This window comes from Streptomyces sp. CA2R106 (assembly GCF_037034245.1).
In the GTDB taxonomy this organism is placed as follows: domain Bacteria; phylum Actinomycetota; class Actinomycetes; order Streptomycetales; family Streptomycetaceae; genus Actinacidiphila.
This window is the reverse complement of the sequence record NZ_JBAGKC010000002.1, coordinates 1-453,300: the sequence shown is the minus strand read 5'-3', so window position 1 is coordinate 453,300 and position 453,300 is coordinate 1. Positions and strand designations below refer to the sequence as shown.

Here is a 453,300-nt window from a genome sequence, read left to right as displayed (position 1 = left end):
GCAAGAGCTGGACCCCGGCCGCGGCTTCGGCGCCGTTCTACTTCGGCGGTGGCGGCGGCACCAGCGAGGACTTCGCGCAGCCCGGCTACCAGCGAGGCGTCGTCCCGAGCACCCTGTCGCACACCCTGATGACCGGTCAGAAGACCAGCCAGGCCAAGCGGGTGACCCCGGACATCTCGATGGTCGGCGACCTGTACACCTCGGTGCTGGTCGGCATCTCCGACGGCGCGGACTACAGCGAGGGCGGCTACGGCGGCACCAGCGTCTCATCGCCGGAGTTCGCGGCGGTGCAGGCCGACGCGATCCAGGGCGCGCACCACGCGATCGGCTTCGCCAACCCGGCGATCTACGCCCGCTCGCACCTGACCACCGACGTGGTCGACAAGCAGGCCCAGCACAGCAGCACCCCGCTGAGCAGCGTCTACGACGCCGGTGTGGTCAACGGCAACCTGATCGTCCGGCTGATCGGCTTCGGCCAGGACACCTCGCTCAACGCCGTGCACGGCTTCGACGACGCCACCGGCGTCGGCTCGCCGAACGCCACCTACCTCCGGTCGTTCCGCTTCTGACGGTACGTCGGCAGTACCCCTGAAACCCGGGCGGGCCCCGGCGGAGATTGCTCTCCGCCGGGGCCCGCCCCCCTTTCCGGTCCGATCAACTGAATAATGGGGGCCGTGTGCCCGTTCGAGGCGCACCATGTGGGGGGTACGCGTACCGATGGTGAAGATCAGGCGGGGAGCGGCGGCCGGGCTGGCCACCGCGGGGGTCGCGGCGGCGCTGGCCGCGACGCTGGTGGCGGTCGGCACCGGGGGCGGCGGGTCGGCACACGCCAAGAACGCCGCGAGCTCCCCGGCGCAGACGCCGGTGCGGCACGCGCCGACCGCCACCACGACCCCGACGTGGGACGGCAAGACGAAGGTGATCGGCGACGGCTCCACGTCGTACACCGGGCCACAACCCAACCAGCCGACGTTCCACAAGCTCAAGCCGGGGGAGAAGCCGCCGCAGTTCGTGGTCTTCTCCTGGGACGGCGCCCTGGAGGGCGACGACCACGACTTCTCCCGCTTCCGCACGCTGGCGGAGAAGTACCACGCGAACATGACGTTCTTCCTCAGCGGCATCTACCTGCTGCCGAAGGACAAGAGCACCCTCTACCACCCGCCGCAGCACTCGCCGGGCGCCTCCGCGATCGACTACCCCACCGACCAGCACATCCGGTGGACGCTCGAGCAGCTGCGGCTGGCCTGGGAGGACGGCGACGAGATCGGCACCCACTTCAACGGGCACTTCTGCGAGCCCGACAAGGGCGCGGGCGCGGACTGGAGCACCAAGGAGTGGCTGAGCGAGACCGAGCAGGCGTACTCCTTCGTGCAGAACTGGAAGACGAACACCGGCTTCACCGACATCGCGCCGCTGCCGTTCGACTACGCCCAGGAGCTGGTCGGCGGGCGCGCGCCGTGCCTTGAGGGCCAGAAGAACCTGCTGCCGGCCGAGAAGCAGCTCGGCTGGCGGTACGACGCCAGCTCGCCCGGCGACTTCCAGCTCTGGCCGAAGAAGGAGGACGGCATCTGGAACTTCCCGCTGGAGCTGGTGCCCTATCCGGGCAAGAGCTTCCAGGGCCTGACGATGGACTTCAACTTCCTCTACAACCAGTCCGGCGGCGACGTCACCGAGGGCGACCCGGCGAAGTACCCGGAGTGGGAGAAGCAGGCCCGGGACGGCTACCTGGAGGGCTTCCAGCGGGTCTACAACGGCAGCCGGGCACCGCTGTTCATCGGCAACCACTTCGAGGACTGGAACGGCGGCATCTACATGCAGGCCGTCTCCGACGTGGTGAAGGACGTCTGCCCGCGCAAGGGCGTGGAGTGCGTGTCCTTCAAGCAGCTGTGCGACTGGCTGGACATGCAGGACCCGGCGGTGCTGGCGAAGCTGCGCAACCTGGACCCGGGCGAGGCGCCGGACTGGTCGACGTTCATCACGAAGTAGACCCGGCCGGCGGGCGGACCGCCTCGGTGTAGCGGGTCCACATCTTCACCGGGTAGTCGCTGCCGGGCTTCTTCGCGGACCGCCCGCCGAGCCCGGTCAGCGGCTCCAGCTGCTGCGTCTTCGGGTCGATCCGGAAGAGGGTGACCGCGGTGGCCATGTCCGCGTCGTAGCCGACGAACGACGCCGAGGTGTTGTCCGGCGCGGTGCCCGGCAGCCCGGCCAGCCCCGGACCGGCCTGCGCCGCCGCGTGCCCGGCGCCGGTGGCGACCGCGTCGCGCAGCGCGTCGTCCACCTCCCCGGCCACCTTCGCGGTGAACGGGTGGGTGACAACGGGCTTCGGCAGCGGCACCGCGGCGCCGTCGTGGGTGATGCGCAGCACCGAGTACGGGTCGGTGCGGGTGCCGCCGGCCGCGAACGTGGTGTACCCGGCGGCCATCCGGATCGGGCTGGGCGTGGAGGTGCCCAGCGAGAAGCTCGGCACCTGCTCGGCGAACCCGCTGTCCGGCAGCAGCCCGGCGTCGATCGACGCCTGCCGGACCCGGTTGAGCCCGACGTCCACGCCCAGTTGCTCCACCGGCCCGTTCACGCCGTCCGCGACGGCCTTGCCCAGCGCGATCGGGCCGTACGAACGGCCGCCCGCGTTGGCGGTCTTGACGACCTTTCCGTCCCGGCTCCAGTACGGGCCCTCGGGCGTCTGGATCGGCGCGCCGTCGTCGCCGTCGTACTGGCTGTCCGGGCCGACCCGGGCCCGGGGGACGTCGCGTTGGCGCACCACGCCGTCGCGCAGGGCGGCGGCGTACACGAAGGGCGCGTAGGCGGTGCCGGCCGGGACGATCGAGATGTCCGCGTCGTCGAAGCCCTGCTTGACGTAGTCCGGGCCGCCGTAGAGCGCGAGGATGCGGCCGTCGGTGGCGACCGAGGCGGCGCCGACCCGCACGTTCCGGTCGGCGGCGCGGGTGGCCGGGTGCAGCTTGGCGGTCTGCTCCTTGACCGCGGCGGCCAGCGCGTCCACCTTCGGCTTCTCGAAGGTCGTGTAGATCTGGTAGCCGCCGCGGTCGAAGAGCCGGTCGGAGATGCCGCTGTGCGCGGAGACGTAGGCGCGCGCGGTGTCCACGAGGTAGCCGGTCTGCCCGCCGAGCCCGGCCGGTTTCGGCGGCGCGATCGGCTCGGGGAAGGTGGTGTAGGTGGCGCGGCGGGCGGCGGACAACTTGCCGGTCTTCACCATCCGGTCCAGCACCCAGTTCCAGCGCGCCACCGCGCGGCTGTGGTTGGCCGGGCTCACCGACGGGTCGAACTGGCCGGCGCCCTTGAGCAGCCCGGCGAGGAACGCGGCCTGGCTGGTGGTGAGTTGGGACACGTCCTCGCCGTAGTACGCCTTCGCGGCCCGCTGCACCCCGTAGGCGCCGCGGCCGAACCAGCTGGTGTTGAGGTAGCCGTCGAGGATCTGGTCCTTGCTCGTGCTGCGGTCCAGCTTGACCGCGATGAGGATCTCGGAGACCTTGCGGGAGATCGTCTGGTCCTGGTCCAGGTAGACGTTCTTGACGTACTGCTGGGTGATGGTCGAGCCGCCCTGCCGGTCGCCGCCGGTCGCCATGTTCACCACCGCGCGGGCGATGCCCTTCGGGGAGACGCCGGGGTCGGAGTAGAAGGACGCGTTCTCGGCGGCGACCACCGCGGACTGCATGGCGACCGGTATCCGGTCCAGTGGTATCGCCTGCCGGTCGACCGGGCCGACCCGGGCCATCTCGCTGCCGTCGGCCCAGTAGTAGACGTTGTCCTGCTGCGTCGCATAGGCGTTCAGGTCGGCCGGTATCGAGGTGGTCGCGTACGCCCACCAGACCAGCCCGACCAGCAGGAGCAGGGACCACGCGCACAGCAGCAGGCTCTGGCGCAGCGACGGGAGCCAGCGCCGCCAGCCGGTGCGGCCCGGCCGCGGGTAGCACGGGCGCAGCCGGGTGCGCGCCGCGCGCCACGCCCCGCGCACCGACTCACGTGACATCCATTGCCGTCGACCGTCGTTCCGCCACGCGAACATGGCCCCCCCGCCTGCGTCCCGGAGGGGCGTCCCCACGCCCCGCACCGGCTACGAGCGTAGGGCGGTCATAGGGCGGAATCGCGACACGATCTGCACAGATCTGTAACAGAACCCACACGGGGAGGACACAATCGTGACGGGCCGGACACACCGCCTCCCTTCAGGCGCGCCCCCGGACACACCGGCGCCCCGGGCACCGGTGGGGACGGCGGCCGGGGCGGGCGGGCGGGTCAGTTCTGGCCGAAGGGGTTGGCGCCCTGCTGCGGGGCCGGGTAACCGGCCGGCGGTGCCGGCTGCGGGGCCGCGGCGGCCTGCGCCTGGAGCTGCTCGGCCTGCTCCTTGGGCACCGAGGTCTGCGCACCGCAGAAGGTGCACTGCGTGGAGTACTTGGAGCTGATCGGGAACAGCGGGATGAAGAAGAGGGTGAACTTCATGACCCGCCGCCGCAGCGCGTGGGCGGACGGGTTGCCGCACCGCCCGCACAGCAGTGTGATCATCGCCAGCTGGTATATGTAGCTTCTGGTGCCCCAAATGATCATGGTGGCTGCCTTCCCCCTGGAGTACCCGTCCCTGCGACGGCCTCTGTCAAGGAGCACAGTGTGCCGCACCGGGCTGTCGCCGCGGCACCCGGGCGGGTGAACGAACTGCCGAAGCCGCTCCGGGCGCTGCGGATCAGGCCCGGCCGCCGGGCAGCGGCGGGCGGGCGGCACCGGGCTCGGTGGTGGCGTAGAGCGCCACGGCGAGCGGCCGGACGCTGGCCAGCCGGTGCTCGCTCTCCCCGGGCACCCGCGGCAACTCGTCGATCAGGTCCTGCTCCAGCAGCGGTTCGGCCGCGCGGATGCGTGAGCGCACCGTCTTGGCGGCCACCCCGAGCGACGCGGCGGCCGGCTCGTAGCGGCAGCCGTGCCGCACCCACTCCCGTACGGTGCGCAGCAGGTCGCGGCGGTCGTCGGCGAGCGGCCGCAGCACCTTCTCCGCCCAGGCCCGCAACGGGGGTTCGCCGAGCAGCGTGTGCAGGTCGGGGACGTCGGCGGTGTCGCGCCCGGCCATGGCCGCGGTGCCGTGGCGCGCCACGATCTGCGCGGCCAGCGAGAGCACCACCCGGTCCAGGATGGCGTCCTGGTCCAGGCCGACCGCGTCGAAGACCTGCCGGACCCGGCGGGTGACGGTGTTGCGGTGCACCCCCATCACCCGCGCGGTCGCCGACATCTCGAACTCGACGGCCATCGCGGTCGTCTCCAGGATCTGGGCGCCGCCGCGCGGCATCGTGAGCACCGGCCGCAGCAGGTGGGTGGCCCAGGAGAGCGCGGCGGCCGGGTCGAGGACGTCGACGACACCGGTGGTGCGGGTGGCCATCGCGACCCGGTCGGGGCTGCGGCCGGCCCGGGTCAGGCAGTCCAGCGCCTCCCCGTAGGCGTCGGGCACCGCGTCCAGCGGGTGGGCGAGGCTGCCGCCCAGCAGTGCCCGGGCGTCGGCGAAGGTGTCCACCAGCCGGTGCAGGCCCTCCTCGGCGCGGGCCCCGGTGCGGTCCGGCGCGAGGAAGATCAGGTGCCGCCGGTAGGCGGGGCAGCGGACGGCCAGCACCTGTGCGGCGAGCACGCGTTCGGCCTCGGCGAGCACCGTGTCGCGCGCCGCCCGGCCGCAGTCGAGGATGAACACCTGCGCGGTGTCGCTGTCCATCAGCGCGCCGTCGATGCCCGCCACGACGCGCTGCGCGGCCACCGCGTGCCCGGTCATGAAGAGCTGGAACGCCGACAGCCGCACCCCGCGCAGCGCGTCGCCGACCGCGCCGCTCGTCCGCCGCTCGCGCAGCCCGGCCACCATCAGCCGCAGCGCCTTGGCGGTGTATCCGACCAGCACCGGGTCCGGCTCGGGCACGGCGGTGCCGACCACGAGCGTCGCGTCGCCGGCCGGGGCGAGCAGGACGCTCTGCGCGAACCCGCCGCCCGCCAGCGGCTGCCGGGGGCCGGGCGGTGTGCCGAGCAGCGGGGTGAGCGCGGCCTCGGCCGCCGGGGGCGCCGCGGCCAGCACCTCCCCGTCGGCGTGCACCAGCACCTGGGCGTCGAGGGCGTCGGCGAGGTAGCCGGCGAGTCCGCGGACGGTGGCCCGCTCGTCGGCGCCGGGCACCGGCAGCCGGTCCAGCAGCCCGGCCAGCCGGGCCTGGCCGCGCCGAGCCGCGTCGGCGGTCAGCGCCGAGATGCGCGGGGCCAGTTCACGCCAGGCGGTCAGCGGGTGGGCGCCGGTCAGCAGCGGCACACCGGCCGCGGCGGCGGCCGCCGCGAGCTGACGCACCGCCGGGTCCGCGGCAGCGGTCACCGGTTCAGCCCCGGCTCCGGCCCCGACTTCAGCTCCGATTCCGGTCCGGGCTCCGGTTCCGGCGCCGGCTCCGGTCCGGGTTCCAACTCCGGCTCCGGCTCCGGCTCCGGCTCCGGCTCCGGCGAGGACCAGCCCGGCCGCGCCGCCCGCCGCGAGGGCCCGCACCAGCCGCTCCGGCCGCCCGATCCGCCCCGGCTCGGCGACCACCAGCGCCCGCGCGGCGACCGCCCCACTCCACTCCGCGTCCGGGTCGACCGGCACCAGCACCTGGGCGACCTCCGCGTCCCCGGCACCGGAGACGAGGGTCAGGGCGAAGTCGGGGACGGCGACGAGGTCGTGGAGAGTGAGCACGCGGGTTCCCGGGGTCGGCGGTGGGGGCACCGCACCGGGCCACCGTCGGGCGCGCCGGACACCGGCCCCCGTGGCAACCGTCCCGGCCCGCCGACGACTACGGCCCCGCGCGGCGGGTCGTCGACCTCCACCCTAAGCGCCACGCACCGCGTCCAAAAAGCCCGCGGGCAGCACACGCACCGCCCCGGGCCCGTGGCCCAGAAGGCGGTGCGACTGCCGGCGGCCCCTCCCCCGTGTCCCCCGTTTTCCCCCGTGTCCCCCATCGAGGCCGCGCAACCGGCCGGCGATCCCCTCCCCCGTGCGTCCCCCCGTCCGCGGATCGCCGACCGATACGACCGTACGGCGCCGCGCGCCTGCCGCACCACGGCACCGGTGCACCATTTCCGCCCGGCGCACGGCACCCGTGCACCACGCCCGCCACGCCGCCGCACCTGCGGCGGACGCCTTGCCGGTGGCGTACCCGGCCGCCGCGCCCGGCAGCCCGCACACTGGCAGTCGGACCGCCGGGCCCCCGCCCGCGCGCCCCCGGCCGCCCCGTACGATCCGCTCGGCTCGTACGACCGCGCGCCGCACCACCCGTACCCGTACGACGAACCGCCGGGCCCCGGCGCCAGAAAGGCCGCGACGCACCCATGAACGCCTCCGTATGAGCACCGCCCGATGAGCGGCCCCGCCGCAGAAGCGCTCAGCGCCGTCCTGCTCGTCCTCGTGCTGGGCTGCGCGGTGGTCCGCCCGTGGGGGCTGCCGGAGGCGGCCGTCGCGGTGCCGGCCGCCGCCGTGCTGATCGCCACCGGGGCGATCTCCCTGGACCACGCGCGGGAGGAGGCGCAGCAGCTCGGCCCGGTGATCGGCTTCCTCGCCGCCGTCCTGGTGCTGGCCCAGCTGTGCGACGAGGAGGGGCTGTTCGCCGCGTGCGGCGGCTGGATGGCGAGCGCCGCAGGCGGCAGCCCGTACCGCCTGCTCGGGCAGGTCTTCGTGCTCGCCTCGGTGATCACCGCGGTGCTCAGCCTGGACGCGACCATCGTGCTGCTCACCCCGGTGGTCTTCGCGACCGCCGCACGGCTGGGCGCCCGCCCCAAGCCGCACGTCTACGCCTGCACGCACCTGTCCAACACCGCGTCGCTGCTGCTGCCGGTCTCCAACCTCACCAACCTGCTCGCGCTGGCCGCCAGCGGGCTGAGCTTCACCCGGTTCGCCGCGCTGATGGCGCTGCCGTGGCTGGCCGCGATCGGCGTGGAGTACCTGGTGCTGCGGCGGTTCTTCGCCACCGACCTGGCCGCGGGCGCGGGCGGCCGCGCCACCGCCGAGCGGCCGCCGCTGCCGCGGTTCGCGCTGGTCACGGTGGGCTGCACGCTCGTGGGCTTCGTGGCCGCCTCACTGCTCGGCGTCAACGCGGCGTGGGCGGCCTTCGCGGGCGCGGCGGTGCTCGCGGTGCGGGCCCTGCTGCGGCGTGAGACCACCCCGCGCGCGCTGGTGCGGTCGGCCGCCGTCCCCTTCCTCGCGTTCGTGCTCGCGCTCGGCGTGGTGGTGCGGGCGCTGGTCGACCACGGGCTCGGCTCGGCGCTCGGCCACGCGGTGCCCGGCGGCACCGGCCTGCCCGCGCTGCTGGGACTGGCCGCGCTGGCCGCGGTGCTGGCGAACCTGATCAACAACCTGCCCGCGGTGCTGGTGCTGCTGCCGCTGACCGCGCCGCACGGCCCGGGCGCGGTGCTCGCCGTCCTCCTCGGCGTCAACATCGGCCCCAACCTCACCTACGCGGGGTCTCTCGCCACCCTGCTGTGGCGGCGTATCGTGCGGGCCCACGAAGCAGAGGTGGACCTCGGCGAGTTCACCCGCCTCGGCGCGATCGCCGTGCCTGCGTCGCTCGCGGTCGCCGTGGTGGCACTGTGGCTCTCGCTGACCGTGATCGGAGGCTGACCCCCATGCCCACGCCCCCGCCGCACGAGCCGCCAGGACGGCACGGGCCGCCGGCACCGTACGAGCCGCCCGAGCCGGGCCTGGCGCACCGCGCCGGCGGCGGCGCCACCGTCGTGGCCTGGGTCGTGGAGGGCACCTGGCCGGCCTGCGTGGACGCCGTCCGCGCCCACGCGCCCGACGGCGCCGATGTCGTCCTGGTGCACGTGGCGGAGCCGGAGGTGGCCGGCGCCGCGCACGGCGCGTTCGCCGGGCTGCTCGGCCGTGGCCGCACCGACCGCGACCCGGGCCTGGCCCTGTCAGAACAGGCCACCGCCGCCGGGGAGTCGCTGCTCGGGGAGGCCGCCGCCCGACTGGACCGCCCCTGCACCACCCTCCAGCGCACCGGCCGGGTGGAGCGCGAGGTCGTCGCCGAAGCGGAGGACGCCGCCCTGCTGGTGCTGGCCCGCGACGGCGACCGCACCCGCCTCGGGCCGCACAGCCTGGGCCCGCACAGCCGCTTCATCGTGGACCACGCCCCCTGCCCGGTGCTGCTGGTCTGGCCCGAACCGCCGCCCGGCCCGTCGACGCTCCCCCCGCCCCCGCCGCACCCGCCCGGCGGACCCCACCCGCCGCACCCATAGCAGCGGCGGGCGCCCCGCACCGGCACCGCGCGGAACTCCCCCTCGAACGGCCCAGTCACACGCGCCCCTCCCGTACCACCGTGCTTCCTTGGGTGAGGAAGAAGCACGAGTGGGACCACGAGCGAGTGCCGGTCGCCGCACGACCGGCGGGAAGCAGGCTGACATGGCGCCACGTTCACGCGGCTCCGGGCTGCTCGGTGAGCTCTCCGCGGAGTTCGCCGGCACCCTGATCCTCATCCTCTTCGGCGTCGGGGTGGTCGCCCAGGTCGTCGCCGGCGGGGCCCTGACCAGCCCCACGGGCGGCCTGGGCAACCACGACAGCATCTCCTGGGCCTGGGGTCTGGGTGTGACGCTCGGCGTCTACCTGGCGGCCCGGCTCAGCGGCGCCCACCTCAACCCGGCGGTCACCCTGACCCTCGCGGCCTTCAAGAACTTCTCCTGGGCCAGGGTCGTGCCCTACATCCTGGCGCAGACGCTCGGCGCGTTCTGCGCCGCGCTGCTGGTGCGCTGGAACTACACCGAGGTCCTGGCCAAGGCCGACCCCGGCCACACCATCAAGACCCAGTTCGTCTTCTCCACGCTGCCCGGCAACGGCAACCCGGTGGCCGGCGTGCACGAGTGGGGCGCGTTCCGCGACCAGGTGATCGGCACCGCGATCCTGCTGATTCTGATCCTCGCCCTCACCGACCTGCTCAACAACCCGCCGCAGGCCAACATGGGCCCGTTCATCATCGGCCTGGTGGTCGTGGCGATCGGCATGGCGTTCGGTACGGACGCCGGCTACGCCATCAACCCGGCCCGTGACTTCGGCCCCCGGCTGGCCAGCTACATCACCGGATACGACACGGCGTGGCGGGACCAATGGGGCAACCTCTACTTCTGGGTGCCGATCGTCGGGCCGCTGGTCGGCGGCCTCGTCGGCGGCGTCTTCTACAAGCTCTTCGTCGGCCGCTTCCTGCCGCGTGCGGAACCGGAGCCCGAGGGCCGCGCCCCGATCCCGCAGGACTGAGCCCGCACCGCGCGCGGGCGGCCGGGGCGACCCGGCTGCCCCGCGCGGTCGTCGACAACCCGAGCCCGGAAGATCCAGGAGAGGCAGCAAGCCATGGCGGACTTCGTCGGCGCGGTGGACCAGGGGACCACCAGCACCCGTTTCATGATCTTCGACCACGACGGCAACGAGGTGGCCCGGCACCAGCTGGAGCACACCCAGTACCTGCCGCGCCCCGGCTGGGTCGAGCACGACCCGACCGAGATCTGGGAACGCACCAACGTGGTCATCCAGACCGCGGTGCGCAACGCCGGCATCACCGCGGCCGACCTGGCCGCCATCGGCATCACCAACCAGCGCGAGACCACCGTGGTGTGGGACCCGCGCACCGGCCGCCCGTACGGCAACGCGATCGTCTGGCAGGACACCCGCACCGACTCGATCGCCAAGGCGCTGGAGCGCGACGGCCACGGCGACCTGATCCGGCAGCGGGCCGGACTGCCGCCCGCGACGTACTTCTCCGGCGGCAAGATCAAGTGGATGCTGGAGCACACCGACGGGCTGCGCGAGGCCGCCGAGCAGGGCAACGCGGTCTTCGGCACCACCGACTCCTGGGTGCTGTGGAACCTCACCGGCGGCCCCAAGGGCGGCATCCACGCCACCGACGTCACCAACGCCAGCCGCACCATGCTGATGGACCTGGAGACGCTGGACTGGGACGACGAGCTGCTGGGCGTCTTCGGCATCCCGCGCGCGATGCTGCCGAAGATCAACCCGTCCTCGCACCCCGAGGCGTACGGCCGCACCCGCACCTCCCGGCCGACCTCGACCGAGGTGCCGATCTGCGGGGTGCTCGGCGACCAGCAGGCCGCCACCGTCGGCCAGGTCTGCTTCTCCCCCGGCGAGGCGAAGAACACCTACGGCACCGGCAACTTCCTGCTGCTCAACACCGGTACGGAGGCGGTGCGCAGCGAGCACGGGCTGATCACCACGGTCGCCTACAAGTTCGGCGACGCCCCCGCGGTCTACGCGCTGGAGGGTTCGATCGCGGTGACCGGCTCGGCCGTGCAGTGGCTGCGCGACCAGCTGCACATCATCAAGGGCGCGCCGGAGAGCGAGCGGCTGGCCCGGACCGTGGACAGCAGCGACGGCATCTACTTCGTGCCGGCGTTCTCCGGGCTGTTCGCGCCGTACTGGCGCTCCGACGCCCGCGGCGCGATCGTCGGCCTGGCCCGCTTCCACACCGACGGCCACCTGGCCCGGGCCACGCTGGAGTCGATGTGCTACCAGAGCCGCGACGTGGTCGAGGCGATGGAGCAGGACTCCGGGGTGCACCTGGACGTGCTCAAGGTCGACGGCGGTGTGACCGCCAACGACCTGTGCATGCAGACCCAGGCGGACATCCTCGGGGTGCCGGTCAGCCGCCCGGTGGTCGCCGAGACCACCGCGCTCGGCGCCGCGTACGCCGCGGGCCTGGCGGTCGGCTTCTGGCGCGACACCGACGAACTGCGCGCGCACTGGCACGAGTCGAAGCGCTGGCAGCCGGAGTGGTCCGAGGAGCAGCGCGCGGCGGGCTACAAGGGCTGGAAGAAGGCGGTCGACCGCACCCTGGACTGGGTGGACGTCGAGTAGCCCGGCCCGGCCGGCGGTGATGTGCGGCGGCTCCGACCTCGGGTCGGGGCCGCCGTCGCGTGCGGCTGTGCGCTTGGGTTCACTTGGCGGTGTACCAGGCGGTGACGTCGATCTTCCCGGTGTTGCCGAGGTCGACGGTGAGCGGGATGGGCTGCTCGACGCCGGCGACGGTGACCCGCACGGTGGCGGCGAGCGCGGGCGGTTCGTCCGAGACGGTGTACGTGTTGCGCCAGGCCAGTACGGCGACGACCTTGCCGCCGGGGTGCAGCGTGGTGGTGGCCGGTCCGGGGTCGGTGACGCTGTCCACGATGTCGTCGCCGTGGTGCACCGCGACCGGCACCGTACGGCCGTGGTCGTCGAGCAGCCGCAGTTCCGGATAGCCGCTGACCGGGCGGGACTTCGGGCCGCAGTCGGTCAGGGTGAGCTGGACCTGGCGCAGGCCCATGGCGCCGTCGGTCGGGCCGGCGCCGACGAGCAGGCCGGAGGCGGGGCAGGCGGCGGCCGCGGTCGGGGCGCTGGTGGCGGGGGCGGCCGACGGCGCGGTGGTCTTCGGGACCGCGGCCGTCGGGATCTTCGCCGCGGGTGCGGTCACGTCGGCGGCGGTGGTCCGCGCGCAGCCGGCCGCCGTCAGGGCCGCCACCGCGGCCGCGGCCGCCGCGAGTGCTACCCGCGCGCGGCGGTGCCCGCGCGATGCCACCGCCGTCTTCGTCGTCCGCATCGCGCGATCATCACATAGTCGGAGCCGCAGCGGTCCGTCCGGCGTCTCATACGGCGAGAATGAGACAGTTGGTCCAGTGGTCCACGAAGTACGGGGAGGCAGGCCATGGCGGGCGCCATTTCACTCACACCGGGCGGCAACACGTCCCTGGACGGCGACGCGGCTCGCGCGGAGGTGACCGCGACCGGCACCCCCGTCGACGTGTCGGCGGTGCTGCTCACCGAGCAGCGCAAGGTGCGCGCCGACAGCGACCTGGTCTTCTACAACCACCCGGTGCAGGACGGGGTGAGCGTGCAGGGCCGGGCCGTCACCGTCGAACTCGCCCGCGTGCCGGCCGCCGTGCAGACCGTCGCGGTCGTGGTGAGCGTGGACGCCGACGCGCCCGGCGCCGTCTTCGGCAGCGCCAGCGGGCTGGGGCTGGCCGTCACCTCGGGGGCGCGGGTCGTCGCGTTCGAGCCGCCGCCGTGCCGGCTCGGCGAGACCGTCGTGGTGCTGGCCGAGTTCTACCGCCGGGCCGGGGCGTGGAAGGTGCGGGCGGTCGGGCAGGGCTACGCCGACGGACTCGCCGGGCTGGCCCGGGACTTCGGGGTGTCGGTGGACGACGAGCCCGCGCCCGCGACTGCGGCGCCGCCCGCGCCGCCGACGGTGCCCGACGCCGTCCTCGCACCGCCCACCCTCCAGATGCCGTCCCCCGCGCAGGGGTTCGGGCCGCCGCCGAGCATGCCGCCCGCGCCGCAGGCACCCCCGGCACCGCCGGCCGGTCACGGGTCCGTGCCGCCGCCGCCCGCGTGGGCCCCGCCCGTACCGCCGGCGCCACCGGCCGCCCACCCGGCCGCGCCCGCCCAGCCCGTACCGCCCGCCGGTGCCCCGGCGCCCGCGATCAGCCTGGAGAAGGTCCAGCAGGCCGCACCCGCGCTGGTCAACCTCTACAAGCAGGCCGGGATCTCCCTTCAGAAGAAGGGCATCACCGGGCAGCGGGCCGCGGTCTACCTCGTGCTCGACCACTCCGCGAGCATGAAGTCGTACTACCGCAGCGGGACCATGCAGCACCTCGCCGAGCAGGTCCTCGGGCTGTCGGCGAACCTCGACGACGACGGCGTGGTGCCGGTGGTCGTCTTCGGCAGCCAGGTGAACCTCGTCTCCGAGATCTCGCTCGACAACCACAGCGGGCGGATCGACCAGCTCCAGAAGAAGCTGCCGTGGGGCGGCACCTGCTACTCCCCCGCGATGCGGGCGGTGATCGACCACTACCAGCAGTGCGGCGCCACCGACCCGGCGTTCGTCGTCTTCCAGACCGACGGGGAGCCCTTCGACCGCGGCGAGACCAAGCGGCTGCTCCAGCAGAGCTGCACCCTGCCGATCTTCTGGCAGTTCGTCGGCTTCGGCAGTCCGCGCGGGCTGAAGTTCCTCCAGGGGCTCGACACCCTCAAGGGCCGCACCATCGACAACGCGGGGTTCTTCGCGGCCGGCCGCGAGCCCCGCAACCGCGACGACGCGGAGCTGTACGACCTGCTGATGGCGGAGTTCCCGAAGTGGCTGAGCGCGGCCCGCGCCGCGCGGATCATCCGCTGAGCACACTGCCCGGCCGCCCGGCGCGGGTGGGATACGGTCGGGCGGGTGACGACGTTCAGTGAGAGCCAGGCGGAGTTCCCGGGGGCCAGCGGGCCGTACGCGACGACGGAGGCCGATCCGCGGGAAGTGGGCCGGGTGCGTACCGAGTACGCGCCGGAGCATGACGGGGACCCCGACCCCGGGGAGATCGTGTGGACCTGGGTCCCCTACGAGGAACGGGACGGGCGCGGCAAGGACCGGCCGGTGCTGGTGGTCGCGCGCGAGGCGGGCGGCACCCTGCTGGCCGTGCAGCTGACGAGCAAGCGGCACGACGGCGGGGACTGGCTCGCCATAGGGGCCGGACCGTGGGACCGGGAGGGGCGCGACTCGTGGGTCGTGCTCGACCGGGTGCTGCGGGTGCACGACCAGGGGATGCGGCGGGAGGCGTGCGCGCTGGACCGGGGGCGGTTCAACCTGGTGGTGAACCGGCTCCGCGAGCTGTACGGCTGGGCCTGAGCCGAAGCGGTCCCGGTGCCGTGGGCACCGGGACCTCCGGGTGTCAGGACTTCTCGGCGGGCTCTGCTTCTTCCGCGTCGGCCTTGACCTCGGCCTTGACCTCGGCCTTGTCCTCAGCGTCGGTGTCCGCCGTGGCCTCGGCCTTGTCGTCCGCCTTCTTCGCGCCCTCGGGCTCCTCCGAGGCGGTCTCCTCGGCGGCGGTCTCCTCGGCCTCTTCCGGCGCCGCGGCCTCGTCAGCCTCCTCGGGCTCCTCCGGCTCGGGCTCGTCGGCCTCGAAGTAGGCGTCCAGGACCTCGTCGAGTTTGGCGGCCCACTCCTTGAGCCGGGCCCGGGACGTCGCCTCGACCTGCGCCTCGTACCAGCGCCGCTCCGGCGTGTACACGGTCACCGTGAAGCGCTTGCCGAACCGCGGGGTGTCCATCTCGACCGCGGCGATCTCGTCCCAGGTGAACTCCGCTTCCTCCTCGTCGAGGCGGAAACGCACGCCGAGCCGGTTCGCGACGACCCCGCCGCGGCGGTCCGTCGCCTCCAACTCGGGCCCGGACACGGCGTCGGCGTCCTCGGCGTCCTCGGCGTCCGCGGCCTCGGTGTCCTCGGCGTCCGCTTCGGCGTCCGCCGCGGCCGTCTCCGTATCCGGAGTCTCCGCAGCAGCCTCTTCCGGCGCCGCCACTTCCTCGGCCTCGGGCGCGGACTCCGCCTCGGGTGCCGCCTGCGGCTCCTGCGACGCCTCGGCCGGCCCGTCCGCGTCGGAGCGCGGCGGGGTCAGCCCGGGGACGAACGCCGGGTCAAGCCCGGCTGCGGGCACGGACGGGGTGATCGAACCTATGCGCTGCTGCTCCACGGCAAGCAGTATGGCCGATGAAGCTGTGTCGGCAATCGCCGAACCACATAACAACATGGCAGCCCTCGCCGTTATGCCCCGGCGCCGGGCCCGAATCACCCCACCCGCCCCTGCATGTCCCCTCCCGCGGCAGGTTCACCACTTCGGATGGACCTGGTCGCGCAGCCTCCTTCCGTACAGGTCGGCCACGCGGTCCAGTACGTCCTGCGGCAGGGCCGGCAGCTCGGCGGCGGCCGCGTTCGCCCGGGCCTGCTCGACGGTCCGGGCCCCCGGGATGACCGAGGTGACCCCGGGCTGCTGGACGACCCAGCGCAGAGCGGTCTGCGCGGGGGTCGTCCCGGCGGGCGCCAGCTCCGCGAACTCCGCCGCCGCGGCGAGCCCGGTCTCGTAGTCCACCCCGGAGAAGGTCTCACCCTGGTCGAAGGCCTCCCCGTGCCGGTTGTACGTGCGGTGGTCGTTCGCGGCGAACACCGTCTCGCGGGTGTACCGGCCGCTGAGCAGGCCCGAGGCCAGCGGCACCCGGGCGACGATCCCGACCCCGGCCTCGGCGGCGGCCGGCAGCACCTCCTCCAGCGGCTTGAGCCGGAACGCGTTGAGGATGATCTGCACGCTCGCCACGCCCGGCCGGGCGATCGCCGCCAGCGCCTCGGCACACGTCTCGACGCTGACCGCGTAGTGCGCGACGCGCTTCTCGGCCACGAGGGTGTCGAGTGCGTCGAAGACGGCGTCGGTGGCGTAGACGGAGCCGGGCGGGCAGTGCAACTGCACCAGGTCGAGCGTGTCGACCTGGAGGTTCGCGCGCGAACGGTCGTTCCACGCACGGAAGTTCGCGAGGTTGTAGTTCTCCGGGAGCTGGTCGGCGCGGCGCCCCATCTTCGTGGCGACGAACACGTCCAGCTCCGGGTGCGCGGCCAGGTAGCGGCCGATGAGCTGCTCGCTGCGCCCGTCGCCGTAGACGTCCGCGGTGTCGAAGAAGGTCACCCCGGAGGCCACCGCCGCGTCCAGCACGGCGATCGCGTCCTCTTCCCGCACCTCCCCCCAGTCGGCGCCCAGCTGCCACGTCCCCAGCCCCACGACGGACACTTCACGGCCGGTCCGGCCCAGTACACGCTGTTCCATACCCCGAGCCTACGAGCCCGCCGCCGCGCCGCCGTACGGCAGTACCGGGTCCAGCACGGCGAGCCGCAGGCGGCGCAGCCGGGCCGGGTCGGCGATCACGTCGTACCCGCTGATCAGGCCGTTCGCGGCGAACGACACCGTCAGCACCAGCGCGAGCCGGCCGTACGGCGCCACCACGATCCCCACCCGCCCGTCGACCAGGGCGGGGGCCGCGTACCGCGCGCGGCGGGCGAGGAGGGCGGTGCCCTCGGCGACGCGGCGGGCCCCGCGCACCTCGGCGGCCATCCCGGGCGCCAGGGCCGCCGGGTCGGCGCGGCGCACCACGTCGGGGGCGAGTACCGCGAGGATCGCGTCGAGGTCGCCGGCCCGCATCGCCGCCAGGAACGCGGTGACCACCCGGTGCCGGCGGGCGAGTTCACCGGCGGGTACGTCCGGGGTGCCCCGCACCTTGCGGCGGGCGCGGCTGGCCAGTTTCTTGGTGGTGGCCGGGGTGCGGCCCACCAGGGGCGCGATCTGGTCGAAGGGCACCGCGAACAGGTCGTGCAGCACGAAGGTGATCCGCTCGTCGGGGTCCAGGGCGGCGAGCACCACCAGGAGCGCGCGGCCGACGGAGTCCGCGAGCAGCGCCTCCTCCTCCGGGCGCCCGCCGCTGCCCGGCCCGGTGCCCGTCACCTCGTCGAAGGCGCCCTGGTCGGTGAGGTCCTCCCGGCGCGCGGCGCGGGCGCGCAGCATGTCGAGGCAGATCCTGGAGACCACCGTGCGCAGCCAGCCGGTCAGGTTCGCCACGCCGGCGACGTCGGTGCGGGCCAGCCGGAGCCATGCCTCCTGTACGGCGTCCTCGGCCTCGACCGCGGAGCCGAGCATCCGGAAGGCCACCGCGTACAGCAGGGGGCGGTCGGCCTCGAAGCGTTCGGCCGGCGCCGGGTCCGCCGCCGAGTCCGCTTTCCGGCCCGCCTTCGGCCCCGCGGTTGTCGCGTGTGCGGCTCGTACGCCGTCGTGCCCGGTCACCGGTCCCCTTTCCGCGCCGCGATCCGTCACCACATCTGACGAGCGTGACACGGCGGAAGTGACCGGGAGATGCGATGGCGTCCTTGCTCCACCTCGACTCGAGTGCCGATTCCGGGACTGATTCCGGGGTCGACGGCTTCGGTGGTGCGGTCAGCAGGGGGCTGACCGCGCTGTTCGCACGGGCCTGGCAGGCCCGGCAGCGGGAGGCCGGGCGGCGGTACGCGTACCGGTACCGCGATCTCGCGGCCGACCCGGTGCCTCCGCTGGACGGCGCCTACTGCGCGCTGGGGCGCCGGGTCGAGCGGCAGGGTTTCCCACCGCCGGACAGGGTGCCCGCGCTGGTCGAGGGGGCGGCCGAGCGGCGCGCCTGGGCGCTGACCCGGCCGCTGGTCGACGAGTTGCTGGCGGCCGACACCGTGCTGATCGGTGCGCCGATGTACAACTACGCGGTGTCCGCACTGCTCAAGGCGTGGATCGACCGGGTGAGCTTCCCCGGGGCGTTCGGCCGCGCGGGCACCGCCGGGTGCCGGCTGGGCGGGACCCGGGTGGTGGTGGTCGCGACGCGGGGCGGCGGCTACCGTCCCGGCACGCCGGGGGCGGCGCAGGACTTCCAGACGCCTTACCTGCGGGCGTACTTCGCGCGGCAGGGGGTGGCGCCGGAGAACGTCCACGTGGTCACCGCGGAGTGGACCCTCGCCGGGGTGCTGCCGCACCTGGCCGGGCAGCAGGACGCCGCCGACGCGTCGCTGGCCGCCGCACGCGCGCGGCTCGTCGCGTACGCACAGGGTTAGAGGATCGGCGGGTGGAGGTGGGAGAAGCGGTCCACGAGGGAGACCAGGGCGACGCGCTGGCCGGGGGTGAGGTCGCCGGCCAGGTCGCTCTCGCTGATGTGCGCCCGGCGCAGGAACTGGTGGGTGTCGAGCGCGGTGAGCGGCCGGACCGAGCGGACGAGCGCGGAGACGGTGATCATGGCCGCGTCCTCGTCGCCGGCCGTGGCCCGGCGCAGGACGCGGGAGAGCCCGGTCGCGCCCTCGGCGGCCACCTCACTCAGCACCAGAGCCCTGCGGTGTGCCGTTTCTGAGTCGTACAGCGCCATGTGCCCACCTCGATCGGTCCTCGGATCGTACCGATTCATCCCCTTATATGAGCCTACGCCCGATGCCGGACCGAAGGAGGTTTCCGGTCCCGGATACGGGCAACCCGAGCAGGGCAACCCCCAGGAGCCAAGGAGGTGAGGGCCGTGGCGCACGTGAACGGGTCCGCCCGGTCGGTGGGCACGCTGGTCAAGGAGGGCACCGAGCAGCTCTCCGACCTGGTCAGGCAGGAACTGAAGCTGGCGCAGGCCGAGCTGACCCGCAAGGGCAAGCAGGCCGGGGTCGGCGGCGGGCTCTTCGGCGCGGCCGGGCTGCTGGCGTTCTTCGCGCTCGCCGCGATGATCACGGCCGCGATAGCCGCGGTGGCGATGCCGCTGCCGCTGTGGGCCGCCGCGCTGATCGTGGCCGGCGGGCTGCTGCTGATCGCGGGGATCGCGGCGCTGATCGGCCGCAGCCAGGTGAAACGGGCGGTGCCGCCGGTGCCGGACGAGACCGTGGACAGCGTTCACCAGGACCTGGTGATCCTCAAGGAGAGGGCCAAGCGATGACACCGCGAACCGATCCGCAGCTCGCCGAGCTCGAACAGCAGATCGCCGAGACGCGCGAGGCGCTGGGCCAGACCGTGGAGGAGCTGGCCGCCAAGGTGGACGTGCCCGCGCGGGCGCGGGCGAAGGCGCAGGGCACGATGGGGCGGCTCGAGGAGGCGCGGGACCGGGCCCGGGCGCGGGCCCGTACGGCGGCGGGCAGCGGCTCGGCCGCCGTACGGTCGCGGTCCGCCGCGATCGCCGCCGCGGCCGTCTCCGCGGCGGCGGCCGGCGCGCTGGTGTGGGCGCACCGCTGCGACCGCGGGTGAGGCGCCGGGGGTACGGCCCGCCGGGCTTGCCCTCGAGCGCACTCCAAGGTGTTCCCTGGCGCCATGGAATACGTGCAGCTCGGTCGGACCGGGCTCAGGGTGAGCCGGGTCGTACTCGGAACGATGAACTTCGGTGCGGAGGTGACGGAACAGGGCAGCCATGAACTGATGGACGCGGCGCTGGACGCGGGGGTCAACTTCTTCGACACCGCGAACGTCTACGGCGTCGACGACCGCAAGGGCTACACCGAGGAGATCGTCGGCAGCTGGCTGGCCCGGGGCGGGGGCCGCCGCGACAAGGTGGTGCTGGCCACCAAGTGCTACCTGAACGCCGCGAACGACGGCTCCTCGATCTTCGACCGGGCCTGGCCGAACCACGACCGGCTGTCCGCGCTGGGCATCCGCCGCGCCGTCGAGGCCAGCCTCGAGCGGCTGGGCACCGACCACATCGACATCTACCAGTTCCACCACGTCGACCGGGCGACGCCGTGGGAGGAGATCTGGCAGGCGATCGACGTCCTCGTCCAGCAGGGCAAGATCCTCTACCCCGCCTCCAGCAACTTCGCCGGCTGGCACATCGCCCAGGCCAACGAGGCCGCCGCCAGGCGAGGTTCGCTCGGCCTGGTCAGCGAGCAGTGCCTCTACAACCTCTTCGAGCGCAGTGCCGAGACCGATGTGATCCCGGCCGCGCAGGCGTACGGCCTCGGGGTCATCCCGTGGTCGCCGCTGCACCAGGGGCTCCTGGGCGGCGCGCTGCGCAAGGAGCGCGAGGGCGGCGGCTCGCGCACCGGCACCGGCCGCTCCGCGCGCCTGACCGACCCCGCGGTGCGCGCGCAGGTCCAGGCGTACGAGGAGCTGTGCGCCGAGCACGCCCTCGACCCGGGCGAGGTCGCCCTCGCCTGGCTGCTCACCCGCCCGGGCGTCACCGGCCCGATCGTCGGCCCGCGCACCCCCGACCACCTCGCCTCGGCCCTGCGCGCCGCCGACCTGACCCTCCCCCCGTCCCTCCTCACCGCCCTCGACACCCTCTTCCCAGGCCCCGGCCCCGCCCCGGAGTCCTTCGCCTGGTGACTGCCACGGCCTCCTCATCGCCCCCACGCCACCCCGCCGCCCCGCCCGTCACGGTGCTGCGGGGTGGCAGCGCGCTCGCTACGGTGTAGGAGCCAATCAAGTAGGGGGAGAACATGGGTGATTCGAGCCAGTCGAAAGTGGCCAACCCGGCCCTCGTCGCGCTCAAGAGCCTACGTAACGATCTCGCACGTGACGTCGAGACCTATCGCGACGCACTGAGCACCACGGCCGGAGACATGGGCGGCAAGAAGGTGTGGACCGGCAAAGCCGCGAGAGCCTGGGAACAGCATGTGGCACACCAGCGGAGCCAGGTGAAGACCATGGTCGACAAGCTCCTGCCGATCGTCGACGCGGAGATCGCCAGGACTCCGGCCGAGGTCACCCAGAGCGAGGCACGGCAGTGGCACCTGAACCAGAGCCAGCGCGTCTACGTCTGAGCCGCACCGGGACCGGCGCAGGCTTCGCACCGTTCGCAGCGGATCTCGGCGCGTGCGCCTCTCAGCGGTCGCTTCGGACAGGTTCGTAGCGTGCAAGTGCACGCTGACCGACGGCTCGAGCCGCCTTTTCCATTCCACGCGCAGCACACACCCGGTGCCCGCAAGGAACCCCAGGGGGGGAAGACATGACGGACTTCTCAGGGATCGATCCCCAAGCTCTCAAGGGGATGATCGCGTCGTTCAGCACCGACAAGGAAAACCTGCACAGCGCGTACAGCTCGTACTTCTACCGGTTCGGCGAGCACGGCCTCGACACCGGGCCGCTCAACAGCATCAACAACATCGCGCTGTGGATGGACGACCAGGTGCCCGGACTCAAGCGGCGCTACAGCCTGGCCCTCGGGATGGAACACGGCGGCGACATGACGCACGTCGTGCAGGTGCCCGAACCGGTGATCAGCAGCGCGGAGGCCCGCAAAGAGGCGCAAGACCTCGCCAAGCAGCTCACCGCGATCAAGGAACTGGACGGCGAGGGCGGGAAGCAGTACCACTCCATCGCCGAGCAGCTCAAAGCCCACGAAGACGACCCGGATTACTGCTCCGCCTTCTACGCCGCCCTCAAGCCGCCGAACCTCGCGGAAAGCCTGCCCAGCATGCTGACTGCCACCGGCAGTGGCACCGCGCCCAAGGACCTCGAGATCTACAGCAAGGCACTGGGCGCGGCCAGCCGGGCGCCTTACCCGGCGCCTGGTTTCGACCAAGTGGAAAAGCTGTACACCACCAAGGTCCCCCAAGGTGACTACGGGGTCGGCTGGGACCGGATGGCGATGATGCAGTACGGGGACTTCGACTCGAAATTCCTGGCCAGTGCGACCCGCGCCGCCGTCCTGGACGAGGTGGCCAAGGACCCGGACCAGGATTTCCGCGGCTCCATGACCAATGCCAAGCAACTCGGGCTTCCGCAGGACACCGTGGCCATGGCGCTGGGCGCCCTCGGGCGCAACGGCAGCGCCTCGTACACCGCCATCGCGCAGATGGGCGACCCGAAGAACCCCGACCTCGAGGGCAACCTCGACAAGCTGTTCAAGTACGGCCAGTGGGACTCCGACGTCCAGACCAACCTGGGCAAGGCCATCGACGCCGGCGCGGGCGTCACCGGACACACCGACTCCAAAGGCTGGCACGTTGATCCCGAGAAGCACGACGACTACCAGAGCACCTTCGCGTACTGCGCGATGCTCGCGGCCGGCAACAACGCCGACGAGATCGACAAGTACTTCAACGGCTTGTCCAAGCAGGACCTGGGCCGTCTGGCCGCGTCGTACCCGCAGGAAATGATCTCCAGCGGCAACGCCATGAGCCACGACGTCCCGGACTCGATGCTGGGCATCCCAGCCGGCTACCAACCTGTGGTGGGAACAAATCCGTCATTCCTGCTCAATGGTCAGGACACCTACAAGTTCCTCAAGACGTTCGCTGGGGATGACTCCTACTCCGAGCCGTACGACGAGGTGATGGGGAAGCTCCAGCACGACATCCTGGTCAAGGCCGCGCACACGGACGCGACCGCCGTCAACAGCGGTAAGCAGGACCCGAATACGTACAACCTCGCAGCCCAAGCGTTCGGCAACATCGGACGGGAGCAGTACAACGCCGAAAGGAAGGTTCGAGGTGACATGGACGCCTCCGACGAGGCGAACCGTGAGGCGCTGAAGCGCTCCCTCATCTTCGGCTCCGAGATCGCCGGCGAGCCCGAACTCAGCTACGGACCGGCCCTTGCCTGGCGGGTCGGCATGTTCAGCCTCAAGGAATTCGGCGGCGCGGCCTACGTCGACCAGGGCGAACCGCGCACCGAAGATCTCAAGGACAAGAACTACGAGCGGATCATGCAGACCCACTACACCATGACGTCCACTTTGCTGGCGGGCGGCTGGAAAACCACCACGCCTCTGCCCGCTGACCTGAAGGGATCCGACGGCCAACTCAAGTCTTTCGAAGATCTGTCCAAGAACAACCAACTCGGCGAGTTCAACGACTGGGTCAACGAGCAGCAAGGGGACGCCGAGCACCCGGACTCACTGGAGCAGAAGCAGTCCCTCGCCAGCAGCACGATAACCAGCGCTGAGACCGACCAGTACGCTCACGAGGTGGACGGCAGCGAGTAGGAGCCACGCGACGCCGCGGGGGGCTGGCACCCTCGCGGCCCGGCTCAACCAGTCCGCAGGCAATCCGTGTTCGCGGTGATGGTCCACAGCTCGGTGGTGGCCTTCTCGCTGGACGCGGTCGCGCGTACGGTCAAGTGGATGCGGGCCTTCTTGTTCACCAGGTTCTGGGAATTTCGCGTATCGAACTCGTAGGTCGTCTTCTTGTCGAAATCGATTGAGTATCCTCGGTCCTTGAGCCACGAGTCGACCACCGTGGTGAGGTCCAAATAGGTGGACACGGGACCGATACGGAACGTCTGGTGCCCGGCGAAGGAGTAGCGGGCCTTGTTGTGCCCGCACGACGCCGCCGCAGTAGCGTCGCGCGTCACCGTGAACGGCGTCGTGGCCTTGTAGTACGTACGGAACTTCGCCGCCAGCCACCGCGCGTCCGTCGACATCTTCGCTGCCGAGTCCTTCGCCTTCGGGCCGGACGGCGAGCTCCCGCACGCCGTCAGTGTCGCCATGAGCGCCGCGACGCCGCCCGCACAGATCGGCAGCCACAGGCGGCGGCGCGGCGTTCGGCGTGGTCGCGCGATCCCGGACATGTACCCCCCTGACGGCTCTACGTCCGGAAACTATCGCACCACGGGCCGCCGGGGGAGGGCGCACCGGGGGCGCCGATGGGTCAGGTGGTGGAGGGGGATGCGGTGGAGGTGGGGCGCTGGGGGAGGAGGGGCTTGCAGGTGGTGTAGGCCTTCGCGGTCTTGGGGTCGGCGGTGTCGAGGTTGCGGAGGGCGCCGAAGCCGCCGCCGCCCGTGCCGGCGGAGGCCGTGGGGAGGGTGACGCCGTGGTCCTTGAGGCAGCTGGTGAACGCCTGGATCGCGCTGGCGTCGGCGCTGTTGGTGCCGTTCGGGCCGCCGCGGCCGGAGGGTGCCTTGGAGGCGCACGCCTTGAGCGCCTTCTGGGTGGCCGCGTCGGGCGAGGCGCCGCCGATCCCGCCGCCGAAGCCCCCGAAGCCGCCGCCGTACCCGCCGCTCGGGCGGGCCGATCCGGAGGGCCGGCCGGCGCCGGAGGGACGGCCGCTGGGGCGGGCGCCGCCGGATGGGCGGTTGAAGGTGGGCAGGTTGACGCCGTGCTGCGCCAGGCACTGCCGGTAGGCGTTCATGTCCTGCCCGCCGGCGCCGCCGGACGCGGACGCACTGGCCGCGTTCGTGGCGGCCGAGGACGAGGAGCCGCCGGAGGAGCACGCGGTGAGCGCCAGGGCGCCCGAGGCGAGTACGGCGACGAATGCCCCGGCCCGCACCGCGATGCGCGCCTGGGGCGACCGGATGGTGGTCCCGTTCATGTCCGCAGCTCTCCTCGGGGAAGGCCGCGACCCGGCCGGCACCGGACCGGGGTCCGGCGGCCGGGTGTCGCGGCACGTTGCCGTCCGGCGCCAACTGTCCGGCCGGCGTACGCACTCGGCTCCCGCGCGCGCACGAGGGAACCGAACCGCATACAGGTGGGGACTGTCGGGGATCGGGCTGTGAGTTCCCGGTGAGCGGCGGGGCGCGGCAGGCGGCGGGCGGCCGCGTTTTCGTACCTTAGGTGGCCGTACATCCGTTTTACCGCCGCCCCGGGGGCGGGTGCAGGCGCCCGTCTTCCCAGCGAACTCTCAGGAATCTCCCAGGAGTTCAATGGCGTCCGCGTCCAAGATGCGCGCCATGAAGGTGCTCCCACGGCGGCGCAGGGCCGTCCTGATCAACTCGGTGCTCGGCGTGGTGGTCCTCGCGGGCGCCGGTGGCGCCTACGCGGCGGTGCACGACGACGGCAGCGGCAATTCCTCCGGGTCGTCCGGCGCGCGGACCGCGACCGTGACCACGGCCACGGTGTCGGCCACCGTGTCCGGCTCCGGCACGCTCTCCTCCCCCAGCGACGCGGGTCTGGACTTCACCACCGGCGGCACCCTCACCGAGGTCGACGTCAAGCCGGGCGACAAGGTGAAGAAGGGCCAGGTGCTGGCGAAGGTCGACCCGACCTCGGCGAAGGAGACCCTCCAGCAGGACGAGGCGTCGCTGACCGCGGCCCAGGCGAACCTGACGAAGGTCGAGGCCGGCGAGAGCACCACGGACACCTCGAACTCCGGTACGGGCTCGTCCGGTTCGGGCAGCAGCCGCGGCACCACGGTGACCCCGACCGCCACCCCGACCGTCGACGCCGCCCAACTCGCCTCCGCGCAGGCGCAGGTGACCGAGGCGCAGAACGCCGTGGACGCCGCGCAGCGTGCGGTGGACGGCTGCGTGCTGAAGGCCAGCGTCAGCGGCACCGTCGCCTCGGTGGACGGTGCGAAGGGCGACACCGTCAGCGGCAGTTCCGGCAGCGGTACGGGCTCCGGCTCGTCGGGCTCGGGCTCCTCCGGGTCCAGCTCGTCCAGCTCGACGTCCAGTTCCTCGGGCTCCACACCGACCGGCTTCGTGGTCCTCACCAACCCCTCGGGCATGCAGGTGAAGGCGGACTTCTCCGAGGCCGACTCGCTGAAGATCAAGGCCGGCCAGGCCGCGACGGTGACGCTCAACGCCGAGTCCGGCACCGTGCTCGACGCCAAGGTGCTGTCGATCAGTTCGCTGCCGGTCAGCAGCGGCTCCAGCTCCGGCGGCTCCGGTTCCAGCGGCAGCGCGGTGCAGTACGCGGCGACGCTCACCATCACCAGCGACACCTCCGACCTGCGCACCGGCCTGAGCGCCAGCATCCAGGTGACCACCGGCCAGGCGACGAACGCGCTGAGCGTGCCGACCGCGGCGGTCTCCGGCACCGGCGCCAACCGCACGGTCCTGGTGGTCAACTCCGACGGCTCCACCACCCGCACCCAGGTGACGGTGGGTGTCGAGGGCGACTCCACCGACCAGATCACCAGCGGCCTGAAGGAAGGCCAGCAGGTGCAGATCCCGCAGGTCGCCTCCTCGGGCAACGGCGGCTTCCCCAGCGGCGCGTTCCCCGGCGGCACCGGCGCCGGCGGCGGCGCCAACCGGTTCGGTGCCGCCGGCGGCGGTACCGGCGGCGGCTTCCGCACCGGCAGCTTCAGCGGCGGAGGTGGCCGCGGATGAGCCCGGCCCTGGGCAGGCGGCTCGGCTCCCTGGCCCGAGCGGTGTCCGGGCCGCGCCGCGCGGAGGCCGGCCCCGGCCCCGACAGCGACCACCCGGGCAGCGACCACCCGGGCAGCGACCACCCGGACGGTGACGGCCCCTGGGGCCCGGCCCCGGTCATCGACGTCCGCGCGCTGCTGAAGACGTACGGCCACGGCGACGCCGCCGTCCGCGCGCTCGGCGGCCCCGCCGACCCGGACACCGGCCACTCCCCCGGCGTGGACCTGCTCGTCGAACAGGGCGACATGGTCGCGGTGATGGGCAGCTCCGGCTCCGGCAAGTCCACCCTGATGAACATCCTCGGCTGCCTCGACGTGCCGACCTCCGGCCGCTACCTGCTGGACGGCATCGACGTCGGCGGCCTGGACGAGCACCAGCTCTCGCTGGTCCGCAACCGCAAGATCGGCTTCGTCTTCCAGTCGTTCAACCTGGTGCCGCGCACCCCCGCGCTCGCGCAGGTCGAACTCCCGCTGGCCTACGCCGGGGTGAAGGCCGCCGAGCGGCGCCGCCGAGCGCTGGCCGCGCTGTCCCTGGTGGGCCTCGCCGACCGGGTCGACCACCGCCCCAACGAACTGTCCGGCGGCCAGCAGCAGCGCGTGGCCGTGGCCCGCGCCCTGGTCACGGCGCCGGCGATGCTGCTCGCCGACGAGCCGACCGGCAACCTGGACAGCCACAGCACCGAGGATGTGCTCGCCATCATCGACCGGCTCAACGCCTCCGGCCGCACCGTCGTGCTGATCACCCACGAGGACGAGGTGGCCCGGCACGCGAAGCGGGTGATCCGGCTGGTGGACGGCCAGATCGTGGACGACGTACGGCAGGCGGCGGTGGACGGTCCGCCGCCCGCGCTGCGCGATCCGGCGCGGTTCGCCGCCCTGGCCCCGCACGCGCTGAGCGGGGGTGCGGCCCGGTGAACCCGTTCGAGATCCTGCGGTTCGCCGTCGGCGGGCTCGCCGCGAACAAGGTGCGCTCCGCGCTGACGATGCTCGGCGTGCTGATCGGTGTGGCCGCCGTCATCATCCTGCTCGCGGTCGGCAACGGCTCCTCGCAGTCGGTCAAGGACTCCATCGAGAAGCTCGGCACCAACGCGCTGACCGTCAGCTCCGGCGGCGGCTTCAGCTCCTCGGGCTCCGGCGCGACCAGCACCAAGCCGCTGAGCGTGGACGACGCGCGGGCGCTGGCGAACACCGCCGACGCCCCCGACATCGAGTCCGTGGCCCCGGAGGTCACCACCTCGCAGTCCGCGGTCTACGACGGCACCTCGCACACCGTCGGCCAGGTCGTGGGCACCTACCCGGCCTACTTCGAGGCGTCCAACAGCAAGGTCGACAAGGGCGACTACTTCAGCGCCGACGATGTGCTCAACTCCCGCAAGGTGGCCGTGATCGGCTCCACCACCGCCACGGACCTGTTCGGCACCGCCTCCCCGATCGGCAAGAAGCTGGTCATCGGCGGCACCCCGTTCACGGTGGTCGGCGAGCTGGCCACCAAGGGCGGCACCGGCTTCCAGGACCCGGACGACACGGTGATCGCGCCGCTGCCGACCGTGCAGAACGCCTTCACCGGCTTCGGGGCGATCAGCCAGATCCTGGTCGAGGCGAAGTCCGCCGACGCGACCACGCCCGCGCAGAACGAGATCACCACCATCCTGATGGGCACGCACGGCATCACCGACGCCAACGCGCTCGACTTCCGGGTCAGCACCCAGGCGTCGCTGCTGAGCACCCAGTCCGACACCAACAAGACGTTCACGGTGCTGCTCGGCGCGGTCGCGGCGATCTCGCTGCTGGTCGGCGGGATCGGCATCACCAACATCATGCTGGTCACCGTCACCGAGCGGACCCGGGAGATCGGTATCCGCAAGGCGATCGGGGCGCCCAAGGGCGTCATCCTCGGGCAGTTCCTCGCCGAGTCCACGCTGCTGTCGCTGATCGGCGGCGGGCTCGGGGTGCTCGGCGGGCTGATCGGCTCGCGGTTCACCATCGTGGGCATCAAACCCGTGGTCATCCCCGAGTCGGTGTGGGGCGCCTTCGCGATCGCGGTGGCCATCGGGCTGTTCTTCGGCAGCTACCCGGCCAACCGGGCGGCGGGCCTGCGGCCCATCGAGGCCCTGCGGCACGAGTGATGTCCACCAGGAAAGACGACCGGAACACCGGATCAGGAAGAGGGGCCGAGATGGCGCGACGCCGCACCGGGCTGGTCAAGGCGAACGCCGAGGCCACCGGGGGGATCGAGATCATGGAGAGCCCGTACCCGGCGGGCGACCCGGCCGGCGCGGACCCGGCGGCGGGGACGGGAGCCGCGACCGCTGCCGGGCCGGACGCCGGGGGCACCGGCGAGAGCCCGGAGGAGATCCTCGCGTCGCCGCCGGACGCCCGCGACGTCTCCGCCGAGCTGGCCGCCCCGCCGCGCCGCAAACTGCCGTGGCTGACCCTCACGCTGTCCGCGTGCATCGTGGCCGCGGCCGCGTTCTCCGTCGGCGCCGTCGTGGAGAAGCACCATCTCAACGGCGGTACCGGGGCCGGGCGTTCCGGCTTCACGGCAGCGGGCGGCGGCACCGCCGCGAGCGGCCGCACCGGGGCCGCCGGCGGCACCGGCAACCGCTTCGGCGGCACCGCGGGCACCGGCACGACCGCGGGCGGCGGCACCGGCGCGGGCGCGAACGTGACGGTCGGCACGGTCAAGCTCGTGGACGGCAAGACCCTCTACGTCACCGACGCCCAGGGCAACGTCGTGAAGGTCACCACCGGCGACTCCACCAAGGTCAGCGAGACCAAGGACGGGAAGGTCTCCGACCTCAAGGCGGGGCAGAGCGTGACCGTCCTCGGCACCACCGGCAGCAACGGCGACGTGACCGCGACCACCGTCACCGAGGGCGGCAGCACCAGCGGCTTCGGCGGGTTCGGCGGCTTCGGGGGATTCGGCGGCGGCAACGCCGGCGGCACCGGCACCGGAAGCGGCAACTAGACACGGCAGCGCCCGCACCGACACCGCCCGCACGGCTCACAGCATCGGCCCGTACCGTGCTGCGTCGTATCCCCACCGGGCCGGGAGGATTCCCATGGAGGCACCCGAGGCCAGCCTGCTGGTCGTGGACGACGAACCGAACATCAGGGAACTGCTCTCCGCGTCCCTGCGGTTCGTCGGCTTCAAGGTGGCCTCCGCGGCGACCGGCGCCGACGCGCTCGCCGCCGTCACGCGCGAACGGCCCGACCTGGTGGTCCTCGACGTGATGCTGCCGGACATGGACGGCTTCACCGTGGTCCGGCGGCTGCGCGAGGAGAGCGGGCCGCTCCCGCGGGCCGGCGGCCCCGACCGGCTGCCGGTGCTCTTCCTCACCGCGAAGGACGGCGTCGACGACAAGATCAGCGGGCTGACCGCGGGCGGCGACGACTACGTCACCAAGCCGTTCAGCCTGGAGGAGCTGATCGCCCGGATCAGGGCGATACTGCGCCGCACCGGCGGTCCCACCGACGACGGGCGGCTGGTCGCGGGCGACCTCGAACTCGACCCGGTCGGCCACCAGGTGCTGCGCGGCGGCCGCCCGATCTCGCTGTCCCCCACCGAGTTCAAGCTGCTCGCCTACCTGATGGCCAACGCCGACCGGGTGGTGTCCAAGCCGCAGATCCTCGACCACGTGTGGGCGTACGACTTCGGCGGCGACCTGAGCATCGTGGAGTCGTACATCTCCTACGTGCGGCGCAAGGTGGACGCGGCGGCGGGCGGCGGGCCGAAGCTGATCCACACGGTGCGGGGCGTCGGCTACGTGCTGCGCCGCCCCGCGCCGGCCAAGGGCTGAACGGCCGCCCGGGCATGGGATCGCCGGGGACGGGATGGGCCCGCCGGGCGGCGGGACTGCGCTGGGCGGCGGTGCCGCTGCGCTCCCGGCTGGTGCTGCTCGCGCTGGTGCTGGTGCTGCTGGGCCTGACGGTCAGCGACACGGTCGTGCTCGGTTCGGTGCGCGGGCAGTTGCTGCAACGGGTGGACCAGCAACTCGAGCGCTACGGCCGGCCCCTCGCGCGGCGCCTCGGCTCGGAGGGGGTGCCGCCGCAGCGCTACCCGGCCCCGGGCACCGACGGCCGCGGCGCCCCCGGCTACGGCAGCACGGAGTCGAGCACGGGCGCGGGTACAGGCACCGGCACCGGGTCGGCCGCCGCCGACAGCAGCACCGGCACCACCGACGGCACCGGCGCCAACCGCCCCTGGCTGCCCAGCCAGTTCGTCGTCGCCTTCGCCACCGCCGACGGCCGCGTGGTCCAGCAGATCCGGCAACCGGTCGCCGCAGGCGACCCCCAGCCGCTGTGGCCCACGATGAACGCCGCCCGGCTCAGCGCCCGCTACGACCACCCCTTCGACGTCCGCAGCGACCACGGCGGCGGCAACTGGCGGGTGCTGATCGTGCCGGTCGCCGCCGCAGGCGGCAGCGACACGCCCGCCGGGGTCGTGGTGGCCTCCTCCCTCGACGACGTCGCCTCCACCACCAGCCGGCTCAGCACCGCCTTCCTGCTCATCGGCGGGGTCGTGGTGGCGCTGCTCGGCATCGCGGGCTGGTTCGCGGTGCGGGCCGGGCTGCGGCCCCTGAAGCGGATCGAGGCGACCGCGGCCGAGATCGCCGCGGGCCGCCCGCTGTCGCACCGGATGCCGGTCGCGTCGCCGGGCACCGAGGTCGGGCGGCTGTCGTCCGCGCTCAACGGCATGCTCGCGCAGATCGAGTCCGCGTTCGCCGCCCGCGCCGCGTCCGAGCAGCAGATGCGCCGCTTCGTCGCCGACGCCAGCCACGAACTGCGCACCCCGCTGGCCGGCATCCGCGGCTTCGCCGAGCTGTACCGGATGGGCGCGCTCGCCGACGACGCCGACGTCAAGCGGACCATGGCCCGGATCGAGAGCGAGGCCGTACGCCTCGGCGGGCTGGTGGAGGACCTGCTCACGCTGGTGCGGATGGACGAGCAGCGGCCGCTCCAGCTCGCGCCGATGGACCTGCGCACCCTCGCGGTGGACGCGCTGCACGACACCACCGCGCTCGACCCGACCCGGCAGGTCGCCCTCACCGGCCCCGGCGGCGCGGACACCGCGCCCGGCCCGGCGCCGGTGCTCGGCGACGAGGCGCGGCTGCGCCAGGTCGTGGCGAACCTCGTCGGCAACGCCGTCGCCCACACCCCGCCGGGCACCCCGGTCCGGATCGGCGTCGGCGCCGCGGACGGCCACGGCGTCCTGGAGGTCGCCGACGCCGGTCCTGGGCTGACCCGTGAGCAGGCCGCCCGCGTCTTCGAGCGCTTCTACCGGGTGGACGCCTCCCGCTCCCGCGCCACCGGCGGCGGCGCCGGGCTCGGCCTCGCCATCGCCGCCGCGCTGGTCGCCGCCCACCGCGGCACCGTCGAACTCGACACCGCGCCCGGCAAGGGCGCCACCTTCCGCATCCGGCTGCCCTCGGCCCGCTGACCTGCGCGCCCGCCCGCCGGGCCGGAACTCCGCCGCGGGCGGCGCGGGTCACGGATGGATATCGGCACGCAACCTTCCGTCCAGGTGGCGGCTCTTTCTGTGCACACGCGCGTTCAACTGCGGTTTCGGCGTTCTGCACACTTACGCTCGCAAATCCGGGGGTTCCGCGCCACGCCCGCCGCTGGAAAGGTCGCCGATGCCCGAACCGCTCCGCGCCGCACGCCGGGAACCGCCGCAGGCGCCGGACACGGCACGCTCGCCGGGCACCGCGCCCCGCTCGCCGGCGCCGCGCCCGAGAGCCGGGTGGAGCCGGTGGATCGCGGCGGTCTGCGCGGTGTACGTCGCCGCGCAACTGCTCCTGGTGCTGCCGGGTTCCGGGCTCGGCTGGGACGAGACGGTCTACACCAGCCAGGTCAGCGGCCGGATTCCGGCGGCCACCTTCAGCGCCCCGCGGGCCCGCGGCATCTCCTTCCTGGCCGCGCCCGTCGCCCACTTCACCGACTCCCCCCTCGCGCTGCGGCTGTGGATGGCGGCGCTGTCCGGCATCGGGCTGTACGTCGCGCTGCACCTGTGGCGGCGGGTGCTGCCCGAGCGGGTGCTCGCCCTGGCCGGGGCGCTGTTCGCCGGGCTGTGGATCACCCTGTTCTACGGGCCGCAGGTGATGCCGAACCTGTGGAGCGCGTTCGGCGCGCTCGCCGCGGTGGGCTGCTTCGTGCGGGCCGTGCGCGACCCCCGCGACCGGGCCGCGCTGGTCGGGCTGGCCGCGGGCGTGACCGTGGTCGGGCTGATGCGCCCGCCGGACGCGGGCTGGCTGGCACTGCCGCTGGCCGCGGTGGCGCTGGCGGTGCCGCGCTGGCGGCGGCCGGCGGTGCTGGCGGTGCTCGTCGCGGGGGTGGTGCTGGGCTGCGCGGAGTGGGTGGTCGAGGCGTACGTCCGCTACGGCGGTCTGTCCGAGCGGCTGCACAGCTCCAGCGCGGTCGAGGGCGGGATGGGGCTGCACTTCGCGGTGGACGACCAGGTCAGGTCGCTGAGCGGCCGGGCGCTGTGCCGCCCCTGCACGGTGCGGTGGCGGCACAAGGACACGTCGCTGTGGTGGTTCGCGCTGCCGTTCCTGGCGGTGGGCGGCGCGGCGGTGGTGCCCCGGCTGCGGCGCTCGGCGGTGTGGCTCGCCGGGCTGACCGCGGTGTCGATGGCGCTGCCGTACCTGTTCACGATCTCGTACGCGGCGCCGCGGTTCCTGCTGCCGACGTACGCGCTGCTGGCGCTGCCGGTGGCGGAGTTCCTGTGGTGGGCGGTCACCCGGGCCGAACTCGCCGCGGAAGGAAGCCGGTTGAGGCTGCGGCCGGTGGCGGTCGCGGTGGTCGCCGTCGGGCTGTGCGGCCATCTCGCCATCCAGGGCGGTGTGCTGCACACCGCGACCCGCAACAACCACCGCACCACGCAGGAGTACCGCGCCGTCGCGGACGGGCTGCACGCGCACGGCGTCACCGCGCCCTGCACGCTCAGCGGCGTCTCCGCGGTGCCGATCTCCTTCTACACCGGCTGCACCTCACGCCAGTTGGACGGGCCGGACCGCAGTATCGACACGGCCGGGCTGCTGGCCCGCACCCGGCAGCAGCCGGTCGCCTACCTGGTCACCGGTGGCGGGCGTCCGCCGGCCTTCGCCCGCGCCTGGCGGTCGGTGCCGCTGCCGACCCCGCGCGGCGCCCGCGCCTTCCGCGCCTACCTGCCCCCGGCGCGGTAGCCGGGCGGGCCCGGGCGGCAGATCAGTCTCCGCGGACGCCGATCGTCAGGAGCAGGTTGGCGTAGGTGCGGCGGTCGCCGGTGGCGATCACCAAGGCGGTGTCGGGGCCGCGGGCGGCGTCGTAGAAGGCGTGCCGGTCGAGGCCGTCGAGCGGCACACCGGGCAGGGCGGCGCGGAACTCGGCGAAGACCTCCGGTTCGGGCTGCCCGGGCGGCGGGGTCATCACGGTGGCGGCCTCGAACGGCGCCGCGTCCGCGAGCGCGGCGAGCACCTCGGTGACGAGCATCCGGTCCGGCGCGAGGTTGAGGTAGACGCGCGCGGCGGCCGGGTGGGCGCCGGTGGTGTGCGGGTAGTGGCCGTCGCTGACGAGCACCCGCGAGCCGTGCCCGGCCGAGGCCAGCGCCGCAAGAATCGTCGGGTGGGTGAGCTGGTATCGCAGCATGTACGGCTCCTCGAACGCGCGTCGCGGGCGTAGAGATCGGATCTCTACGCCCGCGAGCGTACCGGCCCGGCCCGGCGTGCGGCAGACCGGCCGCGGCGGCCGGCACCACCGCCCCGGTGTCGTACCCGCGCGGCACACTGGAGGCATGTGCAGAAGCATCAAGACCCTGCGTCCGCCGATGGCCCCCGAGGTGCACGACGAGGACATCCGCGCCGCCGCCCTTCAGTACGTACGGAAGGTCTCCGGGTTCCGCGCCCCCGCGGCGCACAACCAGGAGGTCTTCGACACCGCGCTCGCCGCGATCACCGCGGCCACCGCCGACCTGCTGGCCGGCCTCGAGGTCCGCGGCAGCGGCTCCGCCGCGACGACGGCGAGCTGACCGGCCCGGGCGGCCCCGCGGCGTTACCCTGCCGCCATGGCGCACATGACCGAGGCGGAGTGGCGCAAGTTCGCCACGACCGGCACTCGCACCGGAAAACTGGCCGTCCAGCGCAGGAACGGGCGGCCGCACGTCACCCCCGTGTGGTTCGTGCTCGACGACACCGACCCGGCCGACATCCGCGTGGTCTTCATGACCGGGCGCGACTCGCTCAAGGGCCGCGCCCTGCGGCGCGACCCGCACTTCGCGCTCTGCGTCGACGACCAGGAACCGCCCTACTCCTTCGCCCTCTTCGAGTGCACCGCCGAACTCTCGGAGGACCTGATGGCCCTCCAGAACTGGGGCACCCGCATCGGCGGGCGCTACATGGGCCCCGACCGCGCCGCCGAGTTCGGCGCCCGCAACGCGGTCCCCGGCGAGCTGCTCGTCAGCGGCCGCATCGACCGCCTCACCGCCGAGGCCCGCATCGCCGACTGACCGAGCACCCCCGGCACCTGCCGACGGCGGGCGCCAGGGATCAGCCGGGCGGGGGTTCAGCCGTAGGAGAGGTGGGCGCAGGGGTCGGTGGCGGCGGTGCGGTTGGGGGCGGTCGGGGGCGCGGCCGGTGCCGCCGGTGCCGGGGTCGCGGTCGCCGTCGCGGTCCTGGCGAAGTCGGCGCCGACGACGAGGTTGATCCCGCTGATGCCGAGCGGCTCCAGCCGGGCTCCGGGGAAGAGCCGGCTGAGGGATTGCGCCTGGACGGTGTGGGCGGCGCCGTACTGGATGAGGGTGGTGGCGTGGTCCTGGGCACGGGCGGTGGCCGTACCGGTCACGGTGAAGTGGGACTTCGCCAGTTCGGCCGACGCGCTGGCGGCCAGTCCGTTCGTGGTGGTGCCGTTGTAGACCGCGACCGCGATGCCGGAGCCGTCGACCGCGGGGGCCGGCGCCGGGGCCGTCGTCGGGGCGGTCTGCCCGGAGGTGTGCGTGCCGTCGAGCGTACGGTTCGCCCGCAGTGCCGCGAACAGCTCGTCCACGTCCGGGTGGACGAGGTCTATCCGCGCCCCCGCGTACCGCCAGGGCGCGGTGACGAACTGGATGTTCTTCAGGTCGACGTGCTTGAGCGACAGCCCGAAGGACATCAGCTTGGCGGCGGTGCCGAGCCCCGGATCGACGGTGAGCGACTTGGTCGCGGCGTTCGCCAGCGGCAGCAGCGTCGCCGGGTTCATCCCCTCGCCCTTGACCTTGGCGATCAGCGCGGACAGGAACGCCTGCTGGCGCAGCATCCGCCCGACGTCGGAGCCGTCCCCGATGCCGTGCCGCATCCGTACGTAGTCCAGCGCGTCCCGGCCGGACAGCTTCCGCATCCCCTTGTGCAGGACCAGCTTCCCCCGGTACCCGAGGCCGGGGTTGAGGTCGCCGGAGTAGATGTCGTCCGGCACGCAGACGTCGACGCCGTGCACCGCCGAGGTCATCGCCGCGAAGCCCTCGAAGTCGACCACGACGGTGTGGTCCACCCGCATCCCGGTGAGTTTCTCCACGGTGTTCTGGGTGCACGCGGGGTTGCCGGCGGCGGTGTCGCCCACCGAGAAGGCCGAGTTGAACATGGCGCTGGGCTGCTCCGCCGTCCAGGTGCCGTTCGGCAGCAGGCAGGGCGGGATGTCCACCAGGGAGTCGCGCGGGACGGAGACGCCCACCGCGTGCTGGTGGTCGGGGTAGACGTGCAGCAGGATCGTGGTGTCCGAGCGGCCGATGTCGCCGGAGCTGCCCTTCCCGCCGAGCGCGGAGTTGCCGCCGGCGCGGGTGTCGGACCCGATCAGCAGGATGTTCTGCGCGGTGTCGCCGTCGGCGTCGGCCTGTTCGGCCCCGGGCCGGTCCTTGCTCAGCCCGGCGGCGTCGAAGGTGGAGATGTTCGCGTCGAGCTTGAGGTAGATCGCACCGGCGCCGCCGACGACCAGCAGCACAAAGGCCACCGCGATCGCGACGGCCCAGCGTTTTCGGCTCCGCCCGGGCCCGTGCCCACGAACGCCCATCCCCACACCCTCGGTTCGGCGGGCCCCGCGTCACGCGGCGGCCCGACAGTGCCCCCCGGCTTTGCCACTGTACGTGCCGGGGTTTCCGAAGGGGGCGGTTCGCGCGGGTCCGTCCCCCGCACGGTGACGCTGTGTCAACTCACCGCGCGGGGAGGGACCTCGGGCCGTCACACCTCGCGCTGGAACGCGCGCAGCCAGTCCACCGACCGGGCCGGGTCCAGCGCGATCCGGTCCAGCGCGTCCATCGCCTTGGTGTACTCCACGACCTCGTCGTGCTTGTCGACGTAGAGCGCGCCGGTGAGCTGCTCCAGGTAGACCAGGTCGGGCAGGTCGGACTCGGGGAAGCTCAGCAGCGTGAAGGCGCCGCCGCCCGCCGCGTGCCCGCCGGACGCGAACGGCAGGATACGCACGTCGACGTTGGACGCCTCCGCCGCTTCGAGGATGTGGCCGACCTGATCCCGCATGACCTTCGGACCGCCGAACGACCGGCGCAGCGCGCCCTCGTCCATCACGCATACGAAGTGGGGTGCCCGCTCCGACACGAGGAGCTTCTGCCGTTCCAGGCGTAGGCCGACTCGTCTTTCCACCCAGGACTCGGCCGCGCCGGGGTAGCCGACGCGGATCACGGACCTGATGTAGTCCTCGGTCTGGAGCAGCCCGTGCACGAACTGCACCTCGAAGGTGCGGATCAGCGCCGCCGACTCCTCGAGTCCGACGTAGGTCTGGAACCAGGTCGGCATCACCTCGCCGTACCCGTGCCACCAGCCGGCCGCGTTGGCCTCCCGGACCAGCCCCAGCATCGCCAACCGCTCGGCCTCCTCGGTCACTCCGTACATGGTCAGCAGGTCGGCGACGTCCCGCTCCTTGAAACTGACCCGTCCCAGTTCCATCCGGCTGATCTTCGACTCGGAGGCGCGGATCGAGTAGCCCGCGTCCTCCCGGGTGATGCCCTGGGACTCCCGCAGCCGTCGCAACTGCGCCCCGAGCAGCATTCGTCGCACGATGGACCCGCCTCCCGGCTGCCCTGCGCTCATAGGTCACGCTCCGCCCTTAGCTCATCAGCAGTCTGCCACTTATGTGCTGCGGGCAGTACCCATCCCGTCACTCTCCATCGTCACGTGCATAAATTCCTTGCAGATGCACGTGCAGACGCCCTTGCATCGCCGGGTGCTGATCCATGAGCATGGTGTCCGTGCAGATACCTCGGGGGCTCGCATGAGGGCAGAGGCAGCAGCTGTGCTGGAACCGTTATGGCAAGGCGTACTCGCGCCCGAGCGACTCGCCGCCGGTGACGGGGCCAGCTGCGGGCTCTCGGCTGCCCCCGAGTCCGTGCGCGAGGCGCGGGGCTTCGCCCGCGCCACCCTCAAGCACTGGGACATGCCGCTGCTGCGGGACTCGATGGAACTGGTCGCCTCGGAGCTGGTCACCAACGCGCTGCGGTACGCGGTGCCGCTGGGCACCCCCGGTGCGCCGGTGCAGCTGAGCCTGGTGCGCTGGAGTTCCCGGGTGGTGTGCGCGGTGCGCGACCCCAGCGGGGTCGCGCCGATCGCGAAGGACCCGGACTACGTGGCGGAGACCGGCCGCGGACTGCACCTGGTGGAGTCCTTCAGCGAGAGCTGGGGCTGGCATCCGCTCGGCGGTGCGGGAAAGGTGGTCTGGGCGCTGTTCCTCGTGCCCGGCAGCCGCATGCAGTGAACATGCGGTGAAGCAGCCCTCCGACGGCGGAGGTCGGGGCCGATAGCAGCTCGGCCCGGCTTCCGCCAGGGCGTCAACCGGCTTCCGCTACGGCATCAAGTGGTCGAACTCCCCGGCCTTCACACCGATGATCATGGATTCGATCTCGGCCCGGGTGTAGATCAGCGCCGGCCCGTCAGGGAAGCGGGAGTTGCGCACCGCCACCTCGCCGTCCGGCAGAGCGGCGAACTCCACGCAGGTCCCATTGGCATTGCTGTGCCGACTCTTCTGCCAGACCGCTTCCGAGAGATCCTCCGCAGCCATTCCGTTGTGCGTCCGGCGCATCAGCGACTCCTACACCTGTACCTCGTCTGGTACTCGAATCATAACTCGTGGGCAAGTCACGTGCATGTGCACGTGCAAGTGCACGTGCGCTTACTTACAGTCATGTTCTGGGCCAAGCCACCGGCCCAGAGCACCAGCTTGCCTACAGTCGGTAACCACCTGTTCGGGTCAGATACGCTATTGACGTTCCGTAGCCGAACAACTCACTCCACGCAACGAATTGGGAGCAGCCTGCAATGGCTCGTCACCTCATCACCTCAGCCCTGCCCTATATCAACGGGATCAAGCACCTGGGCAACATGGTGGGGTCCATGCTCCCGGCGGACGTGTACGCGAGGTACCTGCGCGACCGCGGCCACGAGGTGCTGTACATCTGCGCCACCGACGAGCACGGCACCCCCGCCGAACTCGCCGCCAAGGAAGCCGGACTGCCCGTCGACGTCTTCTGCGCCCAGGCGCACGACGCGCAGAAGGCCATCTACGACGGCTTCGAGCTGTCCTTCGACCACTTCGGCCGCAGCTCCTCCGCGCAGAACCGCGACATCACCCAGCGCTTCGCCCGCACTCTCAACGAGAACGGGTTCATCGAGGAACGCACCGTCCGCCAGGTCTACTCGCTGGACGACGGCCGCTTCCTGCCCGACCGCTACATCGTGGGCACCTGCCCGCACTGCGGCTACGACAAGGCGCGCGGCGACCAGTGCGAGAACTGCACCCGCGTGCTCGACCCGACCGACCTGATCGAACCGCGCTCGGCGATCAGCGGGAGCAGCGCCCTGGAGGTCCGCGACACCCAGCACCTCTTCCTCCTCCAGTCCAAGCTGGCCGGTGAGGTCGAGGCGTGGATCGACGCCAGCAGCGGGGAGTGGCCGACCCTGGCGTCCTCGATCGCCCGCAAGTGGCTCACCGAAGGGCTCCAGGACCGCTCGATCACGCGCGACCTCGAGTGGGGGGTCCCTGTGCCCGCCGACACCTGGCCAGAGCTGGCGGCGGAGGGCAAGGTCTTCTACGTCTGGTTCGACGCACCCATCGAGTACATCGGTTCCACCAAGGAGTGGGCCGACGCCGCGGGCGAGGGCGAGACCCGCGACTGGCGCTCGTGGTGGTACGACGCGGACGGCGGCGACAACCCGGTGCGCTACACCGAGTTCATGGCCAAGGACAACGTCCCCTTCCACACCGTGATGTTCCCGGCCACCCAGCTGGGCACCCGCGAGCCGTGGAAGCGCGTGGACTACGTCAAGGCGTTCAACTGGCTCAACTACTACGGCGGCAAGTTCTCCACCTCGCAGCGCCGCGGCATCTTCACCGACGCCGCGCTGGAGATCCTGCCGGCCGACTACTGGCGCTACTTCCTGATGGCCAACGCGCCGGAGTCCGACGACACCTCCTTCACCTGGGAGCTGTTCACCTCCTCGGTGAACAAGGACCTCGCCGACACCCTCGGCAACTTCGTCAACCGGGTGCTGTCCTTCTCCCGCAAGCGGTTCGGCGACGCGGTGCCGGAGGGCGGCTCCCCGGGCGCGGCGGAGGCGAAGCTCGGCGAGCAGATCACCACGCTGCTGGCCGAGTACGAAGGCCACATGGAGACCCTCCAGTTCCGCAAGGCCGCCCAGTCGCTGCGGGCGCTGTGGAGCGCGGGCAACTCCTACCTGGAGGAGAAGGCGCCCTGGCTGGAGATCAAGACCTCGCCGGAGGGCGCGGCGCTCACCCTGCGCACCGCGATGAACCTCATCCACCTCTACGCGGTCGTCTCCGAGCCCTTCATCCCCGCCTCGGCGCGGGCCATGCGCGCCGCGTTCGACCTGCCGGACGACACCGCGAGCTGGGTCACCCCCGAGCAGGCGGGCGCCCTGACGACGCTGCCGGCCGGCACCCCGTTCACCGTGCCGCCGGTGCTCTTCGCGAAGATCACCGACGAGGATCTGGCCGGGTACACCGAGCGCTTCGGCGGTGACCCGGACGCGGCCGCGTAGCGCGGTCCGGCGAACGCCCAAGGGCCCGCGGACACCCTGTCGCCAGGGGTGCCCGCGGGCCTTTCCACTGCGTTGCCCGCTCAGGCGGACAGCGCCTTCGCGTCGCCCATCACCACCACCGGGTGCTGCGCGGGGTCCAGGGTGCGCAGCAGGGTCTTCATCACCGACTCCGGCAGCGAGACGCAGCCGTGGGTGGGGCCGCCGTGGTCGACGTGCAGCCAGATGCCGCCGCCGCGGGAGCTGCCGAGCGGGCGGGTCCAGTCCAGCGGGCTGGTGCCGGGCTTGCGGTTGTAGTTGATGGCGATCACGTAGTCGAAAGCGTCCGCGAGCGACTCGCCGTCGAAGCCGGTGCCCGGCGAGCTGAAGCCGGACCGTTCGTGGTCGTAGGGGAACCGGGTGCCGGGGTCGGCGAGGCGGCCGCCGGCGTCGGTGAGGGTGAACACGCCGATCGGCGAGCGCAGGTCGCCCGCCTGGTGGTCGGTGCTCCAGCCGTGCAGCGCGTTGTGCGCGGACCAGACCGGGCCGGCCGCGGTCCAGCCGGCGTCCGGGTCGCGCTCGAAGAGCCGCACCTTGGACGTCGACTTGTCGTGGCCGTCGCCGGTGACGAGCACCACCTGCCGGGCGTCCGCCGGGACCTCGGCGAGGGTCTTCGGGCCGACCCCGGGCAGCGTGGCCGGGGCGGGCGTCGTCGGCACGGTGCGCGGCGCGTCCCGCCCGGCCGCGGCGCCCACGGGGGACGCGACCGCGCCCTGCTCCGCCAGCCGGGACGGCCGCGCCCCGGTGCCGCTCGCGGCGGCGCACCCGGCGAGCAGGGCGCCGGCCGCGCCGAGGGCCACGGCGGCCAGCACGGCCCGCCCGCGGTCGGGCCCGGTACGGCGGGCGGTCCTGCGGGCAGCGGCCTTGCGGGAAGCGTCCTTGGGGGAAGCGTCCTTGCGGGGGACGGACATGATCGGGTCTCGGCCTTTCCTCGGCGGCCGCCTCATGCGAGGTCGGCCGACGTCAGTACGTCGCGGGTCTCGGTCAGCTGCGCGGCGCTCGGCGCCGCCAGACACGCGGTCAGGGTGACCACCACGTCGGAGCCCTGGGGCCCGGGCAGCGTGGTGGTGAGTTCGGTGGTCCCGCCGACGGTGCGGCACGCGGTCACCACCGGCGCCGCCTGGACGACGTGGTCGGTCCGGCGGATCTCGTCCAGCGCGACCGCGTCGTGCTTCAGGCGGAACTGGAGCAGCGTGCCGCCGCGGTCCAATCTCCGCACCAGGGGTGTGCAGAAGTCGTCGCGGGCGTGGTCGCAGCCGCTCGTCGGCACGGCGAGCTGCTGGGTGGCGGCGTACTCGGACAGCGTGCCGGCCTTGAGGGTGTACCAGTCCGCGGGCATCGTCAGCCGCAGCCCGGCCAGGTCGCCGTAGGCGTACACCCGGTCGACCGGCGGCGGGGCCAGCGTGGTGCCGGTCGGGCCGGGCGCGGCCGTCGTGGCGCGGCCGGCGGTCGCCCGGGCGCCCGCGGTCCCCGGGCCGGCGGCCTGGGCGCGCTGCCCGGACGCCGCCGGGCGGGCGGCGCCGCCCCCCGGTGACGGCAGCAGCAGCCCGGCCGCCGCGACCACGGCCACCGCGACCGCCGACGCGCCGACCGCCGCCCGGCGCCTCCCGCGCCGCCGCATCCGCTCCCGTACGCCGTCCAACCGCTGGACGGGCGCGGGTAGTTGCGGCACCACCCGCTCCAGCAGGGCGCTCAGTTCGCGTTCCTCATCGGTCATCGCCGCCCACTCCCCCACCCCGTACGGACACCGCGGACGGCAGGCGCGCGCGCAGTGAGCGCAGCGCCTTGGACGCCTGGCTCTTGACGGTGCCCTCCGAGCAGCCCAGCGCCTCGGCGGTCTCCGTCACCGTCAGGTCCTCGAAGTACCTGAGCACGACCACGGCCCGCTGCCGTACGGGCAGCGCCCGCACCGCCAGGCCCAGCGCCTGTTCCAACTCCACGCTCTCGTACGGGTCGCCGTCCGCCGCGCGCTCCGGCAGCTCGCCGTGCGGCACCTCGCCCCGCCATCTGCGCCGCCACCACGACGCGTGCGTGTGCACCAGCGCCTTGCGGACGTACGCCTCCGGGTTCTCGCCCGCGATCCGGTGCCACTTCGGCCAGGTGCGGGCGAGCACCGTCTGGAGCAGGTCCTCCGCGAGGTGGGCGTCGCCCGTGAGCAGCCAGGCGACCCGGAGGAGCCGAGGGCCCCTCGCCGCCACCCACTCCTCGAACCCGGGTTCGCTCAAGGTGTTTCCTCTCCACACCCCTCCAACACGCATGCCCCCTCGAAGGGTTGCCTCACGCGGGAAGGGCGCCCAAAAGGGGCCCGGGGAACCGCCAGTTCCCCGAGCCCCTTTTGAGGAGCGTCTGTCAGCTCTTGTGCTGCTGCGGCTTGCGCAGTTGGAGGTGCAGCTCGCGCAGGCGGGTGTCGGGCACCTCGGACGGCGCCCCCATCAGCAGGTCCTGCGCGTTCTGGTTGAGCGGGAAGGCGATGGTCTCCCGGATGTTCGGCTCGTCCGCGAGCAGCATGACCATGCGGTCGACGCCGGGCGCGATCCCGCCGTGCGGGGGCGCGCCGTAGTGGAACGCCCGCAGCATCCCGCCGAACTCCGCCTCCACCGTCTCCCGGGAGTACCCGGCGATCTCGAACGCCGCGTACATCACGTCGGGTTCGTGGTTCCGGATCGCGCCGGAGGACAGCTCGATGCCGTTGCAGACGATGTCGTACTGCCAGGCGAGGATGTCCAGCGGGTCCTTGGTGCGCAGCGCCTCCAGGCCGCCCTGCGGCATGGAGAACGGGTTGTGCGAGAACTCGATCGCCCCGGTGTCCTCGTTGCGCTCGAACATCGGGAAGTCCACGATCCAGCAGAACCGGAAGACGTTCTCGTCGAACTGCCCGGCGCGGCGGGCCGCTTCGACCCGCACCGGGCCCATGATCTTCGAGACCTCGTCGAACTGCCCGGCGCCGAAGAAGATCGCGGTGCCGGGCTTCGCGCCGACCGCGGTGAGCAGCGCGGCGGTGTCGTCCTCGGTGAGGAACTTCGCGATCGGCCCGGTGAGCTTGTTCGCGTCGCCGACCCGCACCCACGCCAGGCCCTGCGCGCCGAGCGAGACCGCGTACTCGCCGAGGGAGTCGAAGAACTTCCGCGGCTGCTCGGCGGTGTCGGGCACGGCCAGCGCGCGGACGTGCTTGCCGGCGAACGCCTTGAAGTCGGAGTCGGCGAAGATGCCGGAGACGTCGACGAGTTCGAGCGAGGTGCGCAGGTCGGGTTTGTCGTTGCCGTACTTGAGCATCGACTCGCGGAACGGGATGCGCGGGAAGGGCGAGGTGACGGTGCGGCCGCCGCCCAGCTCGGTGAACAGGTCGGTCATCACCTTCTCGATGACGCCGAACACGTCCTCCTGCTCCACGAAGCTCATCTCGACGTCGAGCTGGTAGAACTCGCCGGGCGAGCGGTCCGCGCGGGAGTCCTCGTCGCGGAAGCAGGGCGCGATCTGGAAGTAGCGGTCGAAGCCGGAGATCATCAGCAGCTGCTTGAACTGCTGCGGCGCCTGCGGCAGCGCGTAGAACTTCCCGGCGTGCACCCGGGAGGGCACCAGGAAGTCACGGGCGCCCTCGGGCGAGGTGGCCGACAGGATGGGCGTGGCCATCTCGTTGAAGCCGAGCGCGGTCATCTCGCGGCGCAGGAAGGAGATCACCTGGGTGCGCAGCATCAGGTTGCGGTGCATGCGCTGGCGGCGCAGGTCGAGGAAGCGGTTGGTGAGCCGCATCTCCTCGTTGGCGTTGTCCTCGGGGAAGACCGGGAACGGCAGCGGGTCGGCGGCGCCGAGCACCTCCAGGGAGGTCACCTCGACCTCGATCTCGCCGGTGGGCAGCTCGGGGTTGACGTTCTCCGCCGAGCGGGCCAGCACGCGGCCGTCGACCCGCAGCACGGACTCCTTCGACTGGCCGCTGAGCCGGTCGTAGACCGGGGAGCCGGGGTGCACCACGAGCTGGGTGAAGCCGTAGTGGTCGCGCAGGTCCACGAAGAGGATGCCGCCCAGATCGCGGCGGTTGTGCAGCCAGCCGGACAGGCGGACGTCGGTGTCGACGTCGGTGGCGCGCAGCTCGCCGCAGGTGTGGGACCGGTACCGGTGCATCAGCTTCGTCCTAGGCGTGGGATGTGGAGACAGATGTGACATCAGGCGTGGGGCTCAGCCTACCGGCGCCCCTGCCCCCGCTATCCACAGGTATCTATTCGCCCATAATCTCCGGATCACCATAAACTGGGAAAATGCGCACAGAGGACGTCCTCGCCGCCGCGGGCTACGGGCTGTGGCAGTGGGACGAATCGACCGGCACCGTCGCGGTCGACGGCCGTGCGGCCCGCCTGCTCGGACTGTCCGGCGGAGCCGCCACCCACCGGTCGTCGGAGGTGCGGGCCCGGCTGCACCCGGCGGACTACGTCGCGCTGGCCGGTGCGGTCTCGCTGGCCGCCGCCGAGGGCACCGTGGCGGAGGCGCTGCTGCGCGTGGTCAAGGAGGGCGGCCGGGTGGAGCGCACCGTGCGGGCCCGGCTGCGGCCGCAGGGCCCGTTGCTCAGCGGCAGCCTGCACGAGATCCGCGAGCCCGTCGGGGGATACGAAGCGCCGTACGACGTGCCCCTCAACGGGCCGGACCCCCGGTTGAGGCCTGCCGCGCTCGCCGCCACCCGGGAGGGGCGCGGCGGCTGGCGGCGGGCCCGCGAGGCGTTCCTGCTGGACGCCGGGCGGGCGCTCGCCGAGGCCGACTCCACCGCCGAGGTGCTGCGGGTCGCGGCCACCTTGTCCATGCCCGGGTTCTCCCCCGACGGCCTGGCCGTCTTCGGGATCACCGGCGACCGGCTCGCGCTCATCGGCCACCACGGGCAGGAGATCATCGACCCGTCGGTCCTGGACATGCCGCTGACCACGGAGTATCCCGCCGTCACCGCGGTGCGCACCGGCAAGGCGGTCTACCTGCCCAGCCCCGAGTCGTACCAGGAACGCTATCCGTCGACCTGGCCGCTCGTCCGGCCGTACGGCCGCTCGTCGTGGGCGTACCTGCCGCTGACCGTGGCCGGGTCCACCATCGGTGCCTGGATGGCCGCGTTCCGTGACCGGGTGGACTTCACCCCCGACGAGCGGTCGGTGCTGACCACCGTGGCCCGGATGCTCGCGCAGGCGCTGTCCCGCGCGAGCCTGCACGAGTCCGAGCGGGCACTGTCCGACGGGCTCCAGCGCAGCATGCTGCCCGCCCGCGAGCCCGAGATCGACGGGATGGCCCTCGCCGCGCGGTACGTCCCGACCGGCGGGGGCCTCCAGGTCGGCGGCGACTGGTACGACGTGATCGGCCTGCCGTCCGGCCGGACCGCCCTGGTCATCGGGGACGTGCAGGGGCACGACGTACAGGCCGCGGGGATCATGGGCCAGCTGCGGATCGCGCTGCGCGCCTACGCCGCGGAGGGCCACAGCCCGGACGCCGTGCTCTCCCGGACCTCCCGGTTCCTGGCCGGGCTGTCCGCCGACGCCACCCCGGAGCGGCCCGGCGGCACCGCGGACGTACGGTTCGCGACCTGCCTGTACCTGGAGGTCGACCCGGCCGACGGCAGCGTGGAGATGGCCCGCGCCGGGCACCCCGAGCCCGCGATCCGGCTCGGCGACGGCACCACGATGGTGCGCAACGTGGCGGGGGGCCTGCCGCTGGGCGTCGAGCCCGACACGGACTACCCGACCAGCCGGCTCGTGCTGGCCCCGGGCGAGGTGCTGCTGCTGTGCACCGACGGGCTGATCGAGACCGGCGGACACGACCTGGACACCGGGTGGCTGCGGCTGCGCGAGGTCTTCGAGGCCGGGCCGGCTGAGAACCTGGAGCAGCTCGCCGACTCCCTGGTGCGGGCCGTGCACGGCCCCGCCTCCCACCACACCACCGGGCCGCTCGCCGACCGCCGCGAGGACGACATCGCCCTCCTGCTGCTGCGCCGCGACCCCGACGGGCCGACGTGCGCGGTGCCGATACGGCGCACCGTGCTGACCGTCGCGCAGTCCGACCCCGGGCAGATCCGCGCCGCGCGCGAGGACATCCGCTCGCTCCTCCACGACTGGGCCTCGCCCGACCAGTTCGAGTCCGCGGTGCTGCTCGTCTCCGAGCTGGTCACCAACGTCCTGGTCCACACCGACGACGACGCGGTGCTCGCCGCCGAGGTCATCGGCATGCCCGGCACCCGCCGCCTCCGCGTCGAGGTCGCCGACCGCTCCGACGACATGCCCCACCCCCGCTCCCCCGGCGAACTCGCGTCCTCCGGCCGCGGCCTCTTCCTCATCGAGGAACTCGCCGACGCCTGGGGCGTCGAACCCCGCGGCGACGGCAAGTCCATCTGGTTCGACCTCTTCGAATCCCGCCCCTGACGGCGCGGCCGCGCCTCACCCCTCGCGCCCGAAGACCACCGTTGCACTCAGCAGTCTCATACGATTAGCGTGAGCGTACGACTACCCAGGGGAGGGGGGATACGTTGTCCGAACAGATGGTTGACAATCCGCGGCGCGCTTGGCTTCAGACTCTGCTGACCAATATGGACACGACGCTTCAGGCGATGCGTTCAGCCCTCGACAAACCGGCATCGGATGTGGGCAGCGACAAGGTCTGGATAGGGACGTCGGCTGCGGACACGTTCAAGTCCGAGCTCACCGGCCGCAATCGCAGGATTCACACACTCACCGACGGGCTGCGCACCACCGTGGAAGAGGCGCTCAAGGCAGAGCCGCTCCAGGTCTCCGAGAACCAGGCTCGGCAGATGCAGCAGGACCACCAACACGGCTGGTAGCCCGGCCGATCGAGCCCCGGGGGGGGACCAGCGGTATGGGGAAGATCTCGGCGATAGACCCGGTCGCGCTGAACACGACGATCAAGAAGATGGACAGCGGCGCGAGCACCCTGGCCGGGTCGTGCAGGTCGCTTCTATCCGAGTTCGGAAAGTACGGCCTGGACACCTCAGCTCTGCACAAGTTGAGTGCGATCGCGGCATGGACCCAGGATCAGTTGCCCGACCTCCGCAGGCGCCACGCACTCGCGGTCGCAGCGAGCAAGGCCCATCCCAACGCGACGACAGTCGACATCCCCGAGCCGTTCTCCGTCGGGGCAGCCGACTACGCCCTGTACCAGCAAGCCGTCGCGGCGAAGGACAAGGCGTCGATCAACCTGGTGAAGAACGACCTGCGCAAGCACTTGGACGACCCCAGCTTCCTCAAGGCGTACTCCGACGCGGCACCGGACGACATCACGGCCTTCCAGGGTCTGCCCGCCGATGTGTCCGACAAGTTGAACCGCCTGAGGCTCAAGGCCGAAGTACAGAAGCCGGACTGTCCGCAGCGGCTGAAGGACCTGTGGAGCCACCTAACCGACCCGCAGGACAAGCTGTACCGGTCCGATATGTACCTACTGGGCTACGACAACATCGACAACGGACATGTCGCCGTCTCCTACGGCAATCCGGACACGTCCGCCAACACAGCCGTGTACGTGCCCGGTACTGGGACGACGTTGGACGATGGCGCTTCGGGTAGCGTGAACCGAGCCCTTGCGCTTTACAAGTCAGCACAAGGACCGACATCGCACACAGCATCGATCTTCTGGCTCGGCTATGACGCACCAGGCTGGTCCCTGCCCGGTCCAGCATCCCAAAGTTTCGCCGACGCAGGCGCGCCGAAGCTGGCCGCGTTCGTCAACTCGCTCGCCACGAACCACACCGGTGCGAGCCACGTCACGATGATCGGCCACAGCTACGGAACCACTCTTGTAGGCGACGCGTTCGCACATGACCATATGAAGGCGGATGACGTCATTTTTGTCGGCTCCCCGGGCGTGACCGTCGACAAGGCGGCCCAGTTGGGCCTTGACCCGAGCCATGTATGGGCCAGCAAAGCCAAGTTCGACCCGATTCCGGAGCTGTCCGCTTCCCTGAACCCGGAGAAGTGGTTCGACAACCACACCGACCGCTTCGGCAACGATCCGACATCCTCGGCGTTCGGCGGCCGCACGTTCGACTCCGGTGACGGCACCGACGTGCAGAACGCCCACAGCCAGTACTGGAACGCCGGTCCTTCCTTGGACAACATGACGAACATCGTGATCGGCCGGACCGACAAGGTGACGACGATGCCCCAAGAGGACAAGACCGGTGTCCTTCCGAACGTCGCGGACCTGACGAACCCGGTGACCGGCATACCGGACGCGTACGGCTCGATCCTCCAGAACCTCGGCCATCACGTGGGCGGGTACTGGGGCGCCCCGATCGAGGACACGGGCGACGCCCTGCACTCCTTCGGGGAAGCGGAGAACGACCTGATCGGCAGCGGAACAGATCTCCTGACCGGGGACCTGGACAGTGCGGGCCACGAGATCAAGGATGTGGGCAGCGACCTCAAGGACAGCGGAGAGAACGCCGTTCACACAGTCACCGACTTCTTCAAGTGACGTGTTGCAGTGATGGGAACCATGAGGGCGACCGAACGAACGAGGAAGAGCGCCGCTGCCGTCATCGCCGTCCTGGCCATGGCGGCGGCGGGATGCGGAGGCAGCGTGAGCCACGGCAAGGAATCGCCCGACGCGGTGGAGAAGAAGGCGCGGGCCCTCGCGCAGCAGACGCTCGACGCGGTGCGCGGGGCGGCCGGTTCGGCGGGAACGTCTGCCGGCGGCTCGACGTGGGGCAAGTGCGCCACCGAGACCCCGGGCCAGCACCGCTTCGAGTTCCGTTACACGCTGAAGCTGGATGTCGGCGAGGAGAAGTCGACAGCCGTCATGGCTGCCGCGAAAGCCCACTTCGTCAAGCAGGGCTACGACCTCGACCTGCCGGACCCGAAGACCGCCCGGGTCGGCGGGACGGAGCCCGACTCGTCGTGGTGGGTGGGGGTCGGGGTGAACAGCGACGATGACGCGATGTTCATCAGCGTCGACTCCGACTGCGTGACGACCAGTCACGACCCGAGGACGGCCTAGCCGTTGGGGGGCGCTTCGGGTGGGGCGGGTGGGGGTAGGGGATGCGGCCCGGGGTTTGTGTGGTCGGGTGGGTTTCTCCAACTCCTTTGAACGGAGCAGTAGATGAAGATCCTCGGGAGAGAGCCCGCGCTGTGGCTGTCGCTCGTGGCGGTGATCGTCAAGCTCAGCACGGCGTTCGGGCTGGATCTCAGCGACAAGCAGCAGGCGGTGGTGAACGCGTTCGCGGCCGCGGTCGTGGGGCTGCTGGTCGCGCTCACCGTCCACGACGGTGTCAACGCGGCGATACTCGGACTCGTCCAGGCGGGTATGTCGTTGGCGATCGGTTTCGGGCTGCACTGGAGCGCGGACCAGCAGTCGACCGTGATGAGCCTCGCGTCGGTGCTGATCGCGATGTGGACCCGTACGCAGGTGACCGCGAAGGTCCCGGCGAAGGCGCACACGGCGGCGGGGGCGGCGGGGGCGGCGGGGGCCGCCGATGCCAAGGCCGTACCGGCGCAGAAGGCCGCCGCCGCCAAGAAGAGCGGTACCGCGAAGAAGGCGGCGGCGAAGAAGACCGACAAGGCCGAGTAGGCGCCCCGCGGCCCCGCCCGGCTCCACCCGTTCCCGCCCGCCCGGGCCCTTCCTCCGCCCGGGCGGGCACGCGTACGGCTTCGGCCTCAGGCGGCCGCGGAGCCCTTCCTGCGGCGCCGTGCGACGCCGACCGCGGCCGCGCCGGCGAGCACCGCGGCGCCGCCGACCCCCGCGATCACCGGGGTCGCGGACGAGGAACCCGTCTCCGCGAGGGTGCCGCCGTCCGGGGTCGTGGAGGAGCCCGCCGACGAGGAGGCGGCCGTACCGCCGGAGCCGCTCTTCGTACCGGCTGCCACCACGACGAAGGTGCTGTCGGTGGTGCTGCCCCGGGTGCAGTTCTTCGCGGTGTCCACGAAGCTGCCGCCGCCGTCGACCCAGGCGTCCCCGGGGGTGGAGTCGGCGGTGAGCCGTATCCGGAACTTCATGGTGGACGAGGCGTGCGCGGTCTTCAGGGTGGTGGAGCCGTAGACGAGGCCGGTCTCGCGGATGTCGTCCTTGCCCTCGTCCTTCAGGCTCAGCCACTTCGCGGCGGACGGGTCCCAGAACTCCAGGTAGGAGGTCTTGTACAGGTCGGCGTTGTAGCTGTCCTCACCGTTGTCGGCGGTGACCGCCGCGTCGATCGCGCCGAGCGCCCGGTCGCTCTTGCCGGTCGCAGTGAGCGTGAAGGTGTGCCAGCCGTCGCCCGCCACGATGCGGGACGGCACGCCCTTCAAGGTGAACGCGATCTCGGACGAGGGTCCGCTGCTGCACGACTTCAGCGAGCTGGTGGCGGAGGGCGTGGCGGACGCGGTCGCCGTGGAGGTGGGCGAGGTGGTCGTGGTCGGGGCGGACGACGAGGTGGACGTCGGAGCGTCCGTCGAGGTCGGCGCGGTCGTGGACGTGGAGGTGGAGGTGGAGGTGGCCGCCGGGTTCGCGGCGTCGGCGTGCGCCGCGGTGGCGCCCAGCAGCACGGCCGGGACGATCGCGGTGGCCGCGGCGGCCGACAGGGTACGGCGAATCTTCATGAGCAGGGTCCTCGCGGAATGGCGCTGGCTTGACTGACACCTGTGGGACACCGGGGCCCGGCGGACCGTTGTGCCGCGCGCGGACTGTTCGCCGGCCGTTCAACCCGGGTTCGCCCTTCCCGGCGCGGCTCCCCCGCTTCCGCGTACGATCGGAGTATGAGCAGGTGGGAGCCGGACGCGCGCGGTCGCCTCGGGAAGGCGGCGATGGAGCTGTTCGACGAGCGCGGCTACGAGCAGACCACCGTGGCGGAAATCGCCAAGCGCGCGGGCCTCACCGAGCGGACCTTCTTCCGGCACTACGCCGACAAGCGCGAGGTCCTCTTCGCCGGCTCGCCGATCCTCCAGAACACCGTCGTCGACGCGCTCACCGCCACCCCCGAGGGCACCGCGCCGTTCGACGCGGTCGTGGCCGGCATCCAAGCGGCGGCCCACGAGATGTTCCGCGGTGCGCACGCCCACGCCCGGCGCCGCCACGCGATCGTCTCCGCCCACGGCGACCTGCGCGAACGCGAACTGGTCAAGCTCGCCACGCTCTCCGCGGCCCTCGCCGGCACCCTCCGGGAGCGCGGGGTGCCCGAGCCCACCGCGAGCCTCAGCGCGGAGGCGGGCGTCGGCGTCTTCCGGGTGTCCTTCGAGCGCTGGGTGGACGAGGCCGACGCGCCGCGCGAGCTGTCCGACGTCATCGGCGAGTCGCTGACGGCGTTCCGGGCCCTGACGCCGGAGACGTGACGCGGGGCCGGTGACCGCGGGCGCCGGCCCGGTCAACGCCGTTGCGGAAAGCCGTGGTTGCGGGCGGCGCCGGCCGTGGCGAAGGCGGGGACGAGCAGCACCAGGACGGTCCAGGGCAGGGCGCGGGTGCCGAGGAGGTCGAGAAGGAGGCCGCCGAGGATGCCGCCGGCGGCGGTCGCCACGTTCCACAGGGTGACCAGGAGCACCTGCGCGGCGTCGGCCTGTTCGCCGCCCGCCTCGCCCACGGCGGTCTGGAGCAGCGAGGGCGCTCCGCCCCAGCCGAGCCCCCACAGGGCGGCGGCGCCGTAGACGAGGGCGGGTACGTGCGCGCCGGCGCCCAGGACCGCCGCGGCCGTCCCCACGAGCAGCACGCCGCCGAGGGTGAGGGCGCGCAGCGCGCGGTGGATGCGCGCGCCGACCGCCCACACGCTGAGCAGGGACGCCGCGCCGAAGACGAGGAGCACCAGGTCGGTACGGCCGCCGAGCCCGATGTCGTCGAGGAATGCGGCGACGTAGGTGTAGAGGAGGGTGTGCGCGAGGACGAAGGCGGCGGTGACGAGGAGGACGGGGGCAACGCCCGGGACGCGGGCGGCGCCGAGCAGGGGGTGGGGTGCCGCGGGAAGCGGGGTGGGGTCCGTGGGCAGCGGGGAGCGGTCCGCCGGAAGCGGGAAGGCGCCCGCACCCTCCTCCCGGGCGCCCGGCCCGCCCAACTGACGTGAATCGCCGGGGCGTTCCGGCACCACCACCGTGATCCACCCGAGCAGCAGCACCGTGATCCCCGACATCACCAGGAACGCGGTCCGCCAGTCCGCCGCCTTGCCCAGATACGTCGCCGCCGGCACCCCGACCGACAGCGCCACCGGAATCCCGGCCATGGCGACGGCGATCGCCCGCCCCTCCAGCCCGGCCGGGGCCAGCCTCCGCGCGTACCCGGCGAGCAGCGCCCACGCCAGCCCGGCCGCGACCCCGGCGACGAACCGCGCCGCCATCGTCAGCGGGTAGCTCCCGGACAGCGCGGTCACCGTGTTCGCGGCGCAGAACCCGGCCATCGACACGAGCAGCAGCCGTTTGCGCGGCCACCCCGAGGTCGCCGTGGTGAGCGGAATCGCGGTGACGGCCGTACCGACCGCGTAGACCGTCACCGACTGGCCGGCCGCGGACTCACCGACCCCGAGGTCCCGCGCCATCGCCGGCAGCAGCCCGGCGGGCAGCACCTCGGTGAGGCAGGTGATGAAGACCGCCGTGGCGAGCGAGAGCAGTGCGGGCAGCGGGAGGGTGGGCGGCGGGGAGGTGCCGATGCGCGTTCGCGTCGTCGTCATGCCGGTTATGCTCAAACCCTCACATCAGTGTGAAGGTCAACTCGGCCTGCCCGACCGGTCCTTGTGAGGCGCCCCACATGCGTATCGGCGAACTCTCCGCCCGCACCGACACCTCGCGCCGCCTGCTGCGCTACTACGAGGAGCAGGGCCTGATCCGGGTGCCGCGCTGCGCCAACGGCTACCGCGACTACCCGGAGGCCCTCGTGGACACGGTCCTCCACATCCGCGGGCTGCTCGACGCCGGGCTGCCCACCCGCATCATCAAGCAGTTGCTGCCGTGCCTCAACGAGCCCTGCGTCATCCACATCCCCGACGCGACACCCGAGATCGTGACCACGCTCGAGACCGAGCGCGACCGTATGACCGCGCGCATCGCGATCCTCACGCGCAACCGCGACGCGATCACGGCGTACCTGACCGCCGTGCTCCCTCCGCCCCCGCCGGGCCCGTCCTAGGAACGGGCGGCGGCGCGCATGCGCTCGGCGAGGGCGAGGAAGACGAAGCAGTTGGGGATGGCGGCGACGGCCGTGGTGCTCAGCGACCGCCACTTGCCGGCCACCCGCAGGGACACGTATCCGTCCTTGACCCGGATCTCCTGGAGTTGGGCCCAGCCGACCGCGTTGCGGTGGGCCGTGATGCCGTCCCAGCTCACCGTGATGTCCCCAAAACTCAGCGCCTCTCCGCGCTCCAACGCACGGGTGTAACGGGGGAGTTGGGCTGCGGTGACCTGCTTCTGGAGGGCCTGCCCCCACTCCTGCGGCCGCTCCATCCCCCCGATGCCGCCGACGATGCCGGAGATCTTGGTGTGCGTGCCGTCCGGCGCGGAGAGCGTGTAGAGGTACGTCGTGTGGCTGGTCGAGCCGTTGCGGGTGTGGCGGACGATGTCCTGGAGGACGGACGCCTCGTCCCAGCGGATCGCCGCGGGGGGCTCGTTGCCGACCCCGACGTTCACCAACCCGTGCTCGTAGAAGTGCAGTTCGCGCCCCTGCATCCGCTGGGCCACCCTGCGCCGCCGGGACGCGCCGAGCAGCACGATCACCACCACGACGACGAGCAGTACACCGCCGACGGCCGGTACCGAGACCACGAGCGCCACCAGGACGAGCAGCACGAACCCGACGGGCAGCGCCGCGAGCGCGAGCGTCGTGGCCTTGTCGGAGGTGCTCCGCTCCGACCACGAGGGCCGCCGGTACGGCCGGTACGTGGTACGCAGCACGCCAAGTTGCTTGTGCGCGGCAATCGTTGCCGTATCGGCCATCACTTGTCTCCCTCGTGTCCCCCCACACCCGGTGTCGCCTGCTGCGACGCACCCGTCTCAACCGGGGGTTCCCGTCCGCACACCTTCGCCACGGGGTGTTCACCCAGCTCCGGGCCGTGTCCCACGGGCGGGCGGACGTACGGGGTCCCGCACCACCACGCTCTCCGCGCGCCCGCCCTACCGGATCTCGTACGCACCGTGCGGGATCGCCCGTTCCCAGACCCGCTCGAATGCGTCATGGCAGAGCGTGGCCGCGCCCGGCTCGTCCGTGAGCTCCGGGCCCTGCGACGATCCGTCCCCCGCGAAGTGGTTCCAGTGGACAAGTCGATCGTCGAACAGCCAGAAGTCGTTCCCGGGCAACGCGATGTCCGAGGCCCACCGCCTCGGCAGCCACCGCACCTGCTCGCCCGCGGCCACGTTCACAGGCGTGCCCGCGTGCTCGTACCGGATGTACTCGGTCACGGGCTCGGACACGATGCGGGCCCGGCGCACGGTGACGCCGCGGGCGCGTGCCCGCCCGATCAGATCCACCCACGGCGCCCAGTACTCGGAAGCCGGGTCAACGTCACGTTCGCCGGTGGCCCGCCAGCGCTCGAAGTCGGCGGCCTCGTCGCCCACCGCGTACTGGTCACGCATCTCCAGATGCACGGCCGAGCGGTGCAGCCGCCAATCAACTCATCGAACGTCGGGACTGTCGAGGACATCGCTTGCCTCCCTGATTCATGTGCACCCTACGTACGGTGCCAGTTGACGGCCGCGTTGATCTGGCCGTTTCCCCACGTCATCGCTCAGGGCTCCGGAGAGGGGCTCCCTTCTCACCGCAGCGCGTCGATGGCCCGCACGATCAGCGCCCGCGCCTCCGCCCCGTACACCGCGAGGGACTGCAACTGCTCGAACGCTCGCAGGTAGAGGGAGACCTCGCTCGGCTGGCTGATATTCACTTGGGCCGAGATCAGTTCCACACAAGCAAGGTCGCGGTCGAAGACGGAGAAGGTCTCCGCAGCCCACAGCGGCCGATCCCGTGTCGCCATCGGGATGATGCCCAGGGACACCGCGGGCAGGGCGCCAGCGGTCAGCAGGTACCCGAGCTGCGCGGCCATCACCTCGGCATCGCCCAGCTGGTAGTGCAGCACCGCCTCCTCAACGAGGAGGGCGAACCGGTGCCCCGGCCTGTGGATGATCTGCGACCGCTCGACACGGGCGGCTGCCGCGTCGGCCGCGTCGTCCGGCAGACCGAGGAAGCGGGCGTTCGCCGACAGCAGCGCCCGAGCGTAGCCCTCGGTCTGGAGGAACCCGGGCACCAGGGTGGTCGAGTACACCCTGAAAGTCTCGGTGGACGCGTACATCGACCGGTAGGAATCCTGCAACTTGCGCAGACCGTCTCGAGCTTGCCGCTTCCACTCGGTGTACAGCGACTCGGCATGCAAGGAGGCCGCGACCAGGTCATCAACCTGGTCGTCAGCGTCGGTGGCCCGGCACCACAGTCGGATGTCGGTGGGCGACGCCGGCGTGCGCGCGTTCTCGATGCGGCTGGTCTTGGCGTGGTGCCAGGAGCACCGGTTGGCCAGCTCGGTGACCGTCAGTCCGGCCGTTCGGCGCAGGCCGCGGAGGCGTCGTGCCACGTCTTCTCGTGCGGCCTGCGCGGACGATGACGGCGATGCGGGCATGGGCTGGTCTACCGGTGCTCTCGGGTCAGCGAATCGTGTATTGGTCGTGCGGGATCGCGCGCTCCCAGACGCGTTCGAACGCGTCGGCGCACTGCTGGACGACGGCGGGGTCGGACGTCAGTTCCATATCGGGTGTGGCCCAGTTTCCGTCGCCGGTGAAGTGGTTGAACAACACGGTCTCGTTGTCGAAGAGCCACAGGTCGGCGCCGGGCACCAGCAGGGCCGCGGCCCGCTGCCGGGGAAGCCACCGCACCAACTCGCCGGCGAAAACGTTCACTTCCGTACCCGCGTGCTCGTACCGGATGTACTCGGTGGTGGGCTCGCTGACGATGCGGGCCCGACGCACGGTGACGCCGCGGGCGCGGGTCTCGGTGATGAGGTCCACCCACGGCGCCCAGTAGTCCGATGCCGGATTCACGTCACGTTCGCCGGTGGCCCGCCAGCGCTCGAAGTCGGCGGCCTCGTCGCCCACCGCGTACTGGTCACGCATCTCCAGGTGGACGGCCGACGTCTGCGCTGCTTTCAACAAGCTGGGGAAGTCCATTTCGCTCGGCAGCATCGCACGCCTCTCTGACGATCTCGATCATGTGAGCCGGTACGCGGATGATCGTCTCGTGGTCGGGGATTCCCTTCACGTGGCCCGGGGTTGTGCTGTTGACGCACTCCTGGCGGGTGGACTCGTCGGCGATGTAGCTCTGCACGACGAGGTCTCGGCTGTCGGGATCGACCCACACGGTGGGCGACCCATTGTGCCCTGTGTTCGGGTCGATGCCGATGAACAGTAAGGCCACGGCCCCTCCTCAGATCCTCAGAACGTCGGTGCGCCTATGTGCGTCACCATCTCGGCAAGTGCGGCGGAAATCAAGGGCATAGGTCGGCCAAATACCTGGCAGGTTTTATCGATGCACATTGGTGCACATCGCTCGCGGCGCTGCAAAGGGGGCCCCTACCGTCGGACTGCGCCCGCCTCACCGCGCCGGTGTCGTGGTGGGGCGGGCGGCGAGAGGCCCCGCGCCGTGCGAGCGGCGGCGGCGCGGGGTGCGGCTACGTACGTGAGGGGCGCGGCATGCAGGGGCGCACGGTGCGGCGGTCCGCTGTCGGGCGGCTGCTTGACGAGGAGTTGAGCGCCCCGCGGGTGGGGTCGTTGGAGGCGGCTTGCGACGTGATCGCGGGACGGCCCCTGGCCGTCACGCTCGGCGAGATCCGCAGCGCGCTGGACGGCCCGCTCGACGGGGAGGGCAAGCGCCGCCTGCACGTGCTGGTCTCCACGCTCTACCACCGCGCCGGCGCGACCCTCGCCCTCACCGAGGAACTGCGCGCCGCGATCGAGGCGGCACCCGCCGCCCCGTCCACCAGGAAGGAGGAGCCCGATGTCCTGTGACACCCCCGGCTGCCGCAAAGGCGGCTGCACCACCGAACCCGCACCCCACCCCAACTGACCCACCCCCGAACCGCCGCGGTTGGTCCCGCGGCACGGCCGCCGCCACCCCCTGCGCGGCAGCCACCGGCCCCGGTACGCACCCCACCGCGCACCGGGGCCCTTCTACAGGGGTTGCCCCGACGCCCTCACGGGGGGGCCGGGCGCGAGCCAAGCCGCGGGAACCGTGGGCTCGGGAAAAGGAGCCCGCTGGCTCGGAGAAGGGAGCTTCAGGGCGTGGGCCAGGTGGTGATCGCGGAGAGGAGCGCCGGACGGATCTCGTGGTCGAGACGGTCCGCCTGGGCTCGGAGAAGGTGCGCGAGGTTGAGAAGCCCGTCAGGGTCGAGATCGGTGATCCACGTCTCCTCACACAGGTGGACGTTGGCGACGGGCATGCGGGGATCGGGGTGGAAGGCGTAGGGGGTGCAGTCGATGGTGCAGGAGAAGATCTCCTGGGAGGTGGGGCGGCCGGTGGGCCCGGGGGCGCTGTAGAGGTTGATCCGCTGCCCGGGGAAGCGGGCGGTGTGGTGGATGTCGGCGAGGCGGTCCGCCAACTGGTCCGCGGGGACGTTGTGTTCGCTGGGGTCGTCGCCCGCCCACGGTGGCAGGTAGCCGGTGACGGTACGCCCGTCGGACGTCGTGATGGTCCACTGCCGCGGCAGTCCGGGTAACACCTGGAACTCGGCCGGGTCGGGCGAATTGCTGGTCATGCGAGGCGTTCCTTCTCTACGGCAGTACGGTTCGACGACAGTTCAACGGCCCTACGGCGCAAGGCGGTCCAGGGCGCGAGACGGATCTGCGGCTCCACGGCGGAGCCGCCCTACATCCACGCCTCCTTCCGCAACGGCAGCACCGTCGCGACCCGCGGCGGATCGTCCAGCTCCCAGCTGTGCCCGCCCGCGTGCCCCGCGAACTCACTGCACGGGCTGTCCACTTCGCGCCCGGCCGGACAGTCCGGTATCTCCAGCACGGCGTTCGGCTCGCCGCCGTCCCGCCACAGCGCCCACAGCGTCCCGGCGTCCGGCCCGCGCAGGTTGAGCGCCGCACCGTAGTGAACCGGTCCCCGGTGCACCTCGATCGTGCACACCAGCGTCGCGAACATGTCCTCCCGGGTGTACGCGTACGCGTCGTCCGCCGCCACCAGGCTCAGCACCGTACGCACCAACTCGTTCGGCACCAGGGTCCGTCGACCACAGATGAAGCGCTGCGCGCGCCGCACGGGCATGCCCCGCACCTCCTCCCGCCATCGCTCCCGCGATCGCTGTTGCTCTTGCCACTGCTCATGCTCATGCTCCTCTGAGCCTTCACTGCGCGGCCCTACCGCGCAGTGGCGCCCTCAGAGGGGGACCCGCCCCGGTCGTCGGCGACCAAACCGAGAGTCCGTCCCCGCCCGGGGGTGGGAAAACGGGGACCCGAAAGGACTCGGTCCGACCGGGGCGGGCGTTCACAGGGAAACGTCAAGGACCGTACGGGTCAGCGGCGATGACCAGGCCGATCTCCAGCCCGCACAGCGCCGCCAACCCGACCAGCACCACGATCCCGGTCCAGCCCATCAGCAGGACCAGACCCCACTTGCGGATCACGTGCGCACTCCCTCCAGATCGGCCACCGCCAGTGCCTCGGCCCGCAGCTCCCTCTCGCTGGCCGGCCGCACGCTCCCGGGGTCCGCCGACCACAGTCCGCGCCGCCCGGGCCGCTGGAGGGACAGCAGGCCACCGGTCTGCCGCAGCACCTCGCCGAGGTCCCCCGTCATCGTGTCCACCACCCATGTGCCTTCCGGGTACACCATGTGATCGGTCTCCGTGATCGCATTCTGACGTTCCGTGAACAAGAATGCACTGCGCGGCCTACGATCGGCAGATGTGAGCCGTTGCCGTCCACGTAGGACTAGGCGGCGAGCCAAAACACGTCTGTCAGGGCGCCACTACTGCGCACTTGGCCGCCCGAGTGCGTACGCAGTGCGCCGATTGACCAGACCTCAGGACAAGGAGAAAGGGCTCTCTTTACAGATGAACAGCTTCATCGAAGGCACTATCTCAGCTCGCAGGATGTACGCGGAAGAGCTCGCGCGGCTACGTCAGCTCCACGGGTGGAGTCTCGTCGAGCTGGGTGACCTCTGCAACTACGAGCAGTCGTACCTCCACCGCCTGGAAACCGGCGGCCGCCTGGGCACGATCGAGGCCGCCCAGGCGCTGGACAAGGTCTACGGCACGGCCCACCTGGTCAAACTGTGGAAGCTCGCCAAGGAGGAGTCGAAGCGCAGCCGCTACGGCAACTTCGCGGAGGTGGAGGCAGATGCCAGCAGTATCCAGGAGTTCTGCGTGAGCACGGTTCCGGGGCTGCTCCAGACCAGGGGCTATGCCGAGGACCAGCTGCGCGCGGCCGAAACTACAAGCCCCGAGCGTCGAGCGGACGGAGTGGAAGCCCGGATCGCGCGGCAGGAAATCCTCGGTGGCGACGCACCGATCGATTACCGCTGTCTCATTGACGAGTCGGTGCTGCGACGGCCGACTCGTGATCCGGAAGCATGGACCGAGCAGCTTGAGAAACTGATCGAGGCGGCCCAACAACCCAACATCGCGATCCAGTTCGTGCCCTTCAAGGCTGGCCTCTATCGCCTGCTTCCCAGCTCGCTGAAGCTGCTGTGGATGCCGACCGGTCGAACAGTCGCTTACGTAGAGAGCAGTTGGAGCGGGCAACTCATCGAGGAGTTCGAGGACGTAGAGCAACTTCGGCTGTCCTACGATCGTCTCCGGGACTTGGCGTTGTCGCCCTCCGAGTCCCTCACCCTGCTGCGAAGCGCACTGGAGGACCACAAATCATGTATCACACCACCGTCGATCTAAGCGCTGCCGTTTGGCGCAAGTCGTCGTACAGCAACGGGTCGGACCCGGACAGCTGCATCGAGGTGGCCGATGGCTACACCGGCATCGTGCCCGTACGCGACTCCAAGGACCCGCAGGGACCGGCGCTGACGTTCACCGATGCCGCGTGGACCTCGTTCGTGACGGCCGTACGCGCGGATGAGTTCCCGACTGCCTGAACCAATTCGGGCCAAAGGGGCGCAAGTGGCTGTCCAAACCAGCCGCTTGCGCCCCACACTCATTCTCACAGCTCCACCACCCGGAACGACGCCCGACCCGTCGAAGGAGCACGTGACATGCCGTACTCCACCTGGCGTAAGTCGTCCTACAGCGACAATGCGAACCCCAACAGCTGCATCGAAGTAGCCGACGGCCACCCCGCACTCGTCCCCGTACGCGACTCCAAGGACCCGCAGGGACCGGCGCTGACCTTCACCCGCGACGCCTGGACCGACTTCGTGACGGCCGTACGCACGGACGAGTTCCCCGCCGTCTGACCGCAGCGGGCACCCGGAGCTGCCGGCCTGCGACGGGTAGGCTGATCGTTCGGCATCGGACCGGGGAGGCCGGCGTGGACTATGGCGACAAGCTCTTCTGGCTCTCGGTGGTGATCCAACGCAAGTACGCGGAGATCTGCGCCGGCTTCGACCTGACCCCCTTGCAGGCCACGCTGCTCTGCGCGATCAGGGACGGGCCGCGGCAGATGGCCGACCTCGCCGCGTCGTTGGGTATGACCAAGAACGCGTTGAGCCAGCTGGTCGATCGCACCGCGCGGCGCGAGTTGGTCAGCCGGGCGAACTCGGCGCAGGATCGGCGGGTCGTCATGCTCAGTGTGACGCCCACGGGGAAGGTGCTCGCCGACGCCGTTTACGCCGAGGTCGCCAAGCGCCTGCCGGAGATCGCGAAGAGTCTCGACGCCGACGACCAGCGCGACTTCGAGCGCGTGGCCACCGCCATCGTGGACACCTCGGACCTGTCTGCGCCCACCTCGCACACCTCGGAGTGACCCCTCCCCCCGCTCGGCCGTCGCATCCGCACCTTGACGACGTTCATGCCGTGAACTAGTTTCGTTCACGGCATGAACTAGTGAAGGGTGTCAGCGATGAGCACACAGACGACCGGCACGATCGCGGTCTTCGGCGCGACGGGGCAACAGGGCGGGGCGGTGGTCGACGCGCTGCTGGACCACAAGGCGCGGGTGCGGGCGCTGGTCCGCGACCCGCGGTCCGAACGGGCCCAGGCGCTGGCCGCCCGCGGCGTCGAGCTGGCGGCGGTCCGGACCGACGACCCGGCGTCGCTGGCCGCCGCGCTGGCGACGGTCGAGGGGTTCTCCTTCATGACCCCGGAGGCGAACAGCCTCGAAGAGGTCGAGACGGAGATCCGCATCGGTACCGCGCTCGTCGACGCGGCGGTCGAGGCGGGCGTCCCGCACGTCGTGTTCAACTCGGTCTTCGGAGCGGACCGGGAGGCGGGGGTGCCGCACCACGACTCGAAGCACGCGATCGAGGAGCACCTGAGGAAGTCCGGCCTCAGGGCCTCGATGGTTCGCGCGACCGCCTTCATGGACAACTTCGCGAGCGTGATCGCACCGAGCCTGGAGGAGGGGGAGATCGTGGTGAGGATGCCGCTGCCGGAGGACGTCGCCCTGAAGATGATCTCGATCAGGGACATCGGCCGGGTCTCCGCCGCGCTCCTGCTCGGCATCGCGGAGGCGCCCGGCGGGGCCGTCGAGCTCGTCGGCGACGAGCTGACGGGACCCGAGATCGCCGCGGCGTTCGGCGCGCGCGCCGGGCTCCCGGCACGGTACGAGGCCCTCCCGTTGAGCGTGCTCCCCACCGACCTCGACAAGGCGATGTTCCGCGAGTTCGCGAAGGCGGCGCAACACCCCTCGGACCTCGCGGTGGTGCGCTCGATCGAGCCGGACACCCTGGACCTGGCCGCGTGGATTCGAACCACCGGCTGGACCGTGCCCACCACCGCGGTCGGCTCCTGACCCTGGGGCCGCGATGCAGGCGCTACGGCGACTTCGGGCGCGGCGGGATCGGCGCCGTTGGCAAGCGCCGAGGGGGAGTTGGACCCCGAGGCGCGCGGACGGCCACCTGGTCTTCCCACTCGACGCGGGCTGACCGGTCAGGGTCGGCGGCGGGCGAGGTGGATGTGGAGGTCGGCGGTGAGCACGACGGTGGCGGGCAGGACGGCGGCGATCGCGCGGAGGGCGTGGCGCCGCTCGGCGGCGGGCAGCATCAGGTAGGCGGAGATCGTGCCGAGGTGGCCGAGGTAGTCGTCGGCGGTCATCGTCAACTTCCGCTGGATCACCGTATGTTGGACGTCGGCGAACCGGTCGGAGCGCTGGAGTTCGGTGCCCGGCCACTGCATGGGGTGGTCCGGGGGTGTGCCGTCGGGCGAGGGGATGTCGTCGCGGTCCATGAAGGGCGCGCGGGCGGCGCGAACCGCCTCCGCCACGGCCGGGTCGGCCAGTTGGACGGGGCCGCCGAAGCAGGCGAAGACCCCGCCCGGGCGGAGGAGCGCGGCCACGCGGGGCCAGCGGCCGTCCGGGGCGGTCCAGTGCAGGGACGCGGCGGCGTACACCAGGTCGTACGGGGGCGGTCCGGCGCCGTCCTCCGACCGTAGGGACTGCGGGCTGAGCTGCTCGAACGCGGCTGGGACCGTACGGACTTCAGCCGGTACCCGGCGGCGCAGTTCGGCGAGCATCGCGGGGTCGGGCTCGGTCGCGGTGACGGCGGTGCCGCGGGCGGCGAAGAGGCGGGTGGCCTTGCCGGTGCCGGCGCCGATCTCCAGGACGGTGCGCGGCGGGTGGCCCGCGTACGCCGTCACGGTGTCGGCCAGCGCGGCGGGGTAGCCGGGGCGGAAGCGTTCGTACGCTTCCGCCCCGGCTCCGAAGCTGAGGGCGCGGTCGGCCATGCGGAGCATCCTGGCACGGCCGGCGCCCGTACGCCCCGGGTGCCCCGGGTGCCCCGGGGTGCGGTGCGGTGCGGTGCGGGCTACCAGGGCACCACGCCCTCGTCGTCGTAGAAACCGCCGGTCGGGCCGTCGTCGGGGAGCGACGCGAGGCGGATCGCGATCGCCGCGCCCTGGCGGGGGGTGCGGACGCCGCGGAAGCCGTTGAGGTCGGTCGCGCAGAAGCCCGGGCAGCCCGCGTTGATCAGGATGTTCGTGTCGCGCAGCTCCTTCGCGTACTGCACGGTCACGCCGTTGAGGAACGTCTTCGACGCCGCGTACGCCACGGAGATCGGGCCGGTTTCGGCGCCGGGCGTGGTCTGGCGGGTCAACGACCCCACGGTGCTGGACATGTTGACGATCCGCGGCGACGCCGAGCGGCGCAGCAGCGGGAGCAGCGCGTTGGTGACGCGGATGACGCCGATGACATTCGTCTCGACGGCGGTCCGCACGGTGTCAAGGGCGACGGTGGTGGGGGTCTGCGGGAGGGAGCCGGTGACGCCCGCGTTGTTGACGAGGACGTCGAGGCGGCCGGCGCGCTCCTCGATGAGGCGGGCCGCGGCGGCGGCGCTCTCGTCGTCGGTCACGTCGAGGGGGACGCCGAACGCGTCCACGCCGTCCGCCGTGAGCTTGCGCACCGCGGTCTCGCGGCGCTCGTCGTCGCGGGCACCGACGCCGACGCTCCAGCCGAGGGCGCCGAGGCCGGCCGCGATCTCGTAGCCGATGCCCTTGTTCGCGCCGGTGACCAGCGCGATCGTCTTCTTCTCTGCGGTCATGCCTCCAGCGTGCGGCGGGGTCCGGCCGCGGGGCCAGGACCATGTCGGTGGGGGGCGATACCCGGCGGGTATCGGTGCAGCTCATGGCGGCTTTACGGCCGGTGGCGGGGGCGGCTCGGGTACCGTGGCGGGATGGAGACGCGGGAGCTGCGGTACTTCGTCGCCGTCGCGGAGGAGCTGCACTTCGGGCGGGCGGCGCAGCGGCTGGGGATCGCGCAGCCGCCATTGTCGCGGGCGATCCGGCAGATGGAGCGGCGGCTCGGCGCGCCGCTGCTGGAGCGGAGCAGCCGCGGGGTCGCGCTGACGGAGGTCGGTGCGGTGCTGCTGCGGGAGGGGCGGGCGGCGCTCGACGCGGTGGACGCGGCCGACCGGCGGGCGCGGCGGGCGGCCGCGGCGGCGGGTGGCGGCGGCAGCGCGGCCATCGTCCTGGTGACGAAGGCGGGTGCGGCCAACGACCTGCTGGCGAAGCTGCTGGACGCGTACGCGGCCGAGCCGGGCGCGGTGCCGGTCGATGTGGTGCTGTGCCGGCCCGGGGAGCAGGAGCGGCTGCTGCGCGACGGGCGGGCGGACGTGGGGCTGCTGCACCTTCCGTTCGACTCGACGGCCGGGTTCGACACGGAGGAGCTGCGGGTCGAGGGCCAGGTGGCGGTCCTCCCGTCGGGCCATCCGCTCGCGACCCGGGGGGAGTTGCGGGTGGCGGACATGGCCGGGCTGCCGGGGCTGCCGCTGCCGCGCTGGCCCCGCTTCGATGGGACCTTTCCCGACGGGCCCGGGCCCGAGGTGCACGACCACACCCAGCTGCTCCAGCTCATCTCCCTCGGCCGGGCCGCGGCCGTCCTCCCCGAGGCCAGCCGGGCCGGCCTCCACGAGGGCCTGACCGCGGTCCCGCTCACCGACGCCCCCACGGTCACCACGGTCATCGCCTGGCCCCCGCACAGCACCTCCCGCCCCCTGGCCGCCCTCATCACCACGGCCACCCGGCTGTGACCGCTAATTCCGTGAGAAAAGGCCAATTACGGCTGCGGGCCGTCCCGTCATGGCGAAGCTACGGGGGCAATATTGTTGTGCGGGACGATTCCGCAGGTCGGGAAAACACGCACGCCCGGCCGAACTGCCGTACGCCACAAGCGATTTATGTCATCCTCGTGAGGAAAGCGCGGCGGTCGAACGACTACGGGCGATTGCGGGCGGCGGGTGAACGGTGCAGCCAGTCGCGAGCTGCGAGCTGCCCGCGAACAGTCCGCGTCGACCGCGCTCCGCACGACCAGGGAGAACGATGGACCCGGAGATCACCGCACTGACCCAGGAGACCGGCAGCACGCTGGTCGCCCTCATGACGACGGACGACTGGCCGGCGGCCCGCGACGCCGTCCTCCGCGTGTGGCAGACCCGCCAACCCGAGCACGCCGCCGCCGTGGACGCGGAGTTAACCGCCGACCGGCAGGAGGCCGCCGGGGCCGAACTGCTCGCCGCCCCCGACCGCGACCGCGTGCGGGCCGAGTTGCGGGCCCAGTGGCAGGCCACCTTCCGGCGCCTGGTCGCCGCGCACCCGGAGGCCGTCGCCGAACTCCGCGCTCTGCGCGCAGGGTTCACCCCGCCGCCGGTGTCCCCGGGCGCGCGTACCGCCGCCGGGGCATAGCCCGGACCCCGACCGGCTCCCCCGGAACCGGCCCCGGGCCGACGCCGACCGTGCGAACCACGGTGGGGCCGGGGTCAGGTGCCCAGGGGGGAGTCGGTGGGGATGGAGCCGAGGCGGCCGGCCTGGAAGTCGTCGAAGGCCTGGGCGAGTTCGGCGTGGGTGTTCATGACGAAGGGCCCGTACTGCATCATCGGCTCGCGGATGGGGAGGCCGCCGAGCAGCACCACCTCGAGGTTCTCGCTGCGCGAGTCCTGCTTCTCGTGGGCGCGCAGGGTCAGCGCGTCGCCCTTGCCGAAGAGGACCGCCTGGCCGAGGTGGAAGGGGCGCGCCTCGGGGCCGGCGAAGCCGTTGCCGGCCAGGCCGTAGGCGAGGGCGTTGAAGTCCGCGCGCCAGGGCAGGGTGACGGTGGCGCCGGGGTTGACGGAGACGTGGATCATCGTGATCGGGGTGTGGGTCGCGCCCGGGCCGCGGTGACCGTCGAGGTCGCCGGCGATTAGGCGGATCAGGGCGCCGCCGTCCTCGGAGGTGAGCAGCTTCAGGCCGCCGGCGCGGATGTCCTGGTACTTCGGCGGCATCATCTTGTCCGCCTTCGGGAGGTTCACCCAGAGCTGGAGGCCGTGGAAGAGGCCGCCGCTGAGCACCAGGGACTCCGGCGGGGTCTCGATGTGCAGCAGTCCGGACCCGGCGGTCATCCACTGGGTGTCGCCGTTGGTGATGGTGCCGCCCCCGCCGTGGCTGTCCCGGTGGATGAAGGTGCCGTCCATGATGTACGTCACCGTCTCGAAGCCGCGGTGCGGGTGCCAGGGGGTGCCCTTGGGCTCCCCCGCCGCGTAGTCCACCTCGCCCATCTGGTCCATGAGGATGAACGGGTCCAGGTGCCGGTAGTCGATGCCGGCGAAGGCGCGGCGGACCGGGAAGCCCTCGCCCTCCAGCCCGCTCGGCGCGGTGGTCACCGTCAGCGCGGGCCTCGACGTGCTCCCCTGTGCCGGGCTGACCCGGGGCAGGCTCAACGGGTTCTCAACGGTCACTGCGGGCATGACGTCCTCCTAGCGGATGCTGAAGTTCAAAGTAGTTGAACTCTGAACATCTCGCAAGGCGCACCTGTTCCCTCGCGGGTGCACAGGGGAGCGACAGGGTAGTGACAGGGGGGTGCGCAGGGGCGCACGCGCGGCGCACACCTGCCCCGTACAGCGGTGGTGCGGTACGCCCTAGCCGCGCATCAGCCGTACATCCGGCGCATCGTGAAGTCGACCATCTGCTCGACCGCCTTCGCGTCGAACACCATCCGGTGCTGGCCGTCGATGTCCAGGACGAAGCCGTAGCCGGTGGGGAGCAGGTCGAGCACCTCGGCGCCGGTGATGACGAAGTACTTGGACTCCTTGCCCGCGTACCGCCGCAGCTCCTTGAGCGAGGTGAACATCGGGATGACCGGCTGCTGGGTGTCGTGCAGCGCCAGGAACCCGGGGTTCTCGCCGCGCGGGCAGTACACCTTGGACGTGGCGAAGATCGCCTGGAAGTCCTCGGCCATCATCGCGCCGGTGGTGAACGCGCGCACCGCGTCGGCGAGCGACGGCGGCGAGGGCTCGGGGTAGGCGGCGGACGGCTCCGAGTACCCCGGACCGCCCATCTGCCCGCCGCCCATCGGCGCGCCGCCCATGGGGGGACCCATCGGCGGACCCATCGGGCCGGCGCCCATCTGACCGCCCGGCCCGCCATTCACGCTCTGCTCGTAGCCGTACACACGTGCAAGGGTATCGACCCGCGCGGGCCGGCAACGAGGAAGCCGTCACATCGGGCCCGGTAGGGGTTGCGTCTTATTACCGACGGGTAGCATCATTTCGGTGAAGCCTTCTTCTTGACTGCGATACGGAGCCTTGGTCATGGGCCACTACAAGCCGAACCTCCGCGACATCGAGTTCAACCTCTTCGAGGTCCTGGGCCGCGACCAGGTCTACGGCACCGGTCCGTTCGCGGAGGTGGACGTCGACACCGCGAAGGACATCCTGGGCGAGGTCGCCCGCCTCGCCGAGCACGACCTCGCGGACTCGTTCACCGACGCCGACCGCAACCCGCCCGTCTTCGACCCCGAGACCAGCACCGCGCCGGTCCCCGAGTCGTTCAAGAAGAGCTACGCGGCCTACATGGACGCGGAGTACTGGCGGCTCGGCCTGCCCGAGGAGATCGGCGGCACGGCCGCCCCCCGCTCCCTGATCTGGGCCTTCGGCGAGCTGGTGCTCGGCTCCAACCCCGCCGTGTGGATGTACGCCAGCGGCCCCGCCTTCGCCCGCATCCTCTTCGAGGAGGGCACCGAGGAGCAGAAGGCGATCGCCACCTTCGCGAGCGAGAAGCGCTGGGGCTCCACGATGGTGCTCACCGAGCCCGACGCGGGCTCCGACGTGGGTGCCGGCCGCACCAAGGCCGTCAAGCAGGAGGACGGCAGCTGGCACATCGAGGGCGTCAAGCGCTTCATCACCTCCGGTGAGCACGACCTGAGCGAGAACATCCTGCACTACGTCCTGGCCCGCCCCGAAGGCGCCGGCCCCGGCACCAAGGGCCTGTCGCTGTTCATGGTGCCGAAGTACGAGTTCGACTTCACCACCGGCGAGCTGGGCGAGCGCAACGGCGTGTACGCCACCAACGTCGAGCACAAGATGGGCCTGAAGGCGTCCAACACCTGCGAGCTCACCTTCGGCGACAAGCACCCCGCCAAGGGCTGGCTGATCGGCGACCGGCACGACGGCATCCGCCAGATGTTCCGGATCATCGAGTTCGCCCGCATGATGGTCGGCACCAAGGCGATCGCCACCCTGTCCACCGGCTACCTCAACGCGCTGGAGTACGCCAAGGAGCGCGTCCAGGGCCCGGACCTGGCCAAGTTCACCGACAAGGCCGCGCCCAAGGTCACCATCACCCACCACCCCGACGTGCGCCGCTCGCTGATGACGCAGAAGGCGTACGCGGAGGGCATGCGCGCCCTGGTGCTCTACACCGCGACCGTCCAGGACGCGATCCAGGCCGCCGAGTCCCGCGGCGAGGACGCCAAGCAGCTGCACGGGCTCAACGACCTGCTGCTGCCGATCGTCAAGGGCTACGGCTCCGAGCGGTCCTACGAGCAGCTCGCCCAGTCCCTCCAGACCTTCGGCGGCTCCGGCTACCTCCAGGAGTACCCGGTCGAGCAGTACATCCGGGACGCCAAGATCGACACCCTCTACGAGGGCACCACCGCGATCCAGGGCCAGGACTTCTTCTTCCGGAAGATCGTCCGCGACCAGGGGCAGTCGCTCACCGCGCTCAGCGAGGAGATCAAGAAGTTCCTCGCCGAGGCGCCGGGCGGCGAGGAGCTGGCCGCGGCCCGCGACCAGCTCGCGAAGTCCGCGGCCGACCTGGAGGCGATCGTCGGCACCATGCTCACCGACCTCGCGGCGACCGAGCAGGACGTCCGCTCCATCTACAAGGTCGGGCTCAACTCCACCCGGCTGCTGCTCGCCTCCGGCGATGTCGTCATCGGCTACCTGCTGCTGCGCGGCGCGGCCGTCGCCGCCGAGAAGCTGCCCGCGGCGAGCGGCAAGGACAAGCCCTTCTACACCGGCAAGGTCGCGGCGGCGAAGTTCTTCGCGGCCACCGTCCTGCCGGAGGTCGCCGCCGCGCGCACCCTGGCCGAGGCGGTCACGCTGGACGTCATGGACCTGCCCGAAGAGGCCTTCTGACCCGAAGAGGCCCTCTGACCGGTCCGGTCGGCCCCTCGTCAACGCCGCGTGCCGTCACCCCCCGGGGTGGCGGCACGCCGCCGTTGCCGCAGGCCACACCCCCACCGCGGACCGGCCTCCTACAGCGTCCGTAACTAAGCTGGCCGCCATGACCACTCAGCAGCGTCCCGCGTTCGACCGCGGGCACACCGACGACCTGGCCGCGTTCGTACGATCCGCGCCCACCCCCTACCACGCGGCCGCCTCCGTGGCCGAGCGGCTGGACGCGGCGGGCTTCACCCGGGTCGACGAGAACGAGCGGTGGGCGGACGCCGCGAGCGGTCCCGGCGGGCGGTACGTCGTACGCGGCGGCGCCGTCGTCGCCTGGTACGTGCCGGAGGGCGCCGCGCCGCACACCCCGTTCCGCGTGGTCGGCGCGCACACTGACTCGCCGAACCTGCGGGTCAAGCCGCAGCCCGACCTCGGCGCGCAGGGCTGGCGGCAGATCGCCGTGGAGATCTACGGCGGCCCGCTGCTCAACAGCTGGCTCGACCGCGACCTGGGCATCGCCGGGCGGCTGTCGCTGCGCGACGGCTCCACCCGCCTGGTGAACGTGGACCGGCCGCTGCTGCGGGTGCCGCAGCTCGCCATCCACCTCGACCGGTCCGCGAACGACTCGCTCAGCCTGGACCGGCAGCGGCACCTCCAGCCCGTGTGGGGCCTGGGCGAGGTGACCGAGGGCGACCTGATCGGCTTCCTCGCCGGGGAGGCGGGGGTCGCCGAGGCCGACGTGGCCGGCTTCGACCTCATGACGCACGACGTGCAGGCCCCGTCGTACCTGGGGCGGGACCGCGAGCTGTTCGCCGGCCCGCGGCTGGACAACCTGCTGTCCACGCACGCCGGGGCGGCCGCGCTGATCGCCGCCGCGGCCCGGCCCGACCTGGCCCATGTGCCGGTGCTGGCCGCCTTCGACCACGAGGAGACCGGCAGCCAGTCCGACACCGGCGCCGGCGGCCCGCTGCTCGGCCGGATCTTCGAACGGTCCGTGCTGGCGCGGGGCGGCGACCAGGAGGACGTGCTGCGCGCGCTGGCCGCGACGGTCTGCGCGTCCTCCGACGTCGGGCACGCGGTGCACCCCAACTACGCCGAGCGGCACGACCCGAGCCACCACCCGCGGGCCAACGGGGGGCCGATCCTCAAGACCAACGTCAACCAGCGCTACGCCACCGACGGGGTCGGCCGGGCGGCGTTCGCCGCCGCGTGCGAGCGGGCCGGGGTGCCGCTGCAGCACTTCGTCTCCAACAACACGATCCCCTGCGGGACGACGATCGGGCCGATCACCGCGGCCCGGTACGGGATCACCACGGTGGACGTCGGGGTGCCGCTGCTGTCGATGCACTCGGCGCGGGAGCTCGCCGGGGCGGACGACCCGCACCTGCTGGCCAGTGCGCTGGCGGAGTTCCTGGCGGGGTGAGGGCAGGGGCGGGGCCGTGAGGGCCGCCGGCCGCGCCCTCACGGGACGAGGATGACCTTGCCCGCGACCGTCCGGGACTCGGCCAGCTCCAGCGCCGCGGACGCCTCGGCCAGCGGGATGCGCGCGGCGATCTGCGGGGTCAGGACGCCCTCGTCCACCAGGCGCAGCACCTGCGTGAGGTCCTCGGCCAGCCGCTGCCGGAAGGCGGCCTTGCGGCGGCGGCCGGCCCAGAAGTTGTAGAAGTGCGCGCCCTTGCCGTTGGGCAGGGCGTTCCAGGCCAGGATGCGGGCGAGGAGCAGGAGCACCGGCAGCTGGGAGTTGCCCTCGTCGTCCTTGGTGGCGGCCGTGCCGTAGGAGACCAGGGTGCCGCCCTTGCGCAGCAGCGACCAGGAGCGGGTCAGGCCCGCGCCGCCGACGTGGTCGAAGACCGCGTCCACCCCGCCGGGGGCGAGTGCGCGCAGGCGCGCGTACAGGTCCGGGTCGCGGTAGTCGACCGGGGTCGCGCCCAGGGCGCGGACGGCGTCGTGGTGGCGCGGGGAGGCGGTGCCGATCACGGAGATCCCGGCGTGCCGGGCGAGTTGCACCAGGGTGGAGCCGACACCGCCGTTGGCGCCGAGGACCACTATGGTGCCGCCGGCGCGGACCTTGGCGATGCGGTGCAGCATCTGCCAGGCGGTGATGCCGTTGACGACGACCGTCTCGGCCGCGGCGGCGTCCATGCCGTCGGGGACGGGTACGAGGTCGGCCGCCTCGATGAGCTGGTGGCTGGCCCAGCTGCCGACCTTGGTGACCGCGGCGAAGCGCCGACCGACCATCCCGGCGTCCACCCCGGGCCCTGCCGCGGTGACAGTGCCGACCACGTCGTAGCCGGGGACGAAGGGGAACGCCGGCTGGTCGTAGTACTTGCCGCGGCGCATCTGCTGCTCGGCGAAGGAGACGCCGGTCGCGTCCATCCGCAGGACGACCTGGCCGGCGGCCGGCTGCGGCAGGTCCCGGGTCCTGACCTCCAGGCCGCTCGGCTCGACCGCGGCGGGCAGGACGACCTCCGTGGCGCGGACGGTAACGGTGCTGGTCATGGCGTGCTCCCTCAGGCTCGACCCGTTTTCTTACGGTTGTAAAGCTACACACGTAAGCAGACGGCTGCAAGGCACTGCGGCAGTAAGTTTTCAGGTGTAAGGTCACGGCCGTGAAAGAGACCACCCCGGCCGAGACGGCCGCACCGAAGCCCACCCGCGCCCGCAACCGCCGCGGCGAGGGAAACCGGCTGCGCGACGACATCGTCAGCGCCGCGACCGAGCTGCTGGACGAGACCGGCGACGAGCGCGCCATCACCCTGCGGTCCGTCGCCCGCCGGGTCGGCATCGCCGCACCCTCGATCTACCCGCACTTCCCGGACCAGCCGGCGATCATGCTGGCCGTCGTCCAGGGCGAGTTCGCCGAACTGGGACGCGAACTGCGCATCTGCGCGGAGCAGGCCGGCGACGACCCCCGCGACCGGCTCTTCGCGATCTGCGAGGGATACCTGCGCTACGCCCGCGAGCACCCCGAGCGCTACCGCACGATGTTCGGCGGCCTGTGGATGCCGAGCCTCGGCGACAGCTCCGTGACCGAGGCGGACCTCGCCGACCTCGGCCTGGACACCATGGAACTGCTCATCGGCGCGCTCAGCGAGTGCGTCGCCACCGGGCAGTCCACCAGCGCCGATCCGGGCGGGGACGCGATCGCGCTCTGGCTGGGCCTGCACGGCCTGGCCCACCAGCGCGCCGTCACCCGCGTCCATTTCTGGCCGCCGGACACCGGCGACCGCATCATCGCCTCACTCGCCCACCTGACCGCCACCTGAGGCCGGGGCGGGGCCCCGCCGCGCCCCGGCCCACCGGTCAGTTGATGTGGATGAAGGTCACGGTGCCGTTGACCGCGATGTTCCGCTGGTCCTTGAGGAAGTTGACCTGCACGGCGCTGCTGCCCCGGTCCACCCGGACATAGCCCGCGTTGTTGCCGGAGTTGAGGTACGAGACGTCGTAGACGGCGACGGGCAGGTCCCCGGCGTTGGCGAAGCAGAGTTCCTCACCGGAGGGCTGCTTCCACAACTGCAGGAAGTCCGACCGGTTGTCGCAGTCCGTGCGGTTGACGGCCGCGCTGGTCGGCGCCGCCACGGCGGCCGCCGCAGATCCGGCGACCATCGTCGCGGCGAACGTGACGGCGAGCGCCGCCTTGAGCGTCTTGTCGGGCTGGAATTTCATGCCGTTCCCTCGGGTCTCGTGCCTGCGAAAGGAATGCGTGCGCCCAGGCCGTGAAAAGCCCGTGCGCATGGTCATTTTAGCGAGGAAAATAAGGGACGCAATGTTTTTCCGACCCCCGTCACCCACCCCCGTCGAAAGTGGGAAAATCAAACAAACAATTCCCGCAATTGCGCCACCCGACGCGCCACCTAATACTCCACGGTGATCCGCCGCGCGGGCCCGTCCACCCGGACCTGGCCGCCGTACGGGATGACCTGCTGCGGGTCGGTGTGCCCGAGGTCGACGTCGAAGACGATCATCGTGTCGGGCGCGTACTGCCCGAACGCCCGCAGCACGGCCTCCTGTTGCCGCGCGCGGTGGGCGACGCGCTCCTCCGGCGGCAGCGGCCGGTCGAAGGACCAGCTCTTGGCGCGGCCCATCAGCAGCGCGGGGAACCGCTGGAGCAGACCGCGTTCGCCCATGTTGCGCAGGATGCGGAAGACCTCCTCGCCGGAGGGCAGTTCCTCCGACGTCTCCAGGAACAGCACGCACCCTTCGTACTCCTCGGGCGCTCTGATACCGCGGTCGGCCATCAGCAGCCAGGACAGGATCTCCAGGTTGCCGCCCCAACTCGGGCCCTGCACCACCCGGTCGGGCCGGTGCCAGGTCCAGCCGCCGGCCGGCTCCATCGCGGGCTCCGCCGTGAAGGTCGCCGGGTCCTCCCACCGCCGTCCCACGTCGGTGAACTCGGCGGCGGGCACCAGCTCGTACGGGCCCGACCCGAGCAGCGCGGCGCGCAACGACCGTTCGGTGAGCGGGTTCAGGGCGCCGGGCCGGCCGAACTCCACCATCACGCTGCCGCCGTGGTAGCCGACGATCCCCAGGTTCCACAGGTGGACCAGCAGGTTGGTGCAGTCGCTGTAGCCGAAGAACGGCTTCGGGTTCGCCCGCAGCAACTCCGTGTCCAGCAGCGGAAGGACAGTGATCTGGTCGTCCCCGCCGATGGTGCTGATCACCGCCTTGATGCCGGGGTCGGCGAACGCCGCGTGCAGGTCCGCGGCCCGCTCGGCGGGGGTCGAGCCGATCCGCCGGGTGGCGGGGTACTCCACCACCTCCAGCCCGAACTGCTCGCGCAGCCGGGTGAGGCCGAGTTCGTACGGCAGCGGCAGTACCGCCGGCAGGCCGGAGGACGGGGAGAGCACCGCGACGCGGTCGCCCGGGCGCGGTTTGGCGGGGTGGCGGAATTCCATGCCGCCATGGTCCTCGACGAGCGGGCGGTACCGCGAGCTGATTGTGCGGCAGGGGGCGGGGTAGGCGACAGCCGTTACCGCAATGTCGTCAACTCGACTGGGAGGCGGACACTGTGGGAATCGGAGGCTGCATAGTCCTCATCGCCATCGGCGGGATCATCACGTTCGCGACCGACTGGCACATGAAAGGCGTCAACGTCGACCTGGTCGGCCTGATCATGATGGCCGTGGGCATCGTCGGACTCGCCGCGTACGTGAGCATCTTCAAGCGCCGGCGCATCCCGCCCACGGCGGACGGCGACGTGCCGCCCGTCGTGGAGGAGCGCTACTACCCGTCCGAGCGGCGCTACTGAGCCGCTTCCGCCGGACCGTCGTCCCCGTCGTCCTCGCCGTCCATACCGGCCAGCACCAGGGCCAGGCGGGGCGCGCCGGCGGGGGTGAGACGGACGGGGACACCCCAGTCCTGCTGGTGGACGTGGCAGGCGGGGTAGGGGTTGGCGGGGTCGTCGTCGCAGGACGCGGCCATCGCCGAGATGTGCAGGACGCCCTCGGGAACCGCGGGGTCCAGTTCGAGGTCACGGAAGAGATCGGTCCCCTTGCCGGTGCCCGCCCTGAGCAGGCCGGGCGGGGTCGACTCGACCAGCAGGCGGGTGGCCGGGCCGTAGCGGTCGTCGAGCTTCTGGCCGGGCGGCGCGCTGAAGACCACGTCGAGCCGGAACGGGCCCGCCGCCACATCGGTGGCGGCGCGCTGCGTACGGTGCGCCTCGCCCTGCACGCGGGCCGCCTCCTCGGGCAGCCTGATCCGGGTCAGCCGGTGCGCCGCGGACTCCACGACCACCACGTCGCCGTCGACCACCGCCGCGTCCGAGGGTTCGCGCAGGTCACCCGCGAGGGTGGTCACCTCGCCGGTCGCCGGGTCGTACCGGCGCAGCGCGTTGTTGTAGGTGTCGCTGATCGCGACCGAGCCGTCCGGCAGCGCGGTGACGCCCAGCGGGTGCTGGAGCAGCGCCTGCCCGGCCGGCCCGTCGCGGTGCCCGAAGTCGAAGAGCCCGGTGCCGACCGCCGTGCGGATCACGTACCCGTCGCCGTCGGCGGCCCGTTCGGCCCAGCGCAGCGCGGACGTCTCGGAGTCGGCGATCCACAGCTTGCCGTCGGCCGCGGACAGGCCCGACGGCTGGGCGAACCAGGCGTCGCCGGCGTGCCCGTCGACCAGGCCCTCGTTGGTGGTGCCCGCCGCGACCTCGACCCGCTCAGTGGCGGGGTCGTACGTCCACAGCTGGTGGACGCCGGCCATCGCGATCCACACCCGGTCGTCGTACCAGGCCACGTCCCACGGCGAGGACAGGTCCACCTCCAGGGCGGGCCCGGAGCTGCGCGAGCCCTGCCACCACTGGCGGCCGGTGCCCGCGACCGTGGTGACCTGCCCGGTCTCGAGGTCGAGGCGGCGCAGCGCGTGGTTGACGGTGTCGGCGACGATGATCGCGCCCCCGGGCAGCAGCGCCAGGCCCTGCGGCTCGCTGAACCGCGCGGTCCGCTCGTCGCCGTCGGCCAGGCCCCGCTCGCCGGTGCCGATCCGGCGCACCACGGTCTCGCCGTCGGCCGCCAGCTCGACCAGCGCGTGCCGGGTGGAGTCCGACACCAGGTAGTGGCCGCTGCCGGGCAGCGCCAGCATCTTGCCGGGGAAGCGCAGGTCCGTCGAGACCGGCTCCGGCGGCACGTACAGTCCGTCGCCGCGGCGCAGGGTGCCCTTGGCGGCGTGCTCCTGCTCCAGCCGGTTGACCAGCTTCTCCAGCGCGTGCGCGTGTCCCTCCCCGGCGTGCTGGGCGACCACGTAGCCCTCCGGGTCGATCACGACGAGTGTCGGCCAGGCCCGTACCGCGTACTGCCGCCAGGTGGCCAGCTCCGGGTCGTCGAGGACCGGGTGGTGCACGCCGTAGCGCTCCACGGCGTCGACCACCGCCTGGTGCTCCGCCTCGTGCACGAACTTCGGCGAGTGCACGCCCACGATCACCACGGTGTCGCGGTGCCGTTCCTCCAGCTCGCGCAGCTCGTCCAGCACGTGCAGGCAGTTCACGCAGCAGAACGTCCAGAAGTCGAGGATCACGATCGATCCGCGCAGATCGGCGAGGGCGGGTTGGCGGTCTCCGGTGTTCAGCCAGCCGCCCTTGCCAACCAGCTCGGGCGCCCGGACACGTGCACGTGCAGTCATATCCCCATCAAACCGCATCGCGGCGGTGAACACATTCCCGGCCGGAGCGGGTACATGTCCCCCCATGAAATACGTGGTGCGGGAGAAGATGTTCGCGGTCGGCGACGACTACTGGGTGGAGGACGAGCACGGGCGGCGCGCGTTCTACGTGGACGGGAAGGTGCTGCGGATCAGGGACACCCTGGAGATCCAGGACGCCGAGGGCAACGAGGTGGCGGTCATCCACCAGAAGCTGCTGAGCCTGCGCGACGCGATGACGATCGAGCGCGGCGGGCAGACCCTGGTGACCGTCAAGAAGAAGCGGCTCGCCTTCCTGCGCGAGGTCTTCCGCGCGGAGCTGGCCTCCGGTGAGGAGTTGGAGATCCGCGGCGACCTCATCGACAAGGAGTACGACATCGAGTACGAGGGTGGGGGCGCCCCCGCCGAAGGCAGGGGGAGGCTCGCCCGGATCTCCCGCCGCTGGTTCAGCCTGCGGGACTCCTACGCCATCGATGTGGAGCGGGAGGACGCCGACGCGGGCATGCTGCTGGCGATCGCGGTGTGCGTGGACCACATCGTCGCCAAGGAGCACGACTCCGACTGATCGCGGGCGGCGGTTTCCGGCTGGTCACAGCCGGCGGTCGCGCAGGACCGGGAAGTCCGCCCGGGTGGCGGCCACCGAGGAGGGGTCCAGGTCCGCGGTGAGGGTCTGCGCGTCCGGGCCGGCCTCGCACAGGATCTCGCCCCAGGGGTCGACGATCATGCTGTGGCCGGCCTGCGGCACCCCCGCGTGCGTGCCGGCGGTGCCGCAGGCGAGGACGTACGCCTGGCACTCCACCGCCCGCGCCTGGGCCAGGACCCGCCAGTGGGCGAGCCGGCGGGCGGGCCAGCCGGCGGGCAGCACGACGATCTCCGTCCCGGCGTCGACCAGCAGCCGGAACAGCTCCGGGAAGCGCAGGTCGTAACAGGTCGCGAGGCCGAGTACGGCATCGGGGTGGCGCACGGTGACGACTTCCGCGCCCGGCGCCATCAGCGCGGCCTCGCCGCGGTCGAAGCCGAACCGGTGGATCTTGCGGTAGGCGCCGCGGAGCTCGCCGTCGGGCCCGAAGACGAGCGAGGTGTTGTAGAGCGGCCCGTCCGGGTCGCGCTCGACGACCGAGCCGGCGTGCAGCCACACCCCGGCGTCGCGCGCGGCCGCGCCCATCGCCTCGACGGTCGGCCCGTCCGGCACCTGCTCGGCCTCGGCCGCGAACAGGTCCGCGGCGAAGGCGCCCACGGTCCACAGTTCCGGCAGCACCACGAGATCCGCCCCGGCCTGCGCCCGTACCAGCGCCGCCACCCGGGCCCGGCGGACGGCCGGCAACTCGGCGGGGTCCACGTCGATCTGGAGAAGCGTTGCGCGCATCCGTACACCGCCCCTACGTTGGGTCGTCGAAGTCGGGCCTACCATCGTCACTCGAAAGCACTGCGTGGGCGCCCGCGCGAAGACTAACTTAGGCGCCAAACCGCCACGACCGCGCACCGACCGTCGAGGGGTCCCGTGACCGTCCACCGCAAGATCCAGCCGTACATCGACGCCTGGACCCACTCCATAGAGTCCATCAACGAACTGGTCTCGCCGCTGCCGGAAGCCGAGTGGAACCGGCCCACCGACTGCCCGTACTGGTCCGTGCGCGACGTGGTCTCCCACGTCATCGGCTTCGAGTGCGAGATCCTCGGCGACCCGCGGCCGATCCACAGCCTGCCGAGCGACCTGCGGCACATCACCAGCGACCGCGCCCGCTACACCGAGGTCCCGGTCGACATCCGCCGCCACCACACCGCGCCGGAGATGACCTCCGAACTGGAGTACACCATCATCCGCCGCTCCCGGCAGCTGCGGAACGAGTCGCGCGAGCCCGACGCCGACGTGCGCGCGATCGGCGGCGGCGAGACCACCCTCGAAGAGCTGCTGTGGTCACGGGTGTTCGACGTGTGGGTGCACGAACAGGACCTGCGCCGGGCCCTGGACAAGCCCGGCAACCTCGCCTCGGCGGCGGCGGTGCTCTCCCGCGAGTTCGTGCTGCGCGCGCTGCCGAAGGTGGTCGCGCACGACGCGGGCGCCAAGCCCGGCTCCGCGGTGGTCTTCGACGTGCACGGCCCGCTGGAGTTCATGCGCACCGTCCGGGTCAACGCCGAGGGGCGCGGCACCATCGACTCCGCGGTCTCGCTCGGCCCGGCGGTCACCTTCGTGGTCGAGTGGGAGGCGTTCCTGCGGCTGCTGACCGGCCGGGTGAAGGCGGCGGCGGTGCCCGAGGACCGGCTGAAGATCGAGGGCGACGAGGAGCTGGCGCAGGCGATCCTGGCCAGGCTCGCGGTCACCGAATAACCGGACGGGACGGCGAACTCCCCCTGAACCAGGGCGAATCGGTGGCCGAAAGTGAATTCTTGCACGCGCGGTGATGATCCAGTAACAGTCCGGCGACCAATACCTCAAGTTTCGGGCATAGGACACGAGTTCGGCGAGTAGGGTGAGGCGAACTCATCCTGTTGCCGCCCGTACGTCAGCGTGACCCGGCACGGCGGTCGGCTTCCGGTCCGGCCATGGGGTATCGCCTGATGTCAGCTCAAGGCTCACCGTTACCGTCTCAGCCGCCGCGGCGCTCCGGCGGCGGATTCCGCGCAGCCGGACGTGCCGCACCACTCCCGCTCGCCGCGGTGGTCGCCGCCGGGGCGGCCGGCGCGTGGGCGGTGCGCCGCGCCGACGCCCAGGACCGCCCGCTGGTGGCCGCGACCGCCGCGCTGGCCGCGCTGCTGCTCGGCACCGCGGTCGCGCTGGCCGCCTCCCGCCGCCGCACGGTACGCCGACTGCGCGCCGAAGCGGCCGAGTTACGGGAGGACACCGCCCGCTCCGTGGCCCTGCACGCCGAGGCCACCCGGCAGGCGGCCGCCGAACTGGAGTCGTCCCGGCGGTCGTTGCGCGACGCGGAGGCGCGGCGGCGGGCGTGGGCCGAGACCGAGGCGTCGCTGCGCGGCGCACTGCGCACCCAGACGGCACGGGCCGCCGCGCTGGAGGAGGAGGCCGTACGGCTGGCGGAGGTGACGATCCCGCTCGCCGTCGAGCAGTTGCGCGAGGGCGGCTCCACCGGCACCGTCCTGGCCGCGCTGCCGCGCCCCGAAGGGCGCACCCACCAGCGGCTGCTGGAGGTGGCGGTGCGCGAACTGGGCGCCGGGGAGCGCGCCCGGGCCGCGGGGATGGCCGCGTGCGCCAGTGCCGCCGCCCGGGTGCAGGCGCTGACCACCACCATGCTGGCCGACCTGCGCGAGATGGAGCAGCGGCACGACGAGAGCGTGCTGGACGACCTGCTGCGGCTGGACCACTACGCCGCCCAGACCGGCCGGCTCGCGGACAGCGTCGCGGTGCTCTCCGGCTCGCGCTCCGGGCGCCGCTGGACCCGGCCGATCGCGATGGAGAGCGTGCTGCGCGGCGCGATGGGCCGTATCCACGCCTACCGCCGGGTGCGGCTGCACACCACGACCGGCGCGGCCGTCGCCGGGCACGCCGCCGAGGGCGTCATGCACGTCCTGGCCGAACTCATGGACAACGCCTGCAACTTCTCGCCGCCGTCGGAGGAGGTCCACGTCTACGTCCAGGAGTCGCACTCGGGTGTCGTGGTCACCGTCGAGGACGCCGGGCTCGCGATGCCCGCGGGCGACCTCGCCCGGATCGAGGGCCTGGTCTCGGGCGACCCGGCGGAGGCCGCGGGCGACCTGCTGCCCGGCCTGTCCGGCACCCGGATCGGGCTGACCGTGGTGGGGCGGCTCGCCCGCAAGCACGGCCTGCGGATCTCCTTCCGGCCGTCCTCGCGCGGCGGCACCGGCGTGGTCGTGCTGATCCCGTCGCGGATCGTCACCCGGGCCACCGAGGCGTACGGGCCGGGCCTCGAGCCGGCCGCCGGGCCCGGACCGGGCCGCGGGTACGAGCCCGCGCCCGGGACCTCCTACGGCACCGCGGTGGCCGGCGGGCGGTACGGCGACCGGACCGGCACCGACGTCGGCGCCGGCCACGACGGCTTCCCCGAGCCCGCACGGCCCGAGGAGATCGGGCACACCGGACCGCACACCGCACCGGACGGGCGAGGCGCTCCCGCGGGCCCTGACGGCGGCGTACGGCCCGTACGGCCCCGTACCGCCGCCGGTCCGGAAGGCGGCGCCACGGGCGGCCCGGCCGACCCCGTCCACGTGCCGCTGCCGCGGCGCACCCGGGGCCGGGGCATGCCCGAGCCCGCGCCCGGGTACGACTCCTCCCCGTGGCCTACGGCGGGCCCGGCACCCGCCACGGGTGCCGACGCGGGCGCCCGGTTCGGCGCCTTCCGGGACGCGGCGACCGGGCGGGACCGGGGCAGCGCCGACAGCGAAGGGGAGGGTGACCAGTGACGACGAACGGCACCGGAGGCGCCGGAGGAGACGTCTCCTTACTGCTCGAACGGTTCGTGGCCCTGACGCCCGGCGCCCGCCACGCGCTGCTGCTGTCCGCCGACGGCCTGAAGCTGCACTGGTCGCCCGAGCTGTCCGTGGACCGCGCCGACCAGCTCGCCGCGATCGCCTCGGGCATCCAGAGCCTGGTGCACGGCGCGTCCGTCGAGTTCGGCGACGGCACCGGCGGCGTACGGCAGTCCATGACCGACTTCCACGGCGGCGCGCTGTTCATCGTCGAGGCCGGCGCGGGCGCCCATCTGGCCGTCGTCGGCGAGGAGTCGGCGGACGCCCGGGCGATCGGCCGCGGCATGAACGACATCGTCGAGGCGGCCCGCGGCCCGCAGGGCACCCTGCCGGCGGCGGGCGTACGCGGGAAGCTCCCGGCATGAGAAGCGGGCCGATACGCGGGCCGGTCGACAGCGGCGCCCCGGACCGGCTCTACACCCTCACCGGCGGGCGGAGCGGCACCGGCACCAAGGGCTTCGACCTCGCCACCGTCATCGCCGCCCGCGGCGAACCGCTCCCCGGGATGCCCTCGGAGCACGTCCGCATCCTGCGGCTGTGCCGCCGCCCCATCGCCGTGCTCGAACTCTCCTCCCGGCTGGCCCTGCCGGTCGGCGTGGTGCGCGTGCTGCTCGCCGACCTCCTCACCGGGCAGCACATCACCGCGCACGCGCCCACCACCGCGGCGGAGTTGCTGCCCCCGTCCGACATGCTGAGGAAGGTCCTCCGTGCGCTGCACAACCTCTGATCCACGGAAGACACCCGCGCCATGACGCCGCCTCAGGAGTGGGAGCCGCAGCAGCAGGAGCCCCGGGAGCGGCGCGGCCGGGCGGACGAGGTGGTGCCGCCGCGCGGGCTCGCGCCTCGGGGGCGGATGCCGCAGGTGGGCGCGGCCGCGCGGCAGCGGCTCGCGGAGATACCCGGGCCGCAGCCGGTGCCGCCGTGGGGGCCGGCCGCGACGAGCGAACGGCCGCCCGGCCCCGTACCCGCGAGCGGCCCTGTTCCCGGGCCCAGCTCCGTATCCGCGCCCACCTCCGTGTCCGGGTCCCCGCCCGGTCCCGGTTCCGCGCCGGACCACCGGCCGGTCGCCCACGTGCCGCACCCGGCGGCGCCCGCGTTCGACCACGCCGACCCGGGCGCGTACTACCGGGCGCTGCGCGAGGCGTACGGGCCGGTCGCGCCGGTGCTGCTGGACGGCGGGGTGCCCGCGTGGCTGGTGCTCGGCTACCACGAAGTCCAACTCGTCGCGGGAAACCCGGAGTTGTTCGGACGCGACCCGCGCCGCTGGCACGCCTGGGACCGGGTGCCCGCCGGGTGGCCGCTGCTGCCGCACGTGGCGCACACCCCGTCGGTCCGCTTCACCGAGGGCGCCGAGCACCAGCGGCGCGCAGGCGCGGTCGCGGACGTGCTCGGCGAGGTGGACCCGTACGAGCTGCGGCAGCGCGCCGAACGGGCCGCGGACGCCGCGGTGGACGCCTTCGCGGGCGCCGGGCGGGCGGAGTTGGTGGCGCAGTACGCCGAGCAGGTGCCGCTGCACGTCATGGCCGGGCTGTTCGGGCTGCGCCCGGACGAGACGGCGGCACTGGAACGGGACCTGGCCGGCCAGTACGGCTACGGCACCGCCGCGCCGCCCGCGCAGTGCCCGGCGCACCCGGGCGGTGCTCCGTCCGCGTCCGGGCCCGCCGCGTCCGCCGCGCGGTTGCGGACCATGCTGGAGGCGGTGCTCGCCCGGGTGCGGCGCGCTCCCGCGCCCGGCGCCGACCTGCCGTCCCGGCTGCTGGCGCACCCGGCCCGGCTCACCGACGAGGAGGTCGTGCAGGATCTGCTCACGATCATGGCGGCCGGGCGGCGGCCCACCGCCGACTGGATCGGCAACACGCTGCGACTGCTGCTGACCGACGAGCGGTTCGCGCTCACCCTGTCCGGCGGGCGGCGGAGCATCGCGCAGGCGCTGGCGGAGGTGCTGTGGAGCGATCCGCCCGTGCAGAACGTGATCGGGCGCTGGGCCACCCGCGACACCCAGCTGGGCGGGCGCGCCATACGGCGCGGCGACTGCCTCGTGCTCGGGCTCGCCGCCGCCAACGCCGATCCCCGGGTGCACCCGGCGCTGCCCGGCGGTGCCGTCGGCAACCACGCGCACCTGTCCTTCAGCCACGGCGCCCACCGCTGTCCGGCGCCCGCGCCCCAACTGGCGGAGATCGTCGCGACCACGGCCCTGGAGATCCTGCTCGACCGCATCCCGGATCTGGCGCCGGCGCTGGCCTCGGCGGAACTCCCCTGGCGCCCTTCCCTCTGGCAGCGCGGCCCCGCCGCGCTCCCGGTCACCTTCACCCCGCTGTAGGGGGCGCGGGGAACGGCGCGACAAGCCACCGTGCACCGCAAGGTCCGGCACCCGCAGGACGGGGCATCTCGGAGGGAACGCCCACCGGCAGGTGGTCCCTCAGCCGACGGAACCGGGCAACCCGGGGGGTCCCGTCGGCGCATGACTGCGGTGGACGCTCTCCACGCGGCTGGCCGCGACCCGTTCGCGTTCGAGCCGGGCGGTGCGGCGCCGCAGCCGCAGGATCTGGGTGGTGCCGAGGAGTTGGAGCACGAAGACGCTGCTCCAGGCCACGCGGTAGTCGTCGTGGGTGGCGTCCAGGAGGAGCCCGATCGCCAGGAGGGTCACCATCGACGCGGTGAACCCGCCGATGTTGACGATCCCGGAGGCGGTGCCGAACCGCTCGGGCGGGTTGGCCGGGCGGGCGAAGTCGAAGCCGATCATCGAGCCGGGCCCGCACGCGCCGAGCACCACGCACAGCACGACGAGCAGCCACAGCGGGTCGTGCCCGCCGGGCCACGCCAGCACCGCCGCCCAGGCGAGGGCGGTCGCGCCGATCACCCCGAGCGTCAGCGGCATCCGGACACCGTGGTGCCGGGCGATGAGCTGCCCGAAGAGCATGCCGAACACCATGTTCGCGACGACCACCAGCGTCAGCAGCGTGCCCGCGCTGCCCCGCGACAGCCCCTGGTCCTCGACGAGGAACGGCATCCCCCACAGCAGCAGGAACACCATCCCGGAGAACTGCGTGGTGAAGTGCGTCCACATCCCCAGCCGGGTGCCGGGCTCCCGCCAGGCGTCGGCGATCTGCCGCCGCACGTACGCGGTCCCGACGTGCTCGACGGGCGCGGGGGCGTGGCCGTCGGGGTGGTCCTGGAGCAGCAGCGCGACCAGGACCAGGACGAACGCGCCGCCGATCGCGGTGCCGAGGAAGGTCGGGGTCCAGCCGGCGGAGTGCAGCAGCCGCGAGAGCGCCACCGTGGAGACCAGGTTGCCCGCGACGCCGAAGAGCGCGGCGCCCTGCGCCACCATCGGCCCGCGCCGGGCGGGGAACCAGCGCGAGCCCAGCCGCAGCACGCTCACGAACGTCATCGCGTCGCCGCAGCCGAGCACCGCGCGGGCGGCGAGCGCGGTGCCGTAGGAGTGGGAGAGCGCGAACGCGCCCTGCCCGGCGGTGAAGAGGACCGCGCCGAGCATCAGCACCTTCTTCGTGCCGAGCGAGTCCACCATCAGGCCGACGGGTATCTGCATGCCCGCGTAGACGAGCACCTGGAGGATGGAGAACGACGACAGTTCGGAGGCGCCGATGTGGAAGCGGGCGGCGGCGTCGATCCCGGCGACGCCGAGGCTGGTGCGGTGGACGACGGCGACGAGGTAGACGAGGGTGCCCACTCCCCACACGAGGGCGGCCCGGCGGCCGCCCGGTGGGTCCCCCGGCAGCGGCTTCGCGGTCACGACTCGCCCCGGGCCAGCGTGTTGACCCAGGACACGTGCCTGTCGACGACTATCGCCGCGGTCCGCTCGTCGCCGTCCCGCAGCGCCTGGAGGATCTCGGTGTGCTCGACGATGTTCTTCGCCACCCGGCTCGGCTCGGCGTGCATCGTGGCGACCCCCATCCGCAACTGGCGGTCCCGCAGCTGGTCGTAGAGGTGCGCGAGGATGCGGTTGCCCGCCGCGCGGACGATCTCCGCGTGGAAGGTGCGGTCCGCGACGGCGAAGGCGGCCAGGTCGCCGGCGGCGGCGTGCGCGCGCTGCTCGGCGAGCGAGTCCTCCAACTGGCCGATCAGCCCGGCGGGTACGGCCGGCACCACCTTGGCGACCGCGTGCTGCTCGACCAGCAGCCGGGTCTCGACCACGTCGGCGATCTCCTGCGCGGAGACCGGCAGGACCAGCGCGCCCTTCTTCGGATACAGCTTGAGCAGGCCCTCGGCCTCCAGCCGCAGCAGGGCCTCCCGCACCGGGGTGCGCGAGACCCCGACCGCCTCGGCGAGGTCGCCCTCGGTCAGCAGCGTCCCGCCCTCGTAAGAGCGGTCCAGCACCCCGCTCTTCACATGGAGGTAGACCCGCTCGGCGGCGGGCGGCGACTTCGTATCCATAATGCGCACATCATAGATACAACACACAAGCAGACGATAGCCCTTTAGGCGGCAGGCATACGTCGCGCCGGGGCCGGGGATGTCCCCCGACCCCGGCTCATTGCCGTGCGCTCAGCGGTTGACGGTCTGGATCTCCTCCACCGTCACCGGCTGCTCAGACTGCGACATCCCGTCGGGCAGCGCGGTCCCCGCGGGCTGCACGTCGGCGGTCGGCGTCCACCACACCTTCCACGTCATGGCCGCGGTGAACGTGTAGTTCCCCGAACTGGCCTTGGTGTACGTGACGTTGCAGGACGCGCCGGAGGTGTCCAGCGACGCGCCCGTACCCGACTGGCTGAACCGGTAGTCGCAGCTCTGCGGGCTCGCGTACTGCGTGCCCGCCTCCACGTGCAGGCTGTACGGCTGCGCCACCACCGTGGCCGCGACCGCGTCGCCGTTCGGCTCGGTCAGCTGCGCGGTCACCGACACCTGGGCGTCGGTCTCCTTGAAGTCCACGTACGTCGGCAGGTTCACCTTCTGGTTGCCCGGCTGCGGGCTCAGCTTGACGCCCTTGGTGGGCAGCTTCAACTGGCCGTACGCCGCCTTGGCCAGCACCTCCGGGGATATCGCGCCCTGGGGCGGGTCCGCCGGCGGCTCCCACATCCACCCAGTGCTGTACGGGCAGGTCGCGCCCGGCTCGTTGAGCGCGTTGTCGTCCCAGGTCAGCACCCACCAACTACCGTCGTCGCCCTTGTGGTACTTGATGTCGTTCATGTCCGACTGGACTTCGTTGTAGTACGTGTAGACGGTACCCGCGCCCTCCTGGCCGGCCGCGATGTACCGACGGTCGATCTCGTCCTTGAACTCGTCCGGCGTGAAACTCGTGTACCAGCACACCGGCGGCGAGAAGTTCGCGTCCGACGAGGTCACCGGCGTCGAGCCGTCCCCCTCCCCGTTCCCGCGGTGCGTATAACTCACGTGCACCTGGTACGAGGTGCCGCCACCGGAGGCAGTGCTTTGACCCGTACCGGTCGAATCTCCGTTGCCCCTGGTGTTGTCGGCGAAGGATTCGACGTTCCCTGCCCCCAGAGCAAGGGCACACACCAGCGCGACCACGACAGCGCGCCCCGTCCGGGCCGTCATGAGATCTGGCACTGCTTCGCCCCGTGCTGCCAGGTGTGGTCGTAAGCCACCCATTCACCGTTGGTCTTGGTCATGCTCAGCGTCCACAGGTTGAAGTCGTTCAGCGACGGGGTTGTCACGTTGACCTTGCCCGTCTTGGCGTCCTTGCTGTACCCCTTCCGCTGGTCCTCGCAGTACTGGACCGCCAGGTTCCCGGTCGAGAGGGTCTTCACCACCGGCTTGTAGTAGTTGTAGGTCCCCGTGATGACGCTGCCGTCCTTGTTCTGCGCGATGATCGAGTCAGCGAACTCCGCGCCGTGTTCGTCCGTCCAGAACCGCTTGAAGTTCGCCGGTTCCTTCGTGTAGTCCTTCGCCTCGAACTCGATGACCGCGAGGGCCGCGTACGTGGCGTCCTTAAGTGCGGCCTTCTTAGTCGGGTCGCTGCTGTCGAAGCCGTCGAAGTTCACCTTGATGTCCGACGGGATGGCGAACTTCGGCGCGTCCGGGCCTGCCGCCTGGGTCGGGGACGCGGTGGTCGCCGTCGCCGAGGCGCTGCCCGTCGGGCTGTCCGACGAACTGATCTTGTCCGAGCTGTTGGAGCCACCGCCACAAGCAGCCAGCAGGAGCGCGGCCGCAGCCGCAGTGACCGCGGCGACGGGCAGGGAAGAGCGGGTCACGATGACATCCCCCGTGAGATACCTGTACGTAAACAGAGTTGGCACCTCGACGCTACCGGCGCCACCCCAGCGACCGGAAGCGCCCCTCCCACAACTGTGACCCGCCCGGCACAACCCCTTGCCCGTCTTGGCGATCCCTCCCTCGGCGGTGCCGGCTCAGCGCGGAGACGCAGACGAGGGTGACGGCAGCGCCACGGATCTACCGACGTACCGTCAGGCGATCTGGCACTGCTTCGCTCCGTTCTGCCACGTATGGTCGTATGCCTGCCATTCTCCTGTGGAACTCTTGGTCATGGTCAGCGTCCACAGGTTGAAGTCCTCCAAGGACGGCGTGGTCACGTCGACCTTGCCCGTCTTGGCGTCCTTGCTGTACGCCTTCCGCTGGTCCTCGCAGTACTGGACCGCCAGGTTCCCGGTCGAGAGGGTCTTCACCACCGGCTTGTAGTAGTTGAAGGTCCCGGTGACGACACTGCCGTCCTTGCCTTGCGCGATCAGCGAATCGGCGAACTCCGCACCGTGCTCGCCGGTCCAGAACCGTTTGAAGAACGCCGGTTCCTTGGTGTAGACCCTCGCCGTGAACTCGACCACGGCCGTCGCCGCGTAGGTGGCGTCCTTGAGTGCGGCCTTCTTCGTCGGGTCGCTGCTGTCGAACCCGTCGAAGTTCACCTTGATGTCCGACGGAAGGTCGAACTTCGGCGCTGTCGGGCCCGCCGCCTGGGTCGGGGACGCGGCGGTGACCGTCGCCGAGGCACTGCCCGTCGGGCTGTCCGACGAGCTGGCCTTGGTCGAGCTGGTGGAGCCGCCGCCGCAGGCGGCCAGCAGGAGCGCGGCCGCGGCCGCGGTGACCGCGGCGACGGGCAGCGAAGAGCGGGTCACGATGACATCCCCCCGTGAGACGTCTCTATGTCAAGAGAGTTGGCACGCTACCAGCGGTCGGGGGTGGATACGTCGTCCAGGGTGTTCATCAGGACGGCGAAGGAGACGAGCAGGATGATCAGGGTGAGGCCGACGATGAGGGGGAGGACGAAGGCGGAGGAGGAGACGCCGGCGGTGGAGGTGGTGCCGTCGGTGGTGGCCGTGACGGCCTCCATACCGGTGTAGTGCATCGCGCTGATCGCGAACGCCATGACCAGCGCCGCACCGGTGATGGCCACGCGGCCGCGCACCCGCAGGGTCGCCCACAGCGCGGCGGTCGCCGCCACGACGGCGATGACGACCGAGAGGGCCACCACGGCGGGGTCGTAGGAGAGCGAACCGGGCAGCCGGATCGCGCGCATGCCCAGGTAGTGCATACCGGCGACGCCGAGCCCGGCCAGGACGCCGCCGCCGAGCAGGTGGTGCCAGGCGTCGCGGCGGCCGGCGACGTGCATGCCGACGCCGACGACGACCACCGCCAGCAGCCAGCTCAGCGCGGTGAGGGCGACCTCGTAGCGCAGGTCGGCGCCGTCCACCTCGTACCCGAGCATCGCCACGAAGTGCATGCCCCATATCCCGCTGCCCAGTGAAACCGCGCCGGCCGCCAACCAGCCTTTCCCACGGCCCGGTCCGACCACCCGGAGCCGGCCGGCACACGAAAGCCCCAGCACCGAGCCGATGAAAGCGATCAGATACGCGGTGGCCGGATACCACGAACTGGACCAGAGTTGCGCGTGGTGCGTCATGGCGCACGCCCTCCCAAGGAATTCCCCGCCGCACATGGCTCCGGCACCGTCCCGGCCGGCTCACCACGGGCGTTCAATGGGAGATTTCTATCACCGCGATGGCCGAAAAAAGCCCCCGGAAAGGAAAAGAGGACGTGACGTCGATCCTGTCCGCGGGCGAACTCGAACCGGTGATCTTGAAGGGCGGGTTGCGCGGGAAACACGGAGACGCGTGGGAATTGCGAGGCGTTTTCGCGGCGGCGTTTCTTTACGGGTGGATGGTGCCGACGAGGGAGGCGGTGGACACGAGGGTGGACTGGATCGTGGGGGCGAGGCTGGAGGAGGCGAGGCAGAAGCCGAGGAGGGTGCAGGTGATGGCATGGCTCGGCTTGAGCGAGCGGTTGTGCATCTGCATTCCGGCCAGAAGCAGGAGCAGCAGGACGACGGAGACAGAGACGACCATACGGTCGATGGCAGCACAAAAGGTGCGGAAAGTGGGGGCGACACGCACGTGCGGCGGGCCGGGGCGTCCACACGCCCGGGCCCGCCGCACGAAAGGGTGTTCAGCCGGCGCCCACCGGCCGGGCGACCGCTACGACCAGGTGATCAGCCGCTTGGGCTGTTCGAGGACCGCCGCGATGTCCCCGAGCACCTTCGACCCCAGCTCGCCGTCGACCAGCCGGTGGTCGAAGGAGAGCGCCAGGGTGGTGACGTGCCGCGCCTTCACCTTGCCCTTGTGCACCCAGGGTTGGAGCTTGACCGCCCCGAACGCGAGGATCGCGGACTCCCCCGGGTTGAGGATCGGGGTGCCGGTGTCGACGCCGAAGACACCGACGTTGGTGATGGTGACGGTGCCGCCCTGCATCGCGGCGGGCGAGGTCTTCCCCTCGCGCGCCGTGCTGACCAACTCGCCCAGCGCGGAAGCCAGTTCCGGCAGCGTCTTGTCGTGGGCGTCCTTGATGTTCGGCACCACCAGACCGCGCGGGGTGGCCGCGGCGATGCCCAGGTTCACATAGGACTTCCGGACGATCTCCTGGTTCGCCTCGTCCCAGGCGGAGTTGATCTCCGGGTTGCGGCGGATCGCCACCAGCAGCGCCTTGGCGACCAGCAGCAGCGGGCTGACCTTGAGGCCCGCGAACGCCGGATCGGCCTTCAACTCCTGCACCAGCTTCATCGTCTTCGTGATGTCGAAGGTCACGAACTCGGTGACGTGGGGCGCGGTGAAGGCGCTGGCGACCATCGCCTGGGCGGTGGCCTTGCGGACGCCCTTGATCGGCACCCGGGTCTCGCGGGCGCCGGAGGAGGCGATGCCGAAGGCCGCAGCGGCCTCTCCGGTGTCGGCGGTCTCCGGCAGCGGCAGCCGGGCCGGCGGCGCGGCGGCGGCCCGGATGTCCTCGCGGGTCACCTCGCCGTGCGCCCCGGTGGGCTCCACCATGGCCAGGTCGACGCCCAGTTCCTTGGCGAGCTTGCGCACCGGCGGCTTGGCGAGCGGCCGCTGCGCGCCGGGCACCGGCCCCGCCGCGGAGGGCGCGGCGGCTGGAGAGGGGGCAGGGGCGGATGCGGGCGCGGGCGCCGCCTGCCCGTTGAGCTGCTGCGCGCCCGCCTGCTGCTTGCGCGGCCGCCGGGTCGTCGACGACGGCGCGACCCCGTAGCCGACCAGCACCGCCTTGCGTTCCACCGCCGGCTCCGGCGCGGCCTCGCCCGGGGCCTCGGCGGCGGCCGGTGCCGCCTCGCCCCCGTCCGTCACGGCGCCCCCGGCATCCCCCGCGCCGTCAGCACCATCCGCGCCGTCGGCGCCGTCGGCACCGCCCGCGTCCACCACGATGATCGGCGTGCCCACGTCCACCGTGGTGCCCTCGTCGAAGCGGATCTCGCTGACCACCCCGTCGAACGGGATCGGCAGCTCCACCGCCGCCTTCGCCGTCTCGACCTCGCAGATCACCTGCCCGTCGGTGACCGCGTCCCCGACGCCCACGTACCACTTGAGGATCTCCGCCTCGGTCAGGCCCTCGCCGACGTCCGGCATCCTGAACTCGCGAAAGCGCTGCGCCTGTACGGCCATGATCGTCACAACCCTCTCCTCAGTACGCCAGCACGCGGTCGACGGCGTCGAGTACGCGGTCAAGACCGGGCAGGTACTCGTCTTCCAGCCTGGCCGGCGGGTACGGCGCGTGGAAACCGCCCACCCGCAGCACCGGCGCCTCCATGGCGTAGAAGCAGCGCTCGGTGATCCGGGCCGCGATCTCCGCGCCGGAGCCGAAGAAGACCGGCGCCTCGTGCACCACGACCAGCCGGCCGGTCTTCTCCACCGACGCCTGCACGGTGTCGAAGTCGATCGGCGAGATCGAGCGCAGGTCCACCACTTCCACGCTGCGGCCCTCGTTCGCCGCCGCGGCCGCCGCCTCCAGGCACACCTTCACCATCGGCCCGTACGCCACCAGGGTGACGTCGGTGCCCTCCTGGGCCACCGCGGCCTTGTGCAGCCCGGCGGGCACGGCCGAGACGGCCACCTCGCCCTTGTCCCAGTAGCGGCGCTTGGGCTCGAAGAAGATCACCGGGTCGTCGCACTCGATGGCCTGCCGCATCATCCAGTACGCGTCCGACGCGTTGGACGGCGAGACCACCTTCAGCCCGGCGATGTGCGCGAAGAGCGTCTCCGGGGACTCGCTGTGGTGCTCGACCGCGCCGATGCCGCCGCCGTACGGGATGCGGATGACGATCGGCAGCTTGATCTTGCCGAGCGCCCGGGCGTGCATCTTCGCCAGCTGCGTGACGATCTGGTCGTACGCCGGGAAGACGAACCCGTCGAACTGGATCTCCACCACCGGGCGGTAGCCGCGCAGCGCCAGGCCGATCGCGGTGCCCACGATGCCGGACTCGGCGAGCGGGGTGTCGATCACCCGGCCCTCGCCGAAGTCCTTGAACAGGCCGTCGGTGATCCGGAAGACGCCGCCGAGCCGGCCGACGTCCTCCCCCATCACCAGGACCTTCGGGTCGTTCTCCAGTGACGTGCGCAGCGACTCGTTGAGCGCCTTCGCGATGGCCATCTGCGTCATGTCAGTGCCCCTTTCCGGCGCTGCCGGCGCCGTGGCCCGCTGCGGGGGCGTCCTCGAAGGAGTCCAGGTACTCGGCGAACCGCGCGCGCTCCTCGTCCACCAGCGCGTGCCCGTCGGCGTAGATGTGCTCGAAGACCGCCATCTTGTCGGGGTCGGGCATGCCGCGCACCCCGTCCCTGACCCGCTTGGCCAGGACGTCGCTCTCGGCCTCGACGCTCGCGTAGAACTCCTCGTCGGCCAGGTCCTGCTTGTCGAGGTAGGTGCGCAGCCGGGCGATCGGGTCCTTCGACGCCCACTCCTCGCGCTCCTCGTCGGCGCGGTAGCGCGTCGGGTCGTCGGTGGTGGTGTGGGCGCCCATCCGGTAGGTGAACGCCTCGACGAGCATCGGGCCCTGCCCGCTGCGGGCGTGGTCCAAGGCGGCCCGGGTCACCGCGAGCACCGCGAGCACGTCGTTGCCGTCCACCCGGACGCCCGGGAAGCCGAATCCGGCCGCGCGCTGGTAGATCGGCACGCGGGACTGCTTCTCGGTCGGCTCGGAGATCGCCCACTGGTTGTTCTGGCAGAAGAACACCACCGGCGCGTTGTAGACCGCCGCGAAGGTGAAGGCCTCGGCCACGTCGCCCTGGCTGGAGGCGCCGTCGCCGAAGTACGCGATCACCCCGGCGTCCGCGCCGTCCTTGGCGACGCCCATCGCGTAGCCGGTCGCGTGCAGCACCTGCGAGCCGATGACGATGGTGTACAGGTGGAAGTTGTTCTCGTTCGGGTCCCACCCGCCGTGGTTGACCCCGCGGAACATGCCCAGCAGGTTCAGCGGGTCCACGTCCCGGGTCCAGGCGACACCGTGCTCGCGGTAGGTCGGGAAGATGTAGTCGTCGGGGCGGGTGGCCCGGCCGGAGCCGATCTGGGCGGCCTCCTGGCCGAGCAGCGACGCCCACAGCCCCAGCTCGCCCTGCCGCTGCAAGGTGATCGCCTCGGCGTCGAACCGCCGGGTCAGCACCATGTCCCGGTACAGGCCACGCAGCTCGTCCGGGGTCAGGTCGATGGAGTACGCGTCGTGCTCGACGCGTTCGCCTTCCGGGGTCAGTAGTTGTACGAGCTCGGGCTCGCCCCCACGGCGCTTCGCGCGGCCGCGGCTACTGCTCCGCGCGGCGGTGCTCTTCACGCTCACGTTCGCTCCTCCGTCTGTCCGGCCCCCGGGATCTGCCGGAGAACCAGTGCGGCTGACCAGGTCCGGCGGGACGCACGGGGTATGTGCGGCATGACCGGGCCAGGCGTGACAACGCCCCGGCGAATGGCCTGCAAAGCAGACGTTACCTATATCCGGAAGCCTTCGCGTACACCGAGGGCACACTTTCTGACCTGCGGTTTTGCTTGGATTTCCTAGTAGTCCGCGTTACCGCAGGCCATGACCGGGACACCGGCACCGTATCCCGATCGGGAAAACTCCGTAAGGGGTGAACGGCACGGAGCGCCGTCAGGTTCCGGCCACCGGCGCGAACGCGACCAGCCGGACATAGCAGACGCAAGGCCACCGCCGCCACTCGCACCGGCCGGAGCCGCCAGTTGATCTACGCTGAGCCGCGTGATGGGCACGGCACAGCGGCCGCCCGCACTGACCGCCCTGTTACGCCGCTACGACCGTGCGGCAACCCTGCTGACCTGCGAACGCGTTCCGCGCGGGTTACTCAACCGGGGCTGGCGGATCACGACGAACAGCGGCCGCTTCTTTCTGAAACAGTACGTCGCCGCGGACACCGCGGCCCCCGCGGTGATCGCCCGGCAGCACCACGCGACGCGCAGGCTCGTCCGGATCGGACTGCCCGCGGCCGCGCCGCTGCACGACCGGGACGGCGCCACCGTCACGGTGGTCGACGGCCACGGCTACGCGCTCTTCCCGTGGGTCGAGGGCCGCCACCGCGAGGGCACCGAACTCTCCGCCTGCCAGTCCCGCCGGCTCGGCGCGCTGCTCGGCATGGTGCACACCGGGCTGGCCGACACCCAGCCGCCGCCCCCGGCCGGGCCGCACCCCAGCGCCGACCCCGACCGTACCCACGAGCAGATCGACCAGCTGCTGGCGCTGGTGCGCGGGCACCGCCCGTACGACGCGTTCGACGCGCTCGCCGAGCACCGGCTGCTCGAACGCCGCGAGTTGCTGCGCCGCTACGCGCACCGGCGGCCGCCGGACGCCGACGGCACGGTCAGCGGCTGGGTGCACGGCGACTTCCACCCGCTCAACGTGCTCTACCGCGGCGAGGAGCCCGCCGCGATCATCGACTGGGACCGGCTCGGCGTCCACCCGCGCGCCGAGGAGGCGGTGCGGGCGGCCGTCATCTTCTTCGTGCACCCCGCCGACGGGCGGCTCGACCTGGCGAAGATCCGCGGGTACGCCCGGGCGTACCGGCGGGCGGCCGGGATCGCCGCGGCCGAACTGGCCGCGGCGGTGCACCGCGTGTGGTGGGAGCGGCTCAACGACTTCTGGATGCTGAACTGGCGCTACCAGCACCGCGACCGCCGCTCCGATCCCCTCTTCCCGGCGGCGTCCGCGCTGGCGGTGTGGTGGACGGAGGAGTACGCCCGCGTGTGCGAGGCGTTCACGGGGTGAGCGCGGCGGGGGGCCGTCAGCCGGTGGCGCCGGACGAGTCCCCGCCGGTGGCGTCCGCGCCGGCGCTGCTCCCGCTGCTGCTGCCCTCGCTGCTACCGGTGCTGGTGCCGGTGCCGCCGGCGTCGCCGCCGGCGGACGTACCACCCGTGGTCGGTGCGGTGGTGGGCGGCTTCGTGGTGGGGGCGGTGGTGGGCGGCTTCGTCGTGTGGGTGGGGGCCGTGGTGGGCGCTGTGGTGGGAGCCGTCGGCGAGGAGGTGGTCGGCTGGTCGGTGGGGGAGTCGCTGGCCTCGCCGGAGTCCGTGGGCTCGTCGGAGACCTGGCCGGAGGAGTCGTCGGACGGCTGGTCCGTGCTGTCGTCGGACGGCTGGTCGGCGGCCTGCGAGGTGCTGGGCGGAGGGGTGTCGTCGGTGGTGGTGCCGCCGCCCCCGCCGCCGCCCCTGGTCGCGAGGTAGACGCCGAGCGCGATGGCGAGCACCGCGGCGATCACGAAGAGCACCGGCTTGACCCAGGGGCTGCCGCCGGCCGGCGGCTTCTCGCCGTACCCGTGCACGTCGTCGTCGCCGCCGACCCCGGAGATCCCGCCGAGCAGCGGGCCGATCTCGGCGGTGGAGCCGTTCTGCGGGTGGCCGCCGCTCTGGGCGACCACGGTGGGCGCGGTGCCGGTCTGGCGGGGCGTGACGGCGGTGACCGCGCCGGTGTTCCACTGGCCGCCGGTCCAGCCGCCCTGCTGGAGGAGGGTGTGGTGGGCGTACCCGACCAGCGCCCGCATCTCCTCGGCGTTCTGGAACCGGGCCTCGGGCTGCTTGGCGAGCGAGCGCAGCACCAGGCCGTCCAGCTCCGGCGGCACCCGGTCGCTGATCTGCGACGGGAGCTGCGGCTCGTCCTGCACGTGCTGGTAGACCACCGAGAGCGGGGTCTCGCCCACGAACGGCGGCCGCAGCGTCAGCAGTTCGTACAGCAGGCAGCCGGTCGCGTACAGGTCGCTGCGGTGGTCGACGGTCTTGCCGAGCGCCTGCTCGGGGGAGAGGTACTGCGGGGTGCCCATCACCATGCCGGTCTGCGTCATGGTGCTGGCCGCCCCGTGCAGCGCCCGGGCGATGCCGAAGTCCATCACCTTGACCGCGCCGGTGGTGGTGATGATGACGTTCGCGGGCTTGATGTCGCGGTGCACGATGCCGGCGCGGTGGCTGTAGGCGAGCGCGTCCAGCACACCGGAGACGATCAGCAGCGCCTGGTCGACCGGCGGCGGGGTGGGCCCGGTGAGTAGGTCCTTGATGGTGTGGCCCTCGACCAGCTCCATCACGATGTAGGGGACGGTACCCGTACGGGTGATGTCCTCGCCGGAGTCGTAGACCGCGACGACCGCGTGGTGGTTGAGGCCGGCCACCGACTGGGCCTCGCGGGTGAAGCGGGCCCGGGCCACCTGGTCCTCGGCGAGGTCGGAGCGCAGCAGCTTGACGGCGACGATCCGGCCGAGCCGGACGTCCTCCGCCGCGAAGACCTCGGCCATGCCGCCGCGCCCCAGCCGTCCGGTCAGCCGGTACCGGCCGTCGCCGATCACCGCTCCGGGGCCCCAGGGACCGCCTGCCTCCGACGGTTCGATGCCGGCGGCCGTCTCGTTCGGGTCGACCATCAGTCCTCGTCGTCCGTCCATGTCGTGCGAGCCGTGTGGCTGCGGGCCTGTCGTACGCGTCGCTGCTGTCGCTGTCCTGGTGCGCCACCGTACCGCTTTTCCGCAGGGTGATCCGGTGCGCGTCCGGCTGCCGTACAAAGGTCACCGCATTGTGCGCGGACGATGCGTATCAGGTGACGAGATGGTCAACGAACTTGACGTGCAGGTGCGATAAGCGAGACTTGGCGGGCAAGCTCGGGGACTGGTCTGTCCCGGTCCACTTCCAGGGGGTAGCAGTACTGATGAGCGGGGACGCCACACAGGGCGGGTTCACGGGGCGCTCGGTCGGCGGCGGGCGGTATGTACTGCGCGACCTGCTCGGGCAGGGCGGAATGGCGTCCGTACACCTGGCACACGACACGGTGCTGGACCGGCCCGTGGCCGTCAAGACCCTCCACACCAACCTCGGCACCGAGCAGTCGTTCCGGGAGCGCTTCCGCCGCGAGGCCCAGTCCGTCGCCAAGCTCAACCACACCAACATCGTCTCGGTCTTCGACTCCGGCGAGGACATGATCGACGGCCAGATGGTGCCGTACATCGTGATGGAGTACGTCGAGGGCAAGCCGCTGGGCGACGTACTGGCCGCGGACATCGCCCAGTTCGGCGCGATGCCCGCCGACAAGGCGCTGAAGGTCACCGGCGATGTGCTGGCCGCGCTGGCGGTCAGCCACGAGATGGGCCTGGTGCACCGCGACATCAAGCCGGGCAACGTGATGGTCACCCGGCGCGGTGTGGTCAAGGTGATGGACTTCGGCATCGCGCGGGCCATGCAGTCCGGTGTGACGTCGATGACGCAGACCGGCATGGTGGTCGGCACCCCGCAGTACCTCTCGCCCGAGCAGGCCCTCGGCCGCGGCGTGGACGAGCGCTCCGACCTGTACTCGGTCGGCTGCATGCTCTTCGAACTGCTCACCGGGCGGCTGCCGTTCGACGCGGACTCGCCGCTGGCCATGGCCTACCAGCACGTGCAGGAGACCCCGCCGGTCCCCTCCACGGTCAACCAGGCGCTGGGCCCGGCCATCGACGCGCTGATCGCCCGCGCGCTGCGCAAGAACCCGGCCGAGCGCTTCCCGACCGCCGACGCGATGCACGACGAGATCGAACGGGTGCTGGGCGCCACACAGAGCGGCGCCATGCCGGTGATCACCGGCAACCCGGTGGGCGGCAACCGCGGCGAGGGCGTGGCCGCGTCGGTCTTCCCGGCCCAGCCCGGTCAGGTGCCGCCCCCGGCGCAGCAGGTACAGACGCCGTACGCGCCGACCCCGCAGCCGGGCTACGGGCCGACGACCCCGCCGCCGTCGGCGTACGGCTACCCGCAGCAGGGTGCCCAGACCCCGCCGCCCACCCCCGCGTACAACCTCGCGCCGGCCCCGGTGCCGCAGCAGCACCCGATGAACGGCCCGGGGGTCCCCGGCGGCCCCGGCATGGGCGCGCCGAACCGGCCGGGCCGCGGCGGCGGCCGGTCGTCCAACACCCCGCTGGTCGTGGGCGTCGTGGTGGCCGTGGTGGCGATCGCGGTGATCGTGGGCGTGGTCGTCGCCATGACCGGCGGCGGCGGGGGCGGCGACACCACCGCGGACCACACCGCCCAGCCGGACGTCAAAACCAGCACGTCGGCGACGGCCAGCGCGTCCGCGAGCGACGACGTGGTCCAGGGCGACCAGACCCGCACCATCGAGACCAACGAGTGCACCGACGCCCACAACGACTTCATCAACCCGGACAAGCCCGACGTCGCCACGATGCCGGACTTCCACACCGACTACGTCGACTCGGTCGTCGCCTGCATGAAGGCCGCGGGCTGGAAGTACACCATCAAACACACCAACGAGCAGCTGTGGGGCAAGGGCTCCGTGACGAGCCAGTCGCCGTCCGCCGACGACGACTACGACCCGAAGACCGACGGCCCGGTGACCATCTGGGTGTCGACGGGCAAGAGCTCCGACTGACCGCCGGCCGCCAGGCCGCGCACCCCCGCACCCCCTGCACATGGCGAAGGGGCCCTCCTCCCGCGGGAAGAGGGCCCCTTTCGCTGTCGCTCACGGTGTCACCGCGGGGCGGTGCTCACAGGTAGGGCCCGCCGGAACGGCCCGCCGGACCGCCCTGCTGCTCCTCCTCGAGGCCCCCCGCGCCGGGCGGCAGGGCGCGCCGCATCTGCTCCAACTGGGCCCGCGCGGCCATCTGCTGGGCGAACAGTGCGGTCTGGATGCCGTGGAAGAGCCCTTCGAGCCAGCCCACGAGCTGCGCCTGCGCGATCCGCAGCTCGGCCTCGCTGGGCACGCTGTCGTCGGTGAACGGCAGCGACAGCCGCTCCAGCTCCTCGACCAGCTCCGGGGCGAGCCCCGCCTCCAGTTCCTTGACCGAGCCCGCGTGGATCTCCTTCAGCCGGACCCGGCTGGCCTCGTCGAGAGGAGCCGCCCGCACTTCCTCCAGGAGCTGCTTGATCATGCTGCCGATCCGCATCACCTTCGCCGGCTGCTCGACCATCTCCGTCACCGGGATCTCACGGGGCTCCTCGCCCTCGCCCGGCGAGCCGCCGAGCGCCATCCCGTCCGGCCCGACGACCAGGACCTGCGGGTTCTGCGCGTTCTCCGTCGACCGTTCGTTCATCGGCATCTCCATACGGCCATTGTCCCGCAGTGGCGCCGCGAGCCACGACCCCGGGACGGGGCACGGCCCGGAGCCGTTGTCCACCGCGGTCGGACGTTGGTCACGGACGCCGGTCACGGGCGGCGGTCACGGGCGGCGCAGCCGCACCCCGAGGAACCCCAGCCCCAGCCCGACCAGCACCAGGCCGGTGCCGAGCGTCGTCACCCGCGGCACCGGGCGGCCCGCGGTGACGAGTGGCACCGCTTGGTCGGCCCGGTCGGCCTGCTCCGCGGCGGGCCGGGCCGCGCCCGCCTGGGACGACGGCAACGGAGTGGCGGCGGGCTCTCCGGCGCCGGTGCCGGCCGGGGCCTGGGGCGCGCCGCCGGTGGTGGGGCGGTGGAGCGGGGTGTGCGGGGGCCGGGGCGCGCGGGGGGTTCCGGCGGCGGGCGCGGTCCGCGTCTTCGCCGTTGCTTCTGTCTTCGCCTTCGCCTTCGCGGTGGGCGCGGCGTGGCCAGGGTGGTGTGGTGCGGGGGCGGTGGCGGGCGCGGCCGGACGGGCCGGGGTCTGCGCGGGGTGGGGCGCGGCCGGGCCGGCAGGGGCGGGCGGCGCAGCGGGCGCCGGGGGAGCGGTGGCGTCCGGTACGGCGGTGCCGCCGGCGGCGAAGCCCGGCAGCGTCAGGCCGGTGCCGGCGCCGGTCAGGGGCAGCGGGCGGGGCAGGACGGGGGCCTGCGGACGGGCGGCGGGCGGCGCGGTGGGGCCGCCGGGAGCGGCGGACCCGGCGTGCGGACCGGACGCAGGACCGGAGCCGGCCCCGGAACCCGCGACCGTACCCGTACCGGAACCCGCGGCGGAGGGGGCCGAGGGTGCCGGTCGAGGTGCGGCCGGGCCGGGGCGGCCCGGACTGTGCTGCTGATGTGCGCCCGGGTGCGGCGCGCCCTCGGCCGCCCACGTCGGCGCCGCCGTACCGAGCAGCGCGGCGCCCAGCACCGCCGTGCCCACCGCCGCTTGCCGAACCCGGCCCCGCCTGTGCTCCGCCGCCCACCGCACGTTCGCGCCTCCCGCACCCGCCGTGTATAGGACAAGCGTCACATGATGTGGCGAATACGGCATTACGGGCGGGCGGTGGTACGTCCGCGGCTCGCCGTTCTCAGACCGTCAGCAGGATCTTCCCGATGTGGGTGCTGGACTCCATCAGCCGGTGCGCGTCGGCGGCCTGGGCGAGCGGGATCGCGCGGTCGACGACGGGCCGCACCGTGCCCGCTTCGATCAGCGGCCAGACGTGCTGGCGGACCGCCGCAACGATCGACGCCTTCTCGGCCGGCGGGCGGGCGCGGAGCGTGGTGGCGGCGACGGCGCCCCGCTTGGCCATCAGCTTCGCGAGGTTCAGCTCGGCCTTCACGCCGCCCTGCATGCCGATCACCACCAGGCGGCCGCCGGGCGCGAGCGCGTCGATGTTGCGGTCCAGGTACTTCGCGCCCACCAGGTCCAGGACGACGTCCGCGCCGTCGGGGCCGAGCTCGGCGACGAAGTCCTGCCGGTGGTAGTCGATCAGCTGGTCCGCGCCCAACTCCCGGCAGGCGTCGAGCTTCTCCGGGCTGCCCGCGGTGACCGCGACCCGCGCGCCGACCGCCTTCCCGAGCTGGATCGCCATGGTGCCGATCCCGCTGGACCCGCCGTGCACCAGCAGCGTCTCGGTGGGCCGCAGATGGGCCACCATGAACACGTTCGACCAGACGGTGGCGGTGACTTCGGGCAGCGCGGCCGCCGTCACGAGGTCGACGCCCTTGGGTACGGGGAGCAGTTGGCCGGCGGGCACCGCCACCTTCTCGGCGTAGCCGCCGCCCGCGAGCAGCGCGCACACCTCGTCGCCGACCGCCCAGCCGGACACACCGGGGCCGGCGGACACGATCCGGCCGGAGCACTCCAGCCCGGGGTAGGGCGCGGCACCGGGCGGCGGGTCGTAGTGGCCCTGCCGCTGGAGGAGGTCGGCGCGGTTCACCGCGGCGGCCGCGACCTCGACCACGACCTCACCGGTGCCGGCCACCGGATCGGGTACGTCCGCCCAGGTCAACGCGTCCGGGCCGCCGGGCTGGGGAATCGTCATCGCGTACATGCGAAGGCAGGCTACTCCGCCGCGGGCCGCTCCCCCACGAGCGCGCGGGGCCTGTCGCCGGCCAGCACGGCCAGGGTGTCGCGCAGCCAGCGGTGCGCGGGGTCGGCGTCGTGGCGTACGTGCCAGGACATGTCGAACCTCACCGCGGGCAGGCGCAGCGGGATCTCGTGCACCGCCAACCGCAGTGCGGCGGCGGCGCGTTCGGCGAACCCGGAGGGCACGATCGCGTACGCGTCGGTCTCCAGCGCGAGGAAGCAGGCCGCACCGAAAGTCGGCACCGTGGCCAGCACCCGCCGTTCCAGGCCGAGTTCGGCGAGCCGGTCGTCGATGACGCTGCGGGCGCGGCCGTGCCGGGAGACGGTGACGTGGGGGAGGGCGACGAAGCCGGCGGGGGAGAGCGGGGCGGATGCCGGGCCGCGCGCGGGGGAGTCGCCCCCGGGCCGTACAGCGGCGACGTACCGGTGCTCGGCGAGGTGGGCGGTGCGCACGTCCGGCGGAGTCTCGGGCAGGGCGCCGAGGTCGAGGTCCACCCGGTCGCGCAGGTCAGCCGGGTCCTCGTCGCCCTCGGGCAGGATGCGCAGCCGCACCCCCGGCGCCTCGCGGGCGACCCTGGCGAGCAGCGCGGCGCCGAGTACCACGGCCACGCTGTCGTTCGTCCGGATCACGAAGTCCCGCTGCACCTCGGCGAGGTCGACCGGGGGAGGCGGGCGCAGCGCGGCCAGCGCCTGGCCGAGCGCGGCGGCCGCCTGCGGGCGCAGTTCCCGGGCCCGCGGGGTCAGCGCCATCCCGCGGCCCGAGGGCACCAGCAGCGGGTCGCCGACCACCCGGCGCAGCCGGGCCAGGGTCCGGCTCATCGCGGACGGGGAGACGTTCATCACGGCCGCCGCGCCTGTGACGCTGCCCTCGCGGAGCAGCGCGTCCAGGGCGGGCAGCAGGTTCATGTCCGGCAGGAGCATGCGGCCAGTCTGGCACCGAACGTTGCGTGCCATGCAATGGTTGTATGACAACCAGGACCTTGTGATCAACGGTGGCCGGATTGCACGCTGAACACGTGATCAACGCACCGAAGCACTCGGGACCTGGACAGCAGCGCACGGACCAGGGCGCAAGCGCGGACCTGGACATCGGTCCGGGGGCCCGGACCGGGATCAGCCCGCGGCAGCGCGCCGTCGGGCTGCTCGTGGCCGGCTGCTTCTTCATGGAGAACCTCGACGGCACCATCGTGTCCACCGCCGCGCCCCGGATCGGCGCGTCCCTCGGCGTCTCCGCCACCGCGGTCGGCCTGGTCGTCACCGCCTACGTCCTCACCCTCGCCGTCCTGGTGCCGCTGAGCGGCTGGCTCACCGCGCGGTTCGGTGCGCGCCGGATCTTCCTCTCGGCGATCGTGCTCTTCACGGCCGCCTCGCTCGCCTGCGCCGCCGCGTCCGACCTCGGCGAACTCGTCGCGCTGCGCGTCCTGCAGGGCGCGGGCGGCGCGATGATGGTGCCCGTCGGACGGCTGGTGGCCCTGTCGGGGGCCGCCAAGCCCGACATCCCGCGGATCGTGTCGTACATCGTGTGGCCCGCGCTGATCGCGCCGGTGGCGGCGCCGCTGCTCGGCGGTGTGATCACCACGTACGCGAACTGGCACTGGCTGTTCCTGATCAACATCCCGCTCGGGCTGGTCGCGTTCGCCGCCGCCTGGCGGCTGATCGAGGGCGGCCCGGCCACCGGGACGAGCCCGCTGGACTGGCTCGGGCTGGTCTGGACGTCGGCGGGGCTGGGCGCGCTGACGTACGCCGGGCACCTGCTGGCGGACTCCGGCACGCCGCTGCCGCTCGCCGCCGGTCTCGGCACGGCCGCCCTGCTGCTGATCGCGCTCGCGCTGCGGCACCTGCGGCGGGCCGCGCACCCGCTGATCGACCTCGGCACGCTCACCACGCACACGTTCCGCGCGTCCGTCTCGGGCGGCTCGGCCTTCTGGATCTCGGTCGCCGCGGTGCCGTTCCTGCTGCCGCTGCTCTTCCAGGAGGTCTTCGGGTGGAGTGCGGTGCGCTCGGGCGCGCTGGTCCTCTTCGTCTTCGTCGGCAACATCGGCATCAAGCCCGCGACCGGCTTCCTCTTCGGCCGCTTCGGCTACCGCACGATGCTGGCCGCCTCCGGCGTGGTGCTGGCCGCCACCATGGCCGGCTGCGCGTTCCTCACCTCGGGCACGCCCCTGTGGCTGATCGGCGCCCTCGTCACCCTCAGCGGCGCCGCCCGCTCCGTCGGGCTGACCGGCTACAACACCCTCGCATTCGCCGACGTGCCCGCGGACCGCATGCGCGACGCCAACACCCTCAACGCGACCGCCACCCAGACCGCCGCGGGCCTCGGCGTCGCCGCCGCCCCCGTCGCCCTCCGCCTCGGCTCCCCCCTGACCCACCACCTCCTGGGCCACGCCTCCCCCGCCCTCTCCTACAGCGCCGCCTTCGCCCTACTCGCCCTGCCCGCCCTCGCCGCCACCACCAACGCCACCCGCCTCCCCGCGACCGCCGGCGACGTCCTCCGCCGCTGACCCGGCAGGGCGGCGGCGGGCGCGCGGGCACGGCCGGGTCTCAGGTCGTCCGGTGGATCGCGATCAGCCGGTCCCCCGCCCGCAGCGCCCCCAACTGCGGGTCGTCATGGCCGAGCAGTTCCTCCCCGCGCCGGACCGACACCACCAGGTCCGCCAACTCCCTGGGCGCGCTGCCGACTTCGGCCGGCTCCACCGCCCGCTCGATGAGATCCAGCCCGCTGCCGTACGTGATGAGGTCGTCCATCACCCGGCCCGCACTCGGACTGAGCATCGACATCCCGAGCAGCCGCCCCGCCGCACTCGAACTCGTGATCACCGCGTCGGCCCCGGACTGCCGCAGCAGCGGCGCGTTCTCCTCCTCGCGCACGGACGCCACGATCCGCGCCGTGCCGTTGAGCTGCCGCGCCGTGAGCGTGACCAGCACCGCGGTGTCGTCGCGCTGCGCGGCGATCACGATCTGCCGGGCCCGGCCGACCTCCGCCCGCAGCAGCACCTCGTTGCGGGTCGCGTCGCCGCTGACCGTCACGAACCCCTCGTCGGCCGCGGCCTGCGCCACCTTCGGCACCGGGTCCACCACCACGATCCGCCCCTGCGGCACGCCCCGCCCGATCAGGGTCTGCGCGGCGGACCGCCCCTTCGTCCCGAACCCGACGATCACCACATGGTCGTGCAAGGCGCTCCTCCAGCGCTTGAGCCGGTACTGCTCCCTGGTGCGCTCGGTCAGCACCTCCAGGGTGGTCCCGACCAGGATGATCAGGAAGACCACCCGCAGCGGCGTCACCAGCAGCGTATTGGTCAGCCGCGCCGCGGTGCTGTACGGGACGATGTCGCCGTAGCCGGTCGTGGACAGCGTCACCGTCGAGTAGTAGAGCGCGTCCAGGAACGACAACGAGCCGCCCGCGGCGTCGTGGTAGCCGCCGCGGCCGACGTAGACGACGGCCACGGTGATCACCAGCACCAGCAGCGCGAGCAGCAGCCGGCGGATCACCTGCTTGAGCGGCCCGGCCGCCGGACGCGGGAGCAGCACCCGGTACGCGGTGCGGACCCCACTGCCGCCCTCGACACCGCCGTGGCCCGCGAAGTCGCCCTCGGGGTACGGCGGATACGGCTCCGGGCCCGTCCCGTCCGCGCCGCGGGAACCACGGGGCAGCCTCACCGCGCGCTCCCCCGAGCCGTGTCGGCCATCCCGATGTCCAGCACCTTGACCTCCTGACCCGCCGCCGCCCCGCCCGGCGGCACCACCGCCATCCCGTGGGCGCCGGCCAGCCCGCGCAGCATCGCCGAACCGGCGTGGCGCAGCGGCCGCGCGGCCGCCCGGCCGTCGAACACCACCGGCACCAGGCGGGTGTCGCTGGCGTGCCCGCCGACGTCCTCGGTGAGCGGCGCGGTGTACGACGCGGGGGCGGGGTGTCCGCCGAGCGTACGCAGCAGGGGCGCGACGAGCGTCAGCACCCCGGCGGCCGCGGCGAGCGGGTTGCCCGGCAGGCCGATGAAATGGCTTCTGCGGGGCGGGACTTCGGCCCCGGTGTCCTCCCCCTCCGCGGCGGCCGCGGTGCCGCCCGGGCCCGGGGTCCCGTACGGGCCGCACGGGAACTCGGCGAGCAGCATCGGGTGCCCTGGCCTTACGGTCACCCCGTCCACGCGCAGCCGCGCGCCGAGCCGGGCCAGCGCGCCGTGCACGTGGTCGCGCGGGCCGCTCGCGGTGCCGCCGGTGGTGACCACCAGGTGCGCGCCGCGGGTCGCGACGGCATCGGCGATCGCCGCGCGCAGCGCCTCCGCGTCGTCCGGCAGCGTCCGTACGGCGACCACGTCCGCGCCCAGCGCGCGCAGCCACGGCGGCAGCATCGGGCCCAGCGCGTCGCGGACCAGGCCCTTGCCCGGCCGGCCCGCGGCCAGCAACTCGTCGCCGAGGACGAGCAGTTCGACCCGTGGCCGGGCCACCACCGCCAGGTCGTCGTACCCGGCGGCCGCGGCGAGCCCCAGCACCGCGGGTGTCACCGTCGCCCCCGCGGGCAGCAACTCCTGGCCCGCACGGCACTCCTGGCCGCGCCTGCGCACCTCCTGGCCCGGCACCGGCACCGGCTGGTCCGCGGCGACCTGCAACCACTCGCCGTCCGGCCGCAGTTCGACAGCGCCGTGCTCGTTGCGCAGCACCGCCACGGCACCCGGGGGGAGTTCGGCTCCGGTCGCCACCCGCACCGCGTGCCCGTCGGCGAGGTGGGCATGCGGCGCCTGGCCGGCGAGCACCTGCCCGGTCAGGTGCCAGGGCCCGGGGCCGGCGAGCGCCCAGCCGTCCATCGCCGAGGAGTCGAACGGCGGCAGGTCCGTGAGCGCCGCCAGGCCGTGCGCGAGCGCGGTGCCCAACGCCTCGTCGCTCAGCGGGACATGCACCGGGTCCAGCCGGCGCGCGGCGGTCAGCGCGGTGTGGCGCGCCCTGAGCCAGGCGGTGCCCGACCGCCGGAAGACGGTCGAGGCGGGGGCGTGCAGGTGCGGGGCGCTGTCGGGGTCGGAGTCGGGGTCGGAGTCGGGGCCGGGGTCGGCGCCGGTCTCCGGTGCGGCGGGGGCCGGGTGGGTGCGGCGGCGCAGGTAGTCGGTGAGGCCGAGGCCCTCCAGGTACGCCCGCACCGAAGGGTCGGCGGTCAGCTCCGCGAGGCTGGGGTCCATGTCCTCGGCGGCGGGCGGGGCTTCGGGGGAGCCGTTGCCGTCGGGTCCGGTGCCGGGGCCTGGCGAACTCATTCCGGGGCGCCCTCGGTGCCGGCCCTCGGTCCGTTCTGCTCCGCCGCGGCAGCTTGTTCAGCCTGTTCGGCCTGTTCGGCCCACCGTACGGCCAGTGCCGCGGCCTTCTCCGCCGCCGCGCGCACCTCGTCCGGGCCGCCGCCCGCGCGGCCTGCGGCATAGCCGACGAGGAACGTGGTCAGCGGCGCCGCCGGCCGCGCCACCCCGTGGGCCGCGTCGCGGGCGAGGTCGAGCAGGACGCCGGTGTCCACCTCGAGGTCGATGCCCAGTTCGGTCTTGGCTGCTGCGATCCATTCGTCCAACACAGGCCCATCGTCCCTGATCCCGGCGCGGGCGCCACGCAGGCTCACCCCTCGGGCCGGCGCTCCAGGCGGGCCCGGGCCGCCGCGACGTCCGCCCAGGTGTCGCAGTCGAAGGAGGCGTCGCCGGTCGGGTCGGCCATCCTGCGCAGCGCCAGCCCGCCGGTGAGCAGCCGCAGCGGCAACCCGCCGAGGCTGCCGTACTCCCCCGCGAGCAGCGCCAGTTCGCGGCGCAGCGGCTCCACCCGGTAGGCGGCGGCGAGCGGTTGGTCCCGCCCGCCGGCGTCGGTGAGCAGCACCCCGTCGGCCCCGCGCTCGGCGGCGGCCGCGGTGTCCGCCAGCGCGCCGACCGCGGCCGGGGTCAGGAAGGGCAGGTCGGCGGCGAGCACCACGACCACGTCCGCGCCCGGCGTGTCCGGCCCGGGGGCGTCCAGCGCGGCGAGCCCGGCGGCCAGCGCCGGGACCGGTCCGCCGCCGGGCGGTTCCTCCCGGACCCAGCGCACCGGCCGGGCGGTCGGCCGCCGGGGGCCGACCACCACCGTGGCGCCCGCGGCCGCGCAGGCCGCGAGCACCCGGTCGAGCAGCGGGCGGCCGCCGACCGCCAGCGCGGGCTTGTCGGTGCCGCCGAGCCGGCGGGCGGCGCCGCCGGCCGGCACCACCGCGTCGTAGCGCGTCGTCATGCCCGCGAGTATGCCGGTCAGACCGCGGCGAGCAGCACCGCCGGGTCCTGCACGCAGTCGGCCACGAACCGCAGGAAGCCGCCCGCCGTGCCGCCGTCGCACACCCGGTGGTCGAAGGTGAAGGACAGCTGCACCACCTGCCGCACCGCCAGCTCCCCCTGGTGCACCCACGGCTTGGCCGCGATCCGGCCGACCCCGAGCATGCCCGCCTCGGGGTGGTTGAGGATCGGCGTGGAGCCGTCCACGCCGAACACGCCGTAGTTGTTGAGGGTGAAGGTCCCGCCGGTCAGCTCGGCCGGCGTCAGCGCGCCGGTCCTGGCGGCTTCGGTCAGCCGGGCGATCTCCGCGGCCAGTTCGGCCGTGGTCCTGGCCTGCGCGTCCCGCACCACCGGCACCACCAGCCCGCGGTCGGTCTGCGCGGCGAACCCCAGGTGCACCGCGGGCAGCCGGACGATCTCGCCGCGCGCGGTGTCGACCGCCGCGTTCAGCTCCGGGTGGCGGGCCAGCGCGGCGGTCACGATCCGGGCCAGGAGCGCCAGGACCGAGATCCGGGTGCCGGCCTCGCCCGCGGCCGCGTTCATGGCCGCGCGGGCGGCGAGCAGCGCGGTGGCGTCGGCGTCGACCCAGCAGGTGGCGTCGGGGATCTCCCGCCTGCTGCGCGCCAGCTTCTCCGCGACCGCGCCCCGTATCCCGCGCAGCGGGACCCGCACCTCGCCGTCGACGGCCGGCCGGGCCGCTGCCGCCGGAACGCTGCCGCCCTCGGTCCCGGCCCCCGCGAGGGCGCTCGCCGCGCGGTCCACGTCGGCCCGCAGGATCAGCCCGTCGGGGCCGCTGCCGGTCAGTGTCCGCAGGTCCAGGCCCTTCTCCCGGGCGATGCGGCGCACCAGCGGCGAGATGACCGCGACCGGTCCGCCGTCGGTGTGAGCGAGGTCCCCGCGCGGGGGCTCGGCCGAACTCCTCGCGGGCCCGGCCGCATTCGCCGCGGGCCCGGCCGTACTCGGGGCCGCCGCCGTCTCGTGTCCGACCGCCGCGCTCACCGCGCGCACCCGGGCGCGCCTGCGGCTGACCGCGGCCTGGGTGCCGTAGCCGACCAGGACGTTCCCCGAACCCTCGTCCTCGGCGGCGGTGTCCTTCCCGGACGGCTCCGCGGACGGGTCCGCGCCGACCGCCACCGTCACCAGGGGCCGCCCGACCGCCAAGGTGTCGCCCTGCGCGCCGTACCGCGCGGTGACCACCCCGCCGTAGGGGCAGGGCACCTCCACCACGGCCTTCGCGGTCTCCACCTCGACCACCGGCTGGTCCACCGCGACGACCTCGCCGACCTCCACCAGCCACCGCACGATCTCCGCCTCGGTGAGCCCCTCACCGAGGTCGGGCAGGGTGAACTCCTTGACCGCGGCCATCACCCCTCCTCCCACTGGAGGCGGCCGACCGCGTCCAGAATCCGGTCCACACCGGGCAGGTGGTGCCGCTCCAGCATCGGCGGCGGGTAGGGGATGTCGAAGCCCGCCACCCGCAGCACCGGCGCCTGGAGGTGGTGGAAGCACCGCTCGGTGATCCGCGCCGCGATCTCCGCGCCCGCGCCGCCGAACCCGGACGACTCGTGCACCACCACCGCCCGACCGGTGCCGCGCACCACCTCCGCGACCGTCTCCTCGTCGAAGGGCACCAGGCTGCGCAGGTCCACCACGCCCAGGTCCCAGCCCTCCTCCTTCGCCACCTCGGCTGCCTCCAGGCACACCGGCAGCGACGGCCCGTACGTGATCAGGGTGGCGCCGCGGCCGGCGCGCCGCACCACCGCCCGCCCGATCGGCGGCACCGGGGCCGGCGCCTGCGGCGACCAGTCGGCCTTCGACCAGTACAGCCGCTTGGGCTCCAGGAACACCACCGGGTCGTCGGAGGCGATGGCCGCCCGCAGCAGCCCGTAGGCGTCCTCGACGGTCGCGGGCGTCACCACGTGCAGCCCGGGGGTGTGCAGGTAGTACGCCTCGGAGGAGTCGCTGTGGTGCTCGACGCCGCCGATGCCCCCGCCGTAGGGGATGCGGATCGTGATCGGCAGCGGCAGCGCGCCCCGGGTGCGGTTGCGCATCCGGGCCACATGGCTCACCAACTGCTCGAACGACGGGTAGGCGAAGGCGTCGAACTGCATCTCGACCACCGGCCGCAGCCCGTACATCGCCATGCCCACCGCGGCGCCGAGGATGCCCGCCTCGGCGAGCGGGGTGTCGGTGCACCGGTCGTCGCCGAAGTCGCGGGCCAGGCCGTCGGTGATCCGGAAGACGCCGCCGAGGGTGCCGACGTCCTCACCCATCACATGGACCGCCGGGTCGGCGGCGAGCGCGTCCCGCAGCGCCTGGTTGAGCGCCTGCGCCATGGTGGCGGGCTTGGCTGCGGGGGCGGCGGACGCGGCGGGAGCGTCCGGTGCCGCGGCGGGGGCGGCCGCCTGGGAGGCAGGGCTCATGACCGCTGCTCCGCTTCCAGTTCGGCTCGCAGCATGGCCTGCTGCTCGCGCAACTGCGGGGTGGGTTCGGCGTAGACGTGGGCGAACAGGTCCGCCGGGTCCAGCCGCGGGTCGTCGTGCATGCGGGCGCGCAGGTCGGCGGCGAGCGCCTCCGCGTCGTCGGCGGCGCGCTGCCGCAGGGCGTCGTCGAGCAGGCCGCGGCCGGTCAGCTCGCGCTCCAGCAGGATGACCGGGTCGTGCGCGCGCCAGGCGGCGACCTCGTCCTCATCGCGGTAGCGCGTCGCGTCGTCGGCGTTGGTGTGCGCGTCGATCCGGTAGGTGACCGCCTCGACCAGGGTGGGGCCGCGGCCGGCGCGGGCCCGCGCCACCGCCTCGGTGAGCACCTGGTGGACGGCAGCCGCGTCATTGCCGTCCACGAGACGGCCCGGCATGCCGTAGCCGACCGCCTTGTGGGCGAAGGTGGGAGCGGCGGTCTGCTTGGCCAGCGGCACCGAGATCGCGAAGCCGTTGTTCTGCACCAGGAAGACGACCGGGGCCTGCCAGACGGCCGCGAAGTTCAGCGCCTCGTGGAAGTCGCCCTCGCTGGTGCCGCCGTCGCCGACCATCGCCAGCGCCACCACGTCGTCCCCGCTGAGCCGGGCCGCGTGCGCGAGACCCACCGCGTGCGGCAGCTGGGTGGCCAGCGGGGTGCTCAGCGGCGCCACCCGCGCCGCGCGCGGGTCGTAGCCGGTGTGCCAGTCCCCGCGCAGCAGTGTCAGCGCCTCGACGGGGTCCACCCCGCGGGCGACCACCGCGAGGGTGTCGCGGTAGCTGGGGAAGAGCCAGTCCAGCGGGTCGAGCGCGAGCGCGGCGGCGACCTCGCACGCCTCCTGGCCGGTGCTCGACGGGTAGACCGCGAGGCGGCCCTGCTTGGTCAGGGCCGTCGCCTGCCGGTTGAACCGGCGGCCGCGGACGAGCTGCCCGTACAGCCGCGTGAGCAGCTCGGGGGCGAGCCGGGCGGCCTCGGGGGTGCCGAGCAGCCGGAACGGCTCCTGGTCGGGCAGCAGCGGCCCGGCCTCGGTGCGCGGGCGCCAGGCGGGGGTGTCCAGGACGGTCATCGCGAGCACCTCCTCGTGATCGGTGACCGGTGTCGGTCGGGTCGGCGAGCGGGTCCCGCTCTCCCAACCGATTGTTCGGTCGCCGGAGGCATTTTGGCTACGGGGTGGTTCGGCCTGTGGACAAACGGTTCTGCACAGCCTGAGATGGAACCAGTACGTCCATGCTAGGCAGTCGCGGGGGGATGGCGAGAGAACGAATGGCCGACGACGCACGAGGGGTCCGCCCGCTGGACCCGATCGACCGCATGATCCTACGGCTGCTCCAGGAGGACGGCCGGGCGTCGATACGCTCCGTGGCCGAGCGGGTGCACGTCTCCCGCGCCAACGCGTACGCCCGGATCAACCGGCTCGTCGAGGACGGGGTGATCCGGGGGTTCAGCGCCCGGATCGACCACGAGCGGGCCGGGCACGGCGCCTCCGCGTACATCACGCTCAAGATCGTCCAGAACTCGTGGCGCACGGTACGGCAGAAACTCGTCACTCTTCCGGGGGTCGTCCACATCGCACTGGTCAGCGGCGACTTCGACGTCCTGCTGCTGGTCCACACGGTCGACAACCGCAGTCTGCGCGAGCTGGTGCTCACCCGGCTCCAGGCGATCGAGGAGGTGCTCAGCAGCCGCACTCTGCTGGTCTTCGAGGAGACCGACCTCGTGGTCGGCGACTGGCCGGAGCGCGAGGGCGGTCCGAGCGGCTACCCGGTGGTCTGAGAGGCGTCCGGCGGTATGCGCAGCCCGTCGAAGGCCAGCCGCACCACCGCGTCCGCGAGCTGCTCGGCCTGCGCGGAGCCGCGGCCGTCCGGGCGGTACCACTCCACCACCGAGTTGATCATGCCGAAGAGCAGCCGGGTGGCGAGCCGGGGCTCCATGTCCGCGCGCAGGTCGCCCTCGGCGACGGCGTCCCCCAGCAGGGCTGCCACCCGCTGGTCGAACTCCCTGCGCCGCTCCATCGCCCACCGCTCGGTGCCGGTGTTGCCGCGCACCCGCAGCAGCAGGGTGACGTACGGCAGCTCCTCGACCAGCACGTCCGCGGTGCGGCGGGTGACGTACTCCAGCCGGTCCACCGCGCGGCCGGCGGTCGCGCCCGTCTCGTCGAGGATGCCGAACAGACCCTCCAGGGCGCGGCCGACCGCCCGGTTGAGCAGTTCCTCCTTGCCGCGAACGTGGTGGTAGATCGAGGACTTGGAGATCCCCGCCGCCTGCGACAGGTGCTCCATGGAGGTGCCGTCGTAGCCGCGTTCGTTGAAGACCTCGACCGCTACGGCGAGCAGCGAGTCCGGCGTGTAGGTGTCGCGCTTGGGCATGGTCATGAGCAGACCACAGGTGGGGCCGCCGCCGCACGCCGCCTCAGTTCCGGGCTGGGCGCGTAGCGTCCGGTCGGGTACCAGGCGTGCAGGCCGTCCAGCAGGTCCCGCACGTAGGGCAGCGAGATCCGCTCGCCCCACTCCAGCGGCCCGAGCGGGTAGTTCACGCCCAGCCGCATCGCGGTGTCCACGTCGTGCGCGGAGGCCACCTCGCGGGCCACGGCGTCCAGCGCGAAGTCCACCAGCATCGCCACCGTGCGGGCGACGACCATGCCGGGCACATCCCTGATGACGCTGACCTCCTTGCCCATGGCCTGGAACAGGCCGGTCGCCGCGGCCACGGCGTCCGCGTGCACCCCGGCGCCCGGCGCGATCGCCACCCTGGCGGCGGCCCGGTAGTCCAGCGCCAGGTCGAACTGGATCGACGGCTCGCCCGGCAGCCGCCCGTCGGCCAGCCGCAGGGTGACGCCGCCGGGCAGCACGAACCCGTCCGGCGCCCCGGGGACGGCCTCCTGCCGGCGCACCTCCACCCGTGCCTCCGCCGCGAGCGCGGCCAGCTCCGCGGCCGGGCCGAGCGAGCCGCGCAGGGTGACGTACTCCGGCGCCATGGCGGCGTCCGCGGTGTGCGGCTCGGTGGCGGCCGCCACCTCGGCCGCTGCGTGCGCCGGGCCGTACGGGAACCAGCCGCGCCCGGTCTTGCGGCCCAGCCGCCCGGACTCCACCAGCCGGCGCTGCGCCAGCGACGGCCCGAACTTCGGGTCGCGGCCGTACGCCTCCCACACCGAGCGGGTGACCGCCTCGTTGACGTCCTGGCCGATCAGGTCGGTGAGCGCGAACGCGCCCATGGCAAAGCCGCCGCTGCCGCGCAGCACCGCGTCGATGGTGGCCGGGTCCGCGGCGCGCTCCTCGTAGACGCGCAGCGCCTCGGCGTAGAAGGGGCGGGCGACGCGGTTGACGAGGAAGCCGGGGGTGTCGGTGCAGCGCACCGGGGTCTTGCCCCAGGCGGCGGCGAGGTCGAAGGCGGCGGTCACGGCGGCCGGGTCGCCCGCGGCGCCCGCCACGACCTCGACCAGCGGCAGCAGCGGCGCCGGGTTGAAGAAGTGCAGCCCGACCAGCCGGCCCGGGCGGCGCAGCCGGCCGGCCACCGCCGTCACCGACAGCGAGGAGGTGTTCGTCGCCAGCAGGCAGTCGTCCGCGACGACCTGCTCCAGTTCGGCGAAGAGCGCCTGCTTGACGGCCAGGTCCTCGACCACGGCCTCCACCACGAGCCGGGCGGGCGCCAGATCCGCGACGGTGGCCGCCGGCGCCAGCCGGGCGAGCGCGACGGCGCGCTCCTCGGTGCCGAGCCGGCCCTTCTCCACCAGGCGGTCCAGCCGCGCGGTGACCGCCTCCACCGCGGCGGAGGCCCGGCCGGGCACCGCGTCGTGCAGCAGGACGCGGTGCCCGGCGACCAGCGCGACCTGCGCGATCCCCTGCCCCATGGTGCCGGCGCCGACCACGGCAACGGTGCTGGTCAGATCTGGTGCGGTCACGTTCGCTCTCTCCTCGCCGGGGTCGACGACGTCGTCCGCGCGGCGCCCGCGGCGCGGACGCGGAAGTTTTCCACAGGCCGGGACGGTCCCCCTTGTCCCGACCGAACATTCGGTTAATCTAGCCGTGTCCCCACCACTCAGCCCAGCTCGACGAGGAGTTGGTCCCATGACCGCCGATCTGTCCACCGAGCTCCTGGTCGAGCGCCACCGCGGCACCCTCGACCGGGCGCTGGAGGCCGTGCGGACCCGCGCGTTCTGGTCACCGCACCCCGAGCACCCCAAGGCGTACCCCGACGCGGAGGCCGGCCGCGCCGCCTTCGAAGCGCGCCTGGGCGCCGAGTTCCCGCTCGACCAGCCGGGCACCGACGCATGGGTGGGCGAGGAGCGGTCGCCGTTCGGCATCGAGCTGGGCATCCGGTATCCCCACCCCGACCCCGACGTGCTGCTGCCGGCCATGCGCGCCGCCGTGCCCGCCTGGCGGGTGGCCGGGCCCGAGGTCCGCGCCCTGGTCTGCCTGGAGATCCTCGCGCGGATCAACGCGCGGACCCAGGAGTTCGCGCACGCCGTGACGCACACCACCGGCCAGGCGTTCACCATGGCGCTCCAGGCCGGCGGCCCGCACGCGCAGGACCGCGGCGTGGAAGCGGTCGCGTACGCGTACGCGGAGCAGGTCCGCACCCCGGAGAGCGCGGAGTGGACCAAGCCGCAGGGCAAGCGGGAGCCGATCGGGCTGCGCAAGACGTTCACCGCGGTGCCCCGCGGCATCGGCCTGGTCATCGGCTGTAACACCTTCCCGACGTGGAACGGCTACCCCGGCCTGTTCGCCTCCCTCGCGACCGGGAACGCGGTGCTGGTCAAGCCGCATCCCCGGGCCGTGCTGCCGCTGGCGCTGACCGTCGAGACCGCCCGCGAGGTGCTCGCCGAGGCGGGATACCCGAAGGACCTGGTCTGCCTGGCGGTCGACCGCCCGGGCGAAGGGCTCGCCAAGACCCTCGCACTGCGCCCCGAGATCCGCATCATCGACTACACCGGCTCCACCTCCTTCGGCGACTGGCTGGAGACCCACGCCCGGCAGGCCCAGGTCCACACGGAGAAGGCCGGCGTCAACACCGTGGTGATCGACTCCACCGACGACTACCCCGGCATGCTCGCCAACCTCGCCTTCTCGCTGTCGCTGTACAGCGGCCAGATGTGCACCACCCCGCAGAACCTGCTGATCCCCCGCGACGGCATCGACACCGACCAGGGCCACCGCGGCTACGGCGAGGTGGTCACCGACCTCGCCGCCGCGGTCGACAAGCTGCTGGGCGACGACAGCCGGGCCAACGCCCTGCTCGGCGCGCTGGTCAACCCCGACGTCAAGGCCCGTCTCGACGCCGCCCCGGGCCTGGGCCGGGTGGCGCTGGCCTCCCGCGAGGTCACCCACCCCGACTTCCCGCACGCCGTGGTCCGCACCCCCGCGATCATCGCGCTGGACGGAGCCGAGCCCGAGGCCGAGTCCGCCTACCTCTCGGAGTGCTTCGGGCCGGTCTCCTTCGCCGTGGCCGTCGACTCCACCACCGCCGCGCTGGAGCTGCTGCGCCGCAGCATCCGGGACCAGGGCGCCATGACCGTCGGCGGCTACACCACGTCCGAGGAGGTCGAGCGGGAGCTGGAGGAGGTCTGCTTCGAGGAGTGCGCCCAGCTGTCCTTGAACCTCACCGGCGGGGTGTACGTCAACCAGACCGCCGCGTTCTCCGACTTCCACGGCTCGGGCGGCAATCCGGCGGCGAACGCCGCACTGTGCGACGGCGCCTTCGTCGCCAACCGCTTCCGGGTGGTGGAGGTGCGCCGCCCGGCCTGAGCGGCGCCCGGCGCCCCGCGCGTGGACCGCGGCGGGCCGGGCCGCCTCCCGGCTCAGCCGCGCCCGGGCGCCAGCGGCGAGCGCGAGGTCGCCGCCCAGTGGTAGAGCGCCATGCCCACGCTGGTGGCGAGGTTGTAGCTGGAGACCTGCGCGCGCATCGGCAGGGAGACCAGCTCGTCGGCCTGGTCGCGCAGCTCGGCGGATACGCCGTGCCGCTCGGAACCGAAGACGACGAGCGCGCCGTCGGGCAGCCCGGTGTCGCGGATGTCCGCGCCCTCCGGGTCCAGGACGTAGCGCGGCCCCGGCGGCAGCTCGGCCGGACCGGCGTGCTCGACGGCGGTCGCGTAGTGCAGCCCGGCGCCGGACCGTACGGCGTTGGGGTGCCAGGGGTCGAGGTCGCCGGTGGTGACCACCCCGGTGGCGGCGAAGCCGGCCGCGAGGCGGACCACGGCGCCGACGTTGCCGAGGTTGCGCGGCCGGTCGAGCACGACCAGCGGGGCGAGCCGGGGCAGGCGGTGCAGCGCGGCGAGGTTCGCGGCCCGATCCCGGCGGACGGCGAGCGCGGCCACCCCGGTCGGATGCACCCGGGGCACCAGGTCGCGCAGCACCTCGCCCGGCACCTCGGCGACCCGCGCGGCCAGTTCCGCGCCGAGGTCGGGCGCCAGCCCGTCGGCCAGCCGCAGCAGCCCGGGCCGGTCGGCGGTCACCGCGACCGCCACGTCGGCGCCGAAGCGCAGCGCGTGCTTGAGGGCGTGGAATCCGTCGAGCAGCACACAGCCGGGCCCCGCCGCCCGCCATGCGCGCACCGCGGCCGCGCCGCCCTCCGCCCGCGCGGCCTCGTCCTCGGTCATGCGCCCACCCTACGGGCCGGCCGGCGCCTGACCCGTACGGCCGTCAGGTGAGGGCGGACGGCGGCGGGCCGACGGCCGGCTCGGCCGGGGCCTCGACGCGCGGCCCGGGCAGCACCCCCGCGGCGGACTCCCGTACCCGGCGGCGGCTGACGGCCTGGTACTCCGCCCACAGCAGGAACCCGGTCGGCAGGAACACCGCGTCCGCGGAGATCATCGCCAGCGAGAAGAACGGCAGCCCCAGCACCACGGCGATCGAGGCGTGCTCGATCATCATCCCGACCAGCAGCACGTTCTTCACCCGGCGGTTGAAAAGGGTGAAGGGGAAGGCGACCTGGACGATCACCGTGCCGTAGGTGATCAGCATGACCACCACGGCGTGGCTCGCCATCGTGTGGGACAGCGCCGGCCAGGGCGTGAAGTCGTCCAGGTGCAGCGGGTAGTACAGCGCGGTGCCGTCCTGCCAGCGGCTGCCCTGGATCTTGTACCAGCCGGCGGTGGAGTAGATGAGGCACACCTCGGCCACGATCACGAGCATCGCGCCGTTGTGCACGACGTTGGCGACGATCTCGAGCACCGTGCGCGGCTCGCCGGGCGCGTAGCGGCGTACCGCCCACCACACCGCCTGACCGGCCCAGCAGGCCCAGAAGACCAGGTCCCAGCCGTCGCTGAGCTTGCCGCCGAGGGTGGCGCCGAGCAGCACGGCGCCGAACACCGCCCACAGCGCGATGCCGACCGGATCGACACCGGCGCGCGCGGCGACGGGGGCGGCCGCGGCTACGGGTGCGGGTGCGGGTGCGTCCGCCCCGACGGGCTCCGGCGCTTCCTCGGCCGCCGTTTCCTCCGCCGCTGCCGCCTCCGCCGCTTCCGCCTTCGCCCGGGCCGCCTCCGCCCGGCGCCGCGCGCGGCGGCTGTCGAGCGACCAGACCAACCCGCAGCGGGTGAAGGCGAGGTAGATCGCGAGGATGTGGACCACGTTGTCGCCGCCGTCGCCCATGAACACGCTGCGGTTCTGCAGCGACAGCACCCCGACCATGAACATCAGCGCGGACGTCCGCGTCCGCCACCCGAGCACCAGCGCGGCGCTGGACAGGATCGCGAAGGCGTAGCCGATCTCGAACCAGGCGCGGCTGTCACTCCACATCAGCACGCTGAACGCGTGGTTGCCGGCCAGCAGCCGCTGCGCCAGGTCGAACCCCCAGGCGCTGTGCGGGCCGTAGAGCGCGCCGCGGTGCGGGAACTCCCGCAGCAGGAACAGCAGCCAGGTCAGCGAGACGCCGATCCGCACCACCGCGCTCTGGTACGCGCCGATGGCGGTGCCGGTGACGCGGGTGAGCCCGCGCGTGACGGCGCGGTCGAGCGCGGAGCTGACGCTCGCGAAGCTGGGGGTCGCCGGGACGTGCCGCCCGGCGCGGGCCTCGGTGCGGCCGCCGGGCGTGCTCATGAGGAGGCCCCCTGCCGGGCGGTGGTGGTGGAGGTGGAAGTCGTGGTCGGGGTCGTGGTGGGAGTCGTGGAAGTCGTGGTCGTACCCGTCCCCGTGGACCCGTCGACGACCCACCAGGGGAGCGTGCGGTACTGGGTGGTCGGCCGGGAGAGTCCGGCGGCGCTCCAGGTCGGCTGCCCGACCGGGGTGGTGGCCGCACGGGCCTGGACCCGGACCACGGTGCCCCCGTTCAGTTCGGTGCCCAGCCGCCCCTGGACGATGCGCTGGAGGTAGGTGCGGCTGAGGTCGCCGCCCACGGGATTGGTGGGCTGCTCCTGGGCGTCATGGGTGTCGGTGTAGTAGCCCCAGGCGCGGCGCAGTTCGTTCTGCTGGGTGTGGCTGGGGACCGGGTCGTGCCGCATGGCGGCGATGTCCATGCCGGTCAGGTCCACCCAGCCGGTGGTCTCGGTGCCGCCGCCGGGCTTGCTCACCTCGGCGCGCGCCTGGATGTGCACGTTCTGCTGGAGCGGGTCCGGGGCGAACAGCTTCCAGTTCTGCTCGAACTCCGGGTAGATGTAGTCGTTGACGGCGGCCGCGTGCTCCTTGCTGAGCGTGTTCGAGGGCGCCACGTACAGGAACACCATCGCCAGGTGGAACAGCGCACCGACCGCGACCGCGCCCACGACCAGCGCCACCACTATCCGCCCGGGCAGCGACAACCCCGCCACACTGGGCGGCGGCCCCTCCGTTGGCCCCATCCGACCCTCCCCGCTCTCCGCTGCGCCCGGGTGCCGACCCTAGCCACCCCGGGACCCCGGCGGTGACCTTACCGAGTTATCCACAGGCGCAGGAAGATACGGACGCGCCAAGGCACGGATGCGGTAGGGGCGGCGCGCTACAGGACGTAGCCCTCGGCGCCGCTGTCGTCGACGACCGGGCGCCCGGCGGCCTCCCAGTCGAGCATGCCGCCGCTGACGTTCACCGCGTCCACGCCCTGCGCGATCAGATACTGCGCGACCTGCGCGGAGCGCCCGCCGACCCGGCAGACGACGTGGACGGTGCCGCCCTCGGGCAGCTCGGCGAGCCGGCCGACGACCTCGCCCATCGGGATGTGCAGCGCGCCCTTGGCATGGCCGGCGGCCCACTCGTCGTCCTCCCGGACGTCCAGGAGGGTCGCGTCGGCCGGCACGGCGGCGGCGTCCACCGCGGGGAGCTGGGAGTGGAACATCGGACGCGGCCTCCTGGGACACGGAACTGCACGATCAGGGACGTACGGCGGCCGCGGGCACCAAGGCGGCGCCGCGGGCTACTGGAAAGCTACCTCAGCCGCCGGCGGCGCCATGGACCAGCTCGGCGAGCCGGGCCTCGCGCTGCGACACCTGCGTGAGCAGCTGCTCGGCGATCTCGTTGAGCAGCGCGTCCGGGTCGTCGGGGGCGAGCTTCATCATCTGCCCGATGGCGCTCTCGTCGAGTTCCGCGGCCAGCGCGGCCAGCTTCTCCTTGCGCTCGGCCAGCCACTCCAGCCGGGCGTAGAGCACCTCGGCCTCGCTGGGCAGGTCCGTGACCGGCACCGGTCCGGCGTCCCACTCGGCGGCCAGTTCGCGCAGTCCCGCCTCGTCGGCGTAGGCGTACGCCTCGTTGACGCGCGCGATGAAGCCGCTGCGGCGCTCCTTCTCGGCGTCGTCCTGCGCCAGGTCGGGGTGCGCCTTGCGGACCAGCTCGCGGTACAGCCGCTGGGCCTCCTTGCCCGGGCGCACCCGGCGCGGCGGGTTGGGGTCCTCCACCGGCCGCACCCCGTCGGCGCCCAGCAGCCCGCCGAACAGCTCCTCGACCCCGGGCATCGGCATCACCAGGGCGCGCGCCTCCCAGGCGCGCTCGATGTCGGCCCGGTCGCCGCTGTGCGCGGCGACGGCCTCCGCGATCAGCGCGTCCAGCTCGTCCAGCCGCGCGTACATCGGGCCGAGCCGCTGGTGGTGCAGCCGGGAGAAGTTCTCCACCTCGACGCGGAAGGTCTCCACCGCGATCTCGAACTCGATCAGCGCCTGCTCGGCGGCGCGCACCGCCTTCGCCAGGCGCTCCTGGCCCTCCGTGTCCACGTACGCGGCCCCCGCGGCGGCGGACCGGCCCGCGGCCGGGTCGGCGCTCGGGTCGGCTGAGGTCCCGTCGGCGGCGGCAGACGGCGCGGAGGCGGCGGACGGTCCGGGTCCGGAGGTGTTCGTCACCCGGACAGCGTAGGCCCTCTACGGTCGATCATGCCGGGAGCGCGGTCGCGCGCGGCCGCGGACTACGCACCCCGACCGGTCCCGCGGGCGGCCCGGTCCGCGGGGTGCGGGGCCGGCGCCGGGCGCCCGCCCCGGCCCGCGCGCCCGGCGGCGGTCCTACGATCCGACGGGTCGTCACCATGCCCCACACGGGCACCAATCCGGCCGATCTGCCGACCGAATCGGCCGTTTCGTGCTTGCCTTGAAAGCCGGACGACCCCTGACCCAGCTCACTCAGCGCGGAACCACAGCGCCGGACCGCAGGTGCACGACGTTGGACGAGATCATCCGGCATCCCGATGCCACCGAACCTGACCGCCACACCGACCGCCCCACCGCTCGTTCCGAAGGTGCCGCGCCCCCGGCCGGGCCCGCCACGGCGGCCGTGCCCGTGATACGGCCCGCACCGCTGCCGCCGGTCCGCCTGCCCGCACCGCCGCTGCCCCCGTCGGCCGCGGCCCCCGCACCGGCCGCGGCCTCCGCGCCGGCGGCGGCCCCCGCGCCGGCGACCGCGGCCCCGCCCGGGCTGGCGGCCCTGCTGCGGCTGGCCGTGCTCTGCGTGGACCCCGACGGCCGGATCTCGTACTGGAACCGCGGCGCCGAGGAGCTGTTCGGCCACCGCTGGGAGCACGTCTTCGGCCACCGCGCGGCGGGCCTGCTGAGCACCACCCGCCCGGCCGCCGGGCACACCGACAAGCGGCCCGCGGCGGCCCGCCAGGACACCCTGGAGCTGCTGGACGACGTCACCGTCTCCTCCTGGGCCGGGGCGCTGGCCGCCACCGACCGCGACGGCACCTTGAAGGACGTGCTGTGGTGGACCTACCGGCTGGTCGAGCCGGGCGGCCGCAGCCTGCTCGCCATCGCGGTGCACGCCAAGCCGCTGCGCACCGGCGGGCTGCGCCTCGCGCTCGGCGGCCGGCTGCTGCCGTACGGCGCGGAGGGGCCGCAGCGCCAGGACATCGCGGTCGCCGCGGTGCTCGCGCCGAGCGCCGACCCGGCGGCGGGGCAGGCGGCGGCCGGCCGGCTCGCCGCGGTGCTGCCGGGCGCCAGCCCGGGCCGGCTGGACCGGATCGTGCGGCAGATCGCGGCGCTCGGGCCACCGGCGCTGGAGGTCGAGGACGGCGTCCGGCTGCCCGTCGTCCCGCAGGAGCACGCCGCTCTCGCCGCGGCCGCCCGCGCGGAGAGCGCCGTACGCGCCGTCCGCAGGGAGTTGCCGCCCGGCGGCCGTACGGTCGCCGCCGCGGAGCAGGAGGGCAGCGGCGGCAACGGCGACGGCGACGCGTCCAGCGCGTCCGCGCTCACGGCGGTGCCGCCGCCCTCGCTCACGCCGTACCCCGCCCCGGCCGGGCGGAAGAGGAAGCGGAAGGCGGCGGCCGCGCCCGTACCGTCCGATCATCAGCCCGGAAACCGGCCGGACCACGACCACGCACCGGATCATGCTCCGAACCGCGCGCCGTCCCCGCCGTCGGACAACGGCTCCCCTGGCCCCGCGGTCGCCGGACGCGGCGACCGGCACGCGCCCGCCACCGTCCCCCACCCCGGCAACGCCCTCGACGAGCAGCTCGCCCTGCTGCGCGCCGCCGGCTCCTTCATCGGCTCCACCCTCGACCTGGACACCACCGCCCGCGAGCTGTGCTCCGTCACCGTGCCGCGCTTCGCGGACCTCGCCTCGGTGCTCGTCGTGGACCAGCTCTTCTCCGACACCGAGCCGCCCAAGGGCGACCGCCCGTCCGACACCGTGCTCGTCCGGCGGGTCGCCACCGCCCTGCCCGAACCGGCCGGCGTGTGGGAGGTGGCGGTGCCCGAGGGCGAGCTGGTCTCACTCCCGGCCGGGGACATGGTGCCCCGGCTCGGCGACCCGGTGCTGGTGCCCGTGGTGGACCCCGCGCTCTCCCCGGACATCGCGCTCGACTTCGGCGTGCCGGCGCTGGGGCCGCTGATGGCCGGCCACTCGCTGATCGTGGCGCCGCTGACCGCCCGCGGCACCGTGCTCGGCCGGGTCTACTTCCTGCGCGGCCCGGGCCGCCGCCCGTTCGACGTCCGGGACGCGGCGACCGCCGCCGAGGTGGTCGCGCGCGGCGCCGTGCACATCGACAACGCCCGGCTGCACCGCCAGGAGTCGCGGGCCGCGGCCACACTCCAGCGCTCGATGATGCCGACCCGGCCGCCGCGCATCCCCGGCGTCCGCATCGCGCACCACTACATGCCGGGAGACCGGCAGGCCCAGGTCGGGGGCGACTGGTTCGACGCGATCCAGCTGCCCGGCGGCCGGGTGGCGCTGATCGTCGGCGACGTGATGGGCCACGGGCTCCAGGCGGCGGCCGTGATGGGCCAGTTCCGTACCGCCGTCATCACCATGGCCGGGCTCGACCTGCCGCCGGCGCAGCTGCTGCGCCACCTCGACAACCTCGCCCACCGGCTGGGCACCGAGCACCTGGCCACCTGCGTCTACGCGATCTACGATCCGATCCACCGCACCCTCACCCTCGCCAACGCCGGCCACATCCCGCCGGTGCTGGCCGGCTCCGACGGGCGCGGCGAGCTGCTGCGCATCCCCGGCGGCGCGCCGATCGGGGTGGGCGGGGTGCCGTTCGAGACGGTGGAGGTCCCGGCGCCGGACGGCAGCTGGCTGGTGCTGTGCACCGACGGGCTGGTGGAGGTGCGCGGCCAGGGCATCGACGCGGGGCTGGCGGCGCTGTGCGCCAACGTGATCGAGCCGCAGCAGTCCCCCGAGGACGTGTGCGCGCAGATACTCGCCCAGGTGCACTCCGACGACCGGAACGACGACGTGGCGCTGCTCGTCGCCCGCTTCGAGGGGGTCGCCCCGCAGGACGTGGTGCGCTGGAGCCTGCTGATCGAGGACGCCGAGGTGGCCCGGGCCCGCGAGCTGACCCGCCGCCAGCTGTCCGAGTGGGGCCTGGAACACCTCGCGGACGTGGCGGAGTTGCTGGTCAGCGAACTGGTCACCAATGCGATCAGGGCCGCGTCCTACGAGGTGGAGCTGCGGCTGATGCGCGTGGGCAAGCTGCTGGTGGAGGTGAGCGACGACAACCACAACCTGCCGCAGCTGCGGCGCGCGGAGGCGGACGACGTGACCGGGCGCGGGCTCGGACTGGTGTCGAACCTGTCGCGGCGCTGGGGTACCAGCCGGAAGGCGGTCGGCAAGGTGGTGTGGTTCGAGCTGCCGCTGCCCTCCTGACGGGGACCGCAAGCGAGCAGCGGGCGGACTGCGGGTCGGAGTGCGGGCGGGACTGCGGGCGCACGGGTAGCTGATATCGTTGCATTTTACAACCTTGCGCCGCCGGCACCCGGCCGCGGCCGCCCCGGCAGGAGTGTGACCGCGATGTCCGCAGCAGCGACCCCCGCCCCGCCGGCCGAGACCACCGCCTCGCTCGAGGTGATCCAGCGCGAGCTGACCGCGTTCGCCCGGCGCGCCCGCGCCACCGCCGCCCGCATGCACCCCGAACTGTCCCTGGTCGCGTACACCATCCTCGCGCACCTGGAGGAGCAGCAGGGCTGCCGGGCCACCGACCTCGCCGCGCACTACCTGCTGGACAAGTCGACGGTCAGCCGCCAGGTGGCGGCCCTGGAGCGGGACGGCTTCCTGGAGCGGCGGACCGACCCCACCGACCACCGGGTGCAGGTGCTGCACCTCGCGCCGCGCGGCGTGGCGAGCCTGGCGGCGGCCCGGGTGCGGCGGCAGGAGACGTTCAAGGAGCGGCTCGCCGGGTGGGACCCGGCCGACCTGGAGCGGTTCGCCGCCTACCTGGTGCGCCACAACGAGGACGCCGCGGTACACCCGTGACCTCGCCGGCGCGCGCCGTCAGGCAGTGGCGCAGCCACCCGCCTCCTGGTCGCCGTCGAGCGCGGCCGGGTCCGGCTCGGTGCAGGGGACGTCGTCGGGCAGGTAGGTCTCGGCCCAGCGGGTGAGTTCGCCCAGCGCGGGCCGGATCGCGAGCCCCGCCTCGGTCAGTCCGTAGCTGACCCGCAGCGGCGGGCCGGGATCGACCTCGCGGACCACCAGTCCGGCGTCCGCGAGTTCGGTCAGCCGGTCGGAGAGCATGCGTTCGCTGATCCGCGGGATGGCCCGGCGGATCTCGGCGAAGTACGCGGGGCGGTGTGTGAGCACTGCCACGATCAGCCCGGTCCACCTCTTGCCGAACAACTCGAAGACCCTGGTCAGCGCGACGTCCACGCCTCGACAGGGGGCACCCGGGCGCACCTGCTGTCCCCGTTCCATGGCCACAGCGTACTCCGTCACACCCCTAGCGCTGCAAAAAAGTAAGTCTCTGTGTTAAAAATAGCTACGTACGAACTTGCGGCACCGCTGACGTCGGAGAACGTCATCAGCCCACCGAGCGCGGCGCCGATCCCAGCCCTTATCCCTTGATGACGAAGAGGCTTCACCATGGCCACGCTGCTGCACATCGACTCGTCCGCCTTCCACGACACCTCCGTCTCCCGCGAGGTCACCGCGACCTTCCGCAAGGAGTGGGAGAGCCAGCACCCCGGCGGCACCGTGATCTACCGCGACCTGGCCACCGCGCCGGTGCCGCACCTGACCGCGGACGGCATCATCGGCACCAACGTGCCGGCCGAGTCGCGCACCCCCGAGCAGGCCGCCGCGGTCGCCCTGCGCGAGGAGCTGGCCGACGAGCTGGAGCGCGCGGACGCGATCCTCATCGGCACCCCGATGTACAACTTCACGATCCCCTCGACCCTCAAGGCGTGGCTGGACCAGGTCATCGTGGTCGGGCGGACCGCGGGCGAGGGCGGCTCGGTCGCCGGCAAGCCCGTCACCGTCGTGACCGCCCGTGGCGGCGGCTACGGCCCCGGCACCCCGCGCGAGAGCTTCGAGTTCGCGGCGACCTACCTGGAGAAGGTGCTCACCGGGATGCTGTCGCTGGAGGTCCACTTCGTGATCCCCGAGCTGACGCTCGCCCGCGTCAACCCGGCGATGGCCTCCCTGATCGACGCCGCGGACGCCTCGAAGGCGAAGGCGCACGAGGACGCGGCGGAGAAGGCCAAGACGCTCGCCGCGCGCTTCGCCGCCTGAGGGCGACCGCCCAAGGGACCCGCACAAGGGACCCGCACAAGGGATGTCGACAAGGCAACACCCGTAAGACAACGCGTGCCACCCACGCCAACGGGGCCGCGGCCACCCGTCGTTCGCACGACAGGCGGCCGCGGCCCCGCGGCCTGCTCGCGCCGGACGCGAGCAGCGGACTACGTCAGAGGTTGACCCCGAAGTCCTGGGCGATGCCGCGCAGGCCGGAGGCGTACCCCTGGCCCACCGCGCGGAACTTCCACTCCGCGCCGTTGCGGTACAGCTCGCCGAAGACCATCGCGGTCTCGGTCGAGGCGTCCTCGGTCAGGTCGTAGCGGGCGATCTCCGCGCCGCCCGCCTGGTTGACCACGCGGATGAACGCGTTGCGGACCTGGCCGAAGCTCTGCTGCCGGGTCTCGCCCTCGTAGATCGAGACCGGGAAGACGATCTTGTCGACCTCGGCCGGCACGCCGGCCAGGTTGACCTTGATCGACTCGTCGTCGCCCTCGCCCTCACCGGTGAGGTTGTCACCGGTGTGCTCGACGGAGCCGTCCGGGCTCTTGAGGTTGTTGAAGAAGACGAAGTGCTTGTCCGACACGACCTTGCCGGAGGCGTCGAGCAGCAGCGCACTCGCGTCGAGGTCGAAGTCGCTGCCGGTGGTGGTCCTCACGTCCCACCCGAGGCCGACGGTGACCGCCGTGAGTCCGGGGGCCTCCTTCGTCAGCGAGACATTGCCGCCCTTGGAGAGGCTGACACCCATGCTGGATCTCCCTGCTCGGTTCGGCGCGGGCCACGCCGCTTGACGATTCCTTTGCCCAACGGATTCAACGCACACCACCCTGCCCGGGTTCCCGCCCGGCTGCCACCGCGACCCGCACGCAGAACAGGGCGGCATCGAAGAACGATGCCGCCCTGTCCGGGTCCTGCCTGGAAACACCGGGTGCTTCCGCTGGTGCGCGAGGGGGGAGTTGAACCCCCACGCCCTTTCGGGCACTGGAACCTGAATCCAGCGCGTCTGCCTATTCCGCCACCCGCGCATGGGTGCCGCCGTTGGGCTTCTCACCTGGACTTCGACCGGTAGGTCTTGCTGGTGGGAACCCCGTCCGACATGCAGAAGATTAGCACGCCGCAAGCCGTGCGTTCACATCCGTTTCCCGCGGTGCCCGGCGGGCGGCACGCGGGGGCGTGGCGGTGCGGGACACTGGGGACACTGGTGGGGACGGCCCGCACCCGGGGCCGGTCCGGAGCCGCGCACAGCGGCCCCAACTACCATCGCTGTGGGTGGGAGGAGCGCAGGCGCGGCGCGGTGTGAGGGTGGACACTGCCCACCCGGTCAAGATCGGGGAACCACGGGTTTTTCCCACGCGTGGATACGATCAGTAAGCAGTATCGGAATCGAGCCGACGGACGATCCGGAGGAGGGAGGTGCCCGGTGGGTGTGCTGAAGCGTTTCGAACAGCGGCTTGAGGGCATGGTGAACGGCACCTTCGCCAAGGTCTTCAAGAGCGAGGTGCAGCCCGTGGAGATCGCGGGTGCGCTACAGCGTGAGTGCGACAACAACGCGACGATCTGGAACCGCGACCGCACCGTGGTGCCGAACGACTTCATCGTCGAGCTGAGCGCTCCCGACTACGAGCGGCTGAGCCCGTACGCGGTCCAACTCGGCGACGAACTGGCCGGCATGGTCAAGGACTACGCCAAGCAGCAGCGCTACACGTTCATGGGCACCATCAAGGTGCACCTGGAGCGGGCCGACGACCTGGACACCGGGCTGTACCGGGTGCGCAGCCGCACCCTGGCGTCCAGCGAGTCCCAGCACCCGCAGTCGCACCAGCCCCAGCACCAGCCCCAGCCCCAGCGCCCGCCCGCGCCGCACGCCCCGCACGGCCACCAGCCGCCGCCCGCGCGCCCGCAGCAGTCCTACCAGGCGCCGGCCCCGCCGCCGTACCAGCAGCGCCCCGAGCGCCCCGCGCCCGACCGGCACGCCGCACCGCCGCGCCCGGCCGGCCTGCCCCCGATGCCGGCCGCCCCGCCGCCGGGCGGCGGCGCCCCGGTGACGCGGCTGCCCGGCACCGGCGTGCCCGCGGGCTCGCCGGCGGCGAGCGTCCGGCGCTGGGTGGAGATCAACGGCACCCGCCACCAGATCTCCCGCGGCAGCCTCGTGCTGGGCCGCTCCACCGAGGCCGACGTCCGGGTGGACGATCCGGGCGTATCGCGCAAGCACTGCGAAATCCGGGTCGGCACCCCCTCCGTCGTCCAGGACCTCGGGTCGACAAACGGCATCGTGGTGGACGGACAGCACACCCAGCGCGCTACGCTCCGCGACGGCTCCCGCATTGTCGTGGGGAGCACCACCATCGTGTACAGGCAAGCCGAAGGGTGAAGCGGGGGCAATGTCAGAGCTGACCCTGACGGTCATGCGGTTGGGTTTCCTCGCCGTGCTGTGGCTGTTCGTCATCGTCGCGGTCCAGGTGATCCGCAGCGACCTGTTCGGGACCCGGGTGACCCAGCGCGCCTCGCGCCGGGCCGACGACCGGTCCCGCCCGCCGCAGCAGCGCCAGCAGCAGGCGCCGCCGCCCCGCCAGCAGCCGCAGAACAACCGCCAGCGGCGCGGCGCCCCCACCAAACTGGTGGTCGCCGAGGGCTCGTTGGCGGGCACCACGGTGGCGCTCCAGGGCCAGACGATCACCCTGGGCCGGGCACATGACTCGACGATTGTGCTCGATGACGACTACGCGTCCAGCAGGCATGCCAGGATCTACCCGGACACCGACGGCCAGTGGATCGTCGAGGACCTGGGCTCCACCAACGGCACCTACATGGACCGCAACCGGTTGACCACGCCCACCCCGGTCCCGCTGGGCGCGCCGATCCGCATCGGCAAGACCGTCATCGAGCTGCGGAAGTAGTCGCACAATGGGGCAGCGAAGCCACGACGCGCGAGCGAGAGGGTGGGCAGCGTGCGGATGTACCCGGAACCGACGGGGGAGGTACGCATGTCGTTGAGCCTGCGTTTCGCCGCCGGTTCGCACAAGGGCATGATCCGCGAGGGGAACGAGGACTCCGGCTACGCCGGCCCCCGTCTGCTCGCGATCGCCGACGGCATGGGCGGCCAGGCCGCCGGCGAGGTCGCCTCCTCCGAGGTGATCTCCACCATCGTCACGCTCGACGACGACATCCCCGGCTCCGACATCCTCACCTCCCTCGGCACCGCGGTGCAGCGGGCCAATGACCAGCTGCTGCACATGGTCGAGGAGGACCCCCAGCTGGAGGGGATGGGCACCACGCTCACCGCCCTGCTGTGGACCGGGCAGCGGCTCGGGCTGGTGCACGTCGGCGACTCCCGCGCCTACCTGCTGCGGGACGGTGTGCTCACCCAGATCACCCAGGACCACACCTGGGTGCAGCGGTTGGTGGACGAGGGCCGGATCACCGAGGAAGAGGCCACCACGCACCCGCAGCGCTCGCTGCTGATGCGCGCGCTGGGCAGCGGCGAGCGGGTCGAGCCCGACCTGTCCATCCGCGAGGTGCGGGTCGGCGACCGCTACCTGATCTGCTCCGACGGGCTGTCCGGGGTGGTCAGCCACCAGACCATGGAGGACACCCTCGGCGGCTACCAGGCCCCGCACGAGACCGTGCAGGAGCTGATCCAGCTCGCGCTGCGCGGCGGCGGCCCGGACAACATCACCTGCATCGTCGCCGACGTGCTCGACACCGACGACGGCGACACCCAGGCCGCGCAGCTCAACGACACCCCGGTGGTGGTCGGCGCGGTCGCCGAACACCAGTCGCAGCCCCACGACCCGCGGCACCTGGACACCCCGGCCGGCCGCGCCTCGGAGCTGGGCCGCACCCCGCACCAGGCCGGGCCCACCGGCACCTTCGGGCCGCCCGGCAGCGGCGACCCGGTGCCCGGCACCCCGCCCGGCTCCTTCGGCGCCTACGACGGCGACCTCGACAAGCCGGCCCGGCGCAAGTGGCCCAAGCGCACCCTGATCAGCGTCGTGGTGCTGGCGGTCGTGGCCGGCGGGCTGTACGGGGCGTACTCCTGGACCCAGAACCAGTACTACGTGGGCGCCAAGGGCGACCACGTCGCCGTCTACCAGGGCATCAACCAGAAACTCGTGGGCCTGAGCCTGTCCAAGGTGCACCGCGACCGCTCGGACATCCCGCTGAAGTACCTGCCGTCCTACCAGCGCAAGCAGGTGCAGGACACCATCGCCACCAGCAGCCTGGGGCAGGCGGACGACAAGGCGGACGAGCTGGCCCAGCAGGCCGAGGTCTGCAAGAAGGTCGCCACCGCCACCAGCCTGGCCGACAAGGCCAAGGACGCGACGAAGAACGCCGAGAACTCGGTCGGCTCCGGCAGCGCCGAGGGGACCAAGGGCGGGAAGAAGATCACCACCACCCCGACCCCCTCCCCGAGCGCCTCCCTGACGCCGGACGAGAAGAAGCTGGCCGGCGAGTGCAGCACGGACACGGACACGGGCCAGCAGTAGTGCCGGCACCGGGAGCAGCAGGAAGGTTCGGCTCGTCATGAGCGCCAGCAACACCACGACGATCACGTCGATCGGCGCGCCCAACCGCCGCAACACCGAACTGGTCATGCTGCTCTTCGCGGTGGCGATCCCCGTCTTCGCGTACGCCGACGCCGGGCTCGCCAAGCACGGCTCCGTGCCGGCGGGCCTGGCGGAGTACGGCCTCGGCCTGGGCTGCATCGCGGGCATAGCGCACCTGCTCGTCCGCAAGTTCGCGCCCTACGCGGACCCGCTGATGCTGCCGATCGCGACCCTGCTCAACGGCCTCGGGCTGGTGCTGATCTGGCGGCTGGACCAGGAACCGTCCATCACCACCCCCCAGCTCGGCGGCGCGATGGCCCCCAAGCAGCTGATGTGGTCCGCGCTCGGGGTGGCGCTCTTCGCCCTGGTGCTGGTCTTCCTCAAGGACCACCGCATCCTCCAGCGCTACACGTACATCTCGATGATCGTGGCGCTGGCCCTGCTGATCTCGCCGATCTTCTTCCCCGCGGTCTACGGCGCCCGGATCTGGGTCACCATTCCCGGCGTCGGCTCGCTCCAGCCGGGTGAGTTCGCCAAGATCGTCATCGCGGTCTTCTTCGCCGGCTATCTGATGGTCAAGCGCGACGCCCTCGCGCTCGCCTCCCGCCGCTTCATGGGCCTGTACCTGCCGCGCGGCCGCGACCTCGGCCCGATCCTGGTGATCTGGCTGTTCAGCCTGCTGATCCTGGTCTTCGAGACCGACCTCGGCACCTCGCTGCTCTTCTTCGGCCTCTTCGTGATCATGCTCTACGTGGCCACCGAGCGGACCAGCTGGATCGTCTTCGGCCTGCTGCTCAGCGCGGGCGGCGCGGTGATGGTCGGCACCACCGAGGCGCACGTCAAGGTCCGCGTCCACGAGTGGCTGCACCCGCTCGCCCTCCAGAACGGCGGCGTCACCGAGACCGCGCAGTCCCGCTACGCCTTCGGCTCCGGCGGCCTGTTCGGCTCCGGCCTCGGCGAGGGCTACAGCCGGCTGATCGGCGGCATCGCCCCGAAGAGCGACTACATCCTCGCCACCGTCGGCGAGGAACTGGGCCTGGCCGGCGTGATGGCCATCCTGCTGCTGTACGGGCTGCTGATCGAGCGCGGCATGCGGACCGCGCTGGCGGCCCGCGACCCGTTCGGCAAGCTGCTCGCGGTCGGCCTGTCCGGCGGCTTCGCGCTCCAGGTCTTCGTGGTCGCCGGCGGCGTCACCGGGCTCATCCCGCTGACCGGTATGACCATGCCCTTCCTCGCCCAGGGCGGCTCCTCCGTGATCGCCAACTGGGCGCTGGTCGCGCTCCTGCTCAGGATCAGCGACACCGCGCGGCGCCCGGCGCCGAGCCCCGCGCCCTCCCCCGACTCCGAAGCGACCCAGGTGGTGCGCAGCCAGTGAACAAGCCCCTGCGACGGGTCGCGGTCTTCTGCGGTCTCCTCGTCCTCGCCCTGCTCGTGCGCGTGAACTACGTGCAGTACGTCCAGGCGGGCCAGCTCTCCAGCGACCCGAACAACCGGCGGGTGGCGATCAACCAGTTCGCCCAGCCGCGCGGCGACATCATCGTGGACGGCAAGGCGATCACCGGCCACACCACGACCACCGGCAGCGACTTCAAGTACAAGCAGACCTTCACCGACGGCCCGATGTGGGCGCCGGTGACCGGGTACGCCTCGCAGGCGTACAGCACCTCCATGCTGGAGGGCGTGGAGGACAAGTTCCTCACCGGCAACGACGACCGGCTCTTCTTCAACCGCACCGTCGACCTGCTCACCGGCAAGCAGAAGCAGGGCGGCAACGTGGTGACCACCCTCAACGCCAAGGCGCAGGCCGCCGCGTTCAACGGGCTCGGCAAGAAGAAGGGCGCCGTGGTGGCGCTCGACCCGCGCACCGGCGCGATCCTGGCGATGGCCAGCACCCCGTCGTACGACCCGAACTCCTTCGCGGGCAACTCGCTGACCGACGAGAAGAACTGGAACGCGGTCCAGAAGAAGAGCGACAAGGACGACCCGACGCTGAACCGGGCGCTGCGCCAGACCTACCCGCCCGGCTCGACGTTCAAGCTGGTCACCGCGGCGGCGGCGCTGGAGAGCGGCAAGGTCACCGACATCGACTCCGCCACGGACTCCCCCGACCCGTACATGCTGCCGGGCACCACCACCCCGCTGCCCAACGAGGGCGACATCCCCTGCAAGAACGCCAGCATGCGCAACGCGCTGAAGTACTCGTGCAACAGCGTCTTCGGCAAGCTGGGCAACGAGGTGGGGCTGGACGGGATGGTCTCCGAGGCCGAGAAGTTCGGCTTCAACGAGGAGCAGTTCATCCCGGTCCGCGCGGACGCCAGCAACTTCGACACGAAGATGAGCGACGACCACGTCGCGCAGTCGTCGATCGGCCAGTTCGACACCACCGCGACGCCGCTGCAGATGGCGATGGTGGCCGGCGCGATCGCCAACGACGGCACGCTGATGCAGCCGTACGAGGTGGACAAGCTGGTGGCGCCGAACCTGAGCACCATCTCGCAGACCTCGCCGAAGAAGATGAGCCAGCCGCTGTCGGAGGAGAACGCGAAGAAGCTCCAGTCGATGATGGAGACCGTGGTCAACTCGGGTACCGGCAGCAACGCCAAGATCAGCGGTGTGACGGTCGGCGGCAAGACCGGTACCGCGCAGAACGGCGTCAACAACGAGGGCATCCCCTACGCCTGGTTCGTCTCCTACGCCAAGACCGACCAGGGCTCGCCCGTCGCCGTGGCGGTCGTGGTCGAGGACGCCTCCGCGAAGAGCGACGTCTCCGGTAACGGGTACGCCGCCCCGATCGCCAAGAAGGTCATGGAAGCGGTGCTCGACAAGTGAGAGACACGTCACGTCCGGATCGGGTCGCAGGCAGATACCGGTCGGATATCGGCGGGCCGCCGAGCCCGATGTGCGCGCGGAGCGCCCGGTAGCGTAGGCCCGAGCAGGCATAGGGCACAGGTTCACATGTCGGGTTGAGCTTGCGGGATTGAGGAGAGGGCAGAGCTATGGAAGAGCCGCGTCGCCTCGGCGGCCGGTACGAGCTGGGCTCGGTGCTCGGCCGCGGTGGCATGGCCGAGGTGTACCTCGCCCACGACACCCGGCTCGGCCGCACTGTTGCCGTGAAGACGCTCCGGGTGGATCTCGCCCGCGATCCGTCCTTCCAGGCCCGGTTCCGCCGTGAGGCCCAGTCGGCCGCCTCTCTGAACCACCCCTCCATCGTCGCCGTGTACGACACCGGCGAGGACTACGTCGACGGGGTCTCGATCCCGTACATCGTGATGGAGTACGTCGACGGCTCCACGCTGCGCGAACTGCTGCACTCCGGGCGCAAGCTGCTGCCGGAGCGCTCCCTGGAGATGACCGTCGGCATCCTCCAGGCCCTGGAGTACAGCCACCGGGCCGGCATCGTGCACCGCGACATCAAGCCCGCGAACGTGATGCTGACCCGCACCGGCCAGGTCAAGGTCATGGACTTCGGCATCGCCCGCGCCATGGGCGAGTCCGGCATGACGATGACCCAGACCGCCGCGGTGATCGGCACCGCGCAGTACCTCTCGCCGGAGCAGGCCAAGGGCGAGCAGGTCGACGCCCGGTCCGACCTGTACTCCACCGGCTGCCTGCTGTACGAGCTGCTGACCGTCCGGCCGCCGTTCGTCGGCGACTCGCCGGTCGCGGTGGCCTACCAGCACGTCCGCGAGGAGCCGCAGCCGCCGTCGGTGTACGACCCCGAGGTCACCCCGGCGATGGACGCGATCGTGCTGAAGGCGCTGACCAAGGACCCGGACTACCGCTACCAGTCGGCCGACGAGATGCGGGCCGACGTCGAGGCGGCACTGGACGGCCAGCCGGTCGGCGCGACCGTCGCGATGGGCGCGGCCGGCTACGGCTACCCGCACCAGTACGGCGACACCGCGGCCACCACGGCGATGCCGCCGCAGACTGACCCGCAGACCTCGATGCTGCCGCCGGCCCGCGACGACGACGGCGGCTACGGCTACGAGGACCGCCCGGACCGGCGCCGGCAGAAGAAGTCGAGCAACACCTCCACGGTGCTGCTGGTCATCGCCGCCGTGCTGGTGCTGATCGGCGCGATCTTCCTCGGCAAGTCGCTGTTCGGCGGGCACGCCAACAACAGCGGCACCGTGCCGGACTTCACCAACGTGTCGCTGACCGACGCCCAGGCGAAGGCGGGGAACGTCGGCATAAAGCTGGTCAAGGGCCCGGCGGTGTACTGCGGGAACGTCGACAAGGACCTGGTCTGCAAGCAGGACCCGGCGGCGGACTCGGCGATCCCGTCGGACAAGACGGTCACCGTGAACCTGTCGAAGGGCGCCGCGCCGGTCGCGGTGCCGGATGTGACCAACGACAAGTTCGACGACGCGAACACCGAGCTGACCAAGCAGGGCTTCCAGGTCCAGCAGAAGTCCGAGACCTCCACCACGGTCGACCCGGGCACGGTCATGAGCCAGGACCCGAAGGGCGGCACCAAGGCCGCCAAGGGCTCGACGATCACCCTGACCGTGGCGGTGGCGCCGAAGAAGGCCACCCCGACGAACGTCAAGGGCGAGTCCTACGACGACGCGGTCAACGCCCTCAAGGCGCAGGGCTTCACCAACATCAGCCGGGGCACCGACCAGCCGTCCGACGAGACCCAGCAGGGCGACGTCATCAGCCAGACGCCCGACCCGAGCGCGGGTGAGCAGTCACTGGACACCCAGATCGTGCTGACCGTCTCCTCGGGCCCGGCGCCGACGACCCAGGCGCCGGCGACCATGCCCGACCTCGCCGGCAAGAACGTGGGCGACGCCAAGGCGGCGCTCCAGGCGCTCAACCTCAACCTCCAGATCAACGCGGTCAACATGCAGGGCGGGCAGGCCGCCGACAACGCCAAGGTGGTCCAGACGGACCCGCAGGCCGGCACCCAGCTCCAGGAGGGTCAGACGATCACGCTGACCGCGTTCGGCGGCAACGGCTTCGGCCAGTAGGCAGCCGCTCCTCCGCCCGCGCCGCCCGGCACCCCGCGCCCCGCCGCCGGAGCTACTTCAGCTCCGGCGGCGGGGTGCGCTGTGCGTCGACCTTCTCGGTGCGGACCAGCTGGCCCCACACCACGTAGCGGTAGAGCGAGGTGTAGACGGGCGTGCAGGTGGTGAGGGTGATGTAGCGGCCCGGCGTCTTCTTGCCGGACTCCTTCGGGACCTGGTCGGTCACCGCGACGTCGTACTTCGAGGTCTGGTCGAGGACCTTGTAGACCTTGTAGACGTACCAGGTGTCCTTGGACTCGAAGACGATCGGGTCGCCGGTGTGGATCTTGTCGATGTTGTGGAACTTCGCGCCGTGGCCGTCGCGGTGCGCGGCGACGGTGAAGTTGCCGGTGCTGTCCCAGGGCATCGCCGCCGGGGTGGGCTTGGTGTAGTAGCCGGCCACCCCCTCGTTGAGCACGTTGGTGGAGGTGCCCTTCTTCACCAGTACCTCGTAGTTCCGGCCCATCGCGGGCACGTGCAGGAAGCCGATGCCGTCCTTGGTGTCCAGGCCGCGCGGGGCGCTGTTGCCGCCGCCCGACGGCGTCTGGGCCCACTCCTGGCGGACCTTCGCGGCCTCCTTGCGGGCGTGCCGGTCGGCGACGACGTTCGTCCACCACAGCGAGTAGACGACGAACAGCGCGAGGATGAGCCCCACGGTGATGAGGACCTCGCCGACGACGCTGATGACGGCCGCGACACGGCCCCGCCCGGTGCGGTTCTCGGTGGTCACGCTGTTCCGTTCTGTTGTTGTCGCGCCCTCAGCCATTGACGAGCGCGTCGGGTTTGCCCTTGCTGCGCGCCCGCTCCTCGGTCAGTTTGCCCCAGACGATCAGCCGGTTGGTGCTGGTGAACTCGGGCGTGCAGGTGGTGAGCGTGATGTAGCGGCCCGGCCCGGTGAAGCCGGAGCCCGGGGGCACGGGGTCGAGGACGCTGATGTTGCTGGGCGGGGTGGTCGCCAGTGAGCTGGTCACGGTGTAGGTGTAGTACGTCGTGGACGTCTCCACCACCACCTTGTCACCGGGGACGAGGCGGTTGATGTAGCGGAAGGGCTCGCCGTGCGTGTTGCGGTGGGCGGCGACCGCGAAGTTGCCGGTCTTGTCCCAGGGCATCGCGGTGTTGGTCGGTTCGCCGTCGTAGTGGCCGATCATGCCCTTGTTGAGCACCTTCGTGGTGCTGACGCCCTGGGCGATCGGGGCCTTCACGTCCAGCTTGGGGATGTACATGATCGCGAAGCCCTGGCCGGGCGAGAAGGTGCCCGCGTCCCGGCTGCCGTCACCGGTGCTGTTGTCCCACTGCTGCTCCAGGTTGTGCGACGCGCTGTTGGCCTGCGCGTGCGCCCGTACGTTGGTCCACCACAGCTGGTAGGTGACGAACAGCAGCATCACGACGCCGACGGTGATGAACAGTTCGCCGACGATCCGGCTGATCACCACCGCGGGGCTGTCCTTGGCGGCCTTCGCGGCCCGGCGGGCCTCGACCCGGCTCAGCGGCGCGGCCGGCTGCTCACCGTCGGCCGCGGGGGCGGGCGCTGCGGCGGCGCCGCGGCCCCGGGCGCGATGGCCGCCGCGGGCGGCCGCCTTGCGCCGGGCGGCGCGGCCGCCCTCGGCAGGGACCGGCCCGGGGGTGGGTGCCGCGGCGGAGGTGGCGGCCGTGGCGGCGGCCCCGGCCTGGGCCGCCTCAGCCGCCTGGGCCGCCTCGATGGGCACGGTGTCGGTGAACTGGGGAAGCTGCGCGGTCTCGTCGGGCGCCGGCCCGGATGCCCTCGGCTCTGGCGAAGGCACGGCGGCCGCGGGAGCGGCAGGGGCCGGCGCCGTGCCAGGCGTCGTGCCGGGTGCCATGACGGGCCCTGACGCCGGGGCAGGTGCCGGGCCGGGGGCGGTCACGGGTGGCGGCGCCATCGGCGGGGGTGCGCTCGCCGGCTCCGGCTGCTGCGGGGCCCGCCCCGGCGCGCGGAACCACGGCGAGCCCGGCGCGGGGCCTTGCGGCGGGCCCTGCGTCGGGCCCTGCTGCGGGCCAGGGGGCGCGGCACCGTGCGCGGGCCCCTGCGGGGCGCCCTGCGGCGGGCCCTGCTGAGGTGTGCTGCCGCCCGCCGGGGCCCGGCCGGGCAGCGGGTCGTTCAGCGGGTCCGCGAGCTGTCCGACGGCGACCTCGAACTGCCCGGTGTCCTCGTACGACATCGGGCCGTCGGAGTGTCGCTCCGGCCGGAGCGTGGTCACCTCGCGGCCCCCGCGGCCGGGGTGCCCGTCCCGACCACCGGGGCCAGTCCGTGCGAGCGGGCCACCGCTCCCGGTTCGCCGCACTCGGCCAGCCAGTTGGCGAGCATGCGGTGCCCCCACTCGGTGAGCACCGACTCCGGATGGAACTGCACCCCTTCGACGGCGGCTTCGCGGTGCCGGAGCCCCATGACGATCCCGTCCTCCGTCCAGGCGGTCACCCGCAACTCGTCCGGGAGCGTGTCCCGTTCGACCGCGAGCGAGTGGTAGCGGGTGGCGGTGAAGGGCGAGGGGAGCCCGGCGAAGACTCCGGAGCCCTCGTGCAGCACCGCCGAGGTCTTGCCGTGCAGCAGTTCCGGCGCGCGGCCGACGACCCCGCCGTAGGCCACCGCCATGGACTGCACACCCAGGCAGACGCCGAAGACGGGTACGCCGGTTTCCGCGCAGTGCCGGACCATGTCCACGCACACCCCGGCCTCTTCGGGGGTGCCGGGGCCGGGGGAGAGCAGCACCCCGTCGAACCCCTCGTCGGCGTGCGCGAGTCCGACCTCGTCGTTGCGCAGCACCTCGCACTCGGCGCCGAGTTGGTAGAGGTACTGGACCAGGTTGAAGACGAAGGAGTCGTAGTTGTCGACCACGAGGATGCGTGCGCTCATCGGAAGGCGGCCACTCCGTGCTGGACTGAGGTCATCCCGTTGTCGACGGTGACGTCGTTGAACGGCAGCAGCGGCTCCGCCCACGGGAACACGTACTGGAAGAGGATGTAGACGACCGCGAGGACCAGCACGAGTGAGATCAACGCCCTCACCCACACGTTGCCCGGCAGATGTCGCCAGATCCAGCCGTACATGCGGTGCCTTCCTTCCGGGTCCCCGCAACAGGGTAAAGGGAGATCGGCGACCAAGGGACGTCCATGGGACAAAGCTTCGGCATGGGATCGGGCCGCGCGCACGGGATGCCGGGGGCCGGCGGCGGGGCGGCTCACTGCTGGTCCACAGGCGTCGCATAGCGCAGGTCCACCGACCCGGTGTAGCCGGGCAGGGTGGTCCGGCCGGACGCCGCCACCTTCCAGCCGAGTCCGTACGCCCGCACGTACTGGAGGTAGTTGCGGATCGCCGGGCTGGCGTCGAGGGCCTTGCGCAGCCGGCTCTGGTCGCCGACCGCGGTGATCCGGTAGGGCGGGGAGTACACCCGGCCCTGGAGGATGAGGGTGTTGCCGACGCAGCGGACCGCGCTGGTCGCGATCAGCCGCTGGTCCATGACGCGGATGCCCCGGGCGCCGCCCTGCCACAGCGCGTTGACCACCGCCTGGAGGTCCTGCTGGTGGATGACCAGGTCGTTCGGCTGCGGGTCGGGCACGCCGGGCACCAGCGCGGTGGCGTTCGGCGGGGCGTCGTCGAGGGTGACCTGGAGCGCCGGGCCGGTCAGCGGCGCGGTGCCGGCCGCCTTGCCGAGGGCGTCGATCCGGGCCCGGTCGGCGGCGCTGAGGCCGCTGCCCTGCCGGGTCAGGCCGTCCACGTCGGAGCGGACCCCGGCGAGCTGCCGCTCCAGCTTCTCGTTCTGCGCGTTCTTCGCCCGGATGTTGTCCGACAGCTTCGGCAGCGGGTCGTCGCTGCGGATGTCCACACCCTTGGCGGTGTCGAAGCTCGTCCAGAAGATCAGCCCGGCCAGCGCGAAGACGCCCGCGCTCAGTGCGCGCAGCGCTACCGTGCGGGAGGTCCCGCGGGATGTCCCACGAGATGTAGGGGCTGGGGAGGTGCCACCGGCTCCGGTCACCAAATACCCTTCTCCTTACAACCCAAGGGAAGCACTACGCTAACGGACGTCCGGGAGCGGCACCGCCTCCCACCGCCCCTCACCCGCCGGGCTGACCCCACAGAACCGCGCGGTCACGCAGCGCATCGACAGGAGTTCTCTCGTGCCGAAGTCACGGATTCGCAAGAAGGCGGACTTCACCCCGCCCCCCAGCAAGAACGCCGGAGCGATAAAGCTCAGCAACCGCGGCTGGGTGGCGCCGCTGATGCTGGCGTTCTTCGTCGTCGGGCTGGCCTGGATCGTCCTGTTCTACGTGACCCGCGGCGACCTTCCGGTGGACGCGTTCGGCAACTGGAACATCGTGGTCGGCTTCGGCTTCATCGCCGGCGGCTTCGTCGTCTCCACCCAGTGGAAGTAGCACATCGACACGGTGGAAGCAGCACGTCGGGCATGGTCCCCCGCACTTGTCCACACGGTTATCCACAGTGGGGAAAAGGTCGGAAGATCTGTGGATAACCTCTACGGAGTTGACGCCGGTACGACCGGTGGTCGCCACGGCGGCCACCGGTCTTTCGTCGATCGGGCCGGGAAAACCCGGTCGAACCGGACCACGTGACGTCGTGCACACGGGTTGTGCACAACATGGCGGAAGTTCTTCACAGGTGCGGTCCCGCTGTGGATAACGTCGGATCAACGCCAGGGACACGGGCCGGTGCGGCGGTCAGGGCGTGACTTGCGCCACAGCCACGCCGATGAGCGCGACCGAGGCCAGCAGCACCGCCGCCGTGGACCCCCACTGCACCAGCGACCGCCGCTCCCGCGGCGCGTAGAGCATCCCTATGGCCACCAGCGTCCCGGCCACCAGACCGCCGACGTGCGCCTGCCAGCTCACCCCGCTCCAGGTGAAGCTGAAGAGGATGTTCAGGCCGAGCAGGATCAGGATCGGCCGCATGTCGTAGTTGGCCCGCCGCATGTACACCGCGGTCGCGCCGAACAGCCCGAAGATCGCCCCCGAGGCGCCGATGGTCAGCGCGTCCGGCGCGAGCAGCAGCACCGCGGCGCTCGCCCCCAGCGCGGAGACCAGGTACAGCGCGATGTAGTGCAGCCGCCCGAGCCGCTGCTCCAGCGGGGCGCCGATCCACCACAGCGTCAGCATGTTGAAGCCGATGTGCAGCGGGTTGGTGCGCTCGTGCAGGAACGCCGAGGTGATCACCCGGTACCACTGGCCGTCGGCCGCGCCGCCGCAGACATGGTGGCCGAACTGGTCGTGCAGGCACACCGCGTACAGCCCGTAGTCCGAGGCGACCTTGCCGGTGGCGCCCCCGCCGGCCGCCAACTCCACCAGCCACACCGCGACGTTGACCGCGATGAGGATCTTGGTGACCAGGAACGGGTCGCCCCGGCCGACCCGGCTGCCGGTCACGGTACGGGGCTGGGAGACATGGCGCGGGGCGCCCGGACCCGCCTGGTGGGACTGGGCCACGCACTCCGGGCACTGGAAGCCGACCGAGGCGCTGACCATGCACGCGGTGCAGATCGGCCGCTCGCACCGGGTGCAGCGGATGCCGGTCTCCCGGTCGGGATGCCGATAGCAGCAGACCGGCTGGTCCATGACGTCCACTCCCTGATGACACCCGACGACACCCTGCGCGCCTGTGCGCGCGCCCTGTGCGGGCTGTGCACTCGTACGCCCCGCCCTCTGAGTACGTGCGGGCGGGGCGTGGCGTTCCCCGAAGACTACGGGATCGGCGGTCGCGGGCGGGCGGTCAGGAGGTACGGCGCTCGATCAGCACCGTCTCCAGGACCACGTCGCTGAGCGGGCGGTTGGTGTGCGGGTTGGTCGGGGTGCCGACGATGCCGTCCACCACCTTCCGGCTGGCGTCGTCGGCGACCTCGCCGAAGATGGTGTGCTTGCGGGTGAGCCAGGTGGTCGGTGCCACGGTGACGAAGAACTGCGAGCCGTTGGTGCCCGGCCCGGCGTTCGCCATCGCCAGCAGGTAGGGCCGGTCGAAGGCCAGGTCGGGGTGGAACTCGTCGGCGAACTCGTAGCCCGGGCCGCCGGTGCCGTCGCCCAGCGGGTCGCCGCCCTGGATCATGAAGCCGGACAGGACCCGGTGGAAGACGGTGCCGTCGTAGAGCTTCTCGTGCGACGGGTCACCGGTACGCGGATCGGTCCACTCCCGGGTGCCCTCGGCGAGCCCGACGAAGTTCGCGACCGTCTTGGGGGCGTGGTTCGGCAGCAGCCGGATCACGACGTCTCCGAGGTTGGTCCGCAAGGTGGCGTAGAGCTGCTCGGCCACGTTCTACCTTCCATGATTCTTCGCTGACAAGGGACAAATCCTTGCACGGCCCGGACGGTGCCGTGGGCCCGGTCCCCGGCCCTGCCCGCTGCTGGGGCGGCCGGTACGAGGGGAATCGGGCCGACTGACCCGGATGGCTTGCCGCACATGCCGTACACCGGTCGGCCGGGCATGATTTCGAAGCGGATGGACAGGCGAGGACGGTACGCCACCGAACCACCGAGGAGGAGGTTCCTGTGACCCGCATCGACAGCGTGCGCCACGCGGCCGACGTGACGAAGGACAGCGTGCGGCACGCCGCGGAGGTGGCCGCACCGTACGCGGCCGCGGCGAAGGAGAACGCCGTGGTCTACGGCCGGCAGTACGGTCGGCAGGCCGGCGTCTACGGCCGCCAGGCGGGCGCCGTCGCCCGGCAGCAGTACGAGGCCAAGCTCGCGCCCCGGGTCGACCAGGCCCGGGAGCAGGTGTGGGCCGCCATGCCGCCGAAGGCCGCCAACGCCGTGGAGACCGCGACCCGCCGCACCGCGGAGGGCGCGCGGGCCGCCACCGACTACGCCGCCCCGAAGGTGACCACCGCGGTCGCCGCGACCCGCTCCGCGGCCGGTCCGGCCAAGGACGAGGTGGTGCTGCGCGGCGGGGCCGCCCTGCAGGCCCTGCGCGGCCAGGTGTCGGCCGGCGACATCGACCGGCTGGTGCGCCGCCGGATGCGGCGCGCGAAGGCCGGGCGGGCCGCCCGCGACGTGGTGCTCGTGGCCGTCTGCTGCGGCGCGGCGCTGGCCGCGTGGAAGTGGTGGAACAAGCAGAACAACCCCGAGTGGCTGGTCGAGCCGTCGGAGCCGACCGACACCGGCGAGCGCTCCCCGATGCCCGGCACCACCACCCTCACCGTGGTGGACCCGCAGTCCGGCTCGCTGAACGGCTCCTCGCCGGACACCGTCGACCACGTCGACGGCTCGCCCGGGGCGGACGAGCTCGACGAGGAAGTGCGGGCCAAGCAGGCGGAGGCGGACCGCAGGCGCGAGAACGGCGAGGGCGGCGGCCACTAGGCCGTGGCCTGGAGCCGCCGCCGGTCCGCCCGCCGCCCGCCACCCACTGCCCGCCCGCCGGCGCGGTCCGCGGCCGGGCTCAGGCCGTCGCCGCGGGTGCCGGCGCGGTCGCGGCGCCGGCCGGGTCGGCGTCCTCCACGTGCTGGTCGAGCACCGCGGGGACGTCCTTCAGGGTGCGCAGCGCGAACAGCGCGCCCGCGAGCATGACCGCCGCGGCGGCCACCACCGTGACGTGCATGCTGCCGGTGAACGCCGCGCGGGCCGCGTCCACCACCTGCCGGCCGGTCGCGCCGCCGAGCTGCCGGCCGGTCTGCACCCCGCCCGCCACGGACTCGCGGGCCGCCGACCGGTGGCCGGCGCCGAGCAGCGCGGGCAGGTGCAGGTCGTTCCGGTAGAGCGTGGTGAGCACCGACCCGAGGATCGCGATGCCGAGCGCGCTGCCCAGCTCCGTGCCGGTCTCCGAGATCGCCGCCGCCGCGCCCACCCGCTTCCTGGGCACGCTCGCCAGGATGGTGTCGGAGGTGACGGCGAAGGTGAAGATGACGCCGAGGCCGTTGACGACCAGCAGCGGCAGCAGGTGCCAGTAGCCGGTGTGCGGGGTGACCCGGACGAAGGCCGCGGTGCTCAGCGACATCAGCAGCAGGCCGAGCGCGACCGTGCGGGCCCGGCCGGCGCGCTGGACCAGGACCGTGGACAGCGGCGCCCCGAAGGCCGCGGACAGCGGCCCCGGCAGCAGCGCGAGTCCCGCCATGAGCGGCGACCAGCCGTGCACGACCTGGAAGTAGAGCGAGCAGGCCAGCGACAGCGTGGACGAGGCGAACAGCGCGACCACGTTCGCGGCCAGGGCGCCGGTGAACGCGGCGTTGCGGAAGAAGCGCAGGTCGAGCAGCGGCTCGGCGAGCCGCCGCTGGCGGCGCAGGAAGGCGGTCAGGGACACCGCGCCGACGGCCGCGGTGATCCACACCGCCGGCTGGTCCACGCCGTCGCGGGCCGCGGTCTTGATCGCGTAGATGATGCCGAGCATCCCGGCGATCGACATCGGCGCGCCGGCCCAGTCCAGCCGCCCGGGGTGCGGGTTCCTGGACTCCGGCAGCACGATCACGCCCGCGACCAGCACCAGCGCCATCAGCGGCACGTTGATGAGGAAGACCGAGCCCCACCAGAAGTGGTCGAGCAGCAGGCCGCCGACGACCGGGCCGAGCGCGAAGCTGGCCGCGCCGACGCCGCTGCTCACCCCGACCGCGGTGGTGCGCTCCCGGGGGTCGGTGAAGGCGTTGCGGACCAGGGAGAGCGTGGAGGGCATGATCGTCGCGCCCGCGACGCCGAGCAGCGCGCGGGCCGCGATCAGCAGGCCGGGGTCGTCGGCGTAGGCGGTGAGCGCGGAGGCGGCGCCGAAGCCGGCCACGCCGAGGAGCAGCAGCCGCTTGCGGCCGATCCGGTCGCCGAGGCTGCCGGCGAAGATCAGCAGCCCGCCGAGGACGAAGCCGTACACGTCGACGATCCACAGCAGTTGCGTCGAGGAGGGGTGGAGCTGGTCGGTGAGGCTCGGCAGCGCGTAGTTCAGGACGCTGTTGTCGATGCCGAGGAGGGCGGCGGCCACGCAGCAGATGGCGAGGACCGCCCAGCGGCGGCCGTCGGCCACGGCGCCGGAGGCGGGGGCGGGAGTTGTCGTCGTCATGGCACCGAGCGTGGGCGGGGGCGCTGACCGCGGGCTGACCGTCGGCGCACCGCGGGCTGACAGCGGGTGTCGGCGCAGGTCGGGGCGGTGCCCCGGAGCGGTGGTCGCGCCCTTCGCGCGGGGGCGGGGGACGGGTCACCCGCCGGTCAGGTACTCCGTGGTCAGGGCGAGCGCGGCGGCCCGGTCCAAGGCGCGGGTGCGCGCGTACGCCTCCTCGTACGGCCCGTCGCCCAGGGCTCTTCGGGCCGCAGCGGCCGTGGCGCGTACGTCGGGTCCGCCGGGCGGCCTGCCGCGCACCGCGTGTGCGGCGCCCAGCAGCAGTGCGGCCCGACGCGGTTCGTCGACCAGCACCGCGAGCCCCGCGGCGGCCACCGCCAGGAGCGCGCCGGACATCGGGAACTCCATGGCACCGCTGCCGCTGTCCGCCGCGGCGGCCCTGAACCGGTCCCGGGCGGCGGCCGCGTCGCCCTCGGCCACCGCGATCCAGCCGAGGGCGCGCAGCGCGGTGGAGCGGATGCCGTCGCTGGAGAACCAGCCGCGCGGGCACTCCAAAAGCGCCTGCTCGCACAGCGCCCGCGCGGTGGCCAGATCGCCGGACAGCCGGGCGGCCTCGCCGAGCCCGACGTGGGCCATCGCCAGCGTCTCCGGCGAGCCGGCCCGGCGGGAGAGCAGCACGGCCCGCTCGCAGTACGCCCGCGCCGCGTCGTACTCCTCCGCGCGCAGGCTGTACGCGGCGTGGTTGCAGAGCAGTTCGGCCATGTCCAGGGCGGAGTCCAGCTCCTGCGCCAGCTCCAGCGCACGGCCCAGCGACGCGAGGGCCTCCGGCAGCCGGCCGTCGTAGTCCGCGAGGTCGGCGAGCACATTGAGGGAGGTGATCATGCCCCAGCGGTCGCCCTCGGCCGTGAAGTACTCCAGAGCGCGGGTGCACTCGCGCCGGGCGGTGGCGGTGTCGGCGTGCGTCATCCACGCCTGGAAGCCGGCGCCGAGGTGGCCGAGCGCGCGGTACCACGGGTCGTCGTGCTCGGCGAGGAACTCCTCCAGCACCGCGACGGTGTCCTCGCTCGCGTCCGGCACACCCGCGAACGGCGCCCACAGCAGCGTGAGGACGGGGAAGCGCCGGGACACCCGGTGCATCCGGTCCACGACGACGGTGGCGGCCGCCACGTGCTCGGCGTAGGCGTCCGGGTCGGAGAGCGCGCCAAGCACCGCCATCACGCACAGGGCGAACTCCTCCTCCATGCCCTCCGGCGGGTGCGGCCCGAGCGCCGCGAGCACCTGCCGGGCGGCCGCGACCCCCTCGTACCGCACCCCGCGCAGCAGCCAGTACGACGACAGGGCCGCGACCAGCCGCATCGTGGCGGTGGTGTCCCCGGCAGCCTGGGCGCGGTGCAGGGCCGCCCGGAAGTTGTCGTTGTCCTCGGCGTACCGCGCCAGCCACTCCACCTGCTCGGCGCGGCGCAGGTGCGGGTCCGCGTCGAGCGCGAAGCGCAGGAAGTGCGCGATGTGGGCGCGCTGGGTGCGGTCGGTCTCGCCCGCCTCGGCCAGCCGCTCGGCGCCGTACGCGCGGATCGACTCCAGCACGCGGTAGCGGACCCGGCCGGACACGTCCGGCTGCTGGGCGACGACGAGGGACTTCTCCACGAGCGCGGCGACCAGGTCCAGCACGTCGTCGGGGTCGATGCGGTCCGCGCCGGCGGGGTCGCCGTGGGCCGGTTCCGGGTCGGCGCAGACCGCCTCCGCGGCATCCAGGGTCCAGCCGCCCGCGAACACCGAGGCGCGCCGCAGCACCGCCCGCTCGTCCGCGGGCAGCAGCTCCCAGCTCCACTCCACGACGCCGCGCAGGGTGCGCTGGCGCGGCTGGGCGGTGCGGCTGCCGCGGGACAGCAGCCGGAAGAGCGCGTCCGGCCGTATGCCGAGGCTGTACGGGACCACGTCGCCGTCGCGGTCGGGGAGCGCACCGAGCCGGGCGGCGATGTCCACGACCGACAGCGAGCGCAGCCGGGCCGCGGCGAGCTCGATCGCCAGCGGCAGCCCGTCCAGGGCGGTGCACAGCCGCAGCACGGCGTCCGCGCTCGCCGGGTCGGCGACCGGGTCGAAGTCGGGGCGCACGGCGGTGGCCCGTTCGACGAATAGGCGTACGGCGGGGGAGGCCAGCGCTCCTTCCCGGTCCGTGCCGGGCTGCGGCAGGGGCAGGGTCGGCACCGGGCACAGCGCCTCGCCGTCGATGCCGAGCGCTTCGCGGCTGGTGGCGAGGACCCGCAGCAGCGGCAGCCCGGCGAGGAGGCGCTCGGTGAAGTAGGCGGCTTCGGTGACGACGTGCTCGCAGTTGTCCAGGACCAGCAGCAGCGGGCGGTCGGCGAGGGCGGCCGTGATCCGGGACAGCGGGTCCGGCGCGGCGGCGCCCGGGCCGGACGTCGGCAGCAGCCCGCCCTCGCGGAGCCCGAGGCCGCCGAGGACGGCCCGTGCCAGGGCGGCGCCGTCGTCGAGCCCGGCCAGCTCCACGAACCGCACGCCGTCCGGGTGGCGGCGGGCCGCCTCCACCGCGAGCCGGGTCTTCCCGGCGCCGCCCGGGCCGATCAGCGTGACGAGCCGGCCATGCGCCAACTGCTCGCCGATCCGGGCGATTTCCTCCTCGCGGCCGATGAAGCTGGTGAGCCGGGCGGGAAGTTCGTGGTGCTCCGGAGGCTCGGGACGCTCCGGATACTCCGGATGTGCACGGCGGGCGTGCGGCGCTGTTCCACGTGGAACATGCGCCTCCGCGCGTGTTTCACGTGGAACATGCGCGGTTGTCCGGGGCGGTACGGGTGCGGGCCCGGCTGCGGCTGCGCCCGGCCCCTCCCGCTCCTCCCGCGTCCGCGGCCTGTCCGGTATCAGCGACGGGTCTCCGCGCAGCACCGCGAGGTGGACCGCGGACAGCTCCGGGCCCGGGTCGGCGCCCAGCGCGTCGGCCAGCTCCCGCCGGGCCGCCTCGTACGCCGCCAGCGCCTCGGCCTGCCGCCCGCTGCCGTACAGCGCGCGCATCAACTGGCCGCGCAGCCGCTCCCGCAGGGGGTGCGCGGCCACCAACTCCCCCAGTTCCGCCACCACATCGCGATGCCGGCCGAGCGCCAGTCCTGCCTCGACCCGGTCCTCCACCGCCCCCAGCCGCAGTTCCTCCCACCGCGCCGCCTGGGCCACCGCGAACGGCGCGTCCCCCACGTCCGCCAGCGCGGGCCCGCGCCACCACCCGAGCGCGTCCGCCAGCAACTCGGCCGCCGCGCCCGGCTGTCCGGCCGCCAGCGCCTCCCGCCCGCGCAGCGCCAGCCGCTCGAACCGGTACGCGTCCACCTGCTCCCGCTCCGCCGCCAGCCGGTACCCCGCCGGGTGCCCCTCCACCGCCACCGGCAGCACCTGCCGCAACCGCGAGATCTGCGACTGCACCGCGTTGGCCGCCCCGGCCGGCGCGCCCGCTCCGTACAGACCGTCGATCAGCCGCTCCGCGGCGACCACCCGCCCCGCCTCCAGCACGAGCAGCGCCAGCACCGCCCGCCGCCGCGGCCCGCCCAACGCGGCCTCGGCGCCGTCGGCCCCGACCGCCCGCGTCGCCCCCAACACCCCGAACATGACCACCCCCCGATTCTGTCCCACCCCCACCCCGACCCCCAGCCCCCGCACCCCACCGCCCGGCCGCCGCACCCGGCCCACACGCCGTCGGCCCCCTCACCCATCCCGGGTGAGGGGGCCGACGGTCTGCGCGCACACGAGTGGAGCCTAGGAGATTCGAACTCCTGACATCTGCCTTGCAAAGGCAGCGCTCTACCAACTGAGCTAAGGCCCCGTGTGGCAGACAGCGTACCGGGTGGAGGGGGGCGAGCCGAAACGGGTTGTGGGCGGGATGGGTGGGACACACCCTCGCGCCCGGGTGGGCGGCCCTGGCAGAGTCTGGTCCGACGGGATCGAGGTCGGTGAAGAGGGCGGACGGCAGGCGATGGGCGAGGTCTTCGCGGGTCGGTACGAGCTGGTGGACCCGATCGGACGCGGCGGGGTCGGAGCGGTGTGGCGGGCGTGGGACCGCCGCAGGCGGCGCTACGTGGCGGCGAAGCTGCTCCAGCAGAGCGACGCCCACGCGCTGCTGCGCTTCGTCCGGGAGCAGGCGCTGCGGATCGACCACCCGCACGTGCTGGCCCCGGCGAGCTGGGCCGCGGACGACGACAAGGTGCTGTTCACCATGGACCTGGTGTGCGGCGGTTCGCTGTCGCACCTGGTCGCGGAGTACGGCCCGCTGCCGCCGCGCCTGGTCTGCGTGCTGCTCGACCAGCTGCTCGCCGGGCTGAGCGCGGTGCACGCCGAGGGCGTCATCCACCGGGACATCAAGCCCGCCAACGTCCTGCTGGAGGCGACCGGCACCCGCCCCCCGCACGTACGGCTGTCGGACTTCGGGATCGCGATGCGCAAGGGCGACGCCCGGCTCACCGAGGCCAACTACGTGGTCGGCACGCCCGGCTACTTCGCCCCGGAGCAACTGCTCGGCGCCGAGCCGGACTTCGCGGCGGACCTGTACGCGACCGGGCTCGTCGCGCTCTACCTGCTCGGCGGGCGCAAACCCGACGCCCAGGCGGTGCAGGACCGGTTCCTGGAGATGGGCATGCCCCCGGCGCCGCTGGGCGTGCCGGGCCCGCTGTGGCAGGTGGTCGGCACCCTGCTCCAGCCGGACCCGTACGCGCGGTTCCGTACGGCGACGGGCGCGCGCAAGGCGCTGGCGGCCGCGTCGGAGCTGCTGCCGGAGGACGGGTCCGGCGAGGAACCGGTGGAGATCTTCGACCTGATCGGCCCGCTGCCCGCGGGGTTCGGCCCGGACGGGCCGACCGCGGACCGGGCGGTCACCGCGCCGGCGCCCGCCGGTGCGGCCGCCCCGCCGTCCACTCCCGTCCCCCCGCCACCGGCGCTGCCGCCGGACCAGGACCGCTCGAGCCAGGGGCACCCGGGCCAGGGCCACCCGGCCGGATACGGTGCGGCGCCCCTGCCGGGCTACCCCGCCCGCCCCACCACGGCCCCCACGCCCATGCCTCCCGCCCCGCCCGCGGCTCCCCCCACGCCACCCGCCACCCCGGTGCCGCCCCCGCAGATGCCCGTCGAGGCCCCTGTGGAGCCCCTGCCCGCCCCGCAGCCGCCCGGCGGGCGCCGCCAGCCCCGCCACGCCGCCCCGACCGCTCACGCGGCCGTGGAGGCCGTACCGCTGCCCGCGCCCGCCGCTCCGCCGGAGCCCCCGACGCACCCGCCCACCCGCCTGAACCACCCCGCACCGCCGGAACCCTTCCCGGCCCCCGCGACCGCGGCCCCGACTCCGACCCCCGCGACCGCCTCCACCGCGCCGGGCACCACCACCGGCACCGCGGACACCGCCGACACCGCCTCCGCCGCCCTCCCGGCCCGCCGTGCCAAACCCGGCCCCCCGGCGAAGGTCGCGGTGCCGATGCTGGTCCTCGCCCTGCTCTGCTTCGCGATCGGCGTCGTGGCCTTGATGGCCTCCTGAGGCTCAGCCCCTGGCCGGCCGCCGCCGCGCCGCCCCGAACCAGACCGCCAGGACGAGCAGCAGCAGCGTGCCGAGCCCGAACGCCCCGTACGCGACCATGCGCAGCCCCGGGACCGCGGGCGCCCCGCCGGCCGTGCCGGCGGCCGACGGCGCGGTGCCGTCGGCCGAGGCCGCCGCGTGGGCGTCGACGCCGATCCCGGCCGCGCCCGGGTCCCCGGCGTACGGGGGACCGGCCTGCGCCGTACCGGAGACCTGGACCCGCAGTGTGACCGGCACCGCCCCGCTGACCTGCTTGGCCACGTCCGGGTGCACCGTGACCGCGACGTAGTACCACCCCGCGTACCGCACCCGCTGGACCGTGTCGTCGTCCGAGGAGCGGTTCGCGTAGGACACCGTCGGCACCTGCGTGTCGAGCGAGGTCTGCGCGCCGGAGTAGGAGCCGTCGTCGCCGTCGACGTACTGCCGGACCGGGCTGAAGGAGGTCAGCCGGACCCCGGTGTTGACGAAGTTGAGGGAGCTGCCGATCAGCGGCGCGCTGGAGAAGTCCGCGAAGACGGTGGCCTGTTGGCCCCAGTCGACCGCCACCTTGTAGAAGCGCGTCTCGCCGGGCAGCACCTGGTCCTTCCAGATGCCGGTCCGCAGCGCGGCCGCGGTCTCGAACGAAGTGCCGCCGCTCGCCGGCTTCGTCGTGCCGGTGGTGAGCGGGGTCGGGGAGGCGGTGGCGGTCACGTCGGGCGGTGCGGACTGCCGGTCGGCGCCCGCCTTGAGCGGCGGTTCCAGGACGTAGCGCAGCTCCAGCGGCCAGGCCGCCTGGTCCGAGCCCGCCTCGGAGGTGCGGTGCACCTGGAGCGTGTACCGGTCGGCGACCTCGCAGGAGCCGTAACCGCCGCTGGCCACGCGCTGCACCGCGGTGCCGACCGGGCGGGCGTCGCCGTCGTCGTCGAAGTGCGCCTCGCGGCTGTCGCACTGCGTCCCGTCGGCGCTGGTGAACTTCAGCTCGATGCCGTCGTTGTAGGCCACCTTCACGCCGGTCGGCGGCAGGGCGAACGCCGAGGCGTAGGCGGAGGAGACCGCGTCCAGGGGGATGGTGTACATCCGCGTCTGGCCGGGCTTGATCGTGTCCTGGTAGGTGGTGCCCGCCTTCAGCACGGGTGCGTCGGCCGTGGTGGCGGCTCCGGTGAGCACGCGGCCCTGCGGCTGCCAGGTGGCCGGGGCGGTCGGCGTGGCCGGGGCGGTGGCGGTGTCGGTGGCACCGGAGGGGGCGGAGGACGCCGAGGACGAGGAGGTGTCCGGCGACGTGGTCGTCCCGCCGTCCGCGACCGCCGGGGTCGCCGCGGCGGCCAGCACCACTAAGGCCGCGGCCACGCCGAACGTCGTGCGCTTCATCCCCTGCTCCCGTCCCCTCCGACCGGGGAACCGACCGGGACCGATCGGAGCCGATCAGAGTGCGATGCGCGGCACCGTAGCTGCACCGGCACCGTATCGGAACGGGCGGGAACGGCGAAGGCCCCGGCCGCGCTGTGCGACCGGGGCCCGAAGACCGCCCTCGCGCCTCTCGGCGCGCTGCTCACGGCATCTCACACGTCTGAGCCGGAACCACCCGGGACCGTGTCAGTGGCTTCCGTCCACAGGTCCTGCTCGGCGCGATCCGCCTGGATCTGCCGGTACACGAACAGCCCGGCGACGGCGGCCAGGGCGATCAGGAGAATCTTCTTCATCGCCTGACCCTCCTCCTTCTTGCGTGAGACGAGCTTCTGACCCGCCCGACTATACACAGCGGCCGATACCGAATGGTTACCTGGCATCGAAAACGGGTAGGGCGTCGCGCCACCGCCGAGGCCGGGCCCGACACCCCGCCGGGGAACGACAAAGGCGGCCCGGTCCCTCAGGGACCGAACCGCCTGTCTGCGAGTGGGGCTACCAGGACTTGAACCTGGGGCCTCTTCCTTATCAGGGAAGCGCTCTAACCGTCTGAGCTATAGCCCCGCGCTGCACGGAAAGATTAGCGCACCAGGGGCCGAGCCCCAAAATCGGTTACTCGTCCTCGGCCAGGGTGAGCTCCACGCCGCCCACGAAGTTCGAGGAGAGGTTGTAGATGAAGGCCCCCAGAGTGGCCAGCGCGGTGGCGAGCACCACGTCGATGACCGCGATCACCGTGGTGAACAGCAGCACCCGGGACAGCGACAGGAAGCTCACCAGGTCGAAGCCGCCCTTGCCGCCCTCGGTGGAGGTCGCGTCGCTGATGGTGGAGCCCACGGCGCTGAACACGCCGATGGTGTCGAGCACCATCCACAGCACGGCCACCGCGACGATCGTGCAGATGCCCAGCGCGATCGACAGCAGGAAGCTGACCTTCATCACCGACCACGGGTCGGCCTTGGACACCCGCAGCCGCGCCTTGCGGGTACGCGGCGCCGTACGGGCCGCGGGCCGCGGTCTGCGCACCCCGGCGGCCGCGGCGGACGTCCCGGTGCCACCGGGCGCGTCCGAGGGCCGAGGCGGCGGGTACGCGGCCGGCGGCTGGTGCGGCGACTGACGGGTGTCGGTCACGGTGTATCCCCCCTCCTGCGGACCGCTGCGGTCCGCAGCGCCGGCCGGGCCGGTGCTCCCGGCCGAGCCATGGGCACCGCCCGTGCGGCCGGCGCCATGGGCGCCACCCGTCCTACCGGACCCGCCCGCGGCGCCCATGGCTCCACTCACGGCTTACTCCTCTGCTTCACCGGCCGCGGGGGTCTGACCCGGGGCCGCAGTGTCATGCCCTGTCGTGCTCGTGTCGTCCGCCGCGGCCGCCTGCGCCACCACGCCGTCCTGCTCACCGGACTCCGCGCCTTCCGGCGCCACGCCGTCGGACTCCACGCCGTCCGGATCATCCTCCGCTTCGGCGTTGCGCGCGATACCTACCACCGCGTCCCGCTTGCCGAGGTTGATGAGCTGGACGCCCATGGTGTCACGACCGGTCTCCCTGACCTCGTTGACCCGCGTCCGGATCACGCCACCGCTGAGCGTGATGGCAAGGATCTCATCGGTCTCCTCGACCACCAGCGCACCGACCAGCGAGCCCCGGTCCTCGACGATCTTCGCCGCCTTGATCCCGAGCCCGCCACGCCCCTGCACGCGGTACTCGTCGACCCGCGTGCGCTTGGCGTAGCCGCCGTCGGTGGCGGTGAAGACGAACGTACCGGGCCGCACCACGTTCATGGAGAGGAGTTCGTCACCCGCGCGGAAACTCATCCCCTTCACCCCCGAGGTGGCCCGGCCCATCGGCCGCAGCGCCTCGTCGGTCGCGGTGAAGCGGATGCACTGCGCCTTGCGGCTGACCAGCAACAAGTCGTCCTCGGCGGAGACCAGCTCGGCGCCGATCAGCTCGTCGGACTCGGCCGCGGCGCCCTCCTCGGCGGCCCCGGCGTCCCGCAGGTTGATCGCGATCACACCGCCGGAGCGCGGGGAGTCGTAGTCCTTCAGCGCGGTCTTCTTCACCAGGCCGGACTTGGTGGCGAGCACCAGGTACGGCGCCGCTTCGTAGTCCTTGATGGCCAGGATCTGGGCGATCCGCTCGTCCGGCTGGAAGGCCAGCAGGTTCGCCACGTGCTGGCCTCGGGCGTCCCGTCCGGCGTCCGGAAGCTCGTACGCCTTGGCGCGATAGACGCGTCCCTTGTTCGTGAAGAACAGCAGCCATTGGTGCGTGGTTGTGACAAAGAAGTGGTCGACGATGTCGTCCTGCTTCAGCTTGGTGCCCCGCACGCCCTTGCCGCCGCGCTTCTGCGAGCGGTAGTCCTCGGTCTTGGTGCGCTTGACATAGCCGCCGCGGGTGATCGTGACGACGATGTCCTCCTCGGCGATCAGGTCCTCGATGGACATGTCGCCGTCGAAGGGCACCAGCTTGCTGCGCCGGTCGTCGCCGAACTTGTCGACGATGGCCTGGAGTTCCTCGCTGATGATCTGCCGCTGCAACTCGGGCGAGGCGAGGATCGCGTTGTACTCGTTGATCTTCACCTGGAGCTCGTCGTGCTCGGCGATGATCTTCTGCCGCTCCAGGGCGGCCAGCCGCCGCAGCTGCATCTCCAGGATCGCGTTCGCCTGGATCTCGTCGATCTCCAGCAGGCCCATCAGGCCCTCGCGCGCGGTCTCGACGGTGTCGCTGCGCCGGATCAGCGCGATGACCTCGTCGATCGCGTCGAGCGCCTTGAGCAGGCCGCGCAGGATGTGGGCGCGCTCCTCGGCCTTGCGCAGCCGGAACCGGGTACGCCGGATGATGACCTCGACCTGGTGGTTCACCCAGTTGCGGATGAACGCGTCCAGCGAGAGCGTGCGCGGCACCCCGTCGACCAGCGCGAGCATGTTGGCGCCGAAGTTCGACTGGAGGTCGGTGTGCTTGTAGAGGTTGTTGAGCACCACCTTGGCGACGGCGTCGCGCTTGAGCACGATCACCAGCCGCTGGCCGGTGCGCGAGGAGGTCTCGTCGCGGACGTCCGCGATCCCGCCGATCCGGCCGTCCTTCACCAGGTCGGCGATCTTCTGCGCGAGGTTGTCCGGGTTGGTCTGGTACGGCAGCTCGGTGACGACCAGGCACTGCCGGTTCTGGATCTCCTCGACCTCGACGACCGCGCGCATGGTGATCGAGCCGCGCCCGGTGCGGTACGCGTCCTCGATGCCGCGGCGGCCGACCACCAGGGCGCCGGTCGGGAAGTCCGGGCCCTTGATCCGCTCGATCAGCGCGTCGAGCAGTTCCTCGGACGTCGCGTCCGGGTTGGCCAGGAACCACTGGGCGCCGTCGGCGACCTCCCGCAGGTTGTGCGGCGGGATGTTGGTGGCCATGCCGACCGCGATCCCGGCCGACCCGTTGATCAGCAGGTTCGGGAAGCGGGACGGCAGGACCGTCGGCTCCTGGTTGCGGCCGTCGTAGTTGTCCGTGAAGTCGACGGTCTCCTCGTCGATGTCCCGGACCATCTCCATGGCCAGCGGCGCCATCTTGCACTCGGTGTACCGCATGGCGGCGGCCGGGTCGTTGCCCGGCGAGCCGAAGTTGCCGTTGGAGTCCACCAGCGGCATCCGCATCGACCACGGTTGCGCCAGCCGGACCAGCGCGTCGTAGATCGAGGAGTCGCCGTGCGGGTGGTACGTGCCCATGACGTCACCGACGACGCGGGCGCACTTGTAGAAGCCCTTCTCCGGCCGGTAGCCGCCGTCGTACATCGCGTACAGCACCCGGCGGTGCACGGGCTTCAGGCCGTCGCGCACGTCCGGCAGGGCGCGCGAGACGATGACGGACATCGCGTAGTCGAGGTAGCTGCGCTGCATCTCCGTCTCGAGCCCGACGGGCTCGATGCGCAGCCCCCCGGACTCGTTGCGCTCGTCCATCTCGGACGCGGGGAGATCGGGCACGGGAGGGGTGTTGGGGGTCTCGTCGGCCATCGCTGTCTGATAGTCCTTTCACACGGCCGGAAGTCGGGGCCGACTCAGATGTCCAGGAACCGGACGTCCTTGGCGTTGCGCTGGATGAAGGTGCGGCGCGCCTCCACGTCCTCGCCCATGAGCACGGAGAACAGGTCGTCGGCCTGCGCCGCGTCGTCCAGCGTGACCTTGCCGAGCACACGGTGGTCGATGTCCATGGTGGTGACCCGCAGCTCCTCGGCGTTCATCTCGCCGAGGCCCTTGAAGCGCTGGATTGAGTCCTCGCGGATGCGCTTGCCGCTCTGCTTGCCCAGCTCCACCAGCGCGTCGCGCTCGCGGTCGGAGTAGGCGTACTCCCAGTCGTCGCGGCCCCACTTCACCTTGAACAGCGGCGGGCGGGACAGGTACACGTGTCCGGCCTCCACCAGCGGGCGCATGAACCGGAAGAGGAAGGTCAGCAGCAGCGTGTTGATGTGCTGGCCGTCGACGTCGGCGTCCGCCATCAGGATGATCTTGTGATAGCGCAGCTTGTCGATGTCGAAGTCCTCGTGCACACCGGTGCCGAAGGCCGAGATCAGCGCCTGGATCTCCTGGTTCTGCAGGATCTTGTCGATCCTGGCCTTCTCCACGTTGAGGATCTTGCCGCGGATCGGGAGGATCGCCTGGTACTGCGGGTTGCGGCCGGACTTCGCCGAGCCGCCGGCGGAGTCACCCTCGACGATGAAGATCTCGCACTTCGTCGGGTCGTTCGACTGGCAGTCGCTCAGCTTGCCCGGCAGCGACGCGGACTCCAGCAGGCCCTTGCGGCGGGTGAGGTCCCGCGCCTTGCGGGCCGCGACCCGGGCGGTGGCCGCCTGGATCGACTTGCGGATGATGTCCGTGGCCTCGTTGGGGTTGCGGTCCAGCCAGTCGGTGAGGTGCTCGTGCACGACCTTCTGCACGTACGTCTTCGCCTCGGTGTTGCCGAGCTTGGTCTTCGTCTGGCCCTCGAACTGCGGCTCGCCGAGCTTGACCGAGATGATCGCGGTCAGGCCCTCGCGGATGTCCTCGCCGGTGAGGTTGTCGTCCTTCTCCCGCAGCAGCTTCTTCTCCCGCGCGTAGCGGTTGACCAGGCCGGTCAGGGCCGCGCGGAAGCCCTCTTCGTGGGTGCCGCCCTCATGGGTGTGGATCGTGTTCGCGAAGCTGTAGACACCCTCGCTGTACTGGGTGTTCCACTGCATGGCGACCTCGACCGACAGCAGCCGCTCCTTGTCCTCCGCCTCGATGTCGATCACCGTGGGGTGGACCATCTCGCCCTTGCGCGAGTTGAGGTACCGCACGTAGTCGACGATGCCGCCCTCGTAGTAGTACGAGGCAAAGAGCGGCTTGCCCTCCTCGTCCACGTGGTCGGGGCGCTCGTCGGTCAGCGCGATCCGCAGGCCCTTGTTGAGGAACGCCATCTCCTGCAGCCGCCGGGAGAGCGTCTCGAAGGAGTACTCGGTGGTCTCGAAGATGTCCGGGTCGGCCCAGAAGGTGACCGAGGTGCCGGTCTCCTCGGTGGCCTCGCGCTTGGCCAGCGGCGCCGTCGGCACGCCCAGCTTGTAGTCCTGCGTCCAGCGGTACCCGTCGGTGCGGACCTCGACGGCGACGCGCGTCGACAGCGCGTTGACCACCGAGACGCCGACGCCGTGCAGACCGCCGGAGACCGCGTAGCCGCCGCCGCCGAACTTGCCGCCGGCGTGCAGCACGGTCAGCACGACCTCGACGGCCGGCTTGCCCTCCGAGGGGATGATGCCGACCGGGATGCCGCGCCCGTTGTCCACCACGCGCACGCCGCCGTCGGCGAGGATCGTGACGTCGATGGTGTCGGCAAAGCCGGCCATCGCCTCGTCGACCGAGTTGTCCACGACCTCTTGCACGAGGTGGTGCAGGCCCCGCTCACCGGTCGAGCCGATGTACATACCGGGGCGCTTGCGCACCGCCTCGAGTCCCTCCAGCACGGTGATCGCACTGGCGTCGTAGGACTTGTTGGAGTTCTCGTTGGGGTTGCCGGAATCGGCCACGAAGCGCCCTTTCTGGCACAGCACGAGCCGGGTCCCACCGCGGTGGGATCGGCTGCGATGTTCTGACTGTGGTTCGACGGTTCCGCTGGGGTACCCCTGCCGGACTCGCCGGACTGCCAGGGGAGGGCGGTCTCGTACCAGTCTACCGGTAGCGCCGACATGAGTGGGGCTTTGCCGGTACCTGAGTTCCCATGTGCCGACCGAACCCCGCCTCGGCCGACTCCCTACACGCGGCCCCGGTGCCGAAACCGCTCACGAGGGCGTCCAGGGCTTCCGGCTGTCAACCTCCCACTACGCTCAGCAGGGGCATCCGTGCGCCTGCGCGCTCACCCGTACGCGTCACCCGGACCACGGCTGCCGGGCGCGCGCAGCCTGCCGTACGACCGGCTCGGACCGGCCGGTGCCAGCACCTTGATCATCCGCACCGTGCCCTGCCCGAGATCGGCGTTGAGCCGCGCCACCAGTGTCGGAGCGAGCAGCCGCAACTGGGTCGCCCACGCCGTCGAGTCGCACTGCACGGTCAGCACCCGCTCGTCCTCGTCGTACCGCTCCGGCGCGCAGTGCAGCGCCACCTCCGGCCCGACCAGCTGCGGCCAGCGGCCCATCACCCCGCCGACCGCGGCCGGCGCCTCCCAGCCGCGCTCGGTGATCAGCCGGTTGATCGCCGCGCCCAGCGGCAGCGGGTCGCGGCCGTCCGCCCGGGCGCCGCTGCGCAGCCCGCCCCGGCGGGCCTGCTTCTTCTGCACCGCCGCCGCGCCCCTGGCCCGCGCCTGCTCCTTCGCCGCCCGCAGCGCCACCCGGGCGAGGTCCACCCCCGAGGCGCCGCCTGCCGCCGGCTGTTCCCCTCCGCCCGGCGCCGCGCCCTCCTGCCGGGGTACGGCTCCGGCGCCGTCCTCCTGCCGGGCCCGTGCCCGCTCGCCCTCGCTCATGCCCGCTGCACCGTTCCGTTCTGCACCGCGAAGCGCGTGCCCGCCAGCACGCCCGGCACGTCGTCGTCGACCGCGGCCGTCACCAGCACCTGCTCGCCGGGCGCGACGAGTTCGGCCAGCCGCTCCCGGCGCCGGGTGTCCAGCTCGGCGAACACGTCGTCCAGCACCAGCACCGGCTCCCGCCCGTCGGAGCAGAGCAGTTGGTACGACGCCAGCCGCAGCGCGAGCGCGTACGACCACGACTCGCCGTGGCTGGCGTAGCCCTTCGCCGGGAGCGGGCCGAGCTTGAGCACCAGGTCGTCGCGGTGCGGTCCGACCAGGGTCACACCGCGCTCGATCTCCTGCTTGCGGGCCTCGCCGAGCGCCTCCAGCAGCCGCCCGTACAGGTCCTCGCGGCCGGTCGCGCCGGCCATCCTCTCGTCGCCGATCGAGCCGCGGTACTCCAGCCCGACCGGGCCGCCGCCGGGCGCGAGCTGCTCGTACGCCTTGTCGGCCAGCGGCTGGAGCGCGGCGACCAGGTCGAGCCGCTGGGCGAGCAGTTCGGCGCCGGCGCGGGCCAGGTGCTGGTCCCACACGTCCAGGGTGGACAGGTCGGCGCCGCCGGTCCGGCCCGCGCTGCCCGCGGCCGCCCGGCTGCCGTGCCGGCGGGCCAGCGCGGCGGACTTCAGCAGGGTGTTGCGCTGCTTGAGCACCCGCTCGTAGTCGGAGCGGACCCCGGCCAGCCGGGGCGCGCGGGCGGTGACCAGCTCGTCGAGGAAGCGCCGCCGCTCGCCGGGGTCGCCCTTGACCAGCGCCAGGTCCTCCGGGGCGAACAGCACGCTGCGCAGGATGCCCAGTACGTCCCGCGGCCGGACTTGCGAGGAGCGGTTGATCCGGGCCCGGTTGGCGCGGCCCGGGTTGATCTCCAGTTCGACCAGCTGCTGCCGGTCGCCCTGCACCACCTGGGCGCGGACCACCGAGCGCTCCGCGCCGAGCCGTACCAGGGGCGCGTCCGCGGCGACCCGGTGGCTGCCGAGGGTGGCCAGATAGCCGACCGCCTCGACCAGATTGGTCTTGCCCTGCCCGTTGGGCCCGACGAAGACCGTGACGCCCGGGTCGAGAGGGACCTCGGCCCGGGCGTAGGAGCGGAAGTCGGCGAGCGAAAGGTGCGCTACGTGCATCTCGTGCTGTGGCGCCCGATGCGCCGACCTCCCTGCTGTGACGTGCGGTACGAGAACCGCCGCGCGGCCTACTCGGCCGCGGTGACCGCGTGGCCGCCGAACTCGTTGCGCAGCGCGGCGATCATCTTCATCTGCGGCGAGTCGTCCTGGCGGGACGAGAACCGGGCGAAGAGGGACGCGGTGATCGCGGGCAGCGGCACCGCGTTGTCGATCGCGGCCTCCACGGTCCAGCGGCCCTCACCGGAGTCGTCCGCGTAGCCGCGGAGGTTCTCCAGGTGCTCGCTCTTGTCGAGCGCGTCCACGGCCAGGTCGAGCAGCCAGGAGCGGATCACCGTACCCGACTTCCAGGAGCGGAAGACCTCGCGGACGTCGGTGACCGAGTCCACCGCCTCCAGCAGCTCCCAGCCCTCGGCGTACGCCTGCATCATCGCGTACTCGATGCCGTTGTGGACCATCTTGGCGAAGTGGCCGGCGCCGACCTTGCCGGCGTGCACCGAGCCGGAGTCGCCCTCGGGCTTGAGCGCGTCGAAGATCGGCTGCGCCTTGGCGACGTCCTCCGCGGTGCCGCCGTACATCAGCGCGTAGCCGTTGGCGAGGCCCCACACGCCGCCGGAGACGCCGCAGTCGACGAAGCCGATGCCCTTGGCGGCCAGCTGCTCGGCGTGCTTCTCGTCGTCGGTCCAGCGGGAGTTGCCGCCGTCGACCACCAGGTCGCCGGGCGAGAGCAGCTCGCCCAGTTCGTCGATGGTGGACTGGGTGGCCTTGCCGGCGGGGACCATCACCCACACCACGCGCGGACCCTGGAGCGAGTCCACAAGTTCCTTGAGGCTGTGGACATCGGCGAGGTCCGGGTTCCGGTCGTACCCGATGACGGTGTGGCCGGCGCGGCGGATGCGCTCGCGCATGTTGCCGCCCATCTTGCCGAGACCGATGAGACCGAGCTCCATCACTGACCCTTCGTTCGAAGCATTCGACGCGTAACGCATGGCGCGTGACCGCGGTACCCGGCGGGACTGCCTGAGCCCGGCCCGGTCCGACCACGAGCCTACGTCGCCCCGCGGTCCGGGCTTCAGCCGGACAGGCGCACCGGCATGATCAGGTACTTGTACGCCTCGTCGGCCTCGGCGTCGACGGCCGGTCGGCCGCTGAGCAGGGCCGGCTTCGTGGAGGTCGTGAAGGACAGCTGGGCGGCCGGGGAGTCGATCGCGCTGAGGCCGTCGAGCAGGAAGGTCGGGTTGAAGGCGATCGAGATGTCGTCGCCGTCGAGCTTGGCCTCGACCCTTTCCACAGCCTGTGCGTCGTCGCTGGAACCGGCCTCCAGGGTGAGCACACCCTGCTCGAAGCTCAGCCGCACCGGGGTGTTGCGCTCGGCGACCAGGGCGACGCGCTTGACCGCCTCGACCAGGGGCGCGGTCTCGATCACCGCGACCGAGGCGAACTCGGTGGGGAACAGGGTGCGGTACTTCGGCAGGTCGCCCTCGAGCAGCCGGGTGGTGGTGCGGCGGCCCGCGCCCTCGAAGCCGATCAGCCCCTCGCCCTCACCGGCGCCGGCCAGGGCGATGGAGACGGTGTCGCCGCTGGTGAGCGACTTGGCGGTGTCCTGGAGGGTCTTGGCGGGCACCAGGGCGACCGCGGAGATGTCGGCCTGCTCCGGCTTCCACAGGAACTCGCGGACCGCGAAGCGGTAGCGGTCGGTGGCGGCCAGCGTGACGGTGTCGCCCTCGATCTCGATCCGCACACCGGTGAGCACCGGCAGCGTGTCGTCGCGCCCGGCGGCGATGGCGACCTGGGCGGCGGCGGCGGCGAAGACCTCACCGGGGACGGTGCCCGAGGCGGTGGGCATCGCGGGCAGCGCCGGGTACTCCTCGACGGGGAGGGTGTGGAGGGTGAAGCGGGAACTGCCGCAGACCACGGTGACCCGCACGCCGTCGGTGGAGATCTCCACGGGGCGGTTGGGCAGCGCCCTGGAGATGTCGGCGAGCAGCCGGCCGGAGACCAGCACGGTGCCCTCCTCGTCGACCTCCGCCTCGACCGAGACCCGCGCCGAGACCTCGTAGTCGAAGCCGGAGAGGCTGAGCTTGCCCTCCTCGGCCTTGAGCAGCAGCCCGGCGAGCACGGGCACCGGGGGACGGGCCGGGAGGCTGCGGGCTGCCCAAGCCACTGCCTCGGCGAGTACGTCGCGCTCCACCCGGATCTTCACCGGAACCGCCTCCTGCTTGTTGCTGGCTGTCGGGGACCAGTCTGACGCACAGGACTGACAGCAGGTGCGGCTTGGCGTCAAGCCGTGATCCGAGCGGCGGGGCGGCACCGGCCCGAGTTGTGCACAGCCCCCGCTTCGAAACGACTTCCCAGCTCTCTAGGTGTAGTCGTAGTAGTAGGGGGTGTGGATACCGTGGATAACCGGTTCCTGTGCAGGTCAGGGGCGGTTTTTTATCCACCGGGCCTGTGGGTGACGCCGGTGGATAACCAGGGGCGGCTGTGGACGGCGGAAAGTTGTGCACACCCCATACACAGGGCACCCCGACTTGTCCCCAGCTCCATCCCCAGGAATACCCGGGTTCTCCCCAGGCCAACCCACCCCCTTGGTGTGACGGCTTTCACTCGTTCGTGCCCCTAACCGTGTTGCGTTGCCGAACAGTGGACAGAGATGTGGAGAAGCGGCCCGAACCTGTGTACAACCCAGGGCATCCTGTGGGTAGGCGGTGGACAACTCCTCGACCCAGGTGCACCGTTGCCCGTTTCATCCACAGTCTGTGGATATGGGTTACCCACATTTCCACATGCGGCTGAGCTGGGCCGATGTCCCTTGCGGCAGCCGGCCTGTGGAGACGAATCTGGACAACTCCGGTGTGCACAGGCTGTGGACGACGCTTCGTCCACCTTCCTGTGGAAAAACGGATCTCTGCCGGGCGTAATCGAACAGCGGGAAACGGCGAGTGCCCCGGGAGCAGGGCTCCCGGGGCACTCGTGGGTGGGTGCGCGGACGGCGTGTGCGGCTTTTTCGGCGCGCTGAGGACCGCTCGTACGGCGCGCGGCCGGTCCCGCGTCAGCTCTTGATGCGGTTGGTCAGCTCCGTCACCTGGTTGTAGATGGAGCGCCGTTCGGCCATCAGCGAGCGGATCTTGCGGTCGGCGTGCATGACCGTCGTGTGGTCGCGGCCCCCGAAGAGCGCGCCGATCTTCGGTAGCGACAGGTCGGTCAGCTCGCGGCACAGGTACATCGCGATCTGCCGCGCGGTGACCAGTACCCGGCTGCGGGAGGAGCCGGACAGGTCGTCCACCGCGAGCCCGAAGTACGCGGCCGTCTCCGCCATGATCGCGGTGCCGCTGATCTCCGGCACCGAGTCGTCGCCGCCCGGGATCAGGTCCTTGAGCACGATCTCGGTGAGCTGGAGGTCGACCGGCTGCCGGTTGAGGCTGGCGAAGGCGGTGACCCGGATCAGCGCGCCCTCCAGCTCGCGGATGTTGCGCGAGATCCGCGAGGCGATGAACTCCAGTACCTCCGGCGGGGCGTTGAGCTGCTCCTGCACCGCCTTCTTCCGCAGGATCGCGATCCGCGTCTCCAGCTCCGGCGGCTGGACGTCGGTGATCAGGCCCCACTCGAACCGGTTGCGCAGCCGGTCCTCCAGGGTGACCAACTGCTTGGGCGGCCGGTCGGAGGAGAGCACGATCTGCTTGTTGGCGTTGTGCAGGGTGTTGAAGGTGTGGAAGAACTCCTCCTGCGTCGACTCCTTCTGTGCCAGGAACTGGATGTCGTCGACGAGCAGGATGTCCATGTCCCGGTACCGCTTGCGGAACGCGTCCGCCTTGCCGTCCCGGATGGAGTTGATGAACTCGTTGGTGAACTCCTCCGAGCTGACGTACCGCACCCGGGTGCCGGGATACAGGCTGCGGGCGTAGTGCCCGATCGCGTGCAGCAGGTGCGTCTTGCCGAGGCCGGACTCCCCGTAGATGAAGAGCGGGTTGTACGCCTTGGCGGGCGCCTCGGCGACGGCGACCGCGGCCGCGTGCGCGAAGCGGTTGGACGCGCCGATCACGAAGGTGTCGAAGAGGTACTTCGGGTTCAGCCGGGCGGTCGGCTCCACCGCGCCGTTGCTGCCGCCGGAGCCGCTCCCGCCGCCCGGCTGCTCGCTGCGCGCGGCCGGCACCACGGGCGCCTGCTGGTAGGCGGCCGGCGGTGGGACGTACGTCTGCGGACCGGGGCGGCCCTGGGGCTGGTGCCCCTGGTGCGGCACGTTCGGGTAGGAGTCGCGCGGCTCCGGCAGATAGCGCCGCTCCTCGAACGGCTCCGGGCGGCTGTCGTACGACTCGGACCGGCCGCCGTCGTAGCCGTCCCGGGGGGAGCGGCGCTCGTCGTAGGCATCGCGGCGCACCTCGTACGGCTCGCGGTCCTGGAAGTCGACGGGGGCGGGCACGCCCCAGCTGCCGAGCTTGGGCTGCTGCCAGTCCTGGTGCTCGTCGGGGTAGGCGGGGCGCATCCGCAGTTCGTGCGGGTCGCGGGCGCCGAGGGGGTCCCGACTGTCGCGGCCGTCTCTGCTGTCTCGACTGTCGTGCGGGCGGTCCGCGCGCGGGTCGCGCTCCTCGGCGGGCTCGGCCGGGGGCGGCTGCTCCTGGTCGCCGCCCGAGGCCACCGCGATCGCGATGCCGACCGAGTGACCGAACTCACTGCTGAGCACCTTGGTGATCAGGGGCAGCAGCCGTCCCTCGAGCACGTTCTTGGCGAACTCGTTGGGCGCGGAGAGCACCGCGGTGCCGGCGACCAGGGCCAGCGGCTGGGTGCGCTGCAACCACTCCGTGTCCTTGGGCTTCAGCTCGCTGTCCATCAGCAGCTTCTGCAGCACCCGTGGCCACACTGCGGCAAGATCGGCAGTCACGTCGGCCACAGTGCACGCTCTCTCGGGTCGCTCGGGTGGTGCGGAGAACTCCCGCGAAAGTGTGAACCTCCGGAAGGGGCGGGGAGTGGAGGAAGTTCGCTACCTGGATGGGTCCGGAGTCCAGTCACGGTAGTCAGGCCAGTGTGCGCGGTTCAAGTCGTTGTCCACAGGCTGTGTACAAACCTCGGGGTGTCGCAGGCCGGGTTTGACCGGATGGCCTAGCCGCACGTACCGTATCGAGGTCGAGTTGTCGATGGCTGCTGCCGCCTGCCTACCGATGGGCGAAGATCTTCCGGGAGTCTCAGGCCTCCGGGTGGTTGTCAAAGCGGTACACCCGATCAGTCCGCGAGCTTCCTCGTGGGCGCACGGTGACAGCCAGGCGACGCACCGCTGCCGTCCCGATCCTCTGGAGCCCCCGAGTGAGCAAGCGCACCTTCCAGCCGAACAACCGTCGCCGCGCCAAGACCCACGGCTTCCGTCTGCGTATGCGTACCCGTGCCGGCCGCGCGATCCTTTCGACCCGCCGCGCCAAGGGCCGCGCCCGCCTGTCCGCCTGATTGCCACAGGTCTCATGCCGTGCTGCCCACCGAGAATCGGCTGAGGCGGCGCCAGGACTTCGGCGAAGCGGTTCGCCGGGGACGCCGGGCGGGTCGCCCGCTACTGGTCGTCCATCTGCGCCGCGACGCCACGGACCCGCACACGCCAGGGGGAGACGCTCCCCCGGCGCGTGCGGGTTTCGTCGTAAGCAAAGCCGTCGGCAACGCCGTGCAGCGCAACCTGGTCAGGCGCCGACTGCGTCATCTGGTGCGGGAGCGTCTGTCGCTGCTGCCCCCCGGTAGCCTTGTGGTAGTACGCGCGCTCCCCGACGCGGGGAGCGCGGACCACGCACAGCTAGCCCTCGACCTGGACGCCGCGCTCCAGCGGTTGCTGGGCCGTGACGCCCGTGGCGACGCCGAGGGGAGGGTGGCTCGATGAAGTACCCGCTGCTGGCACTGATCAAGATCTACCAGTGGACGATCAGTCCGCTGCTCGGACCGGTGTGCCGCTACTACCCCTCCTGCTCGCACTACGGCTACACGGCCATCGACCGGCACGGTGCGATCAAGGGGACCGGGTTGACCGTGTGGCGCATCCTGCGCTGCAACCCCTGGTCGCCGGGTGGCGTGGACCACGTCCCGCCGCGTAAGCGACCGCGATGGCACGAACTGCTGCGCCGCTACCTGCGGGGCGGCTCCGACGGGCCCGTCACGCCCGAGCCCACCGGACCCTCTCACGCCCAAGGAGCCTGACCGTGGGGATCTTGAACCCCCTCTATGACGCCGTTTCGTGGATCATCGTCCAGTTCCACTCGCTGTACAGCCTGGTATTCGACAAGGACAGCGGTTGGGCGTGGGGTCTGTCCATCGTCTCCCTGGTGGTCCTGATCCGGACGGCCCTGATCCCGCTCTTCGTGAAGCAGATCAAGTCCACCCGGAACATGCAGGTGCTCCAGCCGAAGATGAAGGCGATCCAGGAGCGCTACAAGAACGACCGGCAGAAGCAGTCCGAGGAGATGATGAAGCTGTACAAGGAGACGGGTACCAACCCGCTCTCCTCGTGCCTGCCGATCCTGATCCAGTCGCCGTTCTTCTTCGCCCTGTACCACGTGCTCAGCAACGTGGCGAAGGGCCACGAGGTGGGCGTGATCCACAGCAACCTCGTGGAGAGCGCGAGCAAGGCGCACATCTTCGGCGCCCCGCTGCCGGCGAAGTTCCTCGACAGCACCGCCACCCTGGCGCACCTGCACACCAGCCACGCCGAGGTGCGCACGGTCACGATCATCATGATCGTGCTGATGTCGTTCTCGCAGTTCTACACGCAGCGCCAGCTGATGACGAAGAACGTGGACATGTCGGTGAACACGCCGTTCATGCAGCAGCAGAAGATGCTGATGTACGTGTTCCCGCTGATCTTCGCGGGCTTCGGCATCATCGCTCCCGTCGGTGTGCTGCTGTACTGGCTGACCACCAACGTCTGGACCATGGCGCAGCAGCTCGTCGTCATCCGCCGCAACCCCACCCCGGGCAGCCTCGCGTTCAAGCAGCGGCAGGAGCGGCTGCGGGCCAAGGGCAAGCTGGTGGAGCCGCCGGAGGAGATCAAGGCGAAGGAAGCGGTCGAGCAGGCGCGCGCCAACCGCACCCAGCCGAAGCGGCAGAGCAAGTCCCAGCGGACCTCCGGTGGCACCGCCACCAGTACCCGTAGCGGCGGTGGTGCCGGGACGGCCACAGGGGCTTCCGGCGGCGCCGGTGACTCCGGTGGCGCCGGCCGCTCCGGCGGTGCGAAGGCGGCTGGTGGCTCCGGGGGCTCCGGCGGTGCGAAGCAGTCCGGTGGCAAGCAGTCCGGTGGCGGCAAGGGCGCGCCCCGCGCGGGTGCTCCTCGGGCCGGTGCGCCCCGCGCGGGCAGCACCAAGCAAGGCGGCGGCGCTTCGGGCAAGCAGTCCGGTGGCGCGAAGCCCAAGCCGGGCAACCTGTCGAAGAAGAAGTAAGAGGAGAGTCCAGGCGTGAGCGACGTCAACACGACCACGGCACCCGACGCCGGTCCGGCCGGCCTGACCCGGCTGGAGCAGGAAGGCGAGATCGCGGCGGACTACCTCGAGGGCCTGCTCGACATCGCCGACCTCGACGGCGACATCGACATGGATGTCGAGGGCGAGCGCGCGTCGGTGTCGATCATCGGTGACAGCGGCACCCGTGATCTGAACAAGCTGGTCGGGCGGGACGGCGAGGTCCTGGAGGCGCTCCAGGAGCTGACCCGGCTCGCGGTGCACCGGGAGACCGGTGAGCGCAGCCGGCTGATGCTCGACATCGCAGGGTTCCGGGCTCAGAAGCGGGCCGAGCTGGCGAAGCTCGGCGCGAGCGCGGCAGCCGAGGTCAAGCAGACCGGCGAGCCGGTGAAGCTGGACCCGATGACGCCGTTCGAGCGCAAGGTCGTGCACGACGCGGTCGCCGCGGCCGGGCTGCGCAGCGAGTCCGAGGGCGAGGAGCCGCAGCGCCGCGTCGTCGTCCTGCCCGCGTAGCATCCCGACCGACCCGCCGCGCACGCGCGCGTGACCAACCCGTCGGCCCCGTCTGTTCGCAGACGGGGCCGAACCTTGTAACTCTGATGGTGTACGTCTGCCTTCCGAGCGCTTGGGCGACCAAGGCGCGGACTTCGAGGAAAGGACCGCCTCCGTGACCGAGGCAGCAGCGGAGCTTCCCGCGCCGCCCGAGCAGGCCAGAGAGGTCTTCGGCGATCGCTTCGACGACGCGCTGCGCTATGCCGGGCTGCTGGCGGACGTGGGTGTCCAGCGCGGCTTGATCGGCCCACGCGAGGTGCCCCGGCTGTGGGAGCGGCACCTGCTGAACTGCGCGGTGCTCTCCGAAGTGATCGACGAGGGGGTGTCGGTCTGCGACGTCGGGTCCGGCGCCGGGCTGCCCGGCATCCCGCTGGCGCTGGTGCGGCCGGACCTGGAGATCACCCTGCTGGAGCCGCTGCTGCGGCGGACCACCTTCCTCGACGAGGTGGTCAGGGTGCTCGGTCTGGAGAACGTCACGGTGGTCCGGGGTCGGGCGGAGGAGATGGTCGGCCTGCTGCCGACGGTGGATGTGGTGACGGCCCGTGCGGTGGCGCCGCTGGAGCGGCTGGCCGGGTGGGGGCTGCCGCTGCTGCGCCCGCACGGCGAGATGGCCGTGCTCAAGGGCGACACCGCCGAGGAGGAGCTGAAGACGGCCCGGGCGGCACTGGGCCGGCTCGGCGCGGTGGGCGCGAGCGTGGTGCAGGTCGGCGAGGGCATCGTCGATCCGCTCTCCACCGTGGTCCGGGTCCAGGTCGGGGAGAGCCCCGGTGGGGTGCGGGCTGCGAGTCGGCGGGCCAAGGCAGCGCGCGCACATCGCGCCTCACGCAACGGAGGCGGCGGACGCCGCCGGCGCTGACGTCGCCCGCTCGGACCGGCTTTCTACGCCATCCAACCGGCCAAAACCGCACGATCCGGAGTGTCTGCGGAGTTGGCGTCGTACCGCTGTGCATCGTGTTCCACGTGAAACGTCGCTCGCTGCTCCCCGGAGTTCTCAACCGTGGCCGTGCCGCGGCCGAAGCGCACGCCACCAAACCGGTGAAGAAGGCCCCGACTGTGGACGGTTCCCGGGATTTATCCACAGGCAGCCGGGGCTCGCTGGTTCAGCACCCCTCGGGCATGGCAGGCTCTTCTCATAGCGAGCCTGAAGTCGAGGAGAGTGAGTCCTTGCGGTCCGACGCCAACATCGCGGGGCCGATGGCCGATCCGGTCCCCGGTCCCCGCTCAGCTGAAACCGCCGGAGGACCCCTGTCCGGGCCCCCGGGGTACGGGAGCGGTGTTTCACGTGAAACATTGCCTCCCATGGATGACACCCCCATCGGGCGCGCGGCCCAGTTGGCCGTGGAAGCGCTCGGTCGCGCCGGTGAGGGGCTGCCCCGGCCCGCCCAGACCCGGGTGATGGTCGTCGCCAACCAGAAGGGCGGGGTGGGGAAGACCACTACCACCGTCAACCTGGCGGCCTCCCTCGCCCTGCACGGCGGGCGGGTCCTGGTGATCGACCTCGATCCGCAGGGCAATGCCTCCACCGCCCTCGGCATCGACCACCACGCCGAAGTCCCCTCGATTTACGACGTGTTGGTGGAGAGCAAGCCGCTCTCCGACGTCGTGGTCCCGGTCGCCGATGTCGAAGGGCTCTTCTGCGCCCCCGCCACCATCGACCTGGCGGGCGCGGAGATCGAACTCGTCTCCCTGGTCGCGCGCGAGAGCCGGTTGCAGCGGGCGATCGAGGGCTACGAACAGCCGCTGGACTATGTGCTGATCGACTGCCCGCCCTCTCTCGGCCTGCTCACGGTGAACGCCCTCGTGGCCGGCGCCGAGGTGGTCATCCCGATCCAGTGCGAGTACTACGCGCTGGAGGGCCTGGGCCAGCTCCTGAAGAACGTCGATCTGGTCCGTGCCCACCTCAACCCGAGGCTGCACGTCTCCACGATCCTGCTGACGATGTACGACGGCCGGACCCGGCTGGCCGCCCAGGTCGCCGAGGAGGTGCGCACCCACTTCGGCAAGGAGGTGCTGCGCACCAGCATCCCGCGATCGGTGCGTATCTCGGAGGCCCCCAGCTACGGCCAGACCGTGCTCACCTACGATCCGGGTTCCAGCGGCGCTCTCTCCTACCTGGAGGCGGCCCGCGAGATGGCCCTGCGGGGCCTGCCCGGCAACGTCACGGTCGAGTACGACCCGGAACAGCACCAAGAGCACAACCCGCACAGCATGTCGGAGGGGATCCAGTGAGTGATCGACGCAGAGGGCTCGGCCGCGGTCTTGGCGCGCTGATCCCGGCGGCGCCGCAGCCGGCCAGTGCCGCACCCGCGAGCCAGCCTGTGCTGGTACCGGACCGCGGGGTCGCTGCGGCCAAGGTGGCCGGGTTGACCGACCGCCGAGCGGCGGAGAGCGTGCCCGCACCCGTGGACATCCCTGTTTCACGTGGAACAGAACCGGATGTGTCCGGGGTGGAGGTGCCGGTCACCGGTGCCTACTTCGCTGAACTCGCGCTGGACACCATCACCCCGAACCCGCGGCAGCCGAGGGAGGTCTTCGACGAGGACGCCCTCAATGAACTCATCACCTCCATCAAGGAGGTGGGCCTGCTCCAGCCGGTGGTGGTGCGGCAGATCGACACCGGCCGCTATGAGCTGATCATGGGCGAGCGCCGGTGGCGGGCCTGCCGGGAGGCGGGTCTCGAGCGCATCCCGGCGATCGTCCGGGCCACCGACGACGAGAAGCTGCTGCTCGACGCCCTGCTGGAGAATCTGCACCGGGCCCAGCTGAACCCGCTGGAGGAGGCCGCGGCGTACGACCAGCTGCTGCGGGACTTCGCCTGCACCCATGAGCAGTTGGCCGACCGGATCGGCCGCTCCCGTTCCCAGGTCTCCAACACGCTGCGCCTGCTGAAGCTGTCGGCGCCGGTGCAGCGCAGGGTCGCCGCCGGGGTGATCTCCTTCGGCCACGCCCGGGCGCTGCTCTCGCTGGAGGACGCCGAGGAGCAGGACCGGCTGGCCCACCGGATCGTCGCCGAGGGACTGTCGGTGCGCGCGGTCGAGGAGATCGTGACGCTGGCGAACAGCGGTCCCACGAGCACCCGTAAGGCCGCCGCACCGCGGGCAGGCCGTCGGGTCTCCCCGGCACTGACCCATCTGGCCACCCGGCTTTCCGACCGCTTCGACACCCGGGTGAAGGTCGACCTTGGTCAAAAGCGCGGAAAGATCGTCGTGGAGTTCGCGTCGATAGAGGATCTGGAGCGCATCCTGGGATCGATGGCCCCCGGCGAGGGCAAGGTCCTGGAGAACCGGCTGGAGGCCGAAGCCGAGGACGGTGACGAAGCCGAGGACAGCGCCGAGTGACCTGTCGGCACCCCGGCAGGGCGCGCCGGGGTGCCGACAGGCTGGTCGGCTGACAGGAACGGGGTCTTTCGCCAGATGGGACGTCGGCTCGCACCGCTCACGCTCGACAACCTCACCGACCTTCCCATGCCGTGCCGGCGCTGCGTCTTCTGGGAGCTCGACCCGGTCAGCGGTGAAGCGGCCGTCAAGGCGGGCCGCCCCGCGTTGGAGAAGGAGTCCTGGATCTCCGCGGTGCTGCTGGAGTGGGGCTCCTGCGGACGTCTGGTCTACGTGGACGAGATGCCGGCCGGCTTCGTGCTCTACGCTCCTGCCGCTTACGTGCCCCGCTCCACCGCCTTCCCCACCAGTCCGGTGTCCGGTGACGCCGTCCAGCTGATGACCTCCCGGGTGATTCCCGGGTACCAGGGGCAGGGGCTCGGCCGGGTGCTGGTGCAGACCGTCGCCAAGGATCTGGTCCGCCGGGGTTTTCGGGCCATCGAGGCGTTCGGCGACGCGACATGGGAGTCTCCCGACTGCGTGCTGCCGGCCGACCATCTGACCGCGGTCGGCTTCAAGACGGTACGGCCGCATCCGCGCTTCCCCCGACTGCGGCTGGAACTGCGCACCGCGCTCTCCTGGCGGGAGGACGTCGAGATGGCGATCGACCGCCTGCTGGGGGCTGTGCAGAAGGAGCCGGCGCTACGGCCGCTCTGATCGCTCCGCGGACAACGAGAACGGCGGCGGTCGTGTTCCACGTGGAACACGACCGCCGCCGTTGTCCTACCGGCCGACCGGCCTGGCGAAGGTCAGCCGATGAAGTCGGACAGGTCCTTCACCAGGGCGCCCTTCGGCTTGGCACCGACGATGGTCTTGACGACCTCGCCGCCCTTGTAGACGTTCAGCGTCGGGATCGACATGACGCCGTACTTGGCGGCCGTCACCGGGTTCTCGTCGATGTTGAGCTTCACGATGGTGATGGCGTCCGCGTGCTCCGCGGCGATTGCCTCGAGCGACGGGGCGATCTGGCGGCACGGGCCGCACCACTCGGCCCAGAAGTCGACCAGCACGGGCTTGTCGCTGGCGAGGACCTCCTGCGCGAAGGTTGCGTCGGTCACGGGCTTGGGCTTGGTGCTGCCCGCGGTGTTCTCGGCCACGGTGGGCCTCCTCAGTTTCGGGTGCGGATGGAGGGTCAGAAAGCGCTGACGCGAGGTCAGGCGGTCTTCTCGGCATCGGAGAGCGCGGCGAGGTAGCGCTCGGCGTCCAGCGCGGCCGAACAGCCGGTGCCGGCCGCGGTGATCGCCTGACGGTAGGTGTGGTCCACCACGTCGCCCGCGGCGAAGACCCCGGGGACGTTGGTGCGGGTGGTCGGCGACTGGACGGTGAGGTACCCCTCGGCGTCCAGGTCGAGCACGCCCTTGAACAGCTCGGTCCGCGGGTCGTGGCCGATCGCGATGAACAGCCCGGTGACCGGCAGCTCGGAGGTCTCGCCGGTCTTCGTGTTCCGCAGCGTCAGGCCCGCGAGCTTGCCCTCGCCCTTGATCTCCTTCACCTCGCTGTCCCAGACGAAGGAGATCTTCGGGTCGGCGAACGCCCGCTCCTGCATCGCCTTGGACGCCCGCAGGGTGTCCCGGCGGTGCACGATCTTCACCGACGACGCGAACCGCGAGAGGAAGGTCGCTTCCTCGATCGCGGTGTCGCCACCGCCGATGACGGCGATCTCCTGGTCGCGGAAGAAGAAGCCGTCGCAGGTGGCACACCATGAGACGCCGCGGCCGGAGAGCTGGTCCTCGTTGGGCAGGTTCAGCTTGCGGTGCTGCGAACCGGTGGTCACGATGACCGCCCGTGCCCGGTGGACCGTCCCGGCCGAGTCGGTGACCGTCTTGATGTCACCGCTGAAGTCGACTGCGACGATGTCGTCCGGGATCAGCTCCGCGCCGAACCGCTCGGCCTGAGCCCGCATGTTGTCCATCAGGTCGGGTCCGAGGATGCCGTCCCGGAACCCGGGGAAGTTCTCCACCTCGGTGGTGTTCATGAGCGCTCCACCCGCGGTCACGGAGCCTTCGAAGACCAGCGGGTTGAGAGAGGCACGCGCCGTGTAGAGCGCCGCGGTGTAACCCGCGGGCCCTGAGCCGATGATGATCACATTACGGACGTCGGTCACGGATGTCTTCCTCGTCTCTGCGAACTGCTGCGGGGCCCTGGCTGGACTCTCGTCCTGCCTAACGGATACTACGGGCCGCGCATTCCCCTGTCGGTACGCCGCTCGTGCGCGCCCTCGGAGCCGGGGCGGAGGCCCCCTAGCGTCGCGGATAGGTGCTCTGGAAGAGCACGGTGCCCGGACTGCCGGCCGAACACGAGGCATCGACGACATACGCGTCCACCTGGCTGCTGTCGGCCGGGTGCGGCAGCACCACGAGATAGGACGCGGTGCCCTGGAAGCGGTCGGCGCCGACCGCCAACGGCGTCTCGCTCCGCTGTGTGGCCTTGAGCACGCAGGAGGGCGCGTCGGTCCCGTTCTGATCCTGCTTCTGCCCGTGGCTCGGTGTGCCCGCCTCCGGACCGGTGCCGTTCCCCTCGATCATCGGGGTGTTGCCGAGATCGGGTGCCACGGTCGTGCCGCCGTCACCGCCGGCGGCACGGTTCGGCGAGTAGGGCGTGGCGAGCAACTGCCGCACCTGCTCCTCGATCGACCCCGACACCTGAGCGGAGGCCACCCGCCGGGCATCGGACGTGCTGGAACCCTCGCTTGACGAGCTTCCGGCCGACACCACGCCGTAGACGACGCCGCCGAGCACCACTGCACCGGCCGCCAAGCCGGCCGCAAGCACGATGCTCCGGCGCCGTGTCCGGCCGGCCCGTCCGGGACCCGTGCCCGCGGCAGGACGACCGTCCGGGGCCGCGGGGAAGGTCGATGTTCCACGTGGAACACGACTCGCCCCACCCGCCGACGTTCCACGTGGAACATCGCGCTGGGGAACGTCGGCCGCGCTGCTTTCGGCCGCCGCCTCGACGACCAGGGCCGCGTCGATGCGGGCAGCCACGTCCGCGGGCATGGGCTCGGGCACCGGAAGCTCCCCGAGCAGCCCGCTGATCTCGGTGAGGGCGGTCAGCACGTCGGCGCAGGTCGGGCAGCCCGCCAGATGCCGACGGACCTGTGCCGCCTGCTCCGGTGGAAGCAGGTCTTCGGTCAGATCGGAGATCTCCGCGACCTCGGGATGTCCCCCGTTCTCGGGTGCCGATGTCATCGGTGTCCACCTCCGTCCTGCGTCGAGCCTGTCGGTGGGACGGCTGTCCCCTCCGCCCGGTTCCGTCCGCTCCCCGCGGCGGACCGCGGCCCGGGCGGCCGGTCGACGGGCGGCCCGTCCGCGGCGGACCGGTCACCCGCGACGGACGTGGCCGGCGACGACGGCTGTGCCGCCCCGGCCCGCAGATGGCTCAGGAGCGGCAGCAGCCTGGCCCGGCCGCGGGCACAGCGGCTCTTCACGGTGCCGACCGGTACGTCCAGGACTGCGGCGGCCTCGGCGACGGGATAACCCTGCATGTCGACGAGAACCAGGGCGGCACGCTGCTCCACCGGGAGGGTGGCGAGCGCCGCCAGCAACTCCCGGTGCAACTCACCGCGCTCCGCCGGTGCCTCCGCGGACTCGTGCGGCTCGAGGAGAGCGTCGAGGTGCTGCTCGTCCGCGACCGGCGACGTACGGCGGGAGGCGGCCCGGCGCACCCGGTCCAGGCAGGCGTTCACGGTGATGCGGTGCAGCCAGGTGGTGACGGCCGACTGGCCCCGAAAGGTGTGGGCGGAGCGGAAGGCGGACACCAGGGCGTCCTGGACCGCGTCAGCGGCTTCCTCCCGGTCCCCCAGGGTGCGCAGGGCGACCGCCCAGAGCCGGTCCCGGTGACGCCGTACCAGCTCCCCGAAGGCGTCGGGATCGCCCGCGACATGACGGGCCAGAAGCTCGGCGTCACCGAGCGCGCTTCCCTCCACCGCAGGCCCCCTCATCCGCCGACCGTCGAGTGATCAGCTGCCCGTGACGTGGACCTCGGACACCTGGCCGCGGAAGTGGCCGTCCGAGGTGGGCGGCAGCGCGGTGAGCCAGACCAGCAGGAAGCGGGCGGACACCTTGCTGCTCGGGGTGAGCGTCACCTCGGTGCCGCTCCCACTGGCGACCTTGCTGAAGGCGCTGAAGTCGGTCGGCATCGTAGAAGTCGACGCGGGCGCCGCCATCAGGTCCACCGACGTCTGCCCGAGGAAGTCCACCTTCACGTTGCTGACGTTCTTGGTGCTGCCCAGGTCCAGGATGAGCCCCACCCCGGACTTGAGGTTCCCGAAGTGCGCGTCGGTGTACCAGCTGGTCTCCCAGGAGGTCGACGCTTTGCCGTCGTAGGCGAACTTGACCGAGTCCGGGTTCTCGCTGCCGTCCGAGCCGAACGGGTCGTAGTCCTTGGCCGTGGCGATGGTGAGCGGTCCGGCGGTCGGTCCTGTCTGCGCCTGGCCGCCCTTCTGGCTGGTGGGCGTGGGAGTGGCGGAGCCGCCCTCCCGGGACTGGAGGGTGTCCGCGAGCTGCCAGCTGCCCAGGCCGATGGCGACGATCAGCAGCGCGGCCACGGCCCACTTGAGCGCCTGCCCGGTGCGGCCGGGCAGTGCGGGCGGCGGTCCGGCCGGCACCGGCGCCTGGCGGGGGGCACGGGGGCCCGGCGGTGCGGGGGGCCGCTGGAGCGCCGCCACACCGTAGGCCGGCGAGGGCTGCTCCGGCGGCCGGACACGCGGCAGGCCCGCGACGGCCTTGGCCAGCTCCTCGGGGGTCGTGCAGGGCGGCTCTTCGCGGGAGGCGGTGGCACCGTCGTTGGCGAGGGCGCGCATCGCGATCTCCGACAGGCCGCGGTGGACGCCGGCCCGGACCTGGTCCGGCGCGATCAGCCCGACGCCCTTGGGCAGGCCGGTCAGGCCGTGCTCGTCCTCCTCGTAGGGCCAGCGCTGGGTCAGCGCGGCGTACAGCAGCGCGCCGATCGCCTCGGTGTCCTGCCGGCGCGGCTGGTCCGAGGTGATGCCGCGCAGGGCGGCCGCGACGGCGAGGCCGCGGATGCGGTACTGGCCGGATACCGTGCGCAGCACCGCGCCGGGGTCGAGCCGCAGGTGCGACAGGCCCTCGCGGTGGGCGGCCGCCATGCCCTGGGAGACCTGGCTGACCATCTGGTAGGCCTCGTGGGCCTCCAGCGGGCCGGTCCTGAGCAGGTCGGCCAGCGAGGTGGCGTCGGGCAGCCACTCGTGGATCACGTAGACGAGGTCGTTGTCCTCGACGGCGTCGAGGACCTGGACGAAGCGGGGGTCGCCGAGCAGCGCGGCGGAGCGGGCCGCGGCCATCACCGGGCGGGCCTGCGGGTGGTCGGCGGGCAGCACATGCACCCCGACCGCCCGGCGCAGCTTCTCGTCGACCGCGCGCCAGCTGCTGAAGCCGTCGACCCGGGTCACGCACTCGGCGAGCTGGTAGCGGCGGGCGAGCTTGTGGCCGCTGTGCAGATCGGGGGCGGCGATCCGGGGCTTGGCAGGGGTCGGTGCGGGCGCGGACGGCGCGTCCGCGGTCTTGGTGGCAGCCTTGGTCGCACTGCCGGCGGCGAGATGCCGGGTCGGTTCGGCCGGCTCGGACGCTTCGGCGGTTTCGGCGGCTTCAGGTTCGTCGTCGGCCGCGGCGTCGAACTGCACGGTGTCCTGCGCTGTGCTCTCGCTCGGCGGCCCCGCGATCGGTTCGACGGCGGGCTTGGTGTCGGGCTGCTCCTGGGCTGTGGTGTCCTCGGCGGTGCCGCTGGTCTGCTCGTCCGTCGTGGTGCCGTCGGGAGTGCCGCCCTGCCGGGCGGAGGACGAAGCCTCGCCGCCCTCGTTGGCCACTCCGACGGCGGCCGTGCTCCGATCCGCCACCGTCGTTCCTGCCTCCCCATCCATTGCACGTTCTCACGTCACGCCGATGACAATTGTGCCCGCACTCCGGCTCTCTGCACGACACACAGTCCACCGAGAAGGTTGTGCGGGAGGGAAGAGGAACGCCCATCCGGTCCGTCAGCGGCCCAGACGGCCGCGCACCATCCCGATCATCGCGGTCATCTCCTCGATCCTCATCCGCTTCGCCGCGATCACGAACACGCCCATCATCAGCCCGCCGCCGACGACGAGGGCGGCCAGCGAGCCGGCCGCGCCCCCGCCGAGCGCCTTGAGGATGACGATCACCGCGATCCCCGCCAGCACCGCCGCAGGCAGGCAGGCGCCGGCCAGCCGGGCGTAGGTGCGCATCACCCTTCTCCCGTCCAGGTCGCCCTGCAGCCGGGCCCGCAGCCGCTTGGCGGCCACCCCGACCCCGACCGCGTACGCGAGGCCGTAGGAGAAGGCCATGCCGACCACGGCCCAGCGGGTGGGCAGCACCAGGAAGGCGACGACGGAGGCGAGCGCGTTCACCGCGGCCACCACCACCGTGTTGTAGAAGGGGGTGCGGGTGTCCTCGAAGGCGTAGAACCCGCGCAGGATCACGTACTGGGCCGAGAACGGGATCAGCCCGACGCCGAACGCCATGACGGTGAAGCCGATGTTGCGGGCGGACTCGGCACCGGTGCTGGCGTACAGCAGGCCGCACATCGGCACGCCCAGCGCCAGGAACGCGAAGCCGGCGGGCACGATCGCCACCGCCGAGGTCCGCAGGCCGTAGGAGATGTCGTCGCGGACCGACGCGATGTCGCCGTCGGCCGCCGCCCGGGAGATCCGCGGCAGCACCGCCGCCATCACCGAGACGGTGATGATGGCCTGCGGCATCTGCCAGATCAGCAGGGCGTTGTTGTAGGCGGTGATGCCGGTGCCCTGGTAGCCGCTCTTGTCGGCGTCCGCGCCCGCCCAGGTGGCGAGCTCGGTGACGACGATCAGGCCCGCCTGGTTGGCCAGCACGAAGAAGAACGTCCACTTGGCGAGCTTGGCGGTGTGTCCCAGGCCGTGGCCGCGCCAGTCGAAGCGCGGCCGGAACTTGAAGCCCGCGTCCCTCAGGTACGGCAGCATCGACACCGACTGGACCACCAGGCCCAGCAGCGTGCCCAGGCCGAGGAGCCGGACGCCCTGCGACGTGATCGTGCCGGAGTCCATCCGCGTGCTGCTGAAGGGGCCGTAGACCCAGATGAACATCACGAAGGTGAAGATCACCACGACGTTGTTGAGCACGGGGGTCCACATCATGGCCCCGAACCGGCCGCGGGCATTGAGCACCTGGCCCATCACCACGTGGACGCCCATGAAGAAGATCGTCGGCAGGCAGTAGCGGGCGAAGGCGATCGCCACGTCGTACGAGTCCGGGTTCTGCGCGATCTTCGGGGACATCAGCTTGATCAGCAGCGGCGCCCCGGCCACCGTGACGGCCACGATGCCGCCCAGCGCCACCATGACGACGGTCAGCAGCCGGTTGGCGTACGCCGAGCCGCCGTCCGCGTCGTTCTTCATCGCGCGGGCCAGCTGCGGCACGAAGACGGAGTTCAGGCCGCCGCCGATGGTGAGGATGTAGATCATCGTCGGCAGCGTGTTGGCGACCGCGTAGGAGTCGCCGAGGGTGGCCACGCCGATCGCGGCGGCGATGACCAGGGTGCGCACGAAGCCGGTCACCCGGGAGACGAGGGTGCCCGCGGCCATGAGCGCGCTGGACTTGAGGATGTTGCCGGCCTTGCCGCCGGCGGCGGCGGGCGCGACGACCGGGATCGGGCCGGTGGCGTCGCGCGGCGGCATCTGCATGGTGCCGTCCGCGGGGCCGCCGGCCGGCGCCCCCGTGGGCACGGGCTGCCCGGGCTGCGGCTGGTACGCCGGGGCGTACCGGGGATCGGCCTGCCGCGGATCGGCGTATCCGGCCCCGGTGCCCTGGCCGTACTGCGTGGGGCCCGGCTGCTGGGGGTCGGCATAGCCCTGCTGCCCGTAGGGGTGGTCGCCCTGGTAGGTCGTCGGCTGGCCGTACGGCTGCTCCTCGTACCCGGGCTGGGCGTAGCCGGCGGCCTCGCCCGGGGCCTGCGGGTAGCCGTAGGACTGGTCGTAGCCCGGCTGCTGGGGCTGCTGGTAGTAGCCCTGCGGGTCCTGCGGCTGCTGGTACGCCTGCTGGTAGCCCTGGCCCTGCTGCTGCGGGTCCTGCTGCGCGGGGTAGCCGCCCTGCTGCTGGTCGCGGAAGAGGTGCTCGTAGGAGTCGAAGACGGGGAGCGCGCCGGTCTGCCCGAGGTCGTCGACGTAGAGCGAGGCGGGGTTGTCGCCGTAGGTCATCGGCTGGTAGCCGGCCGGCTGCCACTGCTGGCCGCCGTGCTGCTGCTGCGCCTGCGGGTTGTACGGGTACTGCTGCTGGTGCTGCTGCGGGGCCGCCGGCCGGCCGTACTGGTCGTACTGGCCGTACTGGTCGTAGAACTGGTCGCCGGAGGGGCCGGGCCCCGCGGGGCCCGGCTGGGGGTACTGCTGCTGCGGGTACGGCTGCTGGTAGGCGTAACCGTCCTGCGCATAGGGATCGGGTGGCGCGGGGTGCTGGCCGGGCGTGTGAGGCATCTGGCCCGCAGCGTCGCGGTCACCGTCGTACGGCGCGTTCATCAGTGCCCCACCTTATTGTCCGCTGGCTACCCGTCCACTTTCTCACCTGCCGGGGACGGCTCGGTGCTGTCCTGGCCGGTGTCAGCTGCAGGGTCACCCGGGTGCTCGGGGCCGGTGCCGTCGGTGTCACCACCGTCGTCGCCGTCCGCTCCGCCGCCGGTGCCGCCGTTCGCGCCGCCTTCGGCGGCCGCGTGCCGCTTGCGCTGACGATAGATCCGTACCCCGGCGAGCACCAGGAGCAGCAGACCGGCCGCGATGATCAGCATCACCAGGTCGGTGACGTTGGTGAGCTGGACCTTGAAGTCCACCGTGTCGCCGTACAGCGCGCCGCTCTGGGTGTAGAGGTGTGCGGTGATCTGCGCCGGACCGTTGGCGCTCGCCGTGGTCTGGAACTTCAGGGTACGGGTATGGCCGCCGTCGATGGTGATCGGCTGCTGGGGGTCCTTGATCTTGAGCCGGATGTTGGAGTTCGAGCTGAGCCGCAGCACCAGGCCGTTGATCTGCTGCCCCAGCTCGTTCTTCACGGTCACCGGGATGGTGCCGCTGCGTCCGGAGAGCGTGAGGTCGGACTTCTGCAGGATGTGGACCGAGCCGATCAGGTCGGTGAGATAGGTGCCGACCGAGTCGCGGTACGCCTTCTCCCCGGCGGCGTCGCCGCGCCACCCGGTGGAGGTCGCCCGCAGCATCGCGTTGCGGAACGGCACGGTCACGCGGTCCTTGATGGTGAGGATCACCACGAAGTCGTTGAGGTTGACCTGGACCTGGTGCAGCTGCCGGAACGCGTCGGTGGGCAGCTCCTGCTTGCGCAGCGACTTCGGGTAGGAGCTCGACGAGGGCACCTTGTGGTTGGCCCGCGGGTCGGCGGTCGCCTTCACCGCGCTGCCGTAGTCGGACGAGTCGGCCCACTGGCTGCCGTCCGCCGCGTCGATCGCGGTCGCCATCGCCTTGGCCTGCGCGATGCTCGGCGTCCGCTGCGGCGCCACCACGATGCTGCGCTGGGTGTCCGGCGCCTCCAGGGTGATCAGCAGGCTCTGCGCGAGGTAGTCCTGCACCGCGAGGGTGGAGCTCTGCTGCGTGCCCATGTCGCCGTCGAAGGCCGTGGACAGCGCCGCGTCGGTGTTCACCGCGGTGGTGCCGCTCCCGATCGAGCGGGCCGAGGTCGGGGTGTAGTCGAGGCTCGCGTGCTCCCGCAGGGAGTCGTTGCGGGTGATGATCTGCTTCGCTCCGGAGGAGCGCGCCACGGACACCACGGACGAGTCGATCGCGCCGTCGACCGGCCAGGCCACGTTGGTGACGGACTGCACACCGAGGATGAGGTCGACCGTGGTCTTGCCGAGCGCGGTGCCGGTCTTCACCAGGTCGAGGTCGCTGGTCGTGCCCTTGGCGTGGTGGGCGAGCGAGGCGATGTCCGGGTCGCCGAACGGCAGCGCCACCACCTGGTGCCCCGCGACCGCCGACTTGAGTGAGTTCAGCCACTGCTTGGCGACCGCCGAGCCGGTGCCCTGGGTGGGGTTGGTGACGTCGCCGCCGGAACCGGCCACCCGGTAGGGCTTCGTCATCGCCTCCACGGTGGCCAGCAGGTCCGGGTCGACGACCCAGGTGACCGGCAGGGTGCTGCCGAGCTTGACCATCTGGCCGAGCCGGCCGCCGGGCTTCAGCTCCTTCACCAGGTCGTCGTCGGTGAAGATCGGGCTCTGCTGGGAGTCGCTGTCGCCGCGCGGGTCGATGTGCGGCCGGTCGGTCAGCGGCCACAGGTTGGTGAGCTTGGTCGCCTTGGCGCCGCCGCTGTTGCCGTACCAGGGCAGGAAGATCCGCTTGATGCCGACGACGTGGTCGGCGGCCACGTCGGCGTTCTGGCCGTCCAGGGCGATGCCGACGACGTACACGCCCCCGGAGTCGCCGAAGTAGAGGGCGCTCACCGGGATCTTCATGGTGAACGGCGCGCTCTGCCCGGGAGCCAGGTCCGGCATGTCGACCTGGTGGCCGTTGATGTCCTTGCCGTCCAGGGCGACGTCGAAGCCGGTCCTGGACTCCTCGCTCTCCAGCGCGCTGCGCGTGTGCACCGCGCCGCCGGGCGCCACGTGGGCGGCCATCCGCGCGTCGGTGATCTTGGACTTGCCGTTGTTCACGACGCTGCCGCTCACCGTGATCGTGCTGCCCGAGGTCGGGATGCGCGGGCTCAGGTCGTCGATGGTCACCGCGGCCGCACGTGAGCCGGTGGCGGCCGTCGCGGCGAGTTCCGGGACGGCGTGCGAGGCGGTGGCTCCCACGGCCTGCAGCAGGCCCGTGAGGAGCGCGGCTCCGGCAAGCAGTGCTGTGCCCCGCAGCCACCGCCGGCGCGGTGCCGTCGGAGCCCTACCGGCTGCCTGTGCCGCCTCGCCCACGCGCTCGCCCGTCCCTTGTTCGTCGTCTGCCGGTGAGTGCCACCGGTCGGTCGTCCGTATGTGTTGTGCGTCCTGCGGAAGTGCGTGGTGGCATGTTAACGATCGCGGGGGTGTCCAAGTGCCCGGCGTCCGCCACAGATAGGCCACAGCTCTCGGGAAACCGGCGCGCGGGCGCCCGCCCGGGCCCCGTACCCTTTGACGTTGTGCCGAACGTCAGCAATGCCGCCCAGTCCCCGCAGGCCCACCACCGCGTCGAGCCGGTGGCCGAAGAGCTCGGCGGGCTGTTCAGCGCCGCCGGCTTCCAGCTCGCCCTCGTCGGCGGCTCGGTCCGGGACACCCTGCTCGGCCGGCTCGGCAACGACCTGGACTTCACCACGGACGCCCGGCCCGAGCAGGTGCTGAAGATCCTGCGGCCGTGGGCGGACGCGGTGTGGGAGGTCGGTATCGCCTTCGGCACGGTCGGCGCCCGCAAGGACGTGCCCGCCGCCGGGGACGGCCGTCCCCGGAGCTTCCAGATCGAGGTCACCACCTACCGGTCGGAGGTGTACGACCGGACCTCGCGCAAGCCGGAGGTGTCCTACGGCGACACCATCGAGGAGGACCTGGTCCGTCGGGACTTCACGGTGAACGCGATGGCCGTGGCGCTGCCCGAGACCCGGTTCGTCGACCCCCACCACGGCCTGGACGACCTGGCCGCACGGGTGCTGCGCACACCGGGCACCCCCGAGTCGTCGTTCTCCGACGACCCGCTGCGGATGCTGCGGGCCGCCCGGTTCGCCGCGCAGCTCGACTTCGAGGTGGCCCCCGAGGTGGTCGCCGCGATGACGGCGATGGCCGACCGCATCACGATCGTCTCCGCGGAGCGGGTCCGGGACGAGCTGAACAAGCTGCTGCTGTCCGACCACCCCCGCAAGGGCCTGCGGCTGCTGGTGGAAACCGGCCTGGCCGACCAGGTGCTGCCCGAGCTGTCGGCACTGCGGCTGGAGCGTGACGAGCACTTCCGGCACAAGGACGTCTACGAGCACACCCTGACGGTGCTGGAGCAGGCGATCGACCTGGAGACCGACGGCCCCGACCTGGTGTTGCGGCTGGCCGCGCTGCTGCACGACATCGGCAAGCCCCGTACCCGGCGCTTCGAGCCGGACGGCCGGGTCTCCTTCCACCACCACGAGGTGGTGGGCGCGAAGATGACCAAGTCCCGGATGACGAAGCTCAAGTACCCCAACGAGCTGGTGAAGGATGTCTCCCGGCTGGTCGAGCTGCACCTGCGCTTCCACGGCTACGGCAGCGGTGAGTGGACCGACTCGGCCGTGCGCCGCTACGTGCGCGACGCCGGCCCGCTGCTGGAGCGGCTGCACAAGCTGACCCGTTCCGACTGCACGACCCGCAACAAGCGCAAGGCGGCGGCGCTGGCCCGCACGTATGACGGGCTGGAGGCGCGCATCGCGGAGCTGCAGGAGCAGGAGGAGCTGGACGCGATCCGGCCGGATCTGGACGGCAACCAGATCATGGCGATCCTCGGGGTGCCGCCTGGGCCGGTGGTCGGGAGGGCGTACCAGCACCTGCTGGAGCTGCGGCTGGAGAACGGCCCGCTCGGCGAGGACGCGGCCGTGGCGGCGCTCAAGGAGTGGTGGGCGGCGCAGGGCTGATCCCTTGCGCGGCCGACGGCCGTCGGCCGCGGTGGACGACAGGCCGCAAGCATCCGACGGGTCGATGTTCCACGTGGAACATCGACCCGTTTTCACGCCTCCCTGCGGTGCCGTCTGCCGCCTGCCGCCCTGCCTCGCGCCGCGCCCCCGCGCCTCAGCCGCTCTCCTCCGCTTCATGTTCCACGTGGAACATCACCGGCCGATGCTGCCGATGTTCCACGTGGAACATCGCATAGCCGACCGACGCGTAGATCAGGGCCAGGGCGACCACCAGCGCCGGTGACCGGCCGTCCGACGGCAGGATCAGCGCGGAGATCGCGGCGGCGCCGACGAAGGCGACATTGAACGCCACGTCGTACAGCGAGAAGACCCGGCCGCGGTAGGTGTCGTCGACGTGGGTCTGTACGACCGTGTCCGTGGCGATCTTCGCGCCCTGTGTGGTGATCCCGAGCGCGAAGGCGGCCACCATCATCGGGGCCCGGGTGAAGGGCAGCGCCAGCGGCGGCAGCAGGACCGCGGAGGCGGCCGAGCAGAGGGTGATCCACCGGCTGGTGCCGAACCGGACGGTCGCCCAGGGGGTGATGGCCGCGGCGACGAGGAAGCCGGCGGCGGACAGGCCGAGCGCGACACCGAGCAGTGCCAGACCGGCGTCGCTGTCGGACGGGTCGGACCAGGCGTAGCGGCAGAGCATCAGCAGTGTGACGGTCAGGGCGCCGTAGCAGAACCGCATCGCCGTCATCGCGGAGAGCGCCGAGCGGGCGGCCGGTCGCTGCCGCAGGTGCCCCAGTCCCGCGGCGAGGCCGCGCGCGGTGCCAGCGAGTTCGGCGAGCACCCGGGTCCGGCCGCTGCGGAGGTCCGGGCCGAGCAGGTCGCGGCCGAGGGTGAGCGCGGACAGGCCCGCGCACAGGTAGAGCGCGGCGGCCAGCAATACGGTGGCCGCGTCGGCGCCCGCTCCCGCGGCGTGGAAGAGGTGCACCACGAACGCGGCGCCGCCGCCCACCGCGGCGGCGAGCGTGCCCGCTGTGGGGGACAGGGAGTTCGCCGTCACCAGGCGCTCGCCGTCCACCACCCGCGGCAGCGCGGCGGACAGTCCGGCGAGTACGAACCGGTTGACGCCGGTGACCGACAGGGCGGACAGGTAGAAGAGCCAGTCCGGCACATGGAGCAGGATCAGCCCGGCGGTGCCGCAGGACAACACGGCCCGCAGCGCGTTGCAGTACAGCAGCACCTGGCGCCGCCGCCAGCGGTCGAGCAGCACACCGGTGAACGGGCCGAGCAGCGAGTACGGCAGCAGCAGTACCGCCATCGCGGAGGCGACCGCCCCGGGCGACGCCTGCTTCTCGGGCGAGAAGACCACGTAGGCGGCCAGCGCGACCTGGAAGACGCCGTCGGAGAGTTGCGACAGCAGCCGTACCGCCAGCAGCCGCCGGAAGTCCGGCAGCCGCAGCAGCACCCGAAGGTCACGCAGAACACCCATGTGCACACCTTCACACGACGGACAGAGCCCCGGGGACGTACCCCGGGGCTCTGCTCAGTCGATCGGGTCGGTCCACCGACCGTCACATCGCCGTCCCACCGGCCACCGTTTCAGCGTGCACGGCTGCCGGACGGTGGCCGGCGGTACGGACCGGACGGGGTGTCAGCGCTCGACCTCGCCGCGGATGAACTTCTCGACGTTCTCGCGGGCCTGGTCGTCGAAGTACTGCACCGGCGGGGACTTCATGAAGTACGAGGACGCCGACAGGATCGGGCCGCCGATGCCGCGGTCCTTGGCGATCTTCGCGGCGCGCAGCGCGTCGATGATGACGCCGGCGGAGTTCGGGGAGTCCCAGACCTCGAGCTTGTACTCCAGGTTCAGCGGGACGTCGCCGAACGCGCGGCCCTCGAGGCGGACGTACGCCCACTTGCGGTCGTCGAGCCACTGGACGTAGTCGGACGGGCCGATGTGCACGTTCTTGGCGCCGAGGTCGCGGTCGGGGATCTGCGAGGTGACGGCCTGCGTCTTGGAGATCTTCTTGGACTCCAGGCGCTCGCGCTCGAGCATGTTCTTGAAGTCCATGTTGCCGCCGACGTTCAGCTGCATGGTGCGCTCCAGGACCACACCGCGGTCCTCGAAGAGCTTCGCCAGCACGCGGTGCGTGATGGTGGCGCCCACCTGGGACTTGATGTCGTCGCCGACGATCGGCACACCGGCCTCGGTGAACTTGTCCGCCCACTCCTTGGTGCCCGCGATGAAGACCGGGAGGGCGTTGACGAAGGCGACCTTGGCGTCGATGGCGCACTGGGCGTAGAACTTCGCCGCGTCCTCGGAGCCGACCGGCAGGTAGCAGACCAGGACGTCGACCTTGCGGTCCTTGAGGATCTGGACGACGTCGACCGGGGTCTCGTCGGACTCCTCGATGGTCTCGCGGTAGTACTTGCCGAGACCGTCGAGGGTGTGGCCGCGCTGGACCGTCACGCCCGTCTGCGGGACGTCGGCGATCTTGATGGTGTTGTTCTCGCTGGCGCCGATGGCGTCGGCGAGGTCGAGGCCGACCTTCTTCGCGTCCACGTCGAAGGCGGCGACGAACTCGACGTCACGCACGTGGTACTCACCGAACTGCACGTGCATGAGACCAGGCACCTTGCTGTCCGGTTCGGCGTCCTTGTAGTACTCGACACCCTGCACCAGCGAGGTGGCGCAGTTGCCCACGCCGACAATGGCTACGCGGACCGAACCCATACCGGTTGCTCCTTGTGAAATAGTCACGCGGTTCCCCGATCCCGGGTCGGCCGCCGTTCTCTTGGTTGTTGTCTAGACGTCCCGCTCGGAAGCCGGGCGCTCCACGCGTCCGGCCCGCTCGGTCTCGATCAGCTCGTTGAGCCACCGGACCTCGCGCTCGACCGATTCCATGCCGTGCCGCTGGAGCTCGAGCGTGTAGTCGTCGAGCCGCTCGCGGGTGCGGGCCAATGACCCGCGCATCTTCTCTAGGCGCTCTTCCAGGCGGCTGCGCCGCCCTTCGAGCACCCGCATCCGGACGTCCTTCGACGTCTGGCCGAAGAAGGCGAACCGGGCGGCGAAGTGCTCGTCCTCCCAGGCGTCCGGGCCGGAGTTGGAGAGCAGCTCCTCGAAGTGCTCCTTGCCCGCGGCCGTCAGCCGGTAGACGATCTTCGCTCGGCGGCCGGCGAGGGGCGCGGTCAGCGGGTCGCCGTCCAGCGCGGATTCCTCGATCAGCCACCCCTGGGCGACCAGCAGCTTCAGACACGGGTACAACGTCCCGTAGCTGAAGGCGCGGAACACCCCGAGCGATGTGTTGAGCCGCTTGCGCAGCTCGTAGCCGTGCATCGGGGACTCACGCAGCAGACCGAGAACCGCGAACTCGAGGATTCCGGAGCGCTTGCTCAATCCCTCGTCCCCTCGTCTCCCGATCGGATGTGCTGCGTGTGTGTCGACCCGATGTATCGAGCCGATACATCGTGACGATAGAACGGGCTGAGACATCATGCAAGGCGGGTTACGGTGACCGGCGTCACATCGGCAAACCTGTGAGCAGCCAACTGCCCGATATGTGACGAACGTTCGCGCCGAGCGGCATTTGACCGTGCGTACTCTGTTCGCCATGCGGAGCACCGGGAACCCCGCGGCGTCAGGACGCGTCATGATCCTTGGTGCAGTGCGGCCCGATCCAGCCGCGCGCAGGGGGACCCGACCGGAATGTCACCGATGCCTTCAGGCGATCCCGCCTGTCGAGGAGTAGCTGTTCAATGAGCGAGCACCGTCGCAAGCCGCCGCAGTCGCCGTCAGGCGGCCGTGCTGCCGCCCGGCGCGGGGGACAGCAGCCGCCGACGCCCCCTCCCCCGGGTGGCAGGCGCGCCGCTGGAGGGCCCCCGCCCGGAGACACCCCGCAGGCCGGCGGTGCGTACTCCTCGTCGTCGCCGTCCGGCGGCGTGGGCGGCGGCGTGGGCGGCGGCGACGAGCCGCAGCAGCCGTACGAGGGGCGCGCGGCCGCCCGCCGGGCCGCTCAGGGGCGCGGCAAGGGCGGCCGGCGCCGTGCGGCACCCGGTGGCGGCGCCGCGGCCGGCAGTGCGAGCGGCCCCGGCGGGCGCGGCGGCCGCCGCCCGGGCAAGAAGCGGTTCATCGACTACCCCCGCTACGGCAAGGTGGGGTGGCGCCACTGGATGCCGTCCTGGCGCCAGGTCGCGGCCCTGTGCGTGGGCTTCGTCGGCGGGCTGGTCGGGCTGATCGGGATCGCGTACGCCATGGTGAGCGTGCCCAACGAGAACCTCGCCGCCCAGGCGCAGAACAACGTCTACTACTGGGCCGACGGCAGTCAGATGATCGCGACCGGCGGTGAGGTCAACCGCCAGAACATCACGATCGACGAGATCCCCCAGGCGATGCAGAACGCGGTGATCGCCGGCGAGAACAAGACCTTCGAGACCGACCGCGGCATCGACCCCAAGGGCATCGCCCGCGCACTGGTCAACATGGCCAAGGGCGGCGAGACCCAGGGCGGCTCGACCATCACCCAGCAGTACGTGAAGAACACCCGGCTCGACCAGCAGCAGACCCTCAGCCGGAAGTTCAAGGAACTCTTCATCTCGATCAAGGTCGGGGCGACGATGAAGAAGTCCGAGATCATGGAGGGCTACCTCAACACCTCCTACTTCGGCCGCGGCGCCTACGGCATCCAGGCGGCGGCCCGCACGTACTACGGCGTCGACGCCATCAAGCTCAACCCGAGCCAGTGCGCCTTCCTCGCCGCGCTGCTCAAGGGCCCGACGTACTACGACCCCGCCGGCAACACCAGCATCGACCCGATCGCCACGGCGGCGAGCAACAAGAAGAACTCGATGATCCGGTGGAAGGACATCCTCGACCTCGAGGTCAAGGACAAGCTGATGTCCGCCACCGACCGGGCGAAGTACACCACCTACCCGATGCCCGACCCGGTCAAGCAGAACGCGCAGATGGCCGGGCAGATCGGCTACATGGTCAACCTCGCCAAGAGCTACGTGATCAACAACAAGATCCTCACCGCGGACCAGCTGGCCCAGGGCGGCTACCAGATCCACACCACCTTCCAGAAGAAGAAGGTGGACGCGATGGAAGCCGCGGTCAAGAAGGTGCAGAAGCAGTACATCAAGCCCGGTGGCACCCACGTGGTCAACGGCGAGGACATGGACAAGTACGTCCAGTTCGGCGGCGCCTCGGTGAACCCGTCGGACGGCGCGATCGTGGCCATCTACGGCGGCACCGACGCCACCAAGCACTTCACCAACAACGCGGACGAGACCGGTGCCCAGGTCGGTTCGACGTTCAAGCCGTACGTGCTGGCCGCGGCGATGACCTACGGCGTCCGAGATCCCTCGGGGCCGGCCACCCAGAGTGTGAGCGAACGGACCCTGGTCTCGCCGGACAGCGTCTTCAGCGGTAAGGACAACCAGCTCATCGACGACTACACGGGCAAGCCGTGGGTGGGCTACGACAAGGACAACAAGCCGTTCCAGTGGCGCCAGCCCAACGACGACGGCGACGACTACGGCCGGGTCACCCTGCGCGTGGCCCTCGACAAGTCGCTGAACTCGCCCTACGTCCAGCTCGGCCAGGACGTCGGCACGGACAAGGTGCACGACGCCGCGATCTCCGCCGGACTGGTCGCCGACGCCTCCAACGGCCTGGACGACTACAAGAACAGCGTCACGTACTCCATCGGCACCTCCTCGCCCAGCGCGATCCGGATGGCCGACGGCTACGCCACGTTCGACAACCAGGGCCGGCAGAACGACCCGTACTCGGTGTCCACGGTCGTCCACAACGGCAAGCAGATCTACAAGCACCAGCTCCAGACCAAGGTCGCCTTCTCCCCGACGGTCGCGGACACCATCACCGGCATGCTCACCGACGTGGTCAAGAAGGGCACCGGTACCCCCGCGCAGCTGCCCGACGGGCGGCCCGCGGCGGGCAAGACCGGTACCACCGACGACAACAAGTCGGCCTGGTTCGACGGCTACACCCCGCAGCTGTCCACCTCGATCGTGATGTTCCGCCGCGACGACCAGGTGCACAACGGCAAGCAGAACTCCTTCCTCGCGATGTACGGCACCGGTGGCGCCCAGAAGGTGCACGGTGACTCCTTCCCGGCGCAGATCTGGAAGGACTACATGTCCTCCGCGATGGCCGGTCAGCCGAAGAAGGACTTCGAGAAGCCGTCGGAGGAGATCGGCAAGATCATCTACGGCAACGTGTCGAGCCCGACGCCCGCGCCGCCGACGACCACCCCGCCGACCACCACGATGACCACCCCGCCGACGACACCCCCGACCACCCCGCCCTCGCCGACCGACTCGCCCACGCCGTCGGACACCCCGACCACGCCGTGCACCTCCATCTTCGGCTGCCCGAGCTCGCCCACCACGTCACCGACCACCAGCGACACCGGCGGCGGCAGCAGCACCGGGACGAGCAGCGGCAGTACCAACGGCAACGGGAACGGCGGTACCGGCCGCGGGGGGACAACCAGCACGCAATGACCCACCCGGCTGCGAGGACCCGGCGGTGACGCCCCGGCGGTGACGCCGGCGCCGAACAGCCGGTGCAGGACCCCGAGAGCCCCCGGGACCGTGACGACCGTGACGGTACCGGGGGCTCTCGCGTACACAGTCCGGTACGGCAGGATGGCGCCATGACGAGCGTGCGCTACCGAGCAGACGACGACCGGCGGCGGGCCGCCGTCCGCCCCACGGACGAGGACCCGGTGGCCGCGGCGGGCAGTGAGCTCATCGGTGGTCCGGCCGGCCGCTGGGCGCTCGCCGGGCACCCCTGGTGGAACCCGCTGCGGATCATGGTGCTCGTGGTGATCGCCATGTTCGCGCTCGGCATGGCGCAGAAAGCGTCCTGCTACTCGGGCGGCTGGTTCCAGCCGCCGCCCGGCGACCTCCAGTACGCGCACGCCTGCTACTCCGACATCCCGCACATGTACACCCAGCGCGGCTTCGGCGCCGACCTGGTGCCGTACTTCGACCGCATCCCCGACACGCTCAGCGGCTCGGCGGACATCCACTACCTCGAGTACCCGGTGCTGACCGGGCTGTTCATGGAAGTGGCCTCCTGGCTGACCCCGCCCGGCTCGGGGCAGCACAGCGCGCAGGTGTTCTGGATCGCCAACTCCGGGATGCTGATGGTCTGCGCGGTCGCGCTGGTGGTGTGCGTGGCCCGTACCAACCGGCGGCGCCCGTGGGACGGCCTGTTCGTCGCCCTGTCCCCCGCGCTCGCGCTGACCGCCACCATCAACTGGGACCTGTTCGCGGTGGCGTTGGCGGCCGGCGGGCTGCTGGCGTGGTCGCGCAGCCGCCCGGGCCTGGCCGGTGTGCTGATCGGGCTGGCCGCCGCCGCGAAGCTCTACCCGGTGCTGCTGCTCGTCGCGCTCTTCCTGCTCTGCCTGCGGGCGGGCCGGATGCGGGAGTTCGGCCGCACCACGGGCGCCGCGATCGCCGCGTGGCTGGTGGTGAACCTGCCGGTGATGGCCCTCGCGCCGCACGGCTGGGCGCAGTTCTACACCTTCAGCAAGGACCGCGGCACGGACTACGGCTCCCTGTGGATGATCGTCCGGGACCGTTCCGGCGACACGCTCGACGGCGTCAACGAGTACGGCATCGCCCTGATGCTGCTGCTGTTCGTGGGCATCGCCGCGCTCGCGCTGTACGCCCCGCGCCGCCCGCGACTGGGCCAGCTGAGCTTCCTGGTGGTCGCCGCCCTGCTGATCAGCAACAAGGTCTACTCGCCGCAGTACGTGCTGTGGCTGCTGCCGCTGGCGGTGCTCGCCCGGCCGCGCTGGCGCGACCTGGCCATCTGGCAGGGCGCGGAGGTGCTGTACTTCCTCGGCATCTGGTACCGGCTGGCGTACCTCAACAGCGCCAAGCACCACGGCCTGACCGCCGACGCGTACCACCTGGCGATCGGCGTGCACCTGCTCGGCGTGCTCTACCTGTGCGCGCTGGTGGTCCGCGACATCCTGCGCCCGGAGTACGACGTGCTGCGGCAGGACGGCTCCGACGACCCGGCCGGCGGGGTGCTGGACGGCGCCGAGGACGTCTTCGTCCTCGGCTCACCCGTGCACGAGCCCCAGCACGCGTCGGCGCCGCCGGTGCCGTACGCCGACGGCGGGCCCCGTCCCGAGGGCGGGCCGTACGGCGGCTGAGCGCCCGTGTGCGGCTCCGGCGGGCCCTGGGGCGGGCCGCGGGGCCCGCGGGGTCTGCGGGGCCGGCCGGGGCCGGTGGGCCGATGAGCCGCTGGGGCCGGCGACGCGTCAGGCGGACTGGCGGTCCACGATGCGGTCGAACTGGGTGGTGGTGTGCCGCAGGTGCGCCACCAGCTCGTCACCGACCGCGGGCGGCGCCACGTCGCTGGGCAGGAACAGGATCGACACCTGCATGTGGGGCGGCTCGGCGAACCACCGCTGCTTGCCCGCCCACACGAACGGCGACAGGTTGCGGTTGACCGTGGCCAGCCCGGCCCGGGCCACGCCCTTGGCGCGCGGCATCAGCCCGTGCACCGCCTTCGGCGCCTCCAGGCCCACCCCGTGCGAGGTGCCGCCCGCGACCACCACCAGATGCCCGTCGGCGGCCGCCCTCTCCTGCCGGTAGCCGTAGCGCTCGCCCTTGGCGATCCGGGTGACGTCCAAGACCGCGCCGCGGTACTCCGTGGCGTCGTGGTCGCCCAGCCACATCAGCGTGCCGATCCGCGCCCGGAACCGGGTCTGCGGGAACTGCTGCTGGAGCGCGGCCAGTTCGGACGCGGTGAGGTGGCTGACGAACATCGTGTGCAGCGGCAGCCGGGCCGCCCGCAGCCGCTCCATCCAGCCGAAGACCTCCTCCACCGCGTCGGTCCCGTCGGTACGGTCCAGCGGCAGGTGGATGGCGAAGCCCTCCAGGCGCACGTCGTCGATCGCGGTGTGCAGCTTGACCAGGTCGTCCTCGGAGACGCCGTGCCGCCGCATCGAGCTCATCACCTCGATCACCACGCGCGCGCCGACCAGGCCGCGCACGCCCTCCACCGAGGAGACCGACCGGATCGCCCGGTCCGGCAGCGGCACCGGCTCCTCGCCGAGCCGGTACGGGGTGAGCACCAGCAGGTCGCCGCCGAAGTAGTCCTTGATCCGGGCGGCTTCGTACGTGGTGCCGACCGCGAGCATGTCGGAGCGCAGCCGGGTCGCCTCGTCGGCGAGCCGTTCGTGGCCGAAGCCGTAGCCGTTCCCCTTGCAGACGGGCACGATGCCCGGGAACTGGTCGACCACGGACCGCTGGTGCGCACGCCAGCGTGTGGTGTCGACGTAGAGGGTGAGCGCCATCGCCTGGTCAGGACCTTTCTTCGGTGCTCCGCCCGGAACCGGTCCGGACGGAGAGTCGGCCGGTCAGCGGCGCGACATGTAGATGTCGAGTGCCTTGTGGAGCAGCTTGTTGAGCGGGAAGTCCCACTCGCCCAAGTATTCGGCAGCCTGGCCGCCGGTGCCCACCTTGAACTGGATCAGGCCGAAGAGATGGTCCTTGTCGTCCAGCGAGTCGCTGATGCCGCGCAGGTCGTAGACGCTGGCGCCCATCGCGTACGCGTCGCGCAGCATGCGCCACTGCATGGCGTTGGACGGGCGGACCTCGCGCTTGTGGTTGGCCGACGCTCCGTAGGAGTACCACACGTGCTGCCCCACGGTCAGCATGGTGGCCGCGGCGACCGCCTCGCCCTCGTGCACGGCCAGGTACAGCCGCATCCGGTTGGGGTCCTCGCCGTTCAGCGTGGTCCACATCCGCTGGAAGTACGACAGCGGGCGCGGCCGGAAGTGGTCGCGGGTGGCGGTGATCTCGTAGAGGCTCTGCCACACCGGCAGGTCGTCGTAGCCGCCCTGGACCACCTGGACGCCGGCCTTCTCGGCCTTCTTGATGTTGCGGCGCCACAGCTGGTTGAAGCCCTTGAGGATGTCGTCCAGCGAGCGGTTCTCCAGCGGCACCTGGTAGACGTAGCGCGGCTGGACGTCACCGAAGCCGGCGCCGCCGTCCTCACCCTGCTGCCAGCCCATCCGGCGCAGCCGGTCGGCGACCTCGAAGGCGCGCGGCTCGACGTAGGTGGCCTCGACGTCGCGCAGCCGCAGGACGTTCGGGTCGGCGATGCCGGACTTGACCGCGCCGGCGTCCCAGCGGCGGATGATCACCGGCGGGCCCATCTTCACGGTGAACGCACCCTGCTGCTTGAGGTGCTTGAGCATCGGCTGCAGCCACTCGTCGAGGTTCGGCGCGTACCAGTTGATCACCGGGCCCTCGGGCAGGTACGCCAGGTACCGCTTCACCTTCGGGAGTTGGCGGTAGAGCACCAGGCCGACACCGACCAACTGCCCGGACGCGTCGTCGAACCAGCCGAGGTTCTCCGAACGCCACTCGTTCTTCACATCGGCCCATGCCGGGACCTGGCAGTGGCTCGCCGAGGGCAGGCTCTGGATGTACGCCAGGTGCTGCTCGCGACTGATGGTCCTCAGGGACAGGCTCATACGGGGCGCTCCCCATGCTCCGACTGCGGGCTTTTGCTGGCCCGAAGCCTACTGCGGGAGGGGAGCGCCCCCGCTACTGCTCTAGGAGAAGCCGCCGTGCGCGACGCCCAGGTAGAAGCCGAGGGCGGACATCCCCAGGCCGATGATCAGGGCGAACCGCTCGGCGGTGGTGACCGAGATGTACTGCCCCCAGGCGCCGGTGAGGATGCCGGCCAGCCCGGTCACCGAGCTGACCAGGTGCATGCTGCGGAACCCGGCCGTGACGACCGCGACGACGCCGAGGACGACGGTGACCGTCAGGAGCGAGTTCTCCAGCGGGTGGCGCCTGCCGTCGGTGTTGAAGGTGAGGCGGTGGCGGGTCCGGGGCTCGGACGTCTGGGCTGTGTGCTGCTGTGCCATGGGGCACCTCCGTGATGGAGAGGTGGCGCAAGGTAGCGCCGGCCACACCCGATGTATACAGATTGGGGGCATAACCGGGCGGATTTCAACCCGGGGGACCGACCCGGGTACGCTGGGCGGTCTGCACCGGTACTTTCGCCGGGCTGCGGTGGCGCGGAAGCGCTGTCGGTGGCCCGCGCTACCGTTGCGACGCAAGCCAAACCCTCCTGCCACGGAAACGCCGTGGCCGCTGAGTCCAAAGGAGGTGGGTTCCCCTATGCGTCACTACGAGCTCATGCTCATTCTCGACCCCGATCTTGAGGAGCGCGCTGTCTCCCCGCTGATCGAGTCCTTCCTCGCCGTCGTCCGCAGTGGCGGCGGCAGCGTGGAGAAGGTCGACACCTGGGGCCGTCGTCGTCTCGCCTACGAGATCAACAAGAAGCCCGAGGGCATCTACTCGGTCGTCGACCTCAAGGCCACGCCCGAGGTCGTCAAGGAGCTGGACCGCCAGCTCAACCTGAACGAGTCGGTGCTGCGGACCAAGGTCCTGCGTCCGGAACTCCACTGATCCGGATCTCCCGGACCACCGAGTACCGGGCACGCCCGGACCGGACCACCGAGTAGCAGTCACCACCACCGCACCGCCCCCCAAGCAGTCGAGAGGTCATCCCAATGGCAGGCGAGACCGTCATCACGGTCGTCGGCAATCTCGTCGACGACCCCGAGCTGCGCTTCACCCCCTCCGGTGCGGCGGTCGCGAAGTTCCGCGTCGCGTCCACCCCCCGCACCTTCGACCGGCAGACCAACGAGTGGAAGGACGGCGAGAGCCTCTTCCTCACCTGCTCGGTCTGGCGCCAGGCGGCGGAGAACGTCGCCGAGTCGCTCCAGCGCGGTATGCGCGTCATCGTGCAGGGCCGGCTGAAGCAGCGGTCGTACGAGGACCGTGAAGGCGTCAAGCGGACGGTCTACGAACTGGACGTCGACGAGGTCGGCGCCAGCCTGCGCAGCGCCACCGCCAAGGTCACCAAGACCAGTGGCGGCGGCGGGCGCGGCGGCCAGCAGGGCGGCTACGGCGGCGGCGGTGGTGGCGGTGGCCAGGCCGGCGGCGGAGGCGGCTGGGGCGGCCAGCAGGGCGGCGGCGGGGCTCCCGCCGACGACCCCTGGGCCACCAGCGCACCGGCCGGCGGCCAGGGTGGCGGCGGAGGCAGCTGGGGCGGCGGCTCCGGTTCCTCCTCCGGCGGCGGCTACTCGGACGAGCCGCCCTTCTAGAGGGCGGACCCTCACACACTTCTTGAGCTCACAGGAGAGACACCATGGCGAAGCCGCCCCCGCGCAAGCCGAAGAAGAAGGTCTGCGCGTTCTGCAAGGACAAGACCGTGTACGTGGACTACAAGGACACGAACATGCTGCGGAAGTTCATTTCCGACCGCGGCAAGATCCGTGCCCGCCGCGTGACCGGCAACTGCACGCAGCACCAGCGTGACGTCGCCACCGCGGTGAAGAACAGCCGCGAGATGGCGCTGCTGCCGTACACCTCGACGGCGCGATAAGGAGAGGGTGACCAGCATGTCGAAGATCATCCTCACCAACGAGGTCAGCGGCCTCGGTGCCGCCGGCGACATCGTGGACGTCAAGCCGGGCTACGCCCGCAACTACCTGATCCCGCGGGGCTTCGCCATCGCGTGGACCAAGGGTGGCGAGAAGGACGTCGAGCAGATCCGCCGTGCGCGGCGCATCCGCGAGATCCACTCGCTGGAGGACGCGAACGCCGTCAAGGCCCAGCTGCAGGGCGTCCGCGTGACGCTCAGCACCCGCGCCGGTGACACCGGTCGCCTCTTCGGTTCCATCACCCCGGCCGACATCGCCGCGGCGATCAAGAACGCGGGTGGCCCGCAGGTCGACAAGCGCCGGGTCGAGGTGGGCTCGCCCATCAAGACGCTCGGCGCGCACAAGATCTCGGTGCGACTGCACCCCGAGGTCGAGGCTGTCCTCGACCTGGAGGTCGTGGCCGCGTAACGCGGTATCGGGCCGGTTTCGACCGGCCTGGCCGGCATGTTCCACGTGAAACACGGGGAGCGTGCCGGCCGTGCGAGACCAGTGAGGGCCGGCTCCCGGTGGGAGCCGGCCCTTCGCGTGCCCGGGGTCAGCGGCTGGCCCCCGTCACCACCCAGCGGCCGGACCGGGACCGCAGCCACAGGGCGGCGAAACGGGTGAGCATCATCAGGCCCATCGCCCACCACAGCGCGGTCAGACCGCCGCCCGCCGCCGGTACCGCGAACGCGACCGGTGCGAAGACCGCGAGCGTGACCAGCATCGACCCGGCCAGGTACGGCCCGTCGCCCGCGCCCATCAGCACGCCGTCCAGCACGAACACCACCCCGCACACCGGCTGCGTCAGCGCCACCACGAGCAGCGCCGACGCGAGCGCGCGGCGTACGTCCGGGTCGGAGCTGAAGAGCGGTCCGACCAGCGGCCGGGCCAGCACCACCAGCAGCCCGAGCACGGCGCCGCACATCGCTCCCCACTGGATCATCCGGCGGCAGGCCGCCCGCGCCCCTTCGGCGTCCCCGGCGCCCAGGTAGCGGCCGATGATCGCCTGCCCGGCGATCGCGATGGCGTCCAGCGCGAAGGCGAGCAGCGACCAGACGGTGAGGGTGATCTGGTGGGCGGCGATCTCGGTGTCGCCGAGCCGCGCGGCGACCGCCGTGGCGATCATCAGGACCGCCCGCAGGCTGATCGTCCGGACCAGCAGCGGTACGCCGGCGCGGGCGCAGGCCCGTATCCCGGCGGCGTCCGGGCGCAGCATCGACCGCCAGGCGTCCGGGGCCTGTGCGCGGGCGCCACGGACCACCATGGCGAGGTAGACGGCGGCCATACCGTTCTGGGCGATGACGGTGCCCCAGGCGGAGCCCGCGATACCGAGCCCGGCGCCGTAGACGAGCGCCGCGTTGAGCCCGGCGTTCGCGGTGAAGCCGGCCACCGCGACGTAGAGCGGGGTGCGGGTGTCCTGGAGGCCGCGCAGCACCCCGGTCGCGGCGAGCACGACGAGCATCGCCGGGATGCCGAGCGAGCTGATCCGCAGGTAGGTGGCCGCGTACGGGGCGGCGGTGTGCGAGGCGCCGAAGAACCCGGCCAGGTCAGGGGCGGTCGGCAGCACCGCGGCGATGACCAGGGCGCCGATCAGGAGGGCGAGCCAGATGCCGTCCATGCCTTGCCGCAGGGCCGCGGGCAGGTCGCCGGCACCGACGCGGCGGGCGACGGCGGCGGTGGTGGCGTAGGCGAGGAAGACGAAGACGTTGACCGCCGTGGTGAGCAGAGCGGCGGCGACGCCGAGTCCGGCGAGCTGCGCGGTGCCCAGATGGCCGACAACCGCGCTGTCCACCATGACGAAAAGCGGCTCGGCGACCAGGGCGCCGAAGGCGGGCAGCGCGAGGGCGACGATCTCCCGGTCGTGGCGGCGGCGCACGGACGTCGGCGGCCGCGCGGGTTCGCGCGGCGTCGGCGGGTGGACGGTGGGGGGCTCGGGGCTCACAGCGGGATATCCTAACCGTCCACAAGTAAGAGGTGAAGTCGCGATCTGATCATTACGGGCGACTGCGCAGAGTGATCTCCTCCGCGTTGTTTGTCATGATCTTGATCCGGGGGCCGAAGTTTTTCTCCTGCACAGGCTATGGACGAAGAAGTCGCAGGTCAGAGCCGTCATGGTGGCGGATTCGCAAGGTTGTCCACAGCACTGTCCCAAGGGTCGTGCACAGGTTGGGGCCAGTTCTCCACAGGTATGCGCCCGTCATCCACACCCCCTGTGGATAACCGGCTTGGTGTGGGCCGCCGGTGGGCCTAGCGTGGACCGTCCCCGACTCCGCGAAGCGCGTGCGCCGGGAGGCTCGTTGGTCGGCTGTGCCGCCGTGAAATCCGGGGCGCCGCCGTGAAAGAGTGATACGCACGCGGGGTCCGGCCGACCCGGCCGGACGGGAGGAGGTGGCGGGAATGAGCCAGCCCGAACCCGCGGACGACCACTGGGCGGACCACCCCCCGGACGAGCGCCCCGCGGTCAGCCAGTTCCGCAAGCGCGGCGGCGGCGCCGGCGGCGCGGACGAGGGCCGGTTCGCCGAGGGCGGCGGCTTTGAGCGGGTTCCCCCGCAGGACCTGGACGCCGAGCAGTCCGTGCTCGGCGGCATGCTGCTGTCGAAGGACGCGATCGCCGACGTCGTCGAGGTGCTCAAGGGCGCCGACTTCTACCGGCCCGCCCACGAGACGATCTACAGCGCGATCCTCGACCTCTACGCGCGCGGCGAGCCCGCCGACCCCATCACCACCGCCGCCGAACTCACCAAGCGCGGGGAGATCGCCCGCATCGGCGGCTCCCCCTACCTGCACACCCTCGTCAACGCGGTGCCCACCGCGGCGAACGCCGAGTTCTACGCCGAGATCGTGCACGAACGCGCGGTGCTGCGCCGCCTCGTGGAGGCCGGCACCCGCATCACGCAGATGGGGTACGCCGCCGACGGCGACGTCGACGAGATCGTCAACAGCGCCCAGGCCGAGATCTACGCCGTCACCGAGCAGCGCACCTCGGAGGACTACCTGCCGCTCGGCGACATCATGGAGGGCGCGCTCGACGAGATCGAGGCGATCGGCTCCCGCAGCGGCCAGATGTCCGGCGTCCCCACCGGCTTCACGGACCTCGACTCCCTCACCAACGGCCTCCACCCCGGCCAGATGATCGTCATCGCCGCCCGCCCGGCCATGGGAAAGGCGCTGGCGCTGGACACGCCCCTTCCCACGCCGACCGGTTGGACGACGATGGGCGAGGTGCGGGTCGGCGACCAGCTGCTCGCTGCCGACGGGACACACACCCTGGTGGTCGCCGCCACCGACGTCATGTCCGAACGCCCCTGCTACGAGGTCACCTTCGATGACGGTACGACCGTCATCGCCGACGCGGACCACCAGTGGCTCACGGACACACTGGCCTCCCGCCACTCGGCTCGGCCGCACGCCCAGGACGACAGCCGACGTGTCCGTGCCGAGGTCCGGACGACCAAGGAGATCGCCGAGACACTGCGCTGCCTCACCGATCACGGCAACGGCTTCAACCACACCGTGCGGAACGCCGCGCCCCTCGACCTTCCCCCGGCCGACCTGCCCGTCCCGCCGTACACGCTGGGCGCGCGGCTGGCGGACGGGCACAGCGGTTCGGCCCGGACCACCTCGGCGGACGGGAACAAGCACATTCCGCAGGCGTACCTGCGGGGTTCGGTCGAGCAGCGGCGGGAGCTGTTGGCCGGACTCCTCGACACCGGTGGGACGGTCACCGGCACCGGTTCGGTGCGGTTCACCGCCGCCGACCGTGCGTTGGCCGACGGCTTCCGCGAGCTGCTGACGAGTCTCGGATACACCTGCGACACGGCGACCGGCCCGGTCGAGGGCCGCTCGCAGGAGCCGTCCACGGCGTACACCGTCGACTTCACGACCGGCGACGACGTCTTCGCCCTCGACCGCAAGCGGCGCCTGCACGAGGAGCGGCGGGGCCCCGGCACCGCGCGGCTGACGCGGCGCGTCATCACCGGCGCGCGCGAGGTACCGAGCGTCCCGGTGCGCTGCGTGCAGGTGGACAACCCCGACCATATGTACCTGGCCACGCGTTCGATGGTGCCCACCCACAACAGCACCCTGGCGCTGGACTTCGCGCGGGCCTGTTCCATCGCGAACAAGATGCCCAGTGTGATCTTCTCCCTGGAGATGGGGCGCAACGAGATCGCGATGCGGCTGCTGTCCGCCGAGGCGCGGGTCGCGCTGCACCACATGCGCTCGGGCACCATGACGGACGACGACTGGACGAAGGTCGCGCGCCGGATGTCGGACGTCACCGAGGCGCCGCTGTACATCGACGACTCGCCGAACCTGTCGATGATGGAGATCCGTGCCAAGTGCCGCCGGCTCAAGCAGCGCAACGACCTGCGGCTGGTCGTCATCGACTACCTCCAGCTGATGCAGTCCGGCGGGTCCCGGCGCCCCGAGAGCCGCCAGCAGGAGGTCTCGGACATGTCCCGTAACCTCAAGCTCCTCGCCAAGGAGCTGGAGGTCCCCGTGATCGCCCTCTCCCAGCTCAACCGCGGGCCCGAGCAGCGCACCGACAAGAAGCCGATGGTCTCCGACCTGCGCGAGTCCGGCTCCATCGAGCAGGACGCCGACATGGTGATCCTCCTGCACCGTGAGGACGCCTACGAGAAGGAGTCCCCCCGCGCCGGCGAGGCCGACCTGATCGTCGCCAAGCACCGCAACGGCCCCACCGCCACGATCACCGTCGCCTTCCAGGGCCACTACTCCCGCTTCGTCGACATGGCCCACACCTGACGGCCTCCTCGTAGGGCCGCCGCGTGCCCCATGGGCTGCTCAGCGCCTCGTCTCGTACCTGGTCAGCACCACGCCGCCGGGAAACGTCCGGGTCTCCAGCAGGTCCAGGTCCACCCAGTCGTCCAGCGCGGTGAAGAACGGTGTGCCGCCGCCCACCAGGACCGGGTGGGTGGCGATCACGTACTCGTCGATCAGCCCGGCGCGCATGGCCGCCGCGGCGAGCGTCGCGCCGCCGATGTGCATCGGGCCGCCGTCCTCGGCCTTGAGCCGGGTGATCTCGGCGACCGCGTCGCCGGTGACCAGGCGGGTGTTCCAGTCGACTTCCTCGAGCGTCGAGGAGAACACCACCTTCGGGGTGTCCCGCCAGTTCCGCGCGAACTCGATCTCCGCCGCGGTGGCGCCGGGCTGCCGGTCGCCGGTCGGCCAGTAGGAGCTCATCGCCTCCCACATCTTGCGCCCGTACAGCGACAGGCCGGTCGCCTGCTCGTGCTCGAGCCACCACTGGAACAGCTCGTCGCTCGGCCCGCTCCAGCCGATGTCGTCACCGGCCGCGGCGGTGTAGCCGTCCAGGGTCAGGTTCATGCCGTAGACCAGTTTCCGCATGCCCCAGCCTTCCGTCCGTGGGTGCCCGGTGTATGGGACCCGCTCGGCGCGGAAAACTCATCGGCGCGCGACCCGCGCCGCCCGGGAATGGTCGCGGGAGCGGATCAACGGGTGGTGAAGGCCCCGCCGTTGACGTGCAGGGTCTGGCCGGTGATGTGCCGTGCGCCCGAGGAGGCGAGGAAGAAGGCGGTCTCGGCGATGTCCTCGGGAGTGCCGGGCCGAAGGTTGTGTGTCTCCTGGACCAGTGCGGCGTGCCGGGCGCCGGTCATACCACCGCGGAAGAAGTCCGTGCCGGTGACGTAACCGGGGGAGATCACGTTGCTGGTGACGCCGACCGGTGCGAGTTCCGCCGACAGTGAGGTGCTCCACGCGCCCAGGGCGGCCTTGGCCGCGCCGTACGACCCGCCGCGCCGCTCGGCGCCGATCGAACCGATGCTGATCACGGTGCCGCCGTCGGTGAGCCGGTCGCGTACGGCGGCGGTCGTCAGCACGGCGCTGAGCAGGTTGCTGCTGAGGCTCGAACTCCACTCGGCGAGCAGGGACTCCAGCGGCGGGGCGCCGTCGGGGGCCGCCGCGGGCAGACCGCCGGCCGCGTTCACCAGGACGTCCACCGCGGCGAGTTGCCCGGCGAGCGCCGCGGTCCGCGCCGGGTCGGTCGCGTCGCAGACCACGCCGCGTACGCCCAGTTCCCGGGCGGTGCGCTCGACGCTGTCGGTGTGCCGTCCGGTCACCACGACCTCGCAGTGGTCGGCGGCGAAGCGCGCGGCGACGGCGCGGCCGATGCCGCTGCTTCCACCGGTGACGAGCACAGTACGGGTCAAGAGTCTGCTCCTCGCAGCAGAGGTGTGGCTTCCGAGCTGGTACGTTTAGAGCTAAACATAGTGAGTGTCGCAGCGGCAAGAGGGGAGGAGCCGGCCATGGCCGACCGGGACGTGGACGTGGCAGCGGAGGTCCATGCCGACGTGTACGTCTCAGGAGATCCGCCTCCCGGTGCGCCTCCGGGCGCCGCGCCGCCGTATCCCGCCGGCGCCATCGCCGCCGCCTGGCAGCGGGAGCGGCCCGGCACCCCGACCACGTCGATCGAGGTTGTCACGCCGATCTGGCGGCTGTCCAAGCTCTTCGCCGATGACCGCGCCCGGGTGCTGCGCGCCGCCGGAATCGACGCGGCGACCCTCGATCTGCTCTCCGTGCTCCGCCGCGCGGGACCGCCGTACACCCTCTCCACCCGCGAGATCGCCCGCCGCACCCTGGTCACGGCCGGTGCGGTGTCGCAGCGGGTGAACCGTGCGGAGGACGGCGGCCTGGTACGGCGCGGCGCCGCACCGGCGGGCGGCCGTACGGTGCTGGTCGAACTGACCGAAGAAGGGCACGCGCTGATCGAGCGCTCGGTCGACGCGGTGCTCGGGCGTGAGGCGGAACTCGTCACGGGCCTGTCCGCGAGCGAACGCGAGACGCTGGTAGGGCTGCTGGACAAGCTGTTCACGGATGTACGGGCGCGGATGGGCTGAGGTCTCCGCGCTCGGGGCGCCGCCGTGGTGGGCGTGTTAGCCTCGCGCCGTGTCTCGTCAGTCCGTGCCTGTGTACCGGCAGTTGTCGACGGCGTTGCAGGGCCGGATCGACGCGGGAGAGTGGGGGCCGGGCGAGAAGCTGCCGTCCGAGCCGGAGTTGGTGCGGGAGTTCGGCGTCAACCGGTTGACGGTGCGGCAGGCACTCGACGAGTTGGAGCGCGCCGGGGCGGTGACCATCCGGCACGGCAAGGGCACCTACGTGTCCGAGCCCGCCACCACGGTCGAGGTGACGATCGACCCGGGCAGCGAGCGGTGGGAGACCGCGGGCGGCCAGTGGGCGACGCGGGAGGACCCCGCGCCGTCGGTCGTCGAGCACGTCCTGTCCTTCGGCGACAGCAGCGACAGGGAAGCGGCCGGGCACCTGGGGGTGGACCCGGGCGAACTGCTGCTGGTGCGCACCCTGCTGGAGGTGCACGGCCTGGGGCCGGCGACGGCGCAGGCCGGGCAGGCGGTGCCGTGCGACTACTGGCTCGACCGGCGGCGCTTCGGCACGCTGCCGCAGCGCTGGGGGGACGGTCCTCACCTGGCGGTGGTGCTGGCGCGCGAGTACGGCGTGACCTGGGTCAACGACTGGCGGGGCTTCACGGCGGCGTCGGCGGGGCTGTTCGTCGCCGAGCAGCTCAAGGTGCGGGTGGGGACGGCCGTCATGGTCCGCGACGGGGTCAGCGTCGACCCGGACGGGACGCCGGTCTTCTACGTACGGCGCTACGCCCTCGGGTCCCGGTCGAAGTACGTGATGCGCTACCGCCCGCAGGAGGAGCGCGGCGGCGCCTGAATCGGCCCTGGTCGGGCCCGTAAGGCCACCCCAGCGTTCACACCTGCGTCGCCTCCGGGTCATCCGGTGCGCCCGGGGATCTCATCTAGATGAGTTGGGATCGCGGGGCACGGCAACCCACGGGCCGTGCCGCTCACGCTCGGCGTGGGCGCCCGCCCAGGTCGCCGCCTCCCCAAGGGGACGGCAGCCCCAGCCGAAAGACCCGAACACATGACTGAGGCTCACAACCGCGTCAACAGCCCCCGCACCAAGCGGGCGGCGCTGGCCGCCACCTCCCTGCTGGCCACCGGAACCCTGCTGGGGACGTTCGCCGCGACGGACGCGGCAGCCGCCGCACCGGCTCCGACATCCGGGAAGGCTTCCGCGAAGGCATCCGGGAATGCTTCCGGGAAGGCCGCCGGAAACAACACCGGGAAGCCCGCCGCCAAGGCAGTCCCCTTCACCGCCGCTTCCGTCACCGCGGGAAGCACCGTCGGCACCCTGAAGGTCTCATGGGCCTCCAGCGCCACGCACGTCTCCGTGTACGCGGGCGCGACCGCCGACGCGCAGCGCACCCTGGTCGGCAGCGGCGCCGGAACCGCCACCCTGACCGTCTCCGGCGCGCACGGCAACTGGGTCCGGCTCGTCCCCTCCACCGGGGCCCCGCTGACCCTCACCATCCGCGACCTGGACCTCGCCAGCGACCCGAACCTGCGCGACGCCGGCGGCTACCGCACCACCGACGGCCACTGGGTCAAGATGGGCGCCGTCTACCGCTCCGCCGCGCTCTCCCTGACCCCGGCCGACGCCGTCGTCGTCAACAGCTTCGGCATCACCCTCGACGCCGACCTGCGCACTCCCGACGAGGTCACGGCCGCCGCGGACGTCGTGCCGATCGGTGCGGCGTGGGAGGAGCTGAACATCAGCGGCACCCAGGGCACCGGCCTGCCCAGCGGCATCGACACCGAGGCCGCGGCCGAGAAGATGATGCAGGACGGCGAGGTCAGCATGGCCTCGTCGCTCAACGCCCGCACCGACTTCGGCAAGCTGCTCACCCAGATCGCCGGCAGCAAGGGCGCCACCCTGTACCACTGCTCCGCGGGCAAGGACCGCACCGGCTGGGCCTCCGCGCTGCTGCTGTCGCTGCTGGGCGTCTCGAAGTCCACCGTCACCGAGGACTACCTCCTCAGCAACACCTACTCCTTCGGCTCCGCCGCCACCCAGAGCGCGCTGAAGAGCATCTACGACGCGACGTACCAGGCCGCCATCGCCAAGGGCGCCACCTCCGCGGACGCCACCGCGGCCGCCCAGAACGAGGAAGCCGTCTACACCGCCTTCATGAAGGTCGAGACCTCCTACCTCGACGCCGGCCTCGACTACGTCACCGCCCACTTCGGCACCGTCGAGAACTACGCCACCACCCCCCTCGCCCACGGCGGCCTCGGCCTGACCCGCAAGAACCTCACCGCCCTCCGCACCCGCATGCTCACCTCCTGACCCAAATCCCACCGCACCCCCGACCGGAAACCCGAAGGAAGGGTGCGGTGCGGCCGTCGGGGCAGCGCTTCACCACCCGCCACGGAATGATCGGGCCATGACCGAGATCGTCTTGATGTCCGACGCCAGGGTGGCCGCGGTACCGCTCCAGGAGTGCGGTGAACCCCTCACCGACGTACGACGGAGCCCCGCACTTCTGGTCGACGAAAGGAAGCAGGACCCCGCGGGCGCCTTCGCCCACGTACGGCAGGGAGTGCTCGACAGGCTCCTCGACGCACAGGGACACCTGCCCCCGGGGATACGGCTGCTGTTGGTCGAGGGATACCGGCCACCGTCGCTCCAGCGCCGCTACTTCGACGCGTACGCGACGGACCTGCGGGCCGTGCACCCGGAGTGGTCCGCGGCACAGATCCGCTCGGCCGCCAGCCGCTACGTGTCCCCGCCGGAGATCGCTCCCCACAGCGCGGGCGCCGCCGTAGACGTGACACTCGCGGACGCCGACGGACATGAGCTCGACATGGGTACGCGTATGAACGCGACGCCGGAGGAGAGCGCCGGTGCCTGCTACACCGGGGCCGGCAACATCAGCCGGGAGGCAACCTCGCGCCGTGAGCTGCTGGGCTCCGTGCTGACGGCTGCCGGGCTCGTCAACTACCCGACGGAGTGGTGGCACTGGTCGTACGGGGACCGGTACTGGGCTTTGCAGACCGGTGCGGGGGTTGCGTGCTTCGGGGCTGCCGAGCTCGGCTGATCGCGGTGGGGCGCCCCCGGCCGGGTGGGGGCGGGGGCGCCGGGAGGGGGTGGGGCTAGGTGGTGGTCCAGATGAAGGTGGCGGAGCCTGGGGTGGCGGTCGGGGTGCGGCCGGTGACGGTGACGGTGAAGGTGCCGGGCTGGGTGGCGGCTCCGCTGAAGGTGCCGTCGGTGGAGAGGGAGATGCCCGGGGGCAGGCCGGTGGCGGTGTAGGTGGTGCCGTCGGTGTTCCTGCCGTACGCCCAGTCGACCTGCTGGTGCACCGGGCTGCTCATGCCGTACGGGTTGGGCAGGGACACGGGTGTGGTGGCGGTTGCGGCCGGGGTGACGGTGGTCGGTACGTCGAGGGTGCCGGTCAGCGGCAGGTTCCGCGAGGAGTCGCCCACCAGGATCTGGTAGGAGCCCGCCGCGGTGGTCCAGTTGCCGGCCGAGGTGTTCCAGTAGGCGAGGTCGTGCGCGCTGACGGTGAAGGCCACCGTCTTGGACTGGCCCGGGTCGAGGGTGACCCGCTGGTACCCGCGCAACTGGTGCACGGGCTCACCGGTGGACGCCGGGTCCCCGACGTAGAGCTGCGCGACCTCCGTGCCGGCGCGCGACCCGGTGTTGGTGACCGTGGCGTGCACGGTCGCCGTCCCACCGCTCAGCGCCCCCACCTGGAGGCCGCTGAACCCGAAGGTGGTGTACGACAGGCCGAAGCCGAACGGGAAGAGCGGGGTGATGTTCTTCGCGTCATACCATCGGTACCCGACGTCCAGACCCTCGCTGTACTGGACCTGCCCGTTGGTGCCCGGCCACTGCGCCGCCGTGTGCGCGGGCACGTCGGCCAGCGACTTCGGGAAGGTCACCGGCAGCTTGCCGGACGGGTCGACGTCACCGAAGATCAGCGCGGCCATCGCCGTGCCGATCTCCTGCCCCGGGTAGAAGCCCTCGAAGACGGCCGCGACCTGGTCGAGCCACGGCATGGTGACCGCCGAGTTGTCGTTGAGCACCACGATCGTGTGCGGGTTGGCCGCGGCCACCTCGGCGATCATGTCGTTGTCGCTGACCGAGCTGCCGCCGTTGTTGGGCAGGTCCAGCGTGGTGGTGTCGTGTTCCTCGTTCCCGTAGTTGTCCGACGCGTAGACGATCGCCACGTCCGAGCCGCGGGCCAGCGCGACCGCCGAGTCGAGATCGGTCCCGTTGTCGTACTGCACCGTCGTGTCGGTGCCCGCCACCCGGTCCTGCATGCCGGTGATCGGCCAGACCGTGCCGGAACTGGTGGTGGTGGCGCTGCCGCCGCCGATGGTCTGCACCCCGGCGCCGCCGTCCCAGCCGATCACGGCGATCGACTTGGTGGTGGCGGTGGACAGCGGGAGGATGCCGTTGTTCTTCAGCAGCACCGCGCCCTCCTCGGCCCCCTGGAGCGCGACCTGCTGGTGGGCGGCGTTGGTGACGGTGGCGCCGGTCGAGCCGCTGGGCGCCTTGTCGAACAGCCCGAACGCGAAGTACTGCGTGAGCAGCCGGCTGGTCATCGTGTCCAGCGTTGCCTGGCTGACGGTGCCGTCGGCCACCGCCTGCGCGAGGAAGTCGGCGTAGAAGTAGCCGTTGGGCATCTCCACCGTCAGCCCCGCGTTCGCCGACTCCTGCGTCGAGTGCGTGCCGCCCCAGTCGCTGGTGACGAAGCCGCCGAAGTTCGCCTGCTGGTACAGGCCGACGTTCAGCAGCGCCGGGTTCTGGCAGGCCGGCACGTTGTTGACCACGCTGTACGCGCACATGGCCGCCGCGGGCGCGCCCTGCGCCACCGCCGCCTGGAAGGCGGGCAGGTACAGCTCCTGGAGGGTGCGGTCGTCGACGATCACCGTGCCCGCCGGGTTCTCGATGTTGTAGACGGCCACGTGCTTCATCTCGGCCATCACGCCCTGGCTCTGAATGCCCTTGATGTCGGCGGCGGCCATCTGCCCGTTGAGGTACGGGTCCTCGCCGAACGTCTCGAACGCGCGGCCCCAGCGCGGGTCGCGGACGATGTTCAGCGTCGGACCGAGCGCCACCTGCGCGCCCTTGCCCGCGAACTCGGCGCCGATCGCGGCACCGTACTGCTGCTCCAGCGCGCTGTCCCAGGTGGCCGCCGAGGCGTTCGCGGACGGCATCTGCGTCACGCCGCCGAGCCCGTCGCCCACGCCGTGTGGACCGTCCTGGAGCCCGAGCGCGGGGATGCACAGCGACGGGATGCCGCTGATGTTGCCGATGTACGGCGAGGCGTTGTTGTTGCCGTGCAGGATCGACACCTTCTCGGCGTTCGTCATCTGCGCCATCACCTGCGCCACGCGGTCCGCGACCGGCGCCGTCGAGCCGACCCAAGGGCAGTCGCCGTCTCCGCCGGTCGGCGGGGTGCCGGTACCGCCCGGGGTGAGGACGGTGAACTCCCAGAGGGAGTAGCCGTACTGGGTGGCGCGCTTGGTGCCGTACATGCGCACATAGCGGCCGGTGCCGCTGAAGGAGAGGTTCTCGGTGCCGCCGGCGCCGGTCGTGGTGGAGTACACCGTGTTCCACGTGGAACCGTCGTCGGAGAGCTGGATCTGATACGCCGTCGCGTACGCGGTCTCCCAGGTCAGTTGGGCGCCGCAGATGCTCTGCGAGGAGCCGAGGTCGACCTGGACCCACTGCGGATCGGCGGCCGCGCTGGACCACCGGGTGCCCGCGTTGCCGTCGAAGGCGGCTGCCGCGGGGGTGCCGGCGTTCTCGGTCGACGAGGCACTGGAAGGCTTGCCGAGGGCCGCGTTCGTGTCGCCGCAGGACGTGGGCGGGGTGTCGTCGCCGGAGCCGTAGACCTGGAACTCCCAGAGGGAGTAGCCGTACTGGGTGACGCGCTTGGTGCCGTACATCCGCACGTAGCGGCCGGTGCCGCTGACGGCCAGGGTCTGGACGCCTCCGGTGCCGCTGGTGGTGGAGTACACGTCGGTCCAGTCCGTGCCGTCCTGCGAGGTCTGGATCTGGTACGAGGTGCCGTACGCCGTCTCCCAGTTGAGCACGACCTGGGTGAGGGAGTGGCTGGCGCCCAGGTCGACCTGGAGCCACTGGGGGTCGGCGGCCGCGCTGGACCACCGGGTGCCGGGGTCGCCGTCGACCGCCGCGTTGGCGGTGAAGGCGTCCTGGACCGAGGAGGCCGTGGCCGGCTTGCCCTGGGAGAGCAGTTGGGGTGCGGCGGCCTGGGAGGAGGCCGGGTTCAGCGAGAGGTACGCCGAGGCGATGAGCGCCAGGACGAGCAGGACGACACTCCGCGGAGAGTGTCGGAAACGTTTACGGGCCGGATAGGAGAGCCCTCGTGGGGTGACCCTCATGTGTACTCCTGGATGTCGGGTGACGGCACGCGCGTTGGGGGGGCCGACAGGTGGCGCGGAGCGCGGACATGGCGCGGTGAGAGCGCTCTCGGGCCGACGTGATGGTCACGCCGGGCCGTGGGAGGTGTCAACCGTTCTGACACGTAAGGCCGGAGGGATTCCGGCGGTCCGTACGGGGTGGTCGTGGCGGGTGGGCGCCGGCGCCCCTGCCGTCCGCCTCCCAGGGGTACGGTCGGTGCGGATGTCGATCAGCGGTAGTGCCGGGCGGAGCTCGGCAGAAGGGCAGGGGGCACGTGGTGACGACCGACTCTCCGCAGGCGTACGGGGGCGAGCTGCTGCCCACCACGACGCGGGCGCTGATGCACCGGGTCGCGGTGGAACAGGCCACGGGCCGTACGCCGTCGCTGATCGGCGGGGTGGTGCGGGACGGAGCGCTGGTGTGGAGCGGCGCGTGCAGCATGGTCGAGGGGCACGCGCCGGACACCGACACGCAGTACCGGATCGGGTCGTTGACCAAGAGCTTCGTCGCGGTGCTGGTGATGCGGCTGCGCGACGAGGGCAGGTTGGCGCTCACCGACCCGCTGGAGAAGCACCTGCCGGGCACGGCGGTGGGCGGAGCGACGATCGGCCAACTGCTCGCGCACACCTCGGGTATCGCCTCCGAGACGCCCGGTCCGTGGTGGGAGCGCACCCCGGGCGACCTGCGGCCGGAGCTGGCGGACGTACTCGGCGAGACACCCGTCAAGCATCCGGCGGGGCGGCGGCACCACTACTCCAACCCCGGTTTCGCGCTGCTCGGAGCGGTGGTGGCCCGACTGCGGGACCGGCCGTGGGGAGACGCCCTCCAGAGCGAAGTGCTGGACCCGCTGGGGATGGGCCGGACCGGGCTACTGCCGCAGCAGCCCGCGGCGGGCGGGTTCGCCGTGCACCCGTGGGCCGATGTGATGGTGCCCGAGGCGGTGCAGCAGACCGGACTGATGGCGCCGGCCGGGGAGTTGTGGTCGACGGTCGACGACCTCGCCCGGTGGGCGGCGTTCCTGGCCGGTGGTCGGGACGGGGTCCTGGCCGAGGCGACCGTGGCGGAGATGCGGGTCCCGGCGGCGCCTGCCGAGGCGAGTGAGCCCGGCGCCGGGTACGGCCTCGGCATTCAGATCACGCGGCACCACGGTCGTACCCTGATCGGCCACACCGGCTCGATGCCGGGCTTCCTGGCGACGGTGTGGGTGGACGTGGAGGAACGGCTCGGCGCGGTCGCGCTGGCCAACGCGACGTCGGGGCCCGCCGTGAGCGGTCTCGCGGCCGACCTGTTGACGATCACCGCGGACGCCGAACCCGCCTTCCCCGCGCCGTGGCGGCCCGCCGACTCCCTCGACGCCGCGCTGCTCGAACTGGCCGGCGCCTGGTACTGGGGCACCCGCGGGTACGGGCTGCTCGTCCACGCCTCCGGCGACGTGGAGCTGCGGCCGCTGGTCGGCCAGGGCCGCGGGACGGTGTTCCACGTGGAACCGGACGGCACCTGGACCGGGCAGGACGGCTACTACGCCGGCGAGACGCTTCGGGCGGTGCGGCGCGATGACGGCACCCTCAGCCATCTCGACGTGGGGTCGTTCGTGTTCACCAGGGAGCCCTACGACCGGCAGGCACCGGTACCGGGCGGCTTCCCCGGCTGGAGCTGACGGCGGACACGGCGGCGACGGGCGCCGACAACTGACACGGCCGGCAGAGGACGGGGGCTGGTCACGCGGAGTGTTCCACGTGGAACACTGGCGGGACGACAAGGGGGCAGGATGGCTCGGCTGCACATATTCGACATGGACGGCACACTGATGCCCGGCACCTCCGCCGGCATGGAGATCGCCCGGCAGATCGGCATGACGGCCGAGTTCCGAGAGCTGGACCGCGCGCTGGGCAGCGGTGAAATCGACTCGCCGCACTTTGCGCGACAGGCCTACCGGATGTGGTCCGTGCTCACGGAACGTCACGTGGCGACCGCCTTCGCGGGTGCGCCGTGGCTGACGGGGATTCGCGAGGTCTGGGCCGACATCACCGCCCGCGGTGACCACTGCGCGGTGGTGTCGCTCTCGCCGGACTTCTTCGTGACCCGGCTGCGGGCGTGGGGCGTCCACGAGGCGCGGGCCTCGGTCTTCCCGACCTTCCCCTTCGCGCCGGACGCCGTCCTCGACCTGTCGGGCATCCTGATGCCCGAGTCCAAGGTGGCCATCGCCGACGAGCTGTGCGCCCGCTACGGTGTCCGCCGCGACGACTGCGTGGCCTACGGCGACTCGCTGTCGGACACCGCGCTGTTCGGCGTGGTCCCGCTCTCGGTGGCCGTCAACGGGGATGATCACGTCAGCGGACTGGCCACGCACGCGTACACCGGCAGCGACCTGCGCGAGGCGTACGCGCTGGTGGCGGAGGCCTGACCGCCGCCCTCGCCGGTACGACCGGCGGCGGGGGCCTTGCGGGGGCGGGCCGACGGACCGGGGCCCCGGGCGTGGCGCCTCAGCAGCCCAGGTCGGGGCCGAGCAGCCCGAGCACCCCTTCGATGTTCGCGTCCAGGTAGTGCCGCAGGGTCAGCGGCACGATCTCCACGGAGGCCAGTCCCATCCGGGTGAAAGGCACCCGCACGATCTCGTAGCTGCCGCACGGCTCGTCGATCTCCGGGCCGTGCCGCCGGTCCAGGTCCATCGACTCCAGCCGGCAGACGAAGAAATACTGCACCTTGACGCCGTGCGAGCCGTTGGCCGCGATGTGCTCGACGGTGTCGACGAAGGCGGGCACCGGGTCGGTGATCTTCCCGCCGAGTTCCTCGTCGATCTCGCGGTGCAGCGCGCCGAGCACCCCGGTGTCGTCCTCCTCGACACCGCCGCCGGGAGTGAGCCAGTAGGGGGCGAGGCCGGGCTTGGTCCGCTTGATCAGCACCAGCCGGTCGCCGTCGAGGATGATCGCGCGGGCCGTGCGTTTGACCACCGGCCGGGTGGAGGGGAGTGGGAGCGTGTCCGGAGGCATGCCTGAGATCTGCCGCGACCGGGCGCCGGGCAAACGTGGCGCCGCCGGGGAAATCACGGCCGGCACGTCGGCCCCGCGGCTCTACCGGCCGCGCGCGGCCTCGTCGAGGGCGCGGCGCACGTCCGCGACGATGTCGTCCGGGTCCTCGACGCCCACCGAGAAGCGGACGAAGCCCGGGGCCACCGCGTCCCCGCCCCAGCGGGCCCGGCGCTCGGCGGTGCACTGCACGCTGCCGAAGCTGGTCGCCTCCGAGGTCATCCGCAGCGCGCCGAGGAAGCGCTCCGCGTGCTCCCGGTCGGGCAGCGTGAAGGACACCACGCTGCCGAAGCGGCGCATCTGCGTCACCGCGACCGCGTGCGAGGGGTCGCCGGGCAGCCCCGGGTGCCGTACCCCCGACACCTCGGGCCGCTCCAGCAGGGCGCGGGCCAGCGCCAGCGCGTTGTCCGCCTGGCGGTCCACCCGCAGGGCGAGCGTGGCCAGGGAGCGGTGCGCGAGCCATGCCTCCATCGGCCCCGGGATGGCGCCCACGGTCTTGCGCCACTTGCGGACGGAGTCGGCCAGTTCGGCGCTGCGCGTGGTGACGTATCCCATCAGCAGGTCGCCGTGGCCGTTGAGCGCCTTGGTGCCGCTGGACACGGAGAAGTCCGCGCCCAGTTCGAGCGGCCGCTGCCCCAGCGGCGTGGCCAGTGTGTTGTCGACGGCGACCAGGACGCCCGCCGCGTGGGCGGCGCCGACCAGCCGCCGGACGTCGCACACGTCCAGCTCCGGGTTGGACGGGGTCTCCAGCCACACCAGCCGGGCGCCGTCCAGCAGCGGCAGCTGCGCGTCACCGGCGGTCGGCGCCATCCGCACCTGCACGCCGTACGACTCCAGGCGCTCGACCAGGGCGCGCGTCGTCTGGTAGCAGTCCGACGGGAGGACGACCGCGTCCCCGGCGCGCACCTGCGACAGCAGCACCGCCGAGATCGCCGCCATGCCGGAGGCGAAGGAGAGCGTGGTGGCGTCCGGGTCGCCGGGCGCCTCCAGCTCCGCGATCGCCTGCTCCAGCAGGTCCCAGGTGGGGTTGTCGTCCCGGCCGTAGGCGTACGGACCGGTGGGCTCACCGGGCAGGTGGTAGTGCGAGACGAACACCGGACCGGGCAGCGACGGTTCGTACGGCCTGGCCTCGGGGCGGCCGGCGTGCACACTCCGGGTGCTGTCGCCGAGGTCCCCCGCCGCCTGCTGCGCCGTGCTGTCCTGCGTCATCCGGCCCTCATCCTCCGTGTCCGTCGTCCCCGCGGGTTCGTCCGCGTGCTCGTGCTCGGTCGCCCTGCGCTCAGTCGTCCTCGTCCGGGAGGACCAGGTGCATCGCCCAGGCGACGATGCTGACGATCAGACCGCCGAGCACCGCGGTCCAGAAACCGTGCACATGGAACTTCAGGCCGAGGTGGCCGGCCAGCCACGAGGTCAACAGCAGCATCAGCGCGTTCACCACGAGGGTGATCAGGCCCAGGGTGAGGATGAACAGCGGAAACGACAGCACCTTGACGACCGGCTTCACCAGCCAGTTCACCACGCCGAAGACGAGGGCGACGAGTATGAGCGTCAGTGCTTCGCGCCACACCGAGTGGCCGGTGAGCGTGATGTCCTTGAGCAGCCAGACCGCAACCCCCAGGGCCGCGGCATTCGCCAAGGTCTTGACGAGGAAATTCTTCATGGTGAGATCGTCGCAGGTCTGATCATCAGGACAAGAGACGCGACGGAACCGTGGCCGTACCGCAGCGGAGGAGCGAAAAATGAAGGTGTTCCGGCTCGACGACCTGGACGCGGAGCGTGCCGCGAACCAGGGCGCCTACCTGCGCTTCCTGCGGGAACGCACCATGTCGGCCGGGCTCTACGCGCTCGACGCCGGCCAGAGCGACCCGCAGCAGCCGCACGAGCAGGACGAGGTCTACCTCGTGGTCAGCGGCCGCGGCGCGATCACCGTGGGCGAGGAGACCACCGCGGTCGCGCGCGGCAGCGTCGTCTACGTGCCGGCCCGGACCCCGCACCGCTTCCACCACATCACCGAGGACCTCAGGGTCATGGTGGTCTTCTCGCCTCCGGAGCCCTAAGGGTCCGATCAGGGTCGGATGGGGCCTTCCCGGCCTTCGCCGGGGCCCTTCGTGGACCTACAGTCGGAGTACGGCACGCAAGCGGCACCGCGCCGCGACACCGGGGAGCGGAGTGCGCCCCGCACAGTGACCTAGGAGCGAGAGAGCGTCATGAAGAGTCTGCTGAAGAGCCTGCCCTGGTGGGTCAAGTGGATCGGCATCCCGGTCATCGCCCTGGTCGTGTTCGGCACGCTGATCGCGAGCCTGGTGAGCTTCGTGATCGGCCTGCTGTTCAAGGTGTTCGTCTTCGTGGTCCTGGTCGCCGCGCTGGTGTTCGTGGTGAAGCGGGTCACGTCCGGTGGCTCCGGCAAGAAGCGCGACTGGTGATGTCGGCCTCCCGGCGGCCGAGGCCGGGACGGTACCTCGCGGACCGGTGAACGGCTCGGGCCGTTCACCGGTCCGCTGCTCATTTCTTCCGGCGGTGGCTGTGGCCCGCACCGGAGGGACGGGACTGGCCGGGGAGCGCCGCCGACGGGTCGCCCGGACCGGGCTGCGGCCCGCCCCTACCGCCCCGGTCACCGCGGTCCGCGCTGACCACCAGGGCGGCCAGCGCCGTCGTCAGCGGCACCGACGCGACCAGGCCGATGCTGCCGACCAGGGTGCGGACGATCTCCTCGGCCACCAGTTCGCTGCTCGCCACCTGGAACACCCCGCTGCGGGCGATGGAGAAGAGCAGCAGCAGCGGCAGGGCGGCGCCCGCGTACGCCATCACCAGGGTGTTGACGACCGAGGCGATGTGGTCGCGGCCGATCCGCATCCCGGCCCCGTACAGCTTGCGCCAGTTCGCCGTCGGGTCGGCGTCCTTCAGCTCCCAGACGGCCGCGACCTGGGTGACGGTCACGTCGTCGAGCACCCCGAGCGAGCCGATGATCACTCCGGCCAGCAGCACCCCCTTGATCTCGATGCCCGGGTAGAGGGTGTGGATCAGCCCGGTCTCGTCGGAGGTGTTGCCGGTCAGGTGGGCCCAGCCGATGAAGACCGAGCCGAGCGCCCCGATCAGGAACAGCGAGCAGAGCGTGCCGAGCACCGCCACGGACGTCCGCGCGCTGACCCCGTGGCACAGGTACAGCGCGATGAGCATGATCGCGCTGCCACCGACCACCGCGACCAGCAGCGGGTTGTCGCCGCGCAGGATCGCCGGGAGGATGAACAGCGTCAGGACCGCGAACGAGATCGCCAGCGCGACCAGCGCCATGATGCCGCGCAGCCGGCCGACCAGGACCACGACGAGCGCGAACGCCAGCGCGAGCAGCGCGATCGGCATGCCGCGGTCGACGTCGGTGACCGAGTAGCGCAGGTTCTTCGGGGCGTCCGGGGCGTAGGCCAGGACGACGCCCTCGCCCTTGGTGTAGCGGCGGGTCTGGTCGGGCTGCACGATCTCGGTGAACTTCGTGCCCCGGTCCGGGCCGGACATCACCTCGATCGTCGCCTTCTGGCAGGCGTCACTTGACGGGGCCGCGGTGGACGAACCGCCCGCCGCCGTACCCGACGCGCCGGTGGAACTGCTCGAACCGTCGCCCGTGCCGTCGGTGTTGGGCAGGGCGCCGGCCTGTTTGCAGGATACGTGCACGAGTTGGACGACCTTGCCCGGCCGCGTCTGCTGGTCGAAGCCGACGCCGCTGCGTGCGTGCGACGGCGCGCCGCCCGGCCACAGCAGCACCATGCCGGCCACCACCGCGGCCGCGAACGGCACCAGTACGGCCGCGATCACCTTCCGCAGATGCCGGGAGACCGGCGGCACCGGGCCGTGCGCGTGCCCGTGGCTGTGGCCGTGCCCGTGCGGTGCGGCGGGATGCGGGCCGTGCTCGTCGGCCTGAGGGGAGTCCACGCACCGATCATCGCAAGGGCCCCTGGTGGATGTCCGCACCCAGCGGCTACCGTTGGCAGCACCTTTGCAAACGCGGGAGCTCGGAGCACCGGGCTGAGAGGGCGCTGACATCGCTTCGGGCGAGCGCTGCGCCGACCGCTGAACCTGTTACCGGGTAATGCCGGCGTAGGGAGTAGGTCTCACATGACCATGCAGGATGCGCACGCGCGGGAAACCGGCTGGCACAAGTCGTATCTCACCGGTTCCAGCGGAACCCGACCGGACCTGCGGGTACCGGTCCGCCAAGTGCACCTGACCGACGGCCGCGACGTGACGCTGTACGACACGTCCGGCCCGTACACCGACCCGTCGGTCGACACCGACGTCCGGCGGGGCCTGGCGCCCCTCCGGGAGCACTGGATCGTCGCCCGCGGCGACACCGAGGAGTACCCGGGCCGCCCGGTCCGGCCGGAGGACGACGGGCTCAGGCACACCGCACCACGCGGCGGTCTGCGCAACCTCGACGCGGTCTTCCCCGGCCGGCCCCGGCTCCCCCGCCGCGGCCGGCCAGGCCGGCCGGTCACCCAACTCGCGTACGCCCGGCGCGGCGAGACCACTCCGGAGATGGAGTTCGTCGCGCTGCGCGAGAACGTGCCGGTGGAGACGGTGCGCGCGGAGATCGCCGCGGGCCGGGCGGTGCTGCCGGCCAACGTCAACCACCCCGAGATCGAGCCGATGATCATCGGCAAGCGGTTCCTGGTGAAGGTCAACGCCAACATCGGCAACTCCGCGGTCACCTCCTCCATCGAGGAGGAGGTCGAGAAGATGACCTGGGCGACCCGCTGGGGCGCCGACACCGTGATGGACCTGTCGACCGGGCGGAACATCCACACCACCCGCGAGTGGGTGCTGCGCAACTCCCCCGTCCCCATCGGCACGGTGCCGCTCTACCAGGCGCTGGAGAAGGTGGACGGCCGCGCCGAGGAGCTGAGCTGGGATGTCTACCGGGACACCGTCATCGAGCAGGCCGAGCAGGGCGTCGACTACATGACGGTGCACGCGGGGGTGCTGCTGCGGTACGTGCCGCTGACCGCGCGCCGCAAGACCGGCATCGTCTCGCGCGGCGGGTCGATCATGGCGGCCTGGTGCCTGGCCCACCACCGCGAGAACTTCCTCCACGAGAACTTCGAGGAGCTGTGCGAGATCCTCGCGTCGTACGACGTCACGTTCTCGCTCGGTGACGGGCTGCGGCCCGGCTCGATCGCCGACGCCAACGACGAGGCGCAGTTCGCCGAGCTGCGCACGCTGGGCGAGCTCAACACCGTGGCGAAGCGGCACCACGTGCAGACCATGATCGAGGGCCCGGGCCACGTGCCGATGCACAAGATCAAGGAGAACATCGACCTCCAGCAGGAGATCTGCGAGGAGGCGCCGTTCTACACGCTCGGCCCGCTGACCACCGACGTCGCACCCGGCTACGACCACATCACCTCGGGCATCGGCGCCGCGATGATCGCCTGGTGGGGCACCGCGATGCTCTGCTACGTCACCCCGAAGGAGCACCTCGGGCTGCCGGACCGCGACGACGTCAAGACTGGTGTGATCACCTACAAGATCGCCGCGCACGCCGCTGACCTCGCCAAGGGGCACCCCGGCGCCCAGGAGTGGGACGACGCGCTGTCCGACGCGCGCTTCGAGTTCCGCTGGGAGGACCAGTTCAACCTGGCCCTCGACCCCGACACCGCCCGCGCCTTCCACGACGAGACGCTGCCCGCCGAGCCGGCCAAGACCGCGCACTTCTGCTCCATGTGCGGCCCGAAGTTCTGCTCGATGAGGATCTCGCACGACATCCGGCGCACGCACGGCGGCGGAGAGTCTGCCACCGGACCGGGCGCCGAGGCAGGCAGCGAGGAGGAGGTCCGGGCCGGAATGGCCGCCAAGTCCGCGGAGTTCGCCGCCGCGGGCAACCGGGTCTACCTGCCGATCGCGAACGGGCCGGACCCGGCCTCGGCTAGTTGACGGTCCGGCCGACGTTGGGTGCGACCGGCGGCGGCCAGCCCACGGTGGAGAAGCTGTGCCACAGCCCCGGCGTCTCGGCGGTGCCCGCGCTGAAGGTGGTGGGCAGGTAGGTGCTGGGGCGGCCGGACGGGTCGTCGCAGTCCAGGCCCTTGTGCAGCCAGATGTCGACGCCGGTGTTGTTGGTGACGTGGTCGACCCCGCGCGGGGCGAAACGGTGGCAGGCGCCGTTGCCCTGGGCGGGGTTGGCGATGGTCTGGCTGAAGTGGAGGCCCCGGGTGCCGGTCACCTGGCCCGCGGACGAGTCGGAGCAGCCCGCCACCGCGACGGCGAGCGGGACGGTCGTGAGCAGAGCAGCGAGCGTACGGCGGCGGACGCGCATGGGCCTCTCCCGTTCTGACCAGGTACGGGAGCAGTCAAGCAACGGCGGACGCCCACCGCGAGCTGGGACGGCCATCCGTGCGGGCGCCCCGGCTCACATCGGCGGCTGCCGGTGGGCCGTCCCGCGGCTCGGGTGCTGCGGGGAGGAGAAGTCCGGCTGGGTGTAGCCCAGGTGCGGCATGCGCGGACCCGTGGTGGGCGCGGCGGGCGGCGGCACGACGGCCCGCCCGGCCAGCGCGTCGTCGAGGAAGGGCAGCAGCCCGCGGTCGAGCAGGGCGCGCTGCCACACGTCTCGGGCCCCGGCGACCTCCGGCGGGAGCGAGTCGGGCGCGTCCCGGATCGCGGTGGAGCCGTCGCGCAGCGCGGTGATCAGCAGGCCGATGCCGCCGAGCACGATCGAGGCGGCGGTCACCGCGGCGAAGAACCAGCCCGCGGTGCGCAGCGGCGCGGCGATCCCGGGCTCCGGGGACACCGCCTGGAGCGCGTATCCGATCAGCAGGAATATCAGTGCCGCGGCGCCGGCGAGCAGCGGTGTGAGCACGGCCAGCACCGCGAGGAAGCCGGCGCCGGAGCCGGCGCGGTCCGCGACGCCCATCGCCGCGTAGCTGAACGCGCGGCTGTCGCGGGCGCGGGCGGACTCGCGTACTGCCTCGCGGCTGTCGGCCCGGACCCGGCGGTACGCCTCGTACTCCTCGGCGGCCCGGGCGCTGATCGACTCGGCGGCGGCGAGCGCCATGGTGCGCAACTGCTCGGCGTTCAGCGGGGCGCCGGGCGCGCGGTCATCGGCCCTTGGGGCCTCGACGCCGTCCAACGCGATGCGCAGCGCCTCGTCGAGGACGTGCTCGAAGTCCGGGCGGTCCTCGGTGAGCAGGTGTGGAGCGCTGGTCATGTGCATCCCCCGATGCTCCGACTCTCCGCGTGCGGCCGGTGTTCCACGTGGAACATCCGCCTTCTGCCGGATACCCGGAGAGCGGTGGGACTACGGATACAGCCGATGGTAGGGCGGTACCCGGGGCCTTGACAGGGCGCAACCAGGAAATGTGGAAGCTATCCCACCAGCGGGAGTTGGGCAACGAGCAACCGGCCGTCCATCGTGACGCCGCCGTCCATCGCGACCGCGAGGTTCTCCGCGTAGACCATGGGTCCCTGGACCACGGGCGCGGCCGACTCGCCGTCCGCGAGCGGTTCCCCGCCCTCGCCGAGCAGGTAGGGGATCGGGCTGTGCCCGTGGACGACCCGCTCGCCTCCGTAGGTGCCGAGCATCTCGCGGGCCGCTTCGGCGCCGCCGTCGCCGCGGAAGGCGAACCGCTTGGTGAACTTGCGGAACAGGTCCCAGCATTCGTCGGCGTCGGCGCGCTGGAGCACGCCGGTGACCGCGTCGTTCATCTCCTCGATGCTGCGGCCGTAGTCGAGGTAGGCGGTGGTGTCGGAGTGCAGCAGCAGGTGGCCGTCGGTGAGATGGGCGGCGTCGAGCCGGGAGATCCAGGTCAGGTGCCGGTCCTCCAGCCGCTCCATGTCCGACGGCTGGCCGCCGTTGAGCCGCCAGGCGGCGAGGAAGGAGGCGGTGCCCCCGGTGGAGTTGACCGGGGTGTCGCCGAACCGGTGGGCGCCCAGCAGCAGCAGTTCGTGATTGCCCATCAGAGCGCGGCAGTAGCCGCCGGCCGCCGCGGCCTCGGCGGACAGCTGCATCACCAGCTCGATCACGCCGATGCCGTCCGGGCCGCGGTCGGTGAAGTCCCCGAGGAACCACAGCCGGGCGCTGCCCGCCGACCAGTGGCCGTCCTCGTCGACGAGCCCCGACTCCCGCAGGGCGGCGAGGAGTTCGTCGAGGTAGCCGTGCACGTCACCGACCACGTAGAGCGGGCCGGGGCGCTCGCCCGGCAGCGCGGCGTCGCCGATCACCGGCAGGTCGTGGGCGGTGGGGGTGTAACCCGGCGGCACCAGCGGGGTGTCGGGGCGGGTCGGTTCGTAGCCGGGCGGAGCCGCGACCGGTGCAGGGGCGGCAGGGGCCGCGGGCGGCGGTGCTCCCTCGTAGCCGGCCGGGGCCGGCTGGTAGCCCGGTTCGTACCCGGCGGACGGCTGGAAGTCGGGCGCCGTCCCGTAGCCGGGCGCGGGCTCGTACCCGGTGTCGGGCTCATGCCCCTGACCTGCCCCCTGAGTCATCGACCCCTCCACGCTCGCGCCGCCATCCGCCCATCATAGGAATGCGGCTGGCGCGTTGTGACATACCCAGGCACCTCGTTTTCGTGGGCCTCGGACAAACCGCCACGTAGTCACCCGGCCGGGCGTGTCGGATCACGGCTGATCACGCCTCCCCGCGGGCCGGGCCGCGCGGCGGGCTGACAGTGGTGCGGTGTGCCCGCCGCTGCGAGGACGCCCGCACGATCAACTCGGTGGGCATGACCTGCTGCACGGGGTGGCTGGGTCCGATTCCCTCGATCGCGTCGATCAGCAACTGGACGACGGCGGTGCCGATCCGCCGGGGTTGCAGCGACAGCGTGGTGATCGGCGGGTCGGTGCCCGCGTAGCCGCCGCTCTCGCTGCAGCAGACCAGCAGCAGGTCGTCGGGGACGCGCAGGCCGTAGCGGCGGGCGGCGGCGAGCAGGTCGGTGCCGTTGGGGTCGAAGAGGCCGTGCACGGCGTCCGGGCGGTCCGGGCGGGCGAGTAACCGGTCGGCGGCCACGGCCCCGGCGCACGGGTCGTGGGCGGGGTACGCCTCGTACACCGGCTCCTGGCCGACGCGTTCGCACCACTCCAGGTAGGCGGTGGTGGACAGCCGGGTGTACGTGTCGGTGCTGGTGCCGGTGAGCAGGCCGATCCGCCGGGCCCCGGCCGCGGACAGGTGGTCGAGGATGCCGAGGACGGCCTCCTCGTGGTCGTTGTCGACCCAGGCGTGCACCGGCAGGCTGCCGGCCGGGCGGCCGTCGCTGACCACCGGCACGCCCTGCCGGACGAGTTCGGCCACCAGCGGGTCCTGGTCGGACGGGTCGATGACCACGGTGCCGTCCAGCGCCACGTTGCCCCACACGTCGTGACGGGAGGACGCGGGCAGGATGACCAGGGCGTAGCCGCGGGCCAGTGCCGCGGAGGTGGCGGCTCTGGCCATCTCCGCGAAGTACGCGAACTCGGTGAAGGTGAACGGTTCTTCGCCGTATGTCGTCACTGTCAGGCCGATCAGGCCCGATCTCCCGGTGCGCAGCGTGCGGGCGGCGGCCGACGGGCGGTAGCCCAGCCGGTCGGCGACCTCGCGGACGTGGCGCCTGGTGCTGTCGGGCAGTCGGCCCTTGCCGTTGAGCGCGTCGGAGACAGTCGTGATCGAGACACCGGCGGCGGCGGCGACGTCTCTGATCCCCGCGCGTTCCAGCCGGCGTCCGACGGGGCGGCTCGCCTGGTGATTCCCTGCTGCTGTCATGGCGAGCCGATAGTAGGGCGGCACTGGTCCGTACGGCTTCCGGCGACGTGGCCCCTGTGCAGAACAGTTTCTGCAAGATCGAAAGCCGTATGCGAGGTGGAATATGCAGGCGGCAGGGCGGTCGGTCGAGGCGGATGGCGGCCGCGGGCGGCCTTCGCCCGGCCATTGGCCCGCCGCTATCGACCCCGGCAACTCACTCCTACGGGGGACGTGCGCCAGGGCGCGCACTACCAGCGCACTTCGTGGCGGCACGCACCTGCCGGGTGGTGCGGCCGCCCTCGTAGGGTGGGCGCATGACCACCCCGAAGCTGCGCGCGGAACTGGACGGCATCCCGACGTACAAGCCCGGGCGACCCCCGGCAGCGGCGGAGGGCGGCGCGTCGCGGCCCGCCTTCAAGCTGTCCTCGAACGAGAACCCGTATCCCCCGCTGCCCGGCGTCCTGGAGGCGGCGGCCACCGCCGCGGCCTCCTTCAACCGCTACCCCGACCTGTCCTGCGCCGCGCTGACCGCGGAGCTGGCGACGAGGTTCGACGTGCCGGCCGGGCACCTCGCCACCGGCACCGGATCGGTCGGCGTGGCCCAGCAGCTGCTCCAGATCACCTCGGGGCCGGGCGACGAGGTGATCTACGCCTGGCGCTCCTTCGAGGCGTACCCGATCGTCACCCAGATCAGCGGTGCCCGGGCGGTGCAGGTGCCGCTGGACGCCGCGGAGGGGCACGACCTGGACGCCATGGCGGACGCGATCACCGAGCGGACCCGGCTGATCTTCGTCTGCAACCCGAACAACCCGACCGGGACCGTGGTGCGCCGGGCGGCGCTGGAGCGCTTTCTGGACCGGGTGCCGTCGGATGTGCTGGTCGTCCTGGACGAGGCGTACCGGGAGTTCAACACCGACCCCGACGTGCCCGACGGCGTCGACCTGTACCGGGACCGCTCCAATGTCGCGGTGCTGCGCACCTTCTCCAAGGCGTACGGCCTGGCGGGCCTGCGGATCGGCTTCGCGATCGCGCACGACCCGGTGGCCGAGGCGCTGCGGAAGACCGCGGTGCCGTTCGGGGTGAGCCAGCTCGCGCAGGACGCGGCGATCGCGAGCCTGCGGGCCGAGGCGGCGCTGCTGGAGCGGGTCGAGGGACTGGTCGCGGAGCGCACCCGGGTCGCCGCGGCCCTGGCCGGCCAGGGCTGGACGGTGCCCGAGACGCAGGCGAACTTCGTGTGGCTGCGGCTGGGGGAGCGCACCGGGGACTTCGCGGCGGCCTGTGAGCGGGCGGGCGCGACGGTGCGGCCGTTCGCGGGCGAGGGGGTGCGGATCTCCGTCGGGGAGACCGAGGCGAACGACATCGTGCTGCGGACCGCGGAGGAGTTCCGCAAGGAGCTGTAGCGGTTCGCCCGGGTCCCGGTGCCGCGTCCTGGCACCACGTCCCGACACCGGCTCCGGACAGAAAAGTATGCAGAAAAGTATGCTGACCTGCTGATTCGCCCCCTCTCACCCCCCCGGTGGAAGGGGGCGAACGCGTGTGCGCGATACTGCTTGTGAATGAGTTCACGTTCACAAGCAGAACGCGTATCGGCAGCAAAGGAGACGTATCGTGCAGCTCGCACTGGAGCCACTGAGCGTCGCCAGGTGGCAGTTCGGCGTGACGACCGTCTACCACTTCCTCTTCGTCCCCCTGACGATCTCGCTCTCCGCGCTCACCGCCGGACTACAGACCGCCTGGGTGCGCACCGGCAAGGAGAAGTACCTCGGGGCCACCAAGTTCTGGGGCAAGCTCTTCCTGATCAACATCGCCATGGGCGTCGTGACCGGGATCGTGCAGGAGTTCCAGTTCGGCATGAACTGGTCGGACTACTCGCGCTTCGTGGGCGACGTCTTCGGCGCCCCGCTCGCCTTCGAGGCGCTGATCGCGTTCTTCTTCGAGTCGACCTTCATCGGCCTGTGGATCTTCGGCTGGGACAAGCTGCCCAAGCGCATCCACCTCGGCTGCATCTGGATGGTGTCGATCGGCACCATCCTGTCCGCGTACTTCATCCTGGCCGCCAACTCCTGGATGCAGCACCCGGTCGGCTACCACTACAACCCGAAGACCAAGCGGGCCGAGCTCACCGACTTCTGGCAGGTCCTCACCCAGAACACCGCGCTCGCCCAGTTCTTCCACACCATGTCCGCGGCCTTCCTCACCGGCGCCGCGTTCATGATCGGCATCGCCGCCTACCACCTGGCCCGCAAGCAGCACATCGCGGTGATGCGCTCCTCGCTGCGGATGGCGCTGGTCGTCGCGGTGGCCGCCGGCGCGCTCACCGCGATCAGCGGCGACACCCTCGGCAAGGTGATGTTCAAGCAGCAGCCGATGAAGATGGCCGCGGCCGAGGCGCTGTGGGACGGCCAGAGCGGCGCGCCGTTCTCCGTCTTCGCGGTCGGCAACGTGAACAAGGGGCACAACGAGGTCGCCATCGACATCCCCAACCTGCTCTCCTTCCTCGCCACCGACGACTTCACCAGCTACGTCGGCGGCATCAACGACGTGAACAAGGCCGAGCAGCAGAAGTACGGCCCCGGCGACTACCGGCCGAACATCCCGGTCGAGTACTGGGGCTTCCGCTGGATGATCGGCTTCGGCGTGGTCTCCATCGGAGTCGGCGCGGCCGGGCTGTGGCTGACCCGGCGCCGCTTCTGGCTCGCGCCGGACCGGCGCACCGGGGAGGACGAGGTGCCGCACCTGATGCTCACCCGCACGGTCGGGCTCGGCGCACGGCTGTCCCCCTGGTACTGGCGGATCGCGCTGCTGACCATGCTCTTCCCGCTGGCCGCCAACTCCTGGGGCTGGATCTTCACCGAGACCGGCCGCCAGCCCTGGGTGGTCTACGGGGTGCTGCGCACCAAGGACGCGGTCTCCCCCGGGGTCTCCGTCGGCTACGTGCTGACCTCGCTGATCGTCTTCACCGCGCTGTACGGGCTGCTCGCCGTGGTCGAGGTCCGGCTGCTGGCGAAGTACGCCAAGCAGGGGCCGCCCGAGCTGACCGAGGCCGACCTGAACCCGCCGACCCGGATCGGCGGCGGGCCCGGCGGCAGCGCCGGCGAGGCCGCGGACGCCGACCGGCCGATGGCCTTCTCGTACTGACGGACTGACGGATCGACGACGGAAGGGAAGGGACAGACATGCACCTGCACGACGCGTGGTTCGTCATCATCGCCGTCCTGTGGACGGGCTACTTCTTCCTGGAGGGCTTCGACTTCGGGGTCGGCGTCCTCACCAAGCTGCTCGCCCGCGACCGCGCCGAGCGGCGGGTGCTGATCAACACGATCGGGCCGGTGTGGGACGGCAACGAGGTGTGGCTGCTCAGCGCGGGCGGGGCGACCTTCGCGGCCTTCCCGGACTGGTACGCCACCCTCTTCTCCGGCTTCTACCTGCCCCTGCTGCTGATCCTGGTCTGCCTGATCGTGCGCGGGGTCGCCTTCGAGTACCGCGCCAAGCGGCCCGAGGAGCGCTGGCAGCGGAACTGGGAGCACGCGATCTTCTGGACGTCGCTGCTGCCCTCGGTGCTGTGGGGCGTGGCCTTCGCGAACATCGTGCGGGGCGTCAAGATCGACGCGCACCAGGAGTACGTCGGCACCCTCGGGGACCTGCTCGGCGGCTACGCGCTGCTCGGCGGGCTGGTGATGCTGGCGCTGTTCACCTTCCACGGCGCGGTGTTCACCGCGCTCAAGACGGTCGGGCCGATACGCGAGCGGGCGCGGGCGCTGGCCACCAGGATCGGCCTGGTCACCGCGGTGCTCGCAGCGGTCTTCCTGGTCTGGACGCAGCTGCACAGCGGCGGCGGCCGCAGCCTGCCGGCCCTGGTCGTCGCGCTGGCCGCGCTGCTCGCCGCGCTCGGGACCAACCGGGCCGGGCGCGAGGGCTGGTCGTTCGCCCTGTCCGGGGTGACGATCGCCGCCACCGTCGCGATGTTCTTCCTCACCCTCTTCCCGGACGTGATGCCCTCCTCGCTCAACGGCGCGTGGAGCCTGACCGTCGGCAACGCGTCCGCCACTCCGTACACGCTGCGGATCATGACCTGGTGCGCGGCCATCGCCACGCCGCTGGTGCTGCTCTACCAGGGCTGGACGTACTGGGTGTTCCGCAAGCGGATCGGCACCCAGCACATCGCGGAAGCGGCGCACTGACCATGTCCGGTCCGGTCGGGCCCGGTGCGTCGGTGTTCCACGTGAAACACGAAAGGGGATGTTCCACGTGAAACCGGTCGACCCTCGGCTGATGACATACGCGCGGACCACCCGGGTCTTCCTCGCCGGTGCGGTGCTGCTGGGCCTGGCGGGGGCCGGGCTGGTCGTCGCCCAGGCGGTGCTGATCGCCGACGTGGTGGTCGGCGGCTTCCAGCAGGGCCGCGGCGCGGGCGCGCTGCGCGGCGACCTGATCGCGCTGGCCGCCGTGGCGGTGGGGCGGGCGCTGGTGGCCTGGCTCACCGAGCTGTGCGCGCACCGGGCCGGGGCAGCGGTCAAGTCCCAGCTGCGGCAGCGGCTGCTGGCCCACGCCACCGCGCTCGGCCCGAACTGGCTGACCGGGCGGCGCAGCGGCGAGCTGACCACGCTCGCCACCCGCGGTGTGGACGCGCTCGACGACTACTTCGCCCGCTACCTGCCCCAACTCGGCCTCGCCGCGGTGGTGCCGCTGGTGGTGCTGGCCCGGATCGCGACCGCGAACTGGATCTCCGCGTTGACCATCGTGGTGACGCTGCCGCTGGTGCCGCTGTTCATGGTGCTCGTCGGGTGGGCGACCCGGGACCGGATGGACCGCCAGTGGCGGCTGCTGGCACGGCTGTCCGGCCACTTCCTCGACGTGGTCGCCGGTCTGCCCACGCTGAAGGTCTTCGGCCGGGCGAAGGCGCAGGCCGACAACATCCGGAAGATCACCGACGACTACCGCCGGGCGACCCTGCGCACCCTGCGGATCGCCTTCCTCTCCTCCTTCGTGCTGGAGCTGCTCGCCACGATCTCGGTCGCGCTGGTCGCCGTCGGCATCGGCATGCGGCTGGTGCACGGCGAACTCGACCTGCGCACGGGCCTGCTGGTGCTGGTGCTCGCCCCGGAGGCGTATCTGCCTCTGCGGCAGGTGGGGGCGCAGTACCACGCGGCGGCCGAGGGGCTGGCGGCGGCGGAGGAGGTCTTCGAGGTGCTTCAGACCGCGCTGCCGGGCGCGCCTGCCGAAGGAGGCGGCCAGGTGGCGGCCCCCGACCTGCGGACGGCCACCATCAGCGTCGAGGACGTGGAGGTGGCACGCGACGGGCAGTTGGGGCCCACCACGCTGGAGCTCGCGCCCGGCCGGACGGTCGCCGTCACCGGGCCGAGCGGCGCGGGCAAGTCCACGCTGCTTCGGGCCCTGCTCGGGTTCGTCGAGCCCTCCGCCGGGCGTATCACGGTGGACGGGATCGACCTCGCCGGCATCGACCGCGCGTCCTGGCACCGGCAGATCGCCTGGGTGCCGCAGCGGCCGCACCTGTTCGCCGGGACCGTCGCGGAGAACGTGCGCCTGGCCCGGCCCGACGCGAGCGACGCGGACGTACGGTCCGCGCTGGCCGCCGCAGGCGCGGGCGGGTTCGCGGCCCCGGACGACGTCATCGGCGAGGACGGCGCCGGGCTGTCGGCCGGCCAGCGCCAGCGGCTCGCCCTGGCCCGCGCCTTCCTCGCCGACCGGCCGCTGCTGCTGCTCGACGAGCCCACCGCGAACCTCGACGGGGACACGGAGGCCGAGGTCGTGGAGGCCCTGCGCGAACTGTCCGCCACCCGCACGGTGCTGCTCGTCGCACACCGCCCCGCTCTGCTGCCCCTCGCCGACGACGTCCATCCGATAGGTGCGGACGCGCCCGCGCGGCCGGTTCCGGCCGCCGCCCGGGAACTCCACCGGGCCGCCGGGCCGGCCGGAGCAGGGCAGCAGCCGTCCGGGGCGCCGGACGGGGCGGCCGCAGGCGCGGCGGAAGCCGAACCGCACATCGGCGGCAAACGGCGCGGCGGTGCCGGCGGCGTCCGCGGCTTCGTCCAGGCCGGCGAGGCCCGCGGATTCCGGGCCCGGTTCGCAGGGGCCTGCGCACTCGGCGTGCTCGCGCTGGGCTGCGCGGTCGGCCTGATGGGCACCTCGGGCTGGCTGATCAGCCGCGCCGCCCAGCAACCGCCGGTGCTCTACCTGATGGTCGCCGTCACCGCGACCCGCACCTTCGGCATCGGCCGCGCCGCGTTCCGGTACGGGGAGCGGCTGATCGGCCACGACGCGGTCTTCCGGGCGCTCGGCGGCGTACGGGTGGCCGTCTTCCGCCGGCTGGAGCGGCTGGCACCCGCCGGGCTCGGCCGTACCGGCCGCGGCGACCTGCTCTCACGGCTGGTCGCGGACGTGGACGGCGTGCAGGACCACTACCTGCGCTGGCTGCTGCCCGCCGTGACCGCGGCCGTGACCGGGCTCGGTGCGGCCGCCTTCACCGGGTGGCTGCTGCCCGCGGCCGGTGCCGTCCTGGGCGCCGGGCTGCTCGTCGCGGGTGTCGGCGTGCCGGCGCTGTCCGTCGCGGTGGCCCGGCGGACCGAGGACCGGTTGGCGCCCGCCAGGGGCGAGCTGTCCACCCGGGTGCTCGGGCTGTTCACCGGCACCGCCGAACTGACCGTGGCCGGCGCCCTGCCCACCCGCCGCGCGCGGGCCGCGGAAGCCGACCTCGCGCTGCGCCGGATCACGGCCCGCTCGGCCGCCGCCACGGCGCTCGGCGCCGGGCTCACCGCGCTGGTCACGGGCCTGACGGTGACCGGGTGCGCGTGGGTCGGTGTGCGGGCGGTGACCGCCCACCAGCTGCACGGCGTCCTGCTCGCCGTCCTGGTGCTGCTGCCGCTGGCCGCCTTCGAGTCCGTCGCGGGCCTGCCGCTCGCCGCCCAGCAGCGGCAGCGCAGCCGCCGGGCCGCCCAGCGGGTGCGCGATGTGCTGGACGCGCCACTGCCCGTACGGGAGCCGGAACGGCCGCAGCGCGCGCCGGAGGCACCGTATCCGCTGGTGCTGCGCGGGCTGACCGCGTCCCACCCGGGGCAGTCGCGGGCCGCGCTGGAGGGCGTGGACCTGACGTTGTCACCCGGGCGCCGGATCGCGGTCGTCGGGCCGTCGGGGGCGGGCAAGACGACTCTGGCGCACGTGCTGCTGAGGTTCCTCGACGCCGAGCGCGGCACCTACACCCTGGCCGGGCAGGACGCCGCGGCGCTGGACGGCGACGACGTACGGCGGCTGGTCGGGCTGTGCGCGCAGGACGCGCACGTCTTCGCCAGCACTGTGCGGGAGAACCTGCGGCTGGCCCGGCCCGGCGCACCCGACGCCGAACTGCGGGAGGCACTGGCCGCGGCGCGGCTCGACCTCGACCTGGACACGGAGGTCGGGGAGCACGGCGCCCGGCTGTCCGGCGGCATGCGGCAGCGGCTGGCGCTGGCCCGCGCGCTGCTGGCCGACTTCCCCGTGCTGGTGCTCGACGAGCCCGCCGAGCACCTGGACCTGCCCACCGCCGACGCCCTCACCGCGGACCTGCTGGCGGCCACCCGCGGTCGTACGACCCTGCTGATCACCCACCGCCTGGCCGGGCTCGCGGACGGCGCCGTGGACGAGATCCTGGTGCTGTCCGGCGGACGGGTGGCGCAGCGCGGCGGGTACGCCGAACTGGCCGCCGTCGACGGGCCCTTCCGCCGGACCCTGGAACGGGAGCGCCGAGCCGAGGACAGCGCGGGGACGGCCGCGGAGCCGGTGGGCGTGTAGCTCCGCGGCGCTGCGGGCCGGGGCTACGGGAGGCGGTTCTCCCCGCCGTCCCCGCTGTCCCGGTCGGCGCGGTCATCCCGGTCGGCGCGGGCCGCGAGCAGGCGCTCGATGACGCGGGCCACACCGTCGTCGTTGTTGGACTCGGTGCGGTACGTGGTGGTGGCCAGCACCCGCGGATGGGCGTTGGCGACCGCGTACGACAGGCCCGCCCAGCTCAGCATGGCCAGGTCGTTCGGCATGTCCCCGAAGGCGACCACCTCGGCGGCGGTCACCCCGCGTTCGGCGCAGCACTTGGCCAGGGTGGTGGCCTTGCTGACGCCCGTACCGCTGATCTCCAGCAGCGCGGACTCGCTGGAGCGGGTCACCTCGCCGTGCCGGCCGACGAGCGTGTGCGCGGTGGCCAGGAACTCGTCCGGGTCGAGGGAGGGGTGCTTGGCCAGCAGCTTCAGCAGCGGCTGCTCGCGGTCGGAGGCGAGCAGCTCCTCGATGTCCGCGCGGGCCGCGGAGCCGTCCGCCTCGATCTGCGGATAGCCGGGCTCGCGCCGGAAGCAGAAGGTGCGCTCGACCGCGAAGGTGGTACCGGGAATCGCCGCACGCAGCGCGTGCGCGATCGCCAGCGCGTCGTCCTCGGGCAGCGGGAACGCCTCGATCAGCGTGCCGGCCCGCAGGTCGTAGACCGCGGCACCGTTCGCTGCGATGGCCATGCCGTGCCCGGCGAGGTGCTGTGCGACCACGCCCATCCAGCGCAGGGGGCGGCCGGTGACGAAGAAGACCTCGACGCCTGCGTCCTCGGCGGCGGCCAGGGCGGCGGTCGTCCGCTGCGAGATCGTCTTGTCGTCCCGCAGCAGCGTGCCGTCCAGATCGGTGGCGATCAGCCGCGGTCCGGGGTCGGCGAAGGTCTTTTCGTAAGTCTGGCGGTGGTGCAGGTCGAGTTGCTCGTGCTGGCTGTGCCGTTGGTGCTCGCCCTGCTCAGCGGGCCGTCCTGGCCGGCTCTGCTCGGGCGCCGTCCTGGGGTCCGGGTGGGCCTCGGGCCGGTGGTGGGCGTCGGAGGACTCGGCTGGCTCGGTGGCTGGGGTCACTGCCCCATCCTTCCGCACCGCAACCTTGTCCCGCTCGGGGGTGCGCAGATCCGCTCAGCGGAGCCGCTGTTTCAAGCCGTGTGTCAGGTGGATCGACGGGTCAAGCGCGCAGTCGCGTCGGCTGCGTGCGAGGTGCCGTGTGGTCCGGTCCGGCGGACCGGGCGCGAAGTACGCGGGGCGTGCACGGGGTGCGTCCAGCCGGGGCGTTCAGGCGGCGCGGGTGAACAGTTCGCGGGTGGCCTTGGCGCCGGACCGACCGGTGTAGTTCGCGCGGTGCGCGCGGGCACCGCGGTCGGTGGCGGAGGCAGCGGCGGCAGTGGCGGCCGCGGGGGCGCCGGCCGCGGTAGCGAGGGCACTGAGATCGCCGAACCCGTCGAGGCCGTCGAGGTCGTCGGCGGTGCGCAGGCTGCGGGCACTGGGCGAGGTGCCGTGGGCCTCGGCACCGATGCGCTGCTTCATCGTGGGCGGCAGCGTTCGGCCGCGGCTGCGGCGCACCAGGCGCGATTCGGCAGGGCGCGGTGCGGGGACGCGGGCCGCGCGTGCCTGCCCGCGGCTCGGCGGTGCGGCCGGTGCGTGCGCGGGTGCTCCGGCGGCCACCTCCTCCCGGGTCGTCGCCGCGACCTGCGCGACCTGCGCGGCGGGGGCAGTCGGGGCGGCGCCGGCGGCGACGGCCCGCCCGCGGGCGGCGGCACGGTCCGCGGTGGTGAATCCGAGTGCGGCGATGCACTTGAGCAGCACGCTGAGCAGCGCGCCCCAGAACGTCTTGATGTCGGCAGCCATCGACCTCTCGCTTCCTGGCTCGTATCCGGTGAACTGACTAATCCGATGATGCGGAAGCGAGCACACAAATCATGGCGCCGCACCTCGGGATCGGTGATATTCACATCAACGCCACTCGGATGGGGCAATCACGGCATCGCGGGCGGTCGCGAGCGGTTGCGGGTCAGGCGGCGGATCTGGTGTCGGACCGGGCGGCGGGGTCTCAAGCGGTGTGCGCCCGCCGGGCGGTCGCGGCGACCCACCCGGCCGCCGTGAGCAGCCAGGCCGCGACCGCGATCCACAGCAGCACGCTGCTGACGCCGTGCAGCCAGCCGACATGGGCCGCCTGCCCGGTGGACAGCCCCGCGACGGCGGTCATGCCCAGCGGGAAGACCGTGGACCAGCGGCGCAGGTCGTAGCCCGGGCGCGGCCGGACGAACTCGGCGCAGGCCAGCACCGCGTACCAGGCGAAGTCGAGCGTGAGCAGCACGAAGGCGGCCACGCGCAGGGCCTGGTGAACGCCGCCCGTCCACAGCGGCGAGGCGACGAGCTTCGACGCGGCGAGCGCGGAGATCGCCAGCGCACCGGCGGCCACCCACTGGTCGCCGTGGCCGGTGAACACCTGCCGGAAGTCGAAGCGGACCAGCGCCTCCCCGTACAGCAGCACTCCCAGGCAGCCGACCGCCAGCGCCGCGCGGGCCAGCCAGTCGCCGCGCCCGGCCAGCGCGAGGGTGCCGCCCAGCACCGCCAGGCCCTGGGTGGCGACGCACACCAGGAACGCCACGCCCGGCACCGGCCGCTTCCAGTGCCGCAGCACCGACACCAGCAGCCACGGCCAGGCGGCGGTCGCCACGGCCAGCAGCGCCAGGGCGAGGGACTGCCGGCCGGCCAGCGAGAGGCGGGTGCCGAGCACGCAGGTCGCCGCCACGGCGGTCAGCGCGGGCGGGTTCGCGGCGCTCGCCTGCCACCCGGCGCGGTCGTAGGCGAGTTCGAGGACGAAGGCGAGGGCCAGCACCAGCCACAGCGCGGCCGCGACGGCCAGCGCGACCGCGGACAGCACGCCGTAACCGGTCAGGCGCAGCCCCACCGACAGGATGCCGGTCGCCATCACGGCCGCGCCCGCGCCGGGCGGCACCGTACGCAGGCCCTCCAGCGCCCGTGCGACCGGGGAGCCGTGGGCGGGGCGGTGCGCCGCAGGTGTGCTCACCGTTTCATCGGATCGCAAGGGGTGCCGCTACGCCACCTTGGGGGGCCGAAGGGAGGAACCCGAGCGCGTGGCGCCCGGACGGCGGGCGGGCATCGGCCAAGTTGGGAGGGCCGACAGGGTGCGGCGGGACCGGCGGTTCGGCAGGCGGGCCGGCGGTCCGATCCGGAAGGGGCGGTATGCGCAGGAGCACGGACGGCTCGGGCCGCCACGACCAGGCGGCGCCCGCCCGGCAGTCGGCCGGCGACGGCACCGGCGGCCGACCCGGCGACGGCGGACCCGGTGAGCCAGGCTCCGGCGAACAAGGCCCTGGCGAGCCCGGCGCCCTCCTGCTCCGCGCCGGCCGCCACTTCCGCCGCGGCCGGACCGCGCCCGACCTGCACAGCGAACGCCTCGAAGGAGGCCGCGAGGGCGACCGCTTCTACCGCGACCGCTGGAGCCACGACAAGGTCGTCAACTCCACCCACGGCGTGAACTGCACCGGTTCCTGCCGCTGGAAGGTGTACGTCAAGGACGGCATCATCACCTGGGAGACCCAGGGCACCGACTATCCGACGACCGGACCGGACCGCCCCGAGTACGAGCCCCGCGGCTGCCCGCGCGGCGCCGCGTTCTCCTGGTACACCTACTCGCCGACCCGGGTCCGCTACCCCTACGTCCGCGCGGTGCTGCTGGAGATGTACCGGGAGGCGCGGGAACGGCTCGGCGACCCCGTGCTCGCCTGGGCCGACATCCAGGCAGACCCCGGGCGCCGCCGCCGCTACCAGCAGGCCCGCGGCAAGGGCGGCCTGGTGCGGGCGCGGTGGGAGGAGGCCGTCGAGATCGTCGCGGCGGCCCATGTGCACACCATCAAGGAGTACGGCCCGGACCGGGTGGCCGGCTTCTCGCCGATCCCGGCGATGTCGATGGTCTCGCACGCGGCGGGCGCCCGCTTCATGTCGCTGATCGGCGCCCCGATGCTGTCCTTCTACGACTGGTACGCGGACCTGCCGGTGGCCTCGCCGCAGGTGTTCGGCGACCAGACGGACGTACCGGAGTCCGGCGACTGGTGGGACGCCGCTTATCTGATAATGTGGGGCTCCAACGTCCCCGTCACCCGCACGCCCGACGCGCACTGGATGGCCGAGGCCCGCTACCGGGGCCAGAAGGTCGTCGTGGTCGCACCGGACTACGCCGACAACGCGAAGTTCGCCGACGAGTGGCTGCACCCGCACCCGGGGACGGACGGGGCGCTGGCGATCGGCATGGGCCACGTGGTGCTGAAGGAGTTCTTCGTCGACCGGCAGGTGCCGTTCTTCACCGACTACGTGCGCCGCTACACCGACCTGCCGTTCCTCGTCACGCTGACCGGGCACGAGGGTGGGGGCGAAGCAGGCGGCGGCGGGTATGTGGCGGACAAGTTCCTGCGGGCGGCCGACCTGGAGGCCGGCGGCGGCGCAGAGCCCGATGCCGATGCCGACGCAGAACCCGATGCCGATGCCGCTGCCGCTCAGTGGAAGACCGTCGTCTGGGACGGCGCGACCGGCCGTCCCGCGGTCCCCGGCGGCTCCGTCGGCTTCCGCTGGACCGCCTCCGGCCAGGGCCGATGGAACCTCGACCTCGGCGCGGTCGAACCGGCGCTGACCCTGCTCGACGTCGAGGGCGCCGTCCCCGTCGAGGTGCTGCTGCCCCGCTTCGACACCGACGGCGGCGCGCACGGGCAGGGGCGCGGCTCCGTCGTACGCCGCGGGGTGCCCGCCCTCCGGCTGCCCGGCGGGCGCCTGGTCACCACCGTCCACGACCTGCTGCTCGCCCAGTACGGGGTCGGCCGCGCCGGACTGCCCGGCGACTGGCCCGCCTCGTACGAGGACCCGGACACCCCGGGCACCCCCGGCTGGCAGCAGGTCCACACCTCGGTGCCGGCCGCGGCCTGCGTCCGTATCGCGCGGGAGTTCGCGGCCACCGCCGAGCGGTCGAAGGGCCGCTGCATGATCCTGATGGGCGCGGGCACCAACCACTGGTTCCACTCCGAGACGATCTACCGCGCCTTCCTCGCGCTGCTCCAGCTCACCGGCTGCCAGGGCCGCAACGGTGGCGGCTGGGCGCACTACGTCGGCCAGGAGAAGACCCGCCCGTCGACGGGATGGGCGACGCTCGCCGGCGCCGCCGACTGGTCCCGGCCGCCCCGGCAGGCGATCGGCACCGCCTACTGGTTCCTGCACACCGACCAGTGGCGCTACGACCGCTTCCCGGCCGATGTGCTCGCTTCGCCCCTCGGCCGGGGCCGGTTCGCCGGGATGACCGCCGCGGACTGCCTCGCCCAGGCCACCCGGGCCGGCTGGATGCCGTCCTACCCGACGTTCGACCGCAACCCCCTCGACCTCGGGGACGCCGACGACCCGGTCCGCTCGGCCGTCGACGAACTGCGCGCGGGCACGTTGAAGTTCGCGGGCGAGGACCCGGACGCCCCGCGCAACTGGCCGCGCGTGCTCACCTTGTGGCGCGCCAACCTGCTGGGCTCCTCCGCCAAGGGCGCCGAGTACTTCACCAAGCACCTGCTCGGCACGCACTCCTCGCTGCGCGCGCAGGAGGCGGACCCCGAGGTCCGGCCGCGCGACGTCGTATGGCACGAGCAGGCGCCCGAGGGGAAGCTCGACCTGCTGCTGTCGCTGGACTTCCGGATGACCTCCTCCACGCTGCTGTCCGACATCACGCTGCCCGCCGCGACCTGGTACGAGAAGCACGACCTGTCCAGCACGGACATGCACCCCTACGTGCACGCGTTCTCGCCGGCCATCGACCCGCCCTGGCAGACCCGAACCGACTTCGACGCCTTCCACGCGATCGCGGCGCGGTTCAGCGAGCTGGCCGCCGGGCACCTGGGCACCCGGCGGGACCTGGTGGCGACCGCGCTCCAGCACGACACGCCCGCGGAGACCGCCCAGCCCGGCGGGCTCGCGCTGGACTGGCGGCGCGGGGAGTGCGAGCCGGTGCCCGGCGTCACCATGCCGGGGCTGACCGTCGTGGAGCGCGACTACACCGCGATCGCCGCGAAGATGGCCGCGCTCGGACCGCTCGCAGAGGAACTCGGGCTGCCCGCCAAGGGGCTGGCACTGCGCCCGGACACCGAGATCGAGGTGCTGCGGGCACTCAACGGCGCGGTCACCGGCGGCGGCCCGGCGGACGGGCGGCCGCTGCTGGACACCGCGGCCAAGGCGGCCAACGCGATCCTGGCCCTGTCCGGCACCACCAACGGCCGCCTCGCCGTCCAGGGCTTCCGCACCCTGGAGAAGAAGACCGGCCAGGCCATGGCGCACCTGGCGGCCGACAGCGAGGCGCGGCGGATCACGTACGCCGACACGCAGACCGCGCCGGTGCCGGTGATCGCCTCCCCGGAGTGGTCCGGCAGCGAGGCCGGCGGGCGGCGCTACAGCCCCTTCACCCAGAACGTCGAGCAGCTCAAGCCGTGGCACACCCTCACCGGCCGCCAGCAGTTCTTCCTCGACCACGACTGGATGCACGAACTCGGCGAGGCGCTGCCGGTCTACCGGCCGCCGCTGGACCTGCACCGGCTCTTCGGCGAACCCGCCCTCGGCCCGGACGGCCGGCGGGAGGTGACGGTCCGCTACCTCACCCCGCACAACAAGTGGTCCATCCACTCCGAGTACCAGGACAACCTGTTCATGCTGTCGCTCTCGCGCGGCGGTCAGGTGATCTGGATGGCGCCGCAGGACGCCGACGCGATCGGGGTGCGCGACAACGACTGGATCGAGGCGGTCAACCGCAACGGTGTCGTCGTCGCCCGCGCGATCGTCTCGCACCGGATGCCGGCCGGCACCGTGTACATGCACCACGCCCAGGAGCGCACCGTTGCCGTCCCCCGGGCGCAGTCCACCGGCCGCCGCGGCGGCACCCACAACTCGCTCACCCGGCTGCTCCTCAAACCGACCCACCTCATCGGCGGCTACGCCCAGTTGAGCTGGGCCTTCAACTACCTCGGTCCGACCGGCAACCAGCGGGACGAGGTCACCGTGATCCGCCGCCGCACCCAGGAGGTGACGTACTGATGCGGGTCATGGCGCAGGTCGCGATGGTGATGAACCTCGACAAGTGCATCGGCTGCCACACGTGTTCGGTCACCTGCAAGCAGACGTGGACCAACCGGCGCGGCATGGAGTACGCCTGGTTCAACAACGTGGAGACCAGGCCGGGGCAGGGCTACCCGCGGCGCTGGCAGGACCAGGACCGGTGGCGGGGCGGCTGGCGGCTCAACCGCCGGGGCCGGCTCACGCTGCGGGCCGGCAGCCGGGTCGCGCGGCTGGCGAACATCTTCGCCAGCCCGGTGCTGCCGGGCATCAAGGACTACTACGAGCCGTGGACGTACGACTACGCCAACCTCGTCAACGCGCCGCTGGGCGAGGACTATCCGGTGGCAGAGCCGCGCTCGCTGCTCACCGGAAAGCCGATGAAGATCGAGTGGAGCGCCAACTGGGACGACGACCTCGGGGGGTCGGTCGAGCACGCCGACGCGGACCCGGTGGCGGCGGGCGCACGGTCGGGTGCGGGTGCGGGTGCGGGTGCGGGTGCGGGTGCGGGCGTAGGCGTAGGCGCGGGCGCGGATGCGGGGCAGGACGCGCGGGATCAGCAGGCCGCGCGGGTCGCCGAGAAGGTGCGGACCTCCTTCGAGGAGACCTTCATGTTCTACCTGCCGCGGATCTGCGAGCACTGCCTGAACCCGGCGTGCGTCGCCTCCTGCCCCTCCGGCGCCCTCTACAAGCGCGAGGAGGACGGCATCGTCCTGGTCGACCAGGACCACTGCCGCGGATGGCGGCAGTGCGTGACGGGCTGCCCCTACAAGAAGATGTACTTCAACCACCGCACCGGCAAGGCCGAGAAGTGCACCTTCTGCTATCCGCGGATCGAGGTCGGGCTGCCCACGGTGTGCTCGGAGACGTGTGTGGGCCGGCTGCGCTACCTCGGGGTCGTGCTGTACGACGCGGACGCGGTGACGGCCGCCGCCTCGATGCCGGCCGAGCACGACCTCTACCGGGCGCAGCTCGGTGTGTTCCTCGACCCGGAGGACCCGGAGGTGCGGCGGGCGGCCGAGCGCGACGGCATCGCGTACGACTGGATCGAGGCGGCCCGCCGCTCCCCGGTGCACGCGCTGATCAGCCGATACCGGGTGGCGCTGCCGCTGCATCCGGAGTACCGGACGCTGCCGATGGTCTGGTACATCCCGCCGCTGTCGCCGGTGGTGGAGGCGCTGACCGGGACGGGCTTCGACGGGGAGGACGCGGGCAACCTGTTCGGCGCGATCGACGCCCTGCGCATTCCGGTGGAGTACCTGGCCGGGCTGTTCACGGCGGGCGACCCGGCGCCGGTGCGGGCGTCGCTGGAGAAGCTCGCCGCGATGCGCGCGCACATGCGGGCGATCAACCTCGGTGACGCCGAGGCGGGTTCGCGGTCGGACGCGGCCGACGCGGTCGGCATGAGCGGACCGCAGATCGAGGAGATGTACCGGCTGCTGGCCATCGCCAAGTACGAGGAGCGGTACGTCATCCCGACCGCCGCCATGGGCGACGCGCGGCGGCTGGAGGAGTCGGCGCTGCCGGCGGAGTGCTCGCTGGACGGCGAGGGCGGCCCGGGAATGGGAGGCGGCCTGGGGCCGTTCGGCGAGGACTCCGGGCGGCGGCAGCTCCCGCTGGTCAGCCTGGAGAGCTTCCACGCGCTGCGCAGACGACAGACCAGCGACGACGAGGGGGAGCGGTGAGCGCGCCGGCGATGGCGGCCGCGCGGCCGATCCCGTACCGGGCGGCGGTGCTGTACCAGGCGGCCGCGCGGCTGCTGGCCTACCCGGACGCGGAGCTGGCCGGTGAGCTGCCGCTGCTCCGGGAGGCGCTGCGGGCGGTGGGGACGCCGGAGGCGGAGGCGCTGCTGCCGGTGGTCGCGTATCTCGCGGGGGCCGGGTCGGCGGGGGTGGCCGAAGCGGCCGGGCGGGGGTCGGGGGCCGAAGAGGCGGCGCGGGGCCCGGAGGTGGCGGCCGCGCCGGCGGACCTGTCCGGCCTGGCGGCCGCGTACGTCGCCACCTTCGACTTCACCAGCCGCCACTGCCTGCACCTGACCTGGTGGACCGAGGGCGACACCCGGCGCCGCGGTGCCGCGCTGGTCCGCTTCAAGGAGCACTACCGCCGGTACGGCATGGACCCGGTGGATGGTGACCTGCCCGACTTCCTGCCGGTGGTACTGGAGTTCAGCGCGGCCACCCGCACCGACGCGCTGCTGCGCGAGCACCGGCCCGCCCTCGAACTGCTGCGGCTGGCCCTGACCGAGAACGGCACGCCCTACGCCCGGGTGCTGGAGGCCGTGTGCGGCACGCTGCCCGGCGCCTCCCCGGCGGACCGGGCGCAGGCGATGGCGATGGCCCGCGGGGGACCGCCGAGCGAGGAGGTGGGGCTGGTGCCGTACGGCCACCTCGGACTGCTGCCGCTGCTGACCGACCGATCGGAGAGCCGCTGATGAACACCCTGCTGTGGGGCGCCCTGCCGTACGTCGCCTTCGCGCTGCTGGTCACCGGCCTGATCTGGCGGCACCGCTACGACACGTTCGGCTGGACCACCCGCTCCTCGCAGATCTACGAGTCCCGGCTGCTCTCGGTGGCGTCGCCCGTCTTCCACTACGGCATCCTGTTCGTGCTCGCCGGCCACCTCCTGGGGCTGTTCGTACCGGCGTCCTGGACCGACGCGATCGGTGTCGACGAGCACGTCTACCACCTCCTCTCGCTGATCGGCGGCACCCTCGCGGGCCTGCTGGCGATCGTCGGCATCGCGCTGCTGGTCTACCGGCGCCGCACCAACGCGCCGGTGCTGCTGGCGACCACCCGCAACGACAAGTTCATGTACGTCCTGCTGCTCGGCGAGATCGCGATGGGCCTGTACGCCAAGCTCACCAACTCGTCCTTCAGCCACGGGTACGACTACCGCACCACGATCGCGCCCTGGGCCCGCAGCCTCTTCACGCTCGACCCCAGCACCGACCTGATGGCCGGTGCGCCGCTGACGTACCGCATCCACGCGGTCATCGGCATGGTGCTGATCGCGGTGGTGCCGTACACGCGCCTGGTGCACATGTTCAGCGCGCCGGTGCAGTACCTCTTCCGCCCCTACCTCGTGTACCGCAGCCGCGGCCCGCTCACCGAGCAGCCGCAGCCGCGGGGTTGGGACCGCGTGGACGCGTGACGCCGTGCGGCCCCCGACTCGTCTCCGCTGAACGACCCGTGCTCGTCCTCGTATCTCCGCAGGCCGGCCCCGAGCAGCTGGATGCCGAAGTACTCGGCGAAGGCGGCGCGGGGGTAGGAGGACATGGCGCCGGAGACGAGCCATGCGCCGGTGCCAGGGCTACCAGCCGGGCGCCGACGAAGCCTCCTTTCGTGACCCGCGGAAGGCCGCACGCCCGGCGTTGGTGCAGGTCCGGTACTCCAGGTCGTCCAGCAGGTTGAGCAGGAGCAGGCAGTCACCGTCCTTGCCCCGTACCTCGAAGATCCCCTCCACCGAGTCACGCCACGCCAGGACCATCTGCCGGTCCGTGTCGGACAGGTCCGGCCCTCCCCGAACGCTACGAGGTCTTCCTTCAGTTCGGCGCTACGTCGTAGGACCGGTGCGAGATCGGTGACGGTGCTCATGTCGTCCTCCGCCGCGCCTCGCCGCCTGTCCGGGTCGCTCCAGGACGGTCGTGGCGAACGGAACGGCCAGGTACTCGTCGATGACCGCCAGGAATCCGTTGACCGCCTCGACCTCGTCGAACGTCTCAACGGTCGCTTTCTCGATCAGCGCGTCCAGTTCGGCGGTGCCGCGTGTGCTCATCTCAGCCGCGGTAGCGAGCCGATGCGCGCTTCGTCGTCCGCTTCCACGAGACTGCCGTCGTGGTACGGCCATGTGTTGTCGCCACTGGTACGGGGTTCGTTGCTCGTAAGGTCATGCCTATGCGACTGAGCACTGTGATCCTGCCGATCTACCGCTGGGCCGAGGGGCGGAAGGTGTGGGAGGGGGCGGAGGAGCTGGGCTTCCACGCCGCCTACACCTACGACCACCTGTCGTGGCGGGTGCCGTTCCGGGACCGGACGTGGTTCGGGGCGATCCCGACCCTGACCGCCGCCGCCGGGGCGACCACCTCCATCCGCCTGGGCACCCTCGTGACCTCGGTCAAGCCGCGTTCATGCATCACGGGCTGACCTGCGGAAAAGAGAATGGGACCAACGGAGAACGCCTCAACCGCGCCGGTCCTCGGTGCGCGGGTCGACAGTCGGAACCTTCTCCGTGTGTTCAGCGTGGGCGGATGCGGAGCAGTTCACTGAGCCGGTCTCCGATGACGGAGACGCCGGGGCGCAGTTCGTTCTCGTCGTACCAGGGCTTGCGTCGGCGCAGGAGTGCGTCGCCGTGCTCGCTCCAGGTGAAGCCGGGTTGGCGCAGGAGCTTTTGGAACACCGTGTCGACAGTCAGCGGGTGTGCGGCGGCCCGGCGGTGGATCGGCAGTGGTGTGATCGACTCCTCGCGCAGATAGGTGCGGAGCAGGTCCTGGTGGTGTTTGCGGCCCGGAAGGTCGGGGTTCGCGAACAGGTCCCGCAGCGATCCGTAGTCCGCGTAGAAGTTGAGTCCGTCGACTTGGTCGTAGATGACGCCGACGGTCTGCGCGTCCGCCAGTTCGGCAGGCAGCGTGAAGAGGGGCGACTCCGGGGCGGTGTGTCTGCCCCGGTCGCGGCCGAGCGGTTGGCCGGCGGTGGCTGCTTGTTGCCGGTGGCGGTAGTAGGTATTGATGCGTTCCTGGGCCTCCCCGGGTGTGAGGACCAGTTCGTCGCTGCCGAAGAACTCGGTGAAGGAGGACCGGTCTTCCCGCATCGAGCGCCATCCCTGCTCGGTCTTCTCGGGATTGCGGAAGACGAGGTCAGGTCGGGTGGTGGCCAGTTCGAGAGCCGCGGCGGCGATCTCCGGTGCGGCGGCCCTGGGGTAGGAGGACATGGCACCAGAGACGAGCCACGCGCCGGGCAACGGTGTCAGGGCTACCAGTCGGGCGCCGAGGAAGCTTCCTTTCGTGACCCCGCGGAAAGCTGCCCGCCCGGCGTTGGTGTAGGTCCGGTACTCCAGGTCGTCGAGCAGGTTGAGCAGGAGCAGACAGTCGCCGACCTTGCCCCGTACCTCGAAGAGCCCCTCCACCGGGTCACGCCAGGCCAGGACCATCTGACGGTCCGGGTCGGTCAAGTCCATCCGACGGGTGACGAAGCGGTCGGTGACGGTGGTGCCGTCCGGAAGGCGGTACTGAAGAAGGAAGCGGTCGATGACGTTGATCGCGGTTGCCTCGTCCAACGTGCCGTCGGAGCCGGCGGCTTCCGTCAGGAGCGGGCCGAGGAACCGCTCGAAGGTCCGGCCCTCCCCGAACGCTACGAGGTCTTCCTTCAGTTCGGCGCTGCGTCGTAGGACCGGTGCGAGATCGGCGACAGGGTTCATGTCGTCCTCCGCCGCGCCTCGCCGCCCGTCCGGGCCACTCCGTCAACTCCGCACCAGCGCCGGTACGCCTCGACCCAGCGCGCCCCGTCCGGAGGTGGTTCGGGCAGGGGCAGTTCAGCCAAGCCGATGTCCTGGTGGAACCCCTCCCGGACACAACGGGCAACCAGGCGGGAGTCGCTGGTGAGGTCGACCTCGACCACGGTCACCTCGACACCCAGGACGGTCGTGGCGAACGGCACGGCCAGATGTTCGTCGATGACCGCCAGGAATCCGTTGACCGCCTCGACCTCGTCGTACGTGTCAACGGTCGCTTCCCCGATCAGCGCGTCCAGCTCGGCAGTGCCGCGTGTGCTCATCTCAGCCAGGGTAGCGAGCCGGTGTGCGCGTCGTTTTCCGCTTCCACGAGACTGCCGGCGCGGCACGGTATGTGTCGCCACTGGCGGGGGGGTTCGTTGCTCGTAAGGTCGTGCGCATGCGACTGAGCACTGTGATCCTGCCGATCTACCGCTGGGCCGAGGGGCGGAAGGTGTGGGAGGGGGCGGAGGAGCTGGGCTTCCACGCGGCCTACACCTACGACCACCTGTCGTGGCGCGTGCCGTTCCGGGACCGGACGTGGTTCGGCGCGATCCCGACGCTGACCGCGGCGGCGGGGGTGACCGGGACCATCCGGCTGGGCACCCTCGTGACCTCGCCGAACTTCCGGCATCCGGTTCCGCTGGCGAAGGAGCTGATGACCCTGGACGACGTCAGCGGCGGGCGGGTGACGCTGGGGATCGGGGCCGGCGGGACCGGCTTCGACGCCTTGGTGCTCGGGCAGGAGGCATGGTCGCCGCGCGAACGGGCCGACCGGTTCGCGGAGTTCGTCGAACTGCTCGACCGGCTGCTCAGCCAGGGCGACATCACCTTCGGGGGCAGCTACTACTCGGCGGTCGAGGCACGCAACATCCCCGGCTGCGTGCAGAGCCCGCGGCTGCCGTTCGCCGTGGCGGCCACCGGGCCACGCGGCATGAAGCTGGCCGCGAAGTACGGCCAGGCGTGGGTGACCACGGGCGACCCGGCGCTCTACGAGACGGGGACCCCGCAGCAGTCGCTGGCGGCGATCCGGGACCAGGTCGAACGGCTCGGCTCGGCGCTGCGCGACGCCGCCCGCGACCCGGCCGGGGTGCCCAAGGTGCTGCTGACCGGCTTCACGCCGGACCGGGCCGCCCCGTTCAGCTCGCTGGACGCCTTCGTAGACTTCGCCGGGCGGCACCTCGAGGCCGGGATCGACGAGATCGTCATGCACTGGCCGATCCCCGACTCCGACTTCGGCTACGACCACGCGATCTTCGAGCAGATCGCCATCGAGGCGCCCGGGCAGCTCGGCTGATACCGCTCAGCGCCGGCCAGGGACGTACGGCGCCGGGGGTCATGGTGCGGCTGCCCGCCCGGCCAGCGCGTCCATCCGGCGGGCGGCCGCCTCACGGTCGGCGGCCGCCGCGACGAACTCCGCGATGCGCTCCGCACCCACCAGGTCCCGTACGGCGCCGATGGTGGTGGCGGGCAGCAGGACGGAGACCGGCTCGGACGCGGCACGAGGTGCAGCGGCGGGGGCGGGCGGCGGCGTTGGGGCCGGTGGGGGCGCGGGTGTGGGCTGCTGCTCGGGTGCTGCCGACTGCAGGGCGGCGTCGCCCAGGTGGCGCCGGATGTGCTCGGTGGCCCGCAGCCGCATCGCGCGCGCCAGTTCGGCGTCCACGGTCTGCTGGGCGAGCGGGCGCAGCCGCCGGATGAGGTCGATCGCCTCGGTGGCGTCCTCCGCCGTCGGCGGGTGCTGGAGGAAGCGCTGGAAGACGTGCTCGGTGGTGAACTCCAGGAACCGCTCGGAGATGTGCTCGACCTGGCCGCGCACTTCTTGCAGATGCCCGGTGATCGCGGACAGCGGCACCCCGGCGCGGTGCAGCTCGGCGGCGACGGCCAGCTCGCTGGGGCTCGGTGCCAGAAACTCGTCGTCATGCCCGGGCACCGCCTCCAGGACGCCCAGCCGCAGCGCCTCCTCGACCGCCCCCAGGTCCATCACCCCGCCGAACGACTCGGTCAGCTCCGCCAGTGCTATCCGGGCCGGCGACTCGTCGGACCACGGCCGGTCCACCTCCCCGACCAGCCCGAGCACGCCGCCGAGCCCGGTCCCGGAGTCCCAGGCGGCGAGCAACTCCTTGATGCTGGCCAGCGTGTACCCGCGCTCCAGCAGGTCGGCGATCTGCCGCAGCCGGACCAGGTGCGTGTCGTCGTAGACATTGGCCCGGCCCTGCCGCCCGGGTTTGGGCAGCAGGCCGCGGTCGGTGTACGCCCTGATGGTGCGGACCGTGGTGCCGCTGAGGCGGGACAACTCCTCGATCCGGTAGGCGCGCTGCTCTTCCGCGGTGGTCACGGTCGTGCTCCTCGCTGCTGTGCGGTGCGATGGGTCAGGAGGCGGCGGGCCGTCCCGCCGCCTGGTCGTGGGCGGTCGTCCCGGCGACGGCCTGCGCGGCCGGGGATATCGCCAGGTAGTCCACCGCCTTGTGCAACGACCCTTCCTGCGACGGATGGTACGACCGGCGCAGGTAGCGGGGCATGGCCGCGTGCAGCGAGGCCCAGGAGGGGACCAGGCCGCGGCGGGCGGCGGCGCGGTGGTCCTTGAAGCGGTAGCGCCCCTGCGCCAGCTGCGGGTCGTGGCGCAACAGGTACCGGGCGCCGGCCACCCACAGGTAGAACAGGGTGGGCCAGGCCAGCGCCATCCCCTCGGCCCGGCGCAGATAGCGCACCGCGCCCTTGCCACCGGTGTGCTGGTACATGTCGAAGGCGACCGAGCGGTGCTCGACCTCCTCGGCGCCGTGCCAGCGCAGCAGGTCGAGCATGACCTCGTCGCTGCCCGCGTCGTCGAGCGCCTCCGAGTCCAGTATCCAGTCGCCCAGCACCGCGGTGAAGTGCTCGATCGCCGCGATCAGCGACAGCCGGAAGCGCAGCCACTCGCGGCGCGGCACCGGCAGGCCCCACGGCGGCCGCTCGCCCAGCAGCACGTCGAACATCCACTCCACATGCCGGGTGTAGGACGCGGTGTCGAGCTGCTGCTCGGTCAAGTGCTCCAGCACGTAGGCGTGTTGGACGCTGTGCGTGGCCTCCTGCCCCATGAAGCCCTTCACGTCCTTGAGCAGGCGCTCGTCGGTGATCAGCGGCAGGGCTTCCTTGAACACCTTCACGAACCACCGCTCGCCCGCGGGCAGCAGCAGATGCAGCACGTTGATCACGTGGGTCGCGGTCGGCTCGCCCGGAATCCAGTGCAGCGGCGTCTGCTTCCAGTCGAAGGTGACCCGGCGGGGTTTGATCGCATGGCTCACGGGGTGTGGCCTCCTTACGGGGTTCTGCGGGTGGAGTGGACGGGGCGGGCCGGCTGGCCGGCAGCCATGCAGGACGGACGGGTGGCTGGTCGGCGGACTGCGGTCGGCGGTGGGCGGTCGGTCGGAGCACGGGCGCCCCCACCGGCCGGCTACATCGGCGGGTCGACCCGGGCGAGGGCCCGCAGAGCTCCTGGCGACATCCGCGACAGCAACCGCGCCCCGCGTGCCTCCGGGGTGACCGGCACGACGGCGGTGTCCCGGAGCACCGCGCGCACCACGGCCCGAGCCACCTTCTCCGGCGGGTAGTTGCGCCGGGCGTACAGCTTGGCGCTCTTGGCCCGGCGCCGCTCCTGCTCCTCCTCGCTGACTCCTGTGTGCCGCGCGCTGCCGGTGATCGCGGTGTTGACCAGGCCGGGGCATATCGCGCTCACCCCGATGCCGTGCGGCGCCAGTTCGGCTCGCAGGCACTCGCTGAGCATCAGCACGGCCGCCTTCGAAGTGCTGTAGGCCGGCAACGCCTTGGACGGCTGGAAGGCCGCGGCCGAGGCGGTGTTGACGATGTGGCCGCCCTGGCCGCGCTCGGCCATCTGCCGGCCGAAGAGCCGGCAGCCATGGATCACCCCCCACAAGTTGACGTCCAGCACCTGCTGCCAGTCCGCCACCGTGGTGTCGAGGAACGGGCCGGCCAACCCGATGCCCGCGTTGTTCACCACCACGTCGGGCACCCCGCGCAGGTCGGCGGTGCGGGCCGCGAACTCCTCCATCGCCCCGGCGTCCGCGACGTCGACCACCTCCGGCCAGGCGTCGGCCGCGCCGGCCCGGCGGGCGTACGCCGCGGTCGAGGCGGCGCCCTCCGCGTCCCGGTCCACCGCGACCACCCGTGCGCCGGCCTCGGCGAAGGCGAGTGCGGTCGCCCGGCCGATGCCGCTGGCCGCGCCGGTGACCACCACCAGCTGTCCGGCGAACCGCTCCCGCGCCGCCGCCAGCCCCCGGCCGAGCACCGTCCGCCGGGCGGGGTCCTGCTCCTCTTCCCCAGGGGCGGGGGCGCCCTCCGCCGCGGAGACGAAGTCCGTGATCCAGCGGCTGAGCTGGTCGGGGCGGGAACGCGGCACCCAGTGCTTCGCGGGCAGGGTCCGCCGGGTCAACCGAGGCACCCAGCGGTCGAGGTCGTCGTAGAGCCGTTCGGAGAGGAAGGCGTCATGGGTGGGGGTGATCAGCAGCACCGGCACATGGGCGACGGGGTCGGGACGCGGGTGGGCGAGCCGGCGCCGGACGTTGTCGCGGTAGAGCCAGGCTCCGTGTGCGGCGTCCTGCGGGAGGGAGCCGGTCGGATAGCCGTCGGACGGGACCTTCTCGGCCCGGGCGAGCAGCTTCGGCCACTGCTTGCCGAGCGGTCCCCGCCAGGCCAGTTCGGGAAGCACGGGGGTGTGCAGCGCGTACACGTACCACGACTTGGTGAGCTGGTTGAGGAGTTGGCCGGTGCGGCGGGGGGTGGGGCGGCGCAGCCTGCGTGCGATCCAGTGGCCGAAGTGGTCCAGGCTCGGGCCGGAGATCGAGGTGAACGAGGCGATCCGCCCCTCTGTGGCGGCGACGGTGGCGAACTCCCAGCCCTGCACGGAGCCCCAGTCGTGGCCGACCAGGTGCACCGGGCGGTCGGGGCTGACCGCGCCGGCGACCGCGAGGAAGTCCTCGGTCAGCTTCTCCAGGGTGAAGCCGCCCTTGAGCGGGTCCGGAGCGGACGAGCGGCCGTGGCCGCGTACGTCATAACTCACCACGTGGAAGTGGTCGGAGAGCCGCTCGGCGACAGCCGACCAGACCTCCTGGCTGTCCGGATAGCCGTGTACCAGGACGACCGTCGGCGGGCCGCCGGGCGGGGCCGCGGCGCCGTACTCGGTCAGGCACAGGCGCACTCCGCCGGCGCCGGTCACGAAGCGGTCCCGCGCCGCTACCGTCTCCCGCTCGGCACCGGCCCCTTCCACGCCCGCGCCCGTATCCGCACGCGCGCCCGTACCCGCGCCCGCGTCGGCCGTCCCGCCCTTGCCGTCCACGCCGTCCATGTCGTCACCGCCTCAGCACCGACCAACACTGTCAGTGATCAATGTGACATTGTCCGATGGCAACGTCAAGACATCCGGCACCGCCCGACGGCGCTTTCACCCGATCGAGTGGCAACCCCTACGGGGGGTCAACCGTGAGTCGTACGGCAAGCACCGCCCCGCGGGCGACGCGCGGCGGCCGCGCCGCCCGCTACCGTCGGGGCCGTGAATGTGATCGCTACCGAGAGCCTGAGCAAGCGGTACCCGAGGGTGACCGCGCTCGACCGGCTGACCGTGGACATCACGCCCGGTGTGACCGGGCTGGTGGGCGCCAACGGAGCCGGCAAGTCGACCCTGATCAAGATCCTGCTCGGTCTCGCCCCGGCCACCGAGGGCCGGGCCACCGTGCTCGGTCGCGACGTGGCCTCGGACGGAGCGGAGATCCGTGCCCTGGTCGGCTACATGCCCGAGCACGACTGCCTCCCGCCGGACGTCTCGGCGACGGAGTTCGTGGTGCACATGGCCCGCATGTCCGGGCTGCCGCCCACCGCCGCCCGCGAGCGCACCGCCGACACCCTGCGCCACGTCGGCCTCTACGAGGAGCGCTACCGCCCGATGGGCGGCTACTCCACGGGCATGAAGCAGCGCGTCAAGCTCGCCCAGGCGCTGGTCCACGACCCGGAACTGGTGCTGCTCGACGAGCCGACCAACGGACTCGACCCGGTCGGCCGCGACGACATGCTCGGCCTGATCCGCCGCGTGCACACCGACTTCGGCATCTCGGTGCTGGTCACCTCGCACCTGCTCGGCGAACTGGAGCGCACCAGCGACCACATCGTCGTCATCGACGGCGGCAAGCTGCTGCGGGCCTCGTCCACCAGCGACTTCACCCAGACCACGGGCTCCCTCGCCGTCGAGGTCACCGACCGCGAGGACGACCTGTACGCGGCGCTGACCGCCGCCGGGCTGACCGCCCACGGCACCGGCCACCTGCTGATGGTCGACATCGCCGGCGACGAGACGTACGACACCGTTCGCGACGCGGTGGCCGAACTGGGCGTCGGCCTGGTGCGGATGGAGCAGCGCCGCCACCGGATCGCCGAGCTCTTCTCGGACGAGGACGCGAACGAGGACGCGGATGTGGAGACCGGCGCCGGCACTGGCACCGGCGCCCCCGTCCCCGCGGGCACAGGAAGGAGCACCCGGTGACCCAGCCCGACCTGACGCCCACGGACGTCATCCACGACATCGGCTACCGCCCGTACCACGGCCCCCGCCTCGGCCGCGCGTACGCCCGCAAGTCGCTCTACGTGCAGAGCCTGCGCGGCGCGTACGGACTCGGCCGCAGCGCCAAGTCCAAGGTGCTGCCGATGCTGCTGCTCGCTGTGATGTGCCTGCCGGCGCTGATCATCGTGGCGGTCACGGTCTTCACGGACCGCAACGACCTGCCGCTGCAGTACACCCGCTACGCGATCGTGCTCCAGGCGGTCATCACGCTCTTCGTCGCCTCCCAGGCGCCGCAGGCCGTCTCGCGCGACCTGCGCTTCAAGACCACCCCGCTGTACTTCTCGCGGCCGATCGAGGCGGTCGACTACGTGGCCGCGAAGTTCGCCGCGATGGCCTCCGCGCTGTTCCTGCTGACCGCGCTCCCCCTGCTGATCCTCTACATCGGCGCACTGCTGGCGAAGCTGAGCTTCGGCCACCAGACCGCCGGGTTTGCGAAGGGCCTGGTGTCCACAGCACTGCTGTCCCTCCTGTTCGCCGGCATCGGGCTGGTGATCGCGGCCGTCACCCCGCGCCGGGGCTTCGGCGTCGCCGCGGTGATCACCCTGTTCGTGATCAGCTACGGCGCCGTCTCCGCGGTGCAGGGCGTCGCGGACAACCAGGAGAAATGGCACGTCATCGGCTGGCTCGGGCTCTTCTCCCCGATCACCCTGATCGACGGCTTCCAGACCTGGTTCCTGGGCGCCGCGTCCTCCTTCCCCCACGCCTCGGGGCCGCCGAACGCGGCGGCCGGCATCGCGTACCTGCTGGTCGTCCTGGCGATCCTGGCGGGCAGCTTCGGGCTGCTGATCCGCCGCTACCGGAAGGCGGGCCTGTCGTGACCACCATCGGTATCAACGCGGTCTCCCGCTGGTTCGGGAACGTGGTGGCCGTCAACGACGTCACCATGTCCATCGGCCCGGGCGTCACCGGGCTGCTCGGCCCCAACGGCGCCGGCAAGTCCACCCTCATCAACATGATGGCCGGCTTCCTCGCACCCTCCGGCGGCAGCGTCACCCTCGACGGCACCGTCATCTGGCGCAACGAGCAGGCCTACCGCCAGATCGGCATCGTGCCCGAACGCGAGTCCATGTACGACTTCCTGACCGCGCGCGAGTTCGTCGTCGCCAACGCCGAACTGCACGGCCTCGCCGACCCCGGCGCCGCCGCCCAGCGCGCCCTGGCCACCGTGGAGATGGAGTACGCCCAGGACCGGCGGATCGAGACCTACAGCAAGGGCATGCGGCAGCGCGCCAAGATGGCGTCGGCGCTGGTGCACGACCCGTCGGTGCTGCTGCTCGACGAGCCGTTCAACGGTATGGACCCGCGCCAGCGGCTGCACCTGATGAACCTGCTGCGCGCCATGGGCGCGGACGGCCGGACCGTGCTGTTCTCCTCCCACATCCTGGAGGAGGTCGAACAGCTCGCTCACCACATCGAGGTCGTCGTCGCCGGGCGGCACGCCGCCTCGGGTGACTTCCGCAAGATCCGCCGGCTGATGACCGACCGCCCGCACCGCTACCTCGTGCGCTCCAGCGACGACCGCGCGCTCGCCTCGGCACTCATCGCGCACGGCTCCACCGCGGGCATCGAACTGGACGCCACCGAGCGGGCGCTGCGCATCCAGGCGGTCGACTTCGCCGGCTTCACCGCGTACCTGCCGCGGATCGCCCGCGAGCACGGCATCCGCCTGTACGCGGTCTCGCCGTCCGACGAGTCGCTGGAAAGCGTGTTCTCCTACCTGGTCACGGCGTAAGGAACGACCGACATGTCCACCACCTCCACGCTTCCCGACGCGCCCGCCGCCAAGCCCGCGGCACCCCGTACCGGCGGCTTCTCCTGCTACCACCCCACCGTGGCCAGGCTCACCTACCGCGCGCTGCTCGGCCGGCGCCGTGCCCTGCTGCTCTTCTCGCTGCCCGTCCTGCTGCTGGTCATCGCCGCCTTCGTCCGCGCCCTGGTCGGCGCCGACGACGGCACCGCGAGCGACATGCTCCAGGGCTTCGCGCTCAGCTCGATGCTGCCGCTGCTGGGCGTCATCGCGGGCACCGGCGCGATCGCTCCGGAGATCGACGACGGCGCCATCGTCTACCTCCTCGCCAAGCCGATCAGGCGCTCCACGATCATCTGCACCAAGCTGCTGGTCGCCATCGGCGTCACCCTCGCCTTCTCCGCGGTCCCCACCCTGCTCGCGGGTTATCTGCTCAACGGCAACAGCGCGAACATCGCGGTCGCGTACGGCATCGCCACCGCCGTCGGGTCCGTCGCCTATGCCGCGGTCTTCCTGCTGCTCGGGGTGGTCACCCGGCACGCGGTCGTCGTCGGGCTCGTGTACGCGCTGGTGTGGGAGACGGTGATCGGCAACCTGGTGCCCGGCGCGCAGACGCTCAGCGTCCAGCAGTGGGCGCTCGCCGTCGGCGCCGAGGCCGCGCACGGCGGCCTCGTCACCTCGGCGGTGTCGCTGCCGACGGGCATCGTCCTGCTCGTCGCGGTCACCGTCCTGGGCACCTGGTACGCGGCGCGGCGGCTGAGCACCCTGAAGCCGGTCGGCGACGAGTAGGGCGGCGCGAACCGCCCGCCGAAACCGCGGCGCCCCGGCTGCCAGGAGGCGAGGACTCCAGGCGGCCGGGGCGTTCGCCTGCGGCACACAGCGAACGGTCCGAGACTGGAAGGGATGGTCCAGGACTCCTCTCCCCGCACGCCGCCGTCCCAGGGCGGTGTCCCCGGATCGGCCGCCCCGCGCCACCGGCCCGCCCCCGCCGACCTGCGGCGCGCCGCCGTCGCCTGGGTGCGCTCCACCCCCGGCACCCATATCTGGCTGCTGATCATCCTGGTCACCAGTACGGTCGCCGCGCTGCTGCCGGCCGATGTGCGCACCCACCTGCTGCACGAGGTCAGCACCAACCTGGTGGAGCTGCGCCTGCACCCGATCCGGGTGCTGGTCGCCAGCGCGCTGTGGATACAGGGGCCGTCCGGCCTCGCCCTGTACGTGGTGCTGTTCGAGGTGGTGCACGCCACCGCGGAACGCTGGCTGGGCACCGCGCGCTGGCTCGCGACCGCCGTCTTCGCGCACGTGGGCACCACACTGCTCAGCCAGAAGGCGGTCTTCCTCGACATCCGGGACAACCGCCTGCCGCACTCCCTGGCGTACACCGTGGACATCGGCGTCAGCTACGGCCTCGCGGGGGTCGCCGGGGTCCTTACCTACCGGCTGCCGCGCCGCCTGCGCTGGCCCTACGCGGTAGTGCTGGTCGGGCTGTTCGGCTACCGCCTGGTGGACAACGACACCTTCACCGACCTCGGCCACTTCACCGCGGTGCTGATCGGGCTGTGCTGCTACGCCCTGACGCCCTTGCCGCCGCCCCCGACCCCGACCCCGGCTCCCCCTCCGGACCCGGACCAGGCCGCGGGCCCCCGAGGGGTCAGGAAGCGGCCGCGCCCATGAGGCGCTCCAGCACCACAGCGATACCGTCCTCGTCGTTGGACAGGGTGATCTCGTCGGCCACGGCCTTCAGGTCGGGGTGGGCGCCTGCCATCGCCACGCCGTGCCCGGCCCAGCGGAACATCGGCACGTCGTTCGGCATGTCCCCGAACGCGATGGTTCGGGCCGCGGCCGCGCCCAGCCGCCTGGCGGCCAGGGACAGCCCGGTCGCCTTGGTGAGGCCGAGCGGCAGCAGCTCCACGATGCGCCGGCCGGCCATGACGACGCCCACCAGGTCCCCGGCGACGGCCCTGGCCGCGTCGGCGAGCGCGTCGTCGTCCAGGTCGGGGTGCTGGATGTAGAGCTTGTTGATCGGCTCGGCCCACAGCTCGTCGCTCCCGGTCATGTGGATGACCGGCAGCTCGGGGTTGTAGACGTAGCCCTCGCCGACCAGCACCTCGCCCTCGAGGCCGTCCCGGCTGGCCGCCACGGAGAGGCGGCCGACCTCGGCCTCGATCTTGGCGAGCGCCACCGCGGCCAGCTTGCGGTCCAGCGTGACCGAGGTGAGCAGGCGGTCGCTGCCCGCGTCGTACACCTGGGCGCCCTGGCCGCACACGGCGAGCCCCTGGTAGCCGAGGTGGTCCAGGATGTGGCGGGTCCAGGGCACCGAGCGGCCGGTGACGATGATGTGCGCCGCACCCGCGCCGGTCACGGCGGCGAGCGCGGCACGGGTGCGCGGTGAGACGGTGCCGTCCTCGCGCAGCAGGGTGCCGTCGAGGTCGGTGGCGACCAGCCGGTACGGCAGCGGGCCGGTGGCGGGGACGTCGGCCGCGGCCGGCCCGGTCGCGGTCACTTGGCGGCGGACTTCGCGACGGCCGCGGTGGGCTCCAGCACCTCGCGCCCGCCCAGGTACGGCCGCAGGACCTCGGGCACCCGGACCGAGCCGTCGGCCAGCTGGTGGTTCTCCAGCAGGGCGACGATGGTGCGGGTCACCGCGCACAGCGTGCCGTTGAGAGTGGCGAGCGGCCGGGTGCCGTCGCTGTCGCGCATCCGGATGCCGAGGCGGCGGGCCTGGAACTGCGTGGTGTTGGAGGTGGAGGTCAGCTCGCGGTACTTGCCCTGGGTGGGTACCCACGCCTCGCAGTCGAACTTGCGCGACGCGGAGGCCCCCAGGTCGCCCGAGGCCAGCTCGATCACCTGGAACGGCAGTTCCAGGGAGGACAGCCACTGCTTCTCCCACGCCAGCAGCCGCTGGTGCTCCGCCTCGGCCTCCTCCGGCGTGGTGTAGACGAACATCTCGACCTTGTCGAACTGGTGCACCCGGAAGATGCCGCGGGTGTCCTTGCCGTACGACCCGGCCTCCCGGCGGTAGCAGGCGGAGAAGCCCGCGTACCGCAGCGGCAGCCTGGACGCCTCGATGATCTCGTCCATGTGGTAGGCGGCGAGCGGGACCTCGGAGGTGCCGACGAGGTAGAGGTCGTCCTTCTCCAGGTAGTAGACGTCGTCCTCGACCTGGCCGAGGTAACCGGTGCCCGCCATGGCGGCGGGCCTTACCAGGTTCGGGGTGAGCACGGGGGTGAAGCCCGCCGCGGTGGCCTGCGCGATGGCCGCGTTGACCAGGGCCAGCTCCAGCAGGGCGCCGATGCCGGTGAGGTAGTAGAAGCGCGAGCCCGACACCTTGGCGCCGCGGTCGGTGTCGATCGCGCCGAGCAACTCGCCCAGTTCCAGGTGGTCCTTGGGGGTGAAGCCCTCGGCCGCGAAGTCGCGGGGGGTGCCGACGGTCTCGAGGACGACGAAGTCCTCCTCGCCGCCGATGGGGGCGTCGGGGTGCACCACGTTGCCCAGCCGCAGCAGAAGCTGCTGGGCCTGCTCGGCAGCCTCCTGCTGCTCGGCGTCCGCGGCCTTCACCGAGTCGGCCAGCTCCTTGGTGCGCCTCAGCAGTTCGGCGCGCTCCTCGCCCTGCGCCTTTGAGACCAGGCGCCCCAGCTGCTTCTGCTCGGCGCGCAGCTCGTCGAAGCGGGTACTGGAGGACCTGCGCCGCTCGTCGGCGGAGAGCAGCGCGTCGACGAGCGCGACGTCCTCTCCACGGGCGCGCTGCGAGGCGCGCACTCGGTCGGGGTCCTCACGAAGCAGGCGAAGGTCAATCACGGTCCACAGGCTACCCGGCGTCAGTCGGCTCAGGCGACAACTTAAAGGCGGCAATGTGTGCAATGTCCGATTCGCTGGAAAAGCGAAAGAAGGTAGCTAAGGTGGCGATAAAGCCATGCGTCAACGCAATTCCGGCGGTCGCCCGGTGGGGTCGGTCGGCCTGTGGAGAAACGGAGTTGATCCACTGCGGAGGCCGCTACCGGAGGGGGCGCGGGCCCCTCTGCGGCCGAGTTATCCACAGGCGGTGGGGAAATCTCGGCCCGTTGTCCACAGGGTGTGGGAGAGATCTGTGGAGAAGTGGAGAGATCATTTCCCGGGGTCGGAGTTCGGCTATGGATTCCCCGCGCAAACCCGTTCCACACTCACTTTCGGGTGAGATCTGTTCCCCCGGGAGGATGGCGAGGGGGATTTGGGGTGACGCGGGGTGAGGTGTCGCACTCCGGGGCGAGCTGGCGGCTGTGTACCAATTTGTCGACTTGGCCGCTTTTCACTGTCGACTTGTCCCCAGTTACCCACAGCCTGCGCGCCGACCCTGTGGATAACTCTGTGGACAACTCGCAAGATGGCTGGTGGGCAAAGCCAAGGCAAACGCCAGAGGGCGCGGGGTGGTGGTCACGCCGTGTCACACTGCGGCCCTTGGTCGCGGCCCGTCCCTGCCCGGGAAGACCTCAGGCGCGGCCGTCGAGCGCCCGGTTGAGCCAGTCCGCCGCCGCGGTGAACTCCTCGTCGCTCGCACCGCGGCGCACCACGGGCGCGATCTCGTCCGCACGCGGGTACGACCCGAGCAGCCGCACCTTCAGGCAGCGCCGGTGCAGCCCGAGTAGCGTCTCGCTCACCCGCCGGTCGGTCAGGTGGCCCTCCGCGTCCACGGAGAAGCAGTACTGCCCCAGCCCCTGGCCGGTCGGCCGGGACTCGATCCGCATCAGGTTCACCCCGCGGATCGCGAACTCCTGGAGCAGGTCGAGCAGCGCGCCCGGGTGGTCGTCGCGCAGCCAGAACACCGCCGACGTCTTGTCCGCCCCGGTGGGCGCCGCCATCCGCGCCGGCCGGCCCACCAGCACGAAGCGGGTGGTGGCGTTCGAGGCGTCGTGGATCTCGGTGGCCAGCGGTTCGAGCCCGTAGGTCGGAGCGGCGAACTCGCCGGCGAAGGCGCCGTCGTAGCGCGACTCCTGGACCAGCCGGGCGCCGTCCGCGTTCGAGGCGGCCGACTCCCAGACCGCGTCCGGCAGGTGCGTCGTCAGCCACTGCCGGACCTGCACCTGGGCGGCGGGGTGGCCGGTCACCGTCTTCACGTCCGACAGCTTCGTGCCCGGCCGGACCAGCAGCGCGAACGCGATCGGCAGCAGCACCTCGCGGTAGATCATCAGCGGGGTGCCGAACGCCAGCTCGTCGAGGGTCGTGGTGATGCCGCCCTCCACCGAGTTCTCGATCGGCACCAGCGCGCCGCCCGCCTCGCCGTTGCGCACCGCGTCCAGCGCCGCTGCCACGGACACCATCGGGACCAGCTCGCGGGTGGCGGACTCGGGCAGCGTGCGCAGCGCGGCCTCGGTGAAGGTGCCCTCAGGCCCCAGATACGTGTAACGGCTCGCCGACGACATGAGTTCAGCCTAATGGCCCACGCGGCCGCACCCGCCCGTCCCGTACGGTTGTTCCCAGGACGTCGCACGGACGTACGAGACACGCGGGAGCCCAGCGCCGGGCGCCCGCGCGCCAGCCCTCCCGCCGTGCGGGCTCGACGCTCAGCCCTCCAGCAGGCGCTGGCCCACGTACTCCCCTTTCCCCGCCCCGCCCGGCACCGCGAACAGCCCGCTCGCCTCGTGGCGCAGGAAGCGGGACAGCCCGTCGGCGCCGTCGAGCTTGCGCTGGACCGGCACGAAGCCCGTCATCGGGTCGGCCTGCCAGGCTACGAACAGCAGCCCCGCGTCCGGGGTGCCGTCCGCGCCGATCCCGTCGTGGTAGGAGAAGGCACGGCGCAGCATGGCCGCACCGCTGTTGGAGGCGGGCGCGGCCAGCCGGATGTGGGCGTCACCGGCGATCGCGAGCGACCGGTCGGCGTTGATCTTGTCGAGTTGGACGGGGGTGGTCTCCACGCCGCCGGACAGGGGAGCGCCGTCGGACTTGCGGCGCCCCACCACCCGCTCCTGCTCGGCCACCGACAAGTGGTCCCAGGTGTCCAGCAGCATCCTGATCCGGCGGACGACCGCGTACGAGCCGCCCGCCATCCAGTCGGGAGAGCCGGTCGCCGGTACGAAGATCCGCTTGTCGAAGTCCGCGTCGGTCGGCTTGGGGTTGTTCGTGCCGTCGATCTGCCCCATGAGGTTGCGCGCGGTGCGGGGCCGGTCGGTGGCGCCGGGGGTGCGGTTGAAGCCGTTCATCTGCCAGCGTACGGTCGCGGTCCCGGCGGCGGCCTTCTGGAGCACGCGCAGGGCGTGGAAGGCGACCAGCGCGTCGTCGGCGCCGATCTGCACCCACAGGTCGCCGTTGCTGAGCTTGGGGTCGAGCCGGTCCGCGGGGAAGTCCGGCAGCGGCGCCAGGGCGGTCGGCAGCTTGGACGTCAGCCCGGTCCGCGTGAAGAAGCTGCGTCCGAAACCGAAGGTGACGGTCAGGGAGGAGGGGCCCGCGTCGTCGGCCACCTGGTCGTCGTACGCCGCCGGCGTGGTGGGGCGGCCGGCCGCGGTCATGTCCCGTGCCGCGTTCGACCAGCGGCGCAGCAGGGCGGCCGCCGCCTTGCGGTCCGCGCCCGCCTTGAGGTCGAAGGCGACCAGGTGGCCGCACGCTTGCGCGGGGTCGGCGATCCCGGCCTGGTGCACGCCCTCGAACGGGACGTGCGCGGAGCCGACGGTCGTCAGGGCGGTCGGCTCGTCACGGGTGCCGGTGGCCACCGCGGCGCCCGCGCCGCCGCCGACCACCAGCCCGGCCGCTCCCGCCGCGCCGGCGGTGCCCAGCAGCCGTCGGCGGCTGACCCCGGGCCGGGCCGCCGCTTCGGCGGCTTCGGGGCCGGCCCCGCCCGCGCCTGAGACCTGACCGGAGGTTTTCCCGGCGGAGCGTCCCGCCGTCCTGTCCGTGGCACTCACGAAGTGACCTTCACCTTCTTCGTCTCCGTCACCTCGTCGATGTCCGAAGTGCGGACCGTGACCGACATCTGCCAGGTGCCCGGGAGCGGCAGTTGGGCCGCGCTCGCCGTCCAACTGCCGGTGCCGGTGTGCTTGAGCGTGATCGGGATGGGACCGAGGTTCTGCGCGGGCAGCGTGAAGGCCAACCGCACCTCGGGCACGTCGACCGGGGTCCCGGCGGTGTTCTTGAGGACGAGCCGCACCTGGTTCGGGGTGGCGGCGCGTCCCGGCGTCACCGTGACCGCCGCGGTGCCCTTCCCCTTCGGGCCACCGGTGTCATAGGGCACGGTGACCGCGATCGGCGCCTGGTCCGAGGAGGTGGCGCCCGTGCCGGAGGACGCGGACGGCGCCGGGGCCAGGGCCTTCTGCTCCTCCGCGGCCCGCCCCGGCTGCGAGCCGGACAGGACCGTGGTCACACCGAGCAGTACCACCGCGACCGCCGCCTCGGCCAGCACCGAACGTCGCAGCGCCCCCCGGAAGGGGTCCGCGGCCAGCACCTTGCGGGCCCGCGCCGCGCTGCGGGCGGCCTGCTGGCGCCGCAGTTGCTGGGCCCGGGCGCTGTCCGCGCCACCCGCACCGCCGCTGCCGGAGGCCGCGACCGCCGGTTTCGTACGGTCGGCGGCCGCCGCCGGGACCGAGGCGGGCGCCGCCGTCGCGGCAGCGGCCGTGGCTGTGGCCGTGGTCGCTACTGCGGCCGTTGCGGTGGCCGGGGTCCGGCCGAGCCGCGCGGTCCAGCGGCGGGAGAACCAGGCGACGGTCACCAGCGCGCAGACCAGCCCGATCTTGATCAGCAGCAGCCGCCCGTAGGAGGTGTCGGTGAAGGCCCGCCAGCTGCCCATCTGGCGCCACGCCTGGTAGACACCGGTGCCGACGAGCAGGGTGACCGCGATGAGCCCGAGCAGCGAGAAGCGGCGCACCGCGTACGGCTCGATCGGGCGGCCCGCGAGCGAGGGCGCCCACAGCGCGGTCAGCAGCGTGATCAGCCCGCCCAGCCAGACCGCCATGGACAGCAGGTGCACCACGTCGACCGGCATCGCGACCTGGTGCTGGATGCCCACCGAGGCGTGCTCGGCCATCGCCCAGGTCGCCGCGATGCCGACGGCGATCACCGTGCCGCCGATGCCCAGCCCCCAGGCGAGGTCCGCCCGTTCCTCCGGGTCCTCCCGCCGGGCGTAGGAGCCGAACAGCACCGCGAGGAACACCGCGGCCGCCGCGAGCAGCAGCAGCCGGGACAGCAGCGCGGCCCCCGGCCTGGTCTGGAGCTGGTCCCGCATCACCCCGAGGTCGAGCGCCTGCCCGAGCCCCTTGCCGTTGACGTAGGGCCCGCGCAGCAGCAGCAAGGCGATCGTGGAGGCGGCCATCGCCACCCAGCCGGTCGCCGCGATCCGCTGGAGCGGCCGCAGCAGCGCACCGCGCGGCCAGCACACCGACAGGAACACCGAGGCGCCGACGAGCAGCGCGAAGCCGGCGTAGGCGACGTAGCGGCCGACACCGTAGAGCGTGCCGGCCGCACCGCCGCCGCGCGCCGCGACGCCCGACAGGTCGACGTCGGTCCGGGAGGGCGCGCCGATCGAGAAGGTGAAGGCGCCGGAGACGGGGTGGCTGTCCTGGGAGATCGCCCGCCAGGCGACGGTGTAGGTGCCGTCGCCCAGGCCCGACTTGAGGGCGACGGTCGAGGTCGCCCCCGAGTTCTTGCCCTGCGCGTGCCCCGGGGTGCCGGCGGCGACATCGGTGCCGTGCGGGTCGAGCACCCGCAGCGAGTCGTCGGACAGCAGCACGCCCTCGGAGAAGGTGAGCACCACCCGCTGCGGCGCGGTCTTGACCACCGACCCGTCGGCGGGGTCGGTCCCGATCAGTGCCGCGTGCGCCGAGGCGGGCACGGCGGTGCCGAGCAGCAGCCCGACCAGTGCCCCGAGCCCGACGAGCAGCGCCGCCGCGCGCCGCGGCCACGACCGCCGGGCGCCGGGCGGTCCTGCGTACGACCGTGTGTCCATCGGCGGGTCAGCCCTCCGGTTGGTACGTCGTCGGGCGCACCGGCACGGTGACGGTCACCGCGGCGGGCGTGGCGTGTGCGAAGTGCAGGGTGAGCGTCACCTTGTCGCCGACCGCGGGTTTGTGGGTGAGGTCCTCCAGCATCACGTGGTCGCCGCCGGTGCTCAGCGTGAGCTTGCCGCCGGCCGGCACGGTCAGCGACATCACCTGCTGCATGGTGTCGTTCGAGGTGGTGTGCAAGGTGGCGTGCGCGGCCAGGCCGCTGGTCACCGACGTGAGCTGGGCCGCGGTCCCGCCGGTGTTGGTGACGGTGAAGTACGCCGCGGCCATGTCCGTCAGCAGCGGCTGCGGTATGTAGCCGCCGCTGATCGCGAGCGCGGCGGGACTGCCTGCCTTGGCGTTCGCGCCGTCGGCGCCCGACGCGCCCGACGCGCCCGACGCGCCAGACGCGCCAGACGCGCCGGACGAGGCCGGCGTCGAGCCCGCCGCCGAGCCTGCCGAGGACGAGCAGCCGGTCAGCGCCATGCTGCCGCCGGTGGCCACCGCGGCGAGCACCACCAGCGCGGCCGCGCCGACCCGGGTGCGCCGCCCCGCGGACCTGGTCGCGGTCACGACCGCTCACTCCTGATGATCTTCGGCAGGGCGCGCGCGTACTGGTCCGCGCTGGTGCCGGACATGTACAGCACGTGGGCCTTGTTGTCCTTCGGCCAGAAGGCCAGCACCTCGGCGCCGTGGGTGACGGTGATGCTGCCGTCCTTCTCCTTGACCGGCGGGTCGATGCCGACGCCGAGCGTGCGGGCGGCGGCCTGGATGGTGCTGAACTTGCCGGTCAGCCCGATGAAGCTCTTGTCGATCGCGCCGAGCCAGGAGTTCAGCCGGGCCGGGGTGTCGCGGGTGGGGTCGGAGCTGATGAAGACCACCTGGAGCTTCGCCTGGTCGGCCTTGGACAGCTTGGACTTGGCCAGTGCGATGTCGCTCATCGTGGTCGGGCACACGTCTGGGCAGTGGGTGTAGCCGAAGTAGAGCAGCACCGGGTGCCCGGCGGTCTGCTTGACCAGGTCGAACTGCTTGCCGTGGTTGTCGGTGAGGACCAGCGCGGGCTTGGCGAACGGCGTGTCCAGGGCGACGCCGGGTCCCTGGGAGGCGGCGGTCGACACGACGGCCGCGGCGTTGGAGTCGCTGCCGGAGGAGGAGCCCCCGCACGCGGTGAGCAGGAGAGCGGCCGAGGCGGTCACGGCGACGGCGCCGAGTTTGACGGTGGTGCGCATGAGAGATGTGGTTCCTGTTCGCGAGTGCTCGAAGGGGCCGGGCGGCCGCGGTCGTACGGTGCGCGCACCGCGGCCGCCCGGCAGGGGACCGGTCAGGCCGAGGGCGAGGAGCCGTCACCGGAGCCGTCACCGGCGCCCGCGGACGAGCCCGAGCCGCCGCTGCCGCCGGTGCCGGCCGGGGCCGTACGCCGCCGCCCGCCGTACACGCCGAAGCCGACGCCGATCACGCCGACCACGATCCCGGCGATGCCCAGTGCGCGGGCGGTGCCGTCGCTGTCACCGGCCGACGCGGTGGTGCTTGCCGCGGCGGTGCCGGACTGCGGGGCCGACGCGGCGCTGCCGGTGGCGGTGGGCGTCGCGCCGGAGCCGCTGTCCGCTTCGGTGAGCTGGAGGGAGGGCGCCGGGTTCTGCGGCTCGGGCTGCCCGGCCTGCGGGATCTCGATCCACCGCACCACGTTGCCGTCACTGTAGGTCTGGAGCGCCTTGAACGTCAGCGTGCCGGTGTCCTCCGGCAGCGGCCCGAGGGAGACCGGGAACTGCTGGAACTGCCCGGGCTCGATCTTCCCCCCGGTCCAGGTGATCTTGGTGACGGCCGAGGTGACCGTGCCGTCGTCGGTCTTCAGCGGGGTGGTGAGCTTGGTCGTGGTGACCTTCGCGGTCCACCCGGGCACCGGCTGGATCGACACCGAGGCGATCGGGTGGTCGGTGGGGAGGTTCACCTCCAGCTTGACGGTGGAGGCGTTGTCCTCCTCGCACGGCACCTTGAACGAGACGGTGCTGTAACTGCCCTTGGCGGCCGTGCTCGGCTGCACGGTGACATGGGCGAAGGCGGGTACGGCGGCCAGCAGGACGGCCGAGCCGGCGAGCGCGGCGACGGTCGCGGCACGGCCGCGCATACGGGAACTGCTCATGGCAGGGGTATCTCCACGTGGAAGTGGTGCGCTGACGGTGGGCCGCGCACACAGGGTGCGCGGGATGACGCGGGCAGCCGCCCCGAGCCCGTGCGCGTACCCGTGCCCGGGCTCCGCGGCCGTGCGTCCTCAAGGGCGTGCGGTGCGGGGACCTCGGGGGAGGAAGACACTCGTGGGAGGGCGGCGGGCGACCCGCGCTTCCGTCGGCGCTCCCCGTGAGGAGCCGACGCCGCGTCAGGCCGCCAGTGCGACCGCCGGGGGACCGCGCCTGGCCAGGCAGTGCCGCAGCCAGACGGTACGGTGCCGGGCCGCCACCGGCCACGCGGCGCCCCGTATCGGTCGGCGGGCGCAGGGCACGGCCGCGGCGAGCGCCGCCAGCAGCGCGCAGGCCCGGCGCAGCGCGGACGGCGGCAGCGAGGCGAGTTCCGTGGCGCTGCGCACCGACAGCCGGACCAGCCGCCACAGCGCGGCCTCGCCGCGGCGCAGCAGCAGCCCGGCGACCACGGCGGCCAGCAGGTGGCCGAGCAGCATGGGCAGCGAGCACATCGACAGCAGCATCGCGGGCAGCGACATGTGGGCGCCGTGGACGGCGCCCGTGCCGGACGAACCGGCGGACATGCCGGGCATCAGCGTGTCCCCGGCGGGCGCGGCGCCACCGAGCCCGGCCGGGTCGAGGCCGGCCCGCAGGACGACCTGCCGCGCGGCCCCCGGGGTGAGCGCCGTGCTGCCGCCGCCGCTGTTGCACACCAGCCGGGCGGCGACGGCGACCAGGCTGCTGCCGGTGGCGGCGCCCCGCACGGAACCGGTGGCCGAGGCGCACATCTGGCCGGTGCTGAACACCAGGTGCAGGGCGAGTTGGCCGAGCGCGAGCAGCGCGATGATGCCGGGCAGTCCGCGCTCCCGGCCGGCGAGCGGCGCGACGACCGCGAAGACCGCGAGCCAGCCCAGCGCCAGCGAGGCGGCCGGCACCGTACGGCCCGACGCCATGGCGTGCCCGGCCGCCGCGAGCAGCACGCAGACCGCGGTGAACACCGCGGTCCGCAGCAGTCGCATCCCGGCACCCGCGCGCACGGTGGGCGCGGGCAGGCAGGAGGCGGAGGAAGGCGCAGCCATGACGGCCGTCATCATCTCACTGCCGCTTCCGCCCGCCTACGGCGCCCTTGCTCCCCTCACACCCGCGGTGCGGCATCTACACCCCGGCGGGTGGCAAACGCATCCGCCGAATGAGCGGCATCACGTCAACATCGCGCTTACTCCAGGGCCTTCGCGGCAATACGTAACCGTATGTCGAGCCGGGGGCCAGGAGGCTGGAGCATGAGCATCTGGTGGTCACTCCATCTGCGGCGGGAGGCCGCGAGCGTCCCGCTGGCCAGGAAGCTGCTGCTGGGGACCATGGATTCGGCGGGGGTCGACCCCGACATCTCCTTCGACCTGTCGGTGGCACTGACCGAGGCGTGTGCGAACGCCGTGGAGCACGCCGGCTCGGCCACGGGTTACGTCGTCACCGCCGAGATCGACGGTGACTGCTGCCGGATCGAGGTGGCCGACTCGGGGCCGGGCCTGCCGCGCGAACGGGGCCGCAGACCGGCCCGGCCGCTGACGCTGCGCGGCCAGTACGCCGAGCACGGCCGCGGGCTGTTCCTGATCGAGACCCTCGTCGACCACGTGCAGTACCACGACCGGCCGGGGCACGGCACGGTCGTGGCCTTCGACAAGGTGCTCAAGTGGCGTCAGGACGCACTGCTCGAAGCATCCTGACGCCGGCTCCGCGCGAGCGGACCGGGCGCTCCTGCCGAGGACAGGGCGCCGCCCCACCGGTCCGGCCCGCGCCGCGGGCGCTCAGCCGGACAGCCCCGCCATCCACTCCTCGACCTCGTCCGAGCGGCGCGGCAGCCCCGCCGACAGGTTCCGGTTGCCGCTTTCGGTGACGAGGATGTCGTCCTCGATCCGCACCCCTATGCCGCGGTACTCCGCCGGCACCGTCAGGTCGTCCGCCTGGAAGTACAGCCCCGGCTCCACGGTGAGCACCATGCCCGGCTCCAGTACGGCGTCCACATAGGTCTCGGTGCGGGCCTGGGCGCAGTCGTGCACGTCGAGGCCGAGCATGTGGCCGGTGCCGTGCAGCGTCCAGCGCCGCTGGAGGGCGAGTTCGAGCACCCGCTCCACCGGGCCCTCCAGCAGGCCCCACTCGACCAGCCGCTCGGCGAGCACGCGCTGCGCCGCGTCATGGAAGTCGCGGTAGGCGGCGCCGGGCTTGACCGCCGCGATACCGGCCTCCTGCGCGTCGTACACCGCGTCGTAGATCTTCTTCTGCAGGGGGGTGAAGCGGCCGTCGATCGGCAGGGTGCGGGTGACGTCGGCGGTGTAGAGGGTGTGGGTCTCCACGCCCGCGTCCAGCAGCAGCAGTTCGCCGGCGCGGACCGGGCCGTCGTTGCGCACCCAGTGCAGCGTGGTGGCGTGCGGACCCGCGGCGCAGATCGAGCCGTAGCCGACGTCGTTCCCCTCGACGCGGGCGCGCAGGAAGAAGGTGCCCTCGATGTACCGCTCGCTGGTGGCCTGGGCGCGGTCGAGGACCTTCACCACGTCCTCGAAGCCGCGGGCGGTGGAGTCGCACGCCTTCTGCAGCTCGCCGATCTCGAACTCGTCCTTGACCAGGCGGAGTTCCGACAGGAACGTCTTCAGCTCGGTGTCCCGCTCGGCGGTGACCTTGTCGGTGAGGGCGGCCTCGACCCCGGCGTCGTAACCCCGCACGACGCGCACCGGGCCCGTCGCCTCGCGCAGCACGTCGGCGATCGTGCGGACGTCCTCGCAGGGCAGGCCGAGGAGCTGCTCGCCCTCGGACAGGCTGTTGCGCCGCCCGACCCACAGCTCGCCCTGGCCGTCCAGCCAGAACTCGCCGTTCTCCCGGTCGGAGCGCGGCAGCAGGTAGGCGGTGGCGGTGTGGCCGCCCTCCTCCAGCGGTTCGAGGACGAGGACGGCGTCCTGGGTCTGGTCCCCGGTCAGGTGCACGTACTCCGTGGAGGCGCGGAAGGGGTAGTCCGTGTCATTGGCGCGGGTGCGCAGATTGCCCGCGGGGACCACGATCCGCTCGCCCGGGAAGCGCGCGGACAGTGCGGCGCGGCGCGCGGCCGCATAAGGAGCCTGGGCTATCGGCTCCAGGCCGCGCCGCTCGGTGTCGGCCCAGCCGCTCTTCATGGACGCGGCCAGTTCGTCGGAGACACCGGGGTACAGCCCGTTCTTGCGCGTCTTGATCGCGCTCTCCTGCCCCTCGGCGACCTCGTCACCGGACGCGTCGGCGGCAGCGCCCGCCGCCTCGCCCGCCGCGGACCGCGCCGCCGCTTCGGCTTCCTCGCCCCGGCCCCCCGCCGTGTCCTGCCTGTCCTCGGCCTTCGCCACGTCCTGCCTCCTCGCAATGGTCCCTTTCGTCCATCGTATGGGCGCCGCCCCTGACAGGTCCGGGGGCCTGTGGACAACCGGGACCGCCCCGCGGTCCGGCCTGTGGAAAACCGGCGGCGCCGGGGTGCGGCAGGGGGAGAATGGACGGCGGAAGGACCCATCGGACCGGAGACCCGAAGACTCGTGGACTCGTGGGCCGGTGGACCCGGGACCCGCGGGCTCGCGGCCGTCAGTCGTCGAAGCGGACGGCCAGCAGCACCAGGTCCTCCATGTGCTCCGCCCGGTCCCGCCCGTCCGGGAGGAGCACGCGCAGCACATGGTCGGCCAGCGCCTCCGGGTCGGCCCGCACACTCCTGGGGGCGAACTGCGCCGCCGAGTGCAGCCGGGACAGCGCCCGGTCCGCGGGCTCCCCGGTGCGGTGCAGCAGGCCGTCGGTGTAGAGCAGCAGGCTCTCGCCCGGCCGGAGGACCAGCTCCGCGCTGGGCGCCTCCCAGCAGGTGAGCATGTTCAGCGGCGCGGACAGCGAGGTCTCGAGGTACTCGCAGCGGCGTTCGCCGACGATCAGCGGCGGGCAGTGCCCCGCGCCCGCCATGGTCAGTTTGCGGCCGCCGCCCGGCAGCGCGGTGGCGTACGCGAACAGCGCGGTGGCGCTGCGGGCCGGCTCGGTCAGCCGCATCAGCAGTTCCAGGTCGGAGAGGACTGCGACCGGGTCCTCACCTTCCATCACGGCGTACGCCCGCAGGGCCGCCCGCAGCCGTCCCATCGCGGCGACGGCGCCCGGTCCGGCACCGGTGACCCCGCCGACGGTGAGTCCGAGTGCCTCCTCGGGCAGCGTCATCGCGTCGAACCAGTCGCCGCCGCCGCGCGGGCCCGAGGTATGGCGTACGGCCATCCGCAGGCCGGGCACGCGTGGCAGCCGGGTGGGCAGCAGTTCCTCGGACAGCGCGCGGGCGGCGGCGCGGGCCCGGTGAAGCGCCAGGCAGCGCGCGATGTGCTCGACGGCGAACCGCAGGTAGAGGCCGGCCAGGCGGCGCTGGCGGTCGGTGGGGGCGGTGGGGTCGTCGTAGAACCAGACGGCGGTGCCGAGGTGGCCGGCGGGGCGACTGCCGGGGCGGTCGGCGGACCGGTCGGCGGGGTCGCCGGAAGCGGAGCTGTGGTCGGCAGCGGGGCCGTACGGGGCCGGATCGTAGGGGGCCGCATCGTACGGACCGGTGCCGGAGTCAGCGCCGTACGCAGGTTCGTACGTGTGCTCGTACGACGGGCCCGGTCCGGCCGGGGGCTGCCCGGCGTCCTCAGCGGCGCCCTCCGCGAGGAGCGGTACCGCGTAGCTGGCGGCCAGGCCCAGTTGCGCGGCGACCTCGCGGTGCCGTGTGGACGGGCCCGGGCCGTGCAGCAGGTCGGGCAGCAGCGTTTCGGCACGCGCGGCGGCGAGCGGGACCGTCTCCAGGGTGCCGAGGTCGCTGCGGCCCAGGCCCAGCCCGACGGCCGTCGCCGGGCCCAGCCCGTCCGCGGGGTCGAGGGTGACCAGGCCGCGCCGGGCGCCCACGAGGGTGGCGCCCGCCCGCAGTACCTCGTGCAGCGCGTCGTCGAGCGCGGCGGTCCGCGCCAGTTGCTCGGTCAGGCCGTGCAGCAGGGACAGGTCGCACACCCAGGCGGCCAGCCGGTCCTGGACGGCATGGGAGTGGTCAAGGGTGCCGCGGGGCGGAGCCGCGCGTGTCGCGGGGCCCTGCGCGTGCGGCACCGGAAGCGGCGCGTCCTGTGGGAAGGGGCCGGCCGCGGTGGCGGCAGCGCCCGGCCCGGAGATCACGGCTGCGGTGGCCGCGACGGTCGCCGCCGCGGCGGCCGGTGCGGGGACAGGGGCGCCAGTGTCCGCCCGGACGGGAGCGGACGGCTCGCTTCCGGCCACTTTTCCGACGCGTGCGGTGCTCATGGCCGAAGGCTTTCGGCCGGGTGCCGGCCGGTGGAACAATCGTCGCTTTTCGTCCGCAATGCGCGGCGCGTCTGCATGAATAGCATCGCAAACCCCCATGGTGTGCTGCGCTGCTGTCAAGACCCCACTTCTACACGCACGATCGCGGGCATGTCCAGGATTGTCCCGGTACACGGAGTGGTGTCGGAAGCGTGCCCCGGACGGCTCTGTTTTCCGGATGTTGGCCGAAAACAGCCGCCCCCGGTGTATGCGCACGATCGACTGGCCCCAGCCAACAGCGCGTCATTTCGCGGGTGCTGGGTAGGAACCCGAAGTCCGGCTCAAGCGTCGTAGCACGTATACAGTTGACGGCCGACCCAACCCCGAGTGGCAAAGGGTGCGGCGTCCGGTACGGACCATGCGACATGGCCCGCGACCAGGGCGCGGTGAGTTCAGCGCGAGCCAAGAGCGCCGATGACGCGCCACCCTCCGCCACGTTCCACGCTCGGCTGGCAGTGCGGTGCGCTGCCTCGTATGCGGTGTGCTCGACAGTTACGTTGTGCAGTGGGCAGATCCCTGGGCGTTAACGGAAAGGAACGAGCGCTGATGCGCGAGATCCTCGGAAGGCGACGCAAGATCTCTCTTCGGCGAAGGGAGCGGACCGCGTACGTCGACGCGGCGCTGACCTACGCCGAACGGTGGCAGTGGCGCGTGGTACCCGGCGTCGGGCTCGACAGACAGGACCCGCACAACTCCGGCTGCGCCTGCGGGCGCCCCAACTGCGTGGTGCCCGGCGTCCATCCGGTCGATCCCGGGCTGCTGGCCGCGACCCGCGACCCGCGCATGGTCCGCTGGTGGTGGACCCGGCGGCCGGACGCCCCCGTGGTGCTCGCCACCGGCGACCGGGTCTCGGCGGCGAGCCTGCCCGCGACCGCGGGCGCGCGCGCCCTGGAGGCGATGGGGCAGCTCGGCTGCCGGCTCGGCCCGGTCGTGGCCACCCCGACGCGCTACATCTTCCTCGTCGCGCCCTACTCGCTCGCCGAGTTGGGCGAACTGCTCGACCGCCAGGAATGGGTGCCGACCTCGCTGCGCTACCACGGCGACGGCGGGTACGTGGCGCTGCCGCCGGCCGGCGGGCTGCCGGGCCCGCTGCGGTGGGTGCGCCAGCCGGTCGTGCCGATCGTGCCGAGGGCGGCGGTGCGGGCCGGCCGGGTGGCCGACGCGGTCCGGGCGATGCGGACCGCCGAGCGCACCCCGTGGCTGCCGCAGATCGACGAACTCGTCGACGCGCTGGTCCGGGCCGGCCGCACCGCGCCCGACGGGGACCGGCTGCGCTACTGAGCGGTCCCGGCCCGATGAACGGCACCGGGCCCGATGAACGGCACCCGGTCTGATGAACGGACCGGGCCCGACTGAACGGCACCCGGTCCGATGGTCGGCGGGCGGGCGGCCCGTACCGCCAAAACGGCCTCCCGGGGACGGGAACAGGCCGCCGACAGGGTGCTGGACGGCCTTCGGCGGGGTAGGGGCCGGGTGTCGCCGGAACCACCGGCGGACGGTGGGCGTTATGTTCACCCGTACCCCGGACATCGAGCGCAGGTGAGCCCTTTGAAGTCGCAGCAGCCGTCAAACGCTTCGGGCCGGCGGGGGCGCGCCCGGGGCGCCGGCCACGACCAGTCGGGAGCCGACGGCCTGCGCCGGGTCGCCCTCGCGAGTGCGGCCGCGCTCGCCGCCGTACTGGCCCTCGCGGTGGCCACCGCCGGTTCCGGCCACGACGTCGAGCACCGCGGGGACGTCGGCCACAACACCGCCCACGCCAGCCCCTCCCCGGACAGCTCCGCGGGCGACGACTGAACCGGGCCGGACGACGAGATCAGTACCCGGAAGGCGGCGGCGCGACGGATTGCGTCGGTGCGGCACGGGCCGGGGCATGGAAAGGCCCGGCCGCTGGCGACGGGGGATGCACCAGCGACCGGGCTGTTCAAACGGTAACAAGACTTCGGCGGTTAGCAAATTCCCCGTTCGGGGGAGCCGGGCCATGACCCGGTGTTTCCAGGGGAGTTGTGATCGGAATCACTGACCGACCGCTTGGTCGGTACCTTTCGGGGGGTGCGTCCGCGTCAACTCAGCGTGATCTGGCGGTTGGTGAAGCCGCTGCGCGCCCTACGCTCCTCCGCGGTCAGCGGACCGGTACGGCCCAGCGTCTCCGCCAGCCGCTCCCCGAACGCAGCGGCGGGCTTCTCCACCTCCTCCGCGGACATGCCGACCGGCAGGTCCCACACCGGCACCATCAGGCCGTGCGCCCGGAAGGAGCCGACCAGCCGGGTGCCCTCGCCGAGCCCCGAGGCACCGGCGGCGTGCAGCCGCGCCAACGCGTCGAGCAGGTCGTCCTCCGGCTGCGGCATCACCCAGCGCAGGTGGTTCTTCTCCGGCGTCTCGCACCAGTACGCGGCGTCCACGCCGGTCAGCCGGACAGTGGGGATCGCCGCCTGGTTGGCCCGCTCCAACGACGCGGCCACCTCGCCGCCGGCCGCGCTCGCGTCCTCCAGCCAGAACTCGAAGCCGCTGTGCACCTGCGGCTCGAACGGCACGGACAGGTCGAGCAGGTCCTGCAACCGGGGCGCGTCCGGGGCGGGGCGCCGGCTCTCCACCGGGTTGCCCGGCTCCGCCGTCAGCGCCCGCGCCAGGGTGTCCGCGAGGTCGCGGCTGATGTCGCCGCTCGACGCGTCGTTCTGCAAGCCGAGCAGCACGGCGCCGGTGTCGCGGCGCAGCGCCGGCCAGGCCATCGGCAGCACCGTGCCCAAGGTCACCGACGGCACGCCCTCGGGCAGTTCGGCCTTCAGGGTGAGTGGAACCGTGGCGGCGGGCACCAGTTCGCGCAGCGCCACCCAGTCGCACTCCCCCGGCAGCCCCTCGAACGGGCGGCGCACCAACTCGGTGACGGCGTGCGCCGCTTCCCGGCCGTGGCACGCCTTGTACCGCCGCCCCGAGCCGCACGGGCACGGTTCGCGCGCGCCGACGACAGGTACGGCATCGCCTGCCGCCGCCTGTCGGCTGCTGGACTTGGTGGCGGTCGCGCGCTTCTTGGCCATGCTGGATGTCTCCCGGTCTCTCCCGGTACGGCGTTCTTCCGGCCAGCGAGCCTAGCGGTCGGCGGGCCCGGTCCTCGCCGCAACGGCCCTCGCGCCGCGCGCGCGTCCTGGTTCGTACGGGTCAGGAGTGCCGGGGCGCGGCCGTACGACCTCGGCACCGCCGTACGACGGACGGGCCGCCGTACGAGCCGACCCCGGCGCCGACGGGCGGGGTGGCCGCTCGTGCGGCGCCGAGCGTCCTAGCCCAGGTCGTCCAGGGACTCGGCGAGGTCGAGCGGGAGGCTGAGGGGGACCCCGAGGGGCAGGCCGATGCCGGTGCCCATGGGAGTGTCCCGGCGGGCGTGCCGGCCGCGCACCGGAAGCTGCGCCCAGACCGTCACCTCGCCCGGTGCGTCGCGCACGCCCCAGCGCAGGGCGAGGCTGCCGACGATGCCGAGACCCCGGCCGCCGTGGGCGGTCAGCGAGGGGCTCGACGGGCGCGGCCGGGTCGGGCCGCCGCCGTCGGTGACCTCCAGGACGAGCATTCCGCCGTCGTCCACCGACCAGGCCGCGAGTATGCGGCCCTGCGGCCGCGGGTCGCGCTCCGGTCGCTGCGGGCGGCCCGGATGGCGGGCGGGCGTCTGCACGCCCGCCCGGTCCTCCGGTGTCCGCATGGTGTCGCCCGTACCGCTACCTGTGCCGCTGCCCGCGCGGCTCGCGCCGAGCCCGTCGAGCACGTCGTCACCCAGCGGGCGGGCGTGCCGACAGGAGTTGCTGATGAGTTCCGAGAGGATCAGGACCGCGTCGTCCACGACCGGTTCGGGCACTCCGCGTGCGTACAGGTCCGTACGCAGCCTGCGCCTCGCCTCCGCGACACCCGCCGGGCCATGGGGCAGGGCCACGGCCGTGGACGTCGGCACCTCTTGCGCCACCATCAACGACACCCCCGAGACCTCCTTGTTTCACCCCACGCCACAGGGTGGATGCCCCTTGGCACTCGAGCGGAAACAGGCCAAGCGCGATCTTTTACGGCACACTGACGGCTGATATGGGACACGCCCTGGGTACGGCACGATCCGGCGCATGGCGTAACGATTCGGCCCGTGAGGCGCGCGCCTCGCGTGCGACGGCGGCGGAGCCCGTCGGCAACGCGGCGGAGGCGGAAGGCGGAAGGCGGAGGGCGGTGACGACGGTGGCGATGGCTGCGGCGGTGACAGCGGTGACGGTGGCAGCGGCGAGGGCGCGGAAGGCGGCGCCGCCGTACGCGGCCGCCTTCCGTTCAGCGGCCGAGCTGGGACAGCACCCGGCGCGGGCGGTTGGTGATGATCGCGTCGACGCCCAGCCGCGCGCACAGCTCGACGTCCTCGGGACTGTCCACGGTCCACACGTGCACCTGGTGCCCGGCACGGTGCAGGCGCGCCACGTAGCCCGGGTTGGCGCGGATGATCCGCATGCTCGGGCCGGCCGTGCCCACGCCCGCCGGCAGCCGTCCGTCGCGGTGCCGCGGGGAGACGTACTGCATCAGGTAGACCGTCGGCAGGGCGGGCGAGGCGAGGTGGACGCGGCGCAGGGAGCGGGCGGAGAAGCTCATCACCCGCACCTGGGAGGGCGTCCCGGCCGCCGGGCGGTCCAGGCCGAACCGGCCGAGCAGTTCCAGCAGCCGTTCCTCCACCTGTCCGGCCCAGCGGGTCGGGTGCTTCGTCTCGATGGCCAGCTCGACCCTGCGGTCGGTGTCGGCGACGAGTTCCAGCAGCCGCCGGAGGGTCAGCACCCGGCTGCGCTCGCCCGGGTCGTTCGGATCGTGCGGGGCGTCCGGGTCATCCGGGGCGTGCGGGTTTTCCGGGCCGTCGCCGCCGAACCGGTCCTGGGTGAAGCGCTCCGGCGCCTCGGGGTCGGCGTTCTGGCCCTTCCAGGAGCCGAAGTCGAGTGCGGCGAGGTCCGCCAGCTCCATGGACGACACCGCGCCGCGGCCGTTGGACGTGCGGTTCACCCGCCAGTCGTGCACGCACACCAGCTCGCCGTCCGCGGTCAGCCGGACGTCGCACTCGAGCGCGTCCGCACCGTCCTCGATAGCCTTCCGGTACGCGGCGAGCGTATGTTCTGGTACGTCCTCGGAGGCGCCCCGGTGGGCGACGACCTGGACCGGCCGTCCCTCCGGGTACGGCTCCGGGGCCACGCGCGCAAACGTCACCCGGCCATGGTGCCACCGTGCGCCCGGCGGCCAGGAGCTGTGCCACGGCCGCCTGCGCCGCAGGGGGTGCGGAGGGCCGGGTGCGCGGCGGGTCCCGTACGGCCGACCGGCGGCATGCGTGCGCGTGCACAGGTACCTCTTACGGCGGTCCGACACGTCATAGGAAATGCTGGGTGCACGACGTGATCGGTCCCTATGTCTTTCGTCGTTCGTCATGACCCTGAGGAGAAACGCTGTGAGCACCGAGAACGAAGCCGGGTCGTCCGTACCGGCTGCGGAGTCGGCGGGCACGTCCGACGGTGCCCCGGCTGCGCACGTTCCGCTGGCCCCCGCCGCGCCGCCCGCCGCTCCGGCCCCCGCCGACCAGGTGCCGCCGCAGGCGCCGGACGCGGGTGCCGAGGGGCCCGCCGCGGCTCCGGCGCCCTCTCCCGCCGCCGCTGCGCCGGCCCACCCGGGCGAGCAGCGCACCGACGCCGTGCCGCCGCAGGCGCCGCCGCCGGTCGGTCCGCCGTCGCCGTACGGCCCGCCGCCGAGCGCGCTGGCCGGGCAGGGGGCTCCGTCACCGTACGAGGCGGCGAAGGCGCCGTCGTACGAGGCGCCTCAGCCGGTGCCGCCGGCTCAGCCCGTCCAGCCGGCCCACCCGGTCCAGCCCGCGCCGCCCGCGCCGCCGCAGTACGCGCAGCCGGCGGCTCCGGCGGCCGCTCCGACGCCTGCGTACGGTGCTCCCGCGGCGGCGTACGGCACGGCGCAGGGCGGCGAACCCGGCCAGCCCGGCCAGCCCGGTCAGCAGGGGGGTCCGCAGGGACCTGAGCACCAGGGTTCCCAGGAGGGCTCGGCCGCGCACGACCCGTACGCGGTGCCGTCCACACCCTCGTACGCCACGCCGCAGCCCGGTTCCGGCACCCCCGGCTCGCCCGGCGGCCCGGTGTGGGGCACCCCGATGCCCCCCGGCTCGCCGTCCGGCGAGGGGCGCGGCAAGCGGCGCATCGGCGGGATGGTCGCCGCGGTGCTGGTCGCCGCCCTGGTGGCCGGCGGCGTCGGCGGCGGGATCGGCTACTACGCCGCCAAGAACAACGACGACTCCGGCTCCACCACGATCAGCGCCGCCAGCAGCAGCAAGGCGCTCAACCGCGCCCCCACCTCGGTGGCCGGCATCGCCAGCAAGACGCTGCCCAGCGTGGTGACCATCAAGGCGCAGAACAGCCAGGAGTCCGACACCGGCACCGGCTTCGTCTTCGACAAGCAGGGCCACATCCTCACCAACAACCACGTGGTCGCCCCGGCCGCCGACAGCGGCAAGCTCACGGTCACTTTCTCCAACGGCAAGACGTACGACGCCTCGATCGTCGGCCGCGCCCAGGGATACGACGTGGCCGTCATCAAGCTGAAGAACCCCGGCAGCGTCAAGCTCACCCCTCTGCCGCTCGGCAACTCCGACAACGCCGCGGTCGGCGACGCCACCATCGCGGTCGGCGCGCCCTACGGCCTGGCCGGCACCGTCACCACCGGTATCGTCTCCGCCGTCCACCGCCCGGTCGCCTCCAGCGACGGCGAGGGCAGCAGCGCCTCCTACATGAGCGCCATCCAGACCGACGCCTCCATCAACCCCGGCAACTCCGGCGGCCCCCTGCTCAACGCCGACGGCGCCGTGATCGGCATCAACTCCGCGATCCAGCCCGGCGGCAGCTCGACGGCCGGCAGCCAGGGCGGCAGCGTCGGCCTCGGCTTCGCCATCCCGATCAACCAGGCGAAGCGCGTCGCCACCCAGCTGATCAAGACCGGCCAGCCGGTCTACCCGGTCATCGGGGTCACCCTCAACACCCAGTACGACGGCGACGGCGCCCAGATCTCCACGGACTCCAGCTCCGCGATCACCGCCAACGGGCCCGGTGCGAAGGCGGGGCTCAAGCCCGGCGACGTGATCACCAAGTTCGACGGCACGCTCATCGACAGCGGTGAGACGCTGATCGGTGAGATCTGGCAGCACGAGCCGGGCGACCAGGTCACCCTCACGTACACCCGTGACGGTTCCTCGCACACCACCACCCTGACGCTCGGCCAGCGCACCGGCGACAGCAACAGCTGACGGCCCTCCCTCCCCCCGCCCGCCCCTTCCCGCCCCGCCCGGACAACCCGATACGCTGTCCCCGGGTGCCCCACCGGCACCCGGGGAGGCTTGCCCGAGCGGCCGAAGGGAACGGTCTTGAAAACCGTCGTGGCAGCGATGTCACCGTGGGTTCAAATCCCACAGCCTCCGCAGAGGTGGTAAACGTGCAGGTGGGGGCGGGTCTCGAAGCTGGAGACCCGCCCCCACCTGGTCTTGCTGTCCCGCGTGTATGCCCTCGTGTCCCACCGCCGACCAGTGCGTGTGGTCAACCTGTGGTCAGATTCCGGCACCCTGATCGGCGGACACTTTCTGTCATCCCCCCTGGTTGGCCAGCGCCTTGCTGATCAACTCGTTGGCGTGGCGCTGGACGCCCCGAAGGATCTTGGCGTAGAAGCGGAAGAGGACGGCGACGCTGTGCCCGGCACGCCTGGCGACTTCGACCGGGTCCACACCTGCCTTGATCCACAGGGACACCCCTGCCTGCCGCAAGGTGTACGGGACTTCGGCGAGCGGGGTCTCGACCTCATCGGTGGACAGCACCTTCTCCCGTGCTCCCTGCCACAACTCGGTGTACTCCGTCGAACGCACGCGACCGCCGCCGGCCGCGCGGAAGAGCCGCCCATCCGGCGCGATGCCGTGGACCCTGATGTGCTCCCGCAGCATCCGGACAAGCACCGGCGGGATCGGTACGGGCCGTGTGGCCTTGCGCGCCCGCCTTTTCAGCCCGCGCTTCTCGTACGACGCACCGTCGTCCGTCCAACCCGAGCCGACTTCGGGCCTGGACTCGGCCAGGACCAGTTCGCCCCACGCCTCATCGTCCCCTTCGCCAGGGAGAACGCACGCCTTCTTGGTGAGGGCGGCGGCTTCGGAAGGGCGCATGGCCGCCTAGTAAAGGCAGCCGAAGAAGGCTTCGAGGTGTTCGCCCCGCGAACTCTGCGCGGCCACGGCCGTGATGAGGGCACGGGCGAGCGCAGGCTCGGGAACGTAGCGGAAGTCGACTTCGTCGTCGGTGTCGGGCGGGTTCCAGTCGATGCGCGAGAGTGGATTCGTAGCGAGAAGATCCCGCTCGACGGCGTAGCGGAGGGAGTTGTTGAAGGTGGTCCTCCGCCGACGGAACGTGTTGTCCGCCGCGGCGGTGCCGTCGAGTTTGAGGGACAGGGCCGTGAGCGCGGCGCGCATCCTCTCGGAGGTCCCCAGTTCCGCCATCCTGAGCGAGTTCTTGGCGATCCAGACAAGGGCTGCCGATTCGTCGTCGGGGACGAACTCCGCGTCCTTGCGGGCCACCACGCCGTCCTCCGTACGGCACATCTGGAAGGCTCGGACGCGAAGTGCCCGCCGGAGCAGTGCGCGTTCCGGCATCCCCTTGGTGGAGGAAACGAGGACAGGCGTCACGACCGTGAGAGCTTCTGCGATTCCTGCGCGGTGCTTGGCCGCGGCCCGCGGCCACTTCATGAGGGCGTAGGCGCAAGCATGTTCGTACCAGGTGGGCGAGCGACGCTCGCGCAGTTCGCTCGCGGGCAGGCCCGTCTCCGAGTCGAACTGCTCGCCGCGCCGGACGGCGGACATCAACTCCGAGCGGCGGCCGTCCGCGAGCGTGAAGTTGGCGAAAGGCGCGTAGTGGGTCTGCGGACCGACGCGCCAACGTAACTGGAAGGGCGAACTCTTGCTCGGGCGGCTCCGGACACTCCAGATCCGCACGTCGTAGGTGAGCATGACGTACCTCCGGGCGGGTGTGTGCCCCGCTGAGGGGCACAAACCTGGGATCTGGTCAGTCGGAAAGGTCCTGGCAGTTGGTCGACCACCAGGCGTCGAGGTCGCCCCGGCGGACGCGGATCTGGCCGTTGGGGAGGCGGATGCACTTCGGTGCCTTGCCGCGGGCGCGCATGCGGTAGAAGGCGGACCGGGACATGCCGATCTCGTCGAGGACTTCCGGGAGTTTGAGGCTCGGGTGGCGCGGGGGTGGCTTCGGGTGGCCCGGACTGCGGCCGGCGCGCGGATGGCTGGGTGGGTGCTTGGGCATGCTGGGGGCACCTCCTGTGCCGTCTTGGCGGGGTGGGAGGCCGGAGCAGCGGGTGTCCTTGGCCGGTTGGCCGCTGCTCCGGGCCGAGTCAGGTGTGGTCGTCGGTGGTGGGGTGGGTCGGGGCGACGGTGGTGGTGGCGACGAGGGAGACGGTGCCGTCGGGGTCGCCCTCGAAGACGGTTTCCATCCAGTCCCAGGTGTGTTCGCCGTCGAGCAGGGCGTAGCCGAGGGCGGCGAGGGCGTTGGTGCGGGCGCGGAGGGTGGGGATGCCGTCGGCGAGGGGGAAGGGGACGGTGGGCCAGCGGGCTTCGTCGGGCAGCGCGACGAAGACCTGCCATTCGGTGCCGTCGTAGGACTGGATCATGTGGGCGCGGATGGCGCGGGTGTGGGGCATGTGCTCCGTTCGTCGGGGGCGTGGGCGGGTGGCGCGGGGGTCAGCTCGCGCGGAGGAAGCCGTGGGTGTCGGCGTAGTGGATGAGGTGGTGGAGGGCGCGCTCTGCGTGCTGGCCGTAGGCGTGGGCGGTGCCGGCGAGGGTGGTCGACAACCCCGTTTCCTCGGTGGCCTCTTCGGTGTCCTGGGCCTGCTCGCACGCGATGAGCTGGTTGCGGAGGGCAGTGAGGTCGCGGGCGCCGGCCTGGATGGTGAGGGAGTTGCTGAGGTCGGGGAGGTCGTCGGCGGCCAGGGGGTAGTTGCCGTGGCGGTCGCGGGGGAGCTCGGCGTGGTGGGGGCGCTCGGCGCGCAGGACGGCGGCGACGGCGTTGGCGGTGCCGTGGGCGTAGCCGAGGGCGGCGTTCTCGTACAGGTCGCGGGTGTGGTGTTCGAGGACCATGTACAGGTCGCTGAGCTGCCACAGCGCCTCGTCGTGGGGACGCACGGGCTGGTCTCCGCCGGGGATGGTGAGCAGGCCGGGGACCGGGACGATGCGGCCGGGGTCGGTGATGCGGGCGGTGTGGCGGGCGTGCTGGTGGGCGGCGCGCAGTTCCTCGGTGGCGGCGGCGAGGGCGCGCACGCTGTCGAGGAGGCTGAGATGCCATTCCGGGGTGGTCTCGGGCATCGGTTTCCTCCGTCGGGCTGTCCGTCAGGCCGGGCTGTCCGGTCCTCGGAGCGGCTCCAACGCACATCTTTGGGAGGGGAGTTGGAGCCGTACCGGGGGCCGTCAGTCCAGCGGTCCGGCCGGGGCCGGCGCGAGCCCGGCGCGTTCGAGGAGCTGGCGGAGGTCCCCGCCGACGGCGGCGAGGCGGTGTTCGACGGCCTGCCAGGACTCGGCGTCGATGGACATCAACGCGGTGATCGCGGTGGGCCCCTGACCGAGTTCGAGGGCGGTGAGGGCGTCGCGGAGGTCCCCGACGGCCATCAGGGAGAGCCGGGGCGCGGTGTTCTGGACGCACATGGTGAACTCCCCTGGGGTCATGTGTGGTTGCCGGGTATGGCGTCGCGTAGGGCGGACATGATCTGGTCGATGGACGGGGCGGCACTGCTGCGGGCGAGGTAGAAGCCGAAGAGCAGGGCGACGATCGCGGCGCCGGCACCGAGGGCGCGGTAGCGGATGAGCAGGGCCACGAGCGCGCCGAAGAGGACGAGCGCGGAGATGCTGAAAGCCATTGAGGTGCCTTTCTCAGGAGCGAGCGGAGGCGGTCAGCGGGTGCCCTCGCGGTGGAGCCGCGTGGCGACGTTGTAGAGGTGGCGGCCGACCCGGACGCGCTGTCCGTAGCCGCGGCAGCGGCGGCACTCCCGGCCCCGGACGATCCGCCCGCGCCGGTTCTGCCGGACCTTGAAGCCGAACCCGCCGCACCTGCGGCAGACCCCGAGCGGGCTCGCGGCGCAGAGCACGGCGTAGCAGGCGACGGCGAGGACGGCGAGCGTTATAGCGGCCGTGAGAGAAGACATGGGACCCCTTTCCAGGGCGGAATTAGGGCGTGCGGAATGTGGGCTGCTAGGAGCTAGTGGCCAGGTCAGAGGTAGTGCGAGGCGCTAGCGGAGGTGCTAGACCTAGCGGGGCGCGGTGCTAGGCCCGAAGCCTCGGGTCCTACGCGCAACTACGCGCACATGCCGGTCGGCGACTACGCACAACTACGCCGAGCTACGCGTAACTACGCGGCCGCAGTACCGCTGTCGCGCTCAGCGAGGGCCTTGAGGACATCCGTACGGCGCAGGCCGCGGCGGTTGGCACCCTTGCCCTCAGCGGTGCCCCACACCTGCACGGTGCGGAGGCCGTACGGCTTGACGGCGGCGGCCAGTTGCTCGGTCGTCCAGCCCGTGTAGACCTCGGGGCGGAGTTCGGCGAGCCGGGCGACGATGTCCTCGCTCCACGCCTTGCTCTTGCCGGGCGGGAGCGCGGAGACGAGGTCGGTCAGCAGGTCGAACGTTGCCGCGCCGTTCTCGGCCGGCACCTCACCGAGCGCGTGGCCGGACAACCGCCCTGCTCGCAGGCGCAGTTCGTGAACACGCGTGGCCAGTGCGTCGGCGGTCGGCGCGTCGACCTCGACGCACCGCACGATCCGGGCGTCGGCTCCCTCGCCGACGAACCAGGCGATGCCCTTGTCCGCCCAAGCGAGCGTGTTGGCGCGGATGCCACGCTTGTAGGAGCCGGTGCCGAGGACCATGTCGTTCTCGATCTGGCCCATGACCTTGAGGCACCAACGGACCGTGGCGTTCGCCGAGATGCCGGTCGGCAGCGACTTGGAGTCGGGCCGCTGGGTGGCGAGCAGCAGCGTGATGCCGAGTGCGGGGCCGCGCTTGACGAGGTCGGTGCAGTGCTCTTCGAACTCGGCGCCGTGCTGGGGGTGTTCGAACCACTTCTGGCACTCGTCCACGCCGATGACGATCGGGTGCAGGCCGAGCGACTTTCGGTCGGCCAGTGCGGAGGTGACCTTTGACTCCGGGCACAGGTCTTTCGGCAGCTCCCGGATGACCCGGGCCCGACGCCTCAGCTCCGCGCGCAGGTCCCGGAGATCAGCGAGCGCGTAGGCGATGTCGTCCTCTTCCTCGCCGGCCCGGTAGCGGTGGGCGACGCGGGCGAGGGGCGAGAGGTCGCCGGTGCCCTTGAGGTCGTACGCGTGGATCTCGGCGCGCAGGTCCATGCAGGCGATCAGCAGGACCAGGCGCAGGAGGAACGTCTTGCCCATCCGGGGGACGGCTCCGATGATCCCGGAGACGTACATCAGTGTCTGCGAGACCCATCGTCCGCGTTGGTCGGTCGCGAAGGGCTGCGGCCTGAACAGGTCGACCGAACCAGCGGCGAGGAGCGGCCACTTGGGTTGCCGGGTCCTGGACATGTCCTGGTCGCCGACCCACAGCCGCAGGCGCCCGGTGTGCTCATCCGGGACCGCCTCCGGCCATACGCACCCGAGTGGGCGCCGCAGCCCGCTCGCCAACTTCTCTCGGCGGTCGAGGACATCGGTGACGGTGACGCCGTAGGGAAGGTCACCCTCGGCGAGCCATCCGGGGCCGTCGCGCGTGATGGGTGCGGTGAAGGCGAATCCCGGATTCCCCTTGGCCTGGGCCTGGTTGATCGCGGGAATGCCGAGTGCGCCGAGCGCGCGCAGCACGATGTCGCTGGTGAGCTTGGTCGCCCTCGGGATGTCCACGGCCCGGTGGATGACCGGCGCGTCTTTGGGTTGCCCGAGTCGGCCGAGGGCGAGGGTGAGCAACGCCCCGCCCGCAGCGAGCACCCACGCAGGGGCGAGTACGTACAGCGCGAGAGCGGTCGCCGTCCCGAAGACGGCGGCGAGGATGCCGACGACCGTACGCCACCGCACCCGCCGGTCCCGCTGCCGTGACAGTTTGAGGTACTCCTCGACGTCTTCACGCGTGGCCGCGGCCTGTCGCAGCGGGCCGCCTTCCGCGTCGGCCACCCACCGCAGCGAGCCGCCGACGAAACGTGCGGTGCCACGCGGGGCTTGAAGGGAGAGGCGGACGGCGTACCAGGGCAGACGGACCGCGTGATACGCGCTGACGTGGCCGACGTATCCGCCCGCCCACCGTGCAGCGCCACGGAGATCTCGCCGTGAGCGCGCCCACGTCGGCACGATCGGGCGGCGCTTCGCACCGTGGATGCGATCGGTGAGGCCATGACCGGGGCGGTCGCCGGGCGGGTCGACCAGGGGCACGGCGTCGGGCGGTGGTAAGGACGTCTCCACGGGTGTGTCGTCGGATCGGGGATGTTCCACTGGTGGTTCCTTCCTGCACGGAGGGGACGCCGGGGCTCGGCCCTACCCGCCAAAGCAGCGGCCGGGCCCCGGTGATGGGGTGGCGCGAAGCGAGTGGCGTCAACGCGGCGTGTTCACCGGACGCGGGCCGCGTTCACGGTCGAGCCGTACGAACACGCTGTGGACGTAGCTCGGGGCCCGGGTGGCGCGGCGGGCGGTCTCGCGGACGGTGAGGCCGTCGGTCCAACCGCGTTCGATGGCTGCCAGCGCCTCGGAGGTGCCGAGCTTGGCGGGTGAACGTTCGGGAGAGCGCGTCTCTCCTGAAGCCGTGCTCCCCGCTTGGTGTTCGGTGAACGGTGGCAGCGGGAAGCGGCGAGCGTTCGCCGTCGCCCGTGTCATCTGCGCGCGCACGTGGTGAGCCAGCGCGGACGCTGTCGGGTCCGGTCGCGCCGCCCACGGTGACGGCAGCGCGACCGTCGCGAGGCCGGCCGCGTGACGGCGGGCCGCGAGCTGGTCGAGCAACTTGTCGCGCTGATCGGCGTCGGTGCCGACGGACGCCTTGGCCACAGCTACGGACAGCCGGCGCGCGATCCGCCGACCGCGCCGCTTTCCTCGCCGTGCCGGACTGATCTCCGCGAGCCGGGCGGCCAGCGCCACTGCTCGTACGGTGGCGCGGTCGCGGGTGATCTGGGCGGCATCGCGATGTCGTTCGGCGACCCCGAGTCGGGAGAGCAGACGTTCCCGCAGCTCCCTCATCAGCAGGGCGCCGATTCCGTGGGACGACGTGTCCGGTGCGCGGTGCCGTAGCTCGATGCCCATCGCGAGGTGCCACAGCAGTGCCGCCAGCACCGGACCGACGAAGGCGCGTACGGTGCCGCCGATCGGGCCGGACTCGGCGTACGCGGGGATGATCTGCACTCCCGTGATCACCCAGACGAGCACGCCGGGGACTCCGGGAGCCGCGCTCGGTCCGTTCAGGTTCTGCCGGGCCAGCAACGCGGTGGCGAATAGGGCGAGTTCGGCCGCACCGAACATGGCGGCGCGCTCGGTGGCTCCCGCCATGTCGAGGTAGTCGGCGGCGAACCGCCATGAGGTGTCGGCGCTGTACGCCGTGCAGCCGGCCGCCGCGAGGGCGGCGACGCGCACCGCCGTTGTGCCGCGCCGCAGTTGCCGGACGAGGAGCCAGGCGGCCCAGGCCGCCAGCGCGATCAGGGCGAACGCGGCGACCGGGGTACGGGTGAGGCTCGCGAAGGCGTTCACGCCGCCTCCCGTACCGGGACCGCAGCGCTACGCAGCAGCTCGGCGCCGCCGAGCCGTAGGGCGTACCAGGCGTCCTGCAAGGCAAGGTCGTCGCGGTTGCCCTCGTCCAGCAGCTCGGCGAGTACGTCGCGGGCCACCGCCAGGCGAGCGGCCCGTTCGTCCGCAGCCTCGTGCACGCCGGGCGGACCGCGGAACAGCTCCCGGAAGCATCCCGGGAGTTCTCCTAACTCCAAGTCGTCGCCGCTCTCGCTACGACGGGTGAACGTACGCATGGAAGCTCCTGCTCATGTACGGAGACGGGGCGCCGCTGAGCGGCTCAGATGCGGAACCTCCGGGGCGACACCAACCGCGCCGACCAGCGGACGGCCGTGGTGACGGCGCTGAAGCCGCCGACGCCGGCGAGGAAGGTCAGCAGCCAGTCGGCGCCGACCTCACGCGCGGAGTGGCCAGCGACGAAGGCGAAGAGCACGGCGAGGACGTAACCGGTGGCGCGGGCCGCGTTCCGGCGAGGCGTGGCCCGAACCGCCGCACGGGCGACGAGGTCGAGGTCGCCCGGATCGGCGATGTGCAGTTCGGACGCGACCTGGAAGGCGACGAGGGGGCCGTCGGGGTGCCTGGCGAGGCCAGCCACCGTGCCGAGGGCCTGGTCGGTGCGGTCGCGGACCACGTCGCCGACTGCGAGATGCATCGGGTCCCTCCTTTGAGGTGGTGGGGACCGCTCATCACGGACGAGCGGTCATGACCCCCGGCGCGGCCGCCGACCGCTGAGACGGGGCAGCGGACGTGCCGGGATCAAAAGCACTCGTTCGTTCAGGCGCTCTGTGGAGTTCTCAAGCAACGGGCGTTGCCTTAGGGACCGATTCGCGGGCCCTCCGGACGCTCCGGGGCACAGCAACTCATCAAGAGATCCTGTCCTCAGGTCCTCTTTAGGAGTTCGTGAGTGACTGTGACACGCGACTCCTTAAGTCGTCAAGACCTCTTGAGGAGTTGTATGCTGGCGCGGGCCGATGATCAGGACGGTGAGCCGCATGGCGAAGGCATACGAACGGATCGCAGACGATCTACGTGACCGCATCCGTGCAGGTGAGCTGGGGGCCGGTGACCGCTTGCCCTCCGAGACGGTGCTCGTAGAGGAGTACAACAAGAGCCTGCCGACCGTTCGCCAGGCGCTCGGGCTCCTCCAGGCCGAGGGCCTGATCGAGAAGCAGCACGGCCGCGGCAACTTCGTCCGGCAGCCTCGTACCCCGATCCTCCGCTCGAACCTGCGGCACAAGTGGGAGAAGGACCGGGCGCGCGAGCCGGAGCAGCAGCGGAAGAAGACCGGGTCGACCGAGCACGACACCGGGCTCGAAGTGAACGATCTCGTCTTCTACGCCGTGTACGACGAGGTCGAGGCCGACGAGGAACTCGCCGCGATCTTCGGCGTCCCGGTCGGGACCACGATGGTGGAGCGGACGTACCGCACCCGGTACGAGGCGGAGGACTACCCCTTCAACCTCGTCGTCTCCTACCTAGTGCGCGACATGGTCGCCGTGAACCCGGAACTCCTGGACGCGACCAACGAGCCCTGGCCCGGCGGCACGCAGAACCAGCTCTTCACCATCGGCATCGAACTCGACCGCATCGAGGAGCGGGTATCGGCCCGCCCGCCGACGGCCGAGGAGTCCGAGGAACTCGGCCTGCCGCCCGGCACCGCCCTCATCGTGCTGGGCAAGACCTCGTACGACACCGACGGCCGCGTGGTCGAGCACTCCTACGTCCGGCTGCCGGGCGACCGCACGGAGATGACCTTCGTCACCGACCTGGGAAGGTGGTGACCGCCGTGGCGGATCGCCGGATCGACGTCATCACCGCAGTCCACGCCCCCTCGGCGCCGTACCTCGCGGACGCCTACAAGTCGCTGTGCGCCCAGGAGTTGCCCGACGGCTGGGAATGGCACTGGATCATCCAGGAGGACGGCCGCGGCGACGTCGTACGACCCCACGTCCCGGACGACCCGCGCGTCACCTTCCACCAGGGCCGACCCGGCGGCCCGGGCGTCGCCCGCACCATGGCCCTCGCGTACGCCTCCGGGCCGTACGTCAAAGTCCTCGACGCCGACGACCAGTTGACCCCCGGCGCCCTCGCCCGCGACCTGGCCCTCCTGGAGAGCGACCCCGAACTCGGCTGGACCACCTCCCGCGTCCTGGACCTTCTCCCCGACGGCTCCACCGCCGGCTTCGACGGTGACCCGGCCGACGGCCCCCTCTCCCGGGGCGCGGTCGTCGACTACTGGAAGGCCAACGGCTTCCGCGCCCAGGTCCATCCGGCAACCCTCTTCGTCCGCCGCGACCTGCTGCTTGCTCTGGGCGGCTGGATGGCTCTCCCCGCCTCCGAGGACACGGGCCTATTGCTGGCCCTCAACACCCTGAGCCGCGGCTACTTCACCCGGGAGTACGGCCTCCTCTACCGCAAGTGGCCCGGCCAGGCCACGGCCCAGCCGAGCCACACGGACGAGGCCGAACGCGAAGCCCGTATGGCGGTGGTGGCGGCCCGTGCCGAGGCGTTGGCCGATACCGGTTGGCGCCTGGCCGCGGCCGATTGAGTCAGAACATGCCTGCATGCCCGGGGAGCACCTTGTCGTGAACAGCGGGTTTACTCACTTCCCAAGGTTTGCCTATATCGGAAATCTCTGGCCCGCGGGATTCCGTGGATAGTGCATATATTCGTCGATTGGCTGACGTTATGGAGTCCGCAGAACGCTACGGCCGGGCATGGGCTTCGTAAGCGGCTGCGCAGTGGTTCGCCGAAAGCGCGCGACTACCGCCTCATGTCCGTCTCGGCCTGAGTGGACTACTTGGCCAGAATTTCGGGAAATTGTCCGCTCATTGCGATTTCTGGATCAAGAGCTGCATTTCTTGCTGCATGAGCGTCATGGTTGCGATCTTGTCGGGATCGCCGGGGCTGTATGTTTTGACGTAGATGAACATGTCGCCCCATGAGGCTGCTATTTGAGTTACTGTTTTGTTGTACTTGCTTTTCTCTGGCGACATCGTCCCCTCCCCGGCTACGGCTGGGTCGGGGAATGCGACATTAGGGCTTTTCTCCCACTTAAAGGCGGAGGCTACGCTCTGATACTCGTAACGAGCCTGTCCGCTGGTTGAGAACCTTGCGAGCCAGATGTCGGACTCGAATCCGTCGGGAGCCATCCAGCCTCGGCAGTATGCCGATATGAATCCATGGTTGGCGAGGAAGGTCCGTTCGTAGGACTGGTAGTCCTTCTGGTAGACATGTTTGACGAAACCGGCGACGTCCATGTAGCCAGTATTCTTGGCAGGGTAGTGCATTACGCCGGTGGGATACGGGAGAACCGCGTCGGCCAGTGTAACTGCTCTGCGGGTCGTCTTTTTTCTTTGTGCATCCGCCTCGGCTGATGATTTTTTCTGCCCGGATGGGCGTGTCTGTGCAGCCCCTCCAGTGAAGAGTGCGAGTATCCCGATGAGGAGTAGCACGGATATGATGCGCTGGCGCTGATGGGGCACGCACGACTCCATCGTTATGAGGGTGTTCTCATTAGGGCTGCGGTATCGCTGATGAGGCTACGGGTTGACCGGGACCTCGTAGACGACTTCGCACAGGTTGGCCGGGACCACGATGTCCGCGGTCTCGACGGGGCGGCCGTCTTCCGCGTAGTACGTGCGCTGGATGTGCGTGGCCAGGGTGCCCTTTTGGACGCCGAGCAGTGCGGCTTCCTCCGCGGTCACGACGCGCGGTGAGGGCTGCTCGACTGCGCGGGTGACGGTCACGCTGATCTGGGCCATGCGGTGGACGACGCCGGTGCCGGCGTGGGGGCCGCCCTCGGGGAGGACAACGAGGGTGCCCGCGGTGAGGGCGTAGGGCTCCCAACTGGTGGAGAGCTGGGCGGGCTTGCCGTCGGCGAGGAACTCGTAGGCGGTGCGGACGCACAAGTCGCCCTCGGCGATGCCGAGTCGGGCCGCGATGTCGGCGGGAGCCGGGATCTTGGCGTCGGTACGGCTCTCCCAGGTGCCGCGCTTGCCGAGGGCCGCCATGTCGGACTGGAAGGGCGAACCGCCCGCCTGCTCGCGGTAGACGGAGCGGACGATGCGGAGCCGTTGGCGGGGCTCGGCCACGTACGTGCCGGAGCCGGCGCGGCCTTCGAGCGTGCCCAGGGAGATCAGCAGCTCTTGGGCGCGGCGGATGACGTTGTCGCCGACGCCGTACGCGGTGGCCAGGTCGGCGCGCGACGGCAGGCGGTCGCCGGGGGCCCATTCCTGGTCGGCGATGCGCTCGCGGAGGGCGTCCGCGATCCGGAGATACGGCGGCTGATCAGGCATGTGGACAATCTAGTCCACTAGCTCTAATCTAGTGAACTAGCTTCACTGAGAGTGCCTGTTTGGCAACGGAGGACCGTTCTGTGCCCCCATCCGAAGCTCGCATCGTCGACATCTGCACGCGCCTGACGGCCGTAGGTCTGAGGCCCGAGCGGACGGACGACGGTGACGGCGTGCGGATCGAAGCGCTGGTTCCGGCCGACTTCCCCATGGGGAGCTGGCCGGAGCTTCTGGCGGTCCTCGAAACGGCCGACCGGTTCGGCTTTGCCGACAGCACCTCGCGCGGACGCCAGTTGTGGGCGGTCGTGCGGACAGCCCCCGGCCCGGCGCGTCACGCGTCACCGGGAACACCCTGAACCGTAGGAGCTGAACCGATGCCCGAACTCTTCCTCCGGGCTGCCGTGTGGATCGCGCGACAGCTCTTCCCGCCCGCTGGACGGCACCGTCAAATGCCGCTGCTGCGCCAGCAGTTGCGCACGACTCCATTGTTCCCTGCCGTCCTTGCGGCGCAGCTTGTTCCGCGCTGGAGCGTCATCCGCGCCGAGGAGACCGCGATCGTCCGTCCGTACGTGCTCGCCGCGGAGCGACGACGCGGCAGCCGCCGCGGACCCGGACTCGCGGCGACGCTGTGACCGCGCGCTACCAGGTCGTCGCCGACGACCTGCGCCGGCTGATTGCTGCGGGCGAGTACGCCGTGGGGGACCGGCTGCCGCCGGAGACGCGGCTCGCCGCGCGGTACCAGGTCAGTACACCGACGCTCCGTGACGCGCTCGACGTGTTGCAGGCCGAGGGCCTTATCGCGAAGTTCCAGGGCCGCGGCAACTTCGTGTGCCGGCCGGCGGAGCGGATCACGTATCCCGGCGGTACCGAGGGTCTTCACGTCGTCGTCAGCGTTGTCGAACGGGCCGCGTCCGGTGAACTTGCCGCCCACCTCGGCGGATCGGCGGGTGACCCGATCACCGAGTACGTGTGCCTCAGCCATCGGGAGGACGGGCCGCAGGTGCTCGCGCACGTCCACGTGCCGCATGCGGTGTCCGGCGGTCGGGTGCTCCCCGCGGGGACCTCGCCGTGGGGCGACGACATCCTCGGCGGCCTCATGGACGTGTCGGCGGAAGGCAGTTCGGAGGTGAACAGCTACGACCAGGTCACCGCCCGGTTTCCCACCGGTGCGGAAGCACAGTCGCTGCGCATCACCGCCCGTACGCCGGTGCTCGCGATCCATCGGACGGTCACGGCGGGCGGCGGTCGGACGGTCGCCTGTGTCCACGTCGTCCTGCCCGGCATCTGGGGCGAAGCCGCCTTCTCGGGAGATTCGAGGGGCATTGCCGCGGCCGACGGAAAAGGGGTGGCACGGTGATGCGGCTCCTGCCGTGGCAGGGCGCCGACGGGAAGCCCTGCTACCTGGACACGGACGCGAGCGGCTCGTCGTTCCTCTCCCGGCTCGCGGACAACGTGGAGGCCGTGCAACTCGGCCTGGGCCGCGACCTGTTGGCGAACGTACGGAAGTACACGGCCGAACAGGCCCCACCCGAGAGCGACTTGCGTGTCATGGTCGCGCACCTCTGCATGGCTCTCGCGGACGCGTTGCGCGTCGCGGAGAGCCGTGGCGGGCGACTCCCGGTGCCTGACGTGGACGAGGACGCGAGGGAGACCGTACGGCTCCGCCAAGTCGTCCAGTCCTTCAACGAGCGCGCGATCGGGCGGTGGGACGCCACCTGATCACCGCCTCACCCGAGCTGCGGTCCCTCCTCGACGCCGCAACGCTCCCACCGACGAAAGGAAACCAAGCCGATGACTGTCGGCACTACGAATGCGGGGTCATGCGTGGCCGACCGGAAGCGCGAGTGGACGATCAGCACCACCAGCGGCGTCACCGTGTCCGGGTACCTGCCCCGCTGGGCGCAGGAAGACCCGAGCGAGGTGGATGTGCCGCCGGAGGAACTGGCCGCGCGGCTGGCCGACATCACCCACCACGTGGACTTCCCCGGACAGATGCTGGACTCGTACTCGCCGGGTAACCCCACCAGCCATGACGCTCCGTTGGAGATCCTGCGCAGCAGCATCGACTGCAACCCCTACGCCACCGGCAGCGACCCTCGGTGCCCCGTGGTCAACATCCGGATCGCGGGCGAGTTCTGGCTGACCGACCTCGGCCCGAAGGAAGTGGCCGGCCTCGTGGCGAAGCTGCGCACCCTGGCCGACCGCCTCGACCGGGACATCATCCCCACCCTGGACAACGCCCGCTCCGACTGGACCAACCGGCCCATGACCTCCACCGGTGGCCGCTCATGACCACTCCCGACACGTCGACCCCCGCCACTACCGGTGCCGCACCGGTCGGCAGCAGCGTGCTGGCGGCGAGCGGACTCGTCCTCGCCCCCGGCGGCGTGACCGCCCGCGCCCTGTACGCCGCCCACCTCGCCGCGCTGCGCAAGCGCGCCGGCCTCTCGCTCCAGGGGCTTGCCGACCAGTGCCACTACGAGCAGTCCTATCTCCACCGCCTCGAAGGCGGAGGGCGCATCGGCACCCTCACCGTCGCCGAGACCCTGGACCACTTCTACGACACCGACGGCCTGCTCGTCGCGCTGTGGCAACTGGCGAAGCGAGAGCTCAAACGGCTCGCGGTCGGAGGCATGGAAGCCCTGGAAACGGCCGCGACCAGCATTCAGGAATTCGCCCTGGCCACCATCCCCGACCTGCTCCAGACCCCCGCCTACGCTGGCGAGCACCTCGCCAACTCCGGTCCCCACCGGCCGGAAGCACTCAGCGCCCACATCGAAACGCTGCGACGACGTCAAGCCCGCCTCACCGACACCGCATCCCGGCCCGTCCGCTACCGCGCCGTCCTCGACGAAGCCGTCCTGCACCGAGCCGCCCGCAACGCCGCCACCTGGACCAACCAACTCGACCACCTCATCACCGCAGCCCACGACCCCGCCATCACCCTCCACATCCTCCCCGCACACACCGGCCCGCACCTCCTCGCCGGTCCGATCCACCTGCTGTCCTTCCACGTCGGCCGCGACCTGGCCGCCGCGAACAGCGCGCTCACCAGCCACGTCACCGACGACCCCGACGACGTCGACCACCTCCGCCAGACCTACGACGCCCTCCGCGACACCGCCCTCAACCCCGCCCAGACCATCGAACACCTCCGCGCCCTCCGCACCACCGCACCCTGACCGATCAACTCCACAGCCCCACACAGGAGTCCACGCCCATGAACCCCACCATCGCTGACCTCGACCACCCCACCGACCCACGTCCACCCGAACCCATCCCCGAGCCGACCACGCCGGAGCAGGAGAGCACGCCGCACACCTGGACCATCACCACCACCGAGGGCATCAACCTCACCGGCTACCAGCCCGACTGGTCCATGGATAACCCCAGCCGCACCGGCATACCTCTCGACCAGGCCATGCGCCGCCTGCGGAGCTACTCTCACTTCGAGATGCTCCCCGCCGAGCCCATCGCCCCCCTCGCCCCCCTCGCCGACACCGCCCTCGGCGGGCCCGGCTACTGGTACGTCGTCGTCCAGATCGAGTGCTACCCCTACTCCGAGCAGCTCCAACAGCGCATCCCCACCGCCAACTTCGCCATCATCGAGGAATACGAGGTCGGCAACCTCGCCCCCGCCGACCTCCACCGCATCGCCGACCAACTCCGCGCCCAGGCAGCGCTTTTCGAGACCACGGTCCTCCCTGCCCTCATCACCGCCCGCGAGGACTGGGCCACCCACCACCCCACGACCACCGTCAGCGACCAGGGCAAGGCCGATATCCCGTGATCCGCCACTGGAAGATCGCCTTCATAGCCGGCTGGACCGGCATCGCGCTGATCGCCGGCCTGACCCTCGGATGTGGACTCGTCCTCGGACTGGCCATCGCCAGCCAGCCCACCCCCTGAGAAGACTCCGCTCCGGGCGCCGCAATGCGCCCCCGTCCGCCCCTCCCACCCCTTCGGGACACGGCCGAGGAGACGCCCGGAGCGGACACCCGAAAGTGCCCGTCGACTCCACGCCACATGCACCCCGCCGCGAACGCACCTATGGCCGCTCCGCCTGCCCTCACCGGCCCAACACCCGAGGTCAGCCGCAACGCAGGACGACATCGCCGACTACCAGTTTTGCCGCCCTGATTCATGGCATCCCTCAGGGAAGGGTCTCCGCGTCGACGCGGGAGAAGATGAGGTCGCTCTCGCCTGTGACCGGGCCGGGCCAGCGGATCGGTACGGCGGAGGCGCCGCGCAGCGCTGTCGGGTAGGTGGCGGCGGCGTACTCGTTGGCGAGCCGGTAGACGTGGAAGCCGGCGCCGCGCATCGTATCGAGCAACTCCTCGACCGAGTCGCCGAGTTGCTCCATACGCTCGGGGGTGACCTCGACGGTGACCTCGGCGTCGGGGCGTAGGCGTTCGAGCATGGGGGCCATGCCCCGTACGACGCTGCCCTCGGCCCCTTCGACGTCGATCTTGACGACGCGGGCGCGGGTGATCTCGTCGTCGGTGAGGACGTCCGGGAGCGGGTGGGCGTCCATGTCGAAGACGGACTCGGTCGGGCCGTCCCAGGGAACGATGCTGTTGGCGCCCATGTTCGCCGAGCTGGCGAGGATGAACGTGAGCGTCTGGTCCTTGTCGGAGACGGCGGTGTGCACGGCGCGGATGTTCGTGCAGCCGTTGAGGCGCGCGTTCTGCTCGACCCGGTCCAGGAAGGGGCGCGACGCCTCTATGGCGACGACGTGCCCGCTGGGGCCGACGAGCTGCGAGGCGAGCACGCTGAAGTAGCCGATGTTCGCGCCGACGTCGATGTACGTGTCCCCCGGGCCCAGACGGTTACGGAGCCAGTGCGTCATGCGCGGTTCCCACGTGCCGAACAGGTACAGGTAGCGCTGGATCAGGTCCTGGGTGTCGACGGCGAAGCGTGCGCCGCTCTCGGTCTCGGTGACGCGTCGGCGCGGCGTGTCCCGCAGGTGCGGGTTCAGCCAGCGGCCGGCCAGCGGGCCCTTGCCGAGGGTGCCGGGGGCGTTGCGCACGTACCAGCGGCCCAGGGTGACCAGTGCCTCCGTGGTGGGGTTGCTCATCCGTACGCTCCTCCGCGCTGCCGGCAGGTCCCCACCCTACGGGCGCCGCCGCGCCACCACCCACAGCGTTCGCGGTCCCGATGCCCCGGAACCACCCCCTTGCAGCCGCCCGCCCTCCTAAAATCCTCAAGACGTCTTGATGACTCGGGGACCGGGGGTGGGCTTGAGCACGTCCGAGCAGTTGCTGACCATCGCCGCGGTGCTCCTGGGAGCCCTCACCACGTACGTCACCAACTACTGGACCGAGCGCCAGCGCATCCGCCGCGAGCTGCTCACCCGGTGGGACACGAAGAAGCTCGAAGCGTACGAGAACTACGTCGACCGGGTCCGCGCCGCAATCTACCTCGCCGTCGAGCTGTACGAGCACCGCGAGGGCATCCGCCTCAGCGACGACCCGGAGGCGCGCCAACGGGCGGAGTTGTCGGAGGCCACCCACCTCCGCGGCCGCGCCTTCGAGCGCATCATGCTCCTGGCGGGCGACGAGGTCGTGGAAGCCGCCCACGCGCTGAACGCGGCCACCCTGGAAGTCGACTGGCAAGCCACCGGCAAGACCCCAGGCACCCTGGACGACTGGCGCACCCGCAACCGCGCCGTCTTCGCGGCGATCAACGCCTTCCACGAAACCGCCCGGGCGGACCTCGGCGTCAGCGGCTCCGTGACGGGCGAGGTCCACCCAGACCGCGACCTCCTGCTGCCGTCGAGCCGTCGAGAAGGTAACCCAACAACTCGTGATGGGCAGGGCGGGAGCAACTGAGATCAACTACCTAAGTAGATCGATCTGAGCAAAATAGGAGACAAAACTCGCAAGCACCTCTACCCTCGCACCAGGGAATCTAGCAGTGTCAAGAGGGGGATCACGGATGGAATTGAGCGCAACACGACTCACCTGCTTCGCCCTCTTGTCGGCAATTGAGGAAGATCTACGAGCTCGTATCGAGTTCTCTATGTATGGAATCCCGGTTGAACAGGTTCTGGGTATTAAGCGTGCCGCCGATGCTCAGCGACGGTACACACAAGATCAAGGAAACACGTCGACCCCGACTCTTTCAGATCTGCTCCCGTATGTAGATTTTTCGGATTCCTTTGAGATTTTAAACTCTGCGGGGGCAAAACTTGAGCCGCGTGAGGCGGAATTTATTCACGAGAACACGCGACGTTTGCAAAATTTGATCCCCGTCAGAAATCGCGTGGCGCATACGAGGCCGCTGGATTTCGATGATCTCCCCACGGTTCTGGATGTAGCGAGACTTTTCTCAAATTCGATTGATATTGACACTCCAAAGATAGATCATGTTCTTACTAGGCTAGAGAATGAGCCTTCTTTCGTCCTTGGCCTTGAGATCAGATTCCCGGACGTCACTCCTGATTCTTCGGCGAGGCACAACTTGCCTGTGCCCGACTTTGACGAGACTGGATTTATTGGAAGAAAATCCGTCGTTAGATCACTGATTCGTACAATCCGAGGACCGTATCCAGTAATTAGCCTAGTCGGGGATGGTGGAATCGGTAAGACCTCGTTGGCCCTAAAGGCCGCCTATGAGATTCTGGATTCCCCCGACGGCCCGTTCGACGCAGTGGTATGGACTACTGCGCGAAACTCACTTCTCACAGTGAGAGAGATTAAACGCATCCAAGGGGCTGTCAAAGACTCTCTTGGAATGCTTCGAGCTGCCGCAGAGGAACTGGGGGGGAGGGCGGCAACTGAAGATCCAATGCGGGAAGTACTTGAGTACATGCAACACTTTAAGGTACTTCTAATCCTGGATAATCTGGAAACGGTCCTCGACGCGAAGCTAAGAGAATTCCTACGTGAGCTTCCCGGCGGTAGTAAGGTGCTAATCACCAGCCGTATCGGAATTGGCGCGCTGGAGAACCCAATCCGAGTGGAGCCGCTTGAGAACAATGAGGCCGTAAGCCTGCTCCGGGCGCTGGCGAAAATCAGAAACGTGAAGTCGCTGCAGGGGCTTCGGCCATCCGTGATCAGCAGTATCGTTGACCGCACGTCGGCTCATCCGCTCTACATCAAGTGGTTCGTTTCTGTCGTTCAGGCTGGGCAGCGGCCTGAAGATGCTCTGAGAAGCGGCCTGCTTCTTGATTACTGTATGTCAAATGTGTACCGGTATATTTCGGAAACAGGTCGCCTTGTCCTCCGTTCCATGCAGACCTTGACAGGACTACATAATCAGGCCGAGCTGGCGTATCTAAATGATCTCGATGTAAAGACGTTGCAATCTGTGATCCTCGAACTCATTACGACCAACTTCGTCTTGATGCGAACTGCATCTGCGGGGAATGCAGTAGTTACCGAGTACGAGGTGAGCGAGTTTGCGTTGGACTACCTCGAAAAGCATCATCCCGTAGGGGAAGACGAACAGCGCTGGCTCCGCGACCGGAACACGAGCCTCTTTGCATACGGTGAGCAAATGAGCTTGAAGTCGAAATCGAATGCGTATGATGCAAATTCGCTCGATGTTCGAGATGCCAAAGATTTCAGTGTCGCTGCAAAGCTGATAGACGCGCTTGGTCTGATATACCAAGGGGACGTAAGTCGTGCACTGCAGATAGTTAAGGACGCGCAGGATTTGGCGCCACATTATCATGAATGCTACCGCCTTGAGGCGATGGCTAGAATCGCCAGCCATAACCTGCACGGTGCAAACTTGGCTTTTGAGAAGGCCCTTGAGCTAAATTCTGATAGCTCCGCTTTGAATTGGTTCTATGCTCGATTTCTGATTCGCGACTTTGGTCAGCCACAAGTTGGCCTGACTTATCTGCAGAAAGCCGCAACCCTCGATCCATCTAGTGTTGTGATCAAGCTGGAAATCACTAAGGCGTACCAGCAACTTGGATCTGACGGATTGGCGCGAGAGGTATGCGTATCTCTTCTCGGTAGCCCAGAGACAGCTCTTGAGATAAAAGCGAGGGCTTTGGAGATATATGTTAAGTCTCTAACGTCGGCAGCGAGTAAGCGCTATGGCGGAGGAGACTACGGTGGCTGCCTTGAATTGCTTGAATCCCTTAAAGACGTTCTGGATGATCTGACGGGGCTTTCTGCGGATGACCTGGTCCGAGATCGGGTAAATTACGCCAGAAGTCTATCGAGTGGTGTGCAAATCAAAACTGCGGATAGTTATCTCGCTCATTCTGCGTCAGTTATCAGCGCTTCGCTTGCCCGATGGCTCGGTATTGGAGCAAATGATGTTAATGATCGCGCCTATGGTACTGTAAAGACAATGCAGGCGGATAGGGGATTTGGATTCGTTCGCCCTGCGGATGGCGGCGGGGACATATTTTTCCATGCGACGGACTTCAGGCCAGTTGAGGAGTTCTCGCATGTACGAGAAGGTTCTGAGATTTCTTATAAAAAGATTTCAAAGGCGGGGAAAATTCGCGCGGTCGAGGTATGGTTGGTGGAGCGGTGAGTGACGGACACTTGCTGCGGGCCATGCGCGGGCCGAATGTCCTCGCTGAATGTCCGTCTGATGGATGAAGCCAGGTCAAGACCTGTGCTCTGGTACCGGCGGCCGTCATCTTGAAAACCGTCGTGGCAGCGATGTCACCGTGGGTTCAAATCCCACAGCCTCCGCAGCGCTAACGCTTCAGCAGGTTCGATGGGGTGCCCCGGATGCCGGGGTGCCCCATCGGGCGTTTGGTGGGGGCGGGTTGGGTGGGGGGCTAGAGTATCGATTTTTCTTCGGTGACCATTGCTGTGACCGAGTCCATGTCGATGAACTTGCTCTCGTCCGGGTTCACCAGTTCCTTGTAATTCGCGGACGCGAAGAATGCGTTGTGGTCGGCCCAGTTGTCGAACCAGATTTCGGTGATGCCGTCGTAGGCGGGGTGCGGGTAGCCATCGGCGGGTACGGGGTGGGAGACGGTGTACTTCTTGACGTACTGGTGTGCCTCGGGGATCGAAGTGAACAGTGGGGCGTGGCGGTTTCGGTGGTGGTCGACGAATTCCTCGAAGGTCATCCCGTCGATACGGTTGATCATGAAGACGAACTTGATCACGGACTTCTTCTCTTCCTGCTCGGGGAGGCGGGAAACGGGAGGCGGGAGGTCGGCGGCCTCATGCCCTGGGGCGGGGCGCCGGCCGGTCATGGGGTTAACCTAGACGCTCACATTGATGTCAAGGGCAAGTCGCTGTGACCCAATGCACACGAGGTGTTGAGATGCGGATCGGTGAACTGTCCGCCCGGACCGGGGCAAGCCGTCGATCGCTGCGCTACTACGAAGAGCAGGGGTTGCTGGTCAGCGCGAGGTCGCCCAGTGGTCAGCGGTACTACGACGACGAGCATGTCCAGCGGGTGACGCTGATTCAGGTGTTCCTGGCCGCAGGAATGTCCAGCAGAACCATCGCCGGGATGGTCCCCTGCATGACGGAGCCCAACGTGAAAAGGGCCAGGAATGCCCTGACCGCGATGAATCAGGAGCGGACTCGCCTTTCCGCCACGATCGACGGCCTCGTCGCCGCCAGGGAAGCGCTTGACCGCCTGATCGACGTCAACCGGGATTATCTGGTGGACGCCGTGCGCACCGTGGACGCCGCGGACGGCCAGGTCCCGGAATAGGCGCGCGGGCCGGGGCGATTCCTTCGGCGCCCCGCGTACGTGCCCGCTCATGCGGATACGCGCCACGCGCGGGACAATGGTGAGGGTGGAACGACGGTACGGGCTCGCTCGGAGCCGGGTCGGGAGGTTTCGCCATGGGATCTGCGGATGCGCACGGGGCTGTGCGGGTCGGAAGCGGCGTCGGAAGCGGCGTCGGGGGCCGCGCCGGGGGTCGCGCCGGGGGTCGAGGGGGGTCCGGTGGGGGAAAGCTGAAGTGGCCGGCGGGGTGGGCGGCCACGTGGGCGGTGCTCTCGGGGCTGCTCGCGTGGGGCGCCGCCGAGACCGACACGGGTGACACACAGAACGTGATCGCCGTGATGTCGTTCGTCTGCTTCGTCTTCTTCTGCATGGCGCTGGTGCACGTGGTGCGGGCCGTCAGGCGGCGGTGACAGCCGTCAGGCGGCATTGACACCGGGCTGGGGCCGTCCCCATCATTGCCGCGGCATGCCTGCGCGGGCATGTCGCGAAGACCTCCTCAGCGTGCACGTTCGCGCAAGTTCGGCGTGCTCGCCGCCTGGGGCCGACCCCACCGGACCGTCAGGAGAAGAGTTCGTGCCCGACATCGACCGCCGCAGGTTCCTCCAACTCGCCGGCGGTACCGCCGCCGCGTCCGTGCTCACCGGTGGCATCGCGAAGGCCGCCGCGTTACCGGCGGTGGCCGGTAGCGGCACCTTGCAGGACGTCGAGCACGTCGTCGTGCTGATGCAGGAGAACCGTTCGTTCGACCACTACTTCGGCACGTTGCGAGGGGTGCGGGGCTTCGGCGACCCGCGCCCCGCGGTGCTGCCGAGCGGGAAGACGGTCTTCCACCAGGCGGACGGCGCCGGGCGCGAGACGCTGCCGTTCCGGCCCACCGCGGACAACCTGGGCCTGAAGTTCATCCAGGACCTCGACCACAGCTGGTCCGGCACCCACACGGCGTGGAACGGCGGCAACTACGACGCCTGGGTGCCCGCGAAGAGCACCACGACGATGGCGTACCTGACGCGGAACGACATCCCCTTCCACTACGCGCTCGCGGACGCGTTCACCATCTGCGACGCCTACCACTGCTCGATGCTCAGCTCGACCGACCCCAACCGCTACTACATGTACACCGGTTACGCGGGGAACGACGGCAAGGGCGGCGGCCCCGTGCTCGGCAACGAGGAGGCGGGCTACGGCTGGACCACCTTCCCCGAGATCCTGGAGAAGGCCGGCGTCACGTGGAAGGTCTACCAGGACATCGGCACCGGCCTTGACGCGGCGGGCAGTTGGGGCTGGACCAGCGACGCGTTCATCGGCAACTACGGCGACAACTCGCTGCTCTACTTCGACCAGTACCGCTCCGCCCAGCCCGGCGACCCGCTGTACGACAAGGCCCGCACCGGCACCGACGCCGCCCACGGCGACGGCTTCTTCGACCAGCTCAAGTCCGACGTGCTGAACGGGAAGCTGCCGCAGGTCTCCTGGATCGCCTCGCCCGAGGCGTTCTGCGAGCACCCCAACTGGCCCGCGAACTACGGTGCTTGGTACGTCTCCCAGGTGCTGGACGCGCTCACCGCCGACCCGGACGTGTGGAGCCGTACCGCCGTCTTCCTCACCTACGACGAGAACGACGGCTTCTTCGACCACGTGGTGCCGCCGTTCCCGCCCGCCTCCGCCGCGCGCGGGCTGTCCACCGCCGACGTCACGCAGGACCTGTACACCGGCGGTGTCTCCGGATACGCGGCCGGGCCGTACGGGCTCGGCCCCCGGGTCCCGATGATCGTCATCTCACCCTGGAGCACCGGTGGTTGGGTCTGCTCGCAGACCTTCGACCACACCTCGATCGTGCAGTTCGTCGAGAAGCGGTTCGGCGTGCACAACCCGAACGTCTCACCGTGGCGGCGCGCGGTCTGCGGCGACCTCACCGCCGCCTTCGACTTCACCCGCAGCGACGCCTCGGCGCCCACACTGCCGGGCACCGGCGGATACGCCCCGCCGAACCACGACAACCCCGGCGACTACGTGCCGACTCCGCCGTCCGCCGGCGCCCTGCCCCCGCAGGAGTCCGGGCTGCGCAACGCCCGCGCGCTGCCGTACGACCTGGCCGTCGGGACCAGGCCGGTCGACGGGCGGATGCAGTTCACCTTCGCCAACTCCGGTGCCGCGGGCGCCGCCTTCCTCGTCACCTCGGCGGTGCGCTCGGACGGGCCCTGGCCGTACACGGTCGAGGCGGGCAGGACGCTCACCGACACCTGGGCGATGCCCGCCGCCTCCTCGCGGTACGACTTCTCCGTGTACGGGCCGAACGGCTTCCTGCGCCGGATGGCCGGTACGGCGGGCTCGGTCGGGCCCGAGGTGGCCGCGCGCAACGACGCCTCGGCCGGCCAGGTCACCCTGGTGTTCACCAACCCCGGGAGTTCGGCGGTCACCTTCACCGCCACCGACGCGTACGCCCCCGGCGACCACTACACCTACACCGTGGCGGCGGGCGGCTCGCGCACCGTTCCGGGCTGGGGAGTCGCCGCCGCGAACCACTGGTACGACGTCACGGTCACCTCCGACGCCGACTCCGCCTACGTACGCCGCTTCGCCGGACATGTGGAGACCGGCGCCGCAAGCACCAACGACCCTGCTACCCGGACGAGGTGACGTTCTGTCAGGATTGACCACGGCGGGTCGCCCGGCCACGCACCGCCCGGCCGGTCGGCCCGCCACGGCGCACCCGTGTCCTCGCACCCGCGTCCCCGCACCCAGGTACTCACCGGATGAGCTCAGGGCGGGTTGAGTAGGAGGCCCGATGAGGGGTGGCGGGCGTTCGGTGAGGGTGGAGGGGACCGGACAACGCCAGCGGCGGGGAGTGGATGGCAATGAGGAAGCAGGCCGGACGGGCGGCGGCGTACGGGCTGGTGCTCGCGGGTGCGGTGATGGCGACGGCGACGGCGTGCGGGGTGGACCTGCGGGACCATGAGTGCCAGAGCGACGAGTACGTGGTCGCCGCCGTGGGGCCGGGCGGCGGGGCGCAGTGCGTCGCGAAGGGGGAGGAGCCGCCGCCGGGGACGGTGCGGTATCCGAAGGGCCAGGAGCCGAAGCGGGTGGGCGACAAGTGGGACGTCTACTGGCAGGACCACGGGCTGGACGCGAACGGCAAGCTGATCAAGTAGGGCATCCGGGGCGGCCGCGCTGTCATAGGCGGGTGCTAGGGATGGGGTATGGACGCGGAGAGGGTATCGGCGGATGAGCTGGACGCGCTGCGTGCGGCGTTCGGGGTGGACTGCGGGAACGGGAACGGGAGCGGGGCCGACGGGAACGGGGACGCGGGCGGCGGCAGCAGTGCGCTCGGCTGGGCGGGCGTGCGGCGGTTCGAGGCGGAGCACGGGGTGCTGCTGCCGGAGCCGTACCGGACGTTCGTGGCCGAGGTGGCCGACGGCTCGGCGCTGGGGCCGCCGGAGTACGGGCTGGCGCCGCTCGGCGCCGACGCGGGGCAGAACGGCGGGCGCAAGCGGGAGTTGGCGCGGCCGTTCCCGCTGACCGAGGGGTGGGTGTGGGAGGACGACCCGAGACCGGCGGCGCAGATCGAGCCGCTGCTCGACCGGGTCTTCGGCGACGGCTCCGTCGTGCTGGGCACGGACGGCTGCGGCATGTACTGGCACCTGGTGGTGTCGGGGCCGCACCGGGGGCAGGTCTGGCTGATCACGGGCGAGGGCGCGGTGCCGTTCGGCGCGGAGTTCGGGCACACCGGAGGGGCCGCCGGGTTCGCGGGGTGGGTGCGGCACTGGGCGGCGGACCGGCCGTGGTTCGACGAGGACTGACCAGGGCCGGCGGGGGCCGGCGAGATCCGATCGGGCCTGACGAGGACCGGCGAGGCTGATGAGGGCCGATGAGGGCCCCGGGCGGGCCCTGACCCGGGCCGCGGTCAGAGCCGGGCGCATGCCTCAAGTGCCGTAAAAAAGGGCGGAAGGCGGGTTTATCGACAGATCGTCACGCGTGCGAGGGAAACGGTTCATGGTGGCGCATCGGGGGCGCGCGGGTGGGCACATCTGCTCATGGCGACGCCGAGCAACCCCGGCGGAGCGGTCGGCCGGCCGCTCTTCCGCACCTCAGAAAGTCTGTCCCCCTGGGAGGGAACACCATGGCAAGCATCCGTACCGTCCGTGTCCTGGCCGCCGTTGCGGCACTGCCCCTCGCGGGTGTGCTGTTCGCCGGCGTCGCCGCGGCCGACGACGGTTCCATTGCGGGTGGCCACTCGAACGCGACGGTGGTGAGCAACTCCGGTGGCAACGTGCTCGGGAACCTCGGCAACGTGACCACGACCCAGCAGGCTGCCACCGGGGCCGGTGCGTCGAACCAGAACAACACCGCCAGCGTGGCCGGTTCGGCCTTCACCTCCATCCACCAGAACACGGTGGCCGTCCACTTCTCTCCGCTGTGGTGAGCCGCGGGCCGGGCGCCGCGGGCGCGCCGGCCCGCTGAGAAGGGGCCTGGTCACACGGGATGCGCGGCGGTCCGCGAGAGCCGCCGCGCATCCCGGGCTCTGGGGAGGGCCCGGGGAGGCCCGGGGAGGGAACTGTGCGGAAGGCGGAGCGGCACCGTGCGGGACGGGCGTCGGGCGGTCAGAGGGGGATCGCCCGCTGAACGGCCCGCCGGAGCGCTCCGGGAGTGCCCGGCCCGGCAGAGGAGGGGAGGGCCCGGCACGTGAGGGGGGTGGCCGGGAGGAGCCGATCACGACACCCGGCGGATTGTCCACAGCCTGTGGACGGATGGCGCGCCGAGGCCGTAGGCCCGGTCGCCACCCGCCCCCGGAAGGACTCGGGAAAGGACCCGGGAAGGACTCGGGAAGGACCCGCCGCCACCCCGCGCGAACACCGTACGCGGCTTTCGGCCGTGCACGGCGTGTCTGCGCGGCCCGGCGGCGGGAGCATCGTTGACTCACTGAATGACCGAAACCAGTGGGTTTATCCGTTATTTCCTCGCCGGTGCGCTCGCGCTGACCGGGTTGCTGCTTCCGGCCGTACCCGCGGACGCGGCCTCCCCCGGCCTGGCCCCGTCCCACGCCGGCCGCACCTTCAGCGGGCAGGCGTTCGACACCTGCCAGGCTCCGGACCTGGCCACCATGAACGCGTGGATCGCCCACTCCGACTACCGCGCCGCGGGCATCTACTTCGGCGGCCGGGCCCGCGCCTGCACGTCGCAGACGCATCTGACCCCGGACTGGGTGCGGCAGACCACGAAGGCGGGGTGGAGCCTGCTGCCGATCTACGTCGGTTCGCAGAGCCCGTGCGTGGCGGGCTCCAACAAGAACCCGTTCCGGATCGACAGCGCCCAGCCCGCCACCCAGGGCGCGAGCGAGGCCGAGGACGCGGTGCGGCAGGCCGGCGTGTTCGGGCTGGACCCGGGCAGCGCGCTCTACCTCGACATGGAGGCGTACGACATCGGGAACACGTCGTGCGCGGCGGCGACCCTGGCGTACATCCGGGCCTGGGACCGGGGAGTGGCGGCGGCCGGTTACGTCACCGGCTTCTACAGCAGCGCCGACTCGGGCATCACGCACATGGAGAGGTCGCGGCTGGCGGGGGTGGCCGACCTGCCGCAGGTGCTCTGGTACGCCCGCTGGGGCGTGAGTCCGACGCTGACCGCCGAGCCGTCGCTCGCGCCGTCCGCCTGGACCCCGCACGCGCGTATCCACCAGTACCACGGCGCCGTCACCGAGTCGCACGGAGGGAAGACGCTCAGCATCGACCGCGACCTGGTGGACGCCCCGGTCGCCGTGGTCGGCTGAGCCCGGACGGGCCGGGAAGAGGGGCCGGTCAGGGTAGGGAAGAGCCTTGGGCGAGCCGGGAGGACCCGCGGGAGACGGCAGGACACCCGCGCGGAACCCGTCAGGCGACGCTCAGCTCCAGCTCGGGGTCGTCGCGGAGCTTGCCGAGGGCGCGGGAGACCGCGCTCTTCACGGTGCCGACGGACACCCCGAGCGCCTCCGCGGTCTGCACCTCGCTCATGTCCTCGTAGTAGCGCAGCACCACCATCGCGCGCTGCCGCGGCGGGAGCCGGGCTATCGCCCGCAGCAGCGCGTCGCGCTGGACCTGCTGCTCGACGAGGTCGGGCCCGGCGGCGGCCGGCTCCGGCAGCTCGTCGGTGCTGAACTCGTCCACCCGGCGCTTGCGCCACTGCGAGGTGCGGGTGTTGACCAGGGTGCGGCGCACGTAGCCGTCGAGCGCGCGGTGGTCGTCGATCCGGTCCCAGGCGAGGTAGGTCTTGGTCAGGGCCGTCTGCAGCAGGTCCTCCGCGTCGGCCGGGTTCGGGGTCAGGGAGCGGGCGGTGCGCAGCAGCGTGGGGCCCTTGCTGCGGACGTAGGCCGTGAACTGCGACGTGCTGGCGCTGGCCGGGCCGGCGCTCGCCGGGCCGGTGCTGGCCGTACTGGCGCCGGCCGGGCGGGCGCTGGTGCAGACTGGCGTGGTCATGGCTCCAAGGTAGGAGCCGCGACCCGGGCGGCGGATCGGCCGGAGGTGCCGACACGGGATCACCCTCAGGTCGTAGGAGGGGGGTTCTCCCCACCCCCCTCGGGTGGAGCCCCGGGCGGCCGTCCCGCAGGGGATCGGCACGGCGGAGTAGGGGGCGCCCGGTCCGGCCGGGGGTAGTGACATACCCCGCGGTATGGAAGCAGAATCGCGGGCAAACCCCTCGGAGCCGCCCGGAGGCCCGCGTGCTGAGCACCATGCAGGACGTTCCGCTGACCGTCACCCGCATCCTCGTGCACGGCACGCGGGTGCACGGCCGGTCCACGATCACCACCTGGACCGGGGCCGAGCCCCGGCGCCGGACCTTCCGGGAGACCGGCACCCGCGCGGTGCAGCTCGCGTGCGCGCTGCGCGACGAGTTCGGTGTGGAGCGCGGTGACCGGGTCGCGACCCTCATGTGGAACAACGGCGAGCACATGGAGGCGTACCTCGCGATCCCCGCGATGGGCGCGGTGCTGCACACCCTCAACCTGCGGCTGCCCGCCGACCAGCTGACCTGGATCGTCAACCACGCCGCCGACCGGGTCGTCCTCGTGGACGGCACCCTGCTGCCGCTGCTCGCCCCGCTGCTGCCGCGGATGGAGTCCGTCGAGCACCTGGTCGTCGTCGGGGACGGTGACCTGTCGCTCCTGGCGGGCGCCCGGCCCGCCGTGCACGCGTACGAGCAGCTGATCGCCGACCGCCCGACCGGCTACGACTGGCCGGAGCTGGACGAGCGGGAGGCCGCGGCCATGTGCTACACCTCCGGGACCACCGGCGACCCCAAGGGCGTGGTGTTCTCGCACCGCTCGGTCTACCTGCACTCCCTCCAGGTCGTCTCCGCCGAGTCGATGGGCCTGACCAACCGGGACACGTCACTGCCGGTCGTGCCCATGTTCCACGTGAACGCGTGGGGCGTCCCGCACGCCGCTTTCATGGCCGGGATCAACCTGCTGATGCCGGACCGCTTCCTCCAGCCGGCCCCGCTCGCCGAGATGATCGAGCGCGAGCGGCCCACGCACGCGGCCGCCGTGCCGACGATCTGGCAGGGGCTGCTCGGCGAGCTGACCGAACGGCCCCGCGACGTCAGCTCGCTCAGGCAGGTCACCATCGGCGGCTCGGCCTGCCCGCCGGCGCTGATGAAGGCGTTCGACGAGCAGCTGGGGGTGCGCCTGGTGCACGCGTGGGGCATGACCGAGACCTCCCCGCTCGGCACCATCGCCCACCCGCCGGCCGGTGCGACCGGTGAGGAGGAGTGGGGGTACCGCGTCACGCAGGGCCGCTTCCCCGCCTCCGTCGAGGCCCGGCTGATCGGCCCGGACGGCTCGGAGATGCCCTGGGACGGCCGGTCCGCCGGCGAGCTGGAGGTGCGCGGGCCGTGGATCGCCGCCGCGTACTACGGGGGCGCCGGCGCCGAACCGCTGCGGCCGGAGGACAAGTTCAGCCCGGACGGCTGGCTGCGCACCGGCGACGTCGGGGTGATCTCCGAGGACGGCTACCTCACCCTCACCGACCGCGCGAAGGACGTCATCAAGTCCGGCGGCGAGTGGATCTCCTCGGTCGACCTGGAGAACCACCTCATGGCGCACCCCGACGTCGCCGAGGCGGCCGTGGTCGCGGTACCCGACGAGCGCTGGGGCGAACGCCCGCTCGCCACCGTCGTCCTGCGCGAGGGCGCCACCGCCGGCTACCCCGAGCTGCGCGCCTTCCTCGCCGAGCGGGTCGCCCACTGGCAGGTGCCCGAACGGTGGGCGGTCGTGCCGGCGGTGCCGAAGACCAGCGTCGGCAAGTTCGACAAGAAGGTCATCCGCAAGTCCTACGCGGAAGGCGAGCTGGACGTCACCCGCCTCTGACCGGAAGCTTCTGACTGGAAGTTTCTGACCGGAGGCTTCTGACCCGAGCCCCTGGCCCGCGGTTCCGCCGGGGCCGCGGGGCCCGCGGTCAGGTGCCGATCTTGCCGAGCAGGTCCACGATGCGGGACTGGACGTCGGCGCTGGTGGAGCGTTCGGCGAGGAAGAGGACGGTCTCGCCGGAGGCCAGCCGGGGCAGCTCCTCCGGGTCGATGTCCGCGGAGGTGTAGACGACCAGCGGGGTGCTGTCGAGCCGGGCGTGGCCGCGGAGCCAGTCCACGATGCCCTGGCGGCGGCGCCGGATCAGCATCAGGTCCATCACCACCAGGTTGGGGTGGATCTGGGCGGCCTTGGTCATCGCGTCGGCCTCGGAGTCCGCGTGCGTGACCTGCATGCCGCGCCGCTCCAGGGTCGCCGCGAACGCCATCGCGATCGGCTCGTGCCCCTCCACCAGCAGGACCCGCGGCGGGTGCTGCTCGCTGTCGCGCGGCGCGAGCGCCTTCAGCAGCACCGCCGGGTCGGCGCCGTACGCGGCCTCGCGGGTCGCCTGGCCCAGCCCCGCGGTGACCAGGACCGGCACCTCGGCGGCCGCCGCGGCCTGCCGCAGCGCCTGGAGCGCGGTCCGGGTGATCGGCCCGGTCAGCGGGTCCACGAACAGGGCCGCGGGCGGCTCGGCGACCTGCGCGTCCACCTCCTCGCGGGACCGTACGATCACCGGGCGGTAGCCGCGGTCGGTGAGCGCCTGCCGGGTCGAGACGTCGGGCTCGGGCCACACCAGCAGGCGGCGCGGCTCGTCCAGCGGCTCGTCGTGGCGGTCGTCGGCCTCGCCCGCGGCCACGTCGGTGACGTCCACCGCGCCGTTCGGCCCGTCCAGCGGCTCCGGGCCCTCGGCCGCGCCCGCCGCGGGCGCCCCGATCGCGTACGACCGGCCCGGCTGCTGCTCCTCCAGCGGCGGTACGGGCCGCAGCAGCGCGGTGTCCCCGCCGGCCAGGCCGCGGCCGCGGGGGTCGCCGGGCCGGCGGACCGGGAGCTGGCCGCTGTCGGGGTCGGCCTGCGGGTGCTGGCGGGCCTGGTGCTCGCCGCCCGGGCCGGACTGCTGCTCCGGGCCGGGCGGCTGCGGCGCCTGCGGGTTCTGCGGGTTGGCGGGCTGCGGCGGGGCGAGCCGGCGGCGGCGCCCGGAGCCGCCCGCGGCGACCTGCGCGGGCAGCCCCTGCGGGTGCTGTGCCTGGACGGCCTGGGTGGGCGTCTGCTCGTTCGGGTCGCCGCCGGTGCCGAAGGGCACGCCCTGGCCGAGGGTGCGGACGCTTATGGCCCGGCCGTGGGTCTGGTGGGACGGGTCCTGCTGTCCTCCGTTGCGGGGGGCGGGCACGTCGTCGTGGGAGCCGCGCGGGTCCTGGAGGGCGCGCGGGGTGCCTTGGCCGCCGGCCTGCGGCCAGGAGGTGGGCGCGGGCGGGTTCGCCGGGCGGGCGGGGTCGGGCCAGGTGCCGGCCGGGGGCTGCTGCGCGGGTCCGCCCGGCTCCGGGGCGGCCGCGGCGCGTGGGTCGGCGCCGGGTGCGCCGGGGGCCGGCTGCGGCCAGCTCTGCGCGGGCGGGTCGGGCTGGTAGGGCATGCCGGGGACGGGGGGCTGCGGGGCGGGCCGCGCGGGCGGCGGCGCCTGCGGGGGCTGGGGCGCCTGGGGTGCCGGCGGCACCGCTTCGAGGGCGCGGCGGCCCCTGCGGCCGGTGCCGGGGGCGGGCTGACCGCCTTGCGGGTGCGGGGAGTTCGCCGGGTCCTGCGGGGCGCCCGAGTGCCGGGCGCCGTCGGTGCCGGTGGCGCCGCTGCTGTCGGTGCCGGCGGCGGGCAGGGCGTTGGGGATGCGCGGTGCCGGGAGGCTGCGCAGCTCGCCGCCGTCGGCCGGGGGCTGCTCCTCCTCCACGGCGGGGCGGCCGCGGCGGGCCCGGCGGCCGGTCGGCCGGGTGCCGTCCTCGGCGGTGCCGTTGCCGGGGGCGCCCGGTCCGCCCGGGCCCTGCGGCTGCGGCTGCGGCTGGGGCTGGGGCTGCGAAGCGTGCGGGACTTGCGGGGCTTGGGGGAGCTGGGGCACCCCGGACCCCCCCTGCGGGCCGGACTGCGGACCGGACGGGGCCGGCGGCAGCGCGTGCGGCCCGCCCTGCGCCTGCGGGTGCTCCGGGCGGCCGATCGGCCGCCGCAGCGCCCGGCGGCGCCCGGTCGGCGCCTCGACCTGGCCGGACGGCTGCGCCGCGCCCTGCTCCACGCCGTGCTCCACGCCCTGTCCCGCGGCCTGTCCCCGGCCCGCGTCCTGGCTTCCGCCCGGCGGCAGCGCCCACGGCGCCACCACGGTGCCCGTGTCCTCGCCCGGCCGCTGCTGCTCCGCCGCGCCGCCGGGCGCCGCGTGCGAACGGCGCGCGGCGCGCCCGCCGTTGGAGGGACCGGACGGACCGGACGCCGTACCCGGGGCTGTACCGCGCGCAGCGGCTGCCTGCGTGTCACCGTTCCCGCCGGAGTGCGCACCGGCGCCCTTGCCGCGGCCGGCCGCCGTACCGCCCTTCGTACCGTCGCCGGGCGCCGGGCCGTCCGCTCCCTCGGCCGCCTCCCGTGCCTCCCGGGCGGCCCGCGCCGCCTCCGGGTCGAGCCCGAGCGGCACCTCGAGGACGTACGCGCTGCCCTGGCCGGGCACTTCGTGCGTCTGGAGGACCCCGCCGTGGCGCTCCACGATGCCGCGGGCCAGCGGCAGGTGCACCGGGTCGCCGCCCGCGCTCGGCCCGCGTACGTCGATGCGTACGACGTCGCCGCGCTGGGCCACCGCGACCACGATGGTGGAGTCCCCGGCGTACGCCACGGTGTTGCCCGCGGAGTCCACGCCCGCCACGTCGGCGACGAGGTGGGCCAGCGCCTGGGCCATCCGCGCGGCGTCCACCGACACCTCGATCGGCGCCGCGTGCACCGCGAACTGGGCCCGGCCCGGCCCGATCAGCTCGACCGCGCCGTCGACCGCCGCGGTCACCACCTCGTCCATGCCGACGGCCGCGCGGTGCAGCTTGTCCTCGCCGCGGTCCAGCCGCTGGAAGTCCAGGACGTTGTCGATCAGGGTGGTGATCCGGGCGTAGCCGGCGGAGAGGTGGTGCAGCGTCTGGTTGGCCTCCGGCCACAACTGCCCGGCCGGGTCGGCGGCGAGGCCGGTCAGCTCGGCGCGCAGCTCGGCGAGCGGTGCGCGCAGCGAGGTGTCCAGCAGCGCCCGCAGCTGCCGGGTGCGGGCGGCCAGCGCGTCGTACGGGGTGCGGTCGGTGAACGTCATGACGGCGCCCACGAGTTGGTCGCCGTCGCGGACCGGCGCGGTGGTCAGGTCCACCGGCACCGCGCGGCCGTCCTTGCGCCACAGCACCTGGCCGCGGACCCGGTGCTTGCGGCCGGAGCGGAGCGTGTCGGCGAGCGGGGTCTCCTCGTAGGGCAGCGGCGAGCCGTCGGCGCGGGAGTGGTGCACCAGCGGGTGCAGCTCCTTGCCGCCGAGGTCGGTCGCCCGGTGGCCGAGGATCTGCGCGGCCGACGGGTTGACCAGCACCACCTTGCCCTCGGTGTCCACGCCGACCACGCCCTCGGCCGCGGCCCGCAGGATCATCTCGGTCTGCCGCTGCTGGCGGGCGAGTTCGGCCTCGGTGTCCACGGTGCCGGACAGGTCGCGGACCACCAGCATCAGCAACTCGTCGCCGGTGTAGTGCGGCATGCCGTTGCCGAAGTCGGCGTACGGGGTGCGGCTGTCGTCCAGGTTGGCGCTCGTCACCTGGGCCGGGAACGGTGAGCCGTCGGTGCGGTGCGCCTGCATCCGGGTCGGCTTCGTCCGGGTGTCGTCGGCGGCCGCCTCCTGCGGGCTGCGCATGGACCCGGGGATGCGCTTCGGGTCGAACGACGGGAGCAGGTCCAGCAGTCCGCGGCCGACCAGGGCGGTGCCGGGCGCCTCGAACGTCTCCAGCGCTATCGCGTTGGCGTTGACCACGGTGCCGTTGGCGTTGACCAGCAGGAGCGCGTCCGGAAGTGCGTCCAGGATCGATGCGAGGCGAGCAGCGCCTCTGGATGGCCTGCTGCTCACGAGACGCGTCCTCCCTGTTACCGCATGTGCTGTTACGCGTGGCGCAGTACCCGGCGTGGCGCGCAGGGTCGGGCGCGGCGCCCGGACGAACTCATCTGAGCCGTACGGGGCCGTCGGCTGACGTCACGGGTGGCCCATCTTGCCGCCGCCCACCGGGCCATGTCACTAGACCGAGTGTACGGGTCGGGGTTGCTCCTGTGGGGTGGGACGGTCATGTGCCGTTACGGGGTGGGGGGTTGGCGGGGGCACGGTGAAGGTGTGGTGTGCGTCACGAAAACGGGGGTGCCGGGGCGCGGGGGCGCGAGCGGGTCCGGCCCCGCGCCGCTCAGCCGCGTACGGGGGCGGCGCCGTGGCGTGCCGCGTCGGCCACCGGGTTGGGCAGCGCGGGGACCATGCGGTTCCAGCGGCCGACCTCGCAGCCGTTGGTCCTGCGGTAGGCCTCACGGACCGGGCGGCCCTGCCAGATGCCGGTCACGCGGGCGGTCTGGGGGCCGCCGTAGATCATCGAGCACATCTCGCCGGCGCGGACCGCGGTGACGGGGCCGCCGATGTCGGCGAGGTGGGAGCAGGCGCCGCCGGTTCCGCTGCCGTCGGTGGCCGTGCCGTCGTCGCCGCCGGTCCCGCTGTCCTGGGCGGCGCCCGGCGTCTGCGCGGCCTCGTCGCAGCGGAGCCGGTACGTGCGGCGGTGGCCCGCGCCGTCGTCGTACGCCACGGTCAGCCGGGTCGGCTCCGGGGTGGTGCGGATGACCGGGGACGAGTGGTGCGGGCCGTCCGGCGCGGGCGTTGCCGGGCCGGCGCCGTACGCGGCGCCCGCGAGGGCCGTGGCGAGGGCGGCGGCCGCGGTCAGCGCGGTGGCGGCCGAGCGGGCGAGGCGGGTGGCGCGGGCGGCTCGGGTGGGGGTCCGGCGGGTGGTGTGGGCCAGGGGGGCGGGCGGCGAAGAGTGCATGCCCGCGTTCCTACCGCCGGGCCGCCCTTCCCCCCGGTCAACCACTCCTTCGTGGGCGCGTCAGGGGCCCGCCGACCCGGCCAACCCCTTTGCCCTGCCCTTCCGCGTCCTTGTACCGTAGTCTCGGATTGGTCGTAGCCCTCCCGGCTGTGCCATCATTTCCCCACGCGCCCGCTCACGCGGGAACGTGATCAGGAGGCGTCGCCTAGTCCGGTCTATGGCGCCGCACTGCTAATGCGGTTTGGGTCTTACCGCCCATCGAGGGTTCAAATCCCTCCGCCTCCGCCACCTCGCAGGAGCCCCGCCGTCCCCACGGCCGGGGCTCCTTCTTTTTCCCCGGGCCCCCGCTGCCGGCCCCGGCCCCGTTTCCGCAGCTCAGCGGCCCTCCCCCTTATCGATTTCACCTCCCGCGCCCCCTCATGTAATGTTGTTCCCGCAACGCCGACCGGCCGCAAAAACCGGGAAGCCCCGCACTCGTAGCTCAACGGATAGAGCATCTGACTACGGATCAGAAGGTTGCAGGTTCGAATCCTGCCGAGTGCACAGCAGGCCAGAGGCCCTGTGGAGTGATCCACAGGGCCTCTGGCTTTTGCGTTGACGGCAGTGTTTGACGGCAACCGCCTCACAGGGCGGGCGTGGGGTCGATCAGACCGCTACCGGGACACCGGCCGTGCCGTCGTCGTCCGGTTCGTTGCCGTCACTCCGCAGCGCATCGCCAACCCGGTCGAACGCGGAGCGCTGGGAGTCGAGCCGCACGAACGTGTAGATGTCCATGGTCACGCGTATCGAGCTGTGACCGAGGACTTCCATGATCATGCGGGCGTCGGCGCCCTGTTCGTGGAGCAGAGACGCGCACGTGTGGCGCAGGTCATGGAAGCGGACTTTCCGGACTCCGGCACGCGCGCACAACGTCTCGAAGGACCGGTTCAGGTTGCGCGGTTCGATGGGGGTGCCGTTCTTCGTGGTGAACACCAGGCCCTGCCCCGTGCCCTTCCAGTTGTCCCCCGCGGCCTTGCGGTCGGCTGTCTGCTGCGCGCGCTGGGCGCGGAGCGCGGTCACACATTCAGCCGGCAGCGCCACGCGACGGGCCGACCGCTGGGTCTTCGGGGCGACGATCAGCAGTTCCCCGCCGACGCGCTGTAGGGCCTGCCGAACGGTGAGTACACCGTCATGAAGGTCCACGTCCGACCAGCGCAGCCCCAGTAGCTCACCGCGCCGCAGGCCGATACGGACTGCCAGTTCGTAGGCGGCCCACAGCCGGTTGTCACGAGCTGCGCCCAGGAGCTGACGCCCCTCCTGGACCGTCAGTGGTTCGATCTCGCGCCTCGTCCCCATGCCCAGCTCTACGTTCCGGGCCACGTTGCGGGGCAACTCGTCTTCGCGCACGGCGTGCTGGAGAGCAGCCCGCAGGATCACCAGCAAGAAGCGCACGGTCCGATCGGACGGGAGCTTCTTGCAGCACCGACCGAGGGCGCAGCAACGCCGCTTGTGCTCCGGCCGCTTCTTGTCCTTGCCCTGCGCGCAGCACTGGCACGTTGCCGCCGTCTTCGCAAGGAAGGCCCGGATGTCGCGCGCGGTGAGCCGGGAGAGCTTCTTCCTGCCGAACTCGGGCGTGACGTAGTTGCGGACAAGCGACTCGTAGTTGACGTAGGTCGTCCGGCGGACCTTGCCCTTGGCGACGTTCGCGAGCCAGTACGTCAGGTACTCGCTGACGCTCATCTTGTTGGTGGAGACCGGGAGGCCGTCCAGAGAGTTGGCCTTGAGCTTGGTCAACTTCTCGTGGGCGTCGTCCCAGGTCTTGCCGTAGACACTGCGCCGCTTGTACGTGCCGTCTGTCGTGAGGACATATGCGCTCCCCTCCCAACGTCCGTCCTTGCGCTGGTAGATGGTGCCCTCGTTGTTGGCGTTCTTCTTCGGCTTGGACATCAGGCAGCTTCCTGTTCGGTCCGGAGGGATATGTAGTCGTCCACGGCTGCTTCGCTGATGCGGCGGCAGCGGCCGATCTTGAAGGAGGCCAGTTCGCGGGAGCGGATCAGGTCGTGTACCTTCCAGCGGCTGACACCGAGGCGACCGGCGACCTGGTCCACCGTGAGCACGGCCGTTGTCATGCGGGCACCGGTCCTTCCCGGCGGATGCCTTCTCGGTGGGCCAGAACGTGGCGGACCTGGGCGGCGAGGAGTTCTTCGCCGGGGCTGTAGCCCAGGCCGAGGTACTGCCAGGAGGACTCGCTGACGAGGGTGGTGGTCTGCTCGCGTTCTCGTGGCGGCAGTTCCGCGAGGATGCGTGCGTGTGCGGCGGCGGTGCGCCACGTGCGGCGGACGTTGCGAAGCGCGCCGAGGGTGGTGGAGTAGCGGCGGGACTTGGTGGAGAAGTGGCCCCGGAACCCGAGCATGTGGGCCCACTTGCGGAGGTTGAGGTGGGCGAGTGCGGGTGAGCCGCCGAGGTCCCATGCGGTGCGGATGATCTGGCGGATGTGCTGCTGGACGACGAGGTGACGTACGGGGAAGCCTTCTCCGGTGCCGTCGCATGCGACGCAGTCGGCGCGGCCGGTGGGCGTGGTGCGGAAGCCGCGCCCTTTGCAGTGGGGGCAGGTGACGGTTCGGTCTACGGTGCCGGTGTCTTCGGCGCCTTTGGTGACGTACTTGGCTACGTAAGCGGCGACCTTGTGGCCGGTGAGCTTGTCCGAGTCGGTGCTCATGGGCCGGATGCGGATCTGTTCGCCGAAGCGGAAGACGCGCCGTCCCACGGTCTCGTCATCCTCCAGGGCGACGGTGACGGCCTTGACCGCCGGTGCGATGGCATCGGTGAGGACATCGGCGGTGGCGTTGGCCGGCGGGGACTCGGTGCCGCCTTCGGGACCGTCGAGACGGATGACGGCGTGGTAGTGGATCAAGCCGCGCTTCTGGTACTCGGCGACCTTGGCGAAGGAGATTCGCAGCACCTTGTTCAGCGCGGCGACGTTCTTCAGTTTGAGTTCGGCGGCGATCTGGCGGCGCAGATAGGTGGTGAAGCGGGCCCACAGGGCGGAGGCGTGGGCGTTCCACAGCACCGCGCCCGCGTAGTCGTAGGTGCGGGGATCGACAGGTGTACCCAGCTCCGGATCTTCGGCCGCATGGCGGTGCCCACACTTGCAGGTGAGACGGGTTCCCCGGCTGTTCTTGTCACGGTTGTGGACCGGGCCGAAGGAGGGGGCGGTGAGAGTGAGGAAGATCCGGGGGTGCTTGGCAACGTCCTCGGGGGTGCCTTTGCCGCCGGTCAGACCGGCCTTGATCAGGTGGTAGGTGTCGGCGGCGTAGACGCGCGAGCAGGCCGGGCAGCGGGAAGCGCGGCGGTTGCCGCAGGAGACGAGGAGTCGGCCAGTGGGGTGGTTGAGGGTGGAGAAGACGTGGAGGGCTTCTCCGGTGTCAGCGTTGAGGGTGGCGGAGTAGCCGGTGAGCTGGACGGGGCTGGTGCAGCCTTGAAGGCGTTCGATTTGCTGCTGTACCTGGGGGAAGCCGGGGTCGGCGGCCAGCGCTAGCAGGTCACGAAGGCCCGGGGTCAGGGCGGGGGCGGTCATCGCGGCGGGTCCTTCCAGGGCGGTTGAGGGCGTGCGGGGAGGGGGTCCCGGCCAGGGGGTGGTGCGGGCAGGGGTGTCCCCATCCGGGACTTCTCAGGGGGTGCGGCGGGGCGATTCAGCCGTCGAGCTGAGCGGCGAGCGTGACGGCCAGGTGGGGGGCGATGCGCAGGCGCGCGGCCAGCTCGGGGGCAGTGATGGGGCGGTCGTGTTCGCTGCGGTGCGCCTCGGCGATCCGGCGTCCGGTTTCCAGCAGCGCGGCCGGGAGAGGACGGGCGGCCGGGGAAGCCGTCGGTGTTCTCGCAGGCCCGGCGGGGAGCGTGACCGACTGGGTTACGGCGGCTCTTGCGGGTTCGGCGGCCGCGGTCACCGTGCTGGTTGCCGGTGCTTGCTCGGAGTGGGTGGTGTGGAAGTGGCCGAGGAGGAGGGGGCCGACTTTGCCCCAGCCGAGCAGGAGCAGGGGGGCGACGGTGTCGAGGGCGGCACGTCCGTAGTGGTGCACGGTGAGGGGTTCGGCGATGTTCAGGGCGAGGGTGAGCAGGCCGCACAGGTGCATCAGCCGTGTGGCCGGGCGCAGTTCGCGGGCGGGGACTCCTTGGAGGGTGAGGTGGCGCAGGGCGACCAGGAGGCCGACGACGGACAGGTCCACCATGGGGGCGATCAGGGGGGCGATGGGGTGGGCGATGCCCAGGCGGAGTGCGAGGGCCCAGACGTTCCCGAAGGAGAAGGTGAAGGCGAGGGTGGCGATGACCGCCATCACGGTGGTGACGGTGGCTTGCGTCAGGGTGTCGGAGTGGGCGGCCATCGCGGGTGTTCTCCCTTCTTCTTCTGGGTGGGTTGCTGTTGGGTTATCGGGCACGGTTGCGCGGGCGGGTGGGGCCACCGGGCCGCTTGGTCAGTCGGGGCGAGGGGATGGGGTGGTGGTCGAGGAGCTGGGCGGGGTCGGCGGTGAGGTGTGCGGTGGTTTCGGCGATGTGCGCGACGTGGTCGGGGTGGACGAGGGGTGTGCGCACTCGGGTGAAGCCGGGGCGTCCCGCGACCGACATGGAGGCCACGCCGACGTAGAGGGGGTCTTGCAGGGCGACCGGGTCGGCGTCGGGCCAGTTCCGGATGTCCTCCCCGAGGGCGGCGACAGCGGCGTCGGCGGTCTTCTGAGCGAAGGACATCCCGACCGGGCACACGTCCCGGATGAACGTGGGGATAGCGTCCCCGGTCGCCTTCTGCGTGGCCAGGATGACCACGACTCCGACACTGCGGCCTTTCTTCACCAGGTCTTCCACGAGCCGGGCGTTCTCCGCAGCCAGCGCGGCGAGCTTCTTCGTCTTCGGGTCGGTGCCCTTGTAGTCACGGAAGTAGGTGTGTGCCTCGTCGATGACGAGTACGACCAGCGGCCACGCCGTGGTGGGGCCGCCGTGCCACATGTTGGGCCGCCCGAGTAGCCGGCGGATGCTGGTGGAGCGGCGCCGCCGCAGGTCAACCAGCCGCTTGAACAGTGCGTTGGCCTCTTCCAGGTCATCCCCGACGAACGCGAAGCAGCGTTGGACGATGTCGGCGTAGTCGCCCTCGTCCGCAGAGGTGACCTTGCCGTCCGCGACCGCGAACTGCACCGCCCCGGAGGGCGCCAGCGCACAGAACAGACGGGCGACCAGCGACGTCTTGCCGTAGCCGGGCAGCCCGGCCACCGTCATGCCGGGGATGTTGGACATGCGCAACGCCACCGGTTCGGCGTACTCGTCCACCCCGAGATCCCACACGCTCACGTCGGGCGGCTGCTTGCCGTCGGGGCGGAAGGTGGTGGGCACGGTGATGGGGTCGGTGCGCACCGCCCGCATGCGGACCTTGCCGGGCCCGTTGGGCAGGACCGATATGCGGACCGCTCCCCATGCGTCGGCGAGGTAGGGGGCGGCTTTCGTGTACTCGGCCAAGCCCACCTGGGGCAGGCAGGTGGCGTCCACGATGACGCCGAACTGATCGGGTTTCGTGGTGAGTTTGGGCGTGAGCACGCGGGGCTTGGGCGTCTGCCCCTCCTTGGTCTGCAAGGAGGCGAGGAAGGTGGGGGTCTTGTCGGTGACGGACAGGCCCGCCATGGGGGCCAGGCGCCGCCACCTGCGGCGGATGCGGTGCGCCTGCCGGATACTGGCCCGCGTGGAGGTGTCGGCCCGCAGGTAGCGCACGACCACGAACACCCACCAGGCGAGCAGTCCGACCGCGCAGGCCACCGCCAGCAACAGCCAGTCCCGTTCGATGCTTTCGGGGTTCACGATGATCCCTCCCGGTTGTCGTGGAACAGGAACCCGGCCAAGGCCGTTTCGAAGTTCGCCCAGTCGTAGGGGTTGTCCAACGGCGGGTAGCCGTGAGCGACCAGCAAGGCCGCCATGGACTTCACGAGCTGTTCGCTGAACCGCTCATCGGGGCCCGTGACCGTGAGCGGATACGCCCGAGGCGGGCCGAAGGTGAACCGCTGGTGCTCGCCGGTCACTTCTGCGCCTCCGAACCCTTGGGCCGGGCCTGTCCGGCCGAGGCCAGGGCGGGGGCGGTGAGGAGTTCGATGCGCTCGGCCCGGTAGGACAGGCCGGTGTTGATCTGCCCGTTGAACCCCGGGGTGCCCCACGGGGAGCAGACCAGGCCCACCGGCCGCACCTGCGTTCCCGGCACCGCACCCTCCGGAACCTGAGACTGCGGAACGGTGATCTTGATGACCTGGGCGCGCCCGTCGGACACCTCGGTCAGCGAGATCACCGCCATGGCCTCAGCCGTAACGGAGTTGAACACCTGCACCGCAGGGCTCTTCCCGTCGTCGCTCTGCCGCATCTTCGGCGCCGCCGGAAGCGCCACCAGGAACAGCGAGCCGTCCACCTGCACACGTGCCATTGCGTTTGCCATGTCATGCCTTTCTCGTGTCCCGGCCACAGCGACCGAGGAGCGTCCAACTGTTGTACCTAGCTCGGGCTAGCAGTGTCAAGTGAGGCTAGCTCGGTCGCCGTGGGTGGTGATGGGGTTGCCTGTACTAGCCCTGCTAGGGCGCGCTAACGTGGATGGCATGACTGTCTCCGCCAACGACCCGCGCGCGCCGTATCTCCAGGTTGCCGAGGTCCTGCGTGAGGAGATCAAGGCCGGCAAGTACGCCGGAGAGCGTCTGCCGTCCTACCGCGAGCTGGAAGAACGCTTCGGAGTGGCGAATATGACCGCCCGCAGCGCGCTCCGCGTCCTTCGCGAGGAGAACGTCATCTACACCGTGCCCGGGCGCGGCAGCTTCGTCACCGAGCCCCTGCGGAGGCAGCCGGGCGACCGGCCCGCCGTGTACGACTCGCCAGGTGTCCAGGAATTCCTGCATGAACAGGCGAGGCTGTGGAAGGAAGCTGAACGCCACGAGCTGGAGGAGCCGGAAACTCAGGCCGTCGAGACAGAGGCAAGCCTCACCGACGTACTGATCACGATCCGTGATGAAATGCGCGCGATGAACGCCGAACTGCGGGAACTCAAAGCCCAAGTGGCCGAACTCACCGAATCCCGCGCCCCCCACACCGCGAAGCGCCCCCCGTCCAAGCAGACTCAGGCCATGCGTGAGAAGCTTCGCAACGCGCGTGACCGCTCTGCGCAGGACTGACCGCTTCCAGATCCGCGCGCAACTCCGCCATCCCTGACCTGAGCGACTTCGCCAGGACCAGTATCTCGCCCAGAATCTCCCGGTCCTGCTGCCTCATCGCCCCGCCCTTTCATCCTGTCCGTACAGCCCCTGCATGTTCCGTCGCCCCGATTCTCCGAATGCGACCGCCGAGCGGCCCCGGCAGCACCCCCAAGTCTCCGGAGCATCCCCGGTTACGGGAATCCGGGATCTCGTGCTATGCGGCAGCCCTACGCGACAACCCGCCCCGCCCTGCCCGCTACCGCCGTGCGTCACCAGAGCCGGACCGGCCACCGAAGCCACCTCCCCCTTCTCGTCCATCCATGCCACCCACTGCCGCAGGCTGCTCCGGCGACGTCTACAAGCATCCACAGAAAACGCGTTTTGCCTGACGGTATTTTCCGTGCTATCCACCCCCGGGCGCGGCTCGATCTCCCTTCTCCCGCCACACTCGCGGCCCACCGGTGACCGGACTGTAGACCCGAATCCCGGACGCACCAAGCGCCGACGTTTCGCGCACCACCGAAATCCAGCGCTCGGTGAGACAAAGTGATTGCCTCTGAAGCCCTCTGATTGCCTCCGGCGTACCCTCATGCCGGAATCCATGTGGCACAACTCACACACTGCACCGGTCATGTTTGCTCCGTTTCGCCACCGCGCCGACACCTCCTGACGTACAGCCATCCTCGTTGCCCTCAAGCAAGGAACCGCCCCAATCTGGCTCCGGGCCCCGAGGGTTGAGACACCGATCGCTTCCGTGCTCCGCCCGGCGGGAACTTGGCTATGCGCAGCAAGGGCCGAAGAGCCGACCGACAGACCCATCTTCAAATCCCCACCCTGTGGACAGCGCCCGGCCGCCACCGGAACAGACTCCAGCAAAACGCACCACATACGCATCAACCTCCCGCGTGCCGTGAGAACCGTGCCGTTCACCCGCTACAAGTGCCGCCAAGCGACCGCGTGTGACACGAAGACGAAGAAATCTTTCGACTCTGGGCACGGCGGCACTGCGGACCGCTTGGCAGTCGATGACCGACGCCCGACACGGCAGCACGCCGACATCACTGAAAAGGGCACTGAAACCGGGGGGTGCGCATCACGGTTCAGCAACGCACTCCAGTGATGTCCCCCATGCCGCTTCCACCAACATCACTGATGCAGGTCAAGGGCTCTCTCCGAGCAGACCGCCCACCAGGGCATGCCGCTTGCCTGCGCAGTGCAGTGATGTTGGGGCTCGCTACACACCCCCACGCCACGCGCCCACCGCTCCGCAGCACTGGCGGGCAACACGCCAGCAGTACTCAGGTCGGCAGTGCTCCGAGCCCACACCACGCCCGAGCCGCGAGGCGCTCAGCGGCAGCCGTCAACACCGCACGGCCGAAGCGCTGTTCAAAGTTTCTTTACTGGATCAAGGGCGGCCCGCTACGCGGACCGCCGCGCGCTGGCGGCCAGGGCCGCCGCCGCTCCTGTCTACCGCCCCGCTCACGCCGGCCCCCACCGCTCAGCGCGCGACAACAACGACAGCAGACAGCCCACAACCCCGCACAGACCCCACCCAGCACCAGGCCAACAGCCCAGCCAGCCCCACCCAGCGCCAGCCGACAGGTACGGCACGAACGCAGCCGCCCGAACATGGCCGCCGCGCCACCACGCCACGCCGCGGCCACAAACCACGAAGCGTGGCTAAGCCGAGCGGGGGCACAGCGAGACACACGCGCGCCACACCGCCCGGCCAACCCGCCGCCCTGGCTCACTTTCCGTGGCTGAGCATTGAACACCCCAGGACGCATGCAACGGCGCGGAATTAAGCGAACGTTTACAAAGGAATGATCAAGCCGAAGAAACAAGAAGAATATGAGCGATCGGCACTCGTGGATACCTGGCCGCGCGTCAAATAGTCTTCCGAAAGGGAGGCTCAGCCTTTGAGTGGGAGATCGGCCACCATCAAGGCGTACAGAGGGGAGTCTGCAAAGGGGCGCGATTCGCCAACCTTGCGGTAACCCCAGGACTCGTACAGGGCTTGCACCCGAGGATGAGTGGAGTCCACAGAGAGAGCGGCCATCGCCTCCGGCCGTCCGTCGAGGATCGCCCTGTGCAGCTCGTCCGAGACGCCCAGTTTGCGCCACGCCGGACGGACCATCAATTCCGAGAGGGAGAACGTAGAGGGATCATCTGGCGCATTCATGAACGGACGCCACCACTCGCGGCCTTCCGTGGCCGGAGCACCGTAGGCGTACCCAACGGGCTCGTCGCCCTCGTACCCGACTACGCAGGCGAAGTCCCTACGTCCACCCCACTGGTCCACAAACCACGGGAAGCGACGGTGAAACTCGTCGTCCATCTGGTCAGCGAAAGCATCGGCGTGTACGTCGATCAGCATTTGCCTGATCGACGGCAGATCCTCAGTGGTGTACCTGCGCAGCTCGGTCACGTCGGCTAGATCCATTCGGTTCGGAAGCGATCTGCCCACTCGATGGCTGTCCGGGAGTCGGGAGCCCTCGTCAGTAGATCGCGGTGGAAGTCCCCGATCAAGGAGCGTAGACGGCCCGGGAGCGGGTGGCCATCCATCAGTTCGAAGACCTCCTCGGCCTTGGCGCAGCCTTGCTCGGCTTCCCCCTGGTGCAGAAGCGAGATCGCCAGCCGAGCGGTCACGGAGGCCCTGTTACGTCGGAACTGGTCAGGGAGGACAGCAAGGGCCCGGTACGAGGCCGCTTCCGCTTCCGCCGGCCGGAAGAGGTCCTGCTGCGTACTCGCCACCACGGAGTACAGCTCCCCTGGGCCGAAGAAGGACACCCAGGTCGGGCGATGGGCGTGCGTGACCTTGCCCAGAGCCTCTTCGGCGTAACCAATGCTACGGAGGGTGGACTGTCGATCGCCCAAGGCCGCATGCCCAACAGCGGCCTGTGTGTGCCCAAGTGCCGCGTACATCGGGTCGCGGCGGGCAACCCCTGTTCGCTGTGCGGCTTGTGCTGCCGCAAGGGAGTCCGCGTAGCGATGGGTGTTGAACCCGAGCATGGCCAGGGTCTTCCACACGCGCAGCTCGGTCACGCTGTCCTGCGCCATGCCCGCCAGGACAAGAGCGGAGTCAAGGTGTTTCCTTGCTCGGGCAAAGGCCCGGGCGTCGAGAGCTGTCCACGCGGCTGTTGCTGTCAGGTCCGCCGCCAGGCTGAAGAGTCTCCGGCGGATGGCCTGCGTTGCGGTTCCCTGCTGGAGTCCCAGAGCCTCGGATGCGGCGCTCAAGGCTGCCCGCTCAAGCTGGTCGTGCCCGCCTTGTTCCTGGTCCAGGGCGTTCAGGGCATCGAGCTTGCGGCGGATGGCCGACACCTCCGGGAAGCCGACTGTGGGCGTGGCGCCAAGGAGTGGTGACGCGGCTACGGCAGTGGTGCCGTTGAGGAACGACCTGCGGTTCACGGGCTGCTCCGTAGTACGTACGGGACTGGTCTGAGCTGGCGGTTCGAAGCCCAGCTCTTCCAGGGAACACCCAAATACTGCCTCCAGGGCAAGCCGTGTGCGTTTCCAGGGGCGCCGAATCTTTCCGGTTACCCAGTACCTCACCACACGGTCGCTGACGGTCCCCTCTTCACCGCGCGCCCGTAGCCAGTCGTTCAGCGCCTCAGCTAACTCAGCCTGCGTGAAGCCCGCCTGGGCGATCTTGCGCTGAAGCAACTCGTTGCCTGTCACAACACCCACGGTAGTGACGGTGTTACGCCGGGGTGAAGGTGTCAAGAGGCAGCACTCTCAAAAGTTTCCGGTTGTCTGCGAGTGCACGCGGCGCGGTGCTTCCTCCCGAGGCACCTCGTCAACTCGTTCACTGACAGGGCAACAAGTTGCTCCGGCGTCCAGTCGAGGCGCCCCGTCGTCGGTGAGAGGTGTGACCATGGCTGCCAGCTTCCTTCAATGCAGGCTGGATCTGGCCTGCGAGCCTTCCGCCGTCCACTTTGCTCGGAGCCACACCCAGGACGTCTTGCAGAAATGGCAGATGCCTGAGGAGGTGTCCTTTGACGCTGGGACAGTCGTCTGTGAGCTGGTGACCAACGCCGTTCGCCACGCCGGCCAGGCCGCCATACCGTTCAAGAAAGATGGCGGACAGCCCCCCGTTCCCCAGTGTGCTTTGACTCTCTGGGTGGCGAACACCCGTCTCCACATCGGGGTGTGGGACCAGAGTGTCAAGCGTCCCGTGCCCCGACCACCCTCGGCTGAGGCGGAGAGCGGTCGTGGGCTCCTGCTGGTTGCGGGGCTGACGGAGGGGCAGTGGGGCGCGGTTGGCACGGCGCCCGAAGGGAAAATCGTCTGGGCGGCTCTGCCTCTCCCCGCTTCCTACCGCCGTCGCCTGGCGCTCGGCTGGTTATCCCGGGGCGCCAGTGAGGCGGTGAGCGCGTGACCACGTTGCCGGTGCTTACCGCCAGCACCACGCCGGCCACGCTGGCCCGCTTGAGCACGGCACTGCGCACAAGCCTCGGTGCGGACCTGCTCGGGGACCTGGACACGGTCCTTGACGAGCTGGACGAGGTCCTGGACCCGCACACCGACCTGACGGACCAACAGGTCGCCGACATGTCGGGGGGCTTGCACTCCACGCTCCGCGCGATGCTGCACCTGGCGACGCCCAGCCCTGGGCATTTCCACCTCACCCGCGGACTTCTGTTGGAGCGGCGCCCCGAATCCGACGCGGAGGCACTGGGCTACACCCGACGCTTGGCTATTGCTGTCCTAGACCTCGCCGATGAAGCCGCGAAGAGGGCGCCTCCGTAACCCCAGGACTCCCACCGTCGCTTGTGCCACGGCGACGGTGGGGCACCACCCTTCCCCGGCCCCCCTGCTGGCCGGGGAAGGCCACATCTCCACCCCCGTCGCAGCCTCTTCCTCTCTCTACCATCCCTCGGTCCGGAGGAAGAGGTGCGACCCACCCCCCGCGGCGGCGGGGGTGGAGACCCAACCCCTTGTAGCTCAGTCAGGAAGAGTCCGATGCGCCTGAGCCTCAATCCATGATCAGGCAGAGCAGACGCGCGGAGACCCCGGTTCGAGTCCGGGCAAGGGGACGAATTCGCAACGTCACTCAGGAGCCGCCGCCCGTCGAGGGATTGGGGAGAACCGATGCCCATACCGCAAATACAACGACCGATCTGCGGCCAGCGCACATTTGTCCCGGAAGCCCTGGCGCCAACGGTGCTCAATCTTGCCCACGGCGCACAGGGAACGAACTGTCGATACACAGAAGACGACTTGCTCGACACCCTGATCTGCACGCTTGAACAGCACCCGCAACGGTCCGTCCACCACGGTGTCGTCCTGAACCTGCGGGGCCCGCACGCAGGCACGATATGGGCTCTTTGGCGGGACCATGGCGAACCGCAGGCCGCTGTCCTACTCCCTGACTGCTTGGCCACCAATGGGGAGGATTTCTGTTCCGAATTCCAGTCCCACTGGGGTGCGCACAGTTGGGACCTCTACGACTGACCGTGCACCGCCCATCCCTTGTAGCTCAGTCAGGAAGAGCCCAATGCGCCTGAGTCTCGCTCCAGATCAGGCAGAGCAGGCGCGGAGACCCCGGTTCGAGTCCGGGCAAGGGAACGGCGCCCCGAAGAGGCGCCGAGCCGCCTTGACAATGCGGCTTGCGGAAATTTCGTTGACTACTGGAGTGAAAATGAGCCGGGGTAAGAAGACCGACGTGCACACGGGCGGCGCCACGACTAACTGGGGCGTGCGCAAGGATAAGACGGCGGTCGACCCCAACCCGAACGGCAACCGCGCCGAGAGGCGCAAGGCCGAACGGGAGGCGAAGAAGACCAACTAATGAGGCCCCCGATCCTCCGCTTATTGGCGACCAAATCCGGAATTTTGGGTTCCGACACGGACCCGATACCGCGTACTCCGCCAAAGCGGCCTCCTCGCATATCGGTCGGCGTTGCTCGCCTCTCGTTTCTGTCGATCGGTATCTCCCTGTAGAACCCACGAGCCCCTGAGCCTTGGGGACAGCACCACCCAAGCTCAGGTCGACTCCCGCGCCAACCGGGTGCGGGTGAGCAAGGTCAGTGCACAACCATCCGATTCTGGAAGGGGTACGACATGCCCGTGAAGATCGTGGTGCCGATCACCGAGCCGGCCATCTCCGATGACACCCTCAGCAGCCTGGTGGCTGCCGTCAAGGAGGACCCGACCGGTGTCACGGCCGGTGTGAAGGCGCGCGTCGTCGCGTCCCAGAGCGACCTGAACAACTGCATGATGGGCGGCTGGACCGCCTGACCGGCAGCCTGACGCTCTGACTCTCAAGCGTGCCCGGGGCGGTCTCGCCGTCCCGGGCACGTGCCAGGCCACCTACAAGGGGGGACACTCCTCGTGCACTTCATGAACCTGGGCCACACCTACGAGAACACCGCGCGGTTGGTCTCCGTGCTGAGCAACGAATACCCGTCGGCGGACAACCTCCCGATGGCGTACCGCAAGGCGATCAACGCCCTCCGCCCCCTGCCTGCCCACTACAACGACGACAAGAACAACAATCATGCCGCCATCACGTTCGAGGACGGGGATTGGGCGGACCACTGCCTCAAGCACGGCATCTTCGCCCACATCTTCGATGGAGCTACCCCAAGCGACGAGGCCACCCGCAAGCGCTGGAAGGCAAACATCGCTGCGGCGCTCCGACACCTTGAGGAGATGAGTCCGGGCCTTTACCGCATGGTGCGGCTGCTGGTGACGGACATCGTGGTTCTGAACTCGGGGGCGGACGGAGGCGGTTCCGCCTCTCAGATGCCCGGCGTCGTGGTCATGAGCCCCGGCCCGGAGTGGGAGGTGCCGCAGTACGCCGAGTGCCTGACGCACGAGGCGATGCACCTCAACCTGTTCGTGGCGGACATGGTGTACGGCACGTTCAAGCTCCCGTCCTCCGGCCTGGAGGCGGACGAGCACCGCGCACTGTCCGCCGTCAAGATCGGCCAGCGGCGGCCCCTGGACAAGGCGTTCCACGCCGCCGCGGTGACCGTGCCCCTGATGTACCTGCAACACCGGCGAGGTACTACAACCCTGATCGACCTCTACACGGGGTCCCTTCGGGACGCGTGCGCGGACCTCTCCACGCACCGCGGCACGTTCACCGACTACGGTGCGATGCTTCTGGACGAACTGTGCGGGTTCGCGGCCGGCATCGACTTCGCGCACGCAGCCGAGACGATCACGGACCCCGGTCACGCGGGATACCGGCCCTCGGTAGCCGCTTAGGCGAAAAGTCATCTCTACTCGAAGTTGATACCAACTTCACGTGCCAGGCTCAGGGCCAGTTCCATCGACCCTGGGCCTTGCACTGTTGCGCCCTTGAAGTGCGCCACACCACCCACGTCAACGAGAGTCGAGTTCTCGAACCGAACCGTCCCCATTTTGACATTGGCGAACTGCGACCCCGTAAGGTCGCAATTTGCGAACCTCACGTTGTGCATCTCTGCGAACTGGAAGTCTGCCCCGCTCATACGGCAGTCGATGAAGGCCACGGCAAAGAGCTTGGCGCTCCGGAACATGGCAGGTGCGATGGTGCAGTTCTCGAACCTCACATCACGGAGAGTGCCAGCCTTCCATGAGGAACCCGTCATCCGGCTGCCGGTCACCGTGCAGCGGATCAGCGAGACATCCTGAGCGGACACCTCGGCGAAGTCACAGGTGGAGATACGAGAGTCACTGATCTGACTGCGGATCATCCTCGTACCAGTGAAGCGTAGGTTCTCGAACGCGCACCCCTCGACTTCCAGGGCCTCAACCTCTCGGCCAATCAGATGTTCGCCGTCGAACAGGGCGCTCTTGATAATGGCGTCGTCCTCAAAGTCGTCTCTAGGCATCTCGGCGACGCGAAGGTTGCCGGAGATTCGTGGTGCGTCGGGGTTCTTAACCCGGGCAACCTTGCCAGCCTGACGAGCGATTTGAGGCATGTCGTAGCGATCCGTTCACCGAGTGAGTTGGAGTGCTCAGAGTCTACGAGAACTCGGGTCGATAGACCGGCGCTTCGTGCCGCACCGCTTGAATGAATGAAATTGCTCGGTTGGCTGGAGTCGGCCCGATCGTCGCTCCCCCCGGCGGCAGTCGGCTCCGGGAGGTCGGCTACACCGGGCCTGACGATCGTGAGTCGGACGTTGCGTCCCACGTACGTTGAGAGCGAGCACCATCGCTCATAGCTGACGGCAACAGTGACGGCAACGACGGCACACAGAGGCCGACGCTCACCGTCAGCGACAACCAGGTAGTCAGGCTGGAGGCAGCTTCCCCAAGTGGTCGCCCGATCCTACGGATCAGAAGGTTGCAGGTTCGAATCCTGCCGAGTGCACAGCAGGCCAGAGGCCCTGTGGAGTGATCCACGGGGCCTTCGGCGTTGGTGGCGGGCAGCGGGTGGTGGCGCGGGGCAACGCCGCGCGGCCGCAGGGGTGTTCGCCGGGCGCGGGGGCGCCGGGGGGCGGTGGGGCTGCGGCCGCGGGGCGGGCGGGGTCAGTACCAGGCCTTCTTGTCCTTGGGGCGGGGGCGCTCCTTGCCGTCGATGCCGGTGTGGCGGCCCCGGGAGCGGATCTCCACGGTGTTGCTCCGCCTGGGCCCGGACTTCATCGCCACGGCCAGCTTCTTCATGTGGGCGAGCTGCTCCTCCTCGGCCCAGGCGCCGGCCGGTTCGGGGGAGGAGCCGTCCCAGTAGGCGTGCGGGGCCCAGTTGTCGCGCTTGCCCTCGACCTCCTCCACGGCGCCGCCCAGGCCCTGGCGGGTGACCGCGCCGCGGTGGGGCTCGGCCTCGCGGCGGGACTTGTCCTTCAGGGGCGGCGCGGTCCGCATGGTCGCCGTCACCAGCGCCTGGGCGGCGTGCCGCCAGGAGTAGCCCTTGAGCAGCTCGTACAGCTCCTCGGCCTCGGCCCGCGCACCCGGCAGGTTGCTCCGCAGGCCCTCGATGGCCGCCGCCCACGCCTGCGCCCGCGCGTCGGCGCCGCCCGCGACCTCCTTGCCGCCGGCGGAGTCGACCTCGAAGGGGGCGTCGACCACGCCCGTGAAGGAACCGCTGGTCACCTGCGACAGGAACTGGGCCGCGCCGCTCTCCCCGTTGACCAGGACCGGCAGGGCGCGGCCGGCGCCCTCGGTGGCGACCAGCCCGAAGCCCTCGTGCAGCGACGGCATGATCACCGCGTGGGTGGTCTCCCGGTCGTGCTCCAGGTCCGCCGGGTTCTTGCTGAAGGGGAGCATGGTGACCCCGCCCTCGCCGTGGGCGTCGACGATCGCCTTCCACTTGGCGTACTTCTCCGGGTCCTCGTGCGGGTCCGGAGTGCCGCGGATCGTCATGTGGACGTCGAGCCCGCGGCCGCCCTGGTTCTGCGGGCGGCGCAGGATGCCGATCGCCTGGACGGCCGCCTCGACGCCCTTGATCTCGTCCGAGGCCCGCCCGGGCAGCAGCACCTTGAGGGTCCGCGGCAGGTGCACCTGGCCGTCGGCCTGCTGGGCCACGGGCGAGGCGACCGGCGTGCCGACCTCGGTGCCCGGCACGAAGTCGTGCAGCGCGGGGACCCGCAGCACGCCCTCCGAGAGCCGTTCGGCCTCCTTGGCGAGCAGCGTGCCCACGCCGGCCACCAGGTCGGCCTGCTGCATGGCCTTGCGCTCCTTGATGGCCTTCTCGGCGCCCTTCTTCGGCTCCTTCTTGATCTTGTCCAGCCGTACGGGGCTGGTGTGCAGGAAGTGCACCACGCGTGCGCCCGGGTACCAGGAGTCGCGGATCTTCTGGGCGGCGGGACCGGAGAAGCGGGAGTGCCCGATGACGATGTCGAAGGCCTTCGCGGACGTCGGCAGCCCGTACTGGTCGGGCGAGCCGCCGGCCACCTTGTCGAGGCGGTCGCGGCCCTCCTTCACCCCGGGGACCGAGGCGTTGACGATGCGGACGCCGTCGTGCTGGCTGGTCGCCTTCGCGTGGTCGTAGTCCTCGCGGGCGTTGACGGTGAGCATGGTGACGTCGTTGTCGTGGTGCAGGCCCTTGACCAGTTCCATGTTGAAGACGGGCACGCCGCCGAGGCCGAGCCCGCTCTCGTCGCAGACCACCAGCACCCGGTGGCGCGGCTGTTCCGCGTCCTCCGCCGGGCCCTCGCCCGGCGACGCCACGCGCTGCACGGTGGCCGGCCGCGCCGCGCTGCGCTGCACCGGAGCGCCGTGCGCGTCGCCGTGGGCGTGCGCGTCGCCGGGCCCGTGGTCGTGGCCGTCACCCGCGTGGTGCTGCACGGGGGCCGCGGTGTCGGCCAGCCGCTCGTTGGCGCTCGCCGCCCGCTCGAAGGGGTCACCGGGGTCCGACACCCGCACGCCGTCGCCGCGGTCGGTGCCCGCGACCGGGCCCCTGCGCTGCTGGGAGACGTGGGTCAGCTCGTGGAACAGGGTGCGGTCGTCGATGCTGCCGGAGCCGGCGACGATGTTGTTGCCCACGGTGTAGGCGTGCGCGCGGACATTCGCCGCGGAGCGCTGCGCCACCGTGTCCGTGTGCAGCCGCACGTCGGAGAAGTCCTCCTTGAAGACGGACTCGGCCTTCGCGCGCCTGACCGGGTCCAGCGGTGCGCCGCCCCGGGAGGTCACGTCCTTGATCTGCGCGCCGGCGTCCGGCTGCTCGGTCTCCTCCTGGAGGCGGCCGGTGTCCCGCAGCGCCTGCACCACGGCCCCGTTGCCCGCGCTGCGCTGGAGCGCGGCCAGGCCCGGCCGCGGTGCGGAGGCCGGCGGCCGGGACGGTGGCGCGGACCTCGCCGCATGGTGTTCGTCCCGGGCCTTGCGCATGGCCATCGCCGTCCTCGGTGTCGGTGGAGCTCTCCACCGACACACGTTAGGGTCGCGCGCGGCTCGCCACCACGCCAAAGAGGGCAGCCTTGGGGGCAGTTGCAGGGGCGACAGGGGCAACGCTCCTCCGCCGAACTGTCGGTGAACTCTGGCCGACGGCTGCCCCGGGGGAACTGCGGCGCCGCCGGACGGAAGGGATCGGCCCCGCCCGTCGTTGGAGACGTGTGCGCGGCGGGAGTTCGCCGGTGCGCACCCGGGCGGAAGGGCGGTCACGTGATGCGGGCAGTGCGGTTCCACGAGTACGGCGGGATCGACGTGCTGCGGGTGGAGGAGGTGCCGCGGCCGGCGCCGGGTGCGGCACAACTGCTCGTGGAGGTGCGGGCGGCCGGTATCCAGCCGGGCGAGGCCCATATCAGGCAGGGCGCGCTGCACGACCGGTGGCCGGCGGTGTTCCCGTCGGGGCAGGGCAGCGACCTGGCGGGTGTGGTGGTGGCGGCCGGGTCGAGCGCGCGGGGCTTCCGGGTGGGGGACGCGGTGCTGGGCTTCACCCATCGCCGGGCGAGCCACGCGCAGTTCGTCGTGGTGGACGACGTGAACGTGGTGGCCGTCCCCGACGGGCTGGGCTGGGAGGTGGCCGGGTCGCTGTACGTGGCCGGCACGACCGCGTACGCCACCGTGTTCGCGGTGGACCCCGGACCGGGGGACACCGTGGTGGTGTCCGGCGCGGCCGGCGGCGTCGGGTCGCTGGCCGTCCAGCTGGCGCGGCGGCGCGGAGCCGCGGTGATCGGTCTGGCGAGCGGACGGCACCACGCGTGGCTGCGGGCGCAGGGCGTGGTGCCGGTCCCGTACGGGGACGGGGTGGCCGAGCGGGTGCGGCAGGCCGCCGCCGGCGGCCGGGTCGACGCGTTCATCGACACGTACGGGAACGGATACGTGGCGCTCGCCGTGGAGTTGGGGGTGCGGCCGGAGCGGATCAACACCATCCGGGACTGGCGGGCCGCGACGGAGATCGGTGCGCGGACCTACGGCGAGGGCGCGGCCGCGTCCGCGGTCGTCCTCGGCGAACTCGCCCGGCTCGCCGCCCGCGGGGAATTGGAGGTGCCGATCGCCCGGACCTACCCGCTCGACCAGGTGCGGGAGGCGTTCCGGCAGCTGGAGGAGGGCCACACCCACGGCAAGATCGTCCTGCTTCCCTGAGCCGGATGCCGGATGCCGGATGCCGGGGCGCGGAAGCGCGGGAAGCGCCGGACGCGGGCCTGCGCGGCGGGGGCTACAGGGGCGGGATCTCCTCGTGGCCGGTGGCGAAGGCGGTGACCGAGGTGAGGGCGGCGGCCGGGCCGCCGGCCAGGCGGATGCGCAGCTCGTCGGTGCGGACCGCCGGGAAGGCGTGCACCCGCCGGACACCGACCGTCCGGCCCGAGGCGACGACCCGGTCCGCCGCGAGGATCTCGTGGTGCTCGATGTGCTGCCCGCCGGTCAGCTCCTCCCGCAGTTCGAGGTGGTCGGCGGTGACCGGTGCCGGGAAGCGCGCGAGGACGGTGCCGTCGGCGCGGGCGGTCAGCTCGGCGGGCAGCGGGGCGGCGAAGCGGCGGGCGAGGTCGCCGGTGAACTCCAGCAGCCGGGTGCGGTCCGCGTCGTCGAGGAGGCCGCGTCGGTCGGGCGGGACGTTGAGCAGCAGCCCGGCGCCGAGCCCCACGGAGCGGTACCAGATCGCCGCCAGGTGCTCGCGGCTCTTGAGGGTGGCCAGGTCGTCCGGCTGCCAGAACCAGTTGGCGCGCAGCGGGACGTCGCACTCGGGCGGCAGGTAGCGGGCGGCGCCCAGCTCCTCGGCGCGGTCGGCGTAGACGCTGACGCCGGTGCGGTCGGTGAGGTAGCGGCAGGGGTCCTGGGCGAGGCCGTCCTCGTTGCCGGCCCAGCGGATGGTGGGGCGGCCCATGTTGAAGACCATGGCGTCCGGCTGATGGGCGTCGACCACCTCCATCACGGCGTCCCAGTCGTACGTACGGTGCTCCGACCCGGCGCCGTCGAACCACAGCTCGGTCAACGGGCCGTAGCGCGTGCACAGTTCGGTGAGCTGGCGGGCGTAGAAGGCGTCGTAGGCGGCCGGGTCGCCGTAGCAGGGGGCGTTGCGGTCCCAGGGCGACAGGTACAGCCCGAGCCCGATGCCGGCTTCCCGGCACGCCGCGGCCAGTTCGCCGACGACGTCGCCGCGCCCGCCTCGCCAGGGTGAGGAGCCCACCGAGTAGGCGGTGGTGTCCGTCGGCCACAGGCAGAAGCCGTCGTGGTGCTTCGCGGTGAGGACGACGTACCGCGCCCCGGCGGCGACCGCGGTGTCCGCCCACTGCCGCGCGTCGAGCTGGGTGGGGGCGAAGGACCGCGGGTCGAGGGTGCCGTCGCTCCACTCGCAGCCGTTGAAGGTGTTGACGCCGAAGTGCAGGAAGAGGCCGAATCCCATCTGCTGCCAGGCGAGTTGGGCCCGGGTGGGGGTCGCCGTCATCGGGGTGCGCCTTTCAAGTGCGGGGTGCGGGGCGCGGGTGCTTGGTGTGCGTACGGGGGCCGGGTGCGCGGATGCGCGGGGGGCGCCCTCACGCGATCCGGTCGAGCCGGTCCGGCCGGACCTCGTGCCGGAAGGGCCGCCCGGCGGCGTACCGGGCCAGCTCGTCCAGCGCCGAGTGCGCCAGCCGGTAGTGCTCGTTGCCCATCGACCCGGCCACGTGCGGGGTGAGCGTCACGTTCGGCAGGTCGTACAGCGGGGAGCCGGCCGGCAGCGGGTCGGGGTCGGTGACGTCGAGGACGGCGTTCAGGCGGCCGAGGGTGACCTCGGGGACGAGGGCCGCGGTGTCGACCAGGGCGCCGCGCGCGGTGTTGACGAGGGTGGCCCCGTCCCGCATCAGGGCGAGCTGCCGGGCACCGATCATGCCCTCGGTGGCGGGCAGTTGGGGGGCGTGCAGGCTCACCACGTCGCTGACCGCGCACAGTTCGTCCAGCGCCGCCGTCCGCACCCCCAACTCCCCTGCCGCCTGCGGGTCGAGGTAGGGGTCGTGGACGACGACGGCGAGGTCGTGCGGCCGCAGCAGCTCGATCACGCGGCGGCCGATGAGCGAGGCGCCCACGATGCCGACGGTCCGGCGGTAGTTGCCGATGTCCGGGTAGCTGTGGCGCCACGCGTGGCGGGTGCCGCGCACCCTGCGGAACTCCTCGCGGATCTGCGGGATCTGCTTGTTGGCGAGGAGGATCGCGGCGACGGTGTACTCCGCGACCGGCAGCGCGTTGGCCCACGCCCCGCTGGAGACGGTCAGGCCCCGGCGCCAGCACGCCTCGGTGACCAGGCCCTTCACCGAACCGGCGGCGTAGACCACCGCCTTGAGCGCGGGGGCGGCGGCCAGCAGCTCCTCGTCCAGTACCGGCGCCCCCCAGCTGGCGAACATCACCTCGGCGTCGCGCAGTTCCGCCGCGGCCCGCCGGTCGTCCAGGTCGTGCACGATCAGCGCCGGGTCCCACACGGCGATCTCGGCGAACCGGGCCCGCGCGCGGTCGTCGAAGAAGCCGTCGGCGAACTGCGGGTCCATCGCCAGTACCGCTCGTGGTCGGCCGCTCGCGGCGGGTGTGGACGGCACCCGGGGGACGGGCATACAGGAACTCCTCGGCAGATCGGGGCAGAAGAAGGCGGAAGAAGGAAGGAGAAGCGGAAGAAGCAGAAGAAGGCATGAGGTCGGGGCGCCGCGCGCCAACCGCGCTGCGCCGAGCGCTACTTGACCGCGCCCGCGGTCAGACCGGACCGCCAGTAGCGCTGGAGGCACAGGAAGAGCAGCACCACCGGCACCACGGCGATGACCGCCCCGCAGATCGCCAGCGGCTTCATGTACGGGTCGGTCGCCGCCTGCATCGACCAGATGTAGATGCCGAGCGTGACCGGGTAGAGCTTGAGGTTGGAGAGCATCATCAGGGCGAGGAAGAAGCCGTTCCAGATCGCGGAGAACTGGAAGAGCGTCATCGTGGTGAAGCCCGACCTCAGCATCGGCAGGGCGATGGAGAAGAAGATGCGCAGCTCGCCCGCCCCGTCGATGCGGGCCGCCTCCAGCACCTCGTCCGGCACGTAGCCCGCGCTGAAGACCCGGCCGAGGTAGACCAGGAAGGGGTTGACGACCGAGGGGATCAGCACCGCCCAGACGGTGTTGACCAGGTGGACCTTGGAGGCGAGCAGGTAGAGCGGGATGGCCGTGGCGCTGGTGGGCACCAGGACGCCGACGAGCACCAGGGCGAACAGCTTCTCCTTGCCGCGGAACGCGTACTTGTCGAAGGCGTAGCCGGCGGCCACCGAGACCAGTGCGCACAGCACCGCCCCGCCGCCCGCGTACAGCAGGGAGTTCAGGCACCAGCGCAGGTAGATGCCGTGGTCCTGGTGGACCAGCCGGGACAGGTTCCCGCTCAGGTCCAGGTCCTGGAGGCTGAAGACGCCCGCCATCAGCCCGGCGCCGGTCTTGGCCGCGGCCAGCAGCATCCAGGCGGCCGGGAAGAGGGTGTAGGCGGCGGCCAGGACCAGGGCGGTGTTGACCGCGATCTTGGAGGTGCTCCAGGGGCGGCGCCGGCGGGGTGCGGCGGGGCGGTGGCCGGCGGGTCGGGCGTCCGGCTCGGTACGGGGGTCGGCGACGGTGGTCACGCGCGGCTCCACGGGTTCGAGATGCGGGTGACCGCGAAGGACAGCAGGCCGCTGACCAGGGCGATGAGCAGCGAACCGGCCGCGGCCCGGCCGTAGTCGGCGTTCTGGAACGCCTCGGTGTAGGTGTACATGTTCGGCACCCACTTGCTGGTGATGGCCGCGGCGCCGTTCTGGCTCATCATCCAGGGCTCGTTGAAGAGCTGGAGCACCCCGACGCCGGTGAAGAGCCCGACCAGGCCCAATGAGGTGCGGATCATGGGGAGTTTCACGCTCCAGGCGACCCTGGCCTCGGACGCGCCGTCGACGACGGCGGCTTCCAGGACCTCGCCGGGGATGGCCTGGAGCGCGGCGTAGAAGATGACGACGTTGTAGCCGAGCACCTCCCACAGGCCGATGTTGGCCATGCCGGGCAGGTCGGTGGTGACGCTGCTCAGGTTGAACGGGACGCCCACCGACTGGAGCACCCGCACCACCGGGCTGATGTTGGGCGTGTACAGGTACGCCCAGACCAGGGCGGCGATGACGCCGGGCACCACGTGCGGCAGGAAGAGCGTGAGCTGGAAGAACCGCTTGGCGCGGGCCAGCGCGGAGTCCAGCAGCATCGCGACCGCGAGGGCACTGGCGAGCATCACCGGGACGAACAGCACCGCGTACAGCGCCACATGGACGAAGCCGCTGCGGAAGGCCGGGTCGCCCAGTACGGAGGTGTAGTTGGCCAGGCCGGAGAAGACGGTGCTGGTGCCGCCGAAGCCGAGGCCGGAGCGGTGCGTCCGGAAGAGGCTGAGCCAGATCGCGTAGCCGATCGGGGCGAGCATCGCGGCGGCGAACAGGACGAAGAAGGGGGTGAGCAGCACGGCGGCTGCGGCGCGTTTGCGGCCGCGGGACGTGGGCGCCCGGCGGGCGGGCCACGGTCTGGCGGCCGGTTCGGGGACGGCCATGGTCCGCGGTCCTCAGTTCGCCGAGGAGACGGTCAGGCCGGCGGCCTTCATGTCGGCCGCGGTCTTGCTCTGGGCGGACTTCAGGGCGGCGGCGACGGTGCCGCCGTCGGCGACCTTGTTCAGGCCGTCGGTCAGGTGGCTGGTGGTGCTGACCATGGTCGGCCCCCACACCCAGTCGGTCTTGAGGGAGGCGGCCGCGGCCTTGAACGCCGTGTACAGGTCCTGGTCGCCGTAGTAGGAGCTGTCGAACGCCTGCTGGGCGACGTCGACCAGCTTGGGGACGGCCGGCAGCGCGCTGGAGGCGCCGCCCGCGACGCGGGCCTTGACGGCGGCGGCGTCGGTGGCGATCCAGGTGGCGAACTGAGCTGCCGCGGCGGCGTGCTTGCTGTTCTTGCTGACCGCGGAGGTGGACCCGCCCAGCGCGCCGGTGGAGGCGGTGCCGTCCCAGGTCGGCAGCGGGGCGACGGCCCAGTCCCCGGACTGCTTGGGCAGCGTGGAGGGGTTGTAGGCGGCCTGGTAGGGCGGGTCGATCAGCGCGACCTGCACGCCGCCGGCCTGGTTCGCCTGGACCGACGGGCTGACCGACGGCAGCGCGCTGACCAGGTGGTCGTCGATGAGGCCCTGCCAGTACGCGGCGACCTTCCGGGTGCCCGTGTCGTCGAAGTCGACCTTCCAGGTGTCGCCGGAGGTGCCGAACCAGCGGGCGCCGGCCTGTGCGGCCAGGGCGGCCACGGTGGGGTCGTCGGTGTTGAAGTTCGTCAGCACCGCCTTGGGGTCGGCCTTCTTCAGGGCCTGCGCGGTGGACCGGAACTGCGCCCAGGTGGTGGGGACGGTCAGGTGGTACTTGGCGAAGAGGTCCTTGCGGTAGTAGAGCATCTCGGGCTCGATGTCGATCGGCACCGCCCAGTTCTTCCCGCCGAGCTTCGTCAGGCTGACCGCGCCGGGCGTGAACTGCGAGGTGACGCTGCTGCCGACGTAGGAGCTGATGTCCTGGACGTAGCCCTGGCTGACGAACTGCGGCAGCTCGCTGTACTCGACGTTGAAGACGTCCGGGCCGTTGCCCGCCTTGACCGCGGCCATCACCTTCGCGTAGCCGGGGGCGCCGCCGGCCTCCAGCACGTACTTGACGTGGACGTCCTGGTGCGTCTTGTTGAACGCGTCGACGACCTGCTGCGCGTTCTTCGTCCAGGTCCAGTAGGTGAGCTGCACCGGCTTGCCGGCGGAGGCGCTGTCCGACGTGCCCGAGGAGCCGCCGCAGGCGGTGGCGCACAGGGCGAGGGAGGCGACCGCCGCCGCGAGTGCGACAGCGGTCTTACGAGTAGGTGCCGTCATGGCGCTGCTCCTTCGAAGCTGAGGCGAAGCACAATGACGGCCATCATTCGGTTACGTTCGATCGTTGTCAATGGGTATCGACAGAAAACGCAACTCAAGCGAAGCTAAACGCTGCTCGACTCCCGGACGTGCAGCTCCGGCAGGATGAACATCCGGCGCCGCGGGCGGTGCGGGCTGCGCACCCGCAGCACGAGCAACTCCACGGCGGTGACGCCGACTTCGTGCTTGGAGGGGGCGACCGCGGTCAGCGGGACATCGGCGAGGGCGGCGACCTCGTCGTCGTAGGAGACCACGGCGATGTCCCGCGGCACCGCCAGGCCGCGGCCGCGCAGCCGCTGGAGCAGCGCCAGCGCGTCGTTCTCCGGGTGCACGATGACCGCGTCGATCCGCCCGGCCGCCGCCGCGTCCAGGAACGTGGTCATCGGCTGGTCGTAGCTGACCGCCTCGTATCCCTCGCCGCCCAGGTCGATGAAACCGCCGTCCTCCGGCGCCGCCAGGCCCGCGGCGCGCAGGCCCGCGCGGTACCCCTCCTCGATCCACGGCGCCGTCGGGGTGTTGCCCCGCATGAGCAGCGCGATCCGCTGCCGGTCGATGTCCACCAGGTGCCGGACCGCCAGCCGCGCCCCGTAGACGTGGTCGGTGACGACGTGCTCCACGGCCGGCGCGTTCTCGTCGGGGCGGCGCTCCAGCAGGATCGTCGGCACCGGCAGTTCCTCGTGCCAGTGCGGCGCCCCGGGCCGGCCCACCTCGCCGGAGGGCGCGATCAGCAGCCCGTCGATGCCGCCGTCGATCATCTGCCGGGCCTGCGCGTGCTCCTCGCCGGGGTCGTAGTCGGAGACCCGCAGCACCAGGCGGGCGCCCTGCGCGGCCGCCGCCTCGCGCGCCCCCTTGATCACGTCCGGGTAGTAGTAGCTGGCGGACGGCACGATCATGCCCAGCACCAGGGGCAGCCCGGGCGCGGGGGAGGGCGCCGCGGTGTCCGGGGCGGTCTCCGCCACGGTCTCGGGGAGCATCGCGCCGCCGTGCACCCGGGCCAGCAGGCCCCGTTCCGCCAGCACCTCCACGTCCTTGCGGATGGTGACGGGCGACACCCCGAGATCGCCGGCCACGTCCGTGACCCGCATCGAGCCGTGCTCGCGCACCCGGCGCAGGATCGCCTGGTGTCGTTCCTCGGCGTGCATCTGGCAGCTCCCTCCGACGGCGGTTTCGCCTGGCGTAGCGGCAGTCTAGTGGCACCAAGCTCGCATCGGCACGATTCCTTTCGTTTGCTTGTGAACGATTGAATCCGAGCGCAAAGCATTGTCGGGTGCTGCGGTCCGGTGCTACAACCGGTCGCATTCCCGCGCTCCCGGAGGTGGCCCATGGCTTCCCGTCCCCCGTACGGCACCGTCTCCCGCCGAGGCCTGCTGCTGACAGCAGGCGCGTCGGCGTTCGGCCTCGCGCTCGCCGGCACCGGCGCCGCCGGCACCCCGGCGTACGCCGACACGGCGGCGGACGCGGACCCGTACGCCACGGTGCGCGCCCAGTGGGCCGCGCTCGTCAGCGGCGGCGCGATCGACCCGGCCGACGCCGTGTACACCGCGGCGCTGGCCGCGCTCGACTCCCAGGCGGCGACCGTCGCGGCCGCGCTGGACACCACCGCCGCCAGGACGCGGCTCTTCACCGACCTGCCGCTGGGCGCCGACTCCGCGAACGTGACGGCGAGCCTGACCCGGCTCCAGACGCTCGCCCTCGCGTACGCCACCCCGGGCACCGCCCGCTCCGGCGACGCCGCACTCCGCCAACAGGTCCTGGACGGCATGGACTTCGTCGTCGCCCAGGCGTACACCACCGACCTGCCGCGGTACGGCTACGGCAACTGGTGGGACTGGCAGATCGGCGCGCCCCAGGCCCTCCAGGACACCGCCAACCTCCTGTACCCCGCCCTGGGCGACGCGCGGATCGCCGCCTACTGCGCGGCGATCGACCACTTCGTGCCCGACCCGACGGTGATCGTGCAGGCCAGTGGCACGTCGGTGTCCACCGGCGCGAACCGGCTCGACCTGTGCCGGGTGCTGATCATCCGCGGCGCGCTCGGCGCGGACGCGTCGAAGATCACCACCGGGGTCGCCGCCATCTCGCCCACCCTCCCCTTCGTCACCACCGGCGACGGCCTCTACGCGGACGGGTCGTTCCTCCAGCACACCTACATCGCCTACACCGGCACCTACGGCGCCATCTGGCTCGGCGACGTGGCCAAGCTGATGAGCGCGCTCGCCGGCACCTCCTGGCAGATCAGCGACCCGCAGGTGGACAACGTCTTCTTCGCCGCCACCGACGCCTTCGCCCCGGTCGTCTACAACGGCCTGATGCTGGACGCGGTGCGCGGCCGGGCGGTCTCGCGGGCCACGGAGTCCGGCGCCGCCGACGGCCTGTCCCTCGCGCGCACCCTCGCCACGCTCGCCCCCGCCGCCGACCCGCAGCTGCGGGCCCGGCTCAACAGCACGGTCAAGGGCTGGCTGCAGCGCACCCCGACCCCGCTGACCTCCGGTTCGGTCGCGTCCATCGCGCTGCTGGACGGCATCCTCGGCGACTCCTCGGTGCCCGCCGCCGCCGAGCCGGTGGGCCACCGCCTCTTCCCCGCCATGGACCGGGCCGTGCACCGCCGCAAGGGCTGGGCCGCCTCGATCAGCATGGCCTCGGACCGCATCGGCCACTACGAGACCGGCGGCAACGAGAACCTGCGCGGCTGGCACACCGGCTCCGGCATGACCCAGCTCCACCTGGACAGCGACAACACCCAGTACGACGACGGCTTCTGGCCCACCGTCGACCCCTACCGGCTGCCCGGCACCACCGCCTCGCTGCTGCCGCTGGCCGACGGCCAGGGCGGCGCGTACGCCGAGCCCCGCCCCACCACCGCCTGGGTCGGCGGCGCCACCGACGGCGAGTACGCCGCCATCGGCCAGGACCTCCAGGGCCCGTTCTCCACCCTCACCGGGAAGAAGTCCTGGTTCTGCCTGGACGACGCGGTCGTCTGCCTCGACGCGGGCATCACCTGCGCCGACGGCACCGAGGTCGACACCGTCGTGGACAACCGCAACCTGCACGCCGGCGGCACCAACGCGCTGACCGTCGACGGGGCCCACCAGCCGGGCACCCAGGGCACGCGTACGTACACCGGCGCGCGCTGGGCCGCCGTGGAGGGCGTCGCCGGATACGTCTTCCCCGAGCGCGCCACCCTCACCGCCGTACGCGAGCCGCGCACCGGCTCCTGGCACGACATCAACACCGGCCAGTCCGCGACGCCGCTGACCCGCGACTACCTGACCCTGTACGTCGACCACGGCGTGGACCCGGTGGACGCCCACTGCTCCTACGTGGTCCTGCCCGGGGCGCGCGCCGCGCAGACCGCCGCGCGGGCCGCCGACCGCGATCGGCAGCAGATCCTCGCCAACTGCCGTGACCAGCAGGGCATCCATGTGCCCTCCCTCGGCCTGACCGCCGTCAACTTCTTCGCCGCCGGGACGGTCGGCCCGATCACCGCGAGCGCCCCGGCGTGCGTGCTGATCCGCGAGCACCGGGACGGCACCGCGACCGTCTGCGTCGCCGACCCCGCGCGCCAGGCCACGGCCCTGACCGTCACCTGGCACCGCCCGGTCCGCCGCGTCACCGCCCGCCCGGACTCCCTGACCGGCGCGACCACCGGCCGCACGCTGCGCCTGGTCTTCGGCGACCTCACCGGCCTGGTGGGCGCCACCCAGCAGACCACCGTCCGGCTCGGCTGACGGCGCCGCCCGTCCCGCCGGCCGCGTCACCGCCCCCCCGGCCGCCCGCCAGTTCGGCACCGGCGGCCGGGTCCCCGGCACCACCACGCCACGACGAGAGGACCAGGCCCATGCGACCCCCCGGGCACACCGCCCCCATCCGCGCGCTGCGCACCCTGCTGACCGGCGCGCTCGTACTCACCGCCGCCCTCGGCGCCACCCTGCTGCCCGGCGCCGCCCCCGCGCACGCCGCGGAATTCACCGTCTACACCGACGAACGCGCGGTGGGCCAGCCGGACCTGGCGCAGTACGGCGCGGTCCGCGCGACCGTCGCCTACGACGCCTTCCACTTCACCTGCGACGCCGACGGCTGCTACGCCAATGGCGGCGCGCTGCCCGACCAGGCCACGTTCGAGAACGACATCAGGACGTACGTCGGCGAGTTCGGCGGAGACTCCACCGCCCCGATCGTGCTGGACTACGAGAACATCGTGGTCACCGCGCTGTCCGGCCAGGCCGCCACCAACGCCTTCGACCTGTGGAAGAACGAGCTGATCCCCTGGACGCACGACGCCGAACCCGGCGCCCCGGTGGGCATGTACGGCTACGACTGGCAGACCGCCAACAACACGCTCACCCAGCAGCTGCACCAGGACGGCCTGTTCGACTTCTTCGCGCCCCGCGCCTACACCGGCAGCACCCAGACCGCCGCGAACTGGACCAGCACGCTGAAGAGTTCGGTCGCCAACGACCAGGCCCTCGCGCCCGGCCAGCCCGTCTACCCCTACCTCAGCCCCCAGTTCACCGACACCGGCGCCTCCATGAGCGGCACCCTGCTGGCCAGTGAGATCAGCCAGGTCCAAGCGCTGACCACGGGCGCCGTCATGTGGGAGCCCAGCGCCGCGGCGGCCGCGGACTGCCCCTGGATCGAGCAGTTCGCCTACATTATGGGCCAGTTGACCGGCACCGGCAGCAGCGGCCCGCTGTCGGTGACCGCGACCGTCCCGAACACCTGCGTCGTCACCCGCGGCGGCACCACGAGCGTCCCGGTCACCGTCACGAACAACGGGACCGCCACCAGCGCCGCCACGGTCATGCGGCCCGTGGCCGGACCGCAGGGCATCACCGAGTCCTACACCTCCTACGACGTGCCCGCCCTGGCGCCCGGCGGCACCTGGACCACCACCTTGTCGATCACCGTGCCCGCCGCGCAGACCGACGGCAGCGCCCTGCTGGAGATCGACTACGGCACCGGCTTCCAGCGCCTGACCGTGATCGCCGCCTAGCGGGGGCGGCCCGGCCGCGCCGCCGGCTCAGTGCGGGATGGCCTCGATGACGGCGCGGGCGCCGCCGGCAAGCAGGTCGGCGGCGACACGGGCGCCGAGAGCGGCCGGGGTGTCGCCCGCCGCCGCGGTGCGGCGCGCGTCGACGACGGTGCCGCCGTCGGCGGAGAACACCATGCCGCGCAGGGTGAGCCGGCCGTCGGCGGTGGTGGTGCAGTGCCCGGCGATGGGGCTGTTGCAGTGGCCGCGCAGGGCGTGCAGCATCGCGCGCTCGGCGCCGACCTCGGCCGTGGTCCGCGCGTGGTCGAGGCGGGCGAGCAGCCCGGCGGTGGCGGTGTCGTCGGCGCGGCACTCCAGGCCGAGCGCCCCGGAGCCGACGGCCGGCAGGATCTCGTCGACGGTGAAGACCTGGCGGCCGCGGTCGGTCAACTCCAGCCGGGCCAGGCCCGACGCGGCCAGCACCATGGCGTCCGGCGGCGCGGTGTCGACCGGCGTGCGGCCGTCCAGCTTGTCGATCCGGGTGCCGACGGCGCCGCGCACCCGGACGATCTCCAGATCCGGGCGCAGCCGCCTCAGCTGCGCCGCGCGGCGTACCGCCGAGGTCGCCACGACGGCGCCGTGCGGCAGGTCGCCGAGGGCCGCGCGCGGCGACCCGGCGGGGAAGAGCAGGACGTCGCGGACGTCGTCGCGCGGGAGGTGGGCGGCGATGGCCAGGCCGTCGGGCAGCGGGGTGTCGCCGGGCATGTCCTTGACGCAGTGCACGGCCAGGTCGACGTCGCCGCGCTGGAGCATGACGTCGATCTGCTTGACGAACAGGCCCTTCCCGCCGAGCTTCGACAGGTCGCCGTGCCAGCGGTCCGCCTCGGTGGTGACGGGCACCAACTCGACTGTCAGGTCCGGCTGCTGCTTGCGCAGCAGGTCCGCCACCAGGTGGGCCTGCGCGAGCGCCATCGGCGAGCTGCGGGTGCCGAGCCGTACGGTCGGGGCGTTCATGGGGCAGCGGTCCTCTCGTTGCGCCGTCGTCCTTCCACGGTAGCTGCCGGCGGGCGGGCTACGGTCCGGCGGGCCGGCCGCGCTGGGGCGGCACCCCCGGGTTACCCGGGTCGCCGCCACCGCTGCCACCGCCGTCGCCCGCGTCGGCCCCCGCAGTTGCGACGGGCCCTGCGACGGGCCCCGCCGCCGCGCCGGGTAGGGCGGTCGCGCCGGCCGCGGCGCCCACCGCCGCGGCCACTCCCGCCACTCCCCCCGCGGGCGCCGTACCGGCCGTACCCGTACCGGCCACGCCCGTACCGGCCGCCTGCGGGGCCACGACCGGCCCGAGCACTTCGGGCGGCTCCGGCAGCGCCGCCGGCCCGCGCCGCAGGAACGACCGGCGCAGCGCGCCCGGCAGCATCGCCGCCACCAGCCCGGACGTCGCCATCCCGAGCAGCCCGGCCACCACGCCGATCTTCGTCCACAGCGACACCTGCGGCAGCACGAACACCGCGATGTCCAGGCCGAACGAGGCCGCGCTGACCACGGTGAGTGCGGCGGCGACCCGGTTGAGCCGGGTGTCCAGGGCCTCGGCCCGCTCCGAGGCGGCGGCCAGCAGCGAACTGCTCACATAGCCCAGGAGTTTGTCGGCGCGCTCCTGGGTGTCGTCCAGGCCCATCGTCAGGCGCGCGGCCAGGTAGCTGGCCCGGTGCGCCTGGGAGGACTCCACGCGGTAGCTGTCAAGGTGGTGGAAGTCGGCCCACAGCCCGTCGAGGAAGCGGCGGAAAGCGTGTACGTCGGTGCTGGCGGGGTGCGCGTGCGCGAGGTCGCCGAGCACCCAGCGCCCGGCGATGAGCGCCCCGGCGAGCAGGGACTGCTGGGCGACGGCGATGTCGGTCGGCTCGGTCATCGTCAGCAGTTCGGCGAGCGGCGCGGCCGGGTCGTGGTCCCAGGCGTAGGTGTACGGCAGCAGGATGCGGCAGTCCGGGCCCGCGCTGACCTCGGGCACCCGCGGGTCCCGCTGCCACGGCGGGTCCTGGCAGACGTAGTGCGCGTTGTAGCGGGCCGAGCGGCGGTCGATCGGCGAGCGCGCGCCGCCCACCGCCAGGTCGGGGCGCAGCGCGATGCTGCGCACCAGGCCGCTGTTGACCGCGGCGGTCAGCACCGCGCTGAGGATCGGGCCGTCGGTCTCGCGCAGGACGCGGTTGACGCGGGCGTCCAGGGCGTCGAGGTCGAGCAGCTCCAGCTGCCGCAGGTCCTGCTCGTGGCGCAGCGCGTAGACCACCAGTACGGTGCCGGCGGTCAGGATGCGGGCGCGGCAGGCGACGACCTCCACGCCGGGCAGCGAGACGGCCGGGCGGATCAGGCCGGTCAGGTCCAGCTCGACGGTGGTGTCCGGGTTGTAGGCGAGGGAGTCCAGGCTGCCGAGCACCGGTTGCAGCTCGCCGTGGCCGGGCACGGCGAACAGGTCGAGGGCGGTGGCCGGGGTGCGGTGGTGCAACGGGTAGGCGCGGCACTGGAGGTGGAGCACCCCGGCGGTCACGGGCAGCCGTCCGCACCGTGCTCCCGGTGCGGGCCGCCGGCGCCCGCGGTGTGCCACGACACGGCGACGTACTCCGGGATGAGGGCGGCCTCGGGCACCACCACCCGCTGAAGGTAGCGGCGTTGCAGGTCCTCCGGGCCCTGGTCGTCCAGCGGCGCGCCCAGCAGCGCGGCCAGCTCGGCGTGCGTGTGGTGGCTGGCCTCCTCCGGGACGGACCTGCGGCGGAACCACGCGCGCTGGTCGGCCAGCACCACGCTGCCCGCCGCGGCCGCGGGCCAGTAGCTCACCGCGGTCACCGCGGTCGTACCGAACCGGGCACCGAGCGTGACGACTTCGCGGGCGTCCTGCGGCGACAGGTAGAAGACGACGCCCTCGACGACGTAGGCGACCGGCCGCCCGGCCGCGACCGCCCGCACCTGCCCGACCACCGCGGCGCGGTCCGCCGCCACCGCCAGGTCCGCGCCGATGTGCCGTACGTCACGCGCCGGTACGGTCCCGTCGGCGGTCAGCTCCGCCGCGCGCAGCCGCTTCGCCTCCGCCATGTGCGGCAGGTCCACCTCGATCGCCACCGGGAAGCCCAGCAGCCAGGGGTAGGAGGAGAAGCCCGCGCCGCACACCACCAGCACGGTGTCCGGGTCGGCGCGCAGCGCCTCGGCGAGGGTGTCGGCGATGAAGCGGCCGCGCAGCGCGACCACCAGGTCGTCGTGCGGGTAGACGGCGTCGGAGAACTCCTGCCACAGCGCCTTGACGTCCGGGCGCTGCGCCTCGGGAATCCAGGCGGCCGCCAGGCCGTCCTCGGCGAGGTCGGGCCGCCGGGCCCGCGACTCGTTGACGAGATACGCCGTCAGTCCGACTCCACCCTGCATGGTGCGACCTGCCCCCGATCGTGACGTGGCGTCAGCGTGCTTGTGCGGCAGCCGACTTCGCTCCTTCGTACCATCGCCGGGTGGGGCGGACGCAAGGGTGCGGGTGGCGCGGACGCCAGGGGGCGGGGGCGGCGGGCCCCGGCTCCCGCCTTGATCCAGGCTTCATGTTGCGGGCCCGATTCTCAGAATTTTCACAGAAACGGATTAAGGCTGCTCTCATAGCCCGTGCACAGGGTGTCCGTATGCCTTCCACTTCTTCGGCGGCCACCCGCTCCACCCAGGCCGCCGCCTCCGCGACCCATACCGCCCACACCACGCCCGGCGCAGCCGCCGCCGGCGACCTCGCCCGCCCGGACGGCTCCCCGGTCCGGGTCCTCGTCGTCGACGACGAGGCGCCCCTGGCCGACCTGCTCTCCATGGCCCTGCGCTACGAGGGCTGGCAGGTGCGTACCGAGGGCGACGGCGCGAGCGCGCTGCGTTCGGCCCGCGAGAACCGCCCCGACGCGGTGGTGCTCGACGTGATGCTCCCCGACATGGACGGGCTGGAGGTGCTGGCCCGGCTGCGCCGCCAGACCCCGGACGTGCCCGTGCTGTTCCTGACCGCGAAGGACGCGGTCGAGGACCGGATCGCCGGCCTCACCGCGGGCGGCGACGACTACGTGACCAAGCCGTTCAGCCTGGAGGAGGTCGTCGCCCGCCTGCGCGGGCTGCTGCGCCGCTCGGGCGCCGCCGCCGTACGCAACGAGTCCGTGCTCGCCGTCGGCGACCTCGTCCTGAACGAGGACAGCCACGAGGTCAGCCGCGGCGGCGACAACATCCACCTCACCGCGACCGAGTTCGAGCTGCTGCGCTACCTCATGCGCAACCCGCGCCGGGTGCTGAGCAAGGCCCAGATCCTGGACCGGGTCTGGTCCTACGACTTCGGCGGCCAGGCCAACGTGGTCGAGCTGTACATCTCCTACCTGCGCCGCAAGATCGACGCCGGCCGCGCCCCGATGATCCACACCCGGCGCGGCGCCGGCTACCTGATCAAGCCAGGCGAGCCGGTGTGACCCGGCCCGCCCCGACCACGGCGCACCCCCACGGCCCGGCCGCGCCGGCCGGACCGGGCCCCGGCGCGGCCGGCGCGGACCCCCGCACCGGACCCGGCCCCGGCCACCGCCGTGCCCCGGGCGGTGCCACACCCGCGCCCCCGCCCCCCCGCACCCCGCCGCGCGCCAGGCGCTGGGCGCCGCGCCGCTGGTCCCTGCGCCGCCGGCTGGTCGCCTCCTGCGTGGCCCTGGTCGCCGTCGTCTGCGCGGTGATCGGCGCGGTCACGATATTCGCGCTGCACGACTTCCTGTACGGCCAGCTCGACGCGAAGGTGCACGACACGGCGGCGCGCGCCGACGGCCCGCGCCCGGACCAGTCCGGGCCCGGCCAGAACGTCCCCGGCAGCCAGAGCACGCTGGGCCCGACCGGCACCGGCGCCGCCGACCTGCCCCGCAGCATCTCCTTCGTCTTCCTCGCCGGCGGCGGCCAACCCGGCGAGACGGTCGCCGCGACCGTCAGCTCCACCGGCGCCGTCACCGAGGCCGCCGTCAGCGCCACCAGCCCCTCCACCGGCCAGCTCGTCGCCGACGACCTCACCGCCAAACAGGCCGCGGCCTTCGCCGACGTGCCGCGCGACGGCAAGCCGCACAGCATCACCGTCCCGGGCCTGGGCCAGTACCGCGTCGAGTCGGCCGCCGCCGCCTCCGACGGCAGCACCATCCTGGTCGGCCTGAGCACCGCGGGCACCGAGGACACCCTGTCCACCCTGCTGTGGGTGGAGGTCTCTGTCACCGCCGCCGGGCTCGTCGCCGCCGGCCTCGCGGGCGCCGCCCTGATGCGGATCGCCCTGCAACCGCTGCGCCGGGTCGCCGCCACGGCCACCCGCGTCGCCGAACTGCCGCTGCACCGCGGCGAGGTGGCCCCGCTGAGCCGGGTGCCGGACTCCGACACCGACCCGCGCACCGAGTTCGGGCAGGTCGGCGCCGCCCTCAACCGGATGCTCGGGCATGTCGGCTCCGCGCTGCACGCCCGGCAGGAGAGCGAGACCCGGGTCCGGCGGTTCGTCGCCGACGCCAGCCACGAGCTGCGCACCCCGCTCGCCTCCATCCGCGGCTACGCCGAGCTGACCCGCCGCGGCCAGGAGCCGGTCGGCCCCGACACCAAGCACGCACTGGGCCGGATCGAGTCCGAGGCGGCCCGGATGACCACGCTCGTGGAGGACCTGCTGCTGCTGGCCCGGCTCGACGCGGGCCGCCCGGTCGACCGGACCGACACCGACCTGTCCCCGCTGGTGGTGGACGCGGTCAGCGACGCCCGCGCGGCCGGCCGCGACCACATCTGGCGGCTGGAGCTGCCCGACGAGCCGGCCACCGTGTACGGCGACGCGCCGCGCCTGCAACAGGTGCTCGCCAACCTGCTCGCCAACGCCCGCAACCACACCCCGCCCGGCACGACCGTCACCGCCCGGGTGCGCTGCCGGCCGGCCGACTCGGTCGCGCGCCGCCCGGCGCACGTGCTGCTCCAGATCGAGGACGACGGCCCCGGCATCCCCGAGAAGCTGCGCCGGCACGTCTTCGAGCGGTTCGCCCGCGGCGACGCCTCCCGCTCCCGCGGGGCCGGCAGCACCGGCCTGGGCCTGGCCATCGTGCACTCGGTGGTCGCCGCGCACGGCGGCAGCGTGGACGTGGCGTCCGTGCCGGGCCGCACCGTCTTCACGGTCCTGCTGCCGGCCCGGGCCGGCACCGGGGTGACGCATGTCACAACTGCCTCACCTGCACCAACAGACTCATAGGTGGCCCTCAGCCTCGGCACATCGCCATGACAGGCCGGTTGCCGAGGCTCATGGCATGCGAACCAACCTCGGCAATCTGCCCGCCCGTCGGCACCTGCCGGTCACGGCCGCAGTCCATGCCACCGACGCCGCGACCCGCCCGAGCACCGTCGCCCCACCGGGGCCCGGTGCGCCCGTCGCCCCCGTACTCGACGTCGTCGTCCCCGTCTACAACGAGGAGGACGGCCTCGGCCCCGGCGTGCGCCGGCTGCACGCGCACCTCACCGAGACCTTCCCGTACTCCTTCCGGATCACCATCGCCGACAACGCCAGCACCGACCGGACGCCCGCGATCGCGGCGCACCTGGCCGCGGAGCTGCCCGAGGTCGTCTCCTTCCGGCTGGAGCAGAAGGGCCGCGGGCTGGCGCTGCGCACCGTGTGGACCGCATCGGACTCCCCGGTGCTCGCGTACATGGACGTGGACCTGTCCACCGACCTCAACGCCCTGCTGCCGCTGGTCGCCCCGCTGATCTCCGGCCACTCCGACCTGGCGATCGGCTCGCGGCTGGCGCAGTCCTCGCGGGTGGTGCGCGGCGCCAAGCGGGAGTTCATCTCCCGCACGTACAACCTGATACTGCGCGGCTCGCTCGCCGCGCACTTCTCCGACGCGCAGTGCGGCTTCAAGGCGATCCGCGCGGACGTCGCGCAGCGGCTGCTGCCGATGGTCGAGGACGCCGGCTGGTTCTTCGACACGGAGATGCTGGTGCTCGCCGAACGCGCGGGCCTGCGCATCCACGAGGTCCCGGTGGACTGGGTCGACGACCCGAACAGCAGCGTGGACATCGTGCGGACCGCCACCGCCGACCTGCGGGGCGTGTGGCGGGTGGGCAGGGCGCTGGCCACCGGACGGCTCGCGCTGGACCGGCTGCGCCGCCCGTTCGGGGAGGACCCGCGCGACCGCGAACTGCCGGGCGTGCCGCCCGGACTGGCCCGCCAGCTGGTCGGGTTCTGCGCGGTCGGCGTGCTCAGCACGGCGTTCTACCTGGTGCTGTACTTCCTGTTCCGCAACGGGATGAACTCCCAGTTCGCCAACGCGCTGGCGCTGCTGCTGTCCGCGCTCGCCAACACCGCCGCCAACCGGCGGCTCACCTTCGGGGTGCGCGGCTCGGACCGGGCGGTCCGCCACCAGGCGCAGGGGCTGGTGGTGTTCGCCATCGGCCTCGCGCTGACCAGCGGCTCGCTCGCCGCGCTGCACACCGCGGCGCCGCACCCCGCGCACCGCACCGAACTCGCGGTCCTGGTCGCGGCGAACCTCGCCGCGACGGTGCTGCGCTTCCTGCTCTTCCGCGCCTGGCTCTTCCCGGACCGCTCCGACCAGGACGGCCGCGGCACCGGGACCGTCCTCGACGCCGAGGAAGGCGCCGACGGCGGCTACGCCCCCCACCCCGTCCCCGCCGCGGCCGCCGACGGCCCGGACGGCACCGCCCGGGCCGGCCTCGTCGGCTATGACGGCTACGACGACTACGACGACCGCGACGACCACGATCTGAGGAGCGCCCGATGACCACCCCGAGCGACGCACACGCGCTGGACGGTGTGGCCGGCCCGCCCGGCCCCGCACCCGGCCCGGTCGCCGGAACCGCCGCCGAGCCGGCCGCCGACCCGTCGGCAGCCGCCCGGTCGGCCGCCGTCGACGTACCGGCCGGTGACGTACCGGCCGCCGCCGGCGCCCATGCCGCACCCGGGTCGCACGCCGCGCAGTCGGCGGGCGGCGCCCGGGGCCTGCCGCGCCGCGTCTGGCGCGGCCGCCCCGAGGACCCGGCCTGGGTCCGCCCGGCCTTCCTCGGCCTGCTGGTCGCCACGCTCGTGCTCTACCTGTACGACCTGGGCGCCTCCGGCTACGCCAACTCCTTCTACTCCGCCGCCGTCCAGGCCGGCAGCCAGAGCTGGAAGGCCTTCTTCTTCGGCTCCTCCGACGCGGCGAACTCCATCACCGTCGACAAGCCGCCGGCCGCGCTGTGGCCGATGGCCCTGTCGGTACGCCTGTTCGGCCTCGGCTCGTGGCAGATCCTCGTGCCCGAGGCGCTGATGGGCGTCGGCACCGTCGGCGTGCTCTACGCGTCCGTACGGCGGCGGTTCGGCCCCGGCGCGGGCCTGACCGCGGGCGCGGTGCTGGCGATCACCCCGGTCGCGGCGCTGATGTTCCGCTTCAACAACCCCGACGCGCTGCTGGCGCTGCTGATGGTCACCGCCGTCTACTGCGTGCTGCGCGCCATCGAGGACGCCCGCACCAAGTGGCTGGTGATCGCCGGAGTCGTCTTCGGCTTCGCGTTCCTGACCAAGACCCTCCAGGCGTGGCTGATCCTGCCGCCGCTCGCCGTGGTCTACGCGGTCTGCGCGCCGACCCCGCTGCGCCGCCGCCTGCTCCAGATCCTCTACTCCGCCGTCGCGATGGTGGTCGCGGGCGGCTGGTGGGTCACCATCGTGGAACTGTGGCCCAAGTCCTCCCGCCCGTACATCGGCGGCTCCCAGGACAACAGCTTCCTGTCGCTGACCTTCGGCTACAACGGCTTCGGCCGGATCACCGGCAACGAGACCGGCAGCGTCGGCGGTGGCGGCGGCCCGGGCGGCGGCAACGGCGGCGGCATGTGGGGCGCCACCGGCATCGGCCGGCTGTTCAACTCGGAGATGGGCGGCCAGATCGCCTGGCTGCTGCCGGCCGCGTTCGTGGCGCTGCTCGCGGGCGTGTGGATCACCCGCAAGGCCCGCCGCACCTCGGCGACCCGGGCGGCGTTCCTGCTCTGGGGCGGCGCGCTGCTGATGACGTTCGTGACGTTCAGCTACATGTCCGGGATCTTCCACCAGTACTACAACATCGCCCTCGCGCCCTACATCGCGGCGCTGGTCGGCATGGGCGCGTCGGTGCTGTGGCAGCGGCGCACCCACATCGCGGCCGCCTCGGTGATGGCGCTCACCGTCGCCGGCACGGCCGTGTGGTCCTACACGCTGCTGCACCGCAGCCCCGACTGGCACCCGTGGCTGCGGGTCGCGGTTGTCGTCGCCGGCGCGGTGGCCGCGCTGGCGCTGCTGGCCGGCGCGCTGCCGGGCATGGCGTCGGCACGGGTCGGCGCCCGGCTCGCGGTGCTGTCCGCGGTGGTCGGGATCGCGGCGATCCTGGGCGGACCGGCGGCGTACACGCTCGACACGGTGAGCACCGGGCACGAGGGGTCCATCGTGACCGCCGGGCCGTCCGTGCAGGGCGGCATGGGCGGATTCCCCGGCGGCGGCGGTGGCGGCGGCAGGGGCGGCTTCCCGGGCGGCGGTGGCGGTACCCCGCCGACCGGCACCATGCCCGGCAACGGGAACGGCAGCACCAACGGCAACGGCAGCACCAACGGCACCGGCGGGACCGGCAACGGCACCGGCGGCTTCCCGGGCGGCGGCTTCGGCCAGCTGCCCGGCCAGGGCAACGGCAACTCCCAGGGCCAGCTGCCCGGCCAGGGCAACGGCAACAGCCAGTCCCAGGGCCAGGGCACGAACGGCTTCCCCGGCGGCACCTCTGGCGAGGGCGGCATGGGCGGCAACGCCGGCGGCATGGGCGGCCTGCTCGACGGCGCCCAGGTCAGCTCCGCGGTCAAGGCGCTGCTGCTGAAGGACGCGAGCCACTACACGTGGGTCGCCGCGGCCGTCGGCTCGCAGAACCAGGCGAGCTACCAGCTGGCCACCCAGAAGCCGGTGATGTCCGTCGGCGGCTTCAACGGCAGCGACCCGTCGCCGACGCTGGCGCAGTTCGAGAAGTACGTCTCCGAGGGCCGTATCCACTACTTCATCGGTGGCGGCGGCTTCGGCGGGAGTTCGATGGGCGGCAGCAACGCCGCGTCGTCCATCAGCTCCTGGGTCTCCTCGCACTACACCGCCAAGACCGTGGGCGGCACCACCGTCTACGACCTGACGGCGCCGAAGTCGAAGTGACGCCCCGTCCGGGCCGCGTGAGCGCGCGGCCCGGACACACCGCGGCCCGCGGCCGGCTCGTCCGGTCCGCGGGCCGCGGTGCGTGCGGCGGGGGTGCGCTCAGGCGAGGCGGGCGGGGAAGCCGCCGGTCGCGATCGGGCCCCAGCGCTCCGGGGTGATCCGGATGATGGACTTGCCCTGCCGGACCATCGCCTCGCGGTACTCCGCCCAGTCCGGGTGCTCGCCGGAGATGTTCCGGAAGTACTCCACCAGCGGCTCGACGGAGTCCGGTACGTCCAGCACCTCAGCGCGGCCGTCGACCTGCACCCACGCGTCGTTGAAGGAGTCGGAGAGCACGATCACGCTGACCCGCGGGTCGCGCCTGGCGTTGCGGGTCTTGGCCCGCTCGGGGTAGGTCGAGACGACGATCCGGCCGGAGTCGTCCACCCCGCAGGTGAGCGGGGAGCCCTGGGGGCGGCCGTCGGCGCGGGTGGTGAGCAGGATGGCGTGGTGCCGCGGCCGGATGAACTCCAGCAGTTCGTCCAGGCCGACACGGGTGTTGGTGGCGATATTGGGAGCCATGCCCGCACCCTACGCCGCTGTGTAGGTCCCGGCGGGCGGCCTCGGCCGTCCCCTGCTCCGGCCGCCGCCAGGACCCGTGCCCGTGTCGTACGACCCGACCTCTCCGCTGCGGGTGCGTGCCGTGCGACCGGGAGTCGTACGTCGCGCGGGCGGGGTGCCGGCCCGCGCAAGTGATTGCCTGAAGCAACCGTATGGCCGATGGTTGCACTGCGCAAGGGCGTGGGCGCCCCGGCCCGGTGGAGTGCGCGACCTCACAGGGCGGACGGCGGCGCACCGCGGCGCCGCCGGCCCGCCCGCGGCGCGCTACGACGCGGCGGCGGTGAGGGCCGCCACCTCCTGCTCGGTCAGCTCCAGTTCGGCGACGGCGGTCAGCGCGGGCACCTGCTCGACCGTACGGGCGCTGGCGATCGGCGCCACCACCGTCGGCTGCGCGGCCAGCCACGCCAGCGCGACCGTGGTGACCTCGGCGCCGTGGGCGGCGGCCACCTCGTCGAGCGCCGCGAGCACCTTCGGGCCGGTGGGCGTGGACAGATACTGGCCGGCCTTGCCCGCGCGGGCGCTGTCGACCTCGGTGCCCGGGCGGTACTTGCCGGTCAGGAAGCCGGAGGCGAGCGCGTAGTAGGGCGCGGTGGACAGGCCGCGGGCCGCCACGAGGTCGGCGAGCGGGCCCTCGAACGTGTCGCGCTCGACCAGGCTGTACAGGGGCTGCACGATCTCGTACCGCGCCAGGCCCTCGCGCTCGGAGAAGTCCAGGGAGGCGGCAAGCCGCTCGGCGGAGATGTTGGAGGCGCCGATCGCACGGACCTTGCCCTCCTTCACCAGGGCGTCCAGCGCGGTGATGATCTCCTCGACCGGCACCTCGGGGTCGTCGCGGTGCGTGTAGTAAAGGTCGATGTGGTCCACGCCGAGCCGGCGCAGCGACGCCTCGGCGCCCTTCTTGATCGTGTCGGCCCGCAGTCCCTTGAAGTCGGGGTGGCTGCCGACCTTCGTGGCGATCACCACGTCGTCCCGGCGGCCGCGGCGGGCCAGCCAGGCGCCGATGATCTTCTCGGACACCCCGCCGCCGTTGCCCGGCACCCAGGCCGAGTACACGTCGGCGGTGTCGACGAAGTCGCCGCCGCGGCCGGTGAAGGCGTCGAGGACGGCGAACGACTGGGCCTCGTCAGCCGTCCAGCCGAAGACATTGCCGCCGAGGGAGAGGGGGAAGACGTCGAGTGCGGAGTTGCCGATGCGAGCCATGACAGGTGCAACAACCGGGGGTGCGGGTTATTCCGCCGACACGCTAGGGTCAGGCGGCATGTCGAACTCCTCGCCGAACCCTGAGAACAACTACGACCCGGCCGGCAGCACGCAGATGTTCCGCGCCTTCGTCGACGAGCAGCCGCCGCCCGTGCAGGTGCAGCGTGCGCAGAGCCGCAGCCGCGCGGGCCTGATCATCGGTGTGGTCGTGGTCCTGGTGGTGATCGTGGGAGTGGTCGCGCTCGCGATGAAGTAGCGGCGACCACTCCCCCTTCCTGCGCCTCCGGCGCTGGTCACGCCTCGGACGTCAGTCCGATCCGGAGCTGCGCCAGCGTACGGGTCAGCAGGCGGGAGACGTGCATCTGGGAGATGCCGACCTCCTCGCCGATCTGCGACTGCGTCATGTTCGCGAAGAACCGCAGCATGATGATCTGGCGCTCGCGCGGCGGCAGTTGGGCCAGCAGCGGCTTCAGCGACTCGCGGTACTCGACACCTTCGAGGGCGCTGTCCTCGTAGCCCAGCCGGTCGGCCAGGGTGCCCTCGCCGCCGTCGTCCTCCGGCGGCGGGGAGTCCAGCGAGCTGGCCGTGTACGCGTTGCCGACGGCCAGCCCGTCGACCACGTCCTCCTCGGAGACGCCGAGGCAGGAGGCCAGTTCGGCGACGGTCGGGGAGCGGTCCAGCTTCTGCGACAGCTCGTCGCTCGCCTTGGTCAGCGCCAGCCGCAGCTCCTGGAGTCGGCGCGGCACCCGCACCGACCACGAGGTGTCGCGGAAGAAGCGCTTCACCTCGCCGACGATGGTCGGCATCGCGAACGTCGGGAACTCGACGCCGCGTTCGCAGTCGAACCGGTCGATCGCCTTGATCAGGCCGATCGTGCCGACCTGGACGATGTCCTCCATCGGTTCGTTGCGGCTGCGGAAGCGGGCCGCGGCGTACCGCACGAGCGGCAGGTTCAGCTCGATGAGCGTGTCGCGGACGTAGGCGCGGTCCGGGCTGTCGACCGGGAGCGCCGCCAGCCGCAGGAACAGCGAACGGGACAGCGTACGGGTGTCGATGGCATCGCTGTGCACAGCGCCATGCGCTACGTCAGCGTCGGTTGCGTCGGTACGAAGCACCTTGGGACTGCCCAACTGTACGGACATGCCACCCCCTTGAGGTCGCGGACGGGCGTCGCGAGCGACGGTTGTTCCTCCACTGGAATACCGGAGGACCGGCCGTCACAAACGCGCTATCCGCAGAATGTCACATGTCGGCAACACGCTGTAGCGTCATGTCGACTTATCTGTGCAGGTGGCTTGCTCCCGTTGGGTTACGCTTCGATCTGATTTGCGGATCTGAGGCGGGCGAAGCTCCGCGACAGCAGCCGGGACACGTGCATCTGGGAAACTCCCAGCTCAGCACTGATCTGGGACTGTGTCAGGTTGCCGAAGTAGCGCAGCAGCAGGATGCGCCGCTCACGCTCCGGCAGTTGCACCAGAAGATGCCGGACCAGGTCGCGGTGCTCGACGCCGTTGAGCGCGGGGTCCTCGTAGCCGAGCCGGTCCAGCAGCCCGGGGGCGCCGTCGCCCTCCTGGGCGGCCTCCAGCGAGGTCGCGTGGTAGGCGCGGCCGGCCTCCAGGCAGGCGAGCACCTCGTCCTCCGACAGCCGCAGCCGCTCGGCGATCTCCGCGGTGGTCGGCGAGCGGCCGTGCAGCACCGTGAGGTCCTCGATGGCGCCGCTGACCTGGACCCACAACTCGTGCAGCCGGCGCGGCACGTGCACGGTGCGCACGTTGTCCCGGAAGTAACGTTTGATCTCCCCGACCACGGTGGGCATCGCGAAGGTCGGGAACTGCACCCCGCGCTCCGGGTCGAACCGGTCGATCGCGTTGATCAGGCCGATCGTGCCGACCTGGACCACGTCCTCCATCGGCTCGTTGCGGCTGCGGAAGCGCGCCGCGGCGTACCGCACCAGCGGCAGGTTCACCTCGATCAGCGCGGCGCGCACCCGGCTGTGCTCGGGCGTGCCCGGCTCCAGCCGGGCGATCTGCTCGAAGAGCACCTGGGTCAGCGCGCGTGCGTCGGCCGCGTTGCTGTTCGGCGTCCGCGTCCTGCCGCGCGGATACGTCGTCGCTGGCGTTGACGCCGTACGGGCCGGCACCGGCACACCACACCCCTTATCGGTCCACTCCAGCCTGCTGCGACTGCAACATCCGGCGAACATCCGTCAAAGCGTCGGTCAAGAAAACGTCGGGCAAAGCGGTCATAGCATCACAATTCATGTGTGCTTTGTGCAAGCACCGCATATTGCCGTGTTGTACGAACGGTTGTACGTCGAGCGCGCGCCACCCGGCGCGGCAGGGCATGGCGAAGCCCCCCGCCGCGGACGGCGAGGGGCCGGCAGTGAACAGGCGTGCGGTCAGATCTCGTAGTCGGCGATGACCCAGGTGGCGAAGGCGGACCACTGCGCGACCGCGGCCTGGTGCGCGGGGTGTTCGAGGTAGCGCGCCAGCGCGTCGGCGTCCGCGACCGTGGAGTTGATGGCGAAGTCGTAGGCGATCGGCCGGTCCGTGACGTTCCAGCCGCACTCCCAGGAGGCCACCTCCGGGATCTGCGGGCCGAGCTCGGCGAACGCCCGGCCGCCGGCGGTCACCCGCTCCTCGGCCCGGTCGACGCCCTCGTTCAGCTTGAACAGCACCAGATGACGGATCATCACCACTCCTCGCCTTGCCCGTGGCCGTCAGTTGGCCAGGTCGTGCATGAACTTCCCCAAGCTCTTGGCGGCGTTCGATATGCCGACGAACCCCACCTGGACGAGATCGGCCGCCCGAGCCGGCTGGTCGATGATCGTGTAGAGCACGAAGATCACCAGCACGATGACGGCGATCTTCCTCGCCTGCGCCATGCTCCTTGGCCTCCCCAGCAGCGACTCGGCCCAGCGGTCACACATGTGCAACTGCCGGATTCTATCCGCCGCATGGAGCAACCAGACGACCGGACTGCCTCATCATCCGAAAAAATGATGATGATTGCGAGGCATTCCCGCCGAGGGCCGAACGCGAACTGACCACCTGCCGGGGTCGGCAGGTGGTCAGTTCGTCCAGCTGTGGCGGTAGCGGTGGGATTTGAACCCACGGAGGAGTTGCCCCCTCACACGCTTTCGAGGCGTGCTCCTTAGGCCGCTCGGACACGCTACCGAGACTGATCCTAGCCCACCGAGGGCCGTGGTCAGAAATCGTTCGGCCGGAAGAAGCGGGTGAGGAGGGTCGCACTCGGCGCGGGCAGCACCTCGGCGACCACCTCGGGTCGGTGGTTGAGGCGGCGGTCGCGGACCAGGTCCCACAGCGAACCGGTCGCGCCCGCCTTCGGGTCGGGGGCGCCGTAGACCACCCGCGCCAGCCGGGACAGCACGATGGCGCCCGCGCACATGGTGCACGGCTCCAGGGTCACCGCCAGGGTGCAGCCGGTCAGCCGCCAGCCGCCCAGCGCGGCCGCGGCGCGGCGGATGGCGAGCACCTCGGCGTGCGCGGTCGGATCACCGGTCGCCTCGCGCTCGTTGCGGGCGCGCGAGAGCACCGACCCGTCGGGGGCCAGCACGACCGCGCCCACCGGTACGTCACCGGTGAGCGGGGCGTGCTCGGCCTCCGCCAGGGCGATCCGCATCGCGGGCACCCACGGGTCGCGTAGGACGTCGGGTGGTCCGGTGCCGGGGCCGGCACCGGCGGTCGGGTCGGTCAGCGGACGGCCTCCAGCACGTCGGCCGCGCCCAGGGCGTCGGCGATCTCGCCCAGGGCCTCCCCGGTCAGGGCGCCGTCCCCGCTCAGCGCGAGCAGGTCCGCGGCGCTCATCCCCAGGTCGGCCAGCAGGCCGGTCTCGCCCAGCGGGCCGACCGGCACATGGTCCTCCGAGAGGCCGGCCACGGCGTCCTCGTCGGTGTCGTCGGTGTCGCCGTCCTCGGTGCCGTCGAGGTCGACAAGGTCGTCGAGGTCGTCCGCGTTCCCCGGGTCGCGGCCCAGCACCTCGTCGGTGAGCAGGATCTCCCCGTACGAGCTGCGGGCGGCGGCGGCCGCGTCCGACACATAGATCCTGGGGTCTTCCTCACCGTCGACGCGGATGACGCCGAACCAGGCGTCCTCCTGCTCGATGAAGACCAGGACCGTCTCCTCCTCGTCGCCGACCGTACGAGCCAGTTCGCTCAGGTCGGCGAGGGTTTCCACATCGTCGAGATCGGGTTCGCTCGCTTGCCAACCGTCCTCGGTGCGCGCGAGCAGTGCGGCGAAGTACACCGTGACTCTCCCACAGGTCTCAGGCCGTCCGGACCGGGTGGGCCCACCTTGCGGTTCATGAGGGTTCATGACGGTCCCACCCACTCGGCATCGTGGCAGAAACACCGGCGCTGCGAGAGGTCTTCGACACTGCGACGTGCCAGGACTTGGTCACTTCTGCGGAAAACCGCGATCTTGGCGGACCGCCGACCGGCCGCACGGTCACCCGGGAGCGTGCCGTGGTGACGTTGCGCACACCGCGGTCGCCGCGGGGCGGCGGGGCCGTCGGGCCGCCGGTTACAGTCCTCCCATGCGTCTCCACGTTGTCGACCACCCGCTGGTCGCGCACAAGCTGACCGCGCTGCGCGACCAGCGCACCGACTCGCCCACCTTCCGCCGGCTCGCCGACGAACTCGTCACGCTGCTCGCCTACGAGGCGACCCGTGACGTGCGCACCGAACAGGTCGACATCGTCACCCCCGTCGCCCAGACCACCGGGGTGCGGCTATCCCACCCGCGGCCCCTGGTGGTGCCGATCCTGCGGGCCGGGCTGGGCATGCTCGACGGCATGGTCCGGCTGCTGCCCACTGCCGAGGTCGGCTTCCTCGGCATGGTCCGCGACGAGGACACCCTCCAGGCCACCACGTACGCCACCCGCATGCCCGAGGACCTCTCCGGCCGCCAGGTGTACGTGGTCGACCCGATGCTGGCCACCGGCGGCACCCTGGTCGCCGCGATACGGCTGCTGATCGAGCGCGGCGCCGACGACGTCACCGCCCTGTGCCTGCTGGCCGCCCCCGAGGGCGTCGAGGTGATGGAGCGCGAACTCGCCGGGCAGCCCGTGACAGTGGTGACCGCCGCGGTCGACGACCACCTCAACGGCCAGGGGTTCATCGTCCCCGGCCTCGGCGACGCGGGCGACCGCCTCTACGGCACGGTCGGCTAGCCGCCGCAGCGGCGGGGGCGGTTCGGCTCTCGGGGTGCAGGTCTTGGTGGTTCAGCTCTTGGTGGTGCAGGTCGGCTTGGGGGCCGGGGGGTTCGCCGCGGTGATCCGGGCCTCGGCCGCCTGCGCGGGCGTCGCCAGCTTCGCGAAGGCGTCGCCGATCAGCAGGTCGACGGTGGTGCCCTTGCGGGTGGGGTCGATCTTCACGGTGGAGCCGACGACCTGGGTGCCGGCCTCGCGGGCGGCGGCCTCGCCGCCGGGCCCGGAGACGATGAGCGCGGAGCCGGTGACCTTCGCGTCATAGGGGTCGGGCGCGTTCCCGAACTTCGCCACCTTGAAGCCGCGTGCGGCGAGCGCGTCCGCGGTGCTCTTCGCCAGCCCGCCGCGCGTGGTGGCGTTGAGGACGTTCATCGTGACGTGCGCGGGCTGCGGCAGCGCCAGCGGCTTGGCGGGCGTCGGGCTGGCGGTGGGAGTGCAGGTCGGACGGCTCGACGCGGCGTGCGCGGTGGTGCTCTTGCCCTTGCCGCCGAAGACGTCGAAGAGCTGCACAGCCCCCCAGCCGAAGAGGCCGAGGACGACGACCGCGGCGATCAGGACGGCCACGAAACGGCCGCGCCGCTTGGGCGGGCGCATCCGCGGATACGAGTTTCCCGTGACCCGGTACTTCCCGCCCATCCCGGAGGGGGTCAGCATGCTCATGAGCGCAGCGTAAGCGGATTGTCAGTCCATCTCCAGGACCCGGGCGTGCAGCACTTGGCGCTGTTGCAGCGCCGCGCGCACCGCCCGGTGCAGGCCGTCCTCCAGGTAGAGGTCGCCCTGCCACTTCACGACGTGCGCGAAGAGGTCGCCGTAGAAGGTGGAGTCCTCCGCCAGCAGGGTCTCCAGGTCGAGCTCCCCCTTGGTGGTCACCAACTGGTCCAGCCGCACGGGACGCGGGGCGACGTCCGCCCACTCGCGCGTGCTGACCCGGCCGTGGTCCGGGTACGGCCGCCCGTTTCCGATGCGCTTGAAGATCACACGGAAAGCCTACCGGCCCCGCTCGGCCGGGCGCAGCCTCGACGCAGGGATGAGCGCCTCCGGGGGCCTCGGATTTTGTTTTCCAGGTAAAACACTTGGTAAGTTTGTCCTATGAGCAAGGCCGCCCCCACCTCCCCCGGGCCGCGCAGACTCCCCACCGCAGGAGTGCTGCGGCTGGGCCGGACCTCCGACATCTGGTTCAAGCCCGCCGTCAGCGCCGTCGTCGCGTCGGCGATCCCCAACCTGATCCTGCTCTGCCTGGACCGGCTGGACCTGGCCATCTACACGATGGCCGGGTCGCTGTGCGCCACCTACGCGCACAACCGGCCGTACGCCAACCGCGCCAGGACCATGGTCGGCGTCATCCTCGGCATGGTCGCGGGCCTGGCCGCAGCCCTCGTCACGTCCTCGCTCGTCGACAGCACCATGGCGCTGATCACCGTCGGCGCGCTGCTGGCCGCCTTGCAGAAACTGCTCTGCGACGCCACGAGGATCGGCCCGCCCGCGCACGTGATCTTCACGTTCATCAGCTCGGCGGCGCTCTTCGTGCCGCAGACCATCGGCCAGGTGCCGGGCCACCTCGCCCTCACCGCGGGCGCGGCGGCCCTGGCCTACGCGGTGACGATGGCGCCCGGGCTGCTGCGCCCCCAGGGCCCCGAGCGGCGCGCGGTCCGCGGCGCCCTGCGGGCCACCGCCCGCTACGCCGGGCTCCCGGCCGCCGCCCCGGAGGCCGGGCCGGCCCGGGACGCCGCGGCCGCCGCCATCCAGATCGGCTGGCAGAACCTGCTGCTCAGCGGCGACCGCCGCACCGAGGACCGGCGGGCCCTGGAGCGGCTGCTGATCCGCGCCGAGATCGCGCTGGCCAGCCCCACCGCGGCCGACCCCGCGCTGCTCGCCGGGTGGGCCGACCGGCTGCGCGGCACCGGCGCCGTGCCGCGCCCGGCCGACCCCGGCCACGCCACCGACCTGCTCGGCGTCGAGGTCGAGCACGCCTTCCCCGGGCCGTCGCTGCTGCGCCGGATGCGGCCGGGCGGCCTGCTCCTCCCGGTCGCCGCCCGCACCTTCGCCGGGTGCGCGCTGGCCGGCTACGTCTCCTTCGGCCTGGGCGTCGGGCGGCCGTACTGGGCGATCGTCACCGCCGCCGCGGTCTCCCAGGCCAACGTCAGCCAGTCCTGGCGCCGCAGCATCCAGCGGGTGGTGGGCAACCTGGTCGGCGTCCTGGTCTTCGTCGCGGTCACCCCGCTCACCGACACCGGTCCGACCGCCCTGGTGCTGGTCGCGCTGGCCTTCAACTTCGCCGCCGAGGCGTTCATGCCCCGCAACTACTGGCTGGGCAGCATCTGCGTGACGCCGATGGCCCTGCTGATCGTGCAGTTCTCCCGGCACCAGGCGGCCGGCGGGCTGCTCACCGACCGCGTCGTCGACACCCTGGTCGGCGCCGTCGTCGGGATGCTGGCCGCGATGGCGGTCGTCACCCGCCGCCCCAGCCGGATTCTCGCGGTGGCGCTGACCGGTGCCCGCACCGCCCAGCAGAACGCGCGGGACGTGCTGGCCGCACCGCACCCGGACCCCGCCGCCCTGGAGGCGGCCCGGCGGCGGCTGACCTTCGCGCTGGTCGAGCTGCGCGAGCTGCGGGACATCGCGGCCGGCGAGTGGTGGCAGGCCCCGCTGCCCGAGCAGGACGTGCTGGCCCTCCAGCGCAGCGGACACCGTACGCTCGCCGAGACGGTGCGCGCCCAGGGGCTCGGGAACGGCGGCGCCGCGGCGGCGGACGGCGGAGGGGGCGGCAGGGCATGACAGCGGCGGCGAACGGCGGGCCGGCGGGCGACACGGTGGCCGCGGTGGTCCGGCAGTGGCAGACCGTGCGGCCCGACCTGGACACCGCCCCGATGGAGGTCATCGGCCGGATCAACCGCTGCGCGGCGCTGCTCCAGCACGCGGAGGACGCCCCGATGCGCCGGGCCGGCCTGACCCGCCCTGAGTTCGACCTGCTCAGCGCCCTGCGGCGGACCGGCCGCGAGCTGACCCCCAGCGAACTGGCCCGGGAGACCTTCGCCTCCGGCGCCGCCGTGACCAAGCGGCTGAAGGTCCTCGGCGAGCGCGGCTGGGTGGACCGCCGCAGCGACACCAGGGACCGCCGGGTCGCCCGGGTCCGGCTCACCCGCAGCGGCCGGGAGCTGATCGACTCGGTCATGCCCGACCAGCTGCGGTACGAGACCGCCGCGCTGTCCGGCCTGGCCGACGGCGACCAGCGGCAGGTCGCGGCGCTGCTGGGCGAGCTGCTGGTCCAGCTCGAAGGGCGGCTCGGGCTGCCCCGCGCCTGACCCGCGCCCGCCCCCGTACGGACCCCGCGGCCCCGTCCCGCGTCGAATCGCCGATCGGGCGACCTGCGGGCAGGGTTGGACGTACGACCCGGAGGAGGGACCGCCGATGCAGCCCGAGGTTCCGGCGCCCGGCAGCGCGGTGTGGCAGGTGCTGCTGGAAGGCACACAGGCAGGGGTGGCGCTGCTCGGCCCCGACCTGCGGTACCTGTACGTGAACCCGGCGCTGGCGCGGATGAACGGCGTCGACGCCGAGGCGCACTACGGGCGGCGGATCGTGGACATCGTGCCCGGCGTCGACATCGACGAGTCCCTGTTCCGCGCGCTGCTGGCCGACGGCCGCCCGCGGGAGCTGACCTTCAGCGGGCAGACCCGGGCCGGCTCCACCCACGCCCGGCGGCACTGGCGGGGCTGCTGCCACCGCGTCACCGCCGCCGACGGCCGGGTGCTGGGCGTGGGCGTGGTGCTGCTGGAGGTGAGCGACGACCTGGAGGTGCGGCGGGAGCTGGAGCGCACCAGCAAGCGGCTGCTCGTCCTGGACGCGGCGGCGATGCGGATCGGCTCCACGCTGGAGATGGAGCAGACCTGCCAGGAGCTGGCGGACCTGCTGGTCGAGGTGCTGGCGGACGCCTCGATGGTGGAGGTGCTCTCCAGCGGCGAGCAGGACGGCCACCGCCCGCCGCCCGGCGGCACGGTCCGGCTGCGCCGGTCCGCGCTGAGCACCGGCCCGGCGCTGCGCGCGGTCGCGGCGGGTCTGGGCGAGGCCGGCGAGTACATCGACTGCCAGCCCGGCTCGGCGATCCCGCGCTGCCTGGAGACGGGCCGGCCGATCGTGCTGAACCTGCTCTCCGACGACGAGATGATCCGGCACGCGCCCACCACCGAGCACGTGACCTTCTACCGCGATACCGGCATCCACTCCGGCCTGATCGTGCCGCTGGCCGCGCGCGGGCAGCAGCTCGGCACCGTGTCGATGGTCCGGGCCGGGTCGTCGCCCGTTTTCGACGACGAGGACGTGGCCGTCGCCGGCGCGCTGGCCGAGCGGGCCGCGATCAGCCTGGACAACGCCCGCCGCTACACCCGCGAGCACGGCATCGCGGTGGAGTTGCAGCGCGCGCTGCTGGCCGCGCCCGGCACCCCGAACCCGCGGGTCGACACCGCCACCCGCTACCTGCCGGCGGGCGCCGACGACCTGGTGGGCGGCGACTGGTTCGACACGCTGGCGCTGCCCGGCGGGCTGACGCTGCTGGCGATCGGGGACGTGATGGGCCACGGTGTCGGCGCCGCGGTCGAGATGAGCCACTACCGCTCCATGCTCCGGGTCGGCGCCGGGGAGGGCGACGCGCCGGACCGGGTGCTGCGCCGGATCGACCGGCTGCTGACGGCCGGCGGCGTGGAGCGGCCCGCCACCTGCCTGCTCGGCATCGCCGACCCGCTGCGCGGCGCCGCGTGGTTCTCCAGCGCCGGGCACCTGCCGCCCGCGCTGGTCGCGCCCGACGGGCGGGTGCGGCTGCTGGACGTGCCGCCCGGCCCGCCGCTGGGCGCGGAGCTCGGCGGCGGCTACGAGACGGTGCACGCGCCCTGGCCGCCCGGGCACACCCTGCTGCTGTACACCGACGGGCTGGTGGAGCGGCGCGGCGAGGACATCGACGCGTCGCTGGAGCGGCTGGCCGGGCTGCGGCTGCCGCCCGCCGAGGTCCCGGCGCGCGCGGGGCTCGGTTCGCTGGACGCGCTGCTGGCGCGGGTCGTGCACCGGCTCGCGCCCGCCGAGGCCGAGGACGACGTGGCACTGCTGGCGGCGCGGGCGGTGCCGGGCCGCGGGCCGCGCTGAGGGCGCCGGGCGGGGCGCCGCGGGTGGAGCGCGTGGGGGAAGTATTGGGGCGGTGTAAGGACCGAACTCCTGGCGGGTCGACCCTTACCGCGAGGCGGGGCGGTGTTGTTAGCCTCGAAGGTGCGAGCCGCTGGTGACCGGCGACCCCCGGGTCGGGGCGTACCGAGGAGTGACCGCATGACCGAACGCAAGCCGCCGGGTGTGTCCTTCGAGACGTGGGCGGACCGGCAGATCCGCGAGGCGGAGGCGCAGGGCGCCTTCGCCGACCTGCCCGGCCGCGGCAAGCCGCTGCCGAACCTGAACGCGCCCTACGACGAGATGTGGTGGGTCAAGGGCAAGATGCGGCGCGAGGGGCTGTCCTTCCTGCCCCCCTCGCTGGCGCTGCGCAAGGAGGCGGAGGACGCCGCCGCCGCGGTGGCGCGGGCCCGCTCCGAGCGGCAGGTCCGGCAGATCCTCACCGCGGTGAACGAGAAGATCGAGGCCGCGATCCGCCGCCCGCCGCCGGGCCCGCCGCTGAACCTGCGCCCCTTCGACGTCGAACAGGCCGTCGCGCGCTGGCACGAGGACCGCGGCGGCGAGGCGGCCGAGGCGGCGGACGGTGGAATCACAGGCAGCGGCACCGCCGCGCCGCGCCGGCCCTGGTGGCGGCGGCTTCGCCCGACGTGACGTCAGGACGCGGCCCGGCCGGGCGGATCGGGGCGCGGATCAGGGCGCCCGCGGTGTTCCGGGCGCCGGGCCGCCCCTGATAGGCATGGCCCGTGCGCTTCGACTCCGTCCCCAAACCGCCGCCCGTCGAGGCCCGGCCCCGCGACGAGCGCGGCTACCCGGTGCCCGCGATCACCCCGTGGCAGGACGAGCGGCCGCAGTTCGCGCTGACCGACCACGGGCGCAGCGCGGACTGCGCCCGGCAGCGGCTGTGCTCGGTGTGCGGCACCCGCATGCCGCGCGGCACCGTGTGGCGGGTGGTGGGCGCGGCGGAGGCCGAGGCGATCGCGGACGCGCGGGCGGCCGGCCGCCCGTACCGCAACCTCGCCCCCACCACCGAGGGCCCGGGGCACCGGGCGTGCATGCTGTACGCCTCGATGGTCTGCCCCTACCTGGCCCGCCCGGGCGGGCGCCGCGGCACCGACGCCGAGCACCCCGACGCCATGACGGCCCACGTCGTACGGGGCGCGGCGCGCGGGGTGCTGGGCGCGGTGGTCGGCTTCGCGGAGTACGAGTTCGCCGTCACCGATCAGCGGACCCTCTTCCGCTTCCTCGACGTGGTGGAGTTCCTGCCGCACCAGAACGCCGACACGCACCTGGCCGCGCTGCGGGCCGAACTCGGCGCCCGCAGCTAGCCGTTTCGCGGGCTCACGACGCCCGGAAGGCGGGCAGGCCCTGGTAGTCGGAGACCTTCGCCGGGCTGCCGGAGCCGTCGGCGGGCAGTTCCACGATGCCGTCCGGGGTGCGGGCGGCGATCGTCCGGTTGTCGGGGGAGAACGCCGGCTCGGTGTAGTCGGTGGCGGCGTCCGGGGTGAGGTCCTTGAAGGACGGGCCGCTGTTCGTGGACTCCTCCAGGAACAGGTGGTCGTGGCCGTCCACGGAACGGACGAAGACCACGTCCTCGTTGCCGTCCGTGGTCATCGCCGGCTCCGAGCCCGAGGCGAGGACCGAGCCCTGCTGCCGCAGGTTGTCGTCGCGGATGTAGACCTTGCCGCTGTCCGGGTTGGCGTAGACCGCGGCGCCCTCGCTGCCGGCGTTCGGCCAGGTGTTGCCGGTGGTCGGCAGCGGGTCGGGGTTCTCGCTCGCCATCTCGTTGAGGCTGATCGGCTTCGGGGTGCCGCCGGAGGAGGGGACGGCCTCCAGTCTGGTGGTGCCGCCGGACCGCACGGCGAAGATCAGGTTGTCCAGCCCGGGCATGCCGGAGGACGCGTCCGCCTTGCGGGTCTGCCAGGTCGGGTGCGACCAGGTCTGCCCGCCGGGGTTCTTGGCCACCACCTGCCGGCCGGAGCCGTCGGGGTTGCTGACCGCGAGGTCGCCGTCGCCGTCGACGAACGCGGCCCGGCTGCCGTCGGGGGACCAGGTGAGGTCGCGCACCAGGGTGCCGAAGTCGACGCGGGTGCCGTTCATGACGACGTAGCGGCTGCCGTCGCTGATGGTCAGGCCGCCCTGGGCGGTGCCGTTGAGCCGCGAGCCGGAGCCGGCCGGGGCGGCGCTGACGGTCGGGCCGCCGGAGCCGGCCGGCGTGGTGGTGGTGCCGTCGGCGGCCGGGTCGTCGGGCCCGCAGGCCGACAGCAGCAGGGCGGCGCCCGCGGTGAGGCCCGCGGTCAGTGCGACGGCTGCGGAGGTGCTGCGTCTGCGGCCGCGGCCGCGGCGGGTGGGCACGGACATCTCGGTTCCCCCATGAACGTGTGAGACGGCTGCTGCGGCCGACGGCGCCGGCCGCTGTGAGGGAAGCGTGGCAAGCCGACTTCGCCGCACCGTGCGGTAGTTGTCACAGACCGGCAACACCTTGGCACGTCCGGTCACGGCGGCCGGGAGCGCTCGGCCGGACGGGTGCGGCGCGCCACCTGCGCGGGTGAACGCCGCGGACCCGGGCTGACGCTCGGCGTCGTGGGCGTGCCCTGGGGGCGGGCTGCGGCGTTGTACGGCTCATGAACGTATTCCGCATCCTCACCACCGCCGCGGCCGGCTCCTTCGTGCTCGCGGCTGCCGCGCCCGCCGTGCAGGCCGCCGACCTCAGCTCCACCCTGGCGAGCACCGCGGTGACCGCCTCCGACACCGGCGCCCAGGCCGGCAGCGTCGCCTCCGGCGTGATCCAGCAGTCCGGGGTCGGCTCGAAGGTCGACGCCGTCCAGAAGGCCGTCAAGGCCGGCTCCGACGCGGTGACGGCGGGCAACGAACTGGTCAACGGCTGACCGCCGCCCGCACGGAAAAAAGGGGTGCCCCTTCGGCAAGGGGCGCCCCTTTCGCGCGCCCCGGCCGGGGCGGCGGTTCGGCTCAGCCGCGGAGGGTGCTCACCGGGACCGTGAAGTGGGCCGCGGTGCCGAGGACTTCCTCGTCGGCGGCGAAGGCGCGCAGCGACTCCTCGGTGATCGTCGCGCCCGGGACCGCCGCGGGCCACGGGCGGCTGGCCAGGATCACGTAGACCGACCCGCGGGCGCGGGCCGCGGCCGTCCACTGGTCCGGCACCGGGCAGGTCACCTTCAGGTAGGGCATGGTCAGCACCGCCTTGCCGCCCTCCACCAGCACCCGCACGTCCACCTTCGGGGCCTGCGCGACGTCCAGGACGGTGCCGCCGACCGGCAGCCCGATCTGCCGCGCGGCCTCCAGGACCGCCTCCTGACCGGCCGCCGGGCCGTCCGCCCCGTCGCCGAGGGAGTAGGCGAGCAGGAACGGGGTGTCCTCGCCGTCCTCGTGGCTGCCGGCCCACGGGATCACCACGAGGGTGCCCAGCCGGCTCTGGAGGGGCGACGCGGGGGCGGTGTTGGTCTGGCTCATGCGCCGGACCCTAACGGGCGACAGACCCGTTCCGGCGCCGATATCACCTCAGCGGGCGACCTCGGGGCACGGGATTCGCCCGTTCGTGGAAAGGGGGGCACCCCGGTTCGTATCCGGTGGCGGACGGGTGCGGGATACGGGTGCGGAAGCAGGCGCGGGAAGCCGTCACCGATTCGGTCCAACCTGCGTGACCATTCCTGGTCCCGGCCGTTGCCCAATGCGTCGAAAGCCGCAGCGTTGCGGTGATTCTCATCTCGTAAGACGTCTCAGGGAGATCTTGATGTCGCGTATCGCGAAGGCCGCGGCTCTCACCGCCGCCGCAGGTGCCGCGCTGGCCGCTGGTGCGGGTGTGGCTTCGGCCGACGCCGGTGCCGGGGGCGCCGCGGTGGGCTCGCCGGGTGTCGTGTCCGGCAACCTCGTCCAGGTGCCGGTGCACATTCCGGTCAACGTGTGTGGCAACACCATCGACGTCGTCGGCGTGCTCAACCCGGTGTTCGGCAACCAGTGCGAGAACAGCTCCTCGCACGACGACGGCAACTGGGACAGCAGCGGCGCCCAGTACTGAGCCCCCGCCCCACCCGCACGGCCCCCGCCCGGAGTACGCGCCGGTCGGGGGCCGTTCGCATGTCGTGCCGGCCGCGCATGTCGTGCCGGCCCTCCGCGAAGGGGCCCTGCGGCCGCCCCTTACGCGAACTCGTGCGTCAGCTCGCCCCTTTTTCGGTCGATCTTCCTGCTCGTTCGCTCCGGAGGCGGCCGCACATGTCGTGCCGGCCGTCCGCGAAGGGGCCCTGCGGCCGCCCCTTACGCGAACTCGTGCGTCAGCTCTCCTCGTACGTGTAGTACTTGCGGTAGTCCAGCACCCTTGAGGGCGGGACGTTGAACGGGGGCATCGGCTCGGTGAGGCTGATGACGCGGCCGTGCTCGGGGTCCTTCGTACCCAGGGGCTTCGCCGGCAGGTAGCCGGACTTGGGGTGCAGGCGCTGCCAGCGGGCCCAGATCAGGTCGATGAAGGCGTGGTGCAGCCAGAACACCGGGTCGTTCGGCGAGGACCCGCCGATCATGTGGCCGCCGACCCACTGGTGCACCCGGTTGTGCAGGTAGCCGCCCTTGGTGTCGCTGACGACCCACCCCTCCATCTTGTTGCGCAGCCCCTGGGTGCCGGGCGCGGAGTTCCACGGCGCGGTGTCGTAGGTCGCGATCTTCAGCGCGTCGTTCAGCTCGGCGGCGGTCGGCAGCACGATCGGCCGGTCCGGGCGGCCCATGTTGCGGGTCAGGTACCGCTCCCGCGTGACGCCGTAGGTGATCGGCCAGTTGCCGGTCCCGTACGCGAACGGGCCGGTCATCACCTGGCCGTCGCTGGAGCGGCCGTTGCCGCCCATGAAGTCGTCGTCCCACAGCGCGGACGTCTTCGACCGGTCGGCGGTCCAGTCCCAGTACGGGATGGTCACGTCGGGGTCGATCATCCGCAGCTCGTGCTCGAAGACCAGCAGGAACTGCCGGTGCCAGGGGAAGAACGTGGGGGCCATGTGCGCCACCCGCAACCCGGTCTCGCCGTCGGCGCTGAAGTACTGGGTGTGCAGCTTGACGTACTTGTCGTACCCGCCGCTGCGCTTGAGCTGGAGCACGGCGCGGACGAAGCGCGCGCGCTGGTCGCTGGTCAGATTCCGCTGGTTGATCCGGGTGTACACAGGTGCGGGCCCCTCGACGCTCGTCGGTCAGTGATGGTGCGCGGCGGCGGCGTCGGCCAGTTCGGCGCTCCCGATGACGTCGACCGCGCCCCGTGCGGTGGCCAGCGGCGTCGGGTACGGCTGGAAGTGGTTGGCCATGCTCACGTAGCTGCCGTCGAACCGGCGCATGGCGCCCAGGGGCAGCCCGTCGACCAGGAGCAGCAGCCCGCTGGGGTCGTCGGAGGTGAAGCCCTGGATGCGGCGGCCGCGGTAGACCTCGTCGAAGAGCGGCACGCTCACGTCCTGCGGCGCGGAGCCCGGCCCGCCGTCCGCCGCCGGCTTCCCGTCGGTGCCGCCGTCCGCCGCGGTGGCCGCGGCCGGCTGCCCTGCGGCGAGCATGGGGCGCAGCCCCGCCGCGGTGCCCGAGACGGCCGCCGCGGTGATCAGTCCGGTGCGGAGCACTCTTCTGCGTGATGCCATGCCCGGCTCCTTTCTCGGCTCTCGGCCGCGGTTCATCTTGCCCGGCGCGGCCCCGAATCCCGGGACCACCGCCGACGACCGGCAACGTTGATCCGGAAATTCACCTGACCGGGTGATGTCGTCGGTGGACGGCGACGGGTCTGATAGGGGAAGGGGATTCCTTGTGGGCGCGGGCAGTTCGCCTTGAAAAGCCCGATCGTATGTCCATCTGAAGGTATGCGGCACGGTCGTCTCCGGAGTACCGAATCCACGAGTGCCATTTATTCGTACGTTATGACTGACGGTCAGGCGGCGCTTCCCGCACGCCTTTTCCGTCGAACGAGGAGTGGCCATGGCCGAGCGGCACCACTGGTGGGCACGGGGGAGCGTCGCACTGGCCACGGCCGCGGTGCTGCTGTCCGGGGCGACCGCGACCGGGCTCGGCGACGACTCCGCCGGGCGGCTGCTCGGGCGGCCCGCGTACGGCACCCCGGTCGCCGGCCCGCTGCCGTCGCAGACCGCCCCGCGCTCCGGGCCGTCCGCCGGCACACCGACCACCGCCCCCTCGGCCGCGCCGAGCCCCGCGGCACCGGCGAACGGCGGGCTGCCGGCGATGGGCGCGTTCACCGACTCCGGCGCCAAGGGTGTCCAGAGCCTGGCCGGGCTCCAGACCTGGCTCGGCGGCACCCAGGTGAACGTCGGCCACACCTACCTGCCGGGCGACGACTGGGACAGCATCGAGGGTGGCGGCGACCTGCTCCAGCCGTGGGCCGACTGGACCCGCGCCCAGCCCGGCCGGCTCTTCGTGCTCAATGTGCCGATGCAGGCCGACAACGAGGGCCATGTCCCGGACGCCCAGGTGCGCGACCTCATCGAGCAGGGCGCGAGCGGCGCCTTCGACGCGCACTTCACCACGCTCGCCCGGCGGCTGGTGCAACTCGGCGTCCCCGACACGGTGCTGGTGCTCGGCTGGGAGATGAACGGCACCACCTACACCCACCGCTGCGGCCCCGACCCCGAGGGCTGGAAGGCGTACTGGAACCACGTGGTCACCGCCATGCGCGCCGTCCCCGGCCAGCACTTCCGCTTCGACTTCGCACCCAACCGCGGCCAGGACGCGATCGGCTGGACCACGTGCTACCCCGGGGACTCCACCGTCGACATCATCGGCATGGACTCCTACGACCAGCCGTCCGGCGAGACCTTCCAGCAGCAGGTCACCGAGCCGTACGGGCTCCAGGCCCAGGTGGACTTCGCCGCCGCGCACAAGAAGGCGATCTCCTACCCGGAGTGGGGCCTGTTCCGCAACGGCGACGACCCCGACTACATGAGCCTGATGCTCACCTGGATCATCACCCACCACCCGCTCTACCAGACCATCACCGACTACTGCCCGCACGGCGTGTGGCAGTGCGCGCAGAACCCCGCCTCCTCGAAGGTGTACCGGGCGCTGCTGTACGACCGGAAGACCGTCAGCGCGGCGCCCGCCTCACCCGCGCCCACACCGTCCCCCGGCACCTCGCCGACGTCCGCGCCCGCCGAGAGCTGCGTGCCGATGCCGCTGAGCGAGGTGCTCAAGCAGTCCTACGCGAGCGGGCAGGTGTGCGTACGGCTCGAGCAGCGCCCGAAGCCGTCCGCCACCGCCGCCACGCCCTCCCCCGGGCCCACCAGCGCCCTGTGACCGTCCGGCCGGCGGACGCGGCCTAATTCCGGCGGCGCCTGCGCAGTTCGCGCAGCCGGGTGCGGGCGGCGGTCGCCAGCCGGCGGGCCAGCAGCGACGGCAGGGCGCGGCGGGTGCCCAGCAGGAGGCGGGAGTTGGGGGCCGGGGTCGGGCGCCAGTGGGACTTGTGCGGCTCGGCCCCCCGCAGCATGCTCAGCACCGGCCGCCCGGCGGCGGCGGTGAGGCGGGCGCCGTGCCGCATCAGGAGGGTGTTGAGGTCCACCCGCGCGGCCCGCAGGGCGGCGAAGTCGGCGCCGTAGAGGTAGCCGCCGGCCAGGGTCGGGGACAGCACGGTGAAGTTCGCGGCGACCACCTCGCCGCCGATCCTGAACTCGGTGAGCAGCGCCTCGCCGGACCGGGTCATCGCCGCGCCGGCCCGGCCGAGGTGTTCGGCGAACCGGGGCCGGACGTGTTCGGGGGTGACGCCCCGGCCTTCCCACTGGGCGGTGTGCAGTCGCAGCAGCGTACGGATCGCGGCGGGCACCTCGGCGGCCGGCACGTCGTGCTCCTCGACGCCCGAGGCGTCGATCTTGCGCAGGTGGCCGCGGATGCGCTGGCCGCGCGAGCTGCCGACCCGGGCGATCAGCCCGGCCATCGGGCCGCCGGGCAGCTCCAGGCAGTCGGAGTCGGCGAGCCGCCGCTTGGGGCCGCTCCACCGCGCGTACACCCGTTCGGCGGCGGCGCCCGCGGGCACCTCGCGCAGGTCCACGACCGAGCCGGCCGCCGCCTGCCGCAGGCCGCGGACGAGGGCGGCCGTGACCGGCCCGCCGTCGCCTTCGCCGTCGCGTTCGTCGCCTTCGTCGCTGCCGCTGTCGTCGCCGTCGGCCGCCGGGTCGAGGAGCACGTCGGAGAAGTCCGTGATGGCCCCGCCGAGCGGCACCAGCGCGGGCAGCGGGCGGTACACCCGCATCAGGGCGGCCGCGCCGACCAGTTCACCGCCGCCGGTGCCGGTGCTGCCGTCGCCGTCGGTCCCGCCGTCGCCGCGCAGGACCAGCACGACCCGCAGCCGGCCCGCCCGCCCGTACGACAGCCACCACGAGTGCAGCCACGCGTGGCTCTGGAACGGGCTGGCCCGCGGGCAGTTGCGGTGCAGCCGGCCCCACGCGGGGGCGAGGGCGGCGAACTCGGCCGGGTCGCGGCAGATCCGCACCGTCAGCGCACCGCCGGGCGGTCCGGGCGGCGCGGGTCTGGGGCGCGGCGGCCGGGGGGCGGCCGGTGCCGCGGTGTCGGGGCCCTCCACCGTCACACCGCCGTCCGCTCGGGCCGCGGCTCGGCGGGCGACGGGGACGGCGCGGGCGCGGCCGGCGCCGGGAGCTGCGCCGTGCCCTCCTCGCGCCGGGGCCGGACCAGCAGGGCGAGCGCGCCGAGCAGCCCGCCCGCGCTGGCGCCCACCGCGCCGGACAGCGCCGCCGACGGGGAGGACGGCGCGGCGGGCGCGGCCGCGGGGGAGAACAGCAGCAGCCGGACACCGGTGCTGCCGCTGTCGCGGTTGCCGACGGCGGCCAGCGAGCGGGCCACGCCGTTGGCGATGGCCGCGGCCGTGCCCGCCTTGGCGGAGCTGCCGGTGACGGAGATCATCGGGGCGTCGGGCGACGTCGCCGCCTGGACCCGGCTTTTCAGGTCGGCGGCCGCGGTGTGGGTGGCCGCCTGCGCCCCGGCCAGCACCGCGGAGCCGGTGACGATCCGGCCGTACGCCTGGGCGAAGCCGAGCGCGGTCGGCGCGTCGGTGCCCTGCTGCGGTACGACCATCACGTAACTGGTCGCGGTGTACTGCGGGGTGGCCGCGAGGCCGTACCCGACGCCGCCGAGCAGGCCGACGCCGATGCCGAGCGGCAGCGGCAGCCAGCGCGGCAGCGCCCGGCGCCGGAGCGGGGTGCGGCGGCCGCGGTCCTGCGGGGCGCCGATGTCGTCCGTGTGGTTCACGGTGTGTCTCACTTCTGGGCGGGTGTCGGGGTGGAGGTGGCTTCGGCGGCGCCGGGCGCGGTGGCCGGCTCCTGACGGGACGGCGGCGGCGCGCCCTGCGCCGCGGCGGGCGGCGCGGGCGGTACGGGCGGCAGGGGCGGTGCGGCCGGGCGCGGGGTCGCCTGCGCGGGCGGCGCCGGGTACGGGTGGGCCCCGGCGGCGCGGGCGGGGTGCGGCACGCCCGCGCCGGAGCCGCGCCGCGCGGCCCCCCGCCGCTCGCCCGCCTGCTCGTACAGCGCCTTGACCAGCTGCGCGGTACGGGCGATGTGGTAGTAGTCGACGGCCGCGGGCGCGGGCAGCCGGCGCGGTCCCGCGCGGTGCTCCGCGGCCAGCGCGGCGGGCAGTTCGTCCAGGTCGATCCGGCAGGCGCCGGGCGCGTCCTCGGCCGGCACGTCCTCCACGGCGGGGCACGCGGTGTACAGCGCGGGCAGCCCGGCCGCCAGCGCCTCGACCACCGCGAGCCCGAACGCCTCCTCGGCGGAGACCGACACGAACAGGTCCATCGCGGCCAGCAGTCCGGGCACGTCCGCGCCGCCGGAGTCGGTGACGTGGACCCGCTCCACCAGGCCCAGCTGGTGCACGAGCCGCAGCAGCGGCACCCGTTCGGGGCCGTCGCCCGCGAGCAGCAGGTGCACGTCCGGCACGTCGGCGACCGCCCGCACCAGCGCGTCGAACCGCTTGCCGGGCACCTGCCGCCCCACCCCGCCGACGACGTAGGCGCCGGCGGGGATGCGCAGCCGGTCGCGCGTCGCCGCGCGCGAGCGCGGGTCGAAGCGGAACCGGTCCGGCTCGATGCCGTTGGGCGCCAGGCGCACCCGCTCCTCCGGCACGCCCCAGTACACCAGCCGCTCCGCGACCGTCGCGGACACCGCGAGGGTGCCGTGGCCGAGCCGCTCGGTCGCCCGGTACAGGGTGCGGGTGCCCAGGCCCAGCGGCCGGCCCTCGATCTGGGTGGCGCCGAGCGAGTGCTCGGTGGCCACCACGGTGCGCACCCCGGCCAGCCGCGCGGCGATCCGCCCGTAGACGCAGGCCCGGTACAGGTGGGTGTGCACCACGTCGTAGCGGCCGGCCCGCATCAGGCGGGTCAGGCGGGGCAGCACGCCGAGGTCGCGGTTGCCGGCCATCCGCAGGTGGTGCACCCGCACGCCGTCGGCGCGGATCGCGTCGGCCACCGGGCCGGGGTCGGTGAGCGTGGCCACCTCGCACCTGGCGTCGAGGTGCCGCAGCAGCAACCGCAGTTGCTGCTCGGCGCCCCCGACGTTCAGGCCGGTGATGACGTGCAGGACTTTCATGTGTCGCCTCCTGGGGGCGCGGCGGGCGAAGCGGCGAGTCCGGCCCGGCGGCGCCGGTGCACCAGCCGCTTGGCGTGCAGCCGCAGGGAGTTGTCGTCCTCGCCGACGTAGGTGCGCGGCAGGTCGTGGACGCAGGCGAGCGGCCCGGGCTCGACACCGCAGGCGTAGTCGTATCCGGCCTGGCGGGTGGCGAGCATGGTGCGCGCGTCGGCCGCGCCGTAGGGGTAGCAGAAGCCGGCCGGGGCGGCGCCGAGGATGTCCGCCAGCAGGCTGCGGCTCTCGCTGACCTCGGCGTCCAGCTCCGCGTCGTCGAGGTCGGTCAGGCGGCGGTGCAGCAGGCCGTGCGAGCCGACCTCGATGCCGGCGTCGTGCACGGCGCGGATGCCCTCGGCGGTCAGCAGCGGCTTGCGCGGGCCCTCCGGGTCCCAGGCGTTGGTGCCGCCGAGCCGGCCGGGCAGCACGAACAGGGTGGCGGTGTGGCCGTGCGCGCGCAGCAGCGGCAGCGCCTCGTCGAGGAAGTCGGTGTACCCGTCGTCGAAGGTCAGCCCGACCAGCCGGCCGGCCCGGCCGTGGGCGCGCGCGGCGAGCAGTTCCCGGACGCTGACGCCGGTCAGCCCGCGGCGGCGCAGCCAGCGCAGCTGCCCCGCCAGCCGCTGCGGGGTCACCGTGATCCGGTACGGGTCGCCGGCCCGGCGGTCGCCCACCGAGTGGTACATCAGTGTCCAGGGCGCCAGGCTGTCGTCGGACGCGCTGGTGCCGGCGGCTGGTTGTGCGGTCCGCTGCGTGGTCGTCGGTCTGGTCATGGGCGGCCCTTCCGCGTGACGGTGGCGAGCAGGTACGGGACTTCGGGCACCCGGACGGCGAGCGCGGCGCCGGCGAAGACGGCGGGCACCGCCACCGCGCAGGCGGCGACGGCCACCACCGGGTCACCCAGGTGGTGAGCCACTACCCACCCGGCCCCGGTGGCGCACAGCGCGGCGAGGGTGATCCGCCCGATCCGGGGCGCCACCGCGGCCAGGCGCACCGCGACGGTGTGCGCGCCCAGGCCGCGCAGCAGCAGCGCGGCGGTCACGGTGATGCCGAGCGCGTTGCCCGCCGCGATGCCGTACGCGCCCCACGGCCCGACGGCGGCGGCGTCCGCGGCGGCGGTGACCAGCAGGCCCAGCCCCATGGCGGCGGCCGGGTACCAGGTCGGCCCGGCGGCCGAGAAGTACGGCCGGACCAGCGCCCCGACCAGGCTCTGGCCGAGCAGCCCGAGCGCGTAGACGCGCATCACGGTCGCGGTGTCCGCGGTGTCCGCGGCGGTGAACTCGCCGCGCTGGAAGAGGACGTCGATGATCTGCGGGGCGCACGCGATGACGTAGGCGGTGCCGAGCAGCACCACCAGGCAGGCGAGCGCGAGGTCCCGTTCCACCCGGCGCCTGGCCTGCTCGCGGTCGCCGTCGGCCAGCGCGCGCGAGAGCACCGGGAAGGTGACCGTCACGATCATCACCGACAGCGCCATCGGCAACTGGGCGACCTTTTCGGCATAGTTGAGGTGCGAGATGGCGCCGGCGGGCAGCGGGGCGGCGAAGAACCGCTCGACCAGCACCTGCGCCTGGCGGCTGAGGGTGAAGACGACCACCGGTGCGAGCAGGGCCGGCCCCAGCGGGTTGCGGCGCCGCGGGCCGTCCCACCCGGTCGGCGCGGCCGACCGCAGCACCTTCAGGAAGGACGGCAGCTGGGCCGCGACCATCAGCGCGCCGCCGACCGCGACACCGGCGGCGGCCGCCCGCACCCCGAGGTGGCCGTGCAGGGTGAACAGCACCGCCACGATGCCGGTGTTGTAGGCGACGTAGATCGCGGCGGGCGCCGCGAAGCGCCGGTGCGCGCGCAGCGCGGCGCTGAGGTACCCGGCGGCGCCGAAGGTGAGGACGGTCAGCGCGGTCAGCCGGGTGCAGGCGGCCGCGGTGGCCGGGTCTGCGATGCCGGGGGCGAGGACGCGGACGACCCACCCGGCGCCCGCGGCCAGCGCCGCGGTCAGCAGCGCCAGGGCGGCGAGCAGCCGGGGCAGGGTGCCGCGGACCAGGGCGCGCGGGCCCTGGCCCCCGGCGAGCGCCGCACTGAAGGCGGGCACCATCAGCAGCGCCATCGCGTCCTCGATCAGGACGGTCGCCGCGACCTCGGGGATGGTCCAGGCGACGAGGAAGGCGTCGGACTCCGCGCCCGCCCCGAAGAGATGGGCGATGCCCTGGTCGCGCACCAGGCCGAGGACGGACCCGGCGACGCTGAGCCCGGCGGTGGCCGCGGCCGCGTGGGCCATCCGGGAGGAGGGCTCCCCCGGCCCGGTGGGGGAGCCGCCGGGGGCGGGCGCCGGGGTGGCGGCGGCCCTCCCGACGCGCGGGCGGGGCGGGGCGATGTCGAACGGCTCGGGCGCCGGCGCCCACACGTCCGGCGGCTCGGGTTCGGCGGCGGCGCGGACGGCCGGGCGGAGCGGAAGCCGGGGGTCGTCGGCCGGGTGGGTCCAGATGTCGTGGGGCAGTTCCCCGGCGCTCTCGCGCCGCCGCGCGCGCCGGGAGGCGGCCGGTCCGGCGCCGGGGGGCCGGCGGGTCATCGGGCGGGCTCGTCGGTGGAGTTCAGGGCCCACCAGGCGGTCAGGCCGAGCAGGACGGCGGTGAGCGGGGTGGAGGGGCCGCCGATGTCGGCGTACAGGAAGTCCACGGCCTGCCACAGCAGGAGCCCGACGGCGGCGAGGCCCGGGGCGACGGCGCCGCGGGCACGGAGGCGGCCTGCGGCGCCCGGGGCGGCGGCCGTTCGCGGCGCCGGCAGGAGCGGGCGGCGGGCGGCGCGGCGGGCGCGGTACAGGCGGGCGCCGCCGGCGGCGAGCAGCGCCGCCCAGGAGCCGGCGAGCAGCCCGCAGCCGATGAGGCCCTGCTCGGAGAGGGCCAGCAGGTACATGTTGTGCGGGGAGAGCAGGGGTTCGCGGGTGAAGGTCTGCCCGGCGCCCGCGGTGTCGCTGCCGGAGTCGAGGGCGAGGGAGGCGTGGGAGTCGCGCTCGTCGGGGAAGCGCTTGAGGCCGACGCCGGCGGCGGGGTGCTCGCGCCACATCGACAGCGCCGCCGACCACAGGGTGTACCGGTCCGTGACGGACTGGTCGGGCGCGTCGGTGACCTGGGTGATGCTCGCCAGCCGCTGGGTGATCATCTGGGAGCCGACCCCGGCCCCGCCGACCAGCAGCACCGCGCACGCGGCGAGCGCCGCGAGGACCCGTACGGCCTGCCGCCATCCGGCCAGCAGCGCCGTCACCGCCAGCGCGAGCGCGGTGGCGATCCAGGTGCCGCGGCTGAAGGAGACGGTGAGCGGCACCAGCAGCAGGGCCGCGCACACCGCGGCCCCGGTACGGACCGCGCGCCGCCCGGGCGCGAGCGCGTACCCGGCCGCGATGACGACCCCGTAGGCGACGACCGTGGCCATCCCCATGATGTCCGAGGGCCCGAAGGTGCCCACCGCGCGGACGTCCTCGCCCTGGTAGGAGGCGCCGGTCCCGGTGGCGTACTGCCAGACCCCGATCCCGCCCTGGACCAGCGCGAGGGCGACCACCGCGCCCGCGACGACGGCGAAGTCCCGCCGGTCGCGCAGCAGCAGGACGAGCGCGGCCGGCACGAGCACGAACACCTGGGCGTAGCGCACGAACCCGGTGGCCGAGGCGCCCGGGTCGGGCGAGGTGACGGTGGCGACCGCGAAGCCGACCAGGGGCGCCCCGAGGACGGCGGCCGCGGCCGGGCTGAGCAGCCGCCGCCGGTCGCGCAGCAGCCGTACGGCGCAGGCGAGCACCAGCACCGCGCTGGCCGCGTCGGCCGGGGTGACCTTGCCGGACGTGCTGACGTCGCCCGGGGCGACGGGTGCGGCCAGCAGCGCGATGGTGGCGAGCGCGGGCAGCAGGTGGGCGTACTCCGTCAGGTGACGGCATGTCAGTTTACGGGTGTGAGCTTTCGGGTGTCGGGCGCGGCCGGGCGGCGTGCGGAGGGTCAGGGCCATCAGCTACCGCCGAACCGGAAGAAGGACGTCGCGGTGCGGACGATGATCGCGACGTCCTGCCACAGCGACCAGCTCTCGATGTAGTGGTTGTCGAACCTGGCCCGGTCCGGGATGGAGGTGTCGCCGCGCAGGCCGTTGACCTGGGCCAGGCCGGTGATGCCCGCGGGCATGCGGTGCCGGTCCCGGTAGCCGGGCAGCTCGGCGCCGAACTTCTCGACGTAGAAGGGGCGCTCGGGGCGCGGCCCGACCATGCTCATGTCGCCGCGCAGCACGTTCCACAGCTGCGGCAGCTCGTCGAGCGAGGTGCGGCGCAGCAGCCGGCCGACCGCGCTGGTGCGCTCGTCGTGGGCGATGTTCCACAGCGTCGCGGACTCGTTGTCGTCGGCGGGCCGCAGCGTGCGGAACTTCAGCAGGGTGAACGGCCGCCCGCCCAGGCCGATCCGCTCCTGTCGGAACAGCACGCCCGGGCCGTCCGAGAGGCGCACGGCCAGCGCGCAGCCGGCCAGCACCGGGGCGGCCGCGGCCAGCGCGAGCGCGGCGAGCACCACGTCCAGCAGCCGCTTGCCGCGCGGCAGCCGGTGCGGGCGGGCGGTGAACGGGCGGCAGGAGTAGCCCCACAGATGCGCGGACCCGATCCGGTCGGCGACACCGCTGCCGCTCCGCCGCTCGTCCGCCTCGACCTGCCAGATCCGGCAGCCGCGTGCCGTCAGCAGCTCGGCGGCCGCCACCGTGGCCGGTCCGGCCGGGCCGACCACCACGACATGGCGGACCGCGTCGCGCACCGCGACCCGCGCGATGTCCGCGGCGGCGGTCACCGCCAGCCGCGGCAGCGGGGCGGCCGGGGCCGCCATGGGAGCCGTCGCGGTGCCGGCCGCCTCCGGGGCGCCCGGGCGGGTGGCCGGCAGCGTCGTACAGGGGTCCGGATGCCGTGCGGGGTGCGCGGCACGCCCGTCGGGGAAGGCGTGTTCGGGGGCGAGGGTGGCGAACGCCGCCCGGACCAGGTCGTGTTCGCCCGGCCCGTCGGCGTCCGCGGGCGTGGCGAGCGCCACCGGGGCGAGGCCGTACTCGGGGTGTTCGCGCAGCGCGGCCGCCAGGTGATCGGCGGCGGGGGCGGCGCCGACGACCAGGGTCGGGGCCGGGGAGCGGCGGGCCCGGGCGCGGTGCAGGCGGTGCGCGAGCGCGCGCAGGGCGACGGCCGTGCAGCCGGTGAGCGCGGCGGCGTCCAGGAGTTCGGGCCAGCCCAGCGCGCTGTGCCGCTCGGTGGCCGCACCCGCGGCGGCGGCCAGGCCCCAGGCGAGCACCGTGCCGAGCGCGACCGCGGGCACCTCCTCCAGCGCGGCGGGCGCGAGCGCGGGCCGGTAGAGGCCGGCTCTTCGGTGCGCGGCCAGCAGCACGCACAGCAGCACCACGGGCAGCACCGGCGCACCGGCCGGCCCGACCGCGCACAGCCCGGCCGCCGCCGCCAGGCAGTCCGCCGCGACGAGGGCGCGGCCGGGCGAGGGCACCCGGCCGGCACCCGGGGCGCGCGCCGCGGTGTCCGCCCGGGGCGCGGAGTGCTGCTCCGGGACGGTCTCCCGAGCGGTCCGCGCCGCGCGCGCCGACCGGGCGGAGCGCGCCCCCGCGGCCCGGGCGGCCTGCGGCTGCGGCATCACCACCCTCAGGTCGGCGCTCCCGGGGCGCCCTTGGCCCGCGGCGGTCTGCCACCGGCTCGGGTCCGCCGCCGTACGGGTGGCGCTCCGGCCGGGGTGCGGGCCGTACGCCGGGTCGGCCGGGTCGCCGTACGAGGCCCCGGCGGCGTAGGGCGGGTCGCCGAACGAGGCGTCGCCGTAGGCCGCGTCGCCGTACGGGGGCAGGCCCGTCACCGGCCACGGCGGGGGCGGGGCGGGGGCGCCCTCGGGGGCGGCGCGGTCCGGGGTCGCGGGGCGGTTCACGCGGTTCACCGGGCGGGCACCTCGGCCTCGCGGGCGGACCCGGCGGCGGCCGTGCGCGCCAGGTGCGGCACCAGGTCGGCGTACAGCGACCCGACGGCCGCCGCGGCGCCGCGCACGTCGTGCCGGTCGCGGACGTGGGCGAGCGCGCGCAGTCCCGCTGCGGTACGGGTCGCCGGGTCGGCGAGCAGCCGCACCAGCGCGGCCGCCAGCTCCTCCGGTGCGCCCGGGGGCACCACGCACCGCTCGGTGTCGGCGGGCGGCAGGCTCTCCCGGGCGCCGCCGACGTCGGCGAGGACGACGGGACGCGCGCAGGCCATCGCCTCCAGGGGCGCGAGCGCCATCCCCTCCCAACGGGACGGCTGCACCACGACGTCGGCCGCCTGGTACCAGGGCAGCGGGTCCGTGGTGGCGCCGGTGAACAGCACGCTCATCGGGGCCGCGGCCATGAGCTGCCGCCGGTCCGGCCCGTCGCCGACCAGCACCAGCCGGGCCGACGGCAGCCGCGCGGCCACCAGCGGCCAGGCGCGCAGCAGCACGTCCTGGCCCTTCTGCGGGCACATCCGCCCGACGCAGGCCACCACGGGCGTGCCGGGGGCCAGGCCCGCGAGTTCGGGCAGCGCCGCGCGGGCGAGGTCACCGCGCAGCGGCGGCCGGAAGTGCTCGGTGTCGATGCCGTTGGGCACCACGGCCCACCGGCCGCGCACGCCGTGCGAGGCGCCGGAGTCGCGTTCGGCGCCGCTGACGCACAGCACGCGGTGCGCCCAGCGGGCGGCGGCGCGCTCCCAGCGCAGCGCCGCCCAGCCGGCCGGGCCGGACACCGCGTCGTAGGACCAGGCGTGCGGCTGGAAGACGGTGGGGACGCGGCCGCGGGCGGCCAGCCGGCCGGCCAGCCCCGCCTTGGAGCTGTGCAGGTGCAGCAGGCCGGGGCCGGTCGCGCGCAGCACCCGGGCCAGCGACCGCACCTCGGCGGGCAGCGCGGGCCCGGGCGAGCGGCCGGCGGGCCAGGCCGCGACCTCGGCGCCCACGGCGGCCGCCGCGGGCCCCAGGTCGCCGCCGGGCGGGCAGGCCACCACGACCCGGGCGCCGTACGCCACCTGATGGCGTGCCAGGTCGGTGACGACGCGGGCCACCCCGCCGTCCACCGGCTGCGCGACGTGCAGCACCGTCAGCCCGTCGAGCCGGGCTGCTGTGTGCGGCCGGGCGTCCCCGTCGGGGCGGAGGCCCGTGTCGGGCACGGCCGCCCCGTCGTGCCGGGCTCCCCCGGCCACCGCGGTCCGCACGGCGGCGGTCGTCGGGGGGACCTCGTCGTCATGGTCTTGCGGCATCGCGCGCCGTTCCCTTTCTCCGGGACCCGGAGAAGTCCGAAGTCCGGTCGGTACCGCGGCCCGGCCGGCCGGCTCCGGCGGTTCGCCCGGAACGCTGGACCGACCGCGACCGAGGAGCGGTCGACCAGCCGTGGTCGACCGACCTTGATCAACGGGCCGCGTGCACTCAACGAATACGGTGCCTGTCAGGTAATCCCGATGGATTCCCCCTGCACGTTCCCAGACGACCCGGGGTAACCCGTGCAGGACGCGCGGCGCCGCCGGCCCGGAGCTCTGAGCTGGCCGTTTCTTATGACCATCGGATTTCGCGGGTCCGGTGACGCATCGAAGGCGGGGTTCGTCAATCACTCGTGTGGGGGAATGCGTCCGTCATAGGGGCCGCTGGTTATCCGTTCGGGTGAACGTTCATTACCAACGGGCTGTCGCGCGGTTGATCAGACCGGCCCTGGTACCGGGGCCACCCTCTCTTCCCAGAAGGACCTATCGTGATCAAGAAGATCCTCGCCACGGCCGCCGTCGCGGCCTCGCTCGCGGGTGTCTCCGCGACGGTCGCCCCCGGCGCGATGGCCATCGGTGACGACCACGGCACCACCACCGCCAACGGCAACGGCTCCGAGCAGAACTACGGCAACACCTACACCAGCGGTGTGATGAGCCCGTCGTTCGCGCTGATCCAGGGCTCGCTCAACAAGCCCTGCATCGCCCTGCCGGCCAAGGCCAACCTCGGCTCGCTCGTCGGCGTCGTGCCGATCAGCATCCAGGACCTCAACGTGCTGACGTCGCCGCAGAACCAGCAGTGCACCGAGAACTCCACCCAGACCCAGGGTGACGAGCCGCTGTCGCACCTCCTCGACCAGCTGCCGATCCTGTCCGGCAACGGCACGGCCAACCACTGACCCGGCCGACCGCCGACCGGCCAGGCAGCCGACCGGTGCCGCCGGTCCGCCCGGCTCCGTACGGCCCCGGCGCCCGACATCCCCGTCGGGCGGACCGGGGCCGTCGCCGTTTCCGGCGCGCGCCGGAAGGAATTCCGGCGGGCCCGGCATTGCGCGGCGGTCGGGCGGGCGCGGATATCGCGGGAACCGGACGAGTTCCACCGGCCATTCGGGTGGATCGCGTGTTTCGGCGGCCGTTTGGCAGTTTCCTCGGCACCGGGGTGGTCGTTGATCCGGTCGGCAGCGGTGTGCTCGGGTGTGGGAAATGCCCGGCGAACCGTCACGAAGGCCGTGGCGGTGCACGACGCCGTTTCCGGAAAAGGAGTTCACCGTGAAGTACACGAAGGTCGCAGCGGTCGCCGCCGGCACCCTGATGGCGGCCGGTGCCGCTGTCCCCGCGTTCGCCAGCTCCGGCGCCGGCGCCGTCGCGGCCGGCTCGCCGGGCGTGCTGTCGGGCAACGTCGTCCAGGTCCCGGTGCACGTCCCGGTCAACCTGTGCGGCAACACCATCAACATCATCGCGCTGCTGAACCCCGCGTTCGGCAACACGTGCGTCAACGCCGACAACTGACGTCCGCCTGGCAGGCCGCGACAGCGCCCTGATCAGGTACCGCCCCGGAGCGCCGCATCTCTTCGCGCCCCGGGGCGGTGCGTCTGGCGGGGGCCCGCGAAGCGCCGCGCGCCCCTGAGAAGCGAAGTCGAAAGAAGAGTCGATGCGACAGATCCTGAGCCGGAGTCTGCTCACCGTCGCTGCCGCGAGCAGCGTCCTTGCCGCGACCGGGGGGTACGCACAGGCGGATTCCGGCGCCGACAGCACCGCGACCGGTTCGCCCGGCCTGCTGTCGGGCAACTCCGTGCAGGTCCCGGTGGACGTGCCGGTCAACGCGTGCGGCAACACGGTCGACGCCCCCGGGCTGCTGAACCCCTCGTTCGGCAACTCCTGCGGCAACACCTCGTCCCCGGCGCCGACCACACCGCCCGCGCAGGTGCCGCCGCCGCGCACGGAGAACCCGCCCACACCGTCGAAGACCCCGCCGGCCACCCCGGTGCAGCACCACCAGCTGGCCGAGACCGGGCTGAACGGCCACACGGCGGGCTTCGCGGGTGCCGCGGGCGCCGCCCTGCTGCTGGGCGGGGCGCTGCTCTACCGGCGTTCCCACACCGCGGCGCGCTCCGCGCGCACCTCCCCCCGCAACCGCTGACCGCAGACCGCTGACCGCCGGCCGCCGACCCAGGCTGCCGGCCCGACCGCCGACCGCTCCCGCCGACCGCTCCGGCGGGGCGCCGCCCTTTCGCCCGGGAAAAGCGGCTAGTACGAGAAATGCGCCGAGGTTCCGCACGTAAGGGTGATTGTCGCGGCGGTGGCCTGATTTCCGTTTCCTGTGGATCGGCGCGGTCGTTGTTCAGCGTGCCGGACTTCGGCGCTCCGACGGCGTTCCACGGCACCCCGACTTCCCAGGGTCGGGTCGCCGGCTCTCGGCTAAGGAAAGGGTGGCAAGTGAAGTACTCGAAGGTTGCGGCGGTACTGGCCGGTTCGGTGATGGCGGCCGGGGTGGCCGCACCTGCCTTTGCGGACGACACCGCCAGCGCCCCCGTCTCGGTCGACAACATGTCGACGATGCCCACGAGCATCAACGGCGGAGTGGACCAGGCGCTCAACGAGCAGCCGTTGCAGAAGGTCGCGGACGCCACGCACGTCCAGTCCGTCCTGAACACCCTCCAGGGCGCCACCGACTCCTTGCAGGGCGCCACCGGCCCCGCCGGGTCCGCCCTTTCGGGTGCCACCGGCGCCGTGCCCGGCGGCACGCTGCTCGGCGGTCTGCCGCTCGGCAGCCTCCCGCTCGGCTGATCCCGCCCGCCGGTTCTCCGGCCCGCCCGGCCCTTCCCACCCGGTTGTTACCCCGTCGGAGTGAAAGGCCGGAACCAAAACCCGCTGGAGCGGTTGATCAGGTCGCTCCAGACCTTCCAGAACAGTGCGACAAGCACCAAAAAAAGGGACAACAATGATCAAGAAGATGCTTGCCGGTGCTGCTCTCGCCGCGTCGGTCGTCGCTGTCGGTGCCACCGCCGCCCCGCAGGCCATGGCGATCGGCAACGACGAGGGCACCACCACGGTGAACGGCAACGGCGCCGAGCAGTCGTTCGGCAACACCCTGACCGGTGGCACCCAGAGCCCCCAGATCGGCCTGGTCCAGGGCACCCTGAACAAGCCGTGCCTCGGCGTGCCGGTCAAGGCCAACGTCGGCTCGCTGGTCGGCCTCGTGCCGATCACCGTCCAGGACATCAACGTGCTGACCTCGCCGCAGAACCAGCAGTGCACCGAGAACTCCACCCAGGCGCAGGGCGACGAGCCGCTCTCCCACATCCTGAGCAACATCCCGGTCCTGTCCGGCAACGGCGTGGCCAACCACTGAAGCACCCCCGGCCGCACCGCGGCCCCCGGCCGGTGACGCTCGCCCCCCGAGCCGAACCGGCCCGCTCCACCCGTACGGGCCGCCGGCCTTCCCCCCTCGCCGGCGGCCCGTCGCCGTGCCCGGCCGCTGTCGGCGCCTGCCGCTACGGTCGGACGATGCCCAAGACGACGTACTTCACGGCGACGAGCATCGACGGCCGCATCGCGGACGAGGCAGGCTCGCTCGACTGGCTCTTCACGGCCGACCGGGGCGGCGAGGGCAGCAGCCGCTTCCCGGCGTTCTACGGCACCGTCGGCGCCTTCGCCCTCGGCGCCACCACCTACGAGTGGGTGCTGGAGCACGAGCAGTTGCTGCGGCAGCCCGAGAAGTGGCGCGAGTGGTACGGCAGCACGCCGTGCTGGGTCTTCACCCACCGCGAGCTGCCGGCCGTGCCCGGCGCCGACATCACCTTCGTCCGCGGCGACGTCCGCCCGGTCCACGACGCGATGGCCGCGGCCGCCGGGGACCGCACGATCTGGCTGATGGGCGGCGGTGAACTGGTGGGCCGGTTCGCCGACGAAGGGCTGCTCGACGAGCTGGTGCTCGGTGTCGCACCGGTCCTCCTCACCGGCGGCGCCCCGCTGCTGCCGCGGCGGCTGGAGTCCGACCGCCTCACCCTGACCTCCGCCGAGCAGGTCGGCGGCTTCGCCTATCTGACCTACGCCGTCGGCCCGGCCTGAGCAGCGGCGCCGCACCCGGCGCGACGGTTCCGGCCCGCGGTCGGTAGGGTCCTGCTGACCTGCTGCTTCCCCCCTCCGAGGTGTCCGCGTGAGCTCCGACCCCGCGCCGGTGACCGTCGTCGGCATCGGCGCCGACGGCTGGGACGGGCTGCCCGAGACCTCCCGGGCCGCGCTGCGCGCCGCGGACACGGTGATCGGCGGCCCGCGCCAACTCGACCTGCTGCCGCCGGAGTGCACCGGGCAGCGGCTGCCGTGGCCGTCGCCGCTGCGGCCCGCGGTGCCCGCCCTGCTCGCCGCGCACGCCGGCCGCCGGCTCGCGGTGCTGGCCAGCGGCGACCCGTTCTTCCACGGCATCGGCCGGGCGCTGGCGCAGACCGCGGGCCCCGCCGCGCTGCGGGTGCTGCCGCACCCCTCGTCCGTCTCCTACGCCTGCGCCCGGCTCGGCTGGCCGGTCGAGGACATCGCGGTCGTCTCGGCCGTCGGCCGCCCGGTCGCCGCGCTGGCCGCCGCCCTGCACGACCGCCGCCGGCTGCTCGTGCTCAGCGCCGGCGCCGCGACCCCCGCCGAGGTCGCCGCGCTGCTGCGCGACCGCGGCTTCGGGCCGAGCCGGCTGCGGGTGCTGGAGCAACTCGGCGGCCCCCGCGAACAGGTGGCCGCCGACGGCACCGCCGCCGGCTGGCCGCACCCGCCCGGCGACCCGCTCAACGTGGTCGCCGTCGACTGCCGCCGCGACACCGCCGCGCCGCGGCTGGGCGCCGTACCCGGGCTGCCGGACGAGGCGTACGAGCACGACGGCCAGCTCACCAAGCGCCATGTGCGCGCCGCCACCCTCGCCGCGCTGGCGCCCGCGCCCGGCGAACTGCTCTGGGACGTCGGCGGCGGCTCCGGCTCCATCGCGATCGAGTGGATGCGCACGCACCCGTCCTGCCGGGCCGTCAGCGTGGAGCGCGACCCGGTCCGCGCCGCCCGGATCACCGCCAACGCCGACCGGCTCGGGGTGCCCGCGCTGCGGGTCGCCGTCGGTGCCGCGCCCGCCGCGCTCGCCGAACTCCCGGTGCCCGACGCCGTGTTCGTCGGCGGCGGGCTCACCGCGCCCGGGCTGCTCGACACCTGCTGGGACGCGCTTCCCGCGGGGGGCCGCCTCGTGGCCAACACGGTCACCCTGGAGTCCGAGGCGCTGCTCGCCGCGCACTACCGCCGCCGCGGCGGGGAGCTCGTACGGCTCTCGGTCGCGCACGCCGCACCCGTCGGCGGCTTCACCGGCTGGCGGCAGGCGATGCCGGTCACCCAGTGGGCCGTGGTCAAACCGGCCGCACCCGCAGGACCCGTAGGAGGGGCAGACGTATGACCGTGTACTTCATCGGCGCCGGGCCCGGCGCCGCCGACCTCATCACGGTGCGCGGCGCGCGGCTGCTCGCCTCCTGCCGGGTCTGTCTGTACGCGGGGAGCCTGGTGCCGCGCGACCTGCTCGCGGACTGCCCGCCCGGCGCCGAACTCGTGGACACCGCGCGGATGGATCTCGACGCCATCACCGAGGCGCTGGTGCGCGCGCACCGCGACGGCCACGACGTGGCGCGGCTGCACTCCGGGGACCCGTCGGTGTTCAGCGCGGTCGCCGAGCAGATGCGGCGGCTCGACGCCGCCGAGGTGCCCTACGAGGTGGTCCCCGGGGTGCCGGCGTTCGCCGCCGCGGCGGCCGCGCTCAAGCGGGAGTTGACGGTGCCGGCGGTCGGGCAGACCGTGATCCTCACGAGGGTGGCGCAGCGGGCCACGCCCATGCCGCCCGGGGAGGACCTGCCGACCCTCGCGGCCAGCGGTGCGCTGCTCGTGCTCCACCTCGCGGCCGGGTACGCCGAGCGCGTCGTCGCCGAACTCCTGCCGCACTACGGTGCGGACTGCCCCGCCGCGGTGGTCGCCTACGCGAGCCGGGCGGACGAGGTCGTCCTGCGCGGGACCCTCGCCACGATCGCCGGCCAGCTCGCGGAGGCGGGCATCCGCCGCACCGCCGTCATCATCGTCGGGCGCACCCTGGGGGCTTCCTCCTTCCCCGACAGCCACCTCTACTCCCCCCTCCGGGGGCGCCCCTGACCCCCCGCCACCCCGCCCCCTGCGGTCGCGGGACCACCCCCCCGGCGGTGGCTCGTCGCGCAGTTCCCCGCGCCCCTGGGTAGTGCCCCTTGCGGTGCGTGCCTGTGTGGCGGTGCGTGGTGGCTGGTCGCGCAGTTCCTCGCGCCCCTGGGTGGTGCCCCTTGGGGTGGTCGGTCAGTTCCTCGCGCCCCTGGGGGCGGTTGGTTCGCGGCGCGCTGCTACCCGCGCTTGGCGGCGGCGAGCAGCTTGATCAGGGGCGCGGGGAACTGCGCGACGAGCCACGACGCACCGGCAGGCGCACACGCACCGCAGGGGGCAGTCGCTCGGGTGTTCCACGTGGAACATTAGGGTGGCCCCGTGCATGTGCTGGTGCTCGGAGGTACGACCGAGGCGAGGCAACTCGCCCGGCTCCTGGCCGCGCGCGAGCGCACCGTGACGTCGTCGCTCGCCGGGCGCGTGGCGGCCCCCACCCTCCCGGAGGGCAACGTCCGGATCGGCGGCTTCGGCGGCGTCGAGGGAATGGCGCGCTGGCTGCGCGAGCACCATGTGGACGCCGTGGTGGACGCGACGCACCCCTTCGCGGAGCGGATCAGCGCCAACGCCGCGGAGGCGGCCACCCGCACGGGAGTGCCGCTGCTGGCGCTGCGCCGCCCCGGCTGGACCCCGGTCCCCGGCGACGACTGGCGCTTCGCGGACTCGCTCGCCCAGGCCGCGCAGTTGCTGCCGGACCTGTCGGACCGGGTGTTCCTGACGACCGGCCGCAGTGGCCTCGCGGCCTTCGCCGGGCTGGACGGCCTGTGGTTCCTGGTGCGGTCGGTGGACCCGCCGGAGGGCGAGGTGCCGCGGCGGATGACGGTGCTGCTGGACCGGGGCCCGTACACGCTCCAGGGGGAGCGGGAGGTGCTGCGGGAGCACCGGATCGGGGTGCTGGTGACGAAGGACAGCGGGGGTGCGGCGACCGCCGCGAAGCTGGTGGCGGCACGGGAGGCGGGGCTGCCGGTGGTGGTGGTGCGCCGGCCGCCGGTGGTGGCGGGGGTGGAGGTCGCCCAGGACGTGGAGCGGGCGGCGCGGTGGGTGCGGGAGCGGGTGGGCTGAGGGCACGGCGGCGGGTGCGCGGTGCCCTCAGCGCTGCGGGTGGTCCGGCGCCCGGGGGAGGGCGCCGTCAGTCCCGGGGGTAGGTCCGCGGCGTCCAGACGACCTGCTCGCCGCCCCCGCGCACCACGGTCCTGGTCTGGGACGACCCGACGATCAGCAGGGTGCGCATGTCGACCTCGTCCGGGTCCAGTTCGGCGAGGCGGACGATCCGCACCCGCTCCCCCGGCCCGCCGACGTCGCGGGCGACCACCACGGGCGTGTCGGGAGCACGGTGCTCCAGCAGGAGTTCGCGCGCCTTGGCCACCTGCCAGGTGCGGCTCCTGGAGCCCGGGTTGTACAGCGCCAGCACCAGGTCCGCGGCGGCAGCCGCCCGCAGCCGCTCGGCGATGACCTCCCACGGTTTGAGCCGGTCCGACAGGGAGACGGTCGCGTAGTCGTGGCCGAGCGGCGCACCGACCCGCGCGGCCGCCGCGTTCGCCGCGGTCACACCGGGCAGCACCCGTATCGGCACGTCCTGGTACGGCGGTTGCGAGGCCGCCTCCACCACGGCGGTGGCCATCGCGAAGACCCCCGGGTCGCCGCCGGAGACCACGGCCACCCGCCGCCCCCTGCGGGCCAGGTCGAGGGCGAACTCGGCGCGCTCGGCCTCCACCTTGTTGTCGCTGCCGTGCCGCCGCTGGCCGGACCGCACCGGCACCCGGTCCAGGTAGGTGGTGTAGCCGATCAGGTCGTCCGCGGCGGCCAGCGCGCCGCGCGTCTCGGGGGTCAGCCACAGCGGCCCGGCCGGACCGGTGCCCACGACCACGACCTGCCCGCGCCCGCCGCCGTCGGCGTCCGCCTCGGACACCGCCGCGGGTGCGGCCGTCCGCGGCTCCGTCGCGCCGCCCCGGCTCGGCAGCACCGCCACCGCGAAGTACGGCACCGACTCCGGGTCCACCTCGGCGAGTTCCGCGGTCCGCTCACCGGCCATCGTGGCCCGCTCGACGTACCGCGCGTCCGCCAGCCGCCCCGAGCGCTCCAGCGCCCGCCGCACCGCCGGGAACGTCCGGCCCAGCTTCAGCACCACCGCGGTGTCCGCCGCCGCCAGCCGCGCGGCCAGCTCCTCCTCCGGCAGCGTGCCGGGCAGCACCGTCAGCGACTCCTCGCCCTCCACCAGCGGCGCCCCCAGCCGCGCGGCCGCGCCCGCCATCGACGTCACCCCGGGCACCACCTCCGTCGGGTACCGGTCGGCCAGCCGCTTGTGCATGTGCATGTACGACCCGTAGAAGAGCGGGTCGCCCTCCGCCAGCACGGCCACGCTGCGCCCCGCGTCCAGGTGCGCCGCCAGCCGCGCCGCGGCCTGCTCGTAGAACTCCTCCATCGCGCCCTGGTAGCCGCCGGGGTGGTCGGTGGTCTCGGTGGTGACCGGGTAGACGAGCTGCTCCTCGATCTGGCCCGCGCGCAGGTACCCCGCCGCGATCCCGCGGGCGATCGACCGGCCGTGCCGCGCGCTGTGGTACGCCACCACGTCGGCCGCCGAGATCACCTCCACGGCGCGTACGGTCAGCAGCTTCGGGTCGCCGGGGCCCAGGCCGACCCCGTAGAGCCGCCCCACGCTGTCGGATGCGGCCGTCTCGTGGGCCGCTGACGGACGGCTGCTCATTCTTCCTCGCTCGCGATCGCGTTGAGCGCGGCGGCCGCGATGGCGCTGCCGCCGCGCCTGCCGTGCACCACCAGGTACTCGAGGGCCGACGGGTCGGCGGCCAGGGCCTGCTTCGACTCGGCCGCGCCGACGAAGCCGACCGGGACGCCGATGACCGCGGCCGGCCGCGGGCCGCCCGCGGCGACGAGTTCGAGCAGCCGGAACAGCGCGGTGGGCGCGTTGCCGACCGCCACGACCGCGCCCTCCAGCCGGTCCCGCCACAAATCCAGGGCCGCCGCGGTGCGGGTGGTGCCGAGTTCCGCGGCGAGCGCGGGCACCGACGGGTCGCCCAGCGTGCAGATCACCTCGTTGTCCGCGGGCAGCCGCTTGCGGGTCACCCCGCTGGCGACCATCGCGGCGTCGCACAGGATCGGCGCCCCGGCCCGCAGCGCCGCGCGGGCCCGCGCGACCACGCCGGGCGAGTACGCCAGGTCGGCGACCAGGTCGACCATGCCGCAGGCGTGGATCATCCGCACCGCGACCTGGGCGACGTCCGCGGGCAGCCCGCCGAGGTCCGCCTCGGCGCGGATCGTGGCGAAGGAGCGGCGGTAGATGGCCGCACCGTCCTTCTCGTACGCGTAGGGGTACGCGGAGCCCGGGGGGACCGGGGGCACAGGGGGCACGGTGGTCTCGCTCATTCGGTCGGCGCGCCGCGGCGCGCGGCCGCCACGGTGGCGGCGAGGTCGGCGGGCCGGGGGTGGGCGCTTCGCAGCGGGGCCCCGGTACGGAAGAGGTCCACACGGTAGCCGTTCGAGGTGGCGACGACTTCGACGCGGTCGGGGGTGCGGGGGCGGCCGCAGGCGCGGGAGCAGCCGGACCAGTGGACGGGGAGGGGGCGGGGGGTGGTGCCCCCGGGTTCCCCGCTCCCGGGTTGTGTGCCCTCGGGCTGTGTGTCCCCGGGTTCCCCGCTCCCGGGGGTGGGGCGGGAGGGCTCGGCGTCCCCGGGTGCCGGGTGGACGAGGGCCGCCGCGTCCGCGCGGACGTCGGCGAGCGACTTCGCGCAGCCGGGCCGCCCGGCACACGCGCTCACGCCCACCCACGGGGAGCCCGGGTCCGTCACCAGTCCGGCCGCCGCGAGCGCGGCCAGCTCCGCCCGGGCCCGGTCGGCGGGCACCCCGGGGACGACGGCGCCGCGCCACGGGGTGAGCCGCAGCTGCGCGGCCGGGGTGCGGGCGGCGAGCGCGCACAGGGCGCGCCACTGGTCGGGGGTGAGGCGGCCGAGGGGGGCGAGGACGGAGAGGGCGAGGGGGCCGCCGGGGGCGGCCGGGTGCGGGATGGGGCCGATTGCGGGGGGCACTGTGGGTGCTGTGTGTGCGGCTTCCCCCCGGGTGCCGGCGGGGGAGGCGGCGGGCGGGGCCGCGGTGGTGGCGGGCGGTGCGGTGAGACGGCCGGCGAGGTCCGCGGTGAGGGCCGCGCCGCGGTCGGGCAGGTCGGCCACCCGCCACGCGGTGGGCTCGCCGCCGCCGTCGGGCGTGGCCGCGGCGAGGAAGCCCTCCGCGGCGAGCAGTGCGGCCCGGGGCGCGTCGGCGGCGGGAAGGCGGAGGGCCGGGTTGCGGCCGACCCGCAGCAGCGCCGTCCCGTCCGGCGCCGCGCGCAGCGTCACGTCGGGTCCCAGGGCCGCGACGTCGCCGCGCCCGTCGTCCAGCGCGAAGAGGAACCGCCCGGACAGCGCCGCGGCCGCCGCGCTCCCGCACAGCAGCCCGTCCAGCTCCCGCAGCCAGCCCCCGACGTCCAGGTGCCCCTGCCCGTCCAGGCCCGACAGCGGCGACGCCACGACGTTCCGTACCCGCTCGTGCGCCGCAGACGGCAGCAGCCCGGCCGCGCCCAGCAGTTGGGCCAGCTCCGCCCCGCAGCCCGCGGCCAGGCCGCGCAGTTGGACGTTGCCGCGCGAAGTGAGATGGACATCACCGTCGCCGAACCGCCGGGCCGCCTCGCCCAGCCGTTCGGCCTGCGCCGCGCCGAGCGCACCGCCCGGGACGCGGACCCTGGCCAGCGCGCCGTCGTCGGCGGTGTGCAGCCGAAGGGCCCCCGGGCAGGCGTCCGCCCGGCCGCGCGGGGCCCGGGCGGCTTCCCCTACCGCCGCGTTGACGTCCGCCGGGCATGCGTCGGCGGTCGGCCGCGGCGGCTGGACGGGCTGGTCGGGGGCGGTGGACATGGCGGCGAGCATACCGACCGTGCCACAAATCGGGTCATCTGCCGAATGCGTACGGCGCTTACTATGCTCCCGGTGCGGACCTTCCGGTTCGCCATTGCCGCAGACGGCGACAGGGGAGGAAGCCCGGTGCGAATCCGGCGCGGTCCCGCCACTGTGAACTTGGCCACCGGTGCCTCCGGCGGTCGAGCGAGCCAGGAACTCCCGCCGTCCGACACCACCCGGGGCGCGGACACCCCGAGGAAGGGTTTTCGTTGTGACCGGATCATCCGAGTTGCCCCGTTCCGCCGACTCCAGCACCACCGCCCCGGTGCGGGGTGGCGAGGAACTGCCCCCGGCCGAAGCGCCTTCGCCCGCCGGTGAGCAGGGGCTCGGCGGGCCGCATCCCGAACGGGTGCTGCTGCTGAGCACGTCGGACACGGACCTGCTCAGCGCTCGGGCGGCCGGGGGACCGGTGGCGTACCGGTTCGCGAACCCGACGCGGGTGGACGTGGCGCTGCTGCCGGAGCTGCTGGAGGGCGTCGGCCTGGTCGTCGTACGCCTGCTGGGCGGACTGCGGGCGTGGCAGGAGGGGCTGGACGCGCTGCTGGCGACGACCCTGCCGGTGGTGGTGCTGAGCGGCGAACAGGCGCCGGACGCCCAGCTGATGGCGGCGTCCACGGTGCCGGTGGGCCTCGCGGCCGAGGCGCATGCGTACCTGGCGCACGGCGGCCCGGCCAACCTGGAGCAGCTCGCCCGCTTCCTGTCCGACACGGTGCTGCTCACCGGCCACGGCTTCGAACCGCCCGCGCCCGCGCCCTCCTGGGGCCCGCTGGAGCGGACGGCCGCCGCGGCGCCCGCGGACGCCCCCGCCGTCGCCGTGCTCTACTACCGCGCCCACCACATGAGTGGGAACACCGCGTTCGTCGGCGCCCTGTGCGACGCGATCGAGGCGGCCGGGGCCCGGGCGCTGCCGTACTTCGTCGCCTCCCTGCGCACCCCCGAGCCCGGACTCGTCGCAGAACTGTCCGCCGCCGACGCGATCGTCACCACCGTGCTCGCCGCCGGCGGCACCCGCCCCGCCGACGCGTCCGCGGGCGGCGACGACGACGCGTGGGACGCGGGCGCGCTCACCGGCCTGGACGTCCCCGTGCTCCAGGCGCTGTGCCTGACCGGCTCGCGCGCCGCGTGGCTGGCGAACGACGAGGGCGTCTCCCCGCTCGACGCGGCCACCCAGATCGCGGTGCCCGAGTTCGACGGGCGGCTGATCACCGTCCCGTTCTCGTTCAAGGAGGTCGACGCCGACGGCCTGCCCGCCTACGTCGCCGACCCCGAGCGCGCCGCCCGCGTGGCCGGCATCGCCGTACGGCACGCCCGGCTGCGGCACATACCCGCCGCCGACAAGCGCCTGGCCCTGGTGCTGTCCGCCTACCCCACCAAGCACTCCCGCATCGGCAACGCGGTCGGCCTCGACACCCCCGCCAGCGCGATGGCCCTGCTGCGCCGCCTGCGCGAGGAGGGCTACGACTTCGGGCCCGACCCCGTCCCCGGCCTCGACGCGCCGTCCGACGGCGGTCCCTCCGACGTCACCCCTTCCGACGGCTCCCCCCTCCACCCCGGCGACGCCCTCATCCGCGCCCTCATCGACGCCGGCGGCCACGACCAGGACTGGCTCACCGAGGAGCAGTTGGCCCGCAACCCCGTCCGGGTCCCCGCCGCCGACTACCGCCGCTGGTACGCCACCCTGCCGCGGGAACTGCGCGACGCGGTCGAGGAGCACTGGGGCCCGCCGCCCGGCGAGCTGTTCGTCGACCGCAGCCGCAACCCCGAGGGCGACATCGTGCTCGCCGCCCTCCGCCACGGGAACCTGCTGGTCCTCATCCAGCCGCCGCGCGGCTTCGGCGAGAACCCGATCGCGATCTACCACGACCCCGACCTGCCGCCCTCGCACCACTACCTGGCCGCGTACCACTGGATCGCCGCCCCCGCCGCGGACGGCGGCTTCGGCGCCGACGCGATGATCCACCTCGGCAAGCACGGCAACCTGGAGTGGCTGCCCGGCAAGAACGCCGGCCTGTCGGCGGCCTGCGGCCCGGACGCGGTCCTGGGCGACCTGCCGCTGGTCTACCCGTTCCTGGTCAACGACCCGGGCGAGGGCACCCAGGCCAAGCGCCGCGCCCACGCCACCCTCGTCGACCACCTCGTGCCGCCGATGGCCCGCGCCGACTCCTACGGCGACATCGCCCGCCTCGAGCAGCTGATGGACGAGCACGCCCAGATCGCGGCCATGGACCCGGCGAAGCTCCCGGCGATCCGCGCCCAGATCTGGACCCTCATCCAGGCCGCCCGCCTCGACCACGACCTGGGCCTGGCCGACCGCCCCGACGACGAGGGCTTCGACGACTTCCTGCTGCACGTCGACGGCTGGCTCTGCGAGATCAAGGACGCCCAGATCCGCGACGGCCTGCACGTCCTCGGCCAGGCCCCGGCCGGTACCGACCGGGTCAACCTGGTGCTGGCGATCCTGCGCGCCCGGCAGATCTGGGGCGGCACCGCGGCCCTGCCCGGGCTGCGCGAGGCGCTGGGCCTGGACGAGTCCGCCGCCACCCGCACCGCCGCCGACGCCGTCGAGGAGCGCGCCCGCGCCCTGGTCCAGGCGATGGAGGACGCCGGCTGGGACCCGGCCGCCGTGCCCGCCGTCACCGCCGGCAGCGGCGAACAGGTCGCCGCCGTCCTGGAGTTCGCCGCCCGCGAGGTGGTCCCCCGGCTCACCGCGACCACCGACGAGATCGACCGCACCGTGCACGCGCTGGCCGGCGGCTTCGTGCCCGCCGGGCCGTCCGGCTCGCCGCTGCGCGGCCTGGTCAACGTGCTGCCCACCGGCCGCAACTTCTACTCCGTCGACCCCAAGGCGGTGCCTTCCCGGCTCGCCTGGGAGACCGGGCAGGCGCTCGCCGAGTCGCTGCTGACCCGCTACCGCACCGACAACGGCGACTGGCCGGCGTCGGTGGGCCTGTCGCTGTGGGGCACCTCCGCGATGCGCACCGCGGGCGACGACATCGCCGAGGCGCTGGCCCTGCTCGGCATCCGCCCGGTCTGGGACGACGCCTCCCGCCGCGTCACCGGCCTGGAGCCGGTGCCGCTGGACGAGCTGGGCCGCCCCCGGATCGACGTCACCCTGCGCATCTCCGGCTTCTTCCGCGACGCGTTCCCGCACACCGTCGCCCTGCTCGACGACGCGGTGCGGCTGGCCGCCTCCCTCGACGAGCCCGACGACCGCAACCACGTACGCGCCCACACCCGCGCCGACCTCGCCGAGCACGGCGACGAGCGCCGCGCCACCACCCGCATCTTCGGCTCCCGGCCGGGCACGTACGGCGCCGGGCTGCTCCAGCTGATCGACTCCCGCGACTGGCGCACCGACGCCGACCTCGCCGAGGTCTACACCGTCTGGGGCGGCTACGCCTACGGCCGCGGGCTCGACGGCCGCCCGGCGCGCGGCGAGATGGAGACCGCCTACCGCCGGATCGCCGTCGCCGCGAAGAACACCGACACCCGCGAGCACGACATCGCCGACTCCGACGACTACTTCCAGTACCACGGCGGCATGGTCGCCGCGGTACGGGCGCTGCGCGGCACCGCCCCCGAGGCGTACATCGGTGACTCGACCCGCCCCGAGACCGTCCGCACCCGCACCCTCGTCGAGGAGACCTCCCGGGTCTTCCGCGCCCGCGTGGTCAACCCGCGCTGGATCGAGGCGATGCGCCGGCACGGCTACAAGGGCGCCTTCGAACTCGCCGCGACCGTCGACTACCTCTTCGGGTACGACGCGACCACCGGTGTCGTCGCCGACTGGATGTACGACAGGATCACCGAGGCGTACGTCCTCGACCCCGCCAACCGGGCCTTCCTCCAGGACGCCAACCCCTGGGCGCTGCACGGCATCGCCGAACGCCTGCTGGAGGCGGAGTCCCGCGGGATGTGGGCCGAGCCCGACCCCGAGGTGCTCGCCGAGCTGCGCCAGGTCTTCCTGGACACCGAGGGCGACCTCGAAGGCGGCGACGCCGGGGAGGGCGAGGAGTGAGCCCGGCGCGGCCGTAGGATCGCCCGAGCCGGGCACCCGACCAGCAGGAACCGACATCCGACCAGCAGGAGCCGGGCACCCCGAGCCGGGTCCGGGCCCCCGACCAGGAGGAGAACCGCCGATGCGCGTCGCCGTACTGGACGACTACCAGCAGGTCGCCGAGTCGCTGGCCGACTGGTCCGGGCGGCTGCCCGGGGCCGAGCCGGTCTTCTTCCCCCGGCACCTGGCCGACCGCGACGCGCTCGTCGCCGCCCTCGAGCCGTTCGACGTGGTGGTGGCGATGCGCGAGCGCACCGCCTTCCCCCGCGAGGTGCTGCGGCGGCTGCCCCGGCTGCGGCTGCTGGTCACCACCGGCATGCGCAACGCGGCCATCGACCTCGCCGCGGCGGCCGAGTTCGGCGTGCTGGTCTGCGGCACCCGCTCGCACCCGACCGGCACCGCCGAGCTGACCTGGGCGATGATCCTCGGCCTGGTCCGGCAGGTCGCCGACGACGACGCCGCGATCCGGGCCGGCGGTTGGCAGCGGCGGGTCGCACCGGACCTGGCGGGCGAGGTGCTGGGCGTCGTCGGCATGGGGCGGCTCGGCGCGCGGGTCGCCGCGGTGGGCGCCGCGTTCGGCATGGACGTGGTCGCCTGGAGCCCGCACCTCACCGCGGAGCGCGCGGCGGCCGGCGGCGCCCGGGCGGTCGGCAAGGACGAGCTGTTCGCCACCGCGAAGGTCGCCACCGTGCACATGGTGCTCGCCGACGCCACCCGCGGGATCGTCGGCGCCGCCGAACTCGGCGCCATGCGCCCCGACGCCTACCTCGTGAACACCTCGCGCTTCGGGCTGATCGACGAGGACGCGCTGCGCCGCGCCCTGGCCGCCGGCCGCCCGGCCGGCGTCGGCCTCGACGTCTACGACACCGAGCCGCTGCCCGACGGCCACTGGCTGCGCACCGCGCCCCGCACCCTGCTCTCCCCGCACATGGGCTACGTCACCGACACCACCTACCGGATCTTCTACGCCGACGCCGTGGAGGACATCGAGGCGTGGCGCGCGGGCGCCCCCATCCGCACCCTCTGACGGCCGGGCCCGTTCGCCCCTGCCTCAGCGCATGCCCGCGGACGTCAGCAACTCGCGCGCCCCGGCCGCGTTAATCGACTCCGCCAGCTCGCGCAGTGCGCACCGGTCCGGCAGCAGCCCGGCGGCGTGCGCGCGCCGGGCACCGCGGTCGAGTTCGTGCCACAGGAACGGGTTCGCCACCAGCACCCGCACCTCCACCGACGCCCGCCCGCCGAACGCGTCGCGCAGCACCACCCGGCGGTCGATCTCCCCCAGGAACCGCGCCGAGACCAGGTGGTCGGTGTGCACCCGCCGCCGGCGCAGCAGCCCGCGCACGTCCAGCCAGCCGTCCCCCGCGGTGGTCCTGGCCGGCAGCAGGATCGCGAACAGCACCAGCGCGAGCGCCCCGCACACCGCCAGCCGCGGCACGCTCAGCCGGCCGTTCCACGCGTCGGTCACCAGCGCCACGGCCAGTACCGCCGCGGCCGCGCCGTACGCGCTCCACAGCCGCCCGGCCCACGCCCGGTCGCACGCCACCGCGGGCCCGCCCTGCCGCCGAGCCCGTATCCGCACCCGCAGCCGAGCCCGCAGCCGAGCCCACAGCCGTGGCTCCGCCCCGGAGCACTCCCCACGTCCCATGGCCCCGACGCTAGTTCCCCCACCCCCGCCCGCCGCCGCCCTTGACGCCCCCCTGACGCCCCGCCCCCGCTTCCTGGCTCCCCCTTTACACCCCCATGGCCCCCACCAGGTGCGGAGCACGGGTGGCGGTGGGGGCGCGGGGCTCCGTTTGAGATGTGGCCGGGGCGGGTGTTGGCTGGAAGGACCACGGAGGTGGTGAAAATGAAGGCTGTCGTCTATCAGGAACCTTTCTCCGTCGCGGTCGCCGATGTCGACACCCCCGGCATCCAGCACCCCAACGACGTGGTGGTCCGTGTGACGTCCTCCGCGATCTGCGGGTCGGACCTGCACATGTACGAGGGCCGCACCGCGGCCGAGGCCGGCATCGTCTTCGGCCACGAGAACCTGGGCATCGTCGAGGAGACCGGCGACGGTGTCACGTCCCTGCGGGTCGGGGACCGCGTGGTCATGCCGTTCAACGTCGCCTGCGGCTTCTGCAAGAACTGCCTGGCCGGCAACACCGGCTTCTGCCTCACGGTGAACCCGGGCTTCGCCGGCGGCGCGTACGGCTACGTGGCCATGGGCCCGTATGCCGGCGGTCAGGCCGAGCACCTGCGGGTGCCGTTCGCCGACTTCAACTGCCTGAAGCTCCCCCCGGGCGAGCAGTTCGAGACGGACTTCGTGCTGCTCGCCGACATCTTCCCGACCGGCTACCACGGCTGCGAACTGGCCGAGGTCTCCCCCGGCGAGTCCGTCGCGGTCTACGGCGCCGGGCCGGTCGGGCTGATGGCCGCGTACTCCGCGCTGCTGCGCGGCGCCGCCAAGGTGTTCGTCGTCGACCGGGTGCCGGAGCGGCTGGCGAAGGCCGAGGAGGTCGGGGCGGTCCCGATCGACTTCACCAAGGGCGACGCGGCCGAGCAGATCCGGGACCTCACCGGCGGCGAGGGCACCGACAAGGGCATCGACGCGGTCGGCTACCAGGCCCAGGGCCACGAGGGCGGCCACGAGGAGCCCGCGACCGTGCTCAACGCGCTGGTGGAGACGGTCCGCCCGACCGGGCGGCTCGGCATCCCCGGCCTGTACGTGCCGTCCGACCCCGGCGGGCCCGACGAGCACGCCCGGCACGGCCAACTGCTCGTCTCGATCGGCAAGATGTTCGAGAAGGGGCAGCGGATGGGCACCGGCCAGTGCAACGTCAAGCGGTACAACCGCCAGCTGCGCGACCTGATCACCGCCGGCCGGGCCCGCCCCAGCTTCGTGGTCAGCCACGAACTCCCGCTGGAGCAGGCGCCGATGGCGTACGAGAAGTTCGACCAGCGGGTGGAGGGCTTCACGAAGGTGGTGCTGCACCCGGCACTCGCCGCATGAGGCCGCGTCGGTCCGCGTGGGACGGCCGGCCCCGGACTCCCGGGGCGGGCCGGCCCGGTGCGCTCAGAGGACGACCACCGACCGCAGCACGTCGCCCTCGTGCATACGGGCGAACGCCTGCTCCACATCGGTCAGTTCGATGGTCTCGGTGACGAACGCGTCGAGGTCGAGCCGGCCTTGCAGGTAGAGGTCGATCAGCATCGGGAAGTCGCGCGAGGGCAGGCAGTCGCCGTACCAGGACGACTTCAGGGCGCCGCCGCGGCCGAACACGTCGAGCAGGGGCAGTTCGAGCCGCATCTCCGGCGTGGGCACCCCGACCAGCACGACGGTGCCGGCCAGGTCGCGGGCGTAGAACGCCTGTGTGTACGTCTCGGGGCGGCCGACCGCCTCGATCACCACGTCCGCGCCGAACCCGCCGGTCAGCTCGCGGATCGCCTCGATCGGCTCGCTGGTCCGGGAGTTGACCGTGTGCGTGGCGCCGAGCCGCTGCGCGGTGGCGAGCTTGCGGTCGTCGATGTCCACCGCGATGATCCGCGCGGCGCCCGCGAGCCGGGCGCCGACCACCGCCGCGTTGCCGACCCCGCCGCAGCCGATCACCGCGACCGAGTCGCCCCGGCCCACGTTCCCGGTGTTGATGGCCGCGCCGAGCCCGGCCATCACGCCGCAGCCGAGCAGGCCTGCCGCCGCGGGCGAGGCCGCCGGGTCGACCTTGGTGCACTGCCCGGCCGCCACCAGCGTCTTGTCGGCGAACGCGCCGATGCCCAGCGCGGGCGACAGCTCGGTGCCGTCCAGCAGCGTCATCTTCTGCCGGGCGTTGTGCGTGGCGAAGCAGTACCAGGGCCGGCCGCGCCGGCAGGCCCGGCAGTCGCCGCACACCGCACGCCAGTTGAGCACCACGAAGTCCCCGGGCGCGACCTCGGTCACGCCCTCGCCGACCGACTCCACGACACCGGCCGCCTCGTGGCCGAGCAGGTAGGGGAAGTCCTCGCCGATGCCGCCCTCGCGGTAGTGCAGGTCGGTGTGGCACACCCCGCACGCCTGCACCGCGACCACCGCCTCGCCCGGACCCGGGTCCGGCACCACGATCGTCTCGACGGCCACCGGCGCACCCTTGCCGCGCGCCACCACACCCCGAACCTGCTGCGCCACGTCATCCGCCTCTCTACGTGTACCTGCCGGAGAACCTCGACCCCGCATTCTCCCGCGCCGGGTACCGCCGCGCGACAAGCCACGCAACGGCCCCGCGGCCGGTCCCCGGCCCCTCCCCGTCCCGCGGCCCGGCCCCTGCGGTCCCCGGAGCTACGCGGTGCCGCCCCGCCGGGGCTGCCCGGTCCGCGCCCCCGCGGCCCGCCCGGCCCCGCCGTTCGCCCGGCCGGAGCCCCCGGCGGCGCGCGACGCACCACCCCCGGCGCGGGCGGCACCACCCGCGCCCCGGGGCGTACGGCCGCGCCCCGTACCGCCCTGCGCACCCGCCGCGCCGCCGGTGGCACCGGCACCGCCCGCGCCGCCCGAGCGCGACCTGCGCCGCCCGCTCCCGCGCCGGGCGGACCCGCCGGAAGCCTGCGCGGCCGGCGCCTGCGCCGGCACCGGAATCGTCACCGGCACCCCGGACGGCACCCGGGCACCGGTGATCCGGGCCAGTTCCTCGTCCTCGGAGTGCACCTTCGCCGTCTGCGGGGTGATCCGCGCCTTGGCCATCAGCCGTTCCATGTCGCGCCGCTGCTCGGACAGCACCAGCGTCACCACGCTGCCGGACGCGCCCGCGCGGGCGGTGCGGCCGCCGCGGTGCAGGTAGTCCTTGTGGTCGGCGGGCGGATCGACGTTGACCACCAGGTCCAGGTCGTCGATGTGGATGCCGCGGGCCGCGACGTTGGTGGCCACCAGCGCGGTGACCTCGCCGCTCTTGAACTGCGTGAGGGTACGGGTGCGCTGCGGCTGGGACTTCCCGCCGTGCAGCGCCGCCGCCCGCACCCCGTTGGCCAGCAGCGTCTTCGCCAGCCGGTCCACGGCGCGCTTGCTGTCCAGGAAGAGCAGCACCCGCCCGTCACGGGCGGCGATCCGCACCGTGGCGGCGCGCTTGTCCTCGCTGGTGACGTGCAGCACGTGGTGCTCCATGGTCACCACGGCGCCGGCCGACGGGTCGACGGCGTGCACCACCGGGTCGGACAGGAACCGCCGCACCAGCGTGTCCACGTTGCGGTCGAGGGTCGCGGAGAACAGCATCCGCTGGCTGTCCGGCACCACCAGCCGCAGCAGCGCGGTGACCTGCGGCAGGAAGCCCATGTCGGCCATCTGGTCGGCCTCGTCGAGGACGGTGATCGTCACCTGGTCCAGCCGGCAGTCGCCGCGGTCGACCAGGTCGCGCAGCCGTCCCGGGGTGGCGACGACGACCTCCGCGCCGGTGCGCAGCGCGGCGGCCTGGCGGCCGATCGACAGCCCGCCGACGACGGTGGCCAGCCGCAGGCGCAGCGCACGGGCGTAGGGGGTGAGCGCGTCGGTGACCTGCTGGGCCAGTTCGCGGGTGGGGACCAGCACCAGCGCGAGCGGCTGGTGCGGTTCGGCGCGCTTGCCCGCGGTGCGGGCCAGCAGCGCCAGCCCGAAGGCGAGGGTCTTGCCGGAGCCGGTCCGGCCCCGGCCGAGCACGTCGCGGCCGGCCAGCGAGCTGGGCAGCGTGGCGCCCTGGATCGGGAACGGCTCGGTGACGTCCTGCCGGGTCAGCTCCTCGGCCAGGGCTGCGGGCAGGTCCAGCTCGGCGAAGGTGGTCGCGGCCGGCGGCGCGGGGGTCTGCGTGGTGTACGCCGAGGTGTACGCGGACTCCTCGGAGCCGGTGTCGGCCGGGCGGCCGCCGCCGCGGGGGGAGCCGGTGCGGCCGGCGCCCTGCTGGGGGCCGCGGGGCCTGCGCCGGGCGGGGCGGGACGGTCCGCCGGTATTCGTCTGACGGGTTCTTTCGGGCATGCGTGGAGCCTTCCTCGAAGGCGGCGCGTGCCGAACAAAGACTCCGCGAAGAGTGACACCGGGCGGAGACCCGCGAAACGAGCCGGGAGCTGAACGGGTGAGGAGGTGAACAACTGCGGAACAGCGGTGGAACGGCGATGGGAAAGGCCGGGTGAACGGCCGGGGAATCCGGGCGGAAAAGCCGTCCGGGCCCGAAAAGCCGGGCCCCGCGTGCGAAGCGGCGGGACCCGGCTCGGGTACTGCTCGGGTACTGCTGGGTGGAGCTGCGTCCGGTCAGGCCGGGACGATGTTCTCCGCCTGCGGGCCCTTCTGGCCCTGCGTGACGTCGAAGGTGACCTTCTGGCCCTCGTGGAGCTCACGGAAACCCTGGGTGGCGATGTTCGAGTAGTGGGCGAAGACGTCGGCGCCGCCGCCGTCCTGCTCGATGAAGCCGAAGCCCTTTTCCGAATTGAACCACTTGACGGTACCGGTTGCCATGTCTGACTTCCTCTGATGGTGCAGTTCCTGATCCCGCACTTCACGGGCCAGGTGTCGCTGCAATGACCCCATCCTGGAGGCCGGAAAACAAAATGCGCCCGAGGGTCACATCCCGTCAGGCGCACACAGAGTTCATGGGTACCACAACCGCAACAATCCGACGGTAGCACAGGTCTACGGCAGCGCGAAACAGCGCAGCCAGAGGTACCCCGCGCTCACCGCCAGCGTGGCGGCCGCGACGACCAGGCCGTGGCGGGTGAACTGCCAGAAGGTGATCGGCCGGCCGGCGCGCTCGGCGATGCCGAGCACCACCACGTTCGCGGACGCGCCGATCGCGGTGGCGTTGCCGCCGAGGTCCGCGCCGATCGCCAGCGCCCACCACATCGGGTGGTGCCGATCCCCGCCCAGGTGCTGGACCAGGTCGGCGGTGACCGGTGCCATGGTCGCCACGTACGGGATGTTGTCCACGACGCCGGAGAGCACCCCGGAGCCGCCGAGCAGCAGCATCGAGCCGCCGAGCTCCCGGTCGCCGACCGCGTGCGCCAGGGTGTTCGAGACGTGCCCGATCACCCCGGTCTCCACCAGCCCGCCGATCATCACGAACAGCCCGGCGAAGAACGCGAGGGTCGGCCACTCGACCTCGGCCAGTACGTCCTGGGTGCGGACGGAGGCCACCGCCGTCAGCAGCCCCGCGCCCAGCAGGGCGACGACGCTGGGCTCGTAGCCGAGGACCGGTTGCAGCACGAAGGCGGCGACGACCGCGGCCAGCACCGCCAGGCCCTGCACGAGGGTGCGCCGGTCGCGGATCGAGGCGCGCGGGTCGAGCGCCATCACCTCGGCGGCGCGCTCCGCGTCGTAGCCGAAGGAGGTGCGGAACATCACCCGGGCCAGGCCGATCAGCACCAGTACGAGCAGCGCGGCGAGCGGGGCGAGGGTGAGGAGGAAGTCGTCGAAGGTCAGCCCGGCGCGGCTGCCGATGAGGATGTTGGGCGGGTCGCCGACGAGGGTGGCGATGCCGCCGATGTTCGAGGCGAGCACCTCGGTGATCAGGTACGGCGCCGACGGCAGGGCGAGGCGTTCGCAGACCAGCAGGGTGACGGGCGCGACCAGCAGCACCGTGGTCACGTTGTCCAGCAGCGCGGAGACGGTCGCGGTGATCACGGTGAGGGTCACCAGCACCCGGAACGGCCGGGCCCGGGCCTGCTGCACCGACCGGACCGCCAGGTACTCGAAGAGGCCGGTCGGCTTGAGGACGCCGACGATCACCATCATGCCCAGCAGCAGGAAGATGACGTTCCAGTCGATGCCGGAGCGCTCGGAGTAGAAGGCGGAACCGCCGTCGGTGGCGCCGATCAGCAGCATCGCCGCGGCGCCGCCGAGTGCGGCGGCGACCCGGTGTATTCGCTCGGTGACGATCAGGGCGTACGTCCCGACGAAGACCGCGACGGCGGCCCACGCCTGCCAGTCGGCGGTTCCGGCGGCTGTTCCCGAGGCCGTCGACAGCACCGGCACCAGCTCCTGTCAGCGAAGAGAGTTCTCCTGTCCTCGCCGACCAGACTTCCCGGCACACCAGCGGCCAACGTACACGACGGGGTCCGTCCCCCGACAGGCTCCGCCCGCCGGGGGACACCCCCGCGAGCTGACGAGGTGTCAGCTCAGGTCACTTCTTGAAGGCGTAGTCCATGAGCTTCTTGGCGTCGGAGGTGCGCGCGTTCACCGAGGTGGAGGCGAGCACCGTGCCGATCACGGTCTTCTTGCCGCGGGTGGCGGCGAAGACCAGGCAGTAGCCGGCCTCGGGGCCCGAGCCGGTCTTCACGCCGATGGTGCCGGAGTAGGTGCCCAGCAGGGTGTTGGTGTTCGTCCACGACATGTAGCGGTAGCCGCCGGACTTGGTGGTGACCTTCTGCTTGGTCGACTTGGTCTTCACGACCGCGCGGAAGGTGCTGTTCTTCATCGCGTTGCTCGCGAGCTTGGTGAGGTCGCGCGGCGTCGAGTAGTTGCTGCCGTTGCCTATGCCGTCGAACGAGTCGAAGTGCGTGTTCTTCAGGCCGAGCGACTTGGCGGTGGAGTTCATCTTGCCGATGAAGGACTTGACGCGGGCGGCGCGGGTGGAGCCGGTGCCGAACTTGTCGGCGAGCGCGTAGGCGGCGTCGCAGCCGGACGGCAGCATCAGGCCGTAGAGCAGCTGCCGGACGGTGAGCTTGTCGCCGACGATCAGGTGCGCGGACGACGCGCCCTTGGCGACGATGTAGTCGCTGTACGCCTTCTGCACCGTCACCTTGGCGTCCAGGTTCAGGTTCTTGGTGGCCAGGACCACCCGGGCGGTCATGATCTTGGTGGTCGAGCCGGTGGAGCGGCGGGTGTCGGCGGCCTTGGTGTAGAGCGTGGCGCCGGTGCCGTTGTTCATGACGTAGCCGCCCTTGGCGGCGATCGACGGCGCCTTGAGGGTGGTGGCCGCGGCGGTCTTGGCAGCCGTGGCTCTGGCGGCGGTGACTCTGGCGGCCGTGGCCGGGGCGGACCGCGCGGAGGCGGGTGCCGCGTGCGGGGCCGCCGCCTGCGCCGCCGGGGCGGCGAGCGCGCCCGCCGCGACGAGGGCGGCGGCCGTGACCACCGCCGCCGAGGCCCGGCGGATGCTGCTGGTGTCGGTACTCACAACTGCTCCATAGGTCAGTGGGGCGGCATGCGGAAGTGCCGCTCACCGGAGAGACGTTGGGCACGGCCCAACGGTGCACCCGTGCCGCAATTATTTTCTGACGATCCGTCTTACCGATCCGCGAGCGCCGAACCAGCCGCCGGAGCAGCCGCCGCAGCAGGGGGCGGAGCAGAGGGGCGGACGGCGGGAAGGGGCGGAACCGGCGCCGGCGGGTTGCCGGGTGAAAGACGATCAGCGCGGAAGGAACTTCCGGGGCTGTCGGGCCGGTTCCGCCCCGCCCTCATGCTGATGCACTTGAGTCGCTGTTGCAAGGAGTTCGCAATAAAGGTCTAGGGTGGGTCGCGGCCGTCAGTTCCCACCCGCTGAAAGGGGCCGTGCCTGATGGGCACCTACGCGCTTCCCGACCTGCCGTACGACTACTCCGCGCTCGCGCCGGCGATCACCGGCGAGATCCTCGAGCTGCACCACGCCAAGCACCACGCCGCCTACGTCAAGGGCGCCAACGACACGCTGGAGCAGATCGCCGAGGCCCGCGACAAGGACGCGATCACCCCGACCGGCCTGGTCGGGCTGGAGAAGACCTTCGCGTTCAACCTCTCCGGCCACGTCCTGCACTCGATCTTCTGGCAGAACCTCTCCCCCGACGGCGGCGACCGCCCCGACGGCGCGCTGGCCACCGCGATCGACGAACACCTCGGCGGCTTCGAGGCGTTCAGGAAGCAGCTGACCACCGCCACCGCGTCGGTGCAGGGCTCGGGCTGGGGCGTGCTCGCCTGGGAGCCGGTCGGCAAGCGCCTGATCGTCGAGCAGGTCTACGACCACCACGGCAACGTCGGCCAGGGCACCACCCCGCTGCTGGTCTTCGACGCCTGGGAGCACGCGTACTACCTCCAGTACAGGAACGTGCGGCCCGACTACGTCACCAAGCTGTGGGACCTCGTCAACTGGACGGACGTCTCGCGCCGGTACGCCGCCGTGTCGGCCGCCGCTTCCGCGTGACCGCCCGGGCCGGGCGGAGGGCTCCGCCCGGCCCGGTCCGCACGTCCGGTCCGCCGGCCCCGTTCGCCCTGGTCGGCCACCCTTCTGCGGCCTCGCGCGCCCGGGGCGAGAATGGAGGGCGAGGCAGATCCGCCATGCCGAGCGAGGTGGTCGTGTGGACCAGGCAGCCATCAGCGTCTCCGGCCTCAGCAAGCGGTTCGGCGCCGTGACGGCGCTGGACTCGGTCGACTTCGACGTCCGGCCCGGCACCGTCTTCGGCCTGCTGGGCCCCAACGGCGCGGGCAAGAGCACCGCGATCCGCATCCTGACCACGATCCTGCGCCCCACCGGCGGCAGCGCCCGGGTGCTTGGCCACGACGTCGTCCGCGAGGCCGGCACCGTACGGAACCTGATCGGCCTGGCCGGGCAGTACGCGGCAGTGGACAAGAACCTCACCGGCCGGGAGAACCTGCGGCTGATCGGCCGCCTCACCCACGTACGGCGCTCCCGGACCCGGCAGCGCGCGGCCGAACTGCTGGAGCGGTTCGACCTGACGGCGGCCGCGGACCGGCCCGCGCGCACGTACTCCGGCGGGATGCGCCGCCGGCTGGACGTCGCCGCCGCGCTGGTCCCCGACCCGCCGGTGCTCTTCCTCGACGAGCCGACCACCGGGCTCGACCCGCAGAGCCGAATCGCGCTGTGGGAGATGATCCGCCGGCTCGTGGCCGACGGCACCACGGTGCTGCTCACCACGCAGTACCTGGAGGAGGCCGACCAGCTCGCCGACCGGGTCGTGGTCATCGACCACGGCCGGGCCATCGCCGACGGGACCCCCGCGCTGCTCAAGGCGGAGCTGGGCAACACCGTCATCGAACTCGACATGGGCGGCCCCGGCCGGGCGGAGCAGGCGGCCGGCGCGCTCAGGGGGCGGCTGCCCGAGCCGCCCGGCACCGAGGGCGACCGGCTGCGGCTGGTCTCGCACGACGGCTCGCGGCCGCTGCTCGGGGTGCTGCGCGCGCTGGACGAGCAGGGCCTGGTGCCCGAGGGCGTGGCGGTGCGCGAGTCCAGCCTCGACGACGTGTTCCTCCAGCTGACCGGGCACCGCAGCGGCCCGGCCGGCGACGGCGGGCCCGGGGACGGGTCCGAGCGCGGGTCCGGTCGCGGGTCCGCGGGCGGCGCGTCCGGGGGCGGCGAGGCGTCCCGGGAGGCGTCGTGACCGGGGGCGTGCTGGCACCGGCGGCACCGGCCCGGCCGCTGTCCCGGCTGCTGCGGACCGCCGGGGACGGCGCGGCCGTCGCCTGGCGGAACCTGATCGGGCTGCGCCGGGTGCCGCGGCTGCTGGTCTTCTCCACCATCCAGCCGCTGGTCTTCGTCCTGATGTTCCGCTACGTCTTCGGCGGGGTCGTCGCGCCCGCGCTGCACGGGGTGTCGTACGTCGACTTCCTGATCCCCGGGATCTTCGTGCAGACCGCCGTCTTCGGCGCGATGAACACCGCGATCGGGCTGGCCACCGACATGCAGACCGGGCTGATGGAGCGGTTCAGGTCGCTGCCGATGGCCCGGTCGGCGGTGCTGGTCGGGCGGACCATGGCGGACCTGGTGCGGAACGTCTTCGTGGTGGCGCTGATGACGGCGGTGGGCTTCGCCATCGGGTTCCGCATCCATGCCGGGGTGCCCGCCCTGCTCTGCGGCATCCTGCTGGTCCTCGCGTTCGGCTTCGCGATGTCCTGGATCTTCGCGGTGGTCGGCATGGCCGTGGGCGACCCGGAGACCGCCCAGGCCGCGGCCTTCCCGGTGTTGGCGCCGCTGGTCTTCGCCTCCGCGGCGTTCGTGCCCGTCAACACGATGCCCGGCTGGCTCCAGGCGTTCGCGCAGCACCAGCCGGTCTCACGGACCGCCGAGGCGGTACGGGCCCTGGTGCTCGGCGGGCCGACCGCCACGGACGTGTGGCAGGCCCTGGCGTGGGACGCGGGCATCGTCGCGGTGTTCGCCCCGCTGGGCGTGTGGCTCTACCGCAGGGCGGTGTGACGGGGCGGGGGTGGGTGCGGCCGGGCTCGGGCGGCTTGACATGATGCCGGAATGAGCCGTGACCGCCGTACCGCACTTCGCTCCTCCCGGATTCCGCGCGCCGCCCGGGCGGTCGCGGGCGCGGCGGCCCTGGTCGCGCTCGCCACCGGCTGCTCCCACTCCGGCTCCGCGCACGCGGCGCCCTCGCAGTCCCCGACGGCGGCGGACACGCCCGGGCGGGCGGTCGTGCACGAGGACGGCGTCGACCTCACGATCAGCGACGCCGTCGCGCACCTCGACAGCGCGGGCAACGGCACCCTGACGATGGCGGTCCGCAACGACAGCGGGGTACCCGAGCACCTCGACATGGTGGGCGCCCCGGACGCGGGCCGCGGTGCCATCGCCGGCCGCACCACCGGGAAGACCGGGGACCCCGGTTCGCTGATGGACGCGGGGATCTACCTGCCGGACGGCACCACGGTGACGTTCGGCGGCGCAGGCCCGACCGTCACCTTCACCGGGGTGCACGGGGTGACCGCGCAGCACACGCTGCCGTTGATGCTCCAGTTCGGAGTGGCCCGGCTGGTCCACCTGTCCGCGCGCGTGGTGACGACGGGCTGACAGCGGCGGGCGGCAGCCGTACGCCCGCTTGTACGCGTACGCCCGTACGTCCGTACTCCTCGCGCACCCCGCGAGTGCGCGGCACTGCGCGGTTTTGCTGCCCGGCTGCGCTGCCCGGCCTTCCTACCCGACCGCCGCGTCGTCGGAGGGGTCCGGGTCCTCGAAGAGGCGCTTTCGTTCCAGGACGACGACCGGGCAGTTCAGCGCCGTGGCGATCTTCTGGAGGTTGACCGGGGTGGCGCTGCGCCAGCCCGACTCGATCTCGCCCATCAACTGCTCGGAGATACCGACGAGGTCGGCGAGCGCGCGTTTGGTGAGGCCGGACTTCTCCCGCGCCCAGGTGACCGCCTCGGGCTCCTGGTAGAGCCGCCTCGGGCGGGAACGGCGGCGGGAAGTCATGGGGGACAAAGTAGCGCGTAGTAGGGCGGCCGATCAAGCAACTACGCGCGCACTGCGCGGCAAAAGCGCGCAGTAAGGCACTGACCCGCAGGTCGGGGACGGTTGCATGGCTCGCACGATGCGTGGAATTGGACTCGGAGCGCGTAGTAGTGCGAAGCTCGCGGTATGACTGAGGGCCTGCGGCCGCCCCCCGAGGGGCTGTTGCTCATCGCGGCGCGGGAGCGGCAGGACGAATCCGGGCACAGCGTCGCGCACAAGACCGCACTCAGCGCGGCGATCCTCAAAAAGCTCGGCTACCCCCCGAGCAAGCTTGGGCCGCTGAGCGAGACGTACTGGCGCAGCGTCGTCGGCGGGTTCGCATGGGTGGGCAAGAAGAAGGTCAAGGCCACGCCCTACGCCCGCGCAGTCGCCCGGTACGCCTACGCCCTCGGCGTGACCGCCGAGGAGCTGACGGCCGCGGGCCGCGCCGACGCCGCGGATCTCCTCCGGCTGATCCAGACGGAGGTCGCCAGGGAGGAGAAGGAGCGGCGCGACCTCGACGCCGCCCGCCGCGCCTCCGGCAACCCGGCCCGCGTGGAGGAGCGTTGGCTCCTGCTGGAGCCGCTGCTGCGCCAGGCCCCGGTCGGCCTCGACGCCTACGAGCGCGACGACTTGCGCGACCGCGTCGACGGCCTCCTCACCAAGAGCGCGCAGTGGCAGGCGCCACAGGACTCCGACCAGGACCCCGACTCCGCCGCACCGCCCGCCAGGTCCGCGAAACCGGCGAAGTCGGCCAAGTCGGCCAAGTCGGCGAAGCCCGCCAGGTCCAAGGCGGCGAAGACCGTCAAGAAGGAGAGCCGGAGCCCGCGCAACCGCTAGGGCCTGTCGTTTGGATCTCCGTGGGAGAAGGAGCGGGGTCCGGTGCGTGCAACTGCAAGGCGGAGGAGGGAGTCGACGCTGGGGGTCCCTCCCACGCCGCAGGCTGTGGGGGAGTCGGTGACCGACGAGAACGCAGCAGATGTGCGTGCCGGGCGACGCGACGCCGCGGAGATCCAAACGACAGGCCCTAGGCCGGGTCTGACCACCTCCCGCCTGACCGGCGGGGGCTGGCACGCACGCTCTCCCCTGCCTCCGGCGGGAGGCGCCCCCAGCGTTGTCGGTGGTCGGTGCGGCCCGCTGCATTCTGTCCCCAGAGCCTCGCCCGGGAGGGCCCCCACCCTCCGCCTTGCGATCGGGCCGGCGCCCACGCCGCAGGCCACGGGGGAGCACCACACCCCGTCGGCCCCCGCCCTCGGGCGGGACGACGCCATCTGCCGGACACGGCCCAGCCGCGCCCCACTGCGCACCCGGCCGCCGGCACTGCGCGGGCGCTCGAACTGCGAAGTCGCGGCGGGCGTGGGACCGTGAGAAGGGCTTTGGCCTGTTTTGCCACGGGCCGTGCGCGAAAGGCGGAGTGCCATGACCCATCTCTCCGGCGGCGATGCGGAAGGCCACACGGAACGCCCTGCGGAAGGCGGCGCGCCCGGCGGGATGCCAGGAGGCATGCTGCCGGGCGGCGGGGCGCTGGCGGCGCTCGCCCGGGCCGCCTGGCAGGTGCTGCTCTTCGCGGGGATCGCGGCGATCGTGCTGGGCGTCATCGTCCTGGCCTGGCCCGGCGAGACGCTCCTGGTCGTGGGCGTCCTGTTCGGCATCTACCTGGTGGCCAGCGGTGTGCTCCAGCTCGCCGGCGCCTTCGGGCCGCACGTGCCCGGCGCGATGCGGGCCCTGCACTTCGTCACGGGCGCGCTGTGCGTGCTGCTCGGGCTGATCTGCTTCCGCGGCGCCGCCGAGTCCCTGCTGCTGCTCGCCCTGTGGATCGGCTTCGGCTGGCTGCTGCGCGGAATCATGATGCTCTCGGTCGCGATCTCCACGGAGGGCCTGCCGGCCCGGGGGTGGCAGATCTTCTTCGGCGCGATCACCCTCATCGCGGGCATCGTCCTGATCGTCTCCCCGTTCGGCTCGCTCGCCGCGCTCACGGTCGTCTCCGGTATCTGGCTGCTGGTGCTCGGCATCTCCGAGGTGGTGCACGCGCTGAGCCTCCGCTCCGTCTCGTCCCGGTGACGGCCGTCACCGTCCTGTCACAGGCCGTGGGCGCGGGAAACCCGAGGCCGTGGATCATGCTCTTCCCCGGTGTCAGTCGACACAAATGACCGGAATATCACCAGGGGAAGCCATGAACCAAGGTGACCGTGCGGGTCACCCCGGAGACGTGCCGGGTGAACAAGCACGACGACGAGGACGTCGACTACACCGCGACCGGCGCCGCGCGCACCCTCGTGGTGCCCGCGTCCGCGTCGGTGGAAGTCCTCAAGGACACCACCTCGCCGCACAAGGTCACCCCGCGCTGGCTGGTGACCCACGACCTGGACCACGCCCACTTCTCCTACCGCCTCGACGCTCGGCACCAGGTCGGCGCGATGGAGCAGATCTACCACCCGTGAGGGACCGCTGACGCGGGGCCGGGGGAGTGGCAGGATCTGTCGCCATGGACTTCTCCGAAGTGGTTCGACGGCGGCGGATGATCCGGCACTACTCCGACCGCCCGCTGGCTCCCGACGTGGTCGAGCGGGTGCTCGCGTCCGCGCTGCGCGCCCCGTCGGCCGGGTTCTCCCAGGGCTGGGCGTTCCTCGCCCTGACCGACCCGGCCGACCGGGCCCGCTTCTGGCCGTTCGTGCCGACCCGGGTGGAGCAGACCCCGACCATGCAGGACGCCCCGCTGGTCGTGGTGCCGCTCGCGCACAAGGCGGCCTACCTGGCGCGGTACGCCGAGCCGGACAAGGGCTGGGAGGACCGGGCGGAGGCGCGCTGGCCCGCCCCGTACTGGTACATCGACACCGGCATGGCCGCACTGCTGATGCTGCTGACCGCGGTCGACGAGGGCCTGGGCGCCTGCTTCTTCGGCATCATGCCCGAGCATCTCCAGCCGTTCCGCGAGGAGTTCGGGGTGCCCGAGGAGTACGCCCCGATCGGCGGGATCACGGTCGGCTACCGCGCCGACGACGTGCCCGCGCAGAACCCGCGCACCGCGCAGCGCCGCCGGGACCCGGCCGAGGTGATCCACCGCGGCAGCTGGGGCCGCCACGCCTGAGGCCGGACCCGGCCCCGAGCCCCGCCCGGAGCGGGGGCTACCAGCGGTTCAGTGCGGCCCGGGCGACGGCGACCGGATCGCCGCCCAGCACCTGCGCGGCGAGCGCCTGGCGCAGCAGCGCCGCGGCGAGGGCGAACGCCTCCGTACCGGACCCGAGCGGGTCGAAGGCGGCGCGGTCCACCCGCAACAGCCCTGGCGGAAGGGGGCGTTCGCCGGGCGGGGCGACGAGCGCGCCGAGGACGGCCGGCACGAAGTCGGAGGGCAGGCCCGCCGCGAGCGGGCCGCCCAGCTCGCTGCGGCAGCCGCAGGCCGCGTCCAGTTCCAGCGGTGTGCCGTGCCGCACCTCGACCACCGTGGAGGCCCCGGCGGCGCCCGGCGCGAAGGAGGCGCCGAGCAGCGCGCGCATCGTGGCCCCGCCGTACGCGCGGCGCAGCTCCACCACGGTGCGGGCGGGCCGGCCGCGCCGCCCGTCGCCGGGTCCGGGCCGCTCGCGCCGCGCGGTGTGCGCCGCGGGGTACGCCGCCGAGGGCTCGTCGGGGCGGATCGCGGCGCGCCGCCCGCCCAGTCTGCTGACGATCATCGCGGTGCCATCCCCCAGGCGCGCCGCCAGGCGTTGTTGAAGAGCCCGGGGTGGTTGTCGATCACCTCGGGGCTGTAGTTCCGGGCGGCCGGGTGGGTGCGCAGCGCCTGCTCGTAGGCGTCCTGCGGGCTCGCGCCGCCGTCCATCAGCCGGGACTCGGTGAGTTGGTGGCGCAGGAAGTTGACCTCGGCCTCGCCCAGCGCGCGGCCGGCGGCCAGGGCGGTGCGGACGGCGGTGACCATGGCGTCGTTCGGGGCGAAGCGGCCGAGTTCGGGGCGGGCCAGGTGGGCGACGACGCGGGCGAGGTGCACGGAGGTGAACTCCCCTGCGGCGGGCAGGTATTCGGCCCAGGTGGGCGCCGGCGCGCGGAGGGTGGGGGAGGGCGGCGGCGGCCCGGCCGCAGGAGCGGGCGCCTTCGGGTCCGGCGGACGGTTCCGCCCGGGAGTGGCGGGCCGGGACGCCGCTTGAGGGGCCTGAGGGGCCTGAGCGGCCTGAGCCGTCTGGGCTGTCCGAGCCGTCTGGCCTGCCCGACCGGCCCGCGCCGCTCGCCGCGCCCGTCCGCCGCGCACCGTACGGGCCGCCGCTGCGCGCAGTGCCCCGCCGCGCCCGGCGGACGGCCCGGCCGCGGCCGCCCGGCGCCGCCGCCAGTACCCGAACACCACGACCAGCAGCACCAGTTCGGGCAGCGCCCGGATCAGCGGCCGCACCCACCCCGTGCCGTTGCCGCTCTGTGTGGTGGTGCCCGCCGCGAGCTGCCGGGGGGTGGCCGCGCCGAGCCACACCGTCCGCGAACCGGCGTCCGCCGCGGGCCTGTCGAGCGACTTCCCTATGCTGGCGGGCAGTTGGGCGTAGTCCGACCGGAAGCCGGCGCCGCCGACTTGCTGGAAGGGCACCTTCGTCAGGTCGACCCCGCCGTAGACGTAGGTGCGGGTGTAGACGGTGTCGCCCTCGGTGGTCTTGTGCGTGACGTGGAACTCGCCCTTGGTGTACGAGTCCACGTAGTCGTGGAAGGTGTCGGTGGGCTTCCAGCCGGTCGCCGTGGTCCAGGGGGAGATGTCGCCCCGGTCCACCAGGCTGCCGTAGGAGGTTTCGCGCTCGCTGCTCAGCTCGCGGTACCACTCGGCGGCGACCCGGGCGAGGTAGACGCGGCGCAGGTCGGCGTAGGCCGGTGCGGTGTTGATCTCCTTCTTCAGCTTCGGCAGGACCAGGCTGTGGAAGAGCTGCTCGTTGTGGGTCTGCGTGGCCTTGTCCTGCTTGGGGCAGGACGCGGCGGCGGAGGTGCCGCGCAGTTTGAGGTACTGCGTCTCCATCTCGACGTTCAGCGGGGCGTCGAGGATGTAGAGCTTGTCGCCGTCATGGTGCACCTTGGCGGTGCCGGGCACGATCCAGGTCCGGTACGACATGCAGTCGCCCGCCATCCCGTCCCAGAACTGCTTGCCCAGCGCGGTGTCGGGGTGGATCAGGGCGCCGATGCTCTTCTTCATCCGCAGGTCGGCCTGGAGCATGATCCGCCCGGCGTCGGTGCGGCCCAGCTTGGCGTCCACGATCCGGTCCGGCTCGGTGGGGTTGAGGTTCACCCAGAACGCGGACGGGTCCAGCTCCAGCCAGACGAAGAACGCGTCGGAGCTCTCGGTCGCCGCCGCGGCGCCCGTGGACTGGCGGTTGTCGCCGCCCAGCGGGTCCAGGCCGGCGCTGAAGGAGTACTGCAACCCGCTGCCGTCGCCGGGGTCTGCGAGGTAGCTCAGCCGCAGCGTGGAGAAGTCGATGCCGCCGTCGGCCTGACCGGGCGAGGTGAGGGTCGAACCCAGGCCCGTGGCGTCGGAACCGGTGTCGGACCCGGCGGCGGACCCGGACCCCGCGGACGGGTCGCCGTCCTCGTCGCCGCAGGGCCCGGCCGCGCGGACGGTGTACGCGGCGGGCACGGCGGCGGTGCCGGCAGGGGACCTGGCAGCGGACCCGGCGCTCCCCGCCGCCTTGCCCCCGGCTCCCGCACAGGGCGAGGACGGCGTGGTGAATGGCTCTGGCGCCGGCTCGGCCTCCTTCTCCATCGCCTTCCGCGCGCCCTCGATGTCGAGTTCCAGGTCCTGCTTGGCGCGGCCGTTGCGCTCGCTGCGGTACATCTCGTACTGGTCGCGGACCCGCTTCTCGGCCCGGTCCTGCGCCTTGGGCCCCTTGGCGGCGGCCGCCTTGCGGGCCGCGTCGATCTCCTTGTTCATCTGCGCGGTCTCCGCGACGCTCAGGTCGTAGGCCCGGCCGTACACCAGCGGCGTCTGCGGGTGGTAGAGCGGGGAGCACGTGGGGCACTGGCGGCGCTCGGAACCGCCCAGCGCGATGGCCTGCCAGGGGATGCCGAGCTTGGCGAGCTGCCGTTGGAGCACCACCTCGGAGTGCGGTCCCTTCGGGCTGTTGAGCGCGGACAGCGCCATGAGGTGCCCGCTGCCCGCCTGCGCCAACTGGGCTACCAGGGCCGGGTCCAGGTACTTCTTCAGCGGCTCGACCGCCGCGACCGACGCCTGCCAGGCGTTCTTGCTGGTGACGCTGAAGGTGGCGGTCTCCATCGCGAGCTTCTGGATCTGCTCGGCGGTCAGCATCAGGGGGTTGAGGAAGACGACGGCGCCGTTGCGCAGCGGGTCGAACGCCTTGTCCTTGTCGCCCTGGGGGAGTTCGTCGTAGAGCTTGAGGCGCAGTTCCATCACCGGCCGCAGCGGCGCGCTGAGCAGCGGGTTGTCCTCCGCCTTGGACAGGTCGGTGCCGTCCGCCGCGCCCGGCGGTCTCGTGCCGCCGGCCGGCTGCCCGCCGTCGGCCACGCCGCGCGGCGCCACGGCGACCGTCGCCGACAGGAGCAGCAGCAGGACGGTGAGGGCGCGCAGCACCGAAGGAACGACCGGGCGCGCCGACTTGGGCCGGTGCCTATGTACGCGTGACCGAAGCATGTCCACCACGACGTCGTATCCCCCGTGTCGTCGGCCGGTACCGCTCGGCCCAGCGTCCCACCGGTGCCGAACGCCCGGCAAGGCGGCGGGCGGCACCGGAGTCGGCGGCGGGCCCGTATTGAAGCTTTCAACCGGCCCTGGCGGCAGGCAGATCGGGGTGGGGCGTCGCGTCGCCGCAGATCAATTCCTGGTTGAACTGTTGATTGAACGAGGCACCGGGGCTAGCGTGCGCCGGTGATTTGAATCGTCTCAGTCCGGAGTCGTGGGCAGCGGGGCCGTACGAGCGGGCGCCGCGGCACTGCCACGCGCCTGCAACGGGAAGAGGGGTCATGATCCATCGGTCGACAGGCAGGGGAACGCTGGCGGCACTGTCCGCGGGCATCACGCTGCTCGGCATGCTGACGGCGAACTCGGCGGCTGCGCAGCCCACTTCGGGCACCGCACAGACCGCGCACACCGCGGACAGCCCATGGACCGACACCGGCTACCAGCCCCGTCCGGGGGACTGGCAGCCCTACGTCCTCGCGCCGCGCGGCCACAGCGTCGACCCGGTCGCGGTGACCTCGGTCGCCGCCCGCGGCGGCTCGGTCCAGGGCGACCCGAAGGCGCTGCTCGGCGGGGCCAAGTCGCCGCTGCGGCTGACCAGTCCGGGGGACCGTACCCGATCCCCGCTGGTGACCCTGGACTTCGGCAAGGACGTCGGCGGCAAGATCCGGATACGGGTGGCCGGCGCGTCCAGCACCCCGCCCCGACTGCACGTCTGCTTCAGCGAGTCGCAGCAGTACGCGGCCTCCGCCACGCAGAGCAACAGCGGCGAGGACGCCGTCGCCCCCGGCTGCGACACGGCCAACATCTGGAACGGCTACCCCGGCCAGCCCTACACCTACGACGCCGACAGCCACACCTTCACCCTCGACCCGGCGAAGCTCCCGGCGACCCTCACCGACAGCCAGCTGCGCGGCGGCTTCCGCTACGCCACCGTCTTCCTCGACGGCCCCGGCTGGGTCGACCTCGGCGCGGTCTCCCTGGACTTCTCGGCCGTGCCCGCGCAGGCGGACCCGGCCGACTACCAGGGCTGGTTCCTGTCCAGCGACAACGAACTGAACAAGGTCTGGTACAGCGGCGCGTACACCGTCCAGCTCGACACCTGGATGTCCGACACCGCCAAGAGCTGGCCCTACCAGACCGGCGAGGCCGACCACTCCGACACGCAGGTGCCCGGCGCCGACCCGGACCAGGAGGTCATCTTCGACGGCGCCAAGCGCGACCGGGTGGTCTGGCAGGGCGACCTCGCCATCCAGGCGCCGGTCACGTACCTGAGCACCGACGACGTGCCCGCCGTCGACAACTCCCTGTCCTCGCTCGCCTCCCAGCAGCTCTCCGACGGCTACGTCCCCGCCGAGAGCCTGGTCGGCCCGCACAACCAGGACGAGATCCGCACCTACGGCGAGTACGTCACCTGGTTCGTGTACAACCACTACGAGCACTGGCTCTACACCGGCGACCGGGCCTATCTGGCGCGGTGGTGGCCGCAGTTGACCAAGGCGATGGCCTGGCTGGAGTCGGTGCGGCAGCAGGACGGCAGCGGGCTGATCTCGTTCGCCGCCGCCAACTCCTGCGGCCACTACGGCTACAGCGACTGCGGCCACGAGACGTACGTCAACGCGCTGTACAAGCGGAACCTCGACGAGATGGCCGAACTCGCCGGCGCCCGGGGCGACACCGGTGGCGCCCGGACGTACGCCGCCCGCGCCACCGAGGTGAAGGACGCGATCAACTCCCGCCTGTGGGATGCCTCGACGGGCGCCTACCGGCTGTCCACCGAGATCCCGACCGCCTACCCGCAGGACGCCAACGCCGCCGCCGTGCTCACCGGCGTCGCCGACGACACCCGCTCCGCGCAGGCGCTGGCCTACCTGCGCGCCGCCAACTGGAGCACCTACGGCTCCCTGACCGTCTCCCCCAGCACCCCGAACCCCTCCATCCAGCCCTTCTACGAGCCGCTGCCCAGCGGGTTCGAGGTAAGCGCCCGGCTCGCCGCGGCCGACCCGACCGGCACCGAGCAGCAGCAGGCGCTCCAGCTGATCCGCACCTTCTGGGGCCACCAACTCGCCGAGGACCCCGGCAGCACCCTGTGGGAGAAGGCGAACCCCGACGGCGACCCGGGCATCGCGCAGTTCACCAGCCTCGCCCACGGCTGGGCCGCCGGGCCGACGATCTCACTGACCACCCAGGTGCTCGGCGTCCGGCCGACCGCCGCGGGCTTCGCCGGCTACACGATCGCGCCGGCCCCCGGCGGCCTGACCTGGGCACAGGGCAGCGTCCCCACCCCGCACGGCGCGATCACCGCGTCCTGGCGCTCCACCGCCGGCGGCTTCACCCTCACCGCGACCGCCCCGCGCGGCACCCGCGGCGTACTGGCGGTACCCACCGGCGGCCACCGGGTCAGCGTCGCGCTCGACGGCCGTACGGTGTGGAACGGCACCCGCGCGGTGGGCGGCGCCCAGGTCACCGCCGACGCCACCGGCGTCCGCGTCTCGGGGGTCGGCCCGGGGCACCACACCCTGACCTCGCACCTGCTGTGACGCCGCAGGGCAGGTGACACCCGGCCCGGACCAGCCGCCTCTTTGCCGGCCGGCCGCTTCTGCGCGGTCGGCCGGCCCGCGCCGGTCAGGCGTCAGGCGCAGTCGGGGCAGAGCCCGCGGTAGGTGACCTCGGCGGCGGAGACGGTGAAGCCGAAGCGCTCCTGCTCGGGCAGGGCGGCGAGCGGGTCGCCGGTGGGGTGCACGTCACGGACCGTGCCGCAGCGGGCACAGACCAGGTGCTGGTGCGGGCGGTGGGCGTTCGGGTCGTACCGCTTGGCGCGGCCGTCCGTGGTGACTTCCACCACTTCGCCGAGGGAGACCAGCTCGCCGAGGGTGTTGTAGACGGTCGCCCGGGAGATCTCGGGCAGCCGCTCGATGGCGCGCGCGTGCACCTCGTCGGCCGTGAGGTGCACGTGCTCGCCGTCGAGTACCTGGGCCACGACGCGCCGCTGCGAGGTCATCCGCCAGCCGCGGCCCCGCAGCCGTTCCACCAGGTCGCTCATGTCGGTTCACCTCTTCGGGTTCGCGGGCTGCCCGCAATTTACCAGGGCGGGTCCGAAACTTGACCGGATATGCGCTTGGCCGGCTTCTTGACTTGGACAGCGTCCATCGTAGGATCGGTTCCGGCGACAGCCAAGGGCCGGGGAGAGCCTCGTGCGGCGGAAGAGGCCGGCGTGGCGGGGAACAGGCGCGCGACACCCGGACGTCGGACCCGGCACGGCACTTCCCTCCACCCTGCTGCCGCCGGTAGCCGTCCGCAGTGCCCGAGCACCGTGATCCGCCTGGTCCGGAAGGATTTCCATGTCTGACAACCCCAACAACGACGCGATCGTCGTGGACGCGAAGACGGAGGGTACGGGCGGCTGCCCGGTCGCCCACGAGCGCGCCCCGCACCCGACCCAGGGCGGCGGGAACCGCGGCTGGTGGCCGGACCGGCTGAACCTGAAGATCCTCGCCAAGAACCCCGCGGTGGCCAACCCGCTCGGCGAGGACTTCGACTACGCGGCGGCGTTCAACACCCTCGACCTCGCGGCGGTCAAGCAGGACATCGCCGAGGTCCTCACCACCTCGCAGGACTGGTGGCCGGCCGACTTCGGCAACTACGGCCCGCTCATGATCCGGATGGCCTGGCACAGCGCGGGCACCTACCGGATCAGCGACGGCCGCGGCGGCGCCGGCGCCGGTCAGCAGCGCTTCGCCCCGCTGAACAGCTGGCCGGACAACGGCAACCTGGACAAGGCCCGCCGCCTGCTGTGGCCGGTGAAGAAGAAGTACGGGCAGAGCCTGTCCTGGGCCGACCTGCTGATCCTCACCGGCAACGTCGCCCTGGAGTCCATGGGCTTCACGACCTTCGGGTTCGCCGGCGGCCGCGAGGACGTGTGGGAGCCGGAGGAGGACGTCTACTGGGGCCCGGAGACCACCTGGCTCGACGACCAGCGCTACACCGGCGACCGCGAGCTGGAAAGCCCGCTCGGCGCGGTCCAGATGGGCCTGATCTACGTCAACCCCGAGGGCCCCAACGGCAACCCGGACCCGATCGCCGCGGCCCGCGACATCCGTGAGACGTTCCGCCGGATGGCGATGAACGACGAGGAGACCGTCGCCCTGATCGCCGGCGGCCACACCTTCGGCAAGACCCACGGCGCCGGCCCGGCCGACGCCGTCGGCGACGACCCCGAGGGCGCGCCGATCGAGGCGCAGGGCCTGGGCTGGAAGAACAGCTACGCCACCGGCAAGGGCGCGGACGCGATCACCTCCGGCCTCGAGGTGACCTGGACCGACACCCCCACCAAGTGGGACAACAGCTTCTTCGACATCCTCTTCGGCTACGAGTGGGAGCTCGACAAGAGCCCGGCCGGCGCCAACCAGTGGAAGCCGAAGGACGGCGCCGGGCAGGGAACCGTGCCGCACGCCCACGACGCCACCAAGAAGATCGCGCCCGGCATGCTCACCACCGACCTGGCGCTGCGCTTCGACCCGATCTACGAGCCGATCTCCCGCCGCTTCCACGAGAACCCGGCCGAGTTCGCCGACGCGTTCGCCCGCGCCTGGTACAAGCTCACCCACCGCGACCTGGGCCCGAAGTCCCTGCTGCTCGGCCCCGAGGTGCCCGCGGAGACCCTGCTGTGGCAGGACCCGCTGCCCGAGGCGGAGGGCGAGGCGATCGACGCCGCCGACGTCACCGCGCTCAAGGCGAAGATCCTCGCCACCGGCCTGACCGTCTCCCAGCTGGTCTCCGCCGCCTGGGCGTCGGCCTCGACCTACCGCGGCAGCGACAAGCGCGGCGGCGCCAACGGCGCCCGGGTCCGCCTGGAGCCGCAGCGCGGCTGGGAGGTCAACAACCCCGACCAGCTCGCGGCCGTGCTGACCGCGCTCGAGGGCGTGCAGCAGGAGTTCAACGCCGCCGGCGCCAAGAAGGTGTCGCTGGCCGACCTGATCGTGCTCGGCGGCGCCGCGGCGATCGAGAAGGCCGCCAAGGACGGCGGGCAGGACATCGAGGTGCCGTTCACCGCCGGCCGCGTCGACGCGACCGACGAGCACACCGACGCCGAGTCGTTCGCCGCGCTGGAGCCGGGCGCCGACGGCTTCCGCAACTACGTCGGCAAGGGCAACCGGCTCGGCGCGGAGTACCTGCTGATCGACCGGGCCAACCTGCTCACCCTCAGCGCCCCCGAGACCACCGTGCTCGTCGGCGGCCTGCGGGTGCTGGGCGCCAACTACGACGGCTCGAAGCTCGGTGTGTTCACCGACGCCCCGGGCACCCTGACGAACGACTTCTTCGTCAACCTGCTCGACCTGGGCGTCACATGGACGCCGACGTCCGAGGACTCCACCACCTTCGAGGCCCGCGACGACGCCACCGGCGAGGTCAAGTGGACGGGTACCCGCGCCGACCTCGTCTTCGGCTCGAACTCCGAGCTGCGGGCGCTGGCCGAGGTGTACGCGAGCGACGACGCCAAGGGGAAGTTCGTCGCGGACTTCGTCGCGGCGTGGACCAAGGTGATGGACCTCGACCGGTTCGACCTGCGCTGAGGCTCCGCCCGGCTGAGCACTCGCGCAGCTGAGCACCCGCACCACTGAACACCTGCACCACTGAACACGCGGACCGCGTCCGGGCCACGGCCCCGGCGCGGTCCGCGCGTTTCCGCCCCCGCGCGCCCCGCTGCCCCGCGCGCCCCGCCGTACGCGCCCTGGTTGTCGCCATATAGGACGAATGGGGCGTGGCTTCGCGGGAATCGGGGGCCGCGGTCTGCATGATGGCGGGGCGGCTGACTGTCGCCGGCCGCGGGCCGCGAGCGAAGTGGGTGGAGCATGCCGGAGCAGGGACTCTCCTCGTACGGGTCGTACGGTTCGGCCCGCGGGGTCAACCGCCGGGCGCTGCTCCAGGCGGCCGGGCTGGGCGCCGGGGTCCTCGCGGCGGGCGGGATGGTGGCGCCCCGGGCGGAGGCGGCCGGCCCGGCGGAAGGTGGCTCGGCGCCGGCCCCGTTGGACGCGGCGAGCGCGGAGCTGCCGCTGACCGGCGGCCCGGACTTCCCGATCGGCCTGTTCTGGCCGCCGCACCCGTACGAGACGACGCTCGCCCGCTACCAGGAGATGGCCGACGCCGGCTTCACCTTCCTGATCACCGGCAACTACCAGTTCGACGCGCGCAGCGCGGCGTACGCGCTCGGCCTTGCCGACCAGGTCGGGCTGAAGGTGCTGGTCGCGGGCGACCCGCGGATCGAGGCGCTCGCCCAGTACCTGACCGTCACCGACGACCGCACGGTGCCGTCGTCGATCACCACCGCCGACGCCGCCTCCTGGGTGCGTACCGCGCTGGGCAGTTACACCAGCCACCCCGCGCTCGCGGGCGTCAGCGTCTACGACGAGCCCTCGCGGGTCCGCTTCCCCAACGTCGGCGCGCTCACCGCCGTCGTACGCTCCGCCGCGCCCGGCCTGCTGCCGTACGCCAACATCAACCGCGGCAACGGCGCGTCGTACGCGGACTTCGTGCAGACCTACGTCGACACGGTGAAGCCCGCGCTGATCTCCTTCGACCGCTACCCGATCCTCACCGGCGGCATCGACACCGACTACTTCGACACCTGGGCGATCGTGCGGGCCGCGTCGCTGACGTCGGGCCTGCCCGCGTGGACGTACATCCAGTCCACCGGCTACAACAACCACCGGGTGCCCACCGCCTCGCAGTTGGCCTGGCAGGTCAACATCAGCCTCGCGTACGGCTGCAAGGGCATCCAGTACTTCACGTACTGGACCCCCGACCCGGCCCGCGGTGAGGGCTACACCCAGGCGCTGATCACCACCGACGGCAAGCGCACCCCGCTCTACGACGCCGCCACCGCCCTCAACACCGGCTGGCTGCGGCCGGTCGGGCGCGAACTCAAGCCGCTGGTCTCGCAGTCGGTGCAGCACGCGGGCGAGACGCCGCTGCCGCCCGGCACCACCGCCTTCACGCCGGACGACGTCGTCGCCGCGGTCACCGGGGACGCCGCCGTACTCGGCATCTTCGCGCCCGCCCCCGGCACCGCCGACGACGGCACCCGCCACCTCCTCGTCGTCAACCGCGACCCCGACGCCCCCGCGTCGCTCCAGGTACGGCTGGCCCCGGGCCGTACCGCCGCGGTCTTCGCGCCCGCCACCGGCACGTACGCCGAGCCGGCCGCTGCCGCCGTGCTCTCCCTCCAACTGCCCGCGGGGGAGGCGGCGTTGTACCGCGTCGAGAGCAACTGAGGCCGCTCTCCGGGTGGTGCGGGACCATGCGGCGGCGTTCGGGTCAGGTCATGGCGCCCGTCCGCTCGTTCTGGAGCGTCCACAGGTCGTGGAACAGGCCGGGGGCGTCGCGGAGTTCGGCGAAGGTGCCGTACTGCACGATCCGCCCCCGGTCGAGCACCGCGACCTTGTCGGCCACGGCGACGTTCGTCAGCCGGTGGGTGACCAGGACGACGGCCCGGTCGGCGGCGAGCGCGCGCAGCCCGGTGAAGATACGGTGCTCCGCGCGCGGGTCGAGTGCGGCGGTCGGCTCGTCGAGCACGAGTAGGCCGGCCTCGCGGTGGAAGGCGCGGGCGAGGGCGACGCGCTGCCACTGGCCGCCGGAGAGCTCCTGGCCGCCCCACCACTCGCGGGCGAGCAGGGTGTCCAGGCCCGAGCGAAGGGCGGCCACCACGTCGTCGGCGCCGGAGGCGCGGGCGGCGGTGTGCACGGCGGCGTCGGGGTCGGGATCAGGGTCGGGGTCGGGGTCGCCGGGACCGGCGGTCCTGGCCGTCACGGGCTGGCCGAGCGTGATGTTCTCGCGGGCGGTCAGCGGCCACTGGGCGTAGTCCTGCGGCACCATCGCGACCCGGTGCCAGGCGGCCTGCGGGTCGAGGCAGTGGGTGTCGGCCCCGTCCCAGGTGACGGCCCCGGTCGTGGGCAGGTAGAGCGCGGCGAGCAGCTTGCTCAGCGTCGTCTTGCCGGAGCCGTTCTCGCCGACCAGGGCGAGCACTTCGCCCCGGCGCACGTCGAGGTCGATGTCCCGCAGGGTCGGCGCGTCGGCGTCCGGGTAGGTGTAGCCGAGGCGCTCGGCGCGGACGACCGCGGGACCGGTGGGCACCACGCTGCCGCGCCTGGCCCGGTGCCCGCCGGCCTCGTCGAGGAAGTCGGACCAGTCGTCGAGGTACATGCCGGTGCGGAAGATGATCGCGCCGTAGCCGACGATGCCGTGCAGCCCCGACGCCACCGAGCGCAGCGCGAACGTCGCGGTGCCCGCCGAGGCGACCGAGATGCGCCCGGTACCGATCAGCGCGATCAGCGCCGCCCACACCGCGCCCGACGCGAGCCCGCCGACAAGGCTGCCGGCCAGCGAGGTGCGCGCCGCCTGCCATGCCGCGCGGTCGGTGGCGGCGTCCACCCGGGCGCCCGCGGCGCGGTACTTGCCGAGCAGGAAGTCGGCCATGGTGCCCGCGCGGATCTGGTCGGCGTTGGCCTTGTCGACCAGGTGCCAGCGCAGCAGCCCGAGCAGGCGCCGGTCGCTCAGGGTGTCCAGCGAGGCGAGGTAGTTCAGGCGGGCGGCCCGCACCCCGGCGACCGCCTGGGGCAGCGCCGCCAGCACCAGCAGGGGCAGCAGCAGCGGGTGCACCGAGGTGAGCACGGCAGCCGCGGCGACCAGTGACGCGGTCGCGGCCAGGATGTTCTGGGACTGGTTGAGCAGGTCCTGCGAGACCTCGACCCCGCGGTCGGCCGCGTCCCACCGGTCGTTGTAGCCGGGGTGGTCGTAGGCCGTCAGCTCCGCGTGGGTCGCCGCGTCCAGCAGCCGCAGCTCCGCCTCGCGGGCGATCCGCGGCGCCAGCCGCGTGGACAGGCCGCCCACCGTGATGCCCAGCACCGCCCGTACCCCGGCCGCCGAGGCGAGCAGCGCGATCGACGGCACCGCGTCGCGCAGCCGCGCCCCGATGTGCCCGGACGCGATCACGGCCGTCACGGTGCCGGTCACCGCGAGCAGGCCGAGCGCCTCCAGCACCCCCGAGAGCACCTGGCACACCAGCAGCGCGACTACCGCCCGGCGGTCCACCTGCCACGCCATCCCCAGCGCACGCCCGATCAGTTGGGGCAGCCGCCGGGCCATCGCCCGCGAGGTGATGGCGTGCCCGGCACTCTGTAGCCGCCCTCCGGAGATCTCGAACCGCATCTCCTCCGGGGGCCCATCGACCTCGGTCTTCTCCTTCTTCTCCTCCTGCGCCGCCACGTCAGAAGGAGCCTCCCCCTGAGCTTCCTCCCGAGCTGCGGGCACCTGATCGACCATCGGGTCCCTCCCCCCACGATCCGGCCCACCAGTCTGCCGGGCCCCCACCCAAACCCCCACCGGCGCACAGGCGCACCCGCCCACCCCCAGCGCACGCCCCGGCGCCCGTGACGTGCGCCGCCCGCCGATGGGCGCGTAGATGCGCGTGGTGCGCGCGCACTGCGCGGCCTTACTGCGCGAGCGCAGAGAGGGGGTTGACGCAGGTCAAGGGGGTGAAAGGCGGCGCGCGGGCGGGGAGTTGGCGGAGGGGCGGGTGAGGGCGGCTACGCGTGAATGGGCGTGCCGAGGCTCGGAATGGGGCTACGATGCTCTCTGTTCGCAGGATCTGAGCCCGAAGTGAGCTTTTCGGGTGGATGGTCCTGTCCGGTTCGACGGCGAAGGGGTGCCCGGTGTCGGGTGGAGCGCAAGGCGGGGGTCCGGCGGTGAAGGGTGCCGGCGGGCCCGGGAGATGGGCGCGGGCGGGGCGGTGGCTGCGGACGGCGGGGCGGGTCGCCGTGGTCGCGGTGGCGTTCGCGAAGAATCTGGGGGACGTGGTCGGCGGGATCGAACGGCATCTGTGAAAAGGCGGCCCGTGGGCTGCGGATTAACCGGTAATGAACCGGAAAACGGTCGCTGTCCAACCGGCCGCGCGGAGACTGGGTCACCCGTACCGCCAGCACTGTCCGCACCGCCCGTGCTGCTCGCGCCGTGGCCGAACGAAACGCCTCTGAGCTGCACGGTTCTCCCTGATGTGGAAGTCTCGCACCGTCCTTCACGGCCGCCGGCACGGAGTTTTCCTTTCCCGTGCCGTTTTCCGGGAATACGGCCGAGGTGGCGGTCGGGGAAATCGGAAACCCGATATTGACACCCCTGAATGGGCGCCCTAATCTCGGAAATCGGGGGCGCTCAGCACCCGAAACCACCTTTACTTCCCTGGAGGAATTCATGGCTACTGGGGCCGAGAAGTTCGAGGGCGTCGAGGTCATCTGCGGCGTCTACGACAAGGACCTCGCTCCGGCGTACTCGGGTGACGACGTGGAGGCGCACTCGGCGGAGAAGCTCCCGTCGGACAGCGTCATCTGCGGCGTGTACGACAAGGAGAACGCCTGAGCTCGAGGGGAGCGGGCGCTCACGCGCCCGTACCGCCGTCGACGCGCCGCCGTTGACGTACCGGTCCCGTGACGACCTGCCTCCCAGGTCGTGAGGCCCGGGCCGGGTGCGCCGCCGAGAGGCCGCGCACCCGGCCCGGGATCTTCCGTCCGTCACGTCCCTCGACAGGAAGCCCACGGCGAACGATGAGAGTCCTCGAAGGAAAGTCCGGCGTCTGGTACCTCGGCCCCGGCTCGACCGTGCTCATGCCGAAGCGGTTCCACGACGACGGGCGGCTGACGGCCGAAGGGCGCGCCGAGTTGGCGCGGCAGGGCGTCGAGCAGCCCAAGCCGGCCAGCCGCTACAGCCTCACCGTGGTCACCTCGACCGCCTGCAACCTCGGTTGCCCGTACTGCTTCCAGAACACCGAGGCGGCAGAGCCCGGCCGCTTCGACCCGCCGCGCATCGCGCGCGAAGTGCTCGATCGCCCGATGATCGAGAAGATCGCCGCCTTCACCGAACCCCGGCTGCGTGCCTCGGGCCTCGACCGGCTGTTCGTGCTGCTGTTCGGCGGCGAGCCGCTGCTCAACCGCTGGGGCTGCGTCGAACTGCTCGGCCGACTCTCGCAGTTGGCCCCGCTGACCGCGTCCATGGTCAGCAACGGCGTCCTGCTGACCGCCCGGACGGCCGCCAAGTTGGAGGCGGCCGGGCTGCGTTCGGTGCAGATCACCCTCGACGGGCCGCGCGAACTGCACGACGGCACCCGCTTCACCCGGGCCGGCCGCGGCACCTTCGACAAGGTGCTCGCCAACTGCGCGGCCGTGCAGGAGGCCACGGACCTGCGGCTGTCGCTGCGGCTGAACACCACCGCCGAGGGGCTGCCGCTGCTCGGCGGGCTCGTCGCGGACCTCGCGCAGCGGCTCGACCCGGCCCGCTGCAACCTCGACATCGCCCCGGTCCTCAACTACGACGGCATGTTCGACCCGGTGATGAAGCGGTCGGCGGCCGACGTCGACGTGCTGCTGCAGGCCTATGCCGACGCGCTCGAACTCGGCTTCACCGTCGGCTGGCCGGGCGGCAGCGACTGCGGCTTCTGCGGTCGGCGCGACGGCAGCACCGGCGCGGTGATCAACGCCGACGGCACGCTCTACAGCTGCTGGGAGACGATCGGCAAGGCGGGCTACGAAGTCGGCAGCGTGGAGGGCGGCTACACCGACTACCCGGCCGAACGCTGGGTGAGCTGCGGGGAGTTCGCGGTCAGCGCCACGACGGCCGCACAGTCCCAGGCGTTCGACGACGCGCTGACGGTGGGGCTGCTGGAGATGCTGCGGGCCAGGATGCGCCGGGCGGCGGCGCAGAAGGCGGCTCAGGCTCAGGAGACGACTCAGGAAGCAGCTCAGAAGGAGGCTCAGGGGGCGACTCAGGGGGCGGTCCGGGACACGGCCCAGGAGGAGGCCCGGCCGCCCGCGCCCGCGTCCTTGGCGGTGACCGGCTCGTGAAGGTCCTGCTGTGCCCGCTGAGCAGCGGCGGCTTCCTCTACCCGGCGACGGCGGCGGCCCTGGAGCTGCACCGGCGCGGGCACGACGTCACGCTCTTCGCCCCGGGCGCGGCGGGGCGTGCGGCAGCCGCCGCCGGGATCGCGGTGCTGCCCTCGGCGACCGATGGCGCACCGCACGCCTTCGACGTGAGCCGGTGGTTCCGCGACGGCGCGTCGCAGTACCGCGTCGTGCGCGAGGCGGCGCGGGCGCTGCGGCCCGATGTCGTGGTGACCTCGGTGCTCTGCCCGGGCGCGCTCCTGGCGGCGGAGACCCTGGACCTGCCCGCCGTAGTGCTCGGCCTGGCATGCCACCTGTGGCCGTACGCGGAAGGGGCGCCGGGCGGTGGGGGCGGCGACGCCGACAGCGAGGACCGCGAGTGGCGGCTGACGGAGACCTTGCGCCACTACCAGGCGCTGCGCGAGGAGTTGGGGCTCCGTATTCCCGAACCAAGGGCCGCAGCAAGGCAGTTGTACGGCGCCGCCTTCCTGTTGCGCGGCCACCCCGACCTCGAACGTCCGGGCGCCGTGCTGCCGTCGGGCGTAGGGCACGTCGGCCCGCTGTGGTGGGAGCCGCCCGCCGGGGGCGCCGGGGGCGCCGGGGACGACGAGGGCGGCGAGGGCGGCGAGGGCGCCGCACTCGCCGCACACCTCGACCGGGTGGGAAAGCCGGTCGTCTACGTCCACTTGGGGCGCACTTTCGGCGGCGAAAGCCTGTGGCGGTGGATCGACGAGGCGTTCACCGGCACCGGGCTCCAGGCCGTGGTGGAGCTCGCCCGCACCCCTGACCGCGCGCCGGCGCCCGGCTCCGACGTCATCACGGTCCGCCGGCCGCGGATGGGCGACCTGCTGGCGCGGGCCGAGGCCGTGGTCGGCAACGGCACCAGCGCACCGGTGCTCGGCGCACTGCTGCACGGCAAGCCGCTGCTGCTGCGGCCCAACGGCGGGGAGCAGCGGCTGCTCGCCGCCGCCTGCCTGCGGGCCGGGGTCGCGGCGCCGCTGCCCGAACGCCCGGCGGAAAGTGAGGCGTTGGTCCGCGCGGTTGCTGATCCCCGGCTGCGTACGGCCGTCGGTGCGCTCGAGGCCGCACTCGCCCAGGCCAAGAGCGCCGCCGCGGCCGCGCAGGTGATCGAGGAGGCCGCCCGTTGACGTCACCGCCCGAGACCCGCCCCGCCCTGTTCGCCCCGCCCGCCCCGTCCCGCCGGACCGAGGAGCGCCCGTGACCGCCAGCAGCCCCGCCGCCGTCCCCACCGACCACGCCGCCGTCGCCTACGACGCCACCGCGCCCTTCTACGACCAGCTCTCCCAGGGCGACGACTACACCGTCTTCGGCGACATCCTGGAGACGCTGATCAAGCGCGCCGACCCGCCCGGCAACCGCCTGCTGGACGCCGGCTGCGGCACCGGCCGCAGTACCGTCGCCTTCGCCGAGCGCGGCTTCGACCCGGTGGGCGTGGACATCAGCGCCGGCATGATCGCCGTCGCACGCGCCAAGTACGCGGACACCGGCATCGGCTTCCATGTCCACGACCTGCGGCTGCCGTTCACCGCGGACGGCACGTACGACGTCGTGCTGTGCATGAGCGACATCGTCAACTACCTCGCCGACCCGCAGCACCTGCGGGAGGCGCTGGCCGGCATCGGCAGGGTGACCCGGCCCGGCGGCGTGCTGGTCTTCGACGCCAACACCGCCCGCGGCTACGGCCTGATGACCTCCACGCACGTCTACGAGTACGACGGCCTGTACGCGACCATGAGCGGCCGGTTCCTGGCGCGCGAGGGGGAGCCGCGGCGCTTCCGCATGGTCATGAACGCCTTCCGCACCTCACCCGGGCAGCCCGACGTGTGGCGGCGCGAGCGGGTCGAGCACCTCCAACGGCACCACAGCCACGAGGAGTTCGCCGAAGCGCTGGACGCCGCGGGCCTGGACCTGGTGGCCGCGCACGGCCTGGAGCGGGACGGCTCGCTGTCCGACCGGGTGGACGAGGACGCCCACACCAAGGGCCTCTACGTCGCCCGGCGCCGCGCTGCCGGCTGATCCGGCCCCGCCCGACCTGCCGGCCGCCCGACCGCCGTCCCACCTGCCGTCCGACGCTCGCACGATCCGGCTCGCACCCCGGGGGCATGACGTGATCAACCGCAGTTTCACCCTGATCTGGGTCAGCCAGGCGCTGTCCGACGTGGCCAGCGAGATGACGTCGCTCGCGCTGCCGCTGGCGGTGCTCGCGGCGACCCGCTCGGCCGTGGACGCGGCGCTGGTCGCCACCGTCGTCGGGATCGCCCAGCTCCTGGCGAAGCTGCCGAGCGGGCTGATCGCCGACACGTACCACCGCAAGCGGCTGATGCTGCTGTGCGACGCGGCGCGGGCGGCGGTCGCGCTGCTGCTGGCGCTCGCGCTGGCGACGGGGAACCTCACCACGATCGTGGCGGTCGGCTCCGCGGCGACGATCGCGCTGTTCTCCTCGGTGTTCGGGCCGGCCGAGTCCGGGGTGCTGCGCCAGGCGGTGCCGCTGGAGCGGCGGCGCGAGGCGATCACCCGCAACATCGTCCGCAGCAACATCGCCATCGCGGTCGGCCCGCCGCTGGGCGGCATGCTGCTCGCGGCCGGCGCGCCGACGGCGTTCTTCGCGGACGCCTGCTCGTACCTGCTGTCGCTGGCGCTGGTGGCACGGGTCGCCTACACGCACGTCGCCCGGCCGCGCGCGAGCGCGGCCGCCACGCACCCGCTGCGCAACACCGCCAACGAGCTGACGCTCGGCTTCGGCTGGGTCTTCCGCCGCACCGGCCTGGTGGTGCTCATCGCGTTCGCCGCCTACGTCAACCTGCTCGGCCGCTCCATCGAACTGCTCGCCGCGTTCGGGGTGTCGCACGACGGCGCGCACCCGGTCTCCGCCGGGCTGGTCCTCACCGCCGCGGGCGTCGGCGGCATCGCGGGCGGGCTGTGCGCGGGGTGGATTCTGAAGCGGCTGACGCCGACCGCGATCGTGGCCGCCGCGTCGGTGGCGTGGCTGCTGATGATGCCGTGCGCGTCCACGGGTGACGAGTTGACCAGCGCGGTCGCCGTCGGCCTGGTGGTGTTCTCGCTGCCGTCGGTCGGCTCGCTGGTGGGGCTGACGATCAGCGTGGAGGCCCCGACCCACCTCCAGGGCCGGGTGGGCGGCGCGGTCACCCTGCTCGCGATCAGCATCGCGTGGGCCGGCCCCGGGCTGACCGGCTTCCTCATCTCCGCCCAGGGTCCGCTCACCGCCTCGGTGGTGCTGGCCGCACCGATGGTCGTACCGCTGATCGTCCTGGCGGCGAGTCCGCGGCTGCGCGCGGCAGTCGGCAAGATCGGCACCGTGCCCGCCCGTGAACCCGAGCCCGAGCCCGAACCCGTCGCGGCCGCCGCCGAGCAGGACGTGCTGGCCCACGGCGAACCGGCGATCCAGGGTTCGCCCGCGGCCGCCACCACTCGGCCGTCGCTCGAACTCGACGGCCCCCTCGGCCCGTTCGCGATGCTCGCACTCGGACTCGGACGCGCTCGGCCCCTGCCCTGACGCGGGCCGGGCCGGGCAGGGCCGAGGGTACGGCGGCTGGCAGCCCGGGTCGCCGTGTCAGCCCGGCCCACCGGGTGAGCGGTCGACAGCTTCGACCGGCGACGGCCGCACCGCCGTACCGCCGTACCCGCACCAACCCGGGCAAGCCCGGCGACAACTCCACCCTCCTCAACGACCGCTCACGACCGGCTACTTGTGAAGCCGTCAGCCGCATGGTGCCCTTGTTCCCTCTGGTGCAACTGATGCCAAGGAGGCGGACGAGTCCCATGAACAAGCGAACAGTCGCCATGGCGGTGCTGATACCGGCCTTGCTGGGCACGACCTGCGGTGTCGCCTCGGCGCAGCCCGCGCCGAAGGCGGCCTCCTCGGTCGTCACCCTGACCTACGACGCCAGCCGGGCCGGCCAGTGGGCGAGCGCGATCACGCAGGGCGTGCAGAACTGGAACGACGCCGTGCACAACGTCCAACTGGTGCCCGCGACCTCGGCCGGCTCGGCCGACTACGTCTACGTCGCCACGAGCGGCTGGCCCGAGACCACGCTCGGCCCGATCTTCCCCGGCGGCAGCGGCGAGGTCGAGCTCGGCCAGGAAGCCGTCGACGAGGGCTACGACGTGACCCGCATCGCCGCCCACGAGACCGGGCACATCCTCGGCCTGCCCGACGACTACAGCGGCCCCTGCTCGGAGTTGATGTCCGGCCACGGCCCCGGCACCTCCTGCACCAACGCGCTGCCGTCGGCCGCCGAGGCCGCGCAGGTCGACGAAAACTACGCCGACGGCTCCGACGCGGTCCACCCGAACCACCACCAGACCGTCGTCGACGTCTGGACCGCGCCGACCCTCGCCGCCTCCGCCGCCCGCTGACCGGCCGCGACCGACCAGGTGCACGCGGCGGGCGGCCCGGCACCGCCCCGCCCGCCGCGGCCACCCGGACCTCGGTCGGCCAACTGCCCTACCCCGCGTCCGGACCGGGACCCGGAGCTGCGCCCGGCCCCGGCCCCGGACCCGGCCCCGGGCGCAGGGTGAGCAGAGTGATCTCGCTCGGGGCGAAGACACGGAACGGCGGACCCCAGAAGCCGGCGCCGCGGCTGGTGTAGAGCTGGGTGCGCTCGCCGTGCCGGCTCAGCCCGTGCACCACCGGCTGGTCGATCCGGACGAGGAAGTTGAACGGCCATATCTGGCCGCCGTGGGTGTGCCCGGACACCTGGAGGTCGATCCCGGCGGCCGCCGCCTGCCCGACGTACTTGGGCTGATGGGCGACGAGCAGCACCGGCCGGTCGGGGTCCGCGCCCGCGAGCGCGTCCTCCAGGTTCGCGCGGTGCCCGGCGAGGCCGGACGACTCCGCCGTCACGTCGTCCACCCCGGCCAGGACCAGGGCGTCGCCGCCCCGTTCGACCGTCACGTGGCGGTTGTGCAGCGGCTCCCAGTCCAGCTCCGCCATCCGGTCCAGCCAGCCCTGGGCCTCGCTGAAGTACTCGTGGTTCCCCGTGACGTAGACCTTCGCGAGCCGGGCCCGGATCGTGCCGAGCGGCGCGGACTGCGCTCGCCGCTGCACCGGGGTGCCGTCGGCGATGTCGCCCGCGTGCACCACGATATCCGCCTCCAGCGCGTTGACCGCCTCGGCGACCCGTACCGACCAGCGCTCACGGTCGATCGGCCCGTAGTGGGTGTCGGCCAGCAGCACCACGCGCGTCCCGTCCAGACCCGCGCCGAGCCGCGGTATCCGGATGTCCAGCCGCTTCACCCGGGGCACGCGCATCGCTTCGTAATGTCCCCAGGCCAGCAGGACGGCGCAGACCGCGGCGACCGCGACGGCGACGACCCGGGCCCGGTGGGCGCCGCCCGCGCCCGACCCGATCAGCACCAGGTGCACCAGACCGCCCAGCACCGACCAGGTGAACAGCACCCACACCGCACCGAGGGTGCTGTCCGCGATCCGGGACGCCCGGTCGCTGCGCCGCCGACCGTGACCCGCGGCCATCAGGAACGGGAACGAGACCAGCGACGCGCCGAAGACCACCGTGCCGACGACGAACACCGGCAGCGGCCAGTCGGTGCCCGAGCCGAAGAGCGTCCACCAGGGCAGGACGAACAGCAGGGCGAGGACCAGGAAGACCACGCCGCCGCCGAGCCGCCGGCGCAGCGACCCCCGGGGTCCGGGCGGTGCCTCCTCGGCCCCGCCCGCGACCTCCGCCGTCCCCACGGACTCGCTCTCCATCACCATGCCGCCACCCCTCACCTCAGCCGTCCCACCGTCAACTCCCATCATCCATCCATCCGGCAGGCCGCGGCGGAACGATCGCGGACGGCTGTGGATAACCCCGGCGCCCCTTGGAAAACCCGGTGAAAGTGCCCCCGAGCGGCCATGGCGACACCTCCGAACACCCGTGAAAACGACGAAAGTTGGTCTAGTCCTCTTGACGTGGCGTGCGGCGCGCGGTTTGGTACGTACCAACTCAGGCCCGAGATGCACCTTCCCCCCACCACTTCACGCTTGAGGGGCTTTCATGCGCTTCGCGAAATGGGCGGCCTCCGCTGCCGCGCTCACGCTCGTGACCGCCGGTGCGGCCGTCGCCCTCGCCCCCGCCGGCAATGCCGCGTCGACCGCCGGCTACTCCGTGGCTCCCTACGTCGACATGTCGAACAGCCAGGAGGGCCTGCTCGACACCGCCATCACCGGCCACGGCCTCGGCTCGTACACCGCGGCCTTCGTCCTCGGCTCCGGCTGCAACCAGATCTGGGGCGACACCCTCCCCATCGGCGCCGACTCCTACACCGACCCGCTGATCGCCAAGGCGAAGTCCGAGGGCGCCTCGGTCATCATCTCCTCCGGCGGCGCGAGCGGGCTGCCGCTCGCCTGGACCTGCTCCACGCAGAGCTCGATCGACGCGGGCTACCAGGCGATCATCGACGACTACGGCGTCAACCGCCTCGACTTCGACATCGAGGGCGCCGCCATCGCCGACACGGCCGCCGCGGCGCGGCAGATGCAGGCGATGAAGGACCTCAAGGCGGCCAACCCCGACCTCCAGTTCTCGGTGACGCTGCCGGTCCTCACCAGCGGGCTGACCTCCGACGGCGTCAACATCCTCAAGGCCGCCAAGAGCGCGGGGATCAAGATCGACGTCGTCAACATCATGACCATGGACTTCTACGAGGGCACCGGCACCGAGATGGGCGACGGCTCGGTCGCCGCGGCCAAGGCCACGCTCGCCCAGATGCAGTCCGTCGACTCCGGCTACACCTACGCCAACCTCGGCATCACACCGATGATCGGCAAGAACGACGACGGCTCCACCTTCACCCTCGCCGACGCCCAGACGGTCGAGAGCTTCGCGGCCCAGAACGGCGTCGGGCGGCTGGCGTTCTGGTCGATCAACCGCGACCAGCCGTGCAGCGGCACCGCCAACTCCCTGCCCACGTGCAGCGAGATCAGCCAGAACAGCTTCGCCTTCACCGACGCCTTCGTCCCGTTCGCGGGCGGCTCCGGCAGTACCACTGGCGGCTCCACGACGACCGGCGGTACCACGACCGGCGGTACGACGACCACCGGCGGCTCCACGACCGGCGGTACGACGACCACGGGCGGCACCACGACCACCGGCGGCTCGGGCGGCACCACCTGCACCGCCGCCTCCTGGAGTTCCAGCGCCGTCTACACCGGCGGCGACACCGTCTCCTGGAACGGCCACACCTGGCAGGCCAAGTGGTGGACCCAGGGCGAAGAGCCCGGCACCACCGGCGAATGGGGCGTCTGGCAGGACGAGGGCGCCTGCTGACCCACACCCCCCACCGTCCGGCCCGCCCCCTCCCCGGGGCCGGGCCGGACGCATGTCGGGACCCTTCTCGGACCCGTAAGCGGCGGTTGCTTCTTGGCGGGAGGGGGGCGCGCGGCTTGGTAGGGAGAACGTTCGGTCTTGACAAGGGCCGCGGCTCCGCCTTTCATAGTGAGGAGACCGAACGTTCTCCCTCGCAAGGCGTCCGGTCGATGCCCGGGACCGAACCGCTTCCGCTGAAAGGCACTTCCGTGGACACCCTCACCGCGACCCCCGCCCCCGCTGCCATCCCCACCACCGTTGCCGTGGCCCTGCGGAAGCTGTACTTCGTGCGCTTCGCGTTCGCCGCGGTCTGGGCGGCCCTGCTGTTCACGACCTCCGGCAAGCTCGGGGCGCCCGCGGCCACCCTGCTGGTGCTCTACCCGTTGTTCGACGTCGCCTGCGCGGTCGTCGACCTCAGCTCCGCCCGCGGCAACGGCCAGCCGCTGCGCGGCCTCTACGCGAACGCCGTGCTCAGTACCCTCACCGCCATCGGCCTCGCCGCTGCCGCCACCTCCGGCATCCCCGCCGCCCTGCGCGTCTGGGGCGCCTGGGCCATCACCGCGGGCCTCGTCCAGCTCGGCGTCGCCGTCGCCCGCCGCCACCTCGGCGGCCAGTGGGCCATGATCGCCAGCGGCGCCATCTCCACCCTCGCCGGCGCCTCGTTCATCGCCCAGGCCGCGAAGAGCGGCGCCTCCCTGCACACCCTCGCGGGCTACGCCTTCCTCGGCGGCGTCTTCTTCCTCGTCTCCGCCCTCCGCCTCCCCCGCACGGCCTGACGCCGGGGCTGGCCTCCGTCCCCTGCGGGTAAGCGCAGCCGAACAGCAGGTCGGACCGGGGTTGCGCCGCTTGCCCCCGCATGCTCGACAGTCCTGTCCGTCAACGAACGGACAGGAGAAGACATGCCTACCAAGAAGAACTCCCGCGCTCAGGCACAGCGCAAGGGGCGCCGCGCCTACATCGAACTGAGCATCGGGCACGTCCGGTTCACCGCCCCCAAGCCCACCGGGCGCCTCGCCGCCCGCATCCGCAGGGCAACCGCCCAGTGCCTGGGGACGTGGTACGTCTGCCTGACGGCCTTTCACCTGATCCCGCGCCGCTGAACCCTGTCGGGCCCCGGGGACGGACCCCGCCTCCCGGGGACCGAGGACGGTCGCCACCGTCGTACCGGCGGCTGTCGGTGGGAGCCCTTAGCGTGGTCAGGGTGAGGACGGGGAGTGCGGGCACGGTGCTGGTCGTCGTGCGGGGCAACAGCGCGTCGGGGAAGTCGTCGATCGCGGCGGGGCTGCGGGCCGGCTTCGGGCGCGGGCTGGCGATCGTCGGGCAGGACAACCTGCGGCGTACGGTGCTGCGGGAGTGGGACCGGCCGGGCGCGTCGAACATCGGACTGATCGGCATGGTGGCCCGTTACGCGCTGGACCACGGCTTCCACGTGGTCGTGGAGGGCATCCTGTACGCCGACCACTACGGCGCGATGCTGGCCGAGTTGATGGCCGACCACCGCGGCAGCACCCACGCCTACTACCTCGACATCCCCTTCGAGGAGACGCTCCGCCGCCACACCACCAAGCCGCAGGACGGGGATTACGGCGAGACGGAGATGCGCGGCTGGTACCGCCCGGCCGACCTCCTCCCCGGCGGCGTCGAGACGGTCATCGGTGCGGACAGTGCCCTGACGGCGAGCGTCGACCGGATTCTGCGCGACACGGGCCTGGCGGGCAGCCCCGGCCGAGAGTCCGGGGGAGGGTCACTTCCGCGGGGATGAGGGCGGTTCGGCCGCCGTCGTTGCGGTCATCGCGTCCTCGACGCTTCGGTGGACGCGGTCGCGGCCGAGCCGGGTGGCCAGGGGGTGGCGGTCGAAGTCACGGCGGGCGGCGGCGCGCAGGCGGGCCAGGTGCAGGGTGGCGCCGCGGTGGTGGAGGGCCTCGCGCAGTTCGTCGAGGGTGTCCAGGACGGGGACGCCGAGGTGGTAGGTCGCGCTGAGGTCCAGGACGACCGTGTGCGGCGGCGGGTGTGCGGCGGCGGTGAGGGCGAGCAGGCCGAGGCGGGTGCGGTTGGCATTGCCGAAGAAGAGTGCCCCGTCGGGGCGGACGACCAGCACGCCGCGGACGGTCGTCGCGCCCGGGTTCCGGTCGGTGTCCCCGTACAGCGGGCTGCCGGGGATCTTGCCGAGGACGGAGAGGCGGGTGGTGCTGGCGGCGGCGCTGCGTGAGGCGCTGCCGGAGACGGTGAAGCCGCGGAAGAGGCCGACGGCGATGTTCGACGCGCCGACCGCCGCCATCTCGCGGTCGGCGTCGACCTCGTCCCCGTGCTCGCGGGCGAAGCGGGAGGCGATGCTGAACGCCTCGGCGAACACCACCAGCGCCACCCCGCAGGCGCCGCCGGCCAGCCGTCCCCAGTCGGCGGCGGGGATGCCCGGCAGGTGCGGGACGGGCACGGCCGAGGGGATCTTCCCCACCACCTCCACACCGTGCTGCTTCAGGTCGAGCCCCGCGGACACCACGAGGGCCACGACGAGCACGACCAGCGACGCCGGGGCCTTCGGCGCGTACCGCTCGATCGCCAGCAGGGCCGCCAGCGCCGCCGCGCCCACGGCCAGCGAGGTCAGGGACCAGTGCGGGAAGTGCCGCAGCAGTGTCCACAGCCTGGGGAAGAACTGGCCGTCGCCACTGGACGTCCCGGCGATCTTCGCGGCCTGGCGGACCACGATGGTCAGCGCCATCCCGAACAGGAAGCCGTTCAGCGCGGGTTCGGCCAGGAAGTTCGTCACGAACCCGAGCCGGGCGAGGCCCGCGACCAGCAGCACCGCGCCAGCGAGCACCGCGAGGGCCGCCGACAGCCCGACCGCCTGCTTCGGGTCGGAGCTGACGTCGGCGACGGTGGCGCCGGAGAGCACCGCCGCGGCCGACGTCGCCCCGATGATCAGGAACCGCGAGCGGCCCAGCAGGACGTACGCCACCAGGGCCACGGGCGCGGCGTAGAAGGCGTTCTGCGGGGGCACCCCCGCGATCTGCGCGTAGGCGACGCACTCCGGCACGATCAGCGCCCAGGCGGTGAGCGCGCCGAGCACGTCGCCGCGTGAGGCCCCGCCGCCGAGCACGGCCCGCGCCACCGACCGCGTTCGCGCAGGTGCGTGGGGTCGGTCGGCCACGCCTGCACCTCTCTGCTCAGCCGGGCCCTTTTCCTCGTTCGCCCGGAGCCGGTGGCGGTTCAGGGAGTGACGATGGCGAAGGCGGGATCGGGGTCGTCGAGGACCTCTGCGAGGCACCGGAGGACGCCGGGGTCGCCGTCGTACCGGACACCGTCGGTCTGCTTGCCGGCCAGCAGCGGCATCAGCCCGCCGCGGGTGAGGGCGACGGACAGGTCGGCGCCGTCGGTGGGGCGGTCGGTGCGGGTGTGGACGAGGACGCCGTTGCGGAGCGTGAGCCGGTACCGCTCGTCCGCGTCGGTGAAGTGCCAGTCGACGGTGAGGGTTGTGGCCCAGGCCCGGGGGCCGTTGACGCGGATGGCGAGGGAGTCGAAGACCTGTTCCACGGTGAGGGCGCCGGCCATGCTGCCCGCGGTGATGGGCGTGGGCTTGACGCCCTCGCGCAGTTCCTTGGCGCCTTGGAGGTAGTTGTTGCGCCAGGTGCCGCATTCGGCGCCGTGGCCGAGGCGCTCGAAGGTGGTGGCGAGCAGTTCCTTGGCGTCGGACCGGTCGGGGGCGGCGAAGACGGCGTGCTTGAGCAGTTGGGCGGCGAAGCGCAGGTCCCCCGCGTCCAGGTACGAACGCGCCTTTTCCAGGGTGGCGTCGAGGCCGCCGAAGCAGTCCACGTACCGGCGGGCGGTCTCGGTCGGCGGGTGCTCCCACAGGGAGGAGGGGTGGCCGTCGTACCACCCCATGTAGCGCTGGTAGATGGCCTTGACGTTGTGGTTGAGGGAGCCGTAGTAGCCGCGCGCGTGCCAGGCGGACTCCAGCGCGGGCGGCAGCTGGATCATCTCGGCGATCTCGGTGCCCGTGTGGCCCTGGTTGGTGAGCCGCAGCGTCTGGTCGTGCAGGTAGGCGTAGAGGTCGCGCTGCTCGGACAGGAAGGCGGTCAGCCGGTCGTTGCCCCAGGTCGGCCAGTGGTGGGAGGCGAACAGGACGTCGGAGCCGGGGGCGAACAGCTCGACCGCCTCGGTCAGGTAGCGGGCCCAGACCCGGGCGTCCCGGACCACGGCGCCGCGCAGCGTCAGGATGTTGTGCATGTTGTGCGTGGCGTTCTCCGCCATGCACAGGGCCCGGCGCTCGGGGAGGTGGAAGTTCATCTCCGAGGGGGCCTCGGTGTCCGGGGTGAGCTGGAAGCGGAACCGTACCCCGTCGAGGGTCTCCTCCTGGCCGGTGCGGGTGACCTCCACGGTGGGCGGCCGCAGGCTGGGGGTGCCTCGGGAGGCGGTGAAGCCCAGGCCGACACCGATCAGGCCGGTCGGACCCGGCGGCAGTTCGGCGCCGGTGTGGTAGGTGCCGCGGCGCAGCATGGCGGTGCCGGCGTAGACGTTCTCGGCGACGGAGTTCGCCATGAAGCCGGGCGGCGCCAGGATTGGCACGTCGTCGTCCGGGCCGAGTACGCCGTCGATGCCGCCGAAGTGGTCGATGTGGGAGTGGGTGAAGACCACCGCGGTCACCGGCCGCTGCCCGCGGTGCGACCGGTACAGGGCGAGCGCCGCGGCGGCGCACTCGGCGGACACCAGCGGGTCCACGACCACCACGCCGCGTTCGCCCTCGATCAGCGACATGTTCGACAGGTCGTACCCGCGGACCTGGTAGACGCCGTCGGTCACCTCGAACAGCCCCGCCCGGGAGCACAGCTGGGACTGGCGCCAGAGGCTGGGGTCGGCGGTGTCCGGGCAGTCGCCGGCGAGGAACGAGGTCGCGTCGAAGTCCCAGACCACCTCGCCGCCCGCACCGGTGATCCGGTCCGTGTCAGGTGCGGCGACCAGACCGCGGTCGGCGTCGGCGAAGTCCTGGCGGTCGGCGAAGTCCAGCGGGTCGGTCGTGGTGGTCATGGTCGTCCTTTCGAGAGCTCGTCGGGGGCCACGGCCGGTGGTCCGCCGGTGGTCTGCCTGTGGTGCCGGTGGTCCGCCGGTGGTCTGCCTGCGGTGCTGGTGATCTGACGGTGGTCCGCCGGTTCTCATGAGGTCAGGCCGCTGATCGCGTCGCCGACGTACTTGGCGCCGAGTACGGCCAGGAGCGTCGTCATGATCGCCGCGTTGTGCAGGGCCATCCAGCCGCGCCACTCGCCCAAAACCGTCTGCGACCTGCTCCCGCCGAGCAGGTAGACGCCCAGCGGCAGCACCGTGCACAGCGAGGCGACGAGGACCATCAGCACTGCGGCGACGGTCTTCCCGCCGGCGCCTGCGCCCGAAGCGGCGATCGAGACCGCACCGCCGATCGCGAGCACCAGGTTCTTGGGGTTGGCGACCGCCAACGCGGCCGCGAGGCCCGCGGACCTGGCGGGCGTGAAACGGTCGACGGCCTTCATCCAGCCCGGGGTCGCCGCCTCCCGCCCTTCGCGCGGCCGCGCCCGCCACTGCTTGGCGCCGAGCAGCAGGAACACCAGCCCGAGCGCCAGCTTCACCCAGTACGTCCAGCGCCCGGGCCCGCCCGTGCCGTGCGCGGCGTCGCCCCCGGAGCCGGCCACCACCACGACCGCGACCAGCACGGCCAGCGCCACGATCCACCCGGCGGCGAACGCCACACCGTTGCTGCGCCCCTTCGGCGTCGCCAGCATCAGGATCACCGCGATCAGCGGCAGCGGGCTGATGGCGATACCGACCGCCGAGGCCAGCATCTGGCCGACCGCGTCACCCACGGCCGCCCCGCAGGCTCGTGCGGGCGGCGAGCGGAAGCGGTGCGCGGTGGGGAGGCGGTGCGCGGTGGGGAAGCGGTGCGCGGCGCGGCGGCCGGCTTCGGGTGGGGCCGGCCCCGACGTCCCTCGCCATCCGGTGCTCCTCTGCTCGGCTGCCCTCCACGCTCGGCACGGAGGGCCCCCGCGACCACCCCGGGGCCGCCGTACGGGTGACGGAAACCGGACGGGCAAGGTGCCCGGGCGCCCGCCTGCCGTCCTTCGCCCGATCGGGGTGGAGGGCGCCGTAAGAGGGTCAGCGCAGGCCGGCGAAGAGGTCGTTCTCGGGTACGGCCGCGCCCGTGGTGTCCCGGACCCGGACGAAGGTCTCCATGCCCATCAACTCGCCGAACCGCTCCTTGCCCATCTTGAGGAAGAAGATGTTCTCGCCCTGACTGGCGTGCGCGGCCAGCGCGTCGAACTTCTGGCCGCTGAACGCGGTGGTGTCCACCCACGTGGTGATCTCGTCGTCCGGCAGGCCGATCTCGGCCATCGCGGCGGCCTCGGCAGGGTCCGGTTCGGGCATGCCCTCGCCGAACTCGCGCATGATCTCGCCGAACCGCCGCAGCCCCGAGCGGGGCATCGTGGTCCAGTAGACCTTCGGTGCCGGCTCGGTCATCTCCAGCGCCGCCATGGTGATGCGGTGCGCCTGGATGTGGTCGGGGTGGCCGTAGAACCCGTTCTCGTCGTAGGTGACGACCACGTCGGGCCGGTAGTGCCGCATGAGTTCCGCGAGCCGGGTGGCGCCTTCCTCGACGGGGGTCTGCCAGAAGGCCCCCGGGGCGTCGTTGCTCGCCCAGCCCATCATCCCGGAGTCGGCGTAGTCCAGCGTCTCCAGGTGGCTGATCTTCAACACGTCGCAGCTCATCGCGAGTTCCTGCCGGCGCATCAGGGCGACCGCGGCCGGATCGTGCCCGGGATCGCCGGGCTTGACGCCCTCCGGCCCGTCGCCGCACCGGCCGTCGGTACAGGTCACGAGAACCGTGCGGATGCCCTCCGCGGCGTACCGGGCGAGGACCCCGCCGGTGCCGGTGGCCTCGTCGTCGGGGTGGGCGTGCACTGCCATGAGCGTCAAGGGGCGGTCAGTCATGGGGCGGTCCTCCTGCGGGGATTACGTCGTGAACCGAAGAGTGTGGCGTCCGTACCAGCATGCCGGGGCGCGAGCCACGGTGGGACGGGCGCCCCTGCCCCTCGGTGCAGGACTCTCCTCGGTGCAGGACACCTCGCGGTGCAGAACGCCTCGCGATGCCGGACTCTCAGCACAAGGGGCTGCGGGGCAACAGCCGGTCCGAGATGATCTTCTGCTGGATCTGGCTGGTTCCTTCGAAGACGGTGGTCAGGCGGGCGTCACGCCAGTAGCGCTCGACACGGCGTTCGGTGGTGTAGCCGTTGCCGCCGTGCAGCTGCATGGCCTGGCCGGTGACCTCGACAGCCATCTCGGTGGCGAGGAGCTTGGCCATCGCCGCCTCCCGCTCGCAGGGACGGCCGAGGTCGATCAGGTGGGCGACCTGCTGGTAGAAGGCGCGCGCCTGGTCCACCCGGGCGGCCATCTCGGCGGCCATGAATCGCAGGGCCTGGAAGTCACCGATGGGGCGGTCGAACTGGTGGCGCTCCTGCAGATACAGCAGGCACTCCTCGACCGCTGCCCGGGCGAGGCCGACCGCCCGTGCGGCGGTGTGCACGCGCGCCGCGTTGAGGCCCTGTTCGATGGCGCGGAAGGTGTTGGCGTCCTTGCCCTTGCCCTTGACCTTGCTCTCGTCCTCGTCCTTGCCGCCGGCGCGGGCACGGCCCAGATCGGCCACCAGGTTGGCGACCGGTACGCGCAGCCCGTCGAACTCGAGGTTCCACGTGAGGAAGCCGTGGTAGCCGATCTTGTCGATGGGGGTCCCGGTCAGCCCCTCGGGAAAAGCACCGGGCTCCTTCTCGACGACGAGGGTGCCCATGCCGGCCGACCGCCGCTCGCCGGGCTCGGGGTCCCGGACCCGGCACAGGAGCTGGATGAAGTCCGCGGCTTTGGCGTTGCCGCACCAACGCTTGGTCCCGGTGACGACGAAGTGGTCTCCGTCGCGTACCGCGCGCGTGCTGACACCCGCGAGGTCGGAGCCGGCGCCGGGCTCGGACAGGGCGGCGGCGCCGATCCACTCGCCGCGCGCGCTCTTCTCCAGCAGGCGGCGGCGCCTGGCCCCGTCGTCGAAGCCGGTGCCCATGCCCTGCGCCCGGGCGATGATGCTGGCGACGCTCATCCATCCGCGGGCCAGCTCCTCGGCGATCAGGCAGTACTCGAACACCCCGAGCCCCATGCCTCCGTACTCGGTGGGGATGAGGATGCCGAAGTAGCCCTGCTTGCCCAGCTTCTCGATGAGCGAGCGCGGCATCTCGCCCTTGTGCCTGTCGAGTTCGTCGGCGACCGGGCGCACCTCCTCGTCCGAGAAGCGGCGAGCCTCGGTCTGGAGGGCCACCCGCGCACCGGTGTCGTACGGGGGAGCCAGGACCGGGACCGGCGGAGCGATGACGGTGGGAGAACTCATGGGCCACTCCTTCGTATCCCGCATGACGGCATGCCATGCCGTTTCTACCCTTCGGGACTATGCGCCCGGCCCAGGTCCCGCGTCAACCTGCGCTAGCTGGTGAGGTTCGCGCTGATATCGGCCGCCGTCCTGACCACCAGGTCCCCCCAGTGCGGCACCTTGCGGTGGTCGAAGCGGATGTCAGGCATCGAGATCGCGATGCCTGCGACGGGCCTGCGGCCGGGGCCGAGCACCGGCGCGCCGATGGCGCACACGTTGGCGCGGTTCTCGCCGATGTTGACGGCGTAGCCGAGCTCGCGGGTTTCGCGGATGTTCTCCCGGAGCCGGGCGGGGTCGGTGATGGTGTTCTCGGTGACCCGCTCCAGTCCGTGGGCGATGACGCGCTCCACGTCCGCGTCGCCCATGGCGGCCAGCATGCTGCGGCCGATCGCCGTGACGTGCAGCGGCCCCGAACTGCCCAGGCGGTTGTACGTACGCACGGGCTGGTCGCAGTCCACCCGGTCGATCAGCACGATCCGCTCCAGGCCGTCGAGCACCGAGAGGTGGATGGTCTCCTGGGTGGCGTCGCGCAGCGCGGCCATGGGCTCGGCCGCCGCCTCCCGAACGCCGACCTCGCCCACCGCCCGCCTGCCGACGATCAGCGCCTTGGCCGTCAGGTTCCACCGCGTCTGCTCCTCCTCGGTGGGGCGCAGCCATCCCGCCTCGGCCAGCGTCACCAGGACGCGCTGCACGGTGGAGGTGGGCAGGTCGACCAGGCGCGAGAGCGCGCCCACGCCGATGGGCTGGTGCTCGGAGACGGCCTCCAGCACCCGGAGGCTGCGAAGCACGCTCTGCATGGCGGTTCTCCTTCTTCGACGGTCGTTGCCGACGCATCGCTCATTGGCAGCGCTCATTGACGTCGCTCATTGACGCCGGGGGCGACCGGAGCCATGCTGGGAATCCAATTTCGGGATGGCATGCCACATCGTGGCATGAATTCCCCTTCGCTTCAACGAGGAGGTGAAGGCGTTGCTCCGGACCCCACCCGCGCACTCGTCGACCGCGGTGCTGGCCACCGCATCGAGTCGACTGCGCTTCGAGGACCTTCCGCCGCAGGTGGTCACCCTCGCGCGGCAGTGCCTGCTCGACGTGCTGGGCACCATGCTCGCCGGAGCCCGCGAGCCGGCGGCGCGCATCCTGGCGGACTTCACAGGCGCGGAGGTCGCGGGCGGCCCCTGCACCCTGGTGGGGATGCCCGGCACCGCCGCCGCGTCGTCCGCCGCACTGGTCAACGGCACGGCCGGCCACGCACTCGATTTCGACGACGTGATCGGCACCGTGGGCCATCCCTCGGTCGCCGTGGCTCCGGCCGCGCTCGCTGTGGCCGAGCGGACCGGCGCTTCCGGGCGCGCGCTGCTGACGGCGTTCGTGGCCGGGGTGGAGACCCAGGCGCGGATCGCCGCGGCGGTCGGCCCGGCGCACTACGCCCGCGGCTTCCACTCCACCGCCACCTTCGGCTCCTTCGGTGCGGCCGCCGCGGTCGCCCACCTGCTGGGTCTCGACACTCCGCGCACCACCACGGCGCTGGCGATCGCCGGGACCCAGGCCGCCGGGCTGAAAGCGGTCTTCGGCACCATGAGCAAGCCCTTGCACGCGGGCCGCGCGGCGGCGAACGGAGTCGTCGCCGGCGAGTTGGCCGTGCGGGGCTTCACCAGCGCCGACGACATCCTCGGGCACGCGCAGGGCTTCGCCGCGGCCGAGTCCGACGCCTTCCACGCCCGGGCGCTGTCGCCGAGGTTCGGCGATCCCTGGCACCTGGAGGAGGTGCGGTTCAAGACCCACGCCTCCTGCTTCCTCACCCACGCCTCCGTCAACGCCCTGATCGCACTGCGCGCCCAGGACGGATTCGACCCGGGCGAGGTGGAGCACATCGGGATCGCGGTGCCGCCGGGACATCTGGACGTGTGCGGCATCCCCGAACCGCGCACCGGACTGGAGGCCAAGTTCAGCCTGACCGGCACGGCCGCGCTCGCACTGGTCCACCGGCGCGCCACACCGGACCTGTTCACCGACGCCGCGACGGCCGATCCGGCCGTCCTGGCGCTGCGCGAGCGGACAGCCGTCGTCCCCGATCCGTCGCTGTCCGGCCCCGTCGCCGAGGTGCGCGTCGCGCTGCGCGACGGACGCGAGCTGCGATCCGCGTGGGACATGCGAGCGCCGGCCTGGACCGAGGACCCCGCAGAGCAGGACGACGCCTTGGCGGCGAAGTTCACCGGACTGGCCGAACCGGTACTCGGCCCCGAGCGCGCCGCCTTGGTGGCGCGGGCCGTCGCCGGACTGGCCGGATTGGACGACGTGCGTGTGCTGTGCCGACAGCTGCGCGCCTGACCGGAGGGAACCCCATGTCGCAAGAACTCGCGGCGATCAGGAAACGCGCCCGACTCCTGGCCAAGGGCCGGTACTTCGAGGACTTCGAAGTGGACCAGGTCTTCGAGCACCACTGGGGGCGCACCCTGACCGAGGCCGACTCCGTCCTGTTCACCACCTTGACGCTGAGCTACAACCCGATCCACTTCAACGCGGAGACCGCCCAGGAGCAGGGGCACGAACGGCTGGTGGTCCACCCGAACCTGCTCTTCCTCACGGTGTTCGGGCTCAGCGTGGAGGACCTCAGCGAGAACGGCGGCCCCTTCCTCGGCGTCGAGGAACTCACCTTCCACCGGCCGGTCCTGGTGGGTGAGACGGTCCGCGCGCGCAGCCGGGCCCGCACCGCGCGGCGCTCCGACAGCCACCCGGGCATGGGCATCGTCGGCTGGCACACCGAGGGCCTGGTCGGCGGCGAAGTCGTGGTGGATTTCGTCCGCACCAACTTCGTGCGCACCGCCGGCGCGCCCGGCGTTCTGTGAGCTGAGGAGACACCCACGACTGAAAGGTAGGACCGACATGTACTTCGAGGACTTCACCGTCGGCGACGTCTACGAGCACGCCCGCGGCAAGACCGTCACCGAGATGGACGGCGTCCTGATCACCAACATGGTCATGAACACCGCCCAGGCCCACTTCAACGCCCACTCCCGCAAGGGCAGCGCCTTCCCGCACGTCCTGGTCTTCGGCGGGGTGACCATATCCATGGTCATCGGCCTGGCCACCCAGGACACCGGGGAGCACGCGCTCGCCGAACTCGGCCTGGACCGGATCAGGCTGCGCGCCCCCGTCACCCACGGGCACACCCTCTACGCCTACACCGAGGTCCTGGACAAGCAGGACGCCGACCGGCCCGACGCCGGTGTGGTCCGCTTCAAGCACTGGGGCGTCAACCAGGACGACGTGCTGGTCTTCGAAGGGGAGCGCACCACGCTCATCCAGCGGGCCGGAGCCCCGCGATGAACGGCCCACTCGACGGAATCGTGGTGGTCGACCTGACCCGCGCGCTGTCCGGTCCCTACGCGACCATGCTCCTCGCCGACCTCGGCGCCGACGTCATCAAGGTCGAGTCCCCGGCCGGCGACTCCTCCCGAGGCACCGGCCCCTTCCCCAGCGACGACGAGGCCCACCACTACGGCGGCTACTTCCAGAGCGTCAACCGCAACAAGCGCAGTGTCGTCGTCGATCTCCGCTCTGCTGAGGGCACCGCGGCGGTGCGGCGGCTGGCAGCAGGTGCCGACGTGCTGGTGGAGAACTTCCGGGCCGGGGTCATGGACCGGATGAGCCTGTCGTACGAGTCCCTGCGGTGCGACAACCCCCGCCTGGTCTACGGCGCGTTGCGCGGGTTCGGCGATCCGCGGACCGGAACCAGCCCCCATGTGGACCGGCCTGCCTTCGACGTCGTCGCGCAGGCCATGGGCGGCCTGATGGGCATCACCGGCCCCCCGTACCAGCCCACCAAGGTCGGCGCCGGCATCGGCGACGTCTTCCCGGCGGCGCTGCTGGCCGTAGGCGTCCTGGCCGCCCTGACCGACCGCGCCCGCACCGGGCACGGCCGCTTCGTGGACGTCGCGATGTACGACGCCGTCGTCTCCTTGTGCGAGCGGACCGTCTACCAGCACTCCTACACCGGCGCGGTCCCGACCGGCGAAGGCAACGACCATCCGCTGCTCTGCCCCTTCGGCCTCTACCGCACCGCGGACGGCTGGGTGACCGTCGCCGCCCCCCGCGACCGCCAGTGGCGGGCACTGTGCGCCACCCTCGGACGGCCCGACCTCGCCGAGGACCCGCGCTACGCCACCAACAACGCGCGGGTCGCCGTGCGCGACAAGGTCCGCGCCGCCATCGAGGAGTGGACTACGGGGCGCACCTCCGCACAGGTGGTGGCGGCCCTCGCCGCGGACGTGCCCTGCGGTCCGGTGAACACCGCGGCGGACCTGTACGCCGATCCACACCTGCGTGCCCGCGAGATGCTCGTCGAGATCGAGCACCCCGGCAGCGCACGGACGGTCACCGTGGCCGGACAGCCCATCAAGTTCGCCGGCTCCGGCGCCGCCGTCCACCGCCGCGCTCCGCTGCTGGGGGAGCACACTGCCGAGATTCTCGGCTCGGGCGGTCCGAGCCGCCCCGGTGGCCCCGGCGGCCCCGGTGGCCCCGCGGGCACGGACCGCTGATCACCCGCCGACCCGCTTTGCCGTTTCCCCGTCCCCTCCCCGTCCTTCATCGGAGGCATGCCATGCGGATGCGCCGCAGTGAACTGTCCACCCCCGGAAGCAACGAGAAGATGCTCGCCAAGGCCGCCGGCAGCGACGCCGACCTGGTCTTCTGCGACCTCGAGGACTCCGTCGCGCCCGCCGAGAAACCGGCCGCACGAGCCAAGATCGTGCACGCTCTGCTCAACCACGACTGGCGGCCGGCCACCCGGGCCGTGCGGATCAACGACCTGGAGACCCACTACGCCTACCGCGACATCCTCGACGTCGTCACCGGCGCTCGCGACGCCCTGGACATCGTCATCGTGCCCAAGGTCAAGTCGGCGCGGGACGTGTGGTGGGTGGACCGCCTGCTCACGCAGATCGAAGCCGACCTCGGCCTGACCAAGCGGATCGGCATCGAGGTCCTCATCGAGGAGGTCGAGGCGATGATCGCCGCGGAGGAGATCGCCCATGCCTCACCCCGCCTGGAGGCACTGATCTTTGGCCCCGGGGACTATTCCGCCTCCCAGGGCGTCCGGGTCACGGAGATCGGCGCCGCCGACGGCTACCCCGGCGATCTCTGGCACTACGCCCGCAACAAGATCGCCATCGCGGCCCGGTCCGCCCGGATCGCGGCCGTCGACGGCCCCTTCGCCGACTTCAGCGACCCCGATGGCTACCAGCAGCAGGCCCGCCTCGCCCACACCCTCGGCTTCTCCGGCAAGTGGGCCATCCATCCCAGCCAGATCGCCCTGGCCAACGAGGAGTTCCGCCCCACCGGCGAGGAGATCGCCCGCGCCCGCAAGCTGGTCGCCGCCTTCGACGAGGCTCAGGCACGCGGACTGGGGGCGGTCGCCGTGGACGGAACCATGGTCGACATCGCCTCCGTGCGCCTGCTGCGCAACACCCTCGACCAGGCCAAGGCCCTCGGCCTGTGACCGCCGCCGAGCGGTTCCGCCTCAGCGCACGGTGATGACCAGCTTGCCGGTGGTGCGGCCCGTCTCCCCCAGCACGTGGGCCCGTGCGCCTTCGGCGAGGGGGAAGGTGCCGGACACGTGAGCGCGGAGCTTGCCCCGGTCGGCGAGATCGGCGATGGCGCGCATACCGGCCCGGTCGTGCTCGACGGCCAGGTGGACGGCGCGGACCTGCGCCTTCTCGGCCACGGCCTGGGTGTCCTCGGCGCCCGGCAGCAGGGTGACGAGGACGCCGCCGGGGCGGATCACGCGCACGGAACGGGGGGAGTTCTCCCCGCCGAGGGCGTCGAGGACGACGTCGTAGCGCGTGTCGGTGTCGGTGAAGTCCTCGGAGCGGTGGTCGATGCAGGCGTCAGCGCCGAGCCCGCGTAGGAAGTCGTGCTTGGGGGCGCTCGCCGTGCCGGTGACGTGGGCGCCGCGCTCCTTGGCGATCTGTACGGCGAGATGGCCGACCCCGCCGGCCGCGGCGTGGATCAGCACCCGTTGCCCGGCCCGTAGCCCCGCGGTGTCGACGAGAGCCTGCCAGGCGGTGAGCGCGGCCAGCGGCAGGGCGGCCGCCTGGACGTGGTCGAGACCGGCGGGCTTGGCGGCGAAGGCGCGCGTGGGGCCCGTCACGTATTCGGCGTGGGAGCCGGCGCCGTACGGGTAGGGCAGCATGCCGAACACCTCGTCACCGGGCTTGAAGAGGGTGACGCCGTGGCCGGCCTCCACCACGGTGCCGGAGACGTCCCAGCCGAGCGTTCGCGGCGGGGGCGGCAGGAAGCCGCTCTGGGCGCGGTGCATGTAGTCCGTGGGGTTGAATCCGGCCGCGTGCACAGCGACCAGGATCTCTCCCAGGCCGGGCGCGGGCCGCGGAAGTTCGGTCAGCCGCAGCACCTCGGGTCCGCCGAGGGCGGTCTGACGCAGGGCGAGCATCACGGGAGCGCCGTCCCCGGCAGCGGAACTCCGGGGGTTGGCGGCCGCCGCCGGTTCCGGGGGATTGACGTGCTCAGAGGTGTCCGTGGAAGTCATAACCCCACCCTGACCGTGCGGCCCGGCCCGGGACGATGGCAGGAAAGTCATCTTTCGATACGATCGTGCCATGGCTGCCCCCACCGATGTCGGCCGACGCCTTTCCGACGCCCGCGGACCGTCCGACGCCGGCGGCCCGTCCACCGCGTCCACCGTGCCCTCGCCGGCCCCGGAAGGCTCCGACCGCGCGGCCGACCCGGGCTCGCGGCCTGGCCCCCACAAGGTCGTCGTCCTCGCCCTCGACGGCGTCTATCCCTTCGAACTCGGCATTCCGCACCGGGTCCTGGGGTCCGCCGAGGGCCGCTACGAGGTGCTTTCCGCGAGCGTGGACGGGCGGCCCGTACGTACCAGTTCGGACCTGACCGTCACTCCCGGACACGGCCCCGAGGCGCTGGCCGAGGCGGACACCGTGGTCATCCCTCCGTACCCGATCTCCCGGGCCTCGGCCGCCGCACCGGACCCGCGGGCCCTCGCCGCCCTGTCCCGCGTCCGCCCCGGCACCCGTCTCGTGTCCATCTGCGCCGGCGCCTTTCTCCTGGCCGCCGCCGGTTTCCTGGACGGGCGCAGGGCGACCACCCACTGGGCTCTCTCCGACTGGTTCCGGGAACTGTTCCCCCGGGTCGAACTCGACGCCGGTGTGCTCTTCGTCGACCACGGTGACGTCCTGACCTCCGCGGGGGCCGCCAGCGGGATCGACATCTGCCTGCACCTGGTGCGCCGGGACCACGGCAGCGAGGTGGCCAACCGGGTCGCCCGCCTTTGCGTCGCGCCGCCGTACCGGGACGGCGGGCAGGCGCAGTACATCGAGCGGACCCTGCCGCACGCGAGCGGAACCGGCACCGGTCCGACCCGCGACTGGGCACTTCAACGGCTGGAACTGCCCCTGTCGCTGAACGACCTGGCCGCGCACGCGGCGATGAGCACCCGCACCTTCGCCCGCCGCTTCCAGGAGGAGACCGGTCTGAGCCCCGGCCGCTGGCTGACCCAGCAGCGGCTGCGGCGGGCGCGGCACCTGCTGGAGTCCAGCGACCTGCCGGTGGAACGGGTCGCCCACGAGGTCGGCTTCGCCACCGCCACGTCGCTGCGGCGGCACCTGGCGGAGGAGGCGGGGGTCGTCCCGTCGGCGTACCGCCGCACCTTCCGCGCCTCCCGCCGCTGAGAGGGAGAGCGACGAGACCGCTCACGGCGAAGCGGCCCCGCCTCCGCCCCGCCTCCGCCCCGCCTTCGCCCCGGCCGCGGACCACCTCGCGCACCTGCGCACGCAGAAGCGGGGGCAGGCCGAGGCAACGAACAGCACCGAACGCGGTGGAGGACCGCCTACGGCAAGCCACCACAGCGCCGGAACCAACCTCGAGACAGCAACCAGCTAGCCGAGCGTCCGGAGCACCTCGTTGATGTTGGCCCGGTACAGCCGAAGCTGTCGCAGGCCGCGAGCGTAGCCGTCGTGGTGCTGCGCGATGTCCGCGGCCTGTTTCTGCGCCTGGACCGTGTGCCAGATCTCGACCGTGTGGTGGCGGCGCTTGCAGATGACGTCGGCAACCGCCGTGGCCCGCTCCCGCCGCGTGTGCGGGGTGTTGCCGTCGCTATTGCGGTGCCAGGCGGTGTCCGTGTAGGCCGCGACGGGGTCGGGATAGGGCGTGAACCCCTGCCCTGCCATACAGCGGGACCAGGTGTTCCATGCCGCGACCAGGCGCGGGTCACGCTCGACCGCCTTCTGGACCTCGACGACCCGGGTGCTCGCATAGAGCCAGTCCCCCTTGAGGTCGATGCCGCGCACCAGTCGACGTCCTGCCTCGGCTTCGCAGGCCGGAAAGTCCACGAACTCGGCGCTGGTCATCCGGCGCCCCTTCGGCCGCCGGTCCGCGTCCTTCGCGGGGTCCCATCCGTAGCCCCAGCGGCGGGCACTGTCGAGCTCGAGGACCCCGTATTCGGTGCCGACCGCGGCGGCACGGATGGGGTCGACGGGGTAGCGCGGGTCGAGCGGGAAGTCCGGGTGGCCGTGGTCCGCCATGCACTGCCGGACCAGCAGCGCGGACGCCTGCTGGGACCGCTGGTAGTCCTGCGACGTGGACGTGTAGGGGTCGGCGGGAAGCGGGCCGGGAGCCGCCGCCGCACCGACGGCCTCCCCGCTCTGCGAGCCGGCGGCGCCCAGCGCCAGCAGTACCGCCATCCCGACCGCGATGCCGCGCCGTGCCCCCAGTCTCACCACAGCGAAAATGCTAACGCTCTGTCAGCCAAGCTCTGCCCGCCGAGGAGCGGCGTGCGGTGCGGAACCGACCCAGCTTCGCGAAAGTACGCCCCAGCAAGACGCCGGATCAGCCGCGCACGGGGTTGGCCGCCGTTCAGCCGGGGGCAACGCCATTCAGCCGCGCGGGCGCCGTCTTCGTGGCTCACGAACCCTCGTAGAGGTCTGTCAGGAGTCCGGACTCTCGCGACGTACGCGCATGTAGAACCCTGATCCCGAAGGCACAATTGGGGAGCGAGCGTTTCCGGAGCCGAGGTCAAAGGCGGTAGACAGCTGAGGTCGGATGGGAAGGGTGGCAGGCAGAAGGGGGCATCCAGTTACTCGGGTCGGTGAACTGCCTTAGCTCGGGTAATTTGTGGCCGTTGAGCTTGTCGCAGCCCACGATGATCGGGCCGCCGAGTTGCTTAGTGGCCGACGAGCAGCAACTCGCGGTAGCCCGAGAAGTTCTGATGTCCCCTCGTCTGTCTTCAACGTGGCAGGACCGAGAATGTGGAGGGAGCGTTGGTTGTGCTGGCAGGGCAGCGTCAGCCGATAACGGTCTTGGCCGGTCAAAGGGTCCATCGCTGGTCCCCTGGAGCACGGTGCCGGTGGACCACCTCTCTGCTCCTGTCGCCACCGCTGCACCGACCGAAGTCTGCTTCGAAAGATCACTCGTGACCACTTTGGCTCGCCTCGCCCGTCCGAAACGATCGGCCGCTCGGTCCCGTAACTTGTTGCGGATAGGCTACTTCGGCGGTCCGCCCGCCGCCCTGTGACTACCGCACGTTCCCGTGAGACCCCGCAGGAGATCAACCCATAAAGCACCTACGACACCACCAGTTCCATCGCAGAAAATATTTTCGACTGTCGATTTAGATATCGAGAATATAGTTCTCTCAAGGTGGCGAGGTCCTACCTTGCTATGCTTGAATATACCGAAACAACGTCATGGAGATTCCGATGATCGCAGCAATTGCAACGACTTGCGCCAGTGCCGTGGTTGCCATCATGGCTTACCGAATGAACCACAAGGGAGAGATTCGCAGATCCACAAGGAAAGCACGAATCGACTGGGTGAGCAGTCAATTAAAAGACCTCTATGGTCCACTTCTGGTTCTCGCGGAAACGAACGAGAAGGCGTGGCGTGAGTACTGCGGGCGCTACATTATGCGCAGCGATTTAGGATTGGCCGATATTCCGCTTCCGGAACTGGAGGAGGAACGGTGGCGTACATGGGTGGAAAAAGTGTTTGCGCCGACAGCACAGAAGATGCGGGAGATAATCACCGCCCGAGGCGATTTGATCATCGGGGGGGAAATGCCGCCCGTAGTCCTGGAATTTTGCGCGCACGCAATGACCTACGAGGCGCTCCTGGCAAACTGGGATGGAGCAGGTCCAAGGAAGTCCACCCTGATTCGCCATCCGGGAAACAGGTTTCTGTCCTACGTCCGTGAGTCGTACGAATCGCTCAAGGCGGAACAAGAAATCCTGCTCAATGAGGCGCGTGAGACGGGTCGAACCGTGGCCGATCAGTTAGCACCTTGACCAGGATAAAAGGAGACCTCCATGAAAGTATTTCTAAGCTGGTCAGGAGAGCGCTCGAAGAAGACTGCCGAAGCCCTGCGGCACTGGCTACCGGATGTTCTTCAACATGTCAATCCCTGGCTCTCAACTCTGGATATTTCTTCAGGAAGGAGGGGTGTTCGAGAGATTACCGACGAGCTTTCCGAAACGAATTTCGGAATCGTTTGCATAAGCCCGGAAAATCAATATTCAACTTGGATTCACTATGAGGTTGGGGCTCTTGCCAAGCAGGTTGAGGACGGCTATGTCGTCCCATTCTTGATCGGCATGAAAGTTGCCGATCTTAAAAGCCCCCTGAGTCAGTTCCAGGCAATCATCGGGGATCGCAAAGACGACGTACAAAAGCTTCTGTTCGATATCAATGACGCCTCAGGCGGTCTTGCTATCTCGCGCGAACGATTGGAGCGTGCGTTCCAGAGAAGTTGGCCAGAGTTCGAGAACAACATGAGGAATGCGAGCGCCATGTCTCCGGAGGATGCTCTCTCGAACACCGTGCAGCGCTCCGAAGCTGACATGACAGAGGAAATCCTCCTCATTGCCCGACAGCTCGATCGTCGCATGGCGGAAATGGAGGGATATGTGCTATGGGCGGACGGAGCACCGAGGCGGCAGCCTCGGGAAATCCGCCGCATCAGCGAAGAGAAATTCATTGCGTCGTCATTTGCCAAGATCGGATGGGAGGCAGTCCGCTCCTCATGGGAAGGCACGAGCGTGGTGATCGTAACGCAGAGTTCAGGTGGGCCCCCGCATGCGATTTCGCACGATTTCGTCGAACGACTCGCTAAGTCCCTGGGCCGGGAAGTGGTCGTGCGAGGGGAGGCCGGAAATGTTATTGTTCGCAGCAATCTCCCTTGAGACCCACCACGTGTTTCTAATGTTCGAATTTAAACTCGATCGGCGTCGGCATCTTTTCCTTCTTCCTTAGACGTCGAAGATTCAATTCGCCGACCTTTTCCGGCTCAAGCCAGGCGTTCCATGCCTTGATATAGATTGCCACCTGGTCCCGCATACCCATCCTGCGCTTGTAGCCTCGCCTGTGTGTATCCCTCGGCACCTCTCGAAGAGCAAGCCTGGCATCGCCAGGATCCAAGCTCGCCCCCGACCTGAGACCCGAGAGCCATTCGTCGATATTTGCGGCAGGGGCCACCTCGGTGGTCAAGAAGAACCCAGCTGCCGCAGCCGTCTGGCTAGCGAACAGGTACCTGGAAAGCTCACGGCCGATGACCACCGCTTCCGCGTACCTGTCTTTGTCATCGTTGTACGCCGCTAGGATCCGGTCGTTCGATACATAAGCTCGATTGCCGCTCCATGGGGGGTCGTTCGGCATCGTTTTGAAGAGAATTACGTGACGGATGGTAGAGGAGAGCAGGGGTAGGTACTTCGCGCCGGTGGAAAAAAGTGCATCAGCCGCACTCCTACGCCTTCCGGTGTCAAGAACCGGAAAAACGTCTCTTGATAGCCCTTCGGAAATGAGCATCTTTACAGCAGCGTTGGCTTCAATAATTGCATGGAGGCGATGCTGGCCATCGAGAAGAACGCCGTCTTTGTCAAAGGCGATTCCCTGATGAGTCAACTTCCATTCGCCACGGAGAATGGTTTCCGCCAGAGCTCTCACCTGCCCCAGGTTCAGGCGCCTATTGGCCGAATCGCTGGAAAGAAAGGTTTTGGCGATCTCGGGGGTGATCTCGGCGATTCGCGAGACGAATTTTTCCTCTGGCTCTGCACTAGCGATAGTCATCTACTAACTCTAGAGGCAGCCAACGCCCGTCCCTCACTTTTGATCACAAGTGATCGATTTTGTTCAATAAAGCGCTGCCGGAACATCCCTAGATGCCCTACCGAGATACAATTTTTATTGTCGCATGGGCTCGCGGTCGGCGTCCTGCGCTTTTCCACGGCCGTCTGGCCCAACTCTTGCCCCGGCTTGGCCGGCACCGCGCGGGCGGCCTGGCCCATGCGAGTCCGTGTGGTTGGCAAATTCAGCCCGAATACGGATCACCATGACGGGGAGCGGCTGTTCGCTGATGGCGGGGCTACGGCGCCCGGCCCACGACCAGCACCTTGCTGATGCTGTTACTGAGGTTGAACTTGTGGAGTCATAGGGGCTGACGTCTGGTGGCCGGCTGCGATACCACCGGAGGATGCTGTAGCCACAAGGTGGCGGGCTTTCCGCCGAACGGCATTTCAAGCGTGAGGAGTTACGGCTCCAGGCGACAAGGCGGTTCGCCCGGGGTGAGGGCGGTACGTCCATCGCCAGGGGCTTGCAGGTCAG

Annotated in this window: 412 protein-coding genes, 9 tRNA genes, 6 pseudogenes and 1 riboswitch (1 of these 428 only partly in view); of the genes and pseudogenes, 202 read left to right on the top strand and 225 right to left on the bottom strand. The window is 72.3% G+C overall.

Translation table 11 applies throughout. The annotated features are described in order from the left end of the window. Both WA788_RS05230 and WA788_RS05225 read left to right on the top strand, forming a co-directional pair. A protein-coding gene (locus WA788_RS05230; protein WP_335972090.1) for a S53 family peptidase crosses the window boundary here: on the top strand, positions 1–569 show its 3' end. Its footprint begins 1,447 nt before the window's first position; 569 of the gene's 2,016 nt are visible here — the last part of the coding sequence; its start codon lies off the left edge, out of view; its stop codon occupies positions 567–569. 148 nt (positions 570–717) lie between these two features. Beyond that, positions 718–1,986, top strand: a complete 1,269-nt coding sequence (locus tag WA788_RS05225) for a hypothetical protein (protein ID WP_335972088.1) — start codon at positions 718–720, stop codon at positions 1,984–1,986. Here WA788_RS05225 and WA788_RS05220 read toward each other — a convergent pair. The 3 genes from WA788_RS05220 to WA788_RS05210 all read right to left on the bottom strand — a co-directional run bounded on the left by WA788_RS05220 (position 1,976) and on the right by WA788_RS05210 (position 6,688). Continuing rightward, entirely contained in the window at positions 1,976–3,985 is a 2,010-nt protein-coding gene (locus WA788_RS05220; RefSeq protein ID WP_335972086.1) for a transglycosylase domain-containing protein, read from the bottom strand. The two genes, WA788_RS05225 and WA788_RS05220, sit on opposite strands and share 11 nt — an antisense overlap. 266 nt (positions 3,986–4,251) lie before the next feature. Beyond that, positions 4,252–4,560, bottom strand: a complete 309-nt coding sequence (locus tag WA788_RS05215) for a zinc-ribbon domain-containing protein (protein ID WP_335972085.1) — start codon at positions 4,558–4,560, stop codon at positions 4,252–4,254. Positions 4,561–4,693: 133 nt separating this feature from the next. Next, positions 4,694–6,688, bottom strand: coding sequence for a helix-turn-helix domain-containing protein (locus WA788_RS05210; RefSeq protein WP_335972084.1), 1,995 nt, complete (start codon positions 6,686–6,688; stop codon positions 4,694–4,696). A 660-nt stretch (positions 6,689–7,348) separates the two neighbouring features. On the opposite strand from WA788_RS05210, the gene WA788_RS05205 reads away from it, so the two are divergent. From WA788_RS05205 to glpK, 4 genes are all read left to right on the top strand, one after another. Beyond that, complete coding sequence (locus WA788_RS05205; RefSeq protein ID WP_335972083.1) at positions 7,349–8,605, top strand: SLC13 family permease; 1,257 nt, start codon at positions 7,349–7,351, stop codon at positions 8,603–8,605. A 5-nt stretch (positions 8,606–8,610) separates the two neighbouring features. Then, positions 8,611–9,225, top strand: coding sequence for a universal stress protein (locus WA788_RS05200; protein ID WP_335972081.1), 615 nt, complete (start codon positions 8,611–8,613; stop codon positions 9,223–9,225). 163 nt (positions 9,226–9,388) lie between these two features. Then, positions 9,389–10,234 carry an MIP/aquaporin family protein gene (locus WA788_RS05195; protein ID WP_335972079.1) on the top strand — a complete coding sequence of 282 codons (846 nt, stop codon included), beginning with the start codon at positions 9,389–9,391 and terminating at the stop codon, positions 10,232–10,234. Between the two features lie 93 nt (positions 10,235–10,327). Further along, positions 10,328–11,845 (top strand): glycerol kinase GlpK, encoded by a 1,518-nt coding sequence (gene glpK, locus WA788_RS05190; RefSeq protein WP_335972077.1) that lies wholly within the window; start codon positions 10,328–10,330, stop codon positions 11,843–11,845. Between the two features lie 79 nt (positions 11,846–11,924). Here the strand turns inward: glpK and WA788_RS05185 are convergent, their stop codons facing one another. Then, positions 11,925–12,563, bottom strand: a complete 639-nt coding sequence (locus tag WA788_RS05185; protein ID WP_335972074.1) for a DUF4232 domain-containing protein — start codon at positions 12,561–12,563, stop codon at positions 11,925–11,927. 105 nt (positions 12,564–12,668) lie between these two features. Between WA788_RS05185 and WA788_RS05180 the strand changes: the two genes are divergently transcribed. Next, positions 12,669–14,135 carry a VWA domain-containing protein gene (locus tag WA788_RS05180; protein WP_335972072.1) on the top strand — a complete coding sequence of 489 codons (1,467 nt, stop codon included), beginning with the start codon at positions 12,669–12,671 and terminating at the stop codon, positions 14,133–14,135. 45 nt (positions 14,136–14,180) lie between these two features. Further along, a complete protein-coding gene (locus tag WA788_RS05175) occupies positions 14,181–14,630 on the top strand; it encodes a type II toxin-antitoxin system PemK/MazF family toxin (protein ID WP_335972070.1) in 450 nt (149 codons plus the stop codon). A 43-nt stretch (positions 14,631–14,673) separates the two neighbouring features. Here WA788_RS05175 and WA788_RS05170 read toward each other — a convergent pair whose 3' ends face one another. From WA788_RS05170 to WA788_RS05160, 3 genes are all read right to left on the bottom strand, one after another. Next, entirely contained in the window at positions 14,674–15,471 is a 798-nt protein-coding gene (locus WA788_RS05170) for a hypothetical protein (protein WP_335972068.1), read from the bottom strand. 135 nt (positions 15,472–15,606) lie between these two features. Then, positions 15,607–16,590: an aldo/keto reductase gene (locus tag WA788_RS05165; protein ID WP_335972066.1), complete on the bottom strand. Its 984-nt coding sequence runs from the start codon at positions 16,588–16,590 to the stop codon at positions 15,607–15,609. Positions 16,591–16,599: 9 nt separating this feature from the next. Continuing rightward, a complete protein-coding gene (locus tag WA788_RS05160; protein ID WP_335972064.1) occupies positions 16,600–17,598 on the bottom strand; it encodes a sigma-70 family RNA polymerase sigma factor in 999 nt (332 codons plus the stop codon). 74 nt (positions 17,599–17,672) lie between these two features. Between WA788_RS05160 and WA788_RS05155 the strand changes: the two genes are divergently transcribed. Next, on the top strand, positions 17,673–18,389 hold the full coding sequence (locus WA788_RS05155) for an FMN-dependent NADH-azoreductase (RefSeq protein ID WP_335972062.1): 717 nt from the start codon (positions 17,673–17,675) through the stop codon (positions 18,387–18,389). Here the strand turns inward: WA788_RS05155 and WA788_RS05150 are convergent. Continuing rightward, on the bottom strand, positions 18,386–18,694 hold the full coding sequence (locus tag WA788_RS05150) for a hypothetical protein (RefSeq protein WP_335972060.1): 309 nt from the start codon (positions 18,692–18,694) through the stop codon (positions 18,386–18,388). The two genes, WA788_RS05155 and WA788_RS05150, sit on opposite strands and share 4 nt — an antisense overlap. A gap of 144 nt (positions 18,695–18,838) precedes the next feature. Between WA788_RS05150 and WA788_RS05145 the strand changes: the two genes are divergently transcribed. From WA788_RS05145 to WA788_RS05125, 5 genes are all read left to right on the top strand, one after another. After that, positions 18,839–19,240, top strand: a complete 402-nt coding sequence (locus tag WA788_RS05145) for a phage holin family protein (protein ID WP_335972058.1) — start codon at positions 18,839–18,841, stop codon at positions 19,238–19,240. Continuing rightward, positions 19,237–19,545 (top strand): DUF3618 domain-containing protein, encoded by a 309-nt coding sequence (locus WA788_RS05140; protein WP_335972056.1) that lies wholly within the window; start codon positions 19,237–19,239, stop codon positions 19,543–19,545. The genes WA788_RS05145 and WA788_RS05140 overlap by 4 nt, the downstream gene beginning before the upstream one ends. 63 nt (positions 19,546–19,608) lie before the next feature. After that, positions 19,609–20,616: an aldo/keto reductase gene (locus WA788_RS05135; RefSeq protein WP_335972054.1), complete on the top strand. Its 1,008-nt coding sequence runs from the start codon at positions 19,609–19,611 to the stop codon at positions 20,614–20,616. Between the two features lie 113 nt (positions 20,617–20,729). Continuing rightward, complete coding sequence (locus WA788_RS05130; RefSeq protein WP_335972052.1) at positions 20,730–21,053, top strand: hypothetical protein; 324 nt, start codon at positions 20,730–20,732, stop codon at positions 21,051–21,053. A 185-nt stretch (positions 21,054–21,238) separates the two neighbouring features. Beyond that, entirely contained in the window at positions 21,239–23,218 is a 1,980-nt protein-coding gene (locus tag WA788_RS05125) for a hypothetical protein (RefSeq protein ID WP_335972050.1), read from the top strand. A 44-nt stretch (positions 23,219–23,262) separates the two neighbouring features. Here WA788_RS05125 and WA788_RS05120 read toward each other — a convergent pair whose 3' ends face one another. Then, complete coding sequence (locus tag WA788_RS05120) at positions 23,263–23,802, bottom strand: hypothetical protein (RefSeq protein WP_335972048.1); 540 nt, start codon at positions 23,800–23,802, stop codon at positions 23,263–23,265. Positions 23,803–23,882: 80 nt separating this feature from the next. Next, complete coding sequence (locus WA788_RS05115; protein ID WP_335972047.1) at positions 23,883–24,542, bottom strand: hypothetical protein; 660 nt, start codon at positions 24,540–24,542, stop codon at positions 23,883–23,885. Positions 24,543–24,900: 358 nt separating this feature from the next. Here WA788_RS05115 and WA788_RS05110 point away from each other — a divergent pair, with 358 nt between their 5' ends. The 7 genes from WA788_RS05110 (at position 24,901) to WA788_RS05080 (ending at position 33,502) form a co-directional block, all read left to right on the top strand. Beyond that, positions 24,901–26,280 (top strand): efflux RND transporter periplasmic adaptor subunit, encoded by a 1,380-nt coding sequence (locus WA788_RS05110; RefSeq protein ID WP_335972046.1) that lies wholly within the window; start codon positions 24,901–24,903, stop codon positions 26,278–26,280. Continuing rightward, positions 26,277–27,233, top strand: coding sequence for an ABC transporter ATP-binding protein (locus WA788_RS05105; RefSeq protein WP_335972045.1), 957 nt, complete (start codon positions 26,277–26,279; stop codon positions 27,231–27,233). The genes WA788_RS05110 and WA788_RS05105 overlap by 4 nt, the downstream gene beginning before the upstream one ends. Beyond that, positions 27,230–28,444: an ABC transporter permease gene (locus WA788_RS05100; protein ID WP_335972044.1), complete on the top strand. Its 1,215-nt coding sequence runs from the start codon at positions 27,230–27,232 to the stop codon at positions 28,442–28,444. The genes WA788_RS05105 and WA788_RS05100 overlap by 4 nt, the downstream gene beginning before the upstream one ends. A gap of 50 nt (positions 28,445–28,494) precedes the next feature. Further along, positions 28,495–29,286 (top strand): hypothetical protein, encoded by a 792-nt coding sequence (locus tag WA788_RS05095; RefSeq protein ID WP_335972042.1) that lies wholly within the window; start codon positions 28,495–28,497, stop codon positions 29,284–29,286. 94 nt (positions 29,287–29,380) lie between these two features. Then, positions 29,381–30,118: a response regulator transcription factor gene (locus WA788_RS05090; protein ID WP_335972041.1), complete on the top strand. Its 738-nt coding sequence runs from the start codon at positions 29,381–29,383 to the stop codon at positions 30,116–30,118. Between the two features lie 14 nt (positions 30,119–30,132). After that, positions 30,133–31,758, top strand: a complete 1,626-nt coding sequence (locus tag WA788_RS05085) for a sensor histidine kinase (protein ID WP_335972040.1) — start codon at positions 30,133–30,135, stop codon at positions 31,756–31,758. A gap of 196 nt (positions 31,759–31,954) precedes the next feature. Next, on the top strand, positions 31,955–33,502 hold the full coding sequence (locus tag WA788_RS05080) for a hypothetical protein (RefSeq protein WP_335972037.1): 1,548 nt from the start codon (positions 31,955–31,957) through the stop codon (positions 33,500–33,502). Between the two features lie 22 nt (positions 33,503–33,524). Here the strand turns inward: WA788_RS05080 and WA788_RS05075 are convergent, their stop codons facing one another. Next, positions 33,525–33,944 (bottom strand): RbsD/FucU domain-containing protein, encoded by a 420-nt coding sequence (locus tag WA788_RS05075; RefSeq protein WP_335972036.1) that lies wholly within the window; start codon positions 33,942–33,944, stop codon positions 33,525–33,527. A gap of 145 nt (positions 33,945–34,089) precedes the next feature. Between WA788_RS05075 and WA788_RS05070 the strand changes: the two genes are divergently transcribed. Both WA788_RS05070 and WA788_RS05065 read left to right on the top strand, forming a co-directional pair. Further along, positions 34,090–34,323 carry a DUF2277 domain-containing protein gene (locus tag WA788_RS05070; RefSeq protein WP_335972034.1) on the top strand — a complete coding sequence of 78 codons (234 nt, stop codon included), beginning with the start codon at positions 34,090–34,092 and terminating at the stop codon, positions 34,321–34,323. 36 nt (positions 34,324–34,359) lie between these two features. After that, on the top strand, positions 34,360–34,800 hold the full coding sequence (locus WA788_RS05065) for a PPOX class F420-dependent oxidoreductase (RefSeq protein WP_335972032.1): 441 nt from the start codon (positions 34,360–34,362) through the stop codon (positions 34,798–34,800). A 56-nt stretch (positions 34,801–34,856) separates the two neighbouring features. On the opposite strand, the gene WA788_RS05060 is transcribed toward WA788_RS05065, so the two are convergent. Next, a complete protein-coding gene (locus WA788_RS05060) occupies positions 34,857–36,272 on the bottom strand; it encodes an LCP family protein (RefSeq protein ID WP_335972030.1) in 1,416 nt (471 codons plus the stop codon). Positions 36,273–36,499: 227 nt separating this feature from the next. After that, a complete protein-coding gene (locus WA788_RS05055; protein ID WP_335972028.1) occupies positions 36,500–37,366 on the bottom strand; it encodes a helix-turn-helix domain-containing protein in 867 nt (288 codons plus the stop codon). 202 nt (positions 37,367–37,568) lie between these two features. Here WA788_RS05055 and WA788_RS05050 point away from each other — a divergent pair, with 202 nt between their 5' ends. Then, positions 37,569–38,027, top strand: coding sequence for an ATP-binding protein (locus WA788_RS05050; protein ID WP_335972026.1), 459 nt, complete (start codon positions 37,569–37,571; stop codon positions 38,025–38,027). Between the two features lie 87 nt (positions 38,028–38,114). Here WA788_RS05050 and WA788_RS05045 read toward each other — a convergent pair whose 3' ends face one another. Beyond that, positions 38,115–38,351, bottom strand: coding sequence for a DUF397 domain-containing protein (locus WA788_RS05045; RefSeq protein WP_202234921.1), 237 nt, complete (start codon positions 38,349–38,351; stop codon positions 38,115–38,117). 236 nt (positions 38,352–38,587) lie between these two features. Between WA788_RS05045 and metG the strand changes: the two genes are divergently transcribed. Continuing rightward, positions 38,588–40,327: a methionine--tRNA ligase gene (metG, locus tag WA788_RS05040; RefSeq protein WP_335972023.1), complete on the top strand. Its 1,740-nt coding sequence runs from the start codon at positions 38,588–38,590 to the stop codon at positions 40,325–40,327. Between the two features lie 80 nt (positions 40,328–40,407). Here the strand turns inward: metG and WA788_RS05035 are convergent, their stop codons facing one another. The 4 genes from WA788_RS05035 to aspS form a co-directional block, all read right to left on the bottom strand. After that, positions 40,408–41,274: a L,D-transpeptidase family protein gene (locus WA788_RS05035; protein WP_335972021.1), complete on the bottom strand. Its 867-nt coding sequence runs from the start codon at positions 41,272–41,274 to the stop codon at positions 40,408–40,410. 32 nt (positions 41,275–41,306) lie between these two features. Continuing rightward, positions 41,307–42,080 (bottom strand): hypothetical protein, encoded by a 774-nt coding sequence (locus WA788_RS05030; RefSeq protein WP_335972019.1) that lies wholly within the window; start codon positions 42,078–42,080, stop codon positions 41,307–41,309. After that, entirely contained in the window at positions 42,070–42,621 is a 552-nt protein-coding gene (locus WA788_RS05025; protein WP_435133633.1) for a SigE family RNA polymerase sigma factor, read from the bottom strand. Before WA788_RS05025 ends, WA788_RS05030 begins: the two co-directional genes overlap by 11 nt. Positions 42,622–42,712: 91 nt before the next feature. Further along, positions 42,713–44,482 carry an aspartate--tRNA ligase gene (gene aspS / locus WA788_RS05020; RefSeq protein ID WP_335972016.1) on the bottom strand — a complete coding sequence of 590 codons (1,770 nt, stop codon included), beginning with the start codon at positions 44,480–44,482 and terminating at the stop codon, positions 42,713–42,715. Between the two features lie 134 nt (positions 44,483–44,616). Between aspS and WA788_RS05015 the strand changes: the two genes are divergently transcribed. The 5 genes from WA788_RS05015 to WA788_RS04995 all read left to right on the top strand — a co-directional run bounded on the left by WA788_RS05015 (position 44,617) and on the right by WA788_RS04995 (position 49,903). Beyond that, positions 44,617–46,746 (top strand): ATP-binding SpoIIE family protein phosphatase, encoded by a 2,130-nt coding sequence (locus tag WA788_RS05015; RefSeq protein WP_335972015.1) that lies wholly within the window; start codon positions 44,617–44,619, stop codon positions 46,744–46,746. A 104-nt stretch (positions 46,747–46,850) separates the two neighbouring features. Next, positions 46,851–47,162 (top strand): hypothetical protein, encoded by a 312-nt coding sequence (locus WA788_RS05010; protein WP_335972013.1) that lies wholly within the window; start codon positions 46,851–46,853, stop codon positions 47,160–47,162. A 35-nt stretch (positions 47,163–47,197) separates the two neighbouring features. After that, the gene (locus WA788_RS05005; RefSeq protein WP_335972012.1) at positions 47,198–48,811 is read left to right on the top strand and encodes an alpha/beta hydrolase; all 1,614 of its coding nucleotides are present in this window, start codon (positions 47,198–47,200) and stop codon (positions 48,809–48,811) included. 105 nt (positions 48,812–48,916) lie between these two features. Further along, the gene (locus tag WA788_RS05000) at positions 48,917–49,333 is read left to right on the top strand and encodes a hypothetical protein (protein ID WP_335972011.1); all 417 of its coding nucleotides are present in this window, start codon (positions 48,917–48,919) and stop codon (positions 49,331–49,333) included. 102 nt (positions 49,334–49,435) lie between these two features. Next, positions 49,436–49,903 (top strand): hypothetical protein, encoded by a 468-nt coding sequence (locus tag WA788_RS04995; RefSeq protein ID WP_335972010.1) that lies wholly within the window; start codon positions 49,436–49,438, stop codon positions 49,901–49,903. Between the two features lie 86 nt (positions 49,904–49,989). On the opposite strand, the gene WA788_RS04990 is transcribed toward WA788_RS04995, so the two are convergent. Continuing rightward, positions 49,990–50,607, bottom strand: a complete 618-nt coding sequence (locus WA788_RS04990) for an LAETG motif-containing sortase-dependent surface protein (RefSeq protein WP_335972009.1) — start codon at positions 50,605–50,607, stop codon at positions 49,990–49,992. A 10-nt stretch (positions 50,608–50,617) separates the two neighbouring features. On the opposite strand from WA788_RS04990, the gene WA788_RS04985 reads away from it, so the two are divergent. After that, positions 50,618–50,944: a hypothetical protein gene (locus WA788_RS04985; protein WP_335972008.1), complete on the top strand. Its 327-nt coding sequence runs from the start codon at positions 50,618–50,620 to the stop codon at positions 50,942–50,944. 119 nt (positions 50,945–51,063) lie between these two features. Next, a complete protein-coding gene (locus tag WA788_RS04980) occupies positions 51,064–51,636 on the top strand; it encodes a TetR/AcrR family transcriptional regulator (protein WP_335972007.1) in 573 nt (190 codons plus the stop codon). 32 nt (positions 51,637–51,668) lie between these two features. On the opposite strand, the gene WA788_RS04975 is transcribed toward WA788_RS04980, so the two are convergent. Beyond that, positions 51,669–52,955 (bottom strand): MFS transporter, encoded by a 1,287-nt coding sequence (locus WA788_RS04975; protein ID WP_335972005.1) that lies wholly within the window; start codon positions 52,953–52,955, stop codon positions 51,669–51,671. A gap of 77 nt (positions 52,956–53,032) precedes the next feature. Here WA788_RS04975 and WA788_RS04970 point away from each other — a divergent pair, with 77 nt between their 5' ends. Next, positions 53,033–53,410: a MerR family transcriptional regulator gene (locus WA788_RS04970; RefSeq protein WP_335972003.1), complete on the top strand. Its 378-nt coding sequence runs from the start codon at positions 53,033–53,035 to the stop codon at positions 53,408–53,410. Here WA788_RS04970 and WA788_RS04965 read toward each other — a convergent pair. From WA788_RS04965 to WA788_RS04945, 5 genes and pseudogenes are all read right to left on the bottom strand, one after another. Then, positions 53,407–54,213, bottom strand: a complete 807-nt coding sequence (locus WA788_RS04965; protein ID WP_335972002.1) for a DUF6585 family protein — start codon at positions 54,211–54,213, stop codon at positions 53,407–53,409. The two genes, WA788_RS04970 and WA788_RS04965, sit on opposite strands and share 4 nt — an antisense overlap. 177 nt (positions 54,214–54,390) lie before the next feature. Further along, positions 54,391–54,917, bottom strand: a pseudogene (locus tag WA788_RS04960) (DUF6879 family protein). Positions 54,918–55,028: 111 nt separating this feature from the next. After that, positions 55,029–55,880, bottom strand: coding sequence for a helix-turn-helix domain-containing protein (locus tag WA788_RS04955; RefSeq protein WP_335972000.1), 852 nt, complete (start codon positions 55,878–55,880; stop codon positions 55,029–55,031). Positions 55,881–55,905: 25 nt separating this feature from the next. After that, a complete protein-coding gene (locus tag WA788_RS04950; RefSeq protein WP_335971998.1) occupies positions 55,906–56,439 on the bottom strand; it encodes a DUF6879 family protein in 534 nt (177 codons plus the stop codon). Beyond that, positions 56,363–56,671 carry a hypothetical protein gene (locus WA788_RS04945; protein ID WP_335971996.1) on the bottom strand — a complete coding sequence of 103 codons (309 nt, stop codon included), beginning with the start codon at positions 56,669–56,671 and terminating at the stop codon, positions 56,363–56,365. Before WA788_RS04945 ends, WA788_RS04950 begins: the two co-directional genes overlap by 77 nt. Before the next feature lie 275 nt (positions 56,672–56,946). Between WA788_RS04945 and WA788_RS04940 the strand changes: the two genes are divergently transcribed. Next, positions 56,947–57,261 (top strand): hypothetical protein, encoded by a 315-nt coding sequence (locus tag WA788_RS04940; RefSeq protein WP_335971994.1) that lies wholly within the window; start codon positions 56,947–56,949, stop codon positions 57,259–57,261. A gap of 266 nt (positions 57,262–57,527) precedes the next feature. Here WA788_RS04940 and WA788_RS04935 read toward each other — a convergent pair whose 3' ends face one another. From WA788_RS04935 to WA788_RS04920, 4 genes are all read right to left on the bottom strand, one after another. Continuing rightward, complete coding sequence (locus tag WA788_RS04935; RefSeq protein ID WP_335971992.1) at positions 57,528–58,007, bottom strand: DUF6907 domain-containing protein; 480 nt, start codon at positions 58,005–58,007, stop codon at positions 57,528–57,530. 110 nt (positions 58,008–58,117) lie between these two features. Continuing rightward, positions 58,118–58,522, bottom strand: coding sequence for a hypothetical protein (locus WA788_RS04930; protein WP_335971990.1), 405 nt, complete (start codon positions 58,520–58,522; stop codon positions 58,118–58,120). A 232-nt stretch (positions 58,523–58,754) separates the two neighbouring features. Then, on the bottom strand, positions 58,755–58,880 hold the full coding sequence (locus WA788_RS04925) for a hypothetical protein (RefSeq protein ID WP_335971988.1): 126 nt from the start codon (positions 58,878–58,880) through the stop codon (positions 58,755–58,757). Next, complete coding sequence (locus WA788_RS04920) at positions 58,877–59,086, bottom strand: hypothetical protein (protein WP_335971987.1); 210 nt, start codon at positions 59,084–59,086, stop codon at positions 58,877–58,879. The genes WA788_RS04925 and WA788_RS04920 overlap by 4 nt, the downstream gene beginning before the upstream one ends. A gap of 220 nt (positions 59,087–59,306) precedes the next feature. On the opposite strand from WA788_RS04920, the gene WA788_RS04915 reads away from it, so the two are divergent. From WA788_RS04915 to WA788_RS04895, 5 genes are all read left to right on the top strand, one after another. Next, positions 59,307–60,143 carry a helix-turn-helix domain-containing protein gene (locus WA788_RS04915; RefSeq protein WP_335971985.1) on the top strand — a complete coding sequence of 279 codons (837 nt, stop codon included), beginning with the start codon at positions 59,307–59,309 and terminating at the stop codon, positions 60,141–60,143. Then, complete coding sequence (locus WA788_RS04910; RefSeq protein ID WP_335971984.1) at positions 60,119–60,340, top strand: DUF397 domain-containing protein; 222 nt, start codon at positions 60,119–60,121, stop codon at positions 60,338–60,340. Before WA788_RS04915 ends, WA788_RS04910 begins: the two co-directional genes overlap by 25 nt. 117 nt (positions 60,341–60,457) lie before the next feature. Next, complete coding sequence (locus tag WA788_RS04905; protein ID WP_335971982.1) at positions 60,458–60,658, top strand: DUF397 domain-containing protein; 201 nt, start codon at positions 60,458–60,460, stop codon at positions 60,656–60,658. 74 nt (positions 60,659–60,732) lie between these two features. Next, positions 60,733–61,167 (top strand): MarR family winged helix-turn-helix transcriptional regulator, encoded by a 435-nt coding sequence (locus tag WA788_RS04900; RefSeq protein ID WP_335971981.1) that lies wholly within the window; start codon positions 60,733–60,735, stop codon positions 61,165–61,167. Positions 61,168–61,263: 96 nt separating this feature from the next. Continuing rightward, a complete protein-coding gene (locus WA788_RS04895) occupies positions 61,264–62,154 on the top strand; it encodes an NmrA family NAD(P)-binding protein (protein ID WP_335971979.1) in 891 nt (296 codons plus the stop codon). Positions 62,155–62,291: 137 nt separating this feature from the next. Here the strand turns inward: WA788_RS04895 and WA788_RS04890 are convergent, their stop codons facing one another. Together WA788_RS04890 and WA788_RS04885 are read right to left on the bottom strand one after the other, a co-directional pair. After that, entirely contained in the window at positions 62,292–63,083 is a 792-nt protein-coding gene (locus WA788_RS04890; RefSeq protein ID WP_335971977.1) for a class I SAM-dependent methyltransferase, read from the bottom strand. 80 nt (positions 63,084–63,163) lie between these two features. Continuing rightward, entirely contained in the window at positions 63,164–63,895 is a 732-nt protein-coding gene (locus tag WA788_RS04885; RefSeq protein WP_335971975.1) for an SDR family oxidoreductase, read from the bottom strand. Between the two features lie 132 nt (positions 63,896–64,027). On the opposite strand from WA788_RS04885, the gene WA788_RS04880 reads away from it, so the two are divergent. Then, on the top strand, positions 64,028–64,882 hold the full coding sequence (locus WA788_RS04880; protein WP_335971973.1) for a LysR family transcriptional regulator: 855 nt from the start codon (positions 64,028–64,030) through the stop codon (positions 64,880–64,882). 289 nt (positions 64,883–65,171) lie between these two features. Next, a complete protein-coding gene (locus WA788_RS04875; protein WP_335971971.1) occupies positions 65,172–65,534 on the top strand; it encodes a hypothetical protein in 363 nt (120 codons plus the stop codon). Between the two features lie 74 nt (positions 65,535–65,608). Here WA788_RS04875 and WA788_RS04870 read toward each other — a convergent pair whose 3' ends face one another. Together WA788_RS04870 and WA788_RS04865 are read right to left on the bottom strand one after the other, a co-directional pair. Continuing rightward, on the bottom strand, positions 65,609–66,571 hold the full coding sequence (locus WA788_RS04870) for a pirin family protein (protein WP_335971969.1): 963 nt from the start codon (positions 66,569–66,571) through the stop codon (positions 65,609–65,611). A gap of 182 nt (positions 66,572–66,753) precedes the next feature. Beyond that, entirely contained in the window at positions 66,754–67,275 is a 522-nt protein-coding gene (locus WA788_RS04865) for an SseB family protein (RefSeq protein WP_435133702.1), read from the bottom strand. Positions 67,276–67,414: 139 nt separating this feature from the next. On the opposite strand from WA788_RS04865, the gene WA788_RS04860 reads away from it, so the two are divergent. Both WA788_RS04860 and WA788_RS04855 read left to right on the top strand, forming a co-directional pair. Beyond that, entirely contained in the window at positions 67,415–69,241 is a 1,827-nt protein-coding gene (locus WA788_RS04860) for an acyl-CoA dehydrogenase (RefSeq protein WP_335971967.1), read from the top strand. A 148-nt stretch (positions 69,242–69,389) separates the two neighbouring features. Further along, on the top strand, positions 69,390–70,694 hold the full coding sequence (locus WA788_RS04855) for a M18 family aminopeptidase (RefSeq protein ID WP_335971965.1): 1,305 nt from the start codon (positions 69,390–69,392) through the stop codon (positions 70,692–70,694). A 38-nt stretch (positions 70,695–70,732) separates the two neighbouring features. On the opposite strand, the gene WA788_RS04850 is transcribed toward WA788_RS04855, so the two are convergent. Continuing rightward, positions 70,733–71,770: a medium chain dehydrogenase/reductase family protein gene (locus tag WA788_RS04850; RefSeq protein WP_335971964.1), complete on the bottom strand. Its 1,038-nt coding sequence runs from the start codon at positions 71,768–71,770 to the stop codon at positions 70,733–70,735. A 110-nt stretch (positions 71,771–71,880) separates the two neighbouring features. Here WA788_RS04850 and WA788_RS04845 point away from each other — a divergent pair, with 110 nt between their 5' ends. Beyond that, positions 71,881–72,537 (top strand): TetR/AcrR family transcriptional regulator, encoded by a 657-nt coding sequence (locus WA788_RS04845; protein ID WP_335971962.1) that lies wholly within the window; start codon positions 71,881–71,883, stop codon positions 72,535–72,537. A 37-nt stretch (positions 72,538–72,574) separates the two neighbouring features. On the opposite strand, the gene WA788_RS04840 is transcribed toward WA788_RS04845, so the two are convergent. Continuing rightward, complete coding sequence (locus WA788_RS04840) at positions 72,575–72,937, bottom strand: beta/gamma crystallin domain-containing protein (RefSeq protein ID WP_335971961.1); 363 nt, start codon at positions 72,935–72,937, stop codon at positions 72,575–72,577. A 188-nt stretch (positions 72,938–73,125) separates the two neighbouring features. Then, a complete protein-coding gene (locus WA788_RS04835) occupies positions 73,126–74,166 on the bottom strand; it encodes a S66 family peptidase (protein ID WP_335971959.1) in 1,041 nt (346 codons plus the stop codon). Between the two features lie 113 nt (positions 74,167–74,279). Between WA788_RS04835 and WA788_RS04830 the strand changes: the two genes are divergently transcribed. Further along, positions 74,280–74,519: a hypothetical protein gene (locus tag WA788_RS04830; protein WP_335971956.1), complete on the top strand. Its 240-nt coding sequence runs from the start codon at positions 74,280–74,282 to the stop codon at positions 74,517–74,519. Here the strand turns inward: WA788_RS04830 and WA788_RS04825 are convergent. Beyond that, positions 74,513–76,375 carry an NHL domain-containing thioredoxin family protein gene (locus tag WA788_RS04825; protein ID WP_335971954.1) on the bottom strand — a complete coding sequence of 621 codons (1,863 nt, stop codon included), beginning with the start codon at positions 76,373–76,375 and terminating at the stop codon, positions 74,513–74,515. The genes WA788_RS04830 and WA788_RS04825 overlap by 7 nt on opposite strands. A 64-nt stretch (positions 76,376–76,439) precedes the next feature. Between WA788_RS04825 and WA788_RS04820 the strand changes: the two genes are divergently transcribed. Then, positions 76,440–76,958, top strand: a complete 519-nt coding sequence (locus tag WA788_RS04820; protein WP_335971952.1) for an LURP-one-related/scramblase family protein — start codon at positions 76,440–76,442, stop codon at positions 76,956–76,958. Positions 76,959–76,982: 24 nt separating this feature from the next. On the opposite strand, the gene WA788_RS04815 is transcribed toward WA788_RS04820, so the two are convergent. After that, positions 76,983–77,759, bottom strand: coding sequence for a carbon-nitrogen family hydrolase (locus WA788_RS04815; RefSeq protein ID WP_335971950.1), 777 nt, complete (start codon positions 77,757–77,759; stop codon positions 76,983–76,985). A 135-nt stretch (positions 77,760–77,894) separates the two neighbouring features. Between WA788_RS04815 and WA788_RS04810 the strand changes: the two genes are divergently transcribed. The 5 genes from WA788_RS04810 (at position 77,895) to WA788_RS04790 (ending at position 83,156) form a co-directional block, all read left to right on the top strand. Further along, positions 77,895–78,722, top strand: coding sequence for a maleylpyruvate isomerase family mycothiol-dependent enzyme (locus tag WA788_RS04810; RefSeq protein ID WP_335971948.1), 828 nt, complete (start codon positions 77,895–77,897; stop codon positions 78,720–78,722). Between the two features lie 329 nt (positions 78,723–79,051). Continuing rightward, complete coding sequence (locus tag WA788_RS04805) at positions 79,052–80,770, top strand: sensor histidine kinase (protein WP_335971946.1); 1,719 nt, start codon at positions 79,052–79,054, stop codon at positions 80,768–80,770. Next, positions 80,767–81,201, top strand: a complete 435-nt coding sequence (locus tag WA788_RS04800) for a roadblock/LC7 domain-containing protein (protein ID WP_335971944.1) — start codon at positions 80,767–80,769, stop codon at positions 81,199–81,201. The genes WA788_RS04805 and WA788_RS04800 overlap by 4 nt, the downstream gene beginning before the upstream one ends. Continuing rightward, the gene (locus WA788_RS04795) at positions 81,198–81,563 is read left to right on the top strand and encodes a DUF742 domain-containing protein (RefSeq protein WP_335971942.1); all 366 of its coding nucleotides are present in this window, start codon (positions 81,198–81,200) and stop codon (positions 81,561–81,563) included. Before WA788_RS04800 ends, WA788_RS04795 begins: the two co-directional genes overlap by 4 nt. Positions 81,564–81,584: 21 nt before the next feature. Next, complete coding sequence (locus WA788_RS04790; protein WP_335971940.1) at positions 81,585–83,156, top strand: cytochrome P450; 1,572 nt, start codon at positions 81,585–81,587, stop codon at positions 83,154–83,156. A gap of 99 nt (positions 83,157–83,255) precedes the next feature. On the opposite strand, the gene WA788_RS04785 is transcribed toward WA788_RS04790, so the two are convergent. The 10 genes from WA788_RS04785 to pdhA (WA788_RS04740) form a co-directional block, all read right to left on the bottom strand. Further along, positions 83,256–84,590, bottom strand: a complete 1,335-nt coding sequence (locus WA788_RS04785; protein WP_335971939.1) for an MFS transporter — start codon at positions 84,588–84,590, stop codon at positions 83,256–83,258. After that, positions 84,587–85,231, bottom strand: a complete 645-nt coding sequence (locus WA788_RS04780) for a GntR family transcriptional regulator (RefSeq protein WP_335971937.1) — start codon at positions 85,229–85,231, stop codon at positions 84,587–84,589. The genes WA788_RS04785 and WA788_RS04780 overlap by 4 nt, the downstream gene beginning before the upstream one ends. 111 nt (positions 85,232–85,342) lie before the next feature. Then, a complete protein-coding gene (locus WA788_RS04775) occupies positions 85,343–86,188 on the bottom strand; it encodes a hypothetical protein (protein WP_335971935.1) in 846 nt (281 codons plus the stop codon). 161 nt (positions 86,189–86,349) lie between these two features. Beyond that, the gene (locus WA788_RS04770; RefSeq protein ID WP_335971932.1) at positions 86,350–87,009 is read right to left on the bottom strand and encodes a hypothetical protein; all 660 of its coding nucleotides are present in this window, start codon (positions 87,007–87,009) and stop codon (positions 86,350–86,352) included. A 213-nt stretch (positions 87,010–87,222) separates the two neighbouring features. Further along, the gene (locus tag WA788_RS04765) at positions 87,223–87,885 is read right to left on the bottom strand and encodes a hypothetical protein (RefSeq protein WP_335971930.1); all 663 of its coding nucleotides are present in this window, start codon (positions 87,883–87,885) and stop codon (positions 87,223–87,225) included. A 47-nt stretch (positions 87,886–87,932) separates the two neighbouring features. Beyond that, the gene (locus WA788_RS04760) at positions 87,933–88,670 is read right to left on the bottom strand and encodes an MHYT domain-containing protein (protein WP_335971928.1); all 738 of its coding nucleotides are present in this window, start codon (positions 88,668–88,670) and stop codon (positions 87,933–87,935) included. A gap of 247 nt (positions 88,671–88,917) precedes the next feature. Continuing rightward, the gene (locus WA788_RS04755; protein ID WP_335971925.1) at positions 88,918–89,112 is read right to left on the bottom strand and encodes a hypothetical protein; all 195 of its coding nucleotides are present in this window, start codon (positions 89,110–89,112) and stop codon (positions 88,918–88,920) included. 129 nt (positions 89,113–89,241) lie between these two features. Continuing rightward, entirely contained in the window at positions 89,242–90,711 is a 1,470-nt protein-coding gene (locus WA788_RS04750; RefSeq protein WP_335972230.1) for a dihydrolipoamide acetyltransferase family protein, read from the bottom strand. A gap of 19 nt (positions 90,712–90,730) precedes the next feature. Next, positions 90,731–91,705, bottom strand: a complete 975-nt coding sequence (locus WA788_RS04745; RefSeq protein ID WP_335971923.1) for an alpha-ketoacid dehydrogenase subunit beta — start codon at positions 91,703–91,705, stop codon at positions 90,731–90,733. A 1-nt stretch (position 91,706) separates the two neighbouring features. Beyond that, positions 91,707–92,873, bottom strand: coding sequence for a pyruvate dehydrogenase (acetyl-transferring) E1 component subunit alpha (gene pdhA, locus WA788_RS04740; protein WP_435172524.1), 1,167 nt, complete (start codon positions 92,871–92,873; stop codon positions 91,707–91,709). Between the two features lie 417 nt (positions 92,874–93,290). On the opposite strand from pdhA (WA788_RS04740), the gene WA788_RS04735 reads away from it, so the two are divergent. Beyond that, positions 93,291–94,307, top strand: coding sequence for a phosphotransferase (locus WA788_RS04735; protein WP_335972228.1), 1,017 nt, complete (start codon positions 93,291–93,293; stop codon positions 94,305–94,307). 16 nt (positions 94,308–94,323) lie between these two features. Here WA788_RS04735 and WA788_RS04730 read toward each other — a convergent pair whose 3' ends face one another. Then, positions 94,324–95,961 carry a protein kinase domain-containing protein gene (locus WA788_RS04730; protein ID WP_443033973.1) on the bottom strand — a complete coding sequence of 546 codons (1,638 nt, stop codon included), beginning with the start codon at positions 95,959–95,961 and terminating at the stop codon, positions 94,324–94,326. A 260-nt stretch (positions 95,962–96,221) separates the two neighbouring features. On the opposite strand from WA788_RS04730, the gene WA788_RS04725 reads away from it, so the two are divergent. Further along, positions 96,222–97,928 carry a Stk1 family PASTA domain-containing Ser/Thr kinase gene (locus WA788_RS04725; protein ID WP_335971920.1) on the top strand — a complete coding sequence of 569 codons (1,707 nt, stop codon included), beginning with the start codon at positions 96,222–96,224 and terminating at the stop codon, positions 97,926–97,928. 115 nt (positions 97,929–98,043) lie between these two features. On the opposite strand, the gene WA788_RS04720 is transcribed toward WA788_RS04725, so the two are convergent. The 4 genes from WA788_RS04720 to WA788_RS04705 all read right to left on the bottom strand — a co-directional run bounded on the left by WA788_RS04720 (position 98,044) and on the right by WA788_RS04705 (position 101,637). Further along, positions 98,044–98,601 (bottom strand): bacterial proteasome activator family protein, encoded by a 558-nt coding sequence (locus WA788_RS04720; protein WP_335971917.1) that lies wholly within the window; start codon positions 98,599–98,601, stop codon positions 98,044–98,046. 114 nt (positions 98,602–98,715) lie between these two features. After that, positions 98,716–99,567: a hypothetical protein gene (locus WA788_RS04715; protein ID WP_335971914.1), complete on the bottom strand. Its 852-nt coding sequence runs from the start codon at positions 99,565–99,567 to the stop codon at positions 98,716–98,718. Between the two features lie 148 nt (positions 99,568–99,715). Further along, a complete protein-coding gene (locus WA788_RS04710; RefSeq protein WP_335971912.1) occupies positions 99,716–100,681 on the bottom strand; it encodes an NAD(P)H-quinone oxidoreductase in 966 nt (321 codons plus the stop codon). 11 nt (positions 100,682–100,692) lie between these two features. Continuing rightward, positions 100,693–101,637 carry a LysR family transcriptional regulator gene (locus WA788_RS04705; RefSeq protein WP_335971910.1) on the bottom strand — a complete coding sequence of 315 codons (945 nt, stop codon included), beginning with the start codon at positions 101,635–101,637 and terminating at the stop codon, positions 100,693–100,695. A 95-nt stretch (positions 101,638–101,732) separates the two neighbouring features. Here WA788_RS04705 and WA788_RS04700 point away from each other — a divergent pair, with 95 nt between their 5' ends. Then, positions 101,733–103,217, top strand: a complete 1,485-nt coding sequence (locus tag WA788_RS04700; protein WP_335971907.1) for an MFS transporter — start codon at positions 101,733–101,735, stop codon at positions 103,215–103,217. Positions 103,218–103,257: 40 nt separating this feature from the next. Here the strand turns inward: WA788_RS04700 and WA788_RS04695 are convergent, their stop codons facing one another. The 6 genes and pseudogenes from WA788_RS04695 to pdhA (WA788_RS04670) form a co-directional block, all read right to left on the bottom strand. Beyond that, positions 103,258–104,244, bottom strand: a complete 987-nt coding sequence (locus WA788_RS04695; protein WP_335972226.1) for a potassium channel family protein — start codon at positions 104,242–104,244, stop codon at positions 103,258–103,260. A gap of 125 nt (positions 104,245–104,369) precedes the next feature. Next, a complete protein-coding gene (locus WA788_RS04690) occupies positions 104,370–105,953 on the bottom strand; it encodes a molybdopterin molybdotransferase MoeA (RefSeq protein ID WP_335971905.1) in 1,584 nt (527 codons plus the stop codon). After that, positions 105,950–106,932 (bottom strand): annotated as a pseudogene (locus WA788_RS04685) (NTP transferase domain-containing protein). Before WA788_RS04685 ends, WA788_RS04690 begins: the two are co-directional and overlap by 4 nt. 17 nt (positions 106,933–106,949) lie before the next feature. Beyond that, complete coding sequence (locus WA788_RS04680; protein ID WP_335971904.1) at positions 106,950–108,335, bottom strand: dihydrolipoamide acetyltransferase family protein; 1,386 nt, start codon at positions 108,333–108,335, stop codon at positions 106,950–106,952. Next, the gene (locus WA788_RS04675) at positions 108,335–109,306 is read right to left on the bottom strand and encodes an alpha-ketoacid dehydrogenase subunit beta (protein WP_335972225.1); all 972 of its coding nucleotides are present in this window, start codon (positions 109,304–109,306) and stop codon (positions 108,335–108,337) included. The genes WA788_RS04680 and WA788_RS04675 overlap by 1 nt, the downstream gene beginning before the upstream one ends. Positions 109,307–109,389: 83 nt before the next feature. After that, positions 109,390–110,490: a pyruvate dehydrogenase (acetyl-transferring) E1 component subunit alpha gene (gene pdhA / locus WA788_RS04670; protein WP_335971901.1), complete on the bottom strand. Its 1,101-nt coding sequence runs from the start codon at positions 110,488–110,490 to the stop codon at positions 109,390–109,392. 182 nt (positions 110,491–110,672) lie between these two features. Between pdhA (WA788_RS04670) and WA788_RS04665 the strand changes: the two genes are divergently transcribed. After that, positions 110,673–111,197, top strand: coding sequence for an Lrp/AsnC family transcriptional regulator (locus tag WA788_RS04665; protein ID WP_335971899.1), 525 nt, complete (start codon positions 110,673–110,675; stop codon positions 111,195–111,197). Here the strand turns inward: WA788_RS04665 and WA788_RS04660 are convergent. Further along, positions 111,182–111,796, bottom strand: a complete 615-nt coding sequence (locus WA788_RS04660; protein WP_335971897.1) for a TetR/AcrR family transcriptional regulator — start codon at positions 111,794–111,796, stop codon at positions 111,182–111,184. The genes WA788_RS04665 and WA788_RS04660 overlap by 16 nt on opposite strands. Beyond that, entirely contained in the window at positions 111,793–113,322 is a 1,530-nt protein-coding gene (locus WA788_RS04655; protein WP_335971895.1) for a 3-hydroxyacyl-CoA dehydrogenase, read from the bottom strand. Before WA788_RS04655 ends, WA788_RS04660 begins: the two co-directional genes overlap by 4 nt. A gap of 166 nt (positions 113,323–113,488) precedes the next feature. On the opposite strand from WA788_RS04655, the gene paaN reads away from it, so the two are divergent. Further along, a complete protein-coding gene (gene paaN, locus WA788_RS04650; RefSeq protein WP_335971892.1) occupies positions 113,489–115,165 on the top strand; it encodes a phenylacetic acid degradation protein PaaN in 1,677 nt (558 codons plus the stop codon). Between the two features lie 53 nt (positions 115,166–115,218). Here paaN and WA788_RS04645 read toward each other — a convergent pair whose 3' ends face one another. The 5 genes from WA788_RS04645 to WA788_RS04625 all read right to left on the bottom strand — a co-directional run bounded on the left by WA788_RS04645 (position 115,219) and on the right by WA788_RS04625 (position 119,658). Beyond that, positions 115,219–116,016 carry a TrmH family RNA methyltransferase gene (locus WA788_RS04645; protein WP_335971890.1) on the bottom strand — a complete coding sequence of 266 codons (798 nt, stop codon included), beginning with the start codon at positions 116,014–116,016 and terminating at the stop codon, positions 115,219–115,221. Between the two features lie 43 nt (positions 116,017–116,059). Continuing rightward, positions 116,060–117,457, bottom strand: coding sequence for an HTTM domain-containing protein (locus WA788_RS04640; protein WP_443033977.1), 1,398 nt, complete (start codon positions 117,455–117,457; stop codon positions 116,060–116,062). Then, positions 117,454–118,194 (bottom strand): DUF5819 family protein, encoded by a 741-nt coding sequence (locus tag WA788_RS04635; protein WP_335971886.1) that lies wholly within the window; start codon positions 118,192–118,194, stop codon positions 117,454–117,456. The genes WA788_RS04640 and WA788_RS04635 overlap by 4 nt, the downstream gene beginning before the upstream one ends. A 137-nt stretch (positions 118,195–118,331) precedes the next feature. Continuing rightward, on the bottom strand, positions 118,332–118,664 hold the full coding sequence (locus WA788_RS04630; protein WP_335971885.1) for a rhodanese-like domain-containing protein: 333 nt from the start codon (positions 118,662–118,664) through the stop codon (positions 118,332–118,334). 94 nt (positions 118,665–118,758) lie between these two features. Next, positions 118,759–119,658, bottom strand: a complete 900-nt coding sequence (locus WA788_RS04625) for a J domain-containing protein (protein WP_443033972.1) — start codon at positions 119,656–119,658, stop codon at positions 118,759–118,761. 313 nt (positions 119,659–119,971) lie between these two features. On the opposite strand from WA788_RS04625, the gene WA788_RS04620 reads away from it, so the two are divergent. Next, a complete protein-coding gene (locus WA788_RS04620; protein ID WP_335971883.1) occupies positions 119,972–122,896 on the top strand; it encodes an ATP-binding SpoIIE family protein phosphatase in 2,925 nt (974 codons plus the stop codon). A gap of 144 nt (positions 122,897–123,040) precedes the next feature. Further along, entirely contained in the window at positions 123,041–123,502 is a 462-nt protein-coding gene (locus WA788_RS04615; RefSeq protein WP_335971881.1) for a MarR family winged helix-turn-helix transcriptional regulator, read from the top strand. 18 nt (positions 123,503–123,520) lie between these two features. On the opposite strand, the gene WA788_RS04610 is transcribed toward WA788_RS04615, so the two are convergent. Then, positions 123,521–123,937, bottom strand: coding sequence for a winged helix-turn-helix transcriptional regulator (locus tag WA788_RS04610; protein ID WP_335971878.1), 417 nt, complete (start codon positions 123,935–123,937; stop codon positions 123,521–123,523). Between the two features lie 168 nt (positions 123,938–124,105). Between WA788_RS04610 and WA788_RS04605 the strand changes: the two genes are divergently transcribed. Further along, entirely contained in the window at positions 124,106–124,753 is a 648-nt protein-coding gene (locus WA788_RS04605; protein ID WP_335971875.1) for an FMN-dependent NADH-azoreductase, read from the top strand. Positions 124,754–124,928: 175 nt separating this feature from the next. Here WA788_RS04605 and WA788_RS04600 read toward each other — a convergent pair whose 3' ends face one another. Further along, positions 124,929–125,504 (bottom strand): TerD family protein, encoded by a 576-nt coding sequence (locus WA788_RS04600; protein ID WP_335971872.1) that lies wholly within the window; start codon positions 125,502–125,504, stop codon positions 124,929–124,931. Positions 125,505–125,694: 190 nt separating this feature from the next. Next, a tRNA-Leu gene (locus WA788_RS04595) sits at positions 125,695–125,781 on the bottom strand. Positions 125,782–126,176: 395 nt separating this feature from the next. Here WA788_RS04595 and WA788_RS04590 point away from each other — a divergent pair. The 6 genes from WA788_RS04590 to pknB all read left to right on the top strand — a co-directional run bounded on the left by WA788_RS04590 (position 126,177) and on the right by pknB (position 134,279). After that, on the top strand, positions 126,177–127,127 hold the full coding sequence (locus WA788_RS04590; protein ID WP_335971869.1) for a DUF3662 and FHA domain-containing protein: 951 nt from the start codon (positions 126,177–126,179) through the stop codon (positions 127,125–127,127). 10 nt (positions 127,128–127,137) lie between these two features. Then, the gene (locus WA788_RS04585; RefSeq protein WP_335971866.1) at positions 127,138–127,653 is read left to right on the top strand and encodes an FHA domain-containing protein FhaB/FipA; all 516 of its coding nucleotides are present in this window, start codon (positions 127,138–127,140) and stop codon (positions 127,651–127,653) included. Between the two features lie 57 nt (positions 127,654–127,710). After that, a complete protein-coding gene (locus WA788_RS04580; protein ID WP_335972223.1) occupies positions 127,711–129,243 on the top strand; it encodes a Stp1/IreP family PP2C-type Ser/Thr phosphatase in 1,533 nt (510 codons plus the stop codon). A gap of 37 nt (positions 129,244–129,280) precedes the next feature. Beyond that, complete coding sequence (locus tag WA788_RS04575) at positions 129,281–130,678, top strand: FtsW/RodA/SpoVE family cell cycle protein (protein ID WP_335971863.1); 1,398 nt, start codon at positions 129,281–129,283, stop codon at positions 130,676–130,678. Then, complete coding sequence (locus WA788_RS04570) at positions 130,675–132,132, top strand: peptidoglycan D,D-transpeptidase FtsI family protein (protein WP_335971861.1); 1,458 nt, start codon at positions 130,675–130,677, stop codon at positions 132,130–132,132. The genes WA788_RS04575 and WA788_RS04570 overlap by 4 nt, the downstream gene beginning before the upstream one ends. A 167-nt stretch (positions 132,133–132,299) precedes the next feature. Further along, complete coding sequence (gene pknB, locus WA788_RS04565) at positions 132,300–134,279, top strand: Stk1 family PASTA domain-containing Ser/Thr kinase (protein WP_335971859.1); 1,980 nt, start codon at positions 132,300–132,302, stop codon at positions 134,277–134,279. Between the two features lie 52 nt (positions 134,280–134,331). On the opposite strand, the gene WA788_RS04560 is transcribed toward pknB, so the two are convergent. From WA788_RS04560 to WA788_RS04540, 5 genes are all read right to left on the bottom strand, one after another. After that, the gene (locus WA788_RS04560) at positions 134,332–135,081 is read right to left on the bottom strand and encodes a class E sortase (RefSeq protein ID WP_335971857.1); all 750 of its coding nucleotides are present in this window, start codon (positions 135,079–135,081) and stop codon (positions 134,332–134,334) included. Continuing rightward, positions 135,074–136,492: a class E sortase gene (locus WA788_RS04555; protein WP_443033971.1), complete on the bottom strand. Its 1,419-nt coding sequence runs from the start codon at positions 136,490–136,492 to the stop codon at positions 135,074–135,076. The genes WA788_RS04560 and WA788_RS04555 overlap by 8 nt, the downstream gene beginning before the upstream one ends. Before the next feature lie 35 nt (positions 136,493–136,527). Next, positions 136,528–137,184 carry an aminodeoxychorismate/anthranilate synthase component II gene (locus tag WA788_RS04550; protein WP_335971852.1) on the bottom strand — a complete coding sequence of 219 codons (657 nt, stop codon included), beginning with the start codon at positions 137,182–137,184 and terminating at the stop codon, positions 136,528–136,530. Next, positions 137,181–137,378 (bottom strand): hypothetical protein, encoded by a 198-nt coding sequence (locus WA788_RS04545; RefSeq protein WP_335971850.1) that lies wholly within the window; start codon positions 137,376–137,378, stop codon positions 137,181–137,183. Before WA788_RS04545 ends, WA788_RS04550 begins: the two co-directional genes overlap by 4 nt. 131 nt (positions 137,379–137,509) lie before the next feature. Beyond that, complete coding sequence (locus tag WA788_RS04540; RefSeq protein WP_435137179.1) at positions 137,510–138,304, bottom strand: DUF881 domain-containing protein; 795 nt, start codon at positions 138,302–138,304, stop codon at positions 137,510–137,512. 142 nt (positions 138,305–138,446) lie between these two features. Between WA788_RS04540 and crgA the strand changes: the two genes are divergently transcribed. Then, a complete protein-coding gene (gene crgA / locus WA788_RS04535; RefSeq protein ID WP_335971847.1) occupies positions 138,447–138,701 on the top strand; it encodes a cell division protein CrgA in 255 nt (84 codons plus the stop codon). Positions 138,702–139,004: 303 nt separating this feature from the next. Here the strand turns inward: crgA and WA788_RS04530 are convergent, their stop codons facing one another. After that, on the bottom strand, positions 139,005–139,895 hold the full coding sequence (locus WA788_RS04530) for a rhomboid family intramembrane serine protease (RefSeq protein ID WP_335971845.1): 891 nt from the start codon (positions 139,893–139,895) through the stop codon (positions 139,005–139,007). Between the two features lie 154 nt (positions 139,896–140,049). Beyond that, positions 140,050–140,583 carry a peptidylprolyl isomerase gene (locus tag WA788_RS04525; RefSeq protein ID WP_335971843.1) on the bottom strand — a complete coding sequence of 178 codons (534 nt, stop codon included), beginning with the start codon at positions 140,581–140,583 and terminating at the stop codon, positions 140,050–140,052. 236 nt (positions 140,584–140,819) lie between these two features. Between WA788_RS04525 and WA788_RS04520 the strand changes: the two genes are divergently transcribed. Next, positions 140,820–141,629: a DUF5324 family protein gene (locus tag WA788_RS04520; RefSeq protein ID WP_335971840.1), complete on the top strand. Its 810-nt coding sequence runs from the start codon at positions 140,820–140,822 to the stop codon at positions 141,627–141,629. 79 nt (positions 141,630–141,708) lie between these two features. Here the strand turns inward: WA788_RS04520 and WA788_RS04515 are convergent, their stop codons facing one another. The 3 genes from WA788_RS04515 to WA788_RS04505 all read right to left on the bottom strand — a co-directional run bounded on the left by WA788_RS04515 (position 141,709) and on the right by WA788_RS04505 (position 147,124). Continuing rightward, positions 141,709–143,307 carry an MFS transporter gene (locus WA788_RS04515; RefSeq protein WP_335971838.1) on the bottom strand — a complete coding sequence of 533 codons (1,599 nt, stop codon included), beginning with the start codon at positions 143,305–143,307 and terminating at the stop codon, positions 141,709–141,711. 135 nt (positions 143,308–143,442) lie between these two features. After that, positions 143,443–146,910 carry an AfsR/SARP family transcriptional regulator gene (locus WA788_RS04510; protein WP_335972221.1) on the bottom strand — a complete coding sequence of 1,156 codons (3,468 nt, stop codon included), beginning with the start codon at positions 146,908–146,910 and terminating at the stop codon, positions 143,443–143,445. Positions 146,911–147,051: 141 nt separating this feature from the next. After that, positions 147,052–147,124 (bottom strand) — tRNA-Ala (locus WA788_RS04505). A gap of 150 nt (positions 147,125–147,274) precedes the next feature. Here WA788_RS04505 and WA788_RS04500 point away from each other — a divergent pair. Continuing rightward, positions 147,275–148,819: a serine/threonine-protein kinase gene (locus tag WA788_RS04500; protein ID WP_335972220.1), complete on the top strand. Its 1,545-nt coding sequence runs from the start codon at positions 147,275–147,277 to the stop codon at positions 148,817–148,819. Between the two features lie 3 nt (positions 148,820–148,822). Here the strand turns inward: WA788_RS04500 and WA788_RS04495 are convergent, their stop codons facing one another. The 11 genes from WA788_RS04495 to dnaA all read right to left on the bottom strand — a co-directional run bounded on the left by WA788_RS04495 (position 148,823) and on the right by dnaA (position 163,223). Continuing rightward, positions 148,823–150,205, bottom strand: a complete 1,383-nt coding sequence (locus tag WA788_RS04495; protein WP_335971835.1) for a hypothetical protein — start codon at positions 150,203–150,205, stop codon at positions 148,823–148,825. 191 nt (positions 150,206–150,396) lie between these two features. Next, positions 150,397–150,537 carry a DLW-39 family protein gene (locus WA788_RS04490; protein ID WP_335971832.1) on the bottom strand — a complete coding sequence of 47 codons (141 nt, stop codon included), beginning with the start codon at positions 150,535–150,537 and terminating at the stop codon, positions 150,397–150,399. Positions 150,538–150,731: 194 nt separating this feature from the next. Next, positions 150,732–150,805: transfer RNA gene (locus tag WA788_RS04485), tRNA-Ile, on the bottom strand. A 48-nt stretch (positions 150,806–150,853) separates the two neighbouring features. Then, entirely contained in the window at positions 150,854–151,507 is a 654-nt protein-coding gene (locus WA788_RS04480) for a DUF3566 domain-containing protein (RefSeq protein WP_435137195.1), read from the bottom strand. 15 nt (positions 151,508–151,522) lie between these two features. After that, positions 151,523–154,231 (bottom strand): DNA gyrase subunit A, encoded by a 2,709-nt coding sequence (gene gyrA, locus WA788_RS04475; protein ID WP_335971828.1) that lies wholly within the window; start codon positions 154,229–154,231, stop codon positions 151,523–151,525. Between the two features lie 44 nt (positions 154,232–154,275). Continuing rightward, positions 154,276–156,276 carry a DNA topoisomerase (ATP-hydrolyzing) subunit B gene (gyrB, locus tag WA788_RS04470; protein WP_335971827.1) on the bottom strand — a complete coding sequence of 667 codons (2,001 nt, stop codon included), beginning with the start codon at positions 156,274–156,276 and terminating at the stop codon, positions 154,276–154,278. Between the two features lie 302 nt (positions 156,277–156,578). Then, complete coding sequence (locus WA788_RS04465) at positions 156,579–157,181, bottom strand: DUF721 domain-containing protein (protein WP_335971825.1); 603 nt, start codon at positions 157,179–157,181, stop codon at positions 156,579–156,581. Beyond that, positions 157,178–158,341: a DNA replication/repair protein RecF gene (gene recF / locus WA788_RS04460; RefSeq protein WP_335971822.1), complete on the bottom strand. Its 1,164-nt coding sequence runs from the start codon at positions 158,339–158,341 to the stop codon at positions 157,178–157,180. The genes WA788_RS04465 and recF overlap by 4 nt, the downstream gene beginning before the upstream one ends. Positions 158,342–158,409: 68 nt before the next feature. Then, positions 158,410–159,327 (bottom strand): phosphogluconate dehydrogenase (NAD(+)-dependent, decarboxylating), encoded by a 918-nt coding sequence (gene gnd / locus WA788_RS04455; RefSeq protein WP_335971820.1) that lies wholly within the window; start codon positions 159,325–159,327, stop codon positions 158,410–158,412. Between the two features lie 83 nt (positions 159,328–159,410). Then, complete coding sequence (gene dnaN, locus WA788_RS04450; protein WP_335971817.1) at positions 159,411–160,541, bottom strand: DNA polymerase III subunit beta; 1,131 nt, start codon at positions 160,539–160,541, stop codon at positions 159,411–159,413. Positions 160,542–161,387: 846 nt separating this feature from the next. After that, positions 161,388–163,223, bottom strand: a complete 1,836-nt coding sequence (gene dnaA / locus WA788_RS04445) for a chromosomal replication initiator protein DnaA (RefSeq protein ID WP_335971815.1) — start codon at positions 163,221–163,223, stop codon at positions 161,388–161,390. 410 nt (positions 163,224–163,633) lie between these two features. Here dnaA and rpmH point away from each other — a divergent pair, with 410 nt between their 5' ends. The 9 genes from rpmH (at position 163,634) to WA788_RS04400 (ending at position 170,339) form a co-directional block, all read left to right on the top strand. Further along, on the top strand, positions 163,634–163,771 hold the full coding sequence (gene rpmH, locus WA788_RS04440; RefSeq protein ID WP_123606641.1) for a 50S ribosomal protein L34: 138 nt from the start codon (positions 163,634–163,636) through the stop codon (positions 163,769–163,771). A gap of 19 nt (positions 163,772–163,790) precedes the next feature. Continuing rightward, entirely contained in the window at positions 163,791–164,189 is a 399-nt protein-coding gene (gene rnpA / locus WA788_RS04435) for a ribonuclease P protein component (protein ID WP_335971809.1), read from the top strand. After that, on the top strand, positions 164,186–164,503 hold the full coding sequence (yidD, locus tag WA788_RS04430) for a membrane protein insertion efficiency factor YidD (protein WP_335971807.1): 318 nt from the start codon (positions 164,186–164,188) through the stop codon (positions 164,501–164,503). Before rnpA ends, yidD begins: the two co-directional genes overlap by 4 nt. Positions 164,504–164,505: 2 nt before the next feature. Beyond that, positions 164,506–165,738, top strand: a complete 1,233-nt coding sequence (yidC, locus tag WA788_RS04425; protein WP_335971804.1) for a membrane protein insertase YidC — start codon at positions 164,506–164,508, stop codon at positions 165,736–165,738. A gap of 15 nt (positions 165,739–165,753) precedes the next feature. After that, complete coding sequence (locus WA788_RS04420; RefSeq protein WP_335971802.1) at positions 165,754–166,269, top strand: Jag family protein; 516 nt, start codon at positions 165,754–165,756, stop codon at positions 166,267–166,269. Positions 166,270–166,423: 154 nt separating this feature from the next. Next, positions 166,424–167,164, top strand: coding sequence for a 16S rRNA (guanine(527)-N(7))-methyltransferase RsmG (gene rsmG, locus WA788_RS04415; RefSeq protein ID WP_335971801.1), 741 nt, complete (start codon positions 166,424–166,426; stop codon positions 167,162–167,164). Positions 167,165–167,424: 260 nt separating this feature from the next. Beyond that, positions 167,425–168,537: a ParA family protein gene (locus tag WA788_RS04410; protein ID WP_335971799.1), complete on the top strand. Its 1,113-nt coding sequence runs from the start codon at positions 167,425–167,427 to the stop codon at positions 168,535–168,537. Then, entirely contained in the window at positions 168,534–169,646 is a 1,113-nt protein-coding gene (locus tag WA788_RS04405) for a ParB/RepB/Spo0J family partition protein (RefSeq protein ID WP_335971797.1), read from the top strand. The genes WA788_RS04410 and WA788_RS04405 overlap by 4 nt, the downstream gene beginning before the upstream one ends. A 75-nt stretch (positions 169,647–169,721) precedes the next feature. Next, positions 169,722–170,339 (top strand): GNAT family N-acetyltransferase, encoded by a 618-nt coding sequence (locus tag WA788_RS04400; protein WP_335971796.1) that lies wholly within the window; start codon positions 169,722–169,724, stop codon positions 170,337–170,339. Positions 170,340–170,431: 92 nt separating this feature from the next. Here WA788_RS04400 and trxA read toward each other — a convergent pair whose 3' ends face one another. The 7 genes from trxA to WA788_RS04365 form a co-directional block, all read right to left on the bottom strand. Next, positions 170,432–170,779 (bottom strand): thioredoxin, encoded by a 348-nt coding sequence (gene trxA, locus WA788_RS04395; protein ID WP_335971794.1) that lies wholly within the window; start codon positions 170,777–170,779, stop codon positions 170,432–170,434. A 56-nt stretch (positions 170,780–170,835) separates the two neighbouring features. Next, the gene (trxB, locus tag WA788_RS04390; RefSeq protein WP_335971792.1) at positions 170,836–171,786 is read right to left on the bottom strand and encodes a thioredoxin-disulfide reductase; all 951 of its coding nucleotides are present in this window, start codon (positions 171,784–171,786) and stop codon (positions 170,836–170,838) included. Positions 171,787–171,922: 136 nt separating this feature from the next. After that, positions 171,923–172,870, bottom strand: coding sequence for an anti-sigma factor family protein (locus WA788_RS04385; RefSeq protein WP_335971790.1), 948 nt, complete (start codon positions 172,868–172,870; stop codon positions 171,923–171,925). Then, positions 172,867–173,622 (bottom strand): RNA polymerase sigma factor SigM, encoded by a 756-nt coding sequence (gene sigM, locus WA788_RS04380; RefSeq protein ID WP_335971787.1) that lies wholly within the window; start codon positions 173,620–173,622, stop codon positions 172,867–172,869. The genes WA788_RS04385 and sigM overlap by 4 nt, the downstream gene beginning before the upstream one ends. An 18-nt stretch (positions 173,623–173,640) precedes the next feature. Continuing rightward, positions 173,641–175,536 (bottom strand): protein kinase family protein, encoded by a 1,896-nt coding sequence (locus WA788_RS04375; protein WP_335971785.1) that lies wholly within the window; start codon positions 175,534–175,536, stop codon positions 173,641–173,643. A gap of 138 nt (positions 175,537–175,674) precedes the next feature. Then, positions 175,675–178,203, bottom strand: a complete 2,529-nt coding sequence (gene murJ / locus WA788_RS04370) for a murein biosynthesis integral membrane protein MurJ (protein WP_335971782.1) — start codon at positions 178,201–178,203, stop codon at positions 175,675–175,677. 26 nt (positions 178,204–178,229) lie between these two features. Then, complete coding sequence (locus tag WA788_RS04365; RefSeq protein ID WP_335971781.1) at positions 178,230–180,587, bottom strand: DUF6049 family protein; 2,358 nt, start codon at positions 180,585–180,587, stop codon at positions 178,230–178,232. Positions 180,588–180,790: 203 nt separating this feature from the next. Between WA788_RS04365 and WA788_RS04360 the strand changes: the two genes are divergently transcribed. Continuing rightward, a complete protein-coding gene (locus WA788_RS04360) occupies positions 180,791–182,236 on the top strand; it encodes a CCA tRNA nucleotidyltransferase (RefSeq protein ID WP_335971779.1) in 1,446 nt (481 codons plus the stop codon). A gap of 154 nt (positions 182,237–182,390) precedes the next feature. Here the strand turns inward: WA788_RS04360 and WA788_RS04355 are convergent, their stop codons facing one another. The 3 genes from WA788_RS04355 to WA788_RS04345 form a co-directional block, all read right to left on the bottom strand. Continuing rightward, positions 182,391–183,713 carry an MFS transporter gene (locus tag WA788_RS04355; RefSeq protein WP_335971776.1) on the bottom strand — a complete coding sequence of 441 codons (1,323 nt, stop codon included), beginning with the start codon at positions 183,711–183,713 and terminating at the stop codon, positions 182,391–182,393. A gap of 162 nt (positions 183,714–183,875) precedes the next feature. Next, positions 183,876–184,958, bottom strand: a complete 1,083-nt coding sequence (locus tag WA788_RS04350) for an inositol-3-phosphate synthase (RefSeq protein ID WP_335971774.1) — start codon at positions 184,956–184,958, stop codon at positions 183,876–183,878. A 72-nt stretch (positions 184,959–185,030) separates the two neighbouring features. Then, positions 185,031–185,621, bottom strand: a complete 591-nt coding sequence (locus tag WA788_RS04345; protein ID WP_335971772.1) for a PadR family transcriptional regulator — start codon at positions 185,619–185,621, stop codon at positions 185,031–185,033. Between the two features lie 359 nt (positions 185,622–185,980). Here WA788_RS04345 and WA788_RS04340 point away from each other — a divergent pair, with 359 nt between their 5' ends. Next, positions 185,981–188,749: a transglycosylase domain-containing protein gene (locus tag WA788_RS04340; protein WP_335971770.1), complete on the top strand. Its 2,769-nt coding sequence runs from the start codon at positions 185,981–185,983 to the stop codon at positions 188,747–188,749. A gap of 152 nt (positions 188,750–188,901) precedes the next feature. Beyond that, positions 188,902–190,416 (top strand): glycosyltransferase family 87 protein, encoded by a 1,515-nt coding sequence (locus WA788_RS04335; protein WP_335971768.1) that lies wholly within the window; start codon positions 188,902–188,904, stop codon positions 190,414–190,416. 108 nt (positions 190,417–190,524) lie between these two features. On the opposite strand, the gene WA788_RS04330 is transcribed toward WA788_RS04335, so the two are convergent. The 3 genes from WA788_RS04330 to WA788_RS04320 form a co-directional block, all read right to left on the bottom strand. After that, positions 190,525–191,565, bottom strand: a complete 1,041-nt coding sequence (locus WA788_RS04330) for an alanine racemase (RefSeq protein ID WP_335971767.1) — start codon at positions 191,563–191,565, stop codon at positions 190,525–190,527. Between the two features lie 63 nt (positions 191,566–191,628). Continuing rightward, the gene (locus WA788_RS04325; RefSeq protein WP_335971764.1) at positions 191,629–192,750 is read right to left on the bottom strand and encodes a lipid II:glycine glycyltransferase FemX; all 1,122 of its coding nucleotides are present in this window, start codon (positions 192,748–192,750) and stop codon (positions 191,629–191,631) included. An 81-nt stretch (positions 192,751–192,831) separates the two neighbouring features. Further along, positions 192,832–193,149: a hypothetical protein gene (locus WA788_RS04320; protein ID WP_335971762.1), complete on the bottom strand. Its 318-nt coding sequence runs from the start codon at positions 193,147–193,149 to the stop codon at positions 192,832–192,834. A gap of 256 nt (positions 193,150–193,405) precedes the next feature. Here WA788_RS04320 and rpsF point away from each other — a divergent pair, with 256 nt between their 5' ends. The 4 genes from rpsF (at position 193,406) to rplI (ending at position 195,144) form a co-directional block, all read left to right on the top strand. After that, entirely contained in the window at positions 193,406–193,696 is a 291-nt protein-coding gene (gene rpsF / locus WA788_RS04315; RefSeq protein WP_202234799.1) for a 30S ribosomal protein S6, read from the top strand. Between the two features lie 104 nt (positions 193,697–193,800). Beyond that, the gene (locus WA788_RS04310) at positions 193,801–194,397 is read left to right on the top strand and encodes a single-stranded DNA-binding protein (RefSeq protein ID WP_335971759.1); all 597 of its coding nucleotides are present in this window, start codon (positions 193,801–193,803) and stop codon (positions 194,395–194,397) included. A 44-nt stretch (positions 194,398–194,441) separates the two neighbouring features. After that, positions 194,442–194,678 (top strand): 30S ribosomal protein S18, encoded by a 237-nt coding sequence (rpsR, locus tag WA788_RS04305; protein ID WP_031512678.1) that lies wholly within the window; start codon positions 194,442–194,444, stop codon positions 194,676–194,678. Positions 194,679–194,694: 16 nt separating this feature from the next. Next, positions 194,695–195,144 (top strand): 50S ribosomal protein L9, encoded by a 450-nt coding sequence (rplI, locus tag WA788_RS04300; RefSeq protein WP_335971751.1) that lies wholly within the window; start codon positions 194,695–194,697, stop codon positions 195,142–195,144. Positions 195,145–195,271: 127 nt separating this feature from the next. On the opposite strand, the gene WA788_RS04295 is transcribed toward rplI, so the two are convergent. Beyond that, positions 195,272–196,594: an MATE family efflux transporter gene (locus WA788_RS04295; protein WP_335972219.1), complete on the bottom strand. Its 1,323-nt coding sequence runs from the start codon at positions 196,592–196,594 to the stop codon at positions 195,272–195,274. A gap of 521 nt (positions 196,595–197,115) precedes the next feature. Between WA788_RS04295 and dnaB the strand changes: the two genes are divergently transcribed. Continuing rightward, a complete protein-coding gene (gene dnaB / locus WA788_RS04290) occupies positions 197,116–199,485 on the top strand; it encodes a replicative DNA helicase (protein WP_335971748.1) in 2,370 nt (789 codons plus the stop codon). 39 nt (positions 199,486–199,524) lie between these two features. Here the strand turns inward: dnaB and WA788_RS04285 are convergent, their stop codons facing one another. Next, the gene (locus tag WA788_RS04285) at positions 199,525–200,088 is read right to left on the bottom strand and encodes a dihydrofolate reductase family protein (protein WP_335971744.1); all 564 of its coding nucleotides are present in this window, start codon (positions 200,086–200,088) and stop codon (positions 199,525–199,527) included. Positions 200,089–200,192: 104 nt separating this feature from the next. Beyond that, on the bottom strand, positions 200,193–200,909 hold the full coding sequence (locus WA788_RS04280; RefSeq protein WP_335971742.1) for an SDR family NAD(P)-dependent oxidoreductase: 717 nt from the start codon (positions 200,907–200,909) through the stop codon (positions 200,193–200,195). Positions 200,910–201,005: 96 nt separating this feature from the next. On the opposite strand from WA788_RS04280, the gene WA788_RS04275 reads away from it, so the two are divergent. The 4 genes from WA788_RS04275 (at position 201,006) to WA788_RS04260 (ending at position 204,658) form a co-directional block, all read left to right on the top strand. Then, the gene (locus WA788_RS04275; protein ID WP_335971740.1) at positions 201,006–201,596 is read left to right on the top strand and encodes a MarR family winged helix-turn-helix transcriptional regulator; all 591 of its coding nucleotides are present in this window, start codon (positions 201,006–201,008) and stop codon (positions 201,594–201,596) included. A gap of 49 nt (positions 201,597–201,645) precedes the next feature. Beyond that, the gene (locus WA788_RS04270; RefSeq protein WP_335971738.1) at positions 201,646–202,431 is read left to right on the top strand and encodes a GntR family transcriptional regulator; all 786 of its coding nucleotides are present in this window, start codon (positions 201,646–201,648) and stop codon (positions 202,429–202,431) included. 210 nt (positions 202,432–202,641) lie between these two features. Then, positions 202,642–203,907: a tyrosine-protein phosphatase gene (locus WA788_RS04265; protein ID WP_335971735.1), complete on the top strand. Its 1,266-nt coding sequence runs from the start codon at positions 202,642–202,644 to the stop codon at positions 203,905–203,907. Between the two features lie 97 nt (positions 203,908–204,004). Next, positions 204,005–204,658, top strand: coding sequence for a M15 family metallopeptidase (locus WA788_RS04260; RefSeq protein WP_335971733.1), 654 nt, complete (start codon positions 204,005–204,007; stop codon positions 204,656–204,658). A 55-nt stretch (positions 204,659–204,713) separates the two neighbouring features. Here the strand turns inward: WA788_RS04260 and WA788_RS04255 are convergent, their stop codons facing one another. Continuing rightward, a complete protein-coding gene (locus tag WA788_RS04255) occupies positions 204,714–207,974 on the bottom strand; it encodes a discoidin domain-containing protein (protein ID WP_335971731.1) in 3,261 nt (1,086 codons plus the stop codon). A 359-nt stretch (positions 207,975–208,333) separates the two neighbouring features. On the opposite strand from WA788_RS04255, the gene WA788_RS04250 reads away from it, so the two are divergent. After that, positions 208,334–209,650: a serine hydrolase domain-containing protein gene (locus tag WA788_RS04250; protein WP_335972218.1), complete on the top strand. Its 1,317-nt coding sequence runs from the start codon at positions 208,334–208,336 to the stop codon at positions 209,648–209,650. A gap of 111 nt (positions 209,651–209,761) precedes the next feature. Continuing rightward, positions 209,762–210,397, top strand: coding sequence for an HAD family hydrolase (locus tag WA788_RS04245; RefSeq protein ID WP_335971729.1), 636 nt, complete (start codon positions 209,762–209,764; stop codon positions 210,395–210,397). A 79-nt stretch (positions 210,398–210,476) separates the two neighbouring features. On the opposite strand, the gene WA788_RS04240 is transcribed toward WA788_RS04245, so the two are convergent. The 3 genes from WA788_RS04240 to WA788_RS04230 form a co-directional block, all read right to left on the bottom strand. Then, a complete protein-coding gene (locus tag WA788_RS04240) occupies positions 210,477–210,983 on the bottom strand; it encodes an NUDIX hydrolase (protein WP_335971728.1) in 507 nt (168 codons plus the stop codon). A gap of 81 nt (positions 210,984–211,064) precedes the next feature. Further along, on the bottom strand, positions 211,065–212,228 hold the full coding sequence (locus tag WA788_RS04235; protein WP_335971725.1) for a cystathionine gamma-lyase: 1,164 nt from the start codon (positions 212,226–212,228) through the stop codon (positions 211,065–211,067). A gap of 70 nt (positions 212,229–212,298) precedes the next feature. Further along, positions 212,299–212,679 carry a phage holin family protein gene (locus WA788_RS04230; protein ID WP_335971722.1) on the bottom strand — a complete coding sequence of 127 codons (381 nt, stop codon included), beginning with the start codon at positions 212,677–212,679 and terminating at the stop codon, positions 212,299–212,301. 79 nt (positions 212,680–212,758) lie between these two features. Here WA788_RS04230 and WA788_RS04225 point away from each other — a divergent pair, with 79 nt between their 5' ends. Next, a complete protein-coding gene (locus tag WA788_RS04225) occupies positions 212,759–213,076 on the top strand; it encodes a cupin domain-containing protein (protein WP_335971719.1) in 318 nt (105 codons plus the stop codon). Positions 213,077–213,226: 150 nt separating this feature from the next. After that, the gene (locus WA788_RS04220) at positions 213,227–213,442 is read left to right on the top strand and encodes a DUF5326 family protein (protein ID WP_335971717.1); all 216 of its coding nucleotides are present in this window, start codon (positions 213,227–213,229) and stop codon (positions 213,440–213,442) included. Between the two features lie 79 nt (positions 213,443–213,521). Here the strand turns inward: WA788_RS04220 and WA788_RS04215 are convergent, their stop codons facing one another. Further along, positions 213,522–214,943: a YibE/F family protein gene (locus WA788_RS04215; protein WP_335971715.1), complete on the bottom strand. Its 1,422-nt coding sequence runs from the start codon at positions 214,941–214,943 to the stop codon at positions 213,522–213,524. A gap of 183 nt (positions 214,944–215,126) precedes the next feature. Between WA788_RS04215 and thiC the strand changes: the two genes are divergently transcribed. Further along, positions 215,127–216,941, top strand: coding sequence for a phosphomethylpyrimidine synthase ThiC (gene thiC, locus WA788_RS04210; protein WP_335971712.1), 1,815 nt, complete (start codon positions 215,127–215,129; stop codon positions 216,939–216,941). On the opposite strand, the gene WA788_RS04205 is transcribed toward thiC, so the two are convergent. The 4 genes from WA788_RS04205 to WA788_RS04190 all read right to left on the bottom strand — a co-directional run bounded on the left by WA788_RS04205 (position 216,934) and on the right by WA788_RS04190 (position 220,731). Next, the gene (locus WA788_RS04205) at positions 216,934–217,320 is read right to left on the bottom strand and encodes a hypothetical protein (protein WP_335971710.1); all 387 of its coding nucleotides are present in this window, start codon (positions 217,318–217,320) and stop codon (positions 216,934–216,936) included. The genes thiC and WA788_RS04205 overlap by 8 nt on opposite strands. 93 nt (positions 217,321–217,413) lie before the next feature. Beyond that, positions 217,414–218,208: a hypothetical protein gene (locus WA788_RS04200; RefSeq protein WP_335971708.1), complete on the bottom strand. Its 795-nt coding sequence runs from the start codon at positions 218,206–218,208 to the stop codon at positions 217,414–217,416. A 158-nt stretch (positions 218,209–218,366) separates the two neighbouring features. After that, a complete protein-coding gene (locus WA788_RS04195; protein WP_335971706.1) occupies positions 218,367–219,482 on the bottom strand; it encodes a metallophosphoesterase in 1,116 nt (371 codons plus the stop codon). Between the two features lie 142 nt (positions 219,483–219,624). Further along, the gene (locus WA788_RS04190) at positions 219,625–220,731 is read right to left on the bottom strand and encodes a LacI family DNA-binding transcriptional regulator (protein WP_335971704.1); all 1,107 of its coding nucleotides are present in this window, start codon (positions 220,729–220,731) and stop codon (positions 219,625–219,627) included. A gap of 293 nt (positions 220,732–221,024) precedes the next feature. Here WA788_RS04190 and hisC point away from each other — a divergent pair, with 293 nt between their 5' ends. The 4 genes from hisC (at position 221,025) to cydD (ending at position 228,495) form a co-directional block, all read left to right on the top strand. Beyond that, entirely contained in the window at positions 221,025–222,110 is a 1,086-nt protein-coding gene (hisC, locus tag WA788_RS04185) for a histidinol-phosphate transaminase (RefSeq protein ID WP_335971702.1), read from the top strand. A gap of 208 nt (positions 222,111–222,318) precedes the next feature. Further along, entirely contained in the window at positions 222,319–223,848 is a 1,530-nt protein-coding gene (locus WA788_RS04180; RefSeq protein ID WP_335971700.1) for a cytochrome ubiquinol oxidase subunit I, read from the top strand. A 38-nt stretch (positions 223,849–223,886) separates the two neighbouring features. Next, positions 223,887–224,891, top strand: a complete 1,005-nt coding sequence (cydB, locus tag WA788_RS04175) for a cytochrome d ubiquinol oxidase subunit II (protein WP_335971698.1) — start codon at positions 223,887–223,889, stop codon at positions 224,889–224,891. A gap of 67 nt (positions 224,892–224,958) precedes the next feature. Next, positions 224,959–228,495: a thiol reductant ABC exporter subunit CydD gene (gene cydD / locus WA788_RS04170; RefSeq protein WP_335971696.1), complete on the top strand. Its 3,537-nt coding sequence runs from the start codon at positions 224,959–224,961 to the stop codon at positions 228,493–228,495. A 23-nt stretch (positions 228,496–228,518) separates the two neighbouring features. Here the strand turns inward: cydD and WA788_RS04165 are convergent, their stop codons facing one another. From WA788_RS04165 to WA788_RS04155, 3 genes are all read right to left on the bottom strand, one after another. Continuing rightward, positions 228,519–229,421 carry an HAD family hydrolase gene (locus WA788_RS04165; protein WP_335972217.1) on the bottom strand — a complete coding sequence of 301 codons (903 nt, stop codon included), beginning with the start codon at positions 229,419–229,421 and terminating at the stop codon, positions 228,519–228,521. Between the two features lie 360 nt (positions 229,422–229,781). Then, positions 229,782–230,354, bottom strand: a complete 573-nt coding sequence (locus tag WA788_RS04160; RefSeq protein WP_335971693.1) for a DUF6344 domain-containing protein — start codon at positions 230,352–230,354, stop codon at positions 229,782–229,784. Positions 230,355–230,556: 202 nt separating this feature from the next. Then, a complete protein-coding gene (locus tag WA788_RS04155) occupies positions 230,557–231,540 on the bottom strand; it encodes a tellurite resistance/C4-dicarboxylate transporter family protein (RefSeq protein WP_335971691.1) in 984 nt (327 codons plus the stop codon). A 176-nt stretch (positions 231,541–231,716) separates the two neighbouring features. Between WA788_RS04155 and WA788_RS04150 the strand changes: the two genes are divergently transcribed. From WA788_RS04150 to narI, 4 genes are read left to right on the top strand one after another with little or no spacing between them, the layout of a single operon-like run. Then, on the top strand, positions 231,717–235,583 hold the full coding sequence (locus tag WA788_RS04150) for a nitrate reductase subunit alpha (protein ID WP_335971690.1): 3,867 nt from the start codon (positions 231,717–231,719) through the stop codon (positions 235,581–235,583). Beyond that, a complete protein-coding gene (locus WA788_RS04145; RefSeq protein ID WP_335971688.1) occupies positions 235,583–237,286 on the top strand; it encodes a nitrate reductase subunit beta in 1,704 nt (567 codons plus the stop codon). The genes WA788_RS04150 and WA788_RS04145 overlap by 1 nt, the downstream gene beginning before the upstream one ends. Before the next feature lie 11 nt (positions 237,287–237,297). Further along, positions 237,298–238,032 (top strand): nitrate reductase molybdenum cofactor assembly chaperone, encoded by a 735-nt coding sequence (narJ, locus tag WA788_RS04140; RefSeq protein WP_443033976.1) that lies wholly within the window; start codon positions 237,298–237,300, stop codon positions 238,030–238,032. Next, entirely contained in the window at positions 238,032–238,751 is a 720-nt protein-coding gene (gene narI / locus WA788_RS04135) for a respiratory nitrate reductase subunit gamma (RefSeq protein WP_335971684.1), read from the top strand. Before narJ ends, narI begins: the two co-directional genes overlap by 1 nt. A 159-nt stretch (positions 238,752–238,910) precedes the next feature. Here the strand turns inward: narI and WA788_RS04130 are convergent, their stop codons facing one another. Both WA788_RS04130 and WA788_RS04125 read right to left on the bottom strand, forming a co-directional pair. Further along, positions 238,911–239,087 (bottom strand): hypothetical protein, encoded by a 177-nt coding sequence (locus WA788_RS04130; protein WP_335971682.1) that lies wholly within the window; start codon positions 239,085–239,087, stop codon positions 238,911–238,913. A gap of 66 nt (positions 239,088–239,153) precedes the next feature. Further along, entirely contained in the window at positions 239,154–239,375 is a 222-nt protein-coding gene (locus WA788_RS04125) for a hypothetical protein (protein ID WP_335971679.1), read from the bottom strand. A 119-nt stretch (positions 239,376–239,494) separates the two neighbouring features. Here WA788_RS04125 and WA788_RS04120 point away from each other — a divergent pair. Further along, positions 239,495–239,737: pseudogene (locus WA788_RS04120) on the top strand (LLM class flavin-dependent oxidoreductase); the annotation flags it as partial. A 97-nt stretch (positions 239,738–239,834) separates the two neighbouring features. On the opposite strand, the gene WA788_RS04115 reads toward WA788_RS04120, so the two are convergent. Both WA788_RS04115 and WA788_RS04110 read right to left on the bottom strand, forming a co-directional pair. Beyond that, entirely contained in the window at positions 239,835–241,013 is a 1,179-nt protein-coding gene (locus tag WA788_RS04115; protein WP_335971678.1) for a hypothetical protein, read from the bottom strand. Further along, entirely contained in the window at positions 241,010–241,369 is a 360-nt protein-coding gene (locus WA788_RS04110; RefSeq protein WP_335971676.1) for a hypothetical protein, read from the bottom strand. Before WA788_RS04110 ends, WA788_RS04115 begins: the two co-directional genes overlap by 4 nt. Before the next feature lie 116 nt (positions 241,370–241,485). Between WA788_RS04110 and WA788_RS04105 the strand changes: the two genes are divergently transcribed. Beyond that, positions 241,486–242,382, top strand: coding sequence for an LLM class flavin-dependent oxidoreductase (locus WA788_RS04105; RefSeq protein WP_335971674.1), 897 nt, complete (start codon positions 241,486–241,488; stop codon positions 242,380–242,382). A gap of 39 nt (positions 242,383–242,421) precedes the next feature. On the opposite strand, the gene WA788_RS04100 is transcribed toward WA788_RS04105, so the two are convergent. The 3 genes from WA788_RS04100 to WA788_RS04090 all read right to left on the bottom strand — a co-directional run bounded on the left by WA788_RS04100 (position 242,422) and on the right by WA788_RS04090 (position 246,423). Next, a complete protein-coding gene (locus WA788_RS04100) occupies positions 242,422–243,420 on the bottom strand; it encodes a MerR family transcriptional regulator (protein WP_335971673.1) in 999 nt (332 codons plus the stop codon). Between the two features lie 34 nt (positions 243,421–243,454). Beyond that, positions 243,455–244,366 (bottom strand): metal-dependent hydrolase, encoded by a 912-nt coding sequence (locus WA788_RS04095; protein WP_335971671.1) that lies wholly within the window; start codon positions 244,364–244,366, stop codon positions 243,455–243,457. A gap of 149 nt (positions 244,367–244,515) precedes the next feature. Next, complete coding sequence (locus WA788_RS04090) at positions 244,516–246,423, bottom strand: SDR family oxidoreductase (protein ID WP_335971670.1); 1,908 nt, start codon at positions 246,421–246,423, stop codon at positions 244,516–244,518. A gap of 210 nt (positions 246,424–246,633) precedes the next feature. Between WA788_RS04090 and WA788_RS04085 the strand changes: the two genes are divergently transcribed. The 5 genes from WA788_RS04085 to WA788_RS04065 all read left to right on the top strand — a co-directional run bounded on the left by WA788_RS04085 (position 246,634) and on the right by WA788_RS04065 (position 251,110). Continuing rightward, positions 246,634–247,611: an ABC transporter ATP-binding protein gene (locus WA788_RS04085; RefSeq protein ID WP_335972216.1), complete on the top strand. Its 978-nt coding sequence runs from the start codon at positions 246,634–246,636 to the stop codon at positions 247,609–247,611. Beyond that, entirely contained in the window at positions 247,608–248,507 is a 900-nt protein-coding gene (locus WA788_RS04080) for an ABC transporter permease (protein ID WP_335971669.1), read from the top strand. The genes WA788_RS04085 and WA788_RS04080 overlap by 4 nt, the downstream gene beginning before the upstream one ends. Continuing rightward, a complete protein-coding gene (locus tag WA788_RS04075; RefSeq protein ID WP_335971667.1) occupies positions 248,504–249,421 on the top strand; it encodes an ABC transporter ATP-binding protein in 918 nt (305 codons plus the stop codon). The genes WA788_RS04080 and WA788_RS04075 overlap by 4 nt, the downstream gene beginning before the upstream one ends. A 12-nt stretch (positions 249,422–249,433) precedes the next feature. Next, positions 249,434–250,225 (top strand): ABC transporter permease, encoded by a 792-nt coding sequence (locus WA788_RS04070; protein WP_335971664.1) that lies wholly within the window; start codon positions 249,434–249,436, stop codon positions 250,223–250,225. A 114-nt stretch (positions 250,226–250,339) separates the two neighbouring features. After that, positions 250,340–251,110: a rhomboid-like protein gene (locus WA788_RS04065; RefSeq protein ID WP_335971663.1), complete on the top strand. Its 771-nt coding sequence runs from the start codon at positions 250,340–250,342 to the stop codon at positions 251,108–251,110. On the opposite strand, the gene WA788_RS04060 is transcribed toward WA788_RS04065, so the two are convergent. From WA788_RS04060 to WA788_RS04020, 9 genes are all read right to left on the bottom strand, one after another. Then, positions 251,088–251,939 carry an HAD family hydrolase gene (locus WA788_RS04060; protein WP_335971661.1) on the bottom strand — a complete coding sequence of 284 codons (852 nt, stop codon included), beginning with the start codon at positions 251,937–251,939 and terminating at the stop codon, positions 251,088–251,090. The genes WA788_RS04065 and WA788_RS04060 overlap by 23 nt on opposite strands. Continuing rightward, the gene (serS, locus tag WA788_RS04055; RefSeq protein ID WP_335971659.1) at positions 251,936–253,234 is read right to left on the bottom strand and encodes a serine--tRNA ligase; all 1,299 of its coding nucleotides are present in this window, start codon (positions 253,232–253,234) and stop codon (positions 251,936–251,938) included. The genes WA788_RS04060 and serS overlap by 4 nt, the downstream gene beginning before the upstream one ends. Before the next feature lie 668 nt (positions 253,235–253,902). After that, on the bottom strand, positions 253,903–254,832 hold the full coding sequence (gene pheA, locus WA788_RS04050) for a prephenate dehydratase (RefSeq protein WP_335971657.1): 930 nt from the start codon (positions 254,830–254,832) through the stop codon (positions 253,903–253,905). A gap of 141 nt (positions 254,833–254,973) precedes the next feature. Beyond that, positions 254,974–256,308, bottom strand: coding sequence for an iron uptake transporter deferrochelatase/peroxidase subunit (efeB, locus tag WA788_RS04045; protein WP_443033970.1), 1,335 nt, complete (start codon positions 256,306–256,308; stop codon positions 254,974–254,976). After that, positions 256,305–258,341, bottom strand: coding sequence for a copper resistance protein CopC (locus WA788_RS04040; protein ID WP_335971656.1), 2,037 nt, complete (start codon positions 258,339–258,341; stop codon positions 256,305–256,307). The genes efeB and WA788_RS04040 overlap by 4 nt, the downstream gene beginning before the upstream one ends. Positions 258,342–258,348: 7 nt before the next feature. Continuing rightward, positions 258,349–258,951, bottom strand: a complete 603-nt coding sequence (locus WA788_RS04035) for a copper chaperone PCu(A)C (protein WP_335971655.1) — start codon at positions 258,949–258,951, stop codon at positions 258,349–258,351. Beyond that, positions 258,948–259,607, bottom strand: a complete 660-nt coding sequence (locus tag WA788_RS04030; RefSeq protein WP_335971654.1) for an SCO family protein — start codon at positions 259,605–259,607, stop codon at positions 258,948–258,950. The genes WA788_RS04035 and WA788_RS04030 overlap by 4 nt, the downstream gene beginning before the upstream one ends. Before the next feature lie 92 nt (positions 259,608–259,699). Continuing rightward, positions 259,700–260,518: a YcnI family copper-binding membrane protein gene (locus tag WA788_RS04025; RefSeq protein WP_335971652.1), complete on the bottom strand. Its 819-nt coding sequence runs from the start codon at positions 260,516–260,518 to the stop codon at positions 259,700–259,702. A gap of 234 nt (positions 260,519–260,752) precedes the next feature. After that, positions 260,753–261,631, bottom strand: coding sequence for a hypothetical protein (locus tag WA788_RS04020; protein ID WP_335971651.1), 879 nt, complete (start codon positions 261,629–261,631; stop codon positions 260,753–260,755). A 201-nt stretch (positions 261,632–261,832) separates the two neighbouring features. Here WA788_RS04020 and WA788_RS04015 point away from each other — a divergent pair, with 201 nt between their 5' ends. Continuing rightward, positions 261,833–262,276 (top strand): ATP-binding protein, encoded by a 444-nt coding sequence (locus WA788_RS04015; RefSeq protein ID WP_335971649.1) that lies wholly within the window; start codon positions 261,833–261,835, stop codon positions 262,274–262,276. Positions 262,277–262,357: 81 nt separating this feature from the next. On the opposite strand, the gene WA788_RS04010 is transcribed toward WA788_RS04015, so the two are convergent. Further along, a complete protein-coding gene (locus WA788_RS04010) occupies positions 262,358–263,770 on the bottom strand; it encodes an aminopeptidase P family protein (RefSeq protein ID WP_335972214.1) in 1,413 nt (470 codons plus the stop codon). 373 nt (positions 263,771–264,143) lie between these two features. Beyond that, positions 264,144–265,844, bottom strand: coding sequence for a PP2C family protein-serine/threonine phosphatase (locus tag WA788_RS04005; protein ID WP_335971648.1), 1,701 nt, complete (start codon positions 265,842–265,844; stop codon positions 264,144–264,146). Between the two features lie 585 nt (positions 265,845–266,429). On the opposite strand from WA788_RS04005, the gene WA788_RS04000 reads away from it, so the two are divergent. Then, positions 266,430–267,164 (top strand): bifunctional DNA primase/polymerase, encoded by a 735-nt coding sequence (locus WA788_RS04000; RefSeq protein ID WP_335971646.1) that lies wholly within the window; start codon positions 266,430–266,432, stop codon positions 267,162–267,164. 258 nt (positions 267,165–267,422) lie between these two features. Further along, entirely contained in the window at positions 267,423–267,677 is a 255-nt protein-coding gene (locus WA788_RS03995; RefSeq protein ID WP_335971644.1) for a hypothetical protein, read from the top strand. Positions 267,678–267,943: 266 nt separating this feature from the next. Here the strand turns inward: WA788_RS03995 and WA788_RS03990 are convergent, their stop codons facing one another. The 3 genes from WA788_RS03990 to WA788_RS03980 form a co-directional block, all read right to left on the bottom strand. Then, positions 267,944–268,915, bottom strand: a complete 972-nt coding sequence (locus WA788_RS03990) for a DUF5926 family protein (protein ID WP_335971643.1) — start codon at positions 268,913–268,915, stop codon at positions 267,944–267,946. A 239-nt stretch (positions 268,916–269,154) separates the two neighbouring features. Then, on the bottom strand, positions 269,155–269,721 hold the full coding sequence (locus WA788_RS03985; protein WP_335971641.1) for an ATP-binding protein: 567 nt from the start codon (positions 269,719–269,721) through the stop codon (positions 269,155–269,157). Positions 269,722–270,173: 452 nt separating this feature from the next. Then, positions 270,174–271,085: a glycerophosphodiester phosphodiesterase gene (locus WA788_RS03980; protein WP_335971639.1), complete on the bottom strand. Its 912-nt coding sequence runs from the start codon at positions 271,083–271,085 to the stop codon at positions 270,174–270,176. A gap of 235 nt (positions 271,086–271,320) precedes the next feature. On the opposite strand from WA788_RS03980, the gene WA788_RS03975 reads away from it, so the two are divergent. Both WA788_RS03975 and WA788_RS03970 read left to right on the top strand, forming a co-directional pair. Continuing rightward, a complete protein-coding gene (locus WA788_RS03975; protein WP_335971638.1) occupies positions 271,321–273,171 on the top strand; it encodes a S1C family serine protease in 1,851 nt (616 codons plus the stop codon). 84 nt (positions 273,172–273,255) lie between these two features. Beyond that, positions 273,256–273,342 (top strand) — tRNA-Ser (locus WA788_RS03970). A 162-nt stretch (positions 273,343–273,504) separates the two neighbouring features. Here the strand turns inward: WA788_RS03970 and WA788_RS03965 are convergent. The 12 genes and pseudogenes from WA788_RS03965 to WA788_RS03910 form a co-directional block, all read right to left on the bottom strand. Then, positions 273,505–274,071 (bottom strand): hypothetical protein, encoded by a 567-nt coding sequence (locus WA788_RS03965; RefSeq protein ID WP_335971635.1) that lies wholly within the window; start codon positions 274,069–274,071, stop codon positions 273,505–273,507. A gap of 6 nt (positions 274,072–274,077) precedes the next feature. After that, positions 274,078–274,905, bottom strand: coding sequence for a hypothetical protein (locus WA788_RS03960; RefSeq protein WP_335971633.1), 828 nt, complete (start codon positions 274,903–274,905; stop codon positions 274,078–274,080). Positions 274,906–274,960: 55 nt separating this feature from the next. Next, positions 274,961–275,146: pseudogene (locus tag WA788_RS03955) on the bottom strand (helix-turn-helix transcriptional regulator); the annotation flags it as partial. 154 nt (positions 275,147–275,300) lie between these two features. After that, positions 275,301–275,606 (bottom strand): DUF6303 family protein, encoded by a 306-nt coding sequence (locus WA788_RS03950; protein ID WP_335971630.1) that lies wholly within the window; start codon positions 275,604–275,606, stop codon positions 275,301–275,303. Between the two features lie 40 nt (positions 275,607–275,646). Continuing rightward, positions 275,647–276,267 carry a hypothetical protein gene (locus WA788_RS03945; protein WP_335971627.1) on the bottom strand — a complete coding sequence of 207 codons (621 nt, stop codon included), beginning with the start codon at positions 276,265–276,267 and terminating at the stop codon, positions 275,647–275,649. Between the two features lie 102 nt (positions 276,268–276,369). Next, positions 276,370–276,624, bottom strand: coding sequence for a hypothetical protein (locus tag WA788_RS03940; RefSeq protein WP_335971625.1), 255 nt, complete (start codon positions 276,622–276,624; stop codon positions 276,370–276,372). After that, positions 276,621–276,815 (bottom strand): hypothetical protein, encoded by a 195-nt coding sequence (locus WA788_RS03935; RefSeq protein WP_335971623.1) that lies wholly within the window; start codon positions 276,813–276,815, stop codon positions 276,621–276,623. Before WA788_RS03935 ends, WA788_RS03940 begins: the two co-directional genes overlap by 4 nt. Positions 276,816–276,848: 33 nt before the next feature. Further along, complete coding sequence (locus WA788_RS03930) at positions 276,849–277,043, bottom strand: hypothetical protein (protein ID WP_335971621.1); 195 nt, start codon at positions 277,041–277,043, stop codon at positions 276,849–276,851. Between the two features lie 260 nt (positions 277,044–277,303). After that, positions 277,304–279,382 carry a cell division protein FtsK gene (locus WA788_RS03925; protein ID WP_443033969.1) on the bottom strand — a complete coding sequence of 693 codons (2,079 nt, stop codon included), beginning with the start codon at positions 279,380–279,382 and terminating at the stop codon, positions 277,304–277,306. A 99-nt stretch (positions 279,383–279,481) separates the two neighbouring features. After that, positions 279,482–280,621, bottom strand: a complete 1,140-nt coding sequence (locus tag WA788_RS03920; protein ID WP_443033968.1) for a hypothetical protein — start codon at positions 280,619–280,621, stop codon at positions 279,482–279,484. Then, positions 280,618–280,893, bottom strand: coding sequence for a hypothetical protein (locus WA788_RS03915; protein WP_335971619.1), 276 nt, complete (start codon positions 280,891–280,893; stop codon positions 280,618–280,620). Before WA788_RS03915 ends, WA788_RS03920 begins: the two co-directional genes overlap by 4 nt. Before the next feature lie 44 nt (positions 280,894–280,937). Beyond that, complete coding sequence (locus WA788_RS03910; protein WP_335971617.1) at positions 280,938–281,309, bottom strand: hypothetical protein; 372 nt, start codon at positions 281,307–281,309, stop codon at positions 280,938–280,940. Between the two features lie 340 nt (positions 281,310–281,649). On the opposite strand from WA788_RS03910, the gene WA788_RS03905 reads away from it, so the two are divergent. Then, on the top strand, positions 281,650–282,438 hold the full coding sequence (locus WA788_RS03905; protein WP_335971615.1) for a GntR family transcriptional regulator: 789 nt from the start codon (positions 281,650–281,652) through the stop codon (positions 282,436–282,438). Further along, the gene (locus tag WA788_RS03900; protein WP_335971613.1) at positions 282,435–283,205 is read left to right on the top strand and encodes a glycosyltransferase family 2 protein; all 771 of its coding nucleotides are present in this window, start codon (positions 282,435–282,437) and stop codon (positions 283,203–283,205) included. Before WA788_RS03905 ends, WA788_RS03900 begins: the two co-directional genes overlap by 4 nt. A gap of 280 nt (positions 283,206–283,485) precedes the next feature. Here WA788_RS03900 and WA788_RS03895 read toward each other — a convergent pair whose 3' ends face one another. Next, positions 283,486–284,142 (bottom strand): hypothetical protein, encoded by a 657-nt coding sequence (locus tag WA788_RS03895; RefSeq protein ID WP_335971612.1) that lies wholly within the window; start codon positions 284,140–284,142, stop codon positions 283,486–283,488. Positions 284,143–284,199: 57 nt separating this feature from the next. Next, positions 284,200–284,955, bottom strand: a complete 756-nt coding sequence (locus WA788_RS03890) for a GntR family transcriptional regulator (protein WP_335971610.1) — start codon at positions 284,953–284,955, stop codon at positions 284,200–284,202. Between the two features lie 59 nt (positions 284,956–285,014). Between WA788_RS03890 and WA788_RS03885 the strand changes: the two genes are divergently transcribed. From WA788_RS03885 to WA788_RS03850, 8 genes are all read left to right on the top strand, one after another. Then, the gene (locus WA788_RS03885; RefSeq protein WP_335971608.1) at positions 285,015–285,308 is read left to right on the top strand and encodes a hypothetical protein; all 294 of its coding nucleotides are present in this window, start codon (positions 285,015–285,017) and stop codon (positions 285,306–285,308) included. 18 nt (positions 285,309–285,326) lie between these two features. Next, entirely contained in the window at positions 285,327–285,584 is a 258-nt protein-coding gene (locus tag WA788_RS03880; RefSeq protein ID WP_335971606.1) for a hypothetical protein, read from the top strand. Further along, positions 285,581–286,309 (top strand): GntR family transcriptional regulator, encoded by a 729-nt coding sequence (locus WA788_RS03875; protein ID WP_335971604.1) that lies wholly within the window; start codon positions 285,581–285,583, stop codon positions 286,307–286,309. Before WA788_RS03880 ends, WA788_RS03875 begins: the two co-directional genes overlap by 4 nt. Continuing rightward, the gene (locus tag WA788_RS03870) at positions 286,309–286,671 is read left to right on the top strand and encodes a hypothetical protein (RefSeq protein WP_335971602.1); all 363 of its coding nucleotides are present in this window, start codon (positions 286,309–286,311) and stop codon (positions 286,669–286,671) included. Before WA788_RS03875 ends, WA788_RS03870 begins: the two co-directional genes overlap by 1 nt. Before the next feature lie 105 nt (positions 286,672–286,776). Continuing rightward, positions 286,777–287,244 (top strand): DUF6907 domain-containing protein, encoded by a 468-nt coding sequence (locus WA788_RS03865; protein WP_335971600.1) that lies wholly within the window; start codon positions 286,777–286,779, stop codon positions 287,242–287,244. After that, positions 287,241–288,134, top strand: a complete 894-nt coding sequence (locus tag WA788_RS03860; RefSeq protein ID WP_335971599.1) for a helix-turn-helix domain-containing protein — start codon at positions 287,241–287,243, stop codon at positions 288,132–288,134. Before WA788_RS03865 ends, WA788_RS03860 begins: the two co-directional genes overlap by 4 nt. A 38-nt stretch (positions 288,135–288,172) precedes the next feature. After that, complete coding sequence (locus WA788_RS03855) at positions 288,173–288,742, top strand: DUF6907 domain-containing protein (RefSeq protein ID WP_335971597.1); 570 nt, start codon at positions 288,173–288,175, stop codon at positions 288,740–288,742. Next, on the top strand, positions 288,739–288,861 hold the full coding sequence (locus WA788_RS03850; RefSeq protein WP_335971594.1) for a hypothetical protein: 123 nt from the start codon (positions 288,739–288,741) through the stop codon (positions 288,859–288,861). Before WA788_RS03855 ends, WA788_RS03850 begins: the two co-directional genes overlap by 4 nt. A 244-nt stretch (positions 288,862–289,105) precedes the next feature. Here the strand turns inward: WA788_RS03850 and WA788_RS03845 are convergent, their stop codons facing one another. Continuing rightward, on the bottom strand, positions 289,106–290,029 hold the full coding sequence (locus WA788_RS03845; protein WP_335971592.1) for an FkbM family methyltransferase: 924 nt from the start codon (positions 290,027–290,029) through the stop codon (positions 289,106–289,108). Positions 290,030–290,186: 157 nt separating this feature from the next. Here WA788_RS03845 and WA788_RS03840 point away from each other — a divergent pair, with 157 nt between their 5' ends. Both WA788_RS03840 and WA788_RS03835 read left to right on the top strand, forming a co-directional pair. Beyond that, positions 290,187–290,783, top strand: a complete 597-nt coding sequence (locus WA788_RS03840; protein WP_335971590.1) for a hypothetical protein — start codon at positions 290,187–290,189, stop codon at positions 290,781–290,783. A gap of 106 nt (positions 290,784–290,889) precedes the next feature. Then, on the top strand, positions 290,890–293,451 hold the full coding sequence (locus WA788_RS03835) for a cold shock domain-containing protein (protein WP_335971587.1): 2,562 nt from the start codon (positions 290,890–290,892) through the stop codon (positions 293,449–293,451). A 253-nt stretch (positions 293,452–293,704) separates the two neighbouring features. On the opposite strand, the gene WA788_RS03830 is transcribed toward WA788_RS03835, so the two are convergent. Beyond that, entirely contained in the window at positions 293,705–294,130 is a 426-nt protein-coding gene (locus WA788_RS03830) for an EthD domain-containing protein (RefSeq protein WP_335971584.1), read from the bottom strand. 71 nt (positions 294,131–294,201) lie between these two features. Between WA788_RS03830 and WA788_RS03825 the strand changes: the two genes are divergently transcribed. From WA788_RS03825 to WA788_RS03795, 7 genes are all read left to right on the top strand, one after another. Next, complete coding sequence (locus WA788_RS03825) at positions 294,202–294,600, top strand: MerR family transcriptional regulator (RefSeq protein WP_335971582.1); 399 nt, start codon at positions 294,202–294,204, stop codon at positions 294,598–294,600. A gap of 284 nt (positions 294,601–294,884) precedes the next feature. After that, positions 294,885–295,028 (top strand): hypothetical protein, encoded by a 144-nt coding sequence (locus WA788_RS03820; RefSeq protein ID WP_335971579.1) that lies wholly within the window; start codon positions 294,885–294,887, stop codon positions 295,026–295,028. Between the two features lie 163 nt (positions 295,029–295,191). Beyond that, a complete protein-coding gene (locus WA788_RS03815) occupies positions 295,192–297,255 on the top strand; it encodes a phosphocholine-specific phospholipase C (protein WP_335971577.1) in 2,064 nt (687 codons plus the stop codon). A gap of 218 nt (positions 297,256–297,473) precedes the next feature. Beyond that, positions 297,474–297,767, top strand: a complete 294-nt coding sequence (locus tag WA788_RS03810; protein WP_335971575.1) for an SCO0607 family lipoprotein — start codon at positions 297,474–297,476, stop codon at positions 297,765–297,767. Between the two features lie 48 nt (positions 297,768–297,815). Further along, a complete protein-coding gene (locus WA788_RS03805) occupies positions 297,816–298,415 on the top strand; it encodes an SMI1/KNR4 family protein (protein WP_335971573.1) in 600 nt (199 codons plus the stop codon). A gap of 320 nt (positions 298,416–298,735) precedes the next feature. Next, the gene (locus WA788_RS03800; protein ID WP_335971571.1) at positions 298,736–299,038 is read left to right on the top strand and encodes a hypothetical protein; all 303 of its coding nucleotides are present in this window, start codon (positions 298,736–298,738) and stop codon (positions 299,036–299,038) included. A gap of 501 nt (positions 299,039–299,539) precedes the next feature. Next, the gene (locus WA788_RS03795) at positions 299,540–300,382 is read left to right on the top strand and encodes a glycoside hydrolase domain-containing protein (RefSeq protein WP_335971570.1); all 843 of its coding nucleotides are present in this window, start codon (positions 299,540–299,542) and stop codon (positions 300,380–300,382) included. 100 nt (positions 300,383–300,482) lie between these two features. Here the strand turns inward: WA788_RS03795 and WA788_RS03790 are convergent, their stop codons facing one another. Further along, positions 300,483–301,064 (bottom strand): SigE family RNA polymerase sigma factor, encoded by a 582-nt coding sequence (locus WA788_RS03790; protein WP_335971568.1) that lies wholly within the window; start codon positions 301,062–301,064, stop codon positions 300,483–300,485. A gap of 242 nt (positions 301,065–301,306) precedes the next feature. On the opposite strand from WA788_RS03790, the gene WA788_RS03785 reads away from it, so the two are divergent. Beyond that, positions 301,307–302,953 carry a long-chain fatty acid--CoA ligase gene (locus WA788_RS03785; protein ID WP_335971565.1) on the top strand — a complete coding sequence of 549 codons (1,647 nt, stop codon included), beginning with the start codon at positions 301,307–301,309 and terminating at the stop codon, positions 302,951–302,953. An 88-nt stretch (positions 302,954–303,041) separates the two neighbouring features. Here WA788_RS03785 and WA788_RS03780 read toward each other — a convergent pair whose 3' ends face one another. Both WA788_RS03780 and WA788_RS03775 read right to left on the bottom strand, forming a co-directional pair. Further along, positions 303,042–307,031 carry a hybrid sensor histidine kinase/response regulator gene (locus WA788_RS03780; protein WP_335971563.1) on the bottom strand — a complete coding sequence of 1,330 codons (3,990 nt, stop codon included), beginning with the start codon at positions 307,029–307,031 and terminating at the stop codon, positions 303,042–303,044. Between the two features lie 325 nt (positions 307,032–307,356). Then, positions 307,357–307,977 carry an SSI family serine proteinase inhibitor gene (locus WA788_RS03775; protein ID WP_335971560.1) on the bottom strand — a complete coding sequence of 207 codons (621 nt, stop codon included), beginning with the start codon at positions 307,975–307,977 and terminating at the stop codon, positions 307,357–307,359. A 194-nt stretch (positions 307,978–308,171) separates the two neighbouring features. Between WA788_RS03775 and WA788_RS03770 the strand changes: the two genes are divergently transcribed. Together WA788_RS03770 and WA788_RS03765 are read left to right on the top strand one after the other, a co-directional pair. Then, positions 308,172–308,265 (top strand) — tRNA-Ser (locus WA788_RS03770). Positions 308,266–308,447: 182 nt separating this feature from the next. After that, positions 308,448–308,520 (top strand) — tRNA-Arg (locus WA788_RS03765). A gap of 102 nt (positions 308,521–308,622) precedes the next feature. On the opposite strand, the gene WA788_RS03760 is transcribed toward WA788_RS03765, so the two are convergent. From WA788_RS03760 to WA788_RS03730, 7 genes are all read right to left on the bottom strand, one after another. Beyond that, the gene (locus tag WA788_RS03760) at positions 308,623–309,903 is read right to left on the bottom strand and encodes a site-specific integrase (protein WP_335971558.1); all 1,281 of its coding nucleotides are present in this window, start codon (positions 309,901–309,903) and stop codon (positions 308,623–308,625) included. Continuing rightward, complete coding sequence (locus tag WA788_RS03755) at positions 309,903–310,085, bottom strand: helix-turn-helix domain-containing protein (RefSeq protein WP_335971556.1); 183 nt, start codon at positions 310,083–310,085, stop codon at positions 309,903–309,905. Before WA788_RS03755 ends, WA788_RS03760 begins: the two co-directional genes overlap by 1 nt. Continuing rightward, complete coding sequence (locus tag WA788_RS03750; RefSeq protein ID WP_335971553.1) at positions 310,082–311,533, bottom strand: replication initiator; 1,452 nt, start codon at positions 311,531–311,533, stop codon at positions 310,082–310,084. Before WA788_RS03750 ends, WA788_RS03755 begins: the two co-directional genes overlap by 4 nt. A 115-nt stretch (positions 311,534–311,648) precedes the next feature. Continuing rightward, the gene (locus WA788_RS03745) at positions 311,649–312,335 is read right to left on the bottom strand and encodes a DUF2637 domain-containing protein (RefSeq protein ID WP_335971551.1); all 687 of its coding nucleotides are present in this window, start codon (positions 312,333–312,335) and stop codon (positions 311,649–311,651) included. 43 nt (positions 312,336–312,378) lie between these two features. Next, positions 312,379–313,791, bottom strand: coding sequence for a cell division protein FtsK (locus WA788_RS03740; RefSeq protein WP_335971549.1), 1,413 nt, complete (start codon positions 313,789–313,791; stop codon positions 312,379–312,381). Beyond that, positions 313,788–314,009 (bottom strand): hypothetical protein, encoded by a 222-nt coding sequence (locus WA788_RS03735; protein WP_335971547.1) that lies wholly within the window; start codon positions 314,007–314,009, stop codon positions 313,788–313,790. Before WA788_RS03735 ends, WA788_RS03740 begins: the two co-directional genes overlap by 4 nt. Beyond that, positions 314,006–314,401, bottom strand: coding sequence for a hypothetical protein (locus tag WA788_RS03730; protein ID WP_335971545.1), 396 nt, complete (start codon positions 314,399–314,401; stop codon positions 314,006–314,008). Before WA788_RS03730 ends, WA788_RS03735 begins: the two co-directional genes overlap by 4 nt. Before the next feature lie 169 nt (positions 314,402–314,570). Between WA788_RS03730 and WA788_RS03725 the strand changes: the two genes are divergently transcribed. Then, positions 314,571–315,137, top strand: a complete 567-nt coding sequence (locus WA788_RS03725; protein WP_335971542.1) for a GntR family transcriptional regulator — start codon at positions 314,571–314,573, stop codon at positions 315,135–315,137. Positions 315,138–317,070: 1,933 nt separating this feature from the next. On the opposite strand, the gene WA788_RS03720 is transcribed toward WA788_RS03725, so the two are convergent. Together WA788_RS03720 and WA788_RS03715 are read right to left on the bottom strand one after the other, a co-directional pair. Then, on the bottom strand, positions 317,071–317,601 hold the full coding sequence (locus WA788_RS03720; protein WP_335971539.1) for a GNAT family N-acetyltransferase: 531 nt from the start codon (positions 317,599–317,601) through the stop codon (positions 317,071–317,073). Further along, a complete protein-coding gene (locus WA788_RS03715) occupies positions 317,592–318,836 on the bottom strand; it encodes an XRE family transcriptional regulator (protein WP_335971536.1) in 1,245 nt (414 codons plus the stop codon). Before WA788_RS03715 ends, WA788_RS03720 begins: the two co-directional genes overlap by 10 nt. A gap of 196 nt (positions 318,837–319,032) precedes the next feature. On the opposite strand from WA788_RS03715, the gene WA788_RS36020 reads away from it, so the two are divergent. The 6 genes from WA788_RS36020 to WA788_RS03690 all read left to right on the top strand — a co-directional run bounded on the left by WA788_RS36020 (position 319,033) and on the right by WA788_RS03690 (position 322,373). Then, a complete protein-coding gene (locus WA788_RS36020; RefSeq protein WP_443033967.1) occupies positions 319,033–319,536 on the top strand; it encodes an ATP-binding protein in 504 nt (167 codons plus the stop codon). Next, positions 319,533–319,907, top strand: coding sequence for a hypothetical protein (locus WA788_RS03710; protein WP_335971534.1), 375 nt, complete (start codon positions 319,533–319,535; stop codon positions 319,905–319,907). Before WA788_RS36020 ends, WA788_RS03710 begins: the two co-directional genes overlap by 4 nt. A gap of 184 nt (positions 319,908–320,091) precedes the next feature. Next, positions 320,092–320,194, top strand: a tRNA-OTHER gene (locus WA788_RS03705). 432 nt (positions 320,195–320,626) lie between these two features. Beyond that, positions 320,627–320,726: transfer RNA gene (locus WA788_RS03700), tRNA-OTHER, on the top strand. A 495-nt stretch (positions 320,727–321,221) separates the two neighbouring features. Then, a complete protein-coding gene (locus tag WA788_RS03695) occupies positions 321,222–321,398 on the top strand; it encodes a hypothetical protein (protein ID WP_335971532.1) in 177 nt (58 codons plus the stop codon). Positions 321,399–321,500: 102 nt separating this feature from the next. Beyond that, positions 321,501–322,373, top strand: coding sequence for an aKG-HExxH-type peptide beta-hydroxylase (locus tag WA788_RS03690; RefSeq protein ID WP_335972211.1), 873 nt, complete (start codon positions 321,501–321,503; stop codon positions 322,371–322,373). A 14-nt stretch (positions 322,374–322,387) separates the two neighbouring features. On the opposite strand, the gene WA788_RS03685 is transcribed toward WA788_RS03690, so the two are convergent. After that, positions 322,388–323,071, bottom strand: a complete 684-nt coding sequence (locus tag WA788_RS03685) for a pentapeptide repeat-containing protein (protein ID WP_335971529.1) — start codon at positions 323,069–323,071, stop codon at positions 322,388–322,390. Between the two features lie 550 nt (positions 323,072–323,621). After that, complete coding sequence (locus WA788_RS03680) at positions 323,622–325,922, bottom strand: eCIS core domain-containing protein (protein WP_335971526.1); 2,301 nt, start codon at positions 325,920–325,922, stop codon at positions 323,622–323,624. 270 nt (positions 325,923–326,192) lie between these two features. On the opposite strand from WA788_RS03680, the gene WA788_RS03675 reads away from it, so the two are divergent. Then, complete coding sequence (locus tag WA788_RS03675; protein ID WP_335971524.1) at positions 326,193–327,113, top strand: NADP-dependent oxidoreductase; 921 nt, start codon at positions 326,193–326,195, stop codon at positions 327,111–327,113. 73 nt (positions 327,114–327,186) lie between these two features. On the opposite strand, the gene WA788_RS03670 is transcribed toward WA788_RS03675, so the two are convergent. The 6 genes from WA788_RS03670 to WA788_RS03645 form a co-directional block, all read right to left on the bottom strand. Beyond that, positions 327,187–328,413, bottom strand: coding sequence for an alpha-L-fucosidase (locus tag WA788_RS03670; RefSeq protein WP_335971522.1), 1,227 nt, complete (start codon positions 328,411–328,413; stop codon positions 327,187–327,189). 88 nt (positions 328,414–328,501) lie between these two features. Beyond that, positions 328,502–329,548, bottom strand: coding sequence for a hydroxyacid dehydrogenase (locus WA788_RS03665; protein WP_443033966.1), 1,047 nt, complete (start codon positions 329,546–329,548; stop codon positions 328,502–328,504). Positions 329,549–329,664: 116 nt separating this feature from the next. Next, the gene (locus WA788_RS03660) at positions 329,665–330,576 is read right to left on the bottom strand and encodes a carbohydrate ABC transporter permease (RefSeq protein ID WP_443033965.1); all 912 of its coding nucleotides are present in this window, start codon (positions 330,574–330,576) and stop codon (positions 329,665–329,667) included. Beyond that, positions 330,573–331,514, bottom strand: coding sequence for a carbohydrate ABC transporter permease (locus WA788_RS03655; RefSeq protein ID WP_335971520.1), 942 nt, complete (start codon positions 331,512–331,514; stop codon positions 330,573–330,575). The genes WA788_RS03660 and WA788_RS03655 overlap by 4 nt, the downstream gene beginning before the upstream one ends. Positions 331,515–331,526: 12 nt before the next feature. Beyond that, positions 331,527–332,846 (bottom strand): ABC transporter substrate-binding protein, encoded by a 1,320-nt coding sequence (locus tag WA788_RS03650; protein ID WP_335971519.1) that lies wholly within the window; start codon positions 332,844–332,846, stop codon positions 331,527–331,529. A gap of 104 nt (positions 332,847–332,950) precedes the next feature. Then, a complete protein-coding gene (locus WA788_RS03645; RefSeq protein ID WP_335971517.1) occupies positions 332,951–334,027 on the bottom strand; it encodes a LacI family DNA-binding transcriptional regulator in 1,077 nt (358 codons plus the stop codon). 180 nt (positions 334,028–334,207) lie between these two features. On the opposite strand from WA788_RS03645, the gene WA788_RS03640 reads away from it, so the two are divergent. Together WA788_RS03640 and WA788_RS03635 are read left to right on the top strand one after the other, a co-directional pair. Continuing rightward, positions 334,208–336,613 carry a polysaccharide lyase 8 family protein gene (locus tag WA788_RS03640; protein ID WP_335971515.1) on the top strand — a complete coding sequence of 802 codons (2,406 nt, stop codon included), beginning with the start codon at positions 334,208–334,210 and terminating at the stop codon, positions 336,611–336,613. 110 nt (positions 336,614–336,723) lie between these two features. Then, a complete protein-coding gene (locus tag WA788_RS03635; protein ID WP_335971513.1) occupies positions 336,724–337,878 on the top strand; it encodes a COG1470 family protein in 1,155 nt (384 codons plus the stop codon). Between the two features lie 27 nt (positions 337,879–337,905). Here WA788_RS03635 and hemC read toward each other — a convergent pair whose 3' ends face one another. From hemC to WA788_RS03620, 3 genes are read right to left on the bottom strand one after another with little or no spacing between them, the layout of a single operon-like run. Next, positions 337,906–338,868 carry a hydroxymethylbilane synthase gene (gene hemC / locus WA788_RS03630; RefSeq protein ID WP_335971511.1) on the bottom strand — a complete coding sequence of 321 codons (963 nt, stop codon included), beginning with the start codon at positions 338,866–338,868 and terminating at the stop codon, positions 337,906–337,908. Positions 338,869–338,926: 58 nt separating this feature from the next. Further along, positions 338,927–340,390: a hypothetical protein gene (locus tag WA788_RS03625; protein WP_335971509.1), complete on the bottom strand. Its 1,464-nt coding sequence runs from the start codon at positions 340,388–340,390 to the stop codon at positions 338,927–338,929. After that, a complete protein-coding gene (locus tag WA788_RS03620) occupies positions 340,387–341,256 on the bottom strand; it encodes a class I SAM-dependent methyltransferase (RefSeq protein WP_335971507.1) in 870 nt (289 codons plus the stop codon). The genes WA788_RS03625 and WA788_RS03620 overlap by 4 nt, the downstream gene beginning before the upstream one ends. 242 nt (positions 341,257–341,498) lie before the next feature. On the opposite strand from WA788_RS03620, the gene WA788_RS03615 reads away from it, so the two are divergent. The 4 genes from WA788_RS03615 to WA788_RS03600 are packed head-to-tail and all read left to right on the top strand — an operon-like array spanning position 341,499 to position 348,031. Next, positions 341,499–342,308, top strand: coding sequence for a response regulator transcription factor (locus tag WA788_RS03615; RefSeq protein WP_335971506.1), 810 nt, complete (start codon positions 341,499–341,501; stop codon positions 342,306–342,308). Further along, positions 342,305–344,080: a sensor histidine kinase gene (locus WA788_RS03610; RefSeq protein ID WP_443033964.1), complete on the top strand. Its 1,776-nt coding sequence runs from the start codon at positions 342,305–342,307 to the stop codon at positions 344,078–344,080. Before WA788_RS03615 ends, WA788_RS03610 begins: the two co-directional genes overlap by 4 nt. Before the next feature lie 55 nt (positions 344,081–344,135). After that, positions 344,136–345,623, top strand: a complete 1,488-nt coding sequence (locus tag WA788_RS03605; RefSeq protein WP_335971505.1) for a glycosyltransferase — start codon at positions 344,136–344,138, stop codon at positions 345,621–345,623. Next, a complete protein-coding gene (locus WA788_RS03600) occupies positions 345,620–348,031 on the top strand; it encodes an ArnT family glycosyltransferase (protein ID WP_335971503.1) in 2,412 nt (803 codons plus the stop codon). The genes WA788_RS03605 and WA788_RS03600 overlap by 4 nt, the downstream gene beginning before the upstream one ends. 99 nt (positions 348,032–348,130) lie before the next feature. Here the strand turns inward: WA788_RS03600 and WA788_RS03595 are convergent, their stop codons facing one another. Together WA788_RS03595 and WA788_RS03590 are read right to left on the bottom strand one after the other, a co-directional pair. Continuing rightward, a complete protein-coding gene (locus tag WA788_RS03595; RefSeq protein WP_335971501.1) occupies positions 348,131–348,592 on the bottom strand; it encodes a PPOX class F420-dependent oxidoreductase in 462 nt (153 codons plus the stop codon). 303 nt (positions 348,593–348,895) lie between these two features. After that, positions 348,896–349,831, bottom strand: coding sequence for an aldo/keto reductase (locus WA788_RS03590; protein WP_335971499.1), 936 nt, complete (start codon positions 349,829–349,831; stop codon positions 348,896–348,898). A 58-nt stretch (positions 349,832–349,889) separates the two neighbouring features. On the opposite strand from WA788_RS03590, the gene WA788_RS03585 reads away from it, so the two are divergent. Beyond that, a complete protein-coding gene (locus WA788_RS03585) occupies positions 349,890–350,087 on the top strand; it encodes a hypothetical protein (RefSeq protein WP_335971497.1) in 198 nt (65 codons plus the stop codon). A 37-nt stretch (positions 350,088–350,124) separates the two neighbouring features. Here WA788_RS03585 and WA788_RS03580 read toward each other — a convergent pair whose 3' ends face one another. From WA788_RS03580 to WA788_RS03550, 7 genes are all read right to left on the bottom strand, one after another. Further along, entirely contained in the window at positions 350,125–350,973 is an 849-nt protein-coding gene (locus WA788_RS03580) for an RNA polymerase sigma factor SigF (RefSeq protein WP_335971495.1), read from the bottom strand. 167 nt (positions 350,974–351,140) lie between these two features. Next, the gene (locus tag WA788_RS03575; protein WP_435127840.1) at positions 351,141–351,971 is read right to left on the bottom strand and encodes an RNA polymerase sigma factor SigF; all 831 of its coding nucleotides are present in this window, start codon (positions 351,969–351,971) and stop codon (positions 351,141–351,143) included. A 258-nt stretch (positions 351,972–352,229) separates the two neighbouring features. Beyond that, positions 352,230–352,523 carry a Dabb family protein gene (locus WA788_RS03570; RefSeq protein ID WP_335971490.1) on the bottom strand — a complete coding sequence of 98 codons (294 nt, stop codon included), beginning with the start codon at positions 352,521–352,523 and terminating at the stop codon, positions 352,230–352,232. 27 nt (positions 352,524–352,550) lie between these two features. Further along, positions 352,551–352,766, bottom strand: coding sequence for a hypothetical protein (locus tag WA788_RS03565; protein ID WP_335972238.1), 216 nt, complete (start codon positions 352,764–352,766; stop codon positions 352,551–352,553). A 151-nt stretch (positions 352,767–352,917) separates the two neighbouring features. After that, positions 352,918–353,007 (bottom strand) — tRNA-Ser (locus WA788_RS03560). 31 nt (positions 353,008–353,038) lie between these two features. Then, the gene (locus WA788_RS03555) at positions 353,039–353,473 is read right to left on the bottom strand and encodes a nucleoside deaminase (RefSeq protein ID WP_335971487.1); all 435 of its coding nucleotides are present in this window, start codon (positions 353,471–353,473) and stop codon (positions 353,039–353,041) included. A gap of 71 nt (positions 353,474–353,544) precedes the next feature. Continuing rightward, entirely contained in the window at positions 353,545–354,096 is a 552-nt protein-coding gene (locus WA788_RS03550; RefSeq protein ID WP_335971486.1) for a tRNA adenosine deaminase-associated protein, read from the bottom strand. Between the two features lie 289 nt (positions 354,097–354,385). Here WA788_RS03550 and upp point away from each other — a divergent pair, with 289 nt between their 5' ends. After that, a complete protein-coding gene (gene upp / locus WA788_RS03545; RefSeq protein ID WP_335971484.1) occupies positions 354,386–355,021 on the top strand; it encodes a uracil phosphoribosyltransferase in 636 nt (211 codons plus the stop codon). Between the two features lie 51 nt (positions 355,022–355,072). On the opposite strand, the gene WA788_RS03540 is transcribed toward upp, so the two are convergent. Beyond that, positions 355,073–355,717, bottom strand: coding sequence for a LytR C-terminal domain-containing protein (locus WA788_RS03540; protein WP_335971481.1), 645 nt, complete (start codon positions 355,715–355,717; stop codon positions 355,073–355,075). A 21-nt stretch (positions 355,718–355,738) separates the two neighbouring features. Next, a complete protein-coding gene (locus WA788_RS03535) occupies positions 355,739–356,035 on the bottom strand; it encodes a type II toxin-antitoxin system VapB family antitoxin (protein ID WP_222961733.1) in 297 nt (98 codons plus the stop codon). 111 nt (positions 356,036–356,146) lie between these two features. On the opposite strand from WA788_RS03535, the gene WA788_RS03530 reads away from it, so the two are divergent. The 5 genes from WA788_RS03530 (at position 356,147) to WA788_RS03510 (ending at position 361,527) form a co-directional block, all read left to right on the top strand. Continuing rightward, positions 356,147–357,832, top strand: a complete 1,686-nt coding sequence (locus tag WA788_RS03530; protein WP_335971479.1) for an FUSC family protein — start codon at positions 356,147–356,149, stop codon at positions 357,830–357,832. Continuing rightward, entirely contained in the window at positions 357,829–358,359 is a 531-nt protein-coding gene (locus WA788_RS03525; RefSeq protein ID WP_335971476.1) for a MarR family winged helix-turn-helix transcriptional regulator, read from the top strand. Before WA788_RS03530 ends, WA788_RS03525 begins: the two co-directional genes overlap by 4 nt. Positions 358,360–358,465: 106 nt before the next feature. Then, positions 358,466–360,187 (top strand): SpoIIE family protein phosphatase, encoded by a 1,722-nt coding sequence (locus WA788_RS03520; RefSeq protein ID WP_335971474.1) that lies wholly within the window; start codon positions 358,466–358,468, stop codon positions 360,185–360,187. A 177-nt stretch (positions 360,188–360,364) separates the two neighbouring features. After that, entirely contained in the window at positions 360,365–360,853 is a 489-nt protein-coding gene (locus WA788_RS03515) for a J-domain-containing protein (RefSeq protein ID WP_335971472.1), read from the top strand. Positions 360,854–360,945: 92 nt separating this feature from the next. Continuing rightward, positions 360,946–361,527 carry a hypothetical protein gene (locus tag WA788_RS03510; protein WP_335971470.1) on the top strand — a complete coding sequence of 194 codons (582 nt, stop codon included), beginning with the start codon at positions 360,946–360,948 and terminating at the stop codon, positions 361,525–361,527. Positions 361,528–361,540: 13 nt separating this feature from the next. Here the strand turns inward: WA788_RS03510 and WA788_RS03505 are convergent, their stop codons facing one another. Further along, on the bottom strand, positions 361,541–362,560 hold the full coding sequence (locus tag WA788_RS03505) for a hypothetical protein (protein WP_335971468.1): 1,020 nt from the start codon (positions 362,558–362,560) through the stop codon (positions 361,541–361,543). 263 nt (positions 362,561–362,823) lie between these two features. Between WA788_RS03505 and WA788_RS03500 the strand changes: the two genes are divergently transcribed. Beyond that, positions 362,824–363,087 (top strand): hypothetical protein, encoded by a 264-nt coding sequence (locus WA788_RS03500; protein WP_335971466.1) that lies wholly within the window; start codon positions 362,824–362,826, stop codon positions 363,085–363,087. A gap of 82 nt (positions 363,088–363,169) precedes the next feature. Here the strand turns inward: WA788_RS03500 and WA788_RS03495 are convergent, their stop codons facing one another. Further along, positions 363,170–363,670 carry a DUF5949 family protein gene (locus WA788_RS03495; protein ID WP_335971464.1) on the bottom strand — a complete coding sequence of 167 codons (501 nt, stop codon included), beginning with the start codon at positions 363,668–363,670 and terminating at the stop codon, positions 363,170–363,172. Between the two features lie 280 nt (positions 363,671–363,950). On the opposite strand from WA788_RS03495, the gene WA788_RS03490 reads away from it, so the two are divergent. Next, positions 363,951–364,235, top strand: a complete 285-nt coding sequence (locus tag WA788_RS03490) for a chaplin (RefSeq protein WP_335971462.1) — start codon at positions 363,951–363,953, stop codon at positions 364,233–364,235. A 253-nt stretch (positions 364,236–364,488) separates the two neighbouring features. Here WA788_RS03490 and WA788_RS03485 read toward each other — a convergent pair whose 3' ends face one another. Both WA788_RS03485 and WA788_RS03480 read right to left on the bottom strand, forming a co-directional pair. Beyond that, a complete protein-coding gene (locus WA788_RS03485; protein ID WP_335971460.1) occupies positions 364,489–365,358 on the bottom strand; it encodes a tyrosinase family protein in 870 nt (289 codons plus the stop codon). Between the two features lie 27 nt (positions 365,359–365,385). Beyond that, on the bottom strand, positions 365,386–365,817 hold the full coding sequence (locus WA788_RS03480) for a tyrosinase family oxidase copper chaperone (RefSeq protein WP_335971458.1): 432 nt from the start codon (positions 365,815–365,817) through the stop codon (positions 365,386–365,388). Positions 365,818–366,148: 331 nt separating this feature from the next. Here WA788_RS03480 and WA788_RS03475 point away from each other — a divergent pair, with 331 nt between their 5' ends. After that, complete coding sequence (locus WA788_RS03475; RefSeq protein WP_335971456.1) at positions 366,149–367,477, top strand: glycoside hydrolase family 26 protein; 1,329 nt, start codon at positions 366,149–366,151, stop codon at positions 367,475–367,477. A 22-nt stretch (positions 367,478–367,499) separates the two neighbouring features. Here the strand turns inward: WA788_RS03475 and WA788_RS03470 are convergent, their stop codons facing one another. From WA788_RS03470 to WA788_RS03435, 8 genes and pseudogenes are all read right to left on the bottom strand, one after another. After that, the gene (locus tag WA788_RS03470; protein ID WP_335971455.1) at positions 367,500–368,762 is read right to left on the bottom strand and encodes a GNAT family N-acetyltransferase; all 1,263 of its coding nucleotides are present in this window, start codon (positions 368,760–368,762) and stop codon (positions 367,500–367,502) included. Continuing rightward, positions 368,759–369,439: a lipopolysaccharide biosynthesis protein gene (locus tag WA788_RS03465; RefSeq protein WP_335971452.1), complete on the bottom strand. Its 681-nt coding sequence runs from the start codon at positions 369,437–369,439 to the stop codon at positions 368,759–368,761. The genes WA788_RS03470 and WA788_RS03465 overlap by 4 nt, the downstream gene beginning before the upstream one ends. 233 nt (positions 369,440–369,672) lie before the next feature. Further along, a pseudogene (locus tag WA788_RS03460) lies at positions 369,673–370,770 on the bottom strand (glycosyltransferase); the annotation flags it as partial. Beyond that, positions 370,767–371,573 (bottom strand): polysaccharide deacetylase family protein, encoded by an 807-nt coding sequence (locus tag WA788_RS03455; protein WP_443033963.1) that lies wholly within the window; start codon positions 371,571–371,573, stop codon positions 370,767–370,769. The pseudogene WA788_RS03460 and the gene WA788_RS03455, both read right to left, overlap by 4 nt. Then, positions 371,570–373,363 carry a murein biosynthesis integral membrane protein MurJ gene (murJ, locus tag WA788_RS03450; protein ID WP_335971447.1) on the bottom strand — a complete coding sequence of 598 codons (1,794 nt, stop codon included), beginning with the start codon at positions 373,361–373,363 and terminating at the stop codon, positions 371,570–371,572. The genes WA788_RS03455 and murJ (WA788_RS03450) overlap by 4 nt, the downstream gene beginning before the upstream one ends. Then, positions 373,360–374,787 carry an O-antigen ligase family protein gene (locus WA788_RS03445; protein ID WP_335971446.1) on the bottom strand — a complete coding sequence of 476 codons (1,428 nt, stop codon included), beginning with the start codon at positions 374,785–374,787 and terminating at the stop codon, positions 373,360–373,362. The genes murJ (WA788_RS03450) and WA788_RS03445 overlap by 4 nt, the downstream gene beginning before the upstream one ends. Continuing rightward, a complete protein-coding gene (locus WA788_RS03440; RefSeq protein WP_335971445.1) occupies positions 374,787–376,727 on the bottom strand; it encodes a sugar transferase in 1,941 nt (646 codons plus the stop codon). The genes WA788_RS03445 and WA788_RS03440 overlap by 1 nt, the downstream gene beginning before the upstream one ends. Next, positions 376,724–378,043, bottom strand: coding sequence for a glycosyltransferase (locus WA788_RS03435; RefSeq protein ID WP_335971444.1), 1,320 nt, complete (start codon positions 378,041–378,043; stop codon positions 376,724–376,726). Before WA788_RS03435 ends, WA788_RS03440 begins: the two co-directional genes overlap by 4 nt. Positions 378,044–378,528: 485 nt before the next feature. Here WA788_RS03435 and WA788_RS03430 point away from each other — a divergent pair, with 485 nt between their 5' ends. The 9 genes from WA788_RS03430 (at position 378,529) to WA788_RS03390 (ending at position 385,294) form a co-directional block, all read left to right on the top strand. After that, the gene (locus WA788_RS03430) at positions 378,529–378,939 is read left to right on the top strand and encodes a rodlin (RefSeq protein WP_335971443.1); all 411 of its coding nucleotides are present in this window, start codon (positions 378,529–378,531) and stop codon (positions 378,937–378,939) included. Between the two features lie 370 nt (positions 378,940–379,309). Next, the gene (locus WA788_RS03425) at positions 379,310–379,549 is read left to right on the top strand and encodes a chaplin (protein WP_335971441.1); all 240 of its coding nucleotides are present in this window, start codon (positions 379,310–379,312) and stop codon (positions 379,547–379,549) included. A 142-nt stretch (positions 379,550–379,691) separates the two neighbouring features. Next, on the top strand, positions 379,692–380,180 hold the full coding sequence (locus tag WA788_RS03420; RefSeq protein WP_335971439.1) for a chaplin: 489 nt from the start codon (positions 379,692–379,694) through the stop codon (positions 380,178–380,180). A 296-nt stretch (positions 380,181–380,476) separates the two neighbouring features. After that, positions 380,477–380,827, top strand: coding sequence for a hypothetical protein (locus WA788_RS03415; RefSeq protein WP_335971436.1), 351 nt, complete (start codon positions 380,477–380,479; stop codon positions 380,825–380,827). Between the two features lie 154 nt (positions 380,828–380,981). Further along, entirely contained in the window at positions 380,982–381,392 is a 411-nt protein-coding gene (locus WA788_RS03410) for a rodlin (RefSeq protein ID WP_335971434.1), read from the top strand. A 155-nt stretch (positions 381,393–381,547) separates the two neighbouring features. Then, a complete protein-coding gene (locus WA788_RS03405) occupies positions 381,548–382,111 on the top strand; it encodes a dihydrofolate reductase family protein (RefSeq protein WP_335971432.1) in 564 nt (187 codons plus the stop codon). An 88-nt stretch (positions 382,112–382,199) separates the two neighbouring features. Then, positions 382,200–383,459, top strand: coding sequence for a precorrin-6y C5,15-methyltransferase (decarboxylating) subunit CbiE (cbiE, locus tag WA788_RS03400; RefSeq protein ID WP_335971430.1), 1,260 nt, complete (start codon positions 382,200–382,202; stop codon positions 383,457–383,459). Continuing rightward, positions 383,456–384,199: a precorrin-4 C(11)-methyltransferase gene (gene cobM, locus WA788_RS03395; RefSeq protein WP_335971428.1), complete on the top strand. Its 744-nt coding sequence runs from the start codon at positions 383,456–383,458 to the stop codon at positions 384,197–384,199. The genes cbiE and cobM overlap by 4 nt, the downstream gene beginning before the upstream one ends. A 357-nt stretch (positions 384,200–384,556) precedes the next feature. Next, positions 384,557–385,294, top strand: coding sequence for a cobalt-precorrin-6A reductase (locus tag WA788_RS03390; protein WP_335971425.1), 738 nt, complete (start codon positions 384,557–384,559; stop codon positions 385,292–385,294). A gap of 67 nt (positions 385,295–385,361) precedes the next feature. Here WA788_RS03390 and WA788_RS03385 read toward each other — a convergent pair whose 3' ends face one another. The 3 genes from WA788_RS03385 to WA788_RS03375 are packed head-to-tail and all read right to left on the bottom strand — an operon-like array spanning position 385,362 to position 389,130. Further along, positions 385,362–386,936 carry a precorrin-2 C(20)-methyltransferase gene (locus WA788_RS03385; protein ID WP_335971423.1) on the bottom strand — a complete coding sequence of 525 codons (1,575 nt, stop codon included), beginning with the start codon at positions 386,934–386,936 and terminating at the stop codon, positions 385,362–385,364. Continuing rightward, positions 386,933–387,613, bottom strand: coding sequence for a precorrin-8X methylmutase (locus WA788_RS03380; RefSeq protein WP_443033962.1), 681 nt, complete (start codon positions 387,611–387,613; stop codon positions 386,933–386,935). The genes WA788_RS03385 and WA788_RS03380 overlap by 4 nt, the downstream gene beginning before the upstream one ends. After that, a complete protein-coding gene (locus WA788_RS03375) occupies positions 387,610–389,130 on the bottom strand; it encodes a precorrin-3B synthase (RefSeq protein WP_335971417.1) in 1,521 nt (506 codons plus the stop codon). Before WA788_RS03375 ends, WA788_RS03380 begins: the two co-directional genes overlap by 4 nt. Positions 389,131–389,214: 84 nt before the next feature. Beyond that, a riboswitch (cobalamin riboswitch) is annotated at positions 389,215–389,337 on the top strand. 184 nt (positions 389,338–389,521) lie between these two features. Between WA788_RS03375 and cobN the strand changes: the two genes are divergently transcribed. Beyond that, positions 389,522–393,190: a cobaltochelatase subunit CobN gene (cobN, locus tag WA788_RS03370; RefSeq protein ID WP_335972206.1), complete on the top strand. Its 3,669-nt coding sequence runs from the start codon at positions 389,522–389,524 to the stop codon at positions 393,188–393,190. Positions 393,191–393,311: 121 nt separating this feature from the next. After that, a complete protein-coding gene (locus tag WA788_RS03365; RefSeq protein WP_335971415.1) occupies positions 393,312–394,256 on the top strand; it encodes a D-2-hydroxyacid dehydrogenase family protein in 945 nt (314 codons plus the stop codon). Positions 394,257–394,280: 24 nt separating this feature from the next. Here WA788_RS03365 and WA788_RS03360 read toward each other — a convergent pair whose 3' ends face one another. Continuing rightward, complete coding sequence (locus tag WA788_RS03360; protein ID WP_335971412.1) at positions 394,281–394,874, bottom strand: hypothetical protein; 594 nt, start codon at positions 394,872–394,874, stop codon at positions 394,281–394,283. 201 nt (positions 394,875–395,075) lie between these two features. On the opposite strand from WA788_RS03360, the gene WA788_RS03355 reads away from it, so the two are divergent. Next, complete coding sequence (locus tag WA788_RS03355; RefSeq protein ID WP_335971410.1) at positions 395,076–396,221, top strand: glutathione-independent formaldehyde dehydrogenase; 1,146 nt, start codon at positions 395,076–395,078, stop codon at positions 396,219–396,221. 63 nt (positions 396,222–396,284) lie between these two features. Here WA788_RS03355 and WA788_RS03350 read toward each other — a convergent pair whose 3' ends face one another. From WA788_RS03350 to WA788_RS03330, 5 genes are all read right to left on the bottom strand, one after another. Then, positions 396,285–397,370 carry an S-(hydroxymethyl)mycothiol dehydrogenase gene (locus tag WA788_RS03350; protein ID WP_335971408.1) on the bottom strand — a complete coding sequence of 362 codons (1,086 nt, stop codon included), beginning with the start codon at positions 397,368–397,370 and terminating at the stop codon, positions 396,285–396,287. 150 nt (positions 397,371–397,520) lie between these two features. Continuing rightward, on the bottom strand, positions 397,521–399,176 hold the full coding sequence (locus tag WA788_RS03345; RefSeq protein WP_335971406.1) for a DEAD/DEAH box helicase: 1,656 nt from the start codon (positions 399,174–399,176) through the stop codon (positions 397,521–397,523). Positions 399,177–399,449: 273 nt separating this feature from the next. Then, positions 399,450–399,653: a cold-shock protein gene (locus WA788_RS03340; protein WP_103500173.1), complete on the bottom strand. Its 204-nt coding sequence runs from the start codon at positions 399,651–399,653 to the stop codon at positions 399,450–399,452. A gap of 174 nt (positions 399,654–399,827) precedes the next feature. Next, positions 399,828–401,159, bottom strand: coding sequence for an ArsB/NhaD family transporter (locus WA788_RS03335; protein ID WP_335971401.1), 1,332 nt, complete (start codon positions 401,157–401,159; stop codon positions 399,828–399,830). 154 nt (positions 401,160–401,313) lie between these two features. Next, on the bottom strand, positions 401,314–402,306 hold the full coding sequence (locus WA788_RS03330) for a D-alanyl-D-alanine carboxypeptidase family protein (protein WP_335971399.1): 993 nt from the start codon (positions 402,304–402,306) through the stop codon (positions 401,314–401,316). A gap of 381 nt (positions 402,307–402,687) precedes the next feature. On the opposite strand from WA788_RS03330, the gene WA788_RS03325 reads away from it, so the two are divergent. The 4 genes from WA788_RS03325 to WA788_RS03310 all read left to right on the top strand — a co-directional run bounded on the left by WA788_RS03325 (position 402,688) and on the right by WA788_RS03310 (position 405,912). Continuing rightward, positions 402,688–403,305, top strand: coding sequence for a superoxide dismutase (locus WA788_RS03325; RefSeq protein WP_335971398.1), 618 nt, complete (start codon positions 402,688–402,690; stop codon positions 403,303–403,305). A gap of 154 nt (positions 403,306–403,459) precedes the next feature. After that, on the top strand, positions 403,460–404,500 hold the full coding sequence (locus tag WA788_RS03320) for an ATP-binding cassette domain-containing protein (RefSeq protein ID WP_335971396.1): 1,041 nt from the start codon (positions 403,460–403,462) through the stop codon (positions 404,498–404,500). Beyond that, entirely contained in the window at positions 404,497–405,312 is an 816-nt protein-coding gene (locus WA788_RS03315; RefSeq protein WP_335971395.1) for an ABC transporter permease, read from the top strand. Before WA788_RS03320 ends, WA788_RS03315 begins: the two co-directional genes overlap by 4 nt. Positions 405,313–405,363: 51 nt before the next feature. Continuing rightward, positions 405,364–405,912 (top strand): hypothetical protein, encoded by a 549-nt coding sequence (locus tag WA788_RS03310; protein ID WP_335971393.1) that lies wholly within the window; start codon positions 405,364–405,366, stop codon positions 405,910–405,912. A gap of 123 nt (positions 405,913–406,035) precedes the next feature. Here WA788_RS03310 and WA788_RS03305 read toward each other — a convergent pair whose 3' ends face one another. After that, entirely contained in the window at positions 406,036–406,311 is a 276-nt protein-coding gene (locus WA788_RS03305; RefSeq protein WP_335971391.1) for a helix-turn-helix domain-containing protein, read from the bottom strand. Positions 406,312–406,476: 165 nt separating this feature from the next. Here WA788_RS03305 and WA788_RS03300 point away from each other — a divergent pair, with 165 nt between their 5' ends. From WA788_RS03300 to WA788_RS03285, 4 genes are all read left to right on the top strand, one after another. Beyond that, entirely contained in the window at positions 406,477–407,169 is a 693-nt protein-coding gene (locus tag WA788_RS03300; protein ID WP_335971388.1) for a hypothetical protein, read from the top strand. Between the two features lie 579 nt (positions 407,170–407,748). Further along, a complete protein-coding gene (locus tag WA788_RS03295; protein WP_435172372.1) occupies positions 407,749–408,390 on the top strand; it encodes an HdeD family acid-resistance protein in 642 nt (213 codons plus the stop codon). A gap of 155 nt (positions 408,391–408,545) precedes the next feature. After that, complete coding sequence (locus WA788_RS03290; protein WP_335971386.1) at positions 408,546–408,770, top strand: hypothetical protein; 225 nt, start codon at positions 408,546–408,548, stop codon at positions 408,768–408,770. A gap of 44 nt (positions 408,771–408,814) precedes the next feature. Then, a complete protein-coding gene (locus tag WA788_RS03285; protein WP_335971384.1) occupies positions 408,815–409,417 on the top strand; it encodes a nitroreductase family protein in 603 nt (200 codons plus the stop codon). A gap of 37 nt (positions 409,418–409,454) precedes the next feature. Here the strand turns inward: WA788_RS03285 and WA788_RS03280 are convergent, their stop codons facing one another. Further along, on the bottom strand, positions 409,455–409,997 hold the full coding sequence (locus WA788_RS03280; RefSeq protein ID WP_335971382.1) for a hypothetical protein: 543 nt from the start codon (positions 409,995–409,997) through the stop codon (positions 409,455–409,457). After that, positions 409,994–412,870, bottom strand: a complete 2,877-nt coding sequence (locus WA788_RS03275) for a hypothetical protein (protein ID WP_335971380.1) — start codon at positions 412,868–412,870, stop codon at positions 409,994–409,996. The genes WA788_RS03280 and WA788_RS03275 overlap by 4 nt, the downstream gene beginning before the upstream one ends. 389 nt (positions 412,871–413,259) lie before the next feature. Here WA788_RS03275 and WA788_RS03270 point away from each other — a divergent pair, with 389 nt between their 5' ends. Continuing rightward, positions 413,260–415,515 (top strand): alpha-L-rhamnosidase-related protein, encoded by a 2,256-nt coding sequence (locus tag WA788_RS03270; RefSeq protein WP_335971378.1) that lies wholly within the window; start codon positions 413,260–413,262, stop codon positions 415,513–415,515. 92 nt (positions 415,516–415,607) lie between these two features. Here the strand turns inward: WA788_RS03270 and WA788_RS03265 are convergent, their stop codons facing one another. Continuing rightward, positions 415,608–416,018, bottom strand: coding sequence for a Fur family transcriptional regulator (locus WA788_RS03265; protein WP_335971376.1), 411 nt, complete (start codon positions 416,016–416,018; stop codon positions 415,608–415,610). A 298-nt stretch (positions 416,019–416,316) separates the two neighbouring features. Between WA788_RS03265 and katG the strand changes: the two genes are divergently transcribed. Together katG and WA788_RS03255 are read left to right on the top strand one after the other, a co-directional pair. Continuing rightward, positions 416,317–418,548, top strand: a complete 2,232-nt coding sequence (gene katG / locus WA788_RS03260) for a catalase/peroxidase HPI (protein ID WP_335971375.1) — start codon at positions 416,317–416,319, stop codon at positions 418,546–418,548. Positions 418,549–418,827: 279 nt separating this feature from the next. Beyond that, positions 418,828–420,246, top strand: a complete 1,419-nt coding sequence (locus WA788_RS03255) for a hypothetical protein (RefSeq protein ID WP_335971373.1) — start codon at positions 418,828–418,830, stop codon at positions 420,244–420,246. Between the two features lie 43 nt (positions 420,247–420,289). Here the strand turns inward: WA788_RS03255 and WA788_RS03250 are convergent, their stop codons facing one another. Beyond that, positions 420,290–422,293 carry an ABC transporter ATP-binding protein gene (locus WA788_RS03250; protein WP_335971371.1) on the bottom strand — a complete coding sequence of 668 codons (2,004 nt, stop codon included), beginning with the start codon at positions 422,291–422,293 and terminating at the stop codon, positions 420,290–420,292. Between the two features lie 924 nt (positions 422,294–423,217). On the opposite strand from WA788_RS03250, the gene WA788_RS03245 reads away from it, so the two are divergent. From WA788_RS03245 to WA788_RS03220, 6 genes are all read left to right on the top strand, one after another. After that, complete coding sequence (locus WA788_RS03245) at positions 423,218–423,382, top strand: hypothetical protein (RefSeq protein WP_335971369.1); 165 nt, start codon at positions 423,218–423,220, stop codon at positions 423,380–423,382. Positions 423,383–423,567: 185 nt separating this feature from the next. Further along, complete coding sequence (locus tag WA788_RS03240; RefSeq protein ID WP_335971367.1) at positions 423,568–424,860, top strand: radical SAM protein; 1,293 nt, start codon at positions 423,568–423,570, stop codon at positions 424,858–424,860. Further along, positions 424,857–426,044: a glycosyltransferase gene (locus WA788_RS03235; RefSeq protein ID WP_335971364.1), complete on the top strand. Its 1,188-nt coding sequence runs from the start codon at positions 424,857–424,859 to the stop codon at positions 426,042–426,044. The genes WA788_RS03240 and WA788_RS03235 overlap by 4 nt, the downstream gene beginning before the upstream one ends. 70 nt (positions 426,045–426,114) lie before the next feature. After that, on the top strand, positions 426,115–426,933 hold the full coding sequence (locus WA788_RS03230) for a class I SAM-dependent DNA methyltransferase (protein ID WP_335971362.1): 819 nt from the start codon (positions 426,115–426,117) through the stop codon (positions 426,931–426,933). Positions 426,934–427,024: 91 nt separating this feature from the next. After that, positions 427,025–428,431, top strand: a complete 1,407-nt coding sequence (locus WA788_RS03225; protein ID WP_335971360.1) for an MFS transporter — start codon at positions 427,025–427,027, stop codon at positions 428,429–428,431. Positions 428,432–428,697: 266 nt separating this feature from the next. Continuing rightward, a complete protein-coding gene (locus WA788_RS03220; RefSeq protein ID WP_335971359.1) occupies positions 428,698–429,294 on the top strand; it encodes a snapalysin family zinc-dependent metalloprotease in 597 nt (198 codons plus the stop codon). Positions 429,295–429,382: 88 nt separating this feature from the next. Here WA788_RS03220 and WA788_RS03215 read toward each other — a convergent pair whose 3' ends face one another. After that, entirely contained in the window at positions 429,383–430,654 is a 1,272-nt protein-coding gene (locus tag WA788_RS03215) for a metallophosphoesterase (protein ID WP_335971357.1), read from the bottom strand. 283 nt (positions 430,655–430,937) lie between these two features. Here WA788_RS03215 and WA788_RS03210 point away from each other — a divergent pair, with 283 nt between their 5' ends. The 4 genes from WA788_RS03210 (at position 430,938) to WA788_RS03195 (ending at position 434,010) form a co-directional block, all read left to right on the top strand. Further along, positions 430,938–432,209 carry a chitinase gene (locus tag WA788_RS03210; protein ID WP_335971356.1) on the top strand — a complete coding sequence of 424 codons (1,272 nt, stop codon included), beginning with the start codon at positions 430,938–430,940 and terminating at the stop codon, positions 432,207–432,209. 248 nt (positions 432,210–432,457) lie between these two features. Further along, positions 432,458–433,024, top strand: a complete 567-nt coding sequence (locus tag WA788_RS03205; RefSeq protein ID WP_335971354.1) for a hypothetical protein — start codon at positions 432,458–432,460, stop codon at positions 433,022–433,024. Between the two features lie 123 nt (positions 433,025–433,147). Beyond that, positions 433,148–433,348 carry a hypothetical protein gene (locus WA788_RS03200; RefSeq protein ID WP_335971353.1) on the top strand — a complete coding sequence of 67 codons (201 nt, stop codon included), beginning with the start codon at positions 433,148–433,150 and terminating at the stop codon, positions 433,346–433,348. A 101-nt stretch (positions 433,349–433,449) separates the two neighbouring features. Then, positions 433,450–434,010: a kinase gene (locus WA788_RS03195; protein WP_335971352.1), complete on the top strand. Its 561-nt coding sequence runs from the start codon at positions 433,450–433,452 to the stop codon at positions 434,008–434,010. Here WA788_RS03195 and WA788_RS03190 read toward each other — a convergent pair. The 6 genes from WA788_RS03190 to WA788_RS03165 form a co-directional block, all read right to left on the bottom strand. Continuing rightward, the gene (locus WA788_RS03190; RefSeq protein ID WP_335971350.1) at positions 433,993–435,396 is read right to left on the bottom strand and encodes a SulP family inorganic anion transporter; all 1,404 of its coding nucleotides are present in this window, start codon (positions 435,394–435,396) and stop codon (positions 433,993–433,995) included. The two genes, WA788_RS03195 and WA788_RS03190, sit on opposite strands and share 18 nt — an antisense overlap. Before the next feature lie 59 nt (positions 435,397–435,455). Next, the gene (locus WA788_RS03185) at positions 435,456–437,270 is read right to left on the bottom strand and encodes an alkyl/aryl-sulfatase (protein WP_335971348.1); all 1,815 of its coding nucleotides are present in this window, start codon (positions 437,268–437,270) and stop codon (positions 435,456–435,458) included. 125 nt (positions 437,271–437,395) lie between these two features. Then, positions 437,396–438,076 (bottom strand): GAP family protein, encoded by a 681-nt coding sequence (locus WA788_RS03180; RefSeq protein ID WP_335971347.1) that lies wholly within the window; start codon positions 438,074–438,076, stop codon positions 437,396–437,398. A 289-nt stretch (positions 438,077–438,365) separates the two neighbouring features. Next, positions 438,366–439,199: a PIG-L family deacetylase gene (locus tag WA788_RS03175; RefSeq protein ID WP_335971345.1), complete on the bottom strand. Its 834-nt coding sequence runs from the start codon at positions 439,197–439,199 to the stop codon at positions 438,366–438,368. 166 nt (positions 439,200–439,365) lie between these two features. Continuing rightward, positions 439,366–440,637 carry an acyl-CoA dehydrogenase family protein gene (locus WA788_RS03170; RefSeq protein WP_335971343.1) on the bottom strand — a complete coding sequence of 424 codons (1,272 nt, stop codon included), beginning with the start codon at positions 440,635–440,637 and terminating at the stop codon, positions 439,366–439,368. A gap of 92 nt (positions 440,638–440,729) precedes the next feature. Further along, a complete protein-coding gene (locus WA788_RS03165; protein ID WP_335971341.1) occupies positions 440,730–441,473 on the bottom strand; it encodes an IclR family transcriptional regulator in 744 nt (247 codons plus the stop codon). A gap of 172 nt (positions 441,474–441,645) precedes the next feature. Between WA788_RS03165 and WA788_RS03160 the strand changes: the two genes are divergently transcribed. The 5 genes from WA788_RS03160 (at position 441,646) to WA788_RS03140 (ending at position 446,173) form a co-directional block, all read left to right on the top strand. Next, a complete protein-coding gene (locus WA788_RS03160; protein ID WP_335971339.1) occupies positions 441,646–443,004 on the top strand; it encodes an MmgE/PrpD family protein in 1,359 nt (452 codons plus the stop codon). Between the two features lie 14 nt (positions 443,005–443,018). Next, on the top strand, positions 443,019–443,522 hold the full coding sequence (locus WA788_RS03155; protein WP_335971337.1) for a MaoC family dehydratase: 504 nt from the start codon (positions 443,019–443,021) through the stop codon (positions 443,520–443,522). Positions 443,523–443,559: 37 nt separating this feature from the next. Further along, the gene (locus tag WA788_RS03150; RefSeq protein ID WP_335971335.1) at positions 443,560–444,003 is read left to right on the top strand and encodes a MaoC family dehydratase; all 444 of its coding nucleotides are present in this window, start codon (positions 443,560–443,562) and stop codon (positions 444,001–444,003) included. Next, a complete protein-coding gene (locus WA788_RS03145; RefSeq protein WP_335971333.1) occupies positions 444,000–445,214 on the top strand; it encodes a CaiB/BaiF CoA transferase family protein in 1,215 nt (404 codons plus the stop codon). The genes WA788_RS03150 and WA788_RS03145 overlap by 4 nt, the downstream gene beginning before the upstream one ends. A gap of 68 nt (positions 445,215–445,282) precedes the next feature. Then, positions 445,283–446,173 carry an HpcH/HpaI aldolase/citrate lyase family protein gene (locus tag WA788_RS03140; protein ID WP_335971331.1) on the top strand — a complete coding sequence of 297 codons (891 nt, stop codon included), beginning with the start codon at positions 445,283–445,285 and terminating at the stop codon, positions 446,171–446,173. Between the two features lie 21 nt (positions 446,174–446,194). Here the strand turns inward: WA788_RS03140 and WA788_RS03135 are convergent, their stop codons facing one another. Then, complete coding sequence (locus WA788_RS03135) at positions 446,195–447,220, bottom strand: NADP-dependent oxidoreductase (RefSeq protein ID WP_335971329.1); 1,026 nt, start codon at positions 447,218–447,220, stop codon at positions 446,195–446,197. Between the two features lie 70 nt (positions 447,221–447,290). Here WA788_RS03135 and WA788_RS03130 point away from each other — a divergent pair, with 70 nt between their 5' ends. Further along, entirely contained in the window at positions 447,291–448,379 is a 1,089-nt protein-coding gene (locus WA788_RS03130; protein WP_335971328.1) for a GlxA family transcriptional regulator, read from the top strand. A gap of 207 nt (positions 448,380–448,586) precedes the next feature. On the opposite strand, the gene WA788_RS03125 is transcribed toward WA788_RS03130, so the two are convergent. Continuing rightward, complete coding sequence (locus WA788_RS03125; protein WP_335971325.1) at positions 448,587–449,429, bottom strand: hypothetical protein; 843 nt, start codon at positions 449,427–449,429, stop codon at positions 448,587–448,589. Between the two features lie 975 nt (positions 449,430–450,404). Here WA788_RS03125 and WA788_RS03120 point away from each other — a divergent pair. Then, a complete protein-coding gene (locus tag WA788_RS03120; RefSeq protein ID WP_335971323.1) occupies positions 450,405–450,989 on the top strand; it encodes a hypothetical protein in 585 nt (194 codons plus the stop codon). A 21-nt stretch (positions 450,990–451,010) separates the two neighbouring features. Next, positions 451,011–451,883, top strand: coding sequence for a toll/interleukin-1 receptor domain-containing protein (locus WA788_RS03115; RefSeq protein WP_335971320.1), 873 nt, complete (start codon positions 451,011–451,013; stop codon positions 451,881–451,883). A 16-nt stretch (positions 451,884–451,899) separates the two neighbouring features. On the opposite strand, the gene WA788_RS03110 is transcribed toward WA788_RS03115, so the two are convergent. Further along, on the bottom strand, positions 451,900–452,766 hold the full coding sequence (locus tag WA788_RS03110; RefSeq protein ID WP_335971318.1) for a hypothetical protein: 867 nt from the start codon (positions 452,764–452,766) through the stop codon (positions 451,900–451,902). Positions 452,767–453,178: 412 nt separating this feature from the next. Between WA788_RS03110 and WA788_RS36015 the strand changes: the two are divergent. Continuing rightward, positions 453,179–453,300, top strand: a pseudogene (locus tag WA788_RS36015) (IS630 family transposase); the annotation flags it as partial.

What these genes read in the sequence shown, in the direction of transcription:
- WA788_RS05225 (WP_335972088.1), top strand. Translation starts at nt 718, where the DNA reads ATGGTGAAGATCAGGCGGGGAGCGGCGGCCGGGCTGGCCACCGCGGGG.
- WA788_RS05220 (WP_335972086.1), bottom strand. Translation starts at nt 3,985, where the DNA reads ATGTCACGTGAGTCGGTGCGCGGGGCGTGGCGCGCGGCGCGCACCCGG.
- WA788_RS05215 (WP_335972085.1), bottom strand. Translation starts at nt 4,560, where the DNA reads ATGATCATTTGGGGCACCAGAAGCTACATATACCAGCTGGCGATGATC.
- WA788_RS05205 (WP_335972083.1), top strand. Translation starts at nt 7,349, where the DNA reads ATGAGCGGCCCCGCCGCAGAAGCGCTCAGCGCCGTCCTGCTCGTCCTC.
- WA788_RS05200 (WP_335972081.1), top strand. Translation starts at nt 8,611, where the DNA reads ATGCCCACGCCCCCGCCGCACGAGCCGCCAGGACGGCACGGGCCGCCG.
- WA788_RS05195 (WP_335972079.1), top strand. Translation starts at nt 9,389, where the DNA reads ATGGCGCCACGTTCACGCGGCTCCGGGCTGCTCGGTGAGCTCTCCGCG.
- glpK (WP_335972077.1), top strand. Translation starts at nt 10,328, where the DNA reads ATGGCGGACTTCGTCGGCGCGGTGGACCAGGGGACCACCAGCACCCGT.
- WA788_RS05185 (WP_335972074.1), bottom strand. Translation starts at nt 12,563, where the DNA reads ATGCGGACGACGAAGACGGCGGTGGCATCGCGCGGGCACCGCCGCGCG.
- WA788_RS05180 (WP_335972072.1), top strand. Translation starts at nt 12,669, where the DNA reads ATGGCGGGCGCCATTTCACTCACACCGGGCGGCAACACGTCCCTGGAC.
- WA788_RS05165 (WP_335972066.1), bottom strand. Translation starts at nt 16,590, where the DNA reads ATGGAACAGCGTGTACTGGGCCGGACCGGCCGTGAAGTGTCCGTCGTG.
- WA788_RS05155 (WP_335972062.1), top strand. Translation starts at nt 17,673, where the DNA reads ATGGCGTCCTTGCTCCACCTCGACTCGAGTGCCGATTCCGGGACTGAT.
- WA788_RS05150 (WP_335972060.1), bottom strand. Translation starts at nt 18,694, where the DNA reads ATGGCGCTGTACGACTCAGAAACGGCACACCGCAGGGCTCTGGTGCTG.
- WA788_RS05140 (WP_335972056.1), top strand. Translation starts at nt 19,237, where the DNA reads ATGACACCGCGAACCGATCCGCAGCTCGCCGAGCTCGAACAGCAGATC.
- WA788_RS05135 (WP_335972054.1), top strand. Translation starts at nt 19,609, where the DNA reads ATGGAATACGTGCAGCTCGGTCGGACCGGGCTCAGGGTGAGCCGGGTC.
- WA788_RS05130 (WP_335972052.1), top strand. Translation starts at nt 20,730, where the DNA reads ATGGGTGATTCGAGCCAGTCGAAAGTGGCCAACCCGGCCCTCGTCGCG.
- WA788_RS05125 (WP_335972050.1), top strand. Translation starts at nt 21,239, where the DNA reads ATGACGGACTTCTCAGGGATCGATCCCCAAGCTCTCAAGGGGATGATC.
- WA788_RS05120 (WP_335972048.1), bottom strand. Translation starts at nt 23,802, where the DNA reads ATGTCCGGGATCGCGCGACCACGCCGAACGCCGCGCCGCCGCCTGTGG.
- WA788_RS05115 (WP_335972047.1), bottom strand. Translation starts at nt 24,542, where the DNA reads ATGAACGGGACCACCATCCGGTCGCCCCAGGCGCGCATCGCGGTGCGG.
- WA788_RS05110 (WP_335972046.1), top strand. Translation starts at nt 24,901, where the DNA reads ATGAAGGTGCTCCCACGGCGGCGCAGGGCCGTCCTGATCAACTCGGTG.
- WA788_RS05105 (WP_335972045.1), top strand. Translation starts at nt 26,277, where the DNA reads ATGAGCCCGGCCCTGGGCAGGCGGCTCGGCTCCCTGGCCCGAGCGGTG.
- WA788_RS05095 (WP_335972042.1), top strand. Translation starts at nt 28,495, where the DNA reads ATGGCGCGACGCCGCACCGGGCTGGTCAAGGCGAACGCCGAGGCCACC.
- WA788_RS05090 (WP_335972041.1), top strand. Translation starts at nt 29,381, where the DNA reads ATGGAGGCACCCGAGGCCAGCCTGCTGGTCGTGGACGACGAACCGAAC.
- WA788_RS05085 (WP_335972040.1), top strand. Translation starts at nt 30,133, where the DNA reads ATGGGATCGCCGGGGACGGGATGGGCCCGCCGGGCGGCGGGACTGCGC.
- WA788_RS05080 (WP_335972037.1), top strand. Translation starts at nt 31,955, where the DNA reads ATGCCCGAACCGCTCCGCGCCGCACGCCGGGAACCGCCGCAGGCGCCG.
- WA788_RS05075 (WP_335972036.1), bottom strand. Translation starts at nt 33,944, where the DNA reads ATGCTGCGATACCAGCTCACCCACCCGACGATTCTTGCGGCGCTGGCC.
- WA788_RS05070 (WP_335972034.1), top strand. Translation starts at nt 34,090, where the DNA reads ATGTGCAGAAGCATCAAGACCCTGCGTCCGCCGATGGCCCCCGAGGTG.
- WA788_RS05065 (WP_335972032.1), top strand. Translation starts at nt 34,360, where the DNA reads ATGGCGCACATGACCGAGGCGGAGTGGCGCAAGTTCGCCACGACCGGC.
- WA788_RS05055 (WP_335972028.1), bottom strand. Translation starts at nt 37,366, where the DNA reads ATGAGCGCAGGGCAGCCGGGAGGCGGGTCCATCGTGCGACGAATGCTG.
- WA788_RS05045 (WP_202234921.1), bottom strand. Translation starts at nt 38,351, where the DNA reads ATGCGCCGGACGCACAACGGAATGGCTGCGGAGGATCTCTCGGAAGCG.
- metG (WP_335972023.1), top strand. Translation starts at nt 38,588, where the DNA reads ATGGCTCGTCACCTCATCACCTCAGCCCTGCCCTATATCAACGGGATC.
- WA788_RS05035 (WP_335972021.1), bottom strand. Translation starts at nt 41,274, where the DNA reads ATGTCCGTCCCCCGCAAGGACGCTTCCCCCAAGGACGCTTCCCGCAAG.
- WA788_RS05030 (WP_335972019.1), bottom strand. Translation starts at nt 42,080, where the DNA reads ATGACCGATGAGGAACGCGAACTGAGCGCCCTGCTGGAGCGGGTGGTG.
- WA788_RS05025 (WP_435133633.1), bottom strand. Translation starts at nt 42,621, where the DNA reads ATGCGTGTTGGAGGGGTGTGGAGAGGAAACACCTTGAGCGAACCCGGG.
- aspS (WP_335972016.1), bottom strand. Translation starts at nt 44,482, where the DNA reads ATGCACCGGTACCGGTCCCACACCTGCGGCGAGCTGCGCGCCACCGAC.
- WA788_RS05015 (WP_335972015.1), top strand. Translation starts at nt 44,617, where the DNA reads ATGCGCACAGAGGACGTCCTCGCCGCCGCGGGCTACGGGCTGTGGCAG.
- WA788_RS05005 (WP_335972012.1), top strand. Translation starts at nt 47,198, where the DNA reads ATGGGGAAGATCTCGGCGATAGACCCGGTCGCGCTGAACACGACGATC.
- WA788_RS04995 (WP_335972010.1), top strand. Translation starts at nt 49,436, where the DNA reads ATGAAGATCCTCGGGAGAGAGCCCGCGCTGTGGCTGTCGCTCGTGGCG.
- WA788_RS04980 (WP_335972007.1), top strand. Translation starts at nt 51,064, where the DNA reads ATGAGCAGGTGGGAGCCGGACGCGCGCGGTCGCCTCGGGAAGGCGGCG.
- WA788_RS04975 (WP_335972005.1), bottom strand. Translation starts at nt 52,955, where the DNA reads ATGACGACGACGCGAACGCGCATCGGCACCTCCCCGCCGCCCACCCTC.
- WA788_RS04970 (WP_335972003.1), top strand. Translation starts at nt 53,033, where the DNA reads ATGCGTATCGGCGAACTCTCCGCCCGCACCGACACCTCGCGCCGCCTG.
- WA788_RS04965 (WP_335972002.1), bottom strand. Translation starts at nt 54,213, where the DNA reads ATGGCCGATACGGCAACGATTGCCGCGCACAAGCAACTTGGCGTGCTG.
- WA788_RS04955 (WP_335972000.1), bottom strand. Translation starts at nt 55,880, where the DNA reads ATGCCCGCATCGCCGTCATCGTCCGCGCAGGCCGCACGAGAAGACGTG.
- WA788_RS04950 (WP_335971998.1), bottom strand. Translation starts at nt 56,439, where the DNA reads ATGCTGCCGAGCGAAATGGACTTCCCCAGCTTGTTGAAAGCAGCGCAG.
- WA788_RS04940 (WP_335971994.1), top strand. Translation starts at nt 56,947, where the DNA reads ATGCAGGGGCGCACGGTGCGGCGGTCCGCTGTCGGGCGGCTGCTTGAC.
- WA788_RS04935 (WP_335971992.1), bottom strand. Translation starts at nt 58,007, where the DNA reads ATGACCAGCAATTCGCCCGACCCGGCCGAGTTCCAGGTGTTACCCGGA.
- WA788_RS04930 (WP_335971990.1), bottom strand. Translation starts at nt 58,522, where the DNA reads ATGCCCGTGCGGCGCGCGCAGCGCTTCATCTGTGGTCGACGGACCCTG.
- WA788_RS04920 (WP_335971987.1), bottom strand. Translation starts at nt 59,086, where the DNA reads ATGGTGTACCCGGAAGGCACATGGGTGGTGGACACGATGACGGGGGAC.
- WA788_RS04915 (WP_335971985.1), top strand. Translation starts at nt 59,307, where the DNA reads ATGAACAGCTTCATCGAAGGCACTATCTCAGCTCGCAGGATGTACGCG.
- WA788_RS04910 (WP_335971984.1), top strand. Translation starts at nt 60,119, where the DNA reads ATGTATCACACCACCGTCGATCTAAGCGCTGCCGTTTGGCGCAAGTCG.
- WA788_RS04905 (WP_335971982.1), top strand. Translation starts at nt 60,458, where the DNA reads ATGCCGTACTCCACCTGGCGTAAGTCGTCCTACAGCGACAATGCGAAC.
- WA788_RS04895 (WP_335971979.1), top strand. Translation starts at nt 61,264, where the DNA reads ATGAGCACACAGACGACCGGCACGATCGCGGTCTTCGGCGCGACGGGG.
- WA788_RS04890 (WP_335971977.1), bottom strand. Translation starts at nt 63,083, where the DNA reads ATGGCCGACCGCGCCCTCAGCTTCGGAGCCGGGGCGGAAGCGTACGAA.
- WA788_RS04885 (WP_335971975.1), bottom strand. Translation starts at nt 63,895, where the DNA reads ATGACCGCAGAGAAGAAGACGATCGCGCTGGTCACCGGCGCGAACAAG.
- WA788_RS04880 (WP_335971973.1), top strand. Translation starts at nt 64,028, where the DNA reads ATGGAGACGCGGGAGCTGCGGTACTTCGTCGCCGTCGCGGAGGAGCTG.
- WA788_RS04875 (WP_335971971.1), top strand. Translation starts at nt 65,172, where the DNA reads ATGGACCCGGAGATCACCGCACTGACCCAGGAGACCGGCAGCACGCTG.
- WA788_RS04870 (WP_335971969.1), bottom strand. Translation starts at nt 66,571, where the DNA reads ATGCCCGCAGTGACCGTTGAGAACCCGTTGAGCCTGCCCCGGGTCAGC.
- WA788_RS04860 (WP_335971967.1), top strand. Translation starts at nt 67,415, where the DNA reads ATGGGCCACTACAAGCCGAACCTCCGCGACATCGAGTTCAACCTCTTC.
- WA788_RS04855 (WP_335971965.1), top strand. Translation starts at nt 69,390, where the DNA reads ATGACCACTCAGCAGCGTCCCGCGTTCGACCGCGGGCACACCGACGAC.
- WA788_RS04850 (WP_335971964.1), bottom strand. Translation starts at nt 71,770, where the DNA reads ATGACCAGCACCGTTACCGTCCGCGCCACGGAGGTCGTCCTGCCCGCC.
- WA788_RS04840 (WP_335971961.1), bottom strand. Translation starts at nt 72,937, where the DNA reads ATGAAATTCCAGCCCGACAAGACGCTCAAGGCGGCGCTCGCCGTCACG.
- WA788_RS04835 (WP_335971959.1), bottom strand. Translation starts at nt 74,166, where the DNA reads ATGGAATTCCGCCACCCCGCCAAACCGCGCCCGGGCGACCGCGTCGCG.
- WA788_RS04825 (WP_335971954.1), bottom strand. Translation starts at nt 76,375, where the DNA reads ATGACTGCACGTGCACGTGTCCGGGCGCCCGAGCTGGTTGGCAAGGGC.
- WA788_RS04820 (WP_335971952.1), top strand. Translation starts at nt 76,440, where the DNA reads ATGAAATACGTGGTGCGGGAGAAGATGTTCGCGGTCGGCGACGACTAC.
- WA788_RS04815 (WP_335971950.1), bottom strand. Translation starts at nt 77,759, where the DNA reads ATGCGCGCAACGCTTCTCCAGATCGACGTGGACCCCGCCGAGTTGCCG.
- WA788_RS04795 (WP_335971942.1), top strand. Translation starts at nt 81,198, where the DNA reads ATGAGAAGCGGGCCGATACGCGGGCCGGTCGACAGCGGCGCCCCGGAC.
- WA788_RS04790 (WP_335971940.1), top strand. Translation starts at nt 81,585, where the DNA reads ATGACGCCGCCTCAGGAGTGGGAGCCGCAGCAGCAGGAGCCCCGGGAG.
- WA788_RS04780 (WP_335971937.1), bottom strand. Translation starts at nt 85,231, where the DNA reads ATGGATACGAAGTCGCCGCCCGCCGCCGAGCGGGTCTACCTCCATGTG.
- WA788_RS04760 (WP_335971928.1), bottom strand. Translation starts at nt 88,670, where the DNA reads ATGACGCACCACGCGCAACTCTGGTCCAGTTCGTGGTATCCGGCCACC.
- WA788_RS04755 (WP_335971925.1), bottom strand. Translation starts at nt 89,112, where the DNA reads ATGGTCGTCTCTGTCTCCGTCGTCCTGCTGCTCCTGCTTCTGGCCGGA.
- WA788_RS04750 (WP_335972230.1), bottom strand. Translation starts at nt 90,711, where the DNA reads ATGGCCGTACAGGCGCAGCGCTTTCGCGAGTTCAGGATGCCGGACGTC.
- WA788_RS04745 (WP_335971923.1), bottom strand. Translation starts at nt 91,705, where the DNA reads ATGACGCAGATGGCCATCGCGAAGGCGCTCAACGAGTCGCTGCGCACG.
- WA788_RS04735 (WP_335972228.1), top strand. Translation starts at nt 93,291, where the DNA reads ATGGGCACGGCACAGCGGCCGCCCGCACTGACCGCCCTGTTACGCCGC.
- WA788_RS04730 (WP_443033973.1), bottom strand. Translation starts at nt 95,961, where the DNA reads ATGGACGGACGACGAGGACTGATGGTCGACCCGAACGAGACGGCCGCC.
- WA788_RS04725 (WP_335971920.1), top strand. Translation starts at nt 96,222, where the DNA reads ATGAGCGGGGACGCCACACAGGGCGGGTTCACGGGGCGCTCGGTCGGC.
- WA788_RS04720 (WP_335971917.1), bottom strand. Translation starts at nt 98,601, where the DNA reads ATGGAGATGCCGATGAACGAACGGTCGACGGAGAACGCGCAGAACCCG.
- WA788_RS04710 (WP_335971912.1), bottom strand. Translation starts at nt 100,681, where the DNA reads ATGTACGCGATGACGATTCCCCAGCCCGGCGGCCCGGACGCGTTGACC.
- WA788_RS04705 (WP_335971910.1), bottom strand. Translation starts at nt 101,637, where the DNA reads ATGCTCCTGCCGGACATGAACCTGCTGCCCGCCCTGGACGCGCTGCTC.
- WA788_RS04690 (WP_335971905.1), bottom strand. Translation starts at nt 105,953, where the DNA reads ATGAGTTCGCCAGGCCCCGGCACCGGACCCGACGGCAACGGCTCCCCC.
- WA788_RS04680 (WP_335971904.1), bottom strand. Translation starts at nt 108,335, where the DNA reads ATGGCCGCGGTCAAGGAGTTCACCCTGCCCGACCTCGGTGAGGGGCTC.
- WA788_RS04675 (WP_335972225.1), bottom strand. Translation starts at nt 109,306, where the DNA reads ATGGCGCAGGCGCTCAACCAGGCGCTGCGGGACGCGCTCGCCGCCGAC.
- pdhA (WP_335971901.1), bottom strand. Translation starts at nt 110,490, where the DNA reads ATGACCGTCCTGGACACCCCCGCCTGGCGCCCGCGCACCGAGGCCGGG.
- WA788_RS04665 (WP_335971899.1), top strand. Translation starts at nt 110,673, where the DNA reads ATGGCGAGAGAACGAATGGCCGACGACGCACGAGGGGTCCGCCCGCTG.
- WA788_RS04660 (WP_335971897.1), bottom strand. Translation starts at nt 111,796, where the DNA reads ATGACCATGCCCAAGCGCGACACCTACACGCCGGACTCGCTGCTCGCC.
- paaN (WP_335971892.1), top strand. Translation starts at nt 113,489, where the DNA reads ATGACCGCCGATCTGTCCACCGAGCTCCTGGTCGAGCGCCACCGCGGC.
- WA788_RS04645 (WP_335971890.1), bottom strand. Translation starts at nt 116,016, where the DNA reads ATGACCGAGGACGAGGCCGCGCGGGCGGAGGGCGGCGCGGCCGCGGTG.
- WA788_RS04640 (WP_443033977.1), bottom strand. Translation starts at nt 117,457, where the DNA reads ATGAGCACGCCCGGCGGCCGCACCGAGGCCCGCGCCGGGCGGCACGTC.
- WA788_RS04635 (WP_335971886.1), bottom strand. Translation starts at nt 118,194, where the DNA reads ATGGGGCCAACGGAGGGGCCGCCGCCCAGTGTGGCGGGGTTGTCGCTG.
- WA788_RS04630 (WP_335971885.1), bottom strand. Translation starts at nt 118,664, where the DNA reads ATGTTCCACTCCCAGCTCCCCGCGGTGGACGCCGCCGCCGTGCCGGCC.
- WA788_RS04615 (WP_335971881.1), top strand. Translation starts at nt 123,041, where the DNA reads ATGTCCGCAGCAGCGACCCCCGCCCCGCCGGCCGAGACCACCGCCTCG.
- WA788_RS04610 (WP_335971878.1), bottom strand. Translation starts at nt 123,937, where the DNA reads ATGGAACGGGGACAGCAGGTGCGCCCGGGTGCCCCCTGTCGAGGCGTG.
- WA788_RS04605 (WP_335971875.1), top strand. Translation starts at nt 124,106, where the DNA reads ATGGCCACGCTGCTGCACATCGACTCGTCCGCCTTCCACGACACCTCC.
- WA788_RS04600 (WP_335971872.1), bottom strand. Translation starts at nt 125,504, where the DNA reads ATGGGTGTCAGCCTCTCCAAGGGCGGCAATGTCTCGCTGACGAAGGAG.
- WA788_RS04585 (WP_335971866.1), top strand. Translation starts at nt 127,138, where the DNA reads ATGTCAGAGCTGACCCTGACGGTCATGCGGTTGGGTTTCCTCGCCGTG.
- WA788_RS04580 (WP_335972223.1), top strand. Translation starts at nt 127,711, where the DNA reads ATGTACCCGGAACCGACGGGGGAGGTACGCATGTCGTTGAGCCTGCGT.
- WA788_RS04575 (WP_335971863.1), top strand. Translation starts at nt 129,281, where the DNA reads ATGAGCGCCAGCAACACCACGACGATCACGTCGATCGGCGCGCCCAAC.
- pknB (WP_335971859.1), top strand. Translation starts at nt 132,300, where the DNA reads ATGGAAGAGCCGCGTCGCCTCGGCGGCCGGTACGAGCTGGGCTCGGTG.
- WA788_RS04560 (WP_335971857.1), bottom strand. Translation starts at nt 135,081, where the DNA reads ATGGCTGAGGGCGCGACAACAACAGAACGGAACAGCGTGACCACCGAG.
- WA788_RS04555 (WP_443033971.1), bottom strand. Translation starts at nt 136,492, where the DNA reads ATGTCGTACGAGGACACCGGGCAGTTCGAGGTCGCCGTCGGACAGCTC.
- WA788_RS04550 (WP_335971852.1), bottom strand. Translation starts at nt 137,184, where the DNA reads ATGAGCGCACGCATCCTCGTGGTCGACAACTACGACTCCTTCGTCTTC.
- WA788_RS04545 (WP_335971850.1), bottom strand. Translation starts at nt 137,378, where the DNA reads ATGTACGGCTGGATCTGGCGACATCTGCCGGGCAACGTGTGGGTGAGG.
- WA788_RS04530 (WP_335971845.1), bottom strand. Translation starts at nt 139,895, where the DNA reads ATGGACCAGCCGGTCTGCTGCTATCGGCATCCCGACCGGGAGACCGGC.
- WA788_RS04515 (WP_335971838.1), bottom strand. Translation starts at nt 143,307, where the DNA reads ATGACGACGACAACTCCCGCCCCCGCCTCCGGCGCCGTGGCCGACGGC.
- WA788_RS04510 (WP_335972221.1), bottom strand. Translation starts at nt 146,910, where the DNA reads ATGTTCGGGGTGTTGGGGGCGACGCGGGCGGTCGGGGCCGACGGCGCC.
- WA788_RS04500 (WP_335972220.1), top strand. Translation starts at nt 147,275, where the DNA reads ATGGGCGAGGTCTTCGCGGGTCGGTACGAGCTGGTGGACCCGATCGGA.
- WA788_RS04495 (WP_335971835.1), bottom strand. Translation starts at nt 150,205, where the DNA reads ATGAAGCGCACGACGTTCGGCGTGGCCGCGGCCTTAGTGGTGCTGGCC.
- WA788_RS04490 (WP_335971832.1), bottom strand. Translation starts at nt 150,537, where the DNA reads ATGAAGAAGATTCTCCTGATCGCCCTGGCCGCCGTCGCCGGGCTGTTC.
- WA788_RS04480 (WP_435137195.1), bottom strand. Translation starts at nt 151,507, where the DNA reads ATGGGCGCCGCGGGCGGGTCCGGTAGGACGGGTGGCGCCCATGGCGCC.
- gyrA (WP_335971828.1), bottom strand. Translation starts at nt 154,231, where the DNA reads ATGGCCGACGAGACCCCCAACACCCCTCCCGTGCCCGATCTCCCCGCG.
- WA788_RS04465 (WP_335971825.1), bottom strand. Translation starts at nt 157,181, where the DNA reads ATGAGCGAGGGCGAGCGGGCACGGGCCCGGCAGGAGGACGGCGCCGGA.
- recF (WP_335971822.1), bottom strand. Translation starts at nt 158,341, where the DNA reads ATGCACGTAGCGCACCTTTCGCTCGCCGACTTCCGCTCCTACGCCCGG.
- gnd (WP_335971820.1), bottom strand. Translation starts at nt 159,327, where the DNA reads ATGCGTTACGCGTCGAATGCTTCGAACGAAGGGTCAGTGATGGAGCTC.
- yidD (WP_335971807.1), top strand. Translation starts at nt 164,186, where the DNA reads ATGAAGTACCCGCTGCTGGCACTGATCAAGATCTACCAGTGGACGATC.
- WA788_RS04410 (WP_335971799.1), top strand. Translation starts at nt 167,425, where the DNA reads ATGGCAGGCTCTTCTCATAGCGAGCCTGAAGTCGAGGAGAGTGAGTCC.
- WA788_RS04400 (WP_335971796.1), top strand. Translation starts at nt 169,722, where the DNA reads ATGGGACGTCGGCTCGCACCGCTCACGCTCGACAACCTCACCGACCTT.
- WA788_RS04385 (WP_335971790.1), bottom strand. Translation starts at nt 172,870, where the DNA reads ATGACATCGGCACCCGAGAACGGGGGACATCCCGAGGTCGCGGAGATC.
- sigM (WP_335971787.1), bottom strand. Translation starts at nt 173,622, where the DNA reads ATGAGGGGGCCTGCGGTGGAGGGAAGCGCGCTCGGTGACGCCGAGCTT.
- murJ (WP_335971782.1), bottom strand. Translation starts at nt 178,203, where the DNA reads ATGAACGCGCCGTACGACGGTGACCGCGACGCTGCGGGCCAGATGCCT.
- WA788_RS04355 (WP_335971776.1), bottom strand. Translation starts at nt 183,713, where the DNA reads ATGGGTGTTCTGCGTGACCTTCGGGTGCTGCTGCGGCTGCCGGACTTC.
- WA788_RS04350 (WP_335971774.1), bottom strand. Translation starts at nt 184,958, where the DNA reads ATGGGTTCGGTCCGCGTAGCCATTGTCGGCGTGGGCAACTGCGCCACC.
- WA788_RS04340 (WP_335971770.1), top strand. Translation starts at nt 185,981, where the DNA reads ATGAGCGAGCACCGTCGCAAGCCGCCGCAGTCGCCGTCAGGCGGCCGT.
- WA788_RS04335 (WP_335971768.1), top strand. Translation starts at nt 188,902, where the DNA reads ATGACGAGCGTGCGCTACCGAGCAGACGACGACCGGCGGCGGGCCGCC.
- WA788_RS04330 (WP_335971767.1), bottom strand. Translation starts at nt 191,565, where the DNA reads ATGGCGCTCACCCTCTACGTCGACACCACACGCTGGCGTGCGCACCAG.
- WA788_RS04325 (WP_335971764.1), bottom strand. Translation starts at nt 192,750, where the DNA reads ATGAGCCTGTCCCTGAGGACCATCAGTCGCGAGCAGCACCTGGCGTAC.
- WA788_RS04320 (WP_335971762.1), bottom strand. Translation starts at nt 193,149, where the DNA reads ATGGCACAGCAGCACACAGCCCAGACGTCCGAGCCCCGGACCCGCCAC.
- rpsF (WP_202234799.1), top strand. Translation starts at nt 193,406, where the DNA reads ATGCGTCACTACGAGCTCATGCTCATTCTCGACCCCGATCTTGAGGAG.
- WA788_RS04310 (WP_335971759.1), top strand. Translation starts at nt 193,801, where the DNA reads ATGGCAGGCGAGACCGTCATCACGGTCGTCGGCAATCTCGTCGACGAC.
- rpsR (WP_031512678.1), top strand. Translation starts at nt 194,442, where the DNA reads ATGGCGAAGCCGCCCCCGCGCAAGCCGAAGAAGAAGGTCTGCGCGTTC.
- rplI (WP_335971751.1), top strand. Translation starts at nt 194,695, where the DNA reads ATGTCGAAGATCATCCTCACCAACGAGGTCAGCGGCCTCGGTGCCGCC.
- dnaB (WP_335971748.1), top strand. Translation starts at nt 197,116, where the DNA reads ATGAGCCAGCCCGAACCCGCGGACGACCACTGGGCGGACCACCCCCCG.
- WA788_RS04285 (WP_335971744.1), bottom strand. Translation starts at nt 200,088, where the DNA reads ATGCGGAAACTGGTCTACGGCATGAACCTGACCCTGGACGGCTACACC.
- WA788_RS04275 (WP_335971740.1), top strand. Translation starts at nt 201,006, where the DNA reads ATGGCCGACCGGGACGTGGACGTGGCAGCGGAGGTCCATGCCGACGTG.
- WA788_RS04265 (WP_335971735.1), top strand. Translation starts at nt 202,642, where the DNA reads ATGACTGAGGCTCACAACCGCGTCAACAGCCCCCGCACCAAGCGGGCG.
- WA788_RS04260 (WP_335971733.1), top strand. Translation starts at nt 204,005, where the DNA reads ATGACCGAGATCGTCTTGATGTCCGACGCCAGGGTGGCCGCGGTACCG.
- WA788_RS04255 (WP_335971731.1), bottom strand. Translation starts at nt 207,974, where the DNA reads ATGAGGGTCACCCCACGAGGGCTCTCCTATCCGGCCCGTAAACGTTTC.
- WA788_RS04250 (WP_335972218.1), top strand. Translation starts at nt 208,334, where the DNA reads ATGCACCGGGTCGCGGTGGAACAGGCCACGGGCCGTACGCCGTCGCTG.
- WA788_RS04245 (WP_335971729.1), top strand. Translation starts at nt 209,762, where the DNA reads ATGGCTCGGCTGCACATATTCGACATGGACGGCACACTGATGCCCGGC.
- WA788_RS04240 (WP_335971728.1), bottom strand. Translation starts at nt 210,983, where the DNA reads ATGCCTCCGGACACGCTCCCACTCCCCTCCACCCGGCCGGTGGTCAAA.
- WA788_RS04235 (WP_335971725.1), bottom strand. Translation starts at nt 212,228, where the DNA reads ATGACGCAGGACAGCACGGCGCAGCAGGCGGCGGGGGACCTCGGCGAC.
- WA788_RS04230 (WP_335971722.1), bottom strand. Translation starts at nt 212,679, where the DNA reads ATGAAGAATTTCCTCGTCAAGACCTTGGCGAATGCCGCGGCCCTGGGG.
- WA788_RS04225 (WP_335971719.1), top strand. Translation starts at nt 212,759, where the DNA reads ATGAAGGTGTTCCGGCTCGACGACCTGGACGCGGAGCGTGCCGCGAAC.
- WA788_RS04220 (WP_335971717.1), top strand. Translation starts at nt 213,227, where the DNA reads ATGAAGAGTCTGCTGAAGAGCCTGCCCTGGTGGGTCAAGTGGATCGGC.
- thiC (WP_335971712.1), top strand. Translation starts at nt 215,127, where the DNA reads ATGACCATGCAGGATGCGCACGCGCGGGAAACCGGCTGGCACAAGTCG.
- WA788_RS04205 (WP_335971710.1), bottom strand. Translation starts at nt 217,320, where the DNA reads ATGCGCGTCCGCCGCCGTACGCTCGCTGCTCTGCTCACGACCGTCCCG.
- WA788_RS04200 (WP_335971708.1), bottom strand. Translation starts at nt 218,208, where the DNA reads ATGACCAGCGCTCCACACCTGCTCACCGAGGACCGCCCGGACTTCGAG.
- WA788_RS04195 (WP_335971706.1), bottom strand. Translation starts at nt 219,482, where the DNA reads ATGACTCAGGGGGCAGGTCAGGGGCATGAGCCCGACACCGGGTACGAG.
- WA788_RS04190 (WP_335971704.1), bottom strand. Translation starts at nt 220,731, where the DNA reads ATGACAGCAGCAGGGAATCACCAGGCGAGCCGCCCCGTCGGACGCCGG.
- hisC (WP_335971702.1), top strand. Translation starts at nt 221,025, where the DNA reads ATGACCACCCCGAAGCTGCGCGCGGAACTGGACGGCATCCCGACGTAC.
- cydB (WP_335971698.1), top strand. Translation starts at nt 223,887, where the DNA reads ATGCACCTGCACGACGCGTGGTTCGTCATCATCGCCGTCCTGTGGACG.
- WA788_RS04160 (WP_335971693.1), bottom strand. Translation starts at nt 230,354, where the DNA reads ATGGCTGCCGACATCAAGACGTTCTGGGGCGCGCTGCTCAGCGTGCTG.
- WA788_RS04150 (WP_335971690.1), top strand. Translation starts at nt 231,717, where the DNA reads ATGCGCAGGAGCACGGACGGCTCGGGCCGCCACGACCAGGCGGCGCCC.
- WA788_RS04145 (WP_335971688.1), top strand. Translation starts at nt 235,583, where the DNA reads ATGCGGGTCATGGCGCAGGTCGCGATGGTGATGAACCTCGACAAGTGC.
- narJ (WP_443033976.1), top strand. Translation starts at nt 237,298, where the DNA reads ATGGCGGCCGCGCGGCCGATCCCGTACCGGGCGGCGGTGCTGTACCAG.
- narI (WP_335971684.1), top strand. Translation starts at nt 238,032, where the DNA reads ATGAACACCCTGCTGTGGGGCGCCCTGCCGTACGTCGCCTTCGCGCTG.
- WA788_RS04130 (WP_335971682.1), bottom strand. Translation starts at nt 239,087, where the DNA reads ATGGTCCTGGCGTGGCGTGACTCGGTGGAGGGGATCTTCGAGGTACGG.
- WA788_RS04125 (WP_335971679.1), bottom strand. Translation starts at nt 239,375, where the DNA reads ATGAGCACACGCGGCACCGCCGAACTGGACGCGCTGATCGAGAAAGCG.
- WA788_RS04115 (WP_335971678.1), bottom strand. Translation starts at nt 241,013, where the DNA reads ATGAACCCTGTCGCCGATCTCGCACCGGTCCTACGACGCAGCGCCGAA.
- WA788_RS04110 (WP_335971676.1), bottom strand. Translation starts at nt 241,369, where the DNA reads ATGAGCACACGCGGCACTGCCGAGCTGGACGCGCTGATCGGGGAAGCG.
- WA788_RS04105 (WP_335971674.1), top strand. Translation starts at nt 241,486, where the DNA reads ATGCGACTGAGCACTGTGATCCTGCCGATCTACCGCTGGGCCGAGGGG.
- WA788_RS04090 (WP_335971670.1), bottom strand. Translation starts at nt 246,423, where the DNA reads ATGGACGGCGTGGACGGCAAGGGCGGGACGGCCGACGCGGGCGCGGGT.
- WA788_RS04070 (WP_335971664.1), top strand. Translation starts at nt 249,434, where the DNA reads ATGTCCACCACCTCCACGCTTCCCGACGCGCCCGCCGCCAAGCCCGCG.
- WA788_RS04065 (WP_335971663.1), top strand. Translation starts at nt 250,340, where the DNA reads ATGGTCCAGGACTCCTCTCCCCGCACGCCGCCGTCCCAGGGCGGTGTC.
- pheA (WP_335971657.1), bottom strand. Translation starts at nt 254,832, where the DNA reads ATGTCGTCGGCGAGCCGTTACACGTATCTGGGGCCTGAGGGCACCTTC.
- WA788_RS04040 (WP_335971656.1), bottom strand. Translation starts at nt 258,341, where the DNA reads ATGGACACACGGTCGTACGCAGGACCGCCCGGCGCCCGGCGGTCGTGG.
- WA788_RS04030 (WP_335971654.1), bottom strand. Translation starts at nt 259,607, where the DNA reads ATGCGCACCACCGTCAAACTCGGCGCCGTCGCCGTGACCGCCTCGGCC.
- WA788_RS04025 (WP_335971652.1), bottom strand. Translation starts at nt 260,518, where the DNA reads ATGAGCAGTTCCCGTATGCGCGGCCGTGCCGCGACCGTCGCCGCGCTC.
- WA788_RS04020 (WP_335971651.1), bottom strand. Translation starts at nt 261,631, where the DNA reads ATGGCTGCGCCTTCCTCCGCCTCCTGCCTGCCCGCGCCCACCGTGCGC.
- WA788_RS04015 (WP_335971649.1), top strand. Translation starts at nt 261,833, where the DNA reads ATGAGCATCTGGTGGTCACTCCATCTGCGGCGGGAGGCCGCGAGCGTC.
- WA788_RS04005 (WP_335971648.1), bottom strand. Translation starts at nt 265,844, where the DNA reads ATGAGCACCGCACGCGTCGGAAAAGTGGCCGGAAGCGAGCCGTCCGCT.
- WA788_RS04000 (WP_335971646.1), top strand. Translation starts at nt 266,430, where the DNA reads ATGCGCGAGATCCTCGGAAGGCGACGCAAGATCTCTCTTCGGCGAAGG.
- WA788_RS03990 (WP_335971643.1), bottom strand. Translation starts at nt 268,915, where the DNA reads ATGGCCAAGAAGCGCGCGACCGCCACCAAGTCCAGCAGCCGACAGGCG.
- WA788_RS03965 (WP_335971635.1), bottom strand. Translation starts at nt 274,071, where the DNA reads ATGCGCCCTTCCGAAGCCGCCGCCCTCACCAAGAAGGCGTGCGTTCTC.
- WA788_RS03960 (WP_335971633.1), bottom strand. Translation starts at nt 274,905, where the DNA reads ATGCTCACCTACGACGTGCGGATCTGGAGTGTCCGGAGCCGCCCGAGC.
- WA788_RS03950 (WP_335971630.1), bottom strand. Translation starts at nt 275,606, where the DNA reads ATGCCCCACACCCGCGCCATCCGCGCCCACATGATCCAGTCCTACGAC.
- WA788_RS03945 (WP_335971627.1), bottom strand. Translation starts at nt 276,267, where the DNA reads ATGCCCGAGACCACCCCGGAATGGCATCTCAGCCTCCTCGACAGCGTG.
- WA788_RS03940 (WP_335971625.1), bottom strand. Translation starts at nt 276,624, where the DNA reads ATGACCCCAGGGGAGTTCACCATGTGCGTCCAGAACACCGCGCCCCGG.
- WA788_RS03935 (WP_335971623.1), bottom strand. Translation starts at nt 276,815, where the DNA reads ATGGCTTTCAGCATCTCCGCGCTCGTCCTCTTCGGCGCGCTCGTGGCC.
- WA788_RS03915 (WP_335971619.1), bottom strand. Translation starts at nt 280,893, where the DNA reads ATGCGTACGTTCACCCGTCGTAGCGAGAGCGGCGACGACTTGGAGTTA.
- WA788_RS03910 (WP_335971617.1), bottom strand. Translation starts at nt 281,309, where the DNA reads ATGCATCTCGCAGTCGGCGACGTGGTCCGCGACCGCACCGACCAGGCC.
- WA788_RS03905 (WP_335971615.1), top strand. Translation starts at nt 281,650, where the DNA reads ATGGCGAAGGCATACGAACGGATCGCAGACGATCTACGTGACCGCATC.
- WA788_RS03890 (WP_335971610.1), bottom strand. Translation starts at nt 284,955, where the DNA reads ATGCCTGATCAGCCGCCGTATCTCCGGATCGCGGACGCCCTCCGCGAG.
- WA788_RS03880 (WP_335971606.1), top strand. Translation starts at nt 285,327, where the DNA reads ATGCCCGAACTCTTCCTCCGGGCTGCCGTGTGGATCGCGCGACAGCTC.
- WA788_RS03870 (WP_335971602.1), top strand. Translation starts at nt 286,309, where the DNA reads ATGCGGCTCCTGCCGTGGCAGGGCGCCGACGGGAAGCCCTGCTACCTG.
- WA788_RS03860 (WP_335971599.1), top strand. Translation starts at nt 287,241, where the DNA reads ATGACCACTCCCGACACGTCGACCCCCGCCACTACCGGTGCCGCACCG.
- WA788_RS03855 (WP_335971597.1), top strand. Translation starts at nt 288,173, where the DNA reads ATGAACCCCACCATCGCTGACCTCGACCACCCCACCGACCCACGTCCA.
- WA788_RS03845 (WP_335971592.1), bottom strand. Translation starts at nt 290,029, where the DNA reads ATGAGCAACCCCACCACGGAGGCACTGGTCACCCTGGGCCGCTGGTAC.
- WA788_RS03835 (WP_335971587.1), top strand. Translation starts at nt 290,890, where the DNA reads ATGGAATTGAGCGCAACACGACTCACCTGCTTCGCCCTCTTGTCGGCA.
- WA788_RS03830 (WP_335971584.1), bottom strand. Translation starts at nt 294,130, where the DNA reads ATGACCGGCCGGCGCCCCGCCCCAGGGCATGAGGCCGCCGACCTCCCG.
- WA788_RS03825 (WP_335971582.1), top strand. Translation starts at nt 294,202, where the DNA reads ATGCGGATCGGTGAACTGTCCGCCCGGACCGGGGCAAGCCGTCGATCG.
- WA788_RS03810 (WP_335971575.1), top strand. Translation starts at nt 297,474, where the DNA reads ATGAGGAAGCAGGCCGGACGGGCGGCGGCGTACGGGCTGGTGCTCGCG.
- WA788_RS03805 (WP_335971573.1), top strand. Translation starts at nt 297,816, where the DNA reads ATGGACGCGGAGAGGGTATCGGCGGATGAGCTGGACGCGCTGCGTGCG.
- WA788_RS03800 (WP_335971571.1), top strand. Translation starts at nt 298,736, where the DNA reads ATGGCAAGCATCCGTACCGTCCGTGTCCTGGCCGCCGTTGCGGCACTG.
- WA788_RS03795 (WP_335971570.1), top strand. Translation starts at nt 299,540, where the DNA reads ATGACCGAAACCAGTGGGTTTATCCGTTATTTCCTCGCCGGTGCGCTC.
- WA788_RS03790 (WP_335971568.1), bottom strand. Translation starts at nt 301,064, where the DNA reads ATGACCACGCCAGTCTGCACCAGCGCCCGCCCGGCCGGCGCCAGTACG.
- WA788_RS03775 (WP_335971560.1), bottom strand. Translation starts at nt 307,977, where the DNA reads ATGCACTCTTCGCCGCCCGCCCCCCTGGCCCACACCACCCGCCGGACC.
- WA788_RS03760 (WP_335971558.1), bottom strand. Translation starts at nt 309,903, where the DNA reads ATGTCCAAGCCGAAGAAGAACGCCAACAACGAGGGCACCATCTACCAG.
- WA788_RS03755 (WP_335971556.1), bottom strand. Translation starts at nt 310,085, where the DNA reads ATGACAACGGCCGTGCTCACGGTGGACCAGGTCGCCGGTCGCCTCGGT.
- WA788_RS03750 (WP_335971553.1), bottom strand. Translation starts at nt 311,533, where the DNA reads ATGACCGCCCCCGCCCTGACCCCGGGCCTTCGTGACCTGCTAGCGCTG.
- WA788_RS03745 (WP_335971551.1), bottom strand. Translation starts at nt 312,335, where the DNA reads ATGGCCGCCCACTCCGACACCCTGACGCAAGCCACCGTCACCACCGTG.
- WA788_RS03730 (WP_335971545.1), bottom strand. Translation starts at nt 314,401, where the DNA reads ATGGCACGTGTGCAGGTGGACGGCTCGCTGTTCCTGGTGGCGCTTCCG.
- WA788_RS03725 (WP_335971542.1), top strand. Translation starts at nt 314,571, where the DNA reads ATGACTGTCTCCGCCAACGACCCGCGCGCGCCGTATCTCCAGGTTGCC.
- WA788_RS03720 (WP_335971539.1), bottom strand. Translation starts at nt 317,601, where the DNA reads ATGGATCTAGCCGACGTGACCGAGCTGCGCAGGTACACCACTGAGGAT.
- WA788_RS36020 (WP_443033967.1), top strand. Translation starts at nt 319,033, where the DNA reads ATGGCTGCCAGCTTCCTTCAATGCAGGCTGGATCTGGCCTGCGAGCCT.
- WA788_RS03695 (WP_335971532.1), top strand. Translation starts at nt 321,222, where the DNA reads ATGCCCGTGAAGATCGTGGTGCCGATCACCGAGCCGGCCATCTCCGAT.
- WA788_RS03690 (WP_335972211.1), top strand. Translation starts at nt 321,501, where the DNA reads ATGAACCTGGGCCACACCTACGAGAACACCGCGCGGTTGGTCTCCGTG.
- WA788_RS03685 (WP_335971529.1), bottom strand. Translation starts at nt 323,071, where the DNA reads ATGCCTCAAATCGCTCGTCAGGCTGGCAAGGTTGCCCGGGTTAAGAAC.
- WA788_RS03680 (WP_335971526.1), bottom strand. Translation starts at nt 325,922, where the DNA reads ATGGCCATGCGCAAGGCCCGGGACGAACACCATGCGGCGAGGTCCGCG.
- WA788_RS03675 (WP_335971524.1), top strand. Translation starts at nt 326,193, where the DNA reads ATGCGGGCAGTGCGGTTCCACGAGTACGGCGGGATCGACGTGCTGCGG.
- WA788_RS03670 (WP_335971522.1), bottom strand. Translation starts at nt 328,413, where the DNA reads ATGACGGCGACCCCCACCCGGGCCCAACTCGCCTGGCAGCAGATGGGA.
- WA788_RS03665 (WP_443033966.1), bottom strand. Translation starts at nt 329,548, where the DNA reads ATGCCCGTCCCCCGGGTGCCGTCCACACCCGCCGCGAGCGGCCGACCA.
- WA788_RS03655 (WP_335971520.1), bottom strand. Translation starts at nt 331,514, where the DNA reads ATGGCCGTCCCCGAACCGGCCGCCAGACCGTGGCCCGCCCGCCGGGCG.
- WA788_RS03650 (WP_335971519.1), bottom strand. Translation starts at nt 332,846, where the DNA reads ATGACGGCACCTACTCGTAAGACCGCTGTCGCACTCGCGGCGGCGGTC.
- WA788_RS03645 (WP_335971517.1), bottom strand. Translation starts at nt 334,027, where the DNA reads ATGCACGCCGAGGAACGACACCAGGCGATCCTGCGCCGGGTGCGCGAG.
- WA788_RS03640 (WP_335971515.1), top strand. Translation starts at nt 334,208, where the DNA reads ATGGCTTCCCGTCCCCCGTACGGCACCGTCTCCCGCCGAGGCCTGCTG.
- WA788_RS03635 (WP_335971513.1), top strand. Translation starts at nt 336,724, where the DNA reads ATGCGACCCCCCGGGCACACCGCCCCCATCCGCGCGCTGCGCACCCTG.
- hemC (WP_335971511.1), bottom strand. Translation starts at nt 338,868, where the DNA reads ATGAACGCCCCGACCGTACGGCTCGGCACCCGCAGCTCGCCGATGGCG.
- WA788_RS03620 (WP_335971507.1), bottom strand. Translation starts at nt 341,256, where the DNA reads ATGCAGGGTGGAGTCGGACTGACGGCGTATCTCGTCAACGAGTCGCGG.
- WA788_RS03615 (WP_335971506.1), top strand. Translation starts at nt 341,499, where the DNA reads ATGCCTTCCACTTCTTCGGCGGCCACCCGCTCCACCCAGGCCGCCGCC.
- WA788_RS03605 (WP_335971505.1), top strand. Translation starts at nt 344,136, where the DNA reads ATGCGAACCAACCTCGGCAATCTGCCCGCCCGTCGGCACCTGCCGGTC.
- WA788_RS03600 (WP_335971503.1), top strand. Translation starts at nt 345,620, where the DNA reads ATGACCACCCCGAGCGACGCACACGCGCTGGACGGTGTGGCCGGCCCG.
- WA788_RS03595 (WP_335971501.1), bottom strand. Translation starts at nt 348,592, where the DNA reads ATGGCTCCCAATATCGCCACCAACACCCGTGTCGGCCTGGACGAACTG.
- WA788_RS03590 (WP_335971499.1), bottom strand. Translation starts at nt 349,831, where the DNA reads ATGGCTCGCATCGGCAACTCCGCACTCGACGTCTTCCCCCTCTCCCTC.
- WA788_RS03585 (WP_335971497.1), top strand. Translation starts at nt 349,890, where the DNA reads ATGTCGAACTCCTCGCCGAACCCTGAGAACAACTACGACCCGGCCGGC.
- WA788_RS03580 (WP_335971495.1), bottom strand. Translation starts at nt 350,973, where the DNA reads ATGTCCGTACAGTTGGGCAGTCCCAAGGTGCTTCGTACCGACGCAACC.
- WA788_RS03570 (WP_335971490.1), bottom strand. Translation starts at nt 352,523, where the DNA reads ATGATCCGTCATCTGGTGCTGTTCAAGCTGAACGAGGGCGTCGACCGG.
- WA788_RS03555 (WP_335971487.1), bottom strand. Translation starts at nt 353,473, where the DNA reads ATGCGGATCGCCCTGGCGGAGGCCGAGCACGCCCCGCTCACCGGTGAC.
- upp (WP_335971484.1), top strand. Translation starts at nt 354,386, where the DNA reads ATGCGTCTCCACGTTGTCGACCACCCGCTGGTCGCGCACAAGCTGACC.
- WA788_RS03540 (WP_335971481.1), bottom strand. Translation starts at nt 355,717, where the DNA reads ATGAGCATGCTGACCCCCTCCGGGATGGGCGGGAAGTACCGGGTCACG.
- WA788_RS03530 (WP_335971479.1), top strand. Translation starts at nt 356,147, where the DNA reads ATGAGCAAGGCCGCCCCCACCTCCCCCGGGCCGCGCAGACTCCCCACC.
- WA788_RS03525 (WP_335971476.1), top strand. Translation starts at nt 357,829, where the DNA reads ATGACAGCGGCGGCGAACGGCGGGCCGGCGGGCGACACGGTGGCCGCG.
- WA788_RS03520 (WP_335971474.1), top strand. Translation starts at nt 358,466, where the DNA reads ATGCAGCCCGAGGTTCCGGCGCCCGGCAGCGCGGTGTGGCAGGTGCTG.
- WA788_RS03515 (WP_335971472.1), top strand. Translation starts at nt 360,365, where the DNA reads ATGACCGAACGCAAGCCGCCGGGTGTGTCCTTCGAGACGTGGGCGGAC.
- WA788_RS03505 (WP_335971468.1), bottom strand. Translation starts at nt 362,560, where the DNA reads ATGTCCGTGCCCACCCGCCGCGGCCGCGGCCGCAGACGCAGCACCTCC.
- WA788_RS03500 (WP_335971466.1), top strand. Translation starts at nt 362,824, where the DNA reads ATGAACGTATTCCGCATCCTCACCACCGCCGCGGCCGGCTCCTTCGTG.
- WA788_RS03495 (WP_335971464.1), bottom strand. Translation starts at nt 363,670, where the DNA reads ATGAGCCAGACCAACACCGCCCCCGCGTCGCCCCTCCAGAGCCGGCTG.
- WA788_RS03490 (WP_335971462.1), top strand. Translation starts at nt 363,951, where the DNA reads ATGTCGCGTATCGCGAAGGCCGCGGCTCTCACCGCCGCCGCAGGTGCC.
- WA788_RS03480 (WP_335971458.1), bottom strand. Translation starts at nt 365,817, where the DNA reads ATGGCATCACGCAGAAGAGTGCTCCGCACCGGACTGATCACCGCGGCG.
- WA788_RS03475 (WP_335971456.1), top strand. Translation starts at nt 366,149, where the DNA reads ATGGCCGAGCGGCACCACTGGTGGGCACGGGGGAGCGTCGCACTGGCC.
- WA788_RS03455 (WP_443033963.1), bottom strand. Translation starts at nt 371,573, where the DNA reads ATGACCAGACCGACGACCACGCAGCGGACCGCACAACCAGCCGCCGGC.
- murJ (WP_335971447.1), bottom strand. Translation starts at nt 373,363, where the DNA reads ATGACCCGCCGGCCCCCCGGCGCCGGACCGGCCGCCTCCCGGCGCGCG.
- WA788_RS03445 (WP_335971446.1), bottom strand. Translation starts at nt 374,787, where the DNA reads ATGGCCCTGACCCTCCGCACGCCGCCCGGCCGCGCCCGACACCCGAAA.
- WA788_RS03435 (WP_335971444.1), bottom strand. Translation starts at nt 378,043, where the DNA reads ATGCCGCAAGACCATGACGACGAGGTCCCCCCGACGACCGCCGCCGTG.
- WA788_RS03420 (WP_335971439.1), top strand. Translation starts at nt 379,692, where the DNA reads ATGCGACAGATCCTGAGCCGGAGTCTGCTCACCGTCGCTGCCGCGAGC.
- WA788_RS03410 (WP_335971434.1), top strand. Translation starts at nt 380,982, where the DNA reads ATGATCAAGAAGATGCTTGCCGGTGCTGCTCTCGCCGCGTCGGTCGTC.
- WA788_RS03405 (WP_335971432.1), top strand. Translation starts at nt 381,548, where the DNA reads ATGCCCAAGACGACGTACTTCACGGCGACGAGCATCGACGGCCGCATC.
- cobM (WP_335971428.1), top strand. Translation starts at nt 383,456, where the DNA reads ATGACCGTGTACTTCATCGGCGCCGGGCCCGGCGCCGCCGACCTCATC.
- WA788_RS03385 (WP_335971423.1), bottom strand. Translation starts at nt 386,936, where the DNA reads ATGAGCAGCCGTCCGTCAGCGGCCCACGAGACGGCCGCATCCGACAGC.
- WA788_RS03380 (WP_443033962.1), bottom strand. Translation starts at nt 387,613, where the DNA reads ATGAGCGAGACCACCGTGCCCCCTGTGCCCCCGGTCCCCCCGGGCTCC.
- WA788_RS03375 (WP_335971417.1), bottom strand. Translation starts at nt 389,130, where the DNA reads ATGTCCACCGCCCCCGACCAGCCCGTCCAGCCGCCGCGGCCGACCGCC.
- WA788_RS03365 (WP_335971415.1), top strand. Translation starts at nt 393,312, where the DNA reads ATGCGCGTCGCCGTACTGGACGACTACCAGCAGGTCGCCGAGTCGCTG.
- WA788_RS03360 (WP_335971412.1), bottom strand. Translation starts at nt 394,874, where the DNA reads ATGGGACGTGGGGAGTGCTCCGGGGCGGAGCCACGGCTGTGGGCTCGG.
- WA788_RS03355 (WP_335971410.1), top strand. Translation starts at nt 395,076, where the DNA reads ATGAAGGCTGTCGTCTATCAGGAACCTTTCTCCGTCGCGGTCGCCGAT.
- WA788_RS03345 (WP_335971406.1), bottom strand. Translation starts at nt 399,176, where the DNA reads ATGCCCGAAAGAACCCGTCAGACGAATACCGGCGGACCGTCCCGCCCC.
- WA788_RS03340 (WP_103500173.1), bottom strand. Translation starts at nt 399,653, where the DNA reads ATGGCAACCGGTACCGTCAAGTGGTTCAATTCGGAAAAGGGCTTCGGC.
- WA788_RS03325 (WP_335971398.1), top strand. Translation starts at nt 402,688, where the DNA reads ATGGGCACCTACGCGCTTCCCGACCTGCCGTACGACTACTCCGCGCTC.
- WA788_RS03310 (WP_335971393.1), top strand. Translation starts at nt 405,364, where the DNA reads ATGAGCCGTGACCGCCGTACCGCACTTCGCTCCTCCCGGATTCCGCGC.
- WA788_RS03305 (WP_335971391.1), bottom strand. Translation starts at nt 406,311, where the DNA reads ATGACTTCCCGCCGCCGTTCCCGCCCGAGGCGGCTCTACCAGGAGCCC.
- WA788_RS03300 (WP_335971388.1), top strand. Translation starts at nt 406,477, where the DNA reads ATGACTGAGGGCCTGCGGCCGCCCCCCGAGGGGCTGTTGCTCATCGCG.
- WA788_RS03295 (WP_435172372.1), top strand. Translation starts at nt 407,749, where the DNA reads ATGACCCATCTCTCCGGCGGCGATGCGGAAGGCCACACGGAACGCCCT.
- WA788_RS03285 (WP_335971384.1), top strand. Translation starts at nt 408,815, where the DNA reads ATGGACTTCTCCGAAGTGGTTCGACGGCGGCGGATGATCCGGCACTAC.
- WA788_RS03280 (WP_335971382.1), bottom strand. Translation starts at nt 409,997, where the DNA reads ATGATCGTCAGCAGACTGGGCGGGCGGCGCGCCGCGATCCGCCCCGAC.
- WA788_RS03270 (WP_335971378.1), top strand. Translation starts at nt 413,260, where the DNA reads ATGATCCATCGGTCGACAGGCAGGGGAACGCTGGCGGCACTGTCCGCG.
- WA788_RS03265 (WP_335971376.1), bottom strand. Translation starts at nt 416,018, where the DNA reads ATGAGCGACCTGGTGGAACGGCTGCGGGGCCGCGGCTGGCGGATGACC.
- katG (WP_335971375.1), top strand. Translation starts at nt 416,317, where the DNA reads ATGTCTGACAACCCCAACAACGACGCGATCGTCGTGGACGCGAAGACG.
- WA788_RS03255 (WP_335971373.1), top strand. Translation starts at nt 418,828, where the DNA reads ATGCCGGAGCAGGGACTCTCCTCGTACGGGTCGTACGGTTCGGCCCGC.
- WA788_RS03250 (WP_335971371.1), bottom strand. Translation starts at nt 422,293, where the DNA reads ATGGTCGATCAGGTGCCCGCAGCTCGGGAGGAAGCTCAGGGGGAGGCT.
- WA788_RS03245 (WP_335971369.1), top strand. Translation starts at nt 423,218, where the DNA reads ATGGCTACTGGGGCCGAGAAGTTCGAGGGCGTCGAGGTCATCTGCGGC.
- WA788_RS03240 (WP_335971367.1), top strand. Translation starts at nt 423,568, where the DNA reads ATGAGAGTCCTCGAAGGAAAGTCCGGCGTCTGGTACCTCGGCCCCGGC.
- WA788_RS03220 (WP_335971359.1), top strand. Translation starts at nt 428,698, where the DNA reads ATGAACAAGCGAACAGTCGCCATGGCGGTGCTGATACCGGCCTTGCTG.
- WA788_RS03215 (WP_335971357.1), bottom strand. Translation starts at nt 430,654, where the DNA reads ATGGTGATGGAGAGCGAGTCCGTGGGGACGGCGGAGGTCGCGGGCGGG.
- WA788_RS03210 (WP_335971356.1), top strand. Translation starts at nt 430,938, where the DNA reads ATGCGCTTCGCGAAATGGGCGGCCTCCGCTGCCGCGCTCACGCTCGTG.
- WA788_RS03200 (WP_335971353.1), top strand. Translation starts at nt 433,148, where the DNA reads ATGCCTACCAAGAAGAACTCCCGCGCTCAGGCACAGCGCAAGGGGCGC.
- WA788_RS03185 (WP_335971348.1), bottom strand. Translation starts at nt 437,270, where the DNA reads ATGACCACCACGACCGACCCGCTGGACTTCGCCGACCGCCAGGACTTC.
- WA788_RS03175 (WP_335971345.1), bottom strand. Translation starts at nt 439,199, where the DNA reads ATGACTGACCGCCCCTTGACGCTCATGGCAGTGCACGCCCACCCCGAC.
- WA788_RS03170 (WP_335971343.1), bottom strand. Translation starts at nt 440,637, where the DNA reads ATGAGTTCTCCCACCGTCATCGCTCCGCCGGTCCCGGTCCTGGCTCCC.
- WA788_RS03165 (WP_335971341.1), bottom strand. Translation starts at nt 441,473, where the DNA reads ATGCAGAGCGTGCTTCGCAGCCTCCGGGTGCTGGAGGCCGTCTCCGAG.
- WA788_RS03155 (WP_335971337.1), top strand. Translation starts at nt 443,019, where the DNA reads ATGTCGCAAGAACTCGCGGCGATCAGGAAACGCGCCCGACTCCTGGCC.
- WA788_RS03150 (WP_335971335.1), top strand. Translation starts at nt 443,560, where the DNA reads ATGTACTTCGAGGACTTCACCGTCGGCGACGTCTACGAGCACGCCCGC.
- WA788_RS03145 (WP_335971333.1), top strand. Translation starts at nt 444,000, where the DNA reads ATGAACGGCCCACTCGACGGAATCGTGGTGGTCGACCTGACCCGCGCG.
- WA788_RS03140 (WP_335971331.1), top strand. Translation starts at nt 445,283, where the DNA reads ATGCGCCGCAGTGAACTGTCCACCCCCGGAAGCAACGAGAAGATGCTC.
- WA788_RS03135 (WP_335971329.1), bottom strand. Translation starts at nt 447,220, where the DNA reads ATGACTTCCACGGACACCTCTGAGCACGTCAATCCCCCGGAACCGGCG.
- WA788_RS03130 (WP_335971328.1), top strand. Translation starts at nt 447,291, where the DNA reads ATGGCTGCCCCCACCGATGTCGGCCGACGCCTTTCCGACGCCCGCGGA.
- WA788_RS03120 (WP_335971323.1), top strand. Translation starts at nt 450,405, where the DNA reads ATGATCGCAGCAATTGCAACGACTTGCGCCAGTGCCGTGGTTGCCATC.
- WA788_RS03115 (WP_335971320.1), top strand. Translation starts at nt 451,011, where the DNA reads ATGAAAGTATTTCTAAGCTGGTCAGGAGAGCGCTCGAAGAAGACTGCC.
- WA788_RS03110 (WP_335971318.1), bottom strand. Translation starts at nt 452,766, where the DNA reads ATGACTATCGCTAGTGCAGAGCCAGAGGAAAAATTCGTCTCGCGAATC.